Genomic DNA, 461373 nt, shown 5'->3' with positions numbered 1-461373 from the left:
CCGCGCGGTCCTCGAGGTCTCCCCGGACAGCCGGGTGCTGGTCCTGTCGGCGTCCTCCGAACGCGACGACGTCCTCGGCGCGGTCAAGGCGGGCGCGTCCGGCTATCTCGTGAAGAGCGCCTCGGTGCACGAACTCGTCGACGCCGTCCTCGCGACCGCGCGGGGACAGGCCGTCTTCACCCCCGGACTGGCCGGGCTCGTGCTCGGCGAGTACCGCCGGATGTCGAACGACGTCGCCGACCGGAGACCCCCACCGACCCTGACCGGCCGGGAGACCGAAGTGTTGCGTCTCGTCGCGAAAGGGTTGTCGGCGAAACAGATCGCAGCGCGACTGACGCTCAGCCACCGCACGGTGGAGAACCACGTCCAAGCGGCGCTACGCAAACTGCAGCTCGCCAACCGCGTCGAACTCACCCGCTACGTCATCGAACAGGGCCTCGAATAGCGCTCCGCACAGTGGCTCCGACGACTTCGGAGGCATACCGTTCGTCCCGTTAAGCTCAGGGCATGGAACCGAAGGATCTGCGGGTGTCGGACGCCGAGCGCGAGCACGTCGGCGAACTTCTGCAGCGGGCGGTCGGGCAGGGAATGCTCTCGCTCGGGGAGTTCACCGAACGGATGGACACCGTCCTCGCGGCCAAGACCCGAGGCGACCTGAACCAGGTGCTCGTCGACCTGCCCGGTATCCAGATCCGGCCCGAGTTCCAGGAGCAGAATCTGCCGGGCATGTCGCAGGCGCACTATCCGGCGCCGAGTGCGGCCGGCTACCCCGCGCCGAGTGCAGCTGCTTTCCCCGCGACCGGCCAGGGCGCTCCTCTCGTGATCAAGGGCCGCGTCTCCGGCATCGAACGCAAGGGTCGCTGGCACGTGCCGCCCGCCGTCGTTCTCGACACCGTCGCGTCCTCCGTGACCCTCGATTTCACCGAAGCGGTGATGCAGACGCAGGTCGTGCGGATCGACGTGAGCGACTACCTCAGCTCGATCAACATCGTGCTCCCCGCCGAGGCCACGGCCGACGTCAACGGCGTCGAGAACGTCGCGTCGAGCGTGTCGTCGAAGGTGCGCGGCGGAGCGCCGTACGGACCGCTGCACGTCGTGGTGACAGGCAAGGTCCGCGGCGGGAGCTTCAACGTCACCCATCCGCTGTCCACGCGGCTGCGGAAGTTCTTCAACGGCAGCTGACCCCGGAAACACTCGAGGCGACCCGCTCTGCGGGTCGCCTCGAGTTCGTTCGTCAGATCAGTCGCGACGCTGCCGGGCGATCAGCTCACTGACGCTGATCGAACGGCCGCTGTCGGGACCGTGGCGTCCACGCCTCCGCGACTCCGCGTCGTTCTGCTCCGGCTGCGATTCGTCCGCTCGCGCTTCCGGCCGCTCGCCGGCCGGGCGGGGCGGCTGCTCCGGACCACGGGACCGGGAGGGCAGAGGCGGACGGGGACCGTTCTGTGTCGGCGGCTGCATGCCCTGCGTCGGCGGCTGCTGAGTGCCCGGCACGGGCGGTCGGGCAGGTCCCTGCGCCGGAGGTCGCTGGGCCTCCGATGTCGGGGGACGTTGCGAGTCCGGCGCCGAGGGGCGCGGTGCGTCGGAAGTGGGCCTCGGTCGCTGGGCCGAAGACTCCCCGCCGGGCGACGTACGGCGCAACTGCGACAGCCAGTTCTCGATCGCCTGCGGATCCCGTCCACGACCGGTGCCGGGTTCGCTCGGACGCGGAGCCGGGGCACCGGGCAGAGCTTCCGCATCGCCCGGGACAGCGGGCGGTCGGATGAAGGACTGCGGCAGCGGCGGCGGAACCTCCCCGCGCTGACGGCGGGGGAGCGGAGGCACCGACGACGGCGACGACGGGTCGGACGCACCGCGCTGTGTGGCATCGAGCGCACCGCGCTGTGTCTGATCGAGCGCACCGCGCTGTGTCTGATCGAGCGCACCGCGCTGTGTCTGATCGAGCGCACCGCGCTGCGTGACATCGCGCTGCGGCATCTCGGGGGCACGACGTTCGGGCTTCTCCGGGACACCCTTCTCCGGGCCTCCGAGCCCCGGAAGAGCCGAGCCGTTGCGCTCGTCCACCGGCGGCCGACCCTCCGGGCGACGACGCGGCTCCGGGATCGGACGCGACGGACGCCCCGGACCCGTACCGGGCTGCACCGGACGGCTCGCCGGCATCGGACGCCCGGCTGCGGGCGGCACCCGTTCGCCGTTCGGCGGAGCAGCAGGGGGACGACCGGACGCGGGCACGGCCGGACGGACCGGGGGGCGGCCCGGGGCCTGCCGTCGCACCGGCGGCGGCGTGAGATCGCGGAGCTTGCGCTGTTCGGCGGCCGGCCTCGGCGGAGCGATCTTGGGCAGCGGCTGCGTGAGGTCGGAGCCGCCCTCGAAGGCACCTGCCGGGAAGCGGTGCGCGCCCGTGGCCGCGACCGTCGCCGGCCCGAACATGCCGACGGTGATGAGCTCGGGAACGTCCTCGGGCATCAGTTCGTCGGCGAGGATCGGCTCGCCCAAGCCGATCCTCTCCTGGATCCGCTTCATCCACGCCGGAGCCCACCAGCAGTCGTCGCCGAGCAGCTTCATCACGGCGGGCACGAGGAACATGCGGATGACGGTCGCGTCGATGATCAGCGCGGCGATCATGCCGAACGCGATGTACTTCATCATCACCAGCTCCGAGAACCCGAAGGCACCGGTGACGACGATGAGGATCAGGGCGGCCGCGGTGATGATGCGACCGGTGTGGGCGGTACCGATACGGATCGACTCGGTGGTGCTCGCCCCCATCGATCTCGCCTCGACCATTCTGGAGAGCAGGAACACCTCGTAGTCGGTCGACAGGCCGTACACGATCGCGATGATCAGCACGAGCACCGGCGACATGATCGGCCCCGGGGTGAAGTTGAGCAGGTCGGCGCCGTTGCCGTCGATGAAGATCCAGGTGAGGATGCCCAGCGTCGAGCCGAGACCCAGGGCGCTCATCAACACGGCCTTGACCGGCAGCACGAGCGAGCCGAACGCCAGGAACATCAGCAACGTCGTCAACAGCACGACGACCACGACCATCAGCGGCAGGGTCTCGAGCAGGGCCCCGATGGAGTCCTGCTCGATCGCCGGGGTACCGCCGACGAGCACTTCGACACCCTCGGGCCATTCGGCTGCGTGCAGGTACTCGACGGTGTCGGCGGACTCGTTGCGGTCGGTCAGACCGGCCTTGAGCACACGGACGCCGTCCTTCGCGGGGCCGGTGATCTGGAACTTCTCGACGAGGCCGGGAGCTTCGCTGGCCGTCGTGATGATCTTGTTGAGGTCGCCGCCCTCGGCGCCGCGGACCACGAGCTTGACCGGCTCGGCGCGCTGGCCGGGGAACAGTTCGTCGAAGGTCTCCTGCGCGACGCGCGTGGGGTGCTCGGGCGGCAGGTAGGTCTCGTTGATGCCGCCGAACTTGATGCCGGTCAGCGGCATGATGAGCAGCAGCAGGCCGATGACCGTCGGGATGGTCACCTTCATCGGGTTGACCATCACCCAGCGGCACAGGCGGCCGAGAAAACTGTTCTCGACCTGCTCGTTCGACTGGATCTGCCCGAAGCGTTTCATGCCGAACTTGTCGATGCGCCTGCCGAGGATGCTCAGGATGGCGGGCAGGATCGTGATCGACAGCAGGGCAGCCAGTGAGACCGCCGAGATCGCGCCGTAGGCGACCGACTTGAGGAAGCCCTGCGGGAACAGCACGAGACCACCGAGGCTGGTGACGACCATCGTCGCCGAGAACACCACCGTGCGACCTGCGGTGACGACGGTGCGTCGCACCGCCGCCGGGGTGTCGTAACCCTCGGCGAGTTCCTCACGGAACCGCGACACCATGAACAGGCCGTAGTCGATCGCCAGGCCCAGGCCGATCAGTGAGACGACCGGTGCGACGAACGAGTTGACCTCGGTGAAGTTGGTGATCAACCGGACGATGCCGTTCGCCGCGACGATCGTGAGACCACCGGTGATCAGCGGGAGAGCGGCCGCGACGACGCCACCGAAGACGAAGAACAACAGGATGCCGACGGCCGGGATCGCGAGGATCTCCATGCGCTTGATGTCGTTGGCCATCGTGTCGTTCAGTGCGCCGGAGATCGGCTGCAGACCGGCGAGCTGCACGTCGACGCCGTCGATGTAGAAGGCGTCCTTGATCTCGCGGAAGTTGCCGGTCAGCTCCGTGTCGTCCTCGCCGGCGATCGCGACCGACGCGATCGCGTGCTGACGCGACGGATCGGCCAGCGACGGCAGCGACGGCGCGTCGTCGGTGGGCCAGTACGCACCGTTGATCTTGAGGATTTCGTCGGGATGCTCGGCGACCAGCGAGTTCAGGCTGTCGGTGACCTTCGCCGCGAACTCGGGATCGTCGACCGTGCTGCCCTCGGGTGCCGTGTACAGCACCAGCACGTCGCCCGCGGTGTCGCGGCCGAAGGTGCCGTCGGCGAGCTTGGCAGCGGCGACGGACTCCGAACCGGGATCGTCCCAGCCGCTCTGGCTGAGGTGATCGTTCAGGCTCAGCCCGTACCCGGCGAGCGCGAGCAACCCCGCGACCATCACCGCAATGACGGTGAAGCGCGCGCGGTAGACGAGCTCTCCCCAACGGTCGAACACGTAAGTCTCCTATTCGGCGACGCTCTTGCGCCCCACCAGGAGAGCAGAAAGCGGTCGGAACGGCTGCAGCCAGGCACCCTCGTCGGGCAGCGATTCCAGGCTGACGCGGGGCAGCGGTTCGCGGAACACACCGGGAATGTCCTCGAGATCGAGGAACTGGATGATCTCGGAGGTCACCGCCCAGCTGGCGTGCTCGCGGAAACCGAGCACCTGGGTCGCGATGCCCTCCTGTGCGAGCCGCTCGAGGGGTTCACGGAACGCCTGCCCGTCGGCGGAGGCCACCATGACACCCGCGAGACCTTCCCGGTGCCTCAGCTCGATGTGGTCCAGCATGTCGGAGTCGACATCGCTGTCCTCGTCGATCTTCGGCTTGGCGAACACCGCGAAGCCCACATTACGCAAGGCCTCGACCCAGGGGCGGACGACGTCCGCGCTGCCGGGGGCGATATTGGTGAACACCGTGGCTTCGGGTTCGAGGGTCGCGGAGTGCAGACGCGACAGTTCGGCGGTGCGTCCGAGCAGCCACCGGCCGAGAGCGTCGAAGCGCGGGCGGTAGGCCGCGGTGGGCCGGCCGCCGAGGATCGCGCCGAGGCCCATGTCGAGGTTGGGTGCGTCCCAGACGAGCAGGACCTTTCGGACCGGCTCGACACCGTCGATCGCGGAGGGGTCGGTCACGCCGGGAAGCTCTTCATGGACACTCATGCTCCGATCTTCCCCCAGACGAACTCGTTGATAGCGCTACCCACCTGGTGTGCCTTGTCCTCGAACTTGGTGACGGGGCGTTCGAGGCTGATCGGGGAGGTGCCGGTGAAGCGGGCGAGGCGCGGTTCGGCATCGCCCACCTCGGCGATGGCCTCGGCGTAATCGGCGTGGTCGGTGGCCACGTGCAGCACTCCACCGGGCTTCAATCGGTCGGCGATCAGAGCGAACGTCGGGGCCTGCAGGAGTCGGCGCTTGTGGTGGCGGGCCTTGGGCCACGGATCCGGGAAGAACACCCGCACGCCGGTGAGTGACGCGGTGGTCAGCATCTTCTCGAGCACCTCGACGGCGTCGCCGCGCAGGATCCGCAGGTTCCGGATCGGCGCGTCGGTGTTGCAGCTGCGTTCGATGTTCTGCAGTGTCTGGGCGATGCCGGGCTTGTAGACCTCCACGGCGATGAGGTTCACCTCGGGCTCGGCTTGGGCCATAGCGACCGCGGCGGTTCCTGTTCCGGATCCGATCTCGAGGACGAGGGGCGCGGAGCGACCGAACCAGGCGTCGACGTCGAGCGGTTCGTCGCCGACTTCCTTGCCGAGTTCGGGCCAACGACGGTCCCAGCACTGCTGCTGGGGGTCGGTCAGCGATCCACGGCGGGACCGGAAACTCGTCACCCTGGGGTATAGGCGGTTCCCGCGGGTCGGGCGCTCCTCGAGCGTCTCGGTGGTGTGCTGATCGGCTTCGTTCACCGGTCCATTGTCGCGTATTCCGAGAGTGTGTGGCGGGAGTGACCTGAGTGGCCGCAGTGTTTTCTCAGGGAAGCATTCGTTCGGCTGCCTGTCAGCGATCTCTCTGCGACAATTTCCGCCGACGATCGGGGGATCATGACGGGGGAGTTGTGGCACCACCTCGCCGCGCAGGTCGAACAACTGGATGCGCAGGCAGGGCGGTTGATTCGCAGGGCGCTGACCGAGCATACGGCCGCGCTGCGGGTGCAGGTCGCGGGGCGGGCCGGGACCGGCCGGGAGAGCGTCGAGACGCAGGTACGCGAACTGCTGCTCCGCAGGGTCGATATCGAGGGTGGGCAAGTAGACGCGGCCGTGGGCGGAGTGGCAGTGGACACGCCGGACGGTCCCGACCCGGTCCTCGACGGTGACGTCGTCGTCTACGTCGTGCCGCGTCGTCTCGACCCGGCCGTCGCCCATCCGGCCGACCGCGCCGCGCTGACGGCCGTGGATCCTTGTCGCCTCGTCCTCGTGGTGACGGGTGGGACGGATGACAGCGAGTGCGCTCTCGTCGCGCGTGCGACGGGGGTGCCGCCGGATCAGGTGGTCGCGGTCCGCGATGAGGAACTGCTCGGGGAACGGCTCGCCGCGCGTGCGGTCGTGGCGCGCCGCCTACGTGACGAGGAGCTCGCCCGGGTCGTGGCGGGTGTCCCGGCGGCACCGCAGGTGCGCGAACTCGTCGAACAGACACTCGACCTGGTCGGGCTGGACCCGATGGAGTCCGTCGCCGCGGGACTACGGTGACACCGCCGAGCGGACTCGTGGATCCGGCCGACGACGTCCTGCGCCGATGGAACCCGCGCGGATGGATGGGACTGCACCGGCCGGCCGCGACCGGCGTGCGGGTCGTCGGAGTGCCCGGTTCCGGCGCCGGCACGCTGGCAGCGGAGCTACGACCTCTGGGCGGGCTGGACATCACGGACGACGGCCGCGCCGTCACCCTCGTGGTGTTCGACCCGTCGGCGACGATCGGCCGCACCGAACTCGACCTCGTCCGCTCGGCGGCAGCCGAGTCGATCGAGGTCGTCTGCGCACTGACGGGCATCGACCGCTTTCCCGACTGGCGTGCGGTCCGCGACGCCGACGTCGAGATCCTGCAGCGGCACGCATCCTGGCTGCCGAGGGTCGTGGTCCTGCCCGTGAGCGCCGCGGCCGCTCGGCGGGCACGCGAACTCGAGGACGACGCGAGCGAGGCGGTCCGGCAGACCCTGCTCACCGCGTCCGGACTCGTCGAACTGCGGGACGTCCTGGCCGCCACGGTCCGGTCGTCACACGACCCGCGACGAGCACGCGCCGCGGTCGTCGCCGCCACCCGGCCGATGATCGAGGAGGAGATCGGACGACTGAGCGCGGAGGACGAGGAAGGGGGCCTGCGTGCGGAGCGCTCCCGCCTCACAGCCGCAGCACCACCCGCGACCTCCGGCCCCGACCTGCGCCGGCTGCAGGTGACGCTGTTGCAGGAGGTCGCGATGCGCGTGCGGGCGGCGTCCACCGCCGCGGGCGAGGTGCTCGAGACCGCGGACGCGGATGCGGTGGTCACGACGATCGACACCCACGTCGACGACCTGTGTGCGCGGCTCACCGACGAGACGGCCCGGATCGCACCGGGCACTCCGGCGCCGGAACCCACGCGCACCGCCCGCCCACCGCAGACCGCGCGGTCGATGGAGGACACGCTGACGGTGGTCTTCGGTGCGTCGGCAGGCGCGGGTCTCGGCAGACTGCTCCTCACCCCGTTCGGGGACCTGCCGGGCTGGATGTCGCTGGTGGTCGCGATCGCGTGCGCGGTTCCGGCCGCCGGATGGCTGATGCGGATCCGTAGGCGAATCGCCTACCGCGACCGGATGCGGCGGTGGATCGCCGACGAGCTCGCGACCGTACGGGCGGAACTCGACACCTGGATCCGCACCCGCATCCACGAGACGGAACTGCAGTCCACCGCGCTCGCGGTCGCTGCGCGCGACCGGCACGCGACCCGCGTGCGGGAACGCGTCGCCGCGATCGACGCGGAGATCACCCGTCGCCGGGGCGAGCGGCGTGCCCGCACCGCCGCGTGCGAACGCGACCTGGCGGCACTCGGACACATCCCGGAACCGCAAGGTGCCGGGGTGCGTCCAACCGGATAGGAGCGATCCGGCGCGTGCCGGGTCGGAAAGGGGAGACGATGGCCGAATTCGCCGGCTCGGGTGGCACACCCCAGCCGTTCACCGATCCCTTCGATCCGTCCGGGTTCGATCCGTCCGAGTTGGCCGCCTGGGCCGACGAGCTCGCCCCGACGACCGACCTCGACGGAGACGGCGCCGCCGAGACGGTCGTCGCCGATACCGAGCACTGGGGAGTCGGTCGCGACTGGGGCGACGGTCTGGTGGTGGCCACCGACACCGATCTCGACGGCAGCAGCGATCGCCTCTCGGTGATCGCGGACGACGGCCGTTACGGCGTGTGGGAATACTGTCGCGAGCTCGACGGATCGGGTCGGTGGAGTCGACTGGACACAGGTAGCCTTGAATACGACGTACACCACGGAGAAGAGTCGAAGTGATTCATATCCGGCTGCGCAGCAGGGGGAGAGGACGGTATTGTGCGCAAGTTCTGAATCGTTTCTGTGAGATTTCCGACCGGCCCCGAGTGACGCCGGTCGGCATTCCGACGTTAACCTCTATGAAAAGGACATCCGGCGCCTACTTCGCCTGTTCGGCCACGGACGAAGTAGGTGGTACCCCTGCCGAGAGGGGCAAGCCCGGGTCTGCCCTCGTCCGCACAGAAGAACGTGCAGGTCGGAGGCGGGATCCCGGTTCCGGGCACACCCCAGGAGAGTTTTGATGACCTCAGCGACCATTCCCGGTTTGAACGGTACCGACGACAAGCTCCCGACCCAGCATGCCGAGTTGCTTGCCTGGGTCCAGGAGATTGCCGAGCTCACCCAGCCCGATCGTGTCGTATGGGCCGACGGATCCGATGAGGAATGGGACCGTCTGACCTCTCAGCTGGTCGAGGCAGGCACCTTCACGCGTCTGAACGACGAGAAGAAGCCGAACTCGTTCCTGGCCAATTCCGATCCGTCGGACGTCGCACGCGTCGAGTCGCGCACCTTCATCTGCTCGAAGAACGAGATCGACGCGGGCCCGACCAACAACTGGGTCGACCCCGACGAGATGCGTGCCACGATGACCGAGCTGTACCGCGGCAGCATGCGCGGACGCACCCTCTTCGTCGTGCCCTTCTGCATGGGCCCGCTCGGAGCCGAGGACCCGAAGCTCGGCGTCGAGCTGACCGACTCGGAGTACGTCGTCGTCTCGATGCGCATCATGACCCGCATGGGCAGCGCGGCTCTCGAGAAGCTCGGCACCGACCGTCCGTTCGTCAAGGCGCTGCACTCCGTGGGTGCGCCGCTCGAGGCCGGTCAGCAGGATGTCCCGTGGCCGTGCAACGACACGAAGTACATCACCCACTTCCCCGAGACCCGTGAGATCTGGAGCTTCGGCTCCGGCTACGGCGGCAACGCCCTGCTCGGCAAGAAGTGCTACTCGCTGCGCATCGCGTCGGCCATGGCGCACGACGAGGGCTGGCTGGCCGAGCACATGCTGATCCTCAAGCTGATCTCGCCCGAGGAAAAGGCCTACTACATCGCCGCGGCGTTCCCGTCGGCCTGTGGCAAGACCAACCTCGCGATGATCCAGCCGACCATTCCGGGCTGGCGTGCCGAGACCCTCGGCGACGACATCGCGTGGATGCGTTTCGGCAAGGACGGCCGCCTCTACGCCGTGAACCCCGAGTTCGGCTTCTTCGGCGTCGCGCCGGGCACCAGCGCCGACTCGAACCCGAACGCGATGGCGACCATCGAGGCCGGCAACACCATCTACACCAACGTCGCGAAGACCGACGACGGCGACATCTGGTGGGAGGGCATCGGCGGCGAGACCCCGGCGCACCTCACCGACTGGCTGGGCAACGACTGGACCCCCGAGTCCGGCACCAACGCCGCGCACCCGAACTCGCGTTACTGCACCCCGATGTCGCAGTGCCCGATCCTCGCCCCCGAGTGGGACGACCCGCAGGGTGTGCCGATCTCCGCGATCCTGTTCGGTGGCCGCCGCAAGACGACGGTGCCCCTCGTCAGCGAGTCCTTCGACTGGCAGCACGGCACCTTCCTCGGCGCGACCCTGTCGTCCGAGCAGACCGCCGCGGCAGAGGGCAAGGTCGGTAGCGTCCGTCGCGACCCGATGGCGATGCTGCCCTTCCTCGGCTACAACGCCGGCGACTACCTGAACCACTGGATCACGCTCGGCAAGAACGCCGACGAGGACAAGCTGCCGAAGATCTTCTACGTCAACTGGTTCCGTCGCGGCGACGACGGCCGCTTCCTGTGGCCCGGCTTCGGCGAGAACTCGCGCGTGCTCAAGTGGATCGTCGACCGCATCGAGCACAAGGCCGGCGCGCAGTCCACGCCGATCGGCTACGTGCCCAGCGCCGCCGACCTCACGCTCGACGGTCTCGATGTCGATCCCGCCGACGTCGACGAGGCCCTGAAGGTCGACGTCGAGGAGTGGAAGTCCGAGATCGACGGCATCGCCGAGTGGTTCGAGTTCCTCGGTGAGAAGGTGCCCTCGGGCATCCGCGACGAGTTCGAGGCCCTCAAGCAGCGCCTCGGCTGAGTCCGTACACGACGACGAATGCCGTTCCCGGTTTCCCGGGGGCGGCATTCGTCGTCTGTGGGGTGAAATCCGGGAAATCGTTCACAGCGGATATCTCGGTTGTGCCACGCCGACCGGTGACGTAGTTCGACGATGCACGGCAACTACTTCCGTCGGCGAGCGGGTCGTCTCGTGCGTGGTTCGAGTCGTATCGGTCGGAAGTGTGCGGCACTGGTGGGGGCGACGGCGCTGGCCTGGGCGCTTCTGGCGGCGCCCGCTACCGCACAGAGCGAAGAGCAACTTCGTCGGCGGACGTCGTTCTTGGCGAGAAGACCACGGTGGCAGCGGCTTACGCGCTGGCAGTTGCCCCGGTACTCGGAACTTCCCCGAACGGCCCCGCCGCCGAGGCGCGGCGGCCTCCGGGTTCCGTGGGGTGTGGTCGTCGACGGCAACGACAACATCTGGGCCCGGTGAACACCAGGTGGCGTGAGCGTGCGGAGGGACGAACGACATCGGTAGCGTGATCGCTCTGAGCGTTCGCGAGAAGAGTCGAGGCAGTGAGCTTTTCGATTTCCCGCTTGACGGACTGGAGGCCGACCATGGCATCGAGTGCGCGACGTGCCCTCGAACAGGCCTCGGCGCGCTTCGATCGATCGGTGTCATCGGAGATTCGACTGCCGGAGGGCTCGGTGGCCGGATCCCAGGGGTCGGTACGTCGTGAGATACGTTCCGCGCTGGTCAGAGCGAGACGGTGATCGGGGTTGTGTAGTGCCTCGGCGTAAGCGGCGTCGTTCGGTCGCGTGGCGTACACGCGCTCCAGCAGGGTGCGTGCTCTCGGCTCGTCCCCCGATTCGCGTGCGATCAGTGCCCGGATGTACATGGCGTACGCAACGAGCCACGGAGTATCGGACTTCTCGGCCAACCAGAGGCGGCGGTCGGCTTCTTCGAAGAGTCCGAGAAACGCACAGGCGACCCCGACCATCACGTTCGCTCCGACGCGGAGGTATCCGTCGGCCCACTCTCCGACAGGACCCAGAACGGACAGCACATCGGTCCATCGGCGGGTCTCGTAGTGCAGGGCCCCCATCATGTAGGTGGCGAGTTGTGAGGGAGGCTGCATGGTTTCGAGCAGCGCGAAGGCGTCCTGAAAGTGGCCTGCGTCCATACGTGCCTGGGCTGCGGCAGCCCAGATCTCGGGACCTGTCGAGAGACGATGCGACGCGAATCTGCCTGCCTGGAAGGACCCGGACAATGTTCCGGGACGCAATCCCGCCTGCGTTTGTTCCCGGAAGAGACTCTGGTGCGCAGTGCGCATGAGATTCTCGATCACAGCTTCGTTCACGAGACCGGTCGTTGCGAGGCCGAGCCATGCGTCGCACATCATGGGGTCGATCGCCAGCGCTTCGTGAAAGCATTGCCGGGCGACGGCGAAGTCCGTGCGCTGTCGCCTTCCCTTGACGAAATAGCCCAGGGCCATCACGCCGTCGTCGAATCGCTTCTGCGCACGCCTCTTGTCGAACACTGATCCCCCCGGCTCTCGTACGGAACATCCGGGAGGAAGATCCTAGTCAGCGTGCACCGAAGGGTGCTCCGTGGGCAACTGCTTTACACCTCACGCGTTCTGCGTTGCCGCCCACTCGTCGAGCCGTCGCTTCGCTTCCTCCGCGGGCACGCTCTCGACCCGCGTCATCACGGCCCACCGATGACCGAACGGATCGAGGATCGACGCGAACCGGTCGCCGGTGACGAAGGTCGACGGTTCCTCGAACACCCGGGCACCGAGGGCGACGGCCCGCGCGAACACGGCGTCGGCGTCCGCGCAGTACAGCACGTACGAATGGTCGACGTCGTTCGTTCCGCTCGGCGCGTGCAGGCCGATGCCGGGATGGGGATCGCTCAATTGCATTCGGCCGTTGTCGAAGTCGAGCTCTGCGTGCATCACCGTCCCGTCGGGGCCGTCCATCCGCTCGACGACGGTCGCTCCGAACGCGTCGCAGTAGAAGTCGATCGCGCGGGAGGCACCGTCGACGACGAGGAAGGGGGTGAGGGAGGTGTATCCCTTGGGGATGGGGTTCACCGAATTCGTCATGGCGCCAGTGTCGGACGCCGACCGTGCGCTCGTATTGAAGAAATCCGACCGGTGACGACCTAGGTGTTGCGGGTCATGACGTTGTAGACACCGGAACGAGGGGCTGACGAAGGCGGACGGGTCTTCCGGCGGCAGGATGGGAAGTACCACCAACTCATCCGCCGAACGAAAGAACCCGTCCGTGCTCCACCGTAACGCCCCGCTGTCCGTCGAAGGTCGCCGCCGTCTCGTCGAGCGCTGCCAGACCCGCCCGCTGTCCCATGTCGCCGCCGAGATGGGGATCTCCCGGGCCTGCGCCAGCAAATGGATGGCCCGCTACCGTGAACACGGCGAACTCGGTCTGCTCGATCGTCCCAGCGTTCCGCACCATCAGCCCACCGCGACTCCGGCCGAGACCGTAACGCGGATCGAGACACTGCGGCGGAGCCGCAAGTGGTCCGCCGCTCGTATCGCCCACGAACTGGGCGCCGACGGCATCAGCATCTCGGTGCGTACCGTCAGCCGGCACCTCGCTCACCTCGGCCTGAACCGGCGGAAATTCCTCGATCCGAACGGCGAGAACAATCGCCAGCCACGCCGGATCATCGCCCGCTGGCCCGGGCATATGGTGCACGTCGACATCAAGAAAGTTGGCCGTATCCCCGACGGCGGTGGCTGGCGGGTCCACGGTCGTGGCAGCGAGCAGGCGAAGAAGGTCGACCGCGCCAAAACCGCCGGCGCCCGCGCCGGCTACGTGTATCTGCATTCGGCGGTCGACGGATTCTCCCGTCTTGCCTATACCGAGGCGCTGTCCGACGAGAAAGCCGTGACGGCAATCGGGTTCATGCACCGGGCGCGGGTGTTCTTCGCCGCCCACGGCATCGTGCACATCCACCGGGTCGTCACCGACAACGGGTCCTGCTACCGGGCGAAGGACTTCGCGAAGGTACTGCACGGTGGCCGGCACCAGCGGATCACCCCGTACACGCCTCGTCACAACGGGAAGGTGGAGCGCTACAACCGGATCCTGGCCGAGGAGTTCCTCTACGCCCGCGTCTGGGCCAGTGAACGGCAACGCGCCCAGGCGCTACTAGTGTGGAATGTGCACTACAACTATCATCGCCCGCATACTGCCGTCGGTAACCGACCGCCCGCGAGCAAACTCCGGACCGGTGTCACCAACGTCATGGCCTCATACACCTAGGGGCGGAAGACCGCGCGCAGGCAGTCGTCCTCCTTGTTCTTGAACATCTCGTAGCCGCGTACCGCGTCGGTGAGCGGAAGGTCGTGCGTCATGAGCCAACTCGGGTCCAACCTGCTCTCGAGGACGTGTTCGAACAGGGTGGGCATGTACCGCTGGCCGTGTTGCTGCGCCGTCCGCAGGGTCAAGCTCTTGTTCGTCAGCACCGCCATCGGGAACTTGTCGGTGACACCGTAGATGCCGAGCACCGACACGACTCCGCCCTTGCCGCAGGACAGGATCGCCTCGCGCAGGGAGGTCGCGCGGTCGCTCTCCATCCGCAGCGCCTGCTTGACCTTGTCGTAGGCCTGCATGACGCCGGTTCCGTGACCCTCCATGCCCACAGCGTCGATGCAGGCGTCCGGTCCGCGTCCGCCGGTGCTCTCGCGGAGCGTCTCGTAGACGCTGTCGACCTCGGCGTAGTCCACGGTTTCGGCGCCGACCTTCTTCGCGGCGCGGTCGAGGCGGTCTCGGAAACGGTCGATCACGATCACCCTGTCGGCGCCCATGATCTTCGCGCTTGCTGCGGCCATGAGACCGACGGCGCCGGCGCCCCAGACCGCCACGGTGTCGCCCGGGGTGATGTCGCAGAAGTCGGCGCCCATGTAGCCCGTCGGTACCGCGTCCGACAGGAACAGGGCCTGTTCGTTGCCGACACCGTCGGGGATCTGGAAGCAGTTGACGTCGCCGAAGGGCACGCGGATGTACTCGGCGTGCGAACCCTGGTACCCGCCGAAGGGATGGGTGTAGCCGTAGATTCCGCCGGTGGGATAGCCCAGCACGGGTTGCTGCATCGCGGCGTTCGGGTTGGTGGTGTCGCACACCGCGTGCAGGCCGTCGGCGCAGTACGGGCACTTCCCGCATCCGATGAACGACGGCACGACCACCCGGTCGCCGACCCGCACGTTCGTCACCTCCGGGCCGGTGTCGACGATCTCGCCCATGAACTCGTGGCCGATCACGTCGCCCTCCCGCATCCCCGGCAGGTACCCGCCGAGGAAGTGCAGATCGGACCCGCAGGTCGTGGTGAGGCGGACCGCCACGATCACGTCGTGCGGGTTGACCAGGCCGGGATCGTCGACCGTCTCCACCGACAACTCGTTCACCCCCATCCAGCACAGGGCTCGCATCACGCGTCTCCTTCCGATTCACGGGCACTCGGACTGCCCTGCAGGGTGGGGATCTCACCGGTCTGCATGAGAGCCCGCGCACGGTAGAGCGCAGTGAAGGTCAGGGCGCCGGTGACGAGATCGGGGACGGGAACCTCGGCGCGCAGGGTCATCTCGGTGCCGCCCCGGGGCGCGTCGGACACCGCGAGCACTACGCGCGGACCCGGGGTGTCCGCGTCGTCCTCGCCGACGAACGCGAGTCCTTCCGAGGTGACGTCGACGCGGGTGTCCCAGGTCGTCGTCCCGCCGGGGCTCTCCCAGGTCCAGCGCAGTCGGTTCGCTTCGACCGTCTCCACCCGGACGTGGTCGCCGAAGACTCTGCTCAGGTTCTCGGGATCGCGCCAGAACTGCATGACCTGTGCGCGCGGAGCCGCGACGGTCACCGTCTGCGGTTTCCGAGCGTCGACGGGCCGGTCGACGGCGCGCCGGACGAATCCGCCCACCGAGCGACCGGCGTCGTCGATCGCCCTGTTCGCGTTCTCCACGACTCGGCTCGCGTTCTGCACGACTCTGTTGAAGTCGACCACGGTCGTCTCCTTGCTCGGATGCTCGGGTCGGTGTTCGGTGTTCGGTCTAGTCAGGGTCTTCCGCGTTTCGGCGTCTGTTCGGCGACACCGTGCCGTAGCGGGGGGTGATCGTCCACTGTGCTTCGTCGAGTGCACGGATCCTCGGCGCGAGCGTGCCCGGCGCCAGTTCGTCGTAATCGGGGGCGGGAAGATCGTGACGACTCATATGGTCGGCTACCCGTGCTCGGTGGCCGGGCAAACCCGGTCGAGCCGGTCCGAAATCTCGCGGGGCACGAACCCGTCGAGGCCGGGCCGGGCGACGACACGCCGACTCGCCGGGGAATAACGACGGCGTACGGATACGTTCGTACATCGATGGGCCCGCCGAGTCGTCCGATGACGGCGAAATGGTGCAATAGATCGAGACCGCGACCCGAGCCGCCGTGTGTGGCCATGAGGAGGATCGAGCATGAGCAGGATCTACGACAACGTCACCGAGCTGGTCGGACGGACCCCGATCGTCAAGCTCAACCGTCTGACCGAGGGAGCCGGCGCCACCGTCGCCGCGAAGCTCGAGTTCTACAACCCGGCCAACAGCGTCAAGGACCGCATCGGTGTCGCGATCGTCGACGCCGCCGAGAAGTCCGGTGAGCTGAAGCCCGGCGGCACCATCGTCGAGGGCACCTCCGGCAACACCGGTATCGCGCTCGCCATGGTCGGCGCTGCGCGCGGCTACAAGGTCATCCTCACGATGCCCGAGACGATGTCGACCGAGCGTCGCGTGATGCTCCGCGCCTACGGCGCCGAGATCGTCCTCACCCCCGGCTCCGAGGGCATGAAGGGTGCCGTGGCGAAGGCCGAGGAGATCGTCGCGAACACCGAGAACGCGATCCTCGCCCGCCAGTTCGGCAACCCCGCGAACCCGGAGATCCACTACAACACCACCGGTGAGGAGATCTGGAAGGACACCGCCGGTGAGGTCGACATCTTCGTGGCCGGCATCGGTACGGGCGGCACCATCACGGGCGCGGGCCGCAGGCTCAAGGAGTACAAGCCGGACGTGAAGGTCGTCGGTGTCGAGCCGGTCGACTCGCCGATCCTCAACGGTGGCGAGCCCGGACCGCACAAGATCCAGGGCATCGGCGCCAACTTCGTGCCCGACGTGCTCGACCGCGAGGTCTACGACGAGATCGTCGACGTGTCGTTCGAGGATTCGATTCGTATCGCGCGCGATCTGGGCACCCAGGAAGGCATTCTCGGCGGCATCTCGTCGGGTGCGATCGTCTGGGCGGCCCTCGAGCTGGCGAAGCGTCCCGAGAACGCCGGCAAGCTGATCGTCGCCGTCGTCTGCGACTTCGGCGAGCGCTACATCTCCACCCCGCTCTTCGAGCACATCCGGGACTGATCGCCGTCGTGGGTATCCTGCACACTCTCCGGGAGGATCTGCAGTCGGCGCGCGGCCACGATCCGGCCGCGCGCAGCGACGCGGAGAACGCCATCGTCTATTCGGGGCTGCACGCGATCTGGTCGCACCGCATCGCGCACCGGATGTGGCAGGTGCCCGCCTTGAAGGGACCTGCGCGGATCCTCGCGCAGTTCACCCGGTTCCTCACCGGCATCGAGATCCACCCCGGCGCGACCATCGGCCGGCGCTTCTTCATCGACCACGGCATGGGCGTGGTCATCGGTGAGACGGCCGAGATCGGCGACGACGTGATGCTCTACCACGGCGTCACGCTCGGCGGCCGGTCGCTGGCGAAGGAGAAGCGTCATCCGACGCTGGGCAACCGTGTCACCGTCGGGGCGGGGGCGAAGGTCCTCGGCCCGGTGGTGATCGGGGACGACAGCGCGATCGGCGCCAACGCCGTGGTCACCCACGACGTGCCGGCGGATTCGATCGCAACGGGTATCCCCGCGACCGTCCGGTCCCGCAAGAAGCACGAACCGCTCGTGGATCCGACGACGTACATCGATCCCGCGATGTACATCTGAGGTCGCGTCCTCCCGAAACACGAAAAAAAGGGGAGGATATGTGCGAGTTCTCCGACGAGAACGCACATATCCTCCCCTTTTTCGGGGGATCAGCCCTCGTAACCGAGCGGGTACAGCACCGACTTGGTCTCGCAGTACGCCTCGACGCCCTCGGGACCGTTCTCGCGGCCGATGCCGGAGTTCTTGTAGCCGCCGAACGGCGAACCCGGATCGAATGCGTACCAGTTGATTCCGTACGTGCCGGTGCGCACGCGTGACGCGACCTCGAGACCCTTCTCGACATCGGTGGTGTACACCGACCCGGCGAGGCCGTAGTCGGAGTCGTTGGCGATCTTCACGGCCTCGTCCACGCTGTCGTAGGGGATCACGCAGATGACGGGTCCGAAGATCTCCTCACGGGCGATGGTCATGGAGTTGTCGACGTCGGCGAAGATCGTCGGTTCGACGAAGTAGCCCGTCTCGATGCCCTCGGGGCGACCGCCGCCGAGCACGAGACGCGCGCCTTCCTCCTTGCCCTTGGCGATGTAGGACTCGACGCGATCGCGCTGCTTCGCGGAGATCAGCGGACCGAGTTGTGCGCCTTCGGTATCGGGCAGTCCGACGGGGAAGAAGGCCGCGGTCGCGGTCATCTTCTCGATCACCTCGTCGTAGCGCGACCGCGGCGCGAGGACGCGGGTCTGCCCGACGCAGGCCTGACCGGTGTTCATCAGGCCGGACATCACCAGCATCGGCATCGTCGAATCGAGGTCGGCGTCCTCGAGGATGATCGCTGCCGACTTGCCGCCGAGTTCGAGCGAGCAGCGCTTGAGTCCGCGCGCGGCGATCTCACCGATGTGACGACCCACGGCCGTCGAACCGGTGAAGGTGATCTTGTCGACGTCGGGGTGTGAGACCAGGTACTCGCCGGTCTCGGCGCCACCGGGAACGAGTGAGAGGACGCCCTCGGGAAGTCCTGCCTCCGTGAGGATCTCGGCGAGGACGTTCGTCGTCAGCGGCGATTCGGGAGCGGGCTTGAGGACCACCGTGCATCCGGCGAGCAGGGCAGGTCCGAGTTTGTTGATCATCAGGAACAACGGCACGTTCCACGCGATGACGGCGGCGACGACGCCGACTGGTTCGCGGCTGACGCGGCTGCGACCGAACAGGCCGGTGCGCTCCTCGACCCACGGGAACGAATCGGCAAGCCCCGCATAGTAGTTGATTGTGGCCAGGCCCGACGTCAGCTGCATCATCTCGACCGAGGCCGGCGGCTGGCCCATCTCCGCGGTGAGCGAGGCGCCGATCTCGGCGCGACGCTCCTCGATGAGCTTTGCTGCCTTGCCGAGGATCTCGGCGCGCTCGCTCGGGGTGGTGCGCGACCACGGACCTTCGTCGAAGGCCGTACGGGCGGCGGACACTGCGGCGTCGATGTCCTGCGGTCCCGCGACGGGCACGGAACCGACGCGCTCTTCCGTGGCGGGGGAGAACACTTCGAGTCTCTCGTCGGTCGACGGTGCCACCCATCGGCCGCCGATGAACAACTTGTCGTAGTCGGTCATGTCGCTTCCTCACCTGGCTGTGCTCGTGTATCGGCCGTATTCGTGTGACCTCGAACACTAGAACACGTTACAACTATTGACCAGGGGGTGACCAGACCGGATGGGACAGGAAGACTAATCCCCGAGATGGCAGCGACGGTGCAGGAGCCGAATCTCCTGCTCGAGTTCGGGCGCGGGTCCGTCGACGACGGCATCCGGCACGACCTCGCGGATCGGCAGCGGACGGACCGGTGCCGCCGGCACGCCCATCTCACCCAGCCACCGGACGAGTTGTTCGGAGGACGCCGCGTAGACGATCCGCCCCAGGCCGACCCAGCCGTGCGCGGCCGCGCACATCGGGCAGTGCTCACCGGAGGTGTAGACGGTGGCGGTGGCACGCCGGTCGGGTTCGAGATGTTCGGCCGCCCATCGCGCGAGCGCGAACTCGGGGTGCCGGGTGCGGTCGCCGCCGGCGATACGGTTGCGGTCCTCGGCCAGGACCGTGCCGTCCGCGTCGACGAGCACCGACCCGAACGGCTCGTCGCCGGCCGCGACCGCCTCCTCCGCGAGTTCGACGCACCGCCGCAGGTGTTGCAGATCCGTGTCGTTCACCATGGATGTCTCCTTCCTCCCTCGGCTGCACAGTAGGGCGGGGGAGGAGTCGGGTGGCGCGAATCGGCGACCGTCACCACACTGGAGGGTGCCCAACGGTCAGGAGACATGACATGGCGGAGAACAATCCGTTCGGGTTCGATCCCGAAGATCTCGACCGCGTGGTGCGGGAAGCCGGTGAGGAACTGCGGGAACTGAAGGACCGCATCTTCTCGTTCCTCGAGCCGCCGGTGGCGCCGACGCGCACGCAGCCGCGGCCCGAGACCACCGGCGAGAAGGGCGACGGCGTCTGGGTCGTCTACACCACCGACGACGACGGTGTGGCCCGCGTCGACCAGGTCCATCGCACCGAACTCGACGCGCTGCGCACGCTCAAGGGCAACACCGACCCGCGACGCTCGGTGCGGTTCCTGCCCTACGGCATGAGCGTGAGCATCCTCGACCGCCCGAGCGCCACCGAGGAGAGTGCCCCCGGGGACACCGCTCCCGACGACGCCGCGACCGGCGAGAACTGATCAGTTCTCAGCTGCCGTCGTGGAACGACAGGTCATCCACCATCGTGGATGTACGAGGCGAGCTGGTCGCGTTCGGTCTGTAGTTCGTCGATGCGGCTCTTGACCACGTCGCCGATACTGACGATCCCGACCAGCTGAGCGTCCACCACGACCGGCAGGTGCCGGATCCGTTGTTCGGTCATCGTCTCGGCGAGACTGTCGACCGAGTCGGTGGGCAGGCAGGTCGTCACCGTCCGGGACATCAGTTCGTGTGCCGGGGCGGCGAGGATCGACGGTCCGCGTTCGTGGAGGGCGCGTACGACGTCGCGTTCGGTGACGATCCCGGCGACGGTCTTGCCCTCGCACACCACCATCGCGCCGATGTTGAACCGCGCGAAGTCGCCGATGAGCTCGCACACCGTGGTGTCGGGCCCGACCGTGTGCACCGCCGAACCCTTGTTCCGCAAAATGTCAGCAATCCGCATCCGGTACCGCCGATCTGCTCGCAGAGCATCCCGGCGGCCCGCCACCGGTTTCCGCCGGGACTCCGATGTGGTCCTCAGGGTAGGCCGGAAAGCCCGGTGTGCCGGGTCAGGTTATCCAGTCGTGACCTGCGGCGACGATCGATGCGCCGGTGAGGGTGCCCAGGGCGTCGAGTTCGGCGGGGACGATCTGCAGGTCCTGCACGAACCGCAGGCGGGCGTGCCGGGCCGCCGACGCCAGCATCGGCCGCCACAGGTGCCCGCCCGACTGCGCGAAGCCACCGCCGACGACCACGCGTCCCACATCCACAAGGGCTGCTGCCGACGCGATGACCTGGCCCAGTGCCGTTCCCGCCCGCTCGAGTGCCGCGGCGGCGACGCCGACCCCGGCCTCAGCGTCCGCGGCGAGCGCGACACCGTCGGGGCCTTCCCAGCCGTGGGCGCGGGCCCAGCGCACCGCCGACGGGCCGCTCGCCACGGTCTCGATGCAGCCGACGCCGCCGCACGCGCACACCGTCGTGCCGTAGGGCGAGACGACGTGCCCGATGTGACCGGCGTTCCCGGTGCGGCCGCGCACGATCCGGCCGCCGAGCACGAGACCGCCGCCGATACCGGTGCCGAGCACGACCCCGAGCAGGTCGGCGACATCGCGGCCGGCTCCGAAGCGCTGTTCGGCGAGGGTCGCGGCCGCGCCGTCCATCACCAGATCGACGCGGGCGTCGGGGAACACCGAACGCACGGCGTCGACGAGTGCGAAGCCGGAACTCCACTCGGAGATGTTGATCGGGCAGATCGTCCCGGCGTTCGTGTCGACCGGTCCTGCCGCGGCGATCCCCACGGCGGTCACCGGTCCCTCACCGATCTCGGCGACCTCCCGGAGCAGTCCCGCGCACGCGCCCCACACGTCCTTCCGGGGGACCGGCACGGATCGGGCTTCGAGCGGGGTGCCGTCGTCGGCGGCGACGGCCGCGGCGAGCTTGGTGCCGCCGACGTCCAGGGCCAATGCGGTCATGGCGACGACACTAAGCGACGGGTCAGCGTCGCCGCAGGACCAGGACCAGGTTGCTGACGAGGAACTCCCGGACGCCGGGCACGTTCACGAGCCACCACGCCCAGTTCGGGTGGTAGCGGGGGAAGGCCGCGAGCAGTTCACCGTCGGGTGTCGAACGTGCCCAGCGCAGACCGTCGGTCGCGCCGACGTCGAACAGCGACACCCCGTACCGGTTCTTCGGCTCCCTGCCGTGTTTGCGGGCGTAACGCCGGGCCGCGTACTCGCCGCCGAAGGCGTGCCACGGGCCGGTCTCGTGCCCTCCGAACGGCCCCCACCACAGGGTGTACGACAACACCATCAGTCCGCCGGGCCGCGTGACGCGCAGCATCTCGTCGGCCATCACCCACGGCGTCGGGACGTGTTCGGCGACGTTCGACGAGAAGCACACGTCCACCGATCCGGTGCGCAGAGGCAGTGCCAGGCCCGAGCCGCGGATCGCGCCGCCCACCTGCAGGCCGGCGGCGTGCATCTCCGACGGGTCGGGCTCGATCGGCACGTAGCGCGAACCCACCTCGGTGAACGCGTCGGCGAAGTAGCCCGGTCCGCCGCCGACGTCGACGACCGTGGTGCCCGTCAGATCGGCGCCGGTCAGACCCGTGTAGAGATCGCCGATGAGGTCGACGGTGTCGCGCGCGAGACCGCCGTAGAACTTCTCGGGTGCCGTCTGCTCGAACCGGAAGCTGCCGAGCAACCCCACGGAGCGGCGCAGTGTGGCGCGGCGGGCGAACAGCCGGGTCACGTCGGTGCGGGGTCGGGTCGTCGATGGCACGTCCAGTCACCTTAGTGCGGGCCTCGCACTCGTCCCTCACCTGTCGCCGACCGGCACCCGCTACTGTGTCCCTGTCATCGTCCGAGTCACATCTGCCCGGCCGGGTGGTCGAGTCGACATACAGGGGGGTCACCGCGTGCGGGAGGTTCTGCTGCTCTGCTGGCGCGATAGCGGGCATCCGCAGGGTGGTGGCAGCGAGCGGTATCTCGAACAGGTCGGGGCACAACTCGCGGCGCGCGGCGTCCGCGTCGTCCTGAGGACCGCCTCCTATCCCGGAGCTCCCGAGCGCGACCGGATCGACGGCATCACCGTCAGCCGCGGCGGGGGACGGCTCACCGTCTATCCCCGCGCGCTCGCCGCGATCCTCGCGGGCAGATTCGGTGTCGGCCCCCTCGCCGGTATCCGTCCCGACGCCGTCATCGACACCCAGAACGGCATCCCGTTCTTCGCCCGGCTCGTCGCCGGCGCGCCTGTCACGGTGCTCGTGCACCACTGCCACCGCGAGCAGTGGCCGGTCGCGGGCAGGCTGATGGCCAAGCTCGGCTGGTGGATCGAGTCGTCGCTGTCGCCGCGTGTGCACCGCCGCAATCAGTACCTCACCGTCTCCCTTCCGTCCGCCGACGAGCTGCGCGCTCTCGGCGTCGACCGGGAGCGGATCGCCGTGGTCCGCAACGGTGTCGACGCCGTCCCCGCCGGTGTCGCGGTGGGTGGCGACGACACGCGCACGGCCCACCCGAGCGTGTGCGTGCTCTCGAGGCTGGTGCCGCACAAGCAGATCGAGGACGCCCTCGCCGCGGTCGCGGCGTTGCGCGGCACCGTCCCGGGTCTGCATCTCGACGTCATCGGCGGTGGCTGGTGGGAGCAGAACCTCCGCGATGCGGCCGCCGAACTCGGCATCGGCGACGCCGTCACCTACCACGGCCACGTCGACGAGCAGCGCAAGCACGAATTGCTCTCCCGCGCCTGGGTTCACGTGATGCCCTCGCGCAAGGAGGGGTGGGGTCTCGCGGTGGTCGAGGCCGCCCAGCACGGTGTGCCCACCATCGGCTACCGCAGCTCCAAGGGACTGACCGACTCGATCATCGACGGCGTGACCGGTGTGCTCGTGGACTCACCCGCCGAACTGACCGCCGCCGTCGCCGATCTGCTCGCTGACGCCGACCGTCGTCGTCAGCTCGGCAACAAGGCCCGCATCCGCGCCGGCGAGTTCTCGTGGGAGGCCACGGGGGAGGGCGTGCACGAGGTCCTGTCCGTCACGACCTTCGGGCACACCGTCTCAGGACTGTTCCCGCGCGCCGACGAGCCGTCGACGCTCGCCGACCCGCTGCCCGAGCGCGCAGCCAGCGCCGCCGGCCAGTACCAGTAGCCACACCACGTGCGTCCCGATCGCCAGGGCGCGGTTCGGTGACGGAGTCGAAGTGACTCCTTCCACCCGGTACAGGCTCAGATCCTCGTCCTGATAAGCGGTCTCGAGCGCGTCGAGTGTGCTCTGCGCGTCACCGAGTTCGCCCGGCGTGCCGTGCTCGACGAGCACCCAGCCCACCCCGCGCGCGGCGAGCGCACTCGGGTCCGCGCCGGACAACAGCAGAGCTTCGACGTCCTCCGCGCGACGACCCTCCCCGGCGACACTGCCCTCGGCGACGATCAGGGTTCCGGTCTGCAGGACGTCGGCGCGCAGCATGCGCGGGGACGGATCGAGCACCGGTACGGGCCCGGAGAAGTCGAAGACCCGGAACATGCCCGCGGGCAGCACCGCCACGTCGCCGTCGTCGGCCGTGACGATCTGCGAGACCCTCTCCCAGCCCGACGGATAGCGCACGGGTTGCAGTTGTCCGCTCACACCCCAGACCAGGTCCGGCAGCGCAACCAGCACGGCGGCGATCGCGGCCGTCGCCCAGACCGGTTCGGGCGCCGCGAAGCGCCGCGCGAGGACGGTCGTGCCGGCCGCCGCGGCGAGCGCGTAGGCGGGCATCGCCCACGCGACCCACTTCTGGGTGTCGCGCAGCAGTCCCGCGCCGGGCACGTTCACCATCGCCCATTCGCCGACGGCGAGGCCCGGGCCGGTCGCGGCGAGGGCGATGGCGAGCACCGCGAGGACAGCGGGCACCACGACCGCGACGATCACCGGATTCCTGCGTCGCCGCCACAACGCCGGCACCCCGCACGCCACCACCGCCAGCAGCAGCAGGGTGCCCATCAGCGCCCATGCCGTGGTGCGCGAGGTGGGGACGGCTTCGGCGTTCCAGATCCCGCCGAGTCCCGCCACCGAACCGATCGTGCCGAGCAGCGGTTCGGCCCGGGCGGCGAACGCGCGCACTCCGGCCGGGTCCGCTTCGGTGCCGCCACCGGCGAGCGCCGTCGCGACCAGCCACGGCAACGACACCGTGACACCCAGCGCGAGCGCGCCGCCCACGCGCGGCGACACCCGCGTCCGTCCACCGGGGGCGACGAGGACGGCGCAGGCCGTCACGATCGCCAGCAGGGCGCCGGTCGGGGTCGGTCCCGCAGCGGCCAGACACACCGCGAGCGCCGCCCACCCACCGCGCCTGCGTCGCCGGATCGCGACGGCCGCGCAGATCGTCCACGGCAGCGCGGCGTATCCGGCGAGCAGGCTCCAGTGCCCCTGCAGCAGCCGCTCGGCGACATAGGGATTCCAGATCGCGACCGTCGCCGCGACGAGCCGGGCGCCGGTTCCGCTCGTCGGCAGCACCACCGCGACCAGCCGTGCCGCGCCCCATCCCGCCGCCCACAACGACGCGGCGAGCAGCGCCGTGACCGCGACACCACCGTCGACGACGGTGCTCACCCACGCCAGCAGGGCGTCCTGCGGCACCGCACGGGCGGCGGCGTCGGACAGACCGAGGGCGGAGTCGGTGAGGAACGATCGGGGAGTGCTCACCGCATCGCGGAAGAGCAGGTAGCCGGGGGAGACGAGGAACGGGCCGAACACCGCGACCGTGAGGACGAGGGACCAGACCGCCGGGAGAGCCGCCGTCGTGGACATGCGGGACGACTCCGGGCGGGACATGGCGGCAGAATACGGTGTCGTTCCGGATGGGAGGATGAGCGGATGCCGCGAACACCCCGACCCGCGTCGGAGGGCACCGAGACCACTCGTGGTTCGACGACGGGCACCGAGACCACTCGTGGTTCGACGACGGGCACCGAGACCACTCGTGGGTCGACGACGGGAACCGCCGTCGCCGGTATGACACTGGTGACGGTCGGCGCGATGACCGCGAACCTCGCGTCCTATCTGTTGCACCTGCCGGCGGGACGCTGGCTCGGGCCCGCCGGATACGGCGAGTTCGCGAGCCTGCTCGCCGCGCAGCTCGTCCTCGCCGTGCCGGCGCTGGCGTTGCAGACGGTCGTCGCCCGGGAGGCCGTGCACGGCACCGGCGCCGCGGCGCTGCGCCGTCTCGGTTACCGCTGCGCCGTGCTCGCCTTCGTCGTCGCGATGCTTCTCGTGCCCGTCGTGGCGTGGGCGCTCGACACGAGTGTCGGGGGAGCGTTCGGATCGCTCGTCACCGCGCCGCTGCTCGTCCTCCTCGCCGCCGAACAGGGTCTGCTGCAGGGCCGGGGCAGGTTCGCGGCGCTCAGCGTGGTCCTGGCCGGAGCCGGCATCGCGAAGGTGGTGCCGGCCGTCGCGGTGCTCGCCGTCGGGGGCGGCCCCGGTGCCGCGCTGTTCGCCGGGGCGCTCGGCACGGGTGCGGTCGCGCTGGCCGCGAGTGTGCTCGTGGGCCGGACGTCGGGTGGACGGACGGAACCGGTCCCGACCGCGGGGGCGGTGCTGCGTGCCTCCCAGGTGCAGCTGGCCCTCATCGCGCTCACGTCGCTCGATCTGTTGCTCGCCCGCATGCTGCTCGACCCCGATTCGGCCGGCCTGTACGCGCTGGGGGCGGTGGCGACGAAGGTCGCCTTCTGGTTGCCGCAGGCGGTCGGTGTGGTGCTCTATCCGCGGATGGCGAATCCCGCCCAGTCGGCGGCCGCGGTGCGGTCGGCGCTCACCGTCCTCGTCGCGATCGGCGCGGTGCTCGTCGCCGGTGCGGCGATCTGCGCACCGATCGTCCCGATGCTGGTCGGCGATGCCTACGGGCCGGTGCAGTCGCTGCTGTGGCTGTTCGCGCTGCAGGGCGCGTGTCTGGCCGTCCTGCAGGGGGCGTTGCTGTCGGCGATCGCCGGGGAACGCACCCATCTCGCGCTCGTCGCATGGGCGGGCCTCGCCTTCGAGGCGGTGCTGATGTTCACGGTGGCGTCGACCCTGCGGCAGTTCATCGCGGTCGCCGTCGGTGTGGCCGCCGCGACGGCCGCAGTGGTCGCGGTGCTCGCTCTGCGCGGTGCCGGCGCGACCCGGTCGTCCACGGACGAGGCGGCGACCCCGTCCACCGACGAGTGACCCACGAACGAAACCGCCCCCCACCGGGATCGGTGAGGGGCGGCTCGGTTCGTCTACCGGACGATCACTCCTGCGTCGGAGGCTTGCGCAGATCGGTGCGCGGGATCTCCTGCGTCTGATCCGTCGTCCAATCGCGCTGCTGCGCGTTCGGATCGGTCTGACGCGGGATGACCTCGGTGCGGTCGTCGGTGTGATCGCGCTGCGCGCCGGCCGAATGCGCCGGGCCGACCGTGGTCGTGGCCGGGCCTGCCGGAGCGGGACCGCCGGTCGCGGTGGCCGGACGACGGTTGCCGCCGCCGCGCAGGCCGAGCACGAAGCCGACGATCAGCAGGATGACGCCGAGGATGCCGAGGATGATCGGCAGGGTGCGGCCGAACAGCGAGATGGTGTCCTGGCCGTTCTTGGCCTGCTCGATCTGGTACTCGATCGTCTCCTCGTTGAACGGGAGCGTCACGTTCAGAACGGTCACCTCGGGCTTGTCGGCCTCGCGGGCGTAGTACTGGTCCTGCTGCTCCTGGCCCTTGACGACGACGCCGGTAACCGGATCGACCCACAGGTCGCGGGTGTTGTTGTACCAGCGGGTCATCGTGATCGGCTCGTCGCCCTCACCGACACCCCAGGTGGAGGCGGGCAGGCTGAGCTTGTAGGTCGGGACCTCGCGGTCGGCCTTCGACAGGTCGATCGGGCCGATCTCCTGGCTGAAGTGGTAGACCTTCATGCCGTTGATCTCCTCCTCACCGACGAAGTCGATGGGGAAGTTGTCGCGAGCGTTGATGTCGTAGTACGGGTACGACTCCTGCTGGACGTCGAACGGGAACTTGTACTGCAGTCCGTCGCGGTTGTCGATCTCCACCGGCGGCTTGTCGGCGTTCACCTGGATCGTGCTCACGCGATCCGGGAACTCCTCCTCCGAGACGGGCATGGAGGTCTTCCGGTCGATCGTGACGCGGTCGACGACGGCCGAGACCAGGCCCGTGTCCCCCTGCATGTCGAGTCGTCGCACGGTCTGGCCGGCCTGCAGCGTCATGACCTCGGCGTCCGAGGGATCCTCGACGGTGACGAAGCGCTGCGCGACGATCGGCACGTCGCGATCGACCTGCGCGTTGCCGGCGAGCAGCTGGCGGGAGTTGAGGATGTCGCCCGTGCCCTCGGCGACCGTGGTCACCTCGAGATCGAGCGGTGTCGTCCTCAGCTTCCCGAGCGTGTACGTCGGCACGAGAATCGCGATCACCAGGAGGAAGGCCCCCAGGCCCACCAGAATCATTGCCAGTATCCGGCCGGAGCTCGAACGCTCAGCCATGCTTTCTCCTCACTCAACGGTCGTCATCGAGTACCCCCACCGGCAGCAGCAGGGCTGCACGGATCGCCTGGCATCCGGCCCGCGAACACCACGTGAGCTCAGACACTAACAGCCCGGTATGGCAATATGCGCGCCCGCTCACCGCTGGGACGGATCCGTAGTCGATCTTCGTCGTTGCCGGGATCGTCCCGTTCCGGATGATCCTGCTCTGTCCGCCGCTACCGCGACACGGCACACTGGTGCCCGATGACCACCACCACCGACCGGAACCGCAGCATGAGCGGATTCCTTCCGGCACTCGAAGGGATGCGCGGCTTCGCCGCGGTGGGCGTGTTGATCACCCACGTCGCGTTCCAGACCGGCGCAGTGCACGACCCGCTGATCGGCCGGGTGTGGGCGCGGTTCGACCTCGCCGTCGCCCTGTTCTTCGCCCTGTCCGGTTTCCTGCTGTGGCGTCCGCACGCCGCCGCGGCCCGCGGGCTCGGGCCGTCCCCCTCGACGACCCGCTACTTCCTCTCCCGCGCGACCCGCATCCTCCCCGCCTACTGGACCGTCGTGATCCTGGTGCTGTGGTTGCTGCCCGGCGCGGGCGGCGGCGCGACGGTGTGGTGGTCGAATCTGGCGCTCGTGCAAGTGTTCGTCCCACTGACCCTCACCGAGGGCCTCACCCAGATGTGGAGTCTGTCGGTGGAGGTGGCCTTCTATCTCGTGCTGCCGCTGCTGGCCCTGGCGGTGAGCGGGCTGCGCGGGGACGCCACCCGCTACCGCGTCCCACTGCTGCTCGCCGTGAGCGGACTGGCGCTGCTGTGGGCGTGGGTTCCGGTCGGCACCCCCGATCACATCAACCACACCAACTGGCTGCCCGGCTACCTGCCCTGGTTCGCGGCGGGCATGATCCTCGCCGAACTGGTCACCGGACCCGAGACGTGGATGCACCGGCTCGCGGCGCGGCGCGCGGTGATGGGAGCGATCGCAGTCGCCGCCTTCGCGGCCGCGGCCACCCCGCTGGCCGGACCGGAGACGCTCACCGATCTCGCCCCGACCGAATATCTGGCCAAGATCGCCCTGGGCGCGATCATGAGCTTCGCGCTGCTCGCTCCGCTGACCCTCGCGCCGCGCCGTCATCATCGCGTCCTGGCGAGCCCGGTCGCGCTGGCGGTCGGACGCTGGTCGTACGGCGTGTTCATCTGGCACCTCGCGGTGCTGTCGATCGTCTTCCCCGTCTTCGGGATCCCGGCCTTCGCGGGGCACTTCTGGTTCGTGCTGACGGTGACGGTCGTGCTGAGTCTGGCCGTCGCGTCCGTCAGCTACGCCCTCGTCGAGGAGCCGGCGCGTGCCGCCTTCCACCGCTGGGACAAGGCCCGGCGCGGCACCGCCGCCAGACCCACCGCGACCACGCCGACGAGCGCCGCGAACTGAATCAGGAACGAGTGCCCGACATATCCGTCGGGTGATCGCCACGGTCCGGTGGACAGCAGCGCCATCGCCAGCATCGTCGCGCCGCCCGCGGTGCCCACGAGCACGCGCGACGCCACGAGGGGGCCGCGGCGCACCGCGAGCGCACCGATCCCCGCCGCGCCGGCGACCGCGACGGCGGCACCGACCCATCCCGCGAGGAGCGTCGCGGCGACCAGCACACCGGCCAGGGCGAGAGCCGACGAACCCCAGGTGCGCGGCATCGGACCCGGATCCTCGTCGCGCCGCCGCGGCCGGACGGCCGCTGCGAACAACGGGACGAGCAACAGCAACCCGCCGAAGATCCCGAGCCGGTACCAGCGGTCGGTCGCGAACTCGAGGGTCAGCGTCTGCTCCGGACCGGCCGGCACGATCCAGCCCTGCTGCCAGCCGTCCACGACGACCGGCGTCGCCACGGCACCGTCCGGGGTGCGGGCCACCCAGCCGACGTTGGTGCTCTCGGGCACCACCACGAGCCGGTCCTCGTCGCCCGCCGGAACGGTCACTTCGCGCAGGTTCTCCGTCCAACGGCCCTTGTCGAGTTCCGTCGGCTCCGCGACGGGCGCACCGGAACCGGGGACGTCGAGCCGCAGGCCCGAGACGACGAAGGCCGCACCGGGATCGACGTCGATGTCGACCCGGCCCGGGTTCATGCCGACGACGTCGGTGTCGCACAGCGTCGCAGGAACCTCCACGCCCGCCGCGAGATCTGCGACCCGCGCGGTGAGCGATGTGCGATAGGTGCGCCCGTCGATCTCCACGACGGGTCCACGCTCGCAGTCGACGGTCACCGTCTCGTCGTAGACGGATCCCTGTGCTCCGATCGGCCCGTCGTCGCCGAGCACCGACACCTCGGCGAGCCCGGGCGGGCTGAGTTTCGAGAAACCCAGCACGGTGCGGTCGAGGGTGTCGCGCCAACGCACCACGGTGAGTTCGATCCGGTCCGTGACGTGCGGGGTCAGGTCGACGATCGTGTCGTCACCGTCGAGTTCGCGCACCTGCGGTCCGTTGCCGAGATTCACCGCGACCCGCGACGGCGCGACCGGCAGCGCTCCCAGCGCCGCCCTGATGTCCAGCCCCGTGACGCGCTGTTCCTCGGGCAGCTCCAGCGTGAGCGACGGCCGCGGCGCACCCGCTTCGAGCGAGCTCTCCTCCGCGGTCCACGACGTCCGCGGATCACCGTCGGTGAGGGCGAAGGCCGAGCCCTGCAGGTCGACGACGTCGGCGTCACCGCGCGCGACGACCCGATCCGAGCGGTCCACGAGATCCTCGAGCGCCGGCCCGGGACGCGCGCGCAGGAGCAGTTCCGGGCGGACCCAGGTCTCCTGCGGCACGTCCAGGGTGCGGGTGAACATGCCGGGTTCCTCGGCGGAGGTGGCAAGTCCGCGCGCGCAGCGGACGCGGTCGTCGGTGTCGACACAACTGCCGCGACCGGGGAACTCCTGTCCGAGCTGCCATCCGCGCACCGCGGCGTCCTCGGCCGGGCCCGGCACCACGATGCGGCGACGGATGTCGATCGGGCGCGGGTCGTTCCGGTCGGTGAAGTCCTCGACGACCACCTCGGTGAGACCGAACTGGTTGCCGACCGTGCCGCGTTCGGTGTGCACCGATGTGATGCGGATCCACGAGGTGGTACCCAGCGGCAGCGCGACCGTCTGTTCGCGTCCCGGCTTGTCGACGCGCACCGCCGTGCTGCCCCGGTCGGTGGACACCTCGAGCCACTTGACCGGATCGCCGAGGGCACCGGAACTCGTCGTCAGGTGCAGCAGACCCGCCTCGATCGGCCGGTCGAGGTCGAGCTGCAGCCACTGGCCGACCGCCGATTCGAGACCGTTGCTGTGCCAACCGGTCGTCGGGTCGCCGTCAACCACCGCGGCCGGGCTGCTCGCCACCGACGTGCCGCCGAGCTGGGTGGCATCCGACGCCGCGCTCGACACGCTGATGCGGGCGCCTTCCCACTCGGCCCGGACGAGTTCGGTGTCGGGCACCGGATAGTCGGGGACGGCGTTGTGGGTGCGGCGCGGGTCGTCGGCCGTGCGGATCGTCGACGAATGATGGTCGACCTGTCCGTAGTCCGTCTCGCGGTCCGTCGGGGTGTCGGTGATCGTCACCTCGTCGACGGGCAGACCCGCACGGGCCGCGTCGGCCACGAGGAGTGTGGGACCGACGAACTCGGGCTGCGCGGTGTTGCGGCGCAGCAGCGCCTCGGGGCCACCCTGCACGACCGGCACGTCGGCGGCCTCCACGACATAGGGGCCGACGGGCGCCGCGGCCGGCTCGGCGACGCGGTAGATCTCCACGGCCGGATAGACCGGTCGCAGGTCGGCGTCGGTGACGAAGTCCTCGGGGTTGTCGAAGACGATGTCGTCACCGAACTCGGCGACCCGCTCGATGCCCGGCGAACCGTCGAGCGTGCGGTGCACGAGTGCCGGTCGCGCGGCGGGGGAGGTGTCGGGATCGAGGTCGTTGCGCACCACCAGGAAGCCGATGCCCTGACCGCGCAGGGTCGCGGCGAGACCGTCGGACGGACGGCCGTCGGCGATGTCGCGTTGCACGGCGTCGAGGGCACGGATGGCGCCGGGCGGCACGAGCGGGACGGCGTCGCGCACGGCCCACGGCGTCGACGCGAGGGCCTGCAGCGGTTCGTCGCGGGTGAGACCCCACATCTGGCTGCCGAACGGCGCGCCGGGAACGATGAGGGCGCGTTCACCGCGCTCGCTCGTGTTGTCCTCGAGCCAGGCCGCCGCGGCGTGCCAGTGATCGGGGACCTCGTCGTAGGCGCCGCGCGGAGCGAGCCTGCCGGTCCACGCGAGTGAGGTCGCGAGCGTCATCGCGACGAGGATCAGCGTCGTCACCGCGACCATCGGATTGCGTTCGGGATGCGCGAAGGCGTTCCGGGCACGCGTCCACGGCACCGATCCGGGCAGGGGCACGGCGCGCAACAGGTGTGCGATCCCGAGCACGATCGGCAGTCGCACGAGCGGTTCGAGCTTGTGGACGTTGCGCAGCGGCGCACCGGCGGTGTCGAGGAACAACCGGACCTGCTCGGCGAACGGTGAGTCCAGCTGGCCGACGTAACCGACGCCCATGCCGACGAGACCCACCACGAGGATCAGGGTGAAGCGACCGCGCGCGGGCATCGACCGCATCGCGAGACCGGCGAGGCCGGCCGCCGCCAGGGCGCCGGTGACGAGGACGGCGGCGGGCTGCGTGACGAGCACGGCGCCCGCGATGCGTTCGGGGGAGACGAAGGGCGTCCAGCTGCTGGTGCCGCGCAGCACCTCGGCGAGCGACGTCCATTCGGTGGTGACACCGGACGATTCGATGAAGTCGAGGAAGGGCGGACTGACGCGCCCGAGCAGCAGCAGCGGCACCATCCACCAGGTCACCGCGACGACGCACAGCGGCAGCCACCACAGCGTGAAACGCCACCAGCGCCGGTTCGGGCGGTGCGCGGCCCACCACAGGGCCGCGACGAGACAGGCCGCGGCGGTCGCGACCGCGTTGATCGCGCCCATGAGCGCCACCGCCACGGCGGACTGCGCGGCGAGCCGGCGGGCCGAGCCGGGATTCTGCGTGTTCAGATACCGCACCAGCGGCAGCAGCACCCACGGCGCCAGCATCATCGGATGTGCTTCCGACGAGATGGAACCGAGCGTCGTGAGGACGCGCGGGGACAGCACGAACACCGTCGCCGCGATCAGGCGGGAGCTACGGCTCCCGATACCGAGGGCTTCGGCGAGGCGGACGAGGCCCCAGAATCCGGCGACGAGCAGCAGCACCCACCACACCCGCTGGGTGATCCACGGGGGGATGTGCAGCAGTTGTCCCGCGGCGAAGAACGAGCCGTGCGGGAAGAAGTAGCCGTACGCCTGGTTCTGCACCTGCCCGAGCGGCGCCACACTGCTCCACTGGTGAGCGGCGCGCGTGAGGAAGCCGATCGGGTTCTGCGTCAGGTCGTACTTGGTGTCGGCGACGACCAGGCCCGGAACCTGGGCGAAAGACAGGACCACCGCCACCGCGGTGACTGCGTACAGCCACCGGCGGGACAGCGGTTCGGCGGACGGGAGCTCCGTCTCGCCTCGGTACGTGCGTGAACTCGAAGCGTTGCCGGCGCCGTCAGCGGCTGCCGTACTCAACCTGGTTCAGGAGGGACGAATCGGCGTTGCCACTGCGATCGATCTGAGGGCGCGAATTCTCCTGCACAGCGGCCGTCACGCCGAAGACCGCCACGGCGCCGAGTACGGCACCGACGACCACGCTACCCAGGCCCGGTCCCAGGAACTTCCCCATTCCGTCTCCCCATCTCCAGTGACGCAGGCAGTCATCGCCGGCCGCCACGCTGTCTATCGGTCCGCGCCAAACTATCACCCCGGCAAGCGTCGGCGGACGGTGCGAGCCTCCGAGTCGATCTTCACCGTCGCGGCGGTGCGCTACACGCCCAGCGCGCCGAGCAGCGTGCGCAGTTTCGCGGTGGTCTCGTCGAGTTCGGCGACGGGATCGGAATCGGCCACGATGCCACCTCCGGCCCAGGCCACGGCGCGTCGGCCGTCGGAACTGAGCTCCGCGCACCGGATGGCGACGAACCAGTCGCCGTCACCCTGTTCGTCGCACCAGCCCACCGCGCCGCCGTAGAAGCGCCGGTCGCCCTCGACCCGGGCGATCGCGTCCAGCGCGGCCTCGGTGGGGGTGCCCGCCACGGCCGGGGTGGGGTGCAGGACGTGGGCGAGGGTGAGCGCGTCGGTGCCGGCGTCGCGGAGGGTGCCGGTGATCGGCGTGGCGAGATGCCAGACGTCGGGTGTCGCGGTGAGCTCGGGCTTGTCGGGGATGTCGAGGTCGCTGCACAGCGGAGCCAGTCGGGTGCGGATCCAGTCGACGACGTAACCGTGCTCGGTGAGGTTCTTGTCCGAGGTCAGCAGTTCCTCACCGGCGCGGCGGTCCTCGTCCGGATCGGCCCGGCGGGCAGCGGTCCCGGCGAGGGGACGGCACGTGACGGTGTCGCCGCGCCGGCTCACGAGCAGTTCGGGGGTCGCGCCGACCAGCGTGTGACCCCAATAGCGTTCGCCCGCCGCGCTCAGGTCCAGCGCGTACGTCGCCGCGTCGGGATGGCGTTCGATCATGCGGGCCGCGAGAGCGAGCGGGTCGAGGGGTTCGTCGGCCTCGAGCGCGACCCGCCGGGCGGCGACGACCTTCTCCATCTCCCCGAGGGACAGCTGCTCCACGAGCCGGCGCACCCGCTCGACGTGCACGCGGGGCAGCGGCAGTTCGGTGGAGATCCGCACCGGCGGCAGTTCCGACAGGTCGGACGGGGCCTGCCACGGACCGTCGGTGATCTCGACGTCTTCGGGCTGCGCGAGGGCCACCGGACGGTGCGGCGAGAACGGCAGTGCACCGACGACGATCGTCGCCTTGCCGCTGCGGAGTGCCTGCGTGGCGGAGTGGACGTCGTCGAAGAACCGGCGGGTGCCGGTGGCGTGCACCGAGCGTTCGGCGCGCGAGAGCAGGAATCCGTCCATGGTGGATCGACAATATCCCTGCCCGTACCCGGCGCCGGTGACCCGGTGCGGGGCGTCAGCGCCCCGGCGGCACGATCAGGACCGGCCGGTGACTGTGCCGGAGCACGTGATCGGCCACCGACGACTGCAGCAGCGACCGCAGACCGGTGGTGCCGCGGGTGCCGGTGACGATGATGTCGACGTCCAGCTCGTCGGCGGCCTCGATGATCGCCGACCACACCGCGTTGACGACCTCGACAGTGCGGCCCTCGGCGTGCAGACCTGTCGAGCGGGCCAGCTCGAGGCCCTCGTCGTTGGTGATGCGCGCGTCGGACAGGGCGACGTCCTCGCTGTCCTCGTCGGGCACCCAGTCGGGTTGCATGACCCCGGACAGGCCGGACATGCGGGCGGCCTGCCGGACCATCGGCTCCCAGGCGGTGACGACGACGGCGCGGCACGACTCGAGGAAACGACCCGCATACTGCACGGCACGCTTCGAGTTCTCGGAACCGTCGTAGGCGATGAGGATCAGATCTGCGCCCACCGCGTACCCCCTGGGTCGGATTCGGATGCTCGGGTGCACCTTAACCCGCCGGAGCGTCCCTGGGGGAGGTTCGAGCTGTGGGTCTCCGAGGTTCGTCCGCTACCGTCGGCACCATGCGGATCCGTCACACTGTCGCCGCCGTGCTCGCGGTCGCCCTCACCACCGCGGGATGCGGTTCGTCCGATTCGGGCGGCGACGACCCGGTCGAGGCGACGTCGAGCTCGGCGACCGCCTCGTCCACCACCACCGCGACCGCCACGACCACCGAGGCGACCGCAGCTGCGACGTCGGCGACCTGCGGCGACGATCTGCTCGCCCGGCTGACGCTGCGGCAGAAGCTCGCCCAGTTGCTCAACGTCGGGGTCACGAGCGCCGCAGACGCGCAGGCCATCGTCGAATCCGAGCAGATCGGCGGCATCTTCATCGGCAGCTGGACCGACGCGTCGATGCTCACCGACGGTCTCGTGCCGCAGGTGGCCGCGCAGAGCGCATTGCCGCTCATGGTCACGATCGACGAGGAGGGCGGCCGCGTGTCGCGCGTGGGCGACCTGTTCGGCCCCGATCCGTCCGCGCGGGTGACGGCGCAGACGATGACGGTCGACGAGACCTACCGGATGGCGTTCGAACGTGGACAGGAACTGAAGTCGCTGGGCATCACCGTCGACTTCGCACCGGACGTCGACGTGAGCAGCCAGCCCGACGACTCCGTCATCGGCGACCGGTCGTTCTCCGACGATCCCGAGGTCGTCACCCAGTACGCCGGCGCCTATGCGCGGGGACTGATCGACGCCGGAATCATGCCGGTGCTCAAGCACTTCCCGGGACACGGCTCGGCCTCCGGTGATTCGCACACCGGTGCCGTGACGACCCCGCCGATCGAGCAACTGCAGCAGAGCGATCTCGTGCCGTACCGCAGCCTGGTCTCGCCCGAGGTGGGCGTCATGCTCGGCCACCTCGACGTTCCGGGCCTGACCGGCGGGCTGCCCGCGAGCATCAGCCCGGCAGCGGTGGACCTGCTCCGCTCGGGTGCCTACGGCGGCCCTGCCTTCGGTGGCGTGATCTTCACCGACGACCTGTCGGGGATGCGCGCGATCACCGACACCTACGGCATCACCGAGGCCGTCGAGGCCGCGATGGTGGCGGGCGTGAACCAGGCACTGTGGCTGACCACCGACGAGGTGCCCGCCGTGCTCGATCATCTCGAGCAGGTCGTCGCGGAGGGCACGCTCTCACCGGAATGGGTCGACGAGTCGGTGCGGACCGTGACACGCGCGAAGGGCGCTCTGGACTGCTGAAATGTCGCAGGTTGCTTCGACCGCAGGCTTCCTACCGTAGAGTAAGAACTTCATTCGAGGAGTCCGGGAGGAGTCATGGCGGGCGGAACCAAGCGACTGCCGCGTGCGGTCCGCGAGCAACAGATGCTGGACGCCGCCGTCGAAGTGTTCTCCGAGCACGGTTTCCACAACACGTCCATGGACGCCATCGCGGCGCGGGCGTCGATCTCCAAGCCGATGCTCTACCTGTACTACGGGTCGAAGGACGAGTTGTTCGCGGCGTGCATCGCCCGCGAGGGACAGCGGTTCGTCGAGGCGCTCACACCGGCAGGCGATCCCACCCTCGCGCCGCGTGAACAACTGCGGGTCGCGCTCGAGTCGTTCCTCGGCTTCGTCGACGAGCACCGGCCGTCGTGGATGGTCCTCTACCGTCAGGCGCTGTCGCAGCAGGCCTTCGCGCCCCAGGTGCAGGGCAGCCGCGACCGGCTGATCGAACTCACCGCGCATCTGCTCGAATCGAGCACGCGCGATCCGGAACCCGACACGAACTTCACGATCATGGCCGTCGCGCTCGTCGGTGCCGGTGAGGCCGTCGCCGACCGCATCGCCGGCGGTGAGATAGACGTGCAGCAGGCTGCGGATCTGCTCGAGAACCTGGCCTGGCGCGGTCTCGCGGGACGCAAGCGTTCCGACCAGATGCACTGATCCGTCTCGCCGGGAACACCACGGCGACAAAACTATTCGACCCCCAAGGGTTCGGGCGGGGCGGAACGCCCCCATCGCGTCCCGCCCCGCCCGAAGTCTCGGTGGTTCCCCGCCCTACCGCAGCGTGGCGGTCAGGTGCGGGTACTGCTTCTTCGGATGCCGCAGTGCCAGATCCCATCCGTCGGCGACGTGCTGCGCATACAGGCTCAGCGACGACGGCAGCAGCACCGGCTTCCCGAACCGCACCGCGTAGGTCACCTTGCCGGGGATCCGCCCCTCGACCGCCGACAGGGTGGCCGCCGCGCTCCACATGCCGTGGGCGATGGTCTTCGGGAATCCGAAAGCCTTGGCGCCCAAAGTCGAGACGTGGATCGGGTTGCGGTCACCGGAGACCGCCGCGTAGCGGTCGATGACCTTCTGGTCGACCCGCAGCGTGGAGGTGGGGACCAGGGGGATCTCCTCCTCCTTCGGCTCCGGCTTGGGCTGACCCGACAGCGACGTGCGCTGCTGGTGCAGGAAGGTCGACGTCTGCCGCCACACCAACTCGCGTCCGACGTTGACCTCGCTGACGAGATCGACCAGCAGACCCTTGCGGTGTTCGCGCATGTTCTCCGCGTGCACCGCGATGTCGAGCGGCTCGGTGACCGAGATCGGCCGGAACTGCTCGATCACGTTCTCGGCGTGCACCGAACCGACGGCGGCGAACGGGAAGCCCTTGGACACCATCAGTTTCATCACGAGCGGGAACGTGAGGATGAACGGATAGGTCAGCGGCAGACTGTCGCCGAACCGCAGCCCGCACACCTTGGTGTACTCGGCGAGATCGTCAGGATCGACCTTCAGCGACCGCAGGACCAGGACGTCGTCGGGCAGGCTGTCGCCCGACGCGCCCACGACGGGCAGCGCCCCGAGCACGGCCCGGCTGTAGATGTCGAAGGTCGACGGCAGCGAGGGCAGTTCGATCCGTGCCATCTAGGCCCCCAGCATGGACTGGCCGCACACGCGCACGACCTGCCCGGTCACGGCGCTCGACGCGGGGTTCGCGAACCACGCGACGGTCTCGGCGACGTCGACGGTCTCGCCACCCTGCTGCAGCGAGCTCATCAGGCGGCCGGCCTCGCGGGTGGCGACCGGGATCGCGGCCGTCATGGCGGTCTCGATGAAGCCCGGAGCGACGGCGTTGACGGTGATCTTCTTGTCGGCGAGCGCCTCGCTGGTCGCCTGGACGAGACCGATGACACCGGCCTTCGAGGCGCCGTAGTTGGTCTGGCCACGGTTACCGGCGATACCGGCGATCGACGACACGTCGATGACCCGGCCGCCCTCCTTCAGCGCGCCCTTCTCGACGAGCACGTCGGTGATCTTGCGCGGGGCGATCAGGTTCACGGCCATCACGGCGTTCCAGCGGTCGGCGTCCATGTTGACGAGCAGCTTGTCGCGGGTGATGCCGGCGTTGTGGACGATGATGTCGGCACCGCCGTGACGCTCGAGCAGGTGCGCGGCGAGCTTCTCGCCGGCGTCGGGTGCGGTGACGTCGAGGGCGAAGGCGGTGCCGCCGACCTTGTTGGCGGTCTGGGTCAGCGCGTCGCCGGCCGCGGGGACGTCGGCGGCGACGACGGTCGCGCCGTCGCGGGCGAGCACCTCGGCGATCGTCGCGCCGATGCCGCGGGCCGCGCCGGTGACGACCGCGACCTTGCCGGCGAGCGGACGCTCCCACGACTCGGGGGCGGTGGCGTCGCCCTCACCGATGCGGATCACCTGGGCGTCGACGAAGGCCGACTTCGCCGAGAGCAGGAAGCGCAGCGTCGACTCCACACCGGACAGGCCGGTCGCGGCCTTCGGGGAGACGTAGACGAGCTGCACGGTGGCACCGCGACGCAGTTCCTTGCCGACGCTGCGCGTGAAGCCCTCGAGGGCGCGCTGGGCGATGCGCTCGTCGACCGACCCGGCCTCCTCGGGCGTGGTGCCGAGGACGACGACGCGGCCGCTCGGGGCGAGATTGCGCAGGGAGGGCTGGAAGAACGTGAAGAGCTGTTCGAGGCCCGCGGGGTCGGTGATGCCGGTAGCGTCGAAGACGAGTGCGCCGAACTTCGTGTCGGACGGCTCGGCGAACGTGTAGTCGCTCAGGAGGTTGCGGATCGGTTCGACCAGGCGGCCGTTGCCGCCGAGCAGAACGGGGCCGGGGAGCGGGGGCTCGCCGGGCTGGTAGCGCCGGAGCTTCTCGGGCTGTGGCAGACCGAACTGCTTGGCGAGGAACGCTCCGGGTGCGGACGAGATGAGCTGGGCGTAGAGCTTGGGTGCGCCCTTGGCTTCGGCCACGATTCCACCTTCTTCGATTCGGTCGTCGGTGCAGTGTTCGACAGCAAGCGTGTTCGACAACAAACTTACCCGTGAGTAAGAATAGTAGCCAGAATTCGAATCCGTCCGAAACCGGGAGACACCAGTGACCACCAAAGCCCGTTCCACGCAGCAGCGCCGTGTCGCCGTTCTCGGAGGCAACCGGATCCCGTTCGCCCGGTCCGACCGCAAGTACGCCCGCGCGTCCAACCAGGACATGTTCACCGCCACCCTCGACGGTCTCGTCGGCCGCTTCAACCTGCAGGGTGAGCGCCTCGGTGCCGTCGTCGGCGGTGCGGTCCTCAAGCACGCCCGCGACTTCAACCTCGTCCGCGAGAGCGTGCTCGGCAGCGCGCTGAGCCCGTACACCCCGGCCTGGGATCTGCAGCAGGCGTGCGGCACCGGCCTGCAGTCGATCATCGCGGTCGGCGACGCCATCGCCGCCGGACGGATCGAGGCGGGTATCGGCGGAGGCGTCGACACCACTTCCGACGCCCCGATCGCCGTGAACAACCAGCTCCGCGAGTTCCTGCTCTCCCTGAACCGGGCCCGCACCACGGCCGACCGGGTCAAGCTGCTCGGCAACGTCCGCCCGTCGATGCTCGGCATCGAGATCCCGCGCAACGGCGAGCCGCGCACCGGCCTGTCGATGGGTGAGCACGCCGCGATCACCGCCAAGGAGTTCGGCGTCTCCCGCGAGGCCCAGGACGAACTGGCGGTCGCGAGCCACCGCAACATGACCGCCGCCTACGACCGGGGCTTCTTCGACGACCTCGTCACCCCGTTCCTCGGGCTGACCCGCGACGACAACCTGCGTCCCGATTCGTCGGTCGAGAAGCTGTCGACGCTCAAGCCGGTCTTCGGCACCAAGCTCGGCGACGCCACCATGACCGCGGGCAACTCGACGCCGCTCACCGACGGCGCGTCGGCCGCGCTGCTGTCGAGCGAGGAGTGGGCCGCCGAGCGCAAGCTGCCCGTGCTCGCCTACCTCGTCGACTCCGAGACCGCCGCGGTCGACTACATCCACGGTGGCGACGGGCTGCTCATGGCGCCCACCTACGCCATCCCGCGCCTGCTGCAGCGCAACGGCCTGACCCTGCAGGACTTCGACTTCTACGAGATCCACGAGGCGTTCGCCTCCGTGGTGCTCGCCACACTCCAGGCGTTCGAGTCGGAGGAGTACTGCAAGGGCAAGCTGGGGCTCGATGCCCCGCTCGGCTCGATCGACCGCAGCAAGCTCAACGTCAACGGCTCGTCGCTGGCGGCCGGTCATCCGTTCGCCGCGACCGGCGGCCGGATCGTGGCCTCGCTGGCCAAGATGCTGCACGAGAAGAAGCAGGAGACCGGCAAGCCCGTCCGCGGCCTGATCTCCATCTGCGCCGCAGGTGGACAGGGTGTGACGGCGATTCTCGAGGCCTGATCGCCACCCCTCGGAAGTCGTTGAGAAAAAAAGTTCCGTTCGGTGTGTAACGCTCCGCGACGGACAGCGATAGACCCAGCGACCCCGCGCTGCTGCCTGACCCCCGACCTGGTAGCAACGCGGGGTCTTCGCATTCCGGGCGAAGCCGACCGAAGCTGGGGCACTACCCTTGAAACCAGGTAGTCGGCGCGCGAATTCGACAGCGCGTCCAGCTTTGCGAAGGGATCCGGGTGAGCGGCAGCAACGGGACCGACGAGTCCCCTCACGAGCACGACGACGCACGAACCGAGAACGTCGGTTCGACGGCGGAGTCCGCTCGCGAGGCCGAGGGTGCGTCGGCTCCTACCGAGCGTTTCGAAGCGGTCGATCCTCACCGGGAGGTGGCGGAGGCGGGCAGTGTCACCGAGCCGCAAGCGGGTGAAGCGACCGAGCCTGGAGCGGGCAGCGTCACCGAGCCGCAGCCGGCCGCCGAGGCTCCGCAGCCGGTCGTCGGCGAAACGCCGGAGGCGAGCGGAGCGGTGGAACCGCAGGTCGACGAGCCGAAGACGGAAGCCATGGCTGCCCCGCAGGCTCCCACAGAGGCCCGATCCGATGGCACGGACCAGGTGGCTCCCACCGGCGCGGACGGGTCCCCGACCGAGAACGTCCATCCTTCGGAGGCACCCACCGCGGTCATCCCGGTCGTCGCGCCGGGGAACCGCGCACCGGACGGATCGTCCGCCGCCACCCATCGGCTCCTCCGTTCGCAGGGGGAACCGGACCCGGCGCAACCCGGTCCGGCACAACCCGGTCCCGAACAGCCGGGGGCTCCCGTCCCACCCACGTCGACGGCGATGCCGTCGGCCGCCCATCCGCCGCAGGGCGACCAGCCGACCCACCAGATGCAGGCGGGTCCGCCGCCGCAGGGGCCGCCTCCCGTCACCCCTCCGCCCACCGGCGGCCCGGGAGGTTCCGGCGGAGACGGCGACGAACCGGGTAGGTCCGGATCGAATCTGCCCCGGCGCACGATCGCGCTCGTCGTCGGTGGTGTCGTCGCGCTGCTCGCCGTGTTCTACGTGGCCGATCTGGCGTTGTCGTCGGGCAAGGTGCCGCGCGGTGTCACCGTCGCGGGTGTCGAGATCGGCGGCATGTCGCTCGATGCGGCCGAGGCCGAACTCACCGAACAACTGACGCCGCGGCTCGACATGCCCGTCGACGTCACCGCCGGCGACACCCAGGGACAGATCGTGCCGTCCGAGGCCGGGATCGGGATCGACTGGCCCGCGACGCTCGACCAGGTGGGTTCGCAGCCGCTCAATCCGTTCACGCGACTCGCGTCGTTCTTCGGGAACGACGAGGTCGGTGTGGTCTCCACGCGCGACGAGGTCGCCCTGTCCGCAGCCATCGAGAAGGCCGCCACTGCCGCCGCGCACGAGCCGCGCGAGGGCAACATCGTCTTCGAGGACGGCACACCCGTTCCGGTGACGCCGCAGCCCGGCCAGCAACTCGACGTGGCCGTCGCGGGCGACGTCTTCGCCGAGCGCTGGCCGTACGGCGACGTCTCGCTGCCTGTCGAGAGCGTCGACGTCACCGTCACCCGCGAGGGCCTCGACCGGGCGCTGGCGGAGGTCGCCGTTCCGGCCGTGGCGCAGGATCTGGTCGTCCGGGGGCTCGACGGGGCCGTCGGTGTGCTTCCGCGCGATGCGGTGGGCGCCGTCCTGTCGTTCGTGCCGGACGGTTCGGGAGGACTCGAACCGCAGTACAACACCGAGGCCGCGATCGGCATCCTGGCGCCGCAGCTCGCGCCGTCGGAGACCGAACCGAAGGATGCGCGGATCGTCCTCGACGGTGGTCGCCCGACGATCGTGCCCAGTGAGACCGGCGAGATGGTCGACTGGCCCGTCACCCTCGAGAAGTTGCCCGACCTGCTGAAGGAGGAGGGCGACCGCAGCACCGACGCGGTGTACAAGAAGGCCGAACCCGAACTCACCACCGAAGGCGCCGAGAAGCTCGGCATCGAGGAAGTGGTCTCGGAGTTCACCACCAGCGGCTTCGAATACGCGTCCGGCGTCAACATCCGGCTCGCCGCCCAGGAGATCAACGGCGCCATCGTCAAGCCGGGGGAGACCTTCTCCTTCAACGACTACACCGGTCCGCGCGGTGCGGCACAGGGGTACATCGAGTCGGGCATCATCGAGTCCGGACGTCCCGGTAAGGCCGTGGGCGGTGGCATCAGCCAGCTCGCGACCACCCTCTACAACGCGACCTACTTCGCCGGCATGGAGGACGTCGAGCACACCGAGCACAGCTACTACATCTCCCGGTACCCGGCGGCCCGCGAGGCCACGATCTACGACGGCGCCATCGACCTGAAGTTCCGCAACCCGTTCGACACGGGCGTCCTGATCCAGACGATCGGCACGAGCTCGGACATCACGGTGCGGATCTGGGGCACCAAGACCGTCGACGTCCAGTCGGTCACCGGCAACCGCACGAACTTCACCTCGCCCAACACGATCACGTTGCCCGCCGGGTCGGCCTGCATCCCGTCGAGCGGCGCGCAGGGCTTCACCGTCACCGACACCCGGATCGTCACCGACGCACGGACGGGCGCGCAGATCTCGAACGCGACGCGCACAGTCCGATACGACCCGGTCCCGATCGTGAAGTGCATCAGCCCCGAACCGGAACCGAGCGATGAGCCCTCCGGTGGTGGCGACGACGCGACCTCCGGTGACACCGGATCGGAGGACGCTGAGGCCGAGGACGCACCCGCGCCGGAATCGCCTGCGGCAGAAGCGCCGGCAGAGGGTGGAACCGAGGAGGAGTAACCGACGTCCTCGAAACTTCGGGGAGGTTGTGTGCGGTTCCGGCGAAGAACTCGCACACAACCTCCCGTAGTTTCGTCACTCGGGAAGCGGCACCACGTCGGGGATCTCGCCGTCGAGGATGCGGAGCTGCGCGTCGCGCAGTTGCTTCTCGCCGTGACGCTGCAGCCACGCCTTCCCGGCCGGGAAACGGCCGATCACATGGTGTTTGACGACGTTCACGGCGAAGCGACCCACCGGATACCACGGCGGACGCAGCGGGACCTTCAGTGCGAGGACGCCGGACGGGCCGAGAAGTGTTGTCGCGAGCGACAGTCCGCGTTCGTATTCGTACCGTCGACGCAGTGCCTGGAAACGCGGATACCGGGTGTGGAGCGGGAGTTCGACGAGCGACCGGGCGAGCATGTGGCTGTTCTCGTCGGCGGCGGGTGAGGACGACCCGATCTGGTACATCATCCGCAGTCCAGAGCGCTCCTCGAACCGGAGCCACTTCGGGTCGACGCCCATCAACCACCCGACGTACGCCCACAGGTGCAGGACGGCTTCGGCCTCGCGCCGGGTGTACCGCACACCCAGGACGCGGGTGTGGAGCAGGAAGGTGATCGAGAACAGGCCCAGCGTGCCGGCCTGGTCGAACTGGTTGACCGGTAGTCCGCGGAACTCGGTGTCCCACTCGCCGTCGTGCTCGTGGTGATAGTCGACGAAGGCGTGCATCAGTCGCACGTGCACCGAGAGCGTGAAGCCTTCGCCGAAGCGTTCGAGACCGCCGTCGGCGACGCACCCGTTCCACCACGTCCCCGTCTCGGCGATGCGCCGGCGGGTGCGCTCACCGGTGAGGCGACCGGACGACGTCAGCACCGGTAGTGGACCGGAGTTGTTGTATCCGCCGAGCAGCGAGCCGTAGGCGAGGACGTCGCCGACGTCGGATCCGACCCTGCGCAGCGTGCGTGCGCCGAGGGCGATCGTGTCGCGGTCGACCCAGTCGGGGGTGTCCTCGAGCATCTCGAAGTACTTCCGGAGCACGGGAGGGGCGTCGGGGACGGCGTCGATGCCCTCGGCCAGTGCAGTGCGGAACTGCGCGAGGGTGACAGTACGGTCGCGCCGGATGGCCCGCACCAGTTCGGCGCTGGGTTCGTCGCGCTCGAGTAGGGCGCGGCGCAGGGCGTCCGCCTCCTCGGGTGTGGCATCGGGAGCGCGTCCCGCGAAGGGGCGCAGGGGTGCGGTGATGCGGGCGGCCTTCTCGCGGTCGCGCATGTACCGAGTCGTCGTCGACGTGCCGGTGATGGTCACAGGGCTCAGAGTGCTACTGACAACAAAGGTTGTCAATGCTGCTCCCGAAAAACGACGAGACCGACGTCGTGTGCGAAATCCGTCGGGAAGTCGCGCACAACGTCGGTCTCGTCTATCGCGCTACCGCCGTGAGCGGTTCGATCAGAACGCCGCTTCGTCGAGCTCCATGATGTCGAGGTCGACGTCGGTGATGATCTGACGCGCGACGCTCAGCTCCGGCAGGACGTTCTTGGCGAAGAAGGACGCGGCCGCGACCTTGCCCTCGTAGAACGCCTTGTCCGAGGCGTCGACGTCGGCGTCGAGCGCGGAGAGAGCGATCTCGGCGTGCTCGAGCAGCAGCCAGCCGATCATCAGGTCGCCGAACGCCTCGAGGAAGCGGACGGAGCCGAGGCCGACCTTGTACAGCTCGGTGGGCTGCTCCTGCGCACCCATGAGGTACTGGGTGAGCGTGGCGACCATCGTCTGGGTCTCGCCGAGGGCGGTGGCCAGGAGCGTGCGCTCCTTCTTCAGGCGCTGGTCGGCGTCGTCGCGCTCGACGAACTTCTTGATCTCCCCGGCGACGTGGGCGAGCGCCACACCGCGGTCGCGGGCGATCTTCCGGAAGAAGAAGTCCTGCGCCTGGATGGCGGTGGTGCCCTCGTACAGCGAGTCGATCTTCGAGTCGCGGATGTACTGCTCGATCGGGTAGTCCTGCAGGAAGCCCGAACCGCCGAGGGTCTGGAGCGAATCCTTCAGGTACTGGTAGGCCCGCTCGGAGCCGCAGCCCTTGACGACCGGCAGCAACAGGTCGTTGATGCGGTGCGCGAGACCGGCGTCGGCGCCGGAGACCTGCTCGGCGACGGAGTCGTCCTGGTGGGCGGCGGTGTACAGGTACACGGCGCGCAGGCCCTCGGAGTAGGCCTTCTGCATCGCGAGCGAACGACGGACGTCCGGGTGGTGCATGATCGACACGCGCGGGGCGGTCTTGTCGGACATCTTGGTCAGGTCGGCGCCCTGGATGCGCTCCTTGGCGTAGTCGAGGGCGTTGAGGTAGCCGGTCGACAGGGTCGCGATGGCCTTGGTGCCGACCATCATGCGAGCGTGCTCGATGACGTCGAACATCTGCGCGATGCCGTTGTGGACCTCACCGACGAGCCAGCCCTTGGCCGGAACACCGTGGCCACCGAAGGTGACCTCGCAGGTCGCGGAGGCCTTGATGCCCATCTTGTGCTCGACGTTGGTGACGAACACACCGTTGCGCTCGCCCATCTCGTTCTTCTCGAAGTCGAAATGGAACTTCGGGACGAAGAACAGCGACAGGCCCTTGGTGCCGGGGCCGGCGCCCTCGGGGCGGGCGAGGACGAGATGGAAGATGTTCTCGAACAGGTCGTCGGAGTCGGCGGAGGTGATGAACCGCTTGACGCCCTCGATGTGCCAGGAGCCGTCGTCCTGCTTGATCGCCTTGGTGCGACCGGCGCCGACGTCGGAACCGGCGTCGGGCTCGGTGAGGACCATGGTGGCGCCCCAGCCGCGCTCGACGCAGGTGGCGGCCCACTGCTTCTGCTCATCGGTGCCGTTGTCGTAGAGCACGCCCGCGAAGGCCGGGCCGGCCGCGTACATGAACGCGGCGGGCTGGGCGCCGAGCATCATCTCGTTGACGGCCCACAGGAGGCTGCGGGGTGCGTCGGTGCCGCCGATCTCCTCGGGGATGCCCATCGACCAGTAACCGGCGTCCCACCAGGCGCGGAACGACTTCTTGAACGGCTCGGGAAGCGACACCGAATGGGTCTCGGGGTCGAAGACCGGCGGATTGCGGTCGGCGTCGGCGAAGCCTTCGGCGGCCGGCCCCTCGGCCAGTGCCTTGACCTCGGCGAGGATGCCGCGTGCGGTGTCCTCGTCCAGATCGCCGAACTTGCCGGCTTCGAGGACCTTCTGAATCTTCAGGAACTCGAAGAGGTTGAACTCGAGGTCGCGGAGGTTGCTCTTGTAATGGCCCATGTCGTCGGTGTCTCCCAGTGTGGTGCGGTCCAGCTGGCTTCAAGTACCGCCCAAGTTATTACTCGTCGGTAACATCTCCATGTTACTCGTCGGGCAACTAACTGCCAAGAGGTGGTTTGCTCGCCACGACGAGCGCGTCGATCGCCGTTCCCGCGTCGGTTTCCCGATATCGCCGTTCGGCAATCCCGATTTCCAATCTTCCGTCGATTTCCTCGACGAGATCGGTTGGCGTGTAAAGGATCTCCTTGTCCTGGGGTCCGCCCACGCCCTCGTCGACATTTATCGTGTCGTGCCCCAGGAATATGAGGATTCCTTCAGGTTTCAGCGAATTGATGGCGCGGTCGAGAAGCGCCTTCCGCTGTGGCGGAGGGAAATGCAGGAAGGCCGAGAGAATCAGGTCATATTCACCCTCGAACGAGTCGGCCGTCACATCTGCGAGGACGTAGCGGAGCCGGTCTCGCGAGCGCGACGGCGCCTGCGCCGCGATCCGGCGGGCCTTGTCGAGGGCGACCTCGGAGAAGTCGACGCCCACGACCTCCCATCCGCGCGTCGCCAGCCACAGGGAGTGACGACCTTCACCACACCCGAGATCGAGGGCGCGACCATGCGGCAGCGACGCCACGTGTTCGACGATCACCGGATTGGGCGGCGCGCCCCAGATCAGTTCCGACGCCGCATACTTCTCGTTCCAGTCCTGTGCATCCATACCGCGACGCTAGCCCGCGTCCGGTGGACGGGACGGCCGCTTGCGGTGCGGGTCACGGAAGCGCATCGTCGGGGTAGCGCTGTGACGAAACCGTGACCTGCGATATCGTTGACCGGATGCGATGTGCCGACACGCGGTACGTCGAGGAGGAGGAGTTCGTCTGATGGGTGCACAGATCGCTGTCCCTGCCCCGCTGAGGAACAGCGCGCTGCTCGGTCTGGGTGTGCACCGCCCCGAGCGCATCGTCACCAACGACGAGATCTGCCGGCAGATCGACTCGAGCGACGAATGGATCCAGTCGCGGTCCGGCATCAAGGAGCGCCGTTTCGCGAAGCAGCATCCTGAGGAGTCGGTCGTCGACATGGCGACGAGCTCCGCCGAGCAGGCCCTCGCGGCCGCCGGCCTCACGGGTGCGCAGATCGACACCGTGATCGTCGCGACCTCCACCTACCCCTTCCAGACCCCGCAGGCCGCGGCTCTCGTCGCAGACCGCATCGGCACCGGCGGTGCCGCGGCGCTCGACATCCAGGCCGGCTGCGCAGGTTTCTGTTACGCCCTCGGTGTCGCCTCCGATCTTCTGCGCGCCGGAACGGCCGAGCACGTGCTCGTCGTCGGTGTCGAGCGCATGAGCGACACCACCGAGCCCACCGATCGCTCGGTGCGCTTCATCTTCGGCGACGGTGCCGGTGCCGTGGTCGTCGGCCCGTCCGACGAGGTCGGTGTCGGCCCCACCGTCTGGGGCTCCGACGGTTCGCAGGCCAACGCGATCCGCCAGGAACCCGACTGGGTCGACTTCGCCACCAACCCGAACCAGAAGCGTCCCTGGATCATCATGGAGGGCACCGCGGTCTTCCGCTGGGCCGCCTTCGAGATGAGCAAGTTCGCCCGCCAGATCGCCGACAAGGCCGGCGTGGCGCTCGAGGACCTCGACGCCTTCGTCCCGCACCAGGCCAACCTGCGCATCAACGACGTCATCGTCAAGCAGCTCGAACTGCCCGAGACGGTTGCGGTCGCCGACGACATCATCGAGACCGGCAACACCTCCGCCGCGTCCATCCCGCTGGCGATGGAGAAGATGCTGCGCACCGGCCAGGTCGAGGCCGGATCCACCGCGCTGCTCCTCGCGTTCGGTGCCGGCCTGTCGTACGCGGGCCAGGTCGTGAAGATGCCCCCGCTGGCGAAGTAGGAAGCGGCAGCAGTACGACTTCGTAGCAGTATCGACATATGGCGAGCACTCGCACGTCGTCCATTCCCCGTTGGGTCTGGGTCCTGTGCTTCATCGTGGTCAGCGTGGTCGTCGTCCTCCTCGAACCGGTGGGGGACGACGAACCGGCAGGTCCCGGCGGGAGCACGGTCGAGAACCCCTCCGAAGCGCTCGAGGCGCTGGCGGCCCTGCCCGTCCGGCCCGCCGAATCGCAGAGCGGCTACGACCGCTCGCTGTTCGGTTCGGCCTGGACCGACGAGGTGACCGTCGAGATGGGGCGCAACGGCTGCGACACCCGTAACGACATCCTGCGGCGCGACCTCGTCGATGTCTCCTTCGAGCCGGGGAAGAAGCAGTGCACGGTCACCGCCGGCACCCTCGAGGATCCGTACACGGGGAAGACGATCTCCTTCCGTCGCGGGGTCGAGACCTCGTCCGCCGTGCAGATCGACCACGTCGTCGCCCTGTCCGATGCGTGGAAGAAGGGCGCCCGCTATCTCGACGATCAACAGAAGCGGAACCTCGCGAACGATCCGCGCAACCTGATCGCCGTCGACGGCCCCACCAACCAGGGCAAGGGTGACTCCGACGCGTCGGAATGGTTGCCGCCGAACACCGCCTACCACTGCGAGTACGTCGTGCGGCAGATCGAGGTGAAGACCACTTACGAACTGTGGGTCACCCAGGCGGAACACGACGCGATGTCGCGCATCCTCGCCTCCTGCTGACCCGTCTCCTGCTGATCACGCCTCCAGCAGGGCCCGCACGATGTCGTCCTCCGACATCAGCACGTGCGCGGCCGCGGGTCCGAGCGGCACGTAGCTGTCGTGGGAGGTGACCCGCGTGATCCGGCCGTGCCACGCCTCGTCGACGAGCGCCGCGACGACCGCTTCCGCGACCCCTCCGCTACGGCGCGTCTCGTCGACCACTACCACGCGCTCGAAGCGGCGGACGTGTTCGAGCAGTGCGGTCGTCGGCAGCGGCGACAACCACTGCAGGTCGAGGACGGTCGCCGCCACTCCTGCGCGACGGACGGCACGCAGACTCATCGGCACCCCGTTGCCGAAGGTCACCACCAGCACGTCGCGTCCGTCGCCGTAGGTGCACACCGATCCCGGTGGGAGCCCGGCGGTGTCGGGGACCTGCTGCCACAGTCCGTCGCCCTCGTCGTAGAGGTCGCGCCGGTGGTACAGCGCGATCGGTTCCAGGTAGACGCACACCCGGCCCTCCTGACGGGCCAGTTCGACGCACGTGCGCAGCAGGGCGCCGGCCGTGGCGGGTGAACTCGGCACGGCCAGCACGAGACCGGGGATGTCGCGCAGCACGGCGACGGAATCGTCGTTGTGGAAGTGCCCGCCGAAGCCGCGCTGGTAGGGCAGGCCCGCGATGCGCACGACCATCGGATTGCGGTACCGCCCGTCGGAGAAGAACGCCAGGCTCGCCGCCTCCCCGCGTAACTGGTCCTCGGCGTTGTGCAGATAGGCCAGGTACTGGATCTCCGGGATCGGCAGCATGCCCGCGGCGGCGAAACCCAGCGCGGTGCCGAGGATCGTCTGCTCGTCGAGCAGGGTGTCGAACACGCGCAGGCGCCCGAAGCGCTCCTGCAGTCCTCGGGTGACGCCGTAGACCCCGCCCTTGAGGCCGACATCCTCGCCGAACACACAGGCGTGGGGATCCTCCTCGAGCAGCTGCCCGAGCGTGCGGGTGACGGCCCGGGCGAGCGTGAGCGGTTCGCCGGCCGGGTGCGGATCGTCGTCGACATGCACGAGCCCGGATTCGAGCGGTCGCATCACCTCGGCGGCGGTCGCCAGTCGCGGCGGCTGCTGCAGTGAGTCGGCGACGGAGTCGACCTCCGCCCGTATCCGCTCGTACCGGTCGAGAACCCCTGCAGCATCGAGCACTCCGCGCGTGACGAGTTCGCGGGCCGTGCCCACCAGCGGGTCCCGCTTGTGATCGGCGGCGAGAGCCGATGGGCTGCGGTAGGCCGACTCGACGTCGGAACCGGCATGACCGAGGAAACGCACCGCCCGCACGTGCAACAGGATCGGCGCCCGGGTCGTGCGCGCCGTCTCCGCGGCATCGGTTGCGGCAGCGAGCATTTCCACCGGATCGGCGCCGTCCACCGACCGGTACTCGATCCCCGGATACGACGACAGCGACCGCTCGAGCCAGCCGGGCGGGGTGGGGACGCTGATGCCGAGCCCGTTGTCCTCGCACACCAGCAGCAACGGCAACGGCAACCCGCGGTGACGGCAGTAGGCGGCCGCGTTCAGGGCACCGACCGCCGTCGAATGGTTCGCCGAGGCGTCGCCGAAACTGCACACCACCACCGAATCCCACGGCCACGCCGCATCGAGTCCGAGACGCTGCATCCGAGGCAATGCGAGGGCGAGACCGACGGCTCGCGGCAGATGCGAGGCGATCGTCGACGTCTGCGGCAGGATGTTCAGGTCGGCGTTGCCGAACACCTTGTGCCGACCCGCCGAGATCGGATCGAGCGTGGACGCCGCGCATCCGGCGAGCACGTCGCGGATCGGGGTGCTGCCCTCGACGAGCGACGCGCGAGCCGCGTAGAAACCGCCCGAACGGTAGTGCAGCAGAGCAGGATCCGTCACCCGCGTGCACAGGCCCAGCGCGGCGTTCGATTCGTGGCCCGCCGACGCGATGGTGTAGAAACCCTCACCGCGTCCCTGCAGGGTGCGGGCCGCGAAATCGAGGTGCCGCGACTGCACTTGGGCGTCGAAGTACCGCACCAGCAGGTCGTCGTCGACCCGCCGGTCGACCGGCCGCTCCGGCGGTGCGTGCCCGGGCAGAGCGCGCACCGCGGCGACGAAACGTTCGTCGAGTTCGTCGGCGGCGGTCACCCCTTCTTTCTACGCCCCGATCACCTCGGAAGGAGGTGGATCGGACCTCCGTCGTTCGGGAACGGCAACGACGTGAAGTTCATCGGCGCGACGTAGTCGGCCGGCACGTGCCAGCGGAAACGCAACAGCAGGTGGTGCAGCACCGTCTTGATCTCGGCTCCCGAGAAATGCATGCCGAGGCACCGATGCGCGCCACCGCCGAAGGGTGCCCAGGCGTACTTGTGCACCTTGTCCTCGCGGCGCTCCGGCGAGAACCGCTCAGGATCGAAACGTTCCGGGTCGGGCCACAATTCGGGCATGTGGTGGGAGAAGTGCATCCCGAGATTGAGGAGGGTGCCCTTCGGGACGAAGTGTCCGAGGATCTCGGTGTCCTTCGCCGCGCGTCGCACAACACCCGGCACCGGAGTCACCAGTCGCTGGCATTCCTTGATCACCAGATCCAGCGAGGTCAGTTCGTCGAGCCGGTCGAAACTCGGCGTGGTGGTGCCGAGCGCGTCGGATTCGTCGCGGCACCGCTGCTGCCATTCGGGGAACTGGCCGAGATACTGCATCGCCGTCGACAGTGTGATCGTCGAGGTGTCGTGCGCGGCCATCATCAGGAAGATCATGTGGTTGACCACGTCGTCGTCCGAGAACCGTTCGCCTTCTTCGGATTCGACGTGGCAGAACACCGAGAAGATGTCGTCGCCGTCCCCTGCGCGACGCGCGGGGAGATAGTGCCGGAAGAACTTCTCGAGGCGTGCCCGTCCGACGATGCCGCGACGCCACCGCGTGCCCGGCAGCGGATAGCGCACGATGGCGGTGGCCGCCTGCACGCATCCGATGAAAGCCCGGTTCACCTCGTCCATCTCGCGGGCGGACGATCCCTCGGCGCCGCCCATGAAGATCTCCGTCGCGAGGCCCAGGGTCAGTTCCTTGAGCGCCGGGTACACGCGGAAATCGTCGCGCGGTGTCCACCCGTCGAGGGTCCGTTCGATCGACGGGTGCATGCGGTCGGTGTAGAGGGACAGTCGGTCGCGGGTGAACGCCTGCGACATGATGCGACGGTGCGCGGTGTGCTCGTCGCCGTCGAGCAGCATGAGCCCACGGTCGAAGAACGGCCCGATCAGGGCGCGCCAGCCCGGTCCGTTCAGCAGCGCGCGGTCGCGGTTCTGCAGGGCCGCACCGACGGCGTCGGGCCCGAGCAACACCACCCAGGGGCGGCCGGCGAAGCGGAACCACGAGACCGGACCGTGCTCGTGGTACCGATGCGTATATGCCCCAATGGGATCGCGCATGTACTTCAGCGCGTAACCGACGTAGGGGAGGCCACTGTCGCCCGGGACGGGAGCGAGGCCTGGAGGTGGAGGAGCAAGCATCTTCGTCACGGGCGCATCTCCGGGTGGTCGGAATCTGACGCTGGCTGTAGTCAGATCCAATGTAGCGCGCATCACATCTCGGTTGCGTCGATTCGTCCCACGGGACGGTTGCTGGTCGGGCGTGCGGGTGCGTGCCATGCTGACGCCATGGACGTCGAACGCCCCAAGCTCGAAGGCACCGTCGCGGTCGGGGAGGGCCGCCGGCTCGGTTTCGCCGAGTTCGGGTCGGCCCAGGGCCGCACGGTGTTCTGGCTGCACGGCACACCGGGTGCGCGCCGCCAGGTTCCCATCGAGGCCCGCGCCTTCGCCGAACGGAACCACATCCGCCTCATCGGGATCGACCGCCCAGGGATCGGCTCGTCCACACCGCACCTCTACGAGAACGTCCTCGCGTTCAGCGACGACCTGCGCATCGTCGCCGACACCCTCGGAGTCGACCGCATGGCGATCGTCGGACTGTCCGGCGGCGGCCCCTACACCCTCGCCGCGGCTTATGCGCTGCGCGAACGGGTCGTCGCGGCCGCGGTCCTCGGCGGTGTCGCACCCGTCGTCGGTCCCGAGGCGATCGACAGCAACCTGATGAAACTGGGCGCCTTCGTCGCGCCGGCACTGCAGACCGCGGGCGTCCCGATCGGTGTGGCGGTGAGCGCGGCGATCCGCGTGGTGCGTCCGTTCGCGTCGCCGATCATCGACCTGTACGGGCGGCTCTCACCCGAGGCCGACCGCCGCCTGCTCGCTCGCCCCGAGTTCAAGGCGATGTTCCTCGACGACCTGCTCAACGGCAGCCGACGTCAGATCTCCGCGCCGTTCTCCGACATCGTCGTGTTCACCCGCGACTGGGGCTTCCGCGTCTCCGACGTGAAGGTGCCCGTGCGGTGGTGGCACGGCGACACCGACCACATCATCCCGATCGAGCACGGCCTGCACATGGTGGACCTGCTGCCCGACGCACAGTTCCACCACCTGCCCGGCGAAAGTCATCTCGGGGGTCTCGGTGCGTCGGAGGAGATCCTCACTACTGTTCTGGAGTTGTGGGACCAGGACTGAGCGAGGGTGAACGCCCGCTGCCGAGAGCGCTGCACCTGCGACCGTCGGCACTGGCGGCGGTCGCCGTGGGCGGCCTGCTCGGGACGAGCGCCCGCTACGGCCTCGGCCGGTGGTTCCCCGTCGAGTCCGGCGGCTGGCCGGTCACGACCTTCGCGATCAACGTCCTCGGTGCGCTGCTGCTCGGCTTCCTGCTCGAGGCCTTGATCCGCATCGGCCCCGACACCTCCTGGCGGCAGGTGGTCCGGCTCGGGGTGGGCACCGGTGCGCTGGGCTCGTTCACCACCTACAGCGCACTCGCCGTCGACACCGACCTGCTGCTGCGCGACGGGCACCTGCTCGCCGCGGTGACCTACGCGCTGGGTACGGTGCTCGCCGGATCGGTCGCGACCGGCGTCGGCATCGCCCTCGGCGCCTGCCTGGGTGAACGCCGGAGCGCGTCGTGATCGCGGTGGGGGTGGCGCTGGCGGGCAGCCTCGGCGCGGTCGTCCGCTTCGTCGTCGACAGTGCTCTGCGTGCCCGTTCCGGGTCGTCCCTGCCGTGGCCGACGGTGCTGATCAACGTCACCGGTTCGCTGCTGCTGGGGCTGCTCACCGGTGCGGTGCTGTTCCACGAGGCCCCCGCGGAGATGCTCACCGTCGTCGGGGTGGGGTTCTGCGGCGGGTTCACCACCTTCAGCACGACCAGCGTCGACTCCGTCCGCCTGATCGTGGCGCGCCGCTACGGCGCCGCCTGCGCGATCGCGTTCGGCACGCTCGCGACCACGCTCGTCGCGGCGGCCGCCGGGCTCACTCTCGCCACCGTGTGGTGATCAGCGGGCGCGGTCGATCAACCCGAGCACCGAGCGCAGTTCGTCGGCGTCGACCTGGCCGGGTGCCGACGCGGTGCCGACCATCCCGAACGTCGCCGCCGATCCGAAGATCTGACCGGCGAGCCGCGACACCACGCCGAGACCGCCCATCGACATGGTGATCAACGGGCGGTCGGCGTGGTCCTCGTGCATGGTGCGGGTCGCGTCGAGCAGCGTGAGCACGTCGGCCGTCGATCGCGGCATGACGGCGATCTTGCAGATGTCGGCGCCGAGTTCCTGCATTTCGCGCAGCCGCGCGACGATCTCGTCCTTCGGCGGCGTGGCGTCGAAGTCGTGGTTCGACGCCACCACCGCGACACCGCGGGCGTGCGCCGCCGCGACGATCCGCTCGACGGCGGCACGGTCGCGGCGGTACTCGACGTCCACCAGATCCACCGTGCCGCTCTCGGCGAGCGCGACCGTCAGATCTGCGTACGCCTCGTCGGCGATCGCGATCTCCCCGCCCTCGTTCGCGGTGCGGCAGGTCGCGAGCAGGGGAGTGCCCCGCAACTGCTCGGCGAGGGCGCCGGCCTGCGCGACCACCGAGGCGACGTCGTCGACGGTGTGGAAGAAGTCCACGCGCCATTCGACGACGTCGGCCCGATCGGCGACGGCCGCGATCTGCTCGCGCAGCGCCTCGGGGGTGCGGCCGGTGACGGGGACGACGATCGTGGGTGCGCCTTCACCGATCACCACGTCCTTGACGCGAACCGGTGTGATCGTTCGTCCCACGTGCCGTCTCCGTTCCCTCGTCCGATGGCCGGACCTATTCGATCACGGCCGCTTCGACCCGCTGTCCGCAGTGTCCGCAGTGTCCGCACCGACCTCGGTTCCCTCGACGACCACGACGGTGTCGTCCTTCGACGCCTTCGCCGGGTCGGCGACCGCCTCGCCACGCGCGACCATGAGTGCCTCGTCGGAGAGCGGGATCTCCTTGATGAAGCACGCGAGGACGAACGCGATGAGCAGGAACGGGATGAGGTACCAGAACACCGGCGCCAGCGAGTCGGCGTAGGCGTCGATGACACCCTCGCGGACGGGATCGGGCAGCATCTTCATCGCTGCCGGATCGACGGTCGCGGTGGCCTGACCGGCCTGCTCCGGGGTCGCGCCGGCCGCGGTGAAGACCTCGACGAGCTTCTCCGCCAGGCGGTTGGTGAAGATGGTGCCGAAGATCGCCACACCGAGTGCCGCACCGACCTCGCGGAAGTAGTTGTTCGAACTCGTCGCCGTGCCGATCTCGTCGGCGGGCACCGCGTTCTGCACGATCAGGATGACGACCTGCATGATCAGGCCGAGACCCAGACCGAAGACGAACAGCATCGAGCAGATCACCCACAGCGGGGTGTCGCCCTCGAGCGTGGTCAGCCACAGCATGCCCGCCGCGGTGATGAGCGAACCGACGATCGGATAGATCTTGTAGCGCTGGGTCTTGGTGATGGCCAGACCCGAACCGATCGAGGTGATCATCAGACCGGCCATCATCGGCAGCAGTAATAGACCCGAGACCGCGGCCGAGGTACCCGACGACATCTGCAGGAAGGTCGGCATGAAGGCGATCGCCGAGAACATGCCGAGGCCGAGGACGAAACCGATGGCCGTGGCGTTGACGAAGATCGAGTTGCGGAACAGGGACAGCGGGATGATCGGGTCCTGCGCCCGCGACTCGACGAGCACGAACAGGCACACGAACACCACGAGTCCGGCGCCGAACATCCACGTGAGCGGAGCGGTCCAGCCGCGGTCGGCGTCGCCACCGAAGTCCGTGAAGAAGATCAGGCAGGTCGTGGCGAGCGAGAGCGTGAGCACACCGAGGATGTCGATCCGCTTCGTCGGCTTCTTCACCGGCAGGCGCAACGCGAACCAGGTGATGACGAACGCGATGATGCCGACCGGCACGTTGATGTAGAAGCACCACTCCCACGTCAGGTGGTCGACGAAGAAGCCGCCGATCAGCGGGCCACCGACGGCCGACAGACCGAAGATCGCGCCGAGCGGGCCCATGTACTTACCGCGTTCGCTCGCGGGCACGATGTCGGCGATGATCGCCTGCGACAGGATCATCAGGCCGCCGCCGCCGAAGCCCTGGATCGCGCGGAAGACCACGAAGGTCCAGAAGTCGTCGGTCATCGAGCACGCCGCGGAGGCGATGGTGAACACGCCGATCGCGATGAGGAACAGGTACCGGCGCCCGAAGACGTCGCCGAACTTGCCGTAGATCGGCATCACGATGGTCACCGCGAGCAGGTAGGCGGTGGTGATCCACGCCTGGTGTTCGACGCCGCCGAGCTGCCCGACGATCGTGGGCATGGCGGTGGAGACGATCGTCTGGTCCAGGCTGGCGAGCATCATGCCCGCGATGAGCGCGGAGAAGATGATCCAGATCCGTCGCTGGGTGAGAACCAGAGGTTCCGAAGTGGTGGTCACGGTGTTCCTGTCGGAATAGGAATATCGAGCTGTTACGTGAAGGTGGCCTGCGCAGGAGTGAGGCGATCGGAAATTGTTGCACCCGGTAACTTCTGCTGCAAGGCAATTTCCTCCCGGTCACTCGAACCAGGACCGCACGGGCGGTTTGACCCACATGATCTTCTCGTCCTCGTCGGTGCGGACCGCTGCGGGATGATCGGGGTGCTTCTGCGCCCACGCCGTCTTCTCGTCCATCAATCTCGCGGCGAGTTCCCAGGTCTCCATGGTGCGCGGTGGATGCGCATCCGCGGCCCGCGCCAGCTTGCGTCGCGTCTCGTCGGTCATGGCGAGCAGTTCGGCTCCCGAGATGCCGCGGTTCCATGCATACCGGGCCAGGGTCACGGCCTTGTCTCGCCGGTTCTTCTCGGCGCGATCGGTGTGGGCGAAGTCGGCGTCGCTCATGCTCCGAAGGTACGCGTCGGCCCGGACAAGGTCGCCGTCGACGAGCTGTCGGATCCGGCCACGCCGGGGGTGCCGTCTGCCTACCCTCGATGAGGGGGCTGAGGAGGCGTGATGACGGCCGACGAGATCCCGGAGGGCACACCCGACACGGTGGCGGCGCGTGCCGCTCGGCCGCCGCGGGTGCCGGTGTCCGACCCGACCCTCGGCATCGAGGTTCCCCGGTCCTTCCGCGGCACACCGCCACACCGGTTGGTGGCGCTCGGCGACTCCCTGCTGCAGGGCTTCCAGAGCGGCGCGATCTACAACACCGACGTCTCCGTCCCGGCGATCGTCGCCCACGAGCTCGGCGCCGACCTGCGGTACCCGCGCTTCGGTGGACCGGGCGGACTGCCGCTGAACGTCGAAGTGCTGTTGCGCCGGATCGAGGAGCGGCACGGATCCACGCTCGAACCGTGGGAGCTGCCGACCGCGCTCTTCACGGCGCGGGGTTTCATGGACGAGGTCGAGGACTACTGGGAACGCGGACCCGGCGCGACACCACCGCTCGTCGGATATCTCCACAACCTGTCGTGCTTCGGCTGGGATCTGCGCGACGCGCTGCAGAAGACCGCACGCGTCTGCGCCGAACGCATCGGAAGACCCCGCGACGATCTCGTGCGGCAGCTCGTCGAGAACAACGGGGAGCGGGCCGCGTTGTACGTCTATCCGAACACCGACGACCGGCGCCGCGAGATGACACTGTTCGACGTCGCGACCGAACTCGGTGCCGAGCACGACGACGACACCGACGCGGGCATCGAGACACTCGTCGTCTTCCTCGGTTCGAACAACGCGCTGCAGACCGTCACCGAACTGCAGGTCGTGTGGAGCGGCGACGACTTCCGCGACCTCGACGCGAAACAGGCATACACGATCTGGCAGCCCGAGCATTTCGACAGCGAGTTCGCGGAGGTCGTCGCGAAGCTCCGCGACATCGACGCGCGGCACGTGGTGCTGTGCACCGTCCCGCACGTCACCATCGCACCCATCGCCCGGGGGATCGGGACGAAGAACGGCTCGCCGTACTTCCCCTATTACACCCGGCCGTGGGTGGACGCACGTCGCTTCGACGCGAGCCGCGACGAACACATCACCGGCGCGCAGGCCCGCATGGTCGACGCCGCGATCGATCTGTTCGACGAGACGGTCACCGAGGCGGTCGCCGACGCGCGTCGCGCGGGACTGGACTGGTACCTGCTCGACACCGCGGGCATCCTCGACCGCCTGGCCGCCCGCCGCTACGTCGACGACCTCGATGCGCGACCCGCGTGGTGGCAGCCGTACCGGCTACCGCCGACGCTCGCCGCGCTCGACCCGGTACCGGACACGCGTTTCCTGTCGGCCGACGGTCACGGCGGTCGCGACAGCGGGGGATTGTTCTCCCTCGACGGTGTGCACCCGACGACGGTCGCCTACGGGATCCTCGCCCAGGAGATCATCGACGTGATGGTGCGTGCCGGCGTCGAATTCCGGTCGCCGAACGGAACGGTGCGAAACGGTCCTGTCGCCGTGGATTTCGAGCGTCTGCTCCGGCACGACACCCTTGTGCGTACGCCACCGCAGAATATCGATTCGACGCTGTCGATCCTGGGGTGGGTCGACGAGGTGCTCGACGTGTTCCGGGTGCAGTTGCGTTTCGGTCTGTGAGGGATCAGGTCAGGTTGATGACGTGAGCGTGTGTCGCCACGGCGTCCTGCATCTTCTTCCGCGACAGCGAGCGCGGACCGCACGCGCATCCCGACGGAATGGCGTCGTCCTCGAACTGCGTCACCTCCAGGGTGTCCACATACTCCGAATTGAGTGATGTGCCGTTGTGCGGTGTCGCTTCGCGGTCGCGGTTGCCGCGGCCGCCGGGACCGCTGCGGGAGACCACGACCTGACCCTCGGTGGTGTTGTACACCGCCGCTACGGTGTGGCCCTTGGGACAACGAACCTTGAGGACGGCCTTCTCGGTGCGCTGGGGTCCGAGTTCCTTCACTGCGGCGAGTGCGAGCTTGCGACGTTCGGTAGGGGGTGTCGTGGCGATATCCATTTTCCTATTCCACCTCACAGTGTCGGGGTTCACAGGGCTTCGGCAGAACCGCTTCGGGGTTTGTTTTCAGATGATCTCGTCGGTGAGCCGGTGCGGTGTGCCGAATCGATGAGCGGTGATCGTGACGGACTGTTCGGCCAGGAACGGCAGCATTTCGATTCGTCCGGATCCGGTCACCGGATGGTCGAACACCGCGATGTCGCATCGGGTGTTCCATTCGGCGGGCGGCGCTGCGCCGATCAGGCGGACACGCGCCGGGGTCGTGTCGACGATCCGTTCCTCCCATTCCACATCACTCTCCACGCGCACGCGACCGTCGAAACGTGCTGTATTCGAGCATCTTACGAGATCGACGTCGAAAGCCGAAGAGATTTCCACCGGCGCGCCGGCCCGGGCCGCGGCGCCGAGCACGCGCACGAGTTCGTCGGGCCGACCCGCCTCGCCGAGGCGTACGTGTGTGCGAACGGGCCGGTACCGGAACAGGTTCCGCTCCGCCGTCAATCCCGTGACATCTTGTGCCACAGCGAATTCCGACGTCCACGCTCGCTCGTCGTCGTCGAACGCCCGGCGCAGCGCGTCCTCGTCCCAGGTGCACGGTTCCCAGGAGCCGAAGCCGAAGAGGTAGTTCGGCCCACCCGCCTTGAAGCCCGCGCCCACCGACGACTTCTTCCAACCACCGAAGGGCTGCCGTCGCACAATGGCACCGGTGATACCACGGTTGACGTACAGATTCCCGGCCTGCACCCGATCGAGCCAGCGGGCGATCTCGTCGGGGTCCAGCGAGTGAAGACCTGCCGTGAGTCCGTAATCCACCTCGTTCTGGATCGCGATCGCCTCGTCCAGGTCGGCCGCGGTCATCACCCCCAGCACCGGACCGAAGAACTCGACGAGATGCGTGCGCGACCCGCGTCGCACCCCGGTGCGCACGCCGGGTGTCCACAGCCGGCCCTCCTCGTCGAGCCGGCGCGGTTCGACGAGCCACGACTCGCCGTCCTCGAGTTCGGTGAGAGCGGTGAGCAGTTTGCCCTGCGCCGGTTCGATCAACGGCCCCATACGGGTTCGCGGATCGTGCGCGGGACCGACCGGCAGTGACCGCACCGCGTCGACGAGTTGGTCGCGGAACCGGCGGGAGGTCGCCACGGAGCCGACGAGGATCACGAGCGACGCCGCCGAGCACTTCTGCCCGGCATGCCCGAACGCCGACTGCACGACGTCGCGCACCGCCAGATCCGGATCGGCGCTCGGCGTCACGACGATCGCGTTCTTGCCGCTCGTCTCCGCCAGCAGCCGCCTCCCCGGACGCAGCGAACGGAACAGCTCGGCGGTCTCGTAGGCACCGGTGAGCACCACCCGGTCGACGCGGGGATCGGAGACGAGCTTCGTGCCCAGCGACCGTTCGTCGGCGTGGACGAGATGCAGGACGTCGCGGGGCACACCGGCATCCCACATCGCCTCGGCGAGCACCGACCCGCATCGCGCCGTGAGGGTCGCGGGCTTGAGGACCACAGCCGAACCGGACGCCAGCGCCCCGAGCGTCGATCCCGCCGGGATCGCGACCGGGAAGTTCCACGGCGGCGTCACGACCGTGAGGGTCGACGGCACGAACCGCGCACCGTCGATCCCGTCGAGCGCGCGGGCCCGCTCGGCGTAGTGCCGCGCGAAGTCGATCGCTTCCGAGACCTCCGGATCGGACTGGTCGAGGGTCTTACCGCCCTCGGCGGCCATCACCTCGAGCAGATCGGCGCGACGCGCTTCGAGCACATCGGCCACCTGTTCGAGGATCCGTGCGCGCTCGGCACCGCTGCGGGCACCCCAGGCGCGACCGGCCGCCGTCGCATCGGCCAGCATGCTCTCGAGTTGTTCCTCGGAGGAGAGGGTGTGCGCACGCACGGTGTCGATACCGAGCTTCGACGACGGCACCCGCTCGAGGATGCGGCGACCCCACTCCCGGTTCTGCGGCAGGGACGGATCGGTGTCCGGTGTGTTCGTGAACACCGGCAGGGCAGGAGTGGGAGGTCCCTGCCGGTTCTGCGTCCGGTTGGGGGAGGGGACGCTGTCGTCGAGCGCCGCCACCGACGCGCGGAACCGTTGCTCCTCGCGTTCGAACAGGGTGGGATCGTCGGCGAGATCGAACACCGCCGACATGAAGTTCTCCTGCCCCGAACCCTCGTCGAGCCGGCGCACCAGATACGAGATCGCGACGTCGAACTCGTCGGGGCGGACGACGGGCGTGTAGAGCAGCAGGCTGCCGACATGCCGACGGATCACCTCGGCCTGGCTCTGCGCCATGCCGAGGAGCATCTCGAAGTCGATCCCGTTGCGCACGTGCCGGCGACCGGCGAGCTCCCACGCGTAGGCGATGTCGAAGAGGTTGTGCCCGGCCACCCCGATCCGCACGTTCTCGATCCGCTCGGGTGTGAACGCGTAGTGCAGCAGCCGCTTGTAGTTCGTGTCGGTCTCCTGCTTGCTGCTCCACGTCGCGAGCGGCCACCCGTGCAGCGACGCGTCGACCCGTTCCATCGGCAGGTTGGCGCCCTTGACCACCCGGATCTTGATCGCGGCACCGCCGCGTGCGCGTCGCGCCGCCGCCCACCGCTGCAGTTCCATCATCGTGGCCAGGGCATCGGGCAGATACGCCTGCAGCACGATCCCGGCCTCGAGGTGGAGGAACTCGGGGCGGTCGAGCAGTGTCGTGAACGCCGCGACCGTCACGTCCAGGTCGTGGTACTCCTCCATGTCGAGATTGACGAACTTCGGCGTCGGCGAGGTCGCGGCGAGACGGTACAGCGGGGTGAGCCGGCCGACGATGTCCGCGACGGTCTCGTCGAACGCCCACGGCGAGTGCGGTGCGACGGCCGCCGAGACCTTGAGCGAGACGTAGTCGACGTCGTCGCGTGCCAGCAACGCATGGGTGCCCTCGAAACGGCGACGCGCCTCGACCTCGCCGAGGACGGCTTCGCCCAGCAGGTTGAGGTTGAGCCGGATGCCGGGTCGTTGCAGTCGTGCGATGGCCCGGCCCAGCGCGGCATCGTCGGTGTCGACGACGAGGTGCCCCACCATCGCCCGCAGCGCGCGACGCGCGGCGGGGACGACGAGGTGCGGGAAGCGGGGACCGATCGCGCCGCCCGCCCGCACGGCCGCGCGGAGATGGACGGGAAGGAAATCCGGTATGTTCCGGGACAATTCGGCCAGGGCGTGCGCCGCGGTCGCCGGATCCTCGGGGCGGATGACCTCGTCGACGAAGCGCACGGTGAACTCGAGTCCGTGGGGGTCCTTCAGGACGTCGGCGAGGTGGCGGGCCGCACGGTCGGGCGCGACTTCCGACGATTCCTCCACCCACCGGCGGGCCAGGGCGACAGCATCCTCGACGATCCGCACGATGCGCCTCCGATCGACGGCGTTTCGAACCTGACGCCAATCTACCCACCGGAGCCGGTTCGCGTTTGCGGTCCGCGGTCTCGGGAATACAGCCCGAAGGGGACAGTCCCGACCGATGAGGAGACGAGAGTGAACCGTCAGGCCCCCGCGTCACGTGGCGCGGCGTCATCCGCCGAGCGCATGGCGCAGAACGGTGTATTCGAGAAGTTCGCACGTGCCGGCTACGTCGGCAGTGGCATCGTGCACCTGCTCATCGGCTACCTCGCGATCAGGGTCGCGTTCGGTCGCGGCGAGCAGGAGGCGTCGCAGTCCGGTGCGATGGCGGAACTGGGCGAGCAGCCCGGCGGGAAGATCGCGTTGTGGATCGCCGTCGTCGTCTTCGTGATGATGGGCCTGTGGCGGTTCGCCGAGGCCACCTTCGGCAAGGCGTCCGAACCGGAACAACCCGACGCCGACATGAAGGACAAAGCGTTCGACCGGTTCAAGGCCGCCTGCGTCGGTGTCGTCTATCTCGCCTTCGCGTACACCGCGTTCGGGTTCGCCCGCGGCAGCGGCAAGTCCAGTGGTGAACAGAACGCGGGTCTGACGGCGAAGCTGCTGCAGTCCGGTGCCGGCAAGTTCGTCCTCGTCGTCGCGGGACTCGTCATCCTCGGTGTGGGCGCCTACCACGTCTACAAGGGCGCGTCGAAGAACTTCGTCGACGATCTGAAGAGCCACCCGAGCACGTTCGTGAAACGTCTCGGGCTTGTCGGTTACGTCGCGAAGGGTCTCGCGCTCGGTCTCGTCGGTGTTCTGGTGATCGTCGCGGTCTTCCAGGCCGACCCGCAGAAGGCAGCGGGCCTCGACGGTGCTCTGAAGACGTTGGGCTCGCAGCCTTTCGGTACGGTGCTGCTCGTTCTCATGGGCCTCGGCATCGCGGTCTACGGCCTCCACAGCTTCGTCATGGCCCGCGACGCGAAGATGTGACGCTCAGTCGTCTGCGTCGTCGAACCAGAACGACTCGGTCGCGACGTAGTGGAGGGTCGGTGGGCCGGGCAACTCGAACTCGATCGCGCCCACCGGCCGCAGCTCCCCGTCGTTGTCTTCGCAACTGGCGGTCGCGATGTTGAGTCCTGCGGCGATCCCGGTGAACTCGAGGGTCTGGTAGTTCGCTCCGAAGATCTCCGCGATTCCGGACTCGCCGGTGCCGAGCGCCGCGACGCAGATGAAGGGGTGGTCCTCGTCCGGTGGGGACGTGTACATCAGCTTCACCAGCACGGTGTCTCCGCGGGTGCTGACCGTCCACAATCCTCGGGTGTCCGTATCCGCCGCTGCGCTCGCGGCAGGTGCGAAACCGGCGAGCAGTGCGAGCGGTGCGAGCAACGAGACCGTCGCACGCAGGGTCCTGCGATGGTTCATGGGATCTCCTCGGAACCGCGGTGAGTCCCCGACATATTCATCGTCCGCACTCGACATCCGGGGGAACGGGCGAATCGGATGTTCGTGAAGAAGACGTGACGGCGACGAGATCGTCGTACCCGGTCCGTGACTCCCCGGGTCACGAAGAGCTACCGCCTCGACCCAACTAGTTGACAACGCAACTAGTTGGGATCATCCTGGTTGAGAAAGCAACCACATCGGAAAGAAGGTGGGTCGATGATCGCCGACGAGCAGCAGCGCTACGAAGAATTCGAGCGTCGGCGTGCACTCATCCGCGACGCGCACCTGAAGCCCGCCGACGCGCGCCCGCAGTCCTCGGCGCGGGGACTGCACCACACCGCGCTGATCAGCAGCGACGTCGAGCAGACCGTGCGCTTCTACCAGGATCTCCTCGAGTTCCCGCTGACGGAGTTGATCGAGAACCGCGACTATCCGGGGTCGTCACACTTCTTCTTCGACATCGGCAACGGCAACCTGCTGGCCTTCTTCGACTTCCCCGGTCTCGACGTCGGCCCCTACCGGGAGGTCTTCGGCGGTCTGCACCACATCGCGATCAGCGTCGCCCTTCCCACCTGGGAGCGCCTGCGCGACAATCTGATCGACGCGGGTGTCGAACTCGTCGAACACAGCGACGTCTCGCTGTACTTCCGCGACCCCGACGGGGCCCGCCTCGAACTCATCGCCGACCCGCTCGGCGAGATGTACGGCTCGAAGGTGCTCTAGCGCGAAGCTCTAGCACGGGGTAAGGGGAGGTTGTGTGCGTGTCCGTCTACCGGACACGCACACAACCTCCCCTTCGTCTGTTCGCCGAACTCCTACTCGACGATCGGGAAGATCGACTCCCCGTCCTCGGGGGCGCCGCTGATCTGACCGCGGTCGACACGCGAATCCTGCACGATCACCCCGTCGACCTCGTCGGCGAGTTTCGAGTCCTCGGGGGCGCCGGTGGTGGCGTCGTCGATCACCTCGTCGACGTCCTCGGTGAGCTCGTCCTCCGGTGTCGCCGCGACAGGCTTGTCCAGCGGCTCAGCGGGTTCGACGTCGGGTTCCTCCTCGGCGAGGCGCTGGTCCAGCGACTCGCCTTCTTGCTCTTCACGCTGGGTCGTTCCGAACTTGTCGGCGCCGCTCCAGTCCTCGGGCGGGTCGACGACCTCGTCGCCGTCGTCGTTCCGCACTTCGTCGGCGTCGAGGCCTTCGCTGGGGCTGAGGGTGTCGCCGGGACCGTCTTCGATGCTCATGTCGAGGAGATACCCGGCCGGCCCGGTGCGAAACCGGCGGCGGTTTCACTCCTGCCGGATGAGGCTATGCCGACGGAACACCACATCGAGGGAGTTTCCCATGGACGAGAACGAACTCTTCCAGCACATCGAGAAGCTGGTGGACGAAGAGAAGACACTGCGCTCACGAACCGGCGCGGACGGTCCGAGCGACGAGGACCTGCAGCGGCTGGCCGCTGTCGAGAAGAGGCTCGACCAGTGCTGGGACCTGCTGCGGCAGCGTCGCGCGAAGGCCGAGTTCGGCGACGACCCGGACGACGCCCAGGCGCGGCCGGTCGACGAGGTCGAGTCCTACCGACAGTAGGGCGCCGACGGTGGGTCGACCGTTCTGCTTCGGCGACGAACCGTAGCCGGGTAGTTCGGCGTTCAGCACGTCGAAGTGCTCGGCGAGTCGCGGCACGAGGGTGGAGAAGTCGTCCATCGTGGCGCCGATGCCGTGCAGGAGGAGTAGGGGGTCACCGGATCCGGTGCGGCGGTAGCTCAGTCGTGAGTGCATCGGTTCCATCTTTCCCTTCCGGACGGGCCGGAGTGCTCTGTCGCAAAGGCTGTGTGTTCTGTCACATTCGTGAGGAAGGAAAAGCAACGACCTGGCCGAATGCCGTGTTATAGCCCTTGCTTATCGAATTTCTAGAAACTATCGATTGGCACAATTAATAGTTCGCGGATAACGTCGAAGCCGTCAACCCCATCGAGACGAGTGAGGTTTCTACATGTCGCTGATCAACAAGAAGATCAAGCCCTTCAAGGCCGAGGCTTTCAAGGACGGCGCCTTCGTGACCGTGTCCGACGAGGACATCAAGGACAAGTGGGCGATCTTCTTCTTCTACCCCGCAGACTTCACGTTCGTCTGCCCGACGGAGCTCGGCGACCTCGCGGACCACTACGAGGAGCTGCAGAAGCTCGGCGTCGAGGTCTTCTCCGTCTCGACCGACACGCACTTCACGCACAAGGCATGGCACGGCTCGTCCGAGACCATCGGCAAGATCAAGTACGCCATGATCGGTGACCCGACCCTGCAGATCAGCACCGACTTCGAGGTCCTCCGTGAGGACCAGGGCCTTGCCGACCGCGGCACCTTCCTGGTCGACCCGGACGGCGTCGTCCAGTTCACCGAGGTCACCGCTGAGGGCATCGGCCGCAACGCCGCCGAGCTCGTCCGCAAGGTCAAGGCCGCTCAGTACGTCCGCAACCACCCGGGTGAGGTCTGCCCGGCCAAGTGGGAAGAGGGCGACGACACCCTCGCTCCGTCGCTGGAGCTCGTCGGCAAGATCTGATTCGTCGACGGAAATTCGTTCCGGTGGCACGGGATCGAACGTCCCGTGCCACCGGGCACCGTCCGGGTCCGCTCGGCTCGAGCTGAGAAGTTCGCCGACTCCCATCTCTTCCGGTCACAGTTCTTCCACCTCTGGAGTGAATCCTCATGCTCGATGCCTCCCTTGCCGCCCAGCTGAAGTCCCTTCTCGAAAAGGTCACCCAGCCGATCGAGCTCGTGTCGTCCCTCGACGACCGGCCGAAGTCGAAGGAACTCGCCGACCTCCTCGATCAGATCGCCGGCATGTCCGATCTGGTCACCCATGTGCGCGACGGTGAAGCCACCCGTCGCCCCTCCTTCCTGATCCGCCGGGTCGGCACCGACATCGCGGTCGAGTTCGCGGGTATCCCGCTCGGCCACGAGTTCACCTCCCTCGTGCTCGCCCTGCTGCAGGTCGGCGGCCACCCCTCGAAGGAGGCCGTGGAACTGCTCGAGCAGGTGCGCGATCTCGAGGGCGACTTCCACTTCGAGACCTACTTCTCGCTGTCGTGCCAGAACTGCCCCGACGTGGTGCAGGCCCTGAACGTGATGTGCGTGACCAACTCGCGCATCAAGCACACCGCGATCGAAGGCTCCCTCTTCCAGGACGAGGTCGACGCACGTCAGGTCATGGCCGTGCCGACCGTCTTCCTCAACGGTGAGCTGTTCGGCTCCGGACGCATGAACCTCGAGCAGATCGTCGGCAAGCTCGACAGCGGCTCCGCCGAGCGCACCGCCGCCGCGATCAGCGAGAAGGATCCCTTCGACGTCCTCGTCGTCGGTGGTGGCCCCGCCGGCGCGACCGCCGCGATCTACGCCTCCCGCAAGGGAATCCGCACCGGTGTTCTCGCCGAGCGTTTCGGCGGCCAGGTGCTCGACACCATGGCCATCGAGAACTTCTCCTCCGTCCCCTACACGGAGGGCCCGAAGTTCGCCGCCGAGCTCGAGAACCACGTGCGCCAGTACGACGTCGACATCATGAACGTCCAGAAGGCCTCGAAGCTCACCCCGGCCCCCACCGAGGGTGGTCTCGTGGAGGTCGAGCTCGAGAGCGGTGCCCGGTTGCTCTCGCGCAGCGTCGTTCTCGCGACAGGTGCCCGTTGGCGCGCGATGAACGTGCCGGGTGAGCAGGAGTACCGCAACAAGGGCGTCACCTACTGCCCGCACTGCGACGGCCCGCTGTTCAAGGGCAAGCGCGTCGCGGTCATCGGTGGCGGCAACTCCGGTGTCGAGGCCGCGATCGACCTCGCCGGCGTCGTCGCCCACGTGACGCTCATCGAGTTCGACTCGGTCCTGCGCGCCGACGAGGTGCTGCAGCGCAAGCTCCGCAGCCTGCCCAACGTCGACATCGTCGTCAGCGCCCTGACCACCGAGGTCCTCGGCGACGGTTCGAAGGTCACCGGCCTGACCTACACCGACCGCACCACCGACGAGTCGCGCACCCTCGAGCTCGACGGCGTGTTCGTCCAGATCGGTCTGCTGCCCAACACCGAGTGGCTCTCCGGCACCGTCGAACTCAGCCCGCGCGGCGAGATCGTCGTCGACGACCACGGTCGCACCTCGGTGCCCGGCGTGTTCGCCGCCGGCGACTGCACGACCGTCCCGTACAAGCAGATCATCGTCTCCGCAGGCGCGGGTGCGACGGCCGCGCTCGGCGCGTTCGACCACCTCATCCGCACGAGCGCCCCGGCCCAGGCCGAGGAAGCGGTTGCTGCGACCGTCTAGGCGTCACTGCAGCCCCGTGGCCGTCACCCTTCCGGGTGGCGGCCACGCTGCTTTGTCGGGGGAGGTCGTTGCCGAGAATCTCGCGGAAACCGCCCACATTCTCCCCCAATTCACCCGCGGCAAGCCCCACCGAGCAGGTGCCCTACGCCGATTACGCGTCGTACCTGGAGTGAACTTCGGGGAGGTTGTGGCCGGGAATTTCGACGAGAGCGACCACAACCTCCCCGAAGTTACGATGTGGCATGGCTGTTGTGGTGATGGGCGTCAGTGGATGTGGCAAAACGACTTTCGCGAGGCAGCTCGCGGACGCGATCGGCGGAGCCTTCATCGAAGCGGACGACTATCACAGCGACGCGTCGATCGAGAAGATGCGCTCGGGGCGTGCGCTCGACGACGACGATCGTGAGCCCTGGTTGCGTGCGGTCGCCGAGGCCGCAGCCGACAGCGACGAGACCCCGGTGGTCGCGTGCTCGGCACTGAAGCGGTCGTACCGCGACATCCTGCGGGCCGGCACCCCGGCCGTCTTCCTGCATCTGGATGTGCCCGTCGACGTCGTGCGGTCCAGGGTCCGCGGACGCGGCGGCCACTTCTTCTCCGAGTCGCTGGTGGCGTCGCAGTTCGAGACGCTCGAGCCGTTGGGACCCGACGAGGACGGCGTCACCCTGGACGCGACCCGCTCACTTCCCGAACTCCTCGACACGGCCCGCGCGTACCTCGAAGGCCGGTGAGGCCCGGATACGACGAAGGCCCCGACCGTGTGGTCGGGGCCTTCGTGTGAGAGCCGATGACGGGAATCGAACCCGCGTATTCAGCTTGGGAATCTGATGATTGTGCAGGATCGCTGCAGGTAGAGACGGTATCGCCGCAGGTCACGCACACCAGACAACTCAGGTTAACTCAGGATGCGACCGGGCTAGGCTACAGTCGTTGGCTACAGTACGCGGATCACGGAAGGCCCCGATGGCAGCGAGCAAGGCCCAGCGCGACGACACCGCCGACACCGAGAAGAAGCCTCGCCGGACGGCCGGCGACGGGGCACTGTTCAAACGCGGCGACGGGCTCTGGATCGGCACCGTCGACCTTCCGCCAGGACCGGACGGCAAGCGCCGCCGCAAGACCGTCTCGTCCAAGGACAAAGCGAAGGCCATCGCGAAGTTGCGCAAGCTCCGCCGCGACGTCGAGGACGGCCTCGTCGCGCCGGCCAAGAACACCACCAGCGTCGCCGACTGGATGGACACCTGGCTCGATACCATCGCTTCACGTTCAGTCGGCCCCCGCACACTCCAGACGTACCGTTCGGCCGTGAAGAACAACATCGTTCCGCACATCGGCACGGTGAAGCTCGTCAAGCTCACGCCCACGCACGTGCGTTCGATGGAGACCAAGATTCTCGACGCCGGTCGTTCGACGCGCACCGCAGAGATTGCGCACCGGATCCTGTCGAAGGCGCTGTCCGATGCGAAGAAGGACGGTGTGGTTTCACGGAACGTCGTCGAGCTGGTGTCCGCGCCGAAAGTGCTGTCGAAGGAGCGTGGTGCGCTCACGACGGACGAAGCCCGCAAGGTGCTGCGCGTCGCCGCCTCACGCGGGGATGCGATTCTCACGCGGATCGCGGCGGCATTGCTCACAGGAGCGCGACAGGGGGAGCTGCTGGGCTTGCAATGGGACCGCGTGGACCTGGAGAACGGCACGCTCGATCTGTCCTGGCAGTTGCAGCGACTGAAGCTGAAGCCCGGCGCGCGACCGGATGACCCGAAGCGGTTCATCGTGCGTGCCGGCTACGAGCACATCCCGCTGTATCGAGGGACTGCCCTGACGCGGCCGAAGACCGAGACGTCGATCCGCATGATCCCGCTACCGGAACCGCTGGCACTGCTGCTGATGCGTTATAAGGAACGTCAGATCCCGAACGAGTGGAATCTGGTGTGGGTGTCGGAGCAGTTCCGACCGATTTCGTCGCGCGACGACTCAGATGCGTGGCACGACATGCTTGCCGCGGCCGAGGTCCCGGACGTGCATCTGCATGCCGCCCGACACACGACCGCGTCGCTGCTGATGGAGGCCGGCGTCGACGCCCATGTCATCGCGTCGATCCTTGGCCATTCGAATATTGTGACGACGCGCGGTTACCAGCACGTCAACCGGGACCTGGCCCGCCAGGCGCTCGCTCACCTCGACGTCCTGTTCGCTGCGGACTAGGCAATCAGCCCAGTAGGTGATCGAGGCCTGCCGCTCAGCCGGCGTCATCGATGCCAGCTCCGCAGCTAGATCTGGATGGCTCTTTCGCAGCACATCGATCAAAGCGTCGAACATCTCTACTACACCTGCAAAACCGAACACGTCGCGCCTCCCGAATTTCCTACCCCGATAACGAGAGGGTATCGGGTCGGTTTGAACGCGTGTTACCGAACAGGTGTTCGAACATGATCTTGTGCTATTTGACCCTTTTGCGCAGTTCGATCATTCGACGAGCTGCTTCCTGCAGGATCTCCTCGTCCGATACGAGCGAGAGGTCCGGCTTTACGCGCTCGAGTTTGAGATCCTCGAGCCCCAATAGGCCAGAAGCGAGCAGTGCGTCGAGGAAATTGACGTCGAGAGCCTTTGCGGTTGCGCGCACGAGCTCCAGTCGAGGCACGGCATTGCCCTTCTTCCAGTGCGAGAGCGTGGAGGGATTGAATCCAGCGGCATCGGCGAGTTCGGCCGCGGTCATGCCCTTGCGTTCCATTGCGTTGCTGATGAACTCCCACCAGGTGTTCTTCGGACTTTCCATGGATGCAATGTGATCTCCCATGAACGCAAACCCTAAGGGGTGAGTTGAATCAATGCAATGCACGTTTGGGTAACGAACTTACTGCGGAGTAGGCCAAAGGTCCTAAATCCCCAGGTGGACGAATGTCCAGTGTGTCCGTTCTCACGCCGTGAATGAATCGAAGCAATCTTGTTGCACACGTTCACGTCGGGGCGTACCGTGAATGAAGTCACGCAAGATTAATCCAGTCAACTCAGGAGCCCCGACGTGCCGCAGGGACACCGCGACAAGAAAAGGGAACGGATCGACGACGCAGCGCGCACCTTCGACCGTCTCCTAGCCGAACAGGACAAAGCAGAGAAGGAGATGACCGAGGCGAAACGAAAGTGGGCCGACGCCTCATCCGCCCTGCTAGAGCAGTACTTCGTTCTCAAGGAACTGATGGAGGACACGACTCCATGAAGACCGCCCAGACGAACACGCTTCCGGAAGAGGCCCTGGCCTACCGAGTGTCCGACGCCGCCAAAGCCGTTGGCGTCTCGACGATGTTCATCTACCGCGAGATCAAGGCCGGACGACTGGGCTGCCGCTACGCCGGCCGTTCCATCCTCGTCCCCGCCGACGAACTCAAGTCCTGGCTCGATTCACTTCCCAGCGAGCAGTAGCCACCCATCAAAAGTAAAGGGCCGCCAGATGATCCACCATCTGACGGCCAACGACACCGCAGAAAAGGAATCCGATGTCGAACACCAACACTACCCGCAACTCTGTCGCCGTGCTCGAGCCGGTAGACACCCCCATCTTCGATGAGCTCACCGCACACTTCTTCACTACGCCCGTCGACACGTCCGCCATCTTCTCGGCGCCGACCACTACCAGGTACATCGAGGCTCCGGTGGTCGACGTCACCGACACCGAGCTCGTCACCGACATCATCATCGACGGCCCGACCGGCACCGAGACCTGGCTGTGGGTCCTCGCCCTCGGCGCAATCATCACCGCGATCGGATACCTGTACATCATCGGCGCGACCGGACCCATCGCATGACCACCAAAACGCCGGCAGAACCGGTCGAACCGGTGATCTTTGACAGCCGGATCCTCTGGCACCTCGCCAAGGGCACCCGATTCGTCGAACTCGACTCCGGCCGCGTCTTCACCGTCGGCGACCGCCCCGGACGCCTCTGGCGCGGCAACACCCCCTGCAGCGTCGAATCCATCGACATGCCCGTGCAGATCCGCAACACGAGGAGCACGAAGAAGTGAGCGCACGCCGGCGCAGGTGCCCCGGACACCCGCACAGACTCCTGCACGCGAACACCTTCGCCTGCACCGAGTGCTGGAAGCGGTTACCCGACCACCTGCGCCGGCCTGTCCTCGCGACCCTCGGCAAGTCCGCGTCGCGAGGAAAGACCGAAGCCTGGAACAACGCAGCCACCTACCTCGGAAGCCGATCATCATGACGACGAACGATCTCACCGACACTGATCTTCGCGCTGTAGCAAACGAACTCGGCCCTCAGTACGCCGTCCTGCACTGCCCTCCGATCACCCTGCCGTGGTTCTCGGCCGACGAGAGCACTGTGATCGCCCTCGACGATGCCACCGGCGACATCCGAATCGCCACCACCGGCCCGCTGAGCCGCGAAACCCGCATCGAACTTGCCACCGCACTCGTCGCCACGATCGTCGACGACCCGAAGCAGAGGAGTGACCGATGAGCGGTACCGGGCCCTGCTCCTGCTCGGCGGCCTGGCCGTCGATGGATTGCGGATGGGTATCGCATCGCGTGGCTGCTGCCCGGGCTGCGCTCGCTGACGGTGTCCCTGTCGTCGTCAACGCCACCCTCGGACCGCGCATCGGATCTGCTGACGCCGTCGTTGACCGCGTGCGGTCGCTGCTACGCACATGGGAACAGTTTGGCGGTGGCGGTGAGGACAACATGATCGCCGAGCTGCGTGAGGCACTCGGAACGGATGCGAAGCGATGACCGACGACCTCGATCGGCCGCTGCCGAAGAAGGCGCTCAACCTCTTCACGATCGCCGAGGTGCTCCTTGTCGTCGCCGTCCTTGTCTGCGCTGCGTTCGGTTGGGGGTGGCTGGTCTTGCTCACCGGCTGGGCACTGCTGAACGTCGCCTTCGTCCGTGCTCGCGTCCTGCGCGTCTACCGCCGCGACCTCATCGACGCGGCGAACGCAGGGAAGAAGGTACGGCCGTGACGGAAACCGACGAACTCGCGAAATATCGCGTCACAGACAGCGTTCCGGTCGCATCCGCGATCCTGTCCGCCGAGGCGAACGTGCAACCCGTCATACGGCTCTGCTCGGTCTGCGGCGAACAACTCCCCGCCGGCGTCGTCAAACACGTGCAGTGCAGGGAGGGGAGCGGGTGACGTCCGCCGACGACGCGGACGCCTGGTGGCATGCCCAAACCGCCGAGCGTCGCATCCGGATCCACAGCTGGCTGTGCCGCGACCACCTTGTTTCATCCGTGCCCATCGACGGTCAACTCGAAATCCCGATCCCCTCCGACACTTCCGAAAGGACCGAGCAGTGACCACCATCTGCGTTTCCACACACGACCTGCGGCGCGCCTGCACCGCGGTCGTGCCCCACGCCCACCCGAAGGCAGAATCGCTCCGCCGGGTGCGTGTCGAGATCGGCGAACACAACCTCACCCTCACCGCCACCGACGGTTGGACATCGGGCCTTGCCATCGCCTCGGTGTGGGAAACCGTCGACGACCCGGCCGGCCCGGACGGTGAACTCGTCGACCTCGCGCCCGACCAGGTCCGCAAAATCCTGTCCGTGTTCAAGGCGCCGGCCGACAAGAACGACGAACCCGAAGCGATGGTGCAGATCGAGACCGGCGACAACTACATCAAAATCGCCGACGTCTCCGGCCTGCCCGGTATCGACGGTCAGGCACTCGAACTACCGCGTATGGAAACCCTCGACTCGTTCACCGACGTCGCGCACACCATCTCCCGTATCCGGTCCCTGCCGCACGGGGAGCTGGACACGATCAACCTCACCCCGCACGTCGTGAGCGCGTTCTCCGCCGCGGCGAAGGTGTACGGCGAGCCGATCCAGATCACCGCGCACGACGAGTCCCGGTCCCTGTCGGTCGTCATCGGTGAGAGCTTCCTCGGCATCCTCACCCCGGCCCACCTGTCCGACGAGGACCGTGCTCGCCGGGAACAGTGGGCCGACTCGTGGGACATCCGACTGCCGGCCGCGGACTCGCTGCCGCGCAACGCCACCAAGGACGAGAGCAAGGGTGAGCCCAATCGGATCAAGGCCGCGGCTGAACAGCTCGCCGCCGCTGGCGTCGTAGAGATCCGCCACGCAGAACAGGACGTCGTAGAGATCCGCCGCGCACGAAAGGGCACGGACCAGTGAGCGACATAGATACCTACATCGACGTCGTCCCTGTCGACGACATGTTCTCCGACCGCCTGTACCAGCGCGAACTCGACACCAAACGCGCCGGCCAGATCGCCACCACCTGGGACCGACGCCTCGTCGGCGTCCTCGAGGTCTCGGACCGCGGCGAACACTGCTCACCCCGCTACGCGATCATCAACGGGCAGCACCGCTGGGCCGCAGCATCACGCGCCGGCGTCACCGCACTCGTAGCCACCATCCACACCGGACTGTCCCTCGCCGACGAAGCCAAACTGTTCTACGACATCGATGCCAAGACGAAGGCACTGAGCACCTGGGATCGCTGGCACGCCCGCCGAGGATCCGGCGACACCGTAGTCCTCGCCATCGAAAAGATCGCCCGAGAGTGCGGACTCACGGTCACGCAAGGGTCCGGACCGAGGAACCTGCAGTGCTGCGCAGCTCTCGAACGCATCTGGTCCCGCTCCGCACCGGAAGTCCTTGCCGACACCCTCGTCCTCGTCCTCGACATCTGGCCCGGCGAGGACGACGCCCGAAAGGCTGTCGTCCTCGAAGGCGTCGCGCTCGTCCTCGACACGTACTCGCTGACCATCGACAACGGACGGCTCGGCGACGCCATGTCCGAGATGACCTCCCGACAGCTCGTCACCCGCGCCCGCGATCTCCAAGAACGCGCCCGCGGAACGCTCACGCAGTGCGTCGCCCGAGTTCTGGTCACGGCCTACAACAAGCAAGCCCGTAAGGGCCAGCTCGACGTCGAGGAGATCTGATGCCCAGCGCGAACCTCACCATGATCGCGCCGCTCGAGCACTGCCGTTCGTGCGGCCGGCCGATCGTGTGGGCCCGCACCCCGAACCGCAAAGCGATGCCGCTCGACCCTGAACCCACCCCGCGCGGAAACCTCGTCGTCTCGCTCACCTCCGAGGTCCTGCACGCGGCGATGGTCAGCGGCCCGGACCGTGACGGTCTGCGCGCGGCACACAAACCGCTCTACCTGTCCCACTTCACGACCTGCCCGCACGCCGACACTTGGAGGACCAAACGATGACCGACCGCCCGATCGTGTTCCTCGACACCGAGACCAACGGACTGCACGCCGACCGCCGGCCGTGGGAGATCGCATGGATCCGCCGCGACGTCGACGGCACCGAAACCGAACGGTGCTTCCAGATCGCTGACGTCGACAACACCAACGCCGAGTTGAAAGGCCTGCAGGTAGGCCGGTTCCACGAACGGTTCAAGGGCGGACCGAAGGAATCGTGGTCACTCACCATCGATATGACTCTGCTTCCCCGTAGCCAGCGGAATATGCTCCTCGAGGTCGACGCCGCGATCGAGGTCGAGCGTGCGACCCGTGACGCGATCATCGTCGGGGCGGTCCCGAGCTTCGACGCCGAGGTCCTCGCCGCGATGCTCCGGCGCCACAAGCTGTGCCCCTCCTGGCACTACCAGCTCGTAGACGTCGAAACGCTTGCCGCCGGGTATCTCACCAACTTCCCGGGATGCATTCCGATGTCGGTTGGCAGCCAGTACGCGCGTCGTGAACGTGAGGATGCCGAAGAGAAGCTCCGCGACACCCGCGAGCAGGGACTGGACAAGCTCGCGATTGCGGAAGCGGAGATGGATGTGTCGCGCGCTATGGACACTGAGACCCGCGAACGGCGTCGTGCGGTAGCCGAATTCGTCGCCCCGCCGTGGCGTTCGGATGACCTGTCCCGGGCGTGCGGCGTCGAACCACCCACGAAGGACGAACGACACACCGCGCTCGGTGACGCCCGCTGGGTGAAGCGTTGGTACGACTACATCCTGGGGAGCGCAGCATGATCGCATCGTCGGAACTCCAAGTGTGGGACTGCCGTAAGTGCGCCTCGATCCGGTCCGCCCCGTGCGGCGGCGTCTGCCTCCCATCGGACAACGTCACCCGCGAATCGACCCGGCCACTCGCTACCCACCGAGCGGCGCACCACGCCTGGGTCGCATACGCCGAGTCCCAGGGATACCAGCGCGCCGAGGCCGAAGCGATGACCACACGCGAGCTGGTCGACGCGCTCGGAGTCGGGCTGTGAGCCCCGTGGACGCCGCAGTCGTCGTTGCGTGCGTTGCGCTCGCCACAATCACTGGCCTCGGTGTGTACCGGCTCGCGCTGTGGATCGGCGGCACCCAGGACGACCGAGAGCAGGTGTGGGGATGAGCGAGTACAGGGGAGGGGACCCCGGTGCCGATCCCGCCGAAGACTGGAGTGTCCCGGCGACGGTCACCTATTCCGCCGGCGGATGGATTCCGGGCGGCCAGATCATTTTCGATCTGGACCCCGAGGAGTGCATCGTTGCTCGCCGCGAAGGGAAGTGGCAGTGCATCCGTGCCCACGACCACGGCGACCAGTCGGTCGTCAACACGCTCAACCTTTGCGACACAAGCGCATTCATCGAGACGGCCAACCGCGACAGAAACGAGAAGTGATGAGTGCCATCGACGACTACCGCAAGACCATCACTATCGGCCCGGACGGGATCCGCGTCGGCGACACTCTCCTGCCTGGATGTATCGGGCGCGACATCATCGTGCGACCGGACACGGGACTCAAAGACTATTGGACCGTCGAACTCGTCCTCCTGACCGGAAAGCCGCCCGTATTCGAAGGAGGCGCAACCCTCGGCCCGGACGGCACCGTGATCAGTGCCGCCGAGACGACTCCCGGCGACGGTTCGCAACTCGCCCGCTTCGTCGTCGTCGAACTGCCCGAGCCGGACTCTGTTACCGAGCCGATGGATGAATATCAGGGCCTCGCCGAATGGAAGACGGACCTCGCCCGAATCGGCGAGTTCGACGACGGCGACGGGTTCATCGACACGGAACTCTCTCGCCTCATGAACGTCTCGCCCAGTGACATGCGAGATCTCGCCGCCGCCCTTCTTGCCGCCGCGAACCGAGCGGAGACACAGTCGTGAACCGTCCATGTCATCGGATAACCCAACAACCAATGACATGGCTCACGCCTTTCCTCGGATTCGTTGATCGATCGGAGGCTCAGGCATGAGCGACCCGATGCGACGGCCTCGTCGACGCCGGCCTCGTCCCGGACGACACACCGAAGTACATGCAGAAGCTGATGCCTGTCATCCACCCAGCCGAGAAGGGCCGTGACGGCGCGCTCTGGCTGACCATTGCCCCGATTGGAGACTCCCAGTGACCACACCTGTTCCCGTGACCCTGTTCGCGAAGAGGACCGGCTGCCAGCAGTGCGTCGCCACGAAACGCCACCTTGACCGCCAGGGCACCCCGTACGAACTGCGCTACGTCGATCAGGACCCGGAGGCCGCCGACGCGGTGAAGCTTCTCGGCTACCAGGCCGTGCCGGTCATCGTGGCCGGCGACATGCACTGGTCCGGATTCCGGCCGGACAAGCTCAACGCGCTCGGGCGTCTGCACACGATCGCCGCGGACATCGCCGAGCTGGACGCGGCAGCCGAAGCCTGGCTCACCGAGTTCGAATCGAGCGCGGCATGAAGACGCTCGCAACTATCGCCGGGATTGGAAACCTGTGCACCGCCGGCGTGCTGACCATGGCCGCCATCGTCTTCGACATGACCGGCACCGCGCTCATCCACCTCGGCCGCGACTGACCACCACCCACCCGGCCGAGCACAGGAAGGAACCACAGCCATGAGCACCCTCGACCTGTTCGACCTCACCGAGACATCGCCGTTCGACTCCATCCGCCAGGTCCGCGCCGACGGCACCGAGTTCTGGTCCGCCCGCGACCTCATGACCGCCATGGCGTACGGACAGTGGAAGAACTTCCTCACCCCACTCACCCGCGCACGGAAGACGGTCGAGAACCAGGGGCACGACCCGGAGACCCACTTTTCCCGATCGGGAAAAGTCGCCCCGTCCGGACCCGCCGCCCAGGACTACGAACTCACCCGGTTCGCCGCCTACCTCATCGCGATGAACGGTGACCCGCACAAGCCGGAGGTCGCCACCGCGCAGGCATACTTCGCGATCCAGACCCGCATCGCCGAGACCACCACGGCACGGCCCGCAGTCCCCCAGACATACGCCCAGGCCCTCCGCGCGGCAGCCGACGAAGCTGAGCGCGCGGAAGCGGCGGAACGGAAGGTCGCCGAACTTGAGCCTCGCGCCCAGGTAGCCGACGAACTGATGAACGCCGAGGGTCTCTACACGCTCAAGGCCGCCGCGAAAGCCATGCACTGGGGTCCGAACGTGTTCTTCCGCGACCTGCGTCGGCTGGGGATTCTGCAGAGCAACAACCTTCCCTACCAGCGGTACGCGCATCACTTCGAGGTGAAACTCGGCACCCGTCAGCATCCGAAGACGAAAGAGACGATCCCGACGACACGCACGTTCGTGAAACCGTCGGCGCTGCCGTTCCTGCGAAAGAAGCTGCACCGCGTGGACGAGCCGGTGCAGTTCGTCAACGGAGCAGACGCATGACCCCGCCCCGAGACCTCGCCGACGCGCAGGCCCGCATCGACCAGCTCGAGCAGCAGATCGCAGAGATCCGCGCCTACGCCGAGCGAGTTCGAACGCACGACATCAACGCGGTAGAGCTCCCCGGGGATCCCGACCACATGCTCGTGATCGTCGCGATCTTGGCCGCCATGACCGGCGTCGGTGATCGCATCCTCACGATCCTGGACGGCAAGGCGGACGGCCGATGACGCTCGTCGATGCGCGGGCGCGCTTTCTAGCTGCGGTCACCACCGAGTGCCCGGTGTGCTGGCGCGGCTGCACGCTCACCGACGCCCGCAAGGTCCGGTTCCACCGCGACACCCTCGGCGAACCCTGCCCGATGTCCGGCAAGGAACTGCCGCCCCACCCGCTGGAACCGGTCACGCCCCGCCGCTGACCGACCGCCCCACCTCCCGTTCTCCGCCTGCCATCCCGAAGGACACCCCGATGAACGAACGCCACCGCCCGCGGATCTTCACCGCGCCCCCGCTCTGGGACCAGGACTCGATCATGGCCGCCCATCTCGCCGAGGTCATCGAGGTCGCTGGCCGGCCACTCGATACATGGCAGCACTTCGCGCTTGAGAAGGGCACTCGCATTGTGCCCAGACCTGCCGGCGTGTTCGGTCGTAGCGTGTGGTCCGCATCCGAGGTCGGTGTTCTCGCCGGCCGACAGAACGGCATGAGTGTTTTGGCTGAGGCTCGCGAGCTCGGTGGCATGTACGTCCTCGGCGAGCGGGTCGTCCACACCACGCCGACCCGCGACGCTGCGAGTAACGCGATGCGTCGAACCGCCCACATCATCAAGTCCTCACCGATGCTGGATAGCTGGGTGGACAAGATGTACTGGACGAGAGGCGAAGAAGAGATCAGGTTGCGCAGCGGTGGGTCCATCCGGTTCCGTGCTCGCACCGAACGCTCGATCGAGATGGCCCGCGCCGCGGATCTGCTTGTCCTCGACGACGCCACCGACATCAACATGTACTGGTGGATTAACGCGGTCGCCTGCCGCCCGGACAGTTGGTATCGCAGCGCACGACAGGTCTGGTATCTCGGCACCGCTGTCGACCGCAAGCGCCACCCTCACGGCCTGGTGTTCTCCGAAATACGGCACCGCGGACTGTCCGCAACGGACCCGCGCCTGTGCTGGATCGAATACTCCGCGCCCGACACCCGACACGACGACGGAGCGCTACGGATCGACCCCACCGCCCGGTACCGAATCAACCAGGCCAACCCCAGCCCCAGGGTCCCCTACGAGAAGATCCAGCGCCTCCACGAAATCCTGGACGCCCGTGTCTACGAGACCGACTTCCTCGGCATCGGTGACTGGTACGCCATCGAATCCAACTGAGACGACGGTCCTCGACACAGCGAAACATGAAGAGGTGCAGTGTTCTTCCAATGCGATGATCAGCTCCCGACCTCCCGAAAACACCGGGAACTGATCGAACAAGTTCTCCACAACCGGCTCGACGGCATCGCCGCGATCGGACTGTGGACGATGGCCGGCACCGACTGCCAGGCCGCCGGCGGCGACGGCGTCGTCAAACGCGCCGACACCATCCGAATCATGCTCGACCCCCGCGTCGCCGACCACCTCGCCGCGCAGCTCGTCGCCGTCGGACTCTGGCACGCACCCGGCCACGACTGCCCACGCTGTCCCCCCGTCGCCGACGGGACATACCTATTTCACGACTGGTTCGACCTCGGCTACGACCCCGCAGCGAAAGTCGACATCACCCGCCGCAAACGGAAGGAGCTGAAAGACGCCGTCATCCTGAACTCGGTCTGGGCACGCGACTGCATCGACCCCGCCAAGCCGAACGAAGCGAAGTGCCGCTACTGCGGCACCGTCGTCCGCCGCAAGGACACCCGATCGCAGACCGGCCGCCGCCCCCAACTCGACCACGTCGACCCCACCCGCGCAGACGGCGCACGCAACATCGTCGTCTCCTGCGCGGACTGCAACGGCCGCAAAGGCAACCGCACCCCCGCCCAGGCGGACATGGTCCTGCTGCCACCGCCCCGTGCCAACGTCTCGCCGCAACCGACTGCTGCTGAGTCCGTCTCGCCGCACCACACCGACGCTGAGCCCGTCTCGCCGGCACCCGCCGACGCAGAGACCAGCTCGCCGGCACCCGCCGACGCAGAGACCAGCTCGCCGGTGAACCGCGCCGCAGAGACCACCTCGCCGGTCACACGCGCCACTGAGAACATCCGCACGACCAGCGGTGAAGCGACCAAACCTCGACCAAATCCGGACCACACACCCGACCACCCGAAACGAGGTGTCCCCGCGCGGGCGACGCGCGCGGGCGCGGGCATGGGAGGGTCAGGGCAGGGTGAGGGTTCTTCTACTGGGTTACCCGAGCAAGAACCTCACGTGAGATCTCCTCGCAAACGACGTCGACGCGGAAAAGGCAGATCCCACCACCAGACCGAGACTGCCGCTCCCAGCCAGCAGAACGTCTCACCTCCTGCCATTCCCACACCCCAGTGGGACGCCGGCCCCGCACCCGAAGTCCCCACACCCGGTCGGTTCGGATCCCCGTGGCACGGATGGACCGGACCACCGTCGACCGTCGGCGACGAGACCGATTGCCCAACCCACCATCTGCCCGAGCCGTGCTGGAAGTGCGCACCGCCGGAAGGACACCCGCATGACCACTGACCCGACACCCACCCACGCCTGCCGCGCCGGCGGATTCTGCCGCGGCCGAACCCGCGCCCCCGAGACCGGTCAGTGGATCCCGGCCCTGACCATCCGGCCCGACTTCCTGTGCGAGGGCTGCATCCGCGCCGTCACCGCCGCGACCGCCGCACTGTGGCAGGACTACCTCGCCCTGTACCGAGCATTCGGTGACACCAGCATCACCGGCCCGGCCACCGGACCGCGCGCCACCTCACCGACCCCCGCGGTCCCGGTGAACGTGCACACCGACGCACTCATGGGCGAGATCGCCGACACCGCACACCGATGCGCCACCGTCATCGCCGAACGCCTCGCACTCGACACCGACCCGGACGAACGCGCCGTCGGACACAACCTCGACCTGATCGAGAAGAACATCGAAGTCCTGCTCATGGTCCCCGAGCACGACGCGATGGTCTGGCTTCCCGGTGGCGAACAGTGGGAGTCCACCACCCAGGACGGAGTGAGCCTCGCGCTGCGTCTGGTCGACCTGCACCGGCGGGCCTCGTCGACACTCGGGGTGACGCGCGGCCGTGACCGGATGCCGTTGCCGTGCCCCCGCTGTGAGGAATCGCAGCTCGGTCGCTGGCACGGCAGTGAGCTGATCGACTGCCTCGCATGCGGATGCTTGTGGACCGAGTTCGACTACCGGCGGATGACCACCATCCTCGCCACCGACTACCAGGAGTTCGCATGACAGAAGACGATTGGGAGCGTCTGCTTTTTGACTCCCCCGAACTGCATGACAAGGTCGTGGTCCGTCGAGTCGGTGATGTCTGGCGAGTGGCTCAGCCGATGGGTGTGAGCTGCGTGGGTAGGCAAACACGATGGTTGTGCCACTTCGAGAACTTCGAATCGGCATTGACGTACGTCCGGACAGGGGTGTTCGCATGAGTGTTGACCCGTGGCCGTGGCCGGCCGACACCCAACTCGACCGCGCGCGCCGGATCGCCCAGACCTACCGTGAGGCGTTGCTCGAACTTGACGCAGGCAAGTGCATCGCGCTCGACGAGCGATCGCGAGCGCTGGGGCAGGGCTGGGTCGTGCCCGAGCTGGTGACGATCAGCATGGACGATTTGCTGACCGCGGCCGAGGCCAGCGCGCTCGCTGGTGTGACTGCGCAGGTGATCTACCAGTGGGCTCACCGCGGCCATCTTCCACGCTGCGCCGCCTTGGACGGATCGACTCGGTATCGCGCAGGTGATGTGCTCGACCACGTCGCCCGTACCCGGCGGAAACGCGCCGCGACGAAGACGAGTGGACACAAGCGCGTCTAACGCGTTAGAGTCCTGGCACTGGCCGACGTGTACCTCAAACACGTCGGCCGAAGTGTTTTCCACAGCAGGGTGAGCGGGGGTGAGCCCCGTGTCCGCCTCGACCACCGCCCGCGGATTGGGTTGGGATCACCAGAAGACCCGGGAACGACTGCTGCGTAACCACGTCGACGGCACACCGTGCTGGTGGTGCTCGCTGCCGATGTTCCGCAATCGCACCAACAACTGGGATCACGACCCGACGTCGAACGACCCGGCCTCCGGATCGCTTGCCGCCGACCACAGTCAGGCCCGCGCGCACGGCGGAATCCAGGCCGATCGACTGCTCCACGGCACGTGCAACAAGGAGCGCGGAGAAGGCAGTCGGGACCATCTTCGGCCCGCTGTCACCGGCCACCGAATCGGCACCGAAGACAGTGAAGAACCGCTCGGCATTAGATTGCTTCCCTGGCCCTGACCAGCGGATATACCCCGCCCCCGAAAATTATCGAGGGGGTGGGGGTCTCCTGACTGGCCTCTTCCTCAGTCAGGAATCTCTCTCCGACATTTTTTTCCACAGACCAAATCGGAGGTGAAAAAGTGACGACCGACACGCCTCCGGACGACGACCTCGACGCCGAACCCACCCCCGAAAACGACGACGAGCAGACCTTCGATCCCGACGTTCTGTCGGTGGCCGAGGCGGCGCGAAGCGGATCACGGCGCGCGCTGATGGTGGCGATTCGAGACCGGATCGCGGAAGCGGTGACGGACAGCGACTGCCCACCGCGAGATCTGGCGTCGCTGACGAAGCGACTGCAGGACACCGCGAACGAGATCGAGGCGATCGATGCGCGAGCTGCAGAGGACGTTGAGAACGACCCCGGTCGGATCCGGGAGTTGGAGGCAGCATTGCGTGCGGTCGCTCCCGGTCACCCGCTACTGACAGGCAGTGTCGATGACAGGTTCGACGCGTCGACTCTCTGAGGTTGCACGTCATCTGGTGATCCCCGAGGGGATCGTCACCTCGAATTTCCCTCGGGTGTATCGCCGCCTGCAGGACGTCGGTGTCTCGTTCGATCGGTGGCAGGAAGGCTTCGGGCAGATCGCGCTCGGGTGCAACGCCGCGGGGAAGTACGCCGCGTCGGTCGGCGGTGTGGTCGCCTCGATTCCGCGTCAGGTCGGCAAGACCTACACGGTGGGCAACCTGATCATCGGGATGTGCCTGGAGTTCCCGGGCCTGCGCGTGATCTGGACCTCGCACCACAACCGGACGACGACGAACACCTTCCGCTCGATGCAGTCGATGGTGCGCAAGAAGAAGATCTGGCCGTACGTCGCCGCGATCCGCACTGCCAACGGTGAACAGGAGATCGTCTTCACCAACGGGTCGATCATCATGTTCGGCGCGCGCGAGCAGGGCTTCGGTCGAGGTATGGAAGCCATCGACGTCGAGGTGTTCGACGAGGCGCAGATCCTCGGCGTGAAGGCGCTCGAGGACATGGTGCCGGCCACCAACGCGGCGAAGAATCCGCACGGTGGTCTGCTGTTCTTCATCGGCACACCACCGCGCCCGACCGACGACGGCGAATCGTTCACGAAGAAACGGAAGAAGGCGCTCGCCGGACTGACCGATGGCCAGGTGTACGTGGAGATCTCCGCGGACCCGGACACCGACCCGGACGACCAGTCGAAGTTCGGCACGTTCAACCCGTCGTATCCGCACCGCACTCCGCTGGAGTCGATGCTGCGTATGCGGGAGAACATCCCGGACGACGAAGCCTGGCGCCGTGAGGCGATGGGGATCTGGCCAGATGACGACGACCAGGGCCCGCCCACATGGCAGCTCGTCACGGAGCTGCAGTGGCACGGACTGGTGGACTTCCCGGAACTGGCCGGCACGATCGGCGTGGGCATCGCCCGCGTCGGTTCCCGGTGGGTGATCGCCGGTGCGCAACGAACCCTCGACGACCGGATCCACGTCGAGGTCGGCTACATGCGTACGGCAACCAACCCCGAGATCGTCGACCTGATCGGGCGGATCGACGACGTGCTCGAACCGTGCGCGATCGCCACCGACAGCCGTTCACCGGCCGCAGTACTCGAACCGATGATGAAGACCGCCGGCATCGAACTGATCAAGTCCACGACCAACCAAGCGGCGCTGATGAGCCAGGGCTTCGTCGACGACGCCGAGGACGGACTGATCAGCCACACCGGTCAGCGTGAACTCGGCTACGCGCTCGAACACGCGGCCAAACGGTCGCTACCTCGCGGGGACTGGGTCGTCGACGCCGGGGGAGACCCCGAAGTCGCACCGATGCTGGCCGTGATCATCGCCCGATGGGCACTGATCACCTTCGAATCCCGCGTGGCCGGCGCATCGGCCGCACCGACATTCGAGCGCACCAACCACACCGGTGGACCGGTCGACTCGTTCGACCCGTTGACCGCCGCGTTCTAGACGAGGAGGTGACCATGTCTGAAACCGCACGTCCCTCAACAGAATTGGGATACGTACACGGTGGTGGAACCGAGTGGCAGCAGTGGGACCACACCGAGAAAGTCCCCGAGCTGCAGTGGCCCGAGTCGGTGAACGTCTTCAGCCGGATGGGCCGCGAGGACGGCCGAGCCTCCTCCCTGCTGCGAGCGATCGGTCTGCCGATCCGCCGCACCGGATGGCATCTCGACCCGAACGGCGCCCGTGACGAGGTCGTCGAGTTCGTGGCCCGCAACCTCCGGCTCGGGATCAAAGGCTCGGACTACCAGCCGACGACGCGCACGCGCGGACGCTTCTCGTGGCGTAGTCACCTGCAGCAGGCGCTCCTGATGCTGCAGTACGGGCACAGCTTCTTCGAGCAGGTCTATCAGTTCGATCAGGACGGAAGGATCAGTCTGCGCAAGCTCGCACCCCGTCCGCAGCGCACGATCGCGAAGATCAACGTCGCGCTCGACGGTGGTCTCGAGTCGATCACGCAACAGCCGCCCGTCGGAAAGCTCACCGCAGCCTCGGCCATCCCGGACGGATTCACCATCCCCGTCTCGAGACTGGTCGCCTACGTGCACGAACCGGACCCCGGTCAGTGGCAGGGCAACTCGATCCTGCGGCCGGCGTACAAGCACTGGATCCTCAAGGACGAGTTCATGCGTACCCAGGCCGCCGCGGCCCGCCGCAACGGCATCGGCGTGCCGGTCGGTACCGCAGCCAGCGCCACCGACCAGGTCGAGGTCGATCACATGCGCGATTTGGCGTCGAACTTCAAGGGCGGCATGACCTCCGGCGTCGGTCTCGCCAATGGCCAGAAGCTCGAGCTGCTCAGCGTGCAAGGTGTGCTGCTCGACATTCAGAAAGCGATCGACTACCAGGACAAACAGATCGCTATCGCAGGCCTGGCGCACTTCCTGAACCTCGACACCGGTGGTTCGTTCGCAATGGCCAGCGTGCAGGAGGGCACGTTCACGCAGTCGGTGCAGACGCTCGGCGAGACCATCGCAGACGTCGGTACCGCTCACGTCGTCGAGGACCTCGTCGATCTGAACTGGGGCGAGGACGAGCCCGCACCGAAGATCGTGTTCGACGAGATCGGCTCGCGCCAGGACCTGACCGCATCCGCACTGAAGATGCTCATCGACGCCGGACTGATCCGCCTCGACCGGTCGCTCGAGGAGTACACGCGGCAGCAGTACGGGCTGCCCGCCAAGGACACCCCGCCCCCATCCGAGCCGTGGACGCCCCCTTCCGGCCCGACCGAAACCGAGGGGACGACCACGTGAAGGAGACGACCATGACCATCCGCAACGGTGCCGGAGCACCCGGACGATCACGCGAGTGGTGCCGGATCAACGCGCAGGCCGGCGCCGCCACCGAGATCCTGATCTACGACGTGATCGGCAGCTACTGGCTCGATACCGACGCGCAGACGATCGCCACCCAGATCAAGGAACTCGACTCCGACGAGATCGTCGTCCGGATCAACTCGCCCGGCGGGGACGCGTTCGACGGCATCGCGATCATGAACGCGCTTCGTGCGCACTCGGCGAAGGTCACCGTTCGAATCGACGGCCTGGCCGCGTCGGCCGCGTCGGTGATCGCGATGGCCGGTGACGAGATCATCATGGGCGAAGGCTCGCAGATGATGATTCACGAAGCGTGGCTCTACACCTCCGGCACCGCCGACTACCTGCGCGCCGAGGCTGACCGTCTCGACAAGATGACCGACTCGATCACCGCGGTCTATGCCCGCCGGGCCGGTGGGGAGTTCGACGAGTGGCGCGCACTGGTCGCCGCCGAAACCTGGTTCACCGCGGACGAAGCAGTCGCCGCTGGCCTGGCCGACAAGGTCGGTGCCAGCGCACCCGCCAGCGGTGAACTGTCCGCAGCGTTCAACCTCTCGCAGTTCCGTTTCGCCGGCCGGGAACATGCCCCGGCCCCCCGGATCCCCTCTGCCGAGGCGGTAGAGGACACCAACAGGAAGGAGGGCATCGTGCCCACCCTCAACGAAACTCTCGCTCAGCGCCTCGGCATCAGCGCCGACGCCACCGACGAGACCATTCTGGCCGCCCTCGACGAGGCGCTCGCCGAGCAGGCACAGGAAACCGGAACCCAGGCATCCGCCGGCGCCGGTGCCCCGACCGCCGAGCAGGTCGCTACCTACATGGAGCGACACGGCCTCGTCGCCGTCGACCGTGCCCAGCACGAGGACTACATCGCCGCGGCCAACGAAGGCCGTGCAGCTCGCGCCCAGCAGCTCCGCGAAGCCGACGAGGCACTCGTCGACGGAGCGATCCGGGCCGGAAAGTTCGGGCCCGGCCGACGCGAGCACTGGCTCAACTCCCTGCAGCGCGATCGCGAGGGCGCCACCGAGGCCATCAACAGCCTCGCCGCCGGTCTCGTGCCGCTCGAGGAGGTCGGCCACGGAGTCGACTCGGAGCTCACCGGCGGTGCGGACTTCGCGGCCGTCGACAAGTTCAAGAACTGGATCGAGGAGAACTGACATGGCTGCAGTCACACAGGTCACCCAGGGTGGCCCCAAGAGCTTCATCCCGGCCGAGGTCATCCTCGGTGGCCAGCTCGTCGAGGCCCGCACCGGCGGCCGCATCGGCGTCGCCGCGGCCGACAGCGTGAAGGTGCTCGGCGTCGCACTCACCGACGGGCAGAGCCCCGAGACGGCGCAGGGCGGAACCACCGTCGACGCGATCGGACGTCCGATCATCAACGCGATGCCGATCCCCACCGTCGTCTCCGTCGCCTACGCAGGTACCGAAACGAAGGTGACCTACTCGGCCGCGGCCACGTTCGGAGACAAGCTGGTCTCGACCGGATCCGGCAAGGTCGGTCCGGCCCCGGTCGATGCCACTGCCGCCGAGATCGTCGGCATCTGCACCCAGCCCCAGGGCGTGGCCGCCAACGCGGTCGGCCTCATCCGGATCGCCTGATCCCTCACTTCCCCAGGAGACAATCACCATGGCACCCAGGACCATTGTGAGCGGGTCGGACGGCGCGGCACTGGCCGTGGCCGACTTTCTCGCGAACCCGACGCTGATCCCGACCAAGCTCAAGAAGCTGCTCGAAAATCAGTTCATCGCCGAGGCGCTGCTGCGCAACGCTGGCGCCAACACCTCGGGCGTGTTCGCCTACCGCGAAGGCGATCCGGCCTTCCTCGCCGACGACATCGAGGAGCTGGCCGAGTTCGGCGAGATCACCGTCTCGAACGCGGCCCGCGGAATCCCGAAGGTCGTCTTCTCGACCAAGCGTGGCAAGGGCATTCGCGTCACCCTCGACATGATTCGGAAGAATCAGATCGACGACGTGAACAAGCAGATCACCGCGCTGAAGAACACCTTCATCCGGGCCAACGATCGTGCCGCGAAGGCGATCTTCAACTCCGTCCCTTCGTTCCCCGTCTCCACCGCGTGGGATGTGGCGAACTCGCGGCCGCGCCGCGACATCGCCGACGCGATCTTCGAGATCTCCCAGGCGGCCCCGACCGCCGAGCAGGGCGGCAGCGAGGACGAGGGATACGAGTTCGCCGCCGACACGATCGTGCTCAACCCCGCGTTGCTGCCGATCCTGATGGACAACGACGATCTGCTGAAGGTCTACCGCGGCAACATTGCCGACCAGAACATCGCCTATGTCGGTGCGCTGCCGGAGACCATCCACAACCTTCGTGTCATCGTGTCGAAGGCGTGGCCGGCCGACCGGGCCCTGATCCTCGAGCGCGGCACGATCGGGTTCTACGGCGACGCTCGTCCGCTGACGTTCACCGAGCTCTACCCCGAGGGCAACGGCCCCAACGGTGGCCCGCGTGAGACCTGGCGCTCGGATGCCACGCAGGAACGTGGACTCGCCCTCGACCAGCCGCAGGCCGGTCTGTGGCTGACGGGACTGGTGACGCCGTGACCGACTACATCCTGACCGCACTGCGGTTCAACCAGGTACTCGAGCGCAACGATCAGGGACGGCCGACGAAGGAGATCAGGCACCGTCGCGGTGCGCTGATCACCGATCTCGACGAGCTGGAAGCGCAGCGGCTGCTGCGTGCCGGCGCGATCCGGCCCGCCGACGAGGTCGCCGCCGAGGAAGCCGCAGCAGAACGAATTGCCGCCGCGGTGGTCGACCAGGTCCCGCCGCAGGGTGCCGAACCCCCGGCGGCTACGGCCGGTGGTGTGTCGGCTGAGAGGCCGCGCCGTCCTCGGGCGACTGCGACCGACGAGAAGTGGGTGGCGTACGCGGAAGCGATCGGCATCGACGCCGAGGATCTCGAGGGTAAGAACAAGGACGAGATCATCGCCCTCGTCGACGCTGCCGAAGAGAAGTGAGCTGAGGCGGCACTGTGGCTGACTTCGTCGACGTCACTGGTCTGATGAGGGGCTGGCGGCAGCTGTCGGCAACGGAGACGATCTGGGCCGAACAGCTCATCGCCTCTGCCTCGAAGTGGATCCGCAAGCACAAGCCCACCATCGATGACGACGACCCGGACGCCCGGTTCGTCGTCATCGAGGTGGTGCGGGCCGCGCTGACGGCTGCCAAGCACGCCGGTCACGTCTCCTACACGAAGACGGTGGGAGGGGTGACCCGGTCAGGGACCCTCGTCAACCCGGGCCGGTCGCTGGTGTTCACCCCCTACCACTACCAGTTGCTCAGCATCTCGCAGTCGGCGACACCGTCCTGGACGTTCGGAGACTGACATGGACGATCTCGGTAACCAGACCGTGCGGGTGATCGAACGCGTACCCGCCAAGCGAGGGGTAATGATCGAGCAGGCAGGGCCCGAGTATCCCGGCTGCTCGGTCCAACCTGTCGGGTCCATCGAGGGCCTACCGCTCGAGCGGTACGACCGGTGGGTGCTGTACGCACCCCCGGGCTTTCCTGAGTCCACGGAGAACGTCCTCGCGGTCGACGGCATCGGGCCACGGCTGCACGTCGACGGCGACCTGCAGACCTGGTACGACGACGACGGTGTCGCCGAGTACGTCACCGGCTATCTCGAAAGGTGGAGGGACAGTGCCTGATCCGAAACCCGGCAGCTACCGGTTCTCGTCGAAGGACGCGAAGGCGATCATGGCGTCGGCGGGTGTGCAGAACGCGACCCGTCGCATGGCGCAGACCGGTCTCGCGGCGTTCCGCGCCGAAGCTCGCCGGCACGCGAAAACCGGTCAGCTCGCAACTCGGGTCCGGATCGAACGAGCGCGAGGATGGGATGGGCGTCCCGGCTACCGCATCGTTTCGTCACGTGTCGCCAACAAGCACGTCCTGTTCGGCACGAAGCGCTCGAAACCAGTGCGCGCAACGCAGGCTGCGATGCGTGCCATGCGGAGGAAATGATGGCAGTCGAACTCGACGAGACACTGTTCCCGGACATCCACGAGGTACTGATGGCGTACCTCGCTCCGATCGCCGAGACAGATACCGAGCCGCCCCACGAGGACGGCGTCGGTATCCAGATCAACCGGGTCGGTGGCGCCAGCGACGGGATCAGTGATTATCCACGGGTGCAGATCACTTGCCATCACCCGGATCCGCGCGGGGCGTCGCTGCTCGCTCGGAAGGTCGCGAACCGGATGGAGAACATCGCCGGGGAAGCGATCGAGGTCGAGGACGAGCCGAAGCCGATCTGCATCGACTCGTGTCGGGTCGACACTCCACCGGAGGCCGAGCCGTACGACAACCCGGACGCTCGCCGTGAGGTTGCGTTCTACGCATTGAGCTTGCAGAAGCCCTGGCGGCGCTGACACCTCACACGCTCACCTTTCATCCCCTGGCCCGCGACATCACCGTCGTGGGCCTTTCTCATGCCCAGGAGGCATCATGGCCACATCTGTTGGCGAACTCGAGGTCGCGCGGCACCAGCGTGAGCTCATTCTCAAGCCGAACCGCATGCACATCTTCGGGATGGGCATGGACGTCGACCCCATCGAGTACATCACCGAGGGTTCGAACTCTCAGCTCGCCGAACTGCCCGATGGTGCATGGGACTTCGGTCTGCTGCTCAAGGACGATGCGATCACGCTGACCCGCGAGCTCGAAAAGTCCGACATCATGGCGGTCGGCTACAACAACCCGATCCGGTCGGACTTCACCTCCGACATCGCGGGCCTGCAGTTCACCGGACTGGAGGCGAACCGGTACAACATCGAGAACAACCTCGGCATGGACCTGTCGAACATGGTTGCCAATCCGGAGACCGGTGAGATCGCGTTCGATCAGTCGGCGATCGCGGAGATCCGTCAGCAGCGGTACCTCTGCGTCGCCCAGTTCAACTCCGGCGTGGACCGCATCTATCTGGGGCGCCTGTTCTACGCGGGTGAGGTCGCCGAGATCAGCGAGCAGACTCTCTCCGACGGTGAGGGCTCGCTGACCTGGCCGACCACCGTCAACGCGATGGTCGACACCGAACACGGCGTCTCCGTGCGCCACTACTTCGGTGGCGAGGGCTGGAACCGTGTCCTCGAGGACGCCGGATTCAAGCGCGGCGGACTGTCGATCAGCACCGCGTCGCTGCCTGCCGCCACCGTCGGAACGCCGTACACGCAGACCCTCGCGGCTACCGGTGGCACCGGCACAAAGACGTGGACAGTTTCGACTGGCACTCTGCCGGCGGGTCTGACTCTGAACGCGTCGACCGGTGTCATCTCCGGCACCCCGACCACGGCGGGCACGTCCACCTTCACCGTTCAGGTCGTCGACAGTGCGACGTCCGGCAGCGCGCTCAAGCCGCTGTCGATCACCGTCAGCGCCTGACCGCCGGCCCGGCCCCTCGTGCGTGCCGGGCCTCACTAACGCGTCGGGCAGGGGAGGGGATTGGCGGTCGACTTCCCCTGCCCGGCGCATTCCAGACCGCCACACCGACCGTCACCGAAGGAGGTCCCGTCATGGGACAGATGAAGACCATCCGCAAGGCCGACTGGGCACCGCGACCACTGCTCGCCCCGGACGGCCGCAGCTACACGCCCGGATCGTTCCGTGAGGACCGTGAACTGCGCAGCAGGGGATACGTCCCCGCGCCCGTCGACAACGGAGATCCGGTGCCTGCCGGTGACACTCCCGTCGACGCAGTCACCGCCGCGCCCGAAAGCGCCCCTGCCGACGTCGCCGCCGCTGAGATCGTCGCGGCTGCTCCCGAACCCGAGCAGGCGCCTGCACCCGCCCCGCAGACCACCAGCAAGGCCAAGGCCGCACGGAGCAACGGAGAGAGCAAGTGAGCACGGACAACCTCGACACCATCACCCCGATCGACGAGCAGGACGTTCGCCGGTACGGCGGTGAAAAGCGAGAGCCGAAGAAGCCGTTCAAGTTCCAGATCGGGGACTCTCCGACCTTCTTCGTTCACGAGCCGGACGCCGACACGGTCATGGACATCGAGGAGGCCTCGACTTCCCGTCGCGTGCTCAAGCTGTTCCTCGGTGAGCAGTTCGATGACGTCGCCGACTTCCTCGGTTCGGAGCACCCGGAGACGTTGATCGAGGTCGTGCGGGATATGTCCAAGCACTTCGGGCTGTTCGACGCCGAGCAGGCGATCAACCGCGTCGAGCGTCGCAGCCGCGATCGTCGCCGCAGCGGTCGCCGCTGATAGATGCGCGACGACAACGGGTCGACGGCCTCCTTCTTTCGGGTACTCCTGAGTGAGGCTGTCGGCCCGTTCGTCGTGTCTCTGGACGAAGACGACGAGGACAGCCCCGAACTCGTCATCGAGGCACCCGACTCGCAGGACGTCGCCGATCTCGACACCACCGTCTCCGTCCACGACCAGCTCGATCTCCTCGTCGGCGAGGACCTGGCCGATGTCATCACCGAGCACTACGCCCGCCGGCCGTTCTCCGAACTCGCCGACCTCGTCGACGACATCCGCGAACACTTCGGGATCCTCGTCCCACCGGATACCGGTTGGACGTACCTGGTCGACGAGATCGACCGCTACGGCGCAGCGATCGAGAAGGACCTGTTCGCCATGCCGGGCGACGAACGTCTCTACGACTGGGTCCGCGACCACCTGAACAACCCGTGGAACCGGTTGATCCGGCTCCTGCCGGCACTGCCCGAAGGTGGCTGGTACTACGCGGCGCTCGGCAACGACGACGAGCGTGCCCAGAAGATCCTCGAGATGGAGCAGCGCGGCGAGCTGCCTCCTCCGTCCAAACGACCGTCGCTGGTGGGTTGGACACACGAACGGGCGCAACTCACCGCCATGGTCGATTCGCTGCGGCGCATCGAGCACGCCACGTGGGGTGCGTCCCCGAAGTTCAAGGGCAAGGGCGGCAAGCCGCCGCAGCCGTCCCCGCGTCCGCAGACTGCGCGCGATCGCGTCGAAGAGTTCCAGGCCCTCGTCGAGCACGACGACATCGCCTCGCAGCTCCTCGGCAGCCGCTACTCGCGGCGCTACACCCCACCGGAGGTAAACGATGGCTGACCTGCAGGGTGGGCAGACCTACATCAACGTCCTGCCCTCGATGTCCGGCTACTTCAAGCGGGTCCGCTCGGAGATCAAGGGACACCCGGTCAACCACAAGATCGACGTCGAGGTCGATCAGCGCAGGCTCGCCAAGGCGAAGGCGGACCTCGACAGCGCCACCAAGTCCGCCGCCGAGGCCCGCCGCAAGGAAGCCGCGGCGACGAAGGAAACCGCTGACGCCGAAAGGCAACTGCAGTCGCTGCGCACCAAGGGTGTCACCGACGCCAAGCGGCTCGCGGACGCCGAAGCGAAGGTCGTCAAGGCCAAGCGGGACAGCCATGCCGCCGCCGCAGCACTCAACGCGGCCGAGTCCAAGCGCACGACCGCCGCGAACCGTGTCGTGCACATCGAGGCCCGGATCGACGACAAGCGCGCCGACGCCGACAGTGCCTCGTTCCTGCAGCGTCTGACCGGCCGGTTCGGTGCCGGCGGACGCGCGGCCGGTGCACAGTTCGCCAGCGGTGTCACCGCGGGCATGAACTCGCGTGCTCGAGGTAACGAAGAAGGCCGCAGCTTCGCGGCCGGATTCGTCTCCGCCATCGGCAACGGCATGCGCATGGCGGCCTCCGGATTCTCGTTCATCAGCGACGCGGCAGGCTCGGTCGTCCGCAACGTCGGCACGGCCGCGACCGTCATCGGGCTGGCAGCGCGTGTCCTGAAGTCCTTCAGCATGGGGTTGCTCGTGAGCACCTCGCTGCTCAAGGCGATGACCGGTGTCGGTGTGGCCAAGCTCGCCGGTGCGTTGCGGCTCGCCGCCGCGGCCGCCGGCATCCTGGCCCGCGACATCGGGCGGGTCACTGCTGCCCTGATGGTGATGGCCGCCGCGGCGAAGCTGGTCGGCATCCTCACCCGCATCGGCCGTGCCCTGGGCATGATCACCGTCGGGTCCGCTGCGGCGCTCGGTGCCGTCTCGGCACTCGGTTCGGTCGTCGGTTCCTTCATGGCCGGCCCGATGGTGTCGGGTCTGACGTCGATCGCAGTTGCCATGGGTACCGTCGCCGCGGCTGCGGCCAGCATCCTCGGCCCCGCTATCGGCGTGGCGAAGCTGGCGTTCGCGGGACTGTCCGAAGGTGCGAAGGCGTGGACCGACTCGCAGAAGAACGTCGGCGCCACCGCATCGAAGAGCGCTGCGTCGCTCAAGGCCGTCGAGAACGCGAAGAAGTCGCAGGCTCGCACCGCCGAGCAGGGCAACCGGCAGATCATCTCCGCAGAGAAGCAGGTCGTCAAAGCTCAGGAGGCCGTCCAGGAAGCGCAGGACGAGGTCAACAAGGCCCGGCAGGAAGCTAAGCGCGATGCCGAAGGCTACGCGCGGACCCTCGCCGGTCTGGCCCTCGACGAGGAAGGCGCCGCGCTGGCGCTGGCCGAAGCCGAGAAGACCCTGCGCGAGACCCGTGCGGATCCGGATGCGGACGGTCTCGACCGGTGGCGCGCCGAACTCGGTGTCCGTGAAGCCAAGCAGGCATACGAGGAGATCAAGGCAACAGCCAAGCAGGAACGGGCCGAGATCGCCGACGCGCAGGCCAAGGGCATCGAAGGCTCCGACCGCGTCGTCGAAGCCAAGGAACGCGAGGCCGGCGCCCATGAGCAGCTCAAGGATGCTCAGGCCGACCTCGCGCAGACGCAGAAGGATGTCGCCCAGGCCAACGCCGACGCGGCCGAGGCTGTTGCCGACGCCTACGAGAACATGGCTGAAGCGCAGCAATCAGCGGCGTCCTCGGTCGATCCGTTCGCGGCGAAGATCGGTCAGCGGCTCGCCCCGCTGCTGCAGGCCTTCAAGAATCTTCGGGAAGAAATCACCGATCGGTTCAGCCTGGCGATGGTCGACTCGTTCTCCGTGCTCGGGGGATTGATCGATCGGCTGTCACCGAACCTCGGCATCCTCGCCACCACCCTCGGCACCATCGGCTCGCAGATCGCCACGTCGATCTCGAGTCCGGCGGCCGTGGCGGGCTGGGACCGGATGATCACGGGCTCGAACACCTTCTTCGCCAGCCTCGCCCAGGGCGAGAACGGGATCGGCTCGGTGTTCTCCGGACTGATCAGCGTCCTCGGCACCGCAGCGCAGACGTTCGCGCACACCGGTCAGTCCCTCAACGACTGGCTGCTCGGGATCGGGGACAAACTGCGGAACATCACCGCAGAGGATCTGCGGTCCTCGCTCGAGGGCGTTCGGCAGACGTTCGAGAACATCGGCAACGTTGTCGGACCACTGTTCTCGCTCATCCGCGGCTTCGGCGCCGAATCGGCAGCAGGGCTGGCGCCCGGATTCGTGGCCATGGGTCAGGCCATCGAGGACTCGATCCCCGGGCTGATGGACATGGCGCGGGTGCTGATGCCGGCCCTCGGCGAAGCCCTGGCCAATCTGGCGCCGGTGCTGCCCGCACTCGTGGCGGCGTTCACCCCGTGGGCGGAGATCCTTGCTGTGCTGGCACCGCACCTGGCGACCCTCATCGCCAATCTGGCGCCGATGGCACCGATCCTGCTCGCCGTCGTCGGTGTGGTGAAGGTCGCCGCCGTGACGATGACGCTGTGGAACGCGGCGATGTTCGCCTCGTCCGTGGCGCAGGGTGTGTTCATCGCCGCGACCGGACGGTCGACCGCGAGCATCCGCCGGAACACGATCGCTCTGGCCGCATACCGTGCGGCACTGATCGCCGGTGCGATCGCACAGGGCGCACTCAACGCCGTGATGAGCGCGCACCCGATCACGCTCATCCTGATCGCGATCGCAGCCCTTGTGGCCGGCCTCGTATGGTTCTTCACCCAAACCGAGACCGGAAAACGGATCTGGGAGACGGTGTGGAACGGGATCAAGTCGGCGCTCGCCTCGGCGTGGGAGTTCATCAAGGGCGCACTCGACGCCATCGGTTCGGCATTCACGTGGCTGTGGGAGGAGGCGATCCGCCCGGCGTTCACGAAGATCGGTGAGATCTTCACCTGGCTGTACGAGAACATCGTGCAGCCGGTGTTCACCGCCATCAAGGTCGCACTCGCCGTAGTGGCCGTTGCCTTCATGCTCCTGTGGGAGGGCATCAAGCTCTACGTCGAGATGATGGGCAACATCATCTCCTGGCTGTGGAACACCATCGCTCAGCCGGTGTGGGAGCTGATGAAGGCCGGGCTGCAGGCACTCGGAGATTTCTTCTCCTGGGTGTGGAACTCGCTGATCAAACCTGCCTGGGAGGCTCTCGGGAACGGACTCAAGTGGGTCTATGACACCATCCTGCAGCCGTTGTGGGACCGCTTCGTTCGTGGTTTGCAGAACATCGGTGACTTCTTCGTGTGGGTGTGGAACTCGCTGATCAAACCGGCGTGGGATGCACTCGGCGCCGGACTGTCCTGGGTGTACGACACCATCCTGAAGCCGTTGTGGGACCGATTTATTCGCGGTCTGCAGAACATCGGAGATTTCTTCGTCAAGGTGTGGAACGAGTACATCAAGCCCGCGTGGGACGCTCTCGGCAACGGAATCAACTGGGTCTGGGAGAACGTCATCAAGAAGGCATGGGACGCCATGACCGGCGCTCTCGGCAAGGTCCGCGACTTCTTCAGCGAGGTCGTCAAGGGCATCGGTGACAAGTGGAACAGCCTCAAGGCCACCCTCGCGAAGCCGATCAACTTCCTGATCAACACGGTCTGGAACCAGGGCATCATGGAGGCGTGGAACAAGGTCGCCGGTCTTCTCGGACTCGGTGAAGCGCAACCACTTGCTGGTATCCCGGAGCACGCCACCGGTGGTGCGATCCGTGGCCCCGGCAGCGGCACATCCGACGATGTGCTGATGTGGGGCTCGAACGGTGAGCACATGGTCACCGCACTCGAGGTCCTCAAGGCCGGCGGACACAACGTGCTCTACGCCATCCGCGACATGATCGCCCGCGGTATCCCGTTCTCCTGGGACAACGGACGGCTCGTGTCCGAGGTGGGCCGCGACAACCTCAGCCGCTACGGCGCCCAGGTGGCGGCGAAGGGTCTGGGCAACGTCAACCCGCAGGGCATGTTCGACCGGTTCCTACCCGGCTACAAGGACGGCGGCGAGATCCGCCCGATGTGGCAGACGCAGCTCGAGAACGGCCACCGTGCCGCCAAGAGCCGCAACGGCAACCCCTACACCTGGGGGTTCGAGGACTGCTCGGGATACATGTCCGCGATCGCCGACGCCATCATCAACGGTGGCAACGGTGTGTGGAAGTGGGCGACCGGCACGTTCCCCGGCGGCCAGCCGTGGAAGCCGGGTCTCGGTGTCGGGTTCTCGGTCGGTGTGCACGACGATCCGGGCGGACCAGGTGGCGGTCACACTGCCGGCACCCTCACCGGTGTCGGCCCGTACTCGACCGTCAACGTCGAGTCCGGCGGCGGCCACGGCTACGTCGCCTACGGTGGTCCCGCAGCTGGTGCCGACAGTCCGCAGTTCGCGGGCAAGAGGCCGGGTCTGTTCCACCTCGCGATCGGCGCGGACGGTGCATTCGAGTCGGCCGGTCTCGGTGGCGGTCCGTCTCCGGAGGGGAAGCAGTCGTGGCTGCAGCAGAAGATTGCTGGAGTCTTCGACTTCTTCCTGAATCCGATCAAGGCGGGCATCGGTGCCGCAATCGGAACGCCTCCGCCGGCATGGGTCGGCGTTCCGCCGGCGTACCTGGACAAGGGCCGCGACATGACGTCGAAGTTCCTGTCCGACAAGGTAGCCGGCCTGGGTGATCTGCTCGGTTCGGTGTGGGACAAGGCTAAGAGCATCGGTGGTCTGTTCCGGGACAAGGGTGGCTGGATCCCGAACGGGCTCTCGATCGTCCGCAACGAAACCGGGCGACCGGAGGCGGTGCTGAACTGGGATCAGATCAAGCTCATCAAGGATCTGCTCCTCGGCGGCGACATCGCCGGGGCGCTGTCCGCAATGGGCATGCTCAACAACGCACCCGCGGCCGAGTCCACTCCTGCAGCCGACTACAGCCAGTACGGCTACGAGCAGGAGAAGGACAAGGTCGAGGTCGGGCCGGCGGCTGCCGCGAAGTACGCGGCAGAGATCGACTGGCTGGGCGTCGGCGCACAGATCGGCACCTCGCTGCTCGCAGAGTGGGGTAACGACCTGCTCGGCATGGCGGGGTTCTCGAGCCAGTTCGAGGGCCTGAACCTGGTCGACGACCGGGGACGGGGACGCTCGGACGAAGCGCAGGCCCGCAACGAAGCCACGTACGACGACTACAAGGCCGACACGGAAACAGGCACCCCGGCCGCCACCGAATCCACGGTGCCGGCGACCACCTCCACACCCCCGGAGGCGGATACGGGAACCGGGCCGGAATCGGTCGTCGACGCGGTGAAGCGGGCCTTCGCACCGTCCGGTTGGAATCACGGTGAACAGTGGGCCGCGGCCGACTGGATCATCGGGAAGGAATCGAGTTGGAATCCGCTCGCGCGCAACCCATCCAGTGGCGCGTTCGGGCTGTTCCAGTTCCTCGGGTCGACGAAGGATGCCTACCTTCCGGACGAGAATCCGGATGCGTACATCCAGGGTCTGGCCGGCGCGAAGTACATCCGCGACCGGTACGGCAATCCGCTCCGGGCGAAGTCGTTCTGGGAGAAGAACGGCTACTACGACCAGGGCGGTATCGCATCCGGACGCGGCTTCATGCTCAAGGACGTCATCCGTCCCGAGCGTGTGCTCTCGCCCCGGCAGACCGAAGCGTTCGAGGCACTCATCCCGATGCTCGACCGAGTCCAGTCGGCAGCCTCGGCGCCTCGTGAGGCGATGTCGGCAGCCGATCGGTCGGCGCTCGAGCTGGCCCCGATCGGTGGCGGAGACAACTTGAGCTTCGTCGGCGAACTGTCACCAGCGATGAGGAGGGAGGTCGAGATCATGATGAACCAGCGTGAACGCGGCCCTGGACGTAGCTCCGAGTCCAGGAGGCGTTGGTGATCGACTCGATCAGCATGGTCGGGTGGGACGGGTCGCGGCACAACTACGGCGGCCCGTCCCGCACGGCGCAGGACTCCTGGATCCAGGGCGGACTCGATGGTCTCTGGGTTCCTGCGCCCCGAACCCCGACGCGCACTTCTCGGGCGTACCAGCACGGTTCGACACCGCGAGTGACGAAGATCGAGGAACGTCTCCTCGACTTCCAGCTCCGGATCGAGGGCCGCACCCGTCACGACTTCGAACGCGAGTTCGCGGCGCAGATGGCGGTGTGGTCGTTCGACCACGACAACGAGGTCACCACAAAGACCTCGCACGGACTTCGGAAGATCCGACTTCGGCTCGACCGTGACCCGAAGATCGTCGGCCGGATGTCGATGCAGACCAGGCGTATCGACCTCGAGATGGTCGCGGTCGCGTGCTGGCCGTACCTCACGTCGGGAACGAAGGTCATCAAGTGGGAAGCCGGGACCGGCTCGCACGTCGGGACCTTCCAGGTATCGAACCCGACCGACGTGCCGTTGTGGCTCAAGTTCGAAGGCACACCGGCCGAGAAATGGATTCTGCCGGACGGACTGTCCGGACGTATGGTGCCGCTCCGCCCGCAGACCACAGGCTGGCGGGTGCAGACCCGCCAGGACTTCCAAACCATCCGGGCAGCCGGAGCAGGGTTCGAGGTGTGGAAGGCGATGCGGGGTGTGAACTTCCTGCACGAAATCCCACCGCGCACCCCGCCGGTCGATCTCCCCGTCGAGGTCCAAGGCGCCACGGTGCCGGCCGAACTTCGCATCCACATGCCGCGCTACCACGAAATGCCCTGGGGGTGATTGCCTGTGAGATACGACCTCGACGCGGACCTCGCAGCGATCGACGCCCAGGAACACGAAGAGGCAGCGCTCGCACTGCTCCGGACCCGGGTCACCATCCACGACCGGAACCTCGAACTCGTCGGGGACGTCGAAGGGGAGTACGACGCCGACTGGGAAACGATGTGCAACGAGGTCGGCGAGGCCTCGGTCGGTCTCGACGGTGAGGATGATCTGGCGCAGTGGGCGATCGACGCTCAGCATCTCGAGCAGGACATGTTCCTGGTGTTCCGCTCGCCATGGAAGAAGGCGTGCTTCAAGGTCTTCGACATCGAGTACGACGAGGACGAGCACGGCAACGCGATCGTCCGGCTGATGGCCCGTCACATCCTCGACGAGATGAAGCACCTGCAGTGCTGGCCCAACACCTTCGCTCCGCTCGCGGTGCAGGCACCGAAGATCGACTTCCAGTGGGGCAACTCGATCAAGGTCTGCAAAGGGTACGCCCACCGGAATCTGCTGCGCGAGCAGCAGCCCAGCTGGATCCCCGGCTTCGATATCTGGGATGCGGCGAACTGGCGGGCCAACTTCGATAACGCCAAGTGGCCGATGGTGATGATCCCGTACATCGAATCTCGGGATGGTGTCGGCCCGTGGTGCGCGCTTGGTTCCCGGATGGATGATTACTGGGATCTCGTGCACCCGACGCTCGAGGACGGCGGGCTGCAGCTGACCGGCGACATCTGGGAACCGGGCGATCCGCAGCCGTGCCCGTCGCACTTCATTCTCGACCGGCCGACGATGGTGTTCGACATCAAGAAGCGCGCCACGATCCCCGGTATCACCGGGACCATCCTCGACCCCATCCGGGACCTACTGCGCATCTTCGGATCCGACGGCACTTCCGACACGGTCACGATCGCCGATCCGAACGACGACCCCGACAATGCGGACCCGAACGGACCGTGGGTCATCTTCCGTCGCGGTCAGCACCGCGGTCTGAAGTCGAAGATGGTGATCCACAAGCCGATCGAGCACACCATCATGACCGGCGGCAAGTCGCCGGACGCGATCAACCAGGGTGCAAAGCTTCTGTCGAACATTCTGCTGGGACTACTCGGCAGCCTCATCGGCATGCCGTGGCTGACCCTCGGCATCTTCGACAAGGCGGTCGAGGACGTCATCCTCGCATGGGGCAGCCTGACCAACTACCAGCGCAAAGCCAACATGGGCCGATTCGCGCACAAGTCCGGATTCGAGGCCGGCGGCGGCGTCGCGGTGTCCCCGTCCGGTCTGCAAACCATCCGTGTCGGGCTGCACAAGGCTCGCGGCTACGTCAGCTTCGCATCCGAGGTCGACGACGCGAACCCGTATCGAGTGGGCCTGCACATCGACGACGGACTGCGCGCCGGATTCGAGATCGGTGACCGGATCTGGCTCTCCCACATCGCCTCGGTGCGCCAGTCCTGGTCGCGGGACAACCCGGACCAGCCCTGGGAGATCAACGTCGGCGACTACCGATCCGAAGAACTTGCCGGAACGCGAGCACTGCGCGCAGCTGAAGCGATCAGCGGCGCGCTGCGCCAGCACTCGAGCGCCATCTAGACCAGGAGATCGACGTGACACCCGAAGAACTACAGAGAGCACTACCGGAGGGGATGCACCCGTACGCGTACGTGTTCATGCACCCACCCACCAACGGCGAGATGTCGCCGGTGGCGACGTTCGAGCCGGACGAGATCAACTCGCTCGCCAAGCACATCGAGAACCTCGGCTTCGAACCGGTCAAGGAACCCCGCGTTCGTTACGACCCGCCGATCACAGGCCCGATCCATCCGCACAACCCGGGGCAGTGGAACTCGACGAAGCGGCCGGCGCCGAACCGCCCGGACCCGTACGCGCACATCCGTGCCCAGCTCGCCGAGCTGCCGGCCTCCGCGCTCGCCGAGATACTCGAGGACCCCCGGGGCGAGGCGAGCGCAGCGGCAGGAGAAGACGGATGAGCAAGCGCGACGAGTACGCCCGCGAAATCCTGCGTGCCGGCCGCGATCTCGGTGTCACCCCGAAGGGCATCGTCATCGCGTTCGCGACGGTGTCCGTCGAATGCGACTGGATCATGTATGCCAACCGCGCCGATCCGGAGTCGCTGAAGTTCCCGCACGAGCGGATCGGCAGTGACAGCAAGTCGAGTGGCCTGTTCCAGCAGCAACCCCCGTGGTGGGGCACCGTCGCCGACCGCATGGATCCGTACCGGTCGGCGGTCATGTTCTTCGAGGCCCTGAAGAAGCTGGACTACAACGACGAGGGCCGAAGCCCCGGCTGGTATGCGCAGGCCGTGCAGCGTTCGTCGTTCCCCGATCGCTACGACACCCGCATCGACGAGGCACTCGAACTCTACGAGCGCCTCGCAGGTGACATCCCCGAATCCGCGGAAGGACAACTTGTGCCCGCGTACACCATGAACGAGATCGACCTGACCGGGTCGCACGGCAGCCACAGCGGCCGCAACGGCGCGAAACCGTGGCTGTTCGTCCTCCACACCCAGGAGGGCGGAGGCAACGCCGAGGGCCTGCACAACTACTTCAAGCGCGCCCCGGTGTCGTATCACTACACCGTCGACAACGGCACGCTCATCGGCTCGGTGGACACCGACCGGGCGTCGTGGTCGGTGCTCGACGCGAACCCGTACACGATCAACCTGTGCTTCGCCGGATCCCGGGCCGCACAATCCCGCGAGGAGTGGATCGGCAAGTTCGGCAACGCGATCGATCTCACCGCCCAGGTCGCGGTGCGTGACTGCCTGAAGTACGGCATCGATCCCCGCGTGCTCGCTCAGGACTACGCCGCAATCGGCCGACGTACGCAGGGGATCTGCGACCACTCCGGCATCACCTTCGGGCTCAAGATCGGCGACCACACCGACGTCGGGAAGAACTTCCCGTGGGACGTGTTCACCGACCGGGTGAACCACTGGCTGCACGGGAGTGGTTCGGCCACACCGCCCGCACCCGTGGGCAACGCCATCGATGACGAAGCCGAGGTCGCGAAGGACTGGATCGGTAAGCGCCTCACCGACGGCGAGGGCGACGCGATCGACGGCGGCAAGTATGCCCACTTCGAGAACGGCTCGATCTACTGGCATCCCACCACCGGGGCCTGGGCGATCCCCGCCGCGATCATGGAGCCCTACGCGGCGCTGCGGTGGGAGCAGTCCTACGTCGGCTTCCCGGTCGGCCGGCACACCGTGTTGGACGAGGGCGTAGTCCAGGGCTTCCAGGGCGGCGCCATCTACCGGAAGAACGGCTACGGCGGCCACGTCGTGACCGGCATGATCCGCGCGTTCTGGAACCGCTCCGGCTACGAGAACGGCCGGTTCGGCTGGCCGGTCTCGGACGAGATCTGGGCGAACGAGAAGGGCACCGTCCGCTACCAGAACTTCGAGGGCGGCCGCATCACCTGGTCTGCCGACGGCGCGGTCGGCACTCACGAGCGTCCCGGCTTCGACGCCATCACCACCGAGGAGAACTGACCATGTCCGACAATGTCATCGACATCATCACCCGCCAGGTCATTGAGAAGGTGGGCGACGAGATCGAGTCGCGCACCCAGGCCGCGGTCAGGTCTGTCGTCGAACAGGCGCAGAAGGAACTCGTCGAGCTCGTGGGGGCATCCACCCCACCGCCACAGGAACCGGTGCCGTCGGTGATCGTCGGCGCTGGAGGAGGTGGCGGATCGTCGTCCTTCCCGTCAGTCTCCGTGCCCCAGTTTTCGGCGAAGGCGGACGCGAAGGATCGGGCATGGCGCACCCTCGTGCAGGGCATCGTCGTCACTGTCATCCTCGCTGTGATCACCGCGTTCGGCGCCGCCGTGGCAGCCCCTGACTTCGACCTCCTCACGTGGGACTCGTGGAAGGCTGCCGCGACAGCGGGCGGGACCGCGGCAGTGATGGCGATCGTTGCCTACTTCCAGCGACTGCTCAACCCTCCTCGTAACGGGGGGTAGCGCATGGACGAGTTCGCGTCGTTCCTCTCCTCGGATATCGGTCTGGGAGGGATTCTCGGAACGGTCATCCTGCTCATCATCTTCGGTGGCCTTGTCCCGTGGAGGCAGCACCGGGCCGCCCTTGCGGAGAAGGACAAGCAGCTCGACGAGTTCCGCCAGGACAAGATGGCGCAGCGGCAGATCATCGACGAGCAGGCGAATCAGATCTCGCTACTCATCCCGAAGATCGAGCTGTCGGTGCATATCGCCGATGCGTTCAAGAAGTTCGGTGCGGGGGAGGGCCCGTGAAGTGGTTTCGGAAGAAGAAACGGCCCGACTCGACCGCAGTGGAACGAGCGCGGGCGGAACGGATTTTGACGGAGAAGCACCTCGAGGAGGTGCGGGCGCAACGCGAGTACGTCGACCATTTGGCCGATCGAGCAGAGCGAGCGTTGCGGATCAACGGGTTCGGCGAAGACGCGGCCCGGGCAATGAAGCGGAGGCACGCATGATGGTGCGACGGGGATTGCTGGGTATCGGCGCGATGGCATGCGCGATTGTAGTGGTGCTCTTCGGTCCCCAGGCCGAAGCTCGAATCCTGATCGGCGCAATGACCTTGTTCGCGTTGGTGTTCGCCACTCTGTACACCCGATCCCCGTGGCGGTCGACCGAGGCCGGCAAGTCGCTGATGTTCACGGCGTTGGCGATCGCGGCAATCGGATTGCAGCAGTTGATTTTCTGGTGGTTCGGTGACTACCCGGGCCGGGATGAGTTGCGCGCTGTCGCCTATTCCGCGTTGGCGTTGGCGATGCTGCACCGGGTGATTGTGCTCTGGGATTCGCAGCATCAGGTGCCGCCGGACCTCGAGCACGCAGAGGTAGGAGAGCGATGACCTCACCTGACGGATTCGTCCCCGGCGGTCCAAATACCGGCTGGGGCGACATGTCCGAGATGGCCGAGGAATTCGTCGAGCACGGGCTCCTCGGGTGGATCCTCGGGTTGATCGGTGGTGCGATCACTGCCATCCTCGGCGGGTTTGCGTCGGTGATCGACGCGATCTTCGGGACTGTCAACGACGACTACGTCCGTGACTTGCCGGTCATCAATGACCACTCTCGGTCGATTGAGGAACTCCGCGAGGCGTACGACCAGCTCGTTCTCCAGGGCCTCGCGATCGTGTTCGAGTCGAACAACACCTACTACCCGTCCGAGGATGTGATCTCGCTCGACGTCATCATCCTCGGGGCGGGTGGCGGCGGCGGCGCCGGCCGCTGGGACGTCCTCGGCGGATCGCGCTCCGGCGGCGGGGGTGGCGGTGGCGGTGGTGAAGTCCACACCTCGATCAATGCGGCATTGCTCGAGCGGAATCCGGACGGCACGTTCGCTGGCGTCGCTATCACTATCGGTGCTCCGGGAAGCGCTGGAGTCGGATCGGAAGTGTCTGGGTCCGGGGGAGGTGATACCAGTTTCGGAACTTATCTGACCGCTGGCGGCGGAAACGGCGGACAGGGAGGCAGGAACGGATACGGCGGACTCGGAGGCATCGGAGGCTCCGGAATGATCCCCGGCGGCAAGGGCGGAAACGGAGCTCCACTCGAAGGCTTGGCGCTTCCCGCCCAGAAGGGTGGAGACTCCACCTCTGCCTACTCGCTCAATGGTGGCGGTGGCGGTGGCGGCGGAGGTGGGGTCAACACCGTCGCCAACTCTCCTGGGGTGGGCGGCATTGGAGGAATCTCTCCAGGCGGATATGGCGGGGCAGCTACCCGCAACGGCACCCCGCCATCGGCGGTAGTCGCGACAGGCGGTGGAGGCGGGGGCGGCGCGATCTCGACTGACCTCAACGGTGGCGCTGGCGCCTACCCGTCCGGCGGCGGTGGTGGCGGCTACGGAAGCACCACGCTAATGACCAACGGCGGTGCAGGTGGGGCAGGCCGCTTGTATGTGATCGAACGAAAAATCTGACATGGCATCAACCACACGCATCATCGTCTACGACATCCCCGGCATCTACCTGTGGACACCAGAGGAAAGGGTTTACGCGTTCGATGTCATCGTCAAAGCGTCAGGCGGGGGCGGAGCATCCGGGATGTCCCATAGCGTCACCACCTCCAGATTGTGCGGGTCCGGTGGCGGCGGCGGCGCGATCACGATCGCCAACCGCAGGTTCAGTGCCCTCGACTTCCTCCGTGAAACGGAAATCGTTGTGGGCGCCGGCGGCCTTGGTGGGGCTTCCCCTTCGGCGGCGGACGGCGCATGGAATCCCGGGGAAACCGGTGGATTCTCCGCTTTCGGTGATGTGCTCCGCGCCGAAGGCGGATTCGGTGGCGGCCGCGCCCTAGGTAACGAGCAACCCGATATCGCCTTCGGCGGCGACGGTGGTCACGGCGTGCTCCGTGGAGGCAAAGGCGCAAGCTTCGTCGCCGCTGCACCGGATACCAACTCGGGGATTGTCCGCCTTCTCGCTTCTGGCGCGGGCGGCGGGCGCGGGTCCGGCTACAACTCGTCCGGTTCCGTGTTGACCGCCACTAACGGGGGACGCTCCGGGCCGCAGAACGTCGGTGCGAACTGGCGGACGCTACTTGCCTCGACCCATACCGCCGGGAACGGTGGCGCGGGAGCAAATTACGCGGGACCCGGATACGACGGGCAGTCTCCGTCCGGCGGCGGTGGAGGCGGCGCGGGCGGAAATCCCGGCACGGCAGGAGGGCGAGGCGGGGATGGGCAAGTCGTTGTCATCGAATACCTACGAGAACCAGAGGTGTGAGCAGTGCCCACAGCAACCATCGTCGAAACCGGACTCAGGAACTGGCCCTCATCCGACGCCACCTTGTACCGACTCGACCCGCCTGTCGAAGGCGTCGACCAGGTCGTCGTCTGGGTGACGCCCGCTCAACCGCACCTCCCTGCACGCGCGGTCGTCGTCCCGTCCGGTGAGCAGCGTCCGACTTCCCTCAAACCGATCGTCGAGTACGCGCACCCGGCCGGACCGAATCATGCGGGCGCGCTGTGGTTACTCGGCGGTTACGACATCGTCGAGGCAGCGACCGCCGACGAGACATCGGACGGGGGTGCACAATGACGCGTATCACCGGCACGGTCGTCGACATCGCCGACCGTCCCGCCGACGGCATCCTCAGCGTGGCCGCATCCGCGCTCCGATCCAGCTCCGGCGGCAAGGTCATCGACCGCATCCGCGTCGATATCGACATCGTCGACGGCGTGATCGCCGCCAACAACCTCGATCCGGGGCCGGCGAAGATCGTCCTCGAAACGGATGGTGGGTGGACCGAGTACGAGGTCAACATCCCGGACGTCGCCGAGATCGACCTGTACGCGTTGCTGAGCGATTACATCCGCTACGACCCGCCGGTGGTCGGCGCGGCACAGAAGGCGCTCGCCGACGCACTCGCCGCAGCGCAGCGCGCCGAGGCCGCGGCGGAGTCCACGGACCTGCTGCCGGACGGCGGCACGGACGGCCAGGTCCTCACCAAGTCCGGCGACGGTCTCGCCTGGGCCAACCCGCCCACCGGTGGCGGGGGAGGTGGTGGCGGCATCTTCCTCGACGCCGACGGCGTGCCCTACTTCGACACGACCGCCACCGGTGGCGGCTCTATTGCACTCGACGCTGACGGCGTCCCCTACGTGACGGGAGTCTGATCCATGACCCAGCCAACACCGACGCAGCCGGCGTCGAAGCGCCTCGTCACCGAAGAGCGCGCTAACGCCACTTATGCCCCGCGTTGGGTCGCCGAAAAAAGCTACGCGGCGGGCGACGCGGTCCTGCTCCCGAACGGCAAGACCGGCACCCGCACCACCGCCGGAACCTCCCGCGCCACGTTCGACGCCACCGAGGAAGCAGCGTGGACCGTCGCGTCCGGGGTGCCGTCCGGAGGCACGGCGGGACAGGTGCTCACCAAGGGCAGCGGAACCACGGTCACATGGAGCGCCCCGACCGCGTCCGATGCGATCGCCCGCAAGCGTAACGTCACCGCGCAGCGCCGCGACCTGCCCGGCGTCGTCTCCCGAGTCACACTGCCTGCTGGGTTCACGTGGCAGGACGCCCCGATCCGCATCTTCAAGGACGGCGCCCGCTACATCACCGACTTCGACGTCGCCCGCTTCAAGAACACCGGCGCCGGCCTGCTCTACGTCGACCACGTCAACGGCCTGGACTCGAACGACGGCCTCACCCGAGCGACCGCGAAGAAGACCCTCACCGCCGCGATGACCACCGCCGCAGCCGGGGACACGATCCTGATCATCTCCAAGGGCGTCTACCACCGGCAGCTGTCGGTCATCACCAACCGCATCCGCAAGTCGGTGAACATCATCGCCGAAAACCCCGGCGAGCTGACCGTCTCCTACTCCGATGCACTCACCTACACGCAGGACGCGACGAACACGAAGGTCTACACCGCGACCCGCTCGAACGTCCGAAAGGTCATCGACCTCGGCGTCGGCGACACGGGCGGGTTCGAGTACACGCAGGTCGCGGACATCGCGGCGTGCCAGGCCCAGCCCGGATCGTGGTTTCAGAACGGCACCACCGTCGGCATCCACACGCTCAACAGCACCGTGCCGAGCAACGACCAGCACATTGCGCTGCTCGCCGGTGAGATGTTCTACGTCGACGCCACCACGGCGGATGTGTCCCTCTACCTCGAGGGCTTCACCATTCTCGGCAGCAACTCCGGTCTGACCGGAGACCCGAACTCGACGTTCCAGATCGACGTGTACTGCAAGGACATGGACTTCATGTGGGCGACCGGTAACGCCGGGGACGTGCTCGGCAACGCCGTGAACATGCAGGGCGTGCGCTACGCGTTCTTCCAGCGATGCCGTACCGCGCACTCGAACAAGGACGGATTCAACTACACCGCCTACAACAAGGCGCAGGAACTCAAGACCGCCACGAAGTTCCTCGAGGTCGACTGCCATTCGTGGGACCACGGCATCGGCAACGCCGGGGCGTCGAACACCCACAACGCGACAACCGCTCACGCGGGCTGCGTCGGCATCCGCATCGGTGGGACCTACCACCACACGCGGGGCGCGCTCGTCGCCGACGTCCAGGCCAACACGAAGACAGTGAACTACTCGTGCACCGCCTTCGACTCCCTGGCGTCGACGACGGACGGCTACAACTCGGGGTTCTGCATCCAGCAGGACGGCGCGGAGATGTGGGTATTCGACGGCACGGCCTTCGGTTGCGCGTACGACGTCTTCACGACAGCTACCGCGCCGCTGCACGTAATCGACACCCAGTTCGATACGCGGCTGACGAACGCGGCCTACGACATCGTGAACGCGCTGTGATCATCGTGGGAGAATCGGGCAATGACTGATCGGATTCCGTACGGTCGGGAGTGGGATGGCTTGCCTCCCACGTGCGACGATTGCGGCGTTCCACTCGGTGCGTTGCATGATCCGGGATGCGATGTTGAGCGATGCCACCATAGAACCCTCGACGGGCAACTGCAGCAGAAAATCTCGTGCCACGAGTGTGCGATCCTGGACTGCAACGAAAAAGGGCACGACATTCGAAACGGGGAATGCTACTGGTGCGGGTTCATCCCAGACGAGTAGCTGCGTACGCCCGTCTGTACTGACTCAACTCGGGAGGTCGCGGTATGTCCGCGGCCTTCCGGGTTGGTCGCTCGGGTCGCGACCAGGATGCCGAGGCAGAGCGCAGGAAGCGGATTCGAGAAGAAGTAGGTTGCTGCTGGGATAGCGGCCACCGTGCCGGACAGCACGAACAGGAGCAGGGTGACGCGCCACGGATCAGGATCTCGCACCTGCTCCACGCAGAGCTTGACGACCTGCCACAGCAATATCCCCAGCCAGAGAAGCCCGAACAGTCCGAACTTCAGTAGCACGTAGCTGGTCAACAGATGAACGTCATCGACCGCGCCAAGTGTGCGACCCGAGGACAGCAACGTGACCCTGTCGGGCGACATTGATAGGTCGACACTGGCCCCAGGCCCCATGCCGAACAGCAAGGCCAGGGGGGAGTCATCAAGTACAGCCAGGACTCGATTCGTTTCGTAGCCGCGTTGGGCGATCGTCACGTCTTCGAATCGGTAGGCGCCGAAAAGAATGCGGTACGTGCCGTCGCTCAGCATCCACCATGTCGCATAGATCGCAGCTCCAAAGGCAGCGAACAGTCGCAGAGAGCGCGGCAGGACGAGGAGCAGGAGGAATCCGCCGCACACGAGAAGTGAGGTGATCAGCGCGATGCTGGGCGGGTGGGAAGCGGGAGCGTTCACGATGCGCCACCCGGTCAGTCCGAGGATCACGATTCCCAGGAATGTGAGGCGTGCGCGGCGCTCCGGATTGCGGGCTGCGAGGTAGAGGGCTCCGAATCCGGCCGGAGCGGCGATCGCCACGAACGGCGGCATGTCGCGAGCAAGGACTGCCGAGACCAGACCACCGATAATCAGCACCCAGGTCAGGCGTGCTTTCAGGTCGTCGGTCCAGTAGCCGGCGGTCAGTCCAGCTGCGGCGGCGAGAAGGAATCCGGCATACAGCCCAGCCGCCTTGGCAGAGGCAAAGAGTCCTTGGTCGTCGGTCAGCAGTGTTGCAGACAGGAAGCTCGACGTGAGTCCGACGGCGACGAGCATGGTCCACCAACCGGGGAATCGGTAGCGGATCGTGCGTCCTCGCGTTGGAGGAAGGAGCAGGGCGATTCCGAATGCGACCAGGCTGACAGGAAGGGTGAATCGCTTCGCTAGACCGGAGGCTGCAAAGGGGTGCATCGACGGGTAGACCGCTGCGATGACCAGGCTGCTGGCGCACGCGACGGCGATGGAGAGGGTGATTGCCGTGGTGATGCGGCGGGCGCTGAGTGTGTCCATACGAATCAGTGCCTGAACTCTGCGATCGCGGCGACAACGAGAAGGACCACCAGGGCGGCCGTCATCGGAAGTCCGTACATCGTGTAGGTCACGCCGACGATTGCCAGCACACCGAGAGCGCCGAGAATGATCACGGCGGGATGGCGAGAAGTCATACCAAGGAGTATGCGGCCAACGCCGTGATCTCACCGAGTTGGCGCCTGCGAACCCGCCCGTAACGCATCCCGCGATGGCAGTTACAAGGCTGCTCTCAGGAACCGGGAGTAGCTTCCGGAAGCGTCAAACAAGATCGGCCCCGAACCGGTGATTGGAGCACCGGCCGGGGCCTTGCCACCACACCACCGCAATGGAGTGATGACCGTGCATGACGCTACCCCCACCGAGGTTCTCCCGCCCCGGCAGATGACCAAGCACGATCTGCTGGTGGCGGGATTCCTCGCCCGCTACACCGGACAGTCCTTCACCGCCTACGAGACCGACATGCGCCTGTGGTTCCAGTGGTGCCGCGGCTACGGCCTCGACCCGATCTTCGGCATCGAACGCGCGCACATCGAGCTCTGGGCGCGCTACCTCGAGATCGAACGAGGCAATGCGCCGGCCACTGTGCACCGTCGCCTGGTGTGCCTGCGCGTGTTCTTCTGGCTCATGCAGGAGGACGGCGTCATCGACAAGTCTCCGGCCGTCAACGTGAAGATGCCTCGCTGGACGACGGACCTGACGAAGAAGATCGGCCTTGAGCGGCAGGACTTCCAGTCGCTCATGTTCACTGCGCGAAACTCGACGCCGGCCGACGAGGCTCTCGTCGCGATGCTCGGTCTGCTCGGTCTCCGTGTCTCGGAAGCCTGCTCGATCAACGTCGAGGACTTCCAGGACACCGAACGCGGACACCGCGTCGTTCGCTTCACCGGCAAGGGCACCAAGTCCGCTTCGATCCCGCTACCCGTTCCGGTGCTGCGCTCGATGGAGCGCGCCGCCGGCGAACGTCGTCGCGGTCCGCTGCTGTTGCGACGCGACGGCTCGCGTATGACGCGACGATCCGCCGATCGTGTCGTGAAGCGTCTCGCGCGACATGCCGGTATCGGCAAGCCTGTCTCATGTCACACGCTGCGACACACCTTCGTCGTCGCGGCTCTCGACGCGAAAGTGCCGCTGCGACAGGTGCAGCTCGCAGCGCGACACTCCGACATCCGTCAGACGCTCGCCTACGACAGGGGCCGCGTCAGTCTCGACAACCACGCCGCCTACGTCGTCTCGACGTTCATGGCGGCATAGCGCACTGCGACAGAAAAGCGCCCCACCTCTACGCGAGGTGGGGCGCATCTCGTCATCTCAGGAGTTCCACTGATCGGAGCACTCTTGGGTCCAGCCGGTGGTGCCGTCGGTGAACTGCGTCGTGCCGGTCTGCGACACCGACGGATCCATGCAGTAGTCGATGGTCTTCCCGACAAGCGGCTGCGGATCACCGATCGGAGCTCCGGTGTACCCGACTGGGGGATTGCCTGCCGGCGCCACTGCAGGGGTCTGAGCTTCGGTCGTCGGTTGCGTGGTGACGGAGACCGAGGTGGTCGTGGTCGCTACCGACGCAGCAGGGGCGGGTGCACCGCCACTATCGCGCGCGGCCGACAGGTCTGCCACTCGGTACGTCGGGCCCTGGATCGAATGCTGCGGTCGGTAGACAAGAGTGCCGTTGGGGTCCGGGGTGTCGAGAAGCACCCAGCCCTCGTAGATCGACGAGGCATCGAATGCCGTATCGAAGTTGTCCCGATCCGCAATGCACAGGTCAGAGTTGACGAAGACGGACTTCGTCACTCCATCTGTGGTGATCACGGAGAAGTCCCGCTCGGTCGTCCGTACGAAGCTTGTCGCGTCGTAGTCCGCGGGAGTTTCGACGCGGGCCTGGACCGCGACGTAGATGCCGTCCGCCGGTGTCGGCGCGCCATAGTCGACTGTGCACACCGGGTTCTTCTCGATGTCGAGAATCGTGACAGTGCCGAGAGTCTTCCCGATTCGGTCCTGGGCGTCGAACGATGTGCCGAGGGGGATCAGCTCTTGGGATGGTGCGGCAGTAGCGGACTCCGTGGTCGCGGTCGATGCTGTCGTCGCATCGTTCTCTGATTCTCCGCTCCCGCACGCGGCGAGTAGTAGTGCGACAGCGGGGACAAGGGCGACGGTGCGAAGTCTCATGTCCGGATCATCCGATCTTCAGGTCGGTGCGTTACGAGGTGTCGCGGCCCCGCGGGTGCGCGGGGCCGCGACGGGGTGGGGTCAGACTGCGACTGTCGCGCGTTCGAGTGTCGCGCGGTGCGCGGTAACCCAGCGCTGCACCTTGTCCTTCGAGACGCCAAGTTCGGCGCCTGTCGCGCGGACCGTCTTGCCTTCCTCGACAACGCGACGGATCGCGACGGTCTTCAGTTCGTCGTCTGCCGCGCTGGCTTTTGGTGTCGCGGGGGAGTGATCCTGTCGCGGTGTCGCAGCAGGTCGTGGGGCTGTCTCGGGTGCGACACGGAGCCGGGTCACCGGTCGCGCGGGCGTCGCATCCGTGCGGTCGTCGCGGGTCGCGCTGTCGGCGACTGTCGCGACGATCGGTTCGGTCCAGGTATCGCGGGCAGGTGCTGTCGCGGTGTCGCCGTCCTGTCGCGCGAGCAGGATCGTCAGGTGCACCGCGGCGAGCGTGACGAGCGGGGGAATGACGGCGATGCCGACACCGATCGGGGACTCGGTGAGCTGCCACGCGTGGATGCCGTTACCTGCGACAGAGACGATGGTGCCTGCGACGAGCAGCGCCCACGAGTACGCCCGTGCGACGCGGTGTCGTGCGACGGCGGCCGCGACGGTCGCGACGACGACCAGGCCGTCGACGGCGACGGGGATCATCCACGCCTGATCGGCCGGCACCTTGTACTCGACGGCGAGTTCGGCGATCGCGGTGAAGGACCGCCAGAAGCTGGTGACCGCGACGGCAACGGCCGCGACAGCGGCGAGTGCGACGGCGACGGTGGCGCGCGACGGCAGGTGCTTACGGATCTCGGTCACAGGGTCTCCTGTTCGATCGTGGCGCGGACCTGGTCGAGGAGGTCTGCGTAGTGGCGCAGTCGCCGGGCGGCGGTTTCGGGGGTGTCGAGTTCGGTGAGGGTGGCGTCGTGGCGGAGCTGGCCGGCGAGCGCGCGGAGCTGTACCTCGGCGGGGGCGTTGGCGAAGGTGTCGCTCATTCAGTCCTCCCGGTGATGTCGTAGATGCCGGCGCACAGCGTGGTGAACGCGTCGCGGTAGGCGTCGGCGAAGGTGTCGACGCCGTCCTCGAGCAGGCGGTTGTGGGCGGTGTCGATGAGGATCTGGGCGTCGGCGACGAGGTCGAGCAGGGTTCGGTCGTCGGCGATCACGCGGCACCGCTCACGGCGGCGTGGTTGCAACGCTGGGCGGGCTCGACGATCGAGTTCTTCTCCGGCCCGAGGAGCCAGCCGAACTGATCGCATCGGTCGCAGCTGGCAATCGGGGACTTCGATGTGGTGCGCGTCTGGCCGGGTGCTCGGAGATCGCGCCAGGCGGGCAGCCATGCCTGGACAAACCGTGCGGGACTGTCGGGCTGGTACTGCCGCTGAGCGGCTTTCACCAGGGCGGGGACGTCGTGCTGCTCGACGAGCTTGGAGATCTCGGCGCGCTGCTCGTCGGTGAGCTTGCGGAAGCTCGCATGGAGGCCTTGAGCGACGAGTCCGTTCGCGAGTTCGTCGAGTCGCATCTGCACGAGGGGCGTCTGGGCTGCTGCGGACTTCTCGTCGATCTCGTTCTTGTTCTGATCGAATTCCGCTGCTGCCGCCGCGTTGTTGGTGGTGATCGCTGCAGGAGCGGTGGCTTCATGCTCGGGCGCATTGCTGCGGACGGTTAAGGATGGTTCAAGGGACGGTTTGTAGGACAACAGTGTCCGGTCGGTGAGGACACCCGTGTCCGGACGTTCTGCATCAGATGACCGGCCGGACATTTTGTCCTGCCGTGAATCCGAGGTACGTGCGGACAAATTGTCCGGTCGTTCGTTCGAGGTCGACTCAGGAAGCTGAGTCGGAACCGCGGGCACCTGGATCTGGGTGATGTCGAGGTCCCAGACGACAGGCCGGCAGTCCTTGCGGATGTGCGCTACGTGCCGCTGATCTCCGCGCCGGATCAGGCCTCGGGCTTCGAGTGCCTTCAGATGGCGGCGCACGGTGCGGGTGCTGCAGCGTCCGCGCTGAGCCAGCCATTCCTGTGACGGCCATGCGCACCGGCCGTCGTCACCGGCCCGGTCGGCGAGTGCGATGAGGATGATGTGTTCCTGGGCGCATTCGACCGGCGCGAAGGTAAGTGCCCAGTTGACGGCCGCGATGCTCACGAGAGCACCGCCGAGGCGAGATGGGTATGCTGACGCATGGTTCGACTCCTACTCAGTCGGACTATCCGGCCCGTCGCGAGGTGCAACTCGTGGCGGGCCTCTTATGTGGTTGTGCTACTTCAGATCAGTGCGTGCGCCGCGGCCTGGACGTCGTGACTGCCACTCTCGGATCGTCTCGGGGCGCCATCCGCGGATGTTCGCGATCATCACGTCGGGAGCTGGCAGGTCGTACTTGACGATGGAAGTCGGCTTGACTCCGATCATCTCCGCGACCTCCGCGCGAGAGAGGAAGTGTTCGGTCATCCTCGGCTGCTCCTTCGGCTCTGTGGAAGTGACGATACCTACTGCTATTGGTGACGTCAACACAAACGGCTGTAGCCACTCACCCGTATGGGCTGTGGCTACAGTTTCGGCTACAGCGGACTGTAGCCACGATGTTCGATTGTGGTGTTTGCGCTGGTGAAGCGCGGTATTTATGGGAGCCGATGACGGGAATCGAACCCGCGTATTCAGCTTGGGAAGCTGATGTTCTACCATTGAACTACATCGGCACGCTGGGCTTTTGCCGATTCTCACCGACTCCGGCCCGAGCTTTCGGAGCAAACTGTAGCAGACTCTCAGGGTCGATCGCGGGACCCCTAGACCAGGGATCGGCCCGTCCGGATCCGCCACCGCATGTCGGCCAGCAGCACGCGGTAGGGCAGCTCCCGCACCGCGACCGGCAGCCTCTTGTTCACCACACCGAGAGCTCGCATGACGCGGTCGAAGCGACGCTGGTCGCTCGGCGTCCACGGCAGCAGCATCTGCTCGCGGAACAGCTGCGGCAGGAAGCCGGCGGTGAAGAACAGGTTGAGCTTGCCGAACAGGGCCGGGACGGGCTGGGGCAGGAACTCGATCCGGGCGATCGACAGCAGGTGCTCGCGGATCGTGTCGTCGATCTTCACCTTGTGGAGGTTGTCCTCCCAGTACTGCTCGAACGCCGCGCGGTCCTTCGGCCACATGTGCTGCGGCACCTGCAGTGTCGTGCCGAAGGTCGCGCCGTTCTGATAGAAGTACTCGATCGCGTCGTCGGGGATCGGCCCGTACAGCGCGCGGTGCACGTCCTCGAACCCGCGGTAGATGCACGACGCCACCCACAGCTGCAGTTCCGGGTCCATCGCGTTGTATTCGACCGGGCTCGACTCGGTGGAGCGCACCTGCGCGTGGGCCTTGTTGACGCCGCGACGGAACAGGCGCTTCTCGTCATCGGTGCCGCGTGCTGCAACGGCGAGATAGGTGAGGGTGGTGCGGGTGCGCTTGATCGGGTGGTCGAACAGCCGTCCCGACTCCACGCGCGACTCGTAGACGCCGTAGCCGACACCGGGCCACGACAGCTGCATGATGATGTTCGCTGCTCCGGCGGCCAGGCCGAGCCCGTCCATCGTGTCGTCCAGGCCGACGGGCTTGTCGACGGTCGTCGTCATCGGATGTCCCTCCATCGTTCGAAGTGACCACGACTGTACTCAGATGCGCGCCGACGGTAAAGACCGGAGGTTGCGCGGAACGGAGACCGGACGCTGCGAAGATAGGGGTATGGCAACTGGACGGCTCTACGGTGGACGCGCAGGCGAGGAACGACAGGCCGATCGGCGAGCGCAGCTGATCGAGGCCGGTCTCGACCTCCTCGGAGCTGCCGACGGCGAAGCCACGCTGTCGGTGCGCGGTGTCTGCAAGCGCGCCGGTCTGGCGTCGCGCTACTTCTACGAGAGCTTCGCCGACCGCGACGAGCTCACCGGTGCCGTCTACGACCACGTCGTCCAGCGCATCGCCGAGAGCACCCTCGCCGCCGTGACCTCGGCACCCGCCGCCGACGACCGCGCGATCGTGCGGGCCTGCGTCGAGAACATCGTCCGCGAGATCGACGAGGACCCGCGGCTCGGCCGCATGCTGTTCTCCGTCAGCCAGGCCAACACGCAGCTGGCGAAGCGGCGCCTCGACTCGACCCGCATGTTCGCCGGCCTGGTCACCGCTCAGGCCGAGAACATCTACGCCATCACCCCGAGCCCCCGGCTCGACCTCGCGGCGCACTATGTCGTCGGCGGACTCGCCCAGGCGCTGACGGCCTGGCTCGACGGCACCGTGCCGCTGAGCCACGACGATGTCGTCGAGGAGTGCACCGAACTGCTGCTCACGATGTCGACGCAACTGCGGCGTGACTCGGCCACGTAGAAACCCTCGACCGGGAGATTGTTAACCTCTACTCGTGCTGCTCTCCGATCGCGACATCCGCGCTCAGATCGCCTCCGGGCATCTGGGCATCGACCCGTTCGATCCGGAGCTCGTGCAGCCGTCGAGTGTCGACGTCAAACTCGACAGCCTGTTCCGCGTCTTCAACAACACGCGCTACACGCACATCGACCCGGCGAAGCAGCAGGACGAACTGACGTCGCTCGTGCAGGTGCCCGAGGGCGAGCCGTTCGTGCTGCACCCCGGCGAGTTCGTGCTCGGGTCGACGATGGAACGGTGCACCCTGCCGGCCGATCTCGCCGGCCGCCTCGAAGGCAAGTCGTCGCTGGGCCGGCTCGGTCTGCTCACGCACTCGACGGCCGGGTTCATCGACCCGGGCTTCGACGGGCACATCACCCTCGAGCTGTCCAACGTCGCGAACCTGCCGATCACGCTGTGGCCGGGCATGAAGATCGGTCAGCTGTGCCTGTTCCGGCTGACGAGCCCCGCTGAGCACCCCTACGGCAGCGCGAAGGTCGGGTCCAAGTACCAGGGCCAGCGCGGGCCCACGCCGTCGAAGGCGTACCTGAACTTCGTGCACAAGCACCCCGACGCGCGTCCCAGCTAGTTCTTCCCCGCCCCGCGGTTCTTTCCGGGACGGCAGCTGCGGGTCCACAATGATCCTCATCCGCACGGAGGAGGGGACCGTGGCGCTGCACGCGAACGACATCGACGAGGTGATCGGGATCCTCGACGGCATCGTCGACGAGACCGCGAAGAGCGGTGATCCGCGGGGATGTTTCGCGGCCGTCTACCGGCAGATGACCCTGGCGGTGAAGGCCGGCGTCTTCGCGGACAAGGACCGCATGAACAGTATCGACACCCTGTTCGCGAACCGCTACTTCGAGGCCTACGAAGCGGCCACACCGACCAGGGCGTGGCAGATCGCGTTCGATGCCACGAAACAGGGCCGGCTGATCGTGCTGCAGCACCTGCTGCTGGGCATCAACGCGCACATCAATCTCGATCTCGCCGTCGTTGTGGGTGAGAACCTGTCGGGTGACGAACTGGACGCCTTCCGCGCCGACTACGACAAGATCAACGGCATCATCGCGGGGGTGATGCCGAAGGTGCGCGACGCCATCGAGTCGTTCTCGCCCCTGATCAAGATCCTCGAACCGGTCGACGCGGTGCACCCGGTCCTCGACTTCGCCTTCGACCGCGCGCGGGACAACGCGTGGGTATGGGCCGAGATGCTGTCGCAGATGGATGCGAACCTGCGCCCCGCTGCGATCGACGTCCTCGACCGGAACGTCGCCGTGCTCGGCAGGGTCATCGCACGCCCCGACCCGCTGACGTCGGCCCTCGTCGGCCTCGTTCACAACACCGAGAGCAAGGACATGCGCCGGATCATCCGGACCCTCGACAACCTCTGACGACCCGATGTCCGGATGCCTGCGTACACGGCTCCGTGGCGGTTAATCTCTGGACGTGCGCGTCGCTGCGGTCGCCACCGCCCTGCTGCTCCTGCTCGCGGCCTGCGCGCAGGACACTTCGTCGCGCCCCTCGCCTCCCGAGGATCTGCCGGTGGTGCGTGCCGACGGCGACCGTCTCGTTCTCGACGACCGGACGTGGTGGCCCGCCGGACTCAACGCCTACCAGCTCGGCACCCGCTGGGAGGTCAACCAGGGATGCGGTGCCCAGGTGGATCTCGACGAGTTCTTCGGCACGCTGGCGCCGCGTTCGATCGTGCGTTTCGACGCCTTCCAGTCCCACGCCGTGCACCGGATCGGCGGCACGCTCGACTTCACGGCCCTCGATGCCGTCTTCGACGCCGCCGAGCGGCACAGGGTGTATCTGATCCCGGTTCTCGCCCCGCAGGACAGCGATTGCGACGCGGGTGGATACAAGCAGGCGGACTGGTACGACACCGGTTGGCGCGACCCGCTACCCGGTCATGTACTCGCCTACGACGACTGGGTCGCGACGGCCGTCGAGCGGTGGGGGTCGTCGTCGGTAGTGGCGATGTGGGAGTTGATCGGCGAACCCGAGACCGCGACCTGCACCGACGACGAGTGCACCCTCGAACGACGCGAGTGCGTGCCCGGCGGTGCCCGGCTGCTCCGCAACTGGATCGACGACGCGGCCGCCATCGTCCGTGAGCACGACCCGGACCGGCTCGTCACCGTGGGCACCATCGGAGGCGACCAGTGCGGTTCGGCCGGCGACGATTTCGCGACCGTCACCGACGCCGAGCACCTCGACGTCGTGCAGTACCACGACTACGACGACGCCCAGTTCCTCGAACAACGACTCGACGGGTTGTCGAAGCCGATGCTCGTCGCCGAACTCGGCGTCAGGGCCGGTTCGTGCCGGGCGGTGAGCGAGCGTGCCGACATCGTCGACCGCACGCTCGAGCAGTACCGCGATCTCGGGGCCGACGGTGCGCTGATGTGGTCGTTCGTCCCCGACCCACGACCGGACGAGTGCACCTACGACATCGGTCCGGACGACCCGGTCCACTACGTCCTACGGCGCCACCACCGCTCAGGGTGACGTCCGGTCGAGTACCCGGAAGAGACGCCAATCGGGTTGGTCGGCACCGTCGTTGGGAATCTCGAGTTCGAGTACCGCGATGTCGCTGCCGGTCTCGTAGATGGTGGGGTAGCGGCGGTTGACGGCATCCGACGTTCCTCGGCCCTCGTTGGGGACGGTCAGGATGTACTCGACCCCGGAGGCGGAGGGACGGTTGAGTACGGCGGTGAAGTCGGCATCCGAAGGGACGACGAACGTCTCGGGGCGTTCGGTGGCCGAGAAGATCGCGAACCCGTAGACCGTGTCCATCAGCACCGAGCCTGGCGGCAGGTCCATCGCGTCGAGATATTCGGCGATGCGTCGTTCGGTGGAGAACGCCGCGATCACCCGTCGCTGCTTCTCGCGCACCTCGGACGGATCGTCGTTGTCCGGGAACAGGACCGTGCGCAGCGCGTGCTGTTCCTGCGACAGGGTGGGCGAGCCCATCGCGACGAACGTGACGGGAAGACTGCACACGAGGAGCACCGCACCCAACGGTGCCGCGCCACTGCGGTCCTCCGCCCTCGGAACTGCGTGCGGTCCGGGACGTCGTGCCGTGAGCAGTCCGCGTCGCGGTGCCAGCTGCACGACCCATACCGCGAGCAGCGGGATCGCGCAGATGTAGAAGCGCAGGAACGGGAAGGTCATTCCACGCGCATAGGACAGGGCCGCGAATCCCAGGACCGCGCCGAAGACGACGAACGGCACGAGGGGTTCGAGATCGCGTCGCCGCCATGCGAGCACCGCCACGATCGGGATCAGCAGCGGAAGCGCCGGTCCGAGCACGACGGTCTCGGCGAGCGAGAAGGCGATCGCACCGAGCCCGCCGGACGAGCCGCCACCGCTCTGCTCGAGGATGGCGGCATTGCCGTAGGCCGAGGTGAATTGCGCGAGCCATTCACCGGTGACGAGCCAGCTCGTCACGACGAACGCGACGAAGGCCAGCGCGAGGGGCGCGGCGACGAGGATCGCGTCCATGATCGCCGGCTGCCATCCCGAACCGGGAGCGTAGCGACGCGACCGGTAGTGGACGAGCAGCGCGACGAAGACCGTCACCGCCCCACCGACCGCCAGCGCGTCGTATCGCGCGAGATACGCCAGCGCCAGGGCGATTCCGGCCAGTGCCAGGTCGTGGATGTCGTCGGTGCTGCACCAGCGGATCAGGCGACGCGCGGCCCAGCACAACGCGAACAGGAACGGTGCCTCGCTCATCCCGTTCGCGCCGTAGTAGACGATCATCGGGTTCAGGGCGAACACCGCCGTCACTGTCCACACGAACCACGGCGGGCAGCCGCGATCGCACGCGATGCGGTGGATCTGCACCGCAGCACCGGCCATGAACGGCGCCGACATGAGCACCGCCGTGACGGCATAGGCCGACAGCACCGGGAACCACGCCGACAGTCCCGTGAGGGGCACCTGGACGAGTGCGGTGAGCGGCGTGAAGACGAACCCGATGGCGGCGAGGTGCGGGTCGCGGCTGAGCAGCACCGACCGCGCAGCGCTCACGCGGCTGAGCGCATCACCCTGGTAGTACTGCACGTCCAGCGCGAGCCACAGTCCCACCATCAGATAGATCAGGCAGGCGGTCCAGAACACCCACGCGCTGCGGGCCCTCACGACGACAACCCGTGGAAGGTCTTCTCCCAGTAGGAAGGATTACGGATGAGCTGGTAGGTGCCCTTGATCGCCGCGATCGACATGAGGACCCAGTAGAACGGCACAGTCAGGCACGGCCACCACAGGTTCGCGTGCCCGGTCTCGCGGCATGCCACGAAGTTCATGTACATCACGGCGACGTTGCCGAACACGAGCGAGATCAGCGCGGGGAAGTAGGCGTACCAGGGGAAGATCTCCTCGATCAGCTCCGCCTGGCCGAGCAGCCACGCCAGCGTCGTCATCCAGAACACCATGTTCAGGCACGCGATGATCGGCGTGCCCGCGAGCAGGGTCGTGAAACGCAGCATCCCCGCGGTGCCGATCACCCGCCACAACCGGACGGGCCGGCGCATGTGGACCAGCCAGGTCTGCAGATAACCCTTGTACCAACGGGATCGCTGCCGCACCCAGTTGATCGGATCGCTGTTCGCCTCCTCGAGCGTGGTCGAGTCGAGAACCGCGGTGGAATAGCCGGATTCGGCGATCCGCACGCCGAGGTCGGCGTCCTCGGTGACGTTGTACGGATCCCACGCACCGATCTCGTCGAACACCGACCGACGGATGTGGTTCGACGTGCCTCCCAGCGGGATCGGCGAGTGCGACTTCATCAGTCCGGGGAGGATGAAGTTGAACCACAGTGCGTAGTCGGCGGTGAACCAACCGGTCAGCAGGTTCTGAGTTCCGTTGTGGAAGGCCAGCTTCGCCTGCACGCATGCGACATCGTCGCCGAGACGGTCGAAGACGACGACCACCCGGCGCAACTGCAACGGCTCGGGCAGATCCTCGGCGTCGAAGATCGTGACGATCTCACCGGTCGTGAAGTGCAGACCGTAGTTGCACGCCTTCGGCTTCGTCCGCGGGTCGGCGGCCGGGACGAGCAGGATCTCGACGCTCTCACCGAGCCCGGCCTTCTCCGCGGCCTCGATCGTGACGGTGTCGTCCTCCTCGAGCAGCAACAGCACCTGGAGCTTGTCGGCCGGGTAGTCGAGCGCGGCCATCGCGGCGAGCAGGTCGCCGACCACCTCGGGTTCGTTGTAAGCGGGGACGAGCACCGTGTACGGCGGCAGCTGATCGTTGGTGAGGGCACGCGCTTCGTCGTCGTCGACGATGAACTGGGCGTCGCGTGCCATGCCGCGGGTGAAGAGCAACAGCCGGTCGGCGAGGGTCGCGATGTACCCGAAGGTGCACAGCACGGTGAAGACGATCAGGGTAGGTTTCGTCGCCACGACGAGCGAGGCCACGAAGGCCGCGGCGAGGGCGAATCCGAGATACTTCTGCCACGGCACGAATGCGACCGACGCCGACGAGACGGGGCTGCGTTCGCGGAGTCCGTGCACGGCCTCGTGCAGCGCCGCCTTCCGGTAGGCGTCGAACTCGGCGGTGTTCTCGACCGGAACATCGTGTCCGGAGCCGACGTTCACGCGCCCTGCCATTGCGCCTCCACGAGTTCGCGACCCACTTCGATCAGCATGGAACGATCCTTGTACTCAGGCTCGCTGTCCTCGACGGTGCCGTTGCCGCGCAACAACACTCGCATCAGGGTGCGCGCGTTGGCGACGGTGTTCGGTTCGGGTTGCGGGAACGGCGCGTCGAGTTCGTGGTTGTCCACCGTCAGCAGGCTCACCCGCTGGGCGACGGTGTCGCTGCGGGTCCAGACGAAGCTGAGCAGGCTCCACGTCAGGAGCAGTGTGTCGTCGACGACGGTGAAATATTCGGCGGTCACGCCGCGACCCAGATCGACGTATTGCTTCGGGCTCACCCGCGATTTGCCCAGTGCGTACATCGATTCGGTGGGGTACACGGCGAACGAACCGACACGACGCACCTGCAGGGTCTGCACTGCGACGGTGCGGGGACGCAGCAGTCGATCCCACTCCGGGTTCGGTTCCTCCGCTCGGAGCATCTGCCGGCGCAGCACCGATCCCTGGCGGAAATAGGTTCGGGGCCAGTCATAGTCGACGGAGGACAACTGCACCCATCCGGGTGGGACGACCTGGGAGGCGGTGCCCGAATAGGGTGGCCCGGCCGAGACGGGAGTCAGACGTTGGTCGGGGAGTGGCAGGAGCGCGGCGAGCAGTGCGGCCACCGCTATGCACATCGCTCCGCGCACGGCCTGGGGAATCGACACCGGGTTCGCCGGCAGTGTGCGGGGGGCGAGTCCGCGGAACGTCCACAGGCAGGCCCCGGATCCCACGACCACCGTGGCGATCAGGGCCGGAACGTACTGGTCCACGGCGATGGGTGCGTCCGGCCATCGTCGATCGATCACGACGAGCGCGATCAGTCCGGTCACGAATGTCGCGGAGCCGTAGAAGAATCCACGAGCCCGGTTGCGCCGCGTCGCCAGTCCGATCGCGGAGGCGGCGAGCACGAGGGTGACCGCACCGGCGACGAATTTCGTCCCGCCGAGCTCGATGAGCACGATGCGGTACACGATGGGTGAGCTGAGGAAGAGCATCATCCATGCTTCCCAGTACGCCGCGGTCACCCGCAGGCCGAACATCGCGATGCACGCGCCGCACACGAACACCCACGCGGCGAGCACGTCGAGATGCATCGCCTGATAGTTCGTCGGGTACCTCGGCATCAGCAGTCCCTTGATCGCGAGGGCGATCAGCAGCAACAGGACGGACGTGATGATGTCGGTCTGCCGGTCGTGGATGGGTAGTTCGTTCCGGCGCCGACGTGTGACACCGATCGCGACCACCGCGACGAGCGGCGGCACGATCAGGACGTACCCGCCCGTGGTGCCCGCGCGGATCTCGTCGATCAACTGCAGCCACGTGGAGTGGAAACCGATCAGGGTTGCGGCGACGATCACGATCCACCGATTGGTGGTGTGCAGCATCGCGTTCGTGAAGAACCGTTCGGTGAACGGCGGTTGCTCGACTGTCGTGGTCATAGCGTTCACCGCGACTGCGGACGGCGCCGGCGGGTGATCGCCCACACCGCGGCGCCTGCCGCACCGACAACCAGCAGGGCGACACCCGCAACGACCACCGCGGTCACCGTGCTGTTCGTTCCCGACGACGCCGCGTCGACGTCGCGGTCCTGGGTCTGGGGATCGACGAGGGCGATCGGATCACGGTCGGGTGCGGTGAACAGCACGCTGCCGTCGAGCTCGAACCAGCGGCCGGGCTCGGCGGAGAGCCAGTCGATCGTCCGATCGAGTTCCTCGGGGACGTCTGTGGAAGTGGCGACCAGCACGGTGCGTCCGTCGTCGCGCACGACCTGCAGGGAGGCGAAGTCCACCTCGGTGCCGAAGGTGAGGCTGGTGCTCTCGCCGTCGGCATTGCGGACCTCGAACCGGCGGTCCTCGGTGCGGACGAGCGGCAACTCCGACTGCAGTCGTTCGGGGAGGACGCCGTTCGCCGCCACGACCAGCGCGGGCGCCGACGAGGTGAGCGCGTCGTCGATCGACACCCAGGTCGGATCCAGCGGGCGCGTGGTGAGCGACTGGAGCCCGGCGACGAGTTCGACGGCACGTCCGACGTCGACGAGTGTGCGACCCGCGGTGGCGACGTTCAACTGTGGCATCAGTGTCTGGGGCAACGACGGAAAACCGACGGGAACGGGCGGGTCGGCGACGGTGCTCGACACGCGGCTGTTGCCGTCGATGCTGAGGGTGACGGGCTGCTGGAGACCGCACTGCTGCTGGGAACCGGTCGTGCGGAGCGCGACGGTGATGTCGGTGAGACGTCCGAGGGAAGAGTTCGGCACCGTGACCACGCGGTCGATCACACCGCTCGCGTCCGCTGCCCACGCGTCGAGCTGGACGTCACCGGCCGAGACGGTGATCAGCCCACCCTGGGCGGCGGGGAGCGGGGTGTAGGAGCCCTTCAGATCGATGGCGACATCCCGGACGGGGCGGCCGAACTCGGCCTGGTCGAGGAACAGGTGCACGTCGGCGATGCCGAGGCCGCTCGTCTCGAGATCGGACACCCGCAGGTCGTACAGGGTGGTCGAGTCCGGAGCAAGGACGGGCGCGACGTCGAAGGCGCCGACGGCGACGTCGGAACCGACGGCGAGACCGGACAGGATGCTGTTCACCAGGTGTCCCTGGTCGAGGAGGGTCTCCGCGTCGCCTCGGACGTACAGGGCGGGAGGGCCGTCGGGAACGGCGCCGAGTTCCACACCCGCGTCCTCGCCTTCGCGGACGACGATCTGGCGGACGAACGGACTGTCGGCGGCCGGGGGAATGCCGTTCGGCGGCAGTTCACGTACGTCCACCGGCACCTGACGTCCGGAATAGCGCGCGGTCACGTCGGCGGCGAGATCCAGGGCGACGGTCGACTCGGCGTCCGTCGGCCCTTCCGTCAGATACAGCTCGAGTCGTTCGAGGACGGGTGGCAGAAAGTCGGCGACCACGGACGGGAGCGTGGGGGTGCCCGCGTACCGGACTACACCGTCGCGCAACCGCACCGAACCGAGGGTCCAGTCCTGGGGGCAGATGTTGTCGACGGCGCTCAGGCTCAGATCCAGCGAGATCACCGCGGCGTCGTTCTCCACCTTCGCGCCGGCGAGTGGAATCGACAGGGGCACGATGTCGCCACCGGCCGGCAGTTCCACCCGGGTGAGCAAGCGTCCGTCCGAGGTGACGTCGATCGATCCGCGCGCGATATTCGTGGGCAATTGGGCGGTGGTGTCGAGGAAAGCGGGAGTATTACCGTCGGGGACGGGAACCGTGAGCGTGACGATATCGGAATTGCCACGGAATTCGATGTCCGGGCCGAGGCCGAGAGTGCGGGTCGGGAAGGTCACCTCGTTCGGACCGGTCGCTCCTGTCGGTTCGGGCTCCTGCGCTGTAGCGGTAAACGGATTCGCGCACAACGTCATCGAGACGGCAAGGGCCAGCATCAGGCTGCGTCGGGAACGGCGACCGGTTCGGTGGGATGTCACCCGAACAGCGTATTGCGTCGGGTCACGAAAATATTGCAGACGCGGCGAGGATTCGATGTGACGTTGTGCTGTTGTAACAAAAACAGGCGAGGCGTCGATTTCAGTCGACGACCATGAATCGGGTGAAACAGGAGGTCCCGTGGCGGAACCGGCGAGCGATCGGACGGTTGTTGCGCCGTGAGTCGTTCGTTGTTGTTCGTCGGGCACACCGGTGAGCGGTCGGGTGCCGAGAAGGTCATGCTGATGCTCGTCGACGTCGCCCTCGCGCAGGGACGTCGGGTCGTCGTGGCGTGCCCCGACGGGCCGCTCGCCGAAGCCCTTCCGGCCGGATGCGTCCGTGTCCGGTTGCCCCGGCTGGGCATGTGGGGACAGACCGGAGTCGGGCGGATCGCGGGACTGGCAGGTCTTCCGGTGCGGTGGCTGGTGGGAGCGCGCAGACTCCGTCGCGTGCTCGCCGCGGAGCGGCCGCAGGTGGTGTGCAATTCGTTGTTCGCACTGCCTTCCCTGCGACTCGCCGTGCTCGGCACGTCCCACCGGGAACGTGCCAGGTGGCTGGTGCACGACACCCTGTCCTCCCGTAAGCAGCACATCGTCGCCCGGGTGGGCAGAGGCGCCGTGGGGGAAGCGGTGGCCGTCTCGCGGGCCTCGGCCGTCCCGGTCCGGGAATGCGGATATCCGGTGGTCGTCGCACCGCACGGCGTCCCGATCCCGCCTGCTCCGTCCCGGCCGGCGTCTCCCCAGGGCTCGACTCCTGACGGCTCGACCACGCGGGTGGGCATCCTCGCGTCGGTGACGGAATGGAAGGGACACCGCGTCCTTCTCGAGGCGGTGGCCGAGGTGCCCGGCGTCCACCTCGACGTGGCGGGGGTGCCGTTCCCCGGCGACGAAGCCTTCCTCGACGAACTGCGGCGTCGCGCAGACGCCCCCGACCTGCGTGGACGGGTGTCGTTCCTGGGCCGGGTCGATCCCGCCGAGGTCTTCGCGGTGTGGGACGTGATGGTCTCTGCGAGCACCTCACCGGAGGCGGGACCGCTGGTCGCACTGGAGGCGATGGCGTACGGTGTGCCCGTCGTCGGCACCGATCACGGAGGGACCGCCGAGTACCTGGCCGACGGCGCGGGACTGCTCGTTCCACCCGGCGATGCGAAGGCTCTGGCAGAGGCGATGCGGCGATTGATGTCCGACCCCGGCCTGCGGTACGAACTCGCCGTCACTGCGCGCCGCCGGGTGGAGGAGCGCCACGATATCGAGGTGACGTTGCCGGCCATGGTGAACGCCTTGTGGGCGACGGGCGTCACATTGTGAGGCGTCCTCGAGTATTGCTTTTGCAACCATGTTGCGATCTCCGATGTTTGGTGTTCTCGGCGGATTCGCGCACACTGTGAGCCATGTGGGTGTGGATCGCATCGGCGCTGGCGGCGTGGCTGGGCCTCTCGGCTCTCGGCGCGCTCGCGGTCGGTCGGTTCCTGTTCGTCTCCGAGAGGGAGGAACAACTCGTCGAGATGCAGCGGGAGCAGCGTGATTCTGCGAATCCTCCCGTCGCTTCCTGACACGCCGGACGTCCGCCTGCGCGATACTCGCGAGTAACAATTTCCCGTGTCTAGACTCGGTTCCGCGTCGTCCTCCTGTCCCCCCATGTGAGGACGGCCGCACGGGTCGGTTACCCCCCATCACCGGTCCGTGCAGAAGCCCCGGCCGATCCACCACCACGATTGCCGGGGCTTCACCTATTTTCCGGCGGAGATATCCTGTCGCTCATGACCGAGCAGGCTCCCCGCGTCGCGATCACCTACTGCACGCAGTGCAAATGGCTGCTGCGCGCCGGTTGGATGGCGCAGGAACTGCTGAACACCTTCGGTACCGCGCTCGGCGAGGTCGCGCTCGTTCCCGGGACCGGTGGGGTGTTCCGCATCGTCGTCGACGACACGGTCGTGTGGGACCGCAAGGAGGGCAAGGGTTTTCCCGAAATCGCCGCGCTCAAGCAGCGAGTCCGTGATCTCGTGGAGCCGGATCGTGATCTCGGGCATGTGGATCGGGCCGCCCGGACCGATGCCCCACCTCATCGCGACAGCAACGACATCTAGCGGTAACGTTCTCGCATATGTGCCCGCGTTCTACGCGCGTCGGGCACGGTCGACGGCGTGCCGCTCACGAAAGTGGTCGCCGACATCGAAATACGGGGAGGAAAATCGATGAATTCTGTTGCGAAGAAGGCTGCAGTCGCGGCCTCTGGTGCCGCACTGCTGGCACTGGTCGTTCCGGGCGTCTCGTCCGCTGCGGGTCCGAGCGTCTCGGCGAAGGCGGAGAACGGCGCCATCGTCGTCGACTTCGATCTGACGCGCGCCGACGTCGACCGCGGCGTCACCTGCGTCACCTACGTCCTGAAGCCGGGCACCGTCGACACGGCCGATCCGTCGGGCCGCATCGACGCGCAGCCCGCCGGCACGAGCTTCTCGGTGACCAACACGAGCACCTCGAGCGCGCTGTACATCAAGGACGGCGCACCCTCGCAGGCCGGTCCGGAGTCGATCACCGACGGCACCTACAACGTCTTCTGGGGCTGCCAGGACGCCTCGGGTGCGCAGTACGAGAACATCTTCGACGCGTCCGGTCGCCCCTTCACCGGTGGCATCTCCGTGACGGTCGGCGGCGGTGAGTCCGCACCGCAGGGCGAGTCGGCTCCGCAGGCACAGTCCGCGCCGCAGGCCGAGTCCGCGCCCGCACCGCAGGGCGAGTCCGCGCCGCAGGCCGACAATGTTCCGCCGGCTCCCCAGTCGCAGCCGGAGCCGGTCGACCCGCTCCAGTTCGTGATCAAGTTCCTGCGCGACCTGATCGGCGCCTACCTCTGATCGGAGTCCACACTCCGATCCGCATGTAACGGCATCGGCGGCACCTCCAGCGGGTGCCGCCGATGCCGTTTCCGTACCGACGCTGTAGATGTGGTCCGGGTAGATCTGGTCCGGGGGATCGATTTCCTGCGGCAGGGAAGGAGAAGGGGTGGACGCCGCCTCGATCGCGACGGGTCTCGCATCGTCGACGCAACTGCGACGTGCCTACGGCGCGAGCATGCGGCCGCTGACGTCCGGAGGTCACTGGTCCGAGGGCGACGGCTGGTGGATCGGTATCACCGCGGCCCCCGACCCCGACTACAACCTCGCCCTCGTCCACGGCGGCGACGTGACCGCCCACGCCGACCATGTCTACGAAACGCTGACGGAGGCCGGTCATCCGTCGATCGTCCTGCTGGCAGGTGACGGCCTCGGTGCCGCCCAGGTCCTCGGCGACCGCGGCTGGGTGTGTGCGGGTTCGCTGGACCTGACCTACCTCGTCGCCCACGATGCTCCCGTCGATCCGGGTTTTCGGGTTCTCGGCGAGGCCGACATGCTGCATGCCCGCGAACTCGCCGCCGCGACCTTCGGGATCGCGCCCGGGACCGCCGCGGTCGCCTACGCCGACGTCGTCGCCCGCACCTCCGGCGTCGAGGTGATCGGGATCTTCGACGACGAAGATGTCGGCGACCGGGATTCGGACGACGAGGATGCAGACGGCCGGGCTGCGGCTCTGCAGTCCTGCACCCTGCTCGTCGACAGCGGGCCGATCCGGACGGTGTGGTCGCTCGGAACCCGGACCGGCCGGCAACGTCGCGGATACGCGAACCGGCTGATCCGGGCCGGCGCCGCCCACACGCACGCGCAGCGAGGTCCGGTCGCGATGTGCGGACTCACCAGGCCGCGTGTCACCCCGCTCTACCTCGCAGCCGGAGCGCGCGTCGCCGAGACCTGGCAGATGTGGTCCCGTCCGCGCTGGCTGCTCGGCAGCTGACGGACGTACGGGTCGGTAACATTTGCCCGATTCGCCGCGACACAATGGCGACGTGCCCACTCCCCGGGGCGACAGCGAAAGGCCTGTGCATCGTGTCCGAACGAAGCATCCGCGACGCCGAACTGCGTCGTGAGCTCGGTGTTCCTCCCACCGTCGATCTCGTGGGGCATGCCCGCGATCTCGCTCGCGTGGCCGTGCCCGCCGCACTCGTCGCCGCGCTCGCCGCGGTCGCGGTCTTCTTCGTCCGCGACAGCGGTCCCGGGGTGTACGAGTCGTCGCTCGTCGCAGAGATCCGCTCGTCGGCCTCGGTGTCCGGCAACGACGCGACCCTCGGGCAGCTCATCGCCCCGTACGTGGCGCTGTCGCAGGACTCGGCGGTCGTGGCCGCAATCGCAGCCGAGACCAACGAGGATCCCGCGAAGCTGCCGTCGAGGATCGACGTCGGCTACGGCTCGTCGCCCACTCTGCTCACCGTGACAGCCCGCGACGACTCGCAGGCCGACGCCGACCGGCTCGCACAAACGGTCGTCACACAGCTCGACCGCGCGCAGACCGAACGCAATCGCGTCGCCCTCGACGCGCGCATCGCCGAACTGGACGCGGTCGTTGCCGGTCTGCGCGCCGACCTCGCCGCGAGTATCGCGGCCGACGAGGAGGGCAACGCGGAGGGCACAGCCGATCCGGTGGTGCAGGCCGAACTCGATGCGCGGCTCGAGCAGCTCCGGCAGGCACGCTCGGGTGCAAGCCTCGAATACCTCCAGGTGCTGTCGATGCCCGCCGGCACCGGGACGAAGGTGTCCCCGATGCCGCGTGCCGAGGCCGCGGTCGCCTTCCTCGCAGTGTTCGTCCTCGTCGCGGAGTTGCTGGTCGCTCTGAACGGGCGCTTCGGCGCGTCGAACAGTGCGGCGTGGGCCCGGCGGGTCGCGCGTCGCCACCGGACGGCCGTGCAGATCGAGCGCGACGACCGGCAGACGCTTCCGCTCGACACGATCGTCATGCTCGGGCAGCGCGCCTCGCTCGGTGACCACATCCTCCTTCTCACAGGGGAGGGCGTGACCGTCGAAGCCGATGCGTTCGGCGATGCCCGCGACCGGATCGTGTGCTGCGGGATCGGGGAACAGTGGTGGACCCGCGCGAAGACCGAGGGGCTCGCGCTCGCCGTGATCGTGCTGCAGGCCGGTGCCGAGGAGCGAGCGCAGGCGGAGGACACGCTGCGCGCCTTGGCCGAGATCGAGGTGCCCACGCGTCTCGTCGTGCTCGGTGCCGGACGAGAATTGGTGCCCGTGCTTCCGGCTCGGCGCCGCGAAGCAGCCGTGGAGGCGGCTCCCGAACCCCCGGCTCCCGTCCCTGTTGCCACACCCCAGCCTGTACCTGCACCTGCACCGCGACCGGTGCCCGACGACCGTCACCGGGCCCCGCAGCCTGTGTCGTCCCAGCCTGTGTCGTCCCAGCCGGTGTTGTCACAGCCTGTGTCGTCCCAGCCGGAGTCGCTGTTCGTCCCGCCCGAGGATCGGGCCTATCAGCAGTACCGCTACGACGAGGGATACGACTACGGATACGCCGACCAGCAGGGCTACCGGGACGGGCACGGCTATCCCGAGCAGAACGGTTACGGCGAACCTCGGGAGACGTCGCGCTACTGATCAGGTTTTCGCCCGAGTTGAAGCTCGGCGCCGACAGGCTATAGTGATGGCGGTCACTCCAGGGGATGGGTGTGACCTGCGCAGCCGAGCACATCGGCGTCACGACGAGGAAAACAATTTGTCTATCTGCATTGCCGGCACCCCGCAGCACAGCACCGCGACGCCGGGAAGCACCGAATGGATCAAGGCTCATCTCGCCCGCATGGACGACGTCGCGGGCTCTGTATCGTCCTCCGAGAACGTCGCCGCAGAGCGCGTCGTCGACGCGCGTCGTTAGGCTCCTCCCGGGGACTGCAACGAGGACCGGTCGGGTACACGTGCCGTGAACCGGTCGACGAAGGGAGCGAGACATGAGGGAGTTGTTCCGAGGACAGCTCGACGACCTGGTCGGACGCCTCGGTGAGCTCGCAGCGGTCGCGGCCGAAGGGCTCGACCTGGCCACTCGCGCGTTGTTCGACACCGACCTCGACGCAGCCCAGGCCGCCCTCGATCTCGACGCACGGATCGCCGAACTCGACACCGACTGTTCCGAGCGAGCGGTGCGAATCCTCGCCCTACAGGGTCCCGTGGCCGCCGACCTGCGGTTGGTGTTCTCCGCCGTGCGCATTACGGGCGATCTCACCAGGATGGGCGAACTGAGCCTGCACATCGCGCGGGTCGTACGTCGTCGCCATCCCGAGTCGCTGGTATCCGACCTCCTGCGCGACGATCTTCGCCGGATGGCCGATCTTGCGGCGCAGATCGTCGCGATTCTGCGCGACGCGTTCACCGACTTCGACCTCGACACGATCAAGGGCACGCACGCCATCGAGACCGAACTCGATGCGGTGCATTCGCGACTGCTCTCCCTGCTCGAGAGTCCCGAATGGGACGGCGACATCCGGACCGCGGTCGACACCGCACTCCTCGCGCGTTTCTACGGGCGGTTCGGCGACCAGGCCGTCGACGTCGCGGATCGGCTTATCTTCTTCGTCACGGGCCAGCGACCCGCCGCCTGACTTCGGCGCGCGGAGCGCCGCGAACCGTGCGATTCTCATCCACATGACCAGCGACGAGCGCCTCTCGGTCGGCGGTCCTGGGGTGCCCGGGTTCGACGACCTCGACTTCGACGCCCTGTCGGCGCGGTCCGGTGCCAAGTGGGCACGGGCGGCCACCGACGGGCTGGCCCCCGCATGGGTCGCCGACATGGACTTCCCGGTCGCACCGCCGATCGCGCATACGCTGCACGAGCTGGTCGAGCGTAGCGATCTCGGTTATCCCGACTGGTTCCACGGCACGCCGCTGCGTGAGGAGTTCGCGCAACGCATGCGCACGCGTTACGGATGGGAACCCGATCCCGGTGCCGTCCGCGAGCAGACGGATCTCATCCAGGCATTGCAGCTCGTGCTGCACCTGAGCACCACGCGCGGCGATGCGGTGGCGATCCAGACACCGAACTACCCGCCGTTCCTGGCGTCGCTGCGACGGATGGGTCTGCAGCAGATCGACTTTCCGTTCGTCGACCGGGGCGACGGGTGGGTGCTCGACTTCGATGCGTTCGAGCCGTTGGTGGCACGGCGTCGTCCGCGGGTACTGGTGCTCGTCAACCCGCACAACCCCACCGGGCGGGTGCTCACGCGTGAGGAACTCGAGCGGATCGCCGATCTCGCCGAACGGTTCGACATGCTTGTCGTCAGCGACGAGATCCATGCCGAGCTGATCTACGAGCCGCACCGGCACATCCCGTTCGCGTCGCTCGGACCGGAGACCGCTGCCCGCACGGTGACGCTCACTTCCGCCAGCAAGGCGTTCAACCTCGCAGGGATGCGGTGCGCGGTGGTGCACTACGGCTCAGGAACACTGCTCGAGCGCCGGGACGCGGAGCCGTTCGACCTGTACGGGACGGTGTCGGTTCCGGGAGTGATCGCCACGCTCGCCGCGTGGCGCGAGGGCGACGCGTGGCAGCGCGACCTGCTGCAGGTCCTCGCCCGGAATCGTCGGCGGGTGGACGAGGTTCTGCGCGAACGGATCCCGTCCCTGCGGCACCATCTGCCGCAGGGCACCTACCTGACATGGTTGAACACCGGACCCCTCGGCATCGATGATCCGGTGTCGGTCGTCCGCGATCGGGGACGTGTCCTCGCCGACGGCGGGGTGCGGTTCGGGTCGGGGGCACGCAACTTCCTGCGCATCAACTTCGCGACGTCGGGGCCGATCCTCGAGCGGATCCTCGACGGGGTCACCGACGCGCTCGGCGCCTGACCGTCAGCGCACCGCTGTCACCACACCGCGTCGGCCGGGGTGTTCGTGGACTCGAGTGTGCCGTTCGCGGCAGCGCATCCCGAGGCGGCCGAAGCGACCACGGCGCGTGAGGGTTTGGCCGAGAAGTTCTGGTAGAGCAGCCCGAAGTTCTGCTCCACATCGGCTTGGTTCGTCCCGCGGTCGCGCATCGAGTAGACGAACACCTTCTGCACCCAGCCGAGTCGGCGGGCCTCCGCAATGCCGTCGGCGATGATGTCGGCCTGGAGTTGCGTGCTCACCGCGTTCGAGTCGGTTCCGGTGGGGGCGCCGAACTCGGTGGCCCACACCGGTGTCGCGGCGTCGCCGTACTGCACCATCGTGTCGCGCATCAGGCGCATGCGGTAGAAGGTGTTCCAGCTCTGCGTACTCGCATCGGACGGCAGCGCCGGATAGCTGTAGGGGTGGACCGACAGGATGTCGAAGTACTGGTGTGCGCCGCGCGCGTAGAGCTGCTGCACGTAGGTGACGGGGGAGATGTTGGTGCCGTCGTCCACGGCGGGGGCGAGGCCGCCGTTGAGTATGCGCGCGCCGGGTTGCACCGACTTGATCGCCGGTGCCGCGGCGGCGAGCAGTTCGACATACTTCCCGACGTCGGCCCGGGGCCGGAAGAAACTGGTCAGGTTCGGTTCGTTCCAGATCTCCCAATGGTTCACGCGGGTCGAATAGCGCTGTGCGACCTGACGCGAGAAGGCGGCGAACGCCGCCGGGTCGGCGGGATATCCGTGCGTGTCGCCGCCACCCGCGACGCGTGCCCAAGTGGGGGTGTACGCGATGATGCCGACCACCTCGAGTCCGCGGGTACGGGCGCGGTCCACCACACGGTCGGGCACCGACCAGTTCTGTTGCCCGCGGTTCGGTTCGATCACCGACCAGTCGATGTCCACGCGCAGCCACCGGGCGCCGACCGCGCGGATCGCGTCGAGTTCACGGTCGAGTTCGGAGTCCGACAGATACATCAGCGGTGCGCCGGCCGCGATACCGATGTCGTCGGTCGCGCAGGTCGTCGGGGGAGGCGGTTGGGGCGGTGGGGCGCACGCTGCGAGTGCGGCGAGGGAGCACGAGAGGGCTGTGGCCAGTGCAGCACGTGCGAGACGACCCATCGACTCTCCTGGTGTAGAATCCGGACAATTCAGGCATCGGTCGTAACGCTGCGCCGCCGACCTGCGATTCTTTCGGTGGAGCGAGCGGCAGACCGACGCCGCGAATTCACTCTAACGAGCAGGGGGCCGGAAGATGCGGGATTTGTGGACCGAAGGTTCCGGTGCATGCGCACCGTGAGTTTCGAGATCCACGACGAAGACTCGGCCGTTCGGCTCTCCGCGGAATGGGACGACCTCGCCCATGAGGCGGGTGGGCGCGTCGCGACCCGCCCCTCCTACACACTGGCCTGGAATCGGATGGGACGCGGTCGATCGGCCGTGTGCACCGTCCGGCGCGGCGGGCGCCTCGTCGGACTCGCACCCCTGCACGCCCGTACCCGGCTCGGGGTCACCGCCCTACGGCTGCCGGCCCACGGCCTCGCCACGATAGGAACCTTCCTCGCGACCGGCGAGGCCGCGCTCGCCGATCTGCTCGACGGTATCGCCGACCGGAACATGGCACTGCAGCTCGACCACGTCGATCTCACCGATCCTCTCGTGGAGATGCTGCAGGCCTCGTCTCGCTGGAGCGTCGATATCGCCGGCACCGAACGGTGCCTGACCGTCGATGTCGCTGACGGTGCCGGCGCCGAATCGTTGCGTGGTCGCCGCACGCTGAAGACGCTGTCCCGCCTCGAACGCTCGCTGGAACGCGAAGGCACCCCGGTCTCCGTCGAAGTGGTGCGCGATCCGGACCATCTCGCGCACAGGTGGCCCGACATCACCGCCGTGGCCGCGGCCGCCGACGAACACAGCGGACGCGACAACTTCTGTGCACCGCCGTTCGTCGCGTTCACCCGGCCGCTGCTCGAGGCCGAGGCCCGTGCCGGCCGGTTGCTCGTCGTGGGCCTGCTCGTCGGCGACCGATGGACGGCCCACGAGATCATGTTCCGCACCGGGACCACGGCCGAGATGTGGTTGAGCCGCTTCCATCCCGAGGTGCGTCGCTACCAGCCCGGCCAGTTGCTGCAGCGCCACCTCGCCGACCGGCACGACGAACTGGGCATCGACCGCTTCGACTACCTGCTCGGCACAACGGAATTCAAGGAGCAGTGGGCGAACGGTGAATACCGGGTCGGGCGGATCGTCGCCGTCCCCACCTCGCGACCGCACCACCGGTGGACCCTCCGCGCCGCAGATCTCGGAGCCGACCTCGTCCGTCCCCTGCGCCTGGCGGCGCGCGACGCCCTCACCTCGAACCGCTGCTGATCAGAGGCAACCCGGAGTGACCGCGGCCGTGCGCAGCACGTCCCAGGCCGGTTTGAGTGCCCCGTCGTGCGCGAGGATCCCGAAGTTCTGCTCGCGATCGGCCACCTCGGTGCCCCGGTCGAAGAGGCTGTAGACGAACAGCTTGTCGACGAATCCCAATGCGCGTTGCTCGGTGATCCCGTCGCGCAGGATGTCGGCCTGCTCCGTGGGCCCCACCGCGTCGGTGTCCGTGCCCGTCGGCGCCCCGAACTCCGTTGCCCAGATGGGCTTGTCGGAGTCCCCCCGCTCGACCATGACGGTGCGCATCTCGCGCATGCGGTAGAAGGAGTTCCAGTCGGACGTCGACGCATCGGACGGCAGAGCGGGATAGCTGTAGGGGTGCATGCCCACGACGTCGAAGGCCGACGACACGCCCTGGTCGTACAACTCGGTGAGGAAAGTCGTCGGGGCGATGTCCGATCCGTTGTCGGTGCCGGGGGACAGGCCACCGGTGACCACCACCGCCCCGGGGTCGACGTTGCGGATCGCGTCCGACGCCGCCACGAGCAGGTCGGCGTACGCGCCGACGTCGGGTTGCGGGGTGAAGAAGGCCGTCAGGTTCGGCTCGTTCCAGATCTCCCAGTGCGTGACGCTGTCGGAGTAGCGATCGGCGACGTCGCCTGCGAAGCGACCGAATTCGCCGGGGTCGGCGGGCATCCCGTGCGGGTCGCCGGGGTCGGCCTCCGACGTCCGCGCCCAGCGCGGAGTGTGAGTGAGCAGGCCCAGCACCTGCAGGTCGTGTGCGTCGGCCGCGGCGACGACCCGGTCGGTGCCCCTCCAGTCGAAGCGGCCGCGCGCGGGTTCGATGGTCGACCAGTCCATGTCGAACCGGATCCAGCCGGCACCGCTGTCGGCGACCGTCGACATGTACGCGTCGAGGTCGGCGGAGTCGAGGGAGTCGAGGCCGGCTCCCGTCGCGACCCCGAGACTGTCGGCGGTCAGATCGGTTCGGCAGTCGCGTGGCTCGGTGCTCTGGGTACACGACAGAGCAAACACACCGACAAGGGTGAGAACGGCGCGGAGCGGCATGGACCGCGACACGCGACGCGGCATCGACCGCGAAAGGGACACTGCAACCTCAACGGGACTTGACGAGACCGACGAGGCCGAGCCCGCCGGTGATGGGAAGGACATGGGTTCCGGCCAGAACACAGACAGCCGAGAGGACAGCGGTGACGGGCCAGGGAAGATCGTAGCGCTCCGCGAGAAGCGACATCCACACGGCCACCGCAACACCCAGCATCGCGATCGCGACGGTCTGGGTGAAGGGGAACAGGCCCCCGATCCGGACGGTTCGTGCGACGACGATCCAGATCGCGACAAGCATCGCGGCCTCGGTGAACACCGTCGCCAGCGCCGCCCCGTCGAACGACATGCGGGGGATGAGGACGAGGTTCGCCCCGATGTTCCCGGCGAGTGCGGCCAGCGCCACCCACGGGTAGACCCGGTGGCGTCCGGTCGCGATGAGCACCATGAGACCGAGTTCGGTGAGCATCGACAGAGCGCTACCGAGCACCAGCATGCGCGACGCGTCGGCCGCTTCGGCGAATCGCTCGCCGTAGAGGAGGGACAGCACGCCGTCCGCCGACGACCAGAAGACCGCGGTGGCGGTCGCGCCCAACACCGCGAGAAGCATCGCCGCCTCCCGTGTGCGCTGCCGGAACATCTCGCTCTGCGCCGGCCAGGTCGCGACCAGCAGCGTGGTCACCGGTCCCACGACGGTCGACGACACCATCGACAGCAGGTCGGCGAACTTGTATCCGACGGTGTAGAGCCCCACCGAGTCGAAGGTGTCGATGCGCCCGAGCATCAGCACGTCGATCTTCGACAGCAGGGTGAGCAGGGCGAAACCGATGCTGAGGGGGACGGCCTCGACGAGCATCTCGCGCCACCGCCACAACTGGGCGCGCGCGGCGGGCAGAGGTCCGGCCCTGCCCGCCCGCACGCCGCGCACGAGGATGCCCGCGCCGACGATCTCGTTGATCACCGCCGGCACGACGAGCACGAGCAGCACCGGATTCCACAGCACTGCGGCGATGGTCGCGATCAGTTGCGCGAGCTGGCCGAAGGTCTCGGCGATCGCGACCGACGCCATGCGCAGGCGACTCTGATACATCACCGACAGGGCGTTGTTGGGCGTCGCGATCACCACGACGAGACCGGCGACCACCGTCGCCCAGACGACATCGGACGAGTATCCGAGGACCACCACATATCCGACGGCCAGCGCGTACCCGAGCAGACCGAGTACACCGCGCAACGCGATGAACGCGGTGGTGACGTAGGAGACCTCCCACGGATTGCACTCGACGAGCTTGGCGAGCACCACTCGGCCCACACCGAGATCGGTGACGACGGACAGCAACCCGAGCAGGCCGAAGACGAAGGAGAACTTGCCGAAGTCGTCCGGTGCCAGTGCGCGGGCGACGATCATCGACCCGGCCCAGCCCATCGAGGCGACGGCCAGCCGGCTGCCGAGCATCACGACGGTGTTGCGTCGCGCGGCCCGCCCGTCGAGTTCGGGTGTCTGCGGTTCGTGGAGGGTGCCACCGGGGTCGTGGGCAGCGACGATCCGCTCCATCACGACGGTTTCGGCCATCCGGTCGGCCAGCGAATGTCTACCCACGCAACGACCTCGTCAGATTCTCAGGCCCGCGGTGCGGTAGGCCTCGCGTGTGAGCTCGGCGGTGCGCGTCCATGTCGACGTCGCGGCGACCTCGCGTCCTCGGGTGCGCAGCGTCTCCGCGGTGTCGCGGTCGTGGACGACGACGCGCAGGGCGGCGGTCCACGACGTCACGGTGTGTTCGGTGACGAGAAGGGCTCCGTCGTCGACGACGTCGGGCAGTGCACCGACGGCGCTCGTCACCACCGCCCCGCCGCACGCCATCGCCTCGAGCGGCGGCAGCCCGAAGCCCTCGTAGCGCGAGGCGTATGCGACGGCGGTCGCCTCGGCGTACAGCGCCGGGAGGTGCGCGGTGGGAACGTAACCGAGACCGATCGAACCGGGCGGTGCGTGGGGTCCGGTGGATCCGGCTCCGGCCAGCACCAGCGGGACGTCGAGGATGCGGCACGCGTCGGCGACGAGCGCGACGTCCTTGCGGGGTTCGACGGTGCCGACCTGCAGGACGAACCGTTCGGGCAGCCGGTAGGCCCTGCGGATGTCCCGCACCTCCTCCGGGATGGGAGGTTTCGCCCACGCGGCGGGTGCGAGCGGGGTGACCACGGCGTCGCGTCCGCACAACGCGTGGAGACGTTCGGCGGTGAAGTTCGAGACCGCGACGAGCACGTCGGCCCGTCGCATGGCATCGCGCAACAGTGCTCGCTCACCGGCGGCCCGGTGCCTGCTGAATGCCCACGGGGTGTCGAAGACGGCGAGGTCGTGGAACGTCGAGACGGTGACACCGGAACACAGGACGGGCAGATCGACGTCGAGACTGTGGAACAGGTCGACCCCGCGGACGGGCACCTTGGCGTGCAGCATCCGCCGAACCCCGTCGGCGACCGGCCGCACCGACGGGGTCACGCGAGGGGGCAGTTCGCCGGTGGCGTCGCACTGCACGGTCGCGCGCAGCGCCGCCGAGGAGAGCAGGGAATCGAGCGCGGTCAGCAGCTCGCGGACGTAGGTCTGGACTCCGCTGCCGGACGGACGGAGTGCGAGGGCGCCGAATCCGATGCGGTGAGCGAGCTTCGGGGAGGTGACCAGTGTTGCGTCAGTGCGCATCCGACAGTTCCTAACAGTAACCAGAAATAGACGTCGAGAGGGAAGATCTCGAGATAGGTCGCCACCGTGGAGGCGACCGCCGCCGCGACGATCGTGCCACTCACTCCGAGTGCGAGTGCGGCGTCCTGTCCGCTCAGAACCCGCGATGCACGCAGCGTCGAGACCGCGGCGCACACGAGTACGAGGACGAACAACCACACGCCGATCGGGCCGAGTTCCACGGCGAGCTTCATGTAGTAGTTGTCGGGCTGATAGGGCATGTACCCGAACTGCACGGCCGCCGTGTACGACAGTTCCGACAGCATCGGGTTGCTCTGCGCCACCGTGTCGGCGGCAGCCGAGCCGGTCGCGCCGAGACCCTGACCGAAGGGGTGCACCCATAGCGACGACAGGGTCTGCGACCAGCCGTCCCCGCGTTCACCGAGACTCGACGAGGAGAACAGCGGAGCGAGAATCGAACTCGGCACGGCGAAGAGGACGAGCGGTGCGAGTGCCGCGGCGGCGCCGAAGCCGAGGAACAGGGCGCGGTAGCGGTGGACCGCCAGCCACAGCAGTGCGACGGCAAGACCGATGTAGCTGGCACGCACGATCGTCACACCCATGCCGAGCACCATGACCGGTGTCGCACACAGGAACAGCGTGTTGCGGAGCCGGTGCGGATCGGCGAAGGAGACCGAGCACCCTACGATCAGTCCGATCATCACGAACAGACCGAAGGCGAAGGGGGTCGTGAACGTGCTGAAACTGCGCAGGATTCCGCCGCTGATGCGCAGATGCTCGTCCCAGCGGTAACCGAGTTCGGCGAGTCGTTCACCACCGATCACCTGTTGCGCGAGTCCGACGACGGCGGTGACGGCCGTGGTGCCCATGAGGATCGACACCAGGTGGTCGCGGTCGCGGGCGTCGAACGGCGCCCGCCACAGGATCACCGGGATGACGAGATAGAAGTAGGTGATCTTGATGGCGATGATGCCGGCGAGTCCCGAGACGAGCAGCGCCGACAGGACTCCGATCGCCACCCACGCGACCACGGCCGGCCACCACGGACAGGACGGTGCCGGCAACCGGCGTCGGTACGGGCTGACGAAGGTCGCGGCGAGGGTGAGGAGCAACAACCCCTCCTTCCACGGCGACAACGATTCACCGCCGGGGACGATCGCGAGCAGACCGTGGAACGGAGTGAGCGCGGCGATCGCCAGCAACCCGCGTTGGGGTCGCCGCCAGAGCAACACTCCCGACGCGAGCACGGCGGGAACGGCGAGCAGCAACAGGGGGGTCATGAGACGTACTCGCCTGCAGTGGGATCCGAGGTGTGGGAGCCGAATCGGGAGAGCACGGTCGAGGTGATCGCCGTGCGGAGGAACTCGCGGCCGTCCCGCTGCCGACCGCTGTGCTCACCGACCTCGCTGGTGAGGATGTCGCCGGTGAAGCCACGCCGGCGCAGGCGGCGAAGTCCTTCCTCGCCGCGCTGGGACAGGAACCATCGATGGTCCTCGGCGGACAACACGACCGTGGTCGACACACCCGCGCGACGCAGTGCCTCCAACCCCACCTCGGGAACCTGGGTCACTCCGAGTCGGCCGAGCAGCAGCCACAACGGATAGGGCAGGTACTTCTGCGCCCACGGCTTGATGCGGGCACGTAGGGAGACCGTCTGCGGTTCCACCGGAGCTGCGATCGCCGGAACGTCGGGCGCGTTCGGACCGAGGTCTGCACGCAACGACTTCCGGCGGTGGGTGCACCACAGGATCACGTTTACGAGCACGGCGGAGTGCGCTGCACCCCGGAGGGCGACCCACGACGAGTACCACGCACCCGAACACAACCCGATCACCACGAGGTCCTGAGGATCGACGCCGAGCGCGGCGACAGCATCGAGAGCGTCGCGGTCGGAGTCGTCGGAGTACAGCGGTGTGGGGGTCGCCCCGTGCGCCGTGCCGGTATCGCCGACCCCGGTCCGGTCGAACCGGATCGTGGAGATCCCGTGCGCGGCGAACTCGCGCGCGAGCTCGACCCAGAGACGACTCGGGCCGAGCCGGTGCTCGTAGGCAGTGCCGAAGAACAGCACCGTCGGGGCGGACGGGCGCGGTGCGCCGAACCCCTCGGTGCCGACACCGTGCGTACGCAGCGCGAACATCTCGTTCGGACCGAGATACTCGACGCTCTCGTGGATCGGGAGCCCCGAGTCGGTGGTCGCGACGACCGCGCGCTTGCGCCCGGGGAAGTGGACATCGCGCGTCGCCGCGGGCGTGCCCGCAGCGACTCGGTCGGCGATCCGGATCAGCTGCTCGGTGGGGATCGCGGAATGCAGTGTGCTGGGGGTGACGAAGGATTCGTGGGCCTCGAGGGAGATCTCGTCACCGCCGAGTGCAGTGGCGAGCGCCGACACCGCGGCGGTCTCGCGGGCCGTGGGTCGGGTCGCGAGCAGGGTCCGTGTGCCGGTCAGCGACCGCGGATCGATCTTCAGAGCGCCGAGGGCGTCGGCGGCCTCGGGGGCGAGAACGCCGCCGACGATCGACACACGGGGGTCGTCGGGATCGTCGGCACCGAGGGCGAGCCGGTAGAGAGCGCGTTGTTCGCGCAGCATCGCTCGGCCCGAGACGATCGGATCCCACAGCACGACGGCATCGACCGGCCCGCACTCCGGCAGGGCCGTCGCCGCGATCAGTGCGCCGGCGCGCAGTCCCACGACGGTGATGTGCTCGGCGCCGCTCGCGCGGGCCGTCTCCACCGCGGTGACGACACTTCGCTGCCACGCCGCGACCGCGTCGGGTGAGTCCTGATCGCCGGCGGAGTCTCCGGTGCCCGCGTAGTCGAAGCGCAACGCCGCCAGGCCGCGCTCGGCGAGTTGCTCGGCGAGCGCCTTGATCCCCCGATAGGTGTCGAGGTGTTCCTTGCCGAGGGGCGGGCACAGCACCACCGCGCCGCGTGCGCGGCGGTCGGTGGGAAGGTGGACGTGGCCGAGGAGAGGGGACGCGGGATCGCCGAACCACGACGCGTGTCGCACATCCACTCCGTGACCTCCACTGTCGAGGGGGTGAAAGAGGGGGTGATTTCCCGACCCCGTCTCGGACCCTGAATCTTCTTGTCGTTCGGACGCATTCGTATCGATGGATTGTGCCGACCCGTTACCTCTCGGCGCCGGCAAGGTCATAAAGTACCCTCCCGATCGGCTCGGGGTCTTCGGAGGGATGGCTGTGCCTGGAATCTTGGTGCACGAATGGATCGCGCGCGACGGAGGTTCGGAGAAGGTTCTCGACGAGTTCGTCCGCACCTTTCCCGAGGCCGACGTGCTGTGCCTGTGGGACGACGCCGACCGGTATCCGGGGCGGACGGTGCACGAGAGCGGTCTGGCGCGCACACCTCTGCGCAGGAGCAAGGCGCTGGCATTGTCGGCCATGCCGTACGTCTGGCGTCGCCGACCCGGTTCGTACGACTTCGCCCTGGTCAGCTCGCATTGTTTCGCCCACCACGTGACCTTCCGGGGCGCACCGAGCGGGTTCGAGAAGTTCGTCTACGTACACACTCCGGCGCGCTACCTGTGGAATCCGGAGCTCGACGATCGGGGTGCCTCGCTCGCGGTGCGGTGCGCGGCACCTCCGTTGCGGGCCCTCGATCGGCGTCGCGCGCGGGAGGGTGCACACTTCGCCGCGAACAGCGATTTCGTGCGTCGTCGCATCGAGCGGGCCTGGGATGTCGAGGCGCGTGTGATCTTCCCTCCCGTCGAGACGGCCCGCATCTCGTCGGTGCCCGACTGGCGTGACGAACTGTCCGCAGCCGAATCCGCCCTGCTGGAGGGACTTCCGGAGACCTTCGTGCTGGGGGCGTCGAGGTTCGTACCGTACAAGCGACTGGATTGGGTGATCCGGGCAGCCGACCTCGCCGGGGTGCCGGCGGTGATCGCGGGATCCGGGCCGGAGGAGGGCCGACTGCGGCAGCTCGCCGACGAGGCGACTGTGCCGGTCCACGTGCTCGCTCGGCCGTCGGACGCCCTGCTCTACGCGCTCTACCAGCAGGCCCACGTCTACGTCTTTCCTGCGGTGGAGGACTTCGGGATCATGCCCGTCGAGGCGCGCGCGGCAGGGGCGCGTGTGGTCGTCAACGCGCTCGGAGGTGCTGGTGAGACGGTTGCCGAGGGGGTCGACGGGTTGTGTTTCCGCGAGGACAGGATGGAGGCGGTCGCCGAGTGCATCGCCGCGATCGACGGTGTGCCGAAGGGGCGTAACGAGGCCGTCGCCGCGCTGTCCTCGGAGAACTTCCGGCAGCGCATCCGCGACTGGGTCGGGGAGGGGATCGGAACGGCGTGACTCACGTCATACTACCGACGAGTAGACGAACTCTTGTCGCCGGTTCGTCCCTGTTGTACCTTTCTCCCGGGTCGGGAGCCTGCTGATGGGGTTGATGGGGTTCGATGGGGGATCGTCATGGCTCACTGCCGCCGACCGAGCTGCGTTCGTCGCCGCTTCATGAATGTGTTCTTTGCTGAAGTAACTACGCGCACAAGTAATTCGAGTTACGCGTAGCTTCTTCGCTTCAGGGGTGGAATCACCCACGTCACTGTGATCCGTTGCACTGGAACAGGATTCGCGTTCTGTGGAAAAAACGGACATAATCACCGAATCGTTCATCTGGCTGTCGGGGCCACTTCGCGTGGAGTAGGCAAGCAGGAGAAGCATGGGGATCGGACCCGAGTTGGCGCGTCGCAGCGCGCCGACCCACGACACGAGCGATGGCCACGGAAGTGTCCCGCGCAGACAATGGCAGCGCACCTATCTCCGGTCGCTGGCGATCACCGACACGACGATCGTCGTCACGACCGTCGTCCTGGCGCAGGGGGCCGGGACGATGATCGGTGGACCGGTCGACCCGGGGTCCTCGGTGACCCGGGGACTCGCCTCGGCGATCGTGGTGGCCGGCCTGTGGCTTGCGATTCTGGCGCTCAACGGAACTCGCAAGAAGCCGATCGTGGGCAGTGGCGAGGAGGAGTACCGGCTCGTCACGAGGGCGACCCTGCAGACCTTCGGTCTGCTCGCGATCGCCTCGTTCCTCGTCGACTCGTTCGCCACCGACCTCGACACGATCCGGGTCTACCTGTTGCTGGCCATGCCGGTCGGCCTGGTCGTCCTGCCGCTCGGACGCCGCTGGTGCCGTCGTTCGATCGAACGACGTCGCGTACGGGGTGAGTTCCGGACCTCGGTGCTCGTCGTCGGCTCCGAACGCGCGGTGGACGCGATGGTCGGATCGTTCGTCCGCGACACCTCGGCCGGATACCGCGTCGTCGGTGTGTGCACCACCGGATACACGGGGGAGAGCGGGCGCACCATCACCGTCGCCGGTCAGGAGATCCCGGTACTCGGTGCGGAGACCGACGTGATCAACGCCGTCAAGCTCTCCGGGGCCGACACCGTCGCGATCGCTGCCGGAACCCATTGGGGCAACGGAGATATCGGCGAGCTCGCGTGGGAACTCGAGCCGTATCGCGTCGATCTCGTGGTGGCTCCCGGCGTCACCGACATAGCCCTGCCGCGACTGTCGATGCACCCCGTGGGCGGTCTGCCGTTCGTGCACGTCGAGGAGCCGCAGTACCGCGGGTCGCACCGGATCGCCAAGACGACCTTCGACCTCGTGTGCGCGGTCCTCGCCCTCACGATCGCGGCGCCGGCCATGTTCGTGGTCGCCGCGCTGATCAAGCTTCAGGACGGCGGCCCCGTCTTCTACCGGCAGGAACGCGTCGGCCTGGGCGGCACCGTCTTCCGGATGTGGAAGTTCCGGTCCATGGTCGTCGATGCCGACCGGATGGTCGATACGGTCCGCGCGCAAACCGGTCAGGAGGACGCGACCTTCTACAAGTCCGCCCGCGACCCGCGGATCACTCCGGTGGGCCGGTTCATCCGCCGCACGAGCATCGACGAACTGCCGCAGTTGTTCAACGTCCTCGCCCGCGACATGAGTCTCGTGGGGCCGCGTCCCCTCGCGGTCGGTGAGGGCGAGAAGATCCCGGGCTTCGTTCCGCGCCGCATCCTGGTGCGTCCCGGCATGACGGGCTTGTGGCAGGTCTCCGGCAGGTCCGATCTGTCCGAGGCCGATCGCATCCGCCTCGACCTGTTCTACGTGGCGAACTGGTCGATGGTGCAGGATCTGCTCATCGTTGTGAAGACGGTGCGGGCGGTGCTCGCGAGCGACGGCGCCTACTGACCGACCGCGGTGCGGGGTTTCACGGCCGGGGAGCAGGGAACCCTTCGAATTCGCCTGGGATCTGCAGGAGGAGTCGAAGGTGAACACGTCCGTCCGAAGTTTCCATCCCGACCCCGATGACATCCCGCTGATCACCTCACTCGACCAGCTCGCCGACGTGGCGACGGATCCGCTGCTCTACCTGAGGTATTCGAAGGGCCCGGCGGCGGACGCCGAGGACGGGCCGAGCCGCGACCACGAGGCGAACGTGACCCTGCCGGGGCTCGTCGCCACCACCCTCGCTCCGGAGCCGTGGTGGCGGCGGCCCGTCAAGGACTGGGTCGCCCGCCGTGTCTGTACGTGCGTCGGGTCCGGCGACGAGGACGGGCGGTTCGTATGGATCCTCACGGGCCGGATGGTCGGGCGCGGTCCCGGCCACGAGCCGCTGCTCGTCGACGTCCGGCCCCATGCCCGGCTCGCCCGAGAGGTGCTCGACGAGGCGCAGGGATGGTACGACGAGCACTTCGACGTAAGCAGTGATTCGCGCAGAAGCGCCTGAACACCGTTCGCACAGAACGCAGGAAGCCCACCCCGCCACGTCGCGGGGTGGGCTTCCATCGTGATTCCGTCAGACCAGGTCACGCGGGATCCGGCGCTGCCAGCTCTCCGAGTGGACCCGTCGATCTCCGTGGTCGTCGTCGAGCTCGAAGGCGTCGAGCTCCGCGTTGATCACGAACTCCTCCGGGGTGGACGTGAGGATCGTGCGGGTACGGACCTCGGTGCGCCAGTCGTCCCGCTCGTAGCGGCGCAGGGTCTGCGTCTCACCACGGACCGAGTTGGGATCGTTGCCTCCGAAACTGAACCACTCCTGGGTGCGACGCCGGATGACCGTGCCGGTCTCGTCGATCCGGAACGACCCCTGGTCGTCGAGGATGTCGAGGGTCGACACACCGGTCGCGAGGTCGCGGGTGGTCCGCCAGTGGTGTTCACCCGGCTTCAGCAGGGTGATGCCGAGTTCCGGGGCGGCCTCCGGTTCGCCGAACTCGCGCAGGTGCGCGTCCTCGGGTCGGGGCGGGCGCACCGGCAGATGCAGCCCACCGCCGGTGTACACCGTGACCTCGGCGGGTGTCGGCGACGGCCACGCCAGTGGGAAGTAGGAGGTGGACAGTGAGAGCCGCAGACGATGCCCTGCCGGGAAGACGTGCGCCATGCCGTTGAGCTCGATCCGGATACGGTAGCGCCGTCCCGGCTCGAGGGCTTCCGGCTTCTCGCTGCTGTCGCGGTGCGTCAGATTGAGCAGCCCGTAGGTCACGCGTGTCGCCTCACCGTTGGGCGCGACGTCGGACAACCGCGCGGCGAGCATCGCCACCGGCCTGTCGGACGAGACCTCGAGTTCCAGTTCGGGTCGGCCGAGGACCTCCGTCGTCGTGTCGAGTGCCTCGGTCTCGAAGACGAGCGCACCGCCGTCCTCCTCGCGTTGGTCCGACGGCAGGTCGGGAGTCGCGGCGTAGGACGCCCATTTGCCGGCGAACATGCCGACACTCAAGGGGGATTGCAGAGCGAGGGGCCGTTCGTCGACGGTGAGGGTGCCGTCGTCGTCGGGATGCAGCGCGTATCGGTCGAAGGTGTAGCGACGGTTCTCGATGTTCGGCGACGGCCACGACGGTTCGGCCACCCAGCGACCCGGGCGTTCGGAATAGGACGGGTTCGGCGCGATGGAGTCCTGCATCCAGGCACGCACCATCGGTTCGTCCATCACCCCGGTGTCGACGCCCTTGAGCCAATGGTCCCACCACCGCACGACCTCCTGCAGGAATCCGATCTCCGGGCCGGGGACCCCCAGATGCGGGTACTTGTGGCCCCACGGTCCGATCAGTCCCTTGCGGGGCACGTCGAGATGTTCCATCAGCCGGAAGATGGCGTTGGTGTAGCCGTCGGCCCAGCCGCCCACGGCGAGGACCGGGCACTGCACGGAGGAGTAGTCCTCGTTGACGGAGGCGCGCTTCCAGTAGCCGTCGCGGTGCTGGTGTTCGAGCCACTTCTCGATCCACAGGCCGCTGCCCTCGAGACGCTCGTGCCACATCTCGCGCCAGCGGTCGCCGACGATGGCGGGATCGGGAGGCAGGCTGTTGAAGGCGAACATCACCGTCGCTTCGGACAGGTTGTCGGACAACAGACATCCACCCATGTAGTGCATGTTGTCGACGTACAGATCCTCGGTCGCGGAAGCACTGACGATGGCCGTCAGGGCGGGCGGCCGGCGTGCCGCGACCTGCAGGCTGTTGAAGCCACCCCACGAGATGCCCATCATGCCGACCGAACCGTCGCACCACGGCTGCGCCGCAATCCATTCGATGACCTCGCAGGCGTCGTCGTGCTCGTCGGCAAGGTACTCGTCGCGCAGCACGCCGTCGGAATCGCCGCTGCCACGCATGTCCACCCGCACGCAGGCGTAACCGTGGCCGGCCATGTAGGGATGGTTCAGCGCGTCACGTCCGCGCGTGGAATCCCGCTTCCGATACGGAATGTATTCCAGCACAGCAGGTACCGGATGTGCTTCGGCGTCGACGGGCAGCCAGATCCGCGCCGCGAGCCGAACGCCGTCGCGCATCGTGATGAAGACGTTCTCGATGACACGGACCTCATGGGGGAGGTCTGTGATCGTGCGCATGTAGTGCTCCTCCTAGTCCTCGGGCGCCGGATCGAAGGCGAACGGAAGTGCCTTCAGGCCTTCGCGATAGCGCTGCTCGAGCTGTTCGACACTGTCGGCGCCGATGTACATCGTGCCCAGTTCGTAGCGGTAGGCGTCCTGGTTGGGCAGATCGGCGAGCCGGTCACCGGGAGCGACGTCGATGCACACCAGGGCACCGGGGATCCGTTCGCGGAGACGGGCGACGTCGGCGTCCGAGGGCACCGAGGTCACGATGCCGTCCTCGTAGTGCGGGATGATGCACTTCGCCGCCACGGCGTATTCGCCCTGGCGATGCGGCATCCGGGGCTGCCGGCCGAGGGCGATGTCGATGGCCACCTCGTGGTTGGAGCTGCCGTCGACCTTGGCGAACAATTCGCTGTGCGACTGGGAGATCCGTGTGTTGACCTCGATCAGCCAGAGCTTGTCGTTCTCTTCGTCCCACATGAACTCCGAGTTGAAGCAGCCGTTGTCGAAGCCGACGTGGCGCAGGTAGCGCTCGGTGATGTCGATCATGCGTGCCTGAACCTCCTCGGGCACGGTGCTCGCCGGGTAGTCGAGACGTTCGAAGCTGTGCCCGGCGGCGTCCTTGCGCATGTCGAAGACACCGTGGACGTTGAACTGCCCCTGGAACATCGTGCCCTCGGGGGCGGCTTGGATACCGCTGACAACCTGCTCGGCGAGGCAGGTGGTGCCCGAGCTCTTCCCGATCTCCTCGGGGAGGTCGACGCGGCGCAGGACCTCGTCGAAGGCGTTACCGACAAGTCCGATCTTCTCGCGGATCTCGACGAGGGCGTCGGCGAACTCCTGCTCGTTGTGGATCTCGAATCCGAGCTGCGACGAATGCGACTTCACGGGCTTGACCCAGAAGGGGAATTCGAGGTCGATGCTGTCGAGGGCGTTGTCGTCGAAGGGATCGAACGAGTTGAACTGCGGGACGCACTCGGGAACCGATTCCTTCTGCGCGAGGCGGCTCCAGTACTTGTGCTCGGTGGCCACGATGCTGCGCAGCGACGGCGAGGGGATGTTCCGTTCGGCGGCGAGGATCGGAGCGAGCACGCTGGTGGGGAAGTCCCAGTGGGCGATGATCCCGTCCACGCTGCCGGGGAAGTCGTCGAGTTCGCGCCGGCAGGCGTCGAGAAGATCGTCGAACACGTATTCGTCGGGCTCCACCAGTGTTTCGTAGTCGAGGAGGCCGTGGAAGCTCAGCTGGTCGGCGCCGCGTACGGTCTCCAGTTCCTTGCGCTGGATGTCGGTGAGTCCGAGGACGAAGATGTTGGTGCTCATGTGTGAAGCCTTCCCGCTTCCCTACGGCACAAAACAATCCGGTAACGAAACAAACCGCAGGGAAGGTACTTTCACGCGCAACCGCCCCGGCTCGCGGGGAGCCGGGGCGGTCGCCTCGAGGATGGATCAGGGGGTGTCGGGGTCGAGAGCGTCCTTCACCTTGCCCACGAGTCCCTTCTCCGTTCCCATTGCGGCAGAACGGGGCTTGCCCTGCGACCCGTCGTAGGTCGCGTACAGCTTGGGGTCCGGCGGCGGTGCGCTCGCCACGTCGCCCAGCGGGACCGGGTCGGCGAGGAACGACATGGGTGTCGTGCCGTCGGGGCCGGTGCCGTGCGCCCAGCGACCCTGATCGGCGGCGGCGCCGTCGGACAGGTGCCACAGGCTGGACGCGTGCTCGGAGTGCTCCTCGTCGAACAGTGCGTTCGGTGCGATCGGTCCGGGTTCGATGCCGTCGGCCTTCAGTTCCTCGATGGCGGCGAGCCACAGGTTCTGGTGGTAGGTGTCGCGGGCGAGGTTGAACCGGAGCATGTCCTTGACGCCCGGATCGTCCGTCATGTTGTACAACCGGGCGGTCTGGACCCTGCCCTGCGCTTCGGCGGCGACGTTGGCCTGGAAGTCGGCGAGGAGGTTACCGCTGGCGATGATGAACCGACCGTTCCACGGCACACCGTTGCTGTCGGAGAGAGTCGCCCCGCCACCGGAGACGATGGCCTGTTGCGGATCCATGCCGCCGAGTACGGCTGCGACCACCGGGTCGGCGGCGGCGTTCTTGGTCGACTCCGTGGCAGGTGCGCCTTCGAGGAGACGCGCCACCATGGTGGCGATCATTTCGACGTGCCCGATCTCCTCGGTGGCGACGTCCATGATCATGTCCTTGTACTTGCCGGGCATTCGACAATTCCAGCCCTGGAACAGGTACTGCATGGTCACGGTCATCTCGCCGTACGCACCGCCGATCAGCTCCTGGAGCTTGCGGGCGTAGACGGGATCGGGCTTCTCCGGCTTGACGTCGAACTGCAGATGGTCTGTGTGACGAAACATGTTGCTCCCTCGAATGCCGATTGTCGTGCGAGGACGCGTCGCGCGTGAAGACGCGCCCGTGAAGACACCCGTGGCGCCTGGTCTCGACGCCGCCTCGGTTGGCCCGTGGTGCTACGTGCGACTACCCGTGCTCGAGCAGCTCAAACACCCTGTCGATATCCACCTTTTGTCACCGGTGCTGTGTCAACGTGGAGAGATGGAGAACAGGCCGGATTCCACGCTCGACGACGTCGGGGAGGTGGCTCGCAGCAAGGGCGTGGCGCGATTGCGGACAACCGCAGCGGCCCTGCTCGTGCTCGTGCTGGTGGCCGGAATACTGGGCTTCCTCGGTGTACGGAGTTCGACGGCCACCGCGCAGGGCGGCGGGTACGAACTCGACCTGACCTACCCGCGTATCGCACGCGCCGGCCTCGACGTCCCCTGGAAGGTGACGGTGCACCGGGAGGATGGCTTCGACGGAGAGATCGTCCTGGCGATCGACACGTCCTACTTCGAGATCCTCGAGATGCGGGGCCGGCTGCCCGAACCGTCCGCGGAGACCGCCGGGGACGGACTGGCGTACCTGACCTTCGATCCGCCGCCCGGCGACGAGTTCACCTTCGCGCTCGATGTACGGATCCAGGCCGGGAGGCAATGGGGCGAATCGGGCTCCGTCTCGGTGATGGACGGCGAGAAATCGGCAGTGACGATCTATTTCGATACCTGGCTGGTGCCCTGATGGAAATCGTGATCCGCGCGATCGTCCTGTTCCTGTTCCTGTGGGGGATCACCCGTCTCGTCGGCCGGTCGAGCGTCGGCGAGCTGAGCACCTTCCAACTCGTGCTTTTCGTGGTGATGGGTGATCTCGTACAGCAGGGGATCACGCAGGACGACGTGTCCATGACGGGCGCGGTCCTCACCATCGGTGTCTTCGCGGTGCTGACGTTGGCGCTCTCGCTGATCAACGCTCGTTCTCCGCGGATGCGTGGGATCACCCATGGTGTCCCCGTCGTGATCGTCCGGGACGGCGAACCCGACCTGCGGAACCTGAAACGGGAACGTCTGTCCCTCGACGACCTCATGGCCGCCGCGCGTCAACAGGGCATCCGCCGGTTCGCCGACATCGACCTCGCGGTGCTCGAGACGAACGGGAAGATCTCCTTCTTCGTTCGGACGAGAGCTCAGGACGGCGCGCCGGAGGAACCGGAGCCGGGGTGACGGGGTGACGCGCCGTCCTCACGCTCAGGTACTGCGGCCGGTCAGTGCGTCGCGCAGTCGGTCCACCATGCCGACCCCCGGACCGACGGTCTTGTGGAACAGTTCGGAATGCGGTGCGGACGGATGCGGTCGGGTCGGTGCCAGCTTCTTGGCGGCCTGCACCTTGGTGCCGACCTCCACGAGGGTCTCCTGCCCGAGATGCGCCCTCAACTCCGGGAACTGTTCCGACTCTTCGTCGTCCGCGTGGTGGCGCAGAAGATCCTGCAACTTCTTCACCAACGTCGTGAACTCCGCACTCGATGCGTCCGCTCCCTCGAGTTGCTTCATCACCTGCACGATCTCGTCGTGCTCTTTCTTGTCGTGTTCGACGGCTTCGGTGCCCCCGGGCAGATGTTTCTCCATCTCCGGATAGACGAACATCTCCTCGGCGACCGAGTGCCTCATCACCTCGGCGATCGCGGAGTCGGTGAGATCGCGGCGTTCCTCGGCGTCGAGGGTGGTCTCCGCTCGGCCCAGAAGTTCGAGCATCTCCCGATGGTCCTCGGTGAGTATGGTGACGACATCCGTGTCGCCGGAATTCGGTCCCTCGTGGGTGGTTTCGGTCATCGGGATCTCCTTCGAACGGTCAGGATTGTCCGGTATCGCCGGTCTCGGTCGGGTCGTCCTCGCCCTCTGCCTGGTCGGGCTGCTGCGGAGCCTTCGAGAGGAGGCTGTCGGGATCGGCGTCGGGATCCTGAGCCGGGTCGTACGGATCGGTGGACCCGTCTGTGCTGCTCATGTATGAAAGGGTTCACCGGTGCCGAGATCGGCAAACACGCGGGAGGCGAGGGCCGTGGACGAATCCCGATCGATGCGAGCGTGGCGGGTGGTGGAGCCCGGTCCCGTGGCCGGCCACCCCCTGCGGTTCGAATCCGTCCCGATCCCGGAGACGGGACCGAACGATCTGCTGGTGCGCGTGCTGGCGTGCGGTGTGTGCCGCACCGACCTGCACGTCACGGAGGGCGATCTCCCCATCCACCGGGCGGGGGTCGTCCCGGGGCACGAGGTGGTCGGGGTGGTCCATCGGGTGGGGGAGGCGGTCGAGGGGTTCGCGGTCGGCGACCGCGTCGGCGTGGCCTGGCTGCGGTCGACCTGCGGGCAGTGCCGCTACTGTCTCCGCGGCGACGAGAATCTCTGTCCGAATTCGAGATACACCGGCTGGGACGAGGACGGTGGGTACGCCGAGTTCGTCGCCGTACCGGCGACCTTCGCTCTCCCGCTGCCCGACGGGTACGACGACATCGAACTCGCGCCGCTGCTCTGCGCCGGCATCATCGGCTACCGCGCGCTGAAGCGCGCCTCGGTCCCCGACGGCGGCAGGCTCGGCATCTACGGCTTCGGCGGCAGCGCCCACATCGCGACGCAGGTCGCCCTGGCGCGAGGTGCCGAGGTGCACGTCATGACGAGGAGCGAGGATGCGCGGAATCTCGCCCGCGAATTCGGGGCCGCGTCGGTGCAGGCTGCCGCCGACGCACCGCCGGTGCCTCTCGACGCTGCCATTCTCTTCGCGCCCGTCGGCGACCTCGTGCCGCCCGCACTCGAGGCGCTCGACCGCGGCGGTATCCTCTCGATCGCCGGCATCCATCTGACCGACGTCCCGCAGCTGAACTACCAGCGGCACCTGTTCTACGAGCGCGAGATCCGGTCGGTGACCGCCAATACGAGAGAGGACTCCCGGGAGTTCCTCGCGTTCGCCGGGCAGCACCGCATCAGGGTCGCGACGATGCGATACGGGCTGGACGAAGCCGACCGTGCGTTGGCGGATCTCGCCGGTGACCGCGTGCGCGGTGCTGCCGTCCTCGTGCCCGATGCGGCACCCGTCTGACGCCGGCGATCACGCCCGAGATCGCCAAGTAGGGACTTTCTGCCCTACGGGAACGTCCCGCCCGGGACGACGATAATGGTGTCGGACCCAGGAGGGCCCTCGGACTTCTCACCCACGAGGAGATGAGGACAATGTCGACATCATCGGCTCATTCTGCAATGCACACCCATCCCGACATCGTCGAGATGCGCGAACGCTACGACCGGATGGGTGAACAGCCCACAGTCCAGGTCACCGACGGATTGATGATGGTTGCCGGTCTGTACGCGGCGGCATCCGCCTGGATCATCGGCTTCGCCGATCAGACGGCACTCGCCACCACCAATCTGATCTGCGGCCTCGCGGTCGCACTGCTCGCCATGGCGCTCGGTTCGGCCTACGGCCGCACCCACGGCCTGGCGTTCGTCGCGCCACTGCTCGGTCTGTGGTTGTTCGTCTCGCCGTGGCTGGTCAGCGGCGTCGACACCAGTACGTCCATGATCTGGTCCCACGTCATCGTGGGTGCGATCGTGTTCGTCCTGGGCGTGGCCGCGGCTGCGATGGGAACCGGCCTGATGGACCGTTCGCGTTGACGGTGCAGTAGCCCGGGATGCAGTAACCCGAACGGTGCTGCCGGCTGCATGTCTGAACCGGCAGCACCTCACCGGGTGCGGCGTCCGGACACCGATACCGGCTACCGAGGGCCATACCCTCCCGGCGGCGACGGCAACCCGGTCCACGGGTTCGTGAACCGGGGAGAGGTGGAACCGCCCGTGCCCGCCGCGGGCGGTGATTCTGAGCACCGTGCACACTTCATGTGTGTGCGGTGCGTCACATTTGAGCGAAATGATGCGCTCGAAAATCTTTTGTTGACGTGATCGCCTAGCTCAATCAACCATTGCTGCACCAAATGACGCGATCGAAGTGGCGCAGACACAATCGGACGCCGCGACGAAGGACGGGTGGTACGCAATGACCGAGACCGTAATCCGGGAGAGCGAACGACTTCCCTACGACCTCGACGACCGATATCGCTCGGGCTCCGGCACCGTGCTCCTCACCGGCGTCCAGGCCATCGCCCGCCTGTTCGTCGAACAGCAGGTGCGGGCCATGCGGGACGGTCGCCGGGTGGCGACCTTCGTCTCCGGATACCAGGGCAGCCCCCTCGGTGGTCTCGACAAGATGCTCCACGGCATGCCGAAGGTCCTCGCCGAGCACGACATCACCTTCGTCCCCGGATTCAACGAGGAACTCGCCGCCACCGCCGTGTGGGGCAGCCAGGGACAGCTCGGTGCCGGCACACCGACCCACGACGGCGTCGTCGGCGTCTGGTACGGCAAGGGCCCCGGCCTCGACCGTGCCACCGACGCGCTGCGCCACGCCAACATGTACGGGGTGAACCCGAACGGCGGCGTGCTGCTCATGGTGGGCGACGACCCCGCGTCGAAGTCGTCGACCGTGCCCGCCGTCAGCGAGCGATCCCTCGCCGCCCTCGGCATCCCGGTCCTGTTCCCGCGCAACGCCGCCGAGATCGTCACGATGGGCCTGCACGGCGTCGCGCTGTCGCGCGCCTCGGGATGCCTCGTCGCCCTCAAGATCGTCGCGGACGTCGCCGACGGCGCCTGGTCCGTCGACGGCTCCATCTCCGACCTGCCCATCACGGTCCCCGAGATCGAATGGGAAGGACGGCCATTCGTCTACAAGCAGCGCCCCATGGCCGCGCCCGGCGACAGCGTCATCGCCGAGGCCGACCTCTACGGCCCGCGCTGGAAGATCGTCCAGGAATACGGCCGCCTCAACGGCCTCGACGTGATCGAGGTCGACCCGCCGCAGGCCCGCGTCGGCCTCGCCGCCACCGGCACCACCTTCGACGCCCTGCGCCAGGCCCTGCTCGACCTCGGTGTCGACGACGCCGCGCTGCACCGCGCCGGCATCCGCCTGCTGCGCATCGGCATGCCGTACCCCATCGGTCCCGAGATCGTCCGCGAATTCGCCCGCGGCCTCGACGAACTGATCGTGGTCGAGGACAAGACCGCCTTCGTCGAGACCCAGATCCGCGAGATCCTCTACGGCACCGCGAACGCCCCGCAGATCGTCGGCAAGAAGGACGCCGACGGCCGCCCGCTCGTGCCTGTCGACGGTGAGCTCACCGCCGGTCGCCTGCGCGGCCCGCTGCGTCGCGTGCTCCGCGACCACGTCGAACTCGGCCCCGCGCCCCTGCCGCAACTGTCGCTCGAGGTGCTGTCGACCCAGCGCACCCCCTACTTCTGCAGCGGCTGCCCGCACAACCGCTCCACCGCTCTGCCGGAGGGTTCGATCGGCGGCGGCGGCATCGGCTGCCACACTCTCGTCACACTCTCGGGCCGCAAGGACAGCGCCGTCACCGGCCTGACCCAGATGGGCGGCGAAGGTGCGCAGTGGATCGGCCAGGCGCCGTTCACCGACATCGGCCACATGTTCCAGAACCTCGGCGACGGAACCTATTTCCACTCCGGCCAGCTCGCCGTGCAGGCGTGCGTCGCCGCCGGCGTGAACATCACCTTCAAGCTGCTCTACAACGACGTCGTCGCGATGACCGGCGCGCAGGACGCCGAAGGCGCCCTGAAGATCCCGGCGCTGACCCACAAGCTCACCACCGAGGGCGTCCGCAAGATCATCATCTGCTCCGACGAACCGAAGCGCCTCCGCAAGCGCACCCTCGCTCGCGGCACCGAGGTCTGGCACCGCGACCGGCTCGACGAGGCACAGAAGCTGCTGCGCGAGATCGAGGGCGTCACCGTGCTCATCTACGACCAGCACTGCGCCGCCGACGCACGCCGTCAGCGCAAGCGCGGCACCCTGCCCGCCCGCACCACCCGCGTCGTCATCAACGAAGCGGTGTGCGAGGGCTGCGGCGACTGCGGCGTCAAGAGCAACTGCCTGTCGGTGCAGCCGGTCGACACCGAGTTCGGTTCGAAGACCCGCATCGACCAGACCTCCTGCAACACCGACTACTCGTGCCTCGACGGCGACTGCCCGTCCTTCGTGACCGTCGAGACGTCGCCGGAGAAGCCGAAGCGCCGCAAGGCTCCGACCCCGCCGCGCATCCCGGACGCCGCCATCGACACCCCGAAGGGCACCCGCAACGTCTTCCTCGCGGGCATCGGCGGCACCGGCATCGTCACCGTCAACCAGGTGCTCGCCACGGCCGCGCTGCGCGCCGGATTCGAGGTCGAGTCGCTCGACCAGATCGGCATGAGCCAGAAGGCCGGCCCGGTGGTCTCCCACCTGCGCTTCGCCGCCGACGGACTCGAGCCCGGCAACCGCGTCGGCCCGGGCGGTGCCACCGCTCTGCTTGCGCTCGACCTGCTCACCGCGACCGAGCCGAAGAACCTCGCCTACGCGAACCGTGAGGAGACTGTGGCGGTCGCGTCGACGAGCCGCGTCCCCACCGGCGACATGGTCTACGACCGCTCGGTCCGGCACCCCGACGAGCAGGACCTGCTCGCGCGCCTCGACACCGCGACCCGCACGACCGTCTCGTTCGACGCCCTCGCCGCAGCCCAGGCGCTGTTCGGCGAGACCTCGGCTGCGAACTTCCTCGTCGTGGGCGCCGCCCACCAGCTCGGCGGACTCGAGATCCCCGCCGACGCCATCGAGGAGGCCATCGAGATCAACGGGGTGGCCGTCGCGACCAACATCGCCGCCTTCCGCTGGGGCCGGGTGGCCGTCGCGGATCCCGCGGCCTTCGCCGCCGCGACCGAACCGGCCCGCACCGAGCGCGCCGCCACCGTCGCACCCGAGCGTCTGTTCGCCGGCACCACCTTCACCGGTGAGGTCGAGCGGCTCGTGCGGATCCGCGCCGCGTCGCTGATCGATTTCCAGAGCGAAGCCCTCGCCGCCCGCTACATCGGGCAGGTGCAGGCAGCCTGGGAGGCCGAGCGTCGCGTCACGAACCGCACGGACTTCAGCGAGGCCGTCGCCCGCGGGTTGTTCAAGTTCACCGCCTACAAGGACGAGTACGAGGTCGCCCGCATGCTCGTCGACCCGGCCTTCCTCGACGAGGTGCAGGGCCAGGTTCCCGGTGGCCACAAGCTCACCTACCGCCTGCACCCGCCGGCGCTGCGCGCACTCGGCCGTGAGAAGAAGGTCGGCTTCGGACCGAAATCGCATGTCGCGCTGAAGGCTCTGGCCAAGGCGAAGCGTCTGCGTGGCACGAAGCTCGATCCCTTCGGCTACGCCCATGTCCGCCGCGTCGAGCGTGCTCTGCTCGCCCACTACACCGACACGGTCCAGCGACTCGCCGCCGACCTGAATGTCGACTCCTACGACCGCGCCGTCGAGATCGCGGCCCTGCCCGACATGGTGCGCGGCTACGAGGACGTCAAGCTCCGCTCCGTCGAGCAGTACCGGGCCCGCCTCGCCGAGCTCGGCATCGACACCGACTTCTGAGCCGACACCGACTTCTGACGCACGAACACCCTCTGCTGCAAAGGAACCCACCGATGACCACCTCTGCCCTCGACCTCCCCGAGTTCACCACGTCCGACGGAGTGTTCGGCCGCTCGGCCCGCCTGACCGACCGCCCGCACGAGCAGGTCGTCTTCCACCACGACGCGGCCACCGGATTGCGCGCCATCGTCGCGATCCACTCCACCGCACTCGGACCCGCCCTCGGTGGCACCCGCTTCTACCCCTATGCGGACGAGATGTCGGCGCTCGAGGACGTGCTGCGACTGTCGTGGGGCATGACCTACAAGGCCGCGGTGTCGGGTGTGAACCTCGGTGGCGGCAAGGCCGTCATCATCGGTGATCCGAAGACGGACAAGAACGACGAACTGCTCGCCGCCTACGGACGATTCGTCGAGTCGCTCGGTGGTCGCTACATCACCGCCGCCGACGTGGGAACCCGCGCGGAGGACCTCGACGTGGTGGGCCGGCACACCGCCCACGCCGTGGGGCGCACCGTCGCCGCCGGCGGCTCCGGCGACAGCTCGCCGCTGACCGCGCTCGGTGTCTTCCAGGCCATGCGTGCCGGCGCCCGGACCGTCTGGGGACAAACGACTCTCGCGGGTCGCACGGTCGGTGTCGAGGGTCTCGGCAAGGTCGGATACGAGCTGGTGAAGCTGCTCGTCGCCGACGGTGCCGAGGTGATCGTCTCCGACGTGAACCCCGCGGCGATCGCCCGCGTGGTCGACGAGTTCCCGGCGCAGGTCACCGACAACGTCGTCGCCTCGTCCGCCGACGTCTACGCCCCGTGCGCCCTCGGCGGCACGTTGACCTCGACCACCGCTGCCCACCTCGACGCACGTCTCGTGTGCGGTGCGGCCAACAACCAGCTCGCGCAGCCCGAGGTGGAGGGACTGCTGGGCAAGCGCGGAATCGTCTGGGTGCCCGACTATGTCGCGAACGCGGGCGGACTGATCCAGGTCGCCGGTGAGGTCGACGGATCCGCCGCCGACGTCGTCCGCGAGCGGGTGGAGTCGATCTTCGACCGCACCGCCGAGATCTTCGACGTCTCGAGCACTCTCGGCGTCACGCCGGGCGCGGCCGCCAACCGCATCGCCGAGCGGCGCATCGATACCGTCTGATCCGCACAAGGGAACTGGTCCGCACAGGGAAACTGATCCGCACAGGGGAACAAGGGGAGGCACCGCGAGGTGCCTCCCCTTCTCGTGTTCTCAGGAGCTTCCGGCCGACGACGACCGGCCGTGCCCAGCATCGCGGGTGATGTGCTCGACGAGCGGCTGCGTCCGGTACTCGATCGGTGTGGTGAGCGCGAGCGTCGTGGTGGTGTGCGCGACGCCTTCGATGGCGTGGAGCCGTTCGAGGACCAGCAGGAGGTCCTCCTGGGACTGCGCCGCCATCCGGATCAGGAGATCCTCCCGGCCCGTTGTCGCGTGGACTTCCAATACCTCTGGGAATCGGCCTAATTGGGCGATCACATGCCCCATCTGTGCCTGGACGAGCTCGGCGCCGATGAACGCCTGCAGCGGCACACCCAGCTTCGGCAGGTCGACGACCGGTCGGTATCCGGTGACGGCACCGGACTCCTCGAGTTTTCTGATGCGCGACTGCACGGTGTTGCGGGCGATGCCGAGCTTCGCCGACAGGTCGACGATTCCTGCCCGGGGGTTGTGCGTGAGCTCTCCGAGGAGAGCTGCGTCGAGCCGGTCGAGACTGAACACGATGACACCCTTTCCGTTGTGATGCGCGTCACCACTCGAGCATAATGCTCAGCCGAACAGAAAGATATTGACACTTCACGAGCCAGTGCCATGATTGCTACATCAAATGCTCACGCAAACACTGCTTGCTGCAACGTAATGCGCGCGAAGTGAGCGACATGCCTACCCCTCGCCCGGACCGGGCGTGGCGGGCGCCGCAATCACCCCGAGGAGCACACAATGCCCGGAGTCGGCATCTGGCGGACCAAATCCGTCGAACAGTCGATCGCGGATACCGATGAACCCGGTTCGCGGCTACGACGAGAACTGACCGCCAAGGATCTGACCGTGTTCGGCGTCGCCGTCGTGGTCGGAGCCGGAATCTTCACCCTCACCGCCCGCACCGCCGGCAATCTCGCCGGACCGTCCATCTCGCTGGCGTTCGTCCTCGCCGCGATCGCGTGCGGTCTCGCCGCACTGTGTTACGCGGAGTTCGCCTCTGCGGTACCGGTCGCCGGCAGCGCCTACACCTTCTCCTACGCCACCTTCGGTGAGTTCGTCGCCTGGATCATCGGATGGGATCTGATCCTCGAGTTCGCCCTCGCCTCCGCGGTCGTCGCCAAGGGATGGTCGATGTATCTCGGGGGCATGTTCGGCGGGGACGCGTCGATCGACCTCGGACCGATCACGGTCGACTGGGGGTCGCTGCTCATCGTCGGCGCCATCACGATCATCCTCGCGATCGGCACCAAGGTCTCGTCGCGGGTCTCCGCCGTCGTCACCGCCATCAAGGTCGCGGTGGTCCTGCTCGTCATCGTCGTCGGCATCTTCTACATCGACAAGTCCAACTACTCGCCGTACGTCCCGCAGGCCGAGGAGGCGGAGAGTACCGCGTCCGGTCTGCACCAGTCCCTGTTCTCGGCGCTCACCGGCGCGGGCGGCAGCACCTACGGCTGGTACGGCCTCCTCGCCGCAGCAAGCCTGGTCTTCTTCGCCTTCATCGGCTTCGATGTCGTCGCCACCACCGCCGAGGAGACCAAGAACCCCCAGAAGGCACTGCCTCGCGGCATCTTCGGTTCGCTGGCGATCGTCACCGTCCTCTACGTCGGCGTCACCCTCGTGCTCACCGGCATGGTGAAGTACACCGACCTGCGCACCGGCAGCGAGCTGGTCGGTGACGGCAGTGCCACGCTGGCCACGGCCTTCGAGGCACACGGCATCACCTGGGCGCAGATGGCCATCAACATCGGTGGCCTCGCCGGCCTCACCACCGTCGTGATGGTGATGATGCTCGGCCAGACCCGCGTGCTGTTCGCGATGTCCCGCGACGGACTCGTCACCCGCAAGCTCGCCGTCACGAACCACAAGGGTGTGCCCGTGCGCATCACCCTGATGGTCGGTGGTGTCGTGGCCGTCCTCGCCGCGGTGTTCCCGATGGGTGTGCTCGAGGAGATGGTCAACATCGGCACGCTGTTCGCCTTCGTCCTGGTCTGCGTCGGCGTGATGGTGCTCCGCCGTACCCGCCCCGACCTGCCCCGTGGATTCCGGGTGCCGCTCGTGCCGCTGGTCCCGATCCTCGCGGTGCTCGCCTGCGGCTGGCTCATGCTCAACCTCTCGGTCGAGACGTGGATCCGCTTCACCGTCTGGATGGTCCTGGGCGTGGGGATCTACTTCGTCTACGGCCGCCGCAAGTCGGTGCTCGGACAGCGCCTGAAGCTCGAGGCCGCGCAGCAGGAAGCCGCGAAGCACGAAGCGAAGGAACCCGAACCGGTATAGACCCGAACCGGTATAGATCCGTCGTCCACGAGCCCGCCCGCACCGAATCGGTGCGGGCGGGCTCGTGTGTTCCGGCGGTTCCGGGTACCCGACCGGAAGGAAAGCGGACACCGTCCGATCGTGACGCCGGAAGAGGAGGAGATGGCGCCGCAGTGCGCCCACTGTCACTGCCGCATCCTCGGGCACGGCGTGGAGTCGGCGGATGCCGTCTTCTGCTGCGCGCATTGTGCTCGTCAGGCAGGGCACGCCGAGCTGACGGATCGTGCCTGAGGAAAAAGTGCGAAGTACGCGAAAGCGGCAGAAAGGACCTGCGAGTTGACCTTTCGGTGAACTCCGGAAAGATCTATGCACGCGAGTGAGCAGATTGCTCTATGCTGTGAACAGCGCCGCAGAGACGAAGGTCACAAGGGTTACCCGGCGTTTCGTCCGAACGCAGGACGAATCGGACATCGGGACCTGATTACCATCGATCTGCCCCTGTCGTCGGGGAGGCCGACAGGGAAGGGCCCCCGCCAGCGATTCGAGGGGAGGAGCTGGCGGGGGCCTCGCGCTGTATCTCCTGTGTCGGGGAGGACTCTATGGAGACACGGCCACCTACGCCGTGGCCGCTTTGGAGCTTAGCCTGAATCCACCGATGAGTCCTTGAAGGTCGATCCGGATCTGGATTCCAGACGAGTGCGGGCTCAGGGCGTGAAGTAACCGCTGGTCTGCCCAGCTTTTCCACGGTGCGGCTCCGGTCGTGCCGTCTCGGCGGGTCGGTCAGTGTTCAGGTGGTCGAGGGCGGACTGTGGCCGATGGTGTTGGCCCACAGTCGAAGCCAGGCAGCCGACCAGGGCCAGTGCGTGGGTAGTCGCAAGATCGGTCTTCGTTGCGGTCGACACAATCGGGCGGGAAGGTTGACGATCTTGCGGCGTAGCGTCGCCCCACGGGCGCGCGAATGCCCACCACCTGCAAGAACACCGGTCGCGCGCAGCAGATTGTGGGCGATCGCCGCGCAGAGCACCCATGCCGAATTCGCCCCGAACCTCCCCGACGGCATGTGCGCCAGGGGCCCGTCGATGAGGTCGGCGAAGACGGTTTCGATGATCGCGTGCCGGCGATGGGTGACATCAGCATCGACGGTGTGGGCGCTGGTGTTGGTGAAAAACGGGTGATATCGCCACACCGGAAACAACGCGTCGGGGAAGCGGGCGTCTTTGACGCGGCGCACGATCAACCGGGCGGTGACCGGAGTCCTGGTGGAAGCGAAAGCGGTGTAAGTGGTTTCGGCGACCTCGGCATCGGAGATCCAGGCACCGGTGTCCGGGTCACGCACGGCACCGGGATATTTCACCGCGGTCCACGCCTCGTCGGGAATCGAGTCGATCGCGCGTTGGACGGCGGTGTTCTTGGCCAGGACGAGCGAGAAACACACTTTCGCGCGCAGACACGCGGAGATGACCGCGCGGGTGCCGTACGCAGAGTCCCCACGGACCACGATGGTCCCGGTCGCGCCGGCCTGGCGGGCGGTGACGATGGCCTGAGTAACCATCCGACCTGCACCTTTACCCGAGCCGGCCTTCCCGGCCCGCAGTCGCATGCCGGTGATGATCGGCGCGGAGTCGGCGGTGCTGATGGTCGTGGCCAGCGGGGACAGGCCTTTGCGCAGGATCTGTTTGCCGGCGATTTTCGTGTGTCCGTAGCTCGCGCCTTGTTTGGCGTGGCCGTAGACCGGGCGCAGCAGCGAGTCGATGTCGATGAACGCCTGCTCGGCCAGACCGGGCAGGATCTCGACCCGGGCGGCGAGTGCGATCAGGTGTTCGCGGAGCACGGATTCGAGCTGACGTGCATGACCGAAGCTGAACTCGCGCAGCAGCGTTCCCACAGTCGAGGGCGCGTAGACGCCTGCGAACAGGTGTGGCATGCCGCCCGAGCGCAGCAGGTCGATATCGTCGATGCTGTCGGCGCCGGCGCACATCCCGGCGATCAGGGTGAGCAGTTTCGGTGCCGGGTTCGCGGCCCCGGAGGTGACCTTCGTGGTGGTGATCGAGACCTTCTCGGTGAGCAGGTCCGGCAGGTGGGTGTGTTCGGCCAGTGTCATGACCGGGACCAGTCCGGCGCACGAGACGAGGTTGTCCTCGTCGAACACGGCGGAGCCGTCGATGAACTTGTGGGACACTTTCACCGGAAGTGCCTTTCGTGACCTGGTGGATTTGTTGTGTGAGAACTCCAATCTTCCCAGTTCAGGGGGCACTTTCTTCAGTTCGACACGCTGCTACGCGGCTGATCGTTCGGTGGATTCAGGCTTAGGTGACAGCTGGGCACTCGTCCAGAGTCGATACTGAAACGAGACCTGAGAATCTTCTCGGGGTCGAACCGAGACGTTCATCCTGCTTTGCGGCGGATAGGGCCCGTTTCGACGTCGCTTTCCGCCGGAAAGACGGGGGTCGGCATGGCTCTGGACCGGTCGGGATGCCTGCGGTACGACGCCGGTCGCTGCGAACGCCGCCGTCGCCGACGGTTCCGCGTCGTCCAGAACCCCCAGGCTGCGATGCACACGCCTACTCCCGAGAGCAGGTCGGACTCGGTCAATCCGTGGTTCGGCGTCACCGAGTACAGCACGCGACCCTCGAGGGGTCCGTTCATCAGCACCCAGAGCCCGGAGGCCACGAACGCGGCCGAGCTCGACAGCAGGTGGGGGCGCGAGAGGCACCAGGTCGACGCGGCGAACAACGAGCACATCGCGACGAGCGAGTAGAACACGGCGTTCTGCACGGTCGACTCCTCTCGCTCCTGCCGGATATCGATCAACTGTACTGGCGGAGGAGCCGGGCCCACCGAGTCGCAAGTCGTGACTCTCGCAACAGGGGTATCAGCTCAGGCGTTGCAGGATGACGGTCGTCAGGGCGAGCACCTGATCGTCGGCTCCGGCGTCCGGAGGTTCACAACGCACAGGTGAGGCTTACAACCCTGATGGTCGACCATGGGCGTTGTGAGCCTATTCGGGTCTCGGTATCTCCGCGAACGAGTCACGCTGCTGAACCATCCACACCGGAGCGATGAAGATGCCTTCCGCTTCCACGCAGATCCCCTCCGCGTCGGCGATGTGCCCCACGACGAACGCCTTACGTCCCTCGACGCGGTCGAGTTTCGCCTCCACGCGCAGAGCGCCGAGGGGAATGCGCTTGCGGTAGCGGATGGCGAGCGTGCCCGTCATCCCTGGATATCCCGAGATGCGCGCGGCGTCGCCGAGGATCTGGTCGAGCAGCAGTGCGGAGACCCCGCCGTGCACGTGCCCGGCCGGCCCCTCGTAGACGGGACCGAGGTGGATGTCCGTCCACACGCGTCCGTCGTCGTCCTCGTGGATGCCGCCGATCGGGGCGATCGCGTTGCGCAAGCCTATTGCGGCGTTTCCCCAGTTACGGAATCGGCCCGAATCGTTGAACCGGGTGCCGTACGGGCCGTCCTCCCGGTCGCGTTCGAGGATCTCGCGCGCGGCTGCGAGATGTTCCCGCGCCCGCGCGACGTCGTCGGCATCCACACGCGTCTGCAGTGCGAGTTGGATCAGCTCGCGCACGTCTCCGGTGAGCGGACCGTAGGTGGCCCTCTGCTGATCGATTTCCTCGTCGGACAATCCGTCGTTGACGTAGAGCTCGAGGATGGAATCGGTCATCAGGGTTCTCCGGATCGTGAGCGTGGTGAAAGAAAGTAGTCGACCGCGCGCACTGTGGACGAGTCAAGTTCTGCTGCCGCTGTACGGGATCGCCGCAGATCCGCCAGACGGACCGCTCTGTACGAAAATGTATGAGCCACCGCATGGGGGGAATCGATGAGAGAACCCCGTCGGCTCAACGAGGGGAGGGGCCGACGGGGTCCGTCCGTGCCGAGCCGAAAAGGGGAGGAGACGCGGCACGGTTTGTTGCGAGGAGCAACAACGTCTCTACGCTATCGACGATTGTGTCACCTGCCAACCTCGCCGATGGGTGATCGGCGGGGTGAAATTCGCCCGGTCTGCACCTCTGGCGAGCGGCGTAATACGAGCGTACCGTTCGCTTCTGCGTGCGCGGGTATGCGCCGGAGGAGATCTTCCTCGTGTTGTCGGTGGCGGGCCTGTCCGCCTACGCATTCTCCGGGTGGATCGGTCTCGCGGTCGCCGTCGTCCTCGTCGTAGTGGTCGCGAGCTACCGGCAGAACGTGCATGCCTATCCGTCGGGGGGCGGCGACTACGAGGTGGCGACGAAGAACCTCGGTGCGATCGCCGGCCTGACGGTGGGCAGCGCGCTGATCGTCGACTACGTGCTGACGGTCGCCGTGTCGATCTCGTCGGCCGCCCAGAACATCGGGTCGGCCGTCCCCTTCGTCGAACACCACAAAGTGCTGTTCGCCATCACCGCGATCACACTCCTCACCGCGGTCAATCTGCGCGGACTCCGCGAAGCCGGAACAGCTTTCGCCGTGCCCACCTACGCCTTCATGTTCTGTGTCGGGGTGATGCTCGTCTGGGGCTTCGTGCGTCTCGTCGTGTCCGACGTCCCTCTGCGCGCCGAGTCGTCGCACTACGAACTCGCCGCCGAACAATCCCACCTGGCCGGGCTGGCCTTCGCCTTCCTCCTCGCCCGCGCGTTCTCGTCGGGATGTGCGGCCCTGACGGGAGTGGAGGCCATCAGCAACGGGGTGCCGGCCTTCCGGAAACCGAAATCGCACAACGCTGCCACCACCCTGCTCCTGCTGGGCGCCATCGCGATCACGCTGCTGATGGGCATCATCGTCCTCGCCGAGCGACTGGGGGTCGTCGTCGCCGCAGATCCCGCGACACAGTTGAGCGGGGCACCGGCCGACTATCACCAGAAGACACTGATCGCGCAGGTCGCCGAGACGGTCTTCACCGGTTTCCCGGTTCTCGCGTCGGTACTCGCGCAGGACAAACACCTGCCGACCCAGCTGCGCACCCGGGGCGATCGGCTCGCGTTCAGCAACGGCATCGTCTTCCTGGCTCTCGGAGCGATCGTGCTGGTATGGGTGTTCGACGCCGAGGTCACCCATCTCATCCAGCTCTACATCGTCGGAGTGTTCGTCTCCTTCCCGTTGAGCCAGACCGGAATGGTTCGTCACTGGACGCGGCTGTTGGCCACCGAAACCGACTCGCGTCACCGCCGGAGAATGCAGCGTTCGCGCGTCGTCAACGGTGTGGGTCTGGCGATGACGGGGACCGTCCTGATCATCGTGCTCATCACGAAATTCCTCGCCGGCGCGTGGATCGCGATCCTCGCCATGGTGATCGTCTTCGTGACGATGCGGGCCGTCAACCACCACTACCGACGTGTGGCGGCCGAACTCGACGCCGGCAAATGGGACGGTCTGCTGCCCAGCCGCACGTATTCGATCGTGCTCGTGGCCAAGCTGCACCACCCGACACGTCGCGCGCTCGCGTACGCCTCGGCCACCCACCCCGACACCCTCGAAGCGATCACCGTCGACGTCGACGAGGAGGACACCCGCGCTCTCGTGCGCGAATGGGAAGCCAGCGACATCACGATTCCGTTGAAGGTGCTGGAATCGCCGTACCGGGAGATCACGCGACCGGTACTCGACTACGTCAGGCGGGTGCGCGGCAACTCGCCGCGCGACGTGGTCACCGTCTTCATCCCCGAATACGTCGTGGGGCACTGGTGGGAGAATCTGCTCCACAATCAGAGCGCGCTGCGACTCGAGAGTCGTCTGCTGTTCCAGCCCGGGGTGATGGTGACGAGTGTGCCGTGGCGGTTGCACTCTTCGGATTCGAGTTAGACGAGCGCGGAGTCCGGTTCTCGATCAGGTTCGCGATGTCTGCACCGGCTCGCAGCAACGTTTCGGACTGCACTGCGATGGTGTGCAGGCGCTCATGGAGTGCGTCCCTAGCAGTATCGGTGTCATTGTCGGTTCCGATCGCTGCCATCACCGCCCGGACCGCCGGGATGCGGTAGCCACCCGCGCGTAGTGCGGCAACGATCCGCGCATCCCGCGCCGCGGCGGGGGAGTAGCACCGCGCAGCGTTACGGTCGATCCGTTCGGGCGCGACCAATCCCTCCTTCTCCCAGAACCTCAGGGTGGACGATCGCACTCCGATGGCGTTCGCCAGCTCGGTGATGCTCATGGCGTCGCCGGGTAGTGGAGGCGCGTCGTGGGCGGCCTCGTCGACGATGGTGTCGAGTGCGCGGAGCGCGGTGAGACTCTCGGCGCGTGCCCGCGCGAGCCCACTGTGGAGTTCGACGACACGGGCGAGTGCCTCGTCGTAGGGGAGGACCTGCACATCGTGCATGACCCTGCGCGCCTCGACGGGACCCACCGCGACAGCCAGTGCGCGGTACGCGCGCAGGGCCGTGACGTGTTCGGGACCGAATCTGCGATAGCTGTTGGGCATTCGTACGGCGGAAGGAATCACTCCGAGGCGTTCGAGATCGCGCACCTGCTGCACGGAGTATCCGGTGGCTGCGGCCAGGCGCCCCGTCGTCATCGTGTGCTCCACTGCTCGAACCCTCCATAAGCACTTCGAGGTGACACTCGAAGTATGACCATGGAACAGATCCTCGCGCAGATCAGAAGCTTCAGCGGTGTCCTCGAGCTCGCACCACAGGATGGGAGTGGGCTCCCCGAGATTTCGTGGGGCGACCATTTCTTCTACTACGCCCCGGACGGCGAGATCCCGCACAATCGGCAGCCCTACGCGACGATCGTGACGAAGAACTATCCGAACGATGGGGATTCACGCCTCGACGAGCCGGGCCGATGGCGCATGAACGTGCATGCGGGGACGCAGCTGTTCACCGAGTTGCTCGGCTACCCACCCCGGTCCGTCGACCCCTCGACGATCGACTTCGCCGAGGCCGACGTCTTCATCCCTCATCCGCTCTACGGCTCACTGGGATGGGTCGCGGTCGTCGAACCCGGCGATCGGACCACGCCGCGTCTGCTCGAAGTGCTGCGCGACGCCCACCTGGCCGATCGGCGCCGACTCGAATGCAGGAGCGCGCTGCGCGACACGGAGTGATCGTGCGAACAAGCTTCTGCTGTCACCCATCCCTGTTGTGAGCACTCTCGAAGAACGACATCACGGTGACGACTCCGATGCCGACGTACCCGCTCTTCGGGATGTAGACGAAGACGCGGCCACGGCGCGCGGCACCATCGCTCCGACCACGGGTTCGTCTAGGTCGCGCACCGAATACCAGGGCTGGGTGTAGCCCATGAACTCGACGATCGGACGGATTACACGCGGCTCGGTTGGAGCACGTCGCGGAGCGCGGCGGCGAAAGCTCCAGGATCGCCGGGCATACCCTCTGAGGCACCCATGAAGCCACCGTGATCGCCGGGGAACAGCGTCGGAGTTGTGCCGAGCCGGTCGGCGAGCGCTGCCGAGGCGCGGCCGCACAGCTGGCGTACCGACTCGCGACCACCTGCGACGACGATGCGCGTGGACGCGTTCGCGAGAGCGTCGAGATCGGGGTGGTAGCCCGTGCACGACATCCAGTTCTGACCCAGCAGCACGTCGTCGCGGGTCCCGTCGTCCTCGCTGGGCAGTCCGAAGTCGGACGGGCTCGGAGCGGGCCGGTCGAGATAGTCGGAGGTCAGTTCACCTTCGTAGCCGACCAGGGCGATGAACTTCGCCATGGCCGGTCCGAGGCCGCTGCGCTGATAGGTGTCGCGGATGTCGTCGCGCACCGCCTCGGCCCTGATGCGATCGGGCAGCAGCTCGACGATCGGCGGTTCGTGCGCGACCAGCGTGCGCACCTGCTCGGGATGGCGCGAGACGAGTTCGAGCGCGTTGACCGCGCCGCCGCTGCTGGCGAAGACGTCGACGGGACCGAGATCGAGTTCGACGAGGATCCGGTGCAGGTCGTCGGCGTGCAGAGCGGGAGTGGACTGCATCGACGTGTCGGTGCGCGTACCGCGGCCCGTGCCGCGCGGGTCGTAGGTGATCACCGTCCGGTCGTCGAAGAAGGAGGCGAGGCTCGTGAAGTCGCTCGCGTCCATCGGGGATCCGGCGAGCAGCAGCGAGGTGGCGTCGCCGGGGACGGTGCGGACGTCGTAGACGAGAGTCGCGCCAGGGACGTCGATCGAGTGGGTGACGAATTCGGGCATGTCGGCTCCTTCTGGGGTCGGTGACCATACCGACCCGCGCCGCCCGAGAAATTCATCGCACATACGACCGCGTCCGCACCCATGACGGATGCGGACGCGGTGTGCGCTGGCTCAGTGGGCGATGCCCGGTTTCGCAGGCAGTCCGCCGAGGAGCGCAAGAGATCCGAAGTGCATATGTGTTCCTCCTGTCGTTCGGTTATCCGGACTGCGTCCGCACCGGGACGCTGACCGAGGAGTACCCGCCGCCTCGGTGCGAAACACTGCCGCGGACCGAAAATTCACTTCGTTATGTTTTCGTGCCCTCGGGGAGTTTTCGCGCGGTCGGACCCGGCCGAGTCTGCGACTCGCTCGGCCGCAGCGGACCGTGGCCGTGGGCGCATTGCACGACCGCTTCGACCGAAGCGCCACAGTCGGCGTCGACAACTCGACCGACTTCCTGCGTTCGACGACGGGATGCCGCGCGTCGGTCACGGCAGAACCGTTGCAGCAGGGGAGGGCTCAGCAACTGTGGCTGGTGATCATCACCGACACCACGACCGGCAAGGTCCTCGCTCGCGGTCAGCTGCGACTGCAGAACGTTCCGTTGCCGGAGTAGTGGCTTGCGCGCATCGGTGTCGGGAATCCGTATTCATGGCAAGCATGGAACCGTTTCTCCCGATCAAGCACACCGGCTCCAACGAGATCGACGCGGCCGATCCCGGTCAGGGCGCGCCGGCTACAGATCCCGGACCCGTCCCGGGTGAGGACGTCGACCCTGAGATGGCGCAGCGCGAGAAGGACGAACTCGAGAAGAAGATGTCCGAAAAGTGTGACGAGGAAACAGTTTTCCGGACTCCGGAAGTGGATCCGTCCGAATGGACCGAACCGCGCCCGCACGCAGGGGGTGGTGCGGGCGCGGAGTCGATCGGTCCGGCTGTCAGAGAATGATGCCGAGGGCGGCGAGCAGTCCACCGAGGGTCAGTGCGAGAGATCCGAGCAGCATAGGAATACCTCCATGTTGTTGTGGATGGGCACGTCCGCGAACGGGCGCGGGAAGTGAATGGATCCGCAAGATCAATTCACTTCCGTCCCATACTTCGCGAAGGCCTCAAAGCCTGTTACCTGCCGTCACTAGTTGTTATATTTCTGTGATAAAAGTGTCCGATTAGACCGAAATGCCCTTTGATCATGGGCGTTTCAGGACTTGGGATTCACGACGTTCTGGGACTTTCCGCGTTCGATCACCGCAGCCCGTCGCTCGGCGACCCGCGACGGCGAGAACTCCCGCATCCACTCTTCCGAGGTCTGCTGCTCAACCCGTAGGGCCGGTTCGACGACATGCTCCTCGGCCTGACGGTACGACGCGAGCAACGCCCGCATACCGGATTGGTCGTTGCCGGCGATCGTCCGCGCGACCTCCACGGCCGTGCCGAGCAGTTCGTCATGCGCGACGACCTGCGTCACCAGACCCGCACGCAGCGCCTCCTCGGCACCCACGAAGTTGCCGGACAGGCTCATGCGACGCGCGAAGCCCGGACCCACCGCCGCGGGCAGGCGCTGGGTGAGTCCCCAACCCGGCAGGACGCCGACTCGCGCGTGGGTGTCGGCGAAGCGGGCGCGCTCGGACGCGATGAGGAAGTCGCACGCGAGTGCCATTTCGAGACCACCGGTGATGGCGGCGCCGTTCACCGCGCCGATGATCGGCTTGGAGATGGGCTTCCACGGATGACCGACGGGGAGGTCGGCGCCGGACACCAGCGACAGGTTGCCTCCACCTTCCCCGAGTTCCTGCAGGTCGAGTCCGGCGCAGAAGGCCGGGTCGGTGCCGGTAAGGACCACGACGTTCGTCTCGTCGTCCGCCTCCGCTGCAGCGATCTCGGTGCGCAGGGCATCGATGAGCGCCGAGCTCAGCGCATTCCGCGCCTCCGGGCGGTTGAAGGTGAGAATGCGGACGGAATCGCGCTGCTCGACGAGCAGGATTTCTTCGGAAGTCATGGGCCCGACAGTATCCGTAACTTCGGTGGATCCGACCTCGCTCAGCGGGGCTGAATCCACTGAACTTGTGCCTGCGTACGTTCCCCGATCCAGGAGCGCATCGAGTCGACGCTCTCCTGCAGCGCCTCGGCAGTGAGGCCGTCGGAGGTCGGCACCGACGCCGCCACCGCGTCGAGCACCTTGAGTGCCAGACCGTTGCCGTAGATCTGTTCGGACAGCTCCTGATATACCCGGTGGTAGATCTCCGTGAAGGCGTCGGAGTCGAGGAAACGGGTCTTCAAGGTATTGCCGCCGCCTGGTCCGCGACTCTCGCCTCCAGGCATTCCAGGTGGCATGGCCTGAGGCATCCCCTCCGGTGGCGCGGCGCCCACCATGCCCTGCGGGCGACCGCCCTGTCCCATGCCGCCCATCATGGAGATGGAGTCGTCCGGGCCGGCGGAAGTATCACCCTGCATGGCCATGTTCAGATCCCACGAGACCACCGAGAGCTTCTTCGTGTCGAGGTCGTACCAGAGGTAGTAGTTCTGACCGGGTCCGGCCATGTCGTCGAAGTTGACGAGCAGGTTCTGTGTGGCGACGTACCGAGCGAAGGACTCGACGTCGACCCAGTCGGCGAGGTGCGCGTCGAATTCTGCGTCGTCGGCCGAGTCCATCCACTTCAGGAAGCTGATGATGGGTTGCAGCGTCCCGGAGTCGGCGGCATTGATCTCCTCGAACTGGTCGGCGTAGTCCGACTGGTCGTCGCCGACGTACTCGAACCGCGACGACGCATCGGCCTTGTAGAGATAGCCGGGGGAGTCGAACAGCGAGTTGGCGTACTGCTCATCGGGATGCTCGAGCACCAGTCGTGTCGCGGTGGCGCTGTCGTCGACCGAGTACACCGTGTACGCGTACCGCTGGGTCGGTTGATCGGTCTCGGCGGTGAGCGACAACGCCATCGCCTCGTTGATCACCGGCGAGCCGGGCCGCACCGACAGTTCTGTCATGCCCTGATACGCGCGACCGTCGACGTACTCGTCGAAACGGATCAGCAAGGGCAACGAGGTCGGATCCTCCGGATCCACCTGAACCGTGCCCTCCATCCCGGGCGGGCCTTGCGCCTGATCGAAACCCTCGCCCTGCAGGCCGCGCAGCGTCGAGTTGCCCTTCAGGCGCACACCCACGTCGTCGATGTGGGTGCCGTCGATGACCACATCGGCGACCACCCACTCCTTGTCGCCGTCCTTCTCGTATGCGGAGATCATGTCGTCGTACTCGGCGTCGCCGATCTCGAGCGACAACTCGTGTGTGGCGGAGGTGTCGAACAGATCGACTGTGCCGGCGACGTTCTCGGTGATCTCCGAGGAGATGATCGTCGGGTCGCCTGTGATGTAGGGCCGCACGCGTGTCGCTCCGAAGGCCGTGGCCACGATCGCGACGAACGCGATGAACGCCACCGGCAGTTTCCAGTGCCGCCGCAGCGAGGTCGGTATCCGGTGCCGCAGACGGCGCCGCGGGGTGGGTGCAGTCATCACAGGTCGGTCTGGTCGTATCCGGTCAGGACGCTCACCCGCTGGCCGGCATTGACGGCGCTCAGTGCCGCGATCAGGTCGTTCGAGCTCGTGCCCTTCTTCAGCTGCGCCGTGTAGTACAGCTCCACCAGAGCGCCGGCGCGGACGGATTCGGTGGACACCAACTCGTATTCACTGCAGTGCTTGATGAGAATGTCCTCGACGGTGCTGGTGTAGGCCGGCTCCGGCGGCACCTGCACCTTGACCACCTGACGCTGCACGTCGAGCGTGAACCAGTTGAACTTGTTCATGATCAGCAGTACGAGGCAGATCGCGACGGTCGCTGCGATGGCGAGCACGTAGAAGCGGGTACCGGTGGTCATGCCGATGGCCATCACCAGGAAGATGAACCCGACATCGCGAGTTTCTTTGATGGCGTTGCGGAATCGCACCACCGAGAGCGCGCCGACGAGAGCGAACGCCCGGGCGATGTTCGATCCGACCACCAGCATGATGAGCGCGATGACCATGCCGACCAGCACCAGCGTCTGCACGTAGGACTGGCTGTAGGAGACGTTCTTGTGCGTGTAGCGGTAGACCCACGCAATGACGCTCGACAGCACGAACGACAACGCCAGCGACACCACGATGTCGAAGGTCGTGAACGTGCCACTGAGATCTTGGAAATCGAAGTTCATATCCGTCCTTGTTTCGGAGAAGGGAAGGTCAGCGAGCCGGAATCGGTTCGGTGGACAGAAGATCGGTGGGTACCCGCGCGTCGGAGCCGTCCGGCGACACCAGTTCCGGTGCACCGAAACGGGACCGGGGTGCGAGCCCGAACGCCTCGACCGACTGGCAGTACTTCGACACCCGGATCACCGACATGTCCAGCCGGGCCGTCAAATCGGTCGCCCAGTAGGGCACCCGCTCGTTGGCCTTGAGCTCTACGACGGCCAGCTTCGGCGGGATGATGAAGCGGTTCTCTGCGCCGGACGCGAAGTGGAAGTCGCGGTCGCGGCCGTGCACCTTGTGGTCGATCGTCACGCGCAGGCCGAGGTCGGCGTCGCGTCCGACGAACGCCTCGCGCAGATAGCCGGTGGTCACGATCGGTCGCAGATCCAGATTCCCCACGAGACCGGAGACCTCGTCGACGAACGGCCGCTGCGAGTCGTCGCACTCGATGTCCTCGCGTCCGTTCAGCCATCGCAGGGCGACGCCGTACGGGAGGGCAGTGCGACGCTTCTGGGTCACCCGGTTGACGCGCTGCTTGATCTCGACCTGCACGGGAGAGTCGTCGGTGCATGCGGCCGGGTCGCCGTACAGCCGCATGCGTACCTTGCGGCGGAACTTCAAGCCTTCGATCTTCTCCCAGTAGAACCGCAGATCCGGGGTGTCGTAGTACAGCGACGTCACCGGATAGCCCCCGTGTGGGGAGTACGGATCGGTGTCCATCCGGGCGGCGAGCTCGCGCCGTAGTTCGGGCACCTTCATCTCGTCGACGAAATACTTGATCTCGTACCGGTTGAACGCGTGCAGTCTGCTCGCGGTCTGCTGATAGCCGTTGTTCACCCCCACATCACACACTCGTGATCTCGAGGTTCCGTGGAGTTCTCCTGGCAACTTCCTGACAATCGGAAAGCTCACAGGAACCTGCCAGGAAATCTCGAGCGCGGTGCCAGCCCTACCCGCGACAATCGAAGTCGTGACCGACCGGATTCCCGAAGCGCGCGTGCTCGTCGTCGACGACGAGCCGAGCATCGTCGAACTGCTGTCCGTGAGCCTGAAGTTCCAGGGCTTCGAGGTGGAGACCGCGAGCAACGGCGCCGAAGGACTGGACAAGGCGCGACGCTTCCGGCCCGACGCAGTGATCCTCGACGTGATGATGCCCGGGATGGACGGCATGGGCCTGCTGCGCCGCCTGCGCGCCGACGGCATCGACGCGCCCGTGCTGTTCCTGACCGCGAAAGACGCGGTGGAGGACAAGGTCGCGGGCCTGACGCTCGGCGCCGACGACTACGTCACCAAACCGTTCAGCCTCGAAGAGGTCATCGCCCGGCTGCGCACGATCCTGCGCCGCGCCGGCAAGGTGTCCGAGACCGAACGCAGCTCCCGCATCACCTTCGCCGACCTCGAACTCGACGAAGACACCCACGAGGTGTTCAAGGCCGGCAAGCCCGTGTCGCTGTCGCCGACCGAGTTCACGCTGCTGCGGTACTTCATGCTCAACGCCGGGACGGTGCTGAGCAAACCCCGCATCCTCGAGCACGTGTGGAACTACGACTTCGGCGGTGAGGTCGGGGTTGTCGAGTCGTACGTGTCGTATCTGCGACGCAAGGTGGACATCGGCGACGTCCCTCTCATCCACACCGTTCGCGGGGTGGGCTACGTGATGCGGGAACCCCGCACATGAACCGGCTGCGGGCGCTGCCACTCCGTTGGACGCTGGTGGCCGCCCTGGTGCTCCTGGCCGGCATCGGTCTGCTCGCGTCGGGTGTTGCCGTCACCTCGGCTCTGCAGAACTCTCTGCTGTCGCGCGTCGACCGGGACCTCGAGGAGGCCGCACGGACCTGGGCGCGACCCGACAAGCCGCCACCGACGCCACCGCTGGACACCCCCACCTCCCGGCGACCACCGAGCCCCTTCTACGTGCAGGTCGTCGACGCCGACGGACAAGTGCTGTTCGTCGTCAACGACGAGTCGACCGCACCCGATGTGCCTGAGGAACCGACGGGCAGGCCCGTCACCGTCGGATCCGTGGGCGACGACGGTCCGCACTGGCGGGTGATGAGCACCGAGAACACGTCGGGTGTCGTGACCACGGTCGGGATGAGCCTGGCCGAGTCCGAGGAGACGGTGGACAGACTCGTCGTGCTGCAGACGGTGATCGGTGCCGTCGTGCTGGTCGTGCTGGCGGTGGGCGGCGGTGTCGTCGTGCGTATGAGCCTGCGTCCGCTCGACGAGGTCGAGCGCACCGCCGCCGCGATCGCTGAAGGCGACCTCAGCGAGCGGGTGCCCGAGGGCGATCCCCGAACCGAGATCGGCCGGTTGTCGGTGACCTTCAACGCGATGCTCGGCAGGATCGAATCAGCCTTCGCAGCAACCGCAGCATCCGAGGAGTCGGCGCGACGCTCGGAGGAGAAGATGCGTCGCTTCGTCGCCGATGCCAGCCACGAACTCCGAACTCCGCTCACCACCATCCGCGGTTTCGCCGAGTTGTACCGGCAGGGCGCGAGTACCGACACCGTCATGCTCATGGACCGCATCGAACGCGAGGCCCGCCGTATGGGTCTGCTCGTCGAAGACCTGCTGATGCTTGCGCGACTCGACGAACAACGTCCGCTCGACCGTTCCCCGGTGGATCTGCTCGCGGTCGCCGCCGACGCGGTGCACAACGCGCGCGCCGTCGCACCTGAACGGACCATTACCCTCGACATCATCGACGGCCCAGGCACTCCCGAGGTTCTCGGCGACGACGCCCGTCTGCGTCAGGTGTTGAGCAATCTCGTCACAAACGCCCTGACCCACACCCCACCAGACGCCGATGTCACGGTGCGGGTGGGTACCTCGGACTCCGATGCGATCTTGGAAGTCGCCGACACCGGCCCCGGTCTCGATCCCGACGACCGCGAGCGCGTCTTCGAACGCTTCTACCGCGCCGACGCCTCCCGCACCCGCGCGTCGGGTGGGAGTGGTCTGGGCCTGTCGATCGTCGCTGCGCTGGTCGCGGCGCACGGCGGGAAGGTGGAGGTGGAGTCCGAGAAAGGTGTCGGCTCTACCTTCCGTGTACGCATCCCCCGCCTCACCCCAAGCTGACGCGCTGAAACGAAGCTCGCCCCTGCAACACGCCGAGCGAGCCCCGTTTCACCGCGCGACGAGAAGTCGCCGGGCGTTCGATAGAACTTCGTTTGTCCCGCTGGGCTGAAAAGCTGTGTCGCCGCACACATCGCGGTTCCTAGTCTCGGCTCATCCGAGGAAGGGAACCGGCAACAATGCAGTCGCTCGCCTGTCACACCTGCGGCGCTCGCGTGCTCGTCGCGAAGTACAGCCCAGCTCATACCAGCATCCAATGGTCCGACGAGGCCCGGCAGTCGTGCCGAGAGATCGCCACCGCGGGTCCGGGTGCCTACGTGATGCGGTGCGAGGCGCTCGATCGCGCCGTGGACGAGGCGGTGGCCGACGGTGTGATCCGGACCGGGAACCGGATCGATCCTGCGATCGCTCCTCTCGCTTCCACGGAGACGGTCGCCCCGGCCCGGTGACCGTCGTTCGCGTTCGACCCTCGTCAGCCCCTTCACCTCTCGTCAGCGCAGGAGAAAACATGACCGTCCCTCAGGAGCGGATCGAGATCCGCAACATCGATCCAGGTACCAACCCCACCCGTTTCGCACGCGGATGGCATTGCATCGGCCTCGCGAAGGACTTCCGCGACGGAAAGCCGCACCAGGTCAAGGTGTTCGGCACCGACCTGGTGGTCTTCGCCGACACGGCCGGAAAGTTGCACGTGCTCGACGCCTTCTGTCGGCACATGGGCGGGAACCTCGCGCGCGGTGAGATCAAGGGCGACACCATCGCCTGTCCGTTCCACGACTGGCGCTGGAACGGACAGGGCCGTTGCGAGGCCGTGCCGTACGCGCGGCGTACCCCGAAGCTCGGCCGCACCAAAGCATGGACGACGATGGAGCGCAACGGTGTTCTGTTCGTCTGGCACTGCCCGCAGGGTAGTGAGCCCACTCCCGAACTCGCGATCCCCGAGATCGAGGGCTACGAGGACGGTCAGTGGAGCGACTGGACGTGGACGACCATCCACGTCGAGGGGTCGCACTGCCGGGAGATCGTCGACAACGTCGTCGACATGGCGCACTTCTTCTATGTGCACTTCCAGATGCCCGAGTACTTCAAGAACGTCTTCGACGGGCACATCGCCGGCCAGCACATGCGCTCCTACGGGCGCGACGACATCAAGACCGGTGTGCAGATGGATCTGCCGGAGGCGCAGACCATCTCGGATGCTTTCTACTACGGTCCGTCCTTCATGCTCGATACGATCTACACGGTCTCCGAAGGCACGACCATCGAGTCGAAGCTGATCAACTGCCACTACCCGGTCACGAACAACTCGTTCGTGCTGCAGTTCGGCACGATCGTCAAGAAGATCGAGGGCATGTCCGAGGAGCAGGCCGCCGAGATGGCGACGATGTTCACCGACGGTCTCGAGGAGCAGTTCGCCCAGGACATCGAGATCTGGAAGCACAAGTCCCGCATCGAGAATCCGCTCCTCACCGAGGAGGACGGTCCGGTCTACCAGCTGCGTCGCTGGTACAACCAGTTCTACGTCGACCTCGAGGACGTCACGCCGGACATGACGCAGCGTTTCGAGTTCGAGGTGGACACCTCCCGTGCGCTCGAGTCGTGGCACAAGGAGGTCGAGGGGAACCTCGCAGGTTCGGCGGAGTGATCCGATGATCCGTCCCGCCGCACCCGGCGGGACGGATCACTCGTCGCGTCGGCGGAACCCGTCGACGAACAACGACACGATGGTGCGCGAGAGATCGGCGAGGGTGCGGTCCGGTCCGGGCCGGTACCAGCGGGAGGCGTGCCAGACCGCGTCGTAGATAAGTTCCCGGAACGTCTCGGGATCGATGTCGGTACGGAAGACGCCTTCGGCGATGCCGTCGCGGATGGCCTCTCGCCACGCGACCTGCATGGCGTCGGCCGAGGAGACCATGTCGGCCTCGACGACGCGCTCGCGCATGTACTCGCCTTCGCGTCGCCAGATGGAGGTCGCGCCGTGATAGTCCTCGGAGGTCTCCAGCGCGATCTGTGTGAAGGCCTCGAGTCGCTCGACCGGCGGTAGCGACCGAGCGAGCACCTCGCGGCATCGTTCGTTGAGGTCGGTGATGTATTCGCGAATGAGCTCGGTGACGATCGCTTCCTTGGATGGGAAGTAGTGGTAGAGCGCTCCGGAGTAGACACCGACCGCGTCGGCGATTTCGCGGATGGTTGTGGCGGTGACCCCCTTGCGGGCGAAGATCTCCGCCGACCGGTCGAGTATCTGCCGCTTTCGCTCCTGCGGGTCCACCGTTGTCCTCTCGTAAGGCCCGTACAGGCCTGGTTCGGACCGTATTCTGCCACACCCATTGATCAACCGATCAATGGGTTGATGTCTTTCATGTCTTCAGGAGTGTGCATGGCCGTGTCCCGGATGGACCCGATCGTTCCCGCTATGCCGCTGGCAGGTGCCACAGCTCTCGTGACCGGCGCGGGTCAGGGTATCGGGAGGGGGATTGCGCTCGCGCTCGCCGCCGCCGGAGCCTCGGTTGCCGTGGTGGGTCGTACCGCAACGACGATCGGCGCCACTGTGGTCGAGATCGAAGCTCGGGGTGGTCGTGCGGTGCCGTACGTGTGCGACGTAACCGACCCGGCAGCGGTGGATGCGACCGTCGCCGAGGTGGTTACACAGTTCGGTGGACTCACAATCCTGGTCAACAACGCGCAAACACCCGCTCCGGGAACGCTGCTGGAACTCGCCGAAGCCGTGTACCGCGACGGTATGGAGTCCGGTCCGACCGCCACTTGGCGGATGATGCGGGCCTGTCATCCGTACCTGCGTGGCGGTGGATCGATCGTCAATCTCGGGTCGGCGGCCGGCATCCGGTGGAACCCCTCCGGTACGGGCGGATACGCCGCTGCGAAGGAAGCGATCCGGGTTCTCACCCGCACCGCCGCCTGTGAGTGGGCGGCGGACGGCATCCGCGTCAATTCGATTCTGCCGCTCGCCGATTCGGTAGCCATGCAGGAGTGGGCGGAACGCGAGCCGGAAGAAGCGGCCGCGTACGCGAGTTCGATTCCGCTCGGTCGACTCGGCGATCCCGAAACCGACATCGGGCCCGCCGTCGTCTTCCTGTGCAGTGAGGCCGCCCGCTACATCACGGGCCACTCACTCCCGGTGGACGGTGGTCAGGCGTTGGTGCGCTGACCCACCGATCGACCGAGATGTGGCCGAGAATCGCTCGGGGACAGGGCGCGCCACACCGCCCGCGCCGCGAGCCGGACCGGGGTGGCCAGGCCGACGGTGTCGACGGTGTCGACGTGACCTGTCACGGACAGTGCTCCCACGCATATCTGCCCGTTTCCGATCGGCGCCGCCACGCACGCGACACCCGGTGCCGATTCCTCGCGCTCGTGTGCGACGTGCCGTTCGCGAATGCGTGCGATCTCGTTGCGGGGCAGCAGATTCTCAGCCCTCGGAGCAGCGGGGTGCGTGCATCCTGTTGCAGGAGGAGAGGCGTGTAGTCGGGTGTGGGCCAGAAGGGCTTTTCCGAGTGCGGTGCGATGTGCCGGCTGCCGTCCGCCGATGCGCGAAGGGAGCACGAGGGGTCCACGTCCGATCTTGTCGACGTAGCGCACGTCGCCCCCGTCGAGGACGGCCAGATGCACGACGAGACCCGTCGCCGAATGCAGGTCGTGCAGGACGGGATGGGCTGCTCGGTGCAGGCGGTCGTGGTTCCGCGCCAACGCGCCCCATTCGAGGGGTGTGCGTCCGAGAGCGTAGGTCTTACCGCGCTTGCTCACCCAGCCGTGCTCGATGAGCTGGGTGAGCAAGCGATGGGTGGACGAGCGTGGCAGACCCGTGCGAGTCGAGAGCTCGGAGAGGGTGAGCCGATTGCCGGTGTGGAACTCGTCCAGCAGTCCGGCCACGCGGGCGATGAAGGCGTTGGAGAACTCGTCGTCGAGTGTCATAGGATCCTCGCAATGCATCGAGATCATCGACTGATCGATTGATCAGCAGATCGGTTGACGGGGTGTGGCGTCACGCGGTCAAAGTCGTCTCCAGATGGTCGGCTGCCCGACGCAACCGCCGGACCGCGTCCTCCCTGCTCGCCTCGACCGGGCCGGCCAGCGACAGCGCGGCGATCTCGCCGTCGCCCGCAGCGAAGGCGGCGACGGCGTGCCGGAAGCACTCGCCCCCGTGTACGACACCGCCGACGATCGAGTGCCCGTTGCTGCCCGTCAGGGCGGGGTGGGATCCGTCGCGTCGGGCCAGCAGTGCCAGGCCGGCGACAGTGTCCTCGGCAGGGCGCCGCTGGCCCGCCCACGTGCTGTCGGTGACCTGCGCGCCACTCACTTTCTCCAGGTAGACGACCTGATCGTTGTCGAGGACGGTCAGGTGGACGGCCAGTCCGGTCTCGCGGTGCAGCGCGTACATCGAGCGGAGAGCGGCGCTGTGGATGCGGTCGTGTGCCTGCGCGAGGGCGCCTAGCTCGACGATCTTCGGGCCGAGGTGATAGGTGGTGCCGCTGCGACGCATCCACCCGACCCGCACGAGTTGGAGAAGCATCCGATGAGCGGACGAACGGGGGAAGCCTGTCCGTCGGCACAGCTCGGTGAGGGTGAGGCCGTCCGTGTCGCGGAACGGTTCGAGCAGCAGGTCGAGGCGGTCCATGACGGATGTGGGGGTGGGGAGGACTTCGGGCATGGTCTTCTCCGTGGCATGTTCGTTGATTGATCGACCGATCAATGAGTAGCTACGACTGTAGCGCCACTCGGAGCTTCCCGAAAGAACGAATTTCAGGAACAACGAAAATGCACCGCGACCGGAAGTCGCGGTGCATTCGTCGGACGGACCGAGGGGTGTCAGGCAGTGGGTGGCAGGAACGCCTTCAGCGGCTCGGATCCCGACTGGTCGTGGCCCCAGTACGCGTCCGCGGTGATCTCCTCGGACGTGTAGTGACGCTCGTCGACGAGCATGCCCTCGGTGCCGAACTCCAGGTCCCAGCCTCCGGGTGCACGAACGTAGAACGAGATCATCTTGTCGTTGGTGTGCCGGCCGAGCGTCGACGAGATCGAGAAGTCGAGCTTGTTCACCCGGTCGAGCGCCTGACCGACCGCGTCGAGCGTGTCGACCTCGGTCATCAGGTGCACCAGTCCGGGCTCCTCGTTCGGCGGAGCCGGGCACAGCGCGAGGCTGTGGTGCCGCTCGTTGATGCCGAGGAATCGGACGCGCACGAGACCGTCCTCGTCGAGACGGATCGAGCCGCGCGGCAGGAAACCGAGCACCTGCGTGTAGAACTCGTACGTCTCGGCGAAGTTCGCCGTCGGCAGTACGACGTGCCCCAGGCCGAGGCCGTCGGTCACCCAGCGTCCACCGAACCGCGTCACGACCGGACTGTGGTCGAGCACCGGACCGAAGAACACCTCGAGGCGGGTTCCGGCCGGATCCTCGAACGCGATGGCGCCCTCGGCGTCGATGTAGGTTGCTTCCTTGTGCGAGAGCACCTCGACGGTGCGTCCCGACTTCTCTACGGCCTCACGCACGCGCTGGAGCGCGAACTCGTCACGCACCTCCCAGCCCACGGCCAGTGCCTTGTCGGAATGGCCGGGCAACACCTGGATGCGCGAGCGGCGCTCGTCGACGCGGGCGTAGAAGCCGTCGGCCTCGGGGCCCGTCCCCTCGGCCATGCCGAGCCCGTCGAGCAGCAGGGCGCGCCAGCGCGGCACGTCCTGGGTCTGGATGCGGAGGTAACCGAGACCTCTCAGTTCAGTCATGTCGTCGTCCTCGAATGTCGAAGGGGATCAGATCATTGCGCGGTAGGGACCCTGCGGGTCGCCGCCGAGCTGAGTGAGGGCTGCGGAGTGGTAGATCATGCCGGGCACGTGGATGGCGTGGGTCAGGCCGACGTGCGCGTCGCGCCAGAAGCGCTGCATCGGCGTCTTCAGGTGCACCGCCGCGCCACCGGCACGCGCGAAGATCTCGTCCATCGCCCGCACCGCACGCCACGCCGACGAGATCTGGGTGCGCCGGCCGATGGCGCGCTCCTCGAAGCTGATCTCCTCACCGCGGTCGGTCTTGTCCCAGAACCGGTCGACGGTCTCGAGGAGCGCGAGCCGCGACGCGGAGATCTCGGCGGCTGCCTCGCTGATCGCGAACAGGACGTACGGGTCCTCCTTGATGGGGACACCGGTGACCTGAACGCGCTCCTTCTGTGCGGCGACGTAGCAGGCCAGCGCACCCTCGGTCATGCCGATCAGCGACGAGGTGATGCCCAGCGGGAAGATGTACGAGAAGGGGAACTTGTACAGCGTCTCGTCGCGACCCGCGTGCCGCCAGCCGTTTCCGCTCAGGACGATGTCGGCGTCGATCGTGCGGTACTCGGGCAGGAACGCGTCCTTGACGATCAGATCCTTCGACCCGGTGCCGCGCAACCCGATGACGTTCCAGCTGTCCGCGTCGATCTCGTAGTCCGAGCGGGGGAGCAGCACGTGCAGGACCTGCCCGGTGCGGTTGCCGTCCTTGTCGCCGACTGCAGCGCCGATCATGACCCAACCACAGTGGTCGGTACCCGACGAGAACGACCAGCGGCCGTTGAGGATGTAACCCCCGTCGACGGGCACCGCGACACCCATCGGTGCGTACGGCGACGCCATCCACATGTCGTTGTCCTCGCCCCAGATCTCCTCCTGGGCCTTGGGGTCGAAGAAGGCGAGCTCCCACGGATGAACGCCGACGATGCCGGCGACCCAGCCCGTCGCGCCGTCGAGTGCACCGAGCGCCATGATGGTCTCGGCCGCCTCACGCGGGTGGCCTTCGAAGCCGCCGTACTCTTTCGGCTGGAAGGTGCGGATGATGCCGGAGTCACGCAGGCGCTTCGCGGTGGTGTCGGTGAGGCGCATGAGCTTGTCGCCCTCGACACCCTCGGCGCGGATCTCGTCCGCGTGCTGCATGATCCTGTCCAATACCTGACCCATGACGGTGACTCTTCCTGGGATCGGCTGCTGTGAGCCGGGACTGTGTGGGAGGGGGGTGCTCCGCGTAACGGAGTGACCTGCGCTGTGCAGGTGTGGCGTATCGAACAGTCCCAGCCCGTGATGTGATCGCGCACCGATGTTTCCGTTGAACGGGACATCCGGGCAACGCGGATGGGGTCCGCCCCCTTCGGCGGGCCGGCTGTTGTTCCGATCAGCGGGACGTTGCAGGAGATTGCGTCCGATGGCCGGTAGACAGGCCGGTGACCGCCTGCTCCGGAAGGATCGCCATGACCGAGACCACGGCCCGCCCGATCAGTGATCTGTCTGCGGCCGAACAGCTTCTCGCCATCCACGAGATCCAGCAGGTCTTCGCAGCTCGGCTGCGGGTGATGGACACCAAGCAGTGGGAGCTGTACCCCACTCTGCACACCGAGGACGTGGTGAGCGAGACGTGGGGCGGACTTCCCAGCGACAAGCAGCCCCGCACCGGTGAAGAGGCCGGTCGCGTGGTGGGTCGCGAGGCACTCACCCGCGCCATCAGCAACTTCCTCGACGGGTCCGTGTCGATCACCTCGGCGCACCACGGGCACTGTCCCGAGATCGTCCTCGAATCCGCCACCACGGCCCGCGGCATCTGGGCGATGGAGGACCAGCTGTGGTGGGACAACGACGGCGTCGAGGAGTCGCTGCACGGGTGGGGTCACTACCACGAGGAGTACCGCAAGGTCGACGGTGTCTGGCTGATCTCCTACCGCAAGCTCACGCGCCTTCGTGAGGTGCACACGCCTGGCTTCTTCAGTTTCCTGAAACGAACACCCGACCCGAGCTGACGCGCCGAAACGAGGCTCGCGCGGGCGTGTTGCCGACGCGAGCCTCGTTTCAGCGTGCCAATTCTCGATGAGGCGTGCTCAGTAGAGATCGTCGAGCTTGTCGAGATCGACACCCTTCGTCTCGCGACTGGTGGCCACGGCGATCACGGTGATCGACATGGTGATCACCAGATAGACGATGACTGCGGTGGCACTGAAGCGGTCGACCAGCCACACCGCGATGAACGGGGCAGGAGCCCCGGCGATGATCGACGAGCCCTGGAACACCAGCGACGAACCGGCGAAGCGGTACTTGGTGGGGAAGAGTTCCGTGATCCATGCGGCTTCCGGGCCGGCGAGCATGCCGTGCAGCAGCGCGCCGACGCACACACCCACACCGAGCGCGGTCATGTTCTCGGTGTGCACCAGGGAGAAGAAGATCGGCGCCCAGATGACGAGCGAGACGGCCGGGACGAGCATGGCGATCTTGCGTCCCACCCGGTCGGACCACCATCCGCCGCCGATCATTCCGAGGAACTGGCAGACCGATGCGAAGGCGACGGTGGTGACGATCGCGCCGCGGGTGTAGTCGAAATAGGTCGTGGCGTACGCGATGACGAAGATCGTGTAGACGTAGAACGCGATGTTCTCGCCCAGGCGCATGCCGAGACCGTGGAGCAGCGGGCGCGGCTTACGCAGAGCCTCGATGATGCTGGACGATTCCTTGCGGGCAGCCTTGTTCTCGGCGGACTCGGCCTTCTCCTGCGCGGCCCGGTAGACCGGCGATTCCTCGACGCCCCGACGGATCAGGAAGCCGATGACGAGCAACGGCACGGCGAGGAGGAAGGCGACGCGCCAGCCCCAGTCGTCGAATGCGTCCCCGGGGAAGACGACCGCGAGTATGCCCACCGTGACGGTGGCCAGGACGGTACCGGCCGGAGCTCCGGACTGCGGCCATGCCGCCCAGAATCCCCGGCGCTTGGGTTCGCCGTATTCGCTGACCAGGATCACTGCGGCGCCGAACTCGCCACCGAGGGCGAAGCCCTGGATCATGCGCAGGACGACCAGGGCGACGGTGGCCCAGATGCCGATCTGGCCGTAGGTGGGGAGCAGTCCGATCGCGGCGGTCGCGCCTCCCAGCATGAGGAACGTTGCAACCAGAATGGGTTTGCGTCCGAACTTGTCACCGAGATGACCGAAGACGATGCCGCCGAGAGGACGGGCGACGAACCCGAGCCCCTGTGTCGCGAGGGCCATCAACAAGGAGGCGACCGGGTTGCCGCTGGGGAAGAACAGAGGGCCGAGGACGGTCGCGGCGAGGATGCCGTAGATCGCGAAGTCGTACCACTCGAGGACGGCGCCGGCCATGCTGCCGGCCAGAACCCGTTTGAACGGCGTTCTGGTGGTCGGTGTGCCGGAGTCCGGTGGGACGGACGGCGTACCCGACTGCTCGATGGTGGTCATGTCGTGCCTTTCGGATCAGTTTCGAGGGTTGCTGTGTCACAGCTGGAGGGTCAGCTTGTCGCCGCATGCGCGGGAGCAGCAGGTCATCATGGTTTTTCCGGCTGCGCGCTCGGCCTTGGTGAGGACCAGGTCGCGGTGGTCGACCTCGCCGTCGAGGACAGGTACCTCGCATGCGCCGCAGATGCCTTCCTCACAATCGCTCTGCGCGTCGATGTTGGCGGCTCGAAGTGCCTGGAGCACTGTCTGATCGGCAGCGACCGGGACGGTGATGCCGGAATCCTTCAGCACCACCTCGAAGCCGTGCTCCTTGGAGGGATCGAGTTCTTCGAGCGTGGAGGAGAAGTGTTCGACGTGCAGGGTGTCGTCCGGCCAATGTGCCGTGGCCTCACCGAGTGCGGAGAGCAGACGCTCGGGACCGCACGAGTACACCTGCGTGCCCTCTTCCGGGTCGGCGAAGAGAGCGGGAAGGTCCATGCGGGTACCTTCGTCGCCGGGATAGACCCGGACCCGATCTCCGTGGTCGCGGGCGAGACGGTCGAGAAATGCCATGGAGGTGCGTGAGCGGCCGGCGTAATGGATCTCGTAGTCGCCTCCGGCGGCCTTGACCTGATCGGCCATCGCGATCACCGGGGTGATGCCGATGCCGCCGGCGACGAAGACATACCGTTTCGCGTCGGGGTCGAGCTTGAAGTGGTTGCGGGGACCCCGTACCCGGAGCGTGTCGCCGACGGACAGTTCGGTGTGGATCCACCGGGATCCACCCCGGCTCTCTGTGTCGTGGAGGACGGCCACCTGAAAGGTGTTGCGGTCGTTAGGATCACCGCACAGTGAGTACTGGCGGGAGACGGTGCCGCAGTCGATGTCGATGTGCGACCCGGCGGACCATTTCGGAAGCGGTCGTCCGGAGGTATCCCGCAGGGTGATCAGGAGGATGTCGTCGGCGACGCGTTCGAGCCCGGAGACGGCCATCGTGCGAGCGATCGTGTTCTTCGACGGTTCGCCCATCTTGACCGGCTGCTGACGGGACAGCACCGTCGGATCGGTCCTCTCGGGGTTACGCGACGGATCCCAGCGAACCCACACGTGATCGGGTCCGCGGAACGAGGTGTTGGGCAGGTAGGTGAATTCCTGATCCGGGACCAGTTCCATGTGGGGCAGGCGACGGGTCAGTTCTTCCAGAAAGATCTGGATCTCCATGCGCGCGAGATTCTTTCCCATGCACTGGTGGCTGCCGTACCCGAAGGTGAGGTGGTCGCTGGCGTTGTCGCGCCGGATGTCGAAGTCGTCGGCCTGGTCGAAGTGGCGTTCGTCGTGGTTCGCGGACGAGTTGACGATCAGCAGTTTCGCCCCGGCAGGAATGGCGACACCGTTGATCGTGGTGTCCGCGGTGACGAGACGCCGCCACGCCGCTACCGATCCGGAATGACGCAGGCATTCTTCGACCGCGTTGGGGATCAGGCTCGGATCGGCGCAGATCTCTTCCCACACGTCGCGATGTTCGAGCAACAGCCGCAAGGCGTTCGCAGAGGCGTTGGCGGTCGTCTCGTGCGCGGCGACGATGCCGGCCATCATCATCGAGTGCAGGTAGGAGTCGGTGACGACGTCCGGCTGTTCCTGCTGAACGCGGATTCCGAAAGGCATCCAGCCGTGCCCGTCGGGATCCTTGCGCATCTTGTCGAGAACGGTGCCGGCGAACTGCCAGAACTTACCGACGGCATCGGCAACGGCGACCTGCTGCTCGGGAGCCGGTCGTCCCCACGTGTTGACGGTGTGTGCGATCGAGTACTCGCGCAGGGTGTCCATGTCCTCCTCGGGCACGCCGAGGAAGTGCAGGGCGACGGTGAGCGGGACTTCCCACAGCATCTCGTCGACGAGGTCGACGTGCCCGGCATCGATGAAACGATCGACGTATTCGCGGGTCAGTCGGCGCACCATCGGCTCGTGGTGGGCGAGCGCGGCGGGAGTGAACGGTTCCATCAGCGCGCGGCGTCGCGGCATGTGCGCCGGTTCGTCCTCGTTGACGAGGGTGCGGTTCATGGCATAGCCGTATCGGGCCAGAACAGCGTTCGCTTCGTCGGAGGTCGGGGTGATCTTCTCGAGGGCGATCGAGGGGGAGAACAGTTCGTTGTCGCGGAAAACGGCTTTGACGTCTTCGTAGCGAGTGACGACCCAGTAGCCGAGTTCGGGACTGTAGAAGACCGGTTCTTCGTCCCGGGACCAACGCAGAGATGCGGCCGGGTCCACCTGGTACGGCCCGGTGAAGGGATCGAACGATGCGGCGCGCGGGGAGACGGGGCAGCCGGTAGGGGAGGTGAAGGCGGTGTGGTCGATGGGGCAGCGGCTCTCCGCGGCGGGTTGCGGGGTGTCGAGGACGGTGCCGATCGACTGACTCGTCATGATGCTCTCCATCTGCGAACTGCGAATTTACTTTTATCGAACATATGTGTTCGTTGAACGCACATTCAGACGGTAACGGTGGTCACACTCGGCGTCAATGCCGGGGTTGGATCTCTGTGCTGAGGGCAAGAAAAGGACGCCCTCAGCGGGCGTCCTCGAGCGCGGCTGTACTGGTCAGGTATCGAGCAGGCTGTTGATCCGTGCGGCGGTCGCCACAACGGCGGTTGCCGCAATGTCGGTATCGAGACCTTCGATCGCGACGACGCCGACGCTCGCCTCGAATCCCATGCCCTCATGGTCGACGGGAGAGCGCACGCCGGCTGCCACGCCGACAGCGCCGTGTTCGAGTTCGCCGGTGGTGATGCTGAAGCCGTCCTCGCGTGCGCGTCGGATCGCGTCGGTGTCGGACTCCGATGCGGGGCGACCGGCAAGGATGGCGATACCGGCCGCGCCCTTGGACACGGGATGTCTGGTGCCGACTCGGTAGCCCACTCGGAGGATGCCCGAATCGGGTTCGGCCACCGCGATCACTACGCACTCGTCGCCCTCGAGGGTCGACAGGAAAGCAGTGGCCGATGTCTGCTGAGCCAGGTCTCGCAGGAGCGGTTGCGTCACCTCGCGCAAGCGGGGACGGAAGCGCGAACCGAGTAGTGCGGCTCCCACTGCCAATCTGATCCGGCCGTCATGCATTCGGGCTACGAGCCAGTGTGCTTCGAGAGTCGCGACGATTCGATAGCCGATGGCCCGAGCGACCTCCAGTTCGGCCGAGAGTTCCGCGATCGAGATTCCCCCTGGTCGCTGCGACACGATGTCCAGCGCGCGTAGACCGCGATCAAGGGTCTGGAGGGTGCTCAACAGGTCTCCTCGGGGCTCTCGCTAGCGATACCGAAGCCTATCCCGACCACATCTCCGGCTATCGGCATGGCGGTCGGGTTGCGCGGGCCGCGTGGTGTCCTCACCACCTGGCAGGGGGCGCTTGATGTTTCGGAAACTCGAAGTAACACTATTCGGCGCCCGGCTCTCGTCGATCTCGGGAAATCGATCGGGTCCCGGGTTGGAAAGAACGTCACATAAACGTGATTATCATCACTTCTCGTATTCCCATCGTTCGGACTACGACCAGGTAGATGCACTCGAAGACCAAGGGATTCAACCGAACACACGACACGATCCCATGACCGGCTACCGAACAGGGTCTGGATTTCCCGGCTGATCTGCGACAAGACTTCGATTCACACGTAACGCTCAGTTATTTCTCAGGGATAGTTCGGGTAACGCTCGCTCGAGTCCGGTTCCAGCGCCGGGGCCGGATTCGTCGGGAAATAGTTTTGTCTCGGGGAGGAGGCACATTCATGGGGAGGACTGCGGGATGACGACGGTCGATGATCGAGGGCTCGACCCGTCCGACGCTCCGCGGCGCGCACCTGACCGTGCGCCCGCGGACGCGTCGCCCGGCACCGGTGTCAACCGGTGGAAGTGGCAGAACGTGTACGTGAAGAGGCTGTGCCTCACGGACGCGATCACCGTGGTCCTCTCCGTGATCCTGGCGCAGACCGTCCGCTTCGGCTACGAGGATCTACTCCGCGCCGGAGGTGGCGGTCAGCTCGATTACACGGTGGTATCTGCCGGCCTCATCGTGGCCTGGCTGGGCGCGCTGAGCGTCTTCCGTACGCGGTCGCGTCGCGTGATCGGTGCCGGCTACGACGAGTATCAGCGGGTCATCTCGGCGACGCTCGCCGTGTTCGGCACCATCGCCATCATCGCGCTCATCACCAACCAGCAGATCGCGCGTGGCTTCCTTGCTATCGCTCTGCCGGTGGGTCTTGCCGGTTTGCTGTTGTCTCGGTGGGTGTGGCGGAAGGTCATCGCGCGCAAGCGTGCTCGCGGTGAGTTCCAGACCTCGGTGCTGGTGGTCGGTGGTGCTCGGGCGGTGCGGCACATGGCTCGCACCTTTGCCCGTCAGGACGGGGAAGGCTATTGCGTCGTCGGCGTGTGCGTGCCGCGTTATTCGGGTGCGCCAGGTGATGTGATCGATGTCGACGGCCGGGAGATCACCGTCTACGGCGACGAACACTCCGTCGTCGAAGCGCTCGAGCTGTCGGGGGCGGACACAGTGGTGGTCACCGCCACCGAAACCCTGGGCAGCGACGGTTTGCACGATCTGGTCTGGCAGCTCGAGCCGCTCGACACCGACCTGGTCGTCGCTACGGGTGTGGTGGATGTGGCGGGTCCGCGGATCGAGATGCGCCCGGTGGCCGGTCTGCCGTTGATCCATGTGGAGAAGCCGAGCTATCACGGGGCGAAGCGGTCGGGGAAGCGGATCTTCGATCTGGTCTTCGCCGGCGCAGCGCTGGTGGCCTTGGCTCCGGTGTTCGCGGTCGTCGCCTTGCTGATCAAGCTCGAGGATCGGGGTCCGATCTTCTACAAGGCCGAGCGCATCGGCATCGATGGCACGCCGTTCGGGATGATCAAGTTCCGGTCGATGGTCACCAACGCCGACAAGATGGTCGACACGTTGCTGGCGCAGAACGAGGGTGCCGGTCCGTTGTTCAAGATGAAGGACGACCCCCGCGTCACCCGTATCGGCAAGATCATGCGCCGGTTCAGCATCGACGAGTTGCCGCAGTTCCTCAATGTCATTCGTGGCGAGATGAGCGTGGTCGGTCCGCGTCCGCCGTTGCGGCGTGAGGTCGAGGCCTACGACGGTCGGGTCAAGCGTCGCCTGCTGGTGCGCCCGGGTGTCACGGGCCTGTGGCAGGTCAGTGGTCGCTCGGATCTGTCGTGGGACGAGTCGGTGCGCCTGGATCTGTCGTATGTGGAGAACTGGTCGATGGTGAGCGATGTGCTGATCATCGGCAAGACCGTCAAGGCGGTCCTCGCCAGCGACGGCGCCTACTGAGCAAGCGCGAGGAGAACGGCCTCGGAGTTCTACTCCGGGGCCGTTCTCGTATGCGTACCGGCCGAACCGCCATAAGTCCACGAATATGCCGATACCGTGGATGAAACAGTTCGGAGGTAGCCGCATGTGCACAGCCGCCAACTACACGGCCAAGGACCACTACTTCGGCCGGAATCTCGATCTCGAATACTCCTACCGGGAAGCGGTGACGGTAACGCCGCGGAACTTTCCGTTCGAGTTCCGCAGGGTGCCGCCACTGAAGACGCATCACGCCATGATCGGCATGGCGACGGTAGCCGATGGTTATCCGCTCTACTACGACGCGACCAGCGAGAAGGGCTTGAGCATGGCGGGGCTGAACTTCCCCGACAATGCCGACTACAAGCCCGTTTCGGAGGACGGGACGAATGTCGCGTCGTTCGAGTTCATTCCCTGGGTGCTCGGGCAGTTCGAGACCGTCGCGCAGGTGCGGGACGCGCTTGCGGACGTGCGCATCGTCGACATTGCGTTCAGTGAGGAGTTCCCGCCGTCCCCGCTGCACTGGATCATTTCCGACCGGGACGAGTCCATTACCGTCGAATCCGTCGCCGAGGGCTTGAAGGTCCACGACAACCCGATCCAGGTCCTCACGAACAATCCGACCTTCGACATCCAGTTGTTCAACATCAACAACTACATGAGTCTGTCGGTCGATCCACCCGAGCCGCGCTTCTCGAAGGAGATCCCCTTCGATACCTACAGTCGCGGCCTCGGTGCTGTGGGGTTGCCGGGAGACCTGTCGTCGATGTCGCGCTTCGTCAAGGCCGCCTTCACCAAGGTGAATTCGGTGTCGGGCGACTCGGAGTCCGAGGCGATCAGCCAGTTCTTCCACATCCTCGGTTCTGTGGAACAGCAGCGGGGATGTGTTCGGCTCGACGACAAGTACGAGATCACCATCTACTCGTCGTGCTGTAACACCCACAGGGGCATCTACTACTACCGCACCTACGAGAACAGTCAGATCACCGGTGTGGACATGCACAAAGAGGATCTCGACGGGAGCGAACTGGCGTCGTATCCGCTGGTGAAGAGCCAGCAGGTCCTCATGCAGAACTGACCGCAGCTCGATCGGAACGGCCTCGGGGTTTCGACTCCGGGGCCGTTCTCGATCTCCGACACCCAACCGTGATTTGACTTTCCGCTGTGATGACCCGCACAGTATGTACGCACAGCGTTCGTGACGTACGCAGTGCGTACAGTTCTGATTCTCTCGGAAGGAACCTCCGGTGTCACGACGCTCATTCGAATTCGGCCGACTCCGCACTGCGGCAGTAGTGGGGTCGGGTGTTCTCGCGCTCGCGCTCGCCCTCGCAGGCTGCAGCACCGGAGAATCCGCTGCTCAGGACACGGTCCAAGAAACGACGGTCTCGGACGGCTCTGCCTCGGACTCTGCCCACCCCGCGGCCGACGCTCCCGCCGAGGGAGAGATGCGCGTGACGCTGCTCGGCACGGGCAGCCCGGTGCCGAGCACCGAGCGCTACGGCATGTCCACGCTGGTTCAGGCCAACGGCCTGAACCTCGTCTTCGATGCGGGACGCGGAGCCACAGTCCGCCTGACGCAGGCCGGCGTTCCGGTCGGTCAGGTCGACGCCGTCTTCCTCACCCACTTCCACTCCGACCACATCAACGGTCTGTCCGACCTCTGGATGAGCAGCTACGTCCCGGCACTCGGTGGGCGCGAGGGCGCCTTCCAGCTCTACGGACCCGTCGGCGTCCGGAACATCGGCGACGGAATGCAGAGCACCTACCGCAACGACATCGACGTGCGCGTCGCGGACAAGGAAGTCGATCCCGCGACCACGCCGATCGAATCGCACGAGTTCGCAGAAGACGGTGTCGTCTTCGACCAGGACGGCGTCACCGTCACGATGTTCACCGTGGAGCACGATCCGGTCGGTGCGATCCAGCCGGCGGTCGGCTATCGCGTCGACTATGCGGGCAAGTCGGTGCTCATCAGCGGCGACACCGTTCCCACCGAGAACGTCCTGAAGTTCGGTGAAGGCGTCGACGTGCTGGTGCACGAGGTCGCCGACTTCGAGGATCCGTCGGCGCTCCCCAGCGTGTACGCGCATCACACGAACCCGCAGCAGGCAGGCGACATCTTCGAGCAGACCCAGCCGAAGATGGCGGTCTACAGCCACATCGTCAACGGCATCCCCGGCCGCGTCCCCGGCATCTCGGATGAGATGCTCGTCGAACGCACCCGCGAGAACTACGACGGCCCGCTGACCGTCGGCAGCGACCTGATGACCTTCCTCATCACCGGCGATGAGGTGCGCGTCGACAGCTGATCGACAGCACGGACCGAACCCCGCCGGCACCATCGGCGGGGTTTCGCCGTGCGGTATCCGGGGGCATCTGGTCCCTGTACCGCGTTTCCCGACGAGGAGGATCCGACATGGCGGCCAGCGTCTCCGACCGTTTCGACATCGACGCCACACCCGAGCAGGTGATGCGCGCCCTCGAGGATGTCGAGCGCATCCCCGAGTGGTCGTCGGCCCACAAGAGCGTCGAGGTACTCACCCGGGACGACGACGGCCGGCCGCTCCGGATCCGCATGACCCTGTCGCTGCTCGGCTTCTCCGACACCCAGACGATCGAGCATTCGTGGACAGAGAGTTCGACGTCGTGGACTCTCGTCGAGAGCTCCATGCAGCGCAGCCAGGACGGCGAGTACGCACTCGAACCGACCGAGCGCGGCACGCGAGTGCACGTCACCATGTCGCTCGAACCGAAGGTCCCGGTTCCCGGCTTCGTGCTCAAGCGCGGCCAGAAGCATGCGGTCGAAGCGGTCCGGAAGGGGCTGACCGAGTTCGTCCTGTCCAATTACGCCTGACTCGCCGTCGGCAGTTCCAGAGTGAACCGGGCTCCGCAGCCCGGTCCGTCACTGTGCGCGTGGATGCGACCATCGTGGGCTTCGACGAGTGCCCGCGCGATCGTCAGGCCGATGCCGCTGCCGCCGTGATTCCGGTCGCGGGCGGTGTCCGCGCGGTAGAACCGGTCGAAGAGGTGGTCGAGGTGATCGGGCGCGATGCCGGCGCCCGTGTCGGTCACGGTGATCTCCGTTCGGCCGCGGCCCAGGATGCGAGTGGCGACGGTGACGTTTCCTCCTGCCGGTGTGTGCCGTAGGGCGTTGTCCAGCAGGTTCGCCAGCACCTGTCCGAGCCGGTCGGGATCGACCGTCACCGGCGCAGATTCGACGACCTCGGCCTGCAACGTCACGCCTTTGCCGTCGTACTGCTCGCGCACCGCGTCGACCGCCGTGGCGACGAGGGTGCCGGTGGTAGTGGGCACCCGATGGATGCGGGTGAGGTGCTCTTCCGCCCGGGAGACCGCGGTGATGTCCTGTGCCAGGCGGTTCAGCCGGTGGGTGGCGGCTCGCAGAATCTGCCGGGTGTCGTCGTCGAGAGTGCGGACGCCGTCCTCGAGTGCTTCCAGATAGGAATCGAGTGTGGCGATGGGTGTGCGCATTTCGTGCCCGAGGTCGGCGAGCATTCTGCGCCTTGTGATTTCGGTGGCTTCGAGGCATCGTGCCAGCTCGTTGAAACTGGTTGCCAGTTCGTCGAATTCGTGGCCGAGGTCGGGGCTGGGGACGCGGGTGTCGTAGCGACCTCCGGCGATCTGCGCGGTAGAGGTGGTCACCGTATCGAGCGAACGCTGGATACGACGCGCGATGTACCAACTGACCGCCGAGGCCAACAGCACTGCGATCGCGACCGCCAGACCCCACGCGAGGACGATGGCCCAGGTGAAGGCTTCTTCGACGTGGGCGGCCTGGCTCGAATCGTGATCGATCCCCGCTTGTCCGAGATGGTCGTGGAAGATCCCGGGAGCGAGAGCGGACGCGACGAGCCATGCGCTGACGGCACATCCGACGACGACGGCGACGAGCGCGAGGAACAGGCGGGTGCCGAAACTCGTCGCGCTGGGGGAGCCGGACGTCATCGCCCTGTTCCCATCCGGTAGCCGACGCCCCGCACGGTGCGCACGAAACGTCCCTGGTTCGCGTCGTCGCCGAGTTTGCGACGCAGATGCCCGATGTGCACATCCACGAGGTGGTCGTCACCGACCCAATTCTGCCCCCAGACGGCCGCGATGAGCTGAGCGCGGGTGAACACGACTCCCGGGTCCTGCGCCAGGGCAGCGAGGACGTCGAACTCGGTGCGGGTGAGTGCGACCGGCGTGCCGCGCACGGCGACCTCCCGTCCGTCGACGTCGAGGGACAGCTCCCCGAACGTCCGCGCCTCCCGCCTCGCGGACGCTACGACCCGCGCGGTGGTCCGGGGACGACGCAGCATCGCTTGGATGCGGGCCATGAGTTCGCGCGGGCTGAACGGCTTCGTCAGGTAGTCGTCTGCCCCGACGGACAGGCCGATCAGGGTGTCGACTTCCTCGGTGCGCGCGGTGAGCATCACGACGTACGCGTCGGAGAAGGTTCGCAGCTGCCGGCACACCTCGACACCGTCGAGTCCGGGTAGGCCGAGGTCGAGCACCAGGATGTCGGGGTCGACCTGCCGCGCGAGGGTCACGGCCTCGGATCCGTCGCCGGTGATCGTCACGTCGAAGCCGTCGCGTTCGAGATACGAACCCACCAGCTTCGCCAACGACCCCTCGTCCTCGACGACCATGGCTCGCATCCGGGCGGTCGAGCTCGGGACGGGTGCGGATCCGCCGGAAGGTCCCGTCACACGGGCAGAAGAAGGCATGGGATCCATCATCGTCACCCGCAGAGGTGCTGACGATGCGCCCGCAGATCTTGAGCAAATCTTCATGCGATCTCCATCGGATCCCGGGAGTACACCCGCGAGGGTGGACATCATGAACAAGAAGACTCTGGCTGCCGGTGCGATCGCGCTGGCGGTGACGTTCGCAGCGTCGGGGTGCAGTGATTCCGGTGGCGACGAAGCAACCACGGCGACCGCCACTTCGGCCCCGACATCCGCCGAGGCGAACTCCGCGCGGTTCGACCAGGACGATGTGATGTTCTCGCGCATGATGATCCCGCACCATGCGCAGGCCATCGAGATGAGCGACATGCTGCTGGCAAAGGACGGCATCCCGGAGCCGGTGAGGGCGCTGGCCGAGCAGATCAAGGCAGAGCAACAACCCGAGATCGAGCAGTTCGAGGCATGGCTCGAGGAATGGGGCATGCCCATGCGCGGTGACGACGCTCCTGGAATGAACGGCCACATGTCCGGCATGCCATCTGTCTCGGACATGCCGGGTATGGACGACATGCCGCACATGGACGGGATGATGAGCGAGCAGGACATGCAGGCACTGTCCGACGCGCAGGGTGTCGACGCGGCCCGCCTGTTCCTGGAGCAGATGATCGTCCACCATGAGGGAGCGATCGAGATGGCGCAGGACGAGATCGAGGACGGGCAGTATCCCGAGACCGTCGAGCTGGCCCGCACCATCGCCGACACGCAGCAGAAGGAAATCGACACGATGCGTCAGTTGTTGACCACTCTGTAGCCGATCCGCGTCGTAGGTTCGTCCCGTCGGCCGAGTCAGGAGCTGTCGATGTCCCAGCAGGTGCACGAACACACGCACGAGCACGAGCACGCCGGTCACGATCGTCACGCGGGACACGGCGCCCACGGCGAGATGTTCCGGCGACGGTTCTGGGTCAGTCTGATCCTGTCGGTGCCGGTCGTGGTCTTCAGCCACATGGTCGCCGAGCTCTTCGGCTACCACCTCCCGGATGTTCCGGGTGTCGAGTGGATCCCACCGGTGCTGGGCACCGTCATCTTCTTCTATGGCGGCGTGCCGTTCCTGACCGGAGGCTGGGCCGAACTGCGTTCCCGCCAACCGGGGATGATGCTGCTGATCGCGATGGCGATCACGGTGGCCTTCGTCGCGTCGTGGGCCACGACTCTCGAGGTCGGCGGTTTCGACCTGGACTTCTGGTGGGAATTGGCGCTGCTGATCGTCATCATGCTGCTCGGTCACTGGCTCGAGATGCGGGCGCTGGGTTCGGCGTCCGGTGCACTCGAAGCACTGGCCGCGATGTTGCCGGACACCGCAGAGAAGGTCACCGACGATGGTGTCGTCGAGGTGCCGTTGCACGAAGTGTTCCTCGACGATGTGGTGCTCGTGCGTGCCGGAGCGCGCGTGCCCGCCGACGGCGCCGTCATCGACGGGACCGCCGAGGTCGACGAGTCGATGGTCACCGGTGAATCCAAGACCGTCACCCGCGACGTCGGCGACACGGTGGTCGCGGGCACCGTCGCCACCGACAGCGCGCTGCGGGTGCGGATCACGGCGGTGGGGGAGGACACCGCGTTGGCCGGCATCCAGCGCATGGTCGCCGATGCCCAGGCGTCCTCGTCCCGCGCGCAAGCGCTGGCGGATCGCGCCGCGGCCTTCCTCTTCTATTTCGCCGCAATCTCGGGTGCTCTCACCTTTGTCGTGTGGACGTTGCTCGGCAATCTCGACGAAGCCGTGGTGCGTACCGTGACCGTCTTGGTCATCGCCTGTCCCCATGCGCTGGGTCTGGCGATTCCGCTGGTGATCGCGATCTCGACCGAACGCGCGGCTCGCGCGGGTGTGCTCGTCAAGGATCGGCTGGCACTCGAACGCATGCGCACCGTCGACGCAGTGTTGTTCGACAAGACCGGCACCCTCACGCAGGGCAAGCATCAGGTCACCGGTGTCGTCGCGACGGCGGGAATCGACGAGGAACATCTGCTCGCCCTGGCAGCTGCGGTCGAAGCCGACAGTGAGCACCCGGTCGCGCGAGCCATCGTCGCCGCCGCCGATGCCCGCGTCCCGTCGGCCGAGCGGATGGCGGTGACGGACTTCCGCTCGTTGCCCGGCCGCGGCGTGCGCGGACTGGTCGACGGTGTGGAGGTGACGATCGGCGGACCGTCCATGCTGTCGTCCCTGCAGTTGTCGGTGCCCGACGACGTCGCCGCGGTCACTGACGGATGGGTGCGACGTGGTGCATCGGTGCTGCACGTTGCCTCCGACGGTCGGGTGCTCGGCGCGGTGGCGCTCGAGGACACCGTGCGCGACGAATCGCGGCAGGCCGTCGACGCCCTGCATGCGCGGGGCGTGAAGGTCGCGATGATCACCGGTGATGCCCAGCAGGTGGCCGACGCCGTGGCCGCCGATCTCGGCATCGACGAAGTGTTCGCGGAAGTGCTCCCGGAACACAAGGACGCGAAGGTCGCCGAATTACAGAAGCGCGGGCACACCGTCGCAATGGTCGGCGACGGGGTCAACGACGCGCCTGCCCTCGCGCGAGCCGACGTCGGTATCGCGATCGGAGCGGGCACGGACGTCGCGATCGAGTCGGCCGGTGTCGTCCTCGCCGCGAACGATCCGCGAGCAGTGCTGTCGATCATCAAGCTCTCGCACGCGAGTTACCGCAAGATGTGGCAGAACCTGCTGTGGGCAACCGGATACAACGTCGTCGCCGTTCCGTTGGCGGCCGGTGTGCTGGCCTTCGCCGGTATCGCGATCTCGCCGGCCGTGGCCGCGGTGCTCATGTCGGCGTCGACGATCGTCGTCGCGCTCAACGCGCAGACGCTCAGGCGCCTCGATCTCGACCCCGGGCACGCTACCGACGGACGAGTTTCCCGATAACTTCTCTTTTGTTGACGCGCGCGAGCGACACTTCTGTGAGACGATCTCAATCGCATAACGTATCGGAGTCGCTACGGAGGACGCGGCTTCGATATACGGGGTTGTCGACGTCCGAGTGCAGGGAGGTGCTCGAGCGTCGAAGCGTCTCGGGGAGGAGACACACTATGAGGGTTCTTCCGTCATGACCACAGTTCGTCACACGAACGACGATGCTGCACATGACCTTTCGCTTATCGACACCAGTACCGGCGCTCCGGCCGGTGCTCGGATGTCCACCAGATGGGGATGGCAGAAGTCCTACGTCAACACTCTGTTCGTCACCGACGCTCTGGTCGTCGTGCTGGCCATTGCGCTCGCGCATGTGATGCGGTTCGGGCAGGATTCGCTCGTCACCATGGACGGCGTCGGAACGCTGAGTTACACGCTGATCTCCGTTGCGTTCGGCGCGGCGTGGATCGCATTCCTTTCCCTGTTCCGTACCCGCTCCAGGCGGGTCATCGGCGCCGGCTTCGAGGAATACCAGCGCGTCGTTTCGGCGACGCTCAATCTTTTCGGCCTCGTTGCCATCGTGGCGCTCATCTTCCGGATGGAGCTTGCGCGCGGCTATCTCGCCATCGCTCTGCCCGTGGGTCTCGCGGGACTGCTGTTCTTCCGGTGGGTTTGGCGACGAGCTGTCGCACGTCGGCGCCGGAAGGGTGAGTTCACGACGTCGGTGCTGGTGGTGGGTGGCGCTCGCGCAGTTCGCCACATGGCCGGCACGTTCCAGCGCCGCAGTGGTGAGGGTTATCGCGTGGTGGGCGTGTGCGTGCCGCGGTATTCCGGTGTGCCGGGCGAGAGTATCGATGTGGACGGACGGAAGATCCCGATCCACGGCGACGAGAGCACCGTCGTCGAAGCGTTGCGTGCTTCGGGTGCCGACACCGTCGCGGTGACCGCCACCGAGACCCTCGGCCACGAAGGCATCCGCGACCTGCTGTGGCAGCTCGAACCCGAGCGCGCCGATCTGGTGGTGGCGACGGGCGTCGTCGATGTCGCCGGCCCGCGCATCGAGATGCGCCCGGTTGCCGGGTTGCCACTGATCCATGTGGAGAAGCCGAGCTATCACGGTGCGAAGCGCAGCGGGAAGCGTCTGTTCGACCTCGCGTTCTCGCTCGGCGCCCTGCTCGCGCTGGCCCCGGTCTTCGCTCTGGTCGCTCTGCTGATCAAGCTCGAGGACGGCGGCCCGATCTTCTACAAGTCCGAGCGCATCGGACTCGACGGAACTCCGTTCGGAATGATCAAGTTCCGGTCGATGGTGCAGAATGCCGACAAGTTGGTCGACAAGTTGCTCGATCAGAACGAGGGTGCCGGCCTGCTGTTCAAGATGAGGGAGGATCCGCGCGTCACCCGTGTGGGTCGGGTCCTGCGTCGGTTCAGCATCGACGAGTTGCCGCAGTTCATCAACGTCGTGCGTGGGGAGATGAGCGTGGTGGGTCCGCGCCCGCCGTTGCGTCGCGAGGTCGAGAGTTATGACGGCCGGGTCAAGCGTCGTCTGCTGGTGCGTCCCGGTGTGACGGGCCTCTGGCAGGTCAGTGGCCGTTCGGATCTGTCGTGGGACGAGTCGGTGCGTCTGGACCTGTCGTATGTGGAGAACTGGTCCATGGTCTCCGACGTGCTGATCATCATGAAGACCGTGAAGGCGGTCGTCGCCAGCGAAGGCGCGTACTGACCTTCGATCGAGCGATTCTCGCCCCAAGATCAACTTCACGGTAGTGTCTCAGGCTGTCGCCGTCCCCTGCACGGTGACATCGGACCCCGCCGGAAGGTTACTCGCATGGCCTTCCGGCGGGGTCTCTGCGTCTCCGGATTTTCCCAGTGGGCGGGGCGCATCTGATTGCCGAGGCGGGGTGAATTCACGGGTGAGTTCTTACTCACGGGTAACATTCTGGTCCGGCGAACCGTTGTTCGACATGTGAACTGGGTTTTTGTGCTGCTCGTCTCGTGGCTGGTGCTATCCGTCGCCGTCGCTGTGGTCTTCGGTCTGGTCGTTCGTGCCCGCGACGAACGTGAGCTCCCGCCGCCGCTCGACGAGGACGGTGAGGACGATATCCGTGACGTCGGATAGCCGCTCACCTCGCAGATGACCGAGTTTGCGACGGGTCCGTGACGGGAAGCCGATTTGCGACGAGCTTTCACGCAACTCGGAAACCATCGACTCGCAGGACGGTACTCGTGGCTGAGCAAGACGTGCACACCAATAAGACCGATCAACTGAAGTTGCAGGATCCGACTACTCGCTATCCGTCCATCTCGCCGCCGAAGCAGGACCAGCCCGAGCCTGGTCTCGACGCCGACATGGTGCCCAAGGCAGACATCGGCGAGTTCTCGTACCGAGGCACGGGCAGGCTCGAAGGACGCAAGGCACTGATCACCGGTGGGGACTCGGGCATCGGCGCTGCTACTGCCATCGCCTTCGCGCGGGAGGGTGCCGACGTCGCGATCTCGTACCTGCCGGATGAGGAACCCGACGCAAAGAACGTCGCTCGCATCATCAGCGAGAGCGGCCGTAAGGCGATCACGCTTCCCGGTGATCTGACGGATGCCTCGTTCTGCTCCGACGTCGTGAATCAGGCGGTCGAACAGCTCGGCGGATTGGACATCCTCGTCAACAACGCCGGCAAGCAGATTGCGGTCGAAGGGTTGGATGATCTTCCCGACGATCAGCTCGAGCAGACCTTCCAGGTGAACATCCTTGCGATGTTCCGCACCACGCGCGCGGCGTTGAAGCACCTGCAGCCGGGTTCGACGATCATCAACACCACGTCGATTGTGGCGTACCAGCCGTCGCCGGCGTTGATCGACTACTCGTCGACGAAGGCTGCGATCAACAACTTCACGAAGAACATGGCGACCCAGCTGGCGGAGAAGGGCATCCGCGTGAATGCGGTTGCGCCCGGACCGATCTGGACGCCCCTCCAACCGTCGGACGGTCAGCCGAAGGAAGAGCTGCCCGAGTTCGGGCAGAACACCCCACTCGGACGTGCGGGGCAGCCGACCGAGTTGGCGCCGGCCTACGTGTTCTTGGCGTCGCCTGAGTCCAGTTATGTAGTGGGCGCGACGATCCACGTCAACGGCGGGATGCCGTCGCCGTAGAACGAGCCGTAATCAACGAGTCGTGCGCGCCAGTGAATCTCCACTGGCGCGCACGACTCGTTCTGGAGTTTCAGACTGCGCTGGATGCAGCGTGCCGGTAAGTGCTTCCCCGGGCTGTCGAGATCGGCACGACAGAAGCAACGTCGGCCGACGTTTCCGCCAGCGCTGCGAGGATCTGCTCGGGGCCGGCGCATGTGCTTGCGCATGTGATCCCACGAGCACGGAGCTTCTGAAGAATGAGAGCTTCGACGGCGGTGCAGTAGCCGTCGAGGATGTCCTCGGTGAGGATCGCGTAGTCCACTTCGCCTTCGAAAGCGGTGGTGGTCTCGATGCCTGCGAGGTCGAGGCGCTCCCGCAACTCTGTCCACCGGTCGAGTGCGACAGCGTTTGAGGGAGTGCCGAGGAAAAGTACCCGTGCCGGTCGGTCCGAAAGCGATGATGTCGTCACAGGCTGCTCCAGGGTGCGAGTAGGTCAGGTGAAACCGAATTGCCACTCCCGGTAGGGAGTTACACCTTCACCTGCGAAATGTGGTGTTTCACACTGTGTACAGCACCCGTTCACGCGCCGCTACCCAGGCAACCATCAGGAAACCCGAATGTGACAGAAGTGGTTACGATTCCGCCCGGGCGCTTAGGGCTTTCGTCCCGAAATTCTGCTCCAAACACGCGAAAGCGACAATCGCCCTCGTTGGGTGTTCGGATCCTCTTGGGTCGGCTACGACCTACGGGAAGGCCCGATCACGACCGCGCCCGGACCGATCCCGAGCGGTAGCGCAGCGAGAACCTCGATTACCGACCAAGCAGTGATCGCAGACGTGCGCCCACTCGACGCCGGGTCGATCGCGTTCTCGAACGTCAGCTCGTACCGGCCGAGCGGCGACTCCCACTCGACGACGTGCCGCGTGCTCGCAGCGGCGGGGTCGGCAACGACCACCACCTCTACCCGGTCGAGCCCGAGCGTCGCGAGGGCGAGAGCCACCGACGAGTTCGAGGTTCGCGGAAAGGCCAGGGCGGCTTCTCGCGCCGATCCTCGGAAAACGGTGCGTTCTGCGTCCGGACGTTCTTCGATGCCGAGCGCACCCGGTCGTTTGATCGTGGTGTGGGTGAGGCGTGCATCGCGGCTTCCTGCACGTGTCGCTGCGGCCAGAACATCGAAGCCGCCGATAGCGCCCGTCGGGAGCAGTACACGTCCTGGTCCGGAGCCGAACGGTTCCACATCGAAACCGCGCTCGGCGAAGACGCCGCATGAGCAGACGATGATGTCCTTACCGCGTTTCACCACCTCGGGTATCAGGGCTCGAGCGGCGTCGACCGTAGCAGCTTCCACCACGATGTCGGCGGTGTCGAATGCGGCGGAAGTCTTCTCCGGGCTGCTTCGCGAGTTCAACACAGCCGCGAGGCTCACATGCGGCACCACGTCGTCGCGCAGAGCGTCGATCACCGGCTGCCCGATCGCGCCGGTCCCGACTACGCACACTGCTATCGGACGATGTTCGATTTCTTCGGGTGCCAGTTGCCTCACGTCCTCCGCGGCATGCCGCCGCTCGTTTCCACGAAATACGGGCTCATGGTACCGAGAGAAGGAATCGGCGATGTCTGATTCGCGACGTCGTCGTATCGCTCGTATTACCTTTCACGGATCGGAATGTGTTGCTATGAGGGCAACTACGGCGTCAGCGCACTACCGACAGCGGCAAGTCTGCTCATGCTGCCAAGAGCATCGTCTCCCGGGGCGGAGTGGCAATCCTGTGCGACGTCACTTGGCGGCATGGGCATCGCACTGCACGTCCGAATTCGTCGTCGGACAACCAGCCATATTCGTCGCATCGACCGCATCGTGGCGGGAGTTTCGGGCGGGGCGGTTGCAGCGACTGCCAGATCGGGATCCATGCTGCTGCGGAGCGAGCTGGGTCCCATGGTCGATGACGTTCGAGCGCGGCGCGGACAAGAGCATCTACGCCGTGAGTGTCGATCGATTGCTTGACGAGGGTGCGCTTCGCTGGTGTCAGGGTGTCGAACCGGGCAGGCAAGCCGGCCCGGCGGCACGCCGTGGCCAATCGGTCGATGGGAGAGGGCTGCTGCTCGCGTGTTACATCGCAGGTGCGATTTGTCGGGTGGGGGAGTGCAGCAGGTTCATTTGTTGGTTCAAGGACGGTTCGGGTGACCGGGGTGTCACCCCGCTCGGTTGTTCCTGTCACCCCGTGGCGCTTCGTCTTGTCACCTCGTTCAGGGATGCGGGGTGACGACGTGTCACCCCGCTTCATCGACAGGTTGTAGAGGACTGGGCGACGGTCTTCGCGAGAGATTGTCGCTGCAATTCGCTCTTGATCGCCTTTGGAAATGAGGCCGAGAGCGGCGAGCGCTTTCAGGCAGCGCTGCACCTGGCGTTCGCTGATGCGGGCGTACCCGGCGAGCTTTCGCACGGACGGATACGCATCCGCGCCATGTCGGGACGCATGATTGGCCAGGCCGAGTAGCACCACTGTCAGCGCTGGCGCCGAGGGCATGCCGGGTGGCGTGGGGGACGGAATGTCGGCGCGTTCGAGCGCCCAGGTGATCGCTTCGATGCTCACGACGCCACCTGCGCATGGGTATGCTGACGCATGTTCGACTCCCTATTAGTCGGACATCCGGCCCGTCGCGATGCCAGTCGCGGCGGGCCATCTGTTTTGAGTTGTTCGCACGCACGTTCGAGCGCGTGGTTGATCATCTTGGCACCGAGTCCGGGAGGCGTCAACGCTTGCGAACTGGATCGTGCGGTCTCGGACCGCTCTTGATAGCTCGCGGGTGAGCTGTCCCGAAGTCGAGCGAGCCCCGCTGGCAGGGGGAGGAGCCAGCGGGGCCCGGTGCCGCCAATTCCCGGGGAGGGGAAGGGGCATGTTGCGGGGAGGCAACACACTTGAGGATTAAACCAGAAGCAGGGCCATACGGCACATCGAGAAAGGGACCTAAGTCCCATCGAGGTAGTTCGAGCGCACCCTGTGATCAGTCGGCGTCCAACTCCAGCCGGCGGTGGAGCCACTTACGGAGCCCGTCCCCGTATTCCTCGCTATCGAGAGCGGCGTCGATTGCTGCCCGAAGATATCCACCCGGGTTGCCCAAGTCGTGGCGGGTCCCGCGATGCACGACGACATGCACTGGGTGACCTTCCTCGATCAATAGCGCGATCGCGTCGGTCAGTTGGAGTTCCCCACCCGCGCCAGGTTTGATCCGACGGAGGGCGTCGAAGATCTCGCGGTCGAGCAGATAGCGGCCGGCGGCGGCAAGTGTGGACGGAGCGTCTGCAAGAGTGGGCTTCTCCACCATGCCGCGAACTCGCAGAACATCCGGATTCGCGACGTTGGGTACTTCCTCGACCTCGAATACGCCGTATGAGCTCACCTGGCTCTTCGGAACGTCGATGGCGCACAGCACACTTCCTCCGCGCTTGGCGCGGACACGAGCCATCGTTTCCAGGATGCCGCTCGGTTGCACGAGATCGTCCGGGAGAAGAACGGCGATCGCGTCCTCACCCGGCTCCAGAGCGGCTTCCGCGCAACCGACAGCATGACCCAGGCCGAGTGGCTTCTCCTGGACAACGGATTCGACCGTGAGCAGATTGGGCGCACGCCGCACCTTTTCGAGCAACTTGAGCTTGCCCTTCGCTTCGAGGTGCTTTTCGAGGTCGAAGTCGTCGACGAAATGCGCGACGACTCCGTCCTTTCCGGGGGCTGTCACAATAAGAAGCCGTTGAGCTCCCGAATGGGCAGCTTCCGTCGCGACGAGTTCAATGCCCGGCGTATCAACTACCGGTAGCAATTCCTTCGGCACAGTCTTTGTGGCCGGCAGGAACCGAGTTCCCATCCCCGCCGCCGGAACCACGGCCGTCCGGAACGCTTTACCCACCCCTGCTTCCTCTTTCATGGTTCTACTCTCGCCTCCCCTGTCGAGCGCATGACCGCGCCGGAATACCCGCGAATGCACGATCAAAACGTTGAACAATGGTGAGATACATCTCACCTTCAATATTCCGACCGTCAATCCCGCATCACGTGGGGGTCGGTAAGCGCAGTCTAGGGGCCGCCCTGCGGGTTCGCGAATCGGAGAGTGCACCGAAAGTGCAAGATAGCAGGGAGGATTGCCTTCGGCGGGACTTCTGAACGCGGATCGCGTCGCCAGATGTAACCGCGCGGCACATTCAAAGAGAAGGTTCCATCTGGACGACTGTTCAAGCTGCCAGATCTCGTAAGTAACGTTACAGTCTCAACGAGCGTTTTCGCATCGACGCGATGCGCGACAACTGGAGGAAATGCGCCCGGCTGGGCACGCAACGGGCAGATCATGCGACCGGGGAGGGTACGCGGATCGGGTCCGGCGTTGCTTGTTCGTGCGAGCAGTAGGTGTCTCGGGGAGGAGACAACGATGTGGGTGGTTGGGCTATGACCGCCGTCGGGGAGGCAAGTCACGGCGTACCCGATGCCCTCGTGGGGGACTACGCCAATTCCATTCGTGGACAGCGTCAACCGCCGGGTTCGGCGAACCGTAGAAACTGGCAGCAGTCCTACATCAGCCGATTGATCTGGTCCGACGTAATTGTCGTCGTGCTGGCCGTCGTTGTGGCACACACCGTCCGATTCGGGCAGGGCGACCTATCGACGACGGAGCCGGTTTCCGAGCTCAGTTACGCGCTGATCTCGGCGGGTCTCGTCGGTCTCTGGCTGATCACCCTCGCCTTGTTCCGTACTCGGTCGCGGCGTGTAATCGGCGCAGGTCATAGCGAATATCAACGTGTCGTTTCGAGTACTGCTCGGTTGTTCGGCTTCATCGCGATTATCGCACTCGTATTCCGCCTGGAACTGGCACGTGGATACTTAGCGATCGCGTTGCCGGTCGGTCTTCCGGGTTTGCTGCTCACGCGGTGGTTGTGGCGGAAGGTGATCGCGCGCAAGCGTGCTCGCGGCGAGTTCCAGACGTCGGTGCTGGCGGTCGGTGGTGCGCGGGCGGTGCGGTATATGACGCGCACCTTCGCCCGTAAGGACGGGGAGGGTTACCGCGTGGTCGGTGTCTGCGTGCCCCGGTACTCGGGGGCCCCCGGCGACGTCATCGACGTCGACGGCCGGGAGATCACCATCTACGGCGACGAACATTCCGTCGTGGAGGCGCTGAAGCTGTCGCAGGCCGACACGGTGGTGGTCACCGCGACCGAGACCTTGGGCAGCGAGGGGTTGCACGATCTGGTGTGGCAGCTCGAGCCGCTCGAGACGGATCTGGTGGTCGCGACCGGGGTGGTCGATGTGGCCGGTCCGCGGATCGAGATGCGTCCGGTGGCCGGCCTGCCGCTGATCCATGTGGAGAAGCCGAGTTATCACGGGGCGAAGCGGTCGGGGAAGCGGATTTTCGATCTCGCCTTCGCGAGTGCGGCGTTGGTGGTGTTGGCGCCGGTGTTCGCGGTGGTCGCACTGCTCATCAAGCTCGAGGATCGGGGTCCGGTCTTTTACAAGGCCGAGCGGATCGGTCTCGACGGTGAGCCGTTCGGGATGGTCAAGTTCCGGTCGATGGTCACCAACGCGGACAAGATGGTCGATCGGCTGCTCGAGCAGAACGAGGGCGCCGGCCCGTTGTTCAAGATGAAGGACGATCCGCGGGTCACTCGCGTGGGCAGGGTGATGCGGCGGTTCAGCATCGACGAGTTGCCGCAGTTCCTCAACGTGATTCGTGGGGAGATGAGTGTGGTGGGTCCGCGTCCGCCGTTGCGGCGTGAGGTGGAGGCCTACGACGGTCGGGTCAAGCGTCGGTTGTTGGTGCGGCCGGGTGTGACGGGTCTGTGGCAGGTGTCGGGGCGGTCGGATCTGTCGTGGGACGAGTCGGTGCGGCTGGATCTGTCGTATGTGGAGAACTGGTCGATGGTGTCCGATGTGTTGATCATCGGTAAGACCGTCAAGGCGGTCCTCGCCAGCGGCGGCGCCTACTGAACAGCACTGCATACTTATTACCGTATGGCCAATGACCGTACTTCCATATCAACGCGAATAGAACACCGAGCATGTCAAATTCTGGAAACAAGCAGTCCTCGATAGAAGAGTTGGAGATAGGAAAAATGAACACCCGAATCGCAGTCTTTGGGACGGGTTACCTCGGCGCGACCCACGCCGCCTGTATGGCAGAACTTGGTCATGAAGTCCTGGGCGTCGATGTCGATGCAGCAAAACTCGCGAAGCTGGAAGCCGGTGAAGTCCCCTTCTACGAGCCGGGACTTGAGGAAGTCTTGAAAAAGAACGTCGATAACGGGCGTTTGCGCTTCACTGCATCGTATGAAGAGGCGGCGCAATTTGCGGACGTGCATTTCATCGGCGTGGGCACGCCACAAAAGAAGGGCGAGTTTGCCGCTGACCTCACATACGTACACTCCGTTATCGAGTCACTCGCTCCGTTGTTGAACAAGCCTTCCGTTATTTTTGGAAAGTCCACAGTTCCCGTCGGAACAGCCCAAATCCTGGGAGAGCGCGCGAGGGAACTGGCACCAGCTGGCGACCAAGTGGAGGTTGCTTGGAACCCAGAATTTTTGCGAGAAGGCTATGCCGTAAAAGACACTCTCCATCCTGATCGAGTCGTCCTTGGAATAGATAAAACGAGCCCCAGGCGCGCGGAGCAGGTCGCCCGAGAGGTGTACGCCGATCTCCTCGACGAGAACATCCCGTTTATCGTGACCGATCTTGCCACGGCGGAACTGGTCAAGACCGCGGCAAATGCGTTTCTCGCGACCAAGATCTCATTCATCAATGCGATGGCTGAAGTCTGTGAAGCTGCTGGTGCGGACGTCACCACCCTGGCCGACGCAATCGGTCACGATGCGCGCATCGGCCGGCGTTTCCTGAACGCCGGTGTCGGCTTTGGCGGCGGTTGCTTGCCGAAGGATATCCGGGCATTCATGGCGCGCGCTGGAGAGATCGGAGCAGATGAAGCACTCACCTTTCTGCGAGAAGTCGACAACATCAACATGCGGCGACGAACAAGAATGGTCGAACTTGCGCGCAATGTCGTTGGGGGTTCATTACTAGGAACGAGGATCGCAGTCCTGGGCGCCGCCTTCAAGCCGAACTCTGACGACGTACGGGACTCTCCAGCACTCAATATCGCCGGGCAAATCCAATTGCACGGTTCCTCCGTTAACGTATATGACCCGAAAGCAATGGATAACTCGCGGAAGATCTTCCCCACCTTGGGTTATTCAACAAGTGCGAGCGAGGCGTGCCAAGGTGCGGACGCTGTTCTAGTTCTCACGGAGTGGAAGGAGTTCCGAGAACTCAAACCTGCACAGATCGAAAAAATTGTAAGAGGAAAGAATATTATTGACGGCAGAAATTGCCTCGATCCCGAGTTGTGGCGATCTGCGGGCTGGAATTACCGCGGACTTGGCCGGTAACCATCCCGCGGTACTACGCGATGCATTTGCGCTGATTGAGGAAGTTGATATGAGACGCCTGTGGAAAATTGCACGTGACGATAGTGCACTTCTGATGAGGGAAAGCGGGAGGACTCTCAGCAGCCTCTGGCCTGTAAGGTGGCTCATTTCTCCTTCTCTTCAAGCTGCGTTCATATTCCGACGATGTGCCGAGACTACGGGGGTCAGGCATCTCTTCTGGAGAAAGTTTCTTCTGCGGAGGTACGCGTGCGATGTTTCCTCAGGAGCTGAAATCGTCGGACCGATCTACATTCCGCATCCGATTGGGATCGTGATCGGTAGCGGATCTCGTATTGGAGCAAACGTATCCATTTTTCAAAACGTGACGCTTGGTCGAGATGGTTCAGGTAAGTATCCCACCATCAAAGATGATGTTCGTCTGTTTGCCGGCGCGGTCATCGTCGGAGACATCGTTGTGCACACAGGTGCTCGAGTTCCAGCGAACAGCGTAATTAACGTCGATTTCCCAAAGCTTCGGGCGTAGGTGAGTGATGGTAACTCGCTTTCTATCCAACGCCCGAGTTAAGGCTGCCGCAGTCGCAGGAAGCAACATGCTGGCTGCTATGGCGATCCTTGCAGTGCCGCCGCTACTGGGTGTTCCCGCCAAGCATGTTCTCGCTCTTTCGATTGCACTGGTAAGTCTCCAGGCCGGCCAGGCTGCGGCCGTGCAAACGCGCAGCACTGTTCGTCTCAGTGGACCTTCCATCGCGTTGCTCACCACACCCATATTATTTCTTGGCGCGCTATTCTCGGTCGAATTTGCGCATGTTTCGGTCTCCCTTTCCGGGATGGCGATGATCGGCATCGCAGGACTTGCGGTCGGTGCTTATATAGGCGGCTGCGCAACCTCCTTCTTAGATGCTGGGAACCCCGTCAGATATCAAGGATTCATCCTAAAGCGTAACCTGGTGTGGCTGGGGGTCGTACTGACATGTTCCTTCTTAGTGCCAGATTATCTGGCATATTCGATTCCTGTTGCATGGATAATTTTCATTTTATCAAACAGCTCAGTCGGAACTCGATCTTCGTCGATTTATCCGTTGGTGCTCGGATGCATTACTGGCGTAATCTATCGTAACGACGTCAATATTGTACGCGGAATGGCGTCGGCGGATGAATTCACCGGTTGGCACTATTTTTTGATCGCCTACGCTACTGTGCAGGCGCTTCTTGGCTTCCTTGTAGTAAATGAGATATATAGCCGACGCGACCGCGTCGCGATGCTCTGCACCAGCGTACGCGTACGCATATTTGCGATTTCTGTAATCGTATTCGCGGGTTTGGCAGGGATTTCCGTGACATTACTACAGTCGAAAACTCAAATGCTTACAGTGTGGGCCATCATTTTAATTCTCGGAATCGTAGTATCAACTCAAGCTTCCGTAGCGCATGTACTCAATGCGAGTTCTTGGGTTTACGTTGGAGGTACTGGAGGGTTCATACTACTCGTTCTACTTGCTATCGGTGGATCCAATCCCGAAGTAGCATTAGCGTGTGAGCTTGCCTTTTCCTCTTGCGCGGTCGCGCTTGTGCTACTAATGCGGACGTTTAAAGGATTTGATCAAGCCAGCTATAAATTATCCTCATCTGACGTGAAGGGCTGATTATGAAAGTGCTCCACATAGTTCCCCTTGTAAGTGACGACTCAGCATTCGGCGGCCCTGTAAGGGGTACCGCTCGCCAAAGTCATGCTCTAACGGAGAAGGGGCATGAATGTCAAATACTTGGTCTCTGGAGAGGCGCGGGCGACACTCCCGATGAGGTCCTCGGAGTTCCGGCAACTCTTTATAAATTCAAGAGGCTTCCAGGTCACCGATTCGCAACCGCCCTCAGCCTCGCACCGCTTCGATGGATCGCGCGTAACCGCAAGTCTGTCGACGTTGTCCACGTTCATGCGGGTCGTGATTTATGGATCCTCCTGTCCATGCTCTTGATGCGTACGCTGAAAATCCAGTACGTCTGGCAAACGCACGGCATGCTTGCTCCCCGAAATCGACTGGTGTACAAGCTGTACGACCTTGTCTTGACCACCCCCGCCTTGCGCGGGGCGTCCCAACTCCTGTACCTCACCGACTACGAGCGGCGGGACCTCGAAGCTGTTGGTCGCGAGGGGGGGCTCGTCCATGTTGTGAATGGCGTCGAGAATATCGGCGAGTTGGCAGACAGTCTTTCCTTGCCATCTTCGAATGAGTTTCGGTTGGCCTTTATTTCCAGGATTCACCCTCGTAAACGGCTAATTGACTTGGTCAAGGCGGTGGAGAAGGTGAACGAACAGGGTAGCAACGTTTACCTCGATATCTACGGGCCAGATGAAGGTGCGCTAGCAGAAGTCACCGAAGAGATAAATAATCGATCCCTTGTCTCGCACGTAAGTTACAAGGGAGCTCTGAAGTACTCTGAGGTGAGGTCGACACTGCGCGAATATCACACGATGGTCCTTCCGTCCGTGAATGAACCCTTTCCCAATATCGTTCTGGAGAGTCTCGCGTCCGGCGTGCCTGTCATTTTAACTAATAGTTGCGGTCTCGCCCCCTATATCGAGGATTACAAGGCCGGCATTGTGGTTGAACCGGGTGTCGATGGTCTCACTCGCGGAATTATCGAGATGATGGAGAATCCCCTTGAAAGAGAGCATCTGAGGAAAGCTGGTTTGAAATTAGCTGAAGACAAGTTCACCATGTCTGGTGTCGCAACTGAACTCGCGAACATTTACGGAGGAGTCGCAGGATGACGAAGCACTTGATCACGGGTGTTGCAGGTTTCATTGGCTCGACGCTTGCCGAGACGCTGCTGAGAAGTGGTTTATCAGTCGTCGGAGTCGATAGTTTGACTGATTACTACCCGGTTGAGAACAAGCAAATGAATCTCGCTGCACTGCAAGAATTCTCCAGATTCGAGTATCTAAATGAAGATATTCTGGCGATGTCGACTGAATTGCATCAAGCGGTCAACGATTGTTCCGTAATCTACCATCAGGCAGGTCAGCCTGGTGTGCGAGGTTCCTGGAGCGATGGGTTCGACGACTACGTCGAGCGCAACGTACTTGCAACCCAAAAGTTGCTCGAATGCATAGAGGACAAACCGGGAACAAAATTTGTATATGCTTCGAGTTCTAGCGTGTACGGGAACGCCGATTCATGGCCCTGCACAGAGACCGCAGTGCCCAAGCCATTCTCGCCCTATGGGGTTACTAAACTTGCGGCAGAGCACCTGGTGACACTGTACGCCGAAAATTTCGGCCTTAACAGCGTCTCTCTGCGATACTTCACTGTGTACGGCCCGAAACAACGCCCAGATATGGCGTTCACGCGATTTATCAATGCGGCCATACATGGTGACACGATTACTGTCTATGGTGACGGTGAACAAATTCGCGATTTCACCTATGTTTCGGACATTGTCGAGGCGAATATCCGAGCCGGCCAAACCGGAGGTAATGGCGCCATATATAACCTTTCGGGCGGGTCACACGCAACGGTCAATGAAGTCCTGGAGATTCTAGAGCGTGTCCACGGTGAGCCACTGAAAGTTGAGCGTGTAGCACAGCAGGCTGGCGACGTCCGACGCACAGGTGGGGACAGCACCAACGCACGTGAGCGGCTTGGGTGGGAACCTCAGGTTGCAATCGCGGACGGTATTGCGCGGCAGTACGCATGGCAGAAGGCGAATCAACGGACGATGGGGTGAGTGGTGGCGACAACTGAGCTTGGTCGCACCCACCGCAGGAGTAAGGGCGCTGCGAGCCACGGGTATTTTCTTACGGGAGCGTTGTTCTTCGGCGTTCTTGGGGTGGTGCTGCCTCTAGGTCTGGCTATGTCGGTCGCCAGCGGACCAGCTATGGATTGGGGCGTTCTCCTCGTACAGCTCAGCGTCATTGTGTACACGGCCCTGCGTCTGGCTAGTTTTGCCGCAGCAGGAAAGCCAGCTTGGTTCTTGATCGTCGTGTTCGGGTACGCGTATACCTGGCTCGGCTTGACCCCAATGGTTCAGTACCTCGCGCGGCAGAATCCACTGGGGGTGCAGCTAGACAATTCGACCTACGCATTGCAGTCGGTCGTCGTTTTAGTTGGGTTAGTCGCTTTCGATGTGGTATATCATGTCCGTTTTCGAGAGAAGCCGGCTAGAGCGAAGGGTTCCACGAAGGCGTTTCGACTGCTGGACACGCGTCGTGTGGTAATCCTGGCATTGATCGCAGTCGCATCGACGCCCGTTTTTGTCCAGGCTCTGGGTGGGTTTGACGTGCTCTTCACGAGTCGGCAGGCACGCACTGAAGTCCTACTGGACTCAGGATTGTACTCAGCAAGCTCAAAGGCATCCGGCGCGATCGTGACCGCCGTGGCCTCGGTTCTTCCTTTTGTTGCTCTCTACGCGATGACGATGATACTTGTGAATCGTCGCGAATTGCGAAGGAAGGTGGATTTTGTTGCGCTTTATTTCGTTGTAGTATGCTGCAATATTGCGCTCAACAATCCTATTTCATCCTCGCGATTTTGGTTCCTGGTAGTTTGCCTCAGCGTCCTGTTTGTTTTCCCCTGGGCGCGGTCGGCAGCTGGGGTTCGCGCAATTATTGGCGGGTTTGTATTAGGAAGCATCGTGTTGTTTCCCTATCTGGACGCCTTCAGGTATTCAGACGGCTCGCGAGAAAATCGCGGTGTTATACAGATGATCCTGGAAAAGTCCGACTACGACTCGATGGTGCAAATCGGAAACTCAATTAAATACGCGGATGTTTACGGTTATTCTTTTGGGGACAACTTTGTTGGGGCTTTCTTTTTTTGGGTTCCGCGCATGGTGTGGCCGGACAAGCCGATTGATACGGGGTCAAGTCTTGCCCAGTTCGTGAACTATCATCACGAGAATCTCTCTGCACCACTATGGGCTGAGAGTTACATAGCGTTCGGTCTCGTCGCAGTCGTTGGGATTTTCGGAGTTTTTGGATACCTGTGTGGGAGACTTTCGCGTGTCGACGCTGTGCAACGGGCAGTGCTAGGAACCATCAGTGGTTGGACGTTCATATTGGTACCGCTTTCTGTATATGTTGTCCTAATCCTGCGCGGCTCATTGCTCCAGTCGATGTCACGACTCGCGGTCCTGGTCGCTGTTCTTTTATTCTGCACAGCGTCATTTAAAGCAGAAATTCCGGAAGAATCTGGGCGCGGGAGTGCCTCATCTCGAAATGGAGAAGTTCGTTGAGCGCTAGGAAGAAACTAACTATCATTGGCTTAAATTACGCTCCAGAGATGACGGGTATCGCGCCATATACGACCAAGTTCTGCGAGCATATGCAAGGCCTCAATTATGAGGTCAAGGTTATTACCGGGTATCCCCACTACCCGTCTTGGTCGGTCTCGCCCGAGCATCAAGCCCTGCCAACGCGTCAAGAAATTGGCGGTGTCGGGTTGACGCGCGTGAAACACTACGTCCCGTCGCCTCCCTCCCTACTGGGACGACTGAGAATGGAATTATCTTTTGGGCTACGTGCGATTTGTTCGGATTGGGGTAATCCGGACGCCGTGATTTGCATCTCTCCGTCGTTAGTGGCAACTGGCCTTGTCCTACTTCGTGCAAAAATGGCCCGCAAAGACCTAAGCGTTGGCGTTTGGGTTCAAGATATTTATACCCGCGGAATGATTGAGACGACTAATGCGCCGGGTACGGCAGCGAAGATCCTTTCTGCGTTAGAGGCGCGATTACTCCGTACGTCTGACTCGGTGTCTGTAATCCACAGCCGTTTCAAAGATTATGTTACTGATGTCTTGGGGGTCGACCCGAAAAAGGTACATGTGCTCAGAAACTGGGCTCACGTGGGTGAGGCGATGAGTATTGATCCGGTCGCGGCTCGAAATAAGCTTGGTTGGGCCTGGAAGGGAACGTTGGTTGTACATGCAGGCAATATGGGTGCTAAGCAGGGACTTGAAAATGTGGTTGAGGCGGCAAGAATCGCTGCGGAGCGTGGCCTAAATCTACACTTCGTCCTGCTTGGCGACGGGAATCAGCGACAGCGTTTGGAAGAAAGCGGTCTTGAGATCCCCAACTTGCATTTCATCGATCCGGTATCTGACGAACTCTTCCCTGTGGCGCTGGCTGCTGCAGATATCTTGCTGGTTAACGAGAAGCCAGGCGTTACTGAGATGGCTGTACCGAGTAAACTCACAACTTATTTTTCGTCCGACCGCCCAGTTGTTGCTGCTACTGAACAAGAGAGCACGACCGCGGAGGAAATTCATAATTCTGGTGGAGGGGTTGTTGTGGCGCCAGGCAAGCCGCACGACCTGATCGAAGCCGCGATAGCTCTCGGTGCCGACAAGGTGAAGGCAGCGAATCTAGCGACCCGTGGCAAACGGTATCGGGACGAAGTGCTCTCCGCCAGTGCGTGCCTCGCAGCATATGAAAAGTGGGTCGGTGAGGTGCTTGCATCAAAGGAGTCTAAGTCAAGTAGGTCAGCGCGGTAACGGGTTGAAATGAGGATGAGAGTGACTGATTTCGGTACCCACGACTGTGTGGATTGGGACTTGTCAAAGTTCTCGGGTGCTGGGTATGCGAAGGGGAGAAGTGTTCTTGTTCAGATAGCTTGGCTCTGCGTTTCCGGTGCGGTCTTTACACGGTGGTGGTGCCCGAACAAGATTCGTGTTCTAATTCTGCGTTTATTCGGTGCAAGCGTGGGAGAGGGGGTTCTTATTCGGCACGGGGTCAAAATCCATTGGCCATGGAAGCTATCGATCGGAAACAACACTTGGATTGGCGAACAGGTTTGGATTTTAAACCTTGAGCCTGTGAGCATCGGATCCAACGTGTGCGTCTCGCAAGACGTGCTTCTGTGCGCAGGAAGTCATGACCGCAAGTCCTCGACGTTCGAATTCGATAATGGCCCGATTCGAATCGAGGACCAAGTTTGGATTGCCGCTCGCGCAACTGTCTTGCGTGGAGTAACCATTGGGCATCATTCGACGATAGGTGCAACAGCGTTAGTGACTTCGGATGTTGCCTCCTGTGAGACTGTGCTTGCAGCCCGAGGATCGTCCCGGGCGTAGGAAAAGCCCGACGAGAGTTTATCCCACAGATCGGTCCATAAATCGCCATTTCTAAGCCGTGCTGGCGGACAATCGTGTTAAGGAGATCTCATGAAGCGTGCTCTGATCACCGGTATTACCGGACAAGATGGTTCCTATTTGGCAGAATTGTTACTCTCCAAGGGCTACGAAGTTCACGGCCTAATACGCCGATCTTCGACCTTCAATACGTCGCGTATTGATCATTTGTACGTGGATCCACACGATCCTGAAGCTCGTCTGTTCCTTCACTACGGCGATCTTAGCGACGGCGCACGCTTGGTGACCTTGTTGTCAGAAATTCGTCCCGAGGAAGTGTACAACCTTGGAGCCCAGTCGCATGTTCGGGTGAGCTTCGACGAACCGGAGCACACCGGTAATACGACTGGCATCGGTTCGATTCGGCTGCTCGAAGCGGTCCGACTGGCTGGGCTCGAGTGCAAGTACTATCAGGCGTCGAGTTCTGAGATGTTTGGTGCTACTCCTCCTCCTCAGAATGAAGAAACGCCGTTTTATCCGCGGTCACCGTACGGCGCGGCGAAGGTCTACTCTTACTGGGTCACGAAGAATTACCGTGAAGCGTACGGGATGTTCGCTGTGAACGGGATTCTTTTCAACCATGAATCTCCTCGTCGCGGCGAGACGTTTGTGACTCGGAAAATTACGCGTGCTGTGGCTCGGATCAAGGCCGGTGTCGAGAAGAACCTCTACATGGGAAATCTGGATGCGGTTCGTGACTGGGGATACGCTCCCGAGTACGTAGAGGGCATGTGGCGCATGCTGCAAGCTGATGAGCCGGACGATTTCGTCCTTGCGACCGGTGAGGCGTACTCGGTACGCGACTTCTTGGAGGTCGCCTTCGAACATGCAGGATTGAACTGGGAGGATCACGTCAAGTTCGACGAGCGTTATTTGCGTCCGACCGAAGTCGACGCCCTTATCGGCGATGCGGCGAAGGCACAGGAGAAGCTCGGATGGAAGGCCAGAGTTCATACCCCCGAACTTGCTCGCATCATGGTGGACGCAGACATTCAGGCACTCGAGCATGAAGGCCGGCCGTGGATCGACAAGCCGGCGCACCCGGATTGGGAGATTCTCTGATGGCGGACGTCTTTGTCCCCCAGCCGTTGGATCGCGCCGCTCCGTTTTACGTGGCGGGACATAGAGGGCTTGTCGGCGGGGCAATCTGGCGACGATTGGAGGCGGAGGGTTTCCGCAACCTTATCGGCCGGTCGTCTTCGGAACTGGACCTGCGCGACCGAGACGCGGTTTTCAGTTTCTTCGCCGAGCATCGCCCGGTGAACGTTGCGCTGGCCGCTGCGAAGGTCGGAGGGATTCTCGCCAACAGCACGTACCCGGTCGACTTCTTGTCGGAGAACATGCGGATCCAGGTGAACGTGCTGGATGCGGCGCGCGAGCACGGTACGCACCGGCTGCTTTTCCTCGGATCGTCATGCATCTACCCCAAGTTGGCGCCTCAGCCGATCAAGGAGGAATACCTTCTTACCGGTCATCTGGAGCCCACCAATGACGCGTACGCGATTGCCAAGATCGCAGGGATATTGCACGTGCAAGCCGTACGCCGACAGTACGGCCTACCGTGGATATCGGCTATGCCGACCAACTTGTATGGCCCCGGAGACAACTTCTCGCCCCAAGGGTCGCACGTACTTCCCGCGCTGATCAGGCGCTTCGACGAGGCCAGACGCGATGGGCTCGAATCGGTGACGAACTGGGGCTCGGGATCTCCCCGGCGAGAGTTCCTGCACGTCGACGACATGGCATCTGCATGCTTGCACCTGATGGAACACTATGACGGTCCCGACCAGGTGAATGTGGGCACGGGTGAGGACCACACCATCAAGGAGATCTCGCAGATCGTTGCTGAAGAGGTCGGCTTCTCCGGTCGAATCGAGTGGGATACGAGCAAGCCGGATGGCACTCCCCGGAAACTACTCGACGTCTCCAAGCTACGTGCGGCAGGATGGGAACCCAAGATCGACCTGCGTTCAGGAATCGCGTCCACGATTGAGTGGTACCGAAAGAACGTGGATACCATCAGGACGTAGGAAGCTGATCGCTGTCGGGCGTTCCGGGTCCATCCACAAGGTTGGAACCGGAACGCCCGAAGTTGTTTTACGGCCTACTCTGCGCGGCACTCCGGGACATCGACACTCACTGCCGGGTTGTCGATCAGAGGTTGCACCGGAACTCTAGGCGCACCTGCAACAGTCGGCTCCGTCATGTCGTACACGATCTCGACAGTTTGTCCTTGAGGGATTGGAACCTGCACGTTGAACATGGGATGGCCACGTTCTTTGCCGGTGAAACTGAACGCAGACATACCGTTTACGGTGACCTTCTTCAATTTGGCGCCCTGTGTAGCGATCAGTCCGACGTCGGAGAGGTTCGTGCCGAAGGCTTCCCCTTTGGGATTGTCGAACATCCCCGCCACGTAGTCGGTGTAGTCTCCCGACGGCAACGCGTTGGTCAATCGGACGGTAACGGTGGAGTCTCTGGTCTCGCCCTCGCAGGATCCTGCGGAGTAGCTAATTTCCCTCTGCAGGTAGTAGTCCAGTTTGTTTCCTCCGAGGTTATTCACTACGACTCCGGCGTACGGAGCACTGTCGTCGGGAACGACATGACCAAGTTTGGTGGTGCTGAGCACTTCCTGTTCGTCCTCATGGGAACTCCAAAGAGCGAGGCGTCCCTCGCTTGCAGCACGTCCGAGTGCTTCCAGGAGTTGGCGTGGCTTGGAAACGGCACCAGTCATCTTGAGCACGACTTGACGGGCAACCGCCTGGAGGTACTCCTTACGTGCGTTGTTGTTGTCGGCGAATCGCGTATAGGCGGTCGACTCTGTCAGTTCGACGACATTATTCGCACTGATGACCTCGCCGTCGGGCATCGTCACCGGCCCCACAACTTCGAGTACATAACTCAACGCGACCGGATCAGTGGCTATCGCACCGTCGACCCGCTGACCGGATTCCTGTTCCCAAAGTGATTGCCAGATCTTGCCGGCATAGGGAAAGTGAGGGCTGACGTTGCTGTTGACTGCCCGTGTGGTCGGTGCGCTGTGGCCGTAGGCGTGGGCGAACTCGGGGCCGAGGTCGACTGGGTGGTACTTACCCGCGAAATCGCGGCTGGACAATTCGTCGACAGTTACTCGCCCGTCAGTCGCTTGTACGACGCCGAATCCGCCGAGCAAACCACCTGTGCCGCGTGCCTCTGCGTTCGTCTGGAAACCGACGAAGTAACTGCGAGGACCGTCTGCGCCCAGCATCGTCGGCGCGATCTGCGCCGCGAGCGACGTGTTGTTCAGCAGACCGGACAACTCGGACACCTGCTCCTGCAGATCGACCCGCGCGTCGTCGATAAGCCCGAGCCAAGTGCTGTCAACGTTCTGGGCCTGCTCGTCGAGGTCGCTGATCGCCGCGGAGGTCGTCTCGAGCACGGGGGCGGCGTCGCGGAGAGCCGCAAGATTGATGCGTGCGCCGTCCAAAATCAACTGATCGGGAGATACGGCACTACCTGCATCAACAGCGGGGAGGAGAACTTGCTCTGTGAGACCACTCACAATGGTGGTCATCTGGCGGGTGGAATCGAACGGGCTTCCCAAGAATGGAGCGGCACCGGCGATACGCCACGGCGCCGAGTCGACCGAACTCTGGGCGTCCTGGGCATAACGATCGGCATCGCCCGCGACGACGCGGGCCCTGTCGGTATCGCCTGCGAGCAGTGCGTCTTTCGCCTGCGTCGCGAAGTCCTGTGCCTTCTCCAGATTCGACTTCGCCTGCAAGCCTTCGTAGCCCAGCCAGCCGATGAATCCGACGACAACGAGTGCGCCTACGCCGCAGCCGATCTGCACGCGCCGGCGCTTCCTCCGCTGAGCTGCGATCTCCTCGTCGGACAAGCGCCGGCGCACCTTGCGCCTACGCCGTTCGGGCGAGTCTGACTCACCGGTAACATCGTTCACGCCGCTTGTGCCCCCTTCGTGGTTTCCGTCGAGACGATAACCCGTTTCCGAACTGGCCGACCGTTCAAGTGGTGGGTAACCGTGACTGTAAGTAAACTTCTGCACGGATCGTGACCGCGGAGTTGGGAGGCTCTGTCCACGATCGCATGACGGGGAGGATTCTGCACTCCTGCGTCCTGTATTTGTCGGGTGAGGCGAGGGGAGCGTGGTGCATCTATTTCCGCTGTCCCCGAGTCAGCGGGGCCTGTGGTTCGCGCAGCAACTGAATCCCGACATACCGTTCACCACGGCTCAGTACGTCGAGTTCCATGGCGATCTCGACGTGGACCTGGCCCGAAATGCCTGCGAGCAAGCTGCGCGCGAAGTCGAATCGGGCACACTGGTGCTGGTCGAGCAGGACGGCGAGCCGTTCCAGCAGGTGGTCCTCGATATCGAGGACTCTCCCGGTTATCTCGATCTACGGTCCGAGAAGGATCCAGAAGCTGCAGCTCATCGCTGGATGGCGGAGCAGTACACGAAGCCTCTCGACCTGCTGAACGACCGGCTCATCGCCACCACGGTGCTGCGCATCGCGGACGACCGCTATTTCTTGTCGAGCTACGTCCACCACATCGCGCTCGACGGCCAGGGTGCGGTCAACATGCTCAACCGCGCCGCCGAGCTGTATTCGGCGTGGGTCTCGGGCTCCGACGCGCCGCCGCTCAAGGCGATGCCGATTGCCGACATTCTCGATGTCGAGGCCGCATATGTGGGCTCGAAGCGTCAGGACACCGACCGCCAGCACTGGCTCGAGCGCCTCGCCGACCTGCCCGAATCCGTGTCGTTCGTCGACCACGAAGCGCCTCTCGGGGTGCCGGCGCGCCGAGCGAACTCCGAACTCGACGCCGACACCGCGGCCGCGGTCTCGTCGCTCGCCCACGACGCGAACTCCACCGACGTGCCGATCGTCCTCGCGGCGTTCGGCGCGTTCCTCGCCCGGACGACGGGTGTGGTCGACGTCGTGCTCAGCCTGCCCGTCTCGGCGCGCACCACTGCCGCGCTTCGTCGCTCCGCAGGCGTTCTTGCCAACGTCGTGCCGTTGCGCCTGTGCGTGGACCCTGCAACCACACCCGTCGAACTCATCCGCGACGTGCAGGTGGAACTGAGCAGCACCCTGCGCCACCAGCGGTATCGGTACGAAGACATGCTCGCGGATCTGCGCAGCCTCGGCCGCTCCCGCGACGAGTCGGCGAGTCCGTTCGGCCCCACGGTCAATCTGATGATGTTCCATCCTGAAATCGCGTTCGGCGACGTGACGGGGGAGTACCACCACCAGTCCAGCGGCCCCATCGACGATCTCGCCGTCAACGTCTACCCGGGCATCGCCGGCCGCACGATGCGCGTCGACTTCGAGGCCAACCCCAATCTCTACAGCGACGAGCACCTCTCGTCGCTGCACAGCCGTTTCCGCGGCTTCCTGAAGGAATTCGTGCAGAACGCGGGTGTCGCGGTGGGCGATCTCGCCCTCGCCGAGCCAGCCGAACTCGACGGTCTGGCTCCCGCCCGCGGACGCACCGCGCCCGAACCGGAACTGCTGCCCGACGTCCTCACCCGCCACGCCGCGAGCGACACCGTCGCGGTCGTGGACGGAAACGACAGCATCATTTACCGCGAACTCGACGCTCGCTCCGATGCGCTCGCTCATGCGCTGGTCGCGGCCGGTGCCGGACCCGAAGAGCGCATCGCGGTACTGCTGCCCCGCTCCATCGATTCGGTGGTCGCCCTGTGGGCCGTCGCCAAGACCGGCGCCGCCTACACCCCGCTCGACCCCGAACTTCCCGCCCGCCGCCTCGAGCAGGTGCTGCGCGACGTGCGGATCGCCGTCGCCCACGACCACCCGGCACTGCCCGAGCACACCACCCGCATCGCGTCGCCCACCGACGGATCCGGCGAGACCTTCACTGCCGAGCATCGCCTGCGGCCGCTGCACATCGACAACACGGCGTGGGTCATCCACACCTCCGGTTCCACCGGCACCCCCAAGGCCGTCGCGGTCGGCCATCGCGGTGTGTCGGCGCTCGTGTCGACGCTGCGCGATCGCTACCGCGCCGATGAGACGTCGCGGGTGCTGCACCTCGCGTCGCCGTCCTTCGACGCGTCGCTGCAGGAGCTGCTCCTCGCCTTCGACGCCGGCGCAACCCTGGTGATCTGCCCGCCCGACGCCGTCGGCGGACCGGCGCTGGCAACCCTGCTGCGCAACGAAGCCGTCACCCATGCGATCACCGCACCGGCGATCCTCGCCGTCACCCCCGACGACGGCCTGCCCGACCTGCAGGTTCTCGACGCCGGTGGCGAAGCACTGCCGCAGGCCGTGGCCGATCGCTGGTCCACCGGCCGCACGATGCTCAACGCCTACGGGCCCACCGAGACCACGATTCTCGCGACCCTCAGCGGTCCGCTGCAGCCCGGCGCGGGCGTGCCGATCGGCCGACCGATCGACGGCATGACCGCCGTCGTCCTCGACGCCCGCCTGCATCCCGTGCCCGCCGGCGTGATCGGCGAGCTGTATCTCGGGGGACCGGGCGTCGCGCGCGGCTACCTCGGCGCACCGGCCCTCACCACCGAACGCTTCGTCGCCTCACCGTTCGGTGGGCGCATGTACCGCACGGGCGACCGCGCCCGCTGGACCACCGACGGCCACCTCGAATTCCTCGGCCGCGTGGACCAGCAGGTGAAGATCCGCGGCTACCGCATCGAACTCGGCGAGATCGAAGCCGCGCTCGTCTCCTTCGACGAGGTGCAGGCCGCGACCGTCACGGTCCACGGCGAGCACATCGCCGCCTACGTCGTGGGTGAGGTCGACCCCGCCGACCTCACCGTCCGCCTCGCCGACGAACTGCCCACCTATCTGCGTCCGTCGTCGATCACCGTGCTCGACGCGCTGCCCCTCACGCCGGGCGGCAAGGTCGACCGGCGCGCGCTGTCCGCACCCGAGCGTGCCGTGGCCGTCGGATCGCGGCCGCCCAACGGCCCGACCGAGAAGATCGTCGCCGAGCTGTTCGCCGAACTCACCGGGATCGACGACATCGGAGCCGACGACGACTTCTTCGCACTCGGCGGTCACTCGCTCGGCGCCGCGCAGCTCGCTGCCCGTCTCGGTGCCGCACTGGGCCGCGACGTGCAGCTGCGCGACGTGTTCGCCCACCCGACCGTCGCCCGCCTCGCGGCCGCCGCTGCGACGCGACCCGAATCGGAATCGCGACCCGTCGCCACCCCCGACACCGGGCCGTCGCCGCTCGCTCCCGCGCAGCGCCGGCTGTTCCTGCTCGCCCGCGCGCACGGCGACCCGGCCGCCTACCACCTGCCGTTCGCGCTGCACCTCGACGGCGCCCTCGACCTGCCGGCGCTGCAGGCTGCGGTGGCGGACGTCCTCGACCGGCACGAAACCCTCCGCACGCTGTTCCGCCTCGAGCTCGACGGCCCGGTGCAGGACGTGCTGCCGCTCGAGCGTGCCGTCGCCGGTCTCGCGCTCGAACCCGAAGCGGCCGAGGGCGACGTCGAAGCGCTCATCACCGAGTGGGCGGCCGAACCGTTCGACCTCACCGCGCAGATCCCGTTCCGCATCCGCCTGCTGCGACTCGCCGACGACAAGCACGTGCTCGCCGTCGTCGCACATCACATCGCGCTCGACGGTGCGTCGTTCGTGCCGCTCACCGCCGACGTCGCCACCGCCTACCTCGCCCGCACGGCAGGGGAGGCGCCCGCGTGGACGCCGCTGCCGCTGCACTACCGGCACTACGCGCAGTGGCATCTCGATCGCCTCGGCGATCCGGCGACGCCCGACACCCGCGCCGGTCGCGAGATCGACTACTGGACACGCACACTCGACGGTCTCGCCGACGCAGCGCCGCTGCCCACCGACCGTCCCCGCAACGGCGGCTTCGGTCCCGCTGCGGCCGTAGACTTCACGGTGCCCGCCGAGCAGGTCGCGGCACTGCGGTCCGTCGCCGCCGCGCACGACGCCACCACCTTCATGGCCGTGCACGCCGCCGTCGCCGTGTGGCTCGCCGCCTGGACCTCCGGGCACGACATCGCCATCGGCACCGGAACGGCCGGTCGCGACCACCCCGACCTCGACGCACTCGTCGGCATGTTCGTCGGCACCGTCACGCTGCGGACCAATGTCGACCCGGCGCAGCCGTTCACGTCGCTGCTCGCGCATACCCGCGACACCGACCTCGACGCCTTCGCGCACGCCACCGTGCCGTTCGACTACGTCGTCGACGCCCTGGGCTTCTCGCCCTTCCACGTGATGCTCGCCTACGACAACGTGGACGTGCCCGACCTCGAACTGCCCGGCCTCACGGTGCGGCCGCAGGAGATCGCCTCGTCGCAGGCACGATTCGACCTCGAGATCTCGCTGCGCGAACTGCGCGACGGATCGCTCACCGGCCGCCTCGTCTACGACACGAAACTGTTCGACGACGACACCATCGCCCGCTGGGTGACCCGCCTGAGCGGAGTGCTCGAGCAGGTCGCGCAGCATCCGTCGCTGCCCGTCGGCGATCTCGACCTCGGCACGCTTTCCGTCGAACCGGCCGAGCCAGGCCCGGAAGCGACCTTCGCCGAGATCATCGACCGGTCGCCGACGTGCGTGGCCGAACCCGGGGGACAGGCCGTCGAGATCCGCACGGCGGCCCGCCCGCTCGCGTGGACGCTGATCGAGCGGGGCATCGGCACGGAAGACCGGGTGGCCGTCGTGCTCTCGCGGTCGACGCGGTCGGTGCTCGCCGCCGCGGCGGTCGCGCTGAGTGGCGCGGCCTTCGTGCCCGTCGACCCCAACCAGCCCGCCGCACGCATCGCCCAGCTGCTCGACGCATCCGGCGCGCGGTACGCGATCGTCGACGGCGACGTCGCGCTGCCCGACGGCGTCGAGCCGATCGCCTTCACCGTCGAGGGCGACACCCGCCCGATCACCGACGCGGATCGTGTGCGGCCGCTGCACGTCGACGACACCGCCTACGTCGTCTACACCTCGGGTTCCACCGGCCGGCCCAAGGGCGTGGTGGTCTCGCATCGCGGACTCGGCCCGCTCGCACAGTCGTTCGTCGAACGCTTCGATCTGCCCACCATCTCGGACACCGCAACCGACGCACGGGTGCTGCACTTCGCCACCCCCGCCTTCGACGGCGCGGTGCTCGAATACGTCCTGGCGCTCACCTCCGGTGGCACGCTGGTGGTCGCGCCCGCCGACCTGTTCGGTGGCGACGAACTCGTGGAACTGCTTCGCACCGAAGGCATCACCCATTGGTTCTCGACGCCCTCGGTGCCCACCCAGCTCGACCCCACCGGACTCGACGCCCTGCGCACCATCGCGATCGGCGGCGAGGCGTGGCCGGTCGAGACCGCCGAACGCTGGGCGCCCGGACGCACCCTGCTCAACGTCTACGGCCCCACCGAGACGACGGTGCTCGCCACGTCGAGCGAACCCTTCGCACCCGGCGACCGGCTCACCATCGGCACCGGCCTCGTCGGCGTCACCGCGGTGGTGCTCAGCGAACGCCTACGGCCCGTGCCCGAAGGTGTGACCGGCGAGCTGTACCTCGGGGGACAGGGCGTCGCCCGCGGATACCTCGACGCGCCCGCACTCACCGCCGACCGCTTCGTCGCCAACCCGTTCGGCACCGGACGTCTCTACCGCACAGGCGACCTCGTGCGCTGGACGGGACACGACGACGACCGCGCTCTCGAATTCGTCGGCCGCAGCGACCACCAGGTCAAGATCCGCGGCTTCCGCATCGAACTCGGCGAGATCGACGCGACCCTGCAGACCCACCCGGGCATCGGCACCGCCGTGACCGTGGTGCGCGGCGACACCCTCGCCACCTACGTGCACAGCCGCAACGGCCGCCTCGACCCGCACGAGATCCTCGAATGGGCCGCCGAGCGTCTGCCCCGGCACATGGTGCCCGCGACCGTCACCGTGCTCGACGCGTTCCCACTCACCAGCACCGGCAAGATCGACCGCGCCGCGCTGCCCGAGCCGGTGGTCACCGCGACCCGCACCGACGGATATCGCAGCGCCACCGAAGAACTCGTGGCCGGTGTCGTCGCCGACCTGCTCGACCTGCCGAACGTCGCCGGATCCGACGACTTCTTCGCCGTCGGCGGCAACTCGCTGCTCGCGACCCAGCTCGCCGCGCGCCTGCGGGGAGTCGCCGGTCGCCGGGTGGGTGTGCGCGACATCTTCGAGCACCCCACCGTCGCCGAACTCGCGAACCTGCTCGCCGAGGAACCCACCGGCGAGCACCTGCCGCTCGTGCACATCGACGACGACAGCGACGCGCCGCTCGCACCGTCGCAGCAGCGCATGTGGCTGCTCAACCGGTTCGACGTGGCCGACGGCATCGACGGCGGCGACCACATCGCCTTCGCGCTCGACCTCGACGCCGACACCGACCTCGACGCCGTGCGCGCGGCAGCCGCCACCGTGCTGGCCCGCCACGACTCGCTGCGCACGGTCTTCCCCGACAGCCCGTCCGGCCCGCGCCAGCACGTGCTGTCGTCGGTGACGCTCGACGTCGAACCCGTCGACGCCGGCACCGACCTCGATGCGGAGCTGGCCGACTTCGCTCGCGCGCGTTTCGATCTCACCGTCGATCCGCCGATCCGCACCCGGCTGTACCGGACGGACTCCGGCTACGTGCTCGCCGTGGTGATCGACCACATCGCTGCCGACGGCCTGTCGCTGCTGCCGCTCGGCCGCGACGCCGTCGCCGCCTACCGTGCCCACCGCGACGGGGAGTCGTTGGACCTGCCGGCACCGGCGGTCACCTACCGCGACTATGCGCGCTGGCACCGGGCCGTGCTCGGCGACGAGGCCGATCCCGACAGCCTCGCGGCCCGGCAGCTCGCCTTCTGGAAGCAGACCCTCGACGACGCGTCGCCGCTGCTCGCGTTGCCCACCGACCGTCCCCGCACCGCGGCGACCGCCGGTACCGCGGGTCGCGCGAGCTTCACGATCCCCGCCGAACTGCACGCCGCGATCGACAAACTCGCCCGCGCCCACGACGTCACGCCGTTCATGGTGATGCACGCGGCCTTCGCGACGCTGCTGTCGGCGCTCGCCGCCACCGACGACGTCACCATCGGCACACCGGTCTCCGGACGCAGCGACGCCGCGGTCGACGATGTGGTGGGCATGTTCGTCGGCACCGTGCCGCTGAGGCTGCGGGTGCATCCGCGCCGCACCTTCGCCGACCTGCTCGCCGACACCCGCCGCGCCGACCTCGACGCCTTCGCCCACGCCGACGTGCCGTTCGATCGCATCGTCGACGCGGTGGGCGCCGGTACCGACGCGCACCACCCGTTGTTCCAGGTGATCCTGGCGTACGAGTCGTTCTCGCTCGACGAGTTCACGTTGCCCGGCAGCTCCAGGACGATCCGCGAGATCCCGGTGGGCACGGCCCGCGTCGACCTCGAGATGACCGTCCGCGAACGCCGTTCCGAGACCGGTGTGCCCGCCGGTTTGGAGACGATCCTTACGTACGCGGACGAACTTGTGGATTCGCACACGATTGTGCAGTGGCAGTCGTGGTTCGTGCGTATCCTCGATGCCGTTACCGCCGACCCGGCTGTGTCGGTCGGCGGTATCGAGTTGGGCGACGCCGACCTCACCCCCGTCGGCGTCGCGCAACAACTTCCGGCAGAGTCGCTGCCCGAGCTGGTCGCGCAACGCGTGGCCGACGATCCGGCGGCCGTCGCCGTGGTGGGGGACGGGTACTCCCTCAGCTACGGCGCGCTGTGGTCGCGCTCGGGCGCGCTCGCCAAACTCCTCCGCGAACGCGGCGTCACCGCCGAGGACGTCGTCGCCGTCGCACTGCCGCGCACCCCCGAGCTCGTCGTCGCGATCCTCGCCGTCTCCCGCGCCGGCGGCATCTACCTGCCCGTCGACGTCACACATCCCGCGACGCGCCTGCAGGCCCTGTTCGACGACGCGCAACCCACGCTGGTCGTCACCGACAGCGACTTCACCGACGTCCGCGTGCCGACGCTGCGACTCGACGACCCGGAGGTCGCCGGTCGCCTCGACGACGGTGCCCTGTTCGACTTCCCGCTCGTCGCGGATCTCGGCGCCTACATCGTCTACACTTCCGGTTCCACCGGAACCCCCAAGGGCGTGCAGGTGACGCACCGCAACGTGCTGTCGCTGCTCGCCGCGACCGTCGACGAATTCGGACTGCGCGCCGACGACGTGTGGACGCTGTTCCACTCGCCGGCCTTCGACTTCTCCGTGTGGGAGATGTGGGCATCGCTCGGCATCGGCGCTTCCGTCGTCGTGGTCGACCACCTCACCGTGCGCGACCCGGCCGCCTTCGTGGACGTGCTCACGAGCAACCGGGTGACCGTGCTCAACCAGACCCCCACGGCCTTCTACCAGCTCGCCGCCACCGACCACGCGCCGCTCGAGGACCTGCGGCTGCTGATCTTCGGCGGCGAAGCCCTCGACCCCGCGCGCGTGCGCCCGTGGGCCGAACGTCATCCGCATGTGCGGGCGGTCAACATGTTCGGCATCACCGAGACCACGGTGCACGTCACCTTCGGCGACGCCACCGCGACCGGCATCGGAACGCCGCTGCCCGGTCTCGCCGTGGACGTGCTCGACTCGTCGCTGCGCCCCGCACTGCCCGGCGCGATCGGCGAACTGTACGTGCGCGGAGACCAACTCGCGCGCGGCTACCGCGGACGCCCCGGCCAGACCGCGACGCGCTTCGTCGCCGCCCCCGGTGGCACCCGCCGCTACCGCACCGGCGACCTCGGCCGCCGCGACACCAGCGGTGCGCTGCACTATCTCGGTCGCGCCGACCAGCAGATCGAACTGCGCGGCTACCGCATCGAACCCGGCGAGATCGAAGCCGCCCTGCTGCGCAGCGAAGGCGTGCGCCAGGCCGTCGTGCTGCTACGCGACGACCGCCTCGTCGCCTATCTCGTCGGCGGCGACGCCACCGCCGCCCTGCGCGACCTGCGCCGCAGCCTGCCCGATTACCTCGTGCCGTCGGCCGCCGTGGTCCTCGACGCGCTGCCGCTCACCCCCAACGGCAAACTCGACCGCGCCGCACTGCCCACCCCCGACGTCACCGCCGGCGGGGGAGCGGCACCGCACGGACCGGTCGAAGAACTCGTCGCGGACGTGTGCGCCGAACTGCTCGGCATCGCCCCAGGCACCCTCGGCGCCGACGACGACTTCTTCCACCTCGGCGGCAACTCGCTGCTCGCCACACGCCTGGCCGGTCGCCTGTCGGACGTGCTCGACACCGACGTCACCGTGCGCGACGTCTTCGAGAACCGCACCGTCGCAGCGCTCGCCGCCTTCGTCGACGGGAACGGTGAGACCCGTTCGCGCCGTGCGCCTCTTGTCGCCGACCCCGACGCACCCGCTCCGCTGTCGGCGGCGCAGCAGCGCCTGTGGTTCATCAACCGCTTCGACCCGGCGTCCCCGAGCTACAACCTGCCCTTCGCGGTGCGGCTCGACGGGAACCTCGACGTCGACGCCCTCGCCGCTGCCGTGGCCGACGTGCTCGAACGGCACCGCACGCTGCGCACCGTCTACCCGGCCGCCGACGAGTACACCGTGCTGCCCGCCGCGCGCCCCGATCTCGACCCGGTGGCCGTGCCGGAAGACGCCCTCGACGAGTTCGTCCGCGACTACGCCACCACCGGATTCGACCTCACCGTCGAACCCCCGGCCCGCATGCGGCTGTACCGGACGGCTCCGGACCGGCACGTGCTGCTCGTCGTCCTGCACCACATCGCGGCCGACGGCTGGTCGCTCACGCCGCTGTTGCGCGACATCGCCGTTGCCTACGACGCCCGCCTCACCGGCGCGACCCCCGAACTCCCGGAGTTGCCCGTCCAGTACACGGACTACGCGCGGTGGCAGCGCAGCGTCGCCGACGAGCAGATCCCGTTCTGGCTGGGCGAACTCGCCGACCTGCCCGACGAGGTGACCCTGCCCGGCGACCGGCCGCGCCCCGCACAGCCCACCGGACACGGCGCCGCCCATACCGTCTCGCTCGACGCCGACCTCGTCCGCGGACTGCACACGCTGGCCCGTGAGGGTCGCGCGACGGTGTTCATGGTGCTGCACGCCGCCCTCGCGGCACTGCTCGCGCGGCACGGTGCCGGTCGCGACATCCCCATCGGCACCGCCGTCTCCGGTCGCGGCGACCCGCAGCTCGACGACGTCGTCGGCATGTTCGCCGGCACCCTCGTGTTGCGCACCGACGTCGACCCCGACGCCACCTTCACCGACCTGCTCACGCAGGTGCACCGCCGCGACCTCGCCGCCTACAGCAACCCGGACGCACCGTTCGAGACGCTCGTCGAGAAGCTGCAGCCCGCCCGCAGCGAAGCGCGGCACCCGCTGTTCCAGATCGCGCTGTCGCAGGCACGACCCGTCGCGTCGACCTTCGCGCTGCCCGGCCTCAACGTCACCGCCGCACCCGTCGACACCGAAACGGTCAACGTCGACGTGCAGGTCACCGTCACCGAGCAGCAGGACGGCATCGACCTCGAATTCTTCTACAGCACAGACCTGTACGACGCCGACACCGTCGCCGCTTACGCCGACCGTCTGCGCACGATCCTGAGCGCGGCCGTCGCGGATCCGGATGTGCGGGTCGGGGAGATCGCCCTGCACGACGACGCCGACCTGCCCACCATCGGCGCTGTGCCGGGTGCGCCGCGGTCGCTGCGCCAGTGGCTCGCGCAGGGCGCGGCTGCCGGTGGCGAGGAACTCGCGATCGTCGACGACGACCGCGAACTGTCGTACCCCGAACTGCTCTACTATTCCGACGCTCTCGCCGCGCGCCTCCAGCTCGCCGGGGTGAGCCCGGGCGATCCGGTCGCGTGTGCCTACCCGCGCTCGCTCGAATCGGTGCTCGCCGTGTGGGGCATCATCGGCGCCGGCGCCGCACCCATGCTCGTCGACCCCACCGCCCCCACCGCGCGCCTGGCCGAGATGCTCGCCGACGTGCGCGTGGGAGTCGGTGAAGCGCCGACACTTCCGGCGACCGTGCGGTGGCTCGAGGTGACCTCCGACGACGAGGAGCCGCTCGCCGACGTCGTCGATCCCGCACCCGACGCCCCCGCCTACTTCGTCTTCACCTCCGGCACCACCGGACACCCCAAGGCCGTCACCGTCACCCAGCGCGCCGCGAGCGCGTTCGCCGAGGACATCGGCGAATACCTCGCCGCCTTCCCGGGCGATCGCGTCCTGCACGTCGCGGCACCGTCGTTCGACGCCGCGATGCTCGAGATGCTCACCGCCGGCATCTCCGGCGCGACGCTCGTGGTGGCCGACGCCGACAGCTACGGCGGCGCTGCCCTCGGCGACCTGCTCGACAGCGCTGCGATCACCCATGCGGTGATGACGCCGTCGACGCTCGCGACCGTGCCGGTGCGCGACCTGCCGGCCCTGCGCACGCTCGTGCTCGGCGGCGACCGGCTCACCCGCGAGATCGTCGACCGCTGGGGCGACGGCCGTAACCTCGTCAACGGATACGGGCCGGCCGAAGCGACGACTTTCGTCACCGTCTCGCGTGCCTTGCGCCCCGGCGACGACATCGTCATCGGCACTCCCGGTCGTGGCGTCACCATCGAGGTCCTCGACGAACGCCTGCGTCCCGTGCCCGCCGGCGTGGTCGGCGAACTGTACGTCTCGGGACCGCGACTCGCGTCGGGCTACCGCGACGCCGCTGCGCGCACCGCCTCGCGGTTCGTCGCCGGACCCGACGGCCGCCGTTACCGCACCGGCGACCTCGTGCGCTGGACCCGCACCGGTGCCCTCGAATTCGTCGGCCGCAGCGACAACCAGATCAAGCTGCGCGGTGTGCGCATCGAGCCCGGCGAGATCGACACCGCCCTCACCGCACTCGACGGCGTCGACCGCGCCGTGACGCTCGTGCGCAGCGGCCGCCTCATCTCCTATGTCACCGGCGAGAACCTCGACGGCAATAATCTGGACGACGCAGACCTGCGAGCGCAGCTGCGCACCGTCCTGCCCGCGCACCTCGTGCCCTCCGCGATCGTGCCGCTGGCCGCGATCCCGCTCACCTCCCACGGCAAGGTCGACGCCGCCGCCCTGCCCGAACCCGCCGTCGGCGAAGGCAGCGAACCGCGCACGGAGACCGAAGCGCTCGTCGCCCGCATCATCGGCGACGTCCTCGGCGACGGCACCGCGGTGGGACGCACCGACGACTTCTTCGCCGTCGGCGGCAACTCGCTGCTCGCCACCGTCCTCGTCGGACGCCTGCGCGACGAGACCGGCACCGACGTGCCGCTGCGCACCATCTTCGCGAATCCCACCGTCGACGCACTTGCCGCCGCCCTCGATGCGGATGGCTTCGACACCGACGCCGGACCCGTCGCCGTGTCGCCGCGACCGGAACGAATCCCGCTCAGCCGCGCCCAGCGTCGCCTGTGGGGGCTGAGTTCGCTTGCGCCCGATGCCTACCGGCTGCGCAGCGAGGTCAACCTGAGCGGACCGCTCGACCTCGGTGCCCTGCAGGCCGCGCTCGGCGACGTCGCGCTGCGCCACGAGATCCTGCGGACCGACTACATCGTCGACGGCGACGGCGTGTACCAGCAGGTCCACGAAGCGCCGCGCAGCGACCGGTGGCGCGTGCGACTCGAACGCACCGGCCCCGACCAGCACGTGCTGCACCTCGACGTCGACCATTCGATCGCCGACGGCACGTCGCTGCGGCCGCTGCTGCGCGACCTCACGATTGCGTATCTCGCCCGCGTGAACGGCGCGGCACCGCAGTGGGAACCGCTGCCGCTGCAGTACGGCGACTACGCCCTGTGGGAAGCCGAACGCGGCATCCCCGAACGCGAGCTCGAGCACTGGCGGCGCGCCCTCGACGGACTCACCGTCACCGAACTACCCGCCGACGCCACCGGAACCGACACCGGTGCGCGCAGCGTCGACTTCACCGTGCCCACCGATGTACGCGACGCGCTCGCCGACCTCGCCCGCGCCCACGGCGCCACCGAGTTCATGGTGCTGCACGCCGCGCTGTCGGTGCTGCTCGCGCGACTCGGCGGCAGCGACGACATCGCCGTCGCCGCCGTGGTGGGCGGACGCCGCTGGGCGCAGCTCGAAGACCTCGTCGGCCCGTTCCTCGACACCCTCGTCCTACGCGCCCGCGTGGCCCCCGACATGTCGTTCGCCGGACTGCTCGGTCAGGTCCGCGACTTCGACGTCGCGGCCTTCGATCACGTCGCCGTGCCCTACGAGCAGCTGCTGTCGGAGCGACAGAGCGGCGCACCGCAGGTCGCATTGGCGTTGCAGGACTTCGGCATCGACCCGATCAGCCTGGGAGAGCTCACCGTCGAGGCGCGCGAAGTCCTCGACGACACACCGAAGTTCGACCTGCAGTTCACGCTCGCCCCGCGCTCCGACGGCTACACCGGCACGCTCGTGTTCGATGCTTCCCGCTTCGCCGGCCGCACCGCCGAACTGCTCGTCAGCCGCTTCGTCGCGTTGCTCGGCAGCCTGGCGAGCGCACCCGACAGGACCATCGGTGAAGTGGTCGTCGACACCCCGGCCGCCGCCCTCGACGGCGGCGAACCGGCCCCGGCACGCACACTCGCCGAGATGTTGCGCGCCACCGCCGCCGCCCATCCCGACCGGGAAGCCCTGCGCGGCGAGGGTGAATCGCTCACCTACCACGAACTCGACGAGCAGTCCGACGCGCTCGCCGAGGAGCTGCGGGCCGCCGGCGCGCGGGACGGGAAGATCGTGCGCATCGACGCACCGCGCAGCGTCGACTACATCCGCACCCTGTGGGCCATCACCAAGACCGGTGCGGCCTTCACGCATTCGCGGCAGGCGGGGGAGACGTGCCTGCCCGGAACCGCCTACGTCGTGTCCACCTCCGGATCCACCGGCACCCCGAAGCGGGTCGCGGTGACGCACCGCGGACTCGCCCCGCTCGCCGCCGAAGTGGCCGAGCGTTACCGGGTCGAGCCCGGAGACCGCGTGCTGCACGGCTATTCACCCGAGTTCGACGCGGCACTGCTCGAACTGCTGCTCGCGCACACCACCGGCGCGACGCTCGTCGTCGCACCCCCGGACGTCTACGCCGGGCAGGACCTGCACCGCTACCTCGCCGAACAGCGCATCACCCATTACCTGTCGACCCCCACGGTGCTCGGCACCCTCGATCCCGAAGGACTGCCCGACCTGAAGGTCGTCGCCTCCGGTGGCGAATCGCTGTCGCCGTCGCTCGCTGCGCGCTGGGCCGACGGCCGCGTGATGCTCGACGCGTACGGGCCGACCGAGGCCACGATCGTCGCGACCCTCGTCGACATCGAACCCGGCACGCGCCCGAGCATCGGCAAGCCCGTGCCCGGCACCGTCGCCCACGTGCTCGATGCGCGCCTGCGTCCCGTGCCCGCCGGAGCCGTCGGCGAGCTGTACCTCGCGGGTGAGGGCCTCGCCGCCGGATATCTCGACGACCCGGCCCGCACCGCCGAACGCTTCGTCGCCGCCCCCGGCGGTGCCCGCATGTACCGCACGGGCGATCGCGTCCACCGCCGCGTCGACGACACCCTCGGTTATCTCGGCCGCACCGACCGCCAGCTCAAGGTGCGCGGCGTGCGCATCGAACCCGGCGAACTCGAGGCGACGCTGCTCGCCCAGCCCGGCATCCGGCAGGCCGCGGTGGTCGCGGTGAGCGGCACGCTCGTCGCGTTCGCGGCCGGACCGGATCTGTCGGCCGACGACATCACTGCGCGAGTCGCGCTGGTCGTGCCGCCGCACCGCATGCCGACCCGCGTGCACGTGCTCGACCAGCTGCCCCTCACACCGAACGGCAAGCTCGACGTCGCCGCGCTCGAACTGCACGACGCCGCCGCACTCGACGACGACGCGGCCCTCGACCGGCCGCTCACCGACGCCGAGGATCTCGTCGTCACAGTCGCCGAGGACGTGCTCGGCGCCCGCCCGGCCGCGCACCGCGGGTTCTTCACCGCCGGTGGCGACTCGCTGTCGGCCGTCGTCTTCGCTGCGCGGCTGAGCGAGGCGTTCGGCACCGACGTGCCGGTGCGCGAGGTCCTCGCCGCCCCGACCCTGGCCGCGCTCGCCGCCCGCATCGAATCCGGCGACGACCAGCGCGTCGCGCTGCGGCACTACGACGACGCCACCCCGGCACCGATCGCGCCCGCGCAACGCCGCCTCGGCATCGTCGCGCGCGCCGAGACCGGCACCGCCGGTTATCTCGTGCCGGTCGTGCTGACACTGAGCGGCGACCTCGACGTCGACGCCCTCGCCGCCGCGGTGAGCGACGTCGTCGACCGGCATCGCGTGCTGCGCACCGCCTTCACCGACGACGTCCAGGTGCCCGTCGACCCGCCGGTGCTCGAACACTCCGCTCCGGAAGACGTCGCCGCGGCCGTGACCGCCACGATCACCACGCCCTTCGACATCACGACGCAAGCCCCGATGCGGATCCGGTTGTTCGACGCCGAACCCGGCCGCTGGGTACTCGCCGCCGCCGTGCACCACATCGCGTTCGACGGCGCGTCCGTCGGCCCGCTGCTCACCGATCTCGCCGTCGCCTACGCCGCGCGTCGCGGGGGAGAAGCGCCGGTCCTCGAGTCGCTGCCCGTCACCTACGGCGACTACGCGCGCTGGCAGCACGAACTGCTCGGCGACGCCACCGACCCGAGCTCGCTCGCCGCCCGCCAACTCGACTACTGGGCAACCACACTCGCCGGCCTGCCCGACAGTCCGCTGCCGCTGCCTGCCGACCGGCCGCGCCCCGCGCAGCCGACGCACCGTGGCGCGCAGATCGTCTCGACGCTCGACGCCGAGACCCACCGGCGCCTCCGGGAGGTCGCGCGCAGCCACGACGTCACCGTGTTCATGCTCGTCCACGCGGTCCTCGCCGCGATGCTCGCGCGTCGCAGCGGACGCACCGACATCGCCGTCGGCACGGCAATCGCGGGTCGCACCGATGCACGTCTCGACCGGCTCGTCGGCATGTTCGTCGGCACCGTCGTGCTGCGCACCGCCGTCGACCCGGCGCGCCCGTTCACCGACCTGCTGCGCGACGTGCGGGCCACCGATCTCGGCGCGCTCGCGCACGCCGACGTGCCGTTCGACGAGGTCGTCGCCCGTCTCGCGCCGCGCCGCGACCCGTCGTACAGCCCGCTCTTCCAGGTGCTGCTCACGCACCGCGTCGAGGCCGGCGAAGTGCTGCCGCAACTGCCGGATGTGCAGATCGCCGACACCGACGCCGGGGAACCGGCCGCGCAGTTCGACGTGGTCGTCGAACTCGTCGAGCGCGAGGCCGGACTCGACCTGCGCCTGGTCTATGCGACGGATCTGTTCGACGACACCACCGGCGACGCGATGCTCACCGACCTCGTGGCGATGCTCGCCGCCGCCCTCGCCGAACCCGACCGCGCCGTCGGCGATCTCGCCGTGCCGGTGCCCACACCGCTGTCGACCCCGGCCGTCGCACCGCGCACCCTGACCGAGATCTTCGCGACCGCCGTCGAGCAGCATCGCGGACGCATCGCGGTGCGCTCCGGCACCGTCGCCTGGACGTACGGCGGACTCGACGCCCGCGCCGACGAGATCGCCTCCGTGCTCGCCTCCCACGGCGTGCGACGCGGCGACCTCGTCGCGATCGCCGTGCCGCGCAGCGAGTACTGGCCGCTCGCCGTCTGGGCGATCACGAAACTCGGTGCGGCATGGGTGTCCGTCGACCTCACCCAACCCGACGCGCGCAGTGTCGCGATCCTCGCCGACTCCGGCGCCCGCATCGGCCTGACCGTCGGCTACCGCGAACTCGGCCACGTGACGTGGCTCGACCTCACCGCCGACCGCAGCATCGACTTCGACGCCGTCGAACCCCCGCGTCCCGCAGTGACATCCGGCGACCTCGCCTACACGATCTACACGTCCGGCACCACAGGCACACCGAAGGGCGTCGACGTCACCCACCGTGGGCTCGCGGCGCTGCTCGACGTGCAGACCGCCCTGCTCGACCTCGGGCCGGAATCGCGCGTGCTGCAGGTCGCCTCGCACACCTTCGACGCCGCGGTCTTCGAACTGCTCTCCGCCCACGCGCACGGCGGTGCCCTCGTGATCGCCCCCGACCACACCTTCGCCGGGGAACCCCTGCAGGAACTGATCATCGACGAGCGCGTCACGCACCTCAACCTCACACCCACCGTGCTCGGCACACTCGACCCCGAGGCATTCGAGCCGACGACGATCGTCGCCGCGGGTGAGACCCTGCCCGGTGCACTGGTGGACCGCTGGTCGCGGCACCGGATCGTCAACGGCTACGGACCCACCGAATTCACCGTCGCCGTCTCGTATTCCGCGCCGCTCACCGATGACGAGAAGCCGAGCATCGGCACGCCTGTCGCGGGAGCCACCGCCTACGTGCTCGACTCGCGTCTGCACCCCGTGCCGCGCGGCACCGTCGGCGAGCTCTACGTGGCCGGTGACAGCACCGCCCGCGGCTACCGCTACGAATCCGGCCTCACCGCAACGCGATTCGTTGCGAACCCGTTCGGCGACGGCGGGTGGCGGCTGTACCGCACGGGCGACCTGGTTCGGATCCTGCCGAGCGGGGTACTGGACTACGTGGCCCGCATCGACGACCAGGTGAAGATCCACGGCATCCGCGTCGAACCCGCCGAGGTCGACGCCGCGCTGCTGAGCCGTCCGGGAGTCGCGGCGGCCGTGACCGTTCCGCATCCCGGACGTGACGGTGACACCGTGCTCGTCTCCTACATCCAGCCCGAGACCGGCACCGCACCCGACATGGCGGCATTGCGTCGCGCGCTCGTCGCCGACCTGCCGCGGCACCTGCGGCCGGCAAGCATCACCGTCGTCGACGCACTGCCGCTGATGGCGTCCGGCAAGGTCGACCGCGCGGCGCTGCCCGCCCCCGACACCGCCGTCGACGAACCGTATGTCGCGCCGCAGGGACACATCGCGCAGACCGTCGCCGCGGTGTTCGCCCGCCACCTCGAGCTGCCGGTCGATGAGATCTCCGCCGACCGTGGATTCTTCGACCTCGGTGGCAGTTCCATCGCAGCCGTCACCGTCGCCGGTGAACTGCGCGACGAACTCGGAACCGACGTCCCCGTCGAGTGGCTGTTCACCAGCCCGGATCTCGCGGCGCTCGCCGACCGCATCGAACACGGCCGCAGTAATGACGAGCGCGACCCGCGCAGCGACGACGAACGCGACCCGCTCGGCAGCATCGTCGAGATTGCCGGTCGCGGTGACGAGAAACCGCCGCTGTTCTGCGTGCATCCCATCAGCGGACTCGCGTGGATGTACGCCGGGTTCGCGCAGCATCTCGACGGCCGCATCCTCTACGGTCTCCAGGCAACGGGCTTCGACGACATTCCGGACAGCATCGAGGGACTCGCCGCGCGGTATGTGACCGAGATCCGTAAGGTGAGGGCCGATGGTCCCTACCACCTGCTGGGCTGGTCGGTGGGCGGCACCATCGCACACGAGATGGCCGTGCAGCTCCGCGAGCACGGAGAGCAGGTCGGTGCGGTAGTGCTGCTCGACACGCTCACGCCCGAGACTGTGCCTGCCGAGCCCCACCCGACGGCAGAGAACGTACCCGACATCGCCGGGCTGCCCGAAGAACTCGTCGCCGAGGTCCGGCGCCGCACCGACGCCGCCGCGCAGGCCGTCGAAGACGCGGTGCGCCGACACACCCTCAGCGAATACGACGGCGACATCGACCTGGTGGTCGCCGAACCCGATCTCGACCGGCACCCAGATCTCGCCGCCACCTGGCAGCGATATGTGCGCGGTCTCGTCGTCGAACATCCGGTGCCGTTCACGCACTCGGAACTGGCCGATGCGGACGCGGTGCGTGCGATCGGCCCGGTGCTCGACAGCGTGCTCGAGCGCCACGACGACCCCCACGCCGCGCCCGCCGGGTGCGCACGCAGTGTTACCGCAACGAGGGAGACGCCCTGATGGAAGTACATGATTACCTGCGAATTCTGCAGGCGAGGTGGAAGATCGTCGCCGTCACGACGGTGGTGGCGGTTCTTGCCGCTCTCGGCGCCTCCCTGCTGACCACGCCGCAGTACGAAGCCAAGACGCGTCTGTTCGTGTCGACCTCGTCGGGCGCATCGGTGCAGGAGATCTACCAGGGCAACCTGTTCTCGCAGCAGCGAGTCACCTCCTACACCGAACTGCTCGAGGGCACCACCCTCGCGCAGCGCACCCTCGAGAAGCTCGGTCTCGGCGACATGTCGGCCGTCGATCTGGCCGGCAAGGTGACCGCTTCGTCGACTCCCGACACGGTGCTCATCGACACCGCCGTCACCGACGAGTCGCCCGAGCGTGCCCGCGACCTCGCCAACGCGCTGTCGGACGAATTCGTCGTCATGGCACGCGAACTGGAGACCCCGGAGGACGGCGGCCCGCCCACCGCCCGCGTGGTGGTCGAGCAGTACGCAGCCACGCCGTCGTCGCCGGTGACGCCGAAGACCACGCGGAACGTCGCGCTGGGTCTGGCCGTCGGTCTGCTGCTCGGTATCGCCCTTGCGGTGCTGCGTGACCGCCTCGACAACACCATCAAGGACCGCAACGCCGTCGAGGATCTCGCCGGCACCGGTGTGGTGGGTGTGATCCCGCTCGACAAGGCCCGCCAGGAAGAGCCGGCGATCGTGTTCGCGGAAGCCAACAGCGGCGACGCCGAGGCCTACCGCGAGATGCGGACCAACCTGCAGTTCCTCGAGGTCGACAACCCGCCGCGCGCGATCGTCGTCACCAGCTCGCTGCCCAGTGAGGGCAAGACCACCACGGCCGTCAACCTGGCTCTGGTGCTCGCCGAGGCCGGTCACTCCGTGGTGCTCGTCAAAGCCGACCTGCGCCGCCCGCGTGTGACGAAGTACCTCGGTACGCTCGGCGACGCCGGCCTGTCGAACGTGCTCGCGCACACGGCCTCGCTCGAGGACGTGCTCCAGCCGACCCGTTTCGACGGCATGTGGGTGCTCGCTGCGGGCGGTCTGCCGCCCAACCCGTCCGAGCTGCTCGGTTCCGCGCATGCGCGGGAGGTCATCGAGGACCTGCGGTCGCGCTTCGACTACGTCATCATCGACGCGCCGCCGCTGCTGCCCGTCACCGACGCGGCGATCCTCACGAACATCGCCGACGGTGCGCTGCTCATCGCGCGCTACGGCAAGACCACCCGTGAGCAGTTCGGTCGGGCAGTCGGCAACCTGCGTGCGGTCAATGCGCCCGTGCTGGGCACGATCCTGTCCATGACCCCCACCAAGGGGCGTGGCAGTGCCTACGAGTACCGGTATTACTACAGCTCCGACAAGGACGGTGCCACCCCGGCAGTCGCTCAGACGAGCACGCCGGCGACGCAGCGTGTCGGTGCACCGGCCCCGACTGCACCGGCCGCTCAGCCGGCTCCGCAGGCGCAGGCACCCGTCGAGGGACCGGCCCGGCCGCAGAACGGTCACCGTCACGTCGAGCCGCCGGCCACGCAGGCCTACCCGGCGCCGAGCAACGACGCCTACCACTACCGCGCTGCGGAGCAGTTCCCGCCGGCGCCGCAGCCGGCATCGGAGCGGTACGGCAACGAGCCCTACCAGGCGCCGCAGGCGTACTCCGCCGCCGAGCCGCTGTCGCGACCCGTGGTGCACGCACCGCGGCGCCCGGTGAACGACTCAGGCTCGGAGAGCGGCGAGGAGAGGTAGCAACAGATCGGCGATCTCGGATCCGACCGTGACGAACGTCTCCTCGTCACGGCCGATCGGGTCGACGATGTCCTCCGGCCCGGGCGCAGACATCTGCGCCCGGGCCGTCGTCAGTTCTGCGATGGTCCGCGCACCGGTGGCGTTCTGCAGCCTGGCGGCCTCGCGCAGCGTGAACGTCACGCGCATCCTGCGCGGTGCGAGCTGGACGACCTTGGCGCGGTGCCGCTCGCTCATCGTGATGATCATGTCGGAGTCCTCCGCGATCTGCGGGGTGATCCGACGCGCGGCGAATCTGTCCGGATCGCCTCCGAGCTGCTGCAACACGAGTGCCGCGGTGGGTTCCATGCCGTAGCCGACCATCGCCCGGGTGCCGGCGCTGTGCGCCGAGAGGTCGTCGCGACCGGCCTCGGCCGCGTAGGCGGTGGTCAGCCTTTCTGCGGTGGGTGATCGGCAGATGTTTCCGGTACACACATAGAGAATCCGCATTCGGCGATCCTATGGGAGACGCCTTCCGGACGCTCAGGAGACATCTGTGGAGTGCTCGGTCCCGGTGTACGTCATCCGAACGGCCCTCGTGACCGATCGGTAACGTTCTGTACCATCGTCGGTGATTTCGGGCGCCGGGGGAAGCTGACGCGGCTGGCGCATCCAACGTCGAAGGCGGCTGATGAGTTCTATTCTCGGTGTGACCGTGGGGGAGAGCGCCGTTCGGGTGGTGCGGCCGGTGGATCGAACGACCCCGACGGCGGGGTTCCAGTTCCAGGTGGTCGAAACCGGTAAGGACGATCCGGCGCGGCTGGCGGCAGGCACCCTCGGGGTGCTCTTCCAGACCGGTGTCGCGGGCGATCCGGTCGAGCGGGTCGGACTGGTCTACCGCGACCAGGCCCAGGCCGAGCGCCTGCGTGCGGCGATGACCGTCGAACACATCGACCGCTACCTGCTCGTCTCCGAACCCGAGGCCGCCGTCACCTATCTGCAGGCCACCGGCGAACTCGGGAGCAACACCGCCGTCTTCTACGACCTCGGCGACGCCGGGCTCACCGTCACCGTCGTCGACCTCGTCTCCCGCGAGGTGCTCGCCGAACGCACTGACAGCATCGGCGGCCGCGTCTTCGACAACGTGATCCGCGACCACCAACTCGACACCAACGGTGTGTGGCGCCCCGACGACCCCGCCACCGACGACGAACTGTCGGCCCAGTGCCGCGAGGCCAAGGAGAAGCTCTCGCAGAGCGAGACCGTGGCCGTGCCGGGCGCGGCAGGGGTCGTGCTCATGTCACGCGAGACCTTCGATCCGCTCATCGCGCAGTGCGTCGAGTCGTCGGCGCAGTTCGTGCACCAGGTGATCTCCCGTGCCGGTCGCAACCCCGAGGCCGTGGTCCTGCTCGGCGGCGGCGCGCACATCCCGCTCGTGCAGGAGGTGCTGCGCTCGTGGCTCGGACTGCCGCTGGTGGTGCCGCACGAGCCTGAACTCGTCCTCGCCAAGGGCGGGGCGATGGCCGCCGCGAAGCCTGCGAACTCGCAGCCGGCGAGCACCCTCACCCGCATCGTGCCGGGCCGCCCGTCGTCGACCAGCGCCGAGACCGAACAAATCCCGGTCGTCGCCGCTGCGGCCCCCGCGCAGACGACCGCAGCCGCCGCATCCGGGCCGGAGTCCGCCGACGCGAAGAAGCCGTGGTGGTCGACGCTGGCCGGTCGCGGTCCGTCGGTCAGCGGCAAGCAGATCTCCGGCGCCGGTATCGCGGGCACGGCCCTCGCGGTCGTCGCGGTCATCGGGGTGGCGCTGAGCACCGGCTTCGCGAGTTCGTCGACCGACGAGACGAGCCCGACCCAGTCGTACACCCCCCCGACGACCGGTGCGCCGCGGCAGAACCCCGCGCCGGCGGTGGCGCCCACGCAGGTCACCACGACCACCACCACGGTCGAGCCGGAGCCGGCTCCGACGACCTATTCGCCGCGCCCGGTTCCGCCGGCCCCCGAGCCTCCGCCCGCTCCGGCTCCGACCATCCCGGGGCTGGGAGTGCCGGTGCCGACGCTGCCGCCGCTGCCGACGATCGAGTTGCCGCCGCTGCCGCAGATCCGGCTTCCCTGAGTCACGCGCGTCGCGCGTGCCGGCCACCCGTCTGCTGTCCGGGCGCGTCGGTACGCGCGAGCACGGCGGCGATCGCCGTGGTGAGCGGGACCGACAACGTGAGCGCGATGCCGCCGACGCATGCGCGGACCAGCTCGATCGCCACGGCGTCACTGGTGATCACATCGGTGATCGAGCGCCCGGCCACCGAGAACAGCAGCAGTAGGGGCAGCGCGCCACCCGCGTAGGCGAGGACGAGTGTGTAGACGGTGCTGGCGATGTGGTCGCGGCCCACGCGCATCGCCGCCGAGAAGATCTCCCGGCGCGACGACTCGGGATCGAGGCCGGCGAGTTCGAAGGCCGACGACGCCTGCGTGATGGTGACGTCGTTGAGCACACCGAGCGAGCCGATGATGAATCCCGCCAACAGTAGGCCAGAGATCGACACGTGCCCGATGTACAGCTGCACGTCGGTGTTCTGTTCCTCCGACAGACCGGTCAGGTGCGTCATGCGGATCGCGACGTAGGACAACAGGGCCGCGACGACCATCGACGCGAGCGTGCCGAGCAGCGCCGAACTGGTCCTCAGATTCACGCCGTGCGCCAGATACAGCACCGCGTAGAGGATGAGTGCACCGCCGACCAGTGCGACCGGCACGGCGGGTTTGCCGTCCAGGAGCGCAGGGAGCATGAACACCACCAGCACGCCGAACGCGACGCCCAGGCCGATCAGGGCCCGCAGACCGCGCCAGCGGGCGATCGCGACCACTACGACGGCGAACACCGCGACCACCAGCGCGAGCGGGAAGCCGCGGGAGTAGTCGTAGAAGGAGTACTGGGTGGCGCCCGCCGGATCGGTCTGGCGGACGAGACGGATCTCGTCGCCGGCCTGCAGTTCGGGCTGACCCGGGCCGGGGATCACCTCGAGGAGGGTCCGCGCACCGTCGTCGGGACCGGATTCGATGGCGACGATGCTGCGTTCGCAGTCGAAGGTGTTGCTCGAGGGAGGGGACGGCTCACCGGTGAAGACGCGCCCGAAGGACGGGCTGCCGCACGGTCCGGTGTTCTGTTCGACGACCGTCCCGGCCTCGGTGACGACGGCGCCGCCGCCGGTGGTCTGGAAGGGGGCGGGGATGTCCACGGAACGGCTGCTCGGCCACAGCAGTGCGGTGCCGAAGAGCACCAGGAGACCGATCGCAGCCAGTAGGCCGACGACGATCTTCGCGGCGATGGGTCCGAGGGGGATGGGACTTTCGGCCTGCCCGTGGCCGTGACCGTGTCCGTGGCTGAAATGGCCGTGTCCGTGATTCACCCGGACAGGCTAGCCAAGAGGCGAGAAGGTTTGGGCTGGTGGTGGCGGGGAGCAGGGGGGGTGTCCCCGCCACCGTCACCTGATCTCGCACAGGGGGGATGGCGATCGATCAGGGAGCCCGGCACAGTGCGTAGTGCTTAGTGCCATAAGACAAATTACTGGTTCCGACCCCGGCTTGGGGAGGGGTTGACATGTGGCGATGGTCACGAACCCGACAAACCGTCCGATCGGGTAGGTAGAGCATGCTCATATCCAGGGACTTTGGTCCCGAAAGCCCCAAGATAACTGTTCGGCAACAATTACCGGTCCGGGGTCGGAGGCTCTGTCCTACTGCTTGTAGGAGGACAGGAAGTTGCCGATCCGCTCGATCGCGACCGCCAGATCGCGTGCCCACGGCAGCGTGACGATGCGCAGATGGTCGTGGTTCGGCCAGTTGAAGCCCGTGCCCTGGGTGACGAGGATGCGCTCCTGCAGCAGCAGATCCTGCACGAGCTTCTCGTCGTCGTGGATGTCGTAGACCTCCGGATCCAGACGCGGGAAGGCGTAGAGCGCACCGCGCGGCTTCACGCAGCTCACGCCCGGGATGGCGTTGAGCCGCTCCCACGCGACGTCGCGCTGCTCGAGCAGGCGCCCGCCGGGCAGCACGAGGTCCTCGATGCTCTGGTAGCCGCCGAGCGCCACCTGGATGGCGTGCTGGGCCGGCACGTTGGGGCACAACCGGGTCGAGGCGAGCAGATCCACGCCCTCGAGGAAGCCTGCCGCGTGATCCTTCGGGCCGGTGATGACCATCCAGCCCGACCGGTAGCCGGCGACCCGGTACGCCTTCGACAGGCCGTTGTAGGTCAGGCAGAGCAGATCCGGGGCCAGTGAGGCCAGGGAGACGTGCTTGGTGTCGTCGTAGAGGATCTTGTCGTAGATCTCGTCGGCGAGCAGCAGCAGCTGGTGCTTGCGCGCGAGGCGCACGATCCCCTCGAGCACCTCCTGCGAGTACACGGCGCCCGTCGGGTTGTTCGGGTTGATCACCACGATCGCCTTGGTGCGCTCGGTGATCCGGGACTCGATGTCGTCGAGGTCCGGGTTCCAGTCGTTGGTCTCGTCGCACAGGTAGTGCACGGGGGTGCCACCGGCGAGCGAGGTCATCGCCGTCCACAACGGATAGTCGGGTGCCGGGATGAGCACCTCGTCGCCGTCGTCGAGCAGGGCCTGCATGGTGATGGTGATGAGCTCGGAGACGCCGTTGCCCAGGTAGACGTCGTTGATGTCGAACTTGGGGAAGCGCGGTACGAGCTCGTAGCGCGTGACGATCGCGCGACGGGCCGAGGCGATGCCCTTGGACTCCGAGTAGCCCTGCGCGTGGGGCAGCGCCGCGATCATGTCCTGCACGATCGTGTCGGGCGCCTCGAACCCGAACGGCGCGGGGTTGCCGATGTTGAGCTTGAGGATGCGATGCCCCTCGGCCTCGAGCCGCGCGGCGTGGGCATGCACCGGCCCGCGGATCTCGTAGAGCACGTTCCGGAGCTTCGACGACTGCTCGAGCCGACGGCTGATGTGATGGTGAAGTTGGCCTTGCTCCTCGGTAGTCACGGGTTACATGGTGCCACCGTGCTGCAACACGATTTCATCCGCGTTTTGTAGGTCGTGGTAACGACTCGGGAAACAAGACGCGACGAATGTCCGGATCAGTGCGATGATCGAGGTCCATCTAGGCCTCACGTCGGGGTGACGTGGGGGAATGCAAGGAGCAAGTGGTATGGCGCAGGGCACTGTCAAGTGGTTCAACGCGGAAAAGGGCTTCGGCTTCATCGAGCAGGATGGTGGGGGAGCAGACGTTTTCGTCCATTACTCCGAAATCCAGGGTTCGGGCTTCAAGACCCTGGACGAGGGAGCACGAGTCGAGTTCGAGATCGGCCAGGGGCAGAAGGGCCCGCAGGCTCAGGGCGTGCGCACCATCTAGGTCGCACCCTTTCGAGAATTCCGCGTTCGACGGCGTCGCATCTTCGGGTGCGGCACCGTCGTCGTGTGCTCTCCACCACAAACAGTGCGCAAGGTCCTACCGGTCGGTAAGTACTGCTTGTAAGGTGTGTCCGAGTCGTGGGGTAACAGTTTGTTTTCTCCGGTACGGGGGGATTCGTACCGGACGGTTTTTCCTTCCTGGGGGATTGGTGTTTGTGGATTCGGCGACTCCTCGCAGCGCGACGCACGATCGATGGACCGACCCCAAGAAGCGCCTCTGGCTGTACGGACTCGTCATCCCCCTGAGCCCGTTCATCGCCTATTTCCTCGTCGAATACCTGCACCTCGGCGTCTTCTGGGCCACCGGTGCACTGGTCATCGCCGTCGTCTGCCCGCTGGTCGACGCGTTCGCGAGACTGGACACGAGCAATCCACCCGAGAGCATGATGCGGACGCTCGAGAACGATCGGTACTACCGCTACTGCACCTATCTCTATCTCCCGCTGCAATATGCGGGCCTGGCCTTCGGATGCTGGATGTGGGTGTCGCAACCCATGGGCGGCGCCGAACGATTCGCGATGGCCGCCACGCTCGGCATCGTCGGCGGTGTCGGCATCAACGCGGCACACGAACTCGGGCACAAGCGCACCACCATCGAGCGGCGTCTCGCGAAGATCGCCCTCGCCCAGTCGTTCTACGGCCACTTCTACGTCGAACACAATCGTGGACACCACGCGCGCGTCGCGACCCCGGAGGACCCGGCCACCGCCCGCATGGGCGAGAGCTACTGGCGTTTCCTGCCCCGCTCGGTGTTCGGCAGCCTCCGCTCCGCCATCCGCTACGAGAAGGGCCGGCTCGAGCGTCGCGGCATGTCGTTCTGGAACGTGCGGCACAACGACATCCTCAACGCGTGGGCGCTGAGCGTCGTCCTCTATGCCGTGCTCATCGCGGTGTTCGGCTGGTCGATCGCCCCGTGGCTCGTCGTCCAGGCCGTCATGGCGATCATGTTCCTCGAAGGTGCCAACTATCTCGAGCACTACGGGCTGCTGCGCGAGAAGCGCCCGGACGGCAGCTACGAACGGGTGCAGCCCCAGCACAGCTGGAACAGCAACCACGTGTGCTCCAACCTGTTCCTCTACAACCTGCAGCGACACAGCGACCACCACGCCAACCCGCTGCGCCGTTACCAAACCCTGCGCTCGATGCCGCAGGCGCCGCAGCTGCCCGCCGGCTACGCGGTATTGATCATCCTGGCTCTGTTCCCACCCCTGTGGCGGCGGATAATGGACCCGCGACTGCTCGAGCACTACGGGCACGATGTGTCGCGAATCAACATTCAGTGTGGGAAGAGAACGGCGATTCAGGCACGATACGGCGGGGGAAACTAGGCGCCGGATCGCTCCGACCACCGACGCATGGCGACGCGCCTCGACGAACTGGGCATCCCCGCCATCATCGATATCCACGACGGCACCCACAACTGGGGCTACCGGCAGGACGACTTGCACAACTCGTGGCCCGTCCTCGGCCCCGCGATCGGCGCCTCCTGGCGAGTTCTCCACAGGCGGTCGGTTCATCCACAGATCCGGCCGATCGGCCGTTCTGCCGGCAGTTCGCCGTTCGGCTCGAGCGACGCTCGACGCATGCGCGACGACGTCCTCATCCATCGCAGCGACGCTCAGGCATCGGGCCGCACTCCGGGCGAGATCCGCGGTCTGGTCAGGAGCGGTCACTGGGTACGGCTCGCATCGGGTGTCTTCGTTCCCCGCGAGACGTACGAGGCAACCGACGACTTCGGCCGGCACGCATTTCGCGCACGGGCGATGCTGCAGGTCTCGTCACCCGACGCTGCGCTCAGCCACGTCTCCGCAGCCGTACTCCACGGACTGCGCCCGTGGAGAATCGCTCTGGACGACGTCCACCTCACCTACAACCGACGCAGCGGTGGCAAACGAACGCCGGGACGAGTGATGCACACGGCGCGACTCGACGAAGCCGAAGTAGTGGACAGATGCGGAGCCCGCGTACTGGAGGTCGCGCGGACCGTTGTCGATATCGCAGCAACCGAGCCGTTCGAAGAGTCGGTAGTGCTCGGTGACCGCGTGTTGCGGCACGGACTGACCGACATCGCATTGCTGCGGAGTGCGCTGGAGCGGATGGGATCTCATCCGGGACGCGCGCGTGCTTCCCGAGCGGTGGGAAGGATGGACGACCGTAGCGACAGCGTCGGCGAGTCGCGCAGTCGCATCCTGATGCTCGACGAACATCTGCCGGTCCCGCTTGCACAGGTCGATGTGCTCGACGCTGCCGATCGTTGGCTCGCGCGGGTCGACTTCCTGTGGCCCGAGCACGGTGTCATCGGTGAGTTCGACGGTCGTATCAAGTACCGACGCGACGGCGTCGCCACCAGGGATGCGGAGGACGTCGTCTATCAGGAGAAGCTGCGCGAGGACCGGCTGCGCCAGGCGGGGTGGGTGGTCGTGCGGTGGACGTGGGACGACCTGGAGACCCCGGGCGCGCTCGCGTCGAAGATCCGTGCGGCCATGGAGTTGGCGCGGCGGGGGAGTGGTCCGGTTGGGCGGTACGTCGTACGAAAGCTCACAACGCAGAAGTGAGGCTCACAACCCCAGTGGTTGACCACCACGGTTGCGAGCCTCACTTCTCGGTTGTTTACCTACTTACTTGCGACCCGGCGGCTTGATGCCGCTCTTGATCTGCAGTCCGCCCGGCTTCGCCTGCGGCGGCGCCGGCGCCTCGGCCTCCGGCTTCACCGGGGCCTCGGGCTCGGGTGCCGTCTCGGGCTCGGGTGCCGACTCCGGCGTCGGCTCAGCCTTCGCCGGTGCAGCCGGAGTGGCAGGCGCAGCCTTCTTCGCACCCGGTCCCTTCAGGCCGCTCTTGAGCTGCAGTCCGCCCGGCTTCGCCTTCGGGATCGCCGACTCCTTCGGCTGCTCCGCAGGCGCTTCCGCAGCGGGAGCCTCCGCCGTGGGAGCCTCTGCAGCAGGTGCTTCCTCGGCCGGAGCCGCGGGAGCAGAGTTCGCTGCCGGAGCCGCCTTCTTCGCGCCGGGACCCTTCAGGCCGCTCTTGAGCTGGAGGCCGCCCGGCTTCGCCTTCGGCACCGCGGGTGCCTCGGCTGCGGGAGCTTCCGACGACGACTCGGCAGGGGCAGCAGGTGCGGCCGGCTTCGCGGCACCCGGGGCCTTCGCACCCGGAGCCTTGAGGCCGCCCTTCATCTGCAGTCCGCCCGGCTTGGCCTTCGGTGCTGCCGGTGCCTCGGCTGCAGGAGCAGCAGAAGCCTCGGACGCGGCAGGTGCAGCCGGAGCCGCAGCCTTCTTCGCGCCCGGACCCTTCAGGCCACCCTTCATCTGCAGTCCGCCCGGCTTCGCCTTCGGAGCTGCGGGAGCCTCGGCTGCCTCGGAAGCAGGAGCCTTCGCACCACCGGGAGCCTTCGGTCCGCCCGGAGCCTTGAGACCGCCCTTCATCTGCAGACCGCCGGCCTTCGGGGCACCGGTGGTCTTCGGAGCAGCCGGCGCTGCCGCTGCCACCTCGACCTCCTCGACGCGCTCCTTCTCGACCTCTTCCGCGGTCTCCTCGACCTCGACCGGAGTCTTCGGCTGCTGGACGACCTTGAGGTTGTCGCTGAGCTTCGCGGCCTCGACGCGAGAGATGGACTCGAGCATGAGCTGCGCGACGTCGATGACCTCGACGCCCTCGCCCTTGCCCTCTTCCTGACGCGCCGTCACACCGTCGGTGAGCATGACGCGGCAGAACGGGCAGCCCGTCGCGATCTTGGCGGGATTCGTGGTGAGCGCTTCGTCGACACGGTCGATGTTGATGCGCTTACCGATCTTCTCCTCCATCCACATGCGGGCACCACCGGCACCACAGCACATGGACCGCTCGCCGTGACGCGGCATCTCGACAAGCTTCGCGCCCGACGCCGCCATCAGCTCACGCGGAGCGTTGTAGACCTTGTTGTGCCGTCCGAGGAAGCACGGGTCGTGGTAGGTCACGTCCTGGCCGACGGCCTTGACCTGGACCAGCTTCTTCGCCCGCACGAGACGGTTGAGCAGCTGCGTGTGGTGGACGACCTCGTAGCTGCCACCCACCTGCGGGTACTCGTTGTTCAGCGCGTTGAAGCAGTGCGCACAGGTCACGACGATCTTGCGCTTGCTCTGCTCGACGCCCTCGAACACACCGTTGAGGACCTCGATGTTCTGCTGCGCCAGCTGCTGGAACAGGAACTCGTTGCCCGCGCGGCGAGCGGAGTCGCCGGTGCAGGTCTCCTCGGCGCCGAGGACCATGAACTTCACGCCGGCGGTCGCGAGGAGCTCGGCGACGGCCTTCGTGGTCTTCTTGGCGCGGTCCTCGTAGGCACCGGCACAGCCGACCCAGAAGAGGTACTCGTAGCCGTCGAAGCTGTCGGCATCCTGGCCGAAGACCGGGATGTCGAACTCCATCTCGTTGATCCAGTTGAGACGGTCCTTGGCGTTCTGGCCCCAGGGATTGCCCTTGTTCTCGAGGTTCTTGAACAGACCCGCGAGCTCGGACGGGAAGTCCGACTCGATGAGCACCTGGTAGCGACGCATGTCGATGATGTGGTCGACGTGCTCGATGTCCACCGGGCACTGCTCGACGCACGCACCACAGTTGGTGCACGACCACAGGGTCTCGGTGTCGATGACGGGAGCCAGTTCGCCTGCTTCCAGCAACCCCTCGGTCTCGCCGACGAGCTTGCGACCCGACTCCTCGCGAGCCGACGCCGGGATCTTCGCCAGCTTGGCCTCGTCCGGATTGCCCTCGGCGTCGACCAGGCCGACTTCGTCGCCACCGAGATCGGTGCGACCACCGGCGAGCAGGTAGGGAGCCTTGGCGTAACCGTGGTCGCGCAGCGACGTGATGAGCAGCTTCGGCGACAGCGGCTTACCGGTGTTCCAGGCGGGGCACTGCGACTGGCAACGACCGCACTCGGTGCAGGTCGTGAAGTCCAGCCAGCCCTTCCACGTGAAGTCCTCGATGCGGCCGGCACCGAAGGTGTCCTTGTCCGGATCGGCGTCCTCCATGTCGACGGGCTTGCCGCCGGACATCATCTGACGTGCGGCACCGAGGGCGGGACCGCCGTCGTCCTCACGCTTGAAGTAGATGTTGAAGAAGGCCGAGAAGCGGTGCCATGCGACACCCCAGGTGATGTTGCGGCCGACGATGTAGAGCCACACCATGCCCGACATGAGCTTGATGAACGCGAACACCGACACGAGCTCGGGGCTCTCCGGAAGGATCCGGGCGACCTGCATCGTGAAGAAGTCGGTCGAAAGGTGGCCGCCGCCGTATGTGGCGATCTTTCCGGCCTTCACCAGGATCATGCCCAGGCCCTCGAGCAGCACGACCGCTTCGACGAAGTAGGCGGCCTTGAAGTTCGAGCCGCTGAAGCGCGACATCCGGCCGGGCTGACGCGGATGGTTGCGCTGGCGGATGTAGATCAGCGTCAGGATGCCGATCACCGTGCCGAGACCGAGGATCTCGTCGATGAAGTGGTAGACGGCGGTATTGCCGATGAGCGGCCAGTGGAACTTCGGGTCGAACGTCTGGCCGTAGGCCTCGAACCAGACGATCGCGCCGAGCATGAAGCCGACCATCACCAGCCAGTGAGCCCAGCCGACGGTCCGGAACTTGACCATCTTCGTGTGCGCGAGGAATTCGACGACCATCTGCTTGAAGCGCGGGAAGAACGGCCGCCAGCGGTCCGGGGCCGGCTGGCCGACCCGGATCGTGTTGACCATCTTCAGCGCACCGCTGATGAACGCGAACCAACACACGAGGCTCAGCAGCACGCCGATCGTGCCCAACGTAATCGTCAGGGCATTCATACGTGGCCTTTCGTGTCGGGGGCGGCGTCGTGCCGCCTGGTATGAGTCACCCCATCGTAACGCAAGCTAAGTTACCCACCGGTAACTTGGTCTGATCTGGAGTTACCCGCCAGTAGCTATGACTGCGTCGAATCGGAGACCGTGTGCCCGGACACGCTAGAGGTCAAACGTGATACCGCCGTCACGCAGGATGCCCTAACTCGCCTGAAAAGAGGCATGTGTCACACGGAGATCACGGCACCCCTGTACCGGCCACGATGCTGTTTCCATTCGGGCAAATGGGTATAACACTCCGGATGTGATGTCGGTTATGATTCGCCCGGTACATGGGGTTCGCATGTGGGCTATACACGTCGGGGGACGTAGAACTCCAGGTCAATACAGCAGAATGGGGGCGTCTTAACAGGCGTGCGCCATGTCACAGAACGGAAAAAGATGAAGCTGAAGAAGCTTGCCGCTGTGGCGACGATGACGATCGCCGCCATGGGCATCACCGCCGGTACCTCGTACGCGGCGCCCGCTGCGCAGGATGAGATCAACTACGAGTCCAAGGTCGAGGGCGACTCGGTTGTGACCGTCATCGACGCCGGTGAGTTCCAGGTCTCGGGTGACGGCGAGAGCGTCGAACTTCAGGACAACGCCGGCAACACGGTTCTCAGCCTGCCGCTGGCCATCCAGCTCGGCGATCTGCAGCTCCCCTTCGAGCGTCAGATCAGCGAGGACGGCAAGACCCTCACGCTGACCCCGGTCACCGACCTGTCGAAGGCCACCCCCGTCGCCCCCGAGGACAAGGTCGGCCCGAGCCTCACGCCGGTCGCTCTCAAGCTCCAGGACGTCGCTTCGCCCGACGAGAACCTGAAGGCTCAGCAGAACTTCTCCTCGCAGCTCGCTATCGCTACCGCTGCCGGTGGCCTGGCGGGCACCGTCATCGGTGCCGCGATCGGCTGCGTGGTGGGTGGTACGCCGGTGCTGGTGGCGGTGCCCGTGGCGGTTGCGACCTGTGTTGCAGGCGCAGCTGCCGGTGCTGGCATCGGTGGTGTGGTCGGAACGATCATCGCTGGCGGTCCGACTCTTGTGGTCGCTGGGATCGGGCTGGCCAACACCCTGCTCGCCGCTCCGGGCACCACCGTCTACGCCAACTGATAGGTTGGCTGGGCATTTGAGCTGAGAACGGTCGCCGTGGGGACGATGTCCCCACGGCGACCGTTCTATTTTCGAGACTCACCACCTGACGAAAGAGCCCTGCCCGACGGATCGGGCAGGGCTCTTTCGATTCGAAGGGCTGAATCAGATGGAGCCGACGAGCCGGCTTGCGTTGATGAGGATCTGCCACGCGTAGTTGAAGATGTCGAAGCCGATCTCGAGACTCGTAAGGAGGACGCCGGTCAAGAATGTTCCTTTCGTCAGGACGGCGCAGGGGCCGAGGTGCGAGGATCGTAACCCACGCTAAACGGACATTGGGAAGCCAGGTCCCGGAGGTGGTTAGGTTCACCTAGGAAATGCAGCTCGCGGGCGCTTTCCGAAGCGGATTCAGGGGCATTTCCGAGGGTCCCTGGAGGCATCCTCCGAACGCCCGACGAAGGGCTGTTCCACCGCCTTCTACCGCCGGTCGTTGTGGTGCAGGAGAACCGCCCCGAACCCGCGCCGACCGGCACGGCCGTACGCCCCTCCGAACGCCCCCACGAACGACGAAGGTCCGCTCCCCGTAGGGAACGGACCTTCGTGACGTTCTGGTGGATTACCAGGTGCGGACCTTCAGGCCCGGGTTCTCCGCCAGGACCGTCTTGATCGGCGTGGCGAACAGCTCGGGGCTCTCACCGAGCAGGCCGCTGACGAACCCGGCGATCTCGCACATGCCGTACTGGCCGACGTTCGAGGCGCTGGAGATGCCGAGGGCGAGGGTGCCGGTGACGAGGGTGCCACCGCTGTCGCCCTGCAGGGCACACAGGTTGGTGGAGAAGCCGTTCTCGAGCACGCGGTGGCCGATCTCGACGTTCTGGCCGGTGGCGGTCACGACGCCGCAGCTGTAGCCGGTGCGCAGGCCCGACTTGCAGACCGGGGCGCCGACGACGGGATCCGCGATACCCGTGATGGGCAGCGGAGCGGCGAACGGAACGCGCACGCCGTTGTTCTCGAAGCGACCCGCGGCATCGGAGGTGGGGCGGATCAGCGCGTAGTCGCTGCCGTCGAGCACCGTCTTCTCGAACGAGCCGAGGTGCTGGCCGAGGTTGTCGCCGATGAGCTGGTGGACCTGGGAGGCCCACCGAGTGCCGGCCTGCGCGCGGTTGGGGTCGCAGTGACCGGCGGTGATGTTCACGGGCTGTCCGCTGCCGTCCTCGCCGTTGAAGCCGAGGGAGCAGCGCAGGCCCTCGCCGGCGCCGAGCGCGGCGTAGGCGTCGCCACCGAAGAGGGCGTCGGGGGCGTCGAGGCCACCGGCGATGGGCTGCAGGTCGGTCGCGCCTTCCGGCGTCAGCTCGGCGGGAGCGAACAGCACGCGCACCCCGTCGAGGAAGTCGGGGAGCTCGACACCGGACACGTTGTCGGTGCGCACGACGACGTCGTTGTTCACCACGTCGATGGCGATGCCGCGGATGACGTCGGCGACGGCGGGCGGCTGGGTCTCGAGCCAGTCGCCCAGTGCGCCGAGCTGATCTTCGAGGGCGTCCTCGCTGCGCTCGGTCTCGGCGACGGTGAATCCGGCATCCTCGGCGGCCTTGCGGGCCTCCTCGAAGCCGTCACCCTCGGTCAGGCCGACCGTGGCGGTGCCCTGGTCGTCCAGCCACACACCGGCGAAGACGGCTTCGAACTGCTCCCGTGCCTTCTCGGCGAACGCGGCGAGATCCTGGCTGCGCTGCGCATCGGCGAGGAAGCGCTCGGCATCGATGTTCAGGTCGCGCTGCAACGCCTCGACGAGCTCGGCCGGCAGAGACGATGTCTGCGCGGGTTCGGTCTCGGGTTCGGCCTGCGCGATGGCAACGGCAGGACCGAGGAGCAGCAGTGCGGCCGAACCGATGACGGCCGTCCGACGTGCGAAGGTGCGTCGCATGGATACCTTTCTCGTTCCTTCACGCATGCACGCGCGAAGGCGCCGTTCCCCCGCGGATCGGCGTCCGTCCGATCCTAAGGGGTGAGCGAGGAAGTACATAGGTACTTCTCGGTTACGGATGAGACTCGTGTGACTGTTGTGACGATCGGACCGGACGGTTCCGGCCGTTATGCCGGGTTCGCCGTAGTACGGACTCGGGTGCCGGTGGCGTTCTCGATCTCCTGGATCGGAATGCCGAGGCTGGAGGTGCCACCGTTGGGCGCGAGTACCAGGTTCGCCTCGACGCAGTTCGGTGCGCCGGCGCTGTTCGATCCGCTGATCACCCCGAGGGCGAGGGTGCCGGTGACGATGGCGCCACCGCTGTCACCCGCGAGGGTGCAGGCGGAGGTCGCGAAGCCGCGGATGGTGCTCGAGAAGCCCGAGTCGTAGGTCAGCTGGGTCTCGATGCGGTCGGCGACGACGAGGCCGCACGTGAACGACGAGGATTGGCCCGACTTGCAGACGGGCGCTCCGACGACCGGAACGGCCGTGCCGGTGACCGTGAGGGTCGAGCCGTTGCCACCGCGGACCGAGGGGCGGTCGAGGCCGGCCTCGACGCCGGCTTCGTCGAGCGAGACGATGCCGTAGTCGAGGGTGCTGTCGGTGCCCACCGTGGACTCGGTGAACTTGCCGATCCGCACGCTCTCGTCGATGTTCGCGCGGTTGGGCAGGTAGACCGTCGAACCACCGTCGGCACGGGCGACCGCGTCGCAGTGACCGGCGGTGAGGTTGACGGCGTTACCGTCGGCGTCGACACCGTTGAAGCCGAACGAGCAGATGCCGATGCGCTCGATGGGTGTGGCGCGGACGTCGCCGTCGGCGGTGATGTAGGTGTCGCCACCCATCGGGGCCGGATCGTTCGGCGGCATGCCCGGCGACAGCTGGACCTGCACGTTCGCCACCAGCGACGGCAGGTTCAGTGCGCGCCCGATCGGCGAGTTCACGATGTCGAGGACGATCTGGTTGTTGAGCACATCGATCGACGCGGAGTTGATCTGCGACGACACCTCGCGCGGGAGCCCCGCCACCCAGCGGTTCAGCTCGGCGAGGGCCTGCTCGAGTCCGTCGGCCGAGACCGGCGCGACCGTGGCGTGGAAGCCGTCCTGCGCAGCGCGCTCGGCGGCCTCGCGATTCGTGACGGCGATGACCGGCTTGCCGTCCTCGCCGAGCCAGGCACCGGCGAACTCGGAGGGGTGCTCGGAGCGGAAGTCGCGGGCGTAGTCGCCGAGCTCCTGCGCGCGGGCGGCCCGGTCGAGGTACTCCTCGGGGGACAGACCCAGGTCGCGCTGGATCGCCTCGACGAGTTCGGCGGGAAGTTCAGCAGAAGGCAACTGTTCGGCGGGCGCGGCACTCGCTGTGGCGCTCAAGGGCACTGCCAGCAGAACCGCGGAGGCCGCTGCGACTGCGACGCGGCGGGTGGTGGAACGGACTGCGGCGCGCGACGCCGACGAGAGACGCATGGAGGCCTTTCATGTGTGCTCGATGTGCTCTTGAACAGGTGCTTCGTGGAATCGGCGAGCCGACCCGCGGGACAGCCTACGGGACGGCCCGGCGACCGCCGATAGTGCCGTAGGTCACCACTGGGATACCTGCGCTGTCTAGTTGGGGGTCTCAGTCTCCGACGGCTCCGAAGTCTCCGACGGTGTCGGTCCCTCGGAGGGCTCGGGATCGGTCGTATCGGACGTCGGCGGAGTCGTCGGGGTGCTGCTGTCCCCGCCACCGCTGCCGCCTCTGTCGCGTCCGCCACCCGAGGAATCACTGGGCTGGTTCCGCCTCGACCAGCCTGTGCTCGACGTGGTCGAGGACGTGTTGGACGTGCTGGAGGTGGTCGAGCCCGGCGACGACGAGGAAGAAGAGGACTGCTCGCTCGTGCCGGTGACGGGATCGACCCAGGTCTGCTGCACGACCGGCGGAGCGACCGGCATCGTCTCCTCGGCGACGGCCGGCTCGGTCGACTCCTCGGTGGTGGTCTCCTCGGTGCTGCGGGGAGCCGGTGCGGGGCGCGCCTTCGAGGTCGTGGTGGTCGCGGGGGCGGTCGGGGTCTCGGCGACCTGCGTGCCCGCAGTGGCCGTCGGGGAGTCCCGCAGACCGAACACCAACGCGCCGACGCCCACGAGCACCGCGATCGCCGCGGCCGCCGCGATGGCCGTGACCTTCGACGAGCGGCCCGAGGGCTTCTCGTCGGCGGCTGCTCCGGCCGAGACGGCGGCGACCGTCGCCTTCGATGTGTTCGCCGCGGGCTTCGCGGCAGCGGGCGGGGCATCCGGAGGGGGAGTCGCCGTGATCTTCGAGATCACCGCGGTGATCTCGGGGTCGAGTTCGCTGCGTTTCGGTTCGGCGAGCTTGGCGGTGGGCAGGATCTGCGTCGACCCGAGGAGGTCGACCGAGCCTGCGGCCGCGGCGAGAGCAGCGCCGCGCACCATCGTCTGGTGCGGCTCGGGCGCCAGGGCGCACCGCACGCCGAGTCCGGTCTTCACCGACTGCGCGACGAGCTGCGCGGCGCTCGGGTCGACCGCTTCGTCGACCGTGACGACGATGGCGTCGAGGTTGCTCACGAGCCAGCCGAACGCGCCGAGCGCCGACGAGAGCTGCGCAGCGACCGACGGGGCGTCGCCTTCGGGGTACCGGAATGCCTTACCCGCCGCGACTCCCGAGCGCACGAGGGTGACGGTCGAGCCCTGCGGGTCGATGTGATAGACCGCGACGAGTCGTCCGGTCTGGTGCGCGACCTGCGATTCGAACCATGCCGCGGCGGCCTCGGCGTCGGAGACGAGCGAGACGTGACGCAATCCGACGTAGTCGAGGGCGTTGCGCAGCACCGCGACCGTCGAGCTCGGCCAGTCGGTGGGGTGCGTCGCCACTGCGGTGTACGGGGTGTCGCCGATGAGGGAGGCTGCGTCGGCGAGGAGGCATTCCATGGCCGTGGCGACGAGGTCTTCGGCGCGGGAGAGCGAACCGTCGTTGGCGCGGACACCACCGGAGTGGCCGAGACGATCGACGAAGCCGGTGAAGGAACTGGTGTGCCCGTCGACGACGTCGTGGTCGCCCAGTGTCGCGGTGCCGTCGGAATGCAGGTGGACGGCGGTAAACCGCTCGATCGGTGCGGGGTCCGGCCGTCCCGGCGTCGGTGAGGTGACCGCAACCGACGACACGGTGGTCCCCACCCTCAGGCCTACGCCTACGGACATGCCGGCTTGCCTCCATTCCGGTCGGAGTGTGTGTGACGGGGTACATCTGCGCCGTGCCCCATGGCCCGGAGCAGTGACAGGAGCTCCGAGCGGGAACCGGCACCGAGTCGGCGCCGGATACGGGCGACATGATGTTCCACGGTCTTCGCGGAAATGTACAGGTGGTTTCCTACCTCTCGGTAGGTGAGGCCCGAAACCACCAGGTCGGCCACCTGCGCCTCGCGCTCGGACAGCGCACCCGGCTTCTCCCGTGCGCCGAGGGGGGATTCGTCCGGATCACCGGGGGGAGTGTCGGGGGCGATGTCCATCGGTGCGCGACCGGCTGGACCGTCCTGCCGGATCGTCCGCGCGACCTGCAGTAATCCGGTGGCGACGGTGGTGTCGTCCGTCCGCAGCGCTGCTTCTCCGGCGAGCTTCGCGCCGTCCCACGGGAGACCGACGGACGCGAGGGACTCGGCCGCCTCGCGGATGCGCACCGCGTCGACCTCACCGCGCAGCACCGAGAGCCATGCGTGCCCGGCCCGCGCGAGCACCGCGGCGTAGGCGGTGGTCTCCGCGGCCAGGGCGAGGGCGCGGGCGTGCGGGACGAGGTCGGCCGGACGGTCCGCGGCGATCGCGGCCTGCACCCCGTACCAGTGCAGCGCCGCACCCCACAGCGGTGGCTCACCGAGGGTGGTGAGCAGCGCGCGGGCACCGGCGACGAGGTGCGCAACCCGCACGGACTCGTCGAGGCGGACGGCGGCCAGCCACAGTTCACCCAACGGCAGCAGCCCGAACAGGTCGACGGAGTACTCGGCCACGACCGACTGCGCGGCCTGCCAGCACACCGTCAACGCTCCGAGGTCGGCGTTGCGTCGTGCCAACCCGACCTGCAGGGCGTGGAAGAAGAGGAGGTCGCGCTGCCCGGTCACTTCGGGAGCGACGGCTTCGGCGGTCGCCGCGGCGGCTGCGAGATCACCGCCGAGCATCTCGGTCCACGCCACCAGGATGCGATTGCGCACGGTCGGCGTCTCCGGACGGTCGAGGATCGAGCGTGCGTGCCCGAGTTCGCCCGAGTGCAGACACAACAGTGCGGCGACGGCGTCGACCGTGTCGGGCCAGGCGCGCAGCGACCCGTCGGATCCGAGGCTCGTCAGGGCGCGGGCGAGGCGATTCATCGCGATCCGGCCGTCGCCGCCGACGGATTCGCGCAGGCCCTCCTCGAGCAGTCGCGCGGCGGAGGCCGACGAGGTCGGCGCACCCGAGGTGGCGGCACCACGGAAATGCTCTGCGGCCGAGGGGCGTCCGGCCGCGAGCAACACTGTGGCGGCGAGGGGAGCGTCCGCACCGACCCGTTCGGGGCCGAGCCATTCGAACAGGTCGGCACTGCGGTCGAGCATGCCGCGATGCGCGGCGATGCTCGCGGAAATCCGGGTGGCGGCGCGCACGTCGTCGATGTCGGCCGTGTCGGCGCGGTCGAGCAGCCGGTCGGTGATCTGTTCGGCTCGCTCGAGATCCCCTGCCGCGAAGGCGACTTCGGCTCGCCGCACCGCAAGGGTCGCGGGATCGGCTCCCGCGGGTACGGCGGCGTCGAGAAGATCCGCGGCCTCGCGGGGCGGCGCGTCGGCTGCGAACGCGACGAGTCGCTCGGCGAGATGCGGGTCGGTGAGGCCGATCGTCGCGAGGCCGCGGGCGAGTTGCGGCGTCAGCGTTCCGGCATCGAGACGAGTCGCGAGGAGGCGACGCGCGACGACGAACAGGTTGTGCCGTCCCAGGGCCGCCGCGGGCGCACCGCTCGCCCCGGTGGTGAGGCTCGCGGCATCGGCGCCGAGCAGACCACTCGCACGGGCCGCATCGACGAGATCGAGAGCGCGCTCGACAGGGATGTCGAGCACGGCGGCGAGTTCGCCGGGATCGAGCGCCGCGCCGAGGTCGACGAGCGCCAGAGCTGCGGTGAGATCGAGATCCGCGAGGAGCTGCCGGCGGATCGCTTCCTCGACGGCCCGCCGGACAACGCTCTCCGTCCGCACGGCGTCGAGGGCGGTGTCGACGAGATGCGGTACGCCGCCCGTGAGGCGGTGCAGGGCACGCACCTGGGGCGGTGCGAGCCGGAGCTCGAACGACGCCGCGCGACCGGCGATCTCACGAGGTGTCCACGACCCCAGTTCCACCACCGTCCCGCTTCCCGTGAACGCTGCGGTCAGCGAGCGCATCTCGGCGCGGTGCGGTCGGGCTTCGGTGGCCACGACGATCCCCGTCGGCGCCTCCAGGACGTGCTCGACGAGGTCCTGCACCTCTGCAGCGGTCATGCGGTGCGCGTCGTCGACGATGCGGACGTCGGCGAGATCTGTTCGGAGCGAAGCGAGTACGGCGGACTTCCCGGTTCCGGTGCCGCCGACGAGCAGCAGTCGCGGGGGAGCAGCCGCCGTCAGGGCACGCGTGACCTCCCGGGGAACCGGTCGTCGCGGAGGAGCGGGAGCGGACGTCATCGGGATCGGTCAGCGTCCGGTTCCGAGCAGTCCGCCGACGACCTGCCCCGTGCCGTCGAGGACACCACCGACCACGTTGCCGGTGCCGTCGAGCACCCCACCGACGCCGTTACCGACACCCTCGACGACGGCACCGGCACCCTGACCTGCGCCGGACAGGGCGTCGCCGACACCGCTGCCACCCGTGCTCGGCGGGGTCGGTTGCGGCGCGGGCTGAGGGGCGGGCGCCGGGGCCGGGGCAGGAGCGGGTTGCGGCGCGGGCTGGGGTGCCTGCGGGCTTTGACCGGGTGCTGCCGGCACGGGTGCGGTCGGGTCCGGCGCAGGTACAGCGCCGGTGGGTGCGGCGCCGGAAGCGGGCGTCGCGGCGACCGGGACAGCGGTCACGGTCCCGTCCGGGCCCTGCACCCGGACCGGGACGACGGTTCCCGCCTCGGACGGCTGCGCGCCGGTCGTGCCGGGGACAGTCGTACCGGAGACGGTCTCGGTGGTCGTCGGGTTCCCGGCCACGACTTCGCTCGACGGACGTACCTCCGAACCGGGCGTCTCGGCCTCCGACGACAGGGTGCCGATCGCCAGTCCGCCGCCGGCGAGGACGACGACGGCAGCGACAGCAGCCCCCACCAGCGTGAACGAACGGGCACGGGCGCGGGCGGGTGTGCCGGTGGCGGTGTCGACGACCGCCGGCCGATGCGCAGCAGCGACAGGCGGCGCCTCGGCGACGGACACCACCGGCAGCGCGACGGTCTCGGGTTCGTCGTCGACGACAGGTGCAGGGGGCGTCACCGGAACCGCGGCAGTCGGGGCATCGACCGCGGCTGCTGCGAGCGCGGCCCCGTGCGCTGCGGTGTAGGCCGGTCGCGCCGACGAGACGATCGGCAGACCCAGCTCCGACGAGATCAGTTCGGCGACGAGCGGGGTGGACGAGCCACCACCGATCAGCAGTACGCGTCCGATGTCCGAACGGTCGAGCCCGGCCCCGCGGATCGCGTCCTGCACCACGGCGAGCGACGTCTCCAGCGGCTCCCGGGCGAACTCCTCGAACTCGCTGCGCACCAGACGCAGGTCGCGGTGCAGGCCCGGCAGCGCGACCGGCACGACCGTCTCGGTGTCGCTGGACAGTGCCTCCTTCGCCGCGCGGCACCGAGCACGGAAATCGGCGAGGGCCGCGACGGTCGCGGGATCGAACGGGTCGAGGTCGGCCGCGTCCTCGCCGAGCGTTCCCAGCAGATAGGTGGTGACGAGATGGTCGAGGTGGTCGCCGGAGACGTCGTCGCTGCTCAGCGGTCGGCCCAACAGCGTCGGATGCGTCCCGCCCTGCACGACGGCGACGTCGAGGCTGCGCGCACCGAGGTCGTAGACCACCGTCACGTCGTCCCCCAGCGGACCGTGGGTGGCGTCGAGCCAGCGCACCGCCGCGATCGGTTCGGGGATCGTCCCTGCGGTCACGCCGGCGCGGACGAGCGCCGCCTGCAGGGCCTCGACGGTGTGCGCCGACCACGCGGCGGGATGCGCCAGCATCGTCGGCACATCGGAGGTGCCGGTGCGGTACTGCAGACAGGCCACGGTCGACGCGACGAGATCCTCACCGAGGTAGGTGGAGCCGTCCTCGGCGAGGATGCCGACCGGATCGCCGACCCGGGCCGCATAGCCGGAGAACGCCTGCGCACCGGGGGTCGGGGCGCCGAGGACGGGGGCTCCGTCCTCGGGGAGATGGAGTTCGGTGGGGACCGACAGAACGCTGGGATCGCCGGATCGGGGCTGGTCGAGCACGGTGAGGGCCACCGAATTGGCCGCCCCGATCGTGACGCCGAGTCCTGAATACATGCATGCTCCCGGGTTCTGGCGGACACAGGTCCGCGATCTCGTTCCACCGTTCGGTCTCGATGAGCCTGTCGTTCCCACCCCGTGACCTGTTAGCTCCCACACCGCCCACCGGCCCGATCGTGGGGACGATCCCCTAACGACCCCGATGCCCCCGCACCCCGATCCCCTAACGGTCGACGGCAGACAGGGGGCCGCACCCCCTGTGCCCGTGACCCGCGGATTCGTAGCGTCGTTCCCAGATCCCCACGACTCAGGAGACACGCGATGGCCACCAACGCCGTACTCGACTTCATCCTCGGCCTGTTCCGCGACGAGAAGGAACTCGCCCGGTACTGCAGCAACCCCGAGGCCGTCCTCACCGAAGCCGGACTGGACGACGTGTGCCACGCCGACATCGTCGCCGTCGCCCCGCTGGTCGCGGACAGCGGTCTGTTCGCCGGGACCGCCGCCGAACTGACCGCAGCGCTGAACGGTGCGGCGAACGTCGGAGCGTCGATCGCCGGCACCGCTGCGGCCGGCCTCGGCGGAGCGGCAGGTCTCGGTGGAGCAGTGGGCCTCGGTGGCGCCGCCGGCCTGGGCCTCGGTGTCGGAGCAGGACTCGGTGGCGGTCTGGGGCTCGGCGGCGGACTGGACCTCGGCGGGACCGTCGGCGCGCACACCGGGATCGTCGCCGATCTCGGTGCACAGCTCGGAGCGGCGCTCGAAGCCGGTGGCGAGCTCGGTGCTTCCCTGGGAGCGGCACTCGGTGGTGCACTCGGCGCGGGCCTCGAACTCGGTGGAGCCCTCGACCTCGGGGGTGCCCTGGACGTCGGTGGGGCACTGGCCGGAGCGCTCGAAGGCGGACTGGGCCTGGGCGTCGGTGCCGCCGCCGATCTCGCCGCCGCGATCGACGCGGCTGTCGAGGCCTCGGGCGGTCTCGGCGCCGACCTCGCGACCACCCTCGAAGGAGCCCTGGGTATCGGGGGCACGCTCGGCGCCGACATCGGCCTTGCCCTCGGTGGCCTGCTGGAATCTGCCGTCGACGCCGGGGGTGCGTTCTCGACCGAGCTCACCGCAGCCCTCGACGGCGGTGCCGAACTCGGGGTCGCGCTCGGCACGACGCTCGGTGGCGTCCTCGGCGTGGGCACGGAACTGACCGGCGCGCTCGGCACGAGCCTGGGTGGTGTCCTCGGTGGTGTGGCCGATCTCGGTGCCGGCCTGGGAACCGACCTCGCCGCCGGTCTCGACGCCGGCGTGGGCGCGACCCTCGGTCTCGGTGCGTCCCTCTCGGCCCTGCTCGGAGCGGGCGGCGGCGCTGCGGCCGATCTCGGTGCCGCGCTGGGGACCGTCATCGAGAGCGGTGCGCACGGTGGCCTGCTCGGCGGCGTCGACCTCGACGCGGTCCTCTCCGGTGGTGGTGAGATCGATGCGGAGACCGGTGCGGGCATCGACCTCGGCACGGTGGTCGGTGGGGTGCTCGGCGGCGCGCTGGGCCTCGAGACCACCGCGACCACCGAACTGTCGTCCGCGCTGAACGTCGCCATCGGCTCGACCACCGATATCGGCGCGACCGTCGATTCGACCGTGCAGGCGGGGACGAGCCTCGGAACGGACCTGTCGTCCGTCCTCGGCTCGACCTTCGCGACCGGTGGTGCGGCAGGCGCCGAGCTCGGCCTGCAGCTCGGCAGTGCACTCGAGACTGCCGCGGGGTCGGTGTCCCTCGATGCGGGTGCCGATCTCGGCACGCAGCTCGCGACGACGATCGGCGGCAGCCTCGGCGCCGGTGCCGAAGCCACCGGTCAGCTCGGTTACGCCCTCGACGGTGCGCTGGACACGGCGGCGGAACTCGGGGCCGGGGTGAACGTGGGTGCGGACCTCGGCGCGGCGATCGACTCGGGGATCGGTGCAGCCGGTGGGCTGGGAACGTCGGTCGACCTGGGTGCAGCCACCGATTTCGAGAGTTCGTTGGATCTCGGTGGTGCGGCAGACCTGGGCGCTGCCGCCGACCTCGGTGTCTCCGGCGGACTGGAGAGCGCAGCCGACCTCGGTGCCGAACTGTCCACGCAGGTGGGGACGGCCCTGACGGGCGGAGTGGATACAGCTCTGTCGGGTGGTGCGGAGAGCTGGGCATCGGTCGGCGAGGACGTCTTCGGCTCCGCATCGGGAGCTGCGGGACTGTTCGGCGAAGGCGGCCTCACCGCGACCTCCGGTCTCGGCGGCGGCCTGTTCGCCGGCGCCGGTGGCGACTCTTCGCTCGGTGTCGCCGACTCCACCGACCTCGACGGACTGCTGCCCTGACCGCAGCGGTGCGGGCTCCGGGACATAATGGCCGGAGCCCGCACCGATGGAAGGCGAGTCGACGCAGCCCATGCAGCATTCACCGGATACGCAGCATTCATCCGATCCCTCGAGACGCCGAGCGCTCCTCGACCTGATCGACTCCGTGATCGCGCGCTCCCGCAGCGCCGGGCGCAACGATCTCACCGACCGGCTGACGGCCGCCCGCACGAAGGTCACCGACCCGCGACTGCGGGTGGTCGTCGTCGGGGGACTGAACCAGGGCAAGAGCCGGTTCGTGAACGCACTGCTCGGCCTCGAGGTGTGTTCCGTCGGCGACGACGAGACCACCGCGGTCCCCACGCTCGTGCAGCACGGGCAGGAGCCGTCGGCCGAACTCGTCCCGACCGGTTCGGCGCCGCGCATCGCCGTCCCCTTCGACGACCTGCAGCAGGTCGCGCCGCGCAGTGCCGGCCGGGACGTCGAACGGCTGGAGGTGAGCGTGCCGAGTCCACTGCTCGCCGACGGGCTCGTGTTCGTCGACACCCCGGGTGTGGGCGGGCACGGAAATCCGCACACCGCAGCCACATTGACGCTCCTCGCCACCGCGGACGCGGTTTTCGTCGTCTCGGATGCGAGCCAGGAGTTCACCGCTCCGGAGATGGCGTTCCTGCGGCAGGTGCAGACACTGTGCCCGGCGTCGGCGGTGCTCGTAACCAAGACCGACATGTATCCGCACTGGCGCGCGATCGTCGACGCCGACCGCGAACACCTGCAGCGCGCCGGGCTCGACCTGCCGTTGCTGCCCGTCTCGTCCCTGCTGCGCGAATACGCCCTGCGCACCGACGATGCGTCGCTGCAGCAGGAATCCGGCTTCGACGCGATCTACGACTTCCTGCGCGACCAGGTCGTCGCGCGCAACGCCGACTCGGCGCGCCTGTCGGTGGCACACGACGTGAAGACCGTCGTCGACCATCTCGCGCTCGGTTGCGAGAGCGAACTCGCTGCGCTGTGCGACCCCGAATCCGGGAACGCCGCGATCGAGGACCTGCGCCGGGCGCGTGCCGCGACCGAGGCGTTGCGGACGCGGGCGGCGCGGTGGCAGATCACGTTGTCGGACGGCATCGCCGATCTCGCGGCCGACATCGACCACGACCTGCGCGACCGGTTGCGCACAGTGACCCGCGACGCCGAAGCGTCCGTGGACGAGTGTGATCCGGGCAAGGAATGGCCCCGGCTGGGGCAGTGGCTCGCCGAGCAGGTCGCCGAATCGGTCGGCGACAACTTCGTGTGGGCGCACGAACGCGCCGGGATCCTCGCCGGCAGGGTGGCGGAGCACTTCGCGCTCGACGACGCATCCCTGCCGTCGCTGCATCTCGGCGACCTGTCGACGCTGCTCGATCCCGTCGAGAACCTGTCCGATCTCGAGTCCGGCCGGATCGGTATCGGTCAGAAGGTGCTCGTCGGCATGAAGGGTTCCTACGGTGGCGTGCTGATGTTCGGTCTCGTCACCACCCTGATGGGGATGGCGCTCGTGAACCCGATCTCGGTGGGAGCCGGAGTCGTATTGGGTACCAAGGCGTATCGCGACGACAAGCAGGTTCGGCTCGCCAGACGCCGCGCCGACGCGAAGAACGCGATCCGCGCCTTCACCGACGACGTGAGCTTCCAGGTAGGGAAGGAATCCAAGGACCGGCTCCGCCTCATCCAGCGGCAGTTGCGCGATCACTTCACCGAGATCGCCGAACAGACACTGCGTTCGCTCGACGAGTCGCTCGAAGCGACCCGTCAGGCCGCGACCGTGCAGGAACAGGAACGCCGGCGTCGGATCGGCGAACTCGACACGCAGGTCGCGGAACTGAGCCGATTGCGCGAGCGCGCCGTGGAACTCGCGGGAGTGTCGGCGTGACCCCGGCCCTCGCGCGCGCCCGCGACCTGCTCGACCGGGCACGCGCGTCGTACGGCGGGAACCCGGCCGTCGCGGACCGGCTCGACCACTGCGCCGCGCGACTCGATCAGCCGCTGCGGGTCGCGCTCGCCGGATCGCTCAAGGCCGGCAAGTCGACTCTGCTCAATGCGCTTGTGGGACAGGACATCGCGCCCACCGATGCGACGGAGTGCACACGCGTCGTCACCTGGTACCGCAACGGGCCCGTGCCGTCGGTGAACGCCTGGTACGACGGGGAGCGCCGCATGCCGGTGCCCGTGCACCGTCCCGACGGGCGTCTGACCTTCGACCTCGGCGAACTCACCGCCGATCGCGTCGACTTCATCGACGTCGAATGGCCCGCCAGCGCGCTGGCGCAGACCACCATCATCGACACCCCGGGCACGTCGTCGCTGTCGCAGGACGTGTCGGCGCGGACCCTGGCGCTGCTCACCCCGGAGGAATCGGCCTCGGGTGCCGACGCCGCCGTCTACCTGATGCGTTCGCTCGGCGCCGCCGACGTCGAGTTCCTCGAACGGATCGGCCGCCATGTCGGCGGGGGATCGGGGCCGCTCGGCATCGTCGGCGTGGTCTCGCGTGCCGACGAGGTCGGTGCCGGTCGCGCCGACGCGATGATGTCGGCGAAGCAGGTCGCGGCGAGGTTCACCGACGAACTCGAACGCACCGGACTGTGCCAGGCGGTCGTGCCGGTCGCCGGGTTGCTCGCGCTCGCCGCACGAACGTTGCGGCAGAACGAGTTCGCGGCCTTCGAGGCGCTCGCCCGGGTGCCGTCGGACCAACTGCAGGTCGCGATGTTGTCCGCCGACCGCTTCGCGCGGCCCGACGTCGACCTGCCCGTCGACCCCGGGATGCGGGCACGTCTCGTCGACCGGTTCGGTCTGTTCGGCATCCGCACCGCAGTTCTGCTCGTGCAGCTCGGCGCGCGCGATTCACCGTCGCTCGCCGCCGAACTCGTCGCGCGCAGCGGGCTCGACGAGCTGCGCCAGGTCATCGACGTGCAGTTCGGTCAGCGCGCCGATCAGCTCAAGACCCATTCGGCGCTGCTGGCGCTCGAACGGGTGCTGCACGCGTGCGGCGATCACGACCTGCTGGGAGCCGTGCGACGCGAACTGGCCGACGACCACGGCTTCGCCGAACTCCGCCTGCTGGGCAGACTGCGGTCGGCGTCGGTGTCGTTGCCCGACGAGGAGGTCCTGGCGCTGCAGCGTGTGGTCGGTGGATCCGGGATCGGCGCCACCCGGCGCCTCGGACTCGCCGACGACGCGTCGCCCGCCGAGATCCGCGCGGCAGCCGTCGACGCGGTGCGGCACTGGCGATCCCGCGCAGAGCATCCGCTGCTCGATCCGTTCACCGCGAAGGCCGCAGCGGTGGCGGCGCGCAGTGCGGAGGGGCTGGTCGCGGGAGCCGGCCGGTAGACGAGTTGTAGCCGGACGATCGGCTTGCACCTCACGTAACGTGAGGTCATAGCGTCGATCGTGCCGGTACACGGAGTGCCGGTGGAAGTGGGTGGACGATGCAGCAGACACGTTCCGGACAGCAATGGAAGGTGGGGCGTCTCGCAGCGGAGACGGGCCTGACCGTGCGGACCCTGCATCACTACGACGACATAGGCCTCGTGCGGCCGTCGGGCCGGACGGCGTCGGGTCACCGGTTGTACGAGGAGCCGGACGTCGAGAGGCTGTACCAGGTGCTGGTGCTGCGTCAGCTCGGGCTGTCGCTGGACGCGATCGCCACGGTCACCGACGGTGACACCTCGCTGTCGGAGATCCTCGATGCACACCGTGCCTACCTGGACGATCAGCTCGCGGCAACCCGCACGCTGCGCGCCCAGGTCGAGATGCTCTCCCGCACGGTCCGAACGTCGCCGGATGCATCGGTCGCCGACTTCCTTCAGGTGATCCGAGGAGTGATCGAAGTGGACGACGTCTTCGAGAAGTATTTCGACAAGGGACAGATCGCAGACCTCGCGGAACGACGCGCAAGGCTGGGCGACGACGTCATCACGGCGGCGGAGGCGTCGTGGCAGGAGCTCATCCCACGTGTCGACGCTGCACTGAGTGCGGGGATGGATCCGGCTTCTCCCGAGGCCCAGGAGATGGCACGGCAATGGATGGGTCTGCTCGAGCAGTTCCACGGCGGCGACGAGGGCCTACGCGACAGCCTCTACCGCATGCACGAGGACAACGCGCAGCAGATCGAGCAGGAGTTCTGCGGGCCGAGTCGTGAACAGATCGAGTTCATCACGAAGGCGAACGAGGCGCGGGGGATGTGATCCGGCGGATCCCGGCCGCGCTCCGCGTCATTCGAGGCGGCCGGGTACCGGATAGCTGCGCAGCGACAGGCCGATCTGGCCGGAGACGATCAGGTCGTCGATCGTCTGCTGCAGTTTGTGGCAGGTGGGGATCCAGGCACGGCCTTCCTGGGCGGTGCGGGCCCGCGCGAACTCGGGGCAGACGCTGTCGGCGTCGTCGAGCCACTGGATGCTGGTGTGTGCCTCGCTGTACTTCTCGACGAGGACGCGATTGCTGCAGTGGTTGCAGGTGACGCTTTCCATGATCGGACCTCCTGGGGGCTGTGACAGCGACGGTAGTTGCGGCGACCGGCCGAGTCTCCCGTTCTCCCACGGAACGGGAGACCGTGTTCCGCTCAGCGGGCGGTATCCAGCGCGGTGCACCCTCATCTACCTGGGCTGTTAGGCTTCGATCATGCCCGAGATCGAGCCTGTCGCCGACGCTTCCGACGACAGCTACCCGTCGTTGCCCGCCACGAGTTGGGCCGTTCTGGGCATGCTCACCTTCGGTGAGGGACTCACCGGTTACGACCTGAAGAAGTGGGCGGACTGGAGCATCGGCTTCTTCTACTGGAGTCCGTCCGTCAGCCAGATCTACGCCGAACTCAAGAAGCTCGAGGCGGCGGGGCTGGCCGAGTCGGAGATGATCTCCGAGCCGGGGGAGCGTGGCCGGCGGGTCTACCGCATCACCGAACGTGGCACCCGTGCCGTGCGGAACTGGTCGCGGGCTGCGCCCGTCGAACAACCGGTCCTCAAGCACGGTCTCATGCTGCGTCTGTGGATGGGACATCTCAACGAGCCCGACGAGCTGAAGAAGCTCGTCCGGTCGCACATCGAGAACATGGAGACCATGCGGGAGCAGGCGAAGCTGCACGGCGATCACGCCAACCGCGAACCCGCATGGGCGTTCTCCCGGATGAGCCTGATCTGGGCCGAACGCTACTTCCAGGCCGAGATCGATCTGGCGAAACAGGTACTGGCCGACATCGACGAGGCGGCCGAGACCTTCTCGTCCGTCCGGGCCCGTGACGAACTGGGCAATCCTGTTCCGGAGGTCGCCGGGTCCTGGCGCGACGTGGAGGACTTCGTGCTGGGTCTCGAACGGCGCGAGCGCAGCTGAGTCGGCCGCTCCGCCCGGTGCGGGGACCGTCCGGGCAGAGCGGAGCGCCCTCAGGCGTACTGCAGGCGGGGCTGTGCCGTCGCTGCGGACAGGCCCGGGTGGTGCGCTCGCGGCACGACCTGCGCAGCGCGGGGGCGTCCTGAGAGAGATCGGTGGATCGCGTTCGCTGCCATACGGACCGGGGCGGCGTGGCGATGGTCGAACTTGACGTGGCTGGTCGGTCCGCAGATGGACAGGGCGGCGACGACATCACCGACGGGGCCGATCGGGACGGCGATGATGCCGATCCCGCCGGAGATCCGCGCCACCTCGTACGCCACGCCCGTCTCGCGGACCTTGCGCAGTTCGGGGGTGAGCTCGGTGAGGTCGTCGGTGCTGGGCGGGGTGTAGGCGAGCAGGGCCTTGCCGATCGCGGAATTGCGTGCGGGATAGCGGCTGCCGACGCGGGTGGGCAGCTCCGTGGCGAGCCGGCCACCGACCTTGTCGAGATAGAGCACGTCGGGCCCGTCGAGTACGCCGAGGTGCACGACGTAGCCGGTGGCGCGGTGCAGGTCGTGCAGGATCGGAGCGGCGGCGCTGTGCAGGCGGTTCTGGTGGACAGCGATCGAGCCGAGCTCCATGAGGCGGGTGCCGAGCTCGTAGTCGCGGCCCTCGCGGCGCAGCCACCGCATCTCGACGAGTCGTTCGAGCATCCGATGGGCGGACGAGCGGGGCAGCCCGGTTCGCCTGACGACCTGGGCGAGCGTGAGCCGTCCGGGGCCGTCGAAGGCGTCCAGGACGAGCGAGATCCGTTCGAGGATCGCGGTGGGGGTGGAGTCTGCAGTCGCGGGTGCGGTCACCGATATCTCCCTCGATCAGGGGCGAGAATCGCCACGAAACCCAACTGACGTAGGTCTTTCTATTAGAAATAGTGACACACGCGCGCGCGTTTGTGAAGTGGATCACCGAGATTGCACACCGAAGAGGGGGGAACCCGCTGTCCTCGTGGACGGGGTTCCCCCTCTTCGGGGAGCGATCTGCGGTTGTGCGGTGGTGCGCAGAGGGTGGTGCTACATGGCGGCGAGCGGCTCGCTACCGGACCAGTCGTGGCCCCAGTAGCTGTCGGCGGTGATCTCCTCGGACGTGTAGAACGTCTCGTCCACGAGCTGCCCGTCGGTACCGAACTCGATGTCCCAGCCACCGGGGGCGCGGACGTAGAACGACACCATCTTGTCGTTGGTGTGGCGGCCCAGCGTCGACGACACCGAGAAACCGTCCTTGACGACCCGGTCGAGAGCCTGGCCGACCGCGTCCAGGGTGTCGACCTCGACCATGAGGTGGATCAGGCCCGGAGCGCCGCCGTGCGGGGCGGGAATCAGCGCGAGGCTGTGGTGGCGCTGGTTGACCCCCAGGAAGCGCAGGCGGATCGGCCCGAACTCCGGCGGTGCCGGCAACCGGAAGGCGCCGCGCGGCAGGAAGCCGAGAACCTCGGTGTAGAAGTCGAAGGTGCCGTTGATGTCGGTGACCGGCAGGACGACGTGGCCGAGTCCCTGCGCGCCCGTCACGAACTTCGCGCCGAACGGCGTGACCACCGGGCTGTGGTCGAGCACCGCGCCGTGGAAGACCTCGAGGGTCGCGCCGCTCGGATCCTGGAAGGTGATGACCTCCTCCACCCGGCGCAGGTCGGCTTCTTCGACCGACAGCGGCTTGACGGCCACCCCGGCCGCCTCGACGGCTGCCTGGACACGTGCCAGAGCCGCGCGGTCGCGGACCTCCCAACCGATCGTGACGACCCGGTCGTCCTCGCCCGGCACCACCACGATGCGCGCGCTGCGCTCGTCCATGCGCAGGTACAGCGCGTTCTCCTCCGGCCCGGACCCCTGGGCGAAGCCGAGGACCTCGAACGCGAACTTCCGCCAGCGCTCCATGTCGTTCGTCTGGATCTTCACGTATCCCAGACCGCGGATGTCGGTGCCGAAACTTCCGGCGTCGAACTTGCTCATACTGTTGTCTCCGTTGTCGGTTCGGATGTGGGGGAAGGTCAAATCATCGCCCGCAGCGGACCCTGCGGGTCCACACCGAGGCCGCTCAGCGTCGCCGCGTGGTAGACCGTGCCCGGGACGTGGATCGCGTGGTGCAGACCGGCGTGTGCGTCGCGCCAGAAACGCTGCATCGGCTTGTCCATCCGCAGGGCGTTGCCGCCGCACCGGGCGTAGACCTGGTCGACGGCCGTGACGGCCTGCCAGGCGGCGTTCACCTGGGTCTCGCGGCCGAGAGCACGCTGCTCGAAGGTCGGCGTCTTCCCGGAGTCGACGATGTCCCACATGCGATCGACGTTGGCGAGCAACGAATCCCGCGCCGACCGCAGTTTCGCCGTGGCCTCGCCGATCGCGAACAGGGTGTAGGGATCGTCCTTGACGGCCGTGCCCTGCGGGTTGATGCGCTCGCGTTGGTACTCGTTGGCGTGGTGCAGCAGGCCCTCGCAGATGCCGATGGTGGCCGAGGTGATTCCGAGCGGGAACATGTTCGACCACGGCATCAGGTACAGCGACTCGGTGCGGCCGTACTTGCGGACGGCGGTGCCGTCGATGACCTCGTCGCAATCCATGACGCGGTAGTCCGGCACGAACGCGTCCTCGACGACGACGTCCTTCGACCCCGTTCCGCGCAGACCCACGACGTCCCACGAGTCGTCGATGATCCGGTAGTCGGACCGCGGGATGATCACGTGCAGCATGCGCGGCGGCATCTGCACGCTGCCGTCCGGGTTGCACGCCATCGCACCGAGGAACGCCCAGTCGCAGTGGTCGGTACCCGAGGAGAACGACCACCTGCCGGAGAACTTGTAGCCGCCGTCGACCGGAACGCACATGCCGCCCGGCATGTACGGCGACGCGAGCCACGTGTCCTGGTCCTCGCCCCAGACCTCCTGCTGGACCCTGGGATCGGCGAACGCGAGCTGCCAGGGATGCACGCCCACGATGCCGTGGACCCAGCCGGCCGAGGGGTTGAGCGACGCCATCCGCATGACCGTCTCGGCGAACTCGCGCGGATGCGACTCGAAACCGCCGTGCTCCTTGGGCTGCAGCATACGGATGGAGCCGGACTCCTTCATGCGCTTGACGGTCGCGTCGGCGACCTTGCCGATTCGTTCGGCCTCGACACCTTCGAGGAAGATGTCGTCGGCCGCGGCCTCGATGCCGGCCAGGACTTCGTAGCTCATGATCGTGTTCCTTCTGGTGGGGTGGGGGATGCGAGGAGGGGGCTCTAGGGGGTCGCGGTCGTGCCTTCGGTCTGCTTCGCGAGGTTCTCCGCGACCTCCTTCTGCCAGCTCGCGACCGCCCGGGTGGTGTCGATCTCGAACTCGAAGCGCTTGGTCATGTCCTCGGTGATGTCCTCGACATCGACGTAGAACTGCTGGTACCAGCGACGCAGCTGGTAGACCGGGCCGTCCTCCTCGGACAGCAGCGGATTATCGATGGGTGCCTTGTTCTTCCAGATCTCGACGTCCTGCTCGAAACCGAGCTGCACACCCTCGGCGAACTGCGCGGCCATCCCGGCGGCCATCTCGTCCGACACACCCGGGAGCTTCTTGACGATCGCGCCGTACTGCAGCACGAACTCGTTGTTGCTCACCGGGTAGTGGCAGTTGATGAGGATGGTCTCGATGGTCTGGCCGTTGGCATCGGATTCGAGCCAGTCGATCATGTACGACGGACCGAAATAGGTCGCTTCCGAACGCAGTTCGGCGTTGGGGTCGTCGTAGTTGGTGCCGCTGACGACGTCCTCGCGACCGGTCGAGTGCATGTACTGCGTGGCGGTGTGGCCCTCGAAGACGTTCTTGAAGTAGCGCGGGAACGAGTAGTGGATGTAGAAGAAGTGCGCCATGTCGACGACGTTGTCGACGATCTCACGGCAGTGGGAGCCCTTGATTCGCAGGCTCTTCCAGCTCCAGTCCGTCCACTCGTCGGTGCCATAACCGGCGATCTCCGGGATGGTGACGTCCTCCGGCGGCGGGTTGCCCTGCGGGTCGTTCCAGACGTACAGCTGGCCGTTGCGTTCGAGGGTCGTCCAGGCGCGGGTCTTCGCGATCGGCGGGACGCGCCGGGCGTAGGGGATGTCGGTGCACTTGCCCTTGCCGTTCCAGCGCCAGTCGTGGAACGGGCACGCGATCGAGTCGCCCTTGACCTCGCCGCGGCTCAGGTCGCCACCCATGTGCCGGCAGTAGGCATCGAGGACGTTGAGCTGCCCCTTGCTGTCGGCGAACACGACCAGCTTGGTTCCGAAGGCCTCGATGGAGTGCGGCTTGCCGTCCTGGAAGTCTCGGAGCAGGCCGAGGCAGTGCCAGCCCCGTGCGAAGCGGGTGGGAGCGGCCGCAGCCTGGATCTCGCGGATCTCGACGTCGTCGTCCGAACCGGACCGTGCGGTGTCGATGGACATGAATTCCTCCGTGCCGTCAGTGGTGGAGAGACTTGTGATGCGCCTCATGGAACTCGTCGGCCACTCGCCGTGTGAAGCGTGTCTCCCGCTGGATGGAATGCGACGAACCGGCGGGCAGAACAGGCCTCCCGTCACACGGGAGAAGCCCTCCCGAGGGAACACCCGCGGTCGTTAGCGTCGCGGCACATCACGGCGAAAGGAACGTTCATGGCACGGATGACCGGGAAGGTCGCGCTGATCACGGGCGCCGCAGGTGGGCTGGGGCGCGCATGTGCGACGCGGCTGGCGGAGGAGGGTGCCGACATCGTCGCGCTGGACCTGCCGGGCGGCCGCACGGAGGCGGAACTGGACGAGACCGCCCGCCTCGTACGCGCCACGGGGCGCCGGATCGTCACCGGCACGGCGGACGTCCGCGACCTCGACGCGGTGGTCGCGGCGGTGCGGGCCGGGGTGGCCGAACTCGGGCCGCTCGACGTCGTGATCGCCAACGCCGGCATCAGCGACAATCCGGGTCCGTCCTGGAAGATCGACGACGAGATCTGGAACCGGTCGATCGACGTCAACCTCACCGGCACGTGGCACACCGTCAAAGCCGGTGTCGCCGAACTCGGTTCCGCAGGCGGATCGGTGATCCTCGTCAGCTCCACCGCCGCGATCAAGGCCGTACCCGGTGCGTCCCACTACACGGCGGCGAAGCACGCGGTCACGGGTCTGGCCAAGACGCTGGCGAACGAACTCGGGCCCCTGGCGATCCGTGTCAACACGGTTCACCCGGGTGCGGCGGCGACACCGATGACGCTCAATCCCGCGACCTTCGCGCGGCTGCGCCCCGACCTCGAGGCGCCCACCGCCGACGACGCCGCGGAGGTGCTGTCGACGAAGACGCTGCTGCGCGTGCCGTGGGTCGAACCGGTCGACGTGAGCAACGCGGTGCTGTTCCTGGCGTCCGACGAATCCCGGTACGTCACCGGGCTGCACATGGTCGTCGACGGCGGCCTGACCCAGAAGGTGGCGTGATGAGCGGGCGTCTGGACGGGAAGGTCGCGCTGATCACCGGCGCGGCGCGGGGGATGGGGCGTGCCCAGGCGGTGCGATTCGCGCAGGAAGGCGCCGACATCGTCGCCGTCGACGTGTGCGCGCCGGTGGACCACGCGACCACACCCGGTGCGTCACCCGACGATCTCGCCGAGACCGTGCGGCTCGTGGAATCGTTCGGCCGGAAGATCTGCCCCTTCGAGGTGGACGTGCGTGATCAACCGTCGCTCGACGACGCGGTGACGCAGGGTGTCGCGGCGCTCGGCCGGCTCGACGTCGTCTGCGCGACGGCGGGGATCAGCTCGTCGGGACGGGCGACGGAGCTGGACGCCGAACGCTGGCAGACGATGCTCGACGTCAACCTCACCGGCGTGTGGCGCACGTGCAAGGCCTCGATCCCACACATCGTGACCGGTGGTCGCGGAGGCTCGATCGTGCTCGTCAGTTCGATCGCCGGTCTGCGCGGGCTCGTGAGCGTCGGGCACTACACCGCCGCCAAGCACGGTGTGGTGGGGCTGATGAAGTCGCTCGCCAACGAACTCGCCCCGCATCGGGTGCGGGTCAACACGATCCACCCCGCCAACACCCGGACCACGATGGTGGAGAACCCGGCCACGATGCGCACCTTCTGCCCGGGTGTCGAGAACCCGACGCGGGAGCAGTTCGAGACGGCCCTGCAGTCGATGCACCTGCTCCCCGTGCCGTTGATCGAACCCGAGGACATCGCGAACGCGAGCTTGTTCCTCGCCTCCGAGGAGTCCCGCTACATCACCGGTGTCACCCTGCCCGTCGATGCCGGTCACTGCATCAAGTAAGCACTGGGTCGGACCACCACCGGTTGCGCCCGGACGAATTGCTCGACGGGCGCAACCGGTCGGTCCTTTGTCCTACCGTCCGGGGTCTCGGCCCTCGAGGATCGCGAATCCCTTGTACCCGGATTCGGCGACCTCCGTGATGATCTCGCGGTAGACGCCGAAGCCGCCGAGGAAGGGCATGAACACACGGGGCCGCCCCGGGATGTTCGCACCGAGGTACCAGGAGTTCGCGGAGTTCAGCAGCGACGCCTCGGCCCGGTTGCGGCATTCCTCCACCCAGTCGGCGACGGCCTCCGGCGTGCCCTCGATACCGGCGGCGCCGCGCGCATCGAGATTGGCGATCGCGTCGGCGACCCAATCGACGTGGAGTTCGGAGTGCAACACCATGTTCGCGAGGACCGACGGGCTGCCGGGACCGGTGAGGTTGAAGAAGTTGGGGAAGCCGTCGATGCCGAGCCCGAGATAGGTCTGCGGGCCGGCCGCCCACTTCTCCTTCAGTGTTCGACCGCCGCGGCCGACGATCTCGAGCTTGTCGAGCGAACCGGTCATGGCGTCGAAGCCGGTCGCGAGGACGATCATGTCGAGGTCGTAATGCGCGCCGGTGGTGACGATGCCGGTCTCGTCCATGCCCACGATCGGGGTGCTGCGCAGGTCGACGAGTTCGACGTTGTCGCGGTTGTACGTCTCGTAGTACCCGCTGTCGGTGACGATGCGCTTGGCGCCGATGGCGTGGTCCTTGGGGATCAGCAGTTCGGCGACCGCAGGATCGTCGACGACCGCGCGGATCTTCTCCTCCCAGAACGCACGGGCGGTGTCGTTGGCAGCCGGATCGGTGAGCTGCTCGGGGAACGCCTTGGAGAAGAGGACGCCGCCGAGCTTCCAGCGTTCCTCGTAGACGGCGCGGCGTTCCTCCTCGGACACCTCGAGTGCCGACTTCGGGTGCGGCCGGTGCGGGGAGCCGCCGCCGGATTCCCGGGACAGCCGGCGTCGCTCGGCATAGTTCGCCTTCTGCTCGGCGCGGGTGGCGTCGTCGAGCGGCACGTTGCCGGCGGGGATGCTGTAGTTCGCCGAGCGCTGGAAGACGAACAGCTGCTCGGCCTGCTCGGCGATGATCGGGATCGACTGGATGCCCGACGATCCCGTGCCGATCACGCCGACGCGCTTGCCGGTGAAATCGACGCCGTCGTGGGGCCAGCGGGCCGTGTGGACGATGTCGCCGGCGAAGCGGTCGAGACCGTCGAAGGCCGGGGTGTTCGCGTTAGACAACGGCCCGGCGGCCACGACGAGGAAGCGGGCGGAGACCTCGTCACCGCGGTCGGTGCGCACGGTCCAGCGCAGGCCCTCCTCGTCGAGGACCGCGGAGGTGACGCGGGTGTCGAACCGGATGTCGCGGCGCAGGTCGAACCGGTCGGCGACGTGCTCGAGGTAGGCGAGGATCTCGGGCTGGGTGGCGTACTTCTCGCTCCAGTTCCACTCCTGCTCGAGTTCGGGGGAGAAGGAGTAGGAGTAGTCGATCGACTCGACGTCGCAGCGCGCGCCGGGGTAGCGGTTCCAGTACCAGACCCCGCCCACCCCCGACGCTGCCTCGAACGCGCGGACCGTCAGGCCCTGGCTGCGGAATCTGTGGATCGCGTAGAGACCGGCGATGCCGGCCCCGACCACGACGACGTCGTACGACGTGGTCCCGGTGGTGGCATCAGGTGCGGTGACGACGGATCGGGGATGCTGGCCGTTCAACTTGGAGTCCTTCCACGAGCGCGAACAGTCCGGTCCCGGAACGGACACGGAGGTTCATGAAGTGGCCTCACGCTAGGGCGGGTGGAACGGGCGGGGCACCGGTCTTTCCCGCCCAGCGGGTCGTTTCCGGGGACGGCAGGGGAGCGGCAGAACAGCGCGATCCGACGCGGAAGTGATCTACGTCACGATCGGAACAAAAATCCGCGACCTGCCGTTGGATGAGTCAGACAACTTGAGCGCACTAGGCTCAACCTCATTTGACGACGTGAGTCGATCGGGTGCAGGCTTGAGTCGACCGCGCTCACCCGGGTCGAACAGGTCCGGGGGAGCAGGAACGTTTTCGCGGCGTGTACGCGCCGCGGCAGGAACATTGGAGGAAAATTATGGCTCGTGCGGTCGGCATCGACCTCGGAACCACCAACTCGGTCGTTTCCGTTCTGGAAGGCGGCGAGCCCGTTGTGGTCGCCAACGCCGAGGGGTCCCGTACCACCCCGTCCGTCGTCGCATTCGCGAAGAACGGTGAGGTTCTGGTGGGCCAGCCCGCCAAGAACCAGGCGGTCACCAACGTCGACCGCACCATCCGTTCGGTCAAGCGCCACATCGGCACGGACTGGACCGTGGCCATCGACGACAAGAAGTACACGCCGCAGGAGATCAGCGCCCGCACGCTGATGAAGCTCAAGCGCGACGCCGAGGCCTACCTCGGTGAGGACATCACCGACGCAGTCATCACCGTCCCGGCGTACTTCAACGACGCCCAGCGTCAGGCCACGAAGGAAGCCGGCACCATCGCCGGCCTCAACGTCCTGCGCATCGTCAACGAGCCCACCGCGGCTGCCCTCGCCTACGGCCTCGACAAGGGCGAGAAGGAGCAGACCATCCTGGTCTTCGACCTCGGTGGCGGCACCTTCGACGTCTCCCTCCTCGAGATCGGCGACGGCGTCGTCGAGGTCCGCGCGACCTCCGGCGACAACCACCTCGGTGGCGACGACTGGGACGAGCGCATCGTCAACTGGCTCGTCGACAAGTTCAAGGCACAGCACGGCGTCGACCTGACCAAGGACAAGATGGCTATGCAGCGTCTGCGTGAGGCTGCCGAGAAGGCCAAGATCGAGCTGTCGTCCTCGCAGTCGACCTCGATCAACCTGCCCTACATCACCGTCGACGCGGACAAGAACCCGCTGTTCCTCGACGAGCAGCTCACCCGCTCGGAGTTCCAGAAGATCACCGGCGACCTCCTCGAGCGCACCCGCGCTCCGTTCCAGCAGGTCGTCAAGGACGCAGGCATCTCCGTCGGCGACATCGACCACGTCGTGCTGGTCGGCGGCTCGACCCGTATGCCCGCCGTCACCGACCTGGTGCGCGAGCTCACCGGTGGTCGCGAGCCCAACAAGGGCGTGAACCCCGACGAGGTCGTCGCCGTGGGTGCAGCTCTGCAGGCCGGCGTCCTCAAGGGCGAGGTCAAGGACGTGCTGCTGCTCGACGTCACCCCGCTGTCGCTCGGTATCGAGACCAAGGGCGGCGTGATGACCAAGCTCATCGAGCGCAACACCACGATCCCCACCAAGCGGTCCGAGACCTTCACCACGGCCGACGACAACCAGCCGTCCGTGCAGATCCAGGTCTACCAGGGCGAGCGTGAGATCGCGGCGCACAACAAGCTGCTCGGTTCGTTCGAGCTCGGCGGCATCGCGCCGGCTCCGCGCGGTGTCCCGCAGATCGAGGTGACCTTCGACATCGACGCCAACGGCATCGTCCACGTCACCGCCCGCGACAAGGGCACCGGCAAGGAGAACACGATCAAGATCCAGGAAGGCTCCGGCCTCTCCCAGGAGGAGATCGATCGGATGGTCAAGGACGCCGAGGCCCACGCCGAGGAGGACCGCAAGCGTCGCGAGGAGGCCGAGGTCCGCAACCAGGCCGAGTCGCTCGTGCACCAGACCGAGAAGTTCATCAAGGAGAACGAGGACAAGGTCCCGGCCGACGTCAAGGAGAAGGTCGAGGCTGCCGTCAAGGAAGCCAACGACGCTCTCGCCGGCTCCGACATCAACGCGGTCAAGGCCGCCGTCGAGAAGCTCGCGACCGAGTCGCAGGCCCTCGGCCAGGCCATCTACGAGGCGCAGGGCGCCGAGGGTGCCGCTGCCGGTGACGGCGCGGCCGCAGGTGCCGACGACGTCGTCGACGCCGAGGTCGTCGACGAGCCGAACGATTCGGAGAAGAAGTGAGTGCCGACAAGCCCGAGCAGGAACCGGTGACCGTCACCGACAAGCGACGGATCGACCCCGAGACCTTCGAGGTGCGCGACCCCGCCGAGGAGCCGCGCGCCGAGGAGGGCGAGGTGATCGAGTCGGTTCCTGCGGAGGGTGACACCGAGAAGGCCGAGCAGACCGAAGGACAGTCGCAGGAGGCGAAGGAACTCGCCGAGCGCACTGCCGACCTGCAGCGCGTGAGCGCGGAGTACGCGAACTACCGTCGCCGCGCCGAGGCGCAGCGCACGGCGATCGCGGAGGAGGCCAAGGCCTCCGTCGCGGCGAAGTTCCTCGACGTCCTCGACGACCTCGACCGGGCCCGCGCCCACGGCGACCTGGAGACGGGTCCGCTGAAGGCGCTGTCCGGCAAGCTGACCGCCGTGTTCGACAGTGTCGGACTCGTCGCGTTCGGCGAGGAAGGCGACGCCTTCGATCCCGAGCTGCACGAGGCCGTCCAGATGGAAGGCGACGGTCACCACCCGGTGCTCGGGGCGGTGCTCCGCAAGGGTTACCGCTTCGGCGACCGCATCCTGCGGCACGCGATGGTGACGGTCACCGACGGCGATCCGGCGGACACGCCGGGCGACGCGCCGTCGGCCGAGCCGGGCACAGAGTAAGAACAAGAAAACGCGAGAGGAGGAGACGCCCGGTGAGCCAGCGGGAGTGGATCGAGAAGGACTTCTACAAGGACCTGGGCGTCTCCCCCGACGCAACGCAGGACGAGATCAAGAAGGCCTACCGGAAACTGGCGCGGGACCTGCATCCCGACGCCAACCCCGGTGACGCCAAGGCCGAAGAACGTTTCAAGGCCGTCAGCGAGGCCAACGCCGTCCTGTCGGATCCCGCCAAGCGCAAGGAATACGACGAGACCCGCCGCATGTTCGCCTCCGGCGGCATGCAGGGCGGCTTCCGTCCCGGCGCCGGCGGATTCTCCGGTGGCACCGGAGCGACCTTCGACATCGGCGACCTGTTCGGCGGTGGCGCCGGCGACGGTGGACTCGGCGACCTCTTCGGCGGCCTGTTCAACCGCGCCGGCGGAGCGGCACCGGGCGCCCGTTCGCGTCCGCGCCGCGGCTCCGATGTCGAGACCGAGACGACACTCGACTTCCGCGACGCCGTCCAGGGCGTCACGGTTCCCCTGCGGATGACCAGCCCAGCGCCGTGCACCACCTGCCACGGCAGCGGTGCCCAGCCGGGAACGAGCCCGCGGGTCTGCCCGAACTGCAACGGAAGCGGTGTGGTCTCCCGCAACCAGGGCGCCTTCGGATTCTCGGAACCGTGCGACGACTGCCGGGGCAGTGGATCGATCATCGACAACCCCTGCAGCGACTGCCGCGGTACCGGCGTGCAGAACCGCACCCGCACCATCACCGTGCGGGTCCCCGCAGGTATCAAGGACGGTTCGCGTATCCGCCTCGCCGGTCAGGGCGAGGCCGGTCTGCGCGGCGCCCCGTCCGGCGACCTGTTCGTGACGGTGCACGTGCGCCCCGACCGCGTGTTCGGTCGTGAGGGCGACGATCTGACCCTCGTGCTGCCCGTCAGCTACGGCGAACTCGTCCTCGGCGGCACCGTCTCGGTGCCGACCCTCGACGGCCGCGTCGGGCTGAAGATCCCGCCGGGAACGGCCGACGGCCGGGTCCTGCGGGTCCGCGGACGAGGCGTCCCCAAGCGCGGGGGCGGCGCCGGTGATCTTCTCGTCACGGTGAAGGTCGCGATCCCGCAGAATCTCGACGAGAAGGCGACGGAAGCGCTGCACAACTATCTTCGTGCAGAAGAGGCAAGCGGTTTCGATCCTCGAGAGGGATGGGCAGGTGCGTGATGAGCGAGACGAGAATGCCACGGGATCTGTCACCGGACCCCGATGCGCGCGTCTACGTCATCTCGGTGGCAGCAGAACTCGCCGGGATGCATGCGCAGACGCTGCGTAACTACGACCGGCTCGGACTCGTCACCCCGCACCGCACCAGCGGCGGCGGCCGCCGGTACTCGCCGCGCGACGTCGAACTGCTGCGCGAGGTGCAGCGACTCTCCCAGGACGAAGGTGTCAACCTCGCCGGGATCAAGCGAATCATCGAATTGACCAACCAGGTCGAGGCGCTGCATCAGCGCGTCGCCGAACTCCACGCGGAGGTCGCCCAGTTGCGTTCGACGCGCGGTGATCTGGTGCCGATTCCGCGCAGCAACGCCCTCGTCGTGTGGAAGCCGCGCAACAGGCGAGACTGACCGCACCGCGGTCGAGCGAGACTGACCGCACCGCGGTCGAGCGGGACCGACCGGACGATTTTCTCCCGCCCAGCGAGATGAGCGTGTCGGGACCCGTCGTGGTCTGCCTAGTGTGGCGTGTTCCACACGAACGGTCGACGGAAGGCAGCAGTCATGGCGGAGTGGGCGGAAGAATGCGACGTCCTCGTGGTGGGGTCGGGAGCCGGAGGGTGCTGCGGTGCGTACACCGCTGCACGTGAAGGACTCTCGGTGATCCTCGTCGAGGCGTCCGAGTACTTCGGCGGCACCACGGCGTACTCCGGGGGCGGCGGTGTCTGGTTCCCCACCAACGCGGTGCTGCAGCGTGCCGGTGACGACGACACCATCGAAGACGCGCTGACCTACTACCACGCGGTCGTCGGCGACCGCACCCCGCGCGAGCTGCAGGAAGCCTACGTCCGCGGCGGCGCCCCGCTGATCGACTACCTCGAATCCGACGACGACCTCGAATTCATGGTCTACCCGTGGCCCGACTACTTCGGCAAGGCGCCCAAGGCCCGTGCCCAGGGACGTCACATCGTCCCGTCGCCGCTGCCCATCGCCGACGATCCCGAACTCAACGAGTCGATCCGCGGCCCGCTCGGCCGCGAACGCAACGGCGAACCCCTGCCCGACATGCTCATCGGTGGTCGCGCGCTCGTCGGCCGATTCCTGATCGCCCTGCGCAAGTATCCGAATGTGGACCTGTACCGGAACACCCCCCTCGAGGAACTGATCGTCGAGGACGGCGTGGTCGTGGGCGCGATCGTCGGGAACGACGGTGAGCGACGGGCGATCCGCGCGCGCAAGGGCGTCGTCCTCGCCGCCGGTGGCTTCGATCAGAACGACGAGATGCGAGGCAAGTACGGGGTGCCGGGCGCCGCGCGGGACTCGATGGGCCCGTGGTCGAATCTCGGCAAGGCGCACCAGGCGGGTATCGCAGTCGGCGCCGATGTGGATCTGATGGGCGAGGCCTGGTGGTCGCCGGGGCTGACCCACCCGGACGGACGTTCGGCGTTCGCACTGTGCTTCACAGGCGGCATCTTCGTCGACCAGGACGGCGCGCGGTTCACCAACGAGTACGCACCCTACGACCGGCTGGGCCGCGACGTCATCGCCCGCATGGAACGCGGCGAGATGACGTTGCCGTTCTGGATGATCTACGACGACCGGAACGGTGAGGTCCCGCCGGTCGGGGCGACGAACGTGCCGCTCGTCGAGACCGAGAAGTACGTCGACGCGGGACTGTGGAAGACCGCCGACACCCTCGAGGAACTCGCCGAGCAGATCGGTGTGCCCGCCGAATCCCTGAAGGCGACCGTCGCGCGGTGGAACGAGCTGGCCGCGAAGGGAGTCGACGAGGACTTCGGTCGCGGGGACGAACCCTACGATCTCGCCTTCACCGGTGGTGGGTCCGCGCTGGTCCCGATCGAACAGGGCCCCTTCCACGCGGCGCAGTTCGGCATCTCCGACCTCGGCACCAAGGGCGGTTTGCGGACCGACACCGTCGGGCGCGTGCTCGACAGCGAGGGCACCCCGATCCCCGGCCTGTACGCGGCGGGCAACACGATGGCCGCACCGAGCGGCACCGTCTACCCGGGCGGCGGCAACCCCATCGGTGCGAGCGCGCTGTTCGCGCACCTGTCCGTGATGGACGCGGCCACACGCTGACGCACATACGAATCGGGCCCGGAAGGATACGCAGTATCCCTCCGGGCCCGGTTCGTCGTCTCAGGGGCGGGTGACGGCGAAGCCCGCTGTCATGAACGGATATCCGTCCTCCACGGTGGTCGCGACCTCGAAACCGTGCCGGTTGGCACCTCCGATGTGGGTGCCGTCGCTGTTCGCGACGCCCGTGCCGTAGTTGTTGGCCATGAGCGCCACGGTCGCGTCGCCGGGCATCGTGTAGTCGATCTGGATGCCGAACCCGCGCCGGTCGGCGCTGCTCGCCGAGACCGTCTCGGTGGAACGGGCCGGGACCACGGTGGCCGGCTCGTCCACCCACGTCCCGTACGGATTGTCCTTCGACGTGAGCACCATCGGTGCGTCGGTGTCGTTGTGGATCGTCAGCGTGATCGTGGGCCCGTCGGTGGGCAGGGAATCGGCGGCCGCAGTGGCCGGTGCGGTGATCGCCGCCGCAGCGGTCAGAACTGCCGCTGCGACAGCGCGGGTGCGGTACTTCATCGTGCTCCTGGCGGTTGACGACTCGTGGTTCTCAGCCGTGCCTGGCCGGCCGCTGAAGTGTACCCGTCGGTAGCCTGATCCGCCGGTCTTCGGCGATCAGGCCGGGACGAGGTCGCTGACCTGCGCAACAAGCTCCAGTGAACGCAGCCACGCATCGCGCCCGGGAGCCGACGACACGACGATCAGCTCGTCGGCCTGCGCGCGTTCGGTGAACCGGTCGAGGTAGTCGCGCACTTCCTGCGGGGTGCCCACGGCGGTGTACCGGAGCATCTCGAGCACCTGCATGCCGGCGGGGGAGTCGAGCAGCATGTCGATCTCCTCCTCGGTGAACGTGCGCCCACGTCCGACCATCTGCACGACCCGAGCCCGCTTGGTCGCCTCGAACAGCGACTGCGCCTCCTCGGTGGTGTCGGCAGCGATCACGCCGACACCCGCGATGACGTGCGGCACCGGGTGATCGGGGGAGGGCTGGAACTCGCGGCGGTACAGCCGCACCGCGTCCTCGAGGGCCTGCGGCGCGAAGTGCGACGCGAAGGCGTACGGAAGACCGAGCAGGGCAGCGAGTTTCGCGCCGAACAGCGACGAGCCCAGGATGTACAGGGGAACGTCGGTGCCCTTACCGGGGATCGCGTCGACCCCCGGGATCCGCGACTCGCCCTTCAGGTAGGCCTGCAGTTCGAGGACGTCCTGCGGAAAGCTGTCGGCCGAGGTCGGGTCGCGGCGCAGCGCCCGCATGGTCTTCTGGTCGCTGCCGGGGGCGCGGCCGAGACCGAGGTCGATGCGACCGGGGTGCAGTGTGGCGAGGGTGCCGAACTGTTCGGCAATGGTCAGCGGCGAGTGGTTCGGCAGCATGATGCCGCCCGCGCCGAGACGGATCGACGAGGTGTGCGCGGCGACGTGCGCGATGAGCACGCTCGTCGCCGACGAGGCGATCGTCGGCATGTTGTGGTGTTCGGCGTACCAGATGCGCCGGTAACCCCACTGCTCGGCGAGCTGGGCCATCTTCACGCTGGCGTCGAAGCTCTCACGGGCGGTCTCGCCCTTGCCGATGTGTGCGAGGTCGAGGATGGAGAGGGGAACGGTCACCGGTAATCCTTCGCGTCGGGGCCCGGTATCGGCCGCCGGGCACACCTTCGGAGCAACCTCGGCCGGTGACCGTCTATTCCCTCACCCGTCGTTCCACATCGCCGACGTTCGGTGTCACCGCCGTTCGAAACCGCCGTAGGTGCCCTGGAAGAACAGCAGCGGACCGCGGGAGTGCAGCGACGTCAGCCCCGTGACCCTGGCCAGCACGATCGTGTGGTCGCCGGCCTCGTACTCGGTCTCCACGGTCGCCTCGACCCGCGCGAGAGCTCCCTCGAGCGCCGGAGCGCCGTTGTCGCCCGGCTCCCAGCGCACCCCGCGGAACTTGTTGCCGCCGCTCACCGCGAACGCACCGCACAGGGTGCGCTGGCTCTCGGACAGGACGTTGACGGCCAGGGTGCCGACCTCCCGGATCTTCGGCCAGGTGGTCGACGTGCGCGCGGGACAGAATGAGATGAGCGGCGGGTCCAGCGATACGGACACGAACGACTGGCATGCGAACCCGAGAGGTTCGTCGCCGTCGAGGGCCGTGATCACGGTGACTCCCGTGCAGAAATTGCTCATCACGTCGCGGATCCGTCGAGGATCCAGCACCGCATGCTCGGCTGTCATCGAGAAATCTCCTATCGGTCGGCGTTCGTTCCAGTGTCCGTCACCGACGGCGCAGTGCGCGAACCGTGTCCCGCCGAACGGTCAGCGAACACGCATGTCGCTCGGGGCCCAGACTGCGCGCATGCTGGTGATGCGTCCCTCGTCGTCGAACGTCATGACGTCGATGGGTTCGATCTCGTAGGTCTGCTCGTCCGCCTTAGCCTGGATGCACCGATCAGGCCGATGTGATGGGCGAGTCGTAACGGCGAAATGCCCTGTCGTAGTGAAAGAATTGAACTTCTCACAGAAACAATTCGGCCACAACGAAGGGCATCTCGTAGATGCAACTCTCTCACACCCGGCCCGTCGCTGCGGCGAGGTTCGACGATCCGAATCTCGTGTCGACCGCTGGGCTGGTTCCGATCATGGGTCTGGCGCAGAACTGCGGCCTGCAGGCTCTCGCCGACGAACACCTCAGCGTTCCCACCGACAAGGGTGCTCACTCCGGCGACAAGATCGGAGCACTCGTCGCGGGAATGGTCGCCGGCGCGGACAGCATCGCCGACATGGCATTACTACGGCACGGGGCGATGGGAACACTCTTCGACCGCCCGTACGCACCGTCGACGCTGGGGTCGTTCCTGCGCACCTTCACCTTCGGGCACGTTCGGCAACTCGACGCCGTTGCCTCCCGGTTCCTGCGCGGACTGGCCACCAGAACTCCGCTGGTGGCCGGGATCGACACCGAACGCGTGCTGGTCGACATCGACGATTCGATCATCGAAGTGCACGGGCACGGCAAACAGGGTTCCGGATACGGCTATTCCGGGGTCCGCGGACTGAACGCGCTGATCACCACGGTCACCACCGACACCGCGGCCCCGGTGATCGTCGGACAGCGTCTGCGCAAAGGGTCCTGCGGATCAGCGCGTGGAGCAGCCCGGATGATCGCCGACACCCTGACCACCGTCGCGCACCTGCACACAGCTACCGCCGGCCCAGGGGCGCGAACCACGGCACAGGCCACGCCCAGACCGCTGGTGCGGGCCGACTCGGCGTTCTACGGATATCCCACCATCGGGGCGGCGCTGCGCGGCGGCGCCGACGTCTCGGTCACCGTGCGCCTGACCTCACCCATCAAGACCGCGATCGCCTCGATCGACGAGGATGCGTGGACTCCGATCGAGTACACCAACGCGATCTACGACCACGACACCGAACGCTGGATCTCGGCTGCCGAGGTCGCGGAGATACCGTTCACCGCGTTCGCCTCGAAGAAGAAGACCCACCGGGTTCCGGGGCGGTTGATCGTACGGCGTATCCCCGACCTGCGGCCGAAGAAGGACCAGGGCCAGGGCGAATTGTTCGACGTCTGGCGGTTTCATGCCTTCTTCACCACCGTCGACGCCACCGATCTCGATGCCGTCGCCGCCGACAAGCTCCACCGCCATCACGCGATCATCGAGCAGGTCCACGCGGACCTGAAGAGCTCCGCGCTCGCTCATTTGCCGTCGTCTCGGTTCACTGCCAATGCTGCGTGGCTGGTCTGCGCGGTGATGGCGTTCAACCTCACCCGCGCCGCGGCTACCGTCACAGGCGATCCGAAGCTGGTCAAGGCCACCACCGGAACTGTCCGGCGGACCATTGTGTCGGTCCCTGCTCGGATCGCGTCGTCGGCGCGCCGGTTGACGTTGCATCTACCCCAACAGTGGCCGTGGGAATCGGGGTGGAACGCCCTGTTCGACACGGTGTTCGGACGAAACCGACCGATTCTCGGCTAACAGACACTCCCTGCCCGCCAACGACTCGAAAGACCAGTGGAACAACCCGACATCGAAGGTCGGAAGATCGTCCATGTCCACACCCTGTCCCAAGTCGTGCAATGGAAGCCACGACGACAGCATCAGACGATCGGTGCATTGAGGCTTAGTGACCACGCGGAAGTGGAAGGCCGCGGTCGACCCGGCGATCCGGAGCGTGAGCAGGTCGGTGGTGTTCTCGGTGGCCTCGACACCCTTGTAGAACTCGGCGATCGCGGCCCGGCCCACGCGCGGTTCACTACCGACGGGATCCTCGAGGGTGGCGTCCTCGGCGTACAGGGCGGCGATGTCGGCGGCCACGCCTGCGGCCACGGCGTCGAGATAGGCGTGCACGGTGGTGCGGATGCGCTGAGTGCGGGCGTCGGCGTCGGAAACGGTCACGGTCGCTCCTGTGTAATGCGGGACGAAAGGTGTCGCGCCGACGCTAGCGACCCGCAGACGCACCGCATCGCCGCTCTCCCGGCCAGCGGGAGATGTCGGCCTCAGCCCACCTCGACATCACCGAACTCCCTGCCGAACAGGTCGGCGAGGGCGGCGAGCTGGTCGCAGTAGTGGTCAGCGGATCCGGCGTCCACACCGGCGCCGACGATCGTCGCGCCCGCTGCGATCGCGCGGTCGAGTCGTCTGTGCGTCGCGTCGGGGTCACCGAGCGGGTCGAGCCGCGCCGCCGGCAGCACGACCTCGAATCCGGGCGGCAGCTGCCTCTTCGCGAGCATCGCCTTCACGTCGTCGAAAGCCAGACCGAAAGGCACCCAGCCGTCCCCGAACTCGCACGCGCGTCGCAGTGAACGCGGGGTGCGGCCGCCGATCCACAACGGAACCCGCGGCTGCACGGCGCAGGGATCGACGACCACATCGGAGTACTCGAAATACTCTCCCCGATAGGAAGGTTCGCGTGTCGACAGCGATGCGCGCAGGGCTGCGAGAGCATCGTCGGCGCGTGCGCCGCGATCGGTGAAGGGGACGTCGAGCAGCGCGAACTCCTCCTCGAGCGAACCGACGCCGAGCCCGAGGGTCAGGCGTCCACTGCTGACCGTGTCGAGTGTGCCGTAACGCTTCGCGATCTCCAGAGGGTGGTGGTAGCCGAGGACGAGAACCTGGGTGACCAGCCGGATCCGGTCGGTGCGCGCTGCGAGGAAGCCGAGGGTCGCCAGCGGATCCCAGTACGTCCCACCTCGCGTCGCAGCCACGGACGCGGGTACCGCGACGTGTTCGCTGCAGGTGAGGTGGTGGAATCCCGACCGATCCGCGGTGTCCGCGATCTGCGACAGCTCTTCGATCCCCGCACCGGCCTCCCAGTCGCAGGAGACCCCGGGGACCCGGGTGACGATCGGGCTGGTGATCCCGATGCGTACCACCCGCGTGCGGTTCGATCCGTCGATCATGCGCTCTCCTTCGTCGATCGGTCCGTCAGGAGTGTGCGCTCGGACGGGCCCGCTGAGCACGTCCGGTCCCGCTCGCCGATACACGACCCGCTGGACGGGATATCGCCTTCCGGGTGGTCCCGAGGCGAACCTAGCGTGACCCGCACGTATCGTCTGCCGAGGAGACCGACATGCCGTTGCATTCCGAAGTGGAGTCCATGCTGAAGGCCCTGGAAGCGGGTTTTCCGGACGTCACGACGATTCCGCCGACGGAACTCCGGGAGATCATCCGTAGTCGCCGCGGTCCGCTTCAGCATCTCCCCGTCATGCGCGAGGTGCACGATCTCGTCGTGGACGGACCGGGAGGCGACCTCGCGTTGCGTCTCTACCGTCCCGAGTCCTCCGAGACCGCGCTGCCGGTCGTCGTGTTCGCGCACGGTGGCGGGTTCGTCTTCTGCGATCTCGACAGTCACGACGAGTTCTGCCGGTCGATGGCGGAGGGTATCGGGGCCGTCGTCGTGTCCGTCGATTACCGGCTGGCCCCCGAACATCCGGCGCCGGCCGCGCACGACGACATGTACGCCGCGCTCGAATGGACGGCCGCGACCGTCGCGTCGTACGGAGGAGACCCGGCGCGCATCGTGCTCGCCGGCGACAGTGCCGGTGGAAACCTCGCCGCGACCGTCGCCCTCGCCGCGCGGGACAAGGGCGGACCGGCGGTGCTCGGTCAGGCGTTGTTCTATCCGGTGATCGACGACGACTTCGACACCGAGTCGTACCGGAAGTACGGGACGGGCTACTACAACTCCTCAGCGGCGATGCGGTGGTACTGGGAGCAGTACGCGCCGGACGGCACCGACGATCCCCGCCTGATCCCGACCCGCGCCGAATCGCTCGCTGGGCTGCCCTCGGCGGTTGTCGTCACCGCCGAACTCGATCCGCCGTGCTCGTCCGGCGACGACTATGCCGACCGCCTCACCGCGGCCGGGGTGTCCGTACAACACCGCAGATTCGACGGCCTGTTCCACGGATTCCTGACCTTCCCCGCGCTGTCGTTCACCGAGCCGGCGCGGCAGGAGGTGTGGAAGATGATGCGTGCCCTGGTCGACGGGCCGGATCTCCCGGTGACCGGGACAACCGGCTTCGCGTCCTGAGCAACTGTCCTAGCGTCCCGCAGACAACGACGAGAAGGAGACTGTCGATGGTCCCGACATCCGTACCGCCCGTGGCACCTGCCCAGGACACCACCGTCGACCTGCTCGTGATCGGGTCCGGTACGGGCATGGCTGCCGCACTCACCGCGCACGAAGCGGGACTGTCCACCCTCATCGTCGAGAAGTCGGAATACGTCGGTGGCTCCACCGCACGTTCGGGCGGTGCCTTCTGGGTGCCGGCCAATCCCGTTCTGGTGGAGTCGGGTTCGGGAGACAACGTCGAACGTGGCCACACCTACGTCCGGTCGGTCGTGGACGGAACGGCGCCGGCCGAGCGGGGCGAGGCGTTCGTCGACCACGGGGTCGAGACGGTCGAGATGCTCCGCCGCACCACGCCCATGAAGCTGTTCTGGGCGAAGGGCTATGCCGACTACCACCCCGAACTGCCGGGTGGGTCGGCGGTCGGACGCAGCTGCGAGTGTCTGCCGTTCGACATGTCGGTGCTCGGTGAGGAACGTTCGCGCCTGCGCCCGGGGCTCATGGAGGCGGGCCTGCCGATGCCCACCACCGGTGCCGACTACAAGTGGATGAACCTCATGTTGCGCGTGCCGCACAAGGGTTTCCCGCGCATCTTCAAGCGACTCGCCCAGGGGGTCGCCGGACTCGCCGTCAAGCGTGAATACGTCGCCGGTGGACAAGCGATCGCCGCCGGCCTGTTCGCGGGTGTGCTGAAGGCCGGTGTGCCGGTGTGGACCGAGACGTCGCTGGTGCGTCTGCTCACCGACGGGGATCGTGTCACCGGTGCAGTCGTGGCGCAGAACGGACGTGAGGTGACGGTGACCGCTCGTCGCGGGGTGGTGCTTGCCGCGGGTGGGTTCGACCATGACATGGAGATGCGGCGCAAGTTCCAGTCCGAGCGTCTGCTCGACCACGAGAGCCTCGGGGCGGAGACCAACACCGGCGACGCGATCAAGGCGGCCCAGGAGGTCGGTGCCGATCTTGCCCTCATGGACCAGGCATGGTGGTTCCCCGCCGTCGCGCCGACCCGTCCGGGCAAGCCGCCGATGGTCATGCTCGCCGAGCGTTCGCTGCCCGGCTCGTTCATCGTCGACCAGACGGGACGCCGGTTCACGAACGAGTCGTCGGATTACATGTCCTTCGGGCAGTTGGTGCTCGAACGGGAGCGTGCCGGTGATCCGATCGAGTCGATGTGGATCGTCTTCGACCAGAAGTACCGCAACAGCTACGTGTTCGCAGCCGGGGTGTTCCCCCGTCAGCCACTGCCGGAGGCCTGGTACAAGGCGGGTATCGCTCACCGCGCCTCCACCGCGGAAGAACTCGCGGCCTCGATGGGTGTGCCGGTGGAGAACTTCGCCGCGACCTTCGGCAAGTTCAACGACGATGCCGCAGCCGGAACGGATTCCGAGTTCGGCCGTGGGAGCAGCGCCTACGACCGCTATTACGGTGATCCCACCATCCAGCCCAACCCCAACATGCGGCCCCTGACGCACGGACCTCTCTACGCCGTGAAGATGACCCTGAGCGATCTCGGCACGTGCGGTGGCGTGCGCGCCGACGAGCGGGCGCGGGTCCTGCGCGAGGACGGCAGCCCGATTGCGGGTCTCTACGCCATCGGCAACACCGCGGCCAACGCGTTCGGCCACAGCTATCCCGGCGCGGGCGCCACGATCGGCCAGGGCCTGGTGTTCGGCTACATCGCCGCTCGCGATGCGGCTCAGTACGGGTCGTAGCGAATGTTCTCGGCCGGGGTGCCGGTCTCGATCAGCCGCTGAGCGGTGGTGCGCACCATGGCCGCCGGGCCGCACACGAGCACCTGGTGGTCGCCGAACGCACCGTAGGACGTGACGATCTCGTCGACGCTGCCCTCGAGCAGTTCGTCGGGGTCGGGTCCGAACTCGTCGATGCGCGGGGCGATGCGATCGAACCAGGGGTCGGGGATGTCGGGGATCTCGAGGGTCTCCACGACCGGCACCACCGTCAGCCACGGCAGCGCCTCAGACAGGAGCATGAGCATGTCGGCGGCGTACAGGTCGCGCGGGTTGCGGGCGCCCGTGAACAGGAAGGTGCGGGGCGGATCCGGGTGACGCGCCGTGTCGAGGATCAGCGACCGCAGCGGCGCGAGGCCCGTACCGCCGGCCACCATGATGACGAGGCGGCCGGTGTCGTCGATGTGGAGGTCGCCGCCGCGGGCCGCGCCGATCTGCCACACGTCGCCCGGCCGTGTCTCGGCGACGATCGCGCCGCTCACCCAGCCACCCGGGACCGTGCGCACGTGGAATTCGAGCTTGCCGTCCAGCGACGGTGGCAGTGCGGGGGAGAGGCGACGCGGCAGCGTGGGACGCTGCGGCACGGCCACGTCGACGTACTGCCCGGGGCGGAAATCGACGATCGCGTCGTCGCATTCGAGACGCACAACCGCGAGATCGTGGCGGAGCCGATGATGTTCGACGACGGTTGCGGTGACTGCCTTCTCGGTCTCGCTCGGTGACGGCGTGGCCGACTGCATGCGTGATCCCCCGGTGGTGTGCTGTGGCGTGCCCAAGACTCTAGGCGAGAAATCGCCGAAAAGGCAGAGTGGAACGTGTTTCAGTTTTCGGCCCCGAGCGGTTATCGTGACCCACGGCAGGTGATGGTCACCACAGCGGAGAACGCCGACCGGTGACGTCACATAACGGACCGTCACAGCACACCGGAAGGACGACCATGCCCGAGGAGTACGCCGACCTCTACCGCCCCGCATTCACGCCCGATCTCCTCATCACCGCGCTCGACCGCAGCGCCGACCGGCCCGCCCTGCACCTCGGTGACGTCGTCCTCACCGGAGCCGAGATGCGCGCCGCCGTCAGCCGGTTCCAGCAGGCGCTCGCGTCCGTCGGGGTCGGGCAGGGATCGGCGGTGGCGATGCTGTCCAAGAACCGGCCCGAGGTGCTCATCTCGATGGGCGCCACGATGGTCGCCGGCTGCCGCAACACGGCCCTGAACCCCATGGGCTCGCTCTCCGACCACCTGTACATCTCGACCGACGCCGAGATCGAGACCCTGATCTTCGATCCCCGGCACTTCGAGGAACGCGCCGCGGAGTTGCGCGAGCAGGTGCCGACCCTGAAGAACCTGTTCTCCCTCGGCCCGTCCTCGGTGGGTACCGACATCCTCGCCCTGTCCGAGCAGTTCACCGAGCAGCGGCTCGTGTCCGCACCCGTCGGCATCGAGGACACCTCGTCCATCGTCTACACCGGCGGCACCACCGGGAAGCCGAAGGGTGTGATGGGCTCGTTCCGTTCGGGAGCGGCCCTGAACCAGATCCAGATGGCCGAGTGGCAGTGGCCCGAGCAGCCGCGCTTCCTCGTGTGCACCCCGCTCTCGCACGCCGGTGCGGCGTTCTTCGTCCCCACGCTCCTGCGCGGCGGATGCCTCTACGTGCTGCCTCATTTCGATCCCGCGCTCGTGCTCGAAGCGATCGAGAAGCACCGCATCAACGCGACGATGCTCGTGCCGACGATGATCTACATGCTGCTCGACCATCCCGATTTCGACAGCCGCGACCTGTCGAGCCTCGAGACCCTGTTCTACGGCGCGTCGGCCATGTCGCCGTCCCGCCTGCGCGAAGGAATCGAGCGGCTCGGTCCGGTCTTCTTCCAGTTCTACGGTCAGTCCGAATGCGGCATGACTATCTCGGTGCTGCGCAAGGAGGAACACCTCCCCGATGATCCGAGCCGCCTCGCGTCGTGCGGCCGCCCCGTGCCGTGGCTCGACGTCCGCCTGCTCGACGACGACCTGAACGAGGTGCCGCAGGGCGAACTCGGCGAGATCTGTGTGCGCGGCCCGCTCGTGATGAAGGGCTATCTGAACAAGCCGGAGGAGACCGCCGAGGCGCTGCGCGGCGGGTGGCTGCACACCGGCGACGTCGCGCGCGCCGACAAGAACGGCTTCATGACGATCGTCGACCGCAAGAAGGACATGATCGTCACCGGCGGCTTCAATGTCTTCCCCCGCGAGATCGAGGACGTCATCTCGTCGCACCCGGCGGTCGCGTCCGTGGCCGTCGTCGGTGTGCCTGACGTCAAGTGGGGCGAGGCCGTCAAGGCGTGTGTCGTGCTGCGAGAGGGCCAGTCGGTGCCGTCCGAAGAGCTGATCGAGAAGGTGCGTGCCGCAAAGGGTTCGGTGCACGCCCCCAAGTCGGTCGACTTCCTCGACGCGCTGCCGCTGACGCCGCTGGGCAAACTCGACAAGAAGACGCTGCGGGCGTCCTATCGCTGACCCCGTTCTCGTGACCGCCGGTCCCGGCAACCGCTCGTGGTTGCCGGGACCGTCTGTTTGTCAGCAGGATTCGTGGATCCGGCTGTGCCGATGTCCTGCCTCACCACTGGTGCGCGACGTCCAGCACCACCCGTGAACCGCTACCGGGACCGTCGAGGGTGAACACCCGGAACGGCAGCCGGGCCCGTACCCCGACCCCGAGGGTGGTCTGGCCTTCGAAACTGTTGGCCCACGCCACCTGTCGCAGGGTCCGGTACCCGCTCACGTCGACGACCTCGCGCCGGTTCGCCGGTACGTAGTAGGCGGGAGCGAGGACGACCACCTGGAGATAGGCGCCTCCGCGCAGCGGGACCTCGAACCCCGATCCGTCCTCGTGGACGGCGGGGACGTAGCCGACGCGGTAGCCCGCGGCCTGCCCGGCGAGATCGACGACGATCCGGTCGAAGCACTCGTGCCGTCCTGCCCGCACGGCGGTGAACGGTGAGGCGACCATCGTCGGGTTCACCTTGTCCAGCGAACCCCAGTGGATACCGCAATAGGGCGTTGCGGCCGACGCGGTCGGGCCCGTCAGCCCGATCCCCGCGATGACGACGATCATCGCGAGCCACACGTGAATCCTGCTCATGTCCGTTCCTCTGTGTGTGGCTGATGATGGATCATCGCAAGAAGTGTGATGTGCGTTACACCGCTCTTCTTCGTTCTGCTGCCGCGGCTGGAGGTCGTGCCGCGATGGCGCCGACGCCTTCCGAAAGGTCGTGCGCGCTTTCGGGAACGAGCGCATAGAGACTGCTTCGGTACCCGCGCGACCGTACGAGTACCGGTCAGGTGCGGCCGGTCTTTCACTGCCCGGGTCGTGCTGACATACTCCCTCGCATGGTGAACGGGGACGCCCAGCGGGTCGAGGTGCGGTTGGCAGTCGAATATCCGGGCTCGGGAGCGACGAGCACGCTCGGGGACGGTTCGATGCGACCGATCGATCCCATCCCCCCGATCTGCCCGCGCCACGGAGAGCCCGAGACCGGCCGTGTCCGGGTGACGGTCTCGGCCGATGCGTCCGAGCCCCGTCAGGGATCGAACCGGTTCGGTTCGGCGCTCGAGGCCGCCTACACGGTGCAGGTCGCCGCGGTGGACTGGCCGGTGTGCGCTCGCTGCGTCGCCGTCCGCACGCGCTGGCAGATCGCCGCCGCCGCGACCTGCACGGTCCTCGGCGTCATCTTCCTCGCGCTGGTGTTCGCGCTCGTACAGGGCGCTCCCAAGATCTACGGTCTCGCGCTGCTCAGCGTCTTCGGTCTGTCGTTCCTCCCGATCTACGTCGCCTTGCGGGTGCTCGAGCCGAAGCGGGCGTCGCTGGGAATGTCCGTGGCCGAGGACGGTTCGGAACTCGTCATCTCGCAGGCGCATCCGGAGTTCGCGCGGGCGGTCGCGGCGCAGCGGATGTAGTCGCCGGCTCGGAACCCTCACGCAGCGCGGAAGCTGCGCAAACGGATCAGAGTGGGTCGAAGCTGATGTTCTGACGCGGGGTGCCTGCCGCCGACAGCGCGTACAGCGTCGTGCGGATCATCGACGGCGACCCGGCGATCTGGATCTGACGGTCGGCCCACGTGCCGAACTGCCCGGCGACCTTACCGAGCTTGCCGTACATCGGCCGGTTGAGGCCGGTGGGTGGCTCCTTCACGGGAACCGGATGCCACCAAGGATTCTCCTTCTCCTCGAGCACCGGCACGATGGTCAGCCACGGGTTGGTCGTGGCGATCTGCCACAGCGTTTCGAGGTCGTACAGGTCGCACGGATACTTGCCGCCGTAGAACAGGTGGACGCGCGGGTTGTCGCCGCGCATCGCCATCTCCATGATCTGGGCGCGCATGGGTGCGAGGCCGGTGCCGGACGCGATCATCAGCACATCCTGGCCGCTCTCGCGGTCGACGTGCAGGCCGCCGAGCGGTGGGCCGATCGTCCACCGGTCGCCGACCGCGGTCTCGCCGACGAGCGCGGGGCTCACCCATCCGGTGGAGACCCGTCGGACATGGAATTCGATCTGCCCGTACTGATTCGGAGGGATCGCCGCCGACAGGTACCGCCACATGTGCGGGCGCTGCGGGATCTGCACGCTCATGTACTGGCCCGCGTAATAGGGAATCGGGCTGTCGGCCTCGAGCCGGATGATCGCCAGGTCGGGGAGCACGCGCTCATGGCCGACGACGGTGGCACCCCACGAGGCGGGTAGGTCGTCGGTGGCCGCGGCGGTCGCCATCGTCTCGACGACCCCGTCGACGACCTCGGCCCAGGTGCGTTCGAGCGCAGCCGTCCACAGGATCAGGGGAGTGCACTCGCGGACCGCAGCGAGCAGTGCGTTGCCCGCGACGCGGTAGTGCAGCGGCTCGACCCCGTACTTCCGGTGGTCGCGCGCGAGCTGGGCGAGGAACCTGTCGACGGTGCCGGGCTCATGGAGGCGGGCGACGACCCAGCCGACCGCGGTCGCGAAACGCTGCCGCATCGACTCCATGCCGGCGGGGAACAGTGAGCGGATGCCGGTGGACTCGCTCCACATGGCGTTGTAGAACGCCGTCGCGAACCGTTCGGCTCCGGTGGGGGTGGCGATGATCGACGCGAAGCTGAGCTGAACCCGGGCGATGGCGAAAGCCTCCACGCCATCCTCCCTGTATCCGTGCTGCGCGAACGCCGCCACTGTAGTCGGTTGCAGGGCGCCCGGCCACTGACCGCCGGGTCCGTCACAACCTGCGAGCGTTTTGTGGTCAGAGTCACTACACTCAGGAAAGTTGAGTGGAACAAACTCAACTTATGATCCGTTGAAGAATTCGACATCACCGAGACCTGCCCGGTGCAGGGGATCGGCTGCAGAATCGATATGGGGCACTCGCCTGCGCGGGAGTGCACCGAGAAAGAAAGGGGCGCGCAGTGGACTCGTTCAATCCGACGACCAAGACCCAGGCCGCACTCACCGCTGCACTTCAGTCGGCGTCCACTGCGGGCAACCCGGAGATCCGTCCGGCACACCTGCTCGTGGCACTGCTCGACCAGACCGACGGCATCGCCGGCCCGCTGCTCGAAGCGGTGGGCGTCGACCCGGCCGCGGTCCGCAGGGAAGCCGAGGACCTCGTCCGTCGTCTTCCGCAGACCAGTGGTGCGACCACCACGCCACAGCTCGGGCGTGAGGCGATCGCGGCCATGACCGCGGCGCAGAAACTCGCCACCGAACTCACCGACGAATTCGTTTCCACCGAGCACGTCCTCGTCGGTCTCGCCGGTGGCGACTCCGATGTCGCGAAGCTGCTCGCCGGGCACGGTGCGACGCCGACCGCCCTGCGCGACGCCTTCACGACCGTCCGGGGCAACCGCCGCGTGACCTCCGCCGACCCCGAGGCCAGTTACCAGGCCCTGGAGAAGTACTCCACCGATCTGACGGCGCGGGCGCGCGAAGGCAAGCTCGACCCGGTCATCGGTCGCGACAACGAGATCCGCCGTGTCGTTCAGGTGCTCTCCCGCAGGACCAAGAACAACCCGGTCCTCATCGGTGAGCCGGGTGTCGGTAAGACCGCCATCGTCGAGGGCCTCGCCCAGCGCATCGTCGCCGGGGACGTGCCCGAGTCGCTGCGCGGCAAGACCGTCATCTCGCTCGACCTCGGCTCGATGGTCGCGGGCGCGAAGTACCGCGGCGAGTTCGAGGAACGCCTCAAGGCCGTGCTCGACGAGATCAAGGAATCGGCCGGGCAGATCATCACCTTCATCGACGAACTCCACACCATCGTCGGTGCCGGCGCAACCGGCGAGTCGGCGATGGACGCCGGCAACATGATCAAGCCGATGCTCGCCCGCGGTGAGCTGCGGCTGGTCGGTGCCACGACCCTCGACGAGTACCGCAAGTACATCGAGAAGGACGCGGCCCTCGAACGTCGCTTCCAGCAGGTCCTCGTCGGGGAGCCGAGTGTCGAGGACACCGTCGGCATCCTGCGCGGCCTCAAGGAGCGCTACGAGGTGCACCACGGCGTGCGCATCACCGACTCCGCGCTCGTCGCGGCGGCGACGCTGTCCGACCGGTACATCACCTCGCGTTTCCTGCCGGACAAGGCCATCGACCTCGTCGACGAGGCGGCCTCGCGCCTGCGGATGGAGATCGACTCGCGTCCCGAGGAGATCGACACCGTCGAACGCATCGTCCGTCGCCTCGAGATCGAGGAGATGGCGTTGCAGAAGGAGAGCGACGAGGCCTCGAAGGAACGCCTCGAGAAGCTGCGCGCCGAACTCGCCGACGAGAGGGAGAAGCTCAACCAGCTCACCACGCGCTGGCAGAACGAGAAGACCGCGATCGACTCCGTGCGGGAGATCAAGGAACAGCTCGAATCCCTGCGCGGCGAGGAGGAACGCGCCGAACGCGACGGCGACCTCGGCAAGGCCGCCGAGCTGCGCTACGGCCGCATCCCCGAGCTGGAGAAGAAGCTCGAGGCGGCAGCCGCCGCGTCGGGTACCACCGCCGGTGGCGACCTGATGCTCAAGGAGGAGGTCGGCCCGGACGACGTCGCCGACGTCGTCGCGGCATGGACCGGCATCCCCGCCGGCCGCATGCTCGAGGGCGAGACCGCCAAGCTGCTGCGGATGGAGGACGAACTGCGCAAGCGGGTCGTCGGCCAGGACGTCGCGGTGCAGGCCGTCTCCGACGCGGTGCGTCGTGCACGTGCCGGTGTCGCCGACCCGAACCGTCCGACGGGGTCCTTCCTGTTCCTCGGCCCGACCGGTGTCGGCAAGACGGAGCTGGCGAAGGCGCTCGCCGACTTCCTGTTCGACGACCAACGCGCCATGGTGCGGATCGACATGTCCGAGTACAGCGAGAAGCACTCGGTGGCACGCCTCGTCGGTGCGCCTCCGGGCTACGTCGGCTACGAGGCGGGCGGTCAGCTGACCGAGGCCGTGCGGCGCCGCCCCTACACGGTGGTGCTGTTCGACGAGGTCGAGAAGGCCCACCCGGACGTCTTCGACACGCTGCTGCAGGTGCTCGACGACGGTCGTCTCACCGACGGCCAGGGACGCACGGTCGACTTCCGCAACACCATCCTGATCCTCACCTCGAACCTCGGTGCGGGTGGCGATCGGGAGCACATCATGGCGGCGGTGCGGGCGGCGTTCAAGCCGGAGTTCATCAACCGGCTCGACGACGTCGTGGTCTTCGACCCGCTCTCGGAGGAGCAGCTCGAGAAGATCGTCGACATCCAGCTCGACCAGTTCGCCGACCGCATGTCGGCACGGCGACTGACGTTGGACGTCTCGAACGCCGCGCGGTTCTGGCTGGCGGTGCGCGGCTACGACCCGCAGTACGGTGCACGTCCGTTGCGCCGCCTGATCCAGCAGGCGGTCGGCGACCAGCTCGCCAAGAAGCTGCTCGCCGGTGAGATCAAGGACGGCGACACCGTCCACGTGGGCGTCAGCGAGGACGGCGACCACCTCGTGATCAGCGCCTGACGGCACCCGTGCGCGGCCTCGGCGGCAGGAGTCACCGGGGCCGCGCACGCCTACTCTGGAAGGCGTTATGACGAATCCCCAGGATCCGCGCACCCCGCAGGAACGGGCCTACGCACTCGACGAGTCGTCGAACGGGACGGACGACGACGCGACCCGCGTGCTGCACACCGACGACCCGACCGAGGCGTACGGGCGGCCGGTCACCAACCCGACGGTCGCGTACACCCGCTACGAGCAGTGGGGCGCGCAGGGGAGCGAGTACCAGCCCACCCAGGCCTATCCGTCCCCACAGGGGCCTTCGTCGCAACAGGGTCCTCCGTCGCAACAGCCGTATCCGCCTCGGTCGGGCTACCCGCCCCCGCACGGCTATCAGCCCACACAGGTGCTCCCCGGATACGACCCCGGTAACCCGCAGACGGCGATGAACCCGGGACCGGGAACGCGGGGGCACGGAATCCCCGGGCAGCCGCCCACGGGTCCGGTGCCCGGCGCGGATGCCGGGAAACCGCGCGGCCCGCGCTGGGGACTGATCGCGCTCGCCGCGGTGGTCCTCATCGCGCTCGGCGGCACCATCGGGTTCCTGCTCAGCCGGCCCGACGACTCCACTTCGCGGGTCGCGTCGGATCGCGCCCCGGCCACCGTCGCGCCCCCGCCGACGGCGACTCTCCCGCCGGCACCCGAACCGACCACACCGGGACTGCCGCTCGACCGGATCCCGGGCGGCCTCGGCGAGGTCATGGGCGACGCGGGCGCGGTCGTGGGCACGATCACCGCCAACGACGGCGGCAGCATCACCCTCGGCGTCATCGGTGGTTCGACGGTCACCGTCGTCCTCACCCCCGACACCGAGATCATCACCCTGACCGGCAACACCGCCGACAGCCTCGAGGTCGGAGCGACCGCCGTGGCGACCGGCAGTGCCGTCGAGCAGGGACGGATGACCGCCGAGACCGTCGTCAGCGCGTCCCTCCCATCCTTCGGTGGTTCGGGCCGCTGACCCGCTAGGCTGACTCGACGATGACTGTCATGTGGTTCTCTCTGGCCGCGGTCGCACTGCTGGGTGCGGTCGCGCTGCTCTACGTCGACCGGACGCGGCGGGAACAGTCGGGTCGTATCCGGGAGATCTGGGCCAAGGCGCAGGGCTACAAGTACACCTCCGCCGAGGACCACCTGCCGTCCACCTGGCACCGCGCGGCGCTCGCCAAGCAGGAATATCTCGGCGCGATCGACATCGTCCGCGGGGTTCGCCGCGGCGAGGAGTTCGTCCTGTTCGACATCGAGGAGACCGCGACGATCATCGCGGTCCGGCGCAAGGTCGGCTCCGACGTCGACATCGACCTGCGGCTCAAGTCGACGCCGCCGCCGAAGGACCCCGACATGAACCTGCTCGGTTCGATCGGGCCGCGCATCGTCTTCGCCACCGACCTCGAGATCGCACGACGCGTGTGCGACCAGCGGATGGTCGCGTTCACCGAGTCCATCCCCGACCACGTGCAGATGCTGTGGAGCGAAGGCGAGTGGACACTCGGCTCGATCCCCGTCGGCAGCTCCGGCCGCGAATGGGACTCGGCCATCGAGACCGTCGCGCGTCTGTCGGGCATCCTCCACGTGTTGCCGCCCGTCGTCGAACCCGAGGAACTCGACCGAGGTTCGCAGGATCCGGGTCGTCCCTCCGCTCGCCACTGAGCGGGGCTTTCCGAGAGGTGGTCGCGCACGCCGCGTGTGGTTAGTGTGGCGGCCATGACTTCCGCCCGTCCCGTTGCGCTCGTGACCGGCCCCACCTCGGGAATCGGTGCGGGTTTCGCCCGCACCCTCGCGAGTCGCGGTTACGACCTCGTGCTCGTCGCCCGCACCCGTCCCGCCCTCAACGAACTCGCCGCCGAGCTGAAGCAGAAGTTCGGGGCGGCATCGGAGATCATCGTCGCCGACCTGGCAAGTGCCGACGGTCGCGATCTCGTCGTCGAACGCCTCGGCCGCGGCGTCGACATGCTCGTCAACAACGCCGGCTTCGGCACGACGGGCGAGTTCTGGACCGCCGACCCGGCGCTGCTGCAGGCGCAGCTCGACGTCAATGTCACCTCGGTCGTCGCGTTCACCCGCGCCGCGCTCCCATCGATGAACGAGGCGGGCCGGGGCGACATCGTCAACGTCGCGAGCGTGGCCGGGCTGCTGCCCGGGCGCGGTTCCACCTACTCCGGCAGCAAGGCCTACGTCGTGTCGTTCACCGAAGGACTGGCCGGTGGCCTCGCCGGCACGGGCGTGCGGGTGCAGGCACTGTGCCCCGGCTTCGTGCGCACCGAGTTCCATCGGCGTGCCGGGATCGACATGTCGTCCACCCCGAACCTGATGTGGCTCGACGTCGACCAGGTGGTGCGCACCTCGCTCGCCGACCTCGACAAGGGGAAGGTCCGCAGCATCCCCGGGCTGCAGTACAAGGTGCTCGCCACGGCGGGACGACTGGTGCCGCAGAACCTCGTGCGGAAGCTGACCAACACCTTCGGCAACGGTCGCGGCCGCACCTGATCGGCTGCGGCCGCGACAGCACCCGATCGCCACGGACGAACTGACGGCGGGCGTTGCCAGATCACGGTACGGATACACCGCGCAGGACACGCCGGGTGCAGTCTTCGACGCGATTCGTGCGCTCGGTACATTTCTGCGCGTGACGTCTGTGGCTGTGGTGCTCTGTGTTGCTGTCGTGGTTGCGGTGGTGCTGTGGTTGCGCGCAGGCGTGCGCCGTCTTCGGACGTTGCAGCAACGCCACCGGGAGAGCCTGCGCCTGCTCCTCCACGAACTCGACGACCGCTACGATCTCGTGCCCGCGCTCATCGCGGCGTCGGCCGGTGCCGGCGTCGAACGTGAGCGCATCCGGCCCGTCGTCGGCGCCCGCTCGCTCGCCATCGGCGTGCGCGACCAGCGTCTCGGCCTGACCGAACGCGCCGGTGCCGAGAACGCGTTGTCCGCGACGCTGCACGAGCTGATCGGTGGACTCGAAGGGGTCAACCACTGGCCGTTCATCCGGGTCGCCCGGGAACTGCAGACCCGCGAGCAGCGCATCGCCGGCGCCGTCCGCGTACACAACGACCTCGGCAGCACCCTGAACACCGCGGTCGGCCGATTCCCCACCTCGCTGTTCGCGAAGCTCGCGGCCGTCGGACCGGTCGTGCTGTTCGAGGCGCCCGCGCCCGTCGCCGCATCCGAGCCGGCCCGCAGGCCCGAGACCGTCGATGCGAAGGTTGTCGAGAGCGACGTCCGGTCGGAGTCCGAGGCGACCTCCGACACCGTCGCTGCCTGACCTGCGACCCGCAGCGACTAGGCTCGTTCCCCGACACGAGCGCGACCGCACCGGCGTCGCGCCGCCGAACGACGGGTGAGGACGCAATGAGTGACCGCGACGAACTGGCAGCACTGGTACGCGAGCTGGCGGTGGTGCACGGCCGCGTGACCCTGTCGTCCGGTAAGGAAGCCGACTACTACGTCGACCTGCGCCGCGCGACCCTGCACCACGAGGCCGGCCCCCTCATCGGCAAGCTCCTGCGCGAACTCGTCTCCGACTGGGACTTCGACGCCGTCGGCGGCCTGACCATGGGTGCCGACCCCGTCGCTCTCGCCGTCATGCACGCCCCCGGCCGGCCCATCGACGCCTTCGTCGTCCGCAAGGCCGCCAAGGCCCACGGCATGCAGCGGCAGATCGAGGGACCGGACGTCACCGGCAAGCGTGTGCTCGTCGTCGAGGACACCACCACCACCGGCAACTCGCCCCTCACCGCCGTCAAGGCGCTGCGCGAGGCCGGCGCGATCGTCGTGGGTGTCGCAACCGTCGTCGACCGCGCGACCGGCGCCGACGAGGTCATCGCCGCCGAAGGCGTCGAGTACCGTTCCCTACTCGGCCTCGCCGACCTGGGTCTGGACGACAAGTAGCCGCGTGGGGACGCGGGTCCGGCAGACCGTCACGCATCTCGCGGACGGCCGGGAACTGATCTACTTCGACGACACCGAGCCGTTCGTCTCCGGTGCCGCGACCCGCGACCTCCACGACCGCCGCGACCTGCCGCCGGTTGCGGCGACCTCCGAGATGCGCCGCGACCCGCTGACGGGGGAGTGGGTCACCTTCGCGGCCCACCGCATGGACCGCACCTTCCTGCCGTCGGCCGTCGACTGCCCGCTGTGTCCGAGCAGGGCCGACGCGTGCACCGAGATCCCGGCCGACGACTACGACGTCGTCGTGTTCGAGAACCGTTTCCCGTCGCTCGGGGCGCCCTCGGCCGGTGAGGATCTCGTCGACGACGAGGGTCTGTGGCCGCGGCGACCGGCGACTGGCCGCTGCGAGGTCGTCGCGTTCACCCCCGACCACGACGCCCGGTTCGCCGACCTCTCCGTGCCCCGGGCGCGCACCGTCATCGATGCGCTCGCCGCCCGCACCGCCGCGTTGTCGCAGTTGCCGGATGTCGAGCAGGTCTTCTGCTTCGAGAACCGCGGCGTGGAAATCGGTGTGACACTGCAGCATCCGCACGGACAGATCTACGCCTACCCGTTCGTCCCGCCGCGCCCGCAGGCCCTGCTCGACCGCGCCCGCGAGCATCGCCTGCGGACCGGCAGGTCGCTGCAGGGCGACATCCTCGACGCCGAACGACGCGTCGGCACCAGGCTCGTGTTCTCCGGCGACGCGTGGTCTGCATACGTTCCCGCCGCGGCACGCTGGCCCGTCGAGCTGCACCTCGTTCCGCACCGCGACATCCCCGATCTCGCCGCCCTCGACGAGCACGAACGCGACGAACTCGCCGGCATCCAGCGCGACCTGCTCGGCCGCGTCGACCGGTTCTTCCCCGGTGTCGACCGCGCCCCCTACATCGCCGCCTGGCACCAGGCACCGGTCGGTGCACCTCCCGGGGACGTGCGACTGTTCTGCCAGATCTTCTCGTTGCGGCGGGCCCCGGACAAGCTGAAATATCTCGCCGGATCCGAATCTGCGATGGGCGCGTGGATCAGCGACACCACCCCCGAACGGATCGCCGAACGCCTGCGTGAGGTGGCGCCATGACACTCGCAGAGACCGCCCGCGCACTGTTCGCGGCCGAGTTCGGCACCGAACCCGAGGGCTGCTGGTGCGCTCCCGGGCGCGTCAATCTCATCGGCGAGCACGTCGACTACGCCGGGGGTCTGTGCCTGCCGATGGCGATCCCGCAGGTCACCGTCGTCGCGGTGCGTCGCCGCTCCGATCATCTGCTGCGCGTGCGCAGTTCCGGTTTCGACGACGTCGACCTCGATCTGCGCGACCGGCACGTCGACGGCTGGGGCGCTTACGTCGCCGGCGTGATCTGGACGCTCGACGCGCCGGGATTGACCGGTGCGGACATCGCGGTCGCGTCGGACGTGCCCGTCGGAGCGGGACTCTCGTCGTCCGCAGCGCTCGAGACGTCGGTCGCGGTAGCGCTCGCCGACCTGTGCGGGCTGCCTCTCGACGACGACGGTCGTGATCGGCTCGCCGCGGCGTGCGTGCGCGCGGAGAACGACTACGCCGGTGCTCCCACCGGTGGGCTCGACCAGCGGATCGCCCTCCACGCACGTCCCGGCCACGCGCTGCTCCTCGACTTCGCCGACGGCAGCAGCGAACACATCCCGTTCGACGCGGAAGCCCGCGGGCTGACGGTGCTGGTCGTCGACACCGGCACCGGACACGAGCTCGCCGACGGGCAGTACGGACAGCGCCGCCGTGAGGTCGAGGACGTCACCCGGCTCCTCGGTGTGGAGAGCCTGCGCGACGCCTCGTCGGCGGACCCGATCGACGATCCCGTCCTGCGTCGCCGCGCCCGGCACGTGATCGACGAGATCGCCCGCGTTCAGGAGGCTGCGGAGTTGTTGCGGGCAGGGCGGATCCGGGATCTCGGACCCCTGCTCGATGCGTCGCACCGCTCGTTGCGCGACGACTTCGAGGTCAGCTGCCTCGAGCTCGACACCGCCGTCGACGCGGCCGTCGCTGCCGGCGCACTCGGCGCCCGGATGGTGGGCGGCGGTTTCGGCGGTTCGGCGATCGCGCTGTGCGAGGACAATCGCGTGGACTCGGTGCGGCAGGCCGTCGCCGACGCCGCTGCGCAGCGCGACCTGCCGGCGCCGACCTTCCTGCGCGCCACGGCGTCCGGCGGTGCGCGCCGCTGCTGACGCTTGCGGGATGATCGATGCAGCCGGGTACTGTGCGCGCATGGGTTGGTTCAGTCGCAAGAGGTGGGGCGTCGAGCACGCGGTGTTCGCGGCGGCGTCGGCCGCCACCGTGGTCGGGGGAGTGTCGGGGAACGAGAAGCTGCAGCAGATCGCCAAACCGCTCATCGCACCGGCACTCGCCGTGCGGGTGTTGCGCCGCTCCCGCGACACCGATCGCGCCGACACCGCCCTGCTGGTCGCGGGTCTCGCAGCCGCCACCCTCGGTGACATCGCGATGATCCGCTCCGACGAGGACCGCCGGATCCTGAACGGTGCAGCCTGTTTCGGCGTCATGCAGACCGCCTACTCGAGCATCCTCGTCCGGCGCGGTGCGCGGGTCTCGAAGCCGGTCGCGGTGCAGCGTGCCGGTGCGTTGGCCGGTGCGGCCGGTCTGCTCGCCGCCCGCAACCGCTCGGTGGCCGCGCCGCTGACCGGATACGGCGCCCTGCTCGCCACCACTGCGACCCTTGCCGGAGACCCCGCCCTCGCGCCCGGTGCGCGCGTGCGCGCGGGACTGGTCGTGCCGGGTGCCGACAGGCGCAGTTGGCTCGGTCTCGGCGGCCTGACCTTCACGCTGTCCGACGGATTGATCGTGGTGCGCCGCACCCTGCTGAAGGACGAGAAGACGCGCGCGGCGGCGGAAGGGTTCGTGCTCGCCACCTACGCCGCGGCCCAGCTGCTGCTCGTGGAAGGGCTCCTCGCTCTCACGAGCCGGGAGAGTCAGGGATAGAGGACGATCCGGTCGCGGTCGAGCGGGTCCACCCAGATGCTCACGACCTCCCCGGGCGCGTAGCGCTGCAGGTTGCGACGGTCGACCTCGTAGACGACCGTGCCGCGATAGGACTCCGAGCCGGGCACCGTGAGCTCGAGATCGAGCCGCGTCAGTTGACCGGTCGAGGTCAGATCGAGCGGGGTCGCGGAACGGATGGTCGCCCATCCCTCGTAACCCTCGCGTTCGATGCGGCGCATGACCTTCGAGCGGCGACCCGCGAGCGCCATCGACAGGCCGAGCACGGTGCCGTACAGGCAGACGAGGAAGACCACCTGGAAGCCCTCGGTGCCGGGTTCGGAGATCGGCAGGAACAGGTGCATCCACAACGCGAGAACGACGACATATCCCACGGTGACGAACGCGACGGTGGCAACGATACGACGATTCACAGCTCCTCCGATCCCAGCCTATCCCCGCTGCGCGCCGTCGGCTCCCGCCCGTGATTAGGGTGATGCCATGTCCGCTCCCAGCGTGGTGATCACCGGAGCCGCCGCCGGTATCGGCCGCTCCACAGCCCTGCTCTTCGCCCGTCACGGTTACCGCGTCGGTGCCTTCGACATCGACACCGCGGGGCTCGCGAGCCTCGCCGAGGAGGGCGCCTCGATCACCGCGGGGCGGATCGTCACCGGTGCCCTCGACGTCACCGACACCCCCGCGTGGACCCGCGTACTCGAGGAGTTCTGCACCGACTGCCGGCTCGACGTCCTCGTCAACAACGCCGGGCTGCTGTCGTCCGGACCGTTCGAGGACACCCCGGCGAGCCGGCACCGCCAGATCGTCGACGTCAACGTCACCGGTGTCGTCCTCGGCTGCCACGCGGCCTTCCCGTATCTCCGCGACACCCCCGGCGCGCACATCGTGAACATGTGCTCGGCGTCGGCGCTCTACGGACAGCCCGAGCTCGCCACCTACAGCGCCACCAAGTTCGCGGTGCGCGGCTTGACCGAAGCACTCGAACTCGAGTGGGCCCGCCACGACATCAAGGTGCAGGCGTTGTGGCCGCTGTTCGTCGACACGAACATGGTCGACGGGATGGACATCGGCTCGCGACGCTCCCTGGGCGTGAACCTCGGCGCCGACGACGTCGCCCGCGCGGTGTTCGACGCGACCCGCCCCACGCGGCGCTCGGGACGGGTGCATCGGCCCGTGGGCCGGCAGGCGACCGTGCTCGCCACGCTCGCCCAGGTGTCGCCCGGATGGATGAATCGCCTGGTCAACCGGCGCCTGACCGGCCACTGACACCGCTCGATAGAGTGACACCCGCATGTCGTCGGGAAGGGTGTTGCGTGAGAATTCGGATGTGGCCGGTCGCAGTCGTCGCGGGTGCGGCACTGTTCGTCGCAGGATGCGGAGGCTCCGCGGACGGGCCGGAGGCCGACTCCGGAGCGACGTCGACGACGACCTCGGCGGCTGCCTCGACGACCTCGTCCACGACGATCGCTCCGAGTACCACCGAAGAGACGACCCCGTCGACGACCGAATCGGCAGCTGAGCCGGAGACCTCCCCGGAGGAACCCGCTCCGCTCGCGCAGGTCGAGTACCAGCGCAACGAGTCGTACTACTTCAGCAGCCCCGATGGCACCTTCGAATGCGGCATCGTCCGGCTGCCCACCCGCACCGAGGCGGGCTGCGAAGGACCGACCGATCCGATCCCGCCGCGACCCGAGGACTGCATGGTCAACTGGGGACTCGGCATCCGCGTGCAGGACTCCGGTGAAGGGGAGTTCGTGTGCTCCGGCGGACCGGTCTACCTCTCGCCCGACGGGGCGAGCCCCGCCCTGCCGCCAGGGTCGTCGCTGTCGCAGCTCGGCTACACGTGCGCCACCACCGCAGCCGACGTGACCTGTACCAACGACGCCACCGGCCACGGTTTCCGCGTCGCAGCAGGTTCGAACGAGACGTTCTGACGGTGACCGACACGCATTCCGAACCGGCCGTCGAGGACGCGGGCCCCACCGAGTGGGGTGAGCACCCGCACGGCGTCGGCCCGTGGATCGAGGAGTTCGGCACCGAGCCGCCCACCGATCCGCGCTACGACGCCGAGCTGCTCGCCCACGGCGACCGGCGCAACGTCGTCGACGCCTACCGCTACTGGACCCGCGAGGCGATCGTCGCGGACATCGACCGTCGCCGGCACCCGCTGCACGTCGCCATCGAGAACTTCGCCCACGACGCGAACATCGGGACGGTCGTACGCACCGCCAACGCGTTCGCCGTGGGCACGGTGCACATCGTCGGACGACGCCGATGGAACCGGCGCGGAGCGATGGTCACCGACCGCTACCAGCACCTGCTCCACCACTCGGATGTCGACGCGCTCGTCGCGTGGGCGGCCGAACAGGACCTCGAGATCGTCGCGGTGGACAACACCCCCGGCTCGGTCCGGTTGGAGACGGCGACCCTGCCGCGCCGCTGCCTGCTGCTGTTCGGGCAGGAGGGGCCCGGCGTCACCGAAGCGGCCCGCAACGTCGCCTCGATGACGGTCTCCATCGCCCAGTTCGGCTCCACGCGGTCCATCAACGCGGGTGTCGCCGCGGGGATCGCGATGCACGCGTGGATCCGGCAGCACGCCGATTTCTCGGACGCCTGGTAACACCTGCCCCGCATTCCGGGATGAAAGTCGCGCGGACCGTCGTCGGGGCGGCCGCCGGTCGGGCAGTGTGGAGGGTGATGAACACCGCAGCAGGACAGCGTTCGGACGGAGTCGAGGCCGCCCGGTGGTCGGAGCGGGCCGACGCCGCGGAGGGTGCGATCGTGTCGCGGCACATCCGTCGTCTCTGGGCCCTCCCCGGCACCGCGCTCGGGGTGGTCGGATGGCCCGCCGTCCGACGTGAGCGGCTGTTCCTCTCCTGGCACTACTGGTGGCAGGCGCACCTGATCGACACCGCCGTCGACGCCGCCGAGCGCGACGCCACCCCGCGTCGCCGGCGCCGCGTCGTGCGGCTCGCGCGCACCCACCGCATCCGCAACCTCACCGGCTGGACCAACAACTACTACGACGACATGGCGTGGCTCGGCCTGTCGCTCGAACGGGCCGAACGGCATCTCTACGTCGACCACCGCGGCGCGATCGCGACCCTCGTCGACGAGCTCGTCGACGCCTGGCAACCCGAGAGCGGCGGCGGCATCCCGTGGCGCCGGCGGGACACCTTCTTCAACGCCCCCGCGAACGGTCCGGCGGCGCTGCTGCTCGCCCGCACCGGCAAGGTCTACCGCGCCGAGGAGATGGCCGACTGGATCCACGACGTGCTGCTCGACCCCGAAACGGGTCTCGTCCTGGACGGCATCCGCGACGGCGTACACGAACGCGCGATCTACAGCTACTGCCAGGGTGTGACGCTCGGCCTCGAGACCGAACTCGCCCTGCAACTCGACGACCCCCGGCACCGCCGCAGGGTCCACGCGCTCGTCGCCGCGGTCGACGATCACCTCACCGAGCGCAGCGTCGTCACCGGCGGGGGAGGCGGTGACGGAGGACTGTTCAACGGGATCCTGGCCCGCTACCTCGCGATGGTCGCCACGACACTGCCCGTCGTCGACGGCGACGACATCCGTGCCCGCAACGTCGCGGCACGCATCGTGCTGGCGTCGGCGGAGGCCGCCTGGGAGAACCGGCTGCAGGTCGAGGAGCTGCCGGTCTTCGGTCGCGATTGGTCGAAGCAGGCGCGGCTACCGGGCCTGGGCACCTCGGTCGCGCGGTTCGCGGGCGGCACCGTCCGCGAGTCGGCCGTCGCCGAACGCGACATGTCGGTGCAGCTCGGCGGGTGGATGCTCATGGAAGCTGCCTACGCTGTCGCCGCCTCGCGGTCATGAAACGGGAGAAGGTGGATTCCGACCCGTTCGTTCGACGGGCGGAATCCACCTTCTGCGGTGTGAGGACCGTTCCTACTTGGACTCGATGCGGTTGATCGGCATCGTCGCGGCTTCTGTCTCGGCGGCCGGCGCCTCACCGTTCTTGGCCGCGCGACGCGAGCTGAGCACGCGCTTGCCGACCTCGGTGATGATCGGGATCACCGAAACGAACACGATGCCCAGGAAGATGATGTCGATGTTGTCGGCGATGAAGGTGATCTGTCCCAGCAGGTAGCCGAGCAGCGTCACACCCGAACCCCACACGATGCCGCCGAGGACGTTGTAGGTGATGAACACGCGGTAGGGCATCTTCGCGGCGCCCGCCACGAGCGGGGCGTAGGTGCGCACGATCGGCACGAAACGTGCCAGGAAGATCATCGCGGGACCGTGACGCAGGAAGAACTGGTGCGCCTCGTCGATGTAGGCCTGCTTGAAGAGCTTCGCGTCGGGCTTGAACAGCCTGGTGCCGCCCCTCGCACCGATGAGGTAACCGACCTGGTCGCCGAGGACGGCCGCGATCGGGATCGTCACCATCAGCACCCACAGCGGGGCGAACGGCTCGACCTCCGCCGACTTGGCCGCTGCGATCAGGCCCGCGGTGAACAGCAGTGAATCACCGGGGAGCAGCGGGAACAGCAGTCCGGACTCGATGAACACCACGAGCAGCAGCCCGATGAGCATCCAGGTTCCGAACGAATTGAGCAGATTGACCGGATCCAGAAACCCCGGCATCAGGGCCAGATTGGTCACGGACTCCGAGGCTTCGAACACAGTCACGCGGTCCAGGGTACCGGCGGGGTCCACCTCTCCCCGAATCCCGACACCCACCCGGGACGGCCCGAGTATCGAACGGACGTGTCACTTGACATACTGCAAGGACAACCGGGCACCCACCACATCCCGGTGGGGTGCCGATCGACTCTCATCTGGAGGACAGCCGCTGTGCCTATCGCGACTCCCGAGGTCTACGCCGAGATGATCGCCCGCGCGAAGGAGCACTCCTTCGCGTTCCCGGCCATCAACTGCACCTCGTCCGAAACGATCAACGCCGCCATCAAGGGCTTTGCGGACGCCGGCAGCGACGGCATCATCCAGTTCTCGACCGGTGGCGCCGAGTTCGGCTCGGGTCTGGGTGTGAAGGACATGGTCACCGGTGCCGTGGCACTCGCCGAGTTCGCTCACGTCGTCGCCGAGAAGTACGACGTGACGATCGCTCTGCACACCGACCACTGCCCGAAGGACAAGCTCGACGGCTTCGTCCGTCCGCTCATCGCGATCTCGCAGGAGCGCGTGAACAACGGACAGAACCCGCTGTTCCAGTCGCACATGTGGGACGGCTCGGCCATCCCGATCGACGAGAACCTCGAGATCGCGCAGGAACTTCTCGCCGCCGCCAAGGCCGCGAAGATCATCCTCGAGATCGAGATCGGCGTCGTCGGCGGTGAAGAGGACGGCGTCGAGAACGCCATCAACGACAAGCTCTACACCACGGTCGAGGACTTCGAGAAGACCGTCGACGCGCTCGGCGCCGACAAGGGCCAGTACCTGCTCGCCGCGACCTTCGGCAACGTCCACGGCGTCTACAAGCCGGGCAACGTCAAGCTCAAGCCGTCCGTCCTTGCCGAGGGCCAGGCTGCCGCGTCGAAGAAGCTGGGGCTGCCCGAGGGTTCGAAGCCGTTCGATCTCGTCTTCCACGGCGGCTCGGGCTCGCTGAAGTCGGAGATCGACGAGGCGCTGAGCTACGGCGTCGTGAAGATGAACGTCGACACCGACACGCAGTACGCGTTCACCCGCCCGATCGCGGCACACATGTTCACCAATTACGACGGTGTGCTCAAGATCGACGGCGAGGTCGGCAACAAGAAGACCTACGATCCGCGCAGCTACCTCAAGAAGGCCGAGGCGTCCATGACGCAGCGTGTCATCGAGGCCTGCAACGACCTCAAGTCGGCGGGACGCTCGGTCTCGGCCAAGTAGGGCTCACCGATACCCGAAGGGCGCCGACGTTCTCGTCGGCGCCCTTCGTCGTCCCTACGGTGTGCAGAAATCGTCGCGACACGCCGAGGGCGAACGACGACTTCTGCGCACTCGTGGTCGCTGTCGTCCCGTTATTCGCTGCAGACCTTCCACTGCTCGCCGTCGAGCGTGAGGTCGAAGGTGCGGTCGGTGACATCGCCGGGATCGTTCACCGTGTGCGCGGTGACCTGCGCGATGGCGGTGCCCTCGGTGATCTGGATGCGGTCGACGCTCGTCACCACCGGGATCTCGCCCTGTTCGACGGCGAGCCGGTGGATGTCGCGGAAGTTCTCCGGATCGACCGTCTCGTAGAAGTCGGAGAGCGCTCCGCAGGTCGACTCCCGCAGGGTCGCCAGGTCGCCTGATTCGAGTGCTCCGACGAAGGTGTCGATGCTCGCGCGGATCCGGCTCTCGGGGGAGTTGTCGGCGCGGTCCTTCAGGAACACGATCACCCCGGCCGCGACGATCGCGACGACCACCAGCACGGCCGCTGCTCCGGCAGCGATCAGCCGACGACCGCGGCTCTTGTCGCGGGCCGGCGGGATGCGCGTGGGCGTGGGCTGGACGGCGACGCGGGCGGGCTCCGGCTGAACCGGAGGTTCCTCGCCGCGCGGAGCGATGCGCTGCGGTGGCGCCTTGGGCACGTGGCTGCGGACCGGGATCTGCACGGTGGGCGCATCGGCGGCGGAGGTGACATCGGGCGCGGGCTCGGATTCGGGGGTCGGGCGGGACTCGACGGTCTCGGGTTCGACGACGGGAACCGCCACGGTCTCGTCCGTCGCGACGCTCTCGTCCGCAGTCTGCCCCGGCTCGTCGCTGCTCGCGTCCTCACCCGAGGACGCCGCATCGCTGGTCGGCTCCTCAGGTTCCTCGGAGACCGGCTCCGCCGGCTCGTCGGCCTTCTCGGTTCCCGCGCCCCTTGCATGCTCGGACACTGCATGCTCGGACACTGCATGCTCGGACACTGCGTCCTCGGATACTGCTTCTTCTGCGGCTGCTTCGTCGGTCGCCGCCGGCTCGACAGGGGGTTCGTTCTCCGTACTCTCGTCCGGTGTCTCGACAGAAGGGGTCGTCGAAGTCTGCTCGGGTGACTCTTCGTTCTTCGGGTCCGACAACGTGCTGCACCTCGCTCGACGGCCTGCGGTTACCCGGGGACTCTATCGAGCCTTCGCCACGGAAGGGCACAATGACCCCATGACGTCTTTCGGTGATCTTCTCGGACCGCAGCCCACCCTTCTCCCCGGCGACGACGACGCGGAGTCGGCCCTGCTGAACAACGAGGACCCGGCGAAGGTCGCAGCCGACCATCCCACCGCCTCGATCGCATGGGCGTACCTCGCCGAGGCCGCACTCGACAGTGGCGAGACGATCCAGGCCTACGCCTACGCGCGCACCGGATACCACCGCGGCCTCGACCAGCTGCGCCGCAACGGCTGGAAGGGTTTCGGTCCCGTGCCCTACAGCCACGAACCCAACCGCGGTTTCCTGCGTTGCGTCGCCGTGCTGGCCCGGGCAGCCCGAACCATCGGTGAGTCGGACGAGCACGCCCGCTGCCTGGACCTGCTCGAGGATTGCGACCCGCGGGCAGCGGAAGAACTCGGCGTCGAATAGACGCCCGTACATGTCTGTGTCGAACAGACTGTCCGCGGCGACCCGGCGTCGACCCACCCGTCAGGGAGCTCGTAAGCGCCTGACCGACTCGTTCGAACGGCTGCGCTCTTCGGCGCTGCCGATCGTGCAGTGCGCGCTGGCGGCGGGTCTGGCGTGGTGGGTCGCGAAAGATCTGGTCGGGCACCAACAGCCCTTCTTCGCACCCATCGCGGCAGTCGTCTCCCTCGGGCTCGGTCTCGGCGCCCGGTTGCGGCGTTCCGTCGAACTCGTCTGCGGTGTGACCGTCGGGATCGGCGTGGGCGACCTGATCGTCTCTCTCATCGGTAGTGGACCGTGGCAGATCGCACTGGTCGTGATGATGGCGATGGGTACCGCTGTGGCGCTCAACAGCGGCCCGATCTTCTCGATGCAGGCGGGTAATTCCGCGGTGCTTGTCGCCACCCTTCTGCCGCCCGGCGGCACCGGGGGTGTCGACCGTATGGTCGACGCTCTCATCGGGGGGCTCACGGGGATTGCAGTGGTCGCGCTCATTCCCACGCATCCGGTGCGGCGGGCGCGCCGCAATGCGGCCGAGATCCTCGCCACCGCGAGCGAGGTACTGCGCAAGGTGGAGTCCGGCCTCGTCGAGAACAATCCGAAGCCGATCGAGGAAGCGCTGCGGCAGGCCCGCGCCACTCAGCCCGCGATCGACGCGATGCGATCCAACCTCAAGGGCGGCAAGGAGATCAGCCGGATCTCGCCGCTGTACTGGAACAGCCGTAAGCGTCTCGCGGTCCTGACGGCTGCCGCCGACCCGATCGATCACGCGATGCGCAACATCCGCGTGCTCGCGCGACGTTCCTTGACTCTCGTCCGCGACGACGAGATCCTCGACTCGCGGCTGGTGCACCGTTTCGTCGAGGTCGCCGACGCCGTGGACGTCCTTCGTGAGATGGTTCTGGCCGAGCCGGGGGAGCAACCCGACCAGGCCGAGGCTGCGCGTGTCCTGCGCAGCATCGCCAAGAAGATGGATCCCGAACTCATCGCCGGGGCAGGAGTGTCGGCGACGGTGGTGTTCGCGCAGATGAGGTCGCTGCTCGTCGACCTGCTGCAGACCGCCGGACTCAAGCGGATCACCGCGATCGCGACCCTTCCTCCCACCGTCGAACATCCGGCCTACGACCCGGACGAATAAGCCCTCCGAGCCCGCCGGGCACGTAGCCGTTGAAACATATGCGCATTCGTGCATACGATGGCCCGAGGTTCGGAGAGGGAGTTCGATGGGTTCGGGTCACGGGCACTCACACGGCGTCGGCCACGGTCACGGTCAGGGCGCCGGTCCCACGCGCGCCGTCATCCGGCGCATGGCTTTCGCGCTGGGCATCCTCGGAGCGTTCTTCGTATTGGAGGCGCTCGTCGGTCTCCTGATCGGCTCTCTCGCCCTGCTCGCCGACGCGGGCCACATGCTCACCGACGTCGTCGGGGTGTCCATGGGCATGGTCGCCCTCATCCTCGCCCGACGTGGGAGCAGCGCGGCGTCGCGCACCTTCGGCTGGCACCGCGCCGAGGTCCTCACCGCGATGGTCAACGCGGTGCTGCTGCTCGGCGTCGCAGGCTGGGTGTTCTACGAGGCGATCGACCGCATCGGCGATGCCCCCGAGCTTCCCGGCCTGCCCATGATCGTCACCGCCCTCGCGGGACTGGCCGCCAACATCGTCGTGATGCTCATGCTGCGGGCCGACGCGAAGGACAGCATCGCGGTGCGCGGCGCCTACATGGAGGTGCTCGCCGACGCCGTCGGGTCGGTCGGCGTCCTCATCGCGGGCGCACTCGTCATGATCTTCGGCTGGAGCCTGGCCGACGTCGTCGTCGGTGTGCTCATCTCCCTGTGGGTCGTGCCGCGCGCCCTGCGACTGGCCGCCGAGTCGCTGCGCATCCTCACCCAGACCTCGCCCGCACATCTCGACGTCGACCTGCTGCGCACCGACCTGCTGGCGCTGCCCGGCGTGTACGGCGTGCACGACCTGCACGTGTGGACGCTGACCACCGGCATGGACGTGGCGACCGTGCATCTCGTCAGCGACCACGACCCGCAGTGGATCCTCGACTCGGCGCGCACCGCGCTGTCGTCGCACGGGCTCGAGCACGCCACCGTCCAGGTCGAGTCGACGGTCGACGGCAAGCAGTGCGAGAAGGATGTCACCTGGTAGCTCATCGCGCGAATCGGTTCGGCCGCAACGTCCACCGACCCGGCCCGCCGTAGAGCCGGACGACGTCCAGCGGTCCCACGTCGATCCTCCGGAACGACGACGCCGGAGCGTCGAGAGCGCACACCGTCGCCGCCCGCACGACCGCCGGGTGCGTCACCACCCCGACCCGTTCGTAGCCGTCGTCCTGGGCTGCCAGCCAGGTGCCGACACGGCGGATGAGGTCCTCGACCGACTCGCCGCCGTGCGGTGCCGCCGCCGGCTCGGTCAGCCACATCGCCAGGTCGCTCTCGGGCACGTCGCCCATCGTCGCCCCGCACCACCTGCCGTAGTCGAGCTCGCGCAGCGCGGAGTCGATCTCGGCGGGGACGCCGAAGGCGTGGACCGTGTCGACCGCGCGTCGCTCCGGTGCGCACACCCACCGGTCGACGACCGGCGCCGCGACTCGTCCGAGTTCGCGGCGGCCTCGTTCGGAGATCGGTTCGTCGCACGGAAACCGGGCCTGTTCCGTCGCATGCGTGGAAGCGTGTGCGACGAAGAACAATCGGGTCACGGCAGGTACGTCCTCTCCGCTTGACATCGTCGACCGAGCGATGCGAAGGTTCGTCGGTAAACATGTGCCGAGGTGTAGGCAATCCGGTGGAGAACCGGAGCGGTCGCGCCACTGTAACCGGAGAGGTCGAAATCTTCGGAAGCCAGAAAACTCCCGCGGTACATGACGGAATCGAATGGGACGCGAAATCCCAGGAGGATTGTCATGGCTGTTGTCCATACCCCCGACGAGTCGCTCGGTTCCGCGGCACTCGCAGCCGCTCTCGCCGCAGTGATCGTCGCGGCATTTCTCGTTCTCTACCTGGTCGGATTCGATCAGGGCGCGATCTCGCGCACCGGCATGTTCATGCACGAGTTGATGCACGACGGCCGGCACCTCCTCGGTCTTCCGTGCCATTGAGAACGGGGACCACGATGCCCGGAACCTACCTCCACCTGCTGCTGCGGGGCCTGCTCGCCGGACTCGTCGCGGGTCTGCTCGCCGGCGGTGTCGCGTTCGTCGTCGGCGAACCCCACATCGAATCCGCGATCGCGCTCGAAGAAGCTGCCGGCGAAGCGCATTCGCACGATCACGACCACGCTGCGACCACCGGGGAATCCCACGGTCACAGTCACGGCGAGGATGCGCTCGTCGACCGTACCGGTCAGAAGGCCGGACTTTTCCTCGCGACGACCCTCGCGGGTCTCGCGCTCGGCGCCCTCTACGCGTCGGTGCTGCACTTCGCGCGTCGCCTCACCGACATGCCGGGCTGGAAGCTCGGATTGTTCGGGGCGGCCGGGGCATGGCTCGCCGTCGAGGCCGTCCCGTTCGTGAAGTATCCGGCGAACCCGCCGGCCGTGGGTGATCCCGACACGATCGATCAACGCACCCTGCTGTGGCTCGCCTCGGTCGCTCTCGGGCTCGTCGCGATCGCCGTGGCCGTCGCTGTGGCGAAGGCGCTGGCCGCCCAGGATCTGCACACCGTCCGCATCGCCGGCCCGGCGGTTGCCTTCCTCGTCGTGGTGGGTCTCGGATATCTCGCCTTGCCGAGCATCGACGAGGTGGGGGAGGGCTTCCCCGCGACGCTGCTGTGGGAGTTCCGGGTCGCGTCGTTCACCGTGCAGCTCACCCTGTGGGCGGTGCTCGGTGTGGTCTTCGCCTACCTCACCGAACGCGCTTCCCGTCGCGTGACGATCTCGGCCTGACGCCATGGGTTCGGGTCTGCTCGTCGCCGGAACGACCTCGGACGCAGGGAAATCCGTTGTCGTCACCGGGATCTGCCGATCCTTGTCGCGGCGCGGCCTGAAAGTCGCGCCGTTCAAGGCGCAGAACATGTCGAACAACTCGATGGTGACGAGCGAGGGTGCGGAGATCGGACGCGCTCAGTGGATCCAGGCGGTGGCCGCCGGTGCGATCCCCGAGGCCGCGATGAACCCCGTGTTGCTCAAGCCCGGCAGCGACCGGCGCAGTCACGTCGTCGTGCTCGGCCGACCGGCCGGTGCGCTGGAAGCGGGCGAGTTCGCCGGTGGGCGGCGGCATCTCGCCGAGGCCGCGTTCGGCGCATTCGACGACCTCCGTCGCCGGTTCGACGTGGTGGTGTGCGAAGGTGCCGGGAGCGCGGCCGAGATCAACCTGCGCGACCACGACTACGTGAACATGGGCCTGGCGCAACACGGTTCGATACCGACCGTCGTTGTCGGCGACATCGACCGCGGTGGCGTGTTCGCCTCGATGTTCGGGACGCTGGCCCTGCTCGACGCCGCGGATCAGCAGTTGATCCGCGGTTTCGTGATCAACAAGTTCCGCGGAGACGTCTCGCTCCTGAAGCCCGGACTCGACTCGCTCGAACGACTCACCGGCCGCCCTGTGCTCGGCGTGCTGCCGTGGCAGCGCGACCTGTGGCTCGATTCCGAGGATTCGCTCGCCCTCACTTCCCGCCCCGCACACGACGGTGACGGCGCACTGAGCATCGCCGTCGTGCTGTTGCCGCGCGTCAGCAATTTCACCGACGTCGACGCGTTGTGCCTCGAACCGGACGTGCGGGTCCGCTTCGTCGACGACCCGCGAGCGCTCACCGGCGCCGACGTGGTGATCGTGCCCGGAACACGCGCGACCCTCGCGGATCTCGCGTGGCTGCGCTCGCGAGGACTCGACACCGCGATCGTCGAGCACGCCCGCCGAGGCGGACCGGTCCTCGGTATCTGCGGCGGCTTCCAGATGCTCGGCACGCGCATCGACGACCCGCACGGCGTCGAGGGTGTGCCCGGCGCGAGCATGCCGGGTCTCGGATTACTTCCGGTCCGAACCACATTCGGACCCGAGAAGGTCCTGCGGTTGCCGACGGGTACGGCGTTGGATGTGGCTGCCTCCGGCTACGAGATCCACCACGGACGCATCACCGTCGACGGGGAAACCGACTTCCTCGGTGGCACCCGCGTGGGCTCGGTCTTCGGCACCATGTGGCACGGCGCCCTCGAAGGGGACGGTCTGCGGTGGGCGTGGCTGCGCGAGGTCGCTGCGTCGGTGGGCCGCGAGATCCGTACCGGCGAAATGAGTTTCCCGGCTGCACGCGAGTCCCGCATCGAGGCACTCGCCGACCTCGTCGACGAGCACCTCGATATGGACGCCCTGCTCGACATGCTGTCCGACGAACAGGCCCTGCCGGTGCTGAAGGGGACTCTGCAATGACGGTCCTGATCCTGGGCGGAACCGGTGAAGCACGCGCTCTCGCCACTGCTCTGGACGACGACGCGATCGAGTTCGAGTCCTCGCTCGCAGGCCGGGTCCGCAACCCGCGCCTGCCCGTCGGTCCGGTGCGCATCGGAGGATTCGGTGGCGCCGAGGGCCTCGCCCGGTACCTGAACGAGCGCGGTATCCGAGCCGTCGTCGACGCCACCCATCCGTTCGCCGCCGGCATCAGTGCGAACGCCGCTGCGGCCTGCGCCGCTGTGAACGTGCCGTTGCTGCGCCTGCAGCGACCCGGCTGGCACGACCGGCACGGTCTGTGGACATGGGCCGACGACCACCACGCCGCCGCGGAAGCCGCCGCGACCGGCCGGCGGATCTTCCTCAGTACGGGACGGCAGACTCTCGACCGCTTCGTCGGACCGCTCGCTGCGCACGACGTGCTCGTGCGCGTGGTCGACCCGCTCGCGATCGAACTGCCACCGAACTGGTCCGTGCTGCTCGGACGCGGTCCCTACGACAGGGATGACGAACGGAGTCTGTTGCTCGACAACAGGATCGACACCCTCGTCACGAAGGACTCGGGTGGTTCGCTCACCCGCGGCAAACTCGACGCCGCGGACGAGTTGGGAGTGCGCGTGATCGTCGTGCGCCGGCCCGCCGCCCCCCGCGGGGTCGCCACGGTGGATTCCGTAGCGACGGCGCGGGACTGGGTTCTCCGAGTCGCGGAGGTCAGACCTGCGGACCTTCGGAACGCAGATCGTCGACCTTCTTCATCGCTTCCCGCAGCTCCTGGAGCCACTGCTCGGAGTGCTGACCTACGAGCCTGACGGTCCACTTCAGCGCGTCGGAACGGGACCGTGCGACCCCCGCGTCGACGAGGGTGTCGAGCACCTGCCGTTCGGGTTGACGCAGCCGCGTCATGACCGGGACGGCGAGGTGGGTGAACAAGTCGGTCCGGTCGCCGACCTTCACGCCCCAGGCCACCTTGCGGCCGTAACGGGCCTCGGCCTCGTCGGCGATGCGCATCCGGTCGGCGCGTGTGGTCTCGCGGAAGCGAGCGATGCGTCCGTCGATCTCGGTGTCGCTCGTGCCGTCGGGTACCCCGAGGGGGCCGACGACGAAGATTTCCTCTCTGTCGATCTCGATGTCGGGTGGTCCGGTGAACCAGTCGTCGGGGAGCCTGCCGGCGAACCACTCGGCGGCATCGCTCGCGTCGGGGATGTCGGCCTGTTGCCAGCCGCCCGGTCGTCCGAATCCGTGGATGTGTGAATGTCGCATGATGTCCTCCTCGGGACGCGACCCGGTGCGTGTCGCACCGATCAACCTGTGCGTGTTGCACTGATTACAGTGTTGCACTGCAAGCGTGTCGTGCGCCACTGTCGAGCGGCGAAGGGTGCGGTCAGCGCCCGTTCCGGGGAGTCAGAACCCCGGAGGTGACCGGAGGAGCGCTGCGCAGGGGAGCGGTGGAGAGCACGACGGGCAGCCACACCGCGGTGGATGCCATCACCACGCCCCAGCACAGATACAGGCCGACGTGCGGTGCGTGAGAGGTGTGGGCGACCATCCCGGCCTGTGACCAGACGGCGAACAACCCCACCATCGACGCTGCCCCCGAACCGAGCATCGCGATCGTTGCGGCACCCCACCGGCGGCGGAGCAATGCGACGAGCGGTACGAGGATGCCGAACACCACCACGAAGACGTCGAAGACACGGAGCGGAAGGGTTGCGGCCTCGGAGTCCCAGCGCAGAAGGGTCGTCAGGGACGTCACCGAAGTGGCCTGGGGAAGCAGCAGACCCACGACCAGCAGGGCGACGCACCCGGCCAGGATCCGGACCCGCGAGCGGCCGACGATCACCTCACCGGCGACGCGGTGTTCGATCCGATCGAGATCGTGACGGAATTCCGCCAGGTCGTCCATGGTGCACCCCCGGAGCGCGGCGACGCTTCGGTCCCAGTATGAGACGCGGGTCACATCGGCGTGCGGGTTCGGGAAAGCAGTTTCGGGCAGGCGCGATCGGGCATGCTCCAGGGCGTGAGCCGATACGACGCGTACATCTTCGACGTGCAGGGCACGCTGATGGACTTCTACACCCCGGTCACCCGGGCGGTGGCCGAAGCCCTCGGACCCGACGCCGATCCGGCGACCGTAGGTGACCTGGTGCGGGCCTGGAGAAGCGACTACTACGAACGCATCCTCCGTCTCGACCAGTCGGTGGAGAAGTGGTACCGCGTGCAGGACTCCTACGTCGACGGACTCGGCGACGTGTGCGACCAGTTCGGGATCGACCTTCCCGAGGACGTGCGCATCGAGACGGCACGGGCCTGGCAACGCCTCGAGGCATGGCCGGACGTGCGGCCCGGGCTGAGAGAACTCCGTTCCCAGGCATTGGTGGCGACACTGTCCAACACGGACATGGCCACGATGATCGGGCTCTTCCGCGACCAGCAGCTCGAGGCCGATGCCATCCTCACAGCCGAACTGTTCGGTGCCTTCAAACCCGAACGGTTCCTGTACGAACGCACCTGCCGCTATCTCGGGGTCGATCCGTCCCGGGCCGCGATGGTCGCGTCGCATCCCTACGATCTGCGGGCCGCCCACGAGGTCGGCCTGAACACCGTCTTCGTGTACCGGCCGCTCGAGAACGGCCGCGTCGAGGACGCGGTCGACGACACCGAGGGCGAGTTCGACCACCGCATCGAGGACCTGCGGGACATGCCGTGACAGGTATCTGTCGGCACTCGCTGGAAGAGTGCCGATCATGGCCGAGAACAAGACCCAGCCCACCGATCGTCCGGTGTCGGAGTTCCTCGACGCCGTCGACCATCCGGTACGCCGCGCCGACGGATGGGCACTGCACGACCTGATGCACGACGTCACCGGGCAGCCGGCGGTGATGTGGGGACCGTTGATGGTCGGTTTCGGCCGGTACCACTACCGATACGCCAGCGGACGCGAAGGCGACGCCCTCGCCGTCGGCTTCTCGCCCCGCAAGACGAACCTCGCGTCAGTCGAGCACGAGGTGCCGCGCGGCGATCACCGCGTCCTTCCCGGAGTTCACACCGAGCTTCCGGTACAGCGACCGCAGTTGCGTCTTCACCGTGTTCACGCTGACGAATTCGGCCTTCGCGATGGTGCGTGCCGAGCGACCCGCGATCAATCCGTCGAGGACCGCGCGTTCGCGCGGCGTCAGTCGCACGACCGGTTTCGACTTCGGATAGGTGGCGGTGTCGAGTGCCGTCGGTTCCGCGGCGGTCGGCAGGGTGACTCCCAGCGAGCCGAGATGACGGGCCATCAGCGGCGAGACCATGGTGAACGGTCGTAACAACCCCGTCTGCTGCGACAGTGCGATCGCCCGGTCGAGATGCGGACGGGCGTCGGTGTCGCGTCCGAGCGCGCACGCGGCAGCGGCGCCGAGCACGGCCAGTTCCATCGCCTGGCGGGGCGTGCAGTTCGGATCGGTCCTGTAGTGGTGCACGAGCGCTTCGCTGCCGGCCGGATCGCCCGTCAGCAGACGCATGCGGGCATGGACGGGTGCGGTGAACAGGTGTGTCGAGTCGGCGATGAGGTTCTGCGCCCGGTCGAAATCACCCAGTGCCAGCTCGAGATCGGCGCGTATCGCGTTCACGAGCACGGCGTTGTACCCGGCGTGGAGTTCCGGGTGTTTCCGGATCTCGGCCTTGATGCGTCGCAATCCCTCCATCGGGGTGCGTGTGAGCAGTGCGAAGGAACCCTGCGCGTAGAGGACGAACGCCCAGAGCTCGTCGGGGGTCGTGCACGCTTCGATGTCGACGAGGATGTCGAGCGCCACGTCGCATTCGAGTCGGTCGATCGCGAGCAGTGCCGCCGCGACCCGCTCGGCGGTGTGCGCGAGTCGTGCGCCGGCGCCGTGGTCCCCACGATGCGACCGATCCGTGGAGACCGCCCCGCGCGCCTCGGGGCCCTCCCCTCGCAGGGCGTGCATGAGCCCGAGTGCGGCAACCGCATCGTCGCCGACGGGCGTCCCGGCTCCGGCGGCACGGGCGCGGCGCAGCATCCCCATCGCCTCGTGCGGACGCACTGCGAAGAAGTAGGTCAGGCCGGCCTGGAAACAGAAGGCGGCGTCGGAGACGACCGTCTCGGGCGCCCCCGACGAGGACACCGCTCTCGACGCGAGCTCGTCGCAGATCGACGCCGCCTCGGTGAACCGTCCTTCCCTCCGCAGGGCGACGACCTGCCCGAGCTGCGCAGCGCCGTTCGATCCGCGGTCGAGGCTCCCCGGCACCACGAGGTAGGTCCTCGTCGGTTCTGCCGGCAGGTCGTTCACGGCCCGTCGCAACAACGACCGGCGGACTGCGTCCGGGTACGCCCGGGCCGAGTTCCCGGGCACGGGTTCGACCAGGCCGAGGGATTCGAGGGTGGTGACGAACGTCGGGCCGTCCACGCCCGACTCTGCAAGGGACGCGCAGGTCAGCGAGTCGGTCATTGCCGACATCAGGACCGGTCGGAGCAGGTGTGCGAGGAGCGGTTCGTTCTTGATCGTCCGCGCTGTCACCGAGTCGGTCACCGCGTCCACGATGCGGTCGAGGTGCTCGAGCTCCGTCACACCGGGGATCGGAGCGGGGGACAGGGCTGCGGGGAGACGGCCGATCACGGCCGGTAGCCCTCCGGTGCGGTGAACGATCCGATCCACGAACCACCGCTCCTGTGGAACACCGGCATCACGCAGGTAGGCAGTTGTTTCGTCGACGGTGAAGGCGAGGTCGTCGGAGGTGAGGATTCTCGTGTCGGAGGGCATGTCCGCACCGACGGAACTCGTGGTGCGGGTCGCGACGACGATGCGCAGGGTCGGATCGTCGGCGAGCAGAGTGCCGATGCCCTCAGCGACGTCCTCGTCGAGTCGTGCGCCGTCGAGGACGAGGGTGACGGGTGTGTCCACGGTCGAGAGGGTGGTGCGGAGGGCGTCGAATCCCTGGCTCGGGCGCGAGGCTTCGGTGTCGATGCAACGGCGTACGGAATCGAATATCCGGGTCCAATAACGGTCGGCGGCAGAATCTGTCGTGGACGGACCGACGTACGCAATAACGCCGTTCGGCTCGGGATCGGTCATGAGCCATGTCCGCAGAAGTGTCGTCTTTCCCGAGAAACGGTGCCCGCGAAGGATCACCAGACGTGGCGCATCGGACAATTCCGAGAACAGGCGATCGCGACAGTAAGGAAAAATCTCGACACCTCCACGTCGGCTTCCCCCTGCTCAACGGTTCCGTATTTCTTTTTCCGATCTACGAATCGCACTAACTGTAACCGGAATTACGTTTTCGGGCAGATCGGACACGGATTCACCCCGGAATTTCACCCTCGGAACGGAATTGTCCGTCGAGGCGGGAAATATCGGGCAGATTATCGACGACGTGCGAGTGCGACGGCGACAGCCGTCGCCACGGCTCCGAGTCCGACCTTGGAGGCGAGTCGCGCGGTACGGCCGATATCTTCCGAGGTCGGCGCGCGTCCCTCGCCGAGTGTGCCGCGATTTTCGACCACACCGTGATAGACGTTCGTGCCGCCGAGCCGGATGCCGAGAGCGCCGGCGAACGCCGCCTCGACCGGGCCGGCGTTCGGACTCGGATGCTGGTGCGCGTCCCGCCGCCACGCACCGATCGAACCCCGAGCATTGTCACCCAGCACCACGGCCAGCAGAGCCGTCAGCCGCGCCGGAGCAAGGTTGAGCAGGTCGTCGAACCGCGCTGAGGCCCATCCGAACCGTTCGAGCCGCGGCGTGCGGTGGCCGACGCGCGCGTCGAGAGTGTTCGCGGCCCGGTAGCCGAGCAGGCCGGCGGGACCGAAGAGCACCCCCCACCACAGTGGCGCAACGACGGCGTCGGACGTGTTCTCGGCCACCGACTCGATCGTGGCGCGGGCGATCCCGTTCTCGTCGAGCTGTGACGGGTCGCGGCCCACCAGGTGGGTCACCTGCCGCCGCGCCGCGGCGAGATCGCCGTCGCGGAGCTGGGCGTCGATCGTCCGGGCCTCGAATCCGAGGGAGCGGCCACCGAGGACGGTCCATGTCGCGAGCGCCGTGACGGTCACCGACAGCACCGGACGACCGCGGGTCGCGCGGTCGGCGGCGTATCCCAGCGCTCCGGCAGAGCCGACCAGCAGCGAGGTGAACACCACCCCGGCAACGCGGTGGTCGGCATACAGCCGGCCCTCGGCGGCGCGCGCCAACTTCCCGAAGCCGCTCACGGGATGCCACCGCTGCGGGTCGCCGACGAGTTGGTCGGCGGCGTAGCCGAGCGCCAGTCCGAGTGCCCTGTGCTTCACAGGATCGTTCTCCACGCCTCGACGAGCGTTGCCGTGGTCGCCGCGTCGCGCACCGCGATCCGTACCCAGTCGTCACCGAGGCCGGGGAAGGTGTCGCCGCGACGCAGCGCGAAGCCCTTCTCCCGCAATCTCTCCCGCGTTCCCTCTGGCGTTTCCGCCAGCACGAACGGGGCCGTCGCGGGGGAAACCACGCGGATTCCGAGTCCGGTGAGGGCGTCGACGAGAACCTCCCTGTCGCCGGCGATCTCCTGTGCGATCACCTCGGTCTCGCGTACTGCGTCACCGGATGCGCACGCGATCATCGCGGCCGCTGCGGGAGTGGACACCGACCAGGGTGGTTGCTGCGTGGCGAGATTCGCGAGCACTGCGGCGTCGCCGACCACGTATCCGGCGCGCAGGCCCGGGATCGCCCACGTCTTGGTGAGCGACCGCAGCACCACGAGTCCCGGAACGAGGTGTCCCGTCAACGATTCGGTTTCGCCGGGAACAGCGTCCATGAACGCCTCGTCGACCACGACCACCCGTCCAGGTCGGGCCAGTGCCAGGAGCGTGTCGGCCGGGTGCAGGACCGAGGTGGGATTCGTCGGATTGCCGACGATCACCAGGTCGGCGTCCGCCGGGACCGCACCCGGATCGAGAACGAACCCATCGTCGCGGCGCAGCACGACCCGTGTGACGCGGTGCCCGGCCGCCAGCAGCGCCGCTTCCGGTTCGGTGAACTGCGGGTGCACCACCACCGGCTTCCGCCACGCCCGTGCCCGGGCGATCAACGTGAACGCCTCGGCGCCCCCGGCCGTCGGAAGGACCTCGTCGACGCTGCGGCCGTGACGATCGGCGAGGGCGGCGCGTGCATCGCTCGGGTCGGGATACCGGGCGAGATCGTCCAACGAGGCACGCAGGGCGTCGTCGAGCCATGCCGGTCGCGGTCGGCGAGAGACGTTGACGGCGAGGTCGACCAACCCTTCGGTCGCGTCGCGGTCGCCGTGATGGTGCAGGTCGGGTTCGTGTGTTCGACGACGTGCCGGTGCCGAGGTGGGTTCGGGCGCGGGTTCCGCCGACCGTGCGGCGTCGGCGAAACGTCGTGCGAGATCGGGATGTCCGGCCCAGTGCGTGTGCAGGTACGACGCGTGCACCGTCGCGGTGGCGACGCCGTCCGGCCGGCCGTCGAGCAGCCACGCGGGAGGCGAGCCGGAATCGATCACGGTGCGGTGGAATTCGTGACCGGTGACGCGGGTGCCGGCGGGGGCGAGCAGGGTGTCCTGCGGTGCGATCGCGGTGCGGTAACCGAGGGTCAGGCGCGGGGTCATCCGTGCCACCGTGTCGAGGGCGCCGACCATCTCGTGCCCGTCGACCTCACGCCCCAGATAGAGCAGACCGGCGCACTCGGCGAGGGTCGGAACCCCCGCTGCGATCGCGTCTCGCAGGTGTGCGCGCAGAGGTGTGTTTGCGGCGAGGTCGGCGGCATGTACCTCGGGGAACCCGCCGCCGAGGTAGATGCCCGCGGTGCCGGTGGGCAGTCGTTCGTCGCGCAGGGGATCGAACGACACCGGTCGGCATCCGTGGGCTCGCAGGAGTTCCTCGGTCTCGGTGTAGCGGAAGGTGAAGGCGCGGCCTCCGGCGACGGCGATCACGGGTCCGTCCTCGGTGGGCGTACCCGGCGACCACGGCGTCGCCGGCAGATCGGTTGCTGCCGAGGCGATACCGACGATCTCGGTGAGATCGATGCGCTCGGCGATCCGCGCGGCGAGCCGATCCACCTGCGCGGTCGCCTCGTCGCGCTCTTCGACGGGCACCAGCCCGAGATGGCGCGAGGGGACGGTGACGCCGTCGTCGCGACCGAGCACCCCGAGCACCGGGATGCCGGTCGGTTCGAGGGCGCGGATCACCTCGTCCGAATGTCGCTGAGATCCGGCCTTGTTCAGGATCACGCCGGCGATCCGCGTGCCGCGGTCGTAGGACGCCATGCCGTGCACGATCGCCGCGATCGACCGGGAGGCGTGCGAGACGTCGACGACGAGGATCACCGGTGCGGACAACAGGGCCGCGGTGTGGGCGGTGGACGCGTACCCGTCGGTGTCGATCATCCCGTCGTACAACCCCATGACCCCTTCGATCACGGCGATGTCCGCACCGGCGGCGCCGTGCAGGAACAGGGGAGCGACGAGGTCCTCGCCGACGAGATGCGGGTCGAGGTTGCGGCCGGGTCGGCCGGTGGCGAGCGAGTGGTAGCCGGGATCGATGTAGTCGGGACCGATCTTGTGGCCCGACACGACGTGTCCGGCGCGACGCAACGCCGCCATGAGACCCGTGGCGACGGTGGTCTTCCCGTGCCCGGATGCCGGTGCGGCGACGACTACGCGCGGAACTCTCACCACTCGATCCCTCGCTGGCCCTTCTGTCCCGCATCCATCGGATGCTTGACCTTCGTCATCTCCGTGACCAGGTCCGCGACCTCGATGAGCTTCGGATGCGCCCGCCGCCCGGTGATCATGACGTGCTGGTGTCCCGGTCGTGAGGTCAGCGTATCGACGACCTCGTCGATGTCGATCCACCCCCAGGCGATCGGATAGGTGAACTCGTCCAGCACGTAGAGCCCGTGCTGCTCGGCGGCGAGGCGTCGCTGGATCTCGCGCCACCCGGCGAGAGCATCGGCGGCGTGATCCTCCTCGGTGCCTTCCTTGCGCGACCACGACCAGCCGGAACCCATCTTGTGCCACTCGATCGGCCCGCCGGTTCCGCGCTCGGCGTGCAGATCGGCGAGGGTTTCGAAGGCGGTCTGCTCACCGAGTCGCCACTTGGCGGACTTGACGAACTGGAAGACGGCGACCGACCAGCCCTGGTTCCAGCCACGCAGTGCGAGGCCGAATGCGGCTGTGGACTTTCCTTTTCCGTCGCCGGTGTTGACCATCAGCAGCGGCCGGTTGCGGCGCTGGCGGGTGGTGAGACCGTCGTCGGGGACGACGGTGGGTTGTCCCTTCGGCATCAGGCGGCCCTCTCCCGGACGATTCCGGTCAGTGCGTCGGCATCGACCTCGCCGACGGGTACGTAGTCGGCACCGAGACGTTCGGCGAGACGGGCCGCGAGACCCATCCGGAAGCGGCCCGTCTCGGAGTCGACCACCACGGAGGAGATGCCCTGTGCGGCAACGGTATCTGCGACGTCGAGTGAACGCTGCACGGCGTCCGTTCCGGCGGTGGCGCGACCATCGGTGACCACGACGAGCAGTGTGCGTCGTCGCGGATCCCGCAGCGAATGGCGCCGAACGGTCTCGGCCGCTTCGATCAGACCTTCGGCCAGCGGTGTGCGTCCACCGGCGGGGAGTTCTCGTAGTCGTGCGGCAGCCACGTCCACCGAATTCGTTGGCGGGAGCGCGAGGGTCGCGCCGGTGCCGCGGAAGATCACGAGACCGACGGTGTCGCGACGGCGGTAGGCGTCGAGCAGCAGCGACAGGACGGCGGTCTTGACCTGCACCATCCGGTTGCGCGCGGCCATCGACCCTGACGCGTCGACGCAGAACAGGACGAGATTGGTCTCGCGGCCTTCGACGATCTTGCGGCGCACCTGCCGAACCTCATCGGTGAGGGCGGCCGCGCGGATCGTGGCGGGAAGGTGGACGGGACCGGAATCGCCGCGGCGACTGCCCACGGTGCGGCCGATCGTGGTGACCGCCCGCGACCGGCGGCCGGCCGCCCCGCGCCCGACCCGATCGACGGAGAACACCCTGGCACGAAACGGATCCGACGCCGACGCCAGGCTGGTGGACGACCGATCACCCGAACCGGAGGATGTCTCCGCCGCCGAGTCGTCGGGTGCGCTTTCACCACCACCACCACCACCGGGATCGTCGTCGGGGCCGGGATCGGGATCGTCTCCGCCGAGCAGTTCGTCGAGCAGATCGTCGCTGTCGGTGGGAGCGTCGAATGGGTTGCGGCGCCGCCGGTGCGGCAACGCGAGCCGGGCCGCCGCCGCGATGTCCTCACGTGTCACCTCGAGGCGGCCGTGCCAGGCCGCGTGTGCGATCGCCGTGCGGGCGGTGACCAGGTCGGCGCGCATGCCGTCCACGTCGAACGCCGCGCACACCTCGGCGATCGAGACCAGCGCATCGTCGCTCAGCACGACCTGTGGGACGAGTTCGCGCGCGGAGGCGACGCGCCGCGACCACTCGGCGTCCCGATCCGCCCATCGCGCGGTGAACCCGGCCGGGTCGGCGTCGAAGGCCATCCGCCGCCGCACGATCTCGGCGCGCATGTGCGGGTCGCGGGGCGCGGTCACGTCCACGGCGAGTCCGAAGCGGTCGAGCAACTGCGGGCGAAGCTCACCCTCCTCGGGATTCATCGTTCCGACCAGTACGAATCGGGAGGCGTGCTCGACGGAGACCCCGTCGCGTTCGACGGTCGAGCGGCCCATCGCCGCGGCGTCGAGCAGCAGGTCGACCAGGTGATCGTGCAACAGGTTGACCTCGTCGACGTACAGCACGCCGCGGTGGGCCAGGGCCAGAAGGCCGGGTTCGTATTCCGCCGTGCGGTCGGCCAGTGCCTTGCCGAGATGCAACGCTCCGGTGACGCGATCCTCCGCCGCGCCGACGGGTAGTTCCACCAGCCGGACCGGCCGGACATGCGAGGCCGCACCGGGCGGATGGGGGCCGTCCGGGCAGGACGGATCGGGGGCGTCCGGATCGCACGAGAACCGGCACCCGTCCACGACGGTGACCGGGGGCAACAGTGCGGCGTGGGCACGCACCGTCGTCGATTTCGCGGTGCCCTTCTCGCCACGCACCAGCACACCGCCGATCGTCGGCGACACCGCACACAGGGTCAGGGCCAGCGCGAGGTCGTCGGAACCGACCACCGCGCCGAACGGATACACATGCACTTCGACCTCCACAGGCTCCCGCTGGGATGTTCTCCGCGGCAAGCTGTTCGAAGGCCGGTATTCGGACTTCCCGGTCGGACGCCGTGCGATCGCCTTCCCGGACCGGACGGTCCAGTGGCTGCGCGGATGCGCGTGATCGACGACTCCCGGGTCACCGCAGCGGGCCTGTGCCGGATTCTCACCGGCTTCCCGATTATCCCCGTGAGGGGCACCTTCGATTGCCTTGCCACGGCCGAGTCTAGGCCATGGCGCGTGGGCTATGGTTCACCGCCATGGGACCGATGCGACAGACGACAGGCATCACCGTTGTCGGAATCGGGGCGGACGGATGGTCCGGTGTGCCGTCCACCGTCAGGGAGCGGATTCTCGCGGCCGAGGTCCTGCTCGGCGGCCGGCGCCACCTCGACCTGGTTCCAGCAGGCACAGCGGTGCGCGAGGAGTGGCCGTCGCCGCTCCTGCCCGGGCTCGACGACCTCCTCGACCGGCACGCCGGCAAGGACGTCGTCGCGCTCGCATCCGGTGATCCGCTGGTCTCCGGGATCGGCACCACGCTGATCCGACGCCTCGGAGGCGACGCCGTGGAGGTGATCCCGGCGATCTCGTCGGTGGCACTGGCCCGTGCACGCATGGGCTGGTCCGCGGAGGAATGCGAGACGGTCACCGTCGTGGGTCGCGAGATCGATGCTCTGCGCAGAATTCTGACGCGCGGGCGCAAACTCGTCGTCCTCGTCGACGGTGCACGTGTCGCGGATGTTGCGACGCTCCTGGAGGCCGCCGGTTTCGGGAACTCACGGGTCGCGGTGTTGTCGCATCTCGGTGCTGCGGACGAGTCCCGGATCGATGCGAAGGCGGCCCATCTGACCGATACGGGTGTCCGGTCTCTGAGTCTGATGTGCGTCGAGGTCGACGGACCCGCCGGGTTGTCGGTGCTGCCCGGTCTCGACGACTCCCTGTTCGAACATGACGGACAGCTCAGCAAGCGGACCGTGCGTCTCGCGGCGGTGTGCGCACTCGCGCCGCGACCGGGGGAGTTGCTGTGGGACGTCGGTGCGGGAGCCGGGTCCGTCGGAATCGAATGGGCACGAACCGATCCGCGATGCCGCACGCTCGCGATCGAGAAGGACGAACGGCGTGCCGACGCGATCGAACGCAACGCGGCTGCGCTGGGGGTGCCGTCGACCGTGCGCGTCGTCCGGGGCGCGGCTCCCGCCGCGATCGCCGGACTCCCGATGCCCGACGCGATCTTCGTCGGCGGGGGAGGAAGTCGCGAGGGTGTGCTCGATACGTGCTGGGACGCATTGCCTCCCGGAGGTCGTCTCGTCGCGCATGCGGTGACCCTGGAGACCGAGGCCGTCCTGGTGCAGTGGTGGAAGACGCACGGTGGTGAACTCGTGCGCCTGTCCGTCGAACACGCCGATCCGATCGGAACGTTCACCGGATGGCGCGCGCAACGACCAGTGGTGCAATGGAGTGCAGTGAAAGGTGAACGATGACCGTCCATTTCGTCGGATCCGGACCGGGAGCGGCCGACCTTCTCACGCTGCGAGCGGTGAACCTGCTCCGCGAGGTTCCGGTCGTTCTGTACGCCGGTACCTATCTCGATGCCGAGACCCTCTCGCACTGCCGTGACGACGCCGAACTGGTCGACACGCAACACCTGGACCTCGACGAGATCACCGCACATCTCGTCGACGCACACCGGCGCGGACTCGACGCCGTGCGATTGTGCTCCGGCGACCCGTCGCTGTATTCGGCGCTCACCGAGCAGACGCGACGGCTCGACGCCGCAGGCGTGCCGTGGGACGTCACACCCGGTGTGCCCGCCTACGCCGCGGCGGCAGCGGCACTCGGTACCGAGCTGACGGTCCCCGAACTCGTGCAGACGGTCGTGCTGACCCGCACGCAGGCCCGATCGACGGCGATGCCCGACAGCGAGGCTCTGGCGCGGGTCGCAGGAATCCGGGCGAGTCTCGTGCTGCACCTGGCGATCACCCGCATCCGCGTCCTCGCCGAAGAACTCACGGCCGAATACGGCGCCGATTGTCCCGTCGCGGTGGTCGCGTTCGCGTCGCGGCCGAACCAGGTCGTGCTGCGCGGCACCCTCGCCGACATCGCCGACGGTGTCGAAGCCGCGGGGCTGAAGCACACCGCGGTCATCGTCGTCGGACACGCTCTCGGTGTGCGTGAACGGCCGGATGTGGCCTGCTCGCATCTCTACGACCCCGCCCGCGAGCGCCCCGGTCTCGGATAGCTCCATCCTCGCGCGCCGAACCGGGGTTCGCCCCGGTTGCAACAGCGGCGAACCCCGGTTCACCGCGCGAACCTGTTGACAACCCGGGGGTGAACGCCGTTCACTCGATCCCGGGGTGAACGTTGTTCACCCCGCTGGGTGGCAACGGAGATGGGGACATGGGACGAACGACACCGGCGTCGAGTACGACGATCATGACGCTGCTGAGCCTGGCGGGTCTCGTCGCGGCTCTGCAGACCACGCTGGTCATTCCGCTGCTTCCGGACTTCCCGGAGATCCTCGACGTCTCGGCCGGCGCCGCGACCTGGCTGGTCACCATCACGCTGCTGACCGGAGCGGTGGCGACCCCCATCGTCTCCCGCTCGGCCGACATGTTCGGCAAGCGCCGGATGATGGTGCTGTCGCTGGCGATGATGGTCGTGGGGTCGCTCATCGCCGCGCTCGGCGGGAGCTACATCGCCGTCCTCGTCGGCCGCGCGCTGCAGGGCTTCTCCTCGGCACTCATCCCGGTGGCCATGGCCGTGCTGCGCGACCTGCTGCCCCGAGAGAAGGTCGCGAGCGCAGTGGCGCTGACCAGCGCCACGATGGGCATCGGCGGCGCCCTGGGTCTGCCTGCAGCGGGCGTTCTCTACGACACCCTGGGATGGGCCTCGGTCTTCTACGTCTCGGCGGCTGCCGGTGTGCTCCTGTTGGTCGGCATCCTCGTCACGGTTCCGGCGGGCGCATCGGGCAACCGGGGCCGCTTCGATCTCGTCGGCGCAGTGCTGCTGTCGCTCGCGCTGGTGGCACTGCTGCTCGGCATCTCGAAGGGGCCGGTGTGGGGCTGGTCGAGTCCGCAGACCCTCGTGAGCCTCGGGGCGGCTGCCGTGGTCCTCGCCGTCTGGGTCCCGTACGAACTGCGCGTTCCCGTCCCCATGGTGGATCTGCGCGTCTCGTCGCATCGGCCTGTACTGCTCACCAACATCGCCGGGCTCTTCGTCGGCTTCGCGGCGTACGCGAACACCCTCTCCACCACACAGCAACTGCAGCTCCCCGAGATCACCGGCTTCGGATTCGGTCTCAGTGCGGCGACCGCCGGTCTGTGCATGGTTCCGGGCGGACTCACGATGCTCGTCGTCTCTCCGCTGTCGGCGCGCCTGACCGCACGATTCGGCGGCCGCACCACCCTCCTCGCTGCGGGACTGCTCATGACCGTGGCCTACGGATTCCGCATGGCCTTCGACGACACCGTCGCACTCATCGTCATCGGTAGCGTCCTCGTCAGCATCGGCGACGCGATGGCCTTCGCGACCATGCCGGCGTTGATCATGGGGGCCGTCCCGCTCTCGGAGACCGCAGCGGCCAACGGCCTCAACAGCCTGCTCCGGACGATCGGATCGTCGAGCATGAGCGCGGTGGTCGCGGCACTGGTCGCCGGACTCACCATGGAAGCGGCCGGGGCGGTCTTCCCGGCCCACAGTGCCTTCGTGGCGATGTTCGGAATCGCCGGCGTCGCGACGTTCTCCGCTAGCCTGGCAGCCATGTTCCTTCCGAGGCAGCGACCGTCGACGACGAGCGTCGCGGGCGCATCCGTGGAGGCGAAGACCTAGGTGACCGAGCGAACCACCCGCGACGTCATCCTCGACGCCGCACGGCCGTTGTTCGCCGAGCGCGGCTTCAACGGCACCACGATCAGGGACGTCGCCGAAGCGGCCGGTGTCTCACCGGCTCTCGTGATGAAACTGACCGGCAGCAAGGCCGAGCTGTTCCAGGCAGCAGCTCCGGACTCGCCCGGACTCGCCGAGGCCACGCGTCACGACGAGCCGGTCGGCTACCGGATGGTGCGTGCGGTCGTCGAGCGACGGGATTCGGACGACTACGACTTCTGGGCGATGGCACCCTTCCTGATCCGTGAGGCGGCAGATCCGGCTGTGGCTCGCGCGCGGACGAACGAACGGGTCGTCGCCCGGATCGCGGCACTGATCGGGGACGAATCCGCGGGGCTGGTGCGCTCGCAGATGGTCGTCACCCTCCTGCTGGGACTGGCGGGCAGCCTGAGGACGTTCGAGCTGCTGCCGCCCGACGAGATGCCCAGCGAGACTCTGATCGAGACCTACGGCCGGCTCGTCCAGTCGGTCGTCGACGATCCCGAACTCTGACCGTCCACCGTCCGTTTCGTCCACACCGCACCGGTCGGAGTCACGGAGGTGCCCACAGCGCCGACGATGAGCAGGCACTTCATGTCGATGCTCGCCGGATCGAGTTTCTCGAGCGTCGTGACCTCGAGCGACTCGCCGGACCGTCCCACATCGCGCCCGATCACGACGACGGTGTCGGCCGGACGATGCTTCAGCAGTACCGTTTTCGCGTCCGCGACCTGCGTCGTCCGAGACCGCGAGGCCGGGTTGTAGATGCCCAGGACGAGATCGGCCTCGGATACCGCAGCCAACCGCTTCTCGATCACGTCCCACGGCTTGAGTCGATCCGACAGGCTCATCACCGCGAAGTCGCCGCCGATCGGGGCGCCGGCACGCGCCGCGACCGCCTGCACCGCGGAAACCCCCGGCAGGACGCGGATCGGCACCGACGCGTATGTCTCGTCCTGCGCAGCCTCGAACACCGCCGACGCCATGCCGAACACCCCGGCATCACCACCGGAGACCACCGCGACCTTCTCGCCCGACAGCGCGAGGTCGAGAGCGAATCGCGCGCGGTCCACCTCGACGGTGTTGCCGCTGGAATGACGGTGCAGGCCGGGACGTACCGGGACGCGATCGACATACGGTCCGTATCCGACGACGTGATCGACCTGTGAGAGTGCGTCGGCAGCCTCGGGGGTCAGCCACTTCTCGTCCGCCGGGCCCAACCCGACGACGAGCAGTTCGTTCGCGTCCGGATGTGTCTCCTCGACCGCGACGGACGGCCGCGATCGGTCGGCGACCGACCGATTCCTCGGAGAGCGGTCACCGGCGGTGAGGATCACCGAGAAGTACGGCACCGCGTCGGCATCGACCTCGGCGACCGGAAGGATGCGTTGCCGATCCATCGACGCGCGTTCGACATAGACGGCGTCGTCGAGGCGCCCGGACTGGGCGAGAGCCTCCCGGACGGCGGGAAACGTCCTGCCCAGCTTCATGATCGCCGCACCGTCGGTGTCGGCGAGTCGCCGTGCGAGCTCCGGGGCGGGCAGTGTGCCGGGCAGGATGGTGAGGACGTCGGTGCGCCGCACCATCGGTTCGGCGGCTGCGGCAGAGGCGGCGGACACCGAGGTCACCCCTGGCACCACTTCCGTCGGGTATCGCGGAGCGAGGCGGTCGTGCAGGTACATGTACGAGCCGTAGAACAAAGGGTCACCCTCGCAGAGCACGACGACAATGCGTCCCGCGTCGAGGTGGACGGCCAACCGGGCGGCGGACTCGTCGTAGAAATCGGCGATCGCACCGTCGTAGCCGCCCGGGTGATCGGTGGTGCCCGTCGTCACCGGGTACACCAGCAGTTCCTCGATCACGCCGTCAGGGATCAGATCGGCGGCGATCGATCGGGCGATGGAGCGGCCGTGCGTACCGGAGTAGTACGCGAGGACGTCCGCCTCGGCGATCAGCCGCGCAGCCTTGCGTGTGATGAGTTCGGGATCGCCGGGGCCGAGACCCACGCCGTAGAACCTGCCGGACACCTTCTCGCTCATTCCTTCTCCTGCGCAAGTGCATTGATCGCGGACGACGCCATCGCCGACCCGCCGCGGCGTCCCCGGACCACCAGATGGGGGATCTGCAGCCGATGGTCGAGCAGCGCCTCCTTCGACTCCGCGGCGCCGATGAAGCCGACGGGAACACCGACGATCGCCGCAGGTCGCGGGGCGCCGTCGTCGAGCATCTCGAGCAGGTGGAACAGGGCGGTCGGGGCATTGCCGATCGCAACGACAGCCCCCTCGAGGCGGTCGGCCCACAGTGACACCGCCGCCGCGGAGCGGGTCGTGCCCCACCGTTCGGCGAGTTCGGGGACACGCGGGTCGGCGAGCAGACACATCACGTCGTTGTCGGCAGGCAGGCGCGTACGGGTGACCCCCGAGGCCACCATGTTCGCATCCGTGAGGATCGGAGCACCTGAGTTCAATGCTGTGCGCGCGGCCGGAACAAGATCGGGATGGATGACGAGATCCCGTGCCAGATCGGTCTGTCCGCTTGCATGGATCATCCGGACCGCGACCTTCTCCGCACTCGCAGGAATCGCGGACAGATCCGACTCGCTGCGGATCGTCGCGAACGACCGGACGTAGATCTCGGCGCCGTCGGTGACGTAGTCGTACCGGCGCGGGGGAGGTCGAAGGGTCACGGGGTGCTCCTGGCAAGAACGACGCGGTGAGGCGAGTGCGGTGCGCCGCAGACGCGTTCGCATCCGGCGACGTGAATTCGGGAATCGGTGGTATTTCCGGCGACGATCCGGCGAGCCAGCGCTCGGGTGTCACCTTCGGCGAGGCTACACCCGGGTGCTCCCGTACATGCCGTCACCCGCTGCCACGCCGAATCCGGGGCCGTCTCGAAGCCGGTCTCGCGAAGCGCGACGAGATCCGATCCGGACGGGAGTATCAGGCCGCGCCAGGGCGTGACGACCACCCCTCGATCGGGCAGCGCAGCAACCATGGCGGGGGTGAGGATTCCCAGGGGGACCAGCACCGACACCGCATCGCCGAGCACGCCGTACGGCATCGTGAAGGCCGGTGGCCGCGGAGCGGGATCGGTGCCACCGAGTTCCGCTCCCGCACGCGGGAGTTGACGCACGTGCCACACCGACTCGCGAATCTCGACGAACCGGCGGGCCTGGCGCAGGAGCATCTCCGGAACTTGGGTGAGCCGCACCGTCGGCCCGTCGAGTCCACCCACGACGATCCGCGCGGTCCCGCCATCGAGCGCGACCGCGGTGAGATCGCACCGCAGCGTCGCCACGTCGCCGCGGCCGTCGTCGAGGCCGAACAGGAACCGGCCGGGCAGGCCGGCGAGGACCGGATCGCCGCACAGTCCGGCATCGAGTTCGCGGACGAGAGGCCGGACGTCGGCGAGTCCTCCGGCGAGACCCGACAGCGGCGACGCGACGATGTTCCGCACCCGTTCGTGGCTCGCCGACGGCAGCAGCCCGGCCACCGTGACGGCGTCGGCCAGTCCCGCGGGGACGGCACCGCAGTCGTCGAGTTCGATGCCTCTGAGCTGCAGGTTCCCTCGCGACGTCAGATGGACGTCGCCGTCGGCGTAAGCGATCGACGCGTCCGACAGTGCTCGGAGCGCCCCGTCGGGCACCTGCCCTCCGGGCACGCGCAGCCGCACCAGTGCGCCGTCCGCCGCGACATGTGGGCGAAGGATTCCGGGGCACCGATCGGGAGGGAAAGGGGGTGGCAGAGCATCCACAGACGCACATGGTTGCACACCTTTCCGTCCGGGTGCGCTACTCTCACCTTGCCGTGGTGCTCGGGAAGCCGGTGGGAAACCGGCGCGGCCCTCGCCACTGTGAGCGGATAGTTGCTCGCCCTCGTCCGTACCGGTCCGCCGGTGTGGAGGCCACTGGATCCCATCCGGGAAGGTCGGCGCAGCAGCAGTGACCCGTCAGCCAGGAGACCGGCCACGGCACGTGAGGTCCACGAGGGTTTTGGAGACTGAACATGGCTGTACGCCTGTGTTTTCGGGTTGCGTCGTGACGCGCCTGACTTTGTTGTCGACGTCCGACACCGACCTGCTGTCGGCTCTGTCGAGCGATGTCGAGTGGGCGCTGGGTAACCCGTCCCGCCTCGACGTGTCCACCGAACTACCTGGTCTGCTCAGCGGATCGGACCTGGTCGTCGTGCGGATCCTGGGGTCCGCACGCAGTTGGCGCGACGGGCTCGACGTCGTGCTCGCGGCCGGCGTCCCGGTCGTCGTTCTCGGTGGTGAACAGACCCCGGACGCCGAGCTCATGGGTCATTCGACGGTGCCGATCGGCATCGCGGCCGAGGCGCACCGCTATCTCGCGTACGGCGGTCCCGCCAACCTCGCGCAGCTCCATGCCTTCCTCACCGACACCGTGCTGCTCGGCGGTGAAGGCTTCGATCCGCCCGTCGAACTGCCCGAATGGGGTGTGCTCGACCGGCCTGAGGGGCCGGCCGACGACCGGCTGCCACGCGTCGGTGTGCTGTTCTACCGGGCCCACCACACCAGCGGAAACGTGCAGTTCGCGCACGATCTCGCCGACGCGATCGACGCGACCGGCAGGGCCCGCGGCGTCGTGATCCACTGCGCCTCGTTGCGCGGAGCGTCCGAGGATCTGCTCGCCGAACTCGGCACTCTCGATGCGCTCGTCGTGACGGTGCTGGCGGCCGGCGGAACCAAGCCCGCCACCGTGAGCGCGGGAGGCGAGGACGAGGCGTGGGACGTCGGGGCACTCGCTGCGCTCGACATCCCGATCCTGCAGGCGCTGTGCCTGACCTGGAGCCGCGATGCCTGGGCGGAGTCCGACGACGGTGTCTCACCGTTGGATTCGGCCACCCAGATCGCAGTGCCCGAATTCGACGGGCGCATCATCACGGTGCCGTTCTCGTTCAAGGAACTCGGCGCCGACGGTCTGCCCCGTTACGTCACCGACCCGGAACGATGCCGTCGCGTCGCCGGTATCGCTGTGGCGCACGCACGATTGCGACACGTATCTCCGGCGCAGCGGCGCATCGCGATCATGCTGTCCGCGTACCCCACCAAGCATTCCCGCGTCGGCAATGCCGTCGGACTCGACACCCCGGTGTCGGCGATCCGGATGCTGCGCGCACTGCGCGAGGCCGGATACGACCTCGGCGACGGCTTCCCGGGCATGGACGTCGAGGACGACGCCGAGGCGGGAAACGCCCTGATCCATGCCCTGATCGATGCGGGCGGTCAGGACGAGGAGTGGCTCACCGCCGATCAGCTTGCCGGAAACCCGGTGCGGGTGAGCACATCCGACTATCTGGCATGGACGAAGGAGCTGCCTGCCGAGCTCACCGACGCGATGACCGAGGCGTGGGGCCCGGCGCCCGGGTCGCTGTTCGTCGACGGCAGCGGTGGTGACAAGGCGATCGTGCTGGCGACCCTGCAGGCCGGCAACGTGGTGCTGATGATCCAGCCGCCCCGGGGATTCGGCGAGAATCCGGTGGCGATCTACCACGATCCCGACATGGCGCCGTCGCACCATTACCTCGCCGCGTACAAGTGGATCGAGCACGGCTTCGGTGCCGATGCCGTGGTTCACCTGGGCAAACACGGTTCGATGGAATGGCTGCCCGGGAAGAACGCGGGCCTGTCCGCGGCGTGCGCGACCGACGCGGCCATCGGCAATCTGCCGCTGATCTATCCGTTCCTCGTCAACGATCCGGGTGAAGGTGCGCAGGCCAAGCGCCGTGCCCATGCGATCATCGTCGATCACCTGATCCCGCCGATGGCGCGCGCCGAATCGTACGGCGACATCGCACGTCTCGAACAGCTGCTCGACGAGTACTCGAACATCGCCGCGATGGACCCGGCGAAACTGCCCGCGATCCGCGCGCAGATCTGGACGTTGATCCAGGCAGCGAAACTCGATCACGATCTCGGGCTCGACGACCGCCCGCACGACGCCGAATTCGACGACTTCCTGCTGCACGTCGATGGATGGTTGTGCGAGGTCAAGGACGCGCAGATCCGCGACGGCCTGCACGTTCTCGGTGCCGTACCGGTCGGGGAGGCACGGGTGAATCTGGTGCTGTCGATCCTGCGTGCCGCCCAGGTATGGGGTGGCAAGAGTAACGCCGTCCCTGGACTGCGCACCGCGCTGGGACTGAAGCCCGACGCTCCGCTGACCGAGGTCGACGGAATCGAGAACATCGCACGGGCGCTCGTGCAGGCCATGGAGGACGACGACTGGAACACCGGGTCGGCCGAGCGCGTTGTCGAATCTGTTCTCGGCCATCCCGATTCCGATGTCGCGCGGGTGCTCACCTTCGCTGCCGACGAAGTGGTTCCCCGGCTCGCGGGCACGACTGCCGAGCTCGACGCCGTGCTCCACGCGCTCGACGGCGGGTACGTCCCGGCCGGACCGTCCGGTTCACCCTTGCGTGGACTGGTCAACGTGCTGCCGACCGGGCGCAACTTCTACACCGTCGACCCGAAGGCCGTCCCGAGCCGCCTCGCATACGACACCGGTGTCGCGTTGGCGGACAACCTGATCGAGCGATATCTCGCCGACACGGGGGAGTATCCGCAGTCGGTCGGTCTGTCGGTGTGGGGGACCTCGGCGATGCGCACCGCCGGCGACGACATCGCCGAGGTGCTCGCGCTCATCGGTGTGCGTCCGGAATGGGACGCCGAGTCGCGTCGGGTTCGCGAACTGACCGTGATCCCGCTCGAGGAACTCGGCCGGCCCCGCATCGACGTCACGGTCCGCATCTCGGGTTTCTTCCGCGATGCGTTCCCGCACGTCATCGGGATGCTCGACGACGCGATCCGCACGGTCGCCGCCCTCGACGAACCCGACGAGCAGAACTTCGTGCGAGCCCATGCTCGGCGGGACGAAGCCGAACACGGCGACGCCGACCGTGCGGTGCGGCGCATCTTCGGATCGAAGCCCGGCTCGTACGGGGCCGGCATCCTGCAGCTCATCGACTCCGGGAACTGGCGCACCGACGCCGATCTCGCCGAGGTCTACACCGCGTGGGGTGGCTTCGCCTACGGGCGTGGGTTGCACGGTGTTCCGGCCGCCGACGACATGCGTGCGAACTACCGGCGGATCGCGGTGGCGGCGAAGAACACCGACACCCGCGAACACGACATCGCCGATTCGGACGACTACTTCCAGTACCACGGCGGCATGGTCGCAACGGTGCGAGCGCTGACGGGCACCGACCCGAAGGCGTACATCGGCGACTCCACCACCCCCGATGCGGTGCGCACCCGATCACTGGCGGAGGAGACTGCACGGGTGTTCCGCGCGCGGGTCGTCAACCCGCGGTGGATCGGTGCGATGCGGCGGCACGGCTACAAGGGCGCCTTCGAACTCGCCGCCACCGTCGACTACCTGTTCGGCTACGACGCCACCGCAGGTGTCGTCGAGGACTGGATGTACGAGTCGCTTGCCCAGAACTACGCGCTCGACCTCGCGAACCAGCAGTTCCTCCGCGAAGCGAATCCGTGGGCGCTGCGCGGGATCGTCGAACGGCTCACCGAGGCGGCCGATCGCGGGCTGTGGGGCGAACCGGATCCCGAGACGATGAGCAGACTCCAGCAGGCCTATCTCGACGTCGAGGGCGATCTCGAGGACCGGGGGTGAGAGTTCGGCTCATCGGGGTCGGCCCCGGGGGACCGGACGATCTCACGGTGGCGGCGGTGCACGCCCTCGAGAGCGTCGACATCTTCCTCGTGGCCGACAAGAAGCGGGGCGTGGACGATCTCGTGGCGGTCCGCGAAGAGATCCTGCGTCGCCACACCTCCGGTGCGCATCGGATGATCGTGGTGCCCGACCCGCCCCGAGACCGGAACCCGGCGCGCTACGGTGACGAGGTGCGCGACTGGCACGCCGCCCGCGCCGAGGTGTACGAGACCGTTCTGCTCGAGCAGGTTCGGGAGGACGAGACCGTCGGATTCCTGGTTTGGGGTGATCCGAGCCTGTACGACAGCACGATCCGCGTCGTCGAACGCATCCTCGAACGCGGGAGGGTGCGGTTCGACTACGACGTCCTTCCCGGTATCAGCAGCGTGCAACTGCTCGCGGCCCGACATCGTCTCGTGCTCAACACCATCGGCGGGCCGATCACCGTGACGACCGGTCGTCGACTGCTTCGGGACGTCGCAGAGGGTGCATCGAACATCGTGGTGATGCTCGACGGCGGCCTCGCCTGCGCGGACCTCGACGGAGCCTGGAACATCTGGTGGGGTGCGAATCTGGGGACCGACGACGAAGAACTCGTCGCCGGCCCGCTCGCCGAGGTGCTCCCGGCGGTCCGTGAGGCCCGTGCCCGGGCCAAGCACGCGCGCGGCTGGGTGATGGACACCTACCTACTGCGTCGAGGATGAGTTCCGCTCGTCGGGAACCGTTCCCCGCGCGTACCAGGCGCGGGCGTCGAGAGAGAACGGTCCGGACGGAAGAGCATCACGGCAAGCATCACGTACTGCGGCGCGTTGCCTTTCGGGCATCGACACCAGGTGTCGCCCGGCCGGTCCGACGCCGAACGTGAAGGGCTCCCAGAAGTCGGAGAAATCGGCGTAATCGGCGCGTGCGGACAGGGCACCGTCGACCACGTCGTGAAGACCGGCCCGGCGGAACCGCTCGGCGATGTCGCCCTCGGTGGTACCGGGCAGTGTCGTCTCACCCGGAGTGCCGGGCTCGACCGTCCCCACGGCGGTCCAGAAGACGCGGAGCATCGTCATCCCGCCCGCCGTGGTGTCCCACATGCACGCAGCGACGGTGCCACCCGGGCGGGTCACCCGCACCATCTCCTGCACACCCAGTTCGGGATCGTTCATGAACCCGAGGACCAGCGACGCCAGGGTGACGTCGAACGTTCCGTCCGGCCACGGCAGATTCTCGGCGACCCCGACGCGGACGTCGATCTCCCGTGCGATCTGCCGGCACGCCGCTGCGAACTGGGGAGCCGGGTCGATCGCCGCGACGTTCGCTGCGCCGACCAGGCCGACCAGTTCACGGGTGAGCCCACCCGGTCCGCAGCCCACGTCGCAGACCCGATGCCCGGCTCTCACCCCGCTCGCGTCCGCCAGGGCGGGCGCGAGCGTCGCTGCGTAGCGGCCCATGAAGCGGTCGTACTGTTCGGCCGGTCCGGCGAACTGCATATGCCCAACATATCGGCCCGATCGGTGACCTCGTGGCCGTTCACATCATCCGGATCGGGGTCACTTCTCGTCGTCGTCCGAGCGCTCGACCACCTCGGGGGCGTTCTCCCGGGTTGCCATTCCGCCGTTGCGACCGTGATCGACCGGTCCCGGCGGGTCCTTGCGCACCTCGTCCTTCTTCTTCGACGTCGTCACTTCTACCTCCGTACGCTGGGCCGACTCGTGTCCGGGCGGATACCCGCAGACGTGCACACGCACACTTCGGGTGGCGTCGAGTCGCAGGACCGGATTGACTGGAACCAACGACACGAGGAGGCAGCATGCAGATCCGTGACAGAGTTTTCGTCGTCACCGGTGGCGGCAACGGGATCGGACGCGATGTCGTCCTCGAACTCCTCGTGCGTGGGGCACGGGTCGCGGCGGTCGATCTCCGAGCCGAGGCTCTCGACGGCACCCGTGCCCTGGCGGTCGCGTACGACGACCGTCTCACCACCCACACGGTCGACGTCTCCGATAGCGCCGCCGTCGAAGCCCTGGTGGGCGAGGTGACCGCAGCTCACGGGCAGGTCGACGGGGTCGCCAACGTCGCGGGCATCATCCAGAAGTTCGTCCCCTTCGCGGACCTGCCGTACGACGAGATGAACAAGGTCCTCGACGTCAACTACTGGGGCGTCGTGCACATGTGCAAGGCGTTCCTGCCCGAGCTGCTGAGCCGTCCAGAGGCGAGTTTGCTCAACGTGTCGAGCATGGGTGCCTTCGTGCCGGTGCCGGGCCAGTCGGTCTACGGCGCGAGCAAGGCGGCGGTCAAGCTGCTCACCGAGGGCCTGTACGCCGAACTGCGCACGACGAAGGTCGCGGTGACGCTGGTGTTCCCCGGCGCCGTCCGCACCGGCATCGCCGAGAACTCCGGTGCCGCCATCCCGGGACGCAACACCGACGCCTCCGTCAGGATCACCTCGTCCGCCGAGGCCGCACGCAGGATCGCCGACGCGATCGAGAAGGGCACCTTCCGGGTGTGCATCGGCAAGGACGCGACGATGCTCGACCTGCTCGCCCGGCTCATGCCGCGTCGCAGCATCGAGTTCCTGGCGAAGAAGATGGGCTCGCTCGTCGAGCGCTGACCTACCGTCGACCGGTCCGCAGCGGAAGCGGCCGGGGCGGGACGTCCGTGGGCGACCGGCTCAGCACGATCGGCAACCACTGCGACGTCATCACGATCATCACCAGCCATTCGGCGATCAATGCCACGGTCGGGTGATGCGGTGCGTTCGTGATCATCCCCGCCTGCGACCAGTACGCCAACAGCCCGAAGAACGACGACAGCCCCGAACCGAGCATCGCGAGCGATGCCAGCTTCCACCGTCGCAGCCACAACGCCAGCGTCGAGATCACCACCCCGAACACCAGGGCCAGGACCGCGAAGATCCGCAGCGGCACCGCCACGGGCGCGGTATCGCCGAACCAACTGCCGAAGACCGTCCACGACCACGCCGACGACGTCTGCGGAAGCAACATGCACACCGTCAGGACGACGACGCAGATCGCCAGGACCCGTCCGCGGCGACCGGCGTCGAACTCCCCGGCGACCTTCTTCTCGATCCGGGCGAAGTCGTTCCGATAGGCCGACAGGTCCGCGCTCGTACCGTCCGCGCTCATGCCTCGACCTCTCCGTTCCGACACATGGGTGGCCATTATGCGCCGTGCGCCGATGTGACCTCGCTCATGTCGCCCACCTGCAATGATGCTCCGACACACCCGTCGGGACCGGTGCCGGTGTGGCGCCGCGGTGCACCGGGTATCGCCCCATACGAACCCGATCGAGGGAGGGCGAGAATGCCGGACCAGGACCAGTACCGCATGCAGCACCCCGGTGAACAGCACCCGGTTCCACCGCTCGAGGAGCAACCGGAGATCGCCTACCCAGGCGCGACCTCCGATCTGCTCTTCGCCCCGGACCACGGTGAGACGACATACCGGGGGAGCGGACGGCTCGAAGGGCGTCGCTCCCTGATCACCGGCGGTGATTCCGGTATCGGACGGGCGGTCGCGGTCGCCTTCGCGCGGGAGGGCGCCGACGTCGTCCTGGCCTATCTCGACGAGGAGGACGAGGACGGAAAGCGGACCGCCGAACTCGTCGAACAGGCGGGACGCCGCGCGGTGCGCATGCCCGGCGACATCCGGGAGGAGGAGTTCTGCCGGCGATTGATCGACACGACGGTGTCCGAACTCGGCGGCATCGACATCCTCGTCAACAACGCCGCCTATCAGCACCTCGAACCCGGCGGCATCGGCGACATCTCCACCGAACAGTTCGACCGCGTGATGAAGACGAACCTCTACGCCCTGTTCTGGTTGTCGAAGTTCGCCGTCGCTGCGATGGGGCCGGGTTCGACGATCGTCAACACCACCTCGATCCAGGCGGTGAGCCCGTCGCCGGGTCTGCTCGACTACGCGACCACGAAGGCCGGCATCGTCGACTTCACCAAGGGCCTCGCCTCCGACGTCGCAGGCAAGGGCATCCGTGTCAATGCGGTTGCACCCGGACCGATCTGGACACCGCTCATTCCCGCGACCATGCCGAAGGACGCGTACGAGCAGTTCGGCAAGGACACCCCGCTCGGTCGCCCCGGCCAGCCCGCCGAACTCGCCCCGGCCTACGTCTTCCTCGCCTCCCAGGAGTCGAGCTACATCACCGGGGAGACCATCGCCGTCACCGGCGGGGTCCCGTTCACCTGAGGATCAGAGCGCGAAATGGTCATCGGAGCGCGTAACAACGCGTACCGATGACCATTTCGCGCTCCGGAGTTCACGAGGACTGCATGTCGAGCAGCTCCGACACCGTCACGAAACGGTAGCCCTCGGCGCGCATGCGACGACGAGGGTTCTTCGGCCGGATGCCATTCGGACATGGTGCCTCATCCGGTGTCGATGGGTGGCGGACGCCCGGTTGCGCGGTTCCGGGACCGACGCCGGGTCTTGTACTGTTCGTAGCGACGTAGGGAACAACGGTGCGAATCCGTGGCTGTCCCGCAACTGTCACCGAGGAGTGATCCCCCAACAGCATGGTCACGGCCCATACGGGTTGGAAGGCCGGGGGCGAGCGTCGATCCGGGAGCCAGGACACCTGCGTCGCCGAAGCAGGACCCACGAGGATGGACATGAACAATTCGATATTCACCGCCCGTACGAGGCGGTATTCGGTGGTGCGCGTCGGCGTCGCATTGATGGCGGCGGCGCTGACCGTGTCGGGATGCTCGTCGAACGACGAACAATCGACTCCGCCCGAGCCGGACACAGCCGCGTCGGCGTACCCGCTCACCATCGAGAACTGCGGCAGGACGCTCACCGTCGACGCGCCACCACAGCGGGCGGTGTCCCTGAATCAGGGATCCACCGAGATCCTGCTGTCGCTCGGTCTCGCCGACCGCATGGTCGGCACCGCGACCTGGACCGATCCCGTTCGGGAGAACCTCGCCGCCGACAACGAAACGGTGCCGCGTCTGGCCGACAACAACCCGTCCTTCGAGGTCGTGCTCGACACCGAACCGGATTTCGTCTCGGCGTCCTTCGGCGGAACGCTCGGCCCCGGCGGAGTTGCCGAGCCTGCACAGTTCGAGCAACTCGGGGTGCCCGCCTACCTGTCGCCCACCGATTGCGACGGCAAGGACGACAACAGCGTCAACGCCGACGGCAACCGCACCGAACCGCTGACCATGGACGCGGTGTACAAGGAGATCCGCGAGCTCGCCGCGATCTTCGACGTGCGTGAGCGCGGTGAACAGTTCGTCGCCGAACTCGAGCAGCGGTACGAGGACGCGTCGGGACAGGTGAACGCGAACGGGGTGTCGCTCGCGTACTGGTTCGCCGATATCGAGACCCCGTATGTGGCGGGTTGCTGCGGATCGTCGGGCATCATCACCGATTCCGTCGGAGCGAAGAACGTCTTCGACGACACCACGAACGAGTGGCCCCAGGTGAGCTGGGAGTCGATCCTCGATCGTGACCCGACCGCGCTCGTTCTGGCCGACCTGAGCCGCCGCAGCATCACCGGCGACGCTCTGGACAGCAAGATCGAATTCCTGGAATCGAATCCGGTCGCCCAGCGCCTGAGTGCGGTGCAGAACAAGCGGTACATCGTGGTCAACGGCGCCGACATGAATCCGTCGATCCGCACGATCGACGGAATCGAGAAGGTCGCCGACGCCCTGCGCGAGTGGAATCTCGACAACTGATGGTGACGTCCACTGCCCGGCGACCCGCGGAGGGTCGCCGGGTTCCGGTGGCCGGTGTCGTGGTGGTCGCGGGACTGATCGTTCTCGCACTGTCGATCGCGGTGACCGTCACGATCGGCCCGGCCGAGCTGTCCGTCGTCGACGTCTACGCGGTGATCTTCGAACGCTTGGGACTGGGTGACAGCTCGGTCAGTGCGATTCGGGAAGGGATCGTGTGGGAACTGCGTTTGCCCCGCACGCTGCTCGCCGCCGTGTGCGGCGCCGGACTCGCGGTGTGCGGGGCGATCATGCAGTCGCTGCTGCGCAATCCGCTTGCCGATCCGTTCGTTCTCGGCATCTCGTCGGGTGCGTCGACCGGAGCCGTGATGATCGCCGTACTCGGCATCGGTGGTGGCGCTGTGTCGCTGTCGAGTGGAGCCTTTCTCGGTGCTCTCGCCTCGTTCGCTCTCGTGTTGCTGTTGGCTACCGGTGCAGGGGGCGGAACCTCCCGCGTCGTTCTGGCCGGAGTTGCAGGGACACAACTGTTCTCGGCGCTGACATCGTTCATCGTCATCTCGTCCGCCGACGCGGAACGCACTCGGGGAGTGTTGTTCTGGCTGCTCGGTTCGTTGTCCGGTGCCACCTGGACAGATGTGGCCCTCTGTGGATCGGTCTGCGCCGCCGGGATCGCGGTGTGCCTGGTGAAAGCATCGTCACTGGACGCCTTCACCTTCGGTTCGTCGACCGCGGCGACCCTCGGGATCTCGGTCGGGCGCACCCGGCTGCTGTTCCTGATGGTGACGGCCCTGATCACCGCTGTCCTGGTCAGTGCGGCCGGCGCGATCGGGTTCGTGGGACTGGTGCTTCCGCACGCGGCCCGCTTCCTGGTCGGCCCCCGCCACAGCCGCCTGGTTCCCGTCACTGCCGTCGTCGGCGCGGTCTTCATGGTGTGGGTCGACGCGGTCGCCCGCACCGTGTTTGCACCGCAAGAGGTCCCCGTCGGCGTGGTGACGGCCCTGATCGGAGTGCCCGCTTTCGCTCTGATTCTCTTCCGTACGAGGAGCACACCGTGACACTGTCCGCGAAGTCGCTGCGGTGGAGCCGCGGCGGAAACCTCGTCGTCGACGACGTGACGATCGATCCCGTGCCCGGGGAAACGATCGGACTGCTCGGACCGAACGGCTCGGGAAAATCGTCGTTGCTCCGTCTGCTGGCCGGCGTCGATCGGCCGGACTCGGGTGTGGTGACGCTCGACGGCACCGATCTGCGCAACCTCGGCCGCCGGACACTTGCCCGTCGCGTCGCTATGGTCGGACAGCATGCACACACCGAGGTCGACATCCGAGTGCGAGACGTGGTGCGTCTCGGACGAATTCCTCATGCAGATACTTTCGGACGCGACGACGGGGGAGACCTCGCCATCGCGAACGCACTCGAAGCGACCGGTATGACGCAGCACGCCGATCGCCTGTGGCGATCGATGTCGGGTGGCGAACGTCAGCGCGCGCAGATCGCGCGGGCGCTGGCACAGGAACCCGAGGAGCTACTGCTCGACGAGCCCACCAACCACCTCGACATCGCGCACCAACTCGACATCCTCGAACGGGTCGTAGCGCTACCGGTGACGAGTTATGTTGCCCTGCACGATCTCAACCTCGCCGCCATGTTCTGTGATCGAGTGATCGTGCTCGAGAAGGGGCGGGTCGTCGCGTGCGGAACCCCGGCTGAGGCGCTGACCACCGACATGATCGAGCAGGTGTACGGCGTGCGTGCCACGGTGGACGACGATGGGGGCGCACCCGTAATCCGCTATCACCGATTGCGCGCACCGGTGCCGTCCCGGATGCAGTAGATCCGCGCTACGACCCCGGCCGGTCCCGTCGCCCCGCTCATTCCTGCGCCATGGCCTCCTGGAAACGTCGGGTCCGTTCGTCGTAGGAGAGCCGAGAGCACCAGGAGCAGTAACGGCCGTCGGGGGCGGCATACCAATGGCAACAGGTTCTGCGGTCGTACTGGAGACGAGGACCGGCAGGGCCGGTGAGAATCCGTAGGTCACCGCAACGCTGCAGTTCGGGCCGGGCCGAGAGCAAACTTTCCGCGAGAACGCTGATTTCCTGCATGCTCGGATTCGGGTCGGGTCGTCGCGCAAGTGTCCGGAAGGCACCGGCGAATCCCGCCGCGATATTGCCCATGAGGTTGCCCATCCCGGGGCCTGTCTCGGCGCGCACACTCTGCGCGAGAGGTGCCAGGTGACCGTCGACAGTCGCCTCGAGAAGATCTTCGGGAGTGGCATCGGCCAATGCACTCGGTGTGCCCAGCACCACCAGATCCGGTGTGCCGGCAACGAAGCGCACGCGGACGTTCGGGGCACGCAGATCCAGCGCGACGCCGTGCAGTACCCACGCTGCTGCCGCGACGGCGCAGACACGATGACAGTAGCGTTGGAAGACCAGGGAACCGACGTGCCGCGCGACAGGCATCTGTCGATACCGCGCGTGCAGTTCGATCATTCTTCGTGCTTCCCCGGACGCCGGATCGCAGAGCTGCGCGGCTGTGAACCAGTCGACCTCGACGTCGCCTGCGGTATCCGTCCTCGCTTCGGTACCGACGCGAAAAGGAGGGCCGAGGCTATCGATCGTGTCCAGAATCGTGTGTAGATCAGTCATAGGTCGGAGTTCTTTCTTCATGGCCGGTATCACGTACCCGGCTTCGTCGATGAGCAAGTCTGTGCCGCAGGCAGTAAACGTCGGCTGCGGTGACCGTCTGTGATGCCACCACAGGAGGGGTGACGCCCGGCGGAGACCCGGCGAGATGCACTGGACCGAAAAGAATTCGGAGGCGGCGAGTTTACCTTCCTGTTCGTGGAGTCCCGGCCATCGGGTCCGATACCCACCTATTGCATCCTTTGTGTAAAGTTCTCCCCGAGTCAGACGTAGTTCCGATGCGCAACACGTATCGAAACTGCCAGGGAATCCGGTGAGAAACCGGAACTGTCGCGCAGCGGTAAAGGGTACCGACAGGGCACGTGCCACTGGACCGGAAACGGTCTGGGAAGGCGCCCCGTGGGGACGATCCTGAGTCCGAATACCTGCTGGCTCGCCGAATCACAACGCGGGCCTCGCGATTGGGCCCCAGATGAGAAGGAACGATCAATGCGCGCCTACGCCGGCGGCCCCGCTATACCCGTTCGTGCATTCACGTCCCCCGAAGTGAGAGACCGCCCGTACCGCGGGGCACTGCACCACACGTGTAGGTGAGTCGATTGCTCGAGGTTGCAAATCCTCCTAGGAGCACTCGGATTCCGGCGATACCGCTGCTGATCACGCTTGCTGTCGCGGTTGTTGCGAGTGGATTCGTTTCCTTGACTCTCGGATCGGAACCCGTTCCCTTGTCGGCTACATGGGATGTGGTGCGGGCCCGCTTCGCCGGCGGGACCGGTCCAGACCCCGTCTACGACACGATCATCTGGGAACTCCGGGCGCCTCGCATCCTGATGGCGCTGATCGTCGGCGCCGGCCTGGCCATGGCCGGTGCCGCAATGCAAACACTCGTGAAAAACCCCCTGGCCGACCCGTACCTTCTGGGAATTTCGGCAGGAGCCGGTGTCGGAGCCACCCTGGTCATCATGTTCGGAGTGCTGACCACCCTCGGCATCTGGGCGCTGTCGCTGGGAGCTCTGCTCGGTGCGATGGCTGCCGGAGCCGCGGTCTTCGGTGTTTCCATGGCTCAAGGAGGGCTGACACCTCTTCGGTTGATTCTCACCGGTGTCGTCATGGCGTCGGCCTTCTCGTCGATTTCGAGTTTTCTGGTGTTCCTCAGCGACGACCGCGACGCCGTTCGCTCGGTCCTGCACTGGACGCTCGGAAGCGTCGCGGGCTCGATGTGGGAGCAGATTCTTCCGGCGCTGGTCGTCGTGCTGCTGTCTGCTGCCATCTTGTTCGCGATTCATTCGTGGCTCGACGCACTTGCCAGCGGGCCGGACGTTGCCCGAGCTCTCGGTGTTCCTGTCCGGGGGCTTCGGTTCGGGCTGTTCGCCCTGTCGTCGATTCTGGTCGGTGTGCTGGTCTCGGTGTCCGGCGGGATCGGCTTCGTCGGCCTGATCATGCCGCATCTGGCCCGGATCATGGTGGGGGCACGCCACCGCATCGTCCTGCCGGTCGCTGCACTCGGTGGAGCCCTGTTCCTGTTGTGGATCGATATCGCTGCCCGCGTTCTGCTCAGCCCGGAGGAACTTCCCCTCGGTGTGATGACGGGCCTGGTCGGGGCGCCTGTCTTCCTGTTCCTGCTCGGACGGCGCCACTACAGCTTCTCGGACGGTGATTGATGCACATGCAGGTGCGCAACGTTCGTTGCACGGTCGCGGGTTCGGACGTTCTGTCCGGCATCGACCTCGATTTCGCGTACGGTTCCATGGTTGCGCTGGTGGGAGTCAACGGAAGCGGGAAGTCGACGTTGCTCCGTACTCTCGCGGGTCTACGCGCGCCGGCCGAGGGAACCGTAACCCTCGACGGTCGGGATCTTTATTCTCTGCCGCCGCGCGCACGGGCCCGGGCGATCGCCTATGTAGGGCAGGAAGAAACGCCCCCTCAGGACCTGTTGCTCGGCGAAATGGTCGCCATGGGCCGGATTCCCCACCGTCCACCCTGGTCGATGGGTGAGGGTTCGGACCGGGAGGTAACTCTGCGCGCGTTGTCCACCGTCGAATTGGCACATGCAGTCGACCGGAGGTGTGACCAGCTTTCGGGTGGTGAGCGCCGCCGGGCGATGCTCGCCCGCGGACTCGCTCAGGAGTCGACCTTGCTGATACTGGACGAACCCACGAACCATCTCGATATCCGCCACCAGATCCACCTTCTGGAAACGCTGCGAGGACTCGGGCGCACAGTAGTCGCGGCAATGCACGACCTCACCCTTGCTGCATCGTATTTCGACCGGGTGGCCGTCCTGCACAACGGCACTCTTGCGACCTACGCCGATGCGTCCGACGCTCTGTCGCCGGCAACGGTTGCACATGTTTTTTCAGTTCCTGCAACCCAGCTCACAGACCCCACGACCGGACGACAGCACCTGGTGCTCGGTTCCGACTCCGCAGGGATCCGACCACACACGGAGAACCATGTCTGACCGTCTACATTCCGATTCGAACATCATGTCCCGCCTGAAGACCCAGTCCCCGTTGGCTGCCGGGCTTGTCGCGGCCGTCGTGGCGCTCACCGGCTGCGGCAGCTCCGATGAGAGCGTCGATGCCGCACTCGACGGTGAAGTCACCGTCGAGAACTGCGGAACGGAAATCACTTTCCCGTCCCCCGCGACGGCGATCTACGCCAACGACAGCCAGATCCTTCTGAACCTGCTGGCGCTCGACGCCGACGACCACATCACTGCCATCAGCGGCATTCGCGATTCCCGAGTCCACCAGCTTCGCGGTATGTACGGCACCGAGAGAATCGACGAGTTGCCGTTCAAGTCCGAGGAATCGTTCAACCTCGAAAGTATTCAAGCCCAGAGGCCCGACGTGGTGATGGCCGGCCACGGCTGGGGATTCAGCGTGGAGAAGCACATCACTCCCGAACGCCTGAACGACGACTTCGGTATCCCCGCCTACATCGTCACCCCGACGTGCCTTCCCGGCTCGGTCGACACCATGTCACCGTGGGACGAGGCGTATACCGATCTGTCGAACATCGGCAGCATCGTCGGCCACGACGATATCGCCGCGGCGAAGATCGAGGAGCTGCGGCAGCGCCGCGAGGAGATGGAATCTGCTCCGCGAGGAGAAGAGGCCCCGACCGTCATGTACATCACCGCGGTATCGAACGAAGGAGTCTCGAGTGCCGGAAAGCCCCACCTCTTCACCTCCATCATCGAGGTGACGGGTGCCCGCAACGCGCTCGACGGCGTGGACGAGAAGAGCCCGAAGATGTCCTGGGAGTCGGTGACCGCCGCGAACCCGGACTTCATCGTTCTCACCGACACCGGAGACGGAGCCGGTGCATTCGATGCGAAGCTGGCTCTTCTCACCGAGAATCCTGCAACCCGCTCATTGGACGCCATCACACAGGGCCGCGTTCTCAATCTCCCGACCGACATGGGACGCAGTGGCGCCTTGATGATGGATACGGCAGAGCACATGCGAAAGGCTTTGGAGAAGGAACAACTGCTGCCGCAGAGCGGGATCGAGCCGCGGATGGACCTGAGCGAACTCGAGTAACCCGACGAAAGGGCGATGGTGACGATGGTTGTTCCGCACGTGACACCGGAGGATGTGCTCACCCGACTGCTGAACACGCTACCGGTGAGTGAGCACGCCCCACTGCTCCTCGATGGCGGTTCCCAGGAGGTTCCGGCCTCCGCGATACTCGACCCCGAATGGATCGAGCACGAGATGCACTTGCGTGCCGAGCGGTGGCAGGTCGACGATCCGTTGATTCTGGGGACGGTCCTGTGGCGCGCGATCAGCAGTTCACTGGTCCTGCCCACTGTGGCAAGCCTGTTCGTCACGGGAACAGCTCTGAGTCCACGCCTTCAGGACGTGATCCTGCACCGTCGCGCGTTGACCGGGCGGGACGTCGACTTTGTTGCATCCGGGACGACCTCGACCCTGGACGGCACGTTCTCACCCAACCGGAAGATGTACGGCCGGTTGGTCGGAGCACGGTCGACCGCGGTGCTGGCAACATCGGCCGAGTCTGCGCTCGTCGATGCATTGGGGTCGGGAATCGAGTACCTGGCCTCGCTCTGTGGCAAGGGGGAGCGGCGACTGTGGGCTGTGGCCGTCGATTCCATAGCGACCCGTTACCTGTGGGTCGGCACCGCGACCGGACGCGTAGACGAGGCGTTGGAGGCTGCCCGCGCGACGGTACGGGAAATCTCGGAACAACTCGGTGGGCCAAGGCTCCCCTCTCCTCGATTTCAAGAGGTGGTGACCGAATGCGGATGGGAACCACAGACGTTTGTGCACAGAGTGTCGTGTTGCCTGCTGTACAACGGTCCGCACGGCATCAAGTGCTCGACCTGTCCTCGTCAACATCCCGATGTTCGACTCGCGCGCCTGTCGGATCGTGCCCGTCGGCTGGGCCGGTCGTAGAGGTCCCCCGACCTGTCAGCGAGAGATCCGCATTCCTTCAGCGGCCGGGCGTGCTAGGGCGTGTTTCAAAAGGTCGCTGTCTCATAGCCATTGGTTGATCGTTGCGATCTGGACGGTGGCCAGATACCGCACTGCGAGTTTGTCGTAGCGGGTGGCCACCGCCCGGAACTGCTTGAGTTGGTTGATGCCGCATTCGACGGCATGCCGCTGCCGGTAGACGATGCGGTCGAAGGCCGGTGGTCGCCCACCCTCGGAGCCGCGGTTGCGGCGGTGGGCGAGCTGATCGGACGGGATCGCAGTGGTCGCCCTGATACCACGTTGGCGCAGGTAGGACCGGTTCGCTCGGGAGCTGTAGGCCTTGTCCGCCAGCACCCGATCCGGCCTCGTCCGCGCCCGCCCGGCACCGAACCGGGGCACCCGGATCGCCTCCAACACGGCGGTGAACTGCGGACTGTCCCCGTGCTGACCGGCAGTGAGTACCAACGCCAACGGACGTCGATGCTGCTCGCAGGCCAAATGCAGCTTCGTCGTCCACCCACCCCGCGAGCGACCGAGAGCATGGTCGGCCGGCTCGGTCGCGACACCACCGGGCGGTTCGACCTGCTCGTGCCCGTGGTGGCGGGCGCCGGCGGCGTGCTGATGCGCCCGCATGATCGTCGAGTCGACGCTGACGTCCCAGGCAATCCCACCGGCGGCGTCGGCGATGGTCTGCAACCGGGTCAGCACGTGTGCCCAGGTGCCGTCGCGTTGCCAGCGGCGGAACAACCCGTAGACGGTTTGCCAGGGTCCGTAGCGGTACGGGACGTCGCGCCACGGGGCGCCGACGCGGATGCGCCAGCGGATTCCGTCGATGAGCTGGCGTTTCGGCCACTTCGGTGGGCGGCCGGTCTTCTTGACGCCGGGCAGCAGCGGAGCCAGACGCGCCCACTGCGCGTCGGTGAGGTCCGCTCGCCCCGGTACCGCTACGCTGGGCACGAGGTCTCCGGGATATCGGGTTTTGCTTGGTCGCTAAACCCAGATATCGGAGGCCTCACTCATTCAACGGCTGCGACACTCCTTCTGGCGGAAACGTGGTTCAAGATCACTTTTGAAACATGCCCTAGCCGTGTGCGTTCGTGCTCGGTTGTCCCACCCCACACACCATGACGCTCGCCGGTGGACAGGGCCTGCTGTAGGCAGTTCCACCGCACGGGACAAGGACTGCAGATGAGTTTGGCGGTACGCTCTCGTCCTGCGCGTTGGGCCGGGGTCTCGTCGTCCGGAGCGAAAAACGGGGCCGGGCCGAAAAAGCGGCATGCAGCGTTGTCCCACCAGTGTTCCGTCACTCGATCCTCCGAGTGTGCGATGTCGTCGTGCTGACGACGCAGGGACATGCCCGCCGTTCGGTTCATCCCTGGAAACGTTCGGGTGTGTAGGGAACAGGGGCAGCGAGGTTCTCGTCTGTGTCCAGGGAGCGGCCCACTTGCGGAAACGCTCGCTGGGCGCAGTCGGTACGGTCGCAGACCTTGCAGCCCGGGCCGATCGGGACGGTAGTTGCAGGGTCGCCGAGGTTCAATCCTCGGGCGTAGACGAGCCTGTGGGCGTGGGCGAGGTCGCAGCCGAGCCCGATGGCGAAGCTGCGGGGCTGGGTAAGGAAGCCGCCGGCAGAGTGTTCGTCGGTGGTCCGTGCGATCCACAGATATTTCCGGCCGTCGGGCATCTGGGCAACCTGGGTGTGGATGCGGCCAGGGGTGGCGAAGGTATCGTGGACGATCCACAGTGGGCAGCTTCCCCCGACCCGCGAGAAGTGAAATGCCGTGGCCGACTGCCGTTTCGAAATGTTTCCGGCCTTGTCGGTGCGGACGAAGAAGAACGGCACTCCGCGTTGTCCGGGGCGTTGGAGGGTGGAGAGGCGATGGCAGACGGTTTCGAACCCGACCTCGAATGCGTTTCCGAGCAGGTCGATGTCGTAATGCAAGTCCTCGGCACTGCGTAGGAACTGGGTGTAGGGCAGGATGAGGGCACCGGCGAAATAGTTGGCCAGGCCGATACGCGTGAGTGCCTGAGACTCGGTCGGTAGCTCGGGCGCCGTTGCGACGAGGGCGTCGAGGGTGCTGTTCTGGGTGAGGAACGCAAGTTGGGTGGCCAACTGGAACGCGCGCTGCCCATGTGTGAGGCGGCGTGCGAGAAGGAGAACTCTCGTCGACGGGTCGTAGCTGCGTTTGGGTCCGGGTTCGCCGGGCGGGTCGGTACGGATCCTGACTGTGACGGAGTGCTCGTCCCGTAGCAGGCGCGCGAGCTGAAGATCGAGGCCGCCCAGTGACAACCCGCGGGATATGAACATCTGCTCGGCGGCATCGTCGAGCTCGGCGATGTGGTTACGACGGTCGTAGAAGAAGTCCCGTACGTCCTCGTAGGGCATCGCCACGCGATGGTCCAGGGCGGAACCGTCGCCCGTCGGCGACAGGCGCTCCACCTGTTCCGTGACTCCCCTCAGGCGCCGGTGCATGGTGACCAGCATCTGCGCCGCGGCGGGATGGCGGGTGACCAGATCATCGACCTCCGCTGCCGTGCTGTCGACGGTGGTCGCGTGGTCGGCGAACACATCCTGCAGGTCCGCGATCAACCGGGCGTCGCTGTCGACCGCGAAAAATCCCATGTCCAGGTCGAACGTCGAGTTCAAACGCAACAGGACCGGCACAGTGAGCGGGCGTTGGTCGTTCTCCAGTTGGTTCACATAGCTGGTGGACAACTGCAGCAACCGAGCGAGGGCAGTCTGGGTCAAACCTCGCTCTTCGCGTAGCCGCCGCAACTTGGCGCCCGCATACAGCTTCTGCATGCGAAAAACGTAACAGGGAGCGTTTCCGCAATTTACACAAAATCGATCTTCACGGTTCGCACAAATACTCCTGTGCAACCCATTTCCCTTCCACCCCGCCCTGCATAGCGTGCAAATCGATAGTTGAGATCCTCTGGAAGGTCGTGAAGTGAAAACCCATCTCGTCCGCACCCGCCGTTCCGCTGAAGAGTTCCCCAAGCACGAGCACCTCGCATGGAAGATCGCCGAGGTCGCGACCGATCCGGTCGAGGTTCCTGCCGATACCTCCGAGATGATCGTCAACCGGATAATCGACAACGCGGCGGTCGCGGCGGCATCGGTGACGCGTCGTCCGGTGGCCAATGCCCGTGCCCAGGCGCTGGCCCACCCGTACCGCCCCGGTTCCACGGTCTTCGGTGTCGGCGGCACGTTCTCTCCCGAGTGGGCAGCGTGGGCCAACGGCGTCGCGGTGCGTGAACTCGACTTCCACGACACCTTCCTCGCGGCAGAGTACTCGCATCCGGGCGACAACATCCCGTCGATTCTGGCGGTCGCCCAGCACACCGGCCGCGGCGGCGCAGACCTGATCCGCGGCCTGGCCACCGGCTACGAGATCCAGGTCGATCTCGTGCGTGCGATCTGCCTGCACGAGCACAAGATCGACCATGTCGCGCATCTCGGCCCTTCGGCAGCTGCCGGTATCGGCACGCTGCTCGGACTCGACACCGAGACGGTCTATCAGGCGGTCGGGCAGGCACTGCACACCACGACCGCGACGCGGCAGTCCCGCAAGGGCGAGATCTCGAGCTGGAAGGCCTACGCGCCGGCCTTCGCCGGGAAGATGGCCGTCGAGGCCGTGGACCGCGCGATGCGCGGCGAAGGTGCACCGTCGCCGATCTGGGAGGGGGAGGACGGTGTGATCGCGTGGCTGCTCGGCGGCCCTGACGCCGAATACCAGGTGCCGCTGCCGGGGCCGGGTGAGGCGAAGCGCGCCATCCTCGATACCTACACCAAGGAGCATTCGGCCGAATACCAGAGCCAGGCGCCGATCGATCTGGCCCGCCGGATGCGCGAGCGGATCGGCGATCTGGATCAGATCGCCTCGATCGTGCTGCACACCAGCCACCACACCCATGTGGTGATCGGCACCGGCTCGAACGATCCCCAGAAATTCGACCCGCAGGCCAGCCGCGAAACGCTCGACCACTCGGTGATGTACATCTTCGCCGTCGCGTTGCAGGACGGCACCTGGCACCACGAGCGTTCTTATGCGCCCGAGCGGGCGCAGCGCCCGGACACGATCGAGCTGTGGCGCAAGATCTCCACCGCGGAGGACCCGGAATGGACGCGTCGCTACCACTCCACCGATCCGGACGAGAAGGCGTTCGGCGCTCGCGCCGAGGTCACATTGAAGAGCGGCGAGGTCATCGTCGACGAACTCGCGATCGCCGATGCGCACCCGCTCGGTGCCCGGCCGTTCGCGCGCGAGCAGTACATCGCCAAGTTCCGCACGCTCGCCGAGGGCGTCGTCGCCCCGGCCGAACAGGACCGTTTCCTCGACGCCGCGCAACGCACGCCCGAATTGAAGGCCGGTGAGTTGAACGAGCTCACCTTCACCGTGTCCGACGAGGTTCTCGACCGTGCCCCGAAGTCGCCGAAGGGACTGTTCTGACATGCCCGGGCTCATCGCCGCCACCACGTCGGCCGCCGACAAGCGCGCAAACTTCCGCGCCGGCCTCACTTCCGGCAAGATCCAGCGGCTGCCCGGTGCGATCAACCCGTTGACCGCCAAGCTGATCCAGGAGATCGGTTTCGAGGGGGTGTATGTCTCCGGCGGGGCATTCTCGGCCGGGCTCGGGCTACCCGACATCGGTCTGACGACTCTCACCGAGGTCATCGCGCACAGCCGTCAGATCGCGGGTGTGACGGACCTGCCGGTGCTCATCGACGCCGACACCGGTTTCGGCGAGCCGATGTCGGCGGCGCGCACCGTGCTCGCTGCCGAGGACGCCGGTCTTGCCGGTCTGCATCTCGAGGACCAGGTCAACCCGAAACGCTGTGGGCATCTGGACGGCAAGGCCATCGTGCCGACCGACGAGATGGTCCGTCGGCTGCGGGCGGCCGTCTCCGCTCGGCGGGATCCGAACTTCGTGATCTGTGCCCGCACCGACGCCGCCGGTATCGACGGGATCGACGCCGCGATCGAACGTGCACGGGCTTATGCGGACGCCGGTGCCGACATGATCTTCACCGAGGCGCTGCACACTCGCGCCGATTTCGAGAAGTTCCGTGCAGCCGTGGATATTCCGTTGCTGGCGAACATGACCGAGTTCGGCAAGTCGCAACTGATTCCGGCGCAGGCGCTCGAGGCGATCGGCTACAACGCGGTGATCTACCCCGTCACCACACTGCGATTGGCGATGGGCGCGATCGAGCGGGGTCTACGGGTGATCCATGAGGAGGGCACCCAGGAAACTCTCGTCGACGAGATGCAGACGCGGTCGCGGCTGTACGAGTTGCTCGAGTACGAGCGTTACAACGAGTTCGATTCCGGAGTATTCAACTTCACGCTCGGAGGGAACCAATGACGAACACCGTCCCGACGATCTACAAAGGGCTGGCCGGCGTCGTCGTCGACACCACTGCGATCTCGAAGGTGGTGCCCGAGACGAATTCGCTGACCTACCGTGGTTACGCGGTCCAGGACCTGGCGGCACATTGCAGTTTCGAACAGGTCGCGTATCTGCTGTGGAACGGTGAGCTGCCCACCGATGCCCAACTCGAGTTGTTCTGCCAGCGTGAGCGAGCCGGCCGCCGGGCCGACCGTTCCCTGCTGGCGCTGGTGGCGAAGATGCCGGAGAACTGCCACCCGATGGACGTGGTCCGCACCGCGATCAGCTATCTCGGCGCAGAGGACCCACAGGAATGGGACAACGCACCTCGGGCGAAGCGTGAGAAGGCCCTTCGCATGATGGCGGTGCTGCCCACGATCATCGCGGCCGACCATCGGCGTCGCCACGATCTCGATCCCATCGCCCCGCACAGCCACCTCGGCTTCGCCGAGAACTTCCTCAACATGTGCTTCGGCGAGATCCCGGAACCGGAGATCGTCAAGGCGTTCGAGGTCTCGCTGATTCTGTACGCCGAGCACAGTTTCAATGCATCGACCTTCGCGGCACGCGTGGTGACGTCGACCCTGTCGGACATCTACAGTGCCGTCACCGCCGCGATCGGCACCTTGAAGGGCCCGCTGCACGGCGGCGCCAACGAAGCCGTCATGCACGACATGCTCGAAATCGGTGAACCCGAACGGGCCGAGGAATGGTTGCGCGGCAAGCTTGCCCGCAAGGAGAAGGTCATGGGCTTCGGGCACCGCGTCTACAAGAACGGTGACTCCCGGGTGCCCACGATGAAACGGGCCTTCCTCGACGTCGCGGCGAAGACCGGCGGTGAGAAGTGGGTACGGATGTACGACATCCTCGAGAAGACGATGCGCGATGCGACCGGTATCGAACCGAACCTCGACTTTCCCACCGGCCCCGCCTATTACCTGATGGGCTTCGACATCGAGGTGTTCACACCGATCTTCGTGATGAGTCGCATCACCGGATGGACCGCACACATCATCGAGCAGGGTGAGTCGAATGCATTGATCCGCCCGCTCAGCGAGTATTCGGGCGTCCCGCAACGCCCGGTGGTGGCCTGACGGCGTACCGAGCAGCACCCCGGGGTAGTTTCCGTCACCGTCTCCTGACCCCGGGGTGCCTTCCCCGAGCGGCCCGCACCGTCGACACGGTGCGGGCCGCTGCTTTTTCCGTTCACACTCACTCGGACGGCTGCCACACCGATGATCGCTTCATCCCTGCCGCGCGCCCTTTTCCTGCGATCACCAGAGCCATCTTGCGGGACGCCTCGTCGATCATTTCGTCTCCCAGCATCGCGGCGCCGCGAGAGCCGCCCGCCTCGGAAGTACACCATTCGTATGCATCGAGGATGTTCTCGGCGTGATCGTAATCGGCCTGGCCGGGGCTGAAGATCTCGTTGATCGGATCTACCTGGGTCGGGTGGAGAACCCATTTACCGTCGAAACCGAGTGCGGCGGCCCGGCCTGCGACCCGACCGAGCCCGTCGAGGTCCTTGATCGCCAGGTAGGGTCCGTCGATCGCCTGCTTCCCGTGTGCCCGTGCTGCCATCAGGATGGACATCAGGATGTGGTGGTACGCGTCGCCCACGTCGTAGCCCGGGGGTTGTTCGCCGACGACGAGAGATTTCATCTGGATCGACGCCATGAAATCGGCAGGACCGAAGATGAGGGTCTCGATGCGGGGGCTCGCCTGCGCGATCGCATCGAGGGCGATCAGGCCGGAGGCGGTCTCGATCTGCACTTCGATGCCGATGCGACCGACTTCGAGACCGTGGGACTTCTCGATCTGAGTGAGCAGCATGTCCAGGGCGCGTACCTGAGCAGAGTCCTGGACCTTGGGAAGCATGATGCAATCGAGATGTGCCCCTGCGCCTTCGACGACATCCACGACGTCACGGTAGGTCCACGGAGTCGTCCAGTCGTTGACCCGAACAGTGCGAATCTTGTCGTCGAATCCGCCTTCGCGGAGGGCTTCGATGATGTTCTTGCGGCCGGTTGCCTTGGCAGCGGGGGCGCAGGCGTCCTCGAGGTCGAGGAATACGGCATCGACCTGCAGTCCGCGGGCCTTGTCGATCATCTTCGGATTCGAGGCGGGTACTGCGAGTGTGCTGCGTCGTGGTCGGATCGTTCGGGTCGTCATAGGAGACGCCTTTCGTGTATCGGCACTGATCTGATGTATCTGTTTCCGATTAATATACTTACATGTCCCCGTATTCGATCGTCGATAGACGCCTCCGAGGTATCCGGTTCGGGTCGCTTCACCGGCATATTCCGGATGCCTCTGTAGGCGTTGCTCTCACCCCGGCCGACGCGGGGGCGGTCGGGGTCGGACTTCTCGTCCGGCTCCCCGGATGGGGTAGTGGGCAGGAGAATCCGTCCGGACCCACGTCAGAATCGGCGAGCCGTACCGGGCGTCGGCTCGGTGACGAGTCGAGAATGAGCTGAGGGAAGTTCACTCCATGGCGACGGCGCTGTTGCGAGCTGCTTGCGCGATGTACGCGCTGAGCATCTGCGATGCGCCGGCGAAGTGCTCCTCGGTGATCCGCCTGGCCTCGACGCCGTCGCCTCGTGCAAGAGCGCTGATCAGTGCGTCGTGTTCGTCGAGACTGCATGGCACGCGCTCGGGGAACAGTTCGAAGTAACGCTGGGGAATCATCCGGCCGGCGTCGCCGAGCATCGCCTGTAGTCGCGCGGAACCACATGACTTGTTGATCTCGCGGTGGAACATCCAGTTCAGGGTGGCGATGTCGTCACCCGCTGCGGCTGCGACCCGAATCTCGCGATGCAGTTCGCGTACCCGCAACAGTTGCCGGTCGGTGATCTTTTCTGCCGCCCATTGGGCAGCGACACCCGAGAGCGCCGACATCAATGCGAAGTTTTCGACGATCGTCTCCGGGGAGACTCCGATGACGATGACGCCGCTGCGCTGGGCGACTCGGACCAAGCCTTCCTGAGCGAGCGTCAGGCACGCTTCGCGGACGGGGGTGCGACTGGTCCCGAACTCCTCGGCAACGGCGTCGAGGTCGATGCGCTCGCCGGGAGACAGATCGCCCGACAGGATGCGATGGCGCAACGTCTCTGCCGCGCGTTCGCGGCCGGTCTTCTTCGCAGGGGTCTCGTGGGGCGTTTCGCCGACGGTCCACGGGCCTCGCTCCACGTCTGTCATCGCACCCCTTCGAGCCGCCGGTACCGAGGCTTGACAATCTATCATCGACAAATAAATATATCAGTTGCGATCAGATATGTTGAACAATCAGGGGGTCTCCCAAATGGAACGCAGAACCGATCACATGACACTCGTAGCCTTCATGCAGGCCGGCAACGTGTCGGTCTACTCGGGGTCGTGGCGCTACCCACATGCTGCGCAGGACTTCTTGAGCCTGGACTACTACCAGCGCATTGCACGTGTTCTCGAGGAGGGCAGGTTCGACCTGATGTTCTTCGACGACCGCCTCGCGATGCCCGGGATCTATGGCAACTCGGTCGACGACGCCGTCCGATACGGTGCCCGTCCGATCAAGCTCGACCTGACCGCGATCCTCGGTGCCGCCGCGGCGGTGACGCAGCATCTTGGTCTCGGCGCAACCTACTCGACCACCTACTACCAGCCGTTCCACGTGGCCCGCACATTTGCGTCCCTCGATCATCTCAGCGGCGGCCGCGCGGCCTGGAACATCGTCACCTCCGTCAACGACGCCGAGGCCCGAAACTTCGGGGTGGACCAGCACTCCGAGCACGACAAGCGTTACGACCGCGCCGAGGAGTTCGTCGAAGTCGTTGCCAAGTTGTGGGATTCGTGGGAGGACGACGCCATCGTCGCCGATCGGGCGTCGGGCGTCTTCGCCGACCCGGCGAAGGTGCACAAACTCGATCACCACGGCGAGTTCTTCGACGTGCAGGGCCCGCTCACAGTGCCCCGAACCCCGCAGGGACGCCCGGTCCTCATCCAGGCAGGCCAATCGGGGCGCGGGCGGCAATTCGCAGCGAAGTGGGCCGATCTCATCTTCACCGGAGACCCGAGTCGGACCGTGGCCGCCGAGCACTACGCCGACCAGAAGGCGATCATTGCCGAGAACGGCCGAGACACCGATTCCGTCCGGGTACTGCCGATGGTCTACGTCATCCCGGGTGAGACCGAACAGATCGCGCGTGAGAAAGAGAACATCTTCCTGCACGAACTCGTCCATCCGCAGGCTTCGCTCACGCTGCTGTCGGAGGTCACCAACTATGATTTCTCAGGCCACGACCTCGACGAGGTCGTTACCGACGAACTGATCGACCAGGTCTCCGGTATTCGTGGTCTGGTACAGGGTGTCAAGCGGCACATCGGAGACCGGGAACTGACCCTGCGTGTCCTCGCCAACCACCGCGCGACCTTGCTGCAGGGGCCTCGGTTCGTGGGAACCGGAGCGCAGATAGCCGAAGAGATGGACCAGTGGTTCCATTCTCGTTCCTGCGACGGATTCGTTATCGCAGCAACGCATTTCCCCGGAGCCTTCGAAGACTTCGTGCGTCTCGTCGTACCCGAGCTGCGTACGCGAGGACTCGTACGAGAGGACTACGCGGGCCGGACTCTGCGCGAGAACCTCGGCCTCGCCCGTCCCGAGAACATCATGGCGACCCGAAGAATCGACCTCACCGATGCCGGAAAGGTCGTCGAGCATGCCTGATCAGGCACCCGATCCGCGTGAAACGATGCTCGCCGGAATTCGGGTTCTCGACATCGCGACTCTCGCAGCAGCCCCGCTCGCCGCCACCTATCTCGGCGAGTTCGGCGCCGATGTGATCAAGATCGAGCAACCACAAGGAGGGGATCCGATCCGCGGATGGGGCGTCCAGGACAACGGCACAGGCCTGATGTGGAAGAGCATCGGACGCAACAAGAGGTCCGTGACCATCGACCTCCGGACCGATACCGGACAGGATCTCGTGCGCCGCCTGGCCGTCGAATGCGACGTGGTCGTCGCGAACACCCGTCCGCACACCCTGACCCGGTGGGGTCTGGACTACGAGGCACTGAGTTCACTCAATCCGAAGCTTGTGATGTTGCACGTCACCGGATTCGGGCTCGAAGGCCCGAAATCCACTCGCCCGGGCTTCGGCACACTCGGTGAAGCGATGAGCGGTTTCGCACACAGCACCGGCGAAGCCGGCGGGCCCCCCACGCTGCCCTCGTTCATGCTCGCCGACGGTGTCGCGTCGTTGAACGCCGCCTACGCCGTGATGATGGCGCTCTACCACCGCGATGTGCACGGTGCCGACGGGCAACTGATCGACATCAATCTGATCGATCCGCTCGCACGGCTACTGGAACAGTCACTGCTCGCCTACGATCGGACCGGAACGATTGCTCATCGATCCGGTAACCGCTGGGAAATATCTGCTCCGCGCAACACCTATCGCACGAAGGACGGTAGATGGCTCGCGATGTCGGCCAGCGCCCCTTCGATCGCGCTGCGTGTCTTCAAGGCGATCGGCCGCGCGGACCTGATCTCTCATCCGGATTTCTCCGACCCACAGCGTCGGCTTTCTCGCCTGGACGAAGTCGACGAGATCGTCGCCGAGTGGGTGGGGCGACATACCCTCGACGAAGCCATGTCGGTGTTCGAGGCGGAGGAGATCGCAGCTGCCCCTGTCTACGATGTCGCACAATTGGTCGAGGACGAGCAGATGAAGGCCCGGAAGGTGTTCGTACGGGTCGAGGACGACGAACTCGGGAATCTACTCGTGCAGACGCCCGTGCCGCGCTTCTCACGCAGTGGCGGAATCGTCGACACGCTCGGACCGGCGCTCGGCCGGCACACCACGGAAGTGCTCAGCGAAATCCTCGGGCTGAGCGATACCGAACTCGCCGAACTCCGCGAACGCAACATCGTCTGACCACGGAAGGAATGCGTCATGACCGAAACCTCTGCACCGCGCAGGATCAGACGGTCCGAATTGGCCACTCCTGCGTCCAACGACCGGATGTTCGCCAAGGCCGCAGGTTCGCAGGCCGATCTGGTGTTCCTCGACCTCGAGGACGCCGTAGCACCCGCCTACCGGGAGGAAGCACGTGGCAAAGCCGTACGTGCCCTCAACGAATACGACTGGGGTAACACCGTTCGTGCGTTGAGGATGAACGGTGTCGATACCCGTTGGGCGTATGGGGACGTGATCGAGGTGCTCTCGGGCGCCAGAGAGAACCTCGACGTCATCATCGTTCCCAAAGTCACCGCAGCGCGGGACGTGTGGTGGGTCGACACGCTTCTCACCCAGGTTGAGCACACACTCGGTATCACCAAGAGGGTTCGACTCGAGGTACTCATCGAAGACGTCGCCGGGGTCGCGAACGCCGAGGAGATCGCCACCTCCAGCAATCGTCTCGACGCCCTTATCTTCGGTGCCGGCGACCTGTCGGTCTCCCAGGGCGCCCGGGTGGACACCAACTTCAAACCGCGCGACGAGTATCCCGGCGACTTCTGGCACTACGCCCGGATGAAAGTACTCACCGCCGCCCGAATCGGGGGCCTGCTCGCAATCGACGCCCCCTACCCGGATTTCAAGGACACCGAGGGATACGAACGCGACGCACGACATGCGGCGGCGCTGGGCTTCAACGGCAAATGGGCGATCCATCCGTCCCAGATCGAGATCGCGAACGACGTCTTCTCCCCGACCGAGGATGAGATCCGCCGCGCGAAACGCAACCTCGAGGCCTACCGCGAGGCCGAAGCCCGAGGTCTGGGCGCCACCAGCGTCGATGGCAAACTGGTGGATGCCGCGCACGTCAAACTCGCCGAAGCGATCCTGGCGCAGGCGGGGCAATAGCGGGTCCACGTGTGTGGCTCCGGCGGTCTTACCGTCGGAGCCACACACGTGCATCTGTCACCAGAGGCGAGCAGTAGCCAGTTCTGCTCCCTTGGTGAGGGATTCGAGCTTCGCCCATGCGATCTGCGGATGGATCCGTCCGCCCAGGCCGCAGTCCGTCGACGCGATCACGTTCTCGGGACCGACGACACTCGCAAACCTCTCGATCCGGTCCGCCACCAGTTCGGGGTGCTCGACGACGTTGGTGGCGTGGCTGATGACGCCGGGCACGATCTGCTTGCCCGCGGGCAGCTTCACGTCCTCCCACACCCGCCACTCGTGCTCGTGACGGACGTTGGCGGCCTCGAACGAGTACGAACCGGCGTCGATCTGCAGCATGGTCTCGACGAGATACTTGAACTCGAGGTCGGTGGTGTGCGGGCCGTGCCAGCTACCCCAGCACAGGTGGAAACGGATTCGGTCCTGAGGCAGGCCGCGCAGGGCGTGGTTGAGTGCTTCGACCCGGATTCGGGTGAACGCAAGATAGTCCTCGACCGTCGGTTCGGGATTGATCTGGTCCCAGTTCTCGGCGATGGAGGGATCGTCGATCTGCAGGATCAGACCGGCGTCGATGATCGCTTCGTATTCCTCACGCATGGCATCTGCGCACGCCCAGATGAACTCCTCTTCGGTGGCGTAGTGCTCGTTTCCGATCCGGGAGGCGCTACCCGGAGACAGCGACGTCATGAACCCGTTCTCGGCACCCGATGCGGCGAGGGCGGATTTCAGGTTCGCGATGTCGGATGCGATGGCGTCGTGGCCGATGTAGGTGACCGGACCCGTCGCTGTGGGGAACAGCGGTGGTTCCTTACCTACAGAGATGCCGCTGTCGGGATCGCCGTAGGCCTCGGCGAACAGTGTCCAGTCGCGTCGGTCCGGGAAGGTGGTGAGCCGGACGTTTCCGGGCGTGGATCGGACCGGAGTGCTGCCGAACGGGCCGCCGTCGGTCAGTTCGAGACCGGACAGTCGTTGGAACGAGTACGACCACCACGCTCCATAGTCGATGGGTGAAGACATGGCCTTCCCGTACTCGCCGTCGCCGGGGGTGGTGATTCCGAGATCCACTTGGCGCTGCACCAACGCGGTGACTTGGCCGGCGAGCAGCTCCGAGAATTCCTGTGAGGTGTCGAGTCGGAAGCTGTCGGCCGCCTCGCGTCGCGCGCGGTTGGCTTCGACGAGTTCGGGAGTGCGGGGGAGGCTCCCCGCATGGGTGGTGCGAATCTTTCGGATGGACATGATGAGAAACCTTTTCTGGGAGGGCTAGTTGCCGAGTTCGGCGCGAACGGTGGCGGCCGCCGCGACGAGGTTCGCCAGTGAAGCCGTGACCTCCTCGGTGCGGCGGGTCTTGAGCCCGCAGTCCGGATTGACCCACAGGCGCTCCGCGGGCACTGCGCGCAGGGCTTCGCGGAGCGATTCGGCGATCTCGGCTTCGCTCGGAACACGGGGCGAATGGATGTCGTACACCCCGGGGCCCACCCCGAGGTCGAATCCCACGGCGTTCAGGTCGTCGAGGACCTCCATGTGCGACCGGGCCGCTTCGATGGACGTGACATCGGCGTCGAGTTCGGCGATGGCCCCGATGACCTCGCCGAACTCGGAATAGCACAGGTGGGTGTGGATCTGGGTGGAATCCGCGACGCCGGACGTGGCCAGGCGGAACGCCCCGACAGCCCACTTCAGGTAGTCGTCCTGGTCCGCGGCGCGTAACGGGAGGAGTTCGCGCAGGGCAGGTTCGTCCACCTGGATGATGCGCACCCCGGCAGCCTGTAGGTCCACAGTCTCGTCGCGGATCGCCAAGGCGATCTGGTCGGCTGTCTCGGCGAGCGGCTGATCGTCTCGGACGAACGACCACGCAAGGATCGTGACGGGCCCGGTAAGCATGCCCTTGACCGGCTTGTCGGTCAGAGATTGGGCGTAGGTGATCCAGTCGACGGTCATCGGGGCACGCCGTGCAACATCGCCGTAGAGGATCGGCGGTCGCACGCAGCGACTGCCGTAGGACTGGACCCAACCGTTCTCGGTGGCGAAGAAACCGTCCAGTTGCTCGGCGAAGTATTGCACCATGTCGTTGCGTTCGGGTTCACCGTGAACCAGGACATCCAGGCCCAGCTTCTCCTGCAATGCAACGACTTCGGCGATTTCCTCGCGCATCCGCTGCGCGTATTCGGTCCGGTCGATCTCACCCTTGCGCAGTGCTGCCCGGGCAACCCGGATGCGAGTGGTCTGCGGATACGACCCGATCGTCGTCGTGGGCAGCAAAGGCAGATCCAGGTGGCCCCGCTGGATCTCCCGGCGCCGATCGGCCGGTGTACGCGTCCGGTTCGAGGAAAGGGACGCAAGGACCCCCCGGATCCGATCGTTGCGCAGACGCGGGTCCGAAGCGCGTACCTGCGCAGCGGTGCGGGAGGCTGCGAGTTCGGCGGAAACGGTGTCGCGGCCTTCGCGAAGCGCCTTCGAGAGTGCCACGATCTCGGTGATCTTCTCGTCACCGAATGCGAGCCAGCTACGCAGTGAGTCGTCGAGACCGGGCTCCGTCTCGATCGTGTACGGCACGTGCAACAGCGAGCACGAGGACGACACGGCCACGGCCGCTGTGGATCCGAGAAGTGTCGCGAGGGTGGAGAGAGCTCGCTCGAGGTCGGTGCGCCAGACGTTCCGGCCGTCGACGACGCCGGCGACGATCAACTTCTCGGCAAGAGCGGGCAATCCCGCGATGCCCTCGCTGGATCCGGCCACGAGATCGACCGCGATGCCTTCGATCGCCGTGTGCGCGAGCCGATCCAGCGCCGCGCCGAGACGCCCGAAATACGATGCGACGAGGATCGCTGGCCGGTCGTGCGTTTGTGACAACGCGGAGTACACGCGGCCGATGGCGTCGAGGGTGGCATCGTCGAGATCACGGACGAGGGCCGGTTCGTCGATCTGCACCCAGTCGACTCCGGTGCCGGCGAGTTGCGAGAGCAGGTCCTGGTAGAGGGGCACGAGTTCGTCCACACGGTCGAGCAACGAGCCTTGGCCGTCGACGGGTTTCGACAACAGCAGGAACGTCAAGGGGCCGACGACGACCGGTCGCGCCGGGATTCCGAGTTCGCGCGCCTGGGCGACCTCGGCGAGAATCTTGGTGGCGTCGAGTCGGAAGGTCGTGTCGGGCCCGATCTCCGGGACCAGGTAGTGGTAGTTGGTATCGAACCACTTGGTCATCTCGAGGGGAGCGACCTCGTCGGTTCCGCGGGCTGCGGCGAAGTAGCGGTCCAGGTCGTCGGTGATGCTTTCGACCCGGGGAGGAAGAGCCCCGAGCATGACCGCTGTGTCGAGAATCTGGTCGTAGAACGAGAACGTTCCGACCGGGATCGAATCGAGTCCTGCCGAGTGCTGGTGAGACCAGGTTTCGGCACGCAACTGTGTGGCGACCGCTACGAGTCCGGCGCGATCGAGACGACCGGCCCAATAGGCTTCGGTGGCTTTCTTCAGCTCCCGGTTCGGTCCGATACGCGCGGAGCCGAGCACGGTCGCGGTGAACGGGGTAGCTGTCGGAACAGACATCAGGTTTTCTCCGGTGTTCGTCGCGGGTGGTCTACCGCCCGACGAACGCACATCCCGATACGAGCCCCGTATTCTCGACCGTGGTCGAGGTGTTGCCGATCGGTGTGCGCCCATTCCACGAGGCGGCATACCGTCGGGCACGGCGTGCCCGACACGATCGGCAGGTATTCGGACTCGCAGGCGCCCGAGCCGTGAGGGCTCGAACCTACTGGCCGTCGCTTCCCGGGCATACACCCAGTGCTGTTGACGGCGGTCGTTCCTGCATACCGCTGCGGGACAGTCCCGGATTCTCACCGGGTTCCCTCTTCGACACCTCGGAAGGTGCTTCGACGTCACTTCCCGGTCTTCGGGGCTCCTCACGACCGGGCAGGGACGAACCGACTGCACCCACCACTATAGACCTGCGCCGAATCAGGAGTGACGGAAGCCCGTTCCGCTCCGGTCGCGCGGATCCGGTTCCAGCCCCAGGAATTCCGCGCGGAGGCGGTCCCAGGCTTCGAGGTGTTCCCAGATCGGTTCGTCCGTGAGTTGCTGGGTGTTGGTGAGGAACGGGGTGGGCAGCATGATGGTCAGCATCTGTTCGTCGCGACCGTTGAACAGGCGCAGACCCCACGAGGTGACGGTGTCGTCCTTGCCGATCCTGCGATACATCTCGGCGCGGCCACAGCGACGAATGCGGCCCAGTTCCGGTCCGCTCGCCGTGTGCTCACCGATGCACAGATGAAAGTGCCAGCGGCCGAAGTCGACGGTGACGTACCCGTCGTACATGCCGATCTTCTTCGGCGCGTTCGGTGCGGCGACCTCGAGCGCAGAGCCCTCGATGAGCAGGCCGAACCACATGTCGTTCCAATAGTTTTCGAACAGCAAGGTGACGAGACGCAGCAGGCTGTCCTCGTCGGTGGGCAACGGCCAGCGCTGTTCACACCCACCGTCCTCGGTGGTGATGATCTCGGGATCGAAAACGACGGTCACGGAATCTCCTTCGATATCTGTCGAGGTGGCGTGGGAAAGACACAGTCGCTGCACACACCGCCGGACGGCGTGCGGTAGTACAGGCAGCAACTGCGCCGGCGACCTGTGGATCGGTCGATGGTGTGAACGAGTCGCGGGTCCTGCAGCAGCGCGTCGACGTGCGGTCGGGCTTCGTCCCCGATGACGCGTCGTGCACCGATCAGAGCGGAGGCTGTGTTGCCCCACAGCGCACCTGGTGCAACGATGTCACGCCACGCGCCGATCAGCGGTTCGACCTGAGCGTCGAGCACTTCCGTTGCGGGTCCGCTACCGAACTCGGGGGTGACGATGTGCAACTTCAGACCGGCATCGTCGCGCCACAACAGCCTGTCGGGATCGAGTCGAACACAGCGGCCGGAGGCGGTGACGGTACCGACCGCGACCGACCACAGCCGCGCGACGAACCCGAAGAACAACGTCGATGCCGCGACGCGAGGCTCCGCGGTCTTCATGCGTTCCGATATCGCTCGGACCAGAACATCGCGGGTCGCGGCATCCCGTAGTTCGGAGGTCGGGCGCCAGCCGGCTTCCACCGGGCCGGTACCGACGCGGAAGTACGGACTCCACGCGGTGATTCGTTCGAGCACCCCGCCTGCGTCGGACACTGCTGGGTTGGGCACTGCTGGGTCAGACACTGCCGGCCTCCGGTTTCAGATCGAACACCATCGTCCGGGAGTCGAAGCGCATCCGTCCCCGATCGAATGCCTCCCCGATCCGTCCGGACTCGGCCAGCGCTGCGGGTGTATCGCACGTCAGTGTCCGGTCGGCGCCCAGCAGCCACATTCTGTCGGATACGCGCAAGGCGAGTTCGAGCTCGTGCGTGGACATCACCACCGCCAGGTTCTGCTCCCAAGCGAGACGGCCGAGAACGTCCACCAGTTCGACCCGCGACGGAACGTCGAGGAAGGAGGTGGGTTCGTCCAGGACGAGCAGCGACGGATCCTGGGCCAGGGCGCGGGCAGTGAGAGAACGTTGCCGCTGCCCGTCGGACAGTTCGGTGAACTGCCGGTCCGCGAGGTGGGTCGCGCCGACCGCCTCGAGCGCCCGCTCCACGGCGGCCCGATCCTCGGGCGACAGCCGGGCACTGGCGGGCAGGTGCGGCGTGCGGCCGAGCGCGACCAGCTCGCGCACCGTGAGCAGACCGGGGTCGATGCGCTCGGTCAGCACCACCGAGATGCGGGTTGCGAGGTCGGCGGGTTTCACCGTCGCCACGTCTTCGCCGTCGATGAGCACCCGCCCGTGCAACGCCGGCTGCAGGCCGCACAAGGTGCGTAGCAGTGTCGACTTTCCTGCGCCGTTCGGGCCGACGAGCGCGGTGAGTTCCCCGCGCCGGGCGATAGCGGACAGACCGGACGCCACCTCGGTGACCGTCCCGCGTCGCAGTGCCCGACGCCGGGTGTAACCGATCGTCAGGTCGTTCAGCTCTACACCCGGGGTCACAGTGCTGCTCCGAGCGCTCCACGTCGGCTGCGGATGAGAACCGTGATCACCACGGGAGCGCCGACGAGTGCGGTGACCGCGTTGAGGGGGAACACCGTATCGGTACCGGGCATCTGGCTCACGATGCCGCAGACGAGCGCGAGTCCGGATCCGAGCAAGGCGACACCGGGAAGCAGTATCCGATGGTCCGAGGTACCGAAGGCCATGCGGGCCAGATGCGGGACGATCAGACCGAGAAATCCGATCGGTCCGCAGAACGCCGTGGTGGCGCCGGCCAGCAGCGCGGCCGACACCACGGTGGTGAGCCGGACGGCGCGAATGTCGATGCCCATGGACCGTGCGTAGCCTTCACCGAGCAGCAGCGCATTGAGAGCGCGCACCGTGAGCAGTGCGACGACGATCCCACCGAGTACGACAGGGACGAGAAGCTTGAGATCCGACCACGTCGTCGCCGTGAAACTACCGAGTCCCCACACCAGGAACTGCTGGCTGCGTTGAGGGTCCGCATAGACGAGCAATACCGAGACGACGGCGGTGGTCGCCGACCCGAGCATCACCCCGATGAGCAACAGGGTCACAGCCGATCGCACCCACCGAGACAACAGGACGATCAGCAACAGAACCGCAGCCGCACCCAAGGCCGCGGCGATCACCACCCCCGCACGCCCGAGGCCTGCCAGGCCGGCGGTGAAGCCGCTCGCCCCGCCTCCGCCGATGACGACGACGAGCGCCACGCCGAGACTCGCACCGGAACTGGCACCGAGGATGAACGGGTCCGCCAGAGCGTTCCGGAACAGGGTCTGCATCTGCAGCCCGGCGATACCCAGCGCCGCACCGACCGCAATTGCGGTGATCGTGCGCGGTAACCGCAGATCACGAACCACCATGCTCCAGCGCGGATCCGATGCCTCCTGGCCGAACAGAACCCGGAGGGTCTCGTCGAGCGGCACCGTCACCGAACCCAGGGTCACCGACAGGATCGTCGTCGCCGCCAGTCCCACTATCAGCGCCGCGAAAACGAGCGAGACCCGTCCGGTAGCCGGCGGTGAGTCCGGGGCCGACTCGGTCGCGACCGGGGACGCTCCGAGCATGGCGGTCATGCCGGTAGCTGTTGGTAGAACGTGAATTCGTGGTCGGGCAGCAGGTCGGGATGCAGAATCGCCACGAGGTCCGACAGGATCAGGTCGGGCCGCAGGACGCCTCGCTCATAGAAGTCGTTTCCACCGTTGGGACCGAGGGCCTTGTTCGCGTTCCACACCCGGCCGGTGCCGACGGCGGCCAGCGAGCCGTACCGCTCGTCGTCGGCAAGTGCATCACCGATCGACGTCCAGCTGTTCACCACGAGCCACGTCGGGGCATCGGACGCCTCTGCGACCACGGCCTCGAAATCGAGGGGAAGCGACCCGGTGGTGGTCACGTCCTGCCACGGCCACTGCGCACCGGCGTCGCTGAACAACCGGCCCATGAAGCTGCCGCCGGAGGACATGTACCACGTGCCCTGTGCCATCCCACCCAGCAGAACGGGAGCCGGTTCCACGTCGGAGGCTTTCGCCGCCACATCGAGATAACGGTTCCGGATATCGTCGTAGACCTGTGCCGCCTCCTTCTCCTTGCCGGTGAGCGCGGCCATCACCTTGATCCACTCTGCGCGTCCCAGCGGTGACGCCTCGAGCCACTCGGCATTGGCGACCACACCGATGCCGGCCTCCCGCAGTTGGGCGTAGGCGGGATCGTCGGTACCGCCGGTCATGAGAACGTCCGGTGCCGCGAGCACGACGGCTTCGGTGTCGATGTTGCCGCCCGCGGCATACTCGGCGATCTCGCCCGATTCGATGCGTTCGATCACCGCTGCGTCGGAGACATTGGAGCCGTTCGAGACACCGGTGAGCACGTCGAGGGCATCGAGTTCGGTCACGAGCGGAAGGTGGGTGGTCGATCCCGAGTACAGGCTGGTGATCGGGACGGTGATCTGCTGCGCGTCGGCGAGTTCACCGGACAGTTCCGGAGCGGGAGCACCACACTTGACCAGCACGTACGACTCCGGCGGTGCCGCGGAGAACGGCTCGTTCACGGTGAGCACCTGGTAGCTCTTCTCGTAGGTGATCGAGAAGTTCTCGGCGTCGACGATCTCGGACTTGTCGGGGAAGTAGTCGGCGGACGGATCGAAATCGGTGATGCAGCCGTCCGCGGCGGAGGTGTCCACTTCGGAGGCCGAGGTCGAACAACCGGTGACCAGCACACTCGCGGTTGTGAGCGCCACGACGAGTTTCGGGAATGCTGCGCGTACACGCATGGCGATATCGCCCTCTCTCGGGGAAGTCCGCCCCGGGCAAGGAGGTACGACGACGGGAGTATCTGACTTCCGGAGATCACTCCCCGGTCACAGTGGCGGGACCGCGCCGGAATCGCACCGGCTTCCTCTGGCGTCGTCGTAATGACGGTGCCGAAATTAGCACACGCCGTGATACCAGTTCACGGTCGAGTGCGTACCCATCGCCGCTCCCGGGTGTCGAAAGCGGCGAGACCGAGACGCTCGAACTCGTCGAGCCACCCCCGCATCGGCCACCACCCCCAACGTTTCTGGAACAGCGCGGCATTGGTGAGGATATCGTCGAGATGCTCGACCGGTGGGCTCGACACCGGGTGGTACTGGTGGAAGGCGTGGGCGCCGCCGACCCAGGCCATGGGTACTCCGGCGCGCGCGGCCTTCTGGCCGAAGTCGGTGTCCTCGCTGCCGTATCCGGTGTAGGCGGTGCAGAACCCGCCGATGCGATCCCATACGAGTGAACGGGTCGCGAACGACAGCGACCAGAACAATTCGTGCCTGTCGTCCAGCACGATCTCACCCGAGGAGGGGAACGGACGGGCCGGATGCGGATCGATCGAGTCGCCGAGCCGGTCGAGGTCGTAACCGCTGGCACCCGGTTCGGACAGATAGGTGACCGGACCGTTGAGCAGCGCAGCCGGGTGCCGGCCGGCCGCCTCGACATACCGTTCGATCAGGTCGGGAGCGGGGATGCAATCGACGTCGAGGAAGACGAGCAGATCCGACGACGCCGTCCGCGCACCCAGATTCCGTGCCTCGCCGACCGGCAGTTTCGCGGAGTCGACGTCCATCTCCACAACTCGCGCCGACGAGCCCGCCGCGGCGACGACCTCCGCGACCTCCGGATCACCCATCGCGACAACGATGTGCTCGTCGGGTGTCCGGGTGCTGCGTGCGAGGCCGTCGAGTTGGCGTCGCAGATGCGTGCCGCGACCTGCGGCGACCGTGACGACCGAGACGGTCACGATCGCTCCGCTAGATCGTCCAGGATCGCAGCCGCGCGCGCTGCGGCACCGTCGACCTGCCAGCGTTTCCATTCGACAGGGTCGACGCTGCGTGCTCGCTCGATCAGTTCGGGCCAGCGGTCCGGGTCGGGCCAGCCGTCGAGACCCACCGCCAGTCCGGCCTTCTCCAGAGCGGTTGCGGTGGAACGCTGTTCGTCGAACGGTCGGGATTCGGCGATCACGACTGCAGGTTGCGCGGCGGCCGCGATGTCGGCGATGGTGTTCTGACCCGCGTGCCCGATCACGACGTCGGCGCCAGTGAGGGCGGGCCACGGATCGTCGATCCACGGGCCGCCCGCGACACCGAGACCCTCCCATTCGTACTGAGGGAAGCGCGACGAGAACCGGTGCAGATCGTCGACGGTGATCGACGACCCGCCGCTGCCGCTCATGACGAGGACCCTCGGCTTCTCACCGGCTGTGCGGGTGGGAGACGGGCGACCGTCGAAACGGCTGATCCCGCCGACGTACGAGGTGGCGTACGAGCGCAGCCAGTGCGGATCGTAGACGTCCTGCGACCACGGTGCGATGAGGTGGTCGGCGACGCTGTAGGCCAGCGTGTGCGCGGTGTCGGTTCGTTCGCCGGGCATCGCGAGCACCACGACCGGGATGCCGTACAACCGGGCGAGGAGCGTCACCTCCACCGACACGTCCACCACCAGCAGGCTCGGGCGCGTCGCGGCGATCCACGATCCCAGTGCGTGCATGCGTTCGCGGAGCCCGTCGTCGTGGGTGGGAACCCAGTGGAGGACGTCGTGGGCCGTCGGGTCCTGCGCGGTGTCGACGGCGAGGTCGTCGCGGAGGAGCAGCACCACGTCGTCGAAGGCGTCGGCGGCAGTGCCGAGCGGCGCCGACGACAATGCCGTCACCGGCGTCCGCAGATGCGCGCAGATGCTGCTCGCGCGGGTGCGGTGCCCGTGCCCGTGATGATGGATGTAGTAGCCGATCATGCCGCTCCAGCGAGTTCCCGATACAGCGAGACGTAGGCATCGACCATCGTGCGTTCCGAACAACGCTCCTCCGCGCGGGCCCGGGCGGAGGCACGGGACAGACCGACAGCGCGGGGTATCGCCGCGGCCAGGCCGTCGATGTCGTCCGGCGCGACCAGGCGTCCGCTGCTCTCGTCGACGACCTCCGGGATGCCGCCGCGCGCGAAGGCCACCACGGGTGTCCCGCATGCGAGGGACTCGGCGACGACGAGCCCGTACGGTTCGTCCCATTGCGGGGTGATGAGTGCTGCTGCCGAACGTCCCACCGCGGCAGCGAGATCCGGCTGGGAAAGATGACCGAGATAGATCACGTCGGGACCGAGGAACGGTTCGACGTGTTCCGCGAAGTACCCCCGGTTGCTGATCGGGCCCGCGATCCGCAGCCGGTAACCGGCCCGGCGCGCAGCCTCGATCGCGAGATGCGCGCCCTTCTCCGGCACGAGGCGGCCGAACCAGATCAGGTCCTCGCCACCCGAACCGACCGGCCACGCTCCGAGGTCCACACCGTTGGGCACGACCGCCACCGGACCGGGCGTGGCGTGTTCCCAGGCCGTCGCGGTGTGCCGGCTGACCGCGACGAACGTGCCCGGGCACCCACCCGGGGTCGCCATCGCCGACTCGAGCCACGGCGTCGGCGGCGTGTGCAGCGTGCAGAGCAACGGGGTGCGCAACATGCGGGCCATCGCTATCGGCAGGTAGTGCAGGCTGTGATTGTGCACGACGTCGAAAGCATCGGCGGACGGTCCGGCGAGATCGAGCATCAGCGACAGGTAGGCGTGGTGGTCGCCGAGGAAGCCGTTCGCCGGGGGCATCGACACGTCGCTGCGTGAGAGTTCGCTGACCTCGAAGGACGGCACCTCGAGGAACGAGGCCGGAAGGTCCGGATCGGATCCCGGTGCGGCGAAGAGCGTCACCTCGTGGCCGTCCTTGCCGAGCGCGTGGGCGAGATGCCACACGTGCGCTTCGAGTCCGCCGGCGAAGGGTTGGCGGATCGGATATCTGTTCGACGCGATGAGCGCGATGCGCAACGGCGTCATGATCCGCTCCGGCCGCTCATCGCGCGCAGGTAGATGTCACGATGGGCGCGGGCCAGGGCGCGACGTTCGTCCATACGTTGCAACCAGTCGGCTCGCGGAAGGTCTCTGCTCTCGTACAGTTCTCGCACGCAACGATCGAGCGTGCCGGCGTCGAAGGTGTCCTCGTCGTAGGTGTACACACCGCACCGGCGTTGCTCGCCGTAGAAGCCACAACTCGGCGCGACCACCGCGGTGCCGAGGTCGAAACACGCTTCGAGCCAACCCGAATGGGTTCCGAAACGGTAGGGCAGCACCGACACCGACAGGTCCGAGAGGTACTGCCACAGTTCGTCGTCGGAGAAGTACGGATGCACCCGCACGTCCACCTGGGGTTGCTCCCCGTACTGCAGGATGCGGGAACCGGCTTCCGGGTTGTACCAGTACGCATTGTCGGGATCGAAGATCTCGTCGTGCACGTTGATCTGCAACACCGCATCGGGAAGCGAGCGCACGGTCCCGGCCATCGTGTCGAGCACCGGGAACAGATCCATGTTCGCGCGCAGGCTCTTCGCGTGGACCCCCACGACGAACGGACTCTCGTCGCGACGCGGTCGCTCGAGCCAGTGCTGTTCGACGACGTGCGGATGCGGCAGGACCGTCGCCTCTCGGCCCCAGCGCAGACGGATCCGCTCGGCTGCGCCCGGCGTGAGGGTGATCAGTTCGTCCGCGGCCGGAATCAGCACGTCGAGTTGCTTGTGGTGCTCACCGGGGGTGGGATGGTGCGGGTTCCGCAGGTCGTGCACCGTGTACACGAGAGGCTTGTCGTGTTCGGCGAGTTCGGCGACGACGTCCTGCAGCTGCTCCGCGCCGATCGCGTCGAATCCGAAATGGATGTGGAAGACGTCGAATTCCTCGTGGTGGGCGCTCACCCAGCCAGGTTCGAGCATCAACGGCGGCCACCAGCCACCGGGCACCTTGCGGCCGTCGGCGGGAACCGGATCCGTCAACCGGATCACGTCGTCGCCCTCCGGGCAGGCGAGGTGCCGGACGTAGACGTGCGACGCAGGTACCGACGCGACTCGAATCACCACAGCCGACCCCTCTTCTCCCTCGCGCGACATTCGCCGTACACACCGAAAGGCCGGGAACACTGTCCCCGGCCATCGTCCGGTGCCCTGCGACTACCCCCGCGGGACGGCCTTCACACGTCCCTGCCCGACTCGTCCGGTCTTCACTAGGGTGGCAGTAGGCAACGATCATCGAGCGAAAGGATTCGGTATGGGTGTGAGCTTGGCCAAGGGCGGCAACGTTTCGCTGTCGAAGGAGGCTCCGAACCTGACGGCGGTGACGGTGGGTCTCGGCTGGGACGTGCGCGCGACGACCGGCGCGGACTTCGATCTCGACGCCAGTGCACTGCTGACGAGCGAGAACGGCAAGGTCCTGTCCGACCAGCATTTCGTCTTCTACAACAACCTGCGTTCGCCGGACGGCTCCGTCGAGCACACCGGCGACAACCTCACCGGCGAGGGCGAGGGCGACGACGAGAGCGTGAACGTCGACCTCGTCGCCGTTCCCGCGGAGGTCAAGTCGATCGTCTTCCCGGTGTCGATCCACGACGCCGACGCGCGGGGCCAGTCGTTCGGTCAGGTGCGCAACGCGTTCATCCGCGTCGTCGACCGCGCCGACGGCCGGGAACTCGCCCGCTACGACCTCACCGAGGATGCGTCCACCGAGACCGCGATGGTCTTCGGTGAGCTGTACCGCCACGGTGGCGAGTGGAAGTTCCGCGCCATCGGCCAGGGCTACGCCTCCGGTCTGGCGGGCATCGCACGGGACTACGGCGTCAACGTCGGCTGAAAATGGGTCTCAGCGGACGAGCTTCCACTTCTTGTCGTGCCGGTAGAAGGTCGACCGCTTGAGAGCCCGGGGGTTCGCGACCCCGTCGCGGGTGACGACCGCGGCGGGGGAACCCAACTGCATGGCCCGGCCCGTCAGCCACTTGTAGCCGCCGAACCAGCGCGGCCGGTCGATCGCGGCCCGCAGACCGGGCATCGCGGGGGTGGGTTCGACGCGGATGCCGGGCACCGTGCCGGAGAACAGGCGGGTGTCGTCGACGTAGGCCTCCCCGACGAGAGCATCGCCGTTCTCGCCGCACAGCAGCGCACGGCCGACGAGGGCGATACCGGCGTCGTCGCGGATGAGCGGCAACGGCTTCGCGACCCCCTGCAGGGCGACGGTGGCGGCCTTCGACCCCGTCCGCAGCCCGTACGCCTCCGTGGCCGGGGTTCGTGTCTCCGGGACGTACGCGACCTCCAGGTCGAGACGTTCGGTGCGCATCAGCCGGGTGACGGTCGCGGCGAACGCGGCGTCGTTGCCTACGAGGATCAGACGAGGGTCCTCCACCGACTCGAGATGCGCGAAGACGTCCTCGAAGTCGTCCTTCTCGGGGAGGGCAGGCGCAGACAGTGCGGTCACGGGGGTCAGCGCCAACGGCAATGGCACGTCACCGCATCTGAGCACTACCGGGGTCAACGGGTCTCCTCGAGGGGTCGGGTTCGTCGGGCTCTCGGCTGCGTCCACTGTAATGGGAAGCCGGTGGGGGAGGGCGGCGGCGACCCGCCACCGCGCGCCGCAGCTCCGGCGCTTCTGCAGTCCCGTCATTCGCGCTCGTCGGAGGGTGGACTACACTGTGGTCCCGGCTGCTGCCCGGTTGGGCAGGACCCTGCAGGCGAGACCGCCCGCACGTAGACACCTGCCTGAGGAGAGCGCGACATGCCGGCAATCGTCCTGATCGGAGCCCAGTGGGGCGACGAGGGCAAGGGCAAAGCTACCGATCTACTCGGCGGACGTCTGCAGTGGGTCGTGCGCTACCAGGGCGGCAACAACGCCGGTCACACGGTCGTGCTGCCCAACGGCGACAAGTTCGCCCTGCACCTGATCCCGTCGGGCATCCTGACGCCCGGCGTCAACAACGTCATCGGCAACGGTGTCGTGGTGGATCCGGGTGTGCTGCTCACCGAGCTCGAAGGCCTCGAGAAGCGCGACGTCGACACGTCCCGTCTGCTGCTCTCGGCCGATGCGCACCTGATCATGCCGTACCACGTGGCCATCGACAAGGTCACCGAACGCTTCCTCGGCAAGAAGAAGATCGGCACCACCGGACGCGGTATCGGCCCGTGCTACCAGGACAAGATCGCCCGCGTGGGCGTGCGGGTCGCCGATGTGCTCGACGAGAAGATCCTCACCCAGAAGGTCGAGGCCGCACTGGAATTCAAGAACCAGGTGCTCGTCAAGATCTACAACCGCAAGGCGCTCGACCCGCAGCAGGTCGTCGACGAGGTGCTCACCCAGGCCGAGGGTTTCAAGCACCGCATCACCGACACGCGCCTCGAACTGAACAAGGCGCTCGAGCGCGGCGACACGATCCTCCTCGAGGGGTCGCAGGGCACGCTGCTCGACGTCGACCACGGCACCTATCCGTACGTGACGTCGTCCAACCCCACCGCCGGCGGCGCCGCTGTCGGTTCGGGTATCGGCCCGGCGAAGATCTCGACGGTGCTGGGCATCCTCAAGGCCTACACCACCCGCGTCGGTTCCGGTCCGTTCCCGACCGAGCTGTTCGACGACCACGGCGCCTACCTGGCCAAGCAGGGCGGAGAGGTCGGTGTCACCACCGGTCGCGCCCGCCGCACGGGATGGTTCGACGCCGTCATCGCCCGCTACGCGACCCGCGTCAACGGCATCACCGACTACTTCCTTACCAAGCTCGACGTGCTGTCGGGGCTCGACACCGTGCCGATCTGCGTCGGTTACGAGGTCGACGGTGTTCGTGTCGACGAGATGCCGATGACGCAAACCGACGTGCACCACGCCAAGCCGATCTACGAGGAGATGCCGGGCTGGTGGGAGGACATCACCCATGCCCGCACCTTCGAGGAGCTGCCGCAGAACGCACAGAACTACGTGCTGCGTCTCGAGGAGCTCTCCGGCGCCTACATCTCCTGCATCGGTGTCGGACCGGGCCGCGACGAGACGATCGTCCGGCGCGACGTCATCCGCTGACGGGGTAACTCCCGGCCCGCTCCGATTCGTCGTCGGACGGGCGCCGATCCCTCACTGCATGTTCACCGACGGTTCGCACGGACTGTGCACGCTCGTCCCGCACAGTCCGTCGGACCCCGGGGAGAACCATGTACGTGTCCCGTCGAACCTTGCTACGCACCGTCGCGCTCGGAGCCCTCGCGGCTCCGGCGGTGGCGTGCTCGTCGGGAAGTTCCGTTGCAACGCCGGGCCTGGTCCGTGAGCGGCCGATCCTCACCCACGGTGTGGCCGCCGGTGATGTGCGGGCCGACGGGGCGCTCGTGTGGGCGCGCTCGGATCGACCGGCGCGGCTCGTCGTGGAGACGGCGGCCACCGAATCCTTCACCGATCCCGTCCGGCACGTGGGTGGTCTGCTGACGCCCGAGACGGACGGAACCGGCCGACTGCGGCTGACGGGACTGCCGGCCGGTGAGCAGGTGCACTACCGTGTCGTCCTCGAAGGTGAGGACGGCGCCACGTCCGAGCCGGTGACGGGTCTGTTCCGCACCGCCCCGACCGCTCCCGGCGACATCAGGCTGCAGTGGTCCGGCGACACCGCCGGTCAGGGCTTCGGTATCAACCCCGACATCGGTGGGATGACGATCTTCGACACGATGGCCCGTCGCGACCCGCACCTGTTCGTGCATTCCGGCGACGTCGTGTACGCCGACAACCCGCTGAAGGAGACCGTCGAGCTGCCGGACGGCCGGATCTGGCGCAACGTCGTCACCGAGGCCAAGAGCGCCGTGGCGCAGACACTCGACGAGTACCGCGGACAGTACGCCTACAACCTCATGGACGAGAACTATCGGCGGTTCAACTCCTCCGTCGCGCAGATCGTGCAGTGGGACGACCACGAGACCGTCAACAACTGGTACGCGGGTGAGATCCTGGATCTCGAGCAGTACACCGAGAAGAGCGTGGACGTCCTGGCGGAGCGGGCTTTCCGTGCCTTCCACGAGTGGCTCCCGCTCGATCCGGCGGAGGCCGTCGACGGACGCATCCACCGGGTCGTGCGGTACGGACCGCTGCTCGACGTCTTCGTACTCGACATGCGGACCTACAAGGACGCCAACGGCACCAACGTCGGCGCGGCGGGGCAGGTGCTCGGCAGCGCGCAGACGCGGTGGCTCATCGACGAACTCACCCGTTCGACCGCCACCTGGAAGATCATCGCCGCCGACCTGCCGATCGGCCTGGTCGTACCCGACGGCGACACGGCCTTCGAAGGAATCGCGAACGGGGACAACGGCGCTCCCTCGGGCCGGGAATCGGAGATCGCGCAGGTCCTGTCGGCGGTCAAGGCGCGCAGGATCACCGGCACCGTGTGGTTGTCCGCAGACGTGCACTACACGGCCGCGCATCACTATTCGCCGGACCGCGCCTCGTTCACCGACTTCGACGAGTTCTGGGAGTTCGTCTCGGGACCGCTCAACGCCGGTGCTTTCGGACCCAACGAGTTGGACGGGACGTTCGGTCCCGAGGCCGTCTTCGTGCACGCGCCCCCGGCGGCGAACACCTCACCGATGGACGGATATCAGCACTTCGGGGAGGTGTTCGTCGACGGAGCGACAAAGCAGATGCGGGTCGAGTTGCTCGACTCGCGAGGGACGGTCCTGTTCCGTCAGGTGCTCGATCCACCGTCCTGATCCCGCCCGCGCGGTGCGGGGCATACTGGATCGGTGATCACTCGAGCGATCGGAGCCGGTTCGCTCGTCCGCGACCTCGGCAACTGGCAGGATTCCGGACAGTCGCATTCCCGTCGCTCCGCTCGCGCCGATCCCCGCCCTGCCTACCGGGCGCTCGCGGACAGCATCCGCCTGCTCGTGCACGACGGTCGCGTTCCGCTCGGGGTCGCCCTGCCCAGCGAGCGGGAACTCGCCGCCGCGCTGTCGGTGAGCCGCACCACCGTCGCATCCGCCTACGCGGCGCTGCGGGAAGAGGGTTATCTGCGCAGCCGCCAGGGCGCCCGCAGCACGGTCGCGGTGCCTGCTCGCCGGGACTCCGAGAACACCGGGTCCCGGATGCCGATCGGTCCGGCGATCGATCTGAGCAACGCCTCGCTGCCCGCGCCGGCAGCGGAGATCGAGGCGGCGTATGCGGCGGCGCTGCGGTCGATGTCGACCTATCTCGACTCGCACGGCATGGAACCGATCGGGGTGTCGGTGCTGCGCGAGGTCATCGCCCGTCGCTACTGCGAGCGTGGACTGCCCACCTCGCCCGACCAGATCATGGTCACCTCCGGGGCGCAGCACGCGATGCGCCTGCTGCTCGGTGTGCTCGACGACCCCGGCGACCGGGTGGTCGTCGACCACCCTACCTATCCCAATGCGCTCGAAGCGATTCGCCGCTACGGCGCGCGCCCGGTGCCGGTTCCGGTGCGCCCGGAGAACGGCCCGCACGGCGGCTGGGATCTCGACGGTGTCGCCAGTGCCGTCCGGCAGACCGCAGCTCGCACCGCCTTCCTCGTCCCCGACTTCCACAACCCCACGGGTCTGTGCCTCGACGAGGACGGCCGCGCCGAACTGGCCCGCATCATGCGCGACACGCGGACCACGCTCGTCGTCGACGAGTCGATGGTCGATCTGTGGCTCGACGCCCCGCCGCCGCCTCCCGTCGCAGCCATGCCTGCCGGCGCGTCGGTGGTGACGGTCGGCTCGACGGCGAAATCGCTGTGGGGTGGTCTGCGGGTGGGATGGATCCGCGCCGACCGCGACACGATCGTCCGGCTGGCCGGAGCGCGGACCGCAGTCGACCTGGGCACGCCCGTCATGGAACAGCTCGCGGCCGCGCATCTGCTCTCCGACGTCGACGAACTGCTCGAACGTCGCCGCGCCGCGTTGAGGGAACGACGTCGTGCGCTGTGCGACGCCTTGGACCGCCGGCTGCCCGACTGGGAGTACACGCCGGGTCAGGGCGGAATGTCGCTGTGGGCGCGGATGCCCGAGCCGGTGTCGACCTCGCTGGCTGCGGCCGCGCCGTCCCACGGTGTGCTGCTCTCCGCCGGTCCGCGCTTCGGTGTGCAGGGCGCGTTCGAACACTTCGTGCGCCTGCCGTACACGCAGGACGTCGAGGTCCTCGACGACGCCGTCGAGGCCATGGCCGCCGCCTACGACCAGGTCGCCTCCGGGCGCACACCCGATGAGGCGCGGCTCGTCGTCTGATTCTGTCCGTCAGGACATGTCGATCAGCTCGCGCAGCGCCGCCGACACCTCGCGGGGACGTTCGAGGGGGCCGCAGTGCCCGCTGTCGAAGGTGCGCAGTTCGAGCAGGTTCGGCAGGCGCTCGGCGATCCACTCCGATCGGCCCGGCGGTGAGATCCGGTCGTGGCTGCCCGCGATCACCACCGTGGGAGCGGTGATCGCGGAGGGGTCGACGGTGTCGATCATGTTCACCAGCAGCCGGCCGTAGCCGCCGCGACCGCGTGCCGAGGTGCGGCCGAGCATGCGGTCGACGTCCGCGGTGATCGTCGCGGCCGCTCCCGTCCCGACGGCGACGCGGGAGAGCAGATGCTTGCGCAGCGGCATCCGCTGGGGGAGCGGCATCCGTGCCAGGGGGACGACGGTCTGCGCGACGCGGCGCCGCACCTTCGTCAGGCTCTGCGGTCCGCGCAGGAACTGCACGTTGTCGAAGATCTCGCCCGGTGTGGTGTTGACCAGGCCCACGGCCGACACCCGTGCGTCGACATCGCGCGGATACCGTTCGGCCCAGGCCATCACGGCGATGCCACCCATGGAGTGCCCGGCGACCACGACGGGTCGGCCGTCGGGTGCGGCCGCGCCCAGCACGGCGTGGAGATCGTCGGCGAGGTGGTCCATCGTGTACGCCCTGGCAGGGGCGGCCTGGCTGCGTCCGTGACCGCGGTGATCGAAGGCGACCACCCGGTAGTCGTCGCTCCGATCACGAATCTGGTTGCGCCAGAAGCCGAGTTCGCACAGGATGCCGTGCGCCAGGACGATCGTCGGAGCGGCGGCGGGCCCGTAGGCCTCGGTGTGGATGCGGGTGCCGTCCTTGCTGCGGACGTCGAGCACCTCCGGGACGCGGCCCGGGACCGCGGTGCGCGCTCGTGCTCGTGCCGTGGCCGCCGATCGATGGATCGCGGCTCCCACCCCATCACTCATGACGGTGTTGATAGCACACCGATCCCGGCGCGATCGGTGGCTTTCCCGCGGATGGGACGGGCCCGGAACCGTATCGGTAGAACACCGTGACGATCCCGGGCCCGGGCCGGATGATCAGACCCAGAGGGTCTCGATGTCGGTGGCCTCGGCCGCCGGACCGGCCGGCTCGCCGGCGGGGGTGCGGGAGAAGCGCGGCGCCGGTGCGTGCTGCACGACCCCGTCGATCTCGATCAGTGACCCGCGGGCGACGAGATGCTCGTTCTTCTCGGCCTCCGCGAAGGTGAGGACCGGGGAGACGCAGGCATCGGTGCCGAGGAAGATCTCGGTCCACTCGTCGCGGGTCTTCGACAGGAACTTGTCGGTGAAGATCTTCTTCATCTCCGCCCAGCGGGAGGTGTCGAGCTGCTGCGGCAGGTCGGCCGGATCGAGCTCGAGGCCCTGCAGCAGCAGCGCGTAGAACTGCGGCTCGATGGAACCGACGGCCATGTACTTGCCGTCCTTGGTCTCGTACACGTCGTAGAACGGGGCACCGGTGTCGAGCAGGTTGACGCCGCGCTCGTCCGACCACACGCCGCGACCACGGAACGCCCACATCATGTGCGACAGCGCGAGGGCGCCGTCGACCATCGCCGCGTCGACGACCTGGCCCTTGCCGGAGGTCTGACGCTCGACGAGGGCGGACAGGATGCCGAAGACGAGGAACATCGAACCGCCACCGAAGTCGCCGACCATGTTCAGCGGCGGCACCGGACGCTCGCCCTGGCGGCCGATGGCGTGCAGGACGCCGGTGAGGGAGATGTAGTTGATGTCGTGGCCGGCGGCGTTGGCGAGCGGGCCCTCCTGGCCCCAGCCGGTCATGCGGCCGTAGACGATGCGCGGGTTGCGCTCGAGGACCGCGTCCGGTCCGAGGCCGAGTCGTTCGGTGACGCCGGGACGGAAGCCCTCGATGAGGACGTCGGCGCGCTCGAGCAGGGTCAGGACCTTCTCGATGTCGGCGGGATCCTTGAGGTTGGCCTCGACGATGCGACGGTTGCGCTGAATCGGATCGCGCTGTCCCTCCGGCGGGATCTCGCCGGGGCGCTGCACGATGACGACATCGGCGCCGAGATCGGCGAGCAGGGTCGCGGCGTGCGGGCCGGGACCGAGACCCTTGAACTCGACGACGCGGACACCCGCGAGCGGACCCTTCTTCTCAACAGCTTCAGCGGACACTCGACGAACCTCACTCCGATACGTAGGGACTGTCGCAACGGAGAGTACCTTAGCGAGCGTTCAGAATATGGTTCCGGTCACGCGGAGCGGATCACTCCTCGTACAGGTCCGCCTCGCTCACCCCGGTCGCCTCGAAAGCCTCCTCGAGATCGGTGTGCCGGACGACGGTGACCACCTGGTCGTCGACCACCCGGAAGGCGATCGCCTCCTCGCGAGGACCCGGATCGGACGCCCAGGTCGCCGTCTCCTCGACCACCACGACGCCCCGGTGGACGAACATGCGGCCCGGCTGCAGCGTGACGCCCGCCGTCGTCGCCCACTCGCGCAGCTCGTCGAGTCCTTGGTCGGGATCGTCGTCGGGGGTGGGCAGCACGATGTCGTCGCTCGACAACTGCACGAGGGTGTCGATGTCGTTGCTGTTCACGGCGTCGTGCCAGGCCAGGACCGTGGCGATCTCCGAGGTGCTCATGATCGAGAGCCTAGTCGCCCGAACGCGGAGGTGGGGGCGTGAATCCGCCGAATCCACTGTCGCGCTCGGGTGCTCCGGCGCACAGTGGACGTATGACGATCACCGGCCAACTCGTGAGCTTCATCCCGAGCACCGACCTCGACGTCTCGGAGATGTTCTACGTCGACACCCTGCGCTTCCGGAAGCTCTCCCGCGACCCCTTCGCACTCGTTCTCGACGGAGGTGACGGCGCGCCGATCCGGGTGACCCTCGTGCAGTCACGCGAGGAGACCGGCTACACCGTGCTGGGCTGGCGGGTATCCGATCTGGACGGCATCGTCGAACGACTGCGCGAGCACGGGGTGGAGTTCGTGCGCTACAACGGCATGGACCAGGACGACCACGATGCGTGGACCGCGCCCGACGGCATGCGGGTCGCGTGGTTCCGCGACCCGCACGGCAACGTCCTGTCATTGCTCGAACACCGCACCTGACGCGGCCTCAACTCCCGAAGGCACCCCACAGGAAGCCGGCGAACAGCACCGCGAAGCCGCCCATCTCACCGACGATCAGCGCGGCCATCGCCAGGCCCGTCCCACGCACAGGATGCGCGAACTGGTTCGTGGTGTCGCGCAGCGCGCCGTGCACGACATAGCTCGCGATCGCGCCGACGAAGAACACCACGATCACCGCGGCCGCGGCGAGGTTCACCGCGGTGGGCCACGCGCTGAGCTCGACGAACACCGCGACCAGCAGCGTCGCGAAGGAGTACATCAGCGCCGACCGGTGGGCGATGTCGACGTACGGGTGCGCGAGGTGGTCGTCGGACGTCGCCATCTGCCGGTACTTCCACACGCCGAGACCGAGCGCGAGGAGGAAGACCGCACCCGCGGCCGTCAGTGTCAGTGCGGTGTCGACTCCCAGGACCATCGCGTCAGTATGAACGCATCACCTCAGCTGCAGCCGCTGGTGTTCCCACAGGACGGGCACGCGTGGCACGACCCGGCCCGCTGCATCTTCACTCCGCACTGCATGCAGTACGGCGCGTCCGGATTCGACGGTGACGGAGCGGCGAGACCGCCCGGGGAGGACGTGCTCGCGCTGCTCGTGCCGCGCGGCGCGGTCGCCGGCGGATCGGGCTCGCGTACCGGCGGCGTGCTCGTGTACGGCGTGAGCATGGGGGTGTCGGGCACCGAGCGTTCGGCGACGGTGAGGATGCCCAGTTCGGCTCGCTCGTCGGGTTCGAGATAGTCGACAGCCAGGCGCCGGAAGATGTAGTCGAGGATCGACGTGGCGATCCGCAGATCCGGATCGTCGGTGATCCCGGCCGGCTCGAACCGCGTGCTCGTGAAGGCCCGGACGAAGGTGCGCAACGGAACCCCGTACTGCAGACCGTAACTGACCGACATGGAGAAGGCGTCCATGATGCCGGCGAGCGTCGAACCCTGCTTGGACACGCGCAGAAACATCTCGCCGGGACGCCCGTCGTCGTACTCGCCGATCGTCACGAATCCCTTGCAGTCGGCCACCCGGAACTCGAAGGTCCGCGAATTGCGGGTGCGTGGGAGGCGTTCGCGGCGAGGTGCGGTGGACGGGGCCACCGCTTCTGCGACGGCAGGACGCGACGACGTCGACAACGGTTGTCCCAGTTTGCAGTTGTCACGGTAGATCGCGAGCGCCTTCACGCCGAGGCGCCACGCGTCGACGTACATGTCGGCGATGTCGTCGACGGTCGCGGACTCGGGGAGGTTCACCGTCTTGGAGATCGCACCCGACAGGAAGGGCTGCACCGCGGCCATCATCGCGACGTGGCCGCGCGGTGAGATGACGTTGTCGCCCATGGACGTCGCGAAGACCGGTGCGTGCTCGTCGCGCACGTGCGGCGCACCGGCGAGATCGTGGTGCAGATCGAGGTGCGCCACGATGTCGGCGACCTCCGACGGGCCGTAACCCAGGCGCGACAGTGCGCGCGGCACACTGCGATTGACGATCGTGAGGCTGCCGCCGCCGACGAGCTTCTTGGTCTTCACCAACGCCAGATCCGGTTCGATCCCGGTGGTGTCGCAATCCATCGCGAGCCCGATCGTGCCGGTCGGTGCGAGCACACTGACCTGGCTGTTGCGCACGCCGTGGGCGGTGCCGTCGGCCACGGCGCGATCCCACGCCTGTCGCGCCGCATCGAGCACGTCGGTCGGTGCGAGATCGGCGTCGATGTCGTCGAGCGCACCGCGATGTTTGCCCAGCACGTCGAGCATCGGTGCGCGGTTCTCGTCGAACCCGTCGAACGGGCCGAGGCGCCGTGCCATGTCCGCCGACACGGCGTAGGCGTGGCCGGTCATCAGGGCGGTGATCGCCGCAGCCGTCGCGCGTCCGGCCTCGCTGTCGTAGGGCAGACCCGAAGCCATGAGCAGCGCACCGAGATTGGCGTAACCGAGCCCGAGCTGCCGGAACCGCCGCGACGTCTCGCCGATCCTCTCGGTGGGGTAGTCGGCGCGACCGACGAGGATCTCCTGCGCGGTGAGCATCACCGCCACGGCGTGACGGAAACCGTCGACGTCGAAGGTGCCGTCCTCGCGCAGGAAGGTGAGCAGATTCAGGCTCGCGAGGTTGCAGGCCGAATCGTCGAGATGCATGTACTCCGAGCAGGGATTCGATGCGTTGATCCGGCCGGTCGCCGAGGCGGTGTGCCAGGCATTGATCGTCGTGTCGTACTGGATGCCCGGGTCGGCGCACTCCCAGGTGGCGGCGGCGATGCGCTGCAACAACTCTCGCGCGCGGACCGTCCGGACCGTCTCCCCGGTCGTCACGGTACGCAGCGGCCACTCGGCGTCGGCCACCACCGCGTGCATGAACTCGTCGGTCACGCGCACCGAGTTGTTCGCGTTCTGGTACTGCACCGAATGGATGTCGGTGCCGTCGAGACCCATGTCGAAACCGGCCTCGGCGAGCACCCGCGCCTTGCGTTCCTCGATCGCCTTGCAGTCGACGAACTCCTCGATGTCGGGATGGTCGACGTCGAGGATCACCATCTTCGCGGCCCGCCGGGTCTTGCCGCCGGACTTGATGGTGCCGGCCGAGGCGTCGGCGCCGCGCATGAAGCTGACCGGGCCCGACGCGCTTCCGCCACCGGTGAGCGGTTCGGCCGACGAGCGGATCCGGGAGAGGTTCACCCCGGCGCCCGACCCGCCCTTGAAGATCACTGCTTCCTGCCGGTACCACTCGAGGATCGAGTCGATGCTGTCGTCGACCGACAGGATGAAACACGCGCTGGCCTGCTGCGGAGTGTTCGGCACCCCGATGTTGAACCAGACGGGACTGTTGAACGAGGCCCGCTGGTGGATCAGCAGATAGGTCAGCTCGGCGGCGAACGCCTCCGGATCGTCGAGATGGCCGTCGGTGTGCCCCCACGCCGTGATCGTGTCGACGATGCGCGCGATCACGTCGCGCAACGAGTGCTCACGATCGGGATGCCCGAGCTGCCCGCGGAAGTACTTCTGCGTGACGATGTCGGTGGCGTTCTGCGACCAGAAGGCAGGAAACTCCACATCGGTCTGCTCGAAGACGACACGGCCGGTGCCGTGGTGGACGATCCGCGCGTCGCGTCGCTGCCACTCCACCGTCTCGGCGGGATCGACACCGGACGTCGTGAAGTACCGGACGTCGCCGCGTACCGCGGCGGATGCGGCGTCCGATGCACTCTTCGGGCTGCTGTGAGGCCTGGTACTGCTCATCGCGTCCTCCCGGGGGCGTGGACCGGTGGCACATATAGTCCCACCATGCTGCCACCGCGTCCCGGTACTCCGCTGTCTTCCGCCCGCGCGACCCGCTCGGTGGCGCCGTGAGTGCCGGCGGCGAACTGCTCGTCGGGCTGGCGATCCTCGTCGGCCTGCTCGGGATCGTGCTGCCGGTCCTGCCCGGCGTCCTGCTGATCTTCGGCGCGATCGCCGTGTGGGCGTTCCTCACGGGAGGCACCACCGCATGGATCGTGCTGGGCGTCGCGACGGTGGCGCTGCTGGTCACCGGCATCGTGAAGTACACCTGGCCCGGAAAGCGACTGCAGCAGGCCGGGGTGCCGAACCGCTCGTTGATCCTCGCCGGCCTGCTCGGCATCGTCGGATTCTTCGTCGTCCCGGTCGTGGGGCTGTTCCTGGGCTTCCTGCTCGGCATGTACCTCTCGGAGGTGCAGCGGCATCGCACCCACCGCGACGCGTGGGTCTCGACGGTCGCGGCGACCAAGGCGGTCGCGTTGTCGATCCTCGTCGAACTGTTCGGCGGACTCGTCGCGGCGTCGGTGTGGCTGGGCGCCGTCCTGTTCGCCTGAGCGCACCCGGAAAGCCGAGCAGACCCGAAAGCGAGGAGGGACCCATCCGTGTGGATGGATCCCTCCTCGTTCGTACAGGTCAGACGCGAATCAGGCCTTGTGCGGCTCGCTCGCGCGGAACATGTCCTCGCGCTCGACGACCTTCACGCGCTCGCGGCCCTCGGCCTCACCGAGGCTGCGCTCGTGCGCGTCGAGGCGGTACCAGCCCTGCCAGGTGGTGTACGGCAGCTGCTTGTCCTCGAGGAACTTCACGATCGCGTCCTCGGACGGATCCTCGGGGGTGTTCAGACGGCCGGCGGCCCGGTCCTCGAGCAGGTTCGCGACGGTCTCGTTCGCATCGCCCTTGGTGTGGCCGATCAGGCCGACGGGACCGCGCTTGATCCAGCCGGTGACGTAGGTGTACGGCATGAACCGGTCGGGACCCTCGGCGCTTTCGTCGGCGAGCACCCGTCCGGCCTCGTTCGGCACGGTGCCGGCCTGCTCGTCGAAGGGCAGCTTGGCGATGTTCTGCGAGAGGTAGCCGACCGCGCGGTAGACGGCCTGGACCTCCCAGTCGTTGAACTTGCCGGTGCCGCGCACGTTGCCGGTGCCGTCGAGCTCGGTGCGCTCGGTGCGCAGACCGACGACCTTGCCGTCCTCGCCGAGGATCTCGTGCGGGGACTCGAAGAAGTGCAGGAACAGCTTGTGCGGACGGTTGCCCACATCGCGGATCGCCCAGTCCTGCAGGGTGTTGGCGACCATGTCGACCTGCTTGGAGTTGCGCCGTGCCTGCTCGGAGCCCTCGTCGTAGTCGATGTCCTCGGGGTCGACGATGACCTCGATGGTCGGGGAGTGGTCGAGTTCGCGCAGCTCGAGCGGCGTGAACTTGGCCTGCGCCGGACCGCGGCGACCGAAGACGTGCACCTCGACGGCCTTGTTGTTCTTCAGACCCTCGTAGACGTTCGGCGGGATCTCCGTCGGCAGCAGCTCGTCGCCGGTCTTGGCGAGCACGCGGGCGACGTCGAGCGCGACGTTGCCGACACCGAGGACGGCGACCTTCTCCGCCTCGAGCGGCCAGGTGCGCGGCACGTCGGGGTGACCGTCGTACCAGGACACGAAGTCGGCGGCGCCGTAGCTGCCGTCGAGGTCGATGCCGGGGATGTTCAGCGCGCGGTCCGCGTTCGCGCCGGTGGAGAAGATCACCGCATCGTAGAAACGCTGCAGGTCGTCGAGGTTGAAGTCGCTGCCGTAGTCGAGATTGCCCAGCAGACGGATCTGCGGCTTGTCGAGCACCTTGTGCAGGGCGGTGATGATGCCCTTGATGCGCGGGTGGTCGGGTGCGACACCGTAGCGGATCAGACCGAACGGCGCCGGCATGCGCTCGAACAGGTCGATGCTGACCCCGGGATCCTGCGCAGTGTCGGACTTCATGAGTGCGTCGGCGGCGTAGATACCGGCAGGGCCGGCACCCACGATCGCGACGCGAAGGGGACGAGTCTGATCGGTCATCAGGGGATCAACTACCTCTTCGGTGTGCGGACGGACATATCCAGCTTAAATTAAGGCTGCCCTCAGTGGGCTCGGCGCAGGTCGCGCGGGGATGACGGCGAAGGAGGATGAATCGAGCCGTCGAGCGAATCGCTTCAGCGACAACACATGTGGGCACCCATACGACACAGGTCGACGGCGAGGCGTCGAACGAGCTGCGTGGTGGCCATGCGACAATTCCTACCTCGAGAGGGTTTTTAGGGCAAATGCGGTCGTGACGGGCTGCGACCTCGCGCCCACTAGGATCGGGCGCATGGCCAAGCGCGGAGCCCCCGAACCCGAACCCGATCCCGGCCCGGATCCCGACGGTCCCACCAGTAGCAGCACAGGGCCTTTCCTCGGAGCCCTCGCGGTCCTGGTGGTGCTCGTCCTCGTCGTCTTCGGCGCACAGCTCTTCTCCCCGGCGGGCGACGACCTCACCGAGGACGAGATGGTGCGCCGCGCCGTCACCGACTACGTCTCCGCGCACAACGAGAACGACGGACCGATCCTCGACCGGCTGCGGTGCGGCGATCTGCCCGCCGAGGAAGCACCGCTCGCGGACGTCGAGGGACGCGTGGAGCTGCAGGCCACGCAGAACATCGCCGTGGACGGCGATCGGGCCACCGTCGACGTCCGGACCGGCCTCGACGGGGAGGCGCAGACCGAGACGTGGCAGGTCGTCCGCATCGACGACGTGTGGCGGATCTGCCGGTTCTGACGTGTCGCCGTGCGTATACGAAGCGGTGCCCGCGTGTACGTCACAGTCCGACCTGTGAAAATATGTCCCGGTGAGCTACGCAGGTGATATAACGCCGCAGCAGGCATGGGACCTGCTGCAAGGTGATCCGGATGCCGTGCTCGTCGATGTGCGTACCGAAGCCGAGTGGAAATACGTCGGGGTCCCCGAGACCTCGTCGCTCGGTCGCCGGACCGTGTTCGTCGAGTGGGTTCGTTACCCCGACGGCGCCCCCAACCCGAACTTCGTCGAGGATCTGAGGGCAGCGGGTATCGGCGGCGGACCGGTGATCTTCCTGTGTCGCTCGGGGCAGCGCTCCATCGGAGCGGCCACGGCCGCCACCGCTGCGGGCCTGACCCCCGCCTACAACGTTCTCGAAGGATTCGAAGGCGCTCTCGACGGCGAAAGCCATCGCGGTGCCGAGGGCTGGCGGGCTGCAGGCCTGCCGTGGAGGCAGTCGTGAGTTCCATCCCCCAGGGCGGCGCGTTCGACAAGGCGCTGCCCGCCACCGTTCGCCCCGCCACGCTCGGCGTGCGCGGCGGCACCCTCCGATCCGGTTTCGAGGAGACCTCCGAGGCCCTTTACCTCAACTCCGGGTTCGTCTACGAGTCGGCCGAGGCCGCCGAGGCCGCTTTCACCGGCGACGTCGACCATTTCGTCTACTCCCGCTACGGCAACCCCACGGTGAAGATGTTCGAGGAGCGCCTGCGCCTGCTCGACGGTGCCGAGGGGGCGTACGCCACCGCGTCCGGCATGTCCGCGGTGTTCACCGCGCTCGCCGCGTTGCTCGGCAAGGGCGACCGCCTCGTCGCGGCACGCAGCCTCTTCGGTTCGTGCTTCGTCGTGTGCAACGAGATTCTGCCCCGCTGGGGCGTGGAGACGGTGTTCGTCGACGGCGAGGATCTCGACCAGTGGGAGAAGGCACTGTCGGTGCCCACCACCGCGGTCTTCTTCGAGACCCCCTCGAACCCCATGCAGACCCTCGTCGACGTGCGTCGCGTCTCCGAGATTGCGCATGCGGCGGGCGCGAAGGTGGTGCTGGACAACGTCTTCGCCACCCCGCTGCTGCAGCGCAGCCTCGATCTCGGTGCCGACATCGTCGTCTACTCCGGCACCAAACACATCGACGGTCAGGGCCGCGTGCTCGGCGGAGCGATCCTCGGACCCGCCGACTACATCGACGGGCCGGTGCAGAAGCTCATCCGCCACACCGGGCCGTCGCTGAGCCCGTTCAATGCGTGGACGCTGCTCAAGGGTCTCGAGACCATGCCGGTGCGGTTGCGCGCCTCGGTCGATTCGGCGCTGCGCATCGCGCAGTTCCTCGAATCGCAGGATGCGGTGCGCTGGGTCAAGTACCCGTACCTCGAATCACACCCGCAGTACGAACTCGCGAAGTCGCAGATGAGCGGCGGTGGCACGATCATCACGTTCGAGCTCGACGCCCCCGAGGGCGAGGGCAAGAAGCGCGCCTTCGAGCTGCTGAACAAGCTGCGCATCGTCGACATCTCGAACAATCTCGGCGATTCCAAGTCGCTCATCACCCACCCGGCGACCACCACCCACCGGGCGATGGGACCGGAGGGCCGGGCCGCGATCGGTCTGTCCGACGGTGTGGTGCGGCTGTCCGTGGGCCTCGAGGATCCCGAGGATCTGCTCGAGGATCTCCAGCAGGCGCTGTCCTGACCTGGGACGCCGTGAGCTACGCTGCGGGTGTCCTGCCGATCCGGTAGGGCACCCGCAGCGTTTTCGGTGAAGCCGGTGAGAATCCGGCGCTGTCCCGCAACTGTGAGCCCGATTTCCGGGTGAGCCAGGTCAGCCGGCGCGGAGGGTCCGTACGTACTGGTCCTCGGAGGAAGGACGGTGACGTGCCGCAACCGCCCCGTTGCAGCCGTGCTGTTTTCGTCCTCCGCACCACGGAGGATGGCTGTGCTACTCGACAACTCCCGACGGCTGCTCGCCGCCGGACTGACCGCTTTCGCGCTCCTCGCCGCAGGATGTTCGGGCAGCGACGATTCGTCACCGGCCGGTGACACCGACACCGCTTCCGCCGACGCTCCGCAGGCCATCGTCTCCCTGAGCCCCACCAGCACCGAGATGCTCTACGCCATCGGTGCCGGCGACCAGGTGGTCGCGGTCGACGACCGATCCGATCATCCGGCCGACGCGCCTGTCACCGATCTGTCGGGATACACCCCGAACGTCGAGGCGATCCTCGGTTACGAACCCGACCTCGTCGTCGCCAACGCCGACACCGCTGATCTCGTCGCCGGGCTCGAGCAGGCCGGTGTCGAGACGCTGATCCTTCCCGCGGCCGAGAACCTGGACGACACCTACGCCCAGATCGAGCAGCTGGGAGCCGTCACCGGACACGTCGGCGACGCCGCCGAGCTCGTGGCGCAGATGAAGACGGACATCGACGAGATCCTCGCCGGGCTCCCCGAACGGGAGACCCCGCTGACCTACTACCACGAGCTCGACAACACCTTCTACACCGTCACCGACGACACCTACATCGGCGAGATCTACTCGATGCTGGGTCTGACCTCGATCGCGACCGGCGGCAACGGCTACCCGCAGCTGTCCGCCGAGTACGTCCTCGAACAGAACCCCGACGTGATCTTCCTGGCCGACGGCCAGTGCTGCGGCGTCACGCCCGAGGTCGTCGCGGAACGTGCCGGATGGGGCGAGCTCACCGCCGTCCGGGACGGCCGGGTCTACGTCCTCGACGAGGACATCGCCAGTCGCTGGGGGCCGCGCGTCGTGGACCTGATGCGTGAGGTCGCCCGGATCGTCGGCACCATCCCCGCGGCCCAGCCCACGCCTTGATCTCCCTGTCGCGAGGCAACACCCGCGCACTGCCACCCGGTGGTGCGCGGGTACTGCCACGCAACGTGCTCGTGCTGACCGGCGCGGTGCTCGCGCTGTTCGCTGCGATGCTGGTCGGGATCCTCGTCGGACCCGCCGGTCTCACCCCGGGCGGGGTGCTCCTCGACATCGCCGACCGCTTGCCGCTCGTCGACGTCGACTCCGGGTTGAGCACGCGTCAGCAGGCGATCCTGTGGAACATCCGGATGCCGCGCGTCGTGCTCGGGGTGCTGGTCGGCGCGATGCTGGCCATCGCCGGTGCGGCCTACCAGGGAGTCTTCCGCAATCCGCTCGCCGATCCCTATCTGCTCGGGGTCTCCAGCGGCGCCGGTCTCGGTGCCACCCTCGCCATCGTCGTGGGCGGCGCGGCCGGGTTCGCCGGTGTCCCGATCGCGGCCTTCGCCGGGGGTCTGCTCGCCGTCGGCGCGACGTATTCGCTCGGCCGCACCGTCGGCGGCAGCCGCTCGGAAGTCGTCATCATCCTCGCCGGTGTCGCCGTCGCGGCCTTCGCCAACGCGATCCAGACGTTCTTCATGCAGCTGCACGACGACACCCTGCGGCAGGTGTACTCGTGGATGCTCGGCCGCCTGTCCACCGACGGTTGGTCCGACGTCGTCGTGGTCCTGCCGTACGTCGTGGTCACCGTCGCGATCATCGCGCTGCATCGGCGCACACTCGATGTCATGGCGGTCGGCGACGTCGAAGCCGCGAGCCTCGGGATCAACCCGGCGCGCGTGCGGCTGCTGCTCGTCTGCGTCGCGACCCTCGGAACCGCGGCCGTCGTCTCGGCGAGCGGTCTCATCGGGTTCGTCGGCATCGTCGTCCCCCACGCGGTCCGGCTGCTCGCCGGACCCGGCCACCGTCTCCTGCTGCCGCTGTCGCTGCTGGTGGGTGCGTCCTTCCTCGTCCTCGCGGACGTCCTGGCCCGCACCGTCATGTCGCCCGCCGAACTGCCGATCGGTGTCGTCACCGCGGCGATCGGGGCGCCCTTCTTCCTCGTCGTGCTCAGACGGAGCCGAGGTGTCCGATGAAGAGCGATGTTCTCACCACCCCGACCATGACGGTGTCGTGCCGGCAGCTCAGCGCCGAACGCGGTGGCGTCGAGGTGCTGCACGGGATCGACCTGAACGTCACCGCCGGCTCCTGGCTATCGCTGGTCGGGCCCAACGGGTCGGGCAAGACCACCCTGCTGCACGTCCTCGCCGGTCTCGTGCCGGCCACCGGTCACCTACAGGTCGCCGACATCGTGCCGGGGCGCGCCGGACGTCGGGACATGGCACGCGCGGTCGCGCTGATGCCGCAACGCCCCGTGGTGCCGGAAGGTGTCACCGTCAGGGAACTGATCCATCTCGGCCGCACCCCGCACATCCCGCGCTTCGGATCCGAGACCGCGCACGACCGCGAGGTGGTGGACCGGATCGTAGAACGGCTCGAGCTCGAAGCGTTCGCACCGCGACTCGCGACCGAACTGTCCGGCGGTGAGCTGCAACGCGTCGTGCTCGCACGCGCTCTCGCCCAGCAACCGCGGGTGCTGCTCCTCGACGAACCCACCAGCGCACTCGACATCGGACACCAGCAGCAGGTACTCGAACTCGTCGATTCGATGCGCACCGAAGGCGACCTCACCGTCATCGCCGCGATGCACGACCTGACCTCCGCCGCCCAATACGGGGAACGGCTCGTACTGCTCGATCGCGGGCACGTCGTCGCCGACGGAGCGCCCGACGACGTCCTCACCGCCGAACGCATCGCGCAGGTCTACGGCGCCCGCGTCGAGATCCTCGACCGCCCGGCGGGTCGCGCCGTCCTCCCGCTCCGCGACAGCACGAAGGACCGCTGATGGAGGTCGTGCTCCTGGGAACCGGCGCGGCGGACGGGTGGCCGAACCCGTTCTGCACGTGTGCATCCTGCGCGGATGCCGCCCGTCGCGGCGAGATCCGCGGGCAGACCGCGGCACTCGTCGACGATGTGCTGATGCTCGACTGCGGTCCGGAGGCGCCCCGCGCGGCCGTGCGGCACGGCAGGTCGCTGGCGCAGGTGCGGCATATCCTCCTGACCCACGCCCATGCAGACCATCTGGGCCCGCAGGCATTGTTGTTCCGGTCGTGGGTGGCCGCCGGCGTCGAACTCGATGTGATAGGTCCCGCCGACGCGCTCGACACCTGTAGACCCTGGGTGGCTCCCGACGCGCCGGTGCGTTTCGTGCCGGTCGAGCCGGGGGACTCGCTCACCGTCGGCGACTACTCGGTGCGCGTTCTTCCCGCACGGCACAAGGTCTTCCGCGACGGCGACGCGGTGCTGTACGACCTGTCGGGTCCCGGCGGGTCGCGGTTGCTGTGGGCGTGCGACACCGGGATGTGGCTCGCCGAGTGGTTCGAGGCCGTGCGCGACGCCCGGTTCGACGCGGTATTCCTCGAGGAAACCTTCGGCGACCGTTCCGAATTGTCCGAGGGTCACCTCGGCCTGCCCGAGTTCGGCGCGATGGTGGATGGTCTGCGCGGTGTCGGTGCCGTCACCGAGAACACCGAGGTGGTCGCAGTGCATCTGGGTCACCACAATCCGCCCATCGACGAACTGCGGAATCGTCTGCAGCAGGTGGATGCTCGTCCCGGTCGTGATGGTGAGGTGGTCCACGTGGGTGAAGGGACTCCGGTCGTGCCGCATCGGACGCTGGTTCTCGGGGGAGTGCGGTCGGGCAAGTCGCGGCACGCCGAGGAACTACTCGCGTCCTGCCCGTCCGTCACCTACGTCGCCACCGGCGGGACACGAGAGGGTGACGCGGAGTGGGCGGAACGTGTTGCACTGCACCGGGAAAGACGTCCCGGTTCATGGTCGACGGTGGAGACGGTCGATGTCGCCGAGGTGCTGTGCACCGCTACGGAACCGCTGCTGATCGATTGTCTCGGAACGTGGTTGACGGCACGGCTCGATATCCACGGTGTCTGGGATGGTGGCGACCTCGACCCTGTCCACTCCGATGTGGACGAGTTGATCGCGGCGTGGCGGAAATGTGCGGTGCCGGTGGTCGCCGTGAGCAACGAGGTCGGTAGCGGAGTGGTGCCCGCGACCTCTTCGGGCCGATTGTTCCGCGACATGCTGGGCCGGCTCAATGCGCGGGTCGCGGAGGCCAGTGAAGCAGCGACTCTCGTGGTGGCAGGAATTCCTGTTTCGTTGAAGCGGAATTGATTTCGAAGCATCAGCCTTCCGATCCGTCGTCGGCCGGCTCGCCCACAGGAGCATCGGCGCTCGGGGTCGGCGCAGGTTCGGGCGGCGTCTCCTCGGGGACCGGTGAAGGAGCAGGCTCGCCGGTCGGTGCAGACTCAGACTCAGGAGCAGGCGGGGGAGCCGGGAGCGGATCGACCACCGCGCTCCTCACCCACGAACCCGACGCCCTGCTGATCACCCATTCCCCCGAACTTCCGGTGATGCGTAGCTCGTCCGTCTCGGCGGCCCAGGCCAGTACATCACCCTCCGAGGCGCCGGTGCGGTACTCCTCGCTGCCCGTCGCAGCAGTGATGACGGCGTACGTTCCGGCCTCGGATCGGACGAGCCGAGCGGAGTAGAGGCCGGACGGTGAGCGGAGCGCGGAGACAATGTCCGTTTCTGTCGGTGCAGACGGTGACCCGGACGTGCTGGGACTCCCCTCGGTGGTCGTCGGACCGAGGGAGGTCGATGTCCCCGGACTTGCGGTCGGGGAGGACGTCGTCGACGTCGTGGTGGTGGAAGCAGAGGATTGCGGCAGTGAGCGTGCTCCTGTCGCTGGTGCCGAGCAGGTGACGCCCGTCGTCGACGTCGTGTCGAGCCTGTACGCGACGAAACCTGTGGAATACGAATTTCCTTGGATCGAGCGGATCTCGGCGTCAGCAATATTCGCGGTGATGAGAGCGGTGTCGAGGTTGGTCCGGGCGATCCTGGCGGTCACCGGTTGCCCCGCGGACGTCGGGGTGGAGGTCACCGTGGTGACGTAAGCGAAGTTTCCGTCCGACGGATTGCGAACGGTGACCTGGTAAGTCACACCCGTGCCGACGTGGGGCCACGTCAATGTCGCTGCGGTGGCACTTCCTGTGCCGGTCGTGGAGCATGCGACGGAAGCCGGGGGTGCCACATACGCCGGGGTCCCGTCACGTTCCCCGCTCGGGCTGCAGTTGAGGTCCTGGTTGTGGCTGATCAAGGACACTGGTTGGGAGACGAGGCGGCCCCTCCATGCTGCCGACACCGTGCCTCCCGGCAACATCGTGTGTATTTCCGCGTTGTACTGCCAGATGAGGCTGCGGCGAGGAAGACCTGTGCCGTACAGGTCGTACGAGATGGTGCCACCCGTCGCGGCGGTGATGTCGGTGATGTCGACGGTCCGCCAGACACGACCGTCCAGATCCCGCAGAATGATCCGGTACTGATAGGGCGACCCGAGATGCGTCCAGTTCAACGTGACAGGATCGGGTTGGTCGAGAATGAGTTTGCTGTTGCAGCCGACCGTTCCTGCAATTTGTGGTACGTACTCGCTCTTCGAGGCGAACGCTCCGCTTCGCGCGGTCGCGTTGTCGACGAAGGCCGCATCGGTCCCCGGCGTGTGTGAGAGGCCGACCGCAGACACGACGACGAAGACTGCCAGAGGAGTCACGGGGGCCTGGGCGTTCCGGAGGGGCGATCCGTCGGGACGCACCGCGATCCGGATGAGGGCGGCGGCGAGTATCGCCAGCACGACGAGGCCGGGAACGGTCCGGAGCCAGGCGGCAAGGTAGCCGAGGCCGTCGACATGGAAGAGCACCCGTTCGGCCGAGCTCACTCCGTAACTGCGGGGATCGGGTTCCGGATTCGCATCTCCTTGCAGCCGGAGGAGGGCCGTGTTTCCGGCGAACGACTGGACTTCCACGATCCGATGGGTGATGCGACTGCCTTGATCGTTGATCACACTCACCACGTCACCGGACCGAAGGTCGGCTGCGGGGACGGTGTGCGCTATCGCGAGGGAGCCCGAAGGAATCGCGGGTGCCATGGAACCCGAGCGGAAGATCAACGGCGTCAGGCCGAACAGGGCCGATACCGCCGCGACGAGAATGCACAGGCTGCCGAGTACTGCACCGATCGTCAGGAGGGTGTCCCGCCCTCTGCGTGGGGGCCGTGCCTGGTGTGCGTGTTCGGTCATTGTCGCCTCACACCGTCGTCTGCGCCGTGAAGGTGAACACGAGGGCGGACACGCTCTGGTTCTGTGTGGGGAGCGGCGTCGACGTGGGCAACGTGACGACCATGCACAGTGTCTCCCTACCGGTCGTGGCCGCCAAGGGGCGAGCAGAAGTGACGATCGGCGCAGCGCCTCCCGCGATCAGGTTCGTCTGTCCGATCTGTGTTCCCGTGCATGTTCCCTTGCGGAGACCGCCGGCAGTGAGGTTCGACGGGGTTCCGTTGCTGAAGACCCGGAGTTGCAGGTTGTTCGCGAGGGCCGGACTTCCGGCGGGTGTCGCGACATTCACCGTGTACGTGACGTCCATCGTCGAGCGTGTGTTCTGCACCTGCAGACTCGCCGCTCGACTCTCGCCCGGCATCATGGAGGACGAGGTCAGGTCGGAGAACGTATAGGACTTCACGTCGTTCGCTCGCAGATCGACCGTGCCGGTGCTGAACGTCCCCGTCGCTACCGCCGAATTCGCCCACGCGGCGAAGGTTCCCACCGCGCCGAGTGCGAGGACCGTTCCGAGCGACAGTAGTGCGCGCACCCGGACGGTGAAGAATGAAGGCGCTTTTCGTAGGTACTTGCGAAGGTGATCGAGGACTTCATCGCCGCGCATCGCTGCCTCCGCCGGTTCGTGCTGCGTCCCGCTCACGTCTGCCATCCCGGATACCGCTGGTGAACAGCACGGTGGCGTAGCCGAACAGTGCGATCGCGATGATCCCGACGGTCCACGAACGCTGTTGCCCCGTCAGCCAGTTGTTCACGTAGCCCAGGTAGGGGATCGAATACCAGACGCGTCCCCGAATCTGTTCGTAGAGAACCGGTTTCTCGTCGGGCACAGTGTTGGCGTCGCCCTGGGTGATGTACGTGCGTTGCCCCTTCGCGGATTGGGCGGACGCGATGATCCGATGCGTCACCACAGTGGGATCCCCCGAACGCAACTGGTACGTCACGGGCATTCCGATCGCGAGTTCGTCGGGTTCGACGGGTTCGACGACGATGAGGGTGCCGGGTGGGTAGGTGGGGTCCATCGATCCGGTGAGCACGGTGAAGCGTTCGCCGCCGGCCACGGCCGGGATCAGGATGGTGACTGCCAGCAGGGTGAGCATGGCGAACAGCAGGGCCCAGGTGAGCATCGAGCCCATCCACCAGAGCGGCCCTGTCCAGTCGTCTTCTTCCCGGGATTCGGTCATATCTGTTGCTCCACTCGAAATTCGAGCGCAAGGGTGGTCGACCTGCCTTGTTCTGCCGCGGCTCCGACGGTCGCCCGGAGACACCACACCTCTGTGGTGCCCGGAGCGGCCGACCGTCCTTCCCCTGGAGCCGGAAAGGCCGTCCAAGGACCGCCGATCGTCGACGTCGGTGTAGCCACTGCTGCACCGGATGACGTTGGGCATGCGTCGGCGGAACCGACTATCCACGCTGTCACCGCGATCGGCAGCCGGGTCGAGCTCTGACGTACCGCTTGCAATCGGTAACGTGCGTGGGCGTCACCCCGAATGCTGACCGTCAACGGCTGTTGCACCACGGATCCCTGCGCCAGGTTGGTACCGCCGAAGTTCGTCCATGTGTAGTCCTGGGAGTCCTGGGCCATGATGGTCAGGCTCCCCGAGATGATCGTGCCGCCCCTGAGTTGTGTGCTGTCGCGCCACAGTGCGCCGGTCTGCTGTGTGGACCAGAGGGTCACGAGCAGAACCGACGCGACTGCGGCGATCCAGGCCCATCTCCGCTTCATGTCCTCACGCGGGAGCGGGGTTCGTGTTCTGCTGCAGATTCAGGCTCAGATTGCCGAGATCGACGGTCTCGTTCTGTCCGGTCGTCCCCGATGTGGCCGGATCGAACGTGATGGTGATGTCGACCGAAATATCCTGAGGCGCACCGCCGTTTGCCACGACCTGAACACCGTCGGCTCCACCGGTGAACGACTGGCCGGCGTACTCGCCGTCGACGGTGGTTATCAGGGCGTTTCGCAAGTCGGTATTTCCCGTGACGCCATCCAGATTCGCGGTGAGTGTGGCTTCCAGATTGTCGCCCTGGGCGGTGAGCGTGGAGGCGCAGGTGTAGCGCACCGTGTCGCCCGGGACGATTCGGAACGATGAAATGTCGCCGATCGTCGCTCCACCATTGCCGACATCGGTCCACGTGCCGCCGCCGGCGCACTCCCCGAGCGTCAGCTGACCGGATGTGATGGTACCGGCGTCACCGTCGGTCTGATCGTTCCAGAACGCGAGGCTGCCCAGTCCGCCCAGGAGCAGGATGGCTCCGGCCCCTGCGGCGATCGCTCCTTTGGTCTGTTTCTTCATACGATTGCTCCCCTCGAAGGTCGTGCTCCCGACCTTCGTCAGGTACCCGTTGTGATCGACTCCATACCAACCATCTGGTATTTCTGTGACGGGTGTTGCCCCTGGGGCGATAGGAGACGATTTCGTTACCGCCGGGAAGAAATGACCGGGTCAGAACAACAGCCGGTACAGCCCGATCAGGCCGACGACGACGATGACGATCCGCAACGCGACCGGCGACAGGCGCCGGCCGTAGTGGGAACCGAGGTGACCGCCGATCAAGGAGCCCACGGCGATCAGTGCGGCCACGGTCCAATCGATCCGGTCGAACGCCACCAGGATGTACGCACAGGCGGCCACGACGTTCACGACCAGTGAGAGCAGGTTCTTCGCGGCGTTCTGCCGCTGGATGTGATCGTGCAGCAACGTGCCGAACAGACCCATCAGCAGAATGCCCTGCGCTGCTGTGAAGTAGCCGCCGTAGATACCGATGGCGAAGGTGCCGACGACGAGCAGCGTCATCCGTATCGGTCCGAGACGGGCGTCGGCGTCGCCACCCGTTCTGCGCGCCACCCAAGCCTGGATCTTCGGCTGCAGCACGACGAGTGTGAGTGCCAGGACGAGCAGGATCGGCACGACCGTCTCGAAGACGGTCTCCGGCAGGTGGAGCAGGAGCCACGCTCCGACCAGGGCCCCGCAGAACGACGCCGGGATCTGCCACCGCAACCGTTCCCATTGCCCGCGCAGTTCGCGTCGATATCCCCAGGTGCCCGATACGCCACCCGCAACGAGGCCGATCGCGTTCGACATCGTCGCAGTCACCGGGGGTACACCGAATGCGACGAGCGTCGGGAACGTGATGAGGGTGCCGGATCCGACGAGGGAGTTGATCGCTCCGGCGCCGAGCCCGGCCAATGCGACGAGGAAGAGTTCGAGCGGGGTCACCGAGGCGAGTCTACGTCGTGCCGAAACCGGCCTTGTTGTCGATGTCGGGGCACCACGTCGACATCGACATCGGTCTCGACGGGGAACGGATTTCCGCCACGGTGAGAGAAAGTCTGTCCGCGACGCGCCGCACTCCGTAGCTTGAGCCGCGACCATCCAGAGCGATCGAGAGACCTGGCTCTACGACGTCGCAGCAACCCCCCGTGCGCGGGTGCGGGTGCTACCGCCGGGATCGATGGAGGAACGAGCATGACCCGCTGGACCGAGCGCGCCTCGTGGTGCCGCCTGCACATCGACCTGTGCCGCGGCACGTCGCAGCGGTGTCACGGCGGTACTGCGCACCGGTGTTGTCGTTGACGTAGACCTCCCGTCGTTCTTCGCCGCGTGAGTCCCGGCCCGTCCGCAGGGGGACGGGCCGGGACCCACGTCTGCACCCTCGCTTTCCCGCACCCCCGCATTCCCGAAAGGCCCATCCCGATGGCTCCCACCCCCAGGACGTCGCCGTGAGCACGTCCACCGACCTCCGCATCCCCGATGCCCCGGCCGACCACACCGACGACGAGAACCTGGTCGTCGCCCGGAAACGGCATCCGTGGCGTTGGGTGATCAGCGCTGCCGTGCTGATCGTCGTCGCCCAGTTCGTGCACGGCCTGGCCACCAACCCCGGCTGGGACTGGGCGACCTTCGCGCAGTACTTCACCGCGTCGTCCGTGCTGTCCGCACTGTGGATGACGATCAAGTTGACACTGTGGGGCACGGTCCTCGGCTTCGCGCTCGGTGTGCTCCTCGCGATCGGCCGGTTATCGAACAATCCTGTTCTGCAGGTGGTCTCGTGGACGTACATCTGGGCGTTCCGATCGATCCCTCTCATCGTCCAATTGCTGTTCTGGTTCAACATCGCCTACCTGTACAAGACGTTGTCGATCGGCATCCCGTTCGGCCCGGCCTTCTTCGAGTTCGGTGTCGCCGGGGTGATCTCGGGCTTCACCGCCGCTGTCATCGGTCTGGCGCTCCACCAGGCGGCCTACTCCGCCGAGATCATCCGCGCCGGCATCATCTCCGTCGACCACGGCCAGATCGAGGCGGCCAACGCGCTCGGCATCCCGCGTTACCGGCAGTTCGTGAAGATCGTTCTCCCGCAGGCCATGCGGGCGATCCTCCCGAACGCCGCCAACGAGGTGATCAGCCTGTTCAAGGGCACCTCGATCGTCTCCACCATGGCCATCGCCGAACTCTTCTACCAGGTACAGGTGATCTTCGGCCGCACCGGACGCGTCGTTCCGATGCTCATGGTCGCGACCGTCTGGTACATCATCCTCACCACGATCCTGTCGATCGGGCAGTACTACGTCGAACGGCACTACGCCCGCGGTTCGGCACGCGCACTACCGCTCACCCCGTGGCAACGTGTGGTCGCGAAATACCGCGAGATCCGCGACAGCGGCATCGGTGTACCCCGGGGAGCGACGAAATGACCGCCACCCGGGACGACGTCGATTACGTCGTCGACGTGCGCGGAGTCCACAAGTCGTTCGGCGCACTCGAAGTTCTCAAAGGCATCGATCTGCAGCTCCGCAAGGGCACTGTCACCGTGATCCTCGGTCCGTCCGGATCCGGGAAATCCACCCTCTTGCGCACCCTCAACCACCTCGAGAAGGTCGACCGCGGCACTGTGCGCATCGACGGTGAGCTGATCGGCTACAAGCGTCGCGGGAACAAGCTGCACGAGGTGCGTGCCCGTGACATCCTCCGTCAACGCTCTCGCATCGGCTTCGTCTTCCAGAACTTCAACCTCTTCCCACACCTGACCGCCCTCGAGAACGTCGTCGAGGCGCCGGTGTCGGCGCAGGGACGCGACCGCACAGAGGTCGAGGCGGAGGCTCGTGCCCTGCTCGACCGCGTCGGCGTGGGCGACAAGCTGCACGACTATCCGAAACAGTTGTCCGGCGGTCAGCAGCAGCGCGTCGCGATCGCGCGGGCCCTGGCTCTGCACCCCGCCGTGATCCTCTTCGACGAACCCACCTCGGCGCTCGACCCCGAACTCGTCGGCGAGGTGCTCGCCGTCATCCGTGACCTCGCCGGTGACGGCGCGACCCTCGTGATCGTCACGCACGAGATCGGTTTCGCCCGTGAGGTCGCCGACACCGTCGTCTTCATGGACGGCGGCGTCATCGTCGAACAGGGGCCACCCCACGAGGTCCTCGACAATCCGCAACAGGAACGCACCGCGTCCTTCCTGTCGCGCGTTCTCTGATTCCCCTCCCCACCACAGCATTCGAGAAGGTAACGATGTTCACTTCCTCCCGCCGGGTCCACCTGCTGACCTCGGCTCCGACCGCCGTCGCTCTTCTGGGCGTCGCGGCCTGCGGTTCCGACGCAGATGCCGGCACCGACACCGATGCCGCGACGGCGGCCGGTTACAACCTCACCGCGGACCAGAACCGCATCACCACCGACCCGGTCGAGGAGATCGCCGCGAAGGTTCCCCAGGAGATCCGCGACCGCGGCACGCTGGTCGTCACCGGAGCCGCCGGTACCGCACCGCCGCTGCGCTTCTATGCCGACGACGACACGACGATCATCGGATCCGAAACCGACTTCGCCCATCTCATCGGGAACGTGCTCGATCTGGACATCGAACTCACCGCCGCCGACTGGGCGCAGAACTTCGTCCGCGTCGACTCCGGTGAGGCCGACGTGTTCATCTCGAACGTCACCGTCACCGAAGAACGCAAGGAGAAGTACGACTTCGCCACCTACCGCCTCGACAGCCTCGCCGTCGAGGTCGGCAAGGACAGCGGCATCACCTTCGACGGACCCGAGGACATCGCCGGCCTGACGATCGGTGTCGGCTCCGGGACCAACCAGGAGGCGCTGCTCGTCGAGTGGAACGAGCAGAATGTCGCCGCCGGACTCGAACCCGCCGAGATCCTGTACTACCAGAACGCCGTCGACTACTACCTCGCGCTCGGCTCCGGACGCATCGACGCCTACGTCGGCCCGAACCCGACCTCGGCGTTCCACGTCCTGCAGGCCGGTGAGACGGAGATCGCCGGCACGTTCTCGGGCGCGGGCCTCGACCTGCAGGGCGAGATCGCGGTGCTCACGAAGAAGGACAACGGACTGATCCGGGCGATCAACGAGGCGATCAACCACATCATCGAGAACGGTACCTACGCAGAGGTTCTCGAGCGGTGGGGCATCAGCAACGAGGCGATCGAGGTCTCACGTGTCAACCCGCCCGGCCTGCCCAAGACGGCGTAGGCCGGAAGCGACAGGAAGACAGTATGACTCGCGTCAGCAGACTTGTCGACGTCGTGGTGGTCGGTGGCGGTGTCATCGGCTCCGCGACGGCCTGGCGACTCGCCGCACGTGGCCGCACGGTGGTCCTGCTCGAACAGTTCGGGCAGGGGCACCACCGCGGTGCCTCGCACGGCAGCTCCCGCATCTACCGGCAGGCCTATGATGGGCAGTTCTACACCGCACTCGCGGCCCGCACCCTGCCGCTCTGGCGGCGGCTCGAGGAGACCACCGGCAGCCGGATCCTCGAACTCACCGGGGCGGTCGACCACGGACTCCCGACGGCCGTCCACGCCAAGGCGAAGGCGCTGTATCAGCTCGGTATCGCGCACACCGTCCTCACACCGGCCGAGGCGCAGCGCCGCTGGCCCGGCATCCGATTCGATACCACCGTGCTGCACCACCCCGACGCCGGTCGGTTGCACGCCGACCGTTCGGTGGCGGCACTGCAGCAGGCCGCGGCGCAGGCCGGCGCGGACGTCCGGCACACCACCCCCGCCCGCACCGTCCGCGAGACCGATCGCGGCGTCGAGATCGTGCTCGACACCGAGGTGATCACCGCGAGGCACGTCGTCGTCGCGGCGGGAGCATGGACGCGGACCGTCCTGGACGGGCTGACCGGAGGTACGGCACCCCGCCTCCCTGCGCTGCGCACGACACAGGAGCAACCGGCGCACTTCGTCCCGCTCACCGACGCACAGTGGCCGAGCTTCGTCCACCACCGCGGCACCGAACTCGACGGGGAGGGTATCTACGGCCTCGGTTCCGTCGACGGCATCAAGATCGGCGAACACGGCACCGGCCCGCAGGTCGAACCGGACAGCCGTAGTTTCGTGGCGGACCCGGACGGTGTGCGCCGGCTCGTCGACTACGCGCGCACGTGGCTGCCGGGCGTCGATGCCGAGAGCGCACGGGTGGACACCTGCCTGTACACGACGACACCGGACTCGAACTTCGTCGTCGACCGAGCAGGCGCCGTCACCGTCGCCGCCGGATTCTCGGGGCACGGCTTCAAATTCGCGCCCGCCATCGGCGAACTCGTCGCCGACCTCGCCGACGGCACCGCCACCAGCCCCGAACCGTTCCGATTCGGTGCGCGGCAACCAGCGGTGGCCTCGTGAGCGGGACCAGCAGACTCGAGGTCAGGGCGGTGCGTCAGGACGATCCCCTCGCCGCACCGCTGCTCGAGGAACTCGCGGTCGAGTACAGCACCCGCTACGAGCACCCCTTCGAGGAGCAGTACGAGAGCCTCGTCGGCTACCCGGAGGACCGGTTCGCGCCACCCGACGGTGCCCTGCTCGTCCTCATCGAGGACGGGGTGCCCGTCGCCGGTGGCGCCTTCCAACGCTACGACGAGAACACCGCAGAACTCAAACGGATCTGGACGTCGAAGAACCATCGACGTCGCGGTCTCGGTCGCATCGTGGTCGCCGAACTCGAAGCCGAGGCCCTGCGTCGCGGATACACCCGCATCTACCTCACGACAGGGTGGCGGCAACCCGAGGCCGTCGCGCTGTATCTCGCGGCCGGATACACCGCCCTGTTCGACTCCCGGCGACCCGCCGAGGAGATCGGTCCGCATCCCTTCGAGAAGTTCCTGGTCGGAAAGGCGGTCTCTGCATGAAGTTCCTGCTGCTCAGTCTCATCACCCACCATCCCGATCCCGTGACGGGAGAATGGCTCTCGCCGTCCGAACGGATCCGGGAGGTCGTCGACACCGCCGTGCTCGCCGAACAACTCGGATTCGAAGGATTCGCGGTGGGGGAGCGGCACGAGAAGCCGTTCCTCGCGTCGTCGCCTCCGGTGATCCTGGCCCACATCGCGGCGCGGACCAGCACACTCGAACTGTGGACCGGCGTCACGACGCTGAGCCTGCTCGACCCCGTCCGCGCGTTCGAGGACTACTCCACGCTCGACAACCTGTCGGGTGGGCGCCTGCAGCTCATGATCGGCAAGGGCAACGGCACCGCCCAGGCCGACCTGTTCCACGTCACGCCCGACGACCAATGGGACCGCAACCGTGAGGGTTACGAGCTGTTCCGGGCACTGTGGGAGAACGAGACGGTCACGTGGGAGGGTCGGTTCCGGCCGTCGCTCACCGACGCCGTCACCGTACCCCGGCCGCTGCAGCAGCGCCTGACCATCTGGCACGGCAGCGCTACCAGTCGCGAATCGGTCGATCTCGCAGCCCGATACGGTGACCCGATCTTCTCCGCGAACGTCACCAACCCGATCGAACCGTACGCCGAACTCATCGACCATTACCGGGAACGGTGGGCCGCCTACGGTCACGATCCCGCCGAGGTGCGGGTCGGTGCCGGGACGGCGGGACTGTACGTCGCGCGCACCTCGCAGGAGGCGATCGAAGCCTACCGTCCCCAGTTCGAACAGCGACGCGAATTCGCTCGCGAGAACGGACTTCCCGTCGTCTTCGAGACCGTCGAGGACTTCGTCGAACGCAGCTCCGCGCTCATCGGGAGCCCTCAGCAGGTGATCGACAAGGTTCTCCGCTACCACGAACGTTTCGGCCACGAGGTCATGCACGTGACCGCCGACCGCGGCGGGTTCCACGTGGCGGAGCAGCGCGCGAATCTCGAACTGTTCCAAGCGGAGGTCGCGCCGGCATTGCGCGCGGCGATCCCGCACCGCGAGGCCGTCGCGATTCCGCACCGCGAGATCGTCACCGCCTGAGACGGCGGTCCGGGAACCGTTTCGATCGCAGTGAAAAAAACGGTGTGCCCGATCCTCGAGGCTCCGTAACCTCGGGAAACGAACCATCCAGAGCTGCCGAAATTCGCGCTGACATCCCGTCCCATCAGGGACGACATCCTGCCCCCGCCCGCCCGGCGGCATCCGCACGGTGATGCCGCCGACGCCCTGTCCAGATCACGGAGCCCGTCGTTGTCCATCTCGTCCTCCTCCGCGTCCCGGTTCGTCGTCACGGCCGCCGCCACCGCCGTACTGGGAGCAGCGCTGACCGCCTGCGGCGCCGGTGCCGCGGCGAACTCGGAGCCCACCGGCGACCCGCAGCCCGGCGGCACCTTACGGTACGGGTTGTCGGTCCCACCGACCTGCGCCGATCCTGCGCAGGCCGCCAGCAACCAGACCATCTACGTCGCCCGGCAGGTCGTCGACTCGCTCACCGACCAGGACCCCGCGACCGGTGAGATCGTGCCGTGGCTGGCGGAGAGCTGGGAATCGAACGCCGACGGCACGCAGTTCACTTTCCGGTTGAAGGAAGGCGTGACCTTCAGCGACGGCACCCCGCTGACCGCGGACTCCGTGAAGAAGAACTTCGACGCGATCGTGAACACCCTCGGCGGGGTGAAGGCGCCGCAGGCCGTGGGGTATCTCGCGGGATACGCCGGCACTACGGTCGTCGACGACCGGACCGCACAGGTGAACTTCTCCGTGCCGAACGCGCCGTTCCTGCAGGCCACCGCAAGTCATCAGCTGGGCCTGCTCTCGGATGCCGACACCGCCAAGAGCGCCGAGGAACGCTGCGCCGGTGACCTGTCGGGCACCGGCCCGTTCGTCTACGAGGACTACCAGCAGGACAAGTCCGCCACCCTCGTCAAGCGCACGGGTTACTCGTGGGGTTCGGAGGCATTCGGGCACGACGGTGAGGCCTATCTCGACCGGATCGAGTTCACGATCGTCCCCGAATCCGGTGTCCGCACCGGATCGCTCGCCTCCGGTCAGCTCGACGCCATCTCGGATGCGCTGCCGCAGGACGCGCCACAGATCGAAGGTGCCGGTGGCCGCATCCTGACCACTCCGAACCCGGGTATCCCGTTCGGTTTCCAACCCAACGTGAGCCGCGGTGTCCTCACCGACCCGGCCGTGCGCAGCGCGATCGTCCCGGCGATCGACCGGCAGGAACTGGTCGACACGGTCCTCGGACCGGACTTCCGCCCGGCCACCAGCACGCTCGCGTCCGCGACCCCCGGTTACGTCGAACTCGCCGACGTCACCTACGACCCGGCGAAGGCCGAGCAGATCCTCGACGAGGCCGGCTGGGTGCCCGGTCCCGACGGCATCCGCGTCAAGGACGGGCAGCGTCTGAGCTTCCCGGTGCTGTTCAGCTCGGTGTTCGCCGGCAACCAGGCCATCCTCGAACTGGTGCAGCAGCAATTGCGCGCGGTGGGTGTCGACCTGCAGCTCGACCTCGTCTCCACTCCGGAGAACACCGCACGTCAGAACGCCGGTGACTACGAGGCGTCCTACTACAACAGCACCCGCGCCGACGGCGACATCCTGCGCACCGCCTTCGGTCTGGACGGCCGCAACATCAACCAGCGCAATCCCATTCCGGATCTCGACGACGTGCTCGCCCAGCAGCTGTCCACGACCGACCCGGCCGCACGTGCCGAGCTCATCGGCCGGGCGCAGCAGCTCGTCCTCGACAACGGACTGTGGATCCCGACGGTCGAACTGTCGCAGGCGATCGGTGCCGGACCGAACGTCGCCGACCTGAAGTTCGAGGCGTCGGCGCGACTGCAGTTCTTCGACACCTGGCTGGGCGAGTAGATCATGGTGCGCTATCTCGGTTTCCGTGTGCTCCAGGCCGTCGGGGTGCTGTGGGCGGCGTTCACGGTGTCGTTCGCGGTCCTGTTCCTGCTCCCCTCGGATCCGGTCTCCCTCGCCGCCGGTGCCGACGCCGGAACACCGGTCGATGCCGCCGCGATCGAACAGCTCCAGGCGCGGTACGGCCTCGACCAACCGGTCGCGGTGCAGTACTGGAACGCGCTGAGCAACGCGGTCCGAGGCGATTTCGGTATGTCCATCTCCACCGGACAGCAGGTGACCGATGCGATCGCTGCCGCTCTGCCGAGCACCCTCGTCCTGGCGGGCACGGCCCTGGTGTTCGCCCTGGTGTTCGGCACGGCGGTCGCCTTCCTCGCGACCTACACGCGGGTCCACCGGCTCCGTAGCCTGCTGTTCTCGCTACCACCGCTGGGTGTTGCGGTGCCGACCTTCTGGGTGGGCCTGATCCTGTTGCAGCTCTTCTCGTTCCGATTGAGACTGTTCCCGGCTTTCGGTGACCAGGGCATCGAGCACGTGATCCTTCCTGCGATCACCCTGGCGCTGCCCACCGGCGCGGTGATCGCCCAGGTCCTCGCGACCAGCCTGCAGACGACCTGGCGGCAGCCGTTCATCGAAGCGGCGCGTGCGAAAGGCGCGTCCCGCCTGCGCATCCAGACGCGGCACGCCCTGAAGCTGTCGAGCATCCCCGCCTTCACGATCGCCGGCGTCATCGTCGGGAACCTCCTCGCGGGGTCCGTGGTGGTCGAGACGGTCTTCTCCCGGGCCGGTATCGGGCGTCTGACCCAGATGTCGGTGATGGCGCAGGACATTCCGGTGGTGCTCGGCATCGTCGTGTTCTCGTCCACCGTGTTCGTGCTCGTCAACCTCGCCGTCGACCTGCTCTACCCCCTCATCGACCCGCGGATCACCCACGGCATCGACCGGGGTGGCGCAGCCTCGACCGAGGACGATCCGACCCACGACGACACTCTCCTGGAGGCCGAGGCACGTGTCTGACACTCTCGTCCGCGAAACACTTCCGGCAACGCCGCTACCGGAACCTCATTCGCGCAGAAGAATCCGGATCACGTCCGTCGCGGCAGGGGTGCGGCGCAACGCCGTGCTCGTCGTGTCGTCGATCGTGCTGCTCCTCGCGGTGGGCTTCGCGCTGTTCCCGTCGCTCTTCGCGTCGGGCGACCCGCTGCAGGGTGTGCCCGCCGAGAAGCTGCAGGGACCGAGCGTCGCGCACTGGTTCGGCACCGACAATCTCGGCCGAGACGTGTACACGCGCGTCGTGCACGGATCCGGTCTGTCGCTCACCGCGACGCTCGTCGCGGTCGGCCTCGCCCTCGTGGTCGGCTCGTTGATCGGGCTGCTGTCCGGTGCGGTCGGCGGTGCCATCGACGCCGCACTCATGCGCCTCGTCGACGTCCTGCTGTCCATCCCCGCGCTGTTGCTGTCCCTCGCGCTCGTCACGGCCCTCGGTTTCGGCACGATGAACGTCGCGATCGCCGTGGGCGTGAGCCTCGTGGCGAACTTCGCGCGCGTCATGCGTTCGGAAGTGCTGCGGGTACGCAAGGCGCTCTACGTCGAAGCGGCGTTCGCGTGCGGAGTCCGGTGGCACACCGTGCTGCGCCGGCACGTGCTGCGCAATTCGTACGCCCCCGTCGCGGCCCTCGCCGCCGTCGAATTCGGTATGGCCGTGCTGGCCGTGTCGTCGCTGAGTTTCCTCGGATTCGGTGCCGTGCCGCCGACACCCGAATGGGGGTCGCTGATCTCGGAGGGCCGCAACTATCTCGCCGCGGCCTGGTGGATGACGACCCTGCCGGGCCTGGTCATCGTCGCCATCGTGCTCTCGGTCCACCGCATCGGCCACGCCCTCGAGGACAGGAGCGCACGATGAGCCTCCTCGAAGTGCGCGACCTGCAGGTCGCCTACGGGCCGTCGCGCGAACCGGTGGTCGCGGTGAACGGTGTCGATCTCACCGTCGGTCGCGGTGAGGTCGTCGCGGTGGTCGGCGAGTCGGGATCGGGCAAGTCCACCACCGCGCACGCGATCATCGGGTTGCTTGCCGGAACCGGTCGCGTCACGGCCGGGTCGGTGTCCTTCGACGGCACGTCGCTGAACGACCTGTCCGAGCATGCCTTCGAACGCATCCGCGGCGCCCGGATCGGATTCGTTCCGCAGGACCCGACGACCTCCCTCAATCCCGTCATCCGCATCGGCGACCAGATCGCCGAGGTGCTGCGCATCCACGGTCTCGCCGACCGGCGCACCGCCCGGATCGAGGCGCTGCGCATCCTCGAGGAGGCCGGGCTCGACGACCCGCAGCTGCGCGCGAAGCAGTACCCGCAGGAACTGTCCGGCGGTCAGCGCCAGCGGGTGCTCATCGGTATCGCCCTCGCCTGCCGGCCCGACCTCGTCATCGCCGACGAACCGACCAGCGCACTCGACGTGACCGTCCAGCGCCGCATCCTCGACCACCTGGACACGCGGATCGCCGAGACCGGCACCGCGGTCCTGCTCATCACCCACGATCTGGGCGTCGCGGCGGATCGCGCCGACCGCATCGTCGTGATGCAGGGCGGCCGGGTCGTCGAGACCGGACCGGCGGCGCAGGTCCTCACCGACCCGCAACACGAGTACACGCGCGCGCTCATCGCGGCCGCGCCGAGCCTCGCGGAACGGGCCGTGCGACCCGCCCTGAAAGAGGCCACTCCGATCCTGTCGGTGTCGAAGGTGTCGAAGACCTTCCGCATCGACCGGAAGTCCTCGCTGCACGCCGTGCGGGATGTGTCCTTCGATGTTCCCCGCGGCGGCACCCTGTCGCTGGTCGGGGAGTCGGGTTCCGGCAAGTCCACGGTCTCGCGCATCGCGATCCGGCTCGAGACCCCCACTGCCGGGACGGTCCGGTTCGACGGTGACGACATCACCGCGTTCGGTGGCCGTGCGCTGCGAGCACTGCGGCGTCGTGTACAGATCGTGCACCAGAATCCCTACGCCTCGCTCGACCCGAAGTTGAGGATCCGCGACATCGTCGCCGAACCCCTCGAGGCGTTCGGTGTCGGCACGAGAGCCGAACGCGCCGAGCACGTCGCCCGCCTCCTCGATCAAGTGGCGTTGTCGACGGCACATCTGGACCGCAGACCCGCCGAACTGTCCGGTGGGCAACGGCAACGCGTGGCCATCGCACGGGCCATCGCTCTGAACCCCGAGCTGCTGGTCCTCGACGAGCCCGTCTCGGCGCTCGACGTGTCGGTCCAGGCGCAGATCCTCGACCTACTCACCTCGCTGCAGGCCGAACTCGGGATCGGTTACCTGTTCATCTCGCACGACCTCGCCGTCGTCCGGCAGATCAGCGACACCGTCGCCGTGATGCGCGCCGGCCGGGTCGTCGAATACGGCTCCACCACAGAAATTTTCGACAACCCCCAACACGAGTACACGCAGACGTTGCTCGAGGCCATCCCCGGGAAGGTCCACCATGTCCGATAGTTCAGAATTGTTGCTGGCCGTCGACTTCGCCGGCACCGGAATCCACCCCTCGTCCTGGCGACGCGACGACTCGCGCGCCGAGGAACTGTTCACGCCCCACTACTGGACAGACCTCGTCGGCGCCGCCGACCGGGCCGGCGTCGACTTCGCGTTCCTCCCCGACGCCTTCGGCGTCGTCTCGGACGCGACTACCGTGCGCGGCCGCCTCGAAGCCGTCGGACTCGCGGCGCGCCTGACCGCCGCCACCACGCGCATCGGCCTGATCCCCACCGCGACCGTCACTCACACCGAACCCTTCCACGTCGCCAAGGCAATCCAGACGATCGATCACACCACGCTCGGTCGCGCCGGGTGGGAGGTCGCAGTAACCCCGGGAGTCGTGGAGTTGTTCGGCCGCAAGAAGGAGCAGGACACCGCGTCGCTGTGGGCCGAGGCGCACGAGGCCGCCGAGGTCGCGGCGCGGCTGTGGGACAGCTGGGAGGACGACGCCGAGATCCGCGACGTCGCCACCGGCCGCTTCATCGATCGCGACAAGGTCCACTACATCGACTTCGTCGGCGAGTACTTCTCCGTCAAGGGATCGTCGATCGTGCCGCGATCCCCACAAGGACAACCGCTGGTCGCGGTGACGGTGACCAGTGCCGACTCCTTCGGATTCGCCGCGCAGCGAGCTGATCTCGTCCGTATCCGCGCCACCGACCTCGCCGCCGCATCCGAACTGGCCGGCCGCATCCGGGCCGCGGCGGGCGACCGGCCGATCTTCGTGCTGCTCGACGTCGACGTCCTGCTCGGCGACGACGCCGCAGCGGATCTCGCGCAGCTCGAGGCGTGGGCGGGGGAGCCGTACCGCTCCGACACGCTCGTCCACGTCGGTACGTCCGAGGACCTGATCGAACTGCTCGGCGACGCAAAGGGTGTGGACGGGGTGACCCTGCGGCCGCTCGCTCTGCCGTCCACCCTCCGCCGCCTCGTCGAGAACGTGCTACCCGTCGTCCGCGCCGAGGTCGCACCCACCACCGGAACCCTCCGCGACCGGCTCGGTCTGTCCCGTCCCGCCAACCGCTTCGCGGCTGCTCACTGAAGGAACGATCATCGTGTCCCGCAACACTGTTCGCAAGCAGATCCATCTCGCCGCGCACTTCCCCGGCGTCAACAACACCACGGTGTGGGCCGACCCCGAGTCGAAGAGCCAGATCGACTTCTCGTCGTTCCTCCACCTCGCCCGTACCGCCGAACGCGGCAGGTTCGACTTCTTCTTCCTCGCCGAAGGACTCCGGCTCCGCGAGCACCGCGGCCGCATCCACGACCTCGACGTCGTGGGACGCCCCGACACCCTCACGGTGCTCGAGGCCCTCGCCGGTGCCACCACCCACCTCGGCCTGGCCGGCACCATCAATACCACTTTCAACGAGCCGTACGAACTGGCCAAGCAGTTCGCGACTCTCGACCACCTCTCGGACGGTCGCGCGGCGTGGAACCTCGTCACCTCGTCGGATGCGTTCACCGGAGAGAACTTCCGTCGCGGCGGTTTCCTCGAGCACTCGCAGCGGTACGTCCGTGCCTCCGAGGTGGTCGACGTGGTGCGGGAGCTGTGGGACGGCTGGTCGGCCGAGGGCCCCGTGATCGACCGCGAAGCCGGTATCTTCGCTCCCGACGGCGACATCGCGTCGTTCGACATCCACACCACCCAGTTCGACATCACGGGTCGCTTCGAGGTGCCGCGCAGCCCCCAGGGGCACCCGGTCCTGTTGCAGGCCGGTGACTCCGACGAGGGCCGTGAGTTCGGTGCCGCCAAGGCCGACGCCATCTTCAGCCGGCACGGCACCCTCGAGGAAGGTCGCGCGTTCTACACCGACGTCAAGAACCGCCTCGCGAAGTACGGACGCAGCTGGGACGAGCTGAAGATCCTGCCCGCCGCGACCTTCGTCCTCGGAGACACCGAGGAGGAAGCACACGAGCGGGCCCGGCACATCCGCCTGCAGCAGGTCGGTCCGCAGACGGCCATCGCCTTCCTCGAACAGGTATGGGGCAAGGACCTGTCGTCGTACGACCCGGACGGCTCGCTGCCGGACGTCGACCCGGAGGACAACGTCACCATCACGCGCGGACGCGTGCGCCACGCCAAGGATCCGCTGGCCGTAGCCCGGCAGTGGAAGGAGAAGGCGGACGCCGAGAACCTGAGCATCCGCGAGCTCATCATCGAGGTCACGGCACGGCAGCAGTTCATCGGAACGCCGCAGCAGGTCGCCGACGAGATCGACCTCTACGTCCAGACCGACGCCAGCGACGGCTTCATCCTCGTCCCGCACCTCACCCCGGGCGGCCTCGACGACTTCGTCGACACGGTCGTCCCGCTGCTGCAGGAACGCGGCAGCTTCCGCACCGAATACGACAGCACCACTCTGCGCGGCCACCTCGGCCTGCGCGACCCGCACACCGTCACCGAAGGAGCCCGTGCGTCATGACCGCAACACTCGATCAGTTCGTCGACGAATGGCAGCGGTGGAATGCCGAGCGCAACGACGGCCTGCGGCAGCCGCTCGGCTGGCTGAGCCTGACCGCTCTGCACTGGCTGGACGAGACCCCCACCTCCTTCGACGAAGCGCCGGGCCGGTGGCACGTCAACGGCGATTCGGTGGTCCACGAACTCGACGGGGAGACCACCACCTACGAGCCGGTCGAAGGGGCGCCCGGTCTCGAAGCGGAGTTCGACCGCGGCTTCGTCGAGATCATCAAGCGCACCGGACGATTGGGGATCCGCATCCACGATCGCACGGCACCGGCGCTCGCGTCGTTCACCGGTGTCCCGGCCTACGAACCCGACCCGTCCTGGGTACTGACCGGCCGGTTCGAGGCTTTCGACGAACAGCAGGTCGTGACGACGGGTGCGGTCGTCGACGGACTGGAACACCACCACCCGGCGGCGGGTGTGGTCCGGTTCGGATACGACGGTGCCGAACACGAACTCGTCGCTTTCGGTGATGCCGGCGGCCCGCTGCGGATCCTGTTCACCGACGCGACGAGCGGGGTGACCACCTATCCGGCGGCGCGGATCCTGCAGGTCGAGGCACCGGCCGAGGACGGGACGGTCACGCTCGACTTCACGCGCGCCGCGAACCTGCCGTGCGCGTTCACCGACGCGGCGACGTGCCCGATCGCGCCGTCGCAGAACCGTCTTCCGTTCGCCGTCGAAGCCGGTGAACGCACTCCGCGTCTCGGGGAATCGTCGTGAACGCGGTGAATCCGGTGCCGCTGTCCGTGCTGGACCTCTCACCGGTCAGCGAGGGATCCTCGGTGCCGGAGGCGCTACGCAACACCCTCGACCTGGCGCGCCACGTCGAAGCGTGGGGGTACAAGAGGTACTGGGTCGCCGAGCACCACTTCGTCGCGGTCGCCTCGTCGGCACCCGACGTGCTCATCGGCGCGATCGCCGCCGCGACCCGCACCATCCGCATCGGTGCCGCCGCGGTTCAACTCGGACACAACACCGCGATCGGCGTCGTCGAATCCTTCGGCACCCTCGACGCCCTGTACCCGGGACGCATCGATCTCGGTCTCGGCAGGTCGGGGCAGCGACGAGCGGAGGCATTGGCGGGGGCGGCTCCCGAACCCGCTCCGCGGGCGACGGAGATCCGCGACGGACTGATCATCCCGCCGCCCTTCTCGCCGGCGAAGCTGCTGTCGTCGTCCCGGTCGGCCGCGAGCTTCGGCATCCTGCAGCAACCCGGTGCGCAGTCACCCGACTTCGCGCAGCAGATCGAGGACATCCTCGCCTTCCTGGACGGCACCTACACAGCACCGGACGGAACGGATCTGCACGCCAGTCCGGGAGAAGGCGCCGACCTCGAACTGTGGGTGTTCGGTTCGAGTGCCGGACCCTCGGCGGAACTCGCGGGTCGCCTGGGGTTGCCGTTCGGTGCGAACTACCACGTCAGCCCGGGCACGACAGTCGAAGCGGTCGAGGCGTACCGGTCGGCGTTCCGTCCGTCGTCCATCCTGAGGAAGCCCTACGTGGTGGTCTCGGCCGACGCGGTGGTCGCCGACGACGACGCCACCGCACGCGAGTTGGCGTCGACCTACGGGCATTGGACGCACAGCATCCGCTCGGGCCACGGCGCGATCCCGTACCCGGACCCGGAGACCACCCCGCCGCTGACCGACGAGGAGCGAGCCCTCGTCGACGACCGCATCGTCACCCAGTTCGTGGGGTCGCCGAGCACGGTGGCGGAGCGTCTCGACACCCTCCGCCGAGTGACGGACGCCGACGAACTCGTCGTCACCTCCGTCACCCACTGCCACGAGGACCGCCTGCGTTCCTACGAACTCCTCGCCCGTGAGTGGGGTTTGGCACGGGTCCGCGCCGCGTGATCGTCCGTCGAGACCGGTGTTGTTGTCGATAATTCGCGAGAAAATCGACAACAACACCGGTCTCGATTCGAGGTGTCTGGGGATAACGTCGAAAGTTGTCCACAGGCGGGGGATTCGGGTTACCGGCGGGACCGGAGACCGGGCACGCTCGCGCTCATGGTCGACTTCCACGAACCGTTCGCCGGCACCGATGCACTGGCGGCCGGGCTGGTGACGCGGTACCGACTTCGGCACCACTTCGTGAAGCTTCATCGCAATGTGTACGTCGCTCCGGGAGTCGAAGCGACCGCACTGCTGCGCGCGAAGGCAGCCTGGCTGTGGGCGGGAGGTAGAGGGGTACTGGCCGGACCGTCCGCAGCCACCGTGCACGGGACCCGTTGGCTCGACGCGTCGTTGCCCGCGGAGATCGTGCGACCCGGAAAACTGCACTCGACGCCGGGCATCATCGTTCGCAGCGTCGACGACATCGAATCCTGCGTCGTCGACGGAATGACGGTGACGATACCGGCCCGAACGGCCTTCGACCTCGCGCGCGGTGCGGACCTCGATCGGTGCGTCGAAATGGTGGACGCGCTCTGCAATGCGACCGGAACGAAGGTCCACGAGATCGAAGCGGTGGCCGCTCGGAACAAGGGCGCTCGGCACCTCGCGTCCGTACGGAAGGTTCTCGAACTCGTCGACGGAGGTGCCGCGTCACCACCGGAGACGCACACGCGGCTGCTGATCGTCCGGTCCGGTCTGCCCGTGCCGGAGACGCAGATCGAGATCTACGACGGTGGGCGGTTCGTGGCACGTGCGGACATGGGCTGGAAGCAGTGGAGGGTCCTCGTCGAGTACGACGGTGCGCAGCACTGGACCGATCGAGTACAGCGGACCATCGACATCGACCGCTACGCGTTGCTGTCGGAGCTGGGTTGGACCGTGGTGCGTGTCGGCGCCGACCTGCTGTATCGACGACCGCAGGTTCTCGTCGAGAGGGTGCGACGCGCGTTGCACCGCGCCGGTGCCCTCGGGTGACCTGTCGAGACCGGTGTTGTGTGCGATTTTTCCGTGAATTTCGAACACAACATCGGTCTCGACCGACGACCAGCGTCCGGTGGGCATACTCGGGGCATCGGAACGCGAACGGTCGGAGGAATCTGTGGCTCAGGGTTTGAAGTTGGGATACAAGGCGTCGGCGGAGCAGTTCGGTCCGCGCGAGTTGGTCGAGTTGGGTGTGCTCGCCGAGGCGCACGGGATGGATTCGGCGACGGTGTCGGATCATTTCCAGCCGTGGCGGCACAACGGTGGGCATGCCCCGTTCTCGCTGGCGTGGATGACCGCGGTGGGGGAGCGCACCGAACGCCTGCAGCTGGGCACGAGTGTGCTCACGCCGACGTTCCGGTACAACCCGGCGGTGATCGCGCAGGCCTTCGCGACGATGGGGTGTTTGTATCCGGGGCGGATCTTCCTCGGGGTCGGCACCGGTGAGGCTCTGAACGAGATCGCCACCGGATATTCCGGGCAGTGGCCGGAGTTCAAGGAACGTTTCGCCCGGTTGCGCGAATCGGTGCGGTTGATGCGCGAGCTGTGGCGCGGGGATCGGGTGGATTTCGAGGGCGAGTACTACACCACCAAGGGGGCGTCGATCTACGACGTGCCCGAGGGCGGCATCCCGGTCTACGTCGCCGCGGGCGGCCCGGTGGTGGCGCGCTATGCCGGACGGGCCGGTGACGGGTTCATCTGCACCTCGGGTAAGGGCATGGAGCTCTACACCGACAAGCTGCTGCCGGCGGTGGCGGAGGGTGCGGAGAAGGCCGAGCGCGATGTCGCGGGGATCGACAAGATGATCGAGATCAAGATCTCGTACGATACCGATCCGGACAAGGCCCTGGAGAACACCCGGTTCTGGGCGCCGCTGTCTCTCACCCCGGAGCAGAAGCATTCCATCGACGATCCGATGGAGATGGAAGCAGCGGCGGATGCGTTGCCGATCGAGCAGGTCGCCAAGCGGTGGATCGTGGCGTCGGATCCGGACGAGGCGGTCGAGCAGGTCAAGTCGTATGTCGATGCGGGGTTGAATCATCTGGTGTTCCACGCGCCGGGTCATGATCAGAAGCGGTTCCTGGAGTTGTTCGAACGCGACCTCGCCCCCCGCCTGCGCGCACTCGGCTGATATCGCCACCGGCGAAGGTGCCGCCTCTCCCCGGAGAGAAGCGGCACCTTTTCTGTATCGCAGCCCTTCGGGGCATGCGCGTCGGTACACCGGACGGAGCAAAGTTTGCAGTTAGGGTGGAATCCATGAGTGCTGCTGCAGGGTCCGTCTCGAGCATCTACATCGCAGCTCCGGAAGGGGACACCGGGAAATCGACCGTCGCCCTGGGGGTGCTGCAGACGCTGTGCGCGTCCACCGCCCGCGTCGGTGTCTTCCGGCCCATCGCGCGCTCCGACAGCGACATCGACTACATCCTCGAACTGTTGCTCGAACACACCACCGTCGACCTCTCCTACGAGGACTGCATCGGTGTCACCTACGACGACGTCCACGACGACCCGGACGCCGCGCTCAGCGACATCGTCGGCAAGTACCACGCGGTGGCCGATCGCTGCGACGCCGTCGTCATCGTCGGTAGCGACTACACCGAGATCGCCAACCCCAGCGAGCTGTCGTACAACGCCCGCATCGCGGCGAACCTCGACGCTCCGGTGCTGCTCGTCCTGCGCGGTTCCCGCCGTACCCCCGCCGAGATCGCGCAGCTCGCCGGTGTGTGCGCGAACGAGCTGGCGGGGCAACACGCGCATCTCGGTGCGGTGGTGGTGAACCGCTGCGATCCCGACGCACTCGACGACATCGCGCAGGCACTCGACGACCGCACCGAACCGGTGTGGACGCTCCCGGAGGTCCCGGCGCTGGTCGCGCCGACGATGGCGGAACTGCAGACCGCGATCGGAGGCGAGCTCTACAGCGGCGACCCCGACCTGCTACAGCGGGAAGCGCTGCGCATCATGGTCGGTGGCATGACCGCCGAGCGGATTCTGGAGCGCCTCACCGACGGCATCGTCGTGATCGCTCCCGCCGACCGCTCCGACGTCATCCTCGCGCTGGTCAACGCCAATGCCGCCGAAGGTTTCCCGACGCTCGCCGGCATCATCATGAACGGTGGTCTGCTACCGCATCCGATGATCGCGCAGCTCGTTGCGGCTCTGAAACCGTCGCTGCCGATCCTCACCACCGAACTCGGTACCTTCGATACCGCCTCGGCAGCCGACCGCACCCGCGGCCGCATGGCCCTCGGTGCGCAGCGCAAGATCGACACGGCCCTCGCGCTCATGGAACGGCACGTCGACTCGCACTCCCTGCTCGACCGGCTGCGACTGCCGCGACCGTCCGTGACAACCCCACAGATGTTCGAATACCAGCTCATCGACCGGGCACGGGCCCAGCAGCGACACATCGTGCTGCCCGAGGGCGAGGACGATCGCGTCCTCAGAGCTGCCGGGCGTGTGCTCCAGCGCGGCATCGCGAGGCTGACGATCCTCGGCGACGAGGCGGCCGTCCGCCAGCGGGCATCGGAACTCGGGGTGGACCTGTCGGAGGCGCAGATCCTCGACCCGCGCACCTCCGAGCACGCCGACCGGTTCGCGGAGGAGTACGCGCGGTTGCGTGCCCACAAGGGCATGACCGTCGATCGTGCACGCGAGATCATGCGCGACATATCGTATTTCGGTACGATGATGGTTCACCTGGGCCTGGCCGACGGCATGGTGTCGGGTGCGGCGCACACCACCGCCCACACCATCCGTCCCGCACTCGAGATCATCAAGACCGAACCGGGTGTCTCCACGGTGTCGAGCATCTTCCTGATGTGCCTCGCCGACCGCGTGCTTGCGTACGGTGACTGCGCCGTCGTCCCCGACCCGACCGCCGATCAGCTCGCCGACATCGCGATCTCGTCCGCCGCGACTGCCGCCCGGTTCGGCATCGATCCGCGGGTCGCGATGCTGTCGTACTCCACCGGCGAATCCGGTTCGGGCGCCGATGTCGACAAGGTCCGCTCGGCCACGACGTTCGTACGGGAGCGGCGCTCCGACCTGCTCGTGGAGGGGCCGATCCAGTACGACGCGGCGATCGAACCGACGGTCGCGAGCGCGAAGCTGCCCGACTCCGACGTCGCCGGTCGCGCCACGGTGTTCATCTTCCCGGACCTGAACACCGGCAACAACACCTACAAGGCCGTGCAGCGCAGCGCCGGTGCCGTCGCCGTCGGACCGGTCCTGCAGGGACTGAACAAGCCGGTCAACGACCTCTCCCGAGGCGCCCTGATCCAGGACATCGTCAACACCATCGCCATCACCGCGATCCAGGCGCAGGAGGAAGACGCGTGAGCAGCCCGAACCCGGCCACCGCAGGCACCGTCCTGGTCCTCAACTCCGGATCCTCGTCGATCAAGTTCCAGCTGATCGAACCGGAGAGCGGAAAGTCGCTGGCGCACGGACTGATCGAGCGGATCGGGGAACCGGAGGGCCGGATCGTCTTCCACCACACGGCGGGGGCGGACGAACGCAACGACGCCATCGTCGACCACCGGACCGGACTGCGTGCGGTACTGGAGATGCTCGAAGGGCTTGGCCGTCCGCTGCACGAGGTGGGCATCGTCGCCGTCGGACACCGACTCGTGCACGGCGGCAAGGTCTTCTACGAACCGACCCTGATCGACGACGACGTGGTCCGCGCCGTCGACGAATTGTCGATCCTTGCGCCCCTACACAATCCGGCGAACGTCGTGGGAATGGAGGTCGCGCGGGAGGAACTGCCCGACATCCCCCATGTGGGTGTCTTCGACACCGCCTTCTTCCACGGTCTTCCGCCGCACGCGGCGACCTATGCGATCGACCGCGACATCGCCCACAAGCACGACATCCGGCGGTACGGATTCCACGGTACTTCACACGAATACGTGTCGGGGCGTGCCGCGGAGTTCCTCGGACGCGACATCGCGGACCTGAATCTGGTTGTGCTCCATCTGGGTAACGGTGCGTCGGCGTCGGCGGTCGCAGGTGGGAGCCCGATCGACACCTCGATGGGACTGACCCCGCTCGAGGGTCTCGTCATGGGCACGCGCAGCGGCGACATCGATCCGGGTGTCGTCATGCACCTCAACCGGGCGGCCGGGTTGAAGGTCGACGCCATCGACGACCTGCTCAACCGGCATTCGGGCCTGAAGGGGCTGTCGGGTGTCAACGACTTCCGGGCTCTGCTGAAGCTCGTCGGCGAGGGCGACGAGGACGCGCGACTCGCGTACGAAGTCTACGTGCATCGCATCCGGAAGTACGTGGGCGCCTACACCTTCGAGCTCGGCGGCGTCGACGCGATCGTGTTCACCGGTGGGGTGGGGGAGAACAACGTCGACGTCCGGCGCGACAGCCTCTCCGGCCTCGACCGGCTCGGCATCGTCGTCGACGATGCGCGCAACACTGCCGACGACGACGGGGAACGCCGGATCTCGGCCGACTCGTCGCAGGTGGAGGTTCTCGTGATCCCCACGAACGAGGAACTCGCCATCGCCCGCGCGGCCGTGCAGTTCGCCCGGCGCTGACTTCTGATCAGGTCAAACTGCGCGGCCGGATCGCGTTCGCGAGGTCGACGAGGGTGTAGCGGTGTGTGCGGGAAGGGGCGTTGCGCGCCAATTGCCGCAGCGCCGCCTCGGTGCCCAGGCGCAGTCCCTTCTCGGTGAACGGTACGTCGAGGATGCGGTCGTACTCGCGACTCGACGCCCGTCCGCTGCGCACCCATTCGAGCGCCGTCCCGAGGACCAGTGCGCGCATCTGCAGGGCGCGACCCTCATCGGGAGGCAGCGACGCGATCCGGTGCGCGGCCTCCCGCAGATCCGTCTCGGAGATCTCCTCGACGCGACCACCTCGTAACAGGGCCAGGGCGGCGGTCATGGTCGCTGCACTGTGGTGCCGGGAGGTCGTGGGGACCTCGTCGAGTACGTCGACGGCGGCACGGATCTCGTCGCGGGCGGTGAGCTGGCGTGCCAACCCGAAGGCCGCGCTGACGACGGCGTGATCGGTGCGCCAGACGACCCGATAGGACTGCTCGCAGAAGCGTCGCCACGCGTCGGGGTCGTCGCTCTCCCAGTGCTGCAGCGTCAGTTCGGCGGTGGCTCCGAGCGCGATCTTCGGAGCGATCTCGCCCGGAAGAGCCTGCAGCACCTTGTCGAACCGGGCGAACGCGGCCTCGTAGTCGTCCTGCAGCAGTTCGGCGATGCCGGCGTACCAGTCCATGCGCCAGTCGTCGCCGGACTCGCGCTCGAGGCGGGTGAGGATTTCCACCGCGATGTCGACCTGCCCGAGATCGAGATGGGCGCGGACCTCGGCGAGGGTGATCTCCTTGGAGAACGACACATCGGATGCCCCGACGACCCGCCCGACCCCGTTCTCGCGCGCGTGTCGGAGCGAGTCGAGGGTCTGCTGCGGTTCGCTGTGCACCGCTGCGGCGAGGAGCGCGGCACTCGGATCGTTGGGGTCGAGCAGCGGGACGGGCAGCGCTGCCGCGACATCCTGTCCCCGCAGTGTGGGGTCGCGCTCGATCCCGTCGGCGTAGACGTCGGTGGGGACGAGCGCCTCGTCGGTGCCGAAGGTCGTGCGGGGCGGGCTGAACAGCCGGGACAGCCCGGGATGTTCGGTGCCGAGTTTCTTCGACAGGATCTCGCGCAGCACACCGGTGAGCTGTCCCTGCAGTTCGTCGGCGGACGAGAAGCGCTGCTGCGGATCGGGGTTCGTGGCCCGCAGGAGCAGGCGGTGGAAGGAGTCGAACTCGTCGAGCAGGGGCGCCTGCTCGGGGGTGGGCAGACCGTCGCGGTACCGGCCCTTGTCCGATGGCATGTCGAGGGTGAGGACCGCGAGTGTGCGTCCGACCGTGTAGATGTCGCTCGCGACCGTCGGCCCGGTCCGGACGATCTCGGGTGCCTGATATCCCGGCGTCCCGTACAGATAGCCGTATCCCTCGATCGCGGAGACGGCGCCGAGGTCGATGAGTTCGATCTGCTCGTCGGTGACCATGATGTTCTCGGGCTTGAGGTCGTTGTAGACCAGTCCGATGTCGTGCAGATACTGCAGTGCCGGTAGCACTTCGAGCATGTATGCGATGGCCTGCTCGACGGGGATGCGGTTCGGTGGGGGATAGTTGTCGAGCACGGTACGCAGGGTGTGACCACCCAGGTACTCCATGACGATGTATCCCATCGGGGTGCCGTCGGGTGAGGGGTGCTCGACGAAGTTGTAGATCTGCACGATGCTCGGATGGCTGACCTCGGCCAGGAACTGGCGTTCGGCCACCGCGACCGCCTGGGCCTCGGCGTCGCCACCCTGCAGCAGGCCCTTCAGCACTACCCAGCGGTCGCTCACGTTGCGGTCGATCGCGAGGTAGATCCATCCCAGTCCGCCGTGGGCGAGACAACCCTGCACCTCGTACTGCCCGGCGACGAGGCCCCCGCGGTGCAGGGCCGGAGTGAACTGGAAATGTGTTCCGCACTGGGGGCAATCACCTTCTGTGGGACCCGGCCCCGACGGGGTGCTGCGTCCCACCGGTTGTCCGCACTTCGCGCAGAACCTCTTGCCTTCGGAGACGTGAGGATCGCGGAGGACGGCGTCGACCGGATCCTTCGTGGTGGGGACCGGCACGTCGACGAGGCCGGCGATGCGGCGACGCTGGGTTCCGCGCGGCCGGATGCGACGGCTCGACGAGCGCTGAGAGGACGAGCCCGACCAGATCGAGGACCGCTGGGTGGATTCGGACCGCGTGGTGGGGGCGGGACCGCGTTCGGTGGTGGGCCCGGTATCCCCGGTCGCCCGCGCGGTGGCCGGTCCGGAGTCTCGGGTCGACGGTTCGGTCGCGGGTCCGGAATCCGCTGCACGTTCGGTGGCGGGGCCGGAATCGGCCGACGGGGTATCGGCCGGTTCGGGTTCGTCGGACATGGCCGTCACTTCCGGTAGTTCGGTGTCGGGGGTGACGGAGTGGGACCGAGCACCCGCAGGTACTTCTCGTACAGCGCCGTCCACGTCCCGTCGGAACGGATCCGTTCGAGGGTGGCGTTGACGAACCGTACGAGCTCGTCGCTGCCCAGCCGGATTCCGATTCCGTACGGCTCCGATCCCAGGGAGGGGCCGACGAGTTCGAGGTAGGGGTCCTGCGAGGCGAGTCCGGCGAGGATCGTGTCGTCGGTGCTCACGGCGTCGACCTGCTGTTGCTGGAGGACGACGAGGCAGTCGGCCCACGACGGCACGGTGAGGATCGACGCCGACGGCTGCACCTCCCGCATCCGGAGCAGCGAGGTCGTGCCCTCGACGATGCATACGCGCCGGCCGGCGAGATCTGCGGCGGAGCGGATGTCGGAACCCCGGACGACGAGCACGCGCTGCTGGGCCCGGAAGTACTCGGTGGAGAAGTCGACCTTCTCGCGACGGGCGCACGTGATGCTCATGGTCTTCGCGACGATGTCGACGGTGGAGTCCTGCAGCGCCTTCTCGCGCTCGGCCGACGACAGGATGCGGTAGTCGACGAGAGCGGGATCGCCCAGGAGGTCGCGGGCGATCTCGCGCGCGATGTCGACGTCGAAACCGGTGATGCGCCCGGTCGCGGTGTCGCGGTAGCTCATGAGGTTGCTGCCGGTGTCGAGGCCGACGATCAGCCGGCCGCGTTTGCGGATCCGATCGATCGCAGGTCCGGTGGCGTTCGGGTCCGGGGGAAGCGAGGCGGTGGGATCGCCGCAGTCGGGGGCGGGCGGTGTGGCCACCGACGACTCGAGCATCCGCGCGTTCTCGGGGAGCGGGAGAGAGGTCGTCGTCCCCTGGAGGCCGGGGGCGCGCGGTGGGGGATCGGTCGCGCACCCGCCGGCGAGTGCGGCGACGACGCACAGGCCCGCGACGAGAACGCGCTCTCTCACTGGTACTCCTTCAACCGGGGCCGGAGACCGACCCAGACGCCGACCAGCGCCACCGTCAGCAGCACCACCGACATCGGTGCGAGGCCGGCGAGGGTGCGGGAGGCGCGGAACTCGTTGTCGCGCAGTTCGGTGCGGGTGTCGTCGATTCCTTCCGTCAGAGCAGCATCGAGAGCGACGAACCGCGCGGTGGACTCGCCGGGACCTGCGCCGACCGCGAGGACCGAGGCCGCTGCGTAGTCGCCGCGGACGAGGGCGTCGACCATGCGTGCATGCGAGTTGATCCAGGCGTCGTGCGCCGACCGGGCGGTCTCCACCGCCTCGGTGCCGGCCTCGAGGGCGGAATCGCGACCGTACTCGTCGAGGATGTCGCCGAGGCGCGCCATGTTGGTCCCGAAGGTGTCGTCGTACGCGCCGGTCGTGTCGCGCCGGGCGATCAGCAGGGTCTCGGCGGTACGCGACTGCTGGGCGAGGATCCGTCCCTCGGTGAGATCGGCGAGCGGTGCCGCACCGCGCTCGATTGCGCGTTCGGTGGCACTCGACGAGGCCAGGCCGGCGACGAGCAACCAGCACAGCAGCGCGCCGGTCGCGCCGATCGCGACGAGGATTCCGGGATTGAGGGTGCGACGACTACGGCGGCTCACAACGACGTGCGCCACGCACAGGGCGGCGACCGTGACGAGGAGCAGCCCGATGGCGAGCCAGGGCGGTCGCACCGCGTCGCGCTGGGTGTCCTCGACGGCGGCGACACCGCGCGTGTGCAGTTCCTGTGCGGCGGGGAGCAGTTCGGTCTGCATCAGGTGCGAGGCCTCGCCGAGATATGCGGCGCCGACCGGATGCCCGGTGCGGTTGTTGGTGCGAGCCGTCTCGATGAGACCCGTATAGACGGGCAGCAGCCGCCCGATCTCCGTCAGGTTGTGTGCGGTCTCGCGGTCGGCGTCGGTCAGGCCGGTCGAAGCGATGACGAGATATTCCGCGGCCTCGTTGGTCGCCCGGATATAGCGACTGCGCACCGCCTCCGGTTCGAGTCCTCCCGAGATGAAGCCCGTCACGGCGGCGGCGTCGGCCACCGAGAGTGCGCTGTAGAGATTCTGGGCCGCGCTGGCGAGCGGCTCGATGGACGCGAGGAGACGATCGTGGGTGGCCTGCCTGCCGGACACCATCGTTGCGGAGACCGCTGCCGAGGCAACGAGCAGCACGGTGAGCACCACCCCGAGGACCACCAACCGGACCGGCGTGGATCGGAGCAGGGCACGGGCGTCGTCGAACCGGGCGTCCGGAGTGTCCGTATCGGCGTCGTCGCGGATGTGGCTCTCGACAGGCGCGAAGGGAGGGGTGATCCGTACGTCCACCGGGCACTCCCTTCCTCGTGTCGAGCGGTCTGAGGGGAGCATATAAGCAGCCCGGCGGTATTGTTGCCGTCCACGGACGGCGGGATCCGGTACCGGGCACAGGTCCGGGCGAGGGCGGATCGGAGAGGCGGACGCAATGCGTGGAGACGGTGACGGCTGGGCGGTCGGACCGGACGGTGAGAAGCGCTGGGGACGACACGGCGCCGCAGGTCTGCTGCTGCGCGCTCCGCTCGCGGACGGTCGCCCCGCGGTTCTCCTGCAGCACCGGGCGGCATGGTCGCACCAGGGAGGCACCTGGGCACTTCCCGGTGGAGCCCGCGACTCGCACGAGAGCACCGTCGACGCCGCCGTGCGGGAGGCCCACGAGGAGGCCGGCATCGATGTCGCGGCCGTGACGGTGCGCGCCGAACGTGTCACCTCCGGTCTCGCGGGCGGATGGACCTACACCACCGTCGTCGCCGACGCCACCGAAACGCTCGTGACCAGCCTCAACCAGGAGAGCACCGAACTGCGCTGGGTGCCCGAATCGGAGGTCGAGGCGATGCCGCTGCACAGCGGCTTCGCCGAGGCGTGGCCGTCGCTGCGCACCTCACCGGTACGCATGCTGCTCGACACCGCGAACGTGCTCGGAGCGAGCGGCCCCACCGGATGGTGGCGCGACCGCCCCGGCGCGACGAGCGCCCTGCTCGCCGACCTCGCCGCGGTCCTGCCCCGCACCGTCGAATTTCCCGACGGCTCGTTCGGCTGGGTCCCCCGCGTCGAAGCGGTCCTCGAAGGGCACGCCCGCGACGCGACGATCGACGACGTCCGGATCCCGGTGCACAGCGCGGACGGCAGCGGCGACGACGAACTGGCCCGGCTGGCCTCCACTGCGACGGCCGTGGTGGATCCGGGGGTGACGGTCGTGGTCACCGCCGATCGCGGCCTGCGCGCGCGGCTGCCCGAGGGCACGATCGCGATGTCGCCCTCGGCCGTGCTGGGCTGGTTGTAGCCCTCAGGCCGGCAGCAGCCCTCAGGCAGGCAGCGCAGCCTTGAGCGCCGCGGCGGCTGTCCGCGGATCGGAGGCTTTCGTGATCGCCCGGACCACCGCGACCCGCGTGGCACCGGCGTCGAGCACCTCGGGGAGCCGCTCGAGATCGATGCCGCCGATCGCGAACCACGGCCGTGCCGGCTGCGACTGCGCGACCTCGCGCGTCACCTCCAGCCCCGCGGCGGTGCGCCCCGGCTTGGTCGGGGTGTCCCACACCGGCCCGGACGCGAAGTAGTCGACGCCCTCCTCGATGTCGGCGAGCGCGGCCTGCGCCCGGCTCGACGTCGAGCGGCCGATGACGATCTCGTCGCCGAGGATCTGCCGCGCGTGCCGCACCGGCAGGTCGCCTTGACCGAGATGCAGGATGTCGGCGCCCGCCGCGAGCGCGATGTCGGCGCGGTCGTTCACGGCGAGGAGCGCACCGTGGCGCGCGCACGCCTCGCCGATGATCTCGAGCGCGGCGAGTTCCTCGCCCGCCTCGAGGCGTCCGAACTTCTTCTCGCCGGCCGAGTCCTTGTCGCGCAACTGGACGATGTCGACCCCACCGGCGAGAGCCTCCTCGACGAACCGTGCGAGGTCGCCGGTGTCCCGGCGGGCGTCGGTGCACAGGTACAACCGGGCGGTCGCGAGGCGGCCGCGCGGGTCGGGATGGTTGCCGCGATAGGTGGTCACGACCAAGACGGTAGCCTCTAGGCAGAAAGTGTGACGACACGGGAGTCCCGAGGTTCGCGGGGCTGAGAGGGGGCCTGCCGGTCCCGACCGTTATGACCTGACCCGGATCATGCCGGCGCAGGGAGTGAGGTGGACCAATGGCAACTGTGGCCGTCGTGGGTGGCGGAGTGATCGGGCTGTCGATCGCATGGCGCGCGGCCCGCTCAGGGCACATCGTGACCGTGCACGACCCGAATCCCGGTAGCGGTGCCTCGTGGGTGGCCGGCGGGATGCTGGCCCCGCTGTCCGAGGGCTGGCCCGGTGAGGACCACGTGCTGTCCCTGGGTGCGGCCTCGCTCGACCGCTGGCCCGGATTCGCGGAGGCACTGCGCGCGGAGACCGGCGTCGACGTGTTCACCGCCGAGGCGTCGCTGACCGTCGCGCTCGACGCGGCGGACGCGGCCGATCTGCGGACCGTCGCCGAATGGGTCGGGGAGCGGGGGCACGAGATGCGTCTGCTCTCCCGTGCGGAAATCCGGGAGTTCGAACCGTCCCTCGGTCCGAAGGTGCGTCTCGGACTGCTCGCACCCGCCGAGTCGTCGGTCGACAACCGTACGCTCGTCGACGCCCTGCGCGTCGCGGCCACCGCGGCCGGGGTGCGTTTCTCCGACGCCGCCGTCCACGATCTCGCCGACCTTCCCGACGATCAGGTGGTGCTCGCCGCCGGCTCGGCGTCGGCGCGACTGTGGCCGGGCCTTCCGGTCCGTCCGGTCAAGGGCGAGATCCTGCGCCTGCGGGTGCGGCCGGGCGCGACTCCGCCGCCGCAGCGCACCGTGCGCGCGAGTGTCCACGGACGCCCCGCCTATCTGGTGCCCCGCCACGACGGCCTCGTCGTGGGCGCCACACAGTACGAGGCGTCCGACACACAGGTCACGGTGGCCGGGGTGCGCGATCTGATCGCCGACGCCGAGAAGATCTTTCCTGCGCTCGGCGAGTACGAACTGTTCGAGGCGAGCGCGGGCCTGCGCCCGATGACCCCCGACAACCTGCCGCTGATCGGCCGGCTCTCCGATCGTGTCGTCGCCGCGACCGGCCACGGCCGCAACGGTGTGCTGCTCACGCCGCTCACCGTCGACGCGGTGCTCGCCGAACTCGGTGGGCGGTCGCTGGCCGACGCGCAGTACGCCTGTCCTGGACGAATTACGGAAGCGAGTGTGGGATGACGAACGTGTCCGTGGGCATCACCGTCAACGGTGAGGACAAGTACTACGACGCGGCCCCGACCGTGTCACAACTGCTGAACGAGCTCGGTCTGCCCGAGAAGGGCATCGCGGTCGCCGTCGACGGTGTCGTGTGCCCGCGTGGCCGCTGGTCGGAGCCGGTCACGCGCGGAGCGAGCATCGAGATCCTCACGGCGGTCCAGGGTGGCTGACACACACGATCCCGGCGCCGACCTGCCGCAGCTCACCATCGCCGGCCGCACCTTCGGGTCGCGGCTGATCACCGGCACCGGTGGCGCGGCGAACCTGGCCGTGCTCGAGGAGGCACTCGTCGCGTCGGGCACCGAACTGACCACCGTCGCGATGCGCCGCGTCGACGCGGCCTCTGGAACCGGTGTCCTCGACCTGCTGCGCCGCCTCGGCATCGAACCGCTGCCGAACACTGCCGGGTGCCGCGGCGCGAAGGAAGCCGTGCTGACCGCGCAGCTCGGGCGGGAGGCGCTGGAGACCGACTGGGTGAAACTCGAGGTCATCGCCGACGAACGGACGCTGCTGCCCGACGCCATCGAACTCGTCTCCGCGGCCGAACAACTCGTCGACGACGGCTTCGTCGTCCTGCCGTACACGACCGACGATCCCGTCCTCGCGCGACGCCTCGAGGACGTCGGTTGTGCCGCGGTGATGCCGCTCGGCTCGCCGATCGGGACCGGCCTCGGCATCTCGAACCCGCACCACATCGAGATGATCGTCGAGGCCGCGGGTGTGCCGGTGATCCTCGACGCGGGAATCGGAACCGCCTCCGACGCGGCGCTCGCGATGGAACTCGGTTGCGACGCCGTGCTGCTCGCGACCGCCGTCACCCGCGCGAAGGATCCGGCGCTGATGGCGTCGGCGATGCGGCACGCCGTCGAAGCGGGATTCCGTGCCCGGCACGCCGGCCGGATCCCGAAACGCTTCTGGGCCCAGGCGTCTTCGCCGATGGAGCCGTGACCGGTACGGGAACCCCTGAGCACCTTGGTGCTCAGGGGTTTTCCGATTATTGCGCGACGGGATACCGATCGGTCTGTACGCTCCCCGGGCATGACAGTTGCACACAGAATTTTCTCTGCCGCTGCTGCCGGGCTCATGGGCGCAGCCGTCGCCGTTGCGGCGCCGGGTGTCGCGGGCGCCCAGGAACCGTGTCAGATGGGCTGGTCGAACACCGGACCGAGGTCGTGCGCGACGACGGAGTTGTCCACGCCACCCGTGCTGACATTGGGCGACGGCATCTGCGCCGGCATCGTGCGCGCCGGTGGTACCGCCTTCGACGGCCCGCTCTACGAGTACTCCTCGGCGCCGGGTGCCACCCACGGGATCGAACTGCGGATCACGCAGGGCTACTCGCTTCTCGGCGAGTGGACGCCGAGCATCCTGAACTGCGACGTCACCGTCGCTTTCGACTGGCACAACCTCGACACCGGTGCCCGCGGTACGGAGACCCGCTTCGTGCCGGCCTTCCACACGAGCACCCGGCCCCTGTTCATGCACGTGTTCCCCGGGCCCGGCCGCGTCGCCCTGACGATGCGTACAGAGCGACCGAGCATCCCGGTCACCACCGAGGTCTTCGTCCCCTGACGCACCGCGTGCGGCTCCGGAGAGTGTGATCGGATGCGCTCGCCGGAGCCGCACGTAGGGTGGTGCGCATGATCGAAGTGACCGGCTTGACCAAGACCTTCGGGTCCACGACCGCGGTCGACGACCTGACGTTCACGGTCCGTCCCGGCATCGTCACCGGCTTCCTCGGCCCCAACGGGGCGGGGAAGTCCACCACGATGCGCATGATCCTGGGGCTGGACCGGCCGACCTCGGGAACCGCACTGATCGAAGGGAAGCCGTACAGCGAGCTGACACGGCCGCTCACCGCCGTCGGGGCGTTGCTCGACGCGAAGTGGGTGCATCCCAACCGGTCGGCGCGGTCGCATCTCGCCTGGCTGGCCGCGTCGAACGGTCTGCCCGCCTCGCGTGTCGACGAGGTTCTGCGCCAGGTGGGTCTGACGGAGGTCGCGGGCAAGCGCGCCGGCGGCTTCTCGCTCGGCATGTCGCAGCGACTCGGTCTCGCCGCCGCACTGCTCGGCAACCCGCGCGTGCTGCTGTTCGACGAACCGGTCAACGGCCTCGACCCCGAGGGCATCGTGTGGATCCGGCGGTTCATGCAGGCCCTCGCCGCGGAAGGCCGCACGGTGCTCGTGTCCAGCCACCTGCTCTCGGAGATGGCGCAGACCGCCGAACACCTCATCGTCATCGGCCGTGGACGGCTCATCGCCGACACCTCGGTGAAGGAGTTCGTCGACCGCGCGTCCGACTCGTTCGTCGTCGTGCGCAGCCCGCAGCTCGACGAGCTGCGCACCGCGCTCACCGAACGCGGGCACACCGTGCGGGAGGACGACGGTGCCCTGCACGTCTCGGGCGCTCCGGCGGCAGAGATCGGCGAACTCGCCGCGACCCGGTCGATCGTGCTGCACGAACTCGCGGGACGCAACGCGTCGCTCGAGGAAGCGTTCATGAAACTCACCGGTGGCGAGGTCGAATACCACGGATCCGGAGTCGACGACGTCATGAAGGGTGGACTGTGATGAGTACGGCGCTCGACACACTGCGGGCCGAACGGATCAAGCTCACGTCGGTGCAGTCACCGCTGTGGTGCACCCTCGTCATCGTCGCCCTCGGCCTGGGTCTGGCCGCGATCCTCGGGTCGGTCTCCCGCGCGTCGGCCGGGATGGACGACGAACTGGGGCGGTTCTATCCGACCGTGGACGTCGCGGTCAGCGGCGTCACCGGCTTCGGCGTGCTGGTGCTCATGATCCTCGCGGCACTGTCGGTCACCAGCGAGTACCGCTTCGGGGTCATCCGTACGACCTTCCAGGCCACCCCGAACCGCACCCTGCTCCTGACGATGAAGGCGCTGCTCATCGGCGTGCTGGGCGCGGTGCTGACACTCGCGGTCTCGTTCGGTGCCTTCTACCTCGCGAAGGCGCTGGCCGGGCCTGACGCAGGTCGCGAACTCGTCCTCAGCGGCGACACGGCGTGGCGCGCGGTCTACGGCACCGCGATCTACGCGTTCCTGTGCGTCTTCCTCGCGATCGGCGTGGGCACGCTGCTGCGGCAGTCGGCCGGCACGATCGCGCTGCTGATGCTGTGGCCGCTGCTGCTCGAATCGTTGTTCGCGCTGTTCGGTTCGGTGGGCCGCGAGATCCAACCGTTCCTGCCGTTCGCGAACGCGAACAACTTCCTGGGTATCGGGCAGGGAATCGAATTCCACTGGGGTCCATGGGGATCGCTCCTGTACTTCGCGGTCTTCTCGTTTCTGGTGTTCGCAGCCTCGCTCGTGGTGGTCAACCGCCGCGACGCCTGAGGTACTACCTCGACACGCCGCAGGTTCTGCCTCCGCACACTGCGCCGCACGGTTTCCCCGTGCGGCGCAGTGCTTTTTTGTACGCTCGGTCGATGGCGCGGGCGCAGACGAGATACGGCATGCGGGGAGCGGCGCTGATCGCCGCCGGTGTACTGCTGACGGCGGGATGCTCGGAGGCGGAGGTGGAGGCGCCGCCCGTCGATCCGGCGGCGCTCGCCGACGCCGTGCAGCTCGATGCCGTCATGACGCACCTGACGGAACTCGAACGGATCGCCGGCGAGAACGACGGAAACCGTTCGCTCGGGACCCCCGGCTACGACGCGAGCGTCGACTACGTCGCCGGAGCCCTGCGCGACGCCGGATTCGACGTGCAGACACCGGAGTTCGACACGACCCTGTTCGCCGTCGAGAACGAGCAGCTCACCGTCGACGGGGAGCCGATGGGCGTGAGCGCACTCGGCATGTCGCCGTCGACGGGACCGGAGGGGCTCACCGCGCGCGTCGTGCGCATCGCCCCCGACGACACCCCCGGTTGCGAGGCAACCGACTACGACGGCATCGACGCGACCGGCGCGGTGGTGATCGTCGATCGCGGCGTGTGCACCTTCGCCGTCAAGGAGCAGGTCGCCGCCGAACGGGGAGCGGCCGCGCTGCTCGTCGCCAACAACGAGGACGGCCCGCTCGCCGCCGCCGGTCTGGGGGCGGAATCGAACCCCCGCATCCCGGTCGGTGGGGTGGCCGGGGCCGACGCCGAGCGTCTGTCCGCCGCGACCACCGTGACGGTGACGCTCCAGACCCGTACCGAGGACCGGAAGTCGCGCAACGTGATCGCGCAGACGCGCACCGGTTCGACCGACGACGTGGTCGTCGTCGGCGCGCACCTCGACAGCGTCCCCGAAGGACCGGGGATCAACGACAACGGAACCGGTGTCGCCGCCGTCCTCGAGACCGCGCTGCAACTCGGCAGCGAGCCGGGCGTGACCAACGCCGTGCGGTTCGCGTTCTGGGGCGCCGAGGAGGTCGGACTGGTCGGCTCCACGAGATACGTCGAGTCGCTGTCCGACGAGGAGCGACTCGACATCGCCCTGTACCTGAACTTCGACATGCTCGGCTCGCCCAACGCCGGATATCTGGTGTTCGACGGCGACGACTCCGACGCCGTCGGTGAAGGACCCGGACCGGAGGGCTCGGCGGGTATCGAACGGACCTTCGCGCAATTCTTCGACGAACGCGGAATCGAGGTCGGCGGAACAGATTTCGACGGCCGATCCGATTACGGTCCGTTCGTCGCCTTCGGCATCCCCGCGGGCGGGGTGTTCACCGGCGCCGACGACGTCAAGACCCCCGAACAGGCCGACCTGTGGGGTGGCACCGCCGACCAGCCCTTCGACCCGAACTACCACACCCCCGAGGACACCCTGGCCGGCATCGACCGCGACGCGTTCGGCGCGGCGGCCGCCGCCGTCGCCTACGGCACGGCCGTCTACGCGAATTCCATCGACGGACCCGACGGGGTGCCCACCGGCGACCAGCGGGCCGAGGTGCGCGCCGAGTTCACCGAGTGAGGACGGGCGCGGTCAGCGCTCGTGCAGTCGCCACAACGGGTTGACCGGGCCGTGGCCGTGACCGAGGTCGTAGGACCACTCGAGGCACTTCGTGATCCATTCCTTCGCGAACTCGACGGCCTCGGGCACCGACCGGCCGTGCGCGAGGGCCGACGCGATCGCGGCCGCGAGCGTGTCGCCGCCGCCGTGGTCGTTGCCGGTCTCGATGCGCGGCGTGCTGAACTCGAGGAAACGGTCGCCGTCGAACAGCAGGTCGGTGCTCTTCTCCGAGCTGCGCAGGTGGCCACCCTTGACGATCACCCACTGGGCGCCGAGCGCATGGAGCGCTTCGGCGGCGCGCCGTGCCGACGCGTCGTCGACGACGTCGATGCTCGTAATCAGCCGTACCTCGTCGAGATTCGGGGTGACGACGGTGGAGAGGGGGATGAGCACCCCGCGGATCGCGTCGAGTGCGTCGGAGTGCAACAGCGGGTCGCCGTGCATCGACGCGCAGACCGGGTCGACGACGAGCGGCACCTCCATGTCGCGGCCGATGCCCACCTCGCAGCACACTTGCGCGACGGCCTCGATGATCTGCGTGGAGGCGAGCATGCCCGTCTTCGCTGCGGAGACTCCGATGTCCTCGACCACGCACCGCACCTGGTCGGCCACGGTCTCGGCGGGGATCTCGTGGAACCCGCGGACGCCGACGGAGTTCTGGACGGTCACGGCGGCCACCGCGACGCACGCGTGCACACCGCACATCGCCATCGTGCGGGAATCGGCCTGGATGCCGGCTCCGCCCCCGGAGTCGGTGCCGGCGATGGTGAGGGCTCGAACCGGGGTCTCGCCTCGAGGCGACAAGGGCAGAAGGTCCACGCGGACACCCTACCCAGGGTGTGTTCGATCACGGCCGGGCGGCGCTGAGGCCGGTGCATCGTCCGAAACACGACAGCGTTGCCGACGGTGGCCGTCTCGTTGCTCTATAGTGGCATAGGTCACAGTTCCATCACGCAACACCCCTATTGGAGGCGCTCATGAACACGAGTTCGCCGGACCTCGCCGTGTCGGACAACGCCGACCAGAACCGGTTCGAACTGCGCCTCAACGGCGATCTCGTCGGCATCCTGGGGTACTACGACTTCGAACGCGCTCCGGCGCCGAACCCGCCGGTCGTCGACTTCATGCACACCGTGATCGTCGAGGATTTCGGCCATCGGGGTCTCGCGGCCGTCCTCGTCGGTGGTTCGCTCGATCTCGCGCGCAGCCGAGGCTGGCGGGTGCGGCCGGTGTGCACCTATGTGCAGCGATTCCTGTCGGCGCACGAGAACTACCGCGACGTCGTCGTGGCTCTCGAGCCGCCGCGCACGGAACCCAAGCGCACGGAAACTCAGCGCACGGAACCCCAGCGCAAGGAGAATCGGCGCAGGCAACCGCAGCGTAAGGTGCCCGCCCGCAAGGCCTGACGCCTTCGCGGGCGGTTCACCCGGCCCGGAATCCGCTCAGCGGTCGAATCCACTCAGCGGTCGAATCCACTCAGAGGTCGAGGTCGACGATGACCGGTGCGTGGTCGCTCGCGCCCTTGCCCTTGCGTTCGTTGCGGTCGATCTCGGCGCCCGTCACCCGTGCCGCGAAGGCCGGCGACCCGAGCACGAAGTCGATCCGCATGCCCTGCTTCTTGGGGAAGCGCAGCTGGGTGTAGTCCCAGTAGGTGTAGACCCCGGGGCCGGGCGCGTACGGACGGACCACATCGGTGTAGCCGACCTCGGCGAACGCGTGGAAGGCGTCGCGCTCGGGCTGCGAGGTGTGCGTCTTGCCCTCGAAGAAGGCCGGATCCCACACGTCGTCGTCGGTGGGGGCGACGTTCCAGTCGCCGACCAGCGCGATGGGCTGCTCGGGCGCTGCGGTGGCCCAGGCGTGCGCGTCGGCGCGCAGCTTGGCGAGCCAGTCGAGTTTGTAGGTGTAGTGCGGGTCGTTGAGGTCGCGACCGTTGGGGACGTACAGGCTCCACACGCGCACACCCGCGCACGTCGCCCCGATCGCCCGCGCCTCGAGCGCCGGATCGACCTCCGGGTCCTTGGAGAAACCGGGCTGGTCCTCGAAGCCGATCTGCACGTCGTCGAGGCCCACGCGCGACGCGATGGCCACACCGTTCCACTGGCTCAGTCCGACGTGCGCGACGCGGTAACCGAGTTCCTCGAAGCGTTCGTACGGGAACTGCTCGTCCTTGCACTTGGTTTCCTGCATCGCGAGCACATCCGTGTCGGTTCGCTGCAACCAGTCGAGGATGCGGTCGGTACGAGCACGGACGGAGTTCACATTCCAGGTAGCAAGGCGCACACGCCCACTGTAGGCGACCTATCCGACGGGTTCGGAGGCGTACCGGTAGCGGTGGTGGTCGACGAAGCCGAGTTCGCGATACAGGGCGCGCGCCGCGGTGTTCGACTCCTCGACCTGCAGATATGCGTGGGTCGCGCCTTGCTCGCGTGCCCATCGCAGCAGGGCACCGCACACGAGTGTGCCGAGTCCGCGGCGCCGGTGCTCGGGAGCGACCTCGACGGTCGACAGACCCACCCAGCGGCGTCCGTCCGGCGCATCGGTGATCGCCGCGCGGCAGATCGCCAGGGGCGGCTGCCCCGGTGCACCGATGCGGCCGAACCCGAGGATCCCCGCGGCCACCGAGCCGAGCACGTCCTGCGCGAGCAACGGGTCGGCGTCGGCGCGGTGGAGCGACATCCAGTCGGCGTCCGGCCGGTCGGTGATCGTGACCGGGGCGGGCTCCGGCGGTAACGGCACGTTCGCGAGATCGGCGCCCATCACGAGCACCGGCTCCGAGGTCGGCCACCCCTCGGGGATCCGGGCGAGTCGATCGGGCACCAGCAGCCGCAGCGGCAGTCCGCGCGCTGCGAACCATTCACGGAGCCGGGCGCGGACGGCCGGATCGGCGGGGTCGGCCACGGTGCCGCGTTCGCCCAGCGGCGTCGCCGAATTGGCGCGCCGCGTGAAACCGTGCCCGGCGCGCACGAGCCAGCCGTCCACCCAGGCCGATTCGAGACCGGGCCACCCCGCGGCGGCGGCGTGCTCGAGCGCGCGGATCTCCGAGACGCGGATCGGCCGCGCCGCGATCGGCTTGAGCGCGACGACCGAGGTGGGGGCCACCTGGACGACGCGACCGTCGGCGGTGCGCACCGCGACCACCGGTTCGACGGAGACGAGTTCACCGATGACGTCGGTCATCGGATGGCTGTAGCCGGCGGGCAGGCGGTACCGCAGCACCACCCGGGTGCCGAGGGGTACGGATGGGGCCGGACGGTCGGTCGTCATCGACGGTTCGTCGGTCGCCTCGTCACTCGTCCTCGTCGTCGTGGCCGAACGGGTCCTCCACCGAACCGGGGAGCCAGGTCAGCCCCGGGACACCCCAGCCGGCGCGCTTGATGGTCTTCTTCGCGGCGCGGGCGTTGCGTCCGATCAGGACGTCGACGTACAGGAAGCCGTCGAGGTGCCCGACCTCGTGCTGCAGCATGCGAGCGAAGAATCCGTGGCCCTCGATCTCGACGGGCTCACCGTTCTCGTCGGTACCGGTGACCTTCGCCCAGTCGGCGCGACCGGTGGGGAAGTTCTCGCCGGGCACGGACAGGCAGCCCTCGAGATCGTCCTCGGGGTCGGGCATCGTCTCGGGGATCTCGGAGGTCTCGAGGATCGGGTTGACGACGACGCCACGCCGGCGCGCGACCTTGCCGGACTCGTCGCGGTCGGGGCAGTCGTAGACGAACAGTCGCTTGTCGACACCGACCTGGTTGGCGGCGAGGCCGACGCCGTTGGCCGCGTCCATCGTCTCGAACATGTCGGCGATCAGCTGAGCGAGTTCGGCGGGTGACTCGGTCACCGGCCGGGTCGGGTTGTGCAGGACGGGGTCGCCGACGATGACGATGGGAAGAATGGCCATGGTGACACAGGATAATGGGATCGACTCGCAGCGTTCTCGAACCGGTATGTGTCCCCACCCCGTGATTGAATGACTTCCGCCGAGACGCAAGGACTCTTCGTCACGGTGTGATCCAGTCAGTCGAGGAGGGAAATGGACGGCGCAGCAGCGCACGGCAACGACCGGTCCGATCTCGTGTCCCCGCAGGGCGACGGCGCATCCGCGCAGGAGCCCACCGGCGACGAGGCGAACGGCCTGAGCCGTCGCGATCTCGACATCCTGGCGTTCGAACGGCAGTGGTGGAAGTACGCCGGTGCCAAGGAGGACGCCATCAAGGAACTCTTCGGTCTCTCCGCCACCCGCTACTACCAGGTGCTCAACGCTCTGGTGGATCGTCCCGAGGCGCTCGCCGCCGATCCGATGCTGGTCAAGCGGCTGCGGCGGTTGCGTGCGAGCCGTCAGAAGGCCCGCGCGGCCCGCCGGCTCGGTTTCGACACCCGCTAGACGGGCGGCTTCCGGGCCGGATACTGCGATGTCGACACGCGCGGCCGGTCGGCAGCGCTGCGTGTGCTCGGGCAACTATGGTCGAGGTCGTGAGCAGAACCCCCGAGATCCCCAGCCGCGCGCCCGCACCCTCGGGACCGCCTCTGCGTGCGTTCGCGATGGTCCTGATCTCCTTGGGCATCCTGTTCGCCGGTCTGGGTTTCGCCTCGCTCGGTGATTCCGACGACGAACCGGCTCCCGCGGCGGCACCCACGACGACGACCGCCGCGGCGCCGGCCGCACCGTCCACGCGCTCGGCCGCGGTGCCCTCCGCGCCCGCGCCTGCTGCCGCGAACGGTGGCACGTCTGCCTCCGGAACAGGCGCGACCACCACCACCGCGGCCGCGACCTCGGTTCCCTCCCTGCCCGTGGCGAGCGGAACCTCGTTCGCCTCCGACACCTCGGCCGCCGCGACGGCACCGGTCCGCGTGTTCAACAACTCCGAGATCGCGGGCCTGGCCGCGCAGACCGCCACCTACCTCGAGGACGAGGGCTTCACCATCACCGAGACCGGCAACTACAGCGAGGGCCTGCTGCCGCAGACCTCGGTGTTCTACGGGACGTCGCCCGGTGAGCAGCAGACCGCGACGGCCGTCGCGGAATCGCTCGGGGTCACCGCGCAACCGCGCTTCGAAGGCATCCGCAATGCCGCCCCCGGAGTGATCGTCATCGTCACTTCGCCGTAGCGCCGAAACCGTGTCGGTCCGCCACCGGGTGGGTGCCGGAGACGCCCGGTTATGATCGGGTGACTTTTCGGCACTTCGAAGGAGCGGTTTGATGGTCTCCAGTTCCACCCGTCGCATGTCCTGGCGTGCTCTGGCCCCGATCGTCGCGATCGCCGCGGTGGGCCTGACTGCGTGCTCGAACAGCGAGGAGGCGAGCACCGAGCCGGGGACGACGCCGCCGGTGTGGACGGGATCCGCCGCGCCCGCTTCCGAGGCCCACGGCGACGACCACGGCACCGAGGGTGGAAGCGAGGGCGGAAGCGAGTCGCACGCCGGTGGCTCCGCCTCCGCTGCTGCGCTCACCGCCGAGCTCACCACGGTCGACGGCCAGTCGGCCGGCACCGTGTCGTTCGCCGAGAACGGCGGCAACGTCGAGGTGACCGTCGACGTCGAGGGTCTCGAGCCCGGCTACCACGGTGTCCACATCCACGAGTTCGGCCGTTGCGAGGCCGAGTCCACCGCTCCGGACGGCGGTGAGCCCGGCGCGTTCCTGTCCGCAGGCGCTCACCTGCAGGCCGGCGGCAACACCTCCGTCCCGGAGAGCGGCGACCTGGTCTCGCTCGTCGTCCGTGAGGACGGCACCGCCACCGCCACCGTCACCACCTCGGCCTTCGGCCTCGAGGACCTCGAGGGTGAGGACGGCGCTTCGGTGGTCGTGCACCAGGACAACCTCGGCGCACGCCTCGCGTGCGGCGTCATCGAGTGACCGGAGCCCGAATCTCCTGAGACTCGATCTCGCAGGTAATTCCTGACACAGGGCCCCGCAGACGGACATCCGTCGGCGGGGCCCTGTGGTTGGATCGAGACGTGGCAGTCGCGTTTCCGGGATCACCTCGTCCCACGATCGGCGTGGAATGGGAGATCGCTCTGGTGGACAAGACCACCCGCGATCTCTCGAACAGCGCGGCGGTCGTCTTCGACAGGGTGAAGGAGATCGCGGGGGAGACCCCGCGGTTGACCAAGGAGTTCCTGCGGAACACCGTCGAACTCGTCACCGGAGTGCACGACACGGTCGCCGAGGCGGTCGACGACCTGTCCGAGTCGCTGTCGCTGCTGCGACGTGCCGCCGACCCGAACGGCGTGGACCTGATGTGCGCCGGTACCCACCCGTTCGCGCAGTGGACGGACCAGACCGTCACGCCCTCCCCGGACTACGACGAGATGATCAACCGCACCCGCTGGTGGGGACGGCAGATGCTCATCTGGGGAGTGCACGTCCATGTGGGGGTCTCCTCCGCGGAGAAGGTCATCCCGATCCTCAATGCCATGCTCGTGAAGTATCCCCACATGCTCGCGTTGTCGGCCTCGTCGCCGATCTGGGCGGGCTATGACACGGGCTACGCGAGCAACCGGGCGCTGATGTTCCAGCAGCTGCCGACCGCCGGCCTGCCCTACCATTTCGCCGACTGGCCGCAGTACGCGGAATTCATCGGTGATCAGCTCAAGTCCGGCGTCATCAGCCACCCCGGCGGCATGCACTGGGACATCCGGCCGGCACCGAAATGGGGGACCCTCGAGGTCCGGGTCTTCGACGGCATCACCAACCGCGCCGAACTGGCCGCCCTCGTCGCGTTCGTGCATTCGCTCGTCGTCTACTTCGACGAATGTCTCGAACGGGGCGAGGAACTGCCCGTGCTGCAGCCGTGGCACGTCAAGGAGAACAAGTGGCGTGCGGCGCGCTACGGACTCGAGGCGGAGGTCATCCTCGACCCGGTGTGCACCGAGCGGCTGGTCACCGACGACCTGAACGATCTGCTCGAACAGATCATGCCCACCGCGGTGCGGCTCGGTTGCGCCGACGAACTCTCACAGGTCGCGGACATTCCGGTGCGGGGAGCGTCCTATCAGCGTCAGCGCCGGCTCGCGGAACGGACGGACGGCGATCTCGTCGCGGTGGTGGACTCGCTCGTGCAGGAACTGAAGGAGTGATAGGCCGAGGACGTCCCGGCCGTCAGCTCCTCGTCACCTGTCACGCACCGCCGGGAGCGTCCTCGTCGAGCAGGCCGTCGCGACCGAGCTGCTCCCGGTAGGCGATGCGGCCGACCCGGTGGGCGATCACGGGGGCGGTGAGCACCATGAACATACCCGCCAGGGCCATCATCCAGATGTCGATCGAACTACGCAGGATGATCATGGAGCCGCCCAGCACGAACAACAGACCCACCACCTGGGGTTTGGTGGCGGGGTGCATGCGCGACAGGGTGTCGCGGAAACGCACCACGCCGATCGCGGCGGTCAGCGAGATGACCGCCCCGATGAGGATCAGGAGGTGGGCGAAGGTGTCGATGATCGTCGTCATCCTTCGTCACGCACCCGGAATCGAGCCACGGACACCGACCCGATGAAGCCGACCAGGGCGAGGGCCACCGTGGCCGGCAGCACCGACGTGTCACGTGTGTACACCGCCCAGATCGCGATGCCGCAGATGCCGAGCGCGAGCAGGGCGTCGACGCCGACGAGCCGGTCGAGGGAGTTGGGGCCCGCGATCACGCGGTAGGTGATCAGGACCGCGGAGACGAACAGCAGTGCCCCCGCGATCGCCAGTGTCACGGTCACGTCAGTTCCTCCGTTCCGCTGCGCCAGGGGCTGGCCTGCCATTCCGACTCGCGTTCGAACGTCTGGATGAGGAGGCGCTCGATGAGGCGGGCGGAACGGTAGAAGTCGGCCACGGCCTTGTCGGTACTCACGTCGAGGACGTGCACGTACATGATCCGCCGCACCTGGTCGATCTCGAGCACCATGGTGCCCGGGATGTTGTTCATGATGTCCGTCCACAGTGTCAGCACCAGGTCGGACTTGATGGTGAGCCGGCAGCGCAGCACGCCGGTGACCGGCGGCGGGGACGGCCGGATCGCGAGCCACCCCACGTTGATCGTCGAGCGGATGGTCTCGCCGAAGATCACCGCGCCGAGTCGCATCGCGGACCACACGTGCACGCGACCCTCGACGGGCACACGCGGCAGCGGTAGCACGAACATGATGACGAGCGAAACGACCACACCGCCGAGGATGTTGGCGATGCTGAAGGTGCCCCACAGCAGCACCCAGACCAGGGTCGTCCATCCCAGAACGAACAGCCGCAGGACGTTGGCGCGTTTCATCATTCCTGCTCACCCCCCAGCACGGCCTCGATGTACACCGTGCGGTCGAGCAGGTTCTCGGCGGCACGGTTGCTGATGTCGAGCAGGGGACCGGCGAAGACGGTCAACGACACACCGATCGCGACGAGCCAGATCGTGGGGACGAGCATCGCGGCCGGCATCCGGCCGACATCCGGGCGTTCCTCGAAGGAGATGTCGGTGGCGGATTCGTCGATCAGCGCCGAGGGGCCGATGTCGGCGAGATCGCCCTCGGGAGCGTCGGCACGTGCCCGCCAGAACGCCTTCGTCCAGATACGCGCGACGACGTACAGCGTCAGGAGGCTGGTCAGGACACCACCGGCGACGAGGACCCAGGCGAGGACCGAACCGTCCTCCGCGCCGGCCTGCAGTAGGGCGACCTTCCCGATGAACCCGGAGAACGGCGGGATACCACCCAGGTTGAGCGCCGGGATGAGGAACAGGACCGCCAGCAGCGGGGACATCAGCGCGAGGCTGCCGAGGCGTCGCAGCGATGCCGACCCGGCCTGGCGTTCGATGAGACCCACTACGAGGAACAGGGTGGTCTGCACGAGGATGTGGTGGCCGACGTAGTAGACGGCGCCCGCGAGACCGGTCTGCGACGACAGGGCGACGCCGAAGATCATGTAGCCGATGTGGCTGACGAGCGTGAACGACAGCAGACGTTTGATGTCGTTCTGCGCGATCGCGCCGAGGATGCCGACGATCATCGTGAGCAGGCCCGCGACGAGCAGGACGTCGTCGAGTTCGCCGCCCGGGAACAGCAGAGTGTGCGCCCGGATGATCGCGTACACACCGACCTTGGTCAGCAGGCCGGCGAAGACGGCCGTGACCGGTGCGGGTGCGGTGGGGTAGGAGTCGGGAAGCCACGACGACAGCGGGAAGACCGCGGCCTTGATACCGAAGGCGACGAGCAGCACACCGAAGATCGCGGCCCGGGTGCCCGGTGAGATCTCGTCCATCCGCAGTGCCATCTGGGCGAGGTTCAGGGTGCCCGTGGCGGCGTAGGCGAAGGCGATGCCTACGAGGAAGACCAGCGAGGACACCATCGAGACCATGACGTACGAGACGCCCGCGCGGACGCGGTCGGCGCTCGCACCCAGGGTCAGCAGGACGAACGAGGCGGCGAGCAGCACTTCGAAGCCGACGAAGAGGTTGAACAGGTCGCCGGCGAGGAAGGCGATGTTGACGCCCGCGGTGAGCGCGAGATAGGTCGGCAGGAAGATCGAGACGGGTTGTTGCTCGTTGCCGTCGTGGATACCCTGACCGACCGCGTACAGCATCACCGACAGCAGCACGATCGCCGAGACGACCAGCATCAACGCCGACAATCGATCGACGACCAACGAGATGCCGATCGGCGCCTCCCACCCGCCGATCTGCAGTACCGCGATGCCGTCGGCGTCGGCGTAGTACAACAGCGCCACACATACGACGAGCGAGGCGACCAGCGCGAAGACGGTGATCCATCGCTGAACGCGCGGACGGCGGCCGACGATCAGGGTCGCGGCTGCGGCGAGCAACGGGATGAGGACGGGGAGGGGAACGAGGTTCGCGACGCTCAGGTTCATCGGCGATCCTCCTTCCCGTTCTTCTCGTCGTCTCCGGTCCGCTCGCCCTCGGCAGGGTCGGGGGCCTCGGGGTCGGGGTCGTCCGCGCGGACGGCCTCGTCGACCTCACCGGCAGGGCCGGACTCGTCCGTCCCGCCCTGGTTCTGCGTGTAGGCCGAGTCGGTCGGGTCGTCGAAGTCGCCGTCGTGCAGGTCCTCGTACGCCTCGAGGTCCTCGATGTTCTTGAGCTGATCGAGCGGGATGGGATTGCCCTCGGCGTCGAAGGCGTCGCCGCTCTTGCTCGGGATACCGGTGAGCGGGTCGTCGGACCGGTCGCGCGACGGCAGGTCGGCGAGACTGCGTCGCTGCGACACGAGGGTGTCCTCGGGATCGTTCTCGATCTCGTCCCGTGCACGGTAGGTGTAGGAGCGGTAGGTCAGGGCCAGCACGAACGCCGCCACACCCATCGTGATGACGATCGCGGTGAGGATCATCGCCTGGGCGAGGGGGTCGGCCATGTCCGGCTCGACGTCGCTCTCCACACCGACGATCGGGGCGTGGCCCGCGGGACCGCCGAGGGTGAGCAGCAACAGGTTGATGCCGTTGCCGGCCAGCAACAGGCCCAGCAGCATCTTGATGATGCTGCGTTCGAGCAGCAGGTACACACCGGATGCGACGAGCACGCCGACGATGGCGAGGAGCGTGATGTTCGCGGTCATCGGCTCTCACCCACGGTCTCGGCGTCGAGGCGAGCGCCGAGGCTGCGCAGCACGTCCAGGATCAGGCCGACGACGATGAGGTACACACCCAGGTCGAAGAACAGTGCGGTCACGAGCTTGATATCGCCGAGCAGCGGAAGCGTGAGTTCGAGGGTCGCCGACGACAGTGCCGGAGCGCCGAGGAACATCGACACCAGTGCGGTGCCCGCCGCGAAGGTGAGTCCGAGGCCGAGGATCTTGCCGGCGTCGATGGGAACCGCCTCTCCGAGCTCGTAGCGTCCGCCGGCCAGGTACCTCAGCACGAGCGCGAGACCGGCGACGAGACCGCCCGCGAACCCGCCACCGGGAGCGTTGTGCCCGGAGAAGAAGAAGTACACCGACAGGATCATCATGGTGGGGAAGACCAGCCGGGTGGTGACCTCGAGGACCAGCGAACGGTAGCGCGGATCGATGAGATCGCCGCCGAGCAGCCAGGTCGTCTCGTTGCTGGCGGACACCGCGTCGAGCTGCGCCGCAGGTGCATCCGCCACACGCGGGGCGGTACCGAAGCGGCGGGTGCGGAAGACCAGGCTGGCCACGCCGGTCGCAGCGACCAGCAGTACCGAGATCTCGCCCATCGTGTCCCAGGCGCGGATGTCGACGAGCAGGACGTTGACGATGTTCTTGCCGTCACCGCCGTAGTAGGCGGCGTCGGGCAGCAGCAGCGAGATCGGATCGGTAGTGCGTGCCGCGACGGCGTAGGCGCCGATCCCGGCGACCACCGCGCCCACGGCGATGCCGAGCATCGCGCGGGCGAACTTGCTGCCCATCACCGCGGCCGGGTCGGTCTCGGCGGGCAGCTTGCGCAGGACCAGCACGAACATCACGAGGGTGACGGTCTCGACGAGGAACTGGGTGAGCGCGAGGTCGGGAGCTCCCTGGAGGGCGAACAGCACCCCGAGCCCGTAACCGGTCACGCCCACGACCAACACTGCGCCGAGACGGTTGCGCAGGACCGTCGCGGTGATCGCGGCGGCCATCATGATCAACCCCACCCCGAGCTGCCAGATCGAGTCCCACGCGCGCGTCGACGGCATCGTGCTCAGCCCGAAGAAGAACATCAGCACCGTCGGGAGCGCCACCAGGGTGATGAGGATGGTCGCCTGGGTCAGGGGGAGCGAACCGCGCTGCAGGAAGGCGGTCAGGCGCAGGGACAGGGTGTCCATGCCCTGGAGGGTCGCGTCGTACATCCGGTCGGCATTTCCGAGCGGCGGGTGCTCGAAGCGCAGACGCGCGATGGTGCGGTGCGCGAGGAACAGGACCGTGCCGCCCACGATCACCACGCCGGTCAGACCCAGCGGCAAGGAGAATCCGTGCCACAACGCCAGGTGGTAGGGCTTGTCGAGTTCGGTGGGCAGCTCGTCGGCGTAGGGGGTGATCAGATGGTCGATCCACGAGCTCGCGAAGCCCGCGGCGAGACCGGCGAACGCGAGGACGCTCGGGGCGGTGAGCAGCAGCGGGCCGGGCGCGTGCAGGTTCTGCACCGCGGGGCTCGGACGTTTGAGCTGCTTACGACCGAAGGCCCCCCAGATGAACCGGATGCTGTAGGCGAGGGTGAGGATCGAGCCCACCACGATGCCCGCAGTCATGGCGATCCGCGCCCATTCGGGGAGCACCTCGGCCACTAGCGACGACTCGAGCGCGGCTTCCTTCGCGACGAAACCGATGAACGGCGGCAGACCGGCCATGCTCGCCGCCGCAAGTATCGCGATCACCATCAGGTAGGGGGCGGCAGAGCCGAGATGCGCGAGTTTGCGGATGTCGCGGGTGCCGGTGGAGTGGTCGATGATGCCGACCACCATGAACAGGCATGCCTTGAACAGGGCGTGGGCGATCACCATCGCCAGGCCCGCCAGGGCCGCTTCCCGGCTGCCCGTACCCACCAGCGCAGTGAGAAAGCCGAGCTGGCTGACGGTGCCGAAGGCCAGGATGAGCTTGAGGTCGAAGGCGCGGAACGCTCGCCAGCCGGCGAGGATCATCGACGCGAGACCGAGACCGATGACGATCGGCCGCCACGCGGCGCTGTCCGCGAAGCCGGGTGCGAGCCGGGCCACGAGGTAGATGCCGGCTTTGACCATCGCCGCGGCGTGAAGATATCCGGACACCGGGGTGGGGGCGGCCATCGCGCCGGGCAGCCAGAAGTGCAGCGGGACCACGGCGGACTTCGACAGTGCGCCGACGAGCACGAGCACCACGGCGACGCCGGCGAGCCATCCGTGAGGTGCCGCCGCGACGACGTCGGACAGGTTGTAGCTGCCGACCATCTCGCCGAGGATGATGATGCCGACCAGCATCGCCAGACCACCGGCCGTGGTGACGAGCAGGGCCTGGGTGGCGGCACGGCGACTCGAGGCGCGTTCGGCGTAATGCCCGACGAGCAGGAACGACAGGACGGTCGTCAGTTCCCAGAAGGTGTAGAGCAGCAACATGTTGTCGCTGACCACCAGACCGAACATGGCGCCGGCGAAGGCGACCATCTCGGCGGCGAACAAGCCCAGGCGGGGCTCGTCGTCCTCGAAATAGCGCGAGCAGTAGAGCAGGATCAACGAGCCGATGCCCAAAACGAGCACGCACATGATTGCCGCGAGCGTGTCGAAGCGCAGATCGAAATTCATCGACAGCGTCGAGGCCCACGCGATCTGCAGTTTCTGATCGGTTCCCCAGTTGGTGACGACCCAGCCGAGACTCGCGAGGGGCACCACCGCGAGCGGCAGGAATGCATTTCTCCCCATGACTCGGACCAGAAGCGGCGCCAGAAGGGCAGCGACCGCATGGGCAACGAGTATGGCGATCAAAAGGCACTCCGTCGGGGTCGGGCCTGTCGGCGGGGTGAAACTGACTGCGGGCCGTGGGACTCGCTGTCGTCACAGCGGACGGCACACCGCCGAAACGGGGATCGCCCCGACATGCACGCCGTTCGCCGTCATCGGGCAAAACGGATTGTGCACATCCTAACGGTTGTCTTCGCACGCTTGCGAATCGGGGAGGTGAGAGCGCTAGCGCACCTGCCACGCACAGATCACGGCCGCGGCAAACAGTGCGAGCGCCGACCACTGCGCATCCGCTGGAAGCATCCACACCGCCCCGACGACGGCCGTCGCCGGCACCGGCAGTGCCAGGCCGAGAGCCGCGACGGACGCCGAGCCCGGCAACGATGCCCCGAGTGCGAGACCGGTGCCCAGCGCGACGAGCACCACTCGCACCGCAAGAGGGATTCCCTCGCCGATCTCCGACGGCCACCACACCGTCGCCGCCGAGATCGACGCGGCGAGCATCAGCCCGGGAAGCGCGTACGGCATGTAGGGGGAGAGCCGCACCCCGGCGACCACGGCGGCCACCGCGACGAGCAGCACCCACCACGGCACGGTCGCGGACTGCATACCCGACCACAACTCGACGAGGACGGGGTACGCCGCGGCCACGGCCCCGGTGACCGCGAGGACGAACCGGTCGTCTCCGGGCGGGACGAGGCGCGCGACGATCTCGGCACCGACGACCGCCACCGCGAGCGCCCCACCGGCGACCAGCCACAGGAGCACACCCGTGTCGCTCGCGCGGGAACCCACGAATTCACCCAGCAGTCGGTAGCCCACCGAGAGCACCACCGCGGCGGTCACCATGATCGCGAGCAACCGCGGATCGGCCCGCTGCACGCGCATCCCGGCAGGCACCGTCAGCGCGGCGGCGACCGTTGCCACGAGTGCGAAGGCCAGCGCCCACTGGGGAACCGTCCAGCGCATGGCCTCCACGGGGACCTCGGAACCGACGGCTGCGGCGGTGAGGAAGGCCGCCCACCCACCGGCGATCAGGGCCCACTGACCGGTCGCCGAACCCCACGAGCCCGCGGTCGCCGCCCCGAGCAGCACACCGGTGATCGCGGCGATCACCCATCCGACGACCGTCAGGCTGTCGGCCGAGATGCCGGCGGGAACGAGATAGCGGATCGACCCGAGGACCACGATCGAGGCGGCGGCCAGCATCCAGGCGGTACGTCGGGAGCCGGTCCGCTGCAGCCCGGCCGCCGAGAGAACGGCGAGCGCGGCGGTGACCACGGGTGCCCATTCGCTGCGCGCACCCTCAGGGAGGACCGATTCGCCCGCGGCCGGGACGAGGATCGCGACCCCGGCGGCGAGGAAGGCCGCGAGGACGGCTGCCGGTCCGGCGACGCGGACCGCGGTGGTCACGGCCATCTCAACGGCCCTCCGCGTAGGCCTGCAGATGAGCGACCTGCACGGGATCGAGCGAGGGGCGCACCTTCTCCCGGGCCACCGCGACGTCCTCGGCGGTGACCACGGCGGCGTCGACGTTGCGCCGCATCGCCGCGAGCGCGGCCTCGCGCAGCAGCGCCGAGCAGTCCGCGGCCGAGTAGCCGTCGAGTCCGGCGGCCAGGTCGTCGAGGTCGACGTCGTCGTCGAGCGGTACCGATCGGCCCGCGGTCTTCAGGATCGCGGCCCGGGCCTCGGCGTCCGGCGGCGGCACGAACACGAGACGTTCGAGCCGGCCGGGACGCAGCAGAGCCGGGTCGATGAGGTCGGGCCGGTTGGTCGCTCCCACCACCACGACGTCGCGCAGCGGCTCGACACCGTCGAGTTCGGTGAGCAGCGACGCGACGACCCGGTCGGACACCCCGGAATCGGAGCTCTGCCCGCGACGCGGTGCGAGAGCATCGATCTCGTCGAGGAACACCAACGCCGGTGCCGAGTTGCGGGCACGCTCGAACAACTCGCGCACCGCCTTCTCCGACGCACCGACCCACTTGTCCATCAGTTCGGCGCCCTTGACGGCGTGGACGCTCAGACGTCCCGTGCCGGCGAGAGCGCGGACGAGATAGGTCTTGCCGCAACCGGGCGGGCCGTACAGCAGCACACCGCGCGGCGGGTCGACGCCGAGACGCTCGAACGAATCGGGATGCTGCAGCGGCCACAGGACGGCTTCGGTCAGGGCCTGCTTCGTCTCGACCATGTCGCCGACGTCATCGAGGCTCACGCTGCCGATCGCCAGCTCCTCGGAACCCGATCGCGACAGCGGACGGATCACCTCGAGCGCGCCGAGCAGGTCGTCCTGGACGAGCGAGGGTTCGTCGTCGTCGCGGTTCGCCCGCGACGCCGCGCGCAATGCCGCCTCGCGACACAGCGCCGCGAGGTCGGCGACGACGAAACCGGGGGTGCGACCCGCGACGGCGGCAAGGTCGAGACCGGTGGACGGCACCGAGCGCAGCAGCACGTCGAGGAGGGCCCGGCGGGTCGCGCCGTCGGGCAGCGGCAGGGACAGTTCGCGGTCGCAGATCTCCGGGGCGCGCAGCCGGGAGTCGACGTCGTCGGGATGCGCGGTGGTCGCGATCAGCACCGCGCCCTCGGTGTCGACGACCCGCCGCAGCTCGTCGAGGATCAACGTCGCGACGGGTTCGGTGTCGGCGGGCAGCACGGCGTCGACGTCGGTGAGCAGCAGGACGCCACCGCCGCGCACCGCTTCGGCCGCCGCGGAGATCCGGCGCAGCCGCTCGTCGGCGGCGAGTGCACCCACACCCGGCCCGTCGACCTCGACCAGACGCCGGTCGGCGACCACCGAGCGCACGAAGGTCGCCTTGCCGACCCCGGCGGGACCGGTGACGAGCACCCCGAGATGCGGTGACGCGCCGAGGGTGCGCAGCAGTTCGGGTTCGTCGAGCGAGAGGGTGAGCCACTCGGAGAGCTTCGCGACCTGGGCCTGCACACCCACGAGATCCTCGACCGGCGGTGCCGGAGGCGTGGCGGGGGCCGATTCGGGACGGTCGGTCGCGGGGGAGGAGACGACGAACCCCGACGAGACGAATCCGGAGGCGGACGGCACGGAGGACGGCAGGGCACCCGGGCCACCGCCCCACACGACGGCGGTGTTCGGCTGCACGCTCACAGGCCCGGCCGGATCGACCGACGAGACGGTGAGCAGTTCGGTGGTCCACGCGATCGCGAAGGTCCGCGACAGAGCCCGCGTCGTCTCGGCGTTGCTCGTGCCCGGTCCGAGATCGCGGGGGAGCAGCGACACCGCGTCTCCGACGGTGAGGACCTTCCCGAGCAGCGCCTGACGCAGGGTGGTCTCCGGGATCGACTGCCGCGCGAGGGTGGAGCCGGTGACCGTCACCGTGCG

General features: G+C 67.4%; 415 protein-coding genes, 1 tRNA gene, 5 pseudogenes and 10 riboswitches (2 of these 431 only partly in view). Of the genes and pseudogenes, 252 read left to right on the top strand and 169 right to left on the bottom strand.

All coding sequences use genetic code 11. The annotated features are described in order from the left end of the window. Nucleotides 1–445, top strand: partial view of a response regulator gene (locus LPH33_RS21295; RefSeq protein ID WP_006552702.1) — the 3' portion only. It extends 182 nt beyond the left edge of the window; only the last 445 of its 627 coding nucleotides appear in the window; the start codon falls outside the window, past its left edge; its stop codon occupies nucleotides 443–445. Nucleotides 446–507: 62 nt separating this feature from the next. Beyond that, nucleotides 508–1182: a DUF1707 SHOCT-like domain-containing protein gene (locus tag LPH33_RS21290; RefSeq protein WP_006552701.1), complete on the top strand. Its 675-nt coding sequence runs from the start codon at nucleotides 508–510 to the stop codon at nucleotides 1180–1182. Between the two features lie 57 nt (nucleotides 1183–1239). Here the strand turns inward: LPH33_RS21290 and LPH33_RS21285 are convergent, their stop codons facing one another. From LPH33_RS21285 to trmB, 3 genes are read right to left on the bottom strand one after another with little or no spacing between them, the layout of a single operon-like run. After that, nucleotides 1240–4620, bottom strand: a complete 3381-nt coding sequence (locus tag LPH33_RS21285; RefSeq protein ID WP_229565887.1) for an MMPL family transporter — start codon at nucleotides 4618–4620, stop codon at nucleotides 1240–1242. Between the two features lie 9 nt (nucleotides 4621–4629). Next, nucleotides 4630–5322, bottom strand: a complete 693-nt coding sequence (locus LPH33_RS21280) for an NYN domain-containing protein (RefSeq protein ID WP_006552699.1) — start codon at nucleotides 5320–5322, stop codon at nucleotides 4630–4632. Continuing rightward, nucleotides 5319–6065, bottom strand: coding sequence for a tRNA (guanosine(46)-N7)-methyltransferase TrmB (trmB, locus tag LPH33_RS21275; protein ID WP_006552698.1), 747 nt, complete (start codon nucleotides 6063–6065; stop codon nucleotides 5319–5321). The genes LPH33_RS21280 and trmB overlap by 4 nt, the downstream gene beginning before the upstream one ends. A 135-nt stretch (nucleotides 6066–6200) precedes the next feature. Here trmB and LPH33_RS21270 point away from each other — a divergent pair, with 135 nt between their 5' ends. The 4 genes from LPH33_RS21270 (at nucleotide 6201) to LPH33_RS21255 (ending at nucleotide 10756) form a co-directional block, all read left to right on the top strand. After that, nucleotides 6201–6845, top strand: a complete 645-nt coding sequence (locus LPH33_RS21270; protein ID WP_024102059.1) for a hypothetical protein — start codon at nucleotides 6201–6203, stop codon at nucleotides 6843–6845. Further along, nucleotides 6842–8227, top strand: a complete 1386-nt coding sequence (locus tag LPH33_RS21265; protein WP_064256134.1) for a hypothetical protein — start codon at nucleotides 6842–6844, stop codon at nucleotides 8225–8227. The genes LPH33_RS21270 and LPH33_RS21265 overlap by 4 nt, the downstream gene beginning before the upstream one ends. 38 nt (nucleotides 8228–8265) lie before the next feature. After that, on the top strand, nucleotides 8266–8643 hold the full coding sequence (locus tag LPH33_RS21260; RefSeq protein ID WP_229565885.1) for a DUF6802 family protein: 378 nt from the start codon (nucleotides 8266–8268) through the stop codon (nucleotides 8641–8643). Nucleotides 8644–8923: 280 nt separating this feature from the next. Continuing rightward, nucleotides 8924–10756, top strand: coding sequence for a phosphoenolpyruvate carboxykinase (GTP) (locus LPH33_RS21255; RefSeq protein WP_006552694.1), 1833 nt, complete (start codon nucleotides 8924–8926; stop codon nucleotides 10754–10756). A gap of 328 nt (nucleotides 10757–11084) precedes the next feature. Here the strand turns inward: LPH33_RS21255 and LPH33_RS27005 are convergent, their stop codons facing one another. After that, a complete protein-coding gene (locus tag LPH33_RS27005) occupies nucleotides 11085–12212 on the bottom strand; it encodes a hypothetical protein (protein ID WP_367652171.1) in 1128 nt (375 codons plus the stop codon). Between the two features lie 135 nt (nucleotides 12213–12347). Next, nucleotides 12348–12824: a VOC family protein gene (locus tag LPH33_RS21245; protein WP_229565883.1), complete on the bottom strand. Its 477-nt coding sequence runs from the start codon at nucleotides 12822–12824 to the stop codon at nucleotides 12348–12350. 181 nt (nucleotides 12825–13005) lie between these two features. Between LPH33_RS21245 and LPH33_RS21240 the strand changes: the two genes are divergently transcribed. Then, nucleotides 13006–14007, top strand: coding sequence for an IS481 family transposase (locus LPH33_RS21240; RefSeq protein ID WP_229565881.1), 1002 nt, complete (start codon nucleotides 13006–13008; stop codon nucleotides 14005–14007). On the opposite strand, the gene LPH33_RS21235 is transcribed toward LPH33_RS21240, so the two are convergent. Both LPH33_RS21235 and LPH33_RS21230 read right to left on the bottom strand, forming a co-directional pair. Then, nucleotides 14004–15173: a zinc-dependent alcohol dehydrogenase gene (locus tag LPH33_RS21235; protein WP_229568427.1), complete on the bottom strand. Its 1170-nt coding sequence runs from the start codon at nucleotides 15171–15173 to the stop codon at nucleotides 14004–14006. The genes LPH33_RS21240 and LPH33_RS21235 overlap by 4 nt on opposite strands. Continuing rightward, entirely contained in the window at nucleotides 15173–15739 is a 567-nt protein-coding gene (locus tag LPH33_RS21230) for an SRPBCC family protein (RefSeq protein ID WP_019290874.1), read from the bottom strand. Before LPH33_RS21230 ends, LPH33_RS21235 begins: the two co-directional genes overlap by 1 nt. A gap of 448 nt (nucleotides 15740–16187) precedes the next feature. Here LPH33_RS21230 and cysK point away from each other — a divergent pair, with 448 nt between their 5' ends. Together cysK and epsC are read left to right on the top strand one after the other, a co-directional pair. Beyond that, nucleotides 16188–17123 carry a cysteine synthase A gene (gene cysK, locus LPH33_RS21225; RefSeq protein ID WP_033096318.1) on the top strand — a complete coding sequence of 312 codons (936 nt, stop codon included), beginning with the start codon at nucleotides 16188–16190 and terminating at the stop codon, nucleotides 17121–17123. Between the two features lie 8 nt (nucleotides 17124–17131). Next, nucleotides 17132–17710 (top strand): serine O-acetyltransferase EpsC, encoded by a 579-nt coding sequence (gene epsC / locus LPH33_RS21220; RefSeq protein ID WP_006552687.1) that lies wholly within the window; start codon nucleotides 17132–17134, stop codon nucleotides 17708–17710. Between the two features lie 89 nt (nucleotides 17711–17799). On the opposite strand, the gene LPH33_RS21215 is transcribed toward epsC, so the two are convergent. Then, nucleotides 17800–19248: an aldehyde dehydrogenase gene (locus tag LPH33_RS21215; protein WP_229565878.1), complete on the bottom strand. Its 1449-nt coding sequence runs from the start codon at nucleotides 19246–19248 to the stop codon at nucleotides 17800–17802. Between the two features lie 114 nt (nucleotides 19249–19362). Next, nucleotides 19363–19842 (bottom strand): nucleoside deaminase, encoded by a 480-nt coding sequence (locus tag LPH33_RS21210; protein ID WP_160874109.1) that lies wholly within the window; start codon nucleotides 19840–19842, stop codon nucleotides 19363–19365. Nucleotides 19843–19952: 110 nt separating this feature from the next. Here LPH33_RS21210 and LPH33_RS21205 point away from each other — a divergent pair, with 110 nt between their 5' ends. Continuing rightward, complete coding sequence (locus tag LPH33_RS21205) at nucleotides 19953–20354, top strand: hypothetical protein (protein ID WP_088899662.1); 402 nt, start codon at nucleotides 19953–19955, stop codon at nucleotides 20352–20354. A 32-nt stretch (nucleotides 20355–20386) separates the two neighbouring features. On the opposite strand, the gene LPH33_RS21200 is transcribed toward LPH33_RS21205, so the two are convergent. From LPH33_RS21200 to LPH33_RS21190, 3 genes are all read right to left on the bottom strand, one after another. Beyond that, entirely contained in the window at nucleotides 20387–20818 is a 432-nt protein-coding gene (locus tag LPH33_RS21200; RefSeq protein ID WP_172415080.1) for a CBS domain-containing protein, read from the bottom strand. 106 nt (nucleotides 20819–20924) lie between these two features. Further along, entirely contained in the window at nucleotides 20925–21827 is a 903-nt protein-coding gene (locus LPH33_RS21195) for an ROK family protein (RefSeq protein ID WP_229565876.1), read from the bottom strand. 22 nt (nucleotides 21828–21849) lie between these two features. Next, nucleotides 21850–22605, bottom strand: coding sequence for a class I SAM-dependent methyltransferase (locus LPH33_RS21190; RefSeq protein ID WP_160874215.1), 756 nt, complete (start codon nucleotides 22603–22605; stop codon nucleotides 21850–21852). 166 nt (nucleotides 22606–22771) lie between these two features. On the opposite strand from LPH33_RS21190, the gene LPH33_RS21185 reads away from it, so the two are divergent. Next, on the top strand, nucleotides 22772–24001 hold the full coding sequence (locus LPH33_RS21185) for a glycosyltransferase family 4 protein (RefSeq protein WP_229565874.1): 1230 nt from the start codon (nucleotides 22772–22774) through the stop codon (nucleotides 23999–24001). Here the strand turns inward: LPH33_RS21185 and LPH33_RS21180 are convergent. Next, entirely contained in the window at nucleotides 23912–25663 is a 1752-nt protein-coding gene (locus LPH33_RS21180; RefSeq protein ID WP_229565872.1) for a hypothetical protein, read from the bottom strand. The genes LPH33_RS21185 and LPH33_RS21180 overlap by 90 nt on opposite strands. A gap of 180 nt (nucleotides 25664–25843) precedes the next feature. On the opposite strand from LPH33_RS21180, the gene LPH33_RS21175 reads away from it, so the two are divergent. After that, nucleotides 25844–27031 (top strand): polysaccharide biosynthesis protein, encoded by a 1188-nt coding sequence (locus tag LPH33_RS21175; RefSeq protein ID WP_145690948.1) that lies wholly within the window; start codon nucleotides 25844–25846, stop codon nucleotides 27029–27031. 64 nt (nucleotides 27032–27095) lie between these two features. On the opposite strand, the gene LPH33_RS21170 is transcribed toward LPH33_RS21175, so the two are convergent. Beyond that, nucleotides 27096–28331: a DUF3068 domain-containing protein gene (locus LPH33_RS21170; RefSeq protein WP_229565870.1), complete on the bottom strand. Its 1236-nt coding sequence runs from the start codon at nucleotides 28329–28331 to the stop codon at nucleotides 27096–27098. 246 nt (nucleotides 28332–28577) lie between these two features. Here LPH33_RS21170 and LPH33_RS21165 point away from each other — a divergent pair, with 246 nt between their 5' ends. Then, nucleotides 28578–29750, top strand: a complete 1173-nt coding sequence (locus LPH33_RS21165; RefSeq protein ID WP_026061773.1) for an acyltransferase family protein — start codon at nucleotides 28578–28580, stop codon at nucleotides 29748–29750. Here the strand turns inward: LPH33_RS21165 and LPH33_RS21160 are convergent. From LPH33_RS21160 to LPH33_RS21145, 4 genes are all read right to left on the bottom strand, one after another. Next, nucleotides 29639–33925 carry an alpha-(1->3)-arabinofuranosyltransferase gene (locus LPH33_RS21160; RefSeq protein WP_229565868.1) on the bottom strand — a complete coding sequence of 1429 codons (4287 nt, stop codon included), beginning with the start codon at nucleotides 33923–33925 and terminating at the stop codon, nucleotides 29639–29641. The two genes, LPH33_RS21165 and LPH33_RS21160, sit on opposite strands and share 112 nt — an antisense overlap. Then, nucleotides 33906–34079 carry a DUF2613 domain-containing protein gene (locus LPH33_RS21155; protein ID WP_006552672.1) on the bottom strand — a complete coding sequence of 58 codons (174 nt, stop codon included), beginning with the start codon at nucleotides 34077–34079 and terminating at the stop codon, nucleotides 33906–33908. Before LPH33_RS21155 ends, LPH33_RS21160 begins: the two co-directional genes overlap by 20 nt. Before the next feature lie 140 nt (nucleotides 34080–34219). Beyond that, nucleotides 34220–35302 (bottom strand): isochorismate synthase, encoded by a 1083-nt coding sequence (locus LPH33_RS21150; RefSeq protein ID WP_106201237.1) that lies wholly within the window; start codon nucleotides 35300–35302, stop codon nucleotides 34220–34222. Between the two features lie 55 nt (nucleotides 35303–35357). Next, a complete protein-coding gene (locus LPH33_RS21145) occupies nucleotides 35358–35825 on the bottom strand; it encodes a universal stress protein (RefSeq protein ID WP_016695522.1) in 468 nt (155 codons plus the stop codon). Nucleotides 35826–35938: 113 nt separating this feature from the next. Between LPH33_RS21145 and LPH33_RS21140 the strand changes: the two genes are divergently transcribed. Together LPH33_RS21140 and LPH33_RS21135 are read left to right on the top strand one after the other, a co-directional pair. After that, nucleotides 35939–37120 carry a glycoside hydrolase family 3 N-terminal domain-containing protein gene (locus LPH33_RS21140; protein ID WP_229565866.1) on the top strand — a complete coding sequence of 394 codons (1182 nt, stop codon included), beginning with the start codon at nucleotides 35939–35941 and terminating at the stop codon, nucleotides 37118–37120. Between the two features lie 75 nt (nucleotides 37121–37195). Continuing rightward, nucleotides 37196–37804, top strand: coding sequence for a TetR/AcrR family transcriptional regulator (locus LPH33_RS21135; RefSeq protein WP_006552668.1), 609 nt, complete (start codon nucleotides 37196–37198; stop codon nucleotides 37802–37804). A gap of 114 nt (nucleotides 37805–37918) precedes the next feature. On the opposite strand, the gene LPH33_RS21130 is transcribed toward LPH33_RS21135, so the two are convergent. Both LPH33_RS21130 and LPH33_RS21125 read right to left on the bottom strand, forming a co-directional pair. Then, nucleotides 37919–38776: a MaoC/PaaZ C-terminal domain-containing protein gene (locus tag LPH33_RS21130; RefSeq protein WP_016695524.1), complete on the bottom strand. Its 858-nt coding sequence runs from the start codon at nucleotides 38774–38776 to the stop codon at nucleotides 37919–37921. Further along, on the bottom strand, nucleotides 38777–40123 hold the full coding sequence (locus tag LPH33_RS21125) for a 3-oxoacyl-ACP reductase (protein WP_026061776.1): 1347 nt from the start codon (nucleotides 40121–40123) through the stop codon (nucleotides 38777–38779). It abuts the gene before it with no gap. Nucleotides 40124–40247: 124 nt separating this feature from the next. Here LPH33_RS21125 and LPH33_RS21120 point away from each other — a divergent pair, with 124 nt between their 5' ends. Further along, the gene (locus LPH33_RS21120) at nucleotides 40248–41561 is read left to right on the top strand and encodes an acetyl-CoA C-acetyltransferase (RefSeq protein WP_229565864.1); all 1314 of its coding nucleotides are present in this window, start codon (nucleotides 40248–40250) and stop codon (nucleotides 41559–41561) included. A 230-nt stretch (nucleotides 41562–41791) separates the two neighbouring features. Continuing rightward, nucleotides 41792–44371: a VanW family protein gene (locus LPH33_RS21115; RefSeq protein ID WP_229565862.1), complete on the top strand. Its 2580-nt coding sequence runs from the start codon at nucleotides 41792–41794 to the stop codon at nucleotides 44369–44371. Between the two features lie 75 nt (nucleotides 44372–44446). Here LPH33_RS21115 and LPH33_RS21110 read toward each other — a convergent pair whose 3' ends face one another. The 3 genes from LPH33_RS21110 to LPH33_RS21100 all read right to left on the bottom strand — a co-directional run bounded on the left by LPH33_RS21110 (nucleotide 44447) and on the right by LPH33_RS21100 (nucleotide 48341). Next, nucleotides 44447–45658, bottom strand: coding sequence for an oxygenase MpaB family protein (locus tag LPH33_RS21110; protein WP_229565860.1), 1212 nt, complete (start codon nucleotides 45656–45658; stop codon nucleotides 44447–44449). A 141-nt stretch (nucleotides 45659–45799) separates the two neighbouring features. Next, entirely contained in the window at nucleotides 45800–47635 is a 1836-nt protein-coding gene (locus LPH33_RS21105; RefSeq protein ID WP_229565857.1) for an acyl-CoA dehydrogenase, read from the bottom strand. Between the two features lie 97 nt (nucleotides 47636–47732). Then, nucleotides 47733–48341, bottom strand: a complete 609-nt coding sequence (locus tag LPH33_RS21100) for an SAM-dependent methyltransferase (protein ID WP_145692219.1) — start codon at nucleotides 48339–48341, stop codon at nucleotides 47733–47735. 163 nt (nucleotides 48342–48504) lie between these two features. Here LPH33_RS21100 and LPH33_RS21095 point away from each other — a divergent pair, with 163 nt between their 5' ends. Both LPH33_RS21095 and LPH33_RS21090 read left to right on the top strand, forming a co-directional pair. Further along, nucleotides 48505–49527, top strand: coding sequence for a beta-ketoacyl-ACP synthase III (locus tag LPH33_RS21095; RefSeq protein ID WP_229565855.1), 1023 nt, complete (start codon nucleotides 48505–48507; stop codon nucleotides 49525–49527). Between the two features lie 38 nt (nucleotides 49528–49565). Next, on the top strand, nucleotides 49566–50273 hold the full coding sequence (locus LPH33_RS21090; RefSeq protein WP_229565853.1) for an HNH endonuclease family protein: 708 nt from the start codon (nucleotides 49566–49568) through the stop codon (nucleotides 50271–50273). A gap of 15 nt (nucleotides 50274–50288) precedes the next feature. On the opposite strand, the gene LPH33_RS21085 is transcribed toward LPH33_RS21090, so the two are convergent. Both LPH33_RS21085 and LPH33_RS21080 read right to left on the bottom strand, forming a co-directional pair. Then, the gene (locus tag LPH33_RS21085) at nucleotides 50289–52409 is read right to left on the bottom strand and encodes a thiamine pyrophosphate-dependent enzyme (RefSeq protein WP_229565851.1); all 2121 of its coding nucleotides are present in this window, start codon (nucleotides 52407–52409) and stop codon (nucleotides 50289–50291) included. A 20-nt stretch (nucleotides 52410–52429) separates the two neighbouring features. Continuing rightward, complete coding sequence (locus LPH33_RS21080) at nucleotides 52430–53776, bottom strand: cytochrome P450 (RefSeq protein ID WP_088897879.1); 1347 nt, start codon at nucleotides 53774–53776, stop codon at nucleotides 52430–52432. A gap of 138 nt (nucleotides 53777–53914) precedes the next feature. Here LPH33_RS21080 and LPH33_RS21075 point away from each other — a divergent pair, with 138 nt between their 5' ends. Genes LPH33_RS21075 through LPH33_RS21065 form a run of 3 tightly spaced genes read left to right on the top strand, consistent with a single transcriptional unit; the run spans nucleotide 53915 to nucleotide 55622 of the window. Next, nucleotides 53915–54814 (top strand): alpha/beta fold hydrolase, encoded by a 900-nt coding sequence (locus tag LPH33_RS21075; RefSeq protein ID WP_016696243.1) that lies wholly within the window; start codon nucleotides 53915–53917, stop codon nucleotides 54812–54814. After that, complete coding sequence (locus LPH33_RS21070; protein WP_229565849.1) at nucleotides 54799–55257, top strand: fluoride efflux transporter FluC; 459 nt, start codon at nucleotides 54799–54801, stop codon at nucleotides 55255–55257. Before LPH33_RS21075 ends, LPH33_RS21070 begins: the two co-directional genes overlap by 16 nt. Continuing rightward, a complete protein-coding gene (locus LPH33_RS21065) occupies nucleotides 55254–55622 on the top strand; it encodes a fluoride efflux transporter FluC (protein ID WP_088897881.1) in 369 nt (122 codons plus the stop codon). The genes LPH33_RS21070 and LPH33_RS21065 overlap by 4 nt, the downstream gene beginning before the upstream one ends. On the opposite strand, the gene aroD is transcribed toward LPH33_RS21065, so the two are convergent. The 3 genes from aroD to LPH33_RS21050 form a co-directional block, all read right to left on the bottom strand. Then, the gene (gene aroD, locus LPH33_RS21060; protein WP_229565847.1) at nucleotides 55623–56393 is read right to left on the bottom strand and encodes a type I 3-dehydroquinate dehydratase; all 771 of its coding nucleotides are present in this window, start codon (nucleotides 56391–56393) and stop codon (nucleotides 55623–55625) included. Between the two features lie 42 nt (nucleotides 56394–56435). Next, the gene (locus LPH33_RS21055; protein WP_145692227.1) at nucleotides 56436–58088 is read right to left on the bottom strand and encodes an MDR family MFS transporter; all 1653 of its coding nucleotides are present in this window, start codon (nucleotides 58086–58088) and stop codon (nucleotides 56436–56438) included. 117 nt (nucleotides 58089–58205) lie between these two features. Then, entirely contained in the window at nucleotides 58206–58529 is a 324-nt protein-coding gene (locus tag LPH33_RS21050; protein WP_024102029.1) for a hypothetical protein, read from the bottom strand. 111 nt (nucleotides 58530–58640) lie between these two features. Here LPH33_RS21050 and LPH33_RS21045 point away from each other — a divergent pair, with 111 nt between their 5' ends. Then, nucleotides 58641–60215, top strand: a complete 1575-nt coding sequence (locus LPH33_RS21045) for a hypothetical protein (protein ID WP_229565845.1) — start codon at nucleotides 58641–58643, stop codon at nucleotides 60213–60215. A 4-nt stretch (nucleotides 60216–60219) separates the two neighbouring features. Here the strand turns inward: LPH33_RS21045 and LPH33_RS21040 are convergent, their stop codons facing one another. After that, complete coding sequence (locus LPH33_RS21040; protein WP_016696235.1) at nucleotides 60220–60600, bottom strand: hypothetical protein; 381 nt, start codon at nucleotides 60598–60600, stop codon at nucleotides 60220–60222. Nucleotides 60601–60666: 66 nt separating this feature from the next. Further along, nucleotides 60667–63978, bottom strand: coding sequence for a bifunctional proline dehydrogenase/L-glutamate gamma-semialdehyde dehydrogenase (locus LPH33_RS21035; protein ID WP_229565843.1), 3312 nt, complete (start codon nucleotides 63976–63978; stop codon nucleotides 60667–60669). A gap of 180 nt (nucleotides 63979–64158) precedes the next feature. Between LPH33_RS21035 and LPH33_RS21030 the strand changes: the two genes are divergently transcribed. Continuing rightward, complete coding sequence (locus tag LPH33_RS21030; RefSeq protein WP_229568426.1) at nucleotides 64159–64944, top strand: DUF1206 domain-containing protein; 786 nt, start codon at nucleotides 64159–64161, stop codon at nucleotides 64942–64944. A gap of 3 nt (nucleotides 64945–64947) precedes the next feature. Here LPH33_RS21030 and LPH33_RS21025 read toward each other — a convergent pair whose 3' ends face one another. Continuing rightward, on the bottom strand, nucleotides 64948–65376 hold the full coding sequence (locus tag LPH33_RS21025) for a hypothetical protein (RefSeq protein WP_006552647.1): 429 nt from the start codon (nucleotides 65374–65376) through the stop codon (nucleotides 64948–64950). A 237-nt stretch (nucleotides 65377–65613) separates the two neighbouring features. Between LPH33_RS21025 and LPH33_RS21020 the strand changes: the two genes are divergently transcribed. Further along, complete coding sequence (locus LPH33_RS21020; protein WP_229565841.1) at nucleotides 65614–66120, top strand: VOC family protein; 507 nt, start codon at nucleotides 65614–65616, stop codon at nucleotides 66118–66120. A 92-nt stretch (nucleotides 66121–66212) separates the two neighbouring features. Here LPH33_RS21020 and LPH33_RS21015 read toward each other — a convergent pair whose 3' ends face one another. Beyond that, nucleotides 66213–66635 (bottom strand): hypothetical protein, encoded by a 423-nt coding sequence (locus LPH33_RS21015; protein WP_064851718.1) that lies wholly within the window; start codon nucleotides 66633–66635, stop codon nucleotides 66213–66215. A 100-nt stretch (nucleotides 66636–66735) separates the two neighbouring features. Between LPH33_RS21015 and LPH33_RS21010 the strand changes: the two genes are divergently transcribed. After that, on the top strand, nucleotides 66736–66978 hold the full coding sequence (locus LPH33_RS21010; RefSeq protein WP_006552644.1) for a DUF2630 family protein: 243 nt from the start codon (nucleotides 66736–66738) through the stop codon (nucleotides 66976–66978). 30 nt (nucleotides 66979–67008) lie between these two features. On the opposite strand, the pseudogene LPH33_RS26915 reads toward LPH33_RS21010, so the two are convergent. After that, a pseudogene (locus LPH33_RS26915) lies at nucleotides 67009–67170 on the bottom strand (alpha/beta fold hydrolase); the annotation flags it as partial. Nucleotides 67171–67384: 214 nt separating this feature from the next. Between LPH33_RS26915 and ahpC the strand changes: the two are divergent. The 4 genes from ahpC (at nucleotide 67385) to LPH33_RS20990 (ending at nucleotide 71889) form a co-directional block, all read left to right on the top strand. Next, nucleotides 67385–67948: an alkyl hydroperoxide reductase subunit C gene (gene ahpC, locus LPH33_RS21005; RefSeq protein ID WP_229565839.1), complete on the top strand. Its 564-nt coding sequence runs from the start codon at nucleotides 67385–67387 to the stop codon at nucleotides 67946–67948. Between the two features lie 146 nt (nucleotides 67949–68094). Further along, entirely contained in the window at nucleotides 68095–69690 is a 1596-nt protein-coding gene (gene ahpF, locus LPH33_RS21000) for an alkyl hydroperoxide reductase subunit F (protein ID WP_160874076.1), read from the top strand. 242 nt (nucleotides 69691–69932) lie between these two features. Next, complete coding sequence (locus LPH33_RS20995) at nucleotides 69933–70418, top strand: gluconokinase (RefSeq protein WP_420714456.1); 486 nt, start codon at nucleotides 69933–69935, stop codon at nucleotides 70416–70418. A gap of 232 nt (nucleotides 70419–70650) precedes the next feature. Then, complete coding sequence (locus tag LPH33_RS20990) at nucleotides 70651–71889, top strand: tyrosine-type recombinase/integrase (protein ID WP_229565837.1); 1239 nt, start codon at nucleotides 70651–70653, stop codon at nucleotides 71887–71889. Between the two features lie 235 nt (nucleotides 71890–72124). Here the strand turns inward: LPH33_RS20990 and LPH33_RS20985 are convergent, their stop codons facing one another. Next, nucleotides 72125–72481, bottom strand: a complete 357-nt coding sequence (locus LPH33_RS20985) for a helix-turn-helix domain-containing protein (protein ID WP_229565835.1) — start codon at nucleotides 72479–72481, stop codon at nucleotides 72125–72127. A gap of 225 nt (nucleotides 72482–72706) precedes the next feature. Here LPH33_RS20985 and LPH33_RS20980 point away from each other — a divergent pair, with 225 nt between their 5' ends. The 55 genes from LPH33_RS20980 (at nucleotide 72707) to LPH33_RS20720 (ending at nucleotide 111229) form a co-directional block, all read left to right on the top strand. After that, complete coding sequence (locus LPH33_RS20980; protein WP_229565833.1) at nucleotides 72707–72901, top strand: hypothetical protein; 195 nt, start codon at nucleotides 72707–72709, stop codon at nucleotides 72899–72901. Next, complete coding sequence (locus LPH33_RS20975; RefSeq protein WP_229565831.1) at nucleotides 72898–73104, top strand: helix-turn-helix domain-containing protein; 207 nt, start codon at nucleotides 72898–72900, stop codon at nucleotides 73102–73104. The genes LPH33_RS20980 and LPH33_RS20975 overlap by 4 nt, the downstream gene beginning before the upstream one ends. 74 nt (nucleotides 73105–73178) lie before the next feature. Continuing rightward, a complete protein-coding gene (locus tag LPH33_RS20970) occupies nucleotides 73179–73487 on the top strand; it encodes a hypothetical protein (protein ID WP_229565829.1) in 309 nt (102 codons plus the stop codon). After that, on the top strand, nucleotides 73484–73705 hold the full coding sequence (locus LPH33_RS20965; RefSeq protein ID WP_229565827.1) for a hypothetical protein: 222 nt from the start codon (nucleotides 73484–73486) through the stop codon (nucleotides 73703–73705). The genes LPH33_RS20970 and LPH33_RS20965 overlap by 4 nt, the downstream gene beginning before the upstream one ends. Before the next feature lie 193 nt (nucleotides 73706–73898). Next, a complete protein-coding gene (locus LPH33_RS20960; protein WP_229565825.1) occupies nucleotides 73899–74159 on the top strand; it encodes a hypothetical protein in 261 nt (86 codons plus the stop codon). Then, nucleotides 74156–74428 (top strand): hypothetical protein, encoded by a 273-nt coding sequence (locus LPH33_RS20955; protein WP_229565823.1) that lies wholly within the window; start codon nucleotides 74156–74158, stop codon nucleotides 74426–74428. Before LPH33_RS20960 ends, LPH33_RS20955 begins: the two co-directional genes overlap by 4 nt. Continuing rightward, a complete protein-coding gene (locus tag LPH33_RS20950) occupies nucleotides 74425–74658 on the top strand; it encodes a hypothetical protein (RefSeq protein WP_229565821.1) in 234 nt (77 codons plus the stop codon). The genes LPH33_RS20955 and LPH33_RS20950 overlap by 4 nt, the downstream gene beginning before the upstream one ends. Next, the gene (locus tag LPH33_RS20945) at nucleotides 74655–74831 is read left to right on the top strand and encodes a hypothetical protein (RefSeq protein ID WP_229565819.1); all 177 of its coding nucleotides are present in this window, start codon (nucleotides 74655–74657) and stop codon (nucleotides 74829–74831) included. Before LPH33_RS20950 ends, LPH33_RS20945 begins: the two co-directional genes overlap by 4 nt. After that, complete coding sequence (locus tag LPH33_RS20940) at nucleotides 74828–74995, top strand: hypothetical protein (protein WP_229565817.1); 168 nt, start codon at nucleotides 74828–74830, stop codon at nucleotides 74993–74995. Before LPH33_RS20945 ends, LPH33_RS20940 begins: the two co-directional genes overlap by 4 nt. Beyond that, on the top strand, nucleotides 74992–75840 hold the full coding sequence (locus tag LPH33_RS20935; RefSeq protein WP_229565816.1) for a hypothetical protein: 849 nt from the start codon (nucleotides 74992–74994) through the stop codon (nucleotides 75838–75840). The genes LPH33_RS20940 and LPH33_RS20935 overlap by 4 nt, the downstream gene beginning before the upstream one ends. After that, complete coding sequence (locus LPH33_RS20930) at nucleotides 75837–76616, top strand: DUF6551 family protein (RefSeq protein WP_229565815.1); 780 nt, start codon at nucleotides 75837–75839, stop codon at nucleotides 76614–76616. The genes LPH33_RS20935 and LPH33_RS20930 overlap by 4 nt, the downstream gene beginning before the upstream one ends. Then, the gene (locus LPH33_RS20925; protein WP_229565814.1) at nucleotides 76616–76894 is read left to right on the top strand and encodes a hypothetical protein; all 279 of its coding nucleotides are present in this window, start codon (nucleotides 76616–76618) and stop codon (nucleotides 76892–76894) included. Before LPH33_RS20930 ends, LPH33_RS20925 begins: the two co-directional genes overlap by 1 nt. After that, complete coding sequence (locus LPH33_RS20920) at nucleotides 76891–77670, top strand: hypothetical protein (protein ID WP_229565813.1); 780 nt, start codon at nucleotides 76891–76893, stop codon at nucleotides 77668–77670. The genes LPH33_RS20925 and LPH33_RS20920 overlap by 4 nt, the downstream gene beginning before the upstream one ends. After that, on the top strand, nucleotides 77667–77912 hold the full coding sequence (locus tag LPH33_RS20915; protein ID WP_229565812.1) for a hypothetical protein: 246 nt from the start codon (nucleotides 77667–77669) through the stop codon (nucleotides 77910–77912). Before LPH33_RS20920 ends, LPH33_RS20915 begins: the two co-directional genes overlap by 4 nt. Further along, nucleotides 77909–78037 (top strand): hypothetical protein, encoded by a 129-nt coding sequence (locus LPH33_RS26845; protein ID WP_267499174.1) that lies wholly within the window; start codon nucleotides 77909–77911, stop codon nucleotides 78035–78037. Before LPH33_RS20915 ends, LPH33_RS26845 begins: the two co-directional genes overlap by 4 nt. Then, nucleotides 78034–78306 carry a hypothetical protein gene (locus LPH33_RS20910; protein WP_229565811.1) on the top strand — a complete coding sequence of 91 codons (273 nt, stop codon included), beginning with the start codon at nucleotides 78034–78036 and terminating at the stop codon, nucleotides 78304–78306. Before LPH33_RS26845 ends, LPH33_RS20910 begins: the two co-directional genes overlap by 4 nt. Continuing rightward, nucleotides 78306–78794 (top strand): hypothetical protein, encoded by a 489-nt coding sequence (locus LPH33_RS20905; RefSeq protein WP_229565810.1) that lies wholly within the window; start codon nucleotides 78306–78308, stop codon nucleotides 78792–78794. Before LPH33_RS20910 ends, LPH33_RS20905 begins: the two co-directional genes overlap by 1 nt. A gap of 238 nt (nucleotides 78795–79032) precedes the next feature. Then, complete coding sequence (locus LPH33_RS20900) at nucleotides 79033–79353, top strand: glutaredoxin family protein (RefSeq protein ID WP_229565809.1); 321 nt, start codon at nucleotides 79033–79035, stop codon at nucleotides 79351–79353. A gap of 156 nt (nucleotides 79354–79509) precedes the next feature. Further along, nucleotides 79510–80301, top strand: a complete 792-nt coding sequence (locus LPH33_RS20895; RefSeq protein WP_229565808.1) for a phage antirepressor KilAC domain-containing protein — start codon at nucleotides 79510–79512, stop codon at nucleotides 80299–80301. After that, entirely contained in the window at nucleotides 80298–80528 is a 231-nt protein-coding gene (locus tag LPH33_RS20890) for a hypothetical protein (protein ID WP_229565806.1), read from the top strand. Before LPH33_RS20895 ends, LPH33_RS20890 begins: the two co-directional genes overlap by 4 nt. Next, complete coding sequence (locus LPH33_RS20885) at nucleotides 80525–80716, top strand: hypothetical protein (protein ID WP_229565804.1); 192 nt, start codon at nucleotides 80525–80527, stop codon at nucleotides 80714–80716. The genes LPH33_RS20890 and LPH33_RS20885 overlap by 4 nt, the downstream gene beginning before the upstream one ends. Before the next feature lie 50 nt (nucleotides 80717–80766). Next, the gene (locus LPH33_RS20880) at nucleotides 80767–81672 is read left to right on the top strand and encodes a hypothetical protein (RefSeq protein ID WP_229565802.1); all 906 of its coding nucleotides are present in this window, start codon (nucleotides 80767–80769) and stop codon (nucleotides 81670–81672) included. Nucleotides 81673–81711: 39 nt separating this feature from the next. Continuing rightward, the gene (locus LPH33_RS20875; RefSeq protein ID WP_229565801.1) at nucleotides 81712–82992 is read left to right on the top strand and encodes an HNH endonuclease domain-containing protein; all 1281 of its coding nucleotides are present in this window, start codon (nucleotides 81712–81714) and stop codon (nucleotides 82990–82992) included. Next, a complete protein-coding gene (locus LPH33_RS20870; RefSeq protein WP_229565799.1) occupies nucleotides 82982–83710 on the top strand; it encodes a hypothetical protein in 729 nt (242 codons plus the stop codon). The genes LPH33_RS20875 and LPH33_RS20870 overlap by 11 nt, the downstream gene beginning before the upstream one ends. A gap of 193 nt (nucleotides 83711–83903) precedes the next feature. After that, entirely contained in the window at nucleotides 83904–84290 is a 387-nt protein-coding gene (locus tag LPH33_RS20865) for a helix-turn-helix transcriptional regulator (RefSeq protein ID WP_229565797.1), read from the top strand. 88 nt (nucleotides 84291–84378) lie between these two features. Further along, the gene (locus LPH33_RS20860) at nucleotides 84379–84744 is read left to right on the top strand and encodes a hypothetical protein (protein ID WP_420714500.1); all 366 of its coding nucleotides are present in this window, start codon (nucleotides 84379–84381) and stop codon (nucleotides 84742–84744) included. Nucleotides 84745–84866: 122 nt separating this feature from the next. After that, on the top strand, nucleotides 84867–85253 hold the full coding sequence (locus LPH33_RS20855; RefSeq protein ID WP_229565795.1) for a hypothetical protein: 387 nt from the start codon (nucleotides 84867–84869) through the stop codon (nucleotides 85251–85253). 55 nt (nucleotides 85254–85308) lie between these two features. Next, nucleotides 85309–86730, top strand: a complete 1422-nt coding sequence (locus LPH33_RS20850; protein WP_229565794.1) for a terminase — start codon at nucleotides 85309–85311, stop codon at nucleotides 86728–86730. A 14-nt stretch (nucleotides 86731–86744) separates the two neighbouring features. Then, entirely contained in the window at nucleotides 86745–88040 is a 1296-nt protein-coding gene (locus LPH33_RS20845; RefSeq protein WP_229565793.1) for a DUF935 domain-containing protein, read from the top strand. 11 nt (nucleotides 88041–88051) lie between these two features. Next, a complete protein-coding gene (locus tag LPH33_RS20840) occupies nucleotides 88052–89260 on the top strand; it encodes a head maturation protease, ClpP-related (protein WP_229565792.1) in 1209 nt (402 codons plus the stop codon). Nucleotide 89261: 1 nt separating this feature from the next. After that, nucleotides 89262–89702: a hypothetical protein gene (locus LPH33_RS20835; RefSeq protein ID WP_219129664.1), complete on the top strand. Its 441-nt coding sequence runs from the start codon at nucleotides 89262–89264 to the stop codon at nucleotides 89700–89702. Nucleotides 89703–89730: 28 nt separating this feature from the next. Next, on the top strand, nucleotides 89731–90669 hold the full coding sequence (locus LPH33_RS20830) for a hypothetical protein (RefSeq protein WP_219129663.1): 939 nt from the start codon (nucleotides 89731–89733) through the stop codon (nucleotides 90667–90669). After that, nucleotides 90666–91088 carry a lipase chaperone gene (locus LPH33_RS20825; protein WP_229565791.1) on the top strand — a complete coding sequence of 141 codons (423 nt, stop codon included), beginning with the start codon at nucleotides 90666–90668 and terminating at the stop codon, nucleotides 91086–91088. Before LPH33_RS20830 ends, LPH33_RS20825 begins: the two co-directional genes overlap by 4 nt. A gap of 14 nt (nucleotides 91089–91102) precedes the next feature. Then, nucleotides 91103–91456: a hypothetical protein gene (locus tag LPH33_RS20820; RefSeq protein ID WP_156895280.1), complete on the top strand. Its 354-nt coding sequence runs from the start codon at nucleotides 91103–91105 to the stop codon at nucleotides 91454–91456. A gap of 1 nt (nucleotide 91457) precedes the next feature. Further along, nucleotides 91458–91781: a hypothetical protein gene (locus LPH33_RS20815; protein WP_071935924.1), complete on the top strand. Its 324-nt coding sequence runs from the start codon at nucleotides 91458–91460 to the stop codon at nucleotides 91779–91781. Further along, nucleotides 91774–92094: a hypothetical protein gene (locus LPH33_RS20810; protein WP_229565790.1), complete on the top strand. Its 321-nt coding sequence runs from the start codon at nucleotides 91774–91776 to the stop codon at nucleotides 92092–92094. Before LPH33_RS20815 ends, LPH33_RS20810 begins: the two co-directional genes overlap by 8 nt. Beyond that, nucleotides 92091–92501, top strand: coding sequence for a hypothetical protein (locus LPH33_RS20805; protein ID WP_229565789.1), 411 nt, complete (start codon nucleotides 92091–92093; stop codon nucleotides 92499–92501). The genes LPH33_RS20810 and LPH33_RS20805 overlap by 4 nt, the downstream gene beginning before the upstream one ends. Nucleotides 92502–92577: 76 nt before the next feature. Beyond that, nucleotides 92578–93510 carry an Ig domain-containing protein gene (locus LPH33_RS20800; protein ID WP_229565787.1) on the top strand — a complete coding sequence of 311 codons (933 nt, stop codon included), beginning with the start codon at nucleotides 92578–92580 and terminating at the stop codon, nucleotides 93508–93510. A 131-nt stretch (nucleotides 93511–93641) separates the two neighbouring features. After that, nucleotides 93642–93971, top strand: coding sequence for a hypothetical protein (locus LPH33_RS20795; RefSeq protein WP_229565785.1), 330 nt, complete (start codon nucleotides 93642–93644; stop codon nucleotides 93969–93971). After that, nucleotides 93968–94339: a hypothetical protein gene (locus LPH33_RS20790; RefSeq protein WP_229565783.1), complete on the top strand. Its 372-nt coding sequence runs from the start codon at nucleotides 93968–93970 to the stop codon at nucleotides 94337–94339. Before LPH33_RS20795 ends, LPH33_RS20790 begins: the two co-directional genes overlap by 4 nt. Before the next feature lie 75 nt (nucleotides 94340–94414). Next, on the top strand, nucleotides 94415–95176 hold the full coding sequence (locus tag LPH33_RS20785) for a hypothetical protein (RefSeq protein WP_229565781.1): 762 nt from the start codon (nucleotides 94415–94417) through the stop codon (nucleotides 95174–95176). Continuing rightward, complete coding sequence (locus LPH33_RS20780; RefSeq protein ID WP_229565779.1) at nucleotides 95169–101129, top strand: hypothetical protein; 5961 nt, start codon at nucleotides 95169–95171, stop codon at nucleotides 101127–101129. Before LPH33_RS20785 ends, LPH33_RS20780 begins: the two co-directional genes overlap by 8 nt. After that, nucleotides 101126–101953: a hypothetical protein gene (locus LPH33_RS20775; RefSeq protein ID WP_229565777.1), complete on the top strand. Its 828-nt coding sequence runs from the start codon at nucleotides 101126–101128 to the stop codon at nucleotides 101951–101953. Before LPH33_RS20780 ends, LPH33_RS20775 begins: the two co-directional genes overlap by 4 nt. A gap of 6 nt (nucleotides 101954–101959) precedes the next feature. After that, nucleotides 101960–103537, top strand: a complete 1578-nt coding sequence (locus LPH33_RS20770; protein ID WP_229565775.1) for a hypothetical protein — start codon at nucleotides 101960–101962, stop codon at nucleotides 103535–103537. A gap of 14 nt (nucleotides 103538–103551) precedes the next feature. Beyond that, on the top strand, nucleotides 103552–103935 hold the full coding sequence (locus tag LPH33_RS20765) for a phage gene 29 protein family protein (protein WP_229565773.1): 384 nt from the start codon (nucleotides 103552–103554) through the stop codon (nucleotides 103933–103935). After that, nucleotides 103932–105461: an N-acetylmuramoyl-L-alanine amidase gene (locus LPH33_RS20760; protein WP_229565771.1), complete on the top strand. Its 1530-nt coding sequence runs from the start codon at nucleotides 103932–103934 to the stop codon at nucleotides 105459–105461. The genes LPH33_RS20765 and LPH33_RS20760 overlap by 4 nt, the downstream gene beginning before the upstream one ends. A gap of 2 nt (nucleotides 105462–105463) precedes the next feature. Then, nucleotides 105464–105934, top strand: a complete 471-nt coding sequence (locus tag LPH33_RS20755) for a hypothetical protein (RefSeq protein WP_229565769.1) — start codon at nucleotides 105464–105466, stop codon at nucleotides 105932–105934. A gap of 3 nt (nucleotides 105935–105937) precedes the next feature. Beyond that, nucleotides 105938–106222: a hypothetical protein gene (locus LPH33_RS20750; protein WP_229565767.1), complete on the top strand. Its 285-nt coding sequence runs from the start codon at nucleotides 105938–105940 to the stop codon at nucleotides 106220–106222. Then, nucleotides 106219–106425 carry a DUF7620 family protein gene (locus LPH33_RS27000; RefSeq protein ID WP_420714455.1) on the top strand — a complete coding sequence of 69 codons (207 nt, stop codon included), beginning with the start codon at nucleotides 106219–106221 and terminating at the stop codon, nucleotides 106423–106425. The genes LPH33_RS20750 and LPH33_RS27000 overlap by 4 nt, the downstream gene beginning before the upstream one ends. Then, nucleotides 106422–106805 (top strand): hypothetical protein, encoded by a 384-nt coding sequence (locus tag LPH33_RS20745; protein ID WP_229565765.1) that lies wholly within the window; start codon nucleotides 106422–106424, stop codon nucleotides 106803–106805. Before LPH33_RS27000 ends, LPH33_RS20745 begins: the two co-directional genes overlap by 4 nt. 50 nt (nucleotides 106806–106855) lie before the next feature. Then, nucleotides 106856–107875, top strand: a complete 1020-nt coding sequence (locus tag LPH33_RS20740; RefSeq protein WP_229565763.1) for a hypothetical protein — start codon at nucleotides 106856–106858, stop codon at nucleotides 107873–107875. Nucleotide 107876: 1 nt separating this feature from the next. Continuing rightward, entirely contained in the window at nucleotides 107877–108677 is an 801-nt protein-coding gene (locus tag LPH33_RS20735; RefSeq protein ID WP_229565761.1) for a glycine-rich domain-containing protein, read from the top strand. A 3-nt stretch (nucleotides 108678–108680) separates the two neighbouring features. Beyond that, a complete protein-coding gene (locus tag LPH33_RS20730; RefSeq protein ID WP_229565759.1) occupies nucleotides 108681–108992 on the top strand; it encodes a hypothetical protein in 312 nt (103 codons plus the stop codon). Then, nucleotides 108989–109570 carry a hypothetical protein gene (locus tag LPH33_RS20725; protein ID WP_229565757.1) on the top strand — a complete coding sequence of 194 codons (582 nt, stop codon included), beginning with the start codon at nucleotides 108989–108991 and terminating at the stop codon, nucleotides 109568–109570. Before LPH33_RS20730 ends, LPH33_RS20725 begins: the two co-directional genes overlap by 4 nt. 3 nt (nucleotides 109571–109573) lie before the next feature. Continuing rightward, a complete protein-coding gene (locus LPH33_RS20720; protein ID WP_229565755.1) occupies nucleotides 109574–111229 on the top strand; it encodes a hypothetical protein in 1656 nt (551 codons plus the stop codon). A 239-nt stretch (nucleotides 111230–111468) separates the two neighbouring features. Here the strand turns inward: LPH33_RS20720 and LPH33_RS20715 are convergent, their stop codons facing one another. Then, entirely contained in the window at nucleotides 111469–112767 is a 1299-nt protein-coding gene (locus LPH33_RS20715; RefSeq protein ID WP_229565753.1) for a hypothetical protein, read from the bottom strand. Nucleotides 112768–112772: 5 nt separating this feature from the next. After that, entirely contained in the window at nucleotides 112773–112922 is a 150-nt protein-coding gene (locus LPH33_RS20710) for a hypothetical protein (protein WP_229565751.1), read from the bottom strand. Nucleotides 112923–113121: 199 nt separating this feature from the next. On the opposite strand from LPH33_RS20710, the gene LPH33_RS20705 reads away from it, so the two are divergent. Then, on the top strand, nucleotides 113122–114039 hold the full coding sequence (locus LPH33_RS20705; protein ID WP_229565750.1) for a tyrosine-type recombinase/integrase: 918 nt from the start codon (nucleotides 113122–113124) through the stop codon (nucleotides 114037–114039). Nucleotides 114040–114096: 57 nt separating this feature from the next. On the opposite strand, the gene LPH33_RS20700 is transcribed toward LPH33_RS20705, so the two are convergent. The 8 genes from LPH33_RS20700 to LPH33_RS20665 all read right to left on the bottom strand — a co-directional run bounded on the left by LPH33_RS20700 (nucleotide 114097) and on the right by LPH33_RS20665 (nucleotide 118589). Further along, the gene (locus LPH33_RS20700) at nucleotides 114097–114951 is read right to left on the bottom strand and encodes a hypothetical protein (protein ID WP_229565749.1); all 855 of its coding nucleotides are present in this window, start codon (nucleotides 114949–114951) and stop codon (nucleotides 114097–114099) included. A gap of 81 nt (nucleotides 114952–115032) precedes the next feature. Beyond that, a complete protein-coding gene (locus tag LPH33_RS20695; RefSeq protein ID WP_229565747.1) occupies nucleotides 115033–115800 on the bottom strand; it encodes a DUF2637 domain-containing protein in 768 nt (255 codons plus the stop codon). Beyond that, complete coding sequence (locus LPH33_RS20690; protein WP_229565745.1) at nucleotides 115797–115976, bottom strand: hypothetical protein; 180 nt, start codon at nucleotides 115974–115976, stop codon at nucleotides 115797–115799. The genes LPH33_RS20695 and LPH33_RS20690 overlap by 4 nt, the downstream gene beginning before the upstream one ends. Beyond that, nucleotides 115973–116146, bottom strand: a complete 174-nt coding sequence (locus tag LPH33_RS20685) for a hypothetical protein (RefSeq protein WP_229565743.1) — start codon at nucleotides 116144–116146, stop codon at nucleotides 115973–115975. Before LPH33_RS20685 ends, LPH33_RS20690 begins: the two co-directional genes overlap by 4 nt. Next, nucleotides 116143–117126 (bottom strand): helix-turn-helix domain-containing protein, encoded by a 984-nt coding sequence (locus LPH33_RS20680; RefSeq protein ID WP_229565741.1) that lies wholly within the window; start codon nucleotides 117124–117126, stop codon nucleotides 116143–116145. Before LPH33_RS20680 ends, LPH33_RS20685 begins: the two co-directional genes overlap by 4 nt. Nucleotides 117127–117240: 114 nt before the next feature. Continuing rightward, nucleotides 117241–117429, bottom strand: coding sequence for an XRE family transcriptional regulator (locus LPH33_RS20675; protein ID WP_229565739.1), 189 nt, complete (start codon nucleotides 117427–117429; stop codon nucleotides 117241–117243). 177 nt (nucleotides 117430–117606) lie between these two features. After that, a tRNA-Gly gene (locus tag LPH33_RS20670) sits at nucleotides 117607–117677 on the bottom strand. A gap of 87 nt (nucleotides 117678–117764) precedes the next feature. Next, the gene (locus LPH33_RS20665; protein ID WP_088897986.1) at nucleotides 117765–118589 is read right to left on the bottom strand and encodes an oxygenase MpaB family protein; all 825 of its coding nucleotides are present in this window, start codon (nucleotides 118587–118589) and stop codon (nucleotides 117765–117767) included. 109 nt (nucleotides 118590–118698) lie between these two features. Here LPH33_RS20665 and LPH33_RS20660 point away from each other — a divergent pair, with 109 nt between their 5' ends. The 4 genes from LPH33_RS20660 to LPH33_RS20645 all read left to right on the top strand — a co-directional run bounded on the left by LPH33_RS20660 (nucleotide 118699) and on the right by LPH33_RS20645 (nucleotide 121887). After that, nucleotides 118699–119334 (top strand): TetR/AcrR family transcriptional regulator, encoded by a 636-nt coding sequence (locus tag LPH33_RS20660; protein WP_088897904.1) that lies wholly within the window; start codon nucleotides 118699–118701, stop codon nucleotides 119332–119334. Between the two features lie 34 nt (nucleotides 119335–119368). Further along, entirely contained in the window at nucleotides 119369–119959 is a 591-nt protein-coding gene (dcd, locus tag LPH33_RS20655) for a dCTP deaminase (protein ID WP_016696219.1), read from the top strand. Nucleotides 119960–120038: 79 nt separating this feature from the next. Next, nucleotides 120039–120767: a DUF5995 family protein gene (locus LPH33_RS20650; protein ID WP_143543552.1), complete on the top strand. Its 729-nt coding sequence runs from the start codon at nucleotides 120039–120041 to the stop codon at nucleotides 120765–120767. A 55-nt stretch (nucleotides 120768–120822) separates the two neighbouring features. Continuing rightward, nucleotides 120823–121887: a beta-mannosidase gene (locus LPH33_RS20645; RefSeq protein WP_229565737.1), complete on the top strand. Its 1065-nt coding sequence runs from the start codon at nucleotides 120823–120825 to the stop codon at nucleotides 121885–121887. Here LPH33_RS20645 and LPH33_RS20640 read toward each other — a convergent pair. From LPH33_RS20640 to LPH33_RS20625, 4 genes are read right to left on the bottom strand one after another with little or no spacing between them, the layout of a single operon-like run. Next, nucleotides 121879–123525, bottom strand: coding sequence for an ABC transporter (locus LPH33_RS20640; RefSeq protein ID WP_229565735.1), 1647 nt, complete (start codon nucleotides 123523–123525; stop codon nucleotides 121879–121881). The genes LPH33_RS20645 and LPH33_RS20640 overlap by 9 nt on opposite strands. Continuing rightward, nucleotides 123522–124997: a glycosyltransferase gene (locus LPH33_RS20635; RefSeq protein ID WP_229565733.1), complete on the bottom strand. Its 1476-nt coding sequence runs from the start codon at nucleotides 124995–124997 to the stop codon at nucleotides 123522–123524. The genes LPH33_RS20640 and LPH33_RS20635 overlap by 4 nt, the downstream gene beginning before the upstream one ends. Continuing rightward, entirely contained in the window at nucleotides 124982–126466 is a 1485-nt protein-coding gene (locus tag LPH33_RS20630; RefSeq protein WP_229565732.1) for an archaeosortase/exosortase family protein, read from the bottom strand. The genes LPH33_RS20635 and LPH33_RS20630 overlap by 16 nt, the downstream gene beginning before the upstream one ends. 5 nt (nucleotides 126467–126471) lie before the next feature. After that, a complete protein-coding gene (locus LPH33_RS20625) occupies nucleotides 126472–128463 on the bottom strand; it encodes a hypothetical protein (protein ID WP_229565731.1) in 1992 nt (663 codons plus the stop codon). 177 nt (nucleotides 128464–128640) lie between these two features. On the opposite strand from LPH33_RS20625, the gene LPH33_RS20620 reads away from it, so the two are divergent. The 9 genes from LPH33_RS20620 to LPH33_RS20580 all read left to right on the top strand — a co-directional run bounded on the left by LPH33_RS20620 (nucleotide 128641) and on the right by LPH33_RS20580 (nucleotide 136169). Further along, nucleotides 128641–129768 (top strand): glycosyltransferase family 4 protein, encoded by a 1128-nt coding sequence (locus tag LPH33_RS20620; RefSeq protein ID WP_229565730.1) that lies wholly within the window; start codon nucleotides 128641–128643, stop codon nucleotides 129766–129768. A gap of 83 nt (nucleotides 129769–129851) precedes the next feature. Continuing rightward, nucleotides 129852–130013, top strand: coding sequence for a hypothetical protein (locus LPH33_RS20615; RefSeq protein WP_016696211.1), 162 nt, complete (start codon nucleotides 129852–129854; stop codon nucleotides 130011–130013). Between the two features lie 207 nt (nucleotides 130014–130220). Beyond that, nucleotides 130221–130547, top strand: coding sequence for a SelT/SelW/SelH family protein (locus tag LPH33_RS20610; protein WP_160874070.1), 327 nt, complete (start codon nucleotides 130221–130223; stop codon nucleotides 130545–130547). Between the two features lie 108 nt (nucleotides 130548–130655). Beyond that, nucleotides 130656–131312, top strand: coding sequence for a hypothetical protein (locus LPH33_RS20605; RefSeq protein ID WP_088897911.1), 657 nt, complete (start codon nucleotides 130656–130658; stop codon nucleotides 131310–131312). A gap of 148 nt (nucleotides 131313–131460) precedes the next feature. Continuing rightward, the gene (locus LPH33_RS20600; RefSeq protein ID WP_088897912.1) at nucleotides 131461–132285 is read left to right on the top strand and encodes an N-acetyltransferase; all 825 of its coding nucleotides are present in this window, start codon (nucleotides 131461–131463) and stop codon (nucleotides 132283–132285) included. Between the two features lie 92 nt (nucleotides 132286–132377). Beyond that, nucleotides 132378–133928 carry a hypothetical protein gene (locus LPH33_RS20595; RefSeq protein ID WP_229565729.1) on the top strand — a complete coding sequence of 517 codons (1551 nt, stop codon included), beginning with the start codon at nucleotides 132378–132380 and terminating at the stop codon, nucleotides 133926–133928. 118 nt (nucleotides 133929–134046) lie between these two features. Beyond that, nucleotides 134047–134205 (top strand): hypothetical protein, encoded by a 159-nt coding sequence (locus LPH33_RS20590; protein WP_229565728.1) that lies wholly within the window; start codon nucleotides 134047–134049, stop codon nucleotides 134203–134205. Nucleotides 134206–134278: 73 nt separating this feature from the next. Then, nucleotides 134279–134926 carry a phosphate signaling complex PhoU family protein gene (locus LPH33_RS20585; RefSeq protein WP_088897914.1) on the top strand — a complete coding sequence of 216 codons (648 nt, stop codon included), beginning with the start codon at nucleotides 134279–134281 and terminating at the stop codon, nucleotides 134924–134926. Nucleotides 134927–134969: 43 nt separating this feature from the next. Then, complete coding sequence (locus tag LPH33_RS20580; RefSeq protein ID WP_229565727.1) at nucleotides 134970–136169, top strand: MalY/PatB family protein; 1200 nt, start codon at nucleotides 134970–134972, stop codon at nucleotides 136167–136169. Between the two features lie 17 nt (nucleotides 136170–136186). Here the strand turns inward: LPH33_RS20580 and LPH33_RS20575 are convergent, their stop codons facing one another. Next, the gene (locus LPH33_RS20575) at nucleotides 136187–137308 is read right to left on the bottom strand and encodes a GH39 family glycosyl hydrolase (RefSeq protein ID WP_229565726.1); all 1122 of its coding nucleotides are present in this window, start codon (nucleotides 137306–137308) and stop codon (nucleotides 136187–136189) included. A gap of 165 nt (nucleotides 137309–137473) precedes the next feature. Here LPH33_RS20575 and LPH33_RS20570 point away from each other — a divergent pair, with 165 nt between their 5' ends. Then, entirely contained in the window at nucleotides 137474–138556 is a 1083-nt protein-coding gene (locus LPH33_RS20570; RefSeq protein WP_229565725.1) for a GNAT family N-acetyltransferase, read from the top strand. Here LPH33_RS20570 and LPH33_RS20565 read toward each other — a convergent pair whose 3' ends face one another. The 5 genes from LPH33_RS20565 to LPH33_RS20545 form a co-directional block, all read right to left on the bottom strand. Next, entirely contained in the window at nucleotides 138557–139591 is a 1035-nt protein-coding gene (locus LPH33_RS20565; protein WP_229565724.1) for a cellulase family glycosylhydrolase, read from the bottom strand. Nucleotides 139592–139673: 82 nt separating this feature from the next. Then, the gene (locus tag LPH33_RS20560) at nucleotides 139674–141221 is read right to left on the bottom strand and encodes a flippase (RefSeq protein ID WP_229565723.1); all 1548 of its coding nucleotides are present in this window, start codon (nucleotides 141219–141221) and stop codon (nucleotides 139674–139676) included. A gap of 12 nt (nucleotides 141222–141233) precedes the next feature. Next, entirely contained in the window at nucleotides 141234–142316 is a 1083-nt protein-coding gene (locus LPH33_RS20555) for a glycosyltransferase family 4 protein (protein ID WP_229565721.1), read from the bottom strand. Next, complete coding sequence (locus LPH33_RS20550; RefSeq protein ID WP_160874056.1) at nucleotides 142199–143596, bottom strand: O-antigen ligase family protein; 1398 nt, start codon at nucleotides 143594–143596, stop codon at nucleotides 142199–142201. The genes LPH33_RS20555 and LPH33_RS20550 overlap by 118 nt, the downstream gene beginning before the upstream one ends. After that, a complete protein-coding gene (locus tag LPH33_RS20545) occupies nucleotides 143593–145329 on the bottom strand; it encodes an alpha/beta fold hydrolase (protein ID WP_229565719.1) in 1737 nt (578 codons plus the stop codon). The genes LPH33_RS20550 and LPH33_RS20545 overlap by 4 nt, the downstream gene beginning before the upstream one ends. Nucleotides 145330–145507: 178 nt before the next feature. On the opposite strand from LPH33_RS20545, the gene LPH33_RS20540 reads away from it, so the two are divergent. The 3 genes from LPH33_RS20540 (at nucleotide 145508) to LPH33_RS20530 (ending at nucleotide 149049) form a co-directional block, all read left to right on the top strand. Continuing rightward, nucleotides 145508–146623, top strand: coding sequence for a glycosyltransferase (locus tag LPH33_RS20540; RefSeq protein WP_229565717.1), 1116 nt, complete (start codon nucleotides 145508–145510; stop codon nucleotides 146621–146623). A gap of 367 nt (nucleotides 146624–146990) precedes the next feature. Then, complete coding sequence (locus LPH33_RS20535) at nucleotides 146991–148511, top strand: sugar transferase (protein ID WP_229565716.1); 1521 nt, start codon at nucleotides 146991–146993, stop codon at nucleotides 148509–148511. A 79-nt stretch (nucleotides 148512–148590) separates the two neighbouring features. Further along, nucleotides 148591–149049, top strand: coding sequence for a DUF6098 family protein (locus LPH33_RS20530; RefSeq protein WP_016696196.1), 459 nt, complete (start codon nucleotides 148591–148593; stop codon nucleotides 149047–149049). 69 nt (nucleotides 149050–149118) lie between these two features. On the opposite strand, the gene LPH33_RS20525 is transcribed toward LPH33_RS20530, so the two are convergent. The 3 genes from LPH33_RS20525 to LPH33_RS20515 all read right to left on the bottom strand — a co-directional run bounded on the left by LPH33_RS20525 (nucleotide 149119) and on the right by LPH33_RS20515 (nucleotide 153507). Continuing rightward, complete coding sequence (locus tag LPH33_RS20525) at nucleotides 149119–151161, bottom strand: CocE/NonD family hydrolase (protein ID WP_229565714.1); 2043 nt, start codon at nucleotides 151159–151161, stop codon at nucleotides 149119–149121. Nucleotides 151162–151173: 12 nt separating this feature from the next. Beyond that, the gene (locus LPH33_RS20520) at nucleotides 151174–152466 is read right to left on the bottom strand and encodes an ATP-grasp domain-containing protein (protein WP_088897924.1); all 1293 of its coding nucleotides are present in this window, start codon (nucleotides 152464–152466) and stop codon (nucleotides 151174–151176) included. Nucleotides 152467–152592: 126 nt separating this feature from the next. Continuing rightward, complete coding sequence (locus LPH33_RS20515) at nucleotides 152593–153507, bottom strand: manganese catalase family protein (protein ID WP_016696193.1); 915 nt, start codon at nucleotides 153505–153507, stop codon at nucleotides 152593–152595. A 196-nt stretch (nucleotides 153508–153703) separates the two neighbouring features. Between LPH33_RS20515 and LPH33_RS20510 the strand changes: the two genes are divergently transcribed. Further along, nucleotides 153704–154225: a hypothetical protein gene (locus LPH33_RS20510; RefSeq protein WP_145692244.1), complete on the top strand. Its 522-nt coding sequence runs from the start codon at nucleotides 153704–153706 to the stop codon at nucleotides 154223–154225. After that, the gene (locus tag LPH33_RS20505) at nucleotides 154225–154704 is read left to right on the top strand and encodes a DUF421 domain-containing protein (RefSeq protein WP_229565712.1); all 480 of its coding nucleotides are present in this window, start codon (nucleotides 154225–154227) and stop codon (nucleotides 154702–154704) included. Before LPH33_RS20510 ends, LPH33_RS20505 begins: the two co-directional genes overlap by 1 nt. Before the next feature lie 24 nt (nucleotides 154705–154728). On the opposite strand, the gene LPH33_RS20500 is transcribed toward LPH33_RS20505, so the two are convergent. Both LPH33_RS20500 and LPH33_RS20495 read right to left on the bottom strand, forming a co-directional pair. Continuing rightward, nucleotides 154729–155310 (bottom strand): hemerythrin domain-containing protein, encoded by a 582-nt coding sequence (locus LPH33_RS20500; RefSeq protein WP_088897926.1) that lies wholly within the window; start codon nucleotides 155308–155310, stop codon nucleotides 154729–154731. A gap of 19 nt (nucleotides 155311–155329) precedes the next feature. Further along, complete coding sequence (locus LPH33_RS20495) at nucleotides 155330–155482, bottom strand: hypothetical protein (RefSeq protein ID WP_172414924.1); 153 nt, start codon at nucleotides 155480–155482, stop codon at nucleotides 155330–155332. A 72-nt stretch (nucleotides 155483–155554) separates the two neighbouring features. Between LPH33_RS20495 and LPH33_RS20490 the strand changes: the two genes are divergently transcribed. From LPH33_RS20490 to LPH33_RS20475, 4 genes are all read left to right on the top strand, one after another. Continuing rightward, complete coding sequence (locus LPH33_RS20490) at nucleotides 155555–156568, top strand: zinc-binding alcohol dehydrogenase family protein (RefSeq protein ID WP_229568424.1); 1014 nt, start codon at nucleotides 155555–155557, stop codon at nucleotides 156566–156568. 158 nt (nucleotides 156569–156726) lie between these two features. Continuing rightward, on the top strand, nucleotides 156727–157140 hold the full coding sequence (locus LPH33_RS20485; RefSeq protein WP_024101985.1) for an SPW repeat protein: 414 nt from the start codon (nucleotides 156727–156729) through the stop codon (nucleotides 157138–157140). A 379-nt stretch (nucleotides 157141–157519) separates the two neighbouring features. Next, nucleotides 157520–160978, top strand: a complete 3459-nt coding sequence (locus tag LPH33_RS20480) for an indolepyruvate ferredoxin oxidoreductase family protein (RefSeq protein ID WP_229565710.1) — start codon at nucleotides 157520–157522, stop codon at nucleotides 160976–160978. A gap of 53 nt (nucleotides 160979–161031) precedes the next feature. Further along, a complete protein-coding gene (locus LPH33_RS20475) occupies nucleotides 161032–162117 on the top strand; it encodes a Glu/Leu/Phe/Val family dehydrogenase (RefSeq protein ID WP_160874044.1) in 1086 nt (361 codons plus the stop codon). Nucleotides 162118–162207: 90 nt separating this feature from the next. On the opposite strand, the gene LPH33_RS20470 is transcribed toward LPH33_RS20475, so the two are convergent. Continuing rightward, the gene (locus LPH33_RS20470) at nucleotides 162208–162714 is read right to left on the bottom strand and encodes an Lrp/AsnC family transcriptional regulator (RefSeq protein WP_229565708.1); all 507 of its coding nucleotides are present in this window, start codon (nucleotides 162712–162714) and stop codon (nucleotides 162208–162210) included. A gap of 219 nt (nucleotides 162715–162933) precedes the next feature. Between LPH33_RS20470 and LPH33_RS20465 the strand changes: the two genes are divergently transcribed. Both LPH33_RS20465 and LPH33_RS20460 read left to right on the top strand, forming a co-directional pair. Then, nucleotides 162934–164469, top strand: coding sequence for an amino acid permease (locus tag LPH33_RS20465; protein WP_229565707.1), 1536 nt, complete (start codon nucleotides 162934–162936; stop codon nucleotides 164467–164469). Between the two features lie 120 nt (nucleotides 164470–164589). Next, nucleotides 164590–164739 carry a hypothetical protein gene (locus LPH33_RS20460; RefSeq protein ID WP_229568533.1) on the top strand — a complete coding sequence of 50 codons (150 nt, stop codon included), beginning with the start codon at nucleotides 164590–164592 and terminating at the stop codon, nucleotides 164737–164739. 496 nt (nucleotides 164740–165235) lie between these two features. Here LPH33_RS20460 and LPH33_RS20455 read toward each other — a convergent pair whose 3' ends face one another. Next, on the bottom strand, nucleotides 165236–166633 hold the full coding sequence (locus LPH33_RS20455) for an IS1380 family transposase (RefSeq protein ID WP_112319879.1): 1398 nt from the start codon (nucleotides 166631–166633) through the stop codon (nucleotides 165236–165238). 267 nt (nucleotides 166634–166900) lie between these two features. On the opposite strand from LPH33_RS20455, the gene LPH33_RS20450 reads away from it, so the two are divergent. Then, on the top strand, nucleotides 166901–167206 hold the full coding sequence (locus LPH33_RS20450; RefSeq protein WP_229565705.1) for a hypothetical protein: 306 nt from the start codon (nucleotides 166901–166903) through the stop codon (nucleotides 167204–167206). Between the two features lie 240 nt (nucleotides 167207–167446). On the opposite strand, the gene LPH33_RS20445 is transcribed toward LPH33_RS20450, so the two are convergent. Next, nucleotides 167447–168121, bottom strand: coding sequence for a PaaI family thioesterase (locus LPH33_RS20445; protein WP_229565704.1), 675 nt, complete (start codon nucleotides 168119–168121; stop codon nucleotides 167447–167449). 386 nt (nucleotides 168122–168507) lie between these two features. Between LPH33_RS20445 and LPH33_RS20440 the strand changes: the two genes are divergently transcribed. Beyond that, on the top strand, nucleotides 168508–170235 hold the full coding sequence (locus LPH33_RS20440) for an APC family permease (protein ID WP_229565702.1): 1728 nt from the start codon (nucleotides 168508–168510) through the stop codon (nucleotides 170233–170235). Nucleotides 170236–170386: 151 nt separating this feature from the next. Here the strand turns inward: LPH33_RS20440 and LPH33_RS20435 are convergent. Next, nucleotides 170387–170941, bottom strand: a pseudogene (locus tag LPH33_RS20435) (MerR family transcriptional regulator); the annotation flags it as partial. 54 nt (nucleotides 170942–170995) lie between these two features. On the opposite strand from LPH33_RS20435, the gene LPH33_RS20430 reads away from it, so the two are divergent. Beyond that, nucleotides 170996–171475, top strand: coding sequence for a DUF6194 family protein (locus LPH33_RS20430; RefSeq protein ID WP_229565701.1), 480 nt, complete (start codon nucleotides 170996–170998; stop codon nucleotides 171473–171475). 218 nt (nucleotides 171476–171693) lie between these two features. Here LPH33_RS20430 and LPH33_RS20425 read toward each other — a convergent pair whose 3' ends face one another. Beyond that, the gene (locus tag LPH33_RS20425) at nucleotides 171694–172566 is read right to left on the bottom strand and encodes an alpha/beta fold hydrolase (RefSeq protein WP_229565700.1); all 873 of its coding nucleotides are present in this window, start codon (nucleotides 172564–172566) and stop codon (nucleotides 171694–171696) included. A gap of 409 nt (nucleotides 172567–172975) precedes the next feature. Here LPH33_RS20425 and LPH33_RS20420 point away from each other — a divergent pair. Further along, a pseudogene (locus LPH33_RS20420) lies at nucleotides 172976–173161 on the top strand (PaaI family thioesterase); the annotation flags it as partial. A 44-nt stretch (nucleotides 173162–173205) separates the two neighbouring features. Further along, a complete protein-coding gene (locus LPH33_RS20415) occupies nucleotides 173206–173493 on the top strand; it encodes a hypothetical protein (RefSeq protein ID WP_219129463.1) in 288 nt (95 codons plus the stop codon). A 249-nt stretch (nucleotides 173494–173742) separates the two neighbouring features. On the opposite strand, the gene LPH33_RS20410 is transcribed toward LPH33_RS20415, so the two are convergent. Genes LPH33_RS20410 through LPH33_RS20395 form a run of 4 tightly spaced genes read right to left on the bottom strand, consistent with a single transcriptional unit; the run spans nucleotide 173743 to nucleotide 177599 of the window. Continuing rightward, nucleotides 173743–174540 carry an enoyl-CoA hydratase gene (locus LPH33_RS20410; protein ID WP_229565699.1) on the bottom strand — a complete coding sequence of 266 codons (798 nt, stop codon included), beginning with the start codon at nucleotides 174538–174540 and terminating at the stop codon, nucleotides 173743–173745. A gap of 41 nt (nucleotides 174541–174581) precedes the next feature. Beyond that, complete coding sequence (locus tag LPH33_RS20405; protein ID WP_229565698.1) at nucleotides 174582–176051, bottom strand: CotH kinase family protein; 1470 nt, start codon at nucleotides 176049–176051, stop codon at nucleotides 174582–174584. Then, on the bottom strand, nucleotides 176051–176728 hold the full coding sequence (locus LPH33_RS20400; protein ID WP_006553093.1) for a DUF4956 domain-containing protein: 678 nt from the start codon (nucleotides 176726–176728) through the stop codon (nucleotides 176051–176053). Before LPH33_RS20400 ends, LPH33_RS20405 begins: the two co-directional genes overlap by 1 nt. Nucleotides 176729–176756: 28 nt before the next feature. Then, nucleotides 176757–177599 (bottom strand): polyphosphate polymerase domain-containing protein, encoded by an 843-nt coding sequence (locus LPH33_RS20395; RefSeq protein WP_019290963.1) that lies wholly within the window; start codon nucleotides 177597–177599, stop codon nucleotides 176757–176759. 133 nt (nucleotides 177600–177732) lie between these two features. Here LPH33_RS20395 and LPH33_RS20390 point away from each other — a divergent pair, with 133 nt between their 5' ends. The 4 genes from LPH33_RS20390 (at nucleotide 177733) to LPH33_RS20375 (ending at nucleotide 181485) form a co-directional block, all read left to right on the top strand. Next, nucleotides 177733–178440: a response regulator transcription factor gene (locus tag LPH33_RS20390; protein ID WP_024101966.1), complete on the top strand. Its 708-nt coding sequence runs from the start codon at nucleotides 177733–177735 to the stop codon at nucleotides 178438–178440. Continuing rightward, the gene (locus tag LPH33_RS20385; RefSeq protein ID WP_229565697.1) at nucleotides 178437–179843 is read left to right on the top strand and encodes a sensor histidine kinase; all 1407 of its coding nucleotides are present in this window, start codon (nucleotides 178437–178439) and stop codon (nucleotides 179841–179843) included. The genes LPH33_RS20390 and LPH33_RS20385 overlap by 4 nt, the downstream gene beginning before the upstream one ends. Before the next feature lie 176 nt (nucleotides 179844–180019). After that, entirely contained in the window at nucleotides 180020–180289 is a 270-nt protein-coding gene (locus LPH33_RS20380) for a hypothetical protein (protein WP_194699532.1), read from the top strand. 59 nt (nucleotides 180290–180348) lie between these two features. After that, nucleotides 180349–181485 (top strand): Rieske 2Fe-2S domain-containing protein, encoded by a 1137-nt coding sequence (locus LPH33_RS20375; RefSeq protein WP_064060350.1) that lies wholly within the window; start codon nucleotides 180349–180351, stop codon nucleotides 181483–181485. Nucleotides 181486–181521: 36 nt separating this feature from the next. Here the strand turns inward: LPH33_RS20375 and LPH33_RS20370 are convergent, their stop codons facing one another. Continuing rightward, nucleotides 181522–182109, bottom strand: a complete 588-nt coding sequence (locus LPH33_RS20370) for a TetR/AcrR family transcriptional regulator (protein ID WP_064060351.1) — start codon at nucleotides 182107–182109, stop codon at nucleotides 181522–181524. Nucleotides 182110–182217: 108 nt separating this feature from the next. Between LPH33_RS20370 and LPH33_RS20365 the strand changes: the two genes are divergently transcribed. Beyond that, nucleotides 182218–183006 carry an SDR family NAD(P)-dependent oxidoreductase gene (locus LPH33_RS20365; protein ID WP_229565696.1) on the top strand — a complete coding sequence of 263 codons (789 nt, stop codon included), beginning with the start codon at nucleotides 182218–182220 and terminating at the stop codon, nucleotides 183004–183006. Here the strand turns inward: LPH33_RS20365 and LPH33_RS20360 are convergent. From LPH33_RS20360 to LPH33_RS20345, 4 genes are all read right to left on the bottom strand, one after another. Next, a complete protein-coding gene (locus tag LPH33_RS20360; protein WP_064060352.1) occupies nucleotides 182988–183770 on the bottom strand; it encodes an IclR family transcriptional regulator in 783 nt (260 codons plus the stop codon). The two genes, LPH33_RS20365 and LPH33_RS20360, sit on opposite strands and share 19 nt — an antisense overlap. Before the next feature lie 70 nt (nucleotides 183771–183840). Then, a complete protein-coding gene (locus LPH33_RS20355) occupies nucleotides 183841–184506 on the bottom strand; it encodes an IclR family transcriptional regulator (protein WP_229565695.1) in 666 nt (221 codons plus the stop codon). 158 nt (nucleotides 184507–184664) lie between these two features. Continuing rightward, nucleotides 184665–185576, bottom strand: coding sequence for a biphenyl-2,3-diol 1,2-dioxygenase (gene bphC / locus LPH33_RS20350; protein WP_064060353.1), 912 nt, complete (start codon nucleotides 185574–185576; stop codon nucleotides 184665–184667). Between the two features lie 27 nt (nucleotides 185577–185603). Beyond that, the gene (locus LPH33_RS20345) at nucleotides 185604–186776 is read right to left on the bottom strand and encodes an acyl-CoA dehydrogenase family protein (protein ID WP_229565694.1); all 1173 of its coding nucleotides are present in this window, start codon (nucleotides 186774–186776) and stop codon (nucleotides 185604–185606) included. 287 nt (nucleotides 186777–187063) lie between these two features. Between LPH33_RS20345 and LPH33_RS20340 the strand changes: the two genes are divergently transcribed. After that, on the top strand, nucleotides 187064–187606 hold the full coding sequence (locus LPH33_RS20340) for a nuclear transport factor 2 family protein (protein WP_229565692.1): 543 nt from the start codon (nucleotides 187064–187066) through the stop codon (nucleotides 187604–187606). A gap of 78 nt (nucleotides 187607–187684) precedes the next feature. Here LPH33_RS20340 and LPH33_RS20335 read toward each other — a convergent pair whose 3' ends face one another. The 3 genes from LPH33_RS20335 to LPH33_RS20325 form a co-directional block, all read right to left on the bottom strand. Beyond that, nucleotides 187685–189049 (bottom strand): MFS transporter, encoded by a 1365-nt coding sequence (locus tag LPH33_RS20335; RefSeq protein ID WP_229565691.1) that lies wholly within the window; start codon nucleotides 189047–189049, stop codon nucleotides 187685–187687. A 36-nt stretch (nucleotides 189050–189085) separates the two neighbouring features. Then, entirely contained in the window at nucleotides 189086–191446 is a 2361-nt protein-coding gene (locus LPH33_RS20330; RefSeq protein ID WP_039585059.1) for a cytochrome P450/oxidoreductase, read from the bottom strand. Between the two features lie 174 nt (nucleotides 191447–191620). Continuing rightward, on the bottom strand, nucleotides 191621–192301 hold the full coding sequence (locus tag LPH33_RS20325) for an IclR family transcriptional regulator (RefSeq protein WP_229565689.1): 681 nt from the start codon (nucleotides 192299–192301) through the stop codon (nucleotides 191621–191623). 514 nt (nucleotides 192302–192815) lie between these two features. On the opposite strand from LPH33_RS20325, the gene LPH33_RS20320 reads away from it, so the two are divergent. From LPH33_RS20320 to LPH33_RS20305, 4 genes are all read left to right on the top strand, one after another. Continuing rightward, nucleotides 192816–194345, top strand: coding sequence for a sugar transferase (locus tag LPH33_RS20320; RefSeq protein WP_229565687.1), 1530 nt, complete (start codon nucleotides 192816–192818; stop codon nucleotides 194343–194345). Between the two features lie 124 nt (nucleotides 194346–194469). Continuing rightward, the gene (gene bsh, locus LPH33_RS20315; protein ID WP_229565685.1) at nucleotides 194470–195441 is read left to right on the top strand and encodes a choloylglycine hydrolase; all 972 of its coding nucleotides are present in this window, start codon (nucleotides 194470–194472) and stop codon (nucleotides 195439–195441) included. 169 nt (nucleotides 195442–195610) lie between these two features. Next, a complete protein-coding gene (locus LPH33_RS20310; protein WP_229565683.1) occupies nucleotides 195611–196675 on the top strand; it encodes an MBL fold metallo-hydrolase in 1065 nt (354 codons plus the stop codon). A gap of 107 nt (nucleotides 196676–196782) precedes the next feature. Next, nucleotides 196783–197220 carry an SRPBCC family protein gene (locus LPH33_RS20305; protein ID WP_219129453.1) on the top strand — a complete coding sequence of 146 codons (438 nt, stop codon included), beginning with the start codon at nucleotides 196783–196785 and terminating at the stop codon, nucleotides 197218–197220. On the opposite strand, the gene LPH33_RS20300 is transcribed toward LPH33_RS20305, so the two are convergent. Continuing rightward, nucleotides 197211–198329, bottom strand: a complete 1119-nt coding sequence (locus LPH33_RS20300) for a sensor histidine kinase (protein ID WP_229565682.1) — start codon at nucleotides 198327–198329, stop codon at nucleotides 197211–197213. The two genes, LPH33_RS20305 and LPH33_RS20300, sit on opposite strands and share 10 nt — an antisense overlap. Continuing rightward, entirely contained in the window at nucleotides 198326–199012 is a 687-nt protein-coding gene (locus LPH33_RS20295; RefSeq protein WP_308189514.1) for a response regulator transcription factor, read from the bottom strand. Before LPH33_RS20295 ends, LPH33_RS20300 begins: the two co-directional genes overlap by 4 nt. A 190-nt stretch (nucleotides 199013–199202) precedes the next feature. Between LPH33_RS20295 and LPH33_RS20290 the strand changes: the two genes are divergently transcribed. From LPH33_RS20290 to LPH33_RS20270, 5 genes are all read left to right on the top strand, one after another. Further along, a complete protein-coding gene (locus tag LPH33_RS20290; RefSeq protein WP_229568422.1) occupies nucleotides 199203–199862 on the top strand; it encodes a DUF305 domain-containing protein in 660 nt (219 codons plus the stop codon). Nucleotides 199863–199910: 48 nt separating this feature from the next. Then, nucleotides 199911–201977 carry a heavy metal translocating P-type ATPase gene (locus LPH33_RS20285; protein WP_229565680.1) on the top strand — a complete coding sequence of 689 codons (2067 nt, stop codon included), beginning with the start codon at nucleotides 199911–199913 and terminating at the stop codon, nucleotides 201975–201977. A gap of 268 nt (nucleotides 201978–202245) precedes the next feature. Further along, a complete protein-coding gene (locus LPH33_RS20280; protein ID WP_229565678.1) occupies nucleotides 202246–203685 on the top strand; it encodes a sugar transferase in 1440 nt (479 codons plus the stop codon). Between the two features lie 243 nt (nucleotides 203686–203928). Continuing rightward, a complete protein-coding gene (locus tag LPH33_RS20275; RefSeq protein WP_162836411.1) occupies nucleotides 203929–204081 on the top strand; it encodes a hypothetical protein in 153 nt (50 codons plus the stop codon). Nucleotides 204082–204188: 107 nt separating this feature from the next. Further along, nucleotides 204189–205109: an SDR family oxidoreductase gene (locus tag LPH33_RS20270; protein ID WP_229565677.1), complete on the top strand. Its 921-nt coding sequence runs from the start codon at nucleotides 204189–204191 to the stop codon at nucleotides 205107–205109. A gap of 70 nt (nucleotides 205110–205179) precedes the next feature. Here the strand turns inward: LPH33_RS20270 and LPH33_RS20265 are convergent, their stop codons facing one another. The 4 genes from LPH33_RS20265 to LPH33_RS20250 all read right to left on the bottom strand — a co-directional run bounded on the left by LPH33_RS20265 (nucleotide 205180) and on the right by LPH33_RS20250 (nucleotide 209012). Continuing rightward, nucleotides 205180–205557, bottom strand: a complete 378-nt coding sequence (locus LPH33_RS20265; protein WP_229565675.1) for a hypothetical protein — start codon at nucleotides 205555–205557, stop codon at nucleotides 205180–205182. Nucleotides 205558–205824: 267 nt separating this feature from the next. Beyond that, nucleotides 205825–206586: an aspartate dehydrogenase domain-containing protein gene (locus LPH33_RS20260; RefSeq protein ID WP_229565673.1), complete on the bottom strand. Its 762-nt coding sequence runs from the start codon at nucleotides 206584–206586 to the stop codon at nucleotides 205825–205827. A gap of 226 nt (nucleotides 206587–206812) precedes the next feature. Beyond that, a complete protein-coding gene (locus LPH33_RS20255) occupies nucleotides 206813–207682 on the bottom strand; it encodes a helix-turn-helix domain-containing protein (protein WP_229565671.1) in 870 nt (289 codons plus the stop codon). Nucleotides 207683–208094: 412 nt separating this feature from the next. Next, nucleotides 208095–209012, bottom strand: a complete 918-nt coding sequence (locus LPH33_RS20250; RefSeq protein ID WP_229565670.1) for a UTP--glucose-1-phosphate uridylyltransferase — start codon at nucleotides 209010–209012, stop codon at nucleotides 208095–208097. A 500-nt stretch (nucleotides 209013–209512) separates the two neighbouring features. On the opposite strand from LPH33_RS20250, the gene LPH33_RS20245 reads away from it, so the two are divergent. The 10 genes from LPH33_RS20245 (at nucleotide 209513) to LPH33_RS20200 (ending at nucleotide 221668) form a co-directional block, all read left to right on the top strand. Next, complete coding sequence (locus LPH33_RS20245) at nucleotides 209513–211060, top strand: sugar transferase (RefSeq protein WP_229565668.1); 1548 nt, start codon at nucleotides 209513–209515, stop codon at nucleotides 211058–211060. A 125-nt stretch (nucleotides 211061–211185) separates the two neighbouring features. Further along, entirely contained in the window at nucleotides 211186–212511 is a 1326-nt protein-coding gene (locus LPH33_RS20240; protein ID WP_229568421.1) for a UDP-glucose dehydrogenase family protein, read from the top strand. 590 nt (nucleotides 212512–213101) lie between these two features. Next, nucleotides 213102–214154, top strand: a complete 1053-nt coding sequence (locus LPH33_RS20235) for a hypothetical protein (RefSeq protein WP_229565666.1) — start codon at nucleotides 213102–213104, stop codon at nucleotides 214152–214154. Nucleotides 214155–214156: 2 nt separating this feature from the next. Next, nucleotides 214157–215281: a glycosyltransferase gene (locus LPH33_RS20230; protein WP_229565664.1), complete on the top strand. Its 1125-nt coding sequence runs from the start codon at nucleotides 214157–214159 to the stop codon at nucleotides 215279–215281. Next, complete coding sequence (locus LPH33_RS20225; RefSeq protein WP_229565663.1) at nucleotides 215278–216237, top strand: GDP-mannose 4,6-dehydratase; 960 nt, start codon at nucleotides 215278–215280, stop codon at nucleotides 216235–216237. Before LPH33_RS20230 ends, LPH33_RS20225 begins: the two co-directional genes overlap by 4 nt. Nucleotides 216238–216240: 3 nt before the next feature. Continuing rightward, the gene (locus LPH33_RS20220; protein WP_229565661.1) at nucleotides 216241–217743 is read left to right on the top strand and encodes an O-antigen polymerase; all 1503 of its coding nucleotides are present in this window, start codon (nucleotides 216241–216243) and stop codon (nucleotides 217741–217743) included. Then, nucleotides 217740–219002 carry a glycosyltransferase gene (locus LPH33_RS20215; protein ID WP_229565660.1) on the top strand — a complete coding sequence of 421 codons (1263 nt, stop codon included), beginning with the start codon at nucleotides 217740–217742 and terminating at the stop codon, nucleotides 219000–219002. Before LPH33_RS20220 ends, LPH33_RS20215 begins: the two co-directional genes overlap by 4 nt. 9 nt (nucleotides 219003–219011) lie before the next feature. Continuing rightward, nucleotides 219012–219581 (top strand): DapH/DapD/GlmU-related protein, encoded by a 570-nt coding sequence (locus LPH33_RS20210; protein ID WP_324256221.1) that lies wholly within the window; start codon nucleotides 219012–219014, stop codon nucleotides 219579–219581. A gap of 90 nt (nucleotides 219582–219671) precedes the next feature. Further along, entirely contained in the window at nucleotides 219672–220700 is a 1029-nt protein-coding gene (gmd, locus tag LPH33_RS20205) for a GDP-mannose 4,6-dehydratase (RefSeq protein WP_229565657.1), read from the top strand. Next, nucleotides 220700–221668 (top strand): GDP-L-fucose synthase family protein, encoded by a 969-nt coding sequence (locus LPH33_RS20200; protein ID WP_229565655.1) that lies wholly within the window; start codon nucleotides 220700–220702, stop codon nucleotides 221666–221668. Before gmd ends, LPH33_RS20200 begins: the two co-directional genes overlap by 1 nt. A gap of 74 nt (nucleotides 221669–221742) precedes the next feature. On the opposite strand, the gene LPH33_RS20195 is transcribed toward LPH33_RS20200, so the two are convergent. Next, on the bottom strand, nucleotides 221743–223527 hold the full coding sequence (locus LPH33_RS20195) for a DUF4012 domain-containing protein (RefSeq protein WP_229568419.1): 1785 nt from the start codon (nucleotides 223525–223527) through the stop codon (nucleotides 221743–221745). A 256-nt stretch (nucleotides 223528–223783) separates the two neighbouring features. Between LPH33_RS20195 and LPH33_RS20190 the strand changes: the two genes are divergently transcribed. Both LPH33_RS20190 and LPH33_RS20185 read left to right on the top strand, forming a co-directional pair. Beyond that, on the top strand, nucleotides 223784–242590 hold the full coding sequence (locus LPH33_RS20190; protein ID WP_229565653.1) for a non-ribosomal peptide synthetase: 18807 nt from the start codon (nucleotides 223784–223786) through the stop codon (nucleotides 242588–242590). After that, nucleotides 242590–244329, top strand: a complete 1740-nt coding sequence (locus tag LPH33_RS20185; protein ID WP_229565651.1) for a polysaccharide biosynthesis tyrosine autokinase — start codon at nucleotides 242590–242592, stop codon at nucleotides 244327–244329. Before LPH33_RS20190 ends, LPH33_RS20185 begins: the two co-directional genes overlap by 1 nt. On the opposite strand, the gene LPH33_RS20180 is transcribed toward LPH33_RS20185, so the two are convergent. Further along, on the bottom strand, nucleotides 244300–244815 hold the full coding sequence (locus LPH33_RS20180) for a protein tyrosine phosphatase (protein WP_229565650.1): 516 nt from the start codon (nucleotides 244813–244815) through the stop codon (nucleotides 244300–244302). The genes LPH33_RS20185 and LPH33_RS20180 overlap by 30 nt on opposite strands. Nucleotides 244816–244996: 181 nt before the next feature. Here LPH33_RS20180 and LPH33_RS20175 point away from each other — a divergent pair, with 181 nt between their 5' ends. Then, nucleotides 244997–246421, top strand: coding sequence for an Hsp70 family protein (locus LPH33_RS20175; protein ID WP_229565648.1), 1425 nt, complete (start codon nucleotides 244997–244999; stop codon nucleotides 246419–246421). A 1-nt stretch (nucleotide 246422) separates the two neighbouring features. Here the strand turns inward: LPH33_RS20175 and LPH33_RS20170 are convergent, their stop codons facing one another. Both LPH33_RS20170 and LPH33_RS20165 read right to left on the bottom strand, forming a co-directional pair. Next, nucleotides 246423–247712, bottom strand: coding sequence for a YibE/F family protein (locus LPH33_RS20170; protein ID WP_229565646.1), 1290 nt, complete (start codon nucleotides 247710–247712; stop codon nucleotides 246423–246425). Between the two features lie 327 nt (nucleotides 247713–248039). Next, a complete protein-coding gene (locus LPH33_RS20165) occupies nucleotides 248040–249296 on the bottom strand; it encodes a pyridoxal phosphate-dependent aminotransferase (protein ID WP_229565645.1) in 1257 nt (418 codons plus the stop codon). Between the two features lie 166 nt (nucleotides 249297–249462). On the opposite strand from LPH33_RS20165, the gene LPH33_RS20160 reads away from it, so the two are divergent. From LPH33_RS20160 to LPH33_RS20150, 3 genes are all read left to right on the top strand, one after another. Next, entirely contained in the window at nucleotides 249463–249666 is a 204-nt protein-coding gene (locus LPH33_RS20160; protein ID WP_016695928.1) for a cold-shock protein, read from the top strand. Between the two features lie 214 nt (nucleotides 249667–249880). Next, nucleotides 249881–251053 carry an alkane 1-monooxygenase gene (locus tag LPH33_RS20155; protein ID WP_229568418.1) on the top strand — a complete coding sequence of 391 codons (1173 nt, stop codon included), beginning with the start codon at nucleotides 249881–249883 and terminating at the stop codon, nucleotides 251051–251053. A 27-nt stretch (nucleotides 251054–251080) separates the two neighbouring features. Continuing rightward, nucleotides 251081–252280, top strand: coding sequence for a hypothetical protein (locus tag LPH33_RS20150; protein ID WP_229565643.1), 1200 nt, complete (start codon nucleotides 251081–251083; stop codon nucleotides 252278–252280). A 63-nt stretch (nucleotides 252281–252343) separates the two neighbouring features. Here the strand turns inward: LPH33_RS20150 and LPH33_RS20145 are convergent, their stop codons facing one another. Next, nucleotides 252344–255529: a (Fe-S)-binding protein gene (locus LPH33_RS20145; protein WP_229565642.1), complete on the bottom strand. Its 3186-nt coding sequence runs from the start codon at nucleotides 255527–255529 to the stop codon at nucleotides 252344–252346. A 435-nt stretch (nucleotides 255530–255964) separates the two neighbouring features. Here LPH33_RS20145 and LPH33_RS20140 point away from each other — a divergent pair, with 435 nt between their 5' ends. Continuing rightward, nucleotides 255965–256672: an ammonium transporter gene (locus LPH33_RS20140; RefSeq protein ID WP_229565640.1), complete on the top strand. Its 708-nt coding sequence runs from the start codon at nucleotides 255965–255967 to the stop codon at nucleotides 256670–256672. A gap of 595 nt (nucleotides 256673–257267) precedes the next feature. Here LPH33_RS20140 and LPH33_RS20135 read toward each other — a convergent pair. The 5 genes from LPH33_RS20135 to LPH33_RS20115 all read right to left on the bottom strand — a co-directional run bounded on the left by LPH33_RS20135 (nucleotide 257268) and on the right by LPH33_RS20115 (nucleotide 266094). Then, nucleotides 257268–258575 carry a S1 family peptidase gene (locus LPH33_RS20135; RefSeq protein WP_085469143.1) on the bottom strand — a complete coding sequence of 436 codons (1308 nt, stop codon included), beginning with the start codon at nucleotides 258573–258575 and terminating at the stop codon, nucleotides 257268–257270. A 167-nt stretch (nucleotides 258576–258742) separates the two neighbouring features. Continuing rightward, nucleotides 258743–260074 (bottom strand): S1 family peptidase, encoded by a 1332-nt coding sequence (locus LPH33_RS20130; RefSeq protein WP_229565638.1) that lies wholly within the window; start codon nucleotides 260072–260074, stop codon nucleotides 258743–258745. Between the two features lie 138 nt (nucleotides 260075–260212). After that, nucleotides 260213–261802: a hypothetical protein gene (locus tag LPH33_RS20125; RefSeq protein WP_229565637.1), complete on the bottom strand. Its 1590-nt coding sequence runs from the start codon at nucleotides 261800–261802 to the stop codon at nucleotides 260213–260215. Further along, a complete protein-coding gene (locus tag LPH33_RS20120; RefSeq protein ID WP_229565635.1) occupies nucleotides 261793–264270 on the bottom strand; it encodes a LuxR C-terminal-related transcriptional regulator in 2478 nt (825 codons plus the stop codon). The genes LPH33_RS20125 and LPH33_RS20120 overlap by 10 nt, the downstream gene beginning before the upstream one ends. Before the next feature lie 9 nt (nucleotides 264271–264279). Beyond that, nucleotides 264280–266094: an Hsp70 family protein gene (locus LPH33_RS20115; protein ID WP_229565633.1), complete on the bottom strand. Its 1815-nt coding sequence runs from the start codon at nucleotides 266092–266094 to the stop codon at nucleotides 264280–264282. Nucleotides 266095–266358: 264 nt separating this feature from the next. Here LPH33_RS20115 and LPH33_RS20110 point away from each other — a divergent pair, with 264 nt between their 5' ends. From LPH33_RS20110 to LPH33_RS20095, 4 genes are all read left to right on the top strand, one after another. Next, the gene (locus LPH33_RS20110; RefSeq protein ID WP_229565632.1) at nucleotides 266359–268371 is read left to right on the top strand and encodes an IniB N-terminal domain-containing protein; all 2013 of its coding nucleotides are present in this window, start codon (nucleotides 266359–266361) and stop codon (nucleotides 268369–268371) included. Nucleotides 268372–268441: 70 nt separating this feature from the next. After that, nucleotides 268442–270259, top strand: coding sequence for a dynamin family protein (locus tag LPH33_RS20105; protein ID WP_229565630.1), 1818 nt, complete (start codon nucleotides 268442–268444; stop codon nucleotides 270257–270259). Continuing rightward, nucleotides 270256–271713 carry a dynamin family protein gene (locus LPH33_RS20100; RefSeq protein ID WP_145709580.1) on the top strand — a complete coding sequence of 486 codons (1458 nt, stop codon included), beginning with the start codon at nucleotides 270256–270258 and terminating at the stop codon, nucleotides 271711–271713. The genes LPH33_RS20105 and LPH33_RS20100 overlap by 4 nt, the downstream gene beginning before the upstream one ends. 98 nt (nucleotides 271714–271811) lie before the next feature. Beyond that, complete coding sequence (locus tag LPH33_RS20095; protein WP_016695945.1) at nucleotides 271812–272570, top strand: MerR family transcriptional regulator; 759 nt, start codon at nucleotides 271812–271814, stop codon at nucleotides 272568–272570. A 27-nt stretch (nucleotides 272571–272597) separates the two neighbouring features. Here LPH33_RS20095 and LPH33_RS20090 read toward each other — a convergent pair whose 3' ends face one another. Next, nucleotides 272598–272852, bottom strand: a complete 255-nt coding sequence (locus tag LPH33_RS20090) for a hypothetical protein (protein ID WP_016695946.1) — start codon at nucleotides 272850–272852, stop codon at nucleotides 272598–272600. Nucleotides 272853–273003: 151 nt separating this feature from the next. Here LPH33_RS20090 and LPH33_RS20085 point away from each other — a divergent pair, with 151 nt between their 5' ends. After that, nucleotides 273004–273708, top strand: coding sequence for a PadR family transcriptional regulator (locus LPH33_RS20085; protein WP_059384616.1), 705 nt, complete (start codon nucleotides 273004–273006; stop codon nucleotides 273706–273708). 50 nt (nucleotides 273709–273758) lie between these two features. Here the strand turns inward: LPH33_RS20085 and LPH33_RS20080 are convergent, their stop codons facing one another. From LPH33_RS20080 to LPH33_RS20065, 4 genes are all read right to left on the bottom strand, one after another. Then, nucleotides 273759–274547, bottom strand: coding sequence for an IclR family transcriptional regulator (locus tag LPH33_RS20080; protein WP_059384615.1), 789 nt, complete (start codon nucleotides 274545–274547; stop codon nucleotides 273759–273761). A gap of 210 nt (nucleotides 274548–274757) precedes the next feature. Then, on the bottom strand, nucleotides 274758–275690 hold the full coding sequence (gene bphC, locus LPH33_RS20075; RefSeq protein ID WP_106201336.1) for a biphenyl-2,3-diol 1,2-dioxygenase: 933 nt from the start codon (nucleotides 275688–275690) through the stop codon (nucleotides 274758–274760). Nucleotides 275691–275728: 38 nt separating this feature from the next. Further along, on the bottom strand, nucleotides 275729–276910 hold the full coding sequence (locus tag LPH33_RS20070; RefSeq protein ID WP_106201337.1) for a hydroxylase: 1182 nt from the start codon (nucleotides 276908–276910) through the stop codon (nucleotides 275729–275731). A gap of 44 nt (nucleotides 276911–276954) precedes the next feature. Next, nucleotides 276955–278127 carry a Rieske 2Fe-2S domain-containing protein gene (locus LPH33_RS20065; protein WP_106201671.1) on the bottom strand — a complete coding sequence of 391 codons (1173 nt, stop codon included), beginning with the start codon at nucleotides 278125–278127 and terminating at the stop codon, nucleotides 276955–276957. 207 nt (nucleotides 278128–278334) lie between these two features. On the opposite strand from LPH33_RS20065, the gene LPH33_RS20060 reads away from it, so the two are divergent. Then, nucleotides 278335–279144, top strand: a complete 810-nt coding sequence (locus LPH33_RS20060) for a mycofactocin-coupled SDR family oxidoreductase (RefSeq protein WP_145964768.1) — start codon at nucleotides 278335–278337, stop codon at nucleotides 279142–279144. Then, nucleotides 279144–279977: a mycofactocin-coupled SDR family oxidoreductase gene (locus LPH33_RS20055; protein WP_229565629.1), complete on the top strand. Its 834-nt coding sequence runs from the start codon at nucleotides 279144–279146 to the stop codon at nucleotides 279975–279977. The genes LPH33_RS20060 and LPH33_RS20055 overlap by 1 nt, the downstream gene beginning before the upstream one ends. A 72-nt stretch (nucleotides 279978–280049) precedes the next feature. Here LPH33_RS20055 and LPH33_RS20050 read toward each other — a convergent pair whose 3' ends face one another. After that, entirely contained in the window at nucleotides 280050–281714 is a 1665-nt protein-coding gene (locus LPH33_RS20050; protein ID WP_420714454.1) for a flavin-containing monooxygenase, read from the bottom strand. A gap of 383 nt (nucleotides 281715–282097) precedes the next feature. On the opposite strand from LPH33_RS20050, the gene dnaK reads away from it, so the two are divergent. The 5 genes from dnaK to LPH33_RS20025 all read left to right on the top strand — a co-directional run bounded on the left by dnaK (nucleotide 282098) and on the right by LPH33_RS20025 (nucleotide 287875). Continuing rightward, entirely contained in the window at nucleotides 282098–283939 is a 1842-nt protein-coding gene (gene dnaK / locus LPH33_RS20045) for a molecular chaperone DnaK (protein ID WP_059384608.1), read from the top strand. Continuing rightward, a complete protein-coding gene (gene grpE, locus LPH33_RS20040; RefSeq protein WP_059384607.1) occupies nucleotides 283936–284580 on the top strand; it encodes a nucleotide exchange factor GrpE in 645 nt (214 codons plus the stop codon). Before dnaK ends, grpE begins: the two co-directional genes overlap by 4 nt. A gap of 32 nt (nucleotides 284581–284612) precedes the next feature. Next, on the top strand, nucleotides 284613–285782 hold the full coding sequence (dnaJ, locus tag LPH33_RS20035) for a molecular chaperone DnaJ (RefSeq protein ID WP_229565627.1): 1170 nt from the start codon (nucleotides 284613–284615) through the stop codon (nucleotides 285780–285782). After that, nucleotides 285782–286186: a heat shock protein transcriptional repressor HspR gene (locus LPH33_RS20030; RefSeq protein ID WP_060650480.1), complete on the top strand. Its 405-nt coding sequence runs from the start codon at nucleotides 285782–285784 to the stop codon at nucleotides 286184–286186. Before dnaJ ends, LPH33_RS20030 begins: the two co-directional genes overlap by 1 nt. Nucleotides 286187–286339: 153 nt before the next feature. Then, nucleotides 286340–287875 carry an FAD-binding protein gene (locus LPH33_RS20025; protein ID WP_060650481.1) on the top strand — a complete coding sequence of 512 codons (1536 nt, stop codon included), beginning with the start codon at nucleotides 286340–286342 and terminating at the stop codon, nucleotides 287873–287875. Between the two features lie 60 nt (nucleotides 287876–287935). Here LPH33_RS20025 and LPH33_RS20020 read toward each other — a convergent pair whose 3' ends face one another. The 4 genes and pseudogenes from LPH33_RS20020 to LPH33_RS20005 form a co-directional block, all read right to left on the bottom strand. Further along, nucleotides 287936–288388, bottom strand: a complete 453-nt coding sequence (locus LPH33_RS20020; RefSeq protein ID WP_229565626.1) for a hypothetical protein — start codon at nucleotides 288386–288388, stop codon at nucleotides 287936–287938. A 96-nt stretch (nucleotides 288389–288484) separates the two neighbouring features. After that, the gene (locus LPH33_RS20015) at nucleotides 288485–289474 is read right to left on the bottom strand and encodes an LLM class flavin-dependent oxidoreductase (RefSeq protein WP_229565624.1); all 990 of its coding nucleotides are present in this window, start codon (nucleotides 289472–289474) and stop codon (nucleotides 288485–288487) included. A 114-nt stretch (nucleotides 289475–289588) separates the two neighbouring features. Continuing rightward, nucleotides 289589–290083 (bottom strand): flavin reductase family protein, encoded by a 495-nt coding sequence (locus LPH33_RS20010; RefSeq protein ID WP_229565623.1) that lies wholly within the window; start codon nucleotides 290081–290083, stop codon nucleotides 289589–289591. Nucleotides 290084–290164: 81 nt separating this feature from the next. Beyond that, nucleotides 290165–290290 (bottom strand): annotated as a pseudogene (locus LPH33_RS20005) (steroid delta-isomerase); the annotation flags it as partial. A 113-nt stretch (nucleotides 290291–290403) separates the two neighbouring features. Between LPH33_RS20005 and LPH33_RS20000 the strand changes: the two are divergent. Then, on the top strand, nucleotides 290404–291843 hold the full coding sequence (locus LPH33_RS20000; protein ID WP_071934730.1) for an IS1380 family transposase: 1440 nt from the start codon (nucleotides 290404–290406) through the stop codon (nucleotides 291841–291843). Between the two features lie 144 nt (nucleotides 291844–291987). On the opposite strand, the pseudogene LPH33_RS19995 reads toward LPH33_RS20000, so the two are convergent. Together LPH33_RS19995 and LPH33_RS19990 are read right to left on the bottom strand one after the other, a co-directional pair. Continuing rightward, nucleotides 291988–292263: pseudogene (locus LPH33_RS19995) on the bottom strand (nuclear transport factor 2 family protein); the annotation flags it as partial. Nucleotides 292264–292364: 101 nt separating this feature from the next. After that, complete coding sequence (locus LPH33_RS19990) at nucleotides 292365–293267, bottom strand: TIGR03619 family F420-dependent LLM class oxidoreductase (protein ID WP_060650485.1); 903 nt, start codon at nucleotides 293265–293267, stop codon at nucleotides 292365–292367. Between the two features lie 170 nt (nucleotides 293268–293437). Here LPH33_RS19990 and LPH33_RS19985 point away from each other — a divergent pair, with 170 nt between their 5' ends. Both LPH33_RS19985 and LPH33_RS19980 read left to right on the top strand, forming a co-directional pair. Continuing rightward, nucleotides 293438–294400 carry an alpha/beta hydrolase gene (locus tag LPH33_RS19985; RefSeq protein WP_060650486.1) on the top strand — a complete coding sequence of 321 codons (963 nt, stop codon included), beginning with the start codon at nucleotides 293438–293440 and terminating at the stop codon, nucleotides 294398–294400. Between the two features lie 47 nt (nucleotides 294401–294447). Continuing rightward, on the top strand, nucleotides 294448–296151 hold the full coding sequence (locus LPH33_RS19980; RefSeq protein ID WP_229565621.1) for a 3-ketosteroid-delta-1-dehydrogenase: 1704 nt from the start codon (nucleotides 294448–294450) through the stop codon (nucleotides 296149–296151). Here LPH33_RS19980 and LPH33_RS19975 read toward each other — a convergent pair. Then, nucleotides 296136–296927, bottom strand: a complete 792-nt coding sequence (locus LPH33_RS19975; RefSeq protein WP_229565620.1) for an FAD-binding oxidoreductase — start codon at nucleotides 296925–296927, stop codon at nucleotides 296136–296138. The genes LPH33_RS19980 and LPH33_RS19975 overlap by 16 nt on opposite strands. A 197-nt stretch (nucleotides 296928–297124) precedes the next feature. On the opposite strand from LPH33_RS19975, the gene LPH33_RS19970 reads away from it, so the two are divergent. Continuing rightward, nucleotides 297125–298678, top strand: coding sequence for an AMP-binding protein (locus LPH33_RS19970; protein WP_229565618.1), 1554 nt, complete (start codon nucleotides 297125–297127; stop codon nucleotides 298676–298678). Between the two features lie 100 nt (nucleotides 298679–298778). On the opposite strand, the gene LPH33_RS19965 is transcribed toward LPH33_RS19970, so the two are convergent. Then, complete coding sequence (locus tag LPH33_RS19965) at nucleotides 298779–299303, bottom strand: AMIN-like domain-containing (lipo)protein (protein WP_229565617.1); 525 nt, start codon at nucleotides 299301–299303, stop codon at nucleotides 298779–298781. A 248-nt stretch (nucleotides 299304–299551) separates the two neighbouring features. On the opposite strand from LPH33_RS19965, the gene LPH33_RS19960 reads away from it, so the two are divergent. Beyond that, a complete protein-coding gene (locus tag LPH33_RS19960) occupies nucleotides 299552–300118 on the top strand; it encodes a hypothetical protein (RefSeq protein WP_229565615.1) in 567 nt (188 codons plus the stop codon). A 46-nt stretch (nucleotides 300119–300164) separates the two neighbouring features. Here the strand turns inward: LPH33_RS19960 and LPH33_RS19955 are convergent, their stop codons facing one another. Further along, nucleotides 300165–301325, bottom strand: a complete 1161-nt coding sequence (locus tag LPH33_RS19955; RefSeq protein WP_229565614.1) for an FAD-binding oxidoreductase — start codon at nucleotides 301323–301325, stop codon at nucleotides 300165–300167. 269 nt (nucleotides 301326–301594) lie between these two features. On the opposite strand from LPH33_RS19955, the gene clpB reads away from it, so the two are divergent. From clpB to LPH33_RS19910, 9 genes are all read left to right on the top strand, one after another. Next, the gene (gene clpB, locus LPH33_RS19950; protein WP_229565612.1) at nucleotides 301595–304150 is read left to right on the top strand and encodes an ATP-dependent chaperone ClpB; all 2556 of its coding nucleotides are present in this window, start codon (nucleotides 301595–301597) and stop codon (nucleotides 304148–304150) included. Nucleotides 304151–304217: 67 nt separating this feature from the next. Beyond that, complete coding sequence (locus tag LPH33_RS19945) at nucleotides 304218–305147, top strand: hypothetical protein (protein WP_229565611.1); 930 nt, start codon at nucleotides 304218–304220, stop codon at nucleotides 305145–305147. Between the two features lie 29 nt (nucleotides 305148–305176). Next, nucleotides 305177–305836 carry a hypothetical protein gene (locus LPH33_RS19940; RefSeq protein ID WP_006553002.1) on the top strand — a complete coding sequence of 220 codons (660 nt, stop codon included), beginning with the start codon at nucleotides 305177–305179 and terminating at the stop codon, nucleotides 305834–305836. Between the two features lie 54 nt (nucleotides 305837–305890). After that, a complete protein-coding gene (locus tag LPH33_RS19935) occupies nucleotides 305891–306673 on the top strand; it encodes an SDR family NAD(P)-dependent oxidoreductase (protein WP_229565609.1) in 783 nt (260 codons plus the stop codon). 184 nt (nucleotides 306674–306857) lie between these two features. Further along, entirely contained in the window at nucleotides 306858–307445 is a 588-nt protein-coding gene (locus tag LPH33_RS19930; protein ID WP_060650839.1) for a LemA family protein, read from the top strand. Between the two features lie 86 nt (nucleotides 307446–307531). Next, nucleotides 307532–308071: an orotate phosphoribosyltransferase gene (gene pyrE / locus LPH33_RS19925; protein WP_059384645.1), complete on the top strand. Its 540-nt coding sequence runs from the start codon at nucleotides 307532–307534 to the stop codon at nucleotides 308069–308071. A gap of 4 nt (nucleotides 308072–308075) precedes the next feature. Continuing rightward, complete coding sequence (gene galT / locus LPH33_RS19920) at nucleotides 308076–309191, top strand: galactose-1-phosphate uridylyltransferase (RefSeq protein ID WP_229565606.1); 1116 nt, start codon at nucleotides 308076–308078, stop codon at nucleotides 309189–309191. Beyond that, nucleotides 309188–310309 carry a galactokinase gene (galK, locus tag LPH33_RS19915; RefSeq protein ID WP_229565605.1) on the top strand — a complete coding sequence of 374 codons (1122 nt, stop codon included), beginning with the start codon at nucleotides 309188–309190 and terminating at the stop codon, nucleotides 310307–310309. Before galT ends, galK begins: the two co-directional genes overlap by 4 nt. Before the next feature lie 40 nt (nucleotides 310310–310349). Beyond that, nucleotides 310350–311078: a lysoplasmalogenase family protein gene (locus LPH33_RS19910; RefSeq protein ID WP_060650496.1), complete on the top strand. Its 729-nt coding sequence runs from the start codon at nucleotides 310350–310352 to the stop codon at nucleotides 311076–311078. Here LPH33_RS19910 and LPH33_RS19905 read toward each other — a convergent pair. After that, on the bottom strand, nucleotides 311069–311509 hold the full coding sequence (locus LPH33_RS19905) for a hypothetical protein (RefSeq protein ID WP_019291044.1): 441 nt from the start codon (nucleotides 311507–311509) through the stop codon (nucleotides 311069–311071). The genes LPH33_RS19910 and LPH33_RS19905 overlap by 10 nt on opposite strands. Nucleotides 311510–311576: 67 nt before the next feature. Here LPH33_RS19905 and LPH33_RS19900 point away from each other — a divergent pair, with 67 nt between their 5' ends. The 4 genes from LPH33_RS19900 (at nucleotide 311577) to LPH33_RS19885 (ending at nucleotide 314933) form a co-directional block, all read left to right on the top strand. After that, nucleotides 311577–312359 carry an SDR family oxidoreductase gene (locus LPH33_RS19900; protein ID WP_229565603.1) on the top strand — a complete coding sequence of 261 codons (783 nt, stop codon included), beginning with the start codon at nucleotides 311577–311579 and terminating at the stop codon, nucleotides 312357–312359. Nucleotides 312360–312418: 59 nt separating this feature from the next. After that, on the top strand, nucleotides 312419–313027 hold the full coding sequence (locus LPH33_RS19895) for a hypothetical protein (RefSeq protein WP_229568414.1): 609 nt from the start codon (nucleotides 312419–312421) through the stop codon (nucleotides 313025–313027). Nucleotides 313028–313029: 2 nt separating this feature from the next. Continuing rightward, nucleotides 313030–313713 (top strand): TrmH family RNA methyltransferase, encoded by a 684-nt coding sequence (locus LPH33_RS19890; RefSeq protein WP_060650499.1) that lies wholly within the window; start codon nucleotides 313030–313032, stop codon nucleotides 313711–313713. A 77-nt stretch (nucleotides 313714–313790) separates the two neighbouring features. Next, nucleotides 313791–314933 (top strand): glycoside hydrolase family 76 protein, encoded by a 1143-nt coding sequence (locus LPH33_RS19885; protein WP_060650840.1) that lies wholly within the window; start codon nucleotides 313791–313793, stop codon nucleotides 314931–314933. A gap of 72 nt (nucleotides 314934–315005) precedes the next feature. On the opposite strand, the gene LPH33_RS19880 is transcribed toward LPH33_RS19885, so the two are convergent. Then, nucleotides 315006–315704, bottom strand: a complete 699-nt coding sequence (locus LPH33_RS19880) for a VTT domain-containing protein (RefSeq protein ID WP_153008322.1) — start codon at nucleotides 315702–315704, stop codon at nucleotides 315006–315008. Between the two features lie 210 nt (nucleotides 315705–315914). On the opposite strand from LPH33_RS19880, the gene fbaA reads away from it, so the two are divergent. Continuing rightward, nucleotides 315915–316949, top strand: a complete 1035-nt coding sequence (gene fbaA, locus LPH33_RS19875; protein WP_060650500.1) for a class II fructose-bisphosphate aldolase — start codon at nucleotides 315915–315917, stop codon at nucleotides 316947–316949. 131 nt (nucleotides 316950–317080) lie between these two features. On the opposite strand, the gene LPH33_RS19870 is transcribed toward fbaA, so the two are convergent. Then, nucleotides 317081–317953: a hypothetical protein gene (locus LPH33_RS19870; protein WP_229565601.1), complete on the bottom strand. Its 873-nt coding sequence runs from the start codon at nucleotides 317951–317953 to the stop codon at nucleotides 317081–317083. Between the two features lie 229 nt (nucleotides 317954–318182). Here LPH33_RS19870 and LPH33_RS19865 point away from each other — a divergent pair, with 229 nt between their 5' ends. The 3 genes from LPH33_RS19865 (at nucleotide 318183) to LPH33_RS19855 (ending at nucleotide 320788) form a co-directional block, all read left to right on the top strand. Next, nucleotides 318183–318599, top strand: coding sequence for a DUF3151 domain-containing protein (locus LPH33_RS19865; protein ID WP_006552986.1), 417 nt, complete (start codon nucleotides 318183–318185; stop codon nucleotides 318597–318599). 10 nt (nucleotides 318600–318609) lie between these two features. After that, nucleotides 318610–319773, top strand: coding sequence for an FUSC family protein (locus LPH33_RS19860; RefSeq protein WP_229565600.1), 1164 nt, complete (start codon nucleotides 318610–318612; stop codon nucleotides 319771–319773). A gap of 85 nt (nucleotides 319774–319858) precedes the next feature. Further along, nucleotides 319859–320788 (top strand): cation diffusion facilitator family transporter, encoded by a 930-nt coding sequence (locus LPH33_RS19855; protein ID WP_060650502.1) that lies wholly within the window; start codon nucleotides 319859–319861, stop codon nucleotides 320786–320788. A gap of 1 nt (nucleotide 320789) precedes the next feature. Here LPH33_RS19855 and LPH33_RS19850 read toward each other — a convergent pair whose 3' ends face one another. Further along, nucleotides 320790–321338 (bottom strand): histidine phosphatase family protein, encoded by a 549-nt coding sequence (locus LPH33_RS19850; RefSeq protein WP_229565598.1) that lies wholly within the window; start codon nucleotides 321336–321338, stop codon nucleotides 320790–320792. A 28-nt stretch (nucleotides 321339–321366) separates the two neighbouring features. Next, nucleotides 321367–321511, top strand: a riboswitch (cobalamin riboswitch). Nucleotides 321512–321542: 31 nt separating this feature from the next. Between LPH33_RS19850 and LPH33_RS19845 the strand changes: the two genes are divergently transcribed. From LPH33_RS19845 to LPH33_RS19830, 4 genes are read left to right on the top strand one after another with little or no spacing between them, the layout of a single operon-like run. Further along, nucleotides 321543–321737 (top strand): CbtB domain-containing protein, encoded by a 195-nt coding sequence (locus tag LPH33_RS19845; protein WP_229565597.1) that lies wholly within the window; start codon nucleotides 321543–321545, stop codon nucleotides 321735–321737. Nucleotides 321738–321751: 14 nt separating this feature from the next. Further along, nucleotides 321752–322522 (top strand): CbtA family protein, encoded by a 771-nt coding sequence (locus tag LPH33_RS19840; protein WP_229565595.1) that lies wholly within the window; start codon nucleotides 321752–321754, stop codon nucleotides 322520–322522. A gap of 4 nt (nucleotides 322523–322526) precedes the next feature. Further along, nucleotides 322527–324005: a cobyric acid synthase gene (locus LPH33_RS19835; protein WP_229565594.1), complete on the top strand. Its 1479-nt coding sequence runs from the start codon at nucleotides 322527–322529 to the stop codon at nucleotides 324003–324005. Continuing rightward, nucleotides 324002–324832 carry a cobalt-precorrin-6A reductase gene (locus LPH33_RS19830; protein ID WP_229565592.1) on the top strand — a complete coding sequence of 277 codons (831 nt, stop codon included), beginning with the start codon at nucleotides 324002–324004 and terminating at the stop codon, nucleotides 324830–324832. The genes LPH33_RS19835 and LPH33_RS19830 overlap by 4 nt, the downstream gene beginning before the upstream one ends. Here the strand turns inward: LPH33_RS19830 and LPH33_RS19825 are convergent. Both LPH33_RS19825 and LPH33_RS19820 read right to left on the bottom strand, forming a co-directional pair. Then, the gene (locus LPH33_RS19825) at nucleotides 324735–325283 is read right to left on the bottom strand and encodes a hypothetical protein (protein WP_060650844.1); all 549 of its coding nucleotides are present in this window, start codon (nucleotides 325281–325283) and stop codon (nucleotides 324735–324737) included. The genes LPH33_RS19830 and LPH33_RS19825 overlap by 98 nt on opposite strands. A gap of 121 nt (nucleotides 325284–325404) precedes the next feature. Further along, a complete protein-coding gene (locus LPH33_RS19820; RefSeq protein WP_060650506.1) occupies nucleotides 325405–325926 on the bottom strand; it encodes a hypothetical protein in 522 nt (173 codons plus the stop codon). Between the two features lie 102 nt (nucleotides 325927–326028). Between LPH33_RS19820 and LPH33_RS19815 the strand changes: the two genes are divergently transcribed. Next, nucleotides 326029–326730: a haloacid dehalogenase type II gene (locus LPH33_RS19815; RefSeq protein WP_324256220.1), complete on the top strand. Its 702-nt coding sequence runs from the start codon at nucleotides 326029–326031 to the stop codon at nucleotides 326728–326730. A gap of 283 nt (nucleotides 326731–327013) precedes the next feature. Here LPH33_RS19815 and LPH33_RS19810 read toward each other — a convergent pair whose 3' ends face one another. The 5 genes from LPH33_RS19810 to LPH33_RS19790 all read right to left on the bottom strand — a co-directional run bounded on the left by LPH33_RS19810 (nucleotide 327014) and on the right by LPH33_RS19790 (nucleotide 335178). Further along, nucleotides 327014–328924, bottom strand: a complete 1911-nt coding sequence (locus LPH33_RS19810) for a LuxR family transcriptional regulator (RefSeq protein ID WP_229565590.1) — start codon at nucleotides 328922–328924, stop codon at nucleotides 327014–327016. Nucleotides 328925–329385: 461 nt separating this feature from the next. Next, nucleotides 329386–330306 (bottom strand): cobalamin biosynthesis protein, encoded by a 921-nt coding sequence (locus LPH33_RS19805; RefSeq protein ID WP_229565589.1) that lies wholly within the window; start codon nucleotides 330304–330306, stop codon nucleotides 329386–329388. Next, a complete protein-coding gene (locus tag LPH33_RS19800) occupies nucleotides 330303–332678 on the bottom strand; it encodes a cobyrinate a,c-diamide synthase (protein WP_229565588.1) in 2376 nt (791 codons plus the stop codon). Before LPH33_RS19800 ends, LPH33_RS19805 begins: the two co-directional genes overlap by 4 nt. Then, the gene (gene cobO, locus LPH33_RS19795; protein WP_060650510.1) at nucleotides 332675–333289 is read right to left on the bottom strand and encodes a cob(I)yrinic acid a,c-diamide adenosyltransferase; all 615 of its coding nucleotides are present in this window, start codon (nucleotides 333287–333289) and stop codon (nucleotides 332675–332677) included. The genes LPH33_RS19800 and cobO overlap by 4 nt, the downstream gene beginning before the upstream one ends. Continuing rightward, entirely contained in the window at nucleotides 333289–335178 is a 1890-nt protein-coding gene (locus LPH33_RS19790; protein ID WP_229565587.1) for a VWA domain-containing protein, read from the bottom strand. Before LPH33_RS19790 ends, cobO begins: the two co-directional genes overlap by 1 nt. A gap of 34 nt (nucleotides 335179–335212) precedes the next feature. Further along, a riboswitch (cobalamin riboswitch) is annotated at nucleotides 335213–335409 on the bottom strand. Between the two features lie 41 nt (nucleotides 335410–335450). Here LPH33_RS19790 and cbiE point away from each other — a divergent pair. The 4 genes from cbiE (at nucleotide 335451) to LPH33_RS19770 (ending at nucleotide 339567) form a co-directional block, all read left to right on the top strand. After that, nucleotides 335451–336671, top strand: coding sequence for a precorrin-6y C5,15-methyltransferase (decarboxylating) subunit CbiE (cbiE, locus tag LPH33_RS19785; RefSeq protein ID WP_229565586.1), 1221 nt, complete (start codon nucleotides 335451–335453; stop codon nucleotides 336669–336671). Beyond that, nucleotides 336668–337429, top strand: coding sequence for a cobalt-precorrin-4/precorrin-4 C(11)-methyltransferase (locus tag LPH33_RS19780; RefSeq protein ID WP_060650513.1), 762 nt, complete (start codon nucleotides 336668–336670; stop codon nucleotides 337427–337429). The genes cbiE and LPH33_RS19780 overlap by 4 nt, the downstream gene beginning before the upstream one ends. 158 nt (nucleotides 337430–337587) lie before the next feature. Continuing rightward, nucleotides 337588–339018 (top strand): MFS transporter, encoded by a 1431-nt coding sequence (locus tag LPH33_RS19775; RefSeq protein WP_229565585.1) that lies wholly within the window; start codon nucleotides 337588–337590, stop codon nucleotides 339016–339018. Then, a complete protein-coding gene (locus LPH33_RS19770) occupies nucleotides 339019–339567 on the top strand; it encodes a TetR/AcrR family transcriptional regulator (RefSeq protein WP_229565584.1) in 549 nt (182 codons plus the stop codon). On the opposite strand, the gene LPH33_RS19765 is transcribed toward LPH33_RS19770, so the two are convergent. Genes LPH33_RS19765 through LPH33_RS19755 form a run of 3 tightly spaced genes read right to left on the bottom strand, consistent with a single transcriptional unit; the run spans nucleotide 339522 to nucleotide 342726 of the window. Next, on the bottom strand, nucleotides 339522–341093 hold the full coding sequence (locus LPH33_RS19765; protein WP_229565583.1) for a precorrin-2 C(20)-methyltransferase: 1572 nt from the start codon (nucleotides 341091–341093) through the stop codon (nucleotides 339522–339524). The two genes, LPH33_RS19770 and LPH33_RS19765, sit on opposite strands and share 46 nt — an antisense overlap. Beyond that, nucleotides 341090–341740 (bottom strand): precorrin-8X methylmutase, encoded by a 651-nt coding sequence (locus tag LPH33_RS19760; protein WP_060650517.1) that lies wholly within the window; start codon nucleotides 341738–341740, stop codon nucleotides 341090–341092. The genes LPH33_RS19765 and LPH33_RS19760 overlap by 4 nt, the downstream gene beginning before the upstream one ends. Then, a complete protein-coding gene (locus LPH33_RS19755) occupies nucleotides 341737–342726 on the bottom strand; it encodes a cobalamin biosynthesis protein CobG (protein ID WP_229565582.1) in 990 nt (329 codons plus the stop codon). The genes LPH33_RS19760 and LPH33_RS19755 overlap by 4 nt, the downstream gene beginning before the upstream one ends. A 118-nt stretch (nucleotides 342727–342844) precedes the next feature. Then, nucleotides 342845–343038, top strand: a riboswitch (cobalamin riboswitch). A 52-nt stretch (nucleotides 343039–343090) separates the two neighbouring features. On the opposite strand from LPH33_RS19755, the gene cobN reads away from it, so the two are divergent. Both cobN and cobF read left to right on the top strand, forming a co-directional pair. Continuing rightward, nucleotides 343091–346702, top strand: coding sequence for a cobaltochelatase subunit CobN (cobN, locus tag LPH33_RS19750; RefSeq protein WP_229565580.1), 3612 nt, complete (start codon nucleotides 343091–343093; stop codon nucleotides 346700–346702). After that, nucleotides 346699–347445 (top strand): precorrin-6A synthase (deacetylating), encoded by a 747-nt coding sequence (cobF, locus tag LPH33_RS19745; RefSeq protein ID WP_229565579.1) that lies wholly within the window; start codon nucleotides 346699–346701, stop codon nucleotides 347443–347445. Before cobN ends, cobF begins: the two co-directional genes overlap by 4 nt. Here the strand turns inward: cobF and LPH33_RS19740 are convergent. Together LPH33_RS19740 and LPH33_RS26840 are read right to left on the bottom strand one after the other, a co-directional pair. Then, entirely contained in the window at nucleotides 347428–348219 is a 792-nt protein-coding gene (locus LPH33_RS19740) for a class I SAM-dependent methyltransferase (RefSeq protein WP_229565577.1), read from the bottom strand. The genes cobF and LPH33_RS19740 overlap by 18 nt on opposite strands. Nucleotides 348220–348279: 60 nt before the next feature. Continuing rightward, entirely contained in the window at nucleotides 348280–348414 is a 135-nt protein-coding gene (locus tag LPH33_RS26840) for a hypothetical protein (RefSeq protein ID WP_267499172.1), read from the bottom strand. 125 nt (nucleotides 348415–348539) lie between these two features. On the opposite strand from LPH33_RS26840, the gene LPH33_RS19735 reads away from it, so the two are divergent. After that, nucleotides 348540–349340 (top strand): SDR family NAD(P)-dependent oxidoreductase, encoded by an 801-nt coding sequence (locus LPH33_RS19735; protein WP_229565576.1) that lies wholly within the window; start codon nucleotides 348540–348542, stop codon nucleotides 349338–349340. A gap of 1 nt (nucleotide 349341) precedes the next feature. Here the strand turns inward: LPH33_RS19735 and LPH33_RS19730 are convergent, their stop codons facing one another. Then, nucleotides 349342–349875, bottom strand: coding sequence for a hypothetical protein (locus LPH33_RS19730; protein ID WP_229565574.1), 534 nt, complete (start codon nucleotides 349873–349875; stop codon nucleotides 349342–349344). Nucleotides 349876–350052: 177 nt separating this feature from the next. Here LPH33_RS19730 and LPH33_RS19725 point away from each other — a divergent pair, with 177 nt between their 5' ends. The 4 genes from LPH33_RS19725 (at nucleotide 350053) to LPH33_RS19710 (ending at nucleotide 354282) form a co-directional block, all read left to right on the top strand. After that, entirely contained in the window at nucleotides 350053–350955 is a 903-nt protein-coding gene (locus LPH33_RS19725) for an SDR family oxidoreductase (RefSeq protein ID WP_229565573.1), read from the top strand. A 213-nt stretch (nucleotides 350956–351168) separates the two neighbouring features. Further along, nucleotides 351169–351366, top strand: a riboswitch (cobalamin riboswitch). Nucleotides 351367–351443: 77 nt separating this feature from the next. Continuing rightward, nucleotides 351444–352451 (top strand): ABC transporter substrate-binding protein, encoded by a 1008-nt coding sequence (locus LPH33_RS19720; protein WP_229568412.1) that lies wholly within the window; start codon nucleotides 351444–351446, stop codon nucleotides 352449–352451. After that, nucleotides 352451–353503 carry a FecCD family ABC transporter permease gene (locus LPH33_RS19715; protein WP_229565571.1) on the top strand — a complete coding sequence of 351 codons (1053 nt, stop codon included), beginning with the start codon at nucleotides 352451–352453 and terminating at the stop codon, nucleotides 353501–353503. Before LPH33_RS19720 ends, LPH33_RS19715 begins: the two co-directional genes overlap by 1 nt. Next, nucleotides 353500–354282, top strand: a complete 783-nt coding sequence (locus tag LPH33_RS19710; RefSeq protein WP_229565569.1) for an ABC transporter ATP-binding protein — start codon at nucleotides 353500–353502, stop codon at nucleotides 354280–354282. Before LPH33_RS19715 ends, LPH33_RS19710 begins: the two co-directional genes overlap by 4 nt. 37 nt (nucleotides 354283–354319) lie before the next feature. Here LPH33_RS19710 and LPH33_RS19705 read toward each other — a convergent pair whose 3' ends face one another. Further along, entirely contained in the window at nucleotides 354320–354940 is a 621-nt protein-coding gene (locus LPH33_RS19705; protein WP_229565568.1) for an IucA/IucC family C-terminal-domain containing protein, read from the bottom strand. Between the two features lie 400 nt (nucleotides 354941–355340). Then, a riboswitch (cobalamin riboswitch) is annotated at nucleotides 355341–355541 on the top strand. 151 nt (nucleotides 355542–355692) lie between these two features. On the opposite strand from LPH33_RS19705, the gene LPH33_RS19700 reads away from it, so the two are divergent. From LPH33_RS19700 to LPH33_RS19685, 4 genes are read left to right on the top strand one after another with little or no spacing between them, the layout of a single operon-like run. Next, the gene (locus LPH33_RS19700) at nucleotides 355693–356754 is read left to right on the top strand and encodes a FecCD family ABC transporter permease (protein WP_420714453.1); all 1062 of its coding nucleotides are present in this window, start codon (nucleotides 355693–355695) and stop codon (nucleotides 356752–356754) included. 5 nt (nucleotides 356755–356759) lie between these two features. Continuing rightward, on the top strand, nucleotides 356760–357554 hold the full coding sequence (locus LPH33_RS19695) for an ABC transporter ATP-binding protein (protein ID WP_229565565.1): 795 nt from the start codon (nucleotides 356760–356762) through the stop codon (nucleotides 357552–357554). Further along, complete coding sequence (locus LPH33_RS19690; RefSeq protein WP_324256241.1) at nucleotides 357442–358641, top strand: ABC transporter substrate-binding protein; 1200 nt, start codon at nucleotides 357442–357444, stop codon at nucleotides 358639–358641. Before LPH33_RS19695 ends, LPH33_RS19690 begins: the two co-directional genes overlap by 113 nt. Nucleotides 358642–358680: 39 nt before the next feature. Next, nucleotides 358681–359517: a (2Fe-2S)-binding protein gene (locus LPH33_RS19685; protein WP_229565563.1), complete on the top strand. Its 837-nt coding sequence runs from the start codon at nucleotides 358681–358683 to the stop codon at nucleotides 359515–359517. 81 nt (nucleotides 359518–359598) lie between these two features. Here the strand turns inward: LPH33_RS19685 and LPH33_RS19680 are convergent, their stop codons facing one another. From LPH33_RS19680 to LPH33_RS19670, 3 genes are read right to left on the bottom strand one after another with little or no spacing between them, the layout of a single operon-like run. Further along, nucleotides 359599–360492 carry an IS5 family transposase gene (locus LPH33_RS19680; protein WP_229565562.1) on the bottom strand — a complete coding sequence of 298 codons (894 nt, stop codon included), beginning with the start codon at nucleotides 360490–360492 and terminating at the stop codon, nucleotides 359599–359601. Between the two features lie 59 nt (nucleotides 360493–360551). Further along, a complete protein-coding gene (locus LPH33_RS19675; protein WP_229568409.1) occupies nucleotides 360552–360890 on the bottom strand; it encodes a WhiB family transcriptional regulator in 339 nt (112 codons plus the stop codon). Between the two features lie 14 nt (nucleotides 360891–360904). Continuing rightward, nucleotides 360905–362335, bottom strand: coding sequence for a short-chain fatty acyl-CoA regulator family protein (locus tag LPH33_RS19670; protein WP_229568407.1), 1431 nt, complete (start codon nucleotides 362333–362335; stop codon nucleotides 360905–360907). Between the two features lie 148 nt (nucleotides 362336–362483). Here LPH33_RS19670 and prpD point away from each other — a divergent pair, with 148 nt between their 5' ends. Genes prpD through LPH33_RS19655 form a run of 3 tightly spaced genes read left to right on the top strand, consistent with a single transcriptional unit; the run spans nucleotide 362484 to nucleotide 366020 of the window. Continuing rightward, the gene (prpD, locus tag LPH33_RS19665) at nucleotides 362484–363986 is read left to right on the top strand and encodes a 2-methylcitrate dehydratase PrpD (RefSeq protein ID WP_229565560.1); all 1503 of its coding nucleotides are present in this window, start codon (nucleotides 362484–362486) and stop codon (nucleotides 363984–363986) included. 1 nt (nucleotide 363987) lies between these two features. Next, a complete protein-coding gene (gene prpB, locus LPH33_RS19660; RefSeq protein ID WP_229565559.1) occupies nucleotides 363988–364902 on the top strand; it encodes a methylisocitrate lyase in 915 nt (304 codons plus the stop codon). Continuing rightward, on the top strand, nucleotides 364899–366020 hold the full coding sequence (locus LPH33_RS19655) for a bifunctional 2-methylcitrate synthase/citrate synthase (RefSeq protein ID WP_229565558.1): 1122 nt from the start codon (nucleotides 364899–364901) through the stop codon (nucleotides 366018–366020). Before prpB ends, LPH33_RS19655 begins: the two co-directional genes overlap by 4 nt. A 118-nt stretch (nucleotides 366021–366138) precedes the next feature. Here the strand turns inward: LPH33_RS19655 and LPH33_RS19650 are convergent, their stop codons facing one another. After that, nucleotides 366139–367098, bottom strand: coding sequence for an HpcH/HpaI aldolase/citrate lyase family protein (locus LPH33_RS19650; protein WP_229565557.1), 960 nt, complete (start codon nucleotides 367096–367098; stop codon nucleotides 366139–366141). Between the two features lie 312 nt (nucleotides 367099–367410). Next, on the bottom strand, nucleotides 367411–368124 hold the full coding sequence (locus tag LPH33_RS19645; protein ID WP_229565556.1) for a GntR family transcriptional regulator: 714 nt from the start codon (nucleotides 368122–368124) through the stop codon (nucleotides 367411–367413). A 124-nt stretch (nucleotides 368125–368248) separates the two neighbouring features. On the opposite strand from LPH33_RS19645, the gene LPH33_RS19640 reads away from it, so the two are divergent. The 3 genes from LPH33_RS19640 to LPH33_RS19630 are packed head-to-tail and all read left to right on the top strand — an operon-like array spanning nucleotide 368249 to nucleotide 371768. Continuing rightward, nucleotides 368249–369628 carry an LLM class flavin-dependent oxidoreductase gene (locus tag LPH33_RS19640; protein ID WP_229565555.1) on the top strand — a complete coding sequence of 460 codons (1380 nt, stop codon included), beginning with the start codon at nucleotides 368249–368251 and terminating at the stop codon, nucleotides 369626–369628. A 25-nt stretch (nucleotides 369629–369653) separates the two neighbouring features. Next, nucleotides 369654–370838, top strand: a complete 1185-nt coding sequence (locus tag LPH33_RS19635; RefSeq protein ID WP_229568406.1) for a CaiB/BaiF CoA transferase family protein — start codon at nucleotides 369654–369656, stop codon at nucleotides 370836–370838. Nucleotides 370839–370856: 18 nt separating this feature from the next. Further along, on the top strand, nucleotides 370857–371768 hold the full coding sequence (locus LPH33_RS19630; RefSeq protein WP_229565554.1) for an HpcH/HpaI aldolase/citrate lyase family protein: 912 nt from the start codon (nucleotides 370857–370859) through the stop codon (nucleotides 371766–371768). Nucleotides 371769–371825: 57 nt separating this feature from the next. Here LPH33_RS19630 and LPH33_RS19625 read toward each other — a convergent pair whose 3' ends face one another. The 11 genes from LPH33_RS19625 to LPH33_RS19575 form a co-directional block, all read right to left on the bottom strand. Then, nucleotides 371826–373043, bottom strand: a complete 1218-nt coding sequence (locus LPH33_RS19625) for a cobalamin-independent methionine synthase II family protein (RefSeq protein ID WP_229565553.1) — start codon at nucleotides 373041–373043, stop codon at nucleotides 371826–371828. 24 nt (nucleotides 373044–373067) lie between these two features. Then, a complete protein-coding gene (gene metE / locus LPH33_RS19620) occupies nucleotides 373068–375350 on the bottom strand; it encodes a 5-methyltetrahydropteroyltriglutamate--homocysteine S-methyltransferase (protein ID WP_229565552.1) in 2283 nt (760 codons plus the stop codon). Between the two features lie 141 nt (nucleotides 375351–375491). Continuing rightward, a riboswitch (cobalamin riboswitch) is annotated at nucleotides 375492–375696 on the bottom strand. 65 nt (nucleotides 375697–375761) lie between these two features. Further along, nucleotides 375762–376322, bottom strand: a complete 561-nt coding sequence (locus tag LPH33_RS19615) for a DUF7676 family protein (RefSeq protein WP_229565551.1) — start codon at nucleotides 376320–376322, stop codon at nucleotides 375762–375764. Continuing rightward, nucleotides 376319–376996, bottom strand: coding sequence for a (2Fe-2S)-binding protein (locus LPH33_RS19610; protein ID WP_229565549.1), 678 nt, complete (start codon nucleotides 376994–376996; stop codon nucleotides 376319–376321). Before LPH33_RS19610 ends, LPH33_RS19615 begins: the two co-directional genes overlap by 4 nt. Next, nucleotides 376989–377801, bottom strand: a complete 813-nt coding sequence (locus LPH33_RS19605) for an ABC transporter ATP-binding protein (protein ID WP_229565548.1) — start codon at nucleotides 377799–377801, stop codon at nucleotides 376989–376991. The genes LPH33_RS19610 and LPH33_RS19605 overlap by 8 nt, the downstream gene beginning before the upstream one ends. Continuing rightward, a complete protein-coding gene (locus tag LPH33_RS19600) occupies nucleotides 377798–378892 on the bottom strand; it encodes a FecCD family ABC transporter permease (RefSeq protein WP_229568404.1) in 1095 nt (364 codons plus the stop codon). The genes LPH33_RS19605 and LPH33_RS19600 overlap by 4 nt, the downstream gene beginning before the upstream one ends. 5 nt (nucleotides 378893–378897) lie before the next feature. Beyond that, entirely contained in the window at nucleotides 378898–380094 is a 1197-nt protein-coding gene (locus LPH33_RS19595) for an ABC transporter substrate-binding protein (RefSeq protein WP_229565546.1), read from the bottom strand. A gap of 56 nt (nucleotides 380095–380150) precedes the next feature. Next, a riboswitch (cobalamin riboswitch) is annotated at nucleotides 380151–380223 on the bottom strand. A gap of 50 nt (nucleotides 380224–380273) precedes the next feature. Beyond that, on the bottom strand, nucleotides 380274–381092 hold the full coding sequence (locus tag LPH33_RS19590; RefSeq protein WP_229565544.1) for a glycosyltransferase family 2 protein: 819 nt from the start codon (nucleotides 381090–381092) through the stop codon (nucleotides 380274–380276). Then, nucleotides 381089–382081 carry a glycosyltransferase gene (locus LPH33_RS19585; RefSeq protein WP_229565542.1) on the bottom strand — a complete coding sequence of 331 codons (993 nt, stop codon included), beginning with the start codon at nucleotides 382079–382081 and terminating at the stop codon, nucleotides 381089–381091. The genes LPH33_RS19590 and LPH33_RS19585 overlap by 4 nt, the downstream gene beginning before the upstream one ends. Then, nucleotides 382078–383157, bottom strand: a complete 1080-nt coding sequence (locus tag LPH33_RS19580; protein WP_229565541.1) for a glycosyltransferase family 4 protein — start codon at nucleotides 383155–383157, stop codon at nucleotides 382078–382080. Before LPH33_RS19580 ends, LPH33_RS19585 begins: the two co-directional genes overlap by 4 nt. After that, on the bottom strand, nucleotides 383154–384224 hold the full coding sequence (locus tag LPH33_RS19575; protein WP_229568402.1) for a glycosyltransferase family 1 protein: 1071 nt from the start codon (nucleotides 384222–384224) through the stop codon (nucleotides 383154–383156). The genes LPH33_RS19580 and LPH33_RS19575 overlap by 4 nt, the downstream gene beginning before the upstream one ends. Before the next feature lie 190 nt (nucleotides 384225–384414). On the opposite strand from LPH33_RS19575, the gene LPH33_RS19570 reads away from it, so the two are divergent. Beyond that, complete coding sequence (locus tag LPH33_RS19570; protein WP_006552942.1) at nucleotides 384415–384993, top strand: TerD family protein; 579 nt, start codon at nucleotides 384415–384417, stop codon at nucleotides 384991–384993. Nucleotides 384994–385002: 9 nt separating this feature from the next. Here LPH33_RS19570 and LPH33_RS19565 read toward each other — a convergent pair whose 3' ends face one another. Beyond that, a complete protein-coding gene (locus tag LPH33_RS19565; RefSeq protein ID WP_024101848.1) occupies nucleotides 385003–385656 on the bottom strand; it encodes a hypothetical protein in 654 nt (217 codons plus the stop codon). 252 nt (nucleotides 385657–385908) lie between these two features. Here LPH33_RS19565 and LPH33_RS19560 point away from each other — a divergent pair, with 252 nt between their 5' ends. The 3 genes from LPH33_RS19560 (at nucleotide 385909) to LPH33_RS19550 (ending at nucleotide 390380) form a co-directional block, all read left to right on the top strand. After that, nucleotides 385909–387198, top strand: a complete 1290-nt coding sequence (locus LPH33_RS19560) for an adenylosuccinate synthase (RefSeq protein ID WP_229565539.1) — start codon at nucleotides 385909–385911, stop codon at nucleotides 387196–387198. A gap of 128 nt (nucleotides 387199–387326) precedes the next feature. Beyond that, entirely contained in the window at nucleotides 387327–388865 is a 1539-nt protein-coding gene (locus LPH33_RS19555) for an alkaline phosphatase D family protein (RefSeq protein ID WP_229565538.1), read from the top strand. 33 nt (nucleotides 388866–388898) lie between these two features. Further along, nucleotides 388899–390380, top strand: coding sequence for a PLP-dependent aminotransferase family protein (locus LPH33_RS19550; protein ID WP_229565536.1), 1482 nt, complete (start codon nucleotides 388899–388901; stop codon nucleotides 390378–390380). A 9-nt stretch (nucleotides 390381–390389) separates the two neighbouring features. Here LPH33_RS19550 and LPH33_RS19545 read toward each other — a convergent pair whose 3' ends face one another. From LPH33_RS19545 to LPH33_RS19535, 3 genes are all read right to left on the bottom strand, one after another. Then, nucleotides 390390–391337, bottom strand: coding sequence for an alpha/beta fold hydrolase (locus LPH33_RS19545; protein WP_229565534.1), 948 nt, complete (start codon nucleotides 391335–391337; stop codon nucleotides 390390–390392). 114 nt (nucleotides 391338–391451) lie between these two features. Next, complete coding sequence (locus LPH33_RS19540) at nucleotides 391452–392549, bottom strand: CaiB/BaiF CoA transferase family protein (RefSeq protein ID WP_060650535.1); 1098 nt, start codon at nucleotides 392547–392549, stop codon at nucleotides 391452–391454. A 91-nt stretch (nucleotides 392550–392640) separates the two neighbouring features. Further along, nucleotides 392641–393018: a nuclear transport factor 2 family protein gene (locus LPH33_RS19535; RefSeq protein WP_229565532.1), complete on the bottom strand. Its 378-nt coding sequence runs from the start codon at nucleotides 393016–393018 to the stop codon at nucleotides 392641–392643. A gap of 92 nt (nucleotides 393019–393110) precedes the next feature. On the opposite strand from LPH33_RS19535, the gene LPH33_RS19530 reads away from it, so the two are divergent. Continuing rightward, nucleotides 393111–393491: a VOC family protein gene (locus tag LPH33_RS19530; protein WP_060650850.1), complete on the top strand. Its 381-nt coding sequence runs from the start codon at nucleotides 393111–393113 to the stop codon at nucleotides 393489–393491. 7 nt (nucleotides 393492–393498) lie between these two features. On the opposite strand, the gene LPH33_RS19525 is transcribed toward LPH33_RS19530, so the two are convergent. After that, on the bottom strand, nucleotides 393499–393927 hold the full coding sequence (locus LPH33_RS19525; RefSeq protein ID WP_060650536.1) for a hypothetical protein: 429 nt from the start codon (nucleotides 393925–393927) through the stop codon (nucleotides 393499–393501). Nucleotides 393928–393950: 23 nt separating this feature from the next. After that, nucleotides 393951–396728, bottom strand: coding sequence for a vitamin B12-dependent ribonucleotide reductase (locus tag LPH33_RS19520; RefSeq protein WP_229565531.1), 2778 nt, complete (start codon nucleotides 396726–396728; stop codon nucleotides 393951–393953). Between the two features lie 107 nt (nucleotides 396729–396835). Here LPH33_RS19520 and LPH33_RS19515 point away from each other — a divergent pair, with 107 nt between their 5' ends. Beyond that, nucleotides 396836–397318: a DUF456 domain-containing protein gene (locus tag LPH33_RS19515; RefSeq protein ID WP_229565529.1), complete on the top strand. Its 483-nt coding sequence runs from the start codon at nucleotides 396836–396838 to the stop codon at nucleotides 397316–397318. 90 nt (nucleotides 397319–397408) lie between these two features. Here LPH33_RS19515 and LPH33_RS19510 read toward each other — a convergent pair whose 3' ends face one another. Then, complete coding sequence (locus LPH33_RS19510) at nucleotides 397409–398806, bottom strand: FAD-dependent oxidoreductase (protein WP_039585497.1); 1398 nt, start codon at nucleotides 398804–398806, stop codon at nucleotides 397409–397411. 292 nt (nucleotides 398807–399098) lie between these two features. Between LPH33_RS19510 and LPH33_RS19505 the strand changes: the two genes are divergently transcribed. The 7 genes from LPH33_RS19505 (at nucleotide 399099) to cobU (ending at nucleotide 405614) form a co-directional block, all read left to right on the top strand. Then, nucleotides 399099–399545: a hypothetical protein gene (locus tag LPH33_RS19505; RefSeq protein WP_229565528.1), complete on the top strand. Its 447-nt coding sequence runs from the start codon at nucleotides 399099–399101 to the stop codon at nucleotides 399543–399545. A gap of 70 nt (nucleotides 399546–399615) precedes the next feature. Then, a complete protein-coding gene (locus LPH33_RS19500; RefSeq protein ID WP_024101845.1) occupies nucleotides 399616–400026 on the top strand; it encodes a rhodanese-like domain-containing protein in 411 nt (136 codons plus the stop codon). Continuing rightward, on the top strand, nucleotides 400023–401246 hold the full coding sequence (locus tag LPH33_RS19495; protein ID WP_229565526.1) for an O-succinylhomoserine sulfhydrylase: 1224 nt from the start codon (nucleotides 400023–400025) through the stop codon (nucleotides 401244–401246). Before LPH33_RS19500 ends, LPH33_RS19495 begins: the two co-directional genes overlap by 4 nt. A 19-nt stretch (nucleotides 401247–401265) precedes the next feature. After that, nucleotides 401266–401399: riboswitch (cobalamin riboswitch) on the top strand. 84 nt (nucleotides 401400–401483) lie between these two features. After that, the gene (locus LPH33_RS19490) at nucleotides 401484–402389 is read left to right on the top strand and encodes an ABC transporter substrate-binding protein (RefSeq protein WP_229565524.1); all 906 of its coding nucleotides are present in this window, start codon (nucleotides 401484–401486) and stop codon (nucleotides 402387–402389) included. Between the two features lie 107 nt (nucleotides 402390–402496). After that, nucleotides 402497–403459: a FecCD family ABC transporter permease gene (locus LPH33_RS19485; RefSeq protein WP_228045161.1), complete on the top strand. Its 963-nt coding sequence runs from the start codon at nucleotides 402497–402499 to the stop codon at nucleotides 403457–403459. Further along, nucleotides 403456–404268, top strand: coding sequence for an ABC transporter ATP-binding protein (locus LPH33_RS19480; RefSeq protein ID WP_006552925.1), 813 nt, complete (start codon nucleotides 403456–403458; stop codon nucleotides 404266–404268). The genes LPH33_RS19485 and LPH33_RS19480 overlap by 4 nt, the downstream gene beginning before the upstream one ends. Continuing rightward, the gene (gene cobU, locus LPH33_RS19475; protein ID WP_064256570.1) at nucleotides 404268–405614 is read left to right on the top strand and encodes a bifunctional adenosylcobinamide kinase/adenosylcobinamide-phosphate guanylyltransferase; all 1347 of its coding nucleotides are present in this window, start codon (nucleotides 404268–404270) and stop codon (nucleotides 405612–405614) included. The genes LPH33_RS19480 and cobU overlap by 1 nt, the downstream gene beginning before the upstream one ends. 10 nt (nucleotides 405615–405624) lie before the next feature. On the opposite strand, the gene LPH33_RS19470 is transcribed toward cobU, so the two are convergent. From LPH33_RS19470 to LPH33_RS19450, 5 genes are all read right to left on the bottom strand, one after another. Further along, a complete protein-coding gene (locus LPH33_RS19470; protein ID WP_229565523.1) occupies nucleotides 405625–407574 on the bottom strand; it encodes a signal peptidase I in 1950 nt (649 codons plus the stop codon). 7 nt (nucleotides 407575–407581) lie between these two features. After that, entirely contained in the window at nucleotides 407582–408214 is a 633-nt protein-coding gene (locus LPH33_RS19465) for a SipW-dependent-type signal peptide-containing protein (protein WP_129977593.1), read from the bottom strand. After that, a complete protein-coding gene (locus LPH33_RS19460) occupies nucleotides 408201–408791 on the bottom strand; it encodes a signal peptidase I (RefSeq protein ID WP_229565521.1) in 591 nt (196 codons plus the stop codon). The genes LPH33_RS19465 and LPH33_RS19460 overlap by 14 nt, the downstream gene beginning before the upstream one ends. A 546-nt stretch (nucleotides 408792–409337) precedes the next feature. Continuing rightward, on the bottom strand, nucleotides 409338–409901 hold the full coding sequence (locus tag LPH33_RS19455; RefSeq protein ID WP_229565520.1) for an alternate-type signal peptide domain-containing protein: 564 nt from the start codon (nucleotides 409899–409901) through the stop codon (nucleotides 409338–409340). A gap of 150 nt (nucleotides 409902–410051) precedes the next feature. Continuing rightward, nucleotides 410052–410825, bottom strand: coding sequence for a sulfite exporter TauE/SafE family protein (locus LPH33_RS19450; RefSeq protein WP_229565518.1), 774 nt, complete (start codon nucleotides 410823–410825; stop codon nucleotides 410052–410054). Nucleotides 410826–410974: 149 nt separating this feature from the next. Then, nucleotides 410975–411067, top strand: a riboswitch (SAM riboswitch). Nucleotides 411068–411328: 261 nt separating this feature from the next. On the opposite strand from LPH33_RS19450, the gene LPH33_RS19445 reads away from it, so the two are divergent. The 18 genes from LPH33_RS19445 to LPH33_RS19360 all read left to right on the top strand — a co-directional run bounded on the left by LPH33_RS19445 (nucleotide 411329) and on the right by LPH33_RS19360 (nucleotide 432091). Further along, the gene (locus tag LPH33_RS19445) at nucleotides 411329–412300 is read left to right on the top strand and encodes an amino acid ABC transporter permease (RefSeq protein ID WP_420714452.1); all 972 of its coding nucleotides are present in this window, start codon (nucleotides 411329–411331) and stop codon (nucleotides 412298–412300) included. After that, nucleotides 412297–413079 (top strand): amino acid ABC transporter ATP-binding protein, encoded by a 783-nt coding sequence (locus LPH33_RS19440; RefSeq protein WP_229565517.1) that lies wholly within the window; start codon nucleotides 412297–412299, stop codon nucleotides 413077–413079. Before LPH33_RS19445 ends, LPH33_RS19440 begins: the two co-directional genes overlap by 4 nt. Nucleotides 413080–413114: 35 nt before the next feature. After that, complete coding sequence (locus LPH33_RS19435) at nucleotides 413115–414089, top strand: ABC transporter substrate-binding protein (protein WP_229565515.1); 975 nt, start codon at nucleotides 413115–413117, stop codon at nucleotides 414087–414089. A 23-nt stretch (nucleotides 414090–414112) separates the two neighbouring features. Then, nucleotides 414113–415246, top strand: a complete 1134-nt coding sequence (locus LPH33_RS19430) for an FAD-dependent oxidoreductase (protein ID WP_229565514.1) — start codon at nucleotides 414113–414115, stop codon at nucleotides 415244–415246. Continuing rightward, nucleotides 415243–415749 (top strand): GNAT family N-acetyltransferase, encoded by a 507-nt coding sequence (locus LPH33_RS19425; RefSeq protein WP_229565512.1) that lies wholly within the window; start codon nucleotides 415243–415245, stop codon nucleotides 415747–415749. The genes LPH33_RS19430 and LPH33_RS19425 overlap by 4 nt, the downstream gene beginning before the upstream one ends. Next, nucleotides 415746–416816 (top strand): LLM class flavin-dependent oxidoreductase, encoded by a 1071-nt coding sequence (locus LPH33_RS19420; RefSeq protein WP_229565510.1) that lies wholly within the window; start codon nucleotides 415746–415748, stop codon nucleotides 416814–416816. Before LPH33_RS19425 ends, LPH33_RS19420 begins: the two co-directional genes overlap by 4 nt. Before the next feature lie 210 nt (nucleotides 416817–417026). Further along, nucleotides 417027–418655: an ABC transporter substrate-binding protein gene (locus LPH33_RS19415; protein WP_229565508.1), complete on the top strand. Its 1629-nt coding sequence runs from the start codon at nucleotides 417027–417029 to the stop codon at nucleotides 418653–418655. Nucleotides 418656–418658: 3 nt separating this feature from the next. Beyond that, nucleotides 418659–419669, top strand: coding sequence for an ABC transporter permease (locus tag LPH33_RS19410; RefSeq protein ID WP_229565506.1), 1011 nt, complete (start codon nucleotides 418659–418661; stop codon nucleotides 419667–419669). After that, nucleotides 419662–420555: an ABC transporter permease gene (locus tag LPH33_RS19405; protein ID WP_229565504.1), complete on the top strand. Its 894-nt coding sequence runs from the start codon at nucleotides 419662–419664 to the stop codon at nucleotides 420553–420555. The genes LPH33_RS19410 and LPH33_RS19405 overlap by 8 nt, the downstream gene beginning before the upstream one ends. Then, nucleotides 420552–422147 (top strand): dipeptide ABC transporter ATP-binding protein, encoded by a 1596-nt coding sequence (locus LPH33_RS19400; RefSeq protein WP_229565503.1) that lies wholly within the window; start codon nucleotides 420552–420554, stop codon nucleotides 422145–422147. The genes LPH33_RS19405 and LPH33_RS19400 overlap by 4 nt, the downstream gene beginning before the upstream one ends. Beyond that, nucleotides 422137–423228 (top strand): LLM class flavin-dependent oxidoreductase, encoded by a 1092-nt coding sequence (locus LPH33_RS19395; protein ID WP_229565502.1) that lies wholly within the window; start codon nucleotides 422137–422139, stop codon nucleotides 423226–423228. Before LPH33_RS19400 ends, LPH33_RS19395 begins: the two co-directional genes overlap by 11 nt. Nucleotides 423229–423241: 13 nt before the next feature. Next, entirely contained in the window at nucleotides 423242–424612 is a 1371-nt protein-coding gene (locus LPH33_RS19390) for an NtaA/DmoA family FMN-dependent monooxygenase (protein WP_060650560.1), read from the top strand. After that, nucleotides 424609–425379 carry a DUF1684 domain-containing protein gene (locus LPH33_RS19385; RefSeq protein ID WP_060650561.1) on the top strand — a complete coding sequence of 257 codons (771 nt, stop codon included), beginning with the start codon at nucleotides 424609–424611 and terminating at the stop codon, nucleotides 425377–425379. The genes LPH33_RS19390 and LPH33_RS19385 overlap by 4 nt, the downstream gene beginning before the upstream one ends. Next, nucleotides 425376–426515, top strand: a complete 1140-nt coding sequence (locus LPH33_RS19380; RefSeq protein WP_060650562.1) for an LLM class flavin-dependent oxidoreductase — start codon at nucleotides 425376–425378, stop codon at nucleotides 426513–426515. The genes LPH33_RS19385 and LPH33_RS19380 overlap by 4 nt, the downstream gene beginning before the upstream one ends. Nucleotides 426516–426671: 156 nt before the next feature. Beyond that, nucleotides 426672–427532 carry a DUF559 domain-containing protein gene (locus LPH33_RS19375; protein WP_229565501.1) on the top strand — a complete coding sequence of 287 codons (861 nt, stop codon included), beginning with the start codon at nucleotides 426672–426674 and terminating at the stop codon, nucleotides 427530–427532. Between the two features lie 124 nt (nucleotides 427533–427656). Beyond that, nucleotides 427657–428670, top strand: a complete 1014-nt coding sequence (gene fgd, locus LPH33_RS19370) for a glucose-6-phosphate dehydrogenase (coenzyme-F420) (RefSeq protein WP_229565499.1) — start codon at nucleotides 427657–427659, stop codon at nucleotides 428668–428670. 125 nt (nucleotides 428671–428795) lie between these two features. Beyond that, nucleotides 428796–430880: a phosphate acetyltransferase gene (pta, locus tag LPH33_RS19365; protein ID WP_229565497.1), complete on the top strand. Its 2085-nt coding sequence runs from the start codon at nucleotides 428796–428798 to the stop codon at nucleotides 430878–430880. Beyond that, nucleotides 430877–432091 (top strand): acetate/propionate family kinase, encoded by a 1215-nt coding sequence (locus LPH33_RS19360; RefSeq protein WP_229565495.1) that lies wholly within the window; start codon nucleotides 430877–430879, stop codon nucleotides 432089–432091. Before pta ends, LPH33_RS19360 begins: the two co-directional genes overlap by 4 nt. 7 nt (nucleotides 432092–432098) lie before the next feature. On the opposite strand, the gene LPH33_RS19355 is transcribed toward LPH33_RS19360, so the two are convergent. Genes LPH33_RS19355 through LPH33_RS19345 form a run of 3 tightly spaced genes read right to left on the bottom strand, consistent with a single transcriptional unit; the run spans nucleotide 432099 to nucleotide 436791 of the window. After that, nucleotides 432099–434483 (bottom strand): tetratricopeptide repeat protein, encoded by a 2385-nt coding sequence (locus LPH33_RS19355; protein ID WP_420714451.1) that lies wholly within the window; start codon nucleotides 434481–434483, stop codon nucleotides 432099–432101. Further along, the gene (locus tag LPH33_RS19350) at nucleotides 434480–435442 is read right to left on the bottom strand and encodes a glutamate ABC transporter substrate-binding protein (protein WP_229565492.1); all 963 of its coding nucleotides are present in this window, start codon (nucleotides 435440–435442) and stop codon (nucleotides 434480–434482) included. The genes LPH33_RS19355 and LPH33_RS19350 overlap by 4 nt, the downstream gene beginning before the upstream one ends. Next, on the bottom strand, nucleotides 435439–436791 hold the full coding sequence (locus LPH33_RS19345) for a hypothetical protein (RefSeq protein ID WP_229565491.1): 1353 nt from the start codon (nucleotides 436789–436791) through the stop codon (nucleotides 435439–435441). Before LPH33_RS19345 ends, LPH33_RS19350 begins: the two co-directional genes overlap by 4 nt. A gap of 136 nt (nucleotides 436792–436927) precedes the next feature. On the opposite strand from LPH33_RS19345, the gene LPH33_RS19340 reads away from it, so the two are divergent. After that, on the top strand, nucleotides 436928–437782 hold the full coding sequence (locus tag LPH33_RS19340; RefSeq protein ID WP_229565489.1) for an NUDIX hydrolase: 855 nt from the start codon (nucleotides 436928–436930) through the stop codon (nucleotides 437780–437782). A 21-nt stretch (nucleotides 437783–437803) separates the two neighbouring features. Here LPH33_RS19340 and thiE read toward each other — a convergent pair whose 3' ends face one another. After that, the gene (gene thiE, locus LPH33_RS19335; protein ID WP_229565488.1) at nucleotides 437804–438493 is read right to left on the bottom strand and encodes a thiamine phosphate synthase; all 690 of its coding nucleotides are present in this window, start codon (nucleotides 438491–438493) and stop codon (nucleotides 437804–437806) included. Between the two features lie 28 nt (nucleotides 438494–438521). Beyond that, nucleotides 438522–438634: riboswitch (TPP riboswitch) on the top strand. Here thiE and thiO point away from each other — a divergent pair. The 7 genes from thiO to LPH33_RS19300 all read left to right on the top strand — a co-directional run bounded on the left by thiO (nucleotide 438631) and on the right by LPH33_RS19300 (nucleotide 444648). Then, on the top strand, nucleotides 438631–439695 hold the full coding sequence (thiO, locus tag LPH33_RS19330; protein WP_229565486.1) for a glycine oxidase ThiO: 1065 nt from the start codon (nucleotides 438631–438633) through the stop codon (nucleotides 439693–439695). Its footprint overlaps the riboswitch before it by 4 nt. Further along, on the top strand, nucleotides 439692–439904 hold the full coding sequence (thiS, locus tag LPH33_RS19325) for a sulfur carrier protein ThiS (protein ID WP_006553656.1): 213 nt from the start codon (nucleotides 439692–439694) through the stop codon (nucleotides 439902–439904). The genes thiO and thiS overlap by 4 nt, the downstream gene beginning before the upstream one ends. Then, nucleotides 439897–440682 carry a thiazole synthase gene (locus LPH33_RS19320; protein WP_006553655.1) on the top strand — a complete coding sequence of 262 codons (786 nt, stop codon included), beginning with the start codon at nucleotides 439897–439899 and terminating at the stop codon, nucleotides 440680–440682. The genes thiS and LPH33_RS19320 overlap by 8 nt, the downstream gene beginning before the upstream one ends. 90 nt (nucleotides 440683–440772) lie before the next feature. After that, nucleotides 440773–441306, top strand: a complete 534-nt coding sequence (locus LPH33_RS19315) for a hypothetical protein (RefSeq protein WP_229565484.1) — start codon at nucleotides 440773–440775, stop codon at nucleotides 441304–441306. 68 nt (nucleotides 441307–441374) lie between these two features. Continuing rightward, on the top strand, nucleotides 441375–442304 hold the full coding sequence (locus tag LPH33_RS19310) for an ABC transporter ATP-binding protein (protein ID WP_229565483.1): 930 nt from the start codon (nucleotides 441375–441377) through the stop codon (nucleotides 442302–442304). Further along, nucleotides 442304–443083 (top strand): ABC transporter permease, encoded by a 780-nt coding sequence (locus tag LPH33_RS19305; RefSeq protein ID WP_229565481.1) that lies wholly within the window; start codon nucleotides 442304–442306, stop codon nucleotides 443081–443083. The genes LPH33_RS19310 and LPH33_RS19305 overlap by 1 nt, the downstream gene beginning before the upstream one ends. Nucleotides 443084–443175: 92 nt before the next feature. Next, nucleotides 443176–444648, top strand: a complete 1473-nt coding sequence (locus LPH33_RS19300) for a M20/M25/M40 family metallo-hydrolase (RefSeq protein ID WP_229565479.1) — start codon at nucleotides 443176–443178, stop codon at nucleotides 444646–444648. A 12-nt stretch (nucleotides 444649–444660) separates the two neighbouring features. Here LPH33_RS19300 and thiD read toward each other — a convergent pair whose 3' ends face one another. Then, entirely contained in the window at nucleotides 444661–445506 is an 846-nt protein-coding gene (thiD, locus tag LPH33_RS19295) for a bifunctional hydroxymethylpyrimidine kinase/phosphomethylpyrimidine kinase (protein WP_060650573.1), read from the bottom strand. Nucleotides 445507–445664: 158 nt separating this feature from the next. Here thiD and LPH33_RS19290 point away from each other — a divergent pair, with 158 nt between their 5' ends. Continuing rightward, entirely contained in the window at nucleotides 445665–446093 is a 429-nt protein-coding gene (locus LPH33_RS19290; RefSeq protein ID WP_229565477.1) for a GNAT family N-acetyltransferase, read from the top strand. Between the two features lie 70 nt (nucleotides 446094–446163). On the opposite strand, the gene LPH33_RS19285 is transcribed toward LPH33_RS19290, so the two are convergent. From LPH33_RS19285 to LPH33_RS19275, 3 genes are read right to left on the bottom strand one after another with little or no spacing between them, the layout of a single operon-like run. Continuing rightward, nucleotides 446164–446967, bottom strand: coding sequence for an exodeoxyribonuclease III (locus LPH33_RS19285; RefSeq protein WP_120280159.1), 804 nt, complete (start codon nucleotides 446965–446967; stop codon nucleotides 446164–446166). 18 nt (nucleotides 446968–446985) lie between these two features. Next, a complete protein-coding gene (locus tag LPH33_RS19280; RefSeq protein WP_060650576.1) occupies nucleotides 446986–447951 on the bottom strand; it encodes a GNAT family N-acetyltransferase in 966 nt (321 codons plus the stop codon). Between the two features lie 22 nt (nucleotides 447952–447973). Next, complete coding sequence (locus LPH33_RS19275; RefSeq protein ID WP_229565475.1) at nucleotides 447974–448573, bottom strand: peptide deformylase; 600 nt, start codon at nucleotides 448571–448573, stop codon at nucleotides 447974–447976. A 132-nt stretch (nucleotides 448574–448705) separates the two neighbouring features. Between LPH33_RS19275 and LPH33_RS19270 the strand changes: the two genes are divergently transcribed. The 4 genes from LPH33_RS19270 to LPH33_RS19255 all read left to right on the top strand — a co-directional run bounded on the left by LPH33_RS19270 (nucleotide 448706) and on the right by LPH33_RS19255 (nucleotide 451749). After that, nucleotides 448706–449056, top strand: a complete 351-nt coding sequence (locus LPH33_RS19270; protein WP_016691601.1) for a DUF3263 domain-containing protein — start codon at nucleotides 448706–448708, stop codon at nucleotides 449054–449056. Nucleotides 449057–449133: 77 nt separating this feature from the next. Further along, the gene (locus LPH33_RS19265) at nucleotides 449134–449781 is read left to right on the top strand and encodes a LytR C-terminal domain-containing protein (RefSeq protein ID WP_229565474.1); all 648 of its coding nucleotides are present in this window, start codon (nucleotides 449134–449136) and stop codon (nucleotides 449779–449781) included. 91 nt (nucleotides 449782–449872) lie between these two features. Continuing rightward, the gene (locus LPH33_RS19260) at nucleotides 449873–450526 is read left to right on the top strand and encodes a superoxide dismutase family protein (protein WP_229565472.1); all 654 of its coding nucleotides are present in this window, start codon (nucleotides 449873–449875) and stop codon (nucleotides 450524–450526) included. A 101-nt stretch (nucleotides 450527–450627) separates the two neighbouring features. Beyond that, complete coding sequence (locus LPH33_RS19255; RefSeq protein WP_229565470.1) at nucleotides 450628–451749, top strand: glutamate--cysteine ligase; 1122 nt, start codon at nucleotides 450628–450630, stop codon at nucleotides 451747–451749. 40 nt (nucleotides 451750–451789) lie between these two features. Here the strand turns inward: LPH33_RS19255 and mnhG are convergent, their stop codons facing one another. The 8 genes from mnhG to LPH33_RS19215 all read right to left on the bottom strand — a co-directional run. Further along, complete coding sequence (gene mnhG / locus LPH33_RS19250; RefSeq protein WP_060650581.1) at nucleotides 451790–452119, bottom strand: monovalent cation/H(+) antiporter subunit G; 330 nt, start codon at nucleotides 452117–452119, stop codon at nucleotides 451790–451792. Further along, nucleotides 452116–452376 carry a monovalent cation/H+ antiporter complex subunit F gene (locus LPH33_RS19245; RefSeq protein WP_060650582.1) on the bottom strand — a complete coding sequence of 87 codons (261 nt, stop codon included), beginning with the start codon at nucleotides 452374–452376 and terminating at the stop codon, nucleotides 452116–452118. Before LPH33_RS19245 ends, mnhG begins: the two co-directional genes overlap by 4 nt. Then, entirely contained in the window at nucleotides 452373–452921 is a 549-nt protein-coding gene (locus tag LPH33_RS19240; RefSeq protein ID WP_060650583.1) for a Na+/H+ antiporter subunit E, read from the bottom strand. The genes LPH33_RS19245 and LPH33_RS19240 overlap by 4 nt, the downstream gene beginning before the upstream one ends. Further along, entirely contained in the window at nucleotides 452921–454510 is a 1590-nt protein-coding gene (locus LPH33_RS19235; RefSeq protein ID WP_229565469.1) for a Na+/H+ antiporter subunit D, read from the bottom strand. The genes LPH33_RS19240 and LPH33_RS19235 overlap by 1 nt, the downstream gene beginning before the upstream one ends. Further along, nucleotides 454507–455208: a Na(+)/H(+) antiporter subunit C gene (locus LPH33_RS19230; RefSeq protein ID WP_229565467.1), complete on the bottom strand. Its 702-nt coding sequence runs from the start codon at nucleotides 455206–455208 to the stop codon at nucleotides 454507–454509. The genes LPH33_RS19235 and LPH33_RS19230 overlap by 4 nt, the downstream gene beginning before the upstream one ends. Next, a complete protein-coding gene (locus tag LPH33_RS19225) occupies nucleotides 455205–458042 on the bottom strand; it encodes a Na+/H+ antiporter subunit A (protein ID WP_229565466.1) in 2838 nt (945 codons plus the stop codon). The genes LPH33_RS19230 and LPH33_RS19225 overlap by 4 nt, the downstream gene beginning before the upstream one ends. Before the next feature lie 201 nt (nucleotides 458043–458243). Beyond that, a complete protein-coding gene (locus tag LPH33_RS19220) occupies nucleotides 458244–459437 on the bottom strand; it encodes a hypothetical protein (RefSeq protein ID WP_138844146.1) in 1194 nt (397 codons plus the stop codon). A 1-nt stretch (nucleotide 459438) separates the two neighbouring features. Then, a protein-coding gene (locus LPH33_RS19215) for an AAA family ATPase (RefSeq protein ID WP_229565464.1) crosses the window boundary here: on the bottom strand, nucleotides 459439–461373 show its 3' portion. The gene runs 282 nt beyond the window's last position; only the last 1935 of its 2217 coding nucleotides appear in the window; its start codon lies beyond the right edge, outside the window; its stop codon occupies nucleotides 459439–459441.

Source organism: Rhodococcus sp. RDE2 (assembly GCF_020885655.1).
GTDB classification, from domain to species: Bacteria; Actinomycetota; Actinomycetes; order Mycobacteriales; family Mycobacteriaceae; genus Rhodococcus; species Rhodococcus pyridinivorans.
The sequence above is the reverse complement of the archived record's forward strand: the minus strand, read 5'-3'. Positions and strand labels throughout refer to the sequence as shown.

What these genes read in the sequence shown, in the direction of transcription:
- LPH33_RS20635 (WP_229565733.1), bottom strand. Translation starts at nt 124,997, where the DNA reads ATGGCAGGGCGCGTGAACGTCGGCTCCGGACACGATGTTCCGGTCGAG.
- LPH33_RS20715 (WP_229565753.1), bottom strand. Translation starts at nt 112,767, where the DNA reads ATGGACACACTCAGCGCCCGCCGCATCACCACGGCAATCACCCTCTCC.
- LPH33_RS19460 (WP_229565521.1), bottom strand. Translation starts at nt 408,791, where the DNA reads ATGACCGAATCCCGGGAAGAAGACGACTGGACAGGGCCGCTCTGGTGG.
- LPH33_RS20805 (WP_229565789.1), top strand. Translation starts at nt 92,091, where the DNA reads ATGATGGCAGTCGAACTCGACGAGACACTGTTCCCGGACATCCACGAG.
- LPH33_RS20830 (WP_219129663.1), top strand. Translation starts at nt 89,731, where the DNA reads ATGGCACCCAGGACCATTGTGAGCGGGTCGGACGGCGCGGCACTGGCC.
- ahpC (WP_229565839.1), top strand. Translation starts at nt 67,385, where the DNA reads ATGTCGCTGATCAACAAGAAGATCAAGCCCTTCAAGGCCGAGGCTTTC.
- LPH33_RS19865 (WP_006552986.1), top strand. Translation starts at nt 318,183, where the DNA reads ATGACGTCTTTCGGTGATCTTCTCGGACCGCAGCCCACCCTTCTCCCC.
- LPH33_RS20175 (WP_229565648.1), top strand. Translation starts at nt 244,997, where the DNA reads ATGAGTTCTATTCTCGGTGTGACCGTGGGGGAGAGCGCCGTTCGGGTG.
- LPH33_RS19410 (WP_229565506.1), top strand. Translation starts at nt 418,659, where the DNA reads ATGGTGCGCTATCTCGGTTTCCGTGTGCTCCAGGCCGTCGGGGTGCTG.
- LPH33_RS21260 (WP_229565885.1), top strand. Translation starts at nt 8,266, where the DNA reads ATGGCCGAATTCGCCGGCTCGGGTGGCACACCCCAGCCGTTCACCGAT.
- LPH33_RS21045 (WP_229565845.1), top strand. Translation starts at nt 58,641, where the DNA reads ATGACGGCCGACGAGATCCCGGAGGGCACACCCGACACGGTGGCGGCG.
- LPH33_RS19625 (WP_229565553.1), bottom strand. Translation starts at nt 373,043, where the DNA reads ATGTCCATCCGAAAGATTCGCACCACCCATGCGGGGAGCCTCCCCCGC.
- LPH33_RS20475 (WP_160874044.1), top strand. Translation starts at nt 161,032, where the DNA reads ATGACCACCTCTGCCCTCGACCTCCCCGAGTTCACCACGTCCGACGGA.
- LPH33_RS20110 (WP_229565632.1), top strand. Translation starts at nt 266,359, where the DNA reads ATGGCCACCAACGCCGTACTCGACTTCATCCTCGGCCTGTTCCGCGAC.
- LPH33_RS20360 (WP_064060352.1), bottom strand. Translation starts at nt 183,770, where the DNA reads ATGACACTCGACGACGAGTTCTCCAACGCCTTCATCGCCCGCGTGGCC.
- LPH33_RS19735 (WP_229565576.1), top strand. Translation starts at nt 348,540, where the DNA reads ATGCAGATCCGTGACAGAGTTTTCGTCGTCACCGGTGGCGGCAACGGG.
- LPH33_RS19975 (WP_229565620.1), bottom strand. Translation starts at nt 296,927, where the DNA reads ATGCAGTCGGCCACGCCGTCACCGAGCGAGACCGAGAAGGCAGTCACC.
- LPH33_RS19230 (WP_229565467.1), bottom strand. Translation starts at nt 455,208, where the DNA reads ATGACCGCGAACATCACGCTCCTCGCCATCGTCGGCGTGCTCGTCGCA.
- LPH33_RS20385 (WP_229565697.1), top strand. Translation starts at nt 178,437, where the DNA reads ATGAACCGGCTGCGGGCGCTGCCACTCCGTTGGACGCTGGTGGCCGCC.
- LPH33_RS20995 (WP_420714456.1), top strand. Translation starts at nt 69,933, where the DNA reads ATGGCTGTTGTGGTGATGGGCGTCAGTGGATGTGGCAAAACGACTTTC.
- LPH33_RS20025 (WP_060650481.1), top strand. Translation starts at nt 286,340, where the DNA reads ATGGCGGAGTGGGCGGAAGAATGCGACGTCCTCGTGGTGGGGTCGGGA.
- galK (WP_229565605.1), top strand. Translation starts at nt 309,188, where the DNA reads ATGACACTCGCAGAGACCGCCCGCGCACTGTTCGCGGCCGAGTTCGGC.
- LPH33_RS20780 (WP_229565779.1), top strand. Translation starts at nt 95,169, where the DNA reads ATGGCTGACCTGCAGGGTGGGCAGACCTACATCAACGTCCTGCCCTCG.
- LPH33_RS20910 (WP_229565811.1), top strand. Translation starts at nt 78,034, where the DNA reads ATGAGCGAGTACAGGGGAGGGGACCCCGGTGCCGATCCCGCCGAAGAC.
- LPH33_RS20065 (WP_106201671.1), bottom strand. Translation starts at nt 278,127, where the DNA reads ATGTCCATCGACACCGCACGGTCCGGTTCGGACGACGACGTCGAGATC.
- LPH33_RS20085 (WP_059384616.1), top strand. Translation starts at nt 273,004, where the DNA reads ATGCCCGAGATCGAGCCTGTCGCCGACGCTTCCGACGACAGCTACCCG.
- LPH33_RS20000 (WP_071934730.1), top strand. Translation starts at nt 290,404, where the DNA reads ATGCAACTCTCTCACACCCGGCCCGTCGCTGCGGCGAGGTTCGACGAT.
- LPH33_RS20490 (WP_229568424.1), top strand. Translation starts at nt 155,555, where the DNA reads ATGCGAGCGTGGCGGGTGGTGGAGCCCGGTCCCGTGGCCGGCCACCCC.
- LPH33_RS21020 (WP_229565841.1), top strand. Translation starts at nt 65,614, where the DNA reads ATGATCGCCGACGAGCAGCAGCGCTACGAAGAATTCGAGCGTCGGCGT.
- LPH33_RS19670 (WP_229568407.1), bottom strand. Translation starts at nt 362,335, where the DNA reads ATGCAGAAGCTGTATGCGGGCGCCAAGTTGCGGCGGCTACGCGAAGAG.
- LPH33_RS20210 (WP_324256221.1), top strand. Translation starts at nt 219,012, where the DNA reads ATGAGGATGAGAGTGACTGATTTCGGTACCCACGACTGTGTGGATTGG.
- LPH33_RS19440 (WP_229565517.1), top strand. Translation starts at nt 412,297, where the DNA reads ATGACCGCCACCCGGGACGACGTCGATTACGTCGTCGACGTGCGCGGA.
- dnaK (WP_059384608.1), top strand. Translation starts at nt 282,098, where the DNA reads ATGGCTCGTGCGGTCGGCATCGACCTCGGAACCACCAACTCGGTCGTT.
- pta (WP_229565497.1), top strand. Translation starts at nt 428,796, where the DNA reads ATGAGTGCTGCTGCAGGGTCCGTCTCGAGCATCTACATCGCAGCTCCG.
- LPH33_RS21170 (WP_229565870.1), bottom strand. Translation starts at nt 28,331, where the DNA reads ATGGCTGAGCGTTCGAGCTCCGGCCGGATACTGGCAATGATTCTGGTG.
- LPH33_RS20300 (WP_229565682.1), bottom strand. Translation starts at nt 198,329, where the DNA reads ATGACGTCCGGCTCCCCCAGCGCGACGAGTTTCGGCACCCGCCTGTTC.
- LPH33_RS20285 (WP_229565680.1), top strand. Translation starts at nt 199,911, where the DNA reads ATGTCCCAGCAGGTGCACGAACACACGCACGAGCACGAGCACGCCGGT.
- LPH33_RS20905 (WP_229565810.1), top strand. Translation starts at nt 78,306, where the DNA reads ATGAGTGCCATCGACGACTACCGCAAGACCATCACTATCGGCCCGGAC.
- LPH33_RS20225 (WP_229565663.1), top strand. Translation starts at nt 215,278, where the DNA reads ATGACGAAGCACTTGATCACGGGTGTTGCAGGTTTCATTGGCTCGACG.
- LPH33_RS20660 (WP_088897904.1), top strand. Translation starts at nt 118,699, where the DNA reads ATGGCAACTGGACGGCTCTACGGTGGACGCGCAGGCGAGGAACGACAG.
- LPH33_RS20415 (WP_219129463.1), top strand. Translation starts at nt 173,206, where the DNA reads ATGGAACCGTTTCTCCCGATCAAGCACACCGGCTCCAACGAGATCGAC.
- LPH33_RS19840 (WP_229565595.1), top strand. Translation starts at nt 321,752, where the DNA reads ATGCCCGGAACCTACCTCCACCTGCTGCTGCGGGGCCTGCTCGCCGGA.
- LPH33_RS19945 (WP_229565611.1), top strand. Translation starts at nt 304,218, where the DNA reads ATGACGAATCCCCAGGATCCGCGCACCCCGCAGGAACGGGCCTACGCA.
- LPH33_RS19420 (WP_229565510.1), top strand. Translation starts at nt 415,746, where the DNA reads ATGAAGTTCCTGCTGCTCAGTCTCATCACCCACCATCCCGATCCCGTG.
- LPH33_RS20975 (WP_229565831.1), top strand. Translation starts at nt 72,898, where the DNA reads ATGAAGACCGCCCAGACGAACACGCTTCCGGAAGAGGCCCTGGCCTAC.
- LPH33_RS20895 (WP_229565808.1), top strand. Translation starts at nt 79,510, where the DNA reads ATGAGCACCCTCGACCTGTTCGACCTCACCGAGACATCGCCGTTCGAC.
- LPH33_RS19645 (WP_229565556.1), bottom strand. Translation starts at nt 368,124, where the DNA reads ATGACAGACGTGGAGCGAGGCCCGTGGACCGTCGGCGAAACGCCCCAC.
- LPH33_RS21025 (WP_006552647.1), bottom strand. Translation starts at nt 65,376, where the DNA reads ATGAACCATCGCAGGACCCTGCGTGCGACGGTCTCGTTGCTCGCACCG.
- LPH33_RS19825 (WP_060650844.1), bottom strand. Translation starts at nt 325,283, where the DNA reads ATGCGACATTCACACATCCACGGATTCGGACGACCGGGCGGCTGGCAA.
- LPH33_RS19385 (WP_060650561.1), top strand. Translation starts at nt 424,609, where the DNA reads ATGACCGCAACACTCGATCAGTTCGTCGACGAATGGCAGCGGTGGAAT.
- LPH33_RS20885 (WP_229565804.1), top strand. Translation starts at nt 80,525, where the DNA reads ATGACGCTCGTCGATGCGCGGGCGCGCTTTCTAGCTGCGGTCACCACC.
- LPH33_RS20985 (WP_229565835.1), bottom strand. Translation starts at nt 72,481, where the DNA reads ATGGGAGATCACATTGCATCCATGGAAAGTCCGAAGAACACCTGGTGG.
- LPH33_RS20915 (WP_229565812.1), top strand. Translation starts at nt 77,667, where the DNA reads ATGATCGCATCGTCGGAACTCCAAGTGTGGGACTGCCGTAAGTGCGCC.
- LPH33_RS19720 (WP_229568412.1), top strand. Translation starts at nt 351,444, where the DNA reads ATGGCGGCGGCGCTGACCGTGTCGGGATGCTCGTCGAACGACGAACAA.
- LPH33_RS19990 (WP_060650485.1), bottom strand. Translation starts at nt 293,267, where the DNA reads ATGATCGACGGATCGAACCGCACGCGGGTGGTACGCATCGGGATCACC.
- LPH33_RS19935 (WP_229565609.1), top strand. Translation starts at nt 305,891, where the DNA reads ATGACTTCCGCCCGTCCCGTTGCGCTCGTGACCGGCCCCACCTCGGGA.
- LPH33_RS20320 (WP_229565687.1), top strand. Translation starts at nt 192,816, where the DNA reads ATGACGACGGTCGATGATCGAGGGCTCGACCCGTCCGACGCTCCGCGG.
- ahpF (WP_160874076.1), top strand. Translation starts at nt 68,095, where the DNA reads ATGCTCGATGCCTCCCTTGCCGCCCAGCTGAAGTCCCTTCTCGAAAAG.
- LPH33_RS20290 (WP_229568422.1), top strand. Translation starts at nt 199,203, where the DNA reads ATGAACAAGAAGACTCTGGCTGCCGGTGCGATCGCGCTGGCGGTGACG.
- LPH33_RS19275 (WP_229565475.1), bottom strand. Translation starts at nt 448,573, where the DNA reads ATGGCCATTCTTCCCATCGTCATCGTCGGCGACCCCGTCCTGCACAAC.
- LPH33_RS20150 (WP_229565643.1), top strand. Translation starts at nt 251,081, where the DNA reads ATGGCGACGCGCCTCGACGAACTGGGCATCCCCGCCATCATCGATATC.
- LPH33_RS20800 (WP_229565787.1), top strand. Translation starts at nt 92,578, where the DNA reads ATGGCCACATCTGTTGGCGAACTCGAGGTCGCGCGGCACCAGCGTGAG.
- LPH33_RS21290 (WP_006552701.1), top strand. Translation starts at nt 508, where the DNA reads ATGGAACCGAAGGATCTGCGGGTGTCGGACGCCGAGCGCGAGCACGTC.
- LPH33_RS20735 (WP_229565761.1), top strand. Translation starts at nt 107,877, where the DNA reads ATGGCATCAACCACACGCATCATCGTCTACGACATCCCCGGCATCTAC.
- LPH33_RS21090 (WP_229565853.1), top strand. Translation starts at nt 49,566, where the DNA reads ATGGCGAGCACTCGCACGTCGTCCATTCCCCGTTGGGTCTGGGTCCTG.
- LPH33_RS19900 (WP_229565603.1), top strand. Translation starts at nt 311,577, where the DNA reads ATGTCCGCTCCCAGCGTGGTGATCACCGGAGCCGCCGCCGGTATCGGC.
- LPH33_RS21135 (WP_006552668.1), top strand. Translation starts at nt 37,196, where the DNA reads ATGGCGGGCGGAACCAAGCGACTGCCGCGTGCGGTCCGCGAGCAACAG.
- LPH33_RS21255 (WP_006552694.1), top strand. Translation starts at nt 8,924, where the DNA reads ATGACCTCAGCGACCATTCCCGGTTTGAACGGTACCGACGACAAGCTC.
- LPH33_RS20720 (WP_229565755.1), top strand. Translation starts at nt 109,574, where the DNA reads ATGACCCAGCCAACACCGACGCAGCCGGCGTCGAAGCGCCTCGTCACC.
- LPH33_RS19480 (WP_006552925.1), top strand. Translation starts at nt 403,456, where the DNA reads ATGAAGAGCGATGTTCTCACCACCCCGACCATGACGGTGTCGTGCCGG.
- LPH33_RS19485 (WP_228045161.1), top strand. Translation starts at nt 402,497, where the DNA reads ATGCTGGTCGGGATCCTCGTCGGACCCGCCGGTCTCACCCCGGGCGGG.
- LPH33_RS20400 (WP_006553093.1), bottom strand. Translation starts at nt 176,728, where the DNA reads ATGAACTTCGATTTCCAAGATCTCAGTGGCACGTTCACGACCTTCGAC.
- LPH33_RS20505 (WP_229565712.1), top strand. Translation starts at nt 154,225, where the DNA reads ATGGAAATCGTGATCCGCGCGATCGTCCTGTTCCTGTTCCTGTGGGGG.
- LPH33_RS20280 (WP_229565678.1), top strand. Translation starts at nt 202,246, where the DNA reads ATGTCCACCAGATGGGGATGGCAGAAGTCCTACGTCAACACTCTGTTC.
- LPH33_RS19780 (WP_060650513.1), top strand. Translation starts at nt 336,668, where the DNA reads ATGACCGTCCATTTCGTCGGATCCGGACCGGGAGCGGCCGACCTTCTC.
- LPH33_RS19695 (WP_229565565.1), top strand. Translation starts at nt 356,760, where the DNA reads ATGCAGGTGCGCAACGTTCGTTGCACGGTCGCGGGTTCGGACGTTCTG.
- LPH33_RS19650 (WP_229565557.1), bottom strand. Translation starts at nt 367,098, where the DNA reads ATGACGACCCGAACGATCCGACCACGACGCAGCACACTCGCAGTACCC.
- LPH33_RS19505 (WP_229565528.1), top strand. Translation starts at nt 399,099, where the DNA reads ATGGCCAAGCGCGGAGCCCCCGAACCCGAACCCGATCCCGGCCCGGAT.
- LPH33_RS19635 (WP_229568406.1), top strand. Translation starts at nt 369,654, where the DNA reads ATGCTCGCCGGAATTCGGGTTCTCGACATCGCGACTCTCGCAGCAGCC.
- cobO (WP_060650510.1), bottom strand. Translation starts at nt 333,289, where the DNA reads ATGCCGAAGGGACAACCCACCGTCGTCCCCGACGACGGTCTCACCACC.
- LPH33_RS19630 (WP_229565554.1), top strand. Translation starts at nt 370,857, where the DNA reads ATGACCGAAACCTCTGCACCGCGCAGGATCAGACGGTCCGAATTGGCC.
- LPH33_RS19465 (WP_129977593.1), bottom strand. Translation starts at nt 408,214, where the DNA reads ATGCGCGGCGATGAAGTCCTCGATCACCTTCGCAAGTACCTACGAAAA.
- LPH33_RS20845 (WP_229565793.1), top strand. Translation starts at nt 86,745, where the DNA reads ATGTCTGAAACCGCACGTCCCTCAACAGAATTGGGATACGTACACGGT.
- LPH33_RS21105 (WP_229565857.1), bottom strand. Translation starts at nt 47,635, where the DNA reads ATGGGCCATTACAAGAGCAACCTCCGCGACCTCGAGTTCAACCTCTTC.
- LPH33_RS19235 (WP_229565469.1), bottom strand. Translation starts at nt 454,510, where the DNA reads ATGAACCTGAGCGTCGCGAACCTCGTTCCCCTCCCCGTCCTCATCCCG.
- LPH33_RS21195 (WP_229565876.1), bottom strand. Translation starts at nt 21,827, where the DNA reads ATGACCGCATTGGCCCTGGACGTCGGCGGCACCAAGCTCGCCGCGGCC.
- LPH33_RS20345 (WP_229565694.1), bottom strand. Translation starts at nt 186,776, where the DNA reads ATGGGTCAGGTATTGGACAGGATCATGCAGCACGCGGACGAGATCCGC.
- bsh (WP_229565685.1), top strand. Translation starts at nt 194,470, where the DNA reads ATGTGCACAGCCGCCAACTACACGGCCAAGGACCACTACTTCGGCCGG.
- LPH33_RS20955 (WP_229565823.1), top strand. Translation starts at nt 74,156, where the DNA reads ATGAGCGGTACCGGGCCCTGCTCCTGCTCGGCGGCCTGGCCGTCGATG.
- LPH33_RS20465 (WP_229565707.1), top strand. Translation starts at nt 162,934, where the DNA reads ATGCCCGGAGTCGGCATCTGGCGGACCAAATCCGTCGAACAGTCGATC.
- LPH33_RS19280 (WP_060650576.1), bottom strand. Translation starts at nt 447,951, where the DNA reads ATGACGACCGACCGTCCGGCCCCATCCGTACCCCTCGGCACCCGGGTG.
- LPH33_RS20605 (WP_088897911.1), top strand. Translation starts at nt 130,656, where the DNA reads ATGAATTCTGTTGCGAAGAAGGCTGCAGTCGCGGCCTCTGGTGCCGCA.
- LPH33_RS20585 (WP_088897914.1), top strand. Translation starts at nt 134,279, where the DNA reads ATGAGGGAGTTGTTCCGAGGACAGCTCGACGACCTGGTCGGACGCCTC.
- LPH33_RS21095 (WP_229565855.1), top strand. Translation starts at nt 48,505, where the DNA reads ATGGGTGCACAGATCGCTGTCCCTGCCCCGCTGAGGAACAGCGCGCTG.
- LPH33_RS19965 (WP_229565617.1), bottom strand. Translation starts at nt 299,303, where the DNA reads ATGAGCAGGATTCACGTGTGGCTCGCGATGATCGTCGTCATCGCGGGG.
- LPH33_RS20880 (WP_229565802.1), top strand. Translation starts at nt 80,767, where the DNA reads ATGAACGAACGCCACCGCCCGCGGATCTTCACCGCGCCCCCGCTCTGG.
- LPH33_RS20570 (WP_229565725.1), top strand. Translation starts at nt 137,474, where the DNA reads ATGCGCACCGTGAGTTTCGAGATCCACGACGAAGACTCGGCCGTTCGG.
- LPH33_RS19305 (WP_229565481.1), top strand. Translation starts at nt 442,304, where the DNA reads ATGAGTACGGCGCTCGACACACTGCGGGCCGAACGGATCAAGCTCACG.
- LPH33_RS19520 (WP_229565531.1), bottom strand. Translation starts at nt 396,728, where the DNA reads ATGAGCAGTACCAGGCCTCACAGCAGCCCGAAGAGTGCATCGGACGCC.
- LPH33_RS21205 (WP_088899662.1), top strand. Translation starts at nt 19,953, where the DNA reads ATGGCGGAGAACAATCCGTTCGGGTTCGATCCCGAAGATCTCGACCGC.
- LPH33_RS21075 (WP_016696243.1), top strand. Translation starts at nt 53,915, where the DNA reads ATGGACGTCGAACGCCCCAAGCTCGAAGGCACCGTCGCGGTCGGGGAG.
- LPH33_RS20555 (WP_229565721.1), bottom strand. Translation starts at nt 142,316, where the DNA reads ATGCGCACTGACGCAACACTGGTCACCTCCCCGAAGCTCGCTCACCGC.
- LPH33_RS20185 (WP_229565651.1), top strand. Translation starts at nt 242,590, where the DNA reads ATGGAAGTACATGATTACCTGCGAATTCTGCAGGCGAGGTGGAAGATC.
- LPH33_RS19980 (WP_229565621.1), top strand. Translation starts at nt 294,448, where the DNA reads ATGGTCCCGACATCCGTACCGCCCGTGGCACCTGCCCAGGACACCACC.
- LPH33_RS19290 (WP_229565477.1), top strand. Translation starts at nt 445,665, where the DNA reads ATGAACACGAGTTCGCCGGACCTCGCCGTGTCGGACAACGCCGACCAG.
- LPH33_RS19430 (WP_229565514.1), top strand. Translation starts at nt 414,113, where the DNA reads ATGACTCGCGTCAGCAGACTTGTCGACGTCGTGGTGGTCGGTGGCGGT.
- LPH33_RS20970 (WP_229565829.1), top strand. Translation starts at nt 73,179, where the DNA reads ATGTCGAACACCAACACTACCCGCAACTCTGTCGCCGTGCTCGAGCCG.
- cysK (WP_033096318.1), top strand. Translation starts at nt 16,188, where the DNA reads ATGAGCAGGATCTACGACAACGTCACCGAGCTGGTCGGACGGACCCCG.
- LPH33_RS20520 (WP_088897924.1), bottom strand. Translation starts at nt 152,466, where the DNA reads ATGAGCACCAACATCTTCGTCCTCGGACTCACCGACATCCAGCGCAAG.
- LPH33_RS20240 (WP_229568421.1), top strand. Translation starts at nt 211,186, where the DNA reads ATGAACACCCGAATCGCAGTCTTTGGGACGGGTTACCTCGGCGCGACC.
- LPH33_RS20120 (WP_229565635.1), bottom strand. Translation starts at nt 264,270, where the DNA reads ATGACGTCCGCTCCCGCTCCTCCGCGACGACCGGTTCCCCGGGAGGTC.
- LPH33_RS20665 (WP_088897986.1), bottom strand. Translation starts at nt 118,589, where the DNA reads ATGACGACGACCGTCGACAAGCCCGTCGGCCTGGACGACACGATGGAC.
- LPH33_RS20235 (WP_229565666.1), top strand. Translation starts at nt 213,102, where the DNA reads ATGCTGGCTGCTATGGCGATCCTTGCAGTGCCGCCGCTACTGGGTGTT.
- LPH33_RS20610 (WP_160874070.1), top strand. Translation starts at nt 130,221, where the DNA reads ATGACCGAGCAGGCTCCCCGCGTCGCGATCACCTACTGCACGCAGTGC.
- LPH33_RS20330 (WP_039585059.1), bottom strand. Translation starts at nt 191,446, where the DNA reads ATGACGAGTCAGTCGATCGGCACCGTCCTCGACACCCCGCAACCCGCC.
- LPH33_RS20230 (WP_229565664.1), top strand. Translation starts at nt 214,157, where the DNA reads ATGAAAGTGCTCCACATAGTTCCCCTTGTAAGTGACGACTCAGCATTC.
- LPH33_RS20990 (WP_229565837.1), top strand. Translation starts at nt 70,651, where the DNA reads ATGGCAGCGAGCAAGGCCCAGCGCGACGACACCGCCGACACCGAGAAG.
- LPH33_RS20760 (WP_229565771.1), top strand. Translation starts at nt 103,932, where the DNA reads ATGAGCAAGCGCGACGAGTACGCCCGCGAAATCCTGCGTGCCGGCCGC.
- LPH33_RS21270 (WP_024102059.1), top strand. Translation starts at nt 6,201, where the DNA reads ATGACGGGGGAGTTGTGGCACCACCTCGCCGCGCAGGTCGAACAACTG.
- LPH33_RS20445 (WP_229565704.1), bottom strand. Translation starts at nt 168,121, where the DNA reads ATGACCGATTCCATCCTCGAGCTCTACGTCAACGACGGATTGTCCGAC.
- LPH33_RS20335 (WP_229565691.1), bottom strand. Translation starts at nt 189,049, where the DNA reads ATGACCACCATCGAGCAGTCGGGTACGCCGTCCGTCCCACCGGACTCC.
- LPH33_RS20070 (WP_106201337.1), bottom strand. Translation starts at nt 276,910, where the DNA reads ATGAGCTACGAAGTCCTGGCCGGCATCGAGGCCGCGGCCGACGACATC.
- LPH33_RS20510 (WP_145692244.1), top strand. Translation starts at nt 153,704, where the DNA reads ATGGAGAACAGGCCGGATTCCACGCTCGACGACGTCGGGGAGGTGGCT.
- LPH33_RS19835 (WP_229565594.1), top strand. Translation starts at nt 322,527, where the DNA reads ATGGGTTCGGGTCTGCTCGTCGCCGGAACGACCTCGGACGCAGGGAAA.
- LPH33_RS20135 (WP_085469143.1), bottom strand. Translation starts at nt 258,575, where the DNA reads ATGCGACGCACCTTCGCACGTCGGACGGCCGTCATCGGTTCGGCCGCA.
- LPH33_RS20840 (WP_229565792.1), top strand. Translation starts at nt 88,052, where the DNA reads ATGACCATCCGCAACGGTGCCGGAGCACCCGGACGATCACGCGAGTGG.
- LPH33_RS19585 (WP_229565542.1), bottom strand. Translation starts at nt 382,081, where the DNA reads ATGATCGGCTACTACATCCATCATCACGGGCACGGGCACCGCACCCGC.
- LPH33_RS19895 (WP_229568414.1), top strand. Translation starts at nt 312,419, where the DNA reads ATGTGGCCGGTCGCAGTCGTCGCGGGTGCGGCACTGTTCGTCGCAGGA.
- LPH33_RS19580 (WP_229565541.1), bottom strand. Translation starts at nt 383,157, where the DNA reads ATGACGCCGTTGCGCATCGCGCTCATCGCGTCGAACAGATATCCGATC.
- LPH33_RS19740 (WP_229565577.1), bottom strand. Translation starts at nt 348,219, where the DNA reads ATGCAGTTCGCCGGACCGGCCGAACAGTACGACCGCTTCATGGGCCGC.
- LPH33_RS21010 (WP_006552644.1), top strand. Translation starts at nt 66,736, where the DNA reads ATGGACGAGAACGAACTCTTCCAGCACATCGAGAAGCTGGTGGACGAA.
- LPH33_RS19885 (WP_060650840.1), top strand. Translation starts at nt 313,791, where the DNA reads ATGAACACCGCAGCAGGACAGCGTTCGGACGGAGTCGAGGCCGCCCGG.
- LPH33_RS20105 (WP_229565630.1), top strand. Translation starts at nt 268,442, where the DNA reads ATGCAGCATTCACCGGATACGCAGCATTCATCCGATCCCTCGAGACGC.
- LPH33_RS19940 (WP_006553002.1), top strand. Translation starts at nt 305,177, where the DNA reads ATGTGGTTCTCTCTGGCCGCGGTCGCACTGCTGGGTGCGGTCGCGCTG.
- LPH33_RS27005 (WP_367652171.1), bottom strand. Translation starts at nt 12,212, where the DNA reads ATGGCCCTGGGCTATTTCGTCAAGGGAAGGCGACAGCGCACGGACTTC.
- LPH33_RS19655 (WP_229565558.1), top strand. Translation starts at nt 364,899, where the DNA reads ATGACGAACACCGTCCCGACGATCTACAAAGGGCTGGCCGGCGTCGTC.
- LPH33_RS20380 (WP_194699532.1), top strand. Translation starts at nt 180,020, where the DNA reads ATGCAGTCGCTCGCCTGTCACACCTGCGGCGCTCGCGTGCTCGTCGCG.
- LPH33_RS20125 (WP_229565637.1), bottom strand. Translation starts at nt 261,802, where the DNA reads ATGTCCGTAGGCGTAGGCCTGAGGGTGGGGACCACCGTGTCGTCGGTT.
- LPH33_RS19775 (WP_229565585.1), top strand. Translation starts at nt 337,588, where the DNA reads ATGGGACGAACGACACCGGCGTCGAGTACGACGATCATGACGCTGCTG.
- LPH33_RS20965 (WP_229565827.1), top strand. Translation starts at nt 73,484, where the DNA reads ATGACCACCAAAACGCCGGCAGAACCGGTCGAACCGGTGATCTTTGAC.
- LPH33_RS21200 (WP_172415080.1), bottom strand. Translation starts at nt 20,818, where the DNA reads ATGCGGATTGCTGACATTTTGCGGAACAAGGGTTCGGCGGTGCACACG.
- LPH33_RS19725 (WP_229565573.1), top strand. Translation starts at nt 350,053, where the DNA reads ATGCCGGACCAGGACCAGTACCGCATGCAGCACCCCGGTGAACAGCAC.
- LPH33_RS20870 (WP_229565799.1), top strand. Translation starts at nt 82,982, where the DNA reads ATGACCACTGACCCGACACCCACCCACGCCTGCCGCGCCGGCGGATTC.
- LPH33_RS21210 (WP_160874109.1), bottom strand. Translation starts at nt 19,842, where the DNA reads ATGGTGAACGACACGGATCTGCAACACCTGCGGCGGTGCGTCGAACTC.
- LPH33_RS21140 (WP_229565866.1), top strand. Translation starts at nt 35,939, where the DNA reads ATGCGGATCCGTCACACTGTCGCCGCCGTGCTCGCGGTCGCCCTCACC.
- LPH33_RS20365 (WP_229565696.1), top strand. Translation starts at nt 182,218, where the DNA reads ATGGCCGTGTCCCGGATGGACCCGATCGTTCCCGCTATGCCGCTGGCA.
- pyrE (WP_059384645.1), top strand. Translation starts at nt 307,532, where the DNA reads ATGAGTGACCGCGACGAACTGGCAGCACTGGTACGCGAGCTGGCGGTG.
- LPH33_RS20725 (WP_229565757.1), top strand. Translation starts at nt 108,989, where the DNA reads ATGACGCGTATCACCGGCACGGTCGTCGACATCGCCGACCGTCCCGCC.
- LPH33_RS19395 (WP_229565502.1), top strand. Translation starts at nt 422,137, where the DNA reads ATGTCCGATAGTTCAGAATTGTTGCTGGCCGTCGACTTCGCCGGCACC.
- LPH33_RS19555 (WP_229565538.1), top strand. Translation starts at nt 387,327, where the DNA reads ATGTACGTGTCCCGTCGAACCTTGCTACGCACCGTCGCGCTCGGAGCC.
- LPH33_RS20615 (WP_016696211.1), top strand. Translation starts at nt 129,852, where the DNA reads ATGTGGGTGTGGATCGCATCGGCGCTGGCGGCGTGGCTGGGCCTCTCG.
- LPH33_RS19845 (WP_229565597.1), top strand. Translation starts at nt 321,543, where the DNA reads ATGGCTGTTGTCCATACCCCCGACGAGTCGCTCGGTTCCGCGGCACTC.
- LPH33_RS19830 (WP_229565592.1), top strand. Translation starts at nt 324,002, where the DNA reads ATGACGGTCCTGATCCTGGGCGGAACCGGTGAAGCACGCGCTCTCGCC.
- metE (WP_229565552.1), bottom strand. Translation starts at nt 375,350, where the DNA reads ATGTCTGTTCCGACAGCTACCCCGTTCACCGCGACCGTGCTCGGCTCC.
- thiS (WP_006553656.1), top strand. Translation starts at nt 439,692, where the DNA reads ATGACGAACGTGTCCGTGGGCATCACCGTCAACGGTGAGGACAAGTAC.
- LPH33_RS20060 (WP_145964768.1), top strand. Translation starts at nt 278,335, where the DNA reads ATGGCACGGATGACCGGGAAGGTCGCGCTGATCACGGGCGCCGCAGGT.
- LPH33_RS20540 (WP_229565717.1), top strand. Translation starts at nt 145,508, where the DNA reads ATGGCTGTGCCTGGAATCTTGGTGCACGAATGGATCGCGCGCGACGGA.
- LPH33_RS19690 (WP_324256241.1), top strand. Translation starts at nt 357,442, where the DNA reads ATGTTTTTTCAGTTCCTGCAACCCAGCTCACAGACCCCACGACCGGAC.
- LPH33_RS20890 (WP_229565806.1), top strand. Translation starts at nt 80,298, where the DNA reads ATGACCCCGCCCCGAGACCTCGCCGACGCGCAGGCCCGCATCGACCAG.
- cbiE (WP_229565586.1), top strand. Translation starts at nt 335,451, where the DNA reads ATGGGACCGATGCGACAGACGACAGGCATCACCGTTGTCGGAATCGGG.
- LPH33_RS20960 (WP_229565825.1), top strand. Translation starts at nt 73,899, where the DNA reads ATGACGACGAACGATCTCACCGACACTGATCTTCGCGCTGTAGCAAAC.
- LPH33_RS20675 (WP_229565739.1), bottom strand. Translation starts at nt 117,429, where the DNA reads ATGACCGAACACTTCCTCTCTCGCGCGGAGGTCGCGGAGATGATCGGA.
- LPH33_RS20745 (WP_229565765.1), top strand. Translation starts at nt 106,422, where the DNA reads ATGATGGTGCGACGGGGATTGCTGGGTATCGGCGCGATGGCATGCGCG.
- LPH33_RS19985 (WP_060650486.1), top strand. Translation starts at nt 293,438, where the DNA reads ATGCCGTTGCATTCCGAAGTGGAGTCCATGCTGAAGGCCCTGGAAGCG.
- LPH33_RS19545 (WP_229565534.1), bottom strand. Translation starts at nt 391,337, where the DNA reads ATGAGTGATGGGGTGGGAGCCGCGATCCATCGATCGGCGGCCACGGCA.
- LPH33_RS20865 (WP_229565797.1), top strand. Translation starts at nt 83,904, where the DNA reads ATGAGTGTTGACCCGTGGCCGTGGCCGGCCGACACCCAACTCGACCGC.
- LPH33_RS19510 (WP_039585497.1), bottom strand. Translation starts at nt 398,806, where the DNA reads ATGACCGATCAGACTCGTCCCCTTCGCGTCGCGATCGTGGGTGCCGGC.
- LPH33_RS20835 (WP_219129664.1), top strand. Translation starts at nt 89,262, where the DNA reads ATGGCTGCAGTCACACAGGTCACCCAGGGTGGCCCCAAGAGCTTCATC.
- LPH33_RS19715 (WP_229565571.1), top strand. Translation starts at nt 352,451, where the DNA reads ATGGTGACGTCCACTGCCCGGCGACCCGCGGAGGGTCGCCGGGTTCCG.
- LPH33_RS19600 (WP_229568404.1), bottom strand. Translation starts at nt 378,892, where the DNA reads ATGCTCGGAGCGTCCCCGGTCGCGACCGAGTCGGCCCCGGACTCACCG.
- LPH33_RS19260 (WP_229565472.1), top strand. Translation starts at nt 449,873, where the DNA reads ATGGTCTCCAGTTCCACCCGTCGCATGTCCTGGCGTGCTCTGGCCCCG.
- LPH33_RS20575 (WP_229565726.1), bottom strand. Translation starts at nt 137,308, where the DNA reads ATGGGTCGTCTCGCACGTGCTGCACTGGCCACAGCCCTCTCGTGCTCC.
- LPH33_RS19705 (WP_229565568.1), bottom strand. Translation starts at nt 354,940, where the DNA reads ATGATCGAACTGCACGCGCGGTATCGACAGATGCCTGTCGCGCGGCAC.
- thiO (WP_229565486.1), top strand. Translation starts at nt 438,631, where the DNA reads ATGGCAACTGTGGCCGTCGTGGGTGGCGGAGTGATCGGGCTGTCGATC.
- LPH33_RS20115 (WP_229565633.1), bottom strand. Translation starts at nt 266,094, where the DNA reads ATGTATTCAGGACTCGGCGTCACGATCGGGGCGGCCAATTCGGTGGCC.
- LPH33_RS20515 (WP_016696193.1), bottom strand. Translation starts at nt 153,507, where the DNA reads ATGTTTCGTCACACAGACCATCTGCAGTTCGACGTCAAGCCGGAGAAG.
- LPH33_RS19960 (WP_229565615.1), top strand. Translation starts at nt 299,552, where the DNA reads ATGGTGAACGGGGACGCCCAGCGGGTCGAGGTGCGGTTGGCAGTCGAA.
- LPH33_RS20250 (WP_229565670.1), bottom strand. Translation starts at nt 209,012, where the DNA reads ATGAAAGAGGAAGCAGGGGTGGGTAAAGCGTTCCGGACGGCCGTGGTT.
- LPH33_RS20130 (WP_229565638.1), bottom strand. Translation starts at nt 260,074, where the DNA reads ATGCGTCTCTCGTCGGCGTCGCGCGCCGCAGTCCGTTCCACCACCCGC.
- LPH33_RS20425 (WP_229565700.1), bottom strand. Translation starts at nt 172,566, where the DNA reads ATGCCCGAATTCGTCACCCACTCGATCGACGTCCCTGGCGCGACTCTC.
- LPH33_RS21235 (WP_229568427.1), bottom strand. Translation starts at nt 15,173, where the DNA reads ATGCGAGCCCTGTGCTGGATGGGGGTGAACGAGTTGTCGGTGGAGACG.
- LPH33_RS20925 (WP_229565814.1), top strand. Translation starts at nt 76,616, where the DNA reads ATGCCCAGCGCGAACCTCACCATGATCGCGCCGCTCGAGCACTGCCGT.
- LPH33_RS20630 (WP_229565732.1), bottom strand. Translation starts at nt 126,466, where the DNA reads ATGACCACGACAGTCGAGCAACCGCCGTTCACCGAACGGTTCTTCACG.
- LPH33_RS21155 (WP_006552672.1), bottom strand. Translation starts at nt 34,079, where the DNA reads ATGGGGAAGTTCCTGGGACCGGGCCTGGGTAGCGTGGTCGTCGGTGCC.
- LPH33_RS19315 (WP_229565484.1), top strand. Translation starts at nt 440,773, where the DNA reads ATGACAGTTGCACACAGAATTTTCTCTGCCGCTGCTGCCGGGCTCATG.
- LPH33_RS19675 (WP_229568409.1), bottom strand. Translation starts at nt 360,890, where the DNA reads ATGTCCCTGCGTCGTCAGCACGACGACATCGCACACTCGGAGGATCGA.
- LPH33_RS21030 (WP_229568426.1), top strand. Translation starts at nt 64,159, where the DNA reads ATGGCGCAGAACGGTGTATTCGAGAAGTTCGCACGTGCCGGCTACGTC.
- LPH33_RS20430 (WP_229565701.1), top strand. Translation starts at nt 170,996, where the DNA reads ATGACCATGGAACAGATCCTCGCGCAGATCAGAAGCTTCAGCGGTGTC.
- LPH33_RS21175 (WP_145690948.1), top strand. Translation starts at nt 25,844, where the DNA reads ATGACACTGGTGACGGTCGGCGCGATGACCGCGAACCTCGCGTCCTAT.
- LPH33_RS20410 (WP_229565699.1), bottom strand. Translation starts at nt 174,540, where the DNA reads ATGACTTCCGAAGAAATCCTGCTCGTCGAGCAGCGCGATTCCGTCCGC.
- LPH33_RS20030 (WP_060650480.1), top strand. Translation starts at nt 285,782, where the DNA reads ATGAGCGAGACGAGAATGCCACGGGATCTGTCACCGGACCCCGATGCG.
- LPH33_RS19240 (WP_060650583.1), bottom strand. Translation starts at nt 452,921, where the DNA reads ATGAAACGCGCCAACGTCCTGCGGCTGTTCGTTCTGGGATGGACGACC.
- LPH33_RS21040 (WP_016696235.1), bottom strand. Translation starts at nt 60,600, where the DNA reads ATGGATATCGCCACGACACCCCCTACCGAACGTCGCAAGCTCGCACTC.
- LPH33_RS19435 (WP_229565515.1), top strand. Translation starts at nt 413,115, where the DNA reads ATGTTCACTTCCTCCCGCCGGGTCCACCTGCTGACCTCGGCTCCGACC.
- LPH33_RS21015 (WP_064851718.1), bottom strand. Translation starts at nt 66,635, where the DNA reads ATGAGCATCGAAGACGGTCCCGGCGACACCCTCAGCCCCAGCGAAGGC.
- LPH33_RS21245 (WP_229565883.1), bottom strand. Translation starts at nt 12,824, where the DNA reads ATGACGAATTCGGTGAACCCCATCCCCAAGGGATACACCTCCCTCACC.
- cobU (WP_064256570.1), top strand. Translation starts at nt 404,268, where the DNA reads ATGGAGGTCGTGCTCCTGGGAACCGGCGCGGCGGACGGGTGGCCGAAC.
- LPH33_RS20020 (WP_229565626.1), bottom strand. Translation starts at nt 288,388, where the DNA reads ATGAAGTACCGCACCCGCGCTGTCGCAGCGGCAGTTCTGACCGCTGCG.
- LPH33_RS20580 (WP_229565727.1), top strand. Translation starts at nt 134,970, where the DNA reads ATGACCAGCGACGAGCGCCTCTCGGTCGGCGGTCCTGGGGTGCCCGGG.
- LPH33_RS20010 (WP_229565623.1), bottom strand. Translation starts at nt 290,083, where the DNA reads ATGACAGCCGAGCATGCGGTGCTGGATCCTCGACGGATCCGCGACGTG.
- LPH33_RS19270 (WP_016691601.1), top strand. Translation starts at nt 448,706, where the DNA reads ATGGACGGCGCAGCAGCGCACGGCAACGACCGGTCCGATCTCGTGTCC.
- LPH33_RS19470 (WP_229565523.1), bottom strand. Translation starts at nt 407,574, where the DNA reads ATGACCGAACACGCACACCAGGCACGGCCCCCACGCAGAGGGCGGGAC.
- LPH33_RS19765 (WP_229565583.1), bottom strand. Translation starts at nt 341,093, where the DNA reads ATGAGCGAGAAGGTGTCCGGCAGGTTCTACGGCGTGGGTCTCGGCCCC.
- bphC (WP_106201336.1), bottom strand. Translation starts at nt 275,690, where the DNA reads ATGAGCAAGTTCGACGCCGGAAGTTTCGGCACCGACATCCGCGGTCTG.
- LPH33_RS19340 (WP_229565489.1), top strand. Translation starts at nt 436,928, where the DNA reads ATGCGTGGAGACGGTGACGGCTGGGCGGTCGGACCGGACGGTGAGAAG.
- LPH33_RS21130 (WP_016695524.1), bottom strand. Translation starts at nt 38,776, where the DNA reads ATGGCACGGATCGAACTGCCCTCGCTGCCGTCGACCTTCGACATCTAC.
- LPH33_RS19815 (WP_324256220.1), top strand. Translation starts at nt 326,029, where the DNA reads ATGCTCCAGGGCGTGAGCCGATACGACGCGTACATCTTCGACGTGCAG.
- LPH33_RS19560 (WP_229565539.1), top strand. Translation starts at nt 385,909, where the DNA reads ATGCCGGCAATCGTCCTGATCGGAGCCCAGTGGGGCGACGAGGGCAAG.
- LPH33_RS21165 (WP_026061773.1), top strand. Translation starts at nt 28,578, where the DNA reads ATGACCACCACCACCGACCGGAACCGCAGCATGAGCGGATTCCTTCCG.
- LPH33_RS20690 (WP_229565745.1), bottom strand. Translation starts at nt 115,976, where the DNA reads ATGAGCGACACCTTCGCCAACGCCCCCGCCGAGGTACAGCTCCGCGCG.
- LPH33_RS19640 (WP_229565555.1), top strand. Translation starts at nt 368,249, where the DNA reads ATGACACTCGTAGCCTTCATGCAGGCCGGCAACGTGTCGGTCTACTCG.
- LPH33_RS19880 (WP_153008322.1), bottom strand. Translation starts at nt 315,704, where the DNA reads ATGCCGGGGTTTCTGGATCCGGTCAATCTGCTCAATTCGTTCGGAACC.
- LPH33_RS20795 (WP_229565785.1), top strand. Translation starts at nt 93,642, where the DNA reads ATGGGACAGATGAAGACCATCCGCAAGGCCGACTGGGCACCGCGACCA.
- LPH33_RS19310 (WP_229565483.1), top strand. Translation starts at nt 441,375, where the DNA reads ATGATCGAAGTGACCGGCTTGACCAAGACCTTCGGGTCCACGACCGCG.
- LPH33_RS20180 (WP_229565650.1), bottom strand. Translation starts at nt 244,815, where the DNA reads ATGCGGATTCTCTATGTGTGTACCGGAAACATCTGCCGATCACCCACC.
- LPH33_RS21150 (WP_106201237.1), bottom strand. Translation starts at nt 35,302, where the DNA reads ATGGACGGATTCCTGCTCTCGCGCGCCGAACGCTCGGTGCACGCCACC.
- LPH33_RS20095 (WP_016695945.1), top strand. Translation starts at nt 271,812, where the DNA reads ATGCAGCAGACACGTTCCGGACAGCAATGGAAGGTGGGGCGTCTCGCA.
- LPH33_RS20755 (WP_229565769.1), top strand. Translation starts at nt 105,464, where the DNA reads ATGTCCGACAATGTCATCGACATCATCACCCGCCAGGTCATTGAGAAG.
- LPH33_RS19375 (WP_229565501.1), top strand. Translation starts at nt 426,672, where the DNA reads ATGGTCGACTTCCACGAACCGTTCGCCGGCACCGATGCACTGGCGGCC.
- LPH33_RS19490 (WP_229565524.1), top strand. Translation starts at nt 401,484, where the DNA reads ATGGCTGTGCTACTCGACAACTCCCGACGGCTGCTCGCCGCCGGACTG.
- LPH33_RS20200 (WP_229565655.1), top strand. Translation starts at nt 220,700, where the DNA reads ATGGCGGACGTCTTTGTCCCCCAGCCGTTGGATCGCGCCGCTCCGTTT.
- LPH33_RS20700 (WP_229565749.1), bottom strand. Translation starts at nt 114,951, where the DNA reads ATGAGACTTCGCACCGTCGCCCTTGTCCCCGCTGTCGCACTACTACTC.
- LPH33_RS19455 (WP_229565520.1), bottom strand. Translation starts at nt 409,901, where the DNA reads ATGAAGAAACAGACCAAAGGAGCGATCGCCGCAGGGGCCGGAGCCATC.
- LPH33_RS20950 (WP_229565821.1), top strand. Translation starts at nt 74,425, where the DNA reads ATGACCGACGACCTCGATCGGCCGCTGCCGAAGAAGGCGCTCAACCTC.
- LPH33_RS19570 (WP_006552942.1), top strand. Translation starts at nt 384,415, where the DNA reads ATGGGTGTGAGCTTGGCCAAGGGCGGCAACGTTTCGCTGTCGAAGGAG.
- LPH33_RS19220 (WP_138844146.1), bottom strand. Translation starts at nt 459,437, where the DNA reads ATGGCCGTGACCACCGCGGTCCGCGTCGCCGGACCGGCAGCCGTCCTC.
- LPH33_RS19970 (WP_229565618.1), top strand. Translation starts at nt 297,125, where the DNA reads ATGCCCGAGGAGTACGCCGACCTCTACCGCCCCGCATTCACGCCCGAT.
- LPH33_RS20405 (WP_229565698.1), bottom strand. Translation starts at nt 176,051, where the DNA reads ATGACTGCACCCACCCCGCGGCGCCGTCTGCGGCACCGGATACCGACC.
- LPH33_RS20375 (WP_064060350.1), top strand. Translation starts at nt 180,349, where the DNA reads ATGACCGTCCCTCAGGAGCGGATCGAGATCCGCAACATCGATCCAGGT.
- LPH33_RS21180 (WP_229565872.1), bottom strand. Translation starts at nt 25,663, where the DNA reads ATGTCCCGCCCGGAGTCGTCCCGCATGTCCACGACGGCGGCTCTCCCG.
- LPH33_RS19265 (WP_229565474.1), top strand. Translation starts at nt 449,134, where the DNA reads ATGGTCGAGGTCGTGAGCAGAACCCCCGAGATCCCCAGCCGCGCGCCC.
- LPH33_RS20705 (WP_229565750.1), top strand. Translation starts at nt 113,122, where the DNA reads ATGACCGTGCATGACGCTACCCCCACCGAGGTTCTCCCGCCCCGGCAG.
- LPH33_RS20495 (WP_172414924.1), bottom strand. Translation starts at nt 155,482, where the DNA reads ATGAGCAGCACAGACGGGTCCACCGATCCGTACGACCCGGCTCAGGAT.
- gmd (WP_229565657.1), top strand. Translation starts at nt 219,672, where the DNA reads ATGAAGCGTGCTCTGATCACCGGTATTACCGGACAAGATGGTTCCTAT.
- LPH33_RS19860 (WP_229565600.1), top strand. Translation starts at nt 318,610, where the DNA reads ATGTCTGTGTCGAACAGACTGTCCGCGGCGACCCGGCGTCGACCCACC.
- LPH33_RS19400 (WP_229565503.1), top strand. Translation starts at nt 420,552, where the DNA reads ATGAGCCTCCTCGAAGTGCGCGACCTGCAGGTCGCCTACGGGCCGTCG.
- LPH33_RS20305 (WP_219129453.1), top strand. Translation starts at nt 196,783, where the DNA reads ATGGCGGCCAGCGTCTCCGACCGTTTCGACATCGACGCCACACCCGAG.
- LPH33_RS20920 (WP_229565813.1), top strand. Translation starts at nt 76,891, where the DNA reads ATGACCGACCGCCCGATCGTGTTCCTCGACACCGAGACCAACGGACTG.
- LPH33_RS20815 (WP_071935924.1), top strand. Translation starts at nt 91,458, where the DNA reads ATGGACGATCTCGGTAACCAGACCGTGCGGGTGATCGAACGCGTACCC.
- LPH33_RS21050 (WP_024102029.1), bottom strand. Translation starts at nt 58,529, where the DNA reads ATGAGCGACGCCGACTTCGCCCACACCGATCGCGCCGAGAAGAACCGG.
- LPH33_RS20550 (WP_160874056.1), bottom strand. Translation starts at nt 143,596, where the DNA reads ATGACCCCCCTGTTGCTGCTCGCCGTTCCCGCCGTGCTCGCGTCGGGA.
- bphC (WP_064060353.1), bottom strand. Translation starts at nt 185,576, where the DNA reads ATGACTGAACTGAGAGGTCTCGGTTACCTCCGCATCCAGACCCAGGAC.
- LPH33_RS19300 (WP_229565479.1), top strand. Translation starts at nt 443,176, where the DNA reads ATGGCGCGGGCGCAGACGAGATACGGCATGCGGGGAGCGGCGCTGATC.
- LPH33_RS19595 (WP_229565546.1), bottom strand. Translation starts at nt 380,094, where the DNA reads ATGCGTGTACGCGCAGCATTCCCGAAACTCGTCGTGGCGCTCACAACC.
- LPH33_RS20145 (WP_229565642.1), bottom strand. Translation starts at nt 255,529, where the DNA reads ATGAATGCCCTGACGATTACGTTGGGCACGATCGGCGTGCTGCTGAGC.
- LPH33_RS20140 (WP_229565640.1), top strand. Translation starts at nt 255,965, where the DNA reads ATGAAGCTGAAGAAGCTTGCCGCTGTGGCGACGATGACGATCGCCGCC.
- LPH33_RS20160 (WP_016695928.1), top strand. Translation starts at nt 249,463, where the DNA reads ATGGCGCAGGGCACTGTCAAGTGGTTCAACGCGGAAAAGGGCTTCGGC.
- LPH33_RS21280 (WP_006552699.1), bottom strand. Translation starts at nt 5,322, where the DNA reads ATGAGTGTCCATGAAGAGCTTCCCGGCGTGACCGACCCCTCCGCGATC.
- LPH33_RS20710 (WP_229565751.1), bottom strand. Translation starts at nt 112,922, where the DNA reads ATGACTTCTCGCCATCCCGCCGTGATCATTCTCGGCGCTCTCGGTGTG.
- LPH33_RS20450 (WP_229565705.1), top strand. Translation starts at nt 166,901, where the DNA reads ATGGCTCTGGACCGGTCGGGATGCCTGCGGTACGACGCCGGTCGCTGC.
- LPH33_RS20355 (WP_229565695.1), bottom strand. Translation starts at nt 184,506, where the DNA reads ATGCCCGAAGTCCTCCCCACCCCCACATCCGTCATGGACCGCCTCGAC.
- LPH33_RS20340 (WP_229565692.1), top strand. Translation starts at nt 187,064, where the DNA reads ATGACCGAGACCACGGCCCGCCCGATCAGTGATCTGTCTGCGGCCGAA.
- LPH33_RS19730 (WP_229565574.1), bottom strand. Translation starts at nt 349,875, where the DNA reads ATGAGCGCGGACGGTACGAGCGCGGACCTGTCGGCCTATCGGAACGAC.
- mnhG (WP_060650581.1), bottom strand. Translation starts at nt 452,119, where the DNA reads ATGACGACGATCATCGACACCTTCGCCCACCTCCTGATCCTCATCGGG.
- LPH33_RS20485 (WP_024101985.1), top strand. Translation starts at nt 156,727, where the DNA reads ATGCACACCCATCCCGACATCGTCGAGATGCGCGAACGCTACGACCGG.
- LPH33_RS20055 (WP_229565629.1), top strand. Translation starts at nt 279,144, where the DNA reads ATGAGCGGGCGTCTGGACGGGAAGGTCGCGCTGATCACCGGCGCGGCG.
- LPH33_RS19910 (WP_060650496.1), top strand. Translation starts at nt 310,350, where the DNA reads ATGGGTTGGTTCAGTCGCAAGAGGTGGGGCGTCGAGCACGCGGTGTTC.
- LPH33_RS19855 (WP_060650502.1), top strand. Translation starts at nt 319,859, where the DNA reads ATGGGTTCGGGTCACGGGCACTCACACGGCGTCGGCCACGGTCACGGT.
- LPH33_RS20295 (WP_308189514.1), bottom strand. Translation starts at nt 199,012, where the DNA reads ATGGTCGTCGAGGACGAGGGGTCGTTGGCGAAGCTGGTGGGTTCGTAT.
- LPH33_RS20525 (WP_229565714.1), bottom strand. Translation starts at nt 151,161, where the DNA reads ATGCGCACGATCACAGACCTCCCCCATGAGGTCCGTGTCATCGAGAAC.
- LPH33_RS20535 (WP_229565716.1), top strand. Translation starts at nt 146,991, where the DNA reads ATGGGGATCGGACCCGAGTTGGCGCGTCGCAGCGCGCCGACCCACGAC.
- LPH33_RS20480 (WP_229565710.1), top strand. Translation starts at nt 157,520, where the DNA reads ATGACCGAGACCGTAATCCGGGAGAGCGAACGACTTCCCTACGACCTC.
- LPH33_RS19535 (WP_229565532.1), bottom strand. Translation starts at nt 393,018, where the DNA reads ATGAGCACCTCGGAGATCGCCACGGTCCTGGCCTGGCACGACGCCGTG.
- LPH33_RS20090 (WP_016695946.1), bottom strand. Translation starts at nt 272,852, where the DNA reads ATGGAAAGCGTCACCTGCAACCACTGCAGCAATCGCGTCCTCGTCGAG.
- LPH33_RS20750 (WP_229565767.1), top strand. Translation starts at nt 105,938, where the DNA reads ATGGACGAGTTCGCGTCGTTCCTCTCCTCGGATATCGGTCTGGGAGGG.
- LPH33_RS20500 (WP_088897926.1), bottom strand. Translation starts at nt 155,310, where the DNA reads ATGACCGAAACCACCCACGAGGGACCGAATTCCGGCGACACGGATGTC.
- LPH33_RS19525 (WP_060650536.1), bottom strand. Translation starts at nt 393,927, where the DNA reads ATGGTCCTGGGAGTCGACACCGCACTGACACTGACGGCCGCGGGTGCG.
- LPH33_RS19530 (WP_060650850.1), top strand. Translation starts at nt 393,111, where the DNA reads ATGACGATCACCGGCCAACTCGTGAGCTTCATCCCGAGCACCGACCTC.
- LPH33_RS21215 (WP_229565878.1), bottom strand. Translation starts at nt 19,248, where the DNA reads ATGACCGACTACGACAAGTTGTTCATCGGCGGCCGATGGGTGGCACCG.
- prpB (WP_229565559.1), top strand. Translation starts at nt 363,988, where the DNA reads ATGCCCGGGCTCATCGCCGCCACCACGTCGGCCGCCGACAAGCGCGCA.
- LPH33_RS19820 (WP_060650506.1), bottom strand. Translation starts at nt 325,926, where the DNA reads ATGGACGACCTGGCGGAATTCCGTCACGATCTCGATCGGATCGAACAC.
- LPH33_RS21100 (WP_145692219.1), bottom strand. Translation starts at nt 48,341, where the DNA reads ATGGATGCACAGGACTGGAACGAGAAGTATGCGGCGTCGGAACTGATC.
- LPH33_RS20740 (WP_229565763.1), top strand. Translation starts at nt 106,856, where the DNA reads ATGTCCGAGATGGCCGAGGAATTCGTCGAGCACGGGCTCCTCGGGTGG.